The organism is Paenibacillus chitinolyticus (assembly GCF_045038035.1).
GTDB classification, from domain to species: domain Bacteria; phylum Bacillota; class Bacilli; order Paenibacillales; family NBRC-103111; genus Paenibacillus_F; species Paenibacillus_F chitinolyticus_A.
In genome coordinates, this window is the sequence record NZ_CP173427.1 from 4,429,085 (window position 1) to 4,890,457 (window position 461,373).

At 55.2% G+C, this 461,373-nt stretch carries 416 protein-coding genes, 1 pseudogene and 4 riboswitches (1 of these 421 running past the window's edge); of the genes and pseudogenes, 97 read left to right on the forward strand and 320 right to left on the reverse strand.

Going from position 1 to position 461,373, the window contains the following annotated elements; all coding sequences use genetic code 11:
- Positions 1-245 precede the first annotated feature (245 nt).
- The 20 genes from ACI48J_RS19995 to ACI48J_RS20090 form a co-directional block, all read right to left on the reverse strand.
- Positions 246-590, reverse strand: a complete 345-nt coding sequence (locus tag ACI48J_RS19995) for a DUF3969 family protein (RefSeq protein ID WP_405079946.1) — start codon at positions 588-590, stop codon at positions 246-248.
- Positions 591-605: 15 nt separating this feature from the next.
- On the reverse strand, positions 606-1,709 hold the full coding sequence (locus tag ACI48J_RS20000) for a polymorphic toxin-type HINT domain-containing protein (protein ID WP_405079947.1): 1,104 nt from the start codon (positions 1,707-1,709) through the stop codon (positions 606-608).
- Between the two features lie 22 nt (positions 1,710-1,731).
- A complete protein-coding gene (locus ACI48J_RS20005; RefSeq protein ID WP_405083258.1) occupies positions 1,732-1,890 on the reverse strand; it encodes an RHS repeat-associated core domain-containing protein in 159 nt (52 codons plus the stop codon).
- Positions 1,887-2,426, reverse strand: a complete 540-nt coding sequence (locus ACI48J_RS20010) for a hypothetical protein (protein ID WP_405079949.1) — start codon at positions 2,424-2,426, stop codon at positions 1,887-1,889. The genes ACI48J_RS20005 and ACI48J_RS20010 overlap by 4 nt, the downstream gene beginning before the upstream one ends.
- Positions 2,427-2,572: 146 nt before the next feature.
- On the reverse strand, positions 2,573-3,112 hold the full coding sequence (locus ACI48J_RS20015; protein WP_405079951.1) for a hypothetical protein: 540 nt from the start codon (positions 3,110-3,112) through the stop codon (positions 2,573-2,575).
- Positions 3,113-3,143: 31 nt separating this feature from the next.
- A complete protein-coding gene (locus ACI48J_RS20020; protein WP_405079952.1) occupies positions 3,144-3,632 on the reverse strand; it encodes an immunity 26/phosphotriesterase HocA family protein in 489 nt (162 codons plus the stop codon).
- Between the two features lie 99 nt (positions 3,633-3,731).
- Positions 3,732-4,430: a hypothetical protein gene (locus ACI48J_RS20025; RefSeq protein WP_405079954.1), complete on the reverse strand. Its 699-nt coding sequence runs from the start codon at positions 4,428-4,430 to the stop codon at positions 3,732-3,734.
- Positions 4,431-4,678: 248 nt separating this feature from the next.
- Complete coding sequence (locus tag ACI48J_RS20030; RefSeq protein WP_405079955.1) at positions 4,679-5,116, reverse strand: hypothetical protein; 438 nt, start codon at positions 5,114-5,116, stop codon at positions 4,679-4,681.
- Positions 5,117-5,135: 19 nt separating this feature from the next.
- The gene (locus tag ACI48J_RS20035) at positions 5,136-9,869 is read right to left on the reverse strand and encodes an RHS repeat-associated core domain-containing protein (protein ID WP_405079956.1); all 4,734 of its coding nucleotides are present in this window, start codon (positions 9,867-9,869) and stop codon (positions 5,136-5,138) included.
- Positions 9,870-9,891: 22 nt separating this feature from the next.
- On the reverse strand, positions 9,892-12,288 hold the full coding sequence (locus tag ACI48J_RS20040) for a Kelch repeat-containing protein (RefSeq protein ID WP_405079957.1): 2,397 nt from the start codon (positions 12,286-12,288) through the stop codon (positions 9,892-9,894).
- 275 nt (positions 12,289-12,563) lie between these two features.
- A complete protein-coding gene (locus ACI48J_RS20045) occupies positions 12,564-14,087 on the reverse strand; it encodes an ABC transporter substrate-binding protein (RefSeq protein WP_405079958.1) in 1,524 nt (507 codons plus the stop codon).
- 117 nt (positions 14,088-14,204) lie between these two features.
- Positions 14,205-15,086 (reverse strand): carbohydrate ABC transporter permease, encoded by an 882-nt coding sequence (locus ACI48J_RS20050; protein ID WP_326050570.1) that lies wholly within the window; start codon positions 15,084-15,086, stop codon positions 14,205-14,207.
- A gap of 16 nt (positions 15,087-15,102) precedes the next feature.
- Positions 15,103-16,044: an ABC transporter permease gene (locus ACI48J_RS20055; protein ID WP_405083259.1), complete on the reverse strand. Its 942-nt coding sequence runs from the start codon at positions 16,042-16,044 to the stop codon at positions 15,103-15,105.
- Positions 16,045-16,306: 262 nt separating this feature from the next.
- A complete protein-coding gene (locus ACI48J_RS20060; protein ID WP_405079960.1) occupies positions 16,307-17,911 on the reverse strand; it encodes a helix-turn-helix domain-containing protein in 1,605 nt (534 codons plus the stop codon).
- Positions 17,886-19,691 carry a histidine kinase gene (locus tag ACI48J_RS20065; RefSeq protein WP_405079961.1) on the reverse strand — a complete coding sequence of 602 codons (1,806 nt, stop codon included), beginning with the start codon at positions 19,689-19,691 and terminating at the stop codon, positions 17,886-17,888. Before ACI48J_RS20065 ends, ACI48J_RS20060 begins: the two co-directional genes overlap by 26 nt.
- A 157-nt stretch (positions 19,692-19,848) precedes the next feature.
- On the reverse strand, positions 19,849-20,841 hold the full coding sequence (locus tag ACI48J_RS20070; RefSeq protein WP_405079962.1) for a DUF4405 domain-containing protein: 993 nt from the start codon (positions 20,839-20,841) through the stop codon (positions 19,849-19,851).
- A gap of 107 nt (positions 20,842-20,948) precedes the next feature.
- Entirely contained in the window at positions 20,949-21,860 is a 912-nt protein-coding gene (gene galU / locus ACI48J_RS20075; RefSeq protein WP_326050575.1) for a UTP--glucose-1-phosphate uridylyltransferase GalU, read from the reverse strand.
- The gene (locus ACI48J_RS20080; protein ID WP_405079964.1) at positions 21,857-22,273 is read right to left on the reverse strand and encodes a GtrA family protein; all 417 of its coding nucleotides are present in this window, start codon (positions 22,271-22,273) and stop codon (positions 21,857-21,859) included. The genes galU and ACI48J_RS20080 overlap by 4 nt, the downstream gene beginning before the upstream one ends.
- A gap of 28 nt (positions 22,274-22,301) precedes the next feature.
- Positions 22,302-23,282, reverse strand: coding sequence for a glycosyltransferase family 2 protein (locus tag ACI48J_RS20085; RefSeq protein ID WP_405079966.1), 981 nt, complete (start codon positions 23,280-23,282; stop codon positions 22,302-22,304).
- The gene (locus tag ACI48J_RS20090; RefSeq protein ID WP_405079968.1) at positions 23,279-25,609 is read right to left on the reverse strand and encodes a glycosyltransferase family 39 protein; all 2,331 of its coding nucleotides are present in this window, start codon (positions 25,607-25,609) and stop codon (positions 23,279-23,281) included. The genes ACI48J_RS20085 and ACI48J_RS20090 overlap by 4 nt, the downstream gene beginning before the upstream one ends.
- Positions 25,610-25,972: 363 nt before the next feature.
- On the opposite strand from ACI48J_RS20090, the gene ACI48J_RS20095 reads away from it, so the two are divergent.
- The 6 genes from ACI48J_RS20095 to cydS all read left to right on the forward strand — a co-directional run bounded on the left by ACI48J_RS20095 (position 25,973) and on the right by cydS (position 32,172).
- Positions 25,973-26,659, forward strand: coding sequence for a response regulator transcription factor (locus tag ACI48J_RS20095; RefSeq protein WP_326054383.1), 687 nt, complete (start codon positions 25,973-25,975; stop codon positions 26,657-26,659).
- On the forward strand, positions 26,656-28,182 hold the full coding sequence (locus tag ACI48J_RS20100) for a sensor histidine kinase (protein WP_405079969.1): 1,527 nt from the start codon (positions 26,656-26,658) through the stop codon (positions 28,180-28,182). Before ACI48J_RS20095 ends, ACI48J_RS20100 begins: the two co-directional genes overlap by 4 nt.
- Before the next feature lie 28 nt (positions 28,183-28,210).
- Positions 28,211-29,062, forward strand: a complete 852-nt coding sequence (locus ACI48J_RS20105; protein ID WP_405079970.1) for a hypothetical protein — start codon at positions 28,211-28,213, stop codon at positions 29,060-29,062.
- A gap of 590 nt (positions 29,063-29,652) precedes the next feature.
- A complete protein-coding gene (locus ACI48J_RS20110; RefSeq protein WP_405079972.1) occupies positions 29,653-31,008 on the forward strand; it encodes a cytochrome ubiquinol oxidase subunit I in 1,356 nt (451 codons plus the stop codon).
- The gene (locus tag ACI48J_RS20115; protein ID WP_326054388.1) at positions 31,005-32,030 is read left to right on the forward strand and encodes a cytochrome d ubiquinol oxidase subunit II; all 1,026 of its coding nucleotides are present in this window, start codon (positions 31,005-31,007) and stop codon (positions 32,028-32,030) included. The genes ACI48J_RS20110 and ACI48J_RS20115 overlap by 4 nt, the downstream gene beginning before the upstream one ends.
- Positions 32,031-32,037: 7 nt before the next feature.
- Entirely contained in the window at positions 32,038-32,172 is a 135-nt protein-coding gene (cydS, locus tag ACI48J_RS20120; RefSeq protein ID WP_326054390.1) for a cytochrome bd oxidase small subunit CydS, read from the forward strand.
- Between the two features lie 547 nt (positions 32,173-32,719).
- On the opposite strand, the gene ACI48J_RS20125 is transcribed toward cydS, so the two are convergent.
- The gene (locus ACI48J_RS20125; protein WP_326054391.1) at positions 32,720-33,808 is read right to left on the reverse strand and encodes a Gfo/Idh/MocA family oxidoreductase; all 1,089 of its coding nucleotides are present in this window, start codon (positions 33,806-33,808) and stop codon (positions 32,720-32,722) included.
- Positions 33,809-34,014: 206 nt separating this feature from the next.
- On the opposite strand from ACI48J_RS20125, the gene ACI48J_RS20130 reads away from it, so the two are divergent.
- Positions 34,015-34,884, forward strand: coding sequence for an AraC family transcriptional regulator (locus ACI48J_RS20130; RefSeq protein ID WP_326054392.1), 870 nt, complete (start codon positions 34,015-34,017; stop codon positions 34,882-34,884).
- A 474-nt stretch (positions 34,885-35,358) separates the two neighbouring features.
- Here ACI48J_RS20130 and ACI48J_RS20135 read toward each other — a convergent pair whose 3' ends face one another.
- The 3 genes from ACI48J_RS20135 to ACI48J_RS20145 form a co-directional block, all read right to left on the reverse strand.
- Positions 35,359-36,078: a response regulator transcription factor gene (locus ACI48J_RS20135; RefSeq protein ID WP_009676698.1), complete on the reverse strand. Its 720-nt coding sequence runs from the start codon at positions 36,076-36,078 to the stop codon at positions 35,359-35,361.
- A gap of 126 nt (positions 36,079-36,204) precedes the next feature.
- Positions 36,205-38,004: a two-component system histidine kinase PnpS gene (gene pnpS / locus ACI48J_RS20140; protein ID WP_326054393.1), complete on the reverse strand. Its 1,800-nt coding sequence runs from the start codon at positions 38,002-38,004 to the stop codon at positions 36,205-36,207.
- 322 nt (positions 38,005-38,326) lie between these two features.
- Positions 38,327-39,904, reverse strand: a complete 1,578-nt coding sequence (locus ACI48J_RS20145) for a fumarate hydratase (RefSeq protein ID WP_405079974.1) — start codon at positions 39,902-39,904, stop codon at positions 38,327-38,329.
- A 152-nt stretch (positions 39,905-40,056) separates the two neighbouring features.
- Here ACI48J_RS20145 and ACI48J_RS20150 point away from each other — a divergent pair, with 152 nt between their 5' ends.
- Together ACI48J_RS20150 and yfbR are read left to right on the forward strand one after the other, a co-directional pair.
- Positions 40,057-41,238, forward strand: a complete 1,182-nt coding sequence (locus ACI48J_RS20150; protein WP_405079975.1) for a polysaccharide deacetylase family protein — start codon at positions 40,057-40,059, stop codon at positions 41,236-41,238.
- Between the two features lies 1 nt (position 41,239).
- Positions 41,240-41,821: a 5'-deoxynucleotidase gene (gene yfbR, locus ACI48J_RS20155; protein WP_218229292.1), complete on the forward strand. Its 582-nt coding sequence runs from the start codon at positions 41,240-41,242 to the stop codon at positions 41,819-41,821.
- A 173-nt stretch (positions 41,822-41,994) separates the two neighbouring features.
- Here the strand turns inward: yfbR and ACI48J_RS20160 are convergent, their stop codons facing one another.
- The 4 genes from ACI48J_RS20160 to citZ all read right to left on the reverse strand — a co-directional run bounded on the left by ACI48J_RS20160 (position 41,995) and on the right by citZ (position 46,180).
- Entirely contained in the window at positions 41,995-42,408 is a 414-nt protein-coding gene (locus tag ACI48J_RS20160) for a hypothetical protein (RefSeq protein ID WP_405079976.1), read from the reverse strand.
- A 110-nt stretch (positions 42,409-42,518) separates the two neighbouring features.
- Positions 42,519-43,463, reverse strand: a complete 945-nt coding sequence (gene mdh, locus ACI48J_RS20165) for a malate dehydrogenase (RefSeq protein ID WP_326054400.1) — start codon at positions 43,461-43,463, stop codon at positions 42,519-42,521.
- 157 nt (positions 43,464-43,620) lie between these two features.
- Positions 43,621-44,919, reverse strand: coding sequence for an NADP-dependent isocitrate dehydrogenase (gene icd / locus ACI48J_RS20170; RefSeq protein WP_218229289.1), 1,299 nt, complete (start codon positions 44,917-44,919; stop codon positions 43,621-43,623).
- Between the two features lie 148 nt (positions 44,920-45,067).
- The gene (gene citZ, locus ACI48J_RS20175; protein ID WP_326054402.1) at positions 45,068-46,180 is read right to left on the reverse strand and encodes a citrate synthase; all 1,113 of its coding nucleotides are present in this window, start codon (positions 46,178-46,180) and stop codon (positions 45,068-45,070) included.
- A gap of 275 nt (positions 46,181-46,455) precedes the next feature.
- On the opposite strand from citZ, the gene ACI48J_RS20180 reads away from it, so the two are divergent.
- Positions 46,456-47,991 carry a Ppx/GppA family phosphatase gene (locus tag ACI48J_RS20180; RefSeq protein WP_326054403.1) on the forward strand — a complete coding sequence of 512 codons (1,536 nt, stop codon included), beginning with the start codon at positions 46,456-46,458 and terminating at the stop codon, positions 47,989-47,991.
- On the opposite strand, the gene ppk1 is transcribed toward ACI48J_RS20180, so the two are convergent.
- Positions 47,951-50,056 (reverse strand): polyphosphate kinase 1, encoded by a 2,106-nt coding sequence (gene ppk1 / locus ACI48J_RS20185; protein ID WP_405079978.1) that lies wholly within the window; start codon positions 50,054-50,056, stop codon positions 47,951-47,953. The genes ACI48J_RS20180 and ppk1 overlap by 41 nt on opposite strands.
- Positions 50,057-50,308: 252 nt before the next feature.
- On the opposite strand from ppk1, the gene ACI48J_RS20190 reads away from it, so the two are divergent.
- The gene (locus ACI48J_RS20190) at positions 50,309-50,575 is read left to right on the forward strand and encodes a hypothetical protein (RefSeq protein WP_326054406.1); all 267 of its coding nucleotides are present in this window, start codon (positions 50,309-50,311) and stop codon (positions 50,573-50,575) included.
- A gap of 183 nt (positions 50,576-50,758) precedes the next feature.
- Positions 50,759-51,892 (forward strand): sporulation integral membrane protein YtvI, encoded by a 1,134-nt coding sequence (gene ytvI, locus ACI48J_RS20195; protein ID WP_326054407.1) that lies wholly within the window; start codon positions 50,759-50,761, stop codon positions 51,890-51,892.
- Between the two features lie 78 nt (positions 51,893-51,970).
- Here ytvI (ACI48J_RS20195) and ACI48J_RS20200 read toward each other — a convergent pair whose 3' ends face one another.
- From ACI48J_RS20200 to hisC, 10 genes are all read right to left on the reverse strand, one after another.
- A complete protein-coding gene (locus ACI48J_RS20200; RefSeq protein WP_405079980.1) occupies positions 51,971-52,366 on the reverse strand; it encodes an FxsA family protein in 396 nt (131 codons plus the stop codon).
- Between the two features lie 3 nt (positions 52,367-52,369).
- Positions 52,370-52,801, reverse strand: coding sequence for an acyl-CoA thioesterase (locus ACI48J_RS20205; RefSeq protein ID WP_405079982.1), 432 nt, complete (start codon positions 52,799-52,801; stop codon positions 52,370-52,372).
- A gap of 110 nt (positions 52,802-52,911) precedes the next feature.
- The gene (pyk, locus tag ACI48J_RS20210; RefSeq protein ID WP_326054410.1) at positions 52,912-54,672 is read right to left on the reverse strand and encodes a pyruvate kinase; all 1,761 of its coding nucleotides are present in this window, start codon (positions 54,670-54,672) and stop codon (positions 52,912-52,914) included.
- Positions 54,665-55,639 (reverse strand): acetyl-CoA carboxylase carboxyl transferase subunit alpha, encoded by a 975-nt coding sequence (accA, locus tag ACI48J_RS20215; protein ID WP_405079984.1) that lies wholly within the window; start codon positions 55,637-55,639, stop codon positions 54,665-54,667. Before accA ends, pyk begins: the two co-directional genes overlap by 8 nt.
- Positions 55,629-56,495, reverse strand: a complete 867-nt coding sequence (accD, locus tag ACI48J_RS20220; protein ID WP_326054412.1) for an acetyl-CoA carboxylase, carboxyltransferase subunit beta — start codon at positions 56,493-56,495, stop codon at positions 55,629-55,631. The genes accA and accD overlap by 11 nt, the downstream gene beginning before the upstream one ends.
- Before the next feature lie 83 nt (positions 56,496-56,578).
- Positions 56,579-56,767, reverse strand: coding sequence for a hypothetical protein (locus ACI48J_RS20225; RefSeq protein ID WP_009676703.1), 189 nt, complete (start codon positions 56,765-56,767; stop codon positions 56,579-56,581).
- A gap of 436 nt (positions 56,768-57,203) precedes the next feature.
- Positions 57,204-57,737, reverse strand: coding sequence for a phosphatidylglycerophosphatase A (locus ACI48J_RS20230; protein ID WP_405079985.1), 534 nt, complete (start codon positions 57,735-57,737; stop codon positions 57,204-57,206).
- 93 nt (positions 57,738-57,830) lie between these two features.
- On the reverse strand, positions 57,831-62,033 hold the full coding sequence (gene dnaE, locus ACI48J_RS20235; RefSeq protein WP_405079986.1) for a DNA polymerase III subunit alpha: 4,203 nt from the start codon (positions 62,031-62,033) through the stop codon (positions 57,831-57,833).
- A gap of 301 nt (positions 62,034-62,334) precedes the next feature.
- On the reverse strand, positions 62,335-63,534 hold the full coding sequence (locus ACI48J_RS20240; protein WP_405079988.1) for a pyridoxal phosphate-dependent aminotransferase: 1,200 nt from the start codon (positions 63,532-63,534) through the stop codon (positions 62,335-62,337).
- A 47-nt stretch (positions 63,535-63,581) separates the two neighbouring features.
- Positions 63,582-64,676: a histidinol-phosphate transaminase gene (gene hisC / locus ACI48J_RS20245; protein WP_405079990.1), complete on the reverse strand. Its 1,095-nt coding sequence runs from the start codon at positions 64,674-64,676 to the stop codon at positions 63,582-63,584.
- 228 nt (positions 64,677-64,904) lie between these two features.
- On the opposite strand from hisC, the gene ACI48J_RS20250 reads away from it, so the two are divergent.
- Positions 64,905-65,237 (forward strand): YtrH family sporulation protein, encoded by a 333-nt coding sequence (locus tag ACI48J_RS20250; protein ID WP_009674587.1) that lies wholly within the window; start codon positions 64,905-64,907, stop codon positions 65,235-65,237.
- Between the two features lie 2 nt (positions 65,238-65,239).
- Positions 65,240-65,785: a hypothetical protein gene (locus ACI48J_RS20255; RefSeq protein ID WP_326052349.1), complete on the forward strand. Its 546-nt coding sequence runs from the start codon at positions 65,240-65,242 to the stop codon at positions 65,783-65,785.
- Between the two features lie 42 nt (positions 65,786-65,827).
- Here ACI48J_RS20255 and ACI48J_RS20260 read toward each other — a convergent pair whose 3' ends face one another.
- From ACI48J_RS20260 to ACI48J_RS20270, 3 genes are read right to left on the reverse strand one after another with little or no spacing between them, the layout of a single operon-like run.
- Positions 65,828-66,766 (reverse strand): polyprenyl synthetase family protein, encoded by a 939-nt coding sequence (locus tag ACI48J_RS20260; RefSeq protein ID WP_405079991.1) that lies wholly within the window; start codon positions 66,764-66,766, stop codon positions 65,828-65,830.
- Between the two features lie 24 nt (positions 66,767-66,790).
- A complete protein-coding gene (locus ACI48J_RS20265; RefSeq protein WP_326052341.1) occupies positions 66,791-67,414 on the reverse strand; it encodes a response regulator transcription factor in 624 nt (207 codons plus the stop codon).
- Positions 67,411-69,738, reverse strand: coding sequence for an ATP-binding protein (locus ACI48J_RS20270; RefSeq protein WP_405079993.1), 2,328 nt, complete (start codon positions 69,736-69,738; stop codon positions 67,411-67,413). Before ACI48J_RS20270 ends, ACI48J_RS20265 begins: the two co-directional genes overlap by 4 nt.
- A gap of 81 nt (positions 69,739-69,819) precedes the next feature.
- On the opposite strand from ACI48J_RS20270, the gene ACI48J_RS20275 reads away from it, so the two are divergent.
- The 3 genes from ACI48J_RS20275 to ACI48J_RS20285 all read left to right on the forward strand — a co-directional run bounded on the left by ACI48J_RS20275 (position 69,820) and on the right by ACI48J_RS20285 (position 70,948).
- Positions 69,820-69,987 carry a hypothetical protein gene (locus ACI48J_RS20275; RefSeq protein WP_326052339.1) on the forward strand — a complete coding sequence of 56 codons (168 nt, stop codon included), beginning with the start codon at positions 69,820-69,822 and terminating at the stop codon, positions 69,985-69,987.
- Positions 69,988-70,340: 353 nt separating this feature from the next.
- Positions 70,341-70,484: a hypothetical protein gene (locus ACI48J_RS20280; protein WP_009674608.1), complete on the forward strand. Its 144-nt coding sequence runs from the start codon at positions 70,341-70,343 to the stop codon at positions 70,482-70,484.
- Between the two features lie 167 nt (positions 70,485-70,651).
- Positions 70,652-70,948 (forward strand): YtpI family protein, encoded by a 297-nt coding sequence (locus ACI48J_RS20285; protein WP_009674559.1) that lies wholly within the window; start codon positions 70,652-70,654, stop codon positions 70,946-70,948.
- Here ACI48J_RS20285 and ACI48J_RS20290 read toward each other — a convergent pair whose 3' ends face one another.
- From ACI48J_RS20290 to ACI48J_RS20300, 3 genes are all read right to left on the reverse strand, one after another.
- The gene (locus ACI48J_RS20290) at positions 70,949-72,286 is read right to left on the reverse strand and encodes a DRTGG domain-containing protein (protein ID WP_009674567.1); all 1,338 of its coding nucleotides are present in this window, start codon (positions 72,284-72,286) and stop codon (positions 70,949-70,951) included.
- A gap of 221 nt (positions 72,287-72,507) precedes the next feature.
- A complete protein-coding gene (locus ACI48J_RS20295) occupies positions 72,508-72,783 on the reverse strand; it encodes a hypothetical protein (protein WP_218229266.1) in 276 nt (91 codons plus the stop codon).
- Between the two features lie 123 nt (positions 72,784-72,906).
- The gene (locus ACI48J_RS20300) at positions 72,907-73,074 is read right to left on the reverse strand and encodes a hypothetical protein (protein ID WP_326052335.1); all 168 of its coding nucleotides are present in this window, start codon (positions 73,072-73,074) and stop codon (positions 72,907-72,909) included.
- Positions 73,075-73,203: 129 nt separating this feature from the next.
- On the opposite strand from ACI48J_RS20300, the gene ACI48J_RS20305 reads away from it, so the two are divergent.
- Positions 73,204-75,126 (forward strand): ABC transporter substrate-binding protein, encoded by a 1,923-nt coding sequence (locus tag ACI48J_RS20305; RefSeq protein ID WP_405079995.1) that lies wholly within the window; start codon positions 73,204-73,206, stop codon positions 75,124-75,126.
- Positions 75,127-75,390: 264 nt separating this feature from the next.
- Here ACI48J_RS20305 and ACI48J_RS20310 read toward each other — a convergent pair whose 3' ends face one another.
- From ACI48J_RS20310 to ACI48J_RS20335, 6 genes are all read right to left on the reverse strand, one after another.
- Positions 75,391-76,386, reverse strand: a complete 996-nt coding sequence (locus ACI48J_RS20310; protein WP_405079996.1) for an acryloyl-CoA reductase — start codon at positions 76,384-76,386, stop codon at positions 75,391-75,393.
- A gap of 110 nt (positions 76,387-76,496) precedes the next feature.
- Positions 76,497-77,333, reverse strand: coding sequence for a PRD domain-containing protein (locus tag ACI48J_RS20315; RefSeq protein ID WP_405079997.1), 837 nt, complete (start codon positions 77,331-77,333; stop codon positions 76,497-76,499).
- A 16-nt stretch (positions 77,334-77,349) separates the two neighbouring features.
- The gene (locus ACI48J_RS20320) at positions 77,350-78,783 is read right to left on the reverse strand and encodes a PTS transporter subunit EIIC (protein WP_405079998.1); all 1,434 of its coding nucleotides are present in this window, start codon (positions 78,781-78,783) and stop codon (positions 77,350-77,352) included.
- A 44-nt stretch (positions 78,784-78,827) separates the two neighbouring features.
- The gene (locus ACI48J_RS20325) at positions 78,828-79,673 is read right to left on the reverse strand and encodes a carbohydrate ABC transporter permease (RefSeq protein WP_405080000.1); all 846 of its coding nucleotides are present in this window, start codon (positions 79,671-79,673) and stop codon (positions 78,828-78,830) included.
- Between the two features lie 13 nt (positions 79,674-79,686).
- On the reverse strand, positions 79,687-80,640 hold the full coding sequence (locus ACI48J_RS20330; RefSeq protein WP_405080002.1) for a carbohydrate ABC transporter permease: 954 nt from the start codon (positions 80,638-80,640) through the stop codon (positions 79,687-79,689).
- Positions 80,641-80,717: 77 nt separating this feature from the next.
- On the reverse strand, positions 80,718-82,082 hold the full coding sequence (locus ACI48J_RS20335) for an ABC transporter substrate-binding protein (RefSeq protein ID WP_405080003.1): 1,365 nt from the start codon (positions 82,080-82,082) through the stop codon (positions 80,718-80,720).
- A 463-nt stretch (positions 82,083-82,545) separates the two neighbouring features.
- Between ACI48J_RS20335 and ACI48J_RS20340 the strand changes: the two genes are divergently transcribed.
- Genes ACI48J_RS20340 through ACI48J_RS20355 form a run of 4 tightly spaced genes read left to right on the forward strand, consistent with a single transcriptional unit; the run spans position 82,546 to position 87,597 of the window.
- Complete coding sequence (locus ACI48J_RS20340) at positions 82,546-83,931, forward strand: YheC/YheD family protein (protein ID WP_405080004.1); 1,386 nt, start codon at positions 82,546-82,548, stop codon at positions 83,929-83,931.
- Between the two features lie 21 nt (positions 83,932-83,952).
- Complete coding sequence (locus ACI48J_RS20345) at positions 83,953-85,098, forward strand: YheC/YheD family protein (RefSeq protein WP_405080006.1); 1,146 nt, start codon at positions 83,953-83,955, stop codon at positions 85,096-85,098.
- 4 nt (positions 85,099-85,102) lie between these two features.
- The gene (locus ACI48J_RS20350; RefSeq protein WP_326052325.1) at positions 85,103-86,470 is read left to right on the forward strand and encodes a YheC/YheD family protein; all 1,368 of its coding nucleotides are present in this window, start codon (positions 85,103-85,105) and stop codon (positions 86,468-86,470) included.
- Positions 86,470-87,597, forward strand: coding sequence for a YheC/YheD family protein (locus tag ACI48J_RS20355; RefSeq protein ID WP_326052324.1), 1,128 nt, complete (start codon positions 86,470-86,472; stop codon positions 87,595-87,597). The genes ACI48J_RS20350 and ACI48J_RS20355 overlap by 1 nt, the downstream gene beginning before the upstream one ends.
- Before the next feature lie 25 nt (positions 87,598-87,622).
- Here the strand turns inward: ACI48J_RS20355 and ACI48J_RS20360 are convergent, their stop codons facing one another.
- The 4 genes from ACI48J_RS20360 to ACI48J_RS20375 are packed head-to-tail and all read right to left on the reverse strand — an operon-like array spanning position 87,623 to position 90,390.
- The gene (locus ACI48J_RS20360) at positions 87,623-88,882 is read right to left on the reverse strand and encodes an ArnT family glycosyltransferase (RefSeq protein WP_405080007.1); all 1,260 of its coding nucleotides are present in this window, start codon (positions 88,880-88,882) and stop codon (positions 87,623-87,625) included.
- Between the two features lie 40 nt (positions 88,883-88,922).
- On the reverse strand, positions 88,923-89,294 hold the full coding sequence (locus ACI48J_RS20365) for an EamA family transporter (protein WP_326052322.1): 372 nt from the start codon (positions 89,292-89,294) through the stop codon (positions 88,923-88,925).
- A complete protein-coding gene (locus ACI48J_RS20370; protein ID WP_326052321.1) occupies positions 89,291-89,680 on the reverse strand; it encodes a DUF2304 domain-containing protein in 390 nt (129 codons plus the stop codon). The genes ACI48J_RS20365 and ACI48J_RS20370 overlap by 4 nt, the downstream gene beginning before the upstream one ends.
- Positions 89,681-89,694: 14 nt before the next feature.
- The gene (locus ACI48J_RS20375) at positions 89,695-90,390 is read right to left on the reverse strand and encodes a glycosyltransferase family 2 protein (protein ID WP_405080009.1); all 696 of its coding nucleotides are present in this window, start codon (positions 90,388-90,390) and stop codon (positions 89,695-89,697) included.
- 277 nt (positions 90,391-90,667) lie between these two features.
- On the opposite strand from ACI48J_RS20375, the gene ACI48J_RS20380 reads away from it, so the two are divergent.
- Both ACI48J_RS20380 and ACI48J_RS20385 read left to right on the forward strand, forming a co-directional pair.
- On the forward strand, positions 90,668-91,204 hold the full coding sequence (locus tag ACI48J_RS20380) for an NfeD family protein (protein ID WP_326052320.1): 537 nt from the start codon (positions 90,668-90,670) through the stop codon (positions 91,202-91,204).
- A gap of 24 nt (positions 91,205-91,228) precedes the next feature.
- Positions 91,229-92,782 carry a flotillin family protein gene (locus ACI48J_RS20385; protein WP_405083260.1) on the forward strand — a complete coding sequence of 518 codons (1,554 nt, stop codon included), beginning with the start codon at positions 91,229-91,231 and terminating at the stop codon, positions 92,780-92,782.
- Positions 92,783-92,983: 201 nt separating this feature from the next.
- On the opposite strand, the gene ACI48J_RS20390 is transcribed toward ACI48J_RS20385, so the two are convergent.
- Both ACI48J_RS20390 and ACI48J_RS20395 read right to left on the reverse strand, forming a co-directional pair.
- Positions 92,984-94,249: an ArnT family glycosyltransferase gene (locus tag ACI48J_RS20390; RefSeq protein WP_405080010.1), complete on the reverse strand. Its 1,266-nt coding sequence runs from the start codon at positions 94,247-94,249 to the stop codon at positions 92,984-92,986.
- A gap of 324 nt (positions 94,250-94,573) precedes the next feature.
- Complete coding sequence (locus ACI48J_RS20395; RefSeq protein ID WP_326052317.1) at positions 94,574-95,254, reverse strand: HAD-IA family hydrolase; 681 nt, start codon at positions 95,252-95,254, stop codon at positions 94,574-94,576.
- A 217-nt stretch (positions 95,255-95,471) separates the two neighbouring features.
- Between ACI48J_RS20395 and ACI48J_RS20400 the strand changes: the two genes are divergently transcribed.
- From ACI48J_RS20400 to nagA, 3 genes are read left to right on the forward strand one after another with little or no spacing between them, the layout of a single operon-like run.
- Positions 95,472-96,329 carry a MurR/RpiR family transcriptional regulator gene (locus ACI48J_RS20400; protein ID WP_405080011.1) on the forward strand — a complete coding sequence of 286 codons (858 nt, stop codon included), beginning with the start codon at positions 95,472-95,474 and terminating at the stop codon, positions 96,327-96,329.
- A gap of 3 nt (positions 96,330-96,332) precedes the next feature.
- Positions 96,333-97,061 carry a glucosamine-6-phosphate deaminase gene (gene nagB, locus ACI48J_RS20405; protein ID WP_405080013.1) on the forward strand — a complete coding sequence of 243 codons (729 nt, stop codon included), beginning with the start codon at positions 96,333-96,335 and terminating at the stop codon, positions 97,059-97,061.
- Entirely contained in the window at positions 97,058-98,254 is a 1,197-nt protein-coding gene (gene nagA, locus ACI48J_RS20410; protein WP_405080015.1) for an N-acetylglucosamine-6-phosphate deacetylase, read from the forward strand. The genes nagB and nagA overlap by 4 nt, the downstream gene beginning before the upstream one ends.
- 84 nt (positions 98,255-98,338) lie before the next feature.
- On the opposite strand, the gene ACI48J_RS20415 is transcribed toward nagA, so the two are convergent.
- The 9 genes from ACI48J_RS20415 to ACI48J_RS20455 all read right to left on the reverse strand — a co-directional run bounded on the left by ACI48J_RS20415 (position 98,339) and on the right by ACI48J_RS20455 (position 106,316).
- Positions 98,339-99,475, reverse strand: a complete 1,137-nt coding sequence (locus ACI48J_RS20415) for an ROK family transcriptional regulator (protein ID WP_405080016.1) — start codon at positions 99,473-99,475, stop codon at positions 98,339-98,341.
- 140 nt (positions 99,476-99,615) lie between these two features.
- Positions 99,616-100,824, reverse strand: a complete 1,209-nt coding sequence (locus ACI48J_RS20420; protein ID WP_405080018.1) for an MFS transporter — start codon at positions 100,822-100,824, stop codon at positions 99,616-99,618.
- 226 nt (positions 100,825-101,050) lie between these two features.
- Complete coding sequence (locus ACI48J_RS20425) at positions 101,051-102,157, reverse strand: Gfo/Idh/MocA family protein (protein WP_405080019.1); 1,107 nt, start codon at positions 102,155-102,157, stop codon at positions 101,051-101,053.
- Position 102,158: 1 nt separating this feature from the next.
- Positions 102,159-102,977 (reverse strand): sugar phosphate isomerase/epimerase family protein, encoded by an 819-nt coding sequence (locus ACI48J_RS20430; protein ID WP_405080020.1) that lies wholly within the window; start codon positions 102,975-102,977, stop codon positions 102,159-102,161.
- Positions 102,978-103,088: 111 nt separating this feature from the next.
- Positions 103,089-103,355: a hypothetical protein gene (locus ACI48J_RS20435; RefSeq protein WP_405080021.1), complete on the reverse strand. Its 267-nt coding sequence runs from the start codon at positions 103,353-103,355 to the stop codon at positions 103,089-103,091.
- Between the two features lie 143 nt (positions 103,356-103,498).
- Entirely contained in the window at positions 103,499-103,828 is a 330-nt protein-coding gene (locus ACI48J_RS20440; protein ID WP_326052309.1) for a hypothetical protein, read from the reverse strand.
- A 25-nt stretch (positions 103,829-103,853) separates the two neighbouring features.
- On the reverse strand, positions 103,854-104,555 hold the full coding sequence (locus tag ACI48J_RS20445) for a pirin family protein (protein ID WP_405080022.1): 702 nt from the start codon (positions 104,553-104,555) through the stop codon (positions 103,854-103,856).
- A 372-nt stretch (positions 104,556-104,927) separates the two neighbouring features.
- Complete coding sequence (locus tag ACI48J_RS20450) at positions 104,928-105,329, reverse strand: phage holin family protein (RefSeq protein WP_326052307.1); 402 nt, start codon at positions 105,327-105,329, stop codon at positions 104,928-104,930.
- Between the two features lie 132 nt (positions 105,330-105,461).
- Positions 105,462-106,316: an NlpC/P60 family protein gene (locus ACI48J_RS20455; RefSeq protein WP_405080023.1), complete on the reverse strand. Its 855-nt coding sequence runs from the start codon at positions 106,314-106,316 to the stop codon at positions 105,462-105,464.
- Positions 106,317-106,319: 3 nt separating this feature from the next.
- A riboswitch (cyclic di-AMP (ydaO/yuaA leader) is annotated at positions 106,320-106,459 on the reverse strand.
- A 145-nt stretch (positions 106,460-106,604) separates the two neighbouring features.
- On the opposite strand from ACI48J_RS20455, the gene ACI48J_RS20460 reads away from it, so the two are divergent.
- Positions 106,605-107,648: a polysaccharide deacetylase family protein gene (locus ACI48J_RS20460; protein ID WP_405080024.1), complete on the forward strand. Its 1,044-nt coding sequence runs from the start codon at positions 106,605-106,607 to the stop codon at positions 107,646-107,648.
- A gap of 48 nt (positions 107,649-107,696) precedes the next feature.
- Here ACI48J_RS20460 and ACI48J_RS20465 read toward each other — a convergent pair whose 3' ends face one another.
- The 5 genes from ACI48J_RS20465 to ACI48J_RS20485 all read right to left on the reverse strand — a co-directional run bounded on the left by ACI48J_RS20465 (position 107,697) and on the right by ACI48J_RS20485 (position 110,862).
- Positions 107,697-108,662, reverse strand: coding sequence for a 3D domain-containing protein (locus tag ACI48J_RS20465; protein WP_405080025.1), 966 nt, complete (start codon positions 108,660-108,662; stop codon positions 107,697-107,699).
- 11 nt (positions 108,663-108,673) lie between these two features.
- A riboswitch (cyclic di-AMP (ydaO/yuaA leader) is annotated at positions 108,674-108,864 on the reverse strand.
- A gap of 264 nt (positions 108,865-109,128) precedes the next feature.
- The gene (locus ACI48J_RS20470) at positions 109,129-109,350 is read right to left on the reverse strand and encodes a hypothetical protein (protein ID WP_326052302.1); all 222 of its coding nucleotides are present in this window, start codon (positions 109,348-109,350) and stop codon (positions 109,129-109,131) included.
- Between the two features lie 374 nt (positions 109,351-109,724).
- The gene (locus ACI48J_RS20475) at positions 109,725-110,294 is read right to left on the reverse strand and encodes a manganese catalase family protein (RefSeq protein ID WP_326052301.1); all 570 of its coding nucleotides are present in this window, start codon (positions 110,292-110,294) and stop codon (positions 109,725-109,727) included.
- Positions 110,295-110,371: 77 nt separating this feature from the next.
- Complete coding sequence (locus ACI48J_RS20480; protein WP_405080026.1) at positions 110,372-110,638, reverse strand: spore coat protein CotJB; 267 nt, start codon at positions 110,636-110,638, stop codon at positions 110,372-110,374.
- Between the two features lie 38 nt (positions 110,639-110,676).
- Positions 110,677-110,862, reverse strand: a complete 186-nt coding sequence (locus ACI48J_RS20485; protein WP_405083261.1) for a spore coat associated protein CotJA — start codon at positions 110,860-110,862, stop codon at positions 110,677-110,679.
- Positions 110,863-111,092: 230 nt separating this feature from the next.
- Between ACI48J_RS20485 and ACI48J_RS20490 the strand changes: the two genes are divergently transcribed.
- The gene (locus tag ACI48J_RS20490; RefSeq protein WP_405080027.1) at positions 111,093-113,678 is read left to right on the forward strand and encodes a beta-N-acetylglucosaminidase domain-containing protein; all 2,586 of its coding nucleotides are present in this window, start codon (positions 111,093-111,095) and stop codon (positions 113,676-113,678) included.
- 225 nt (positions 113,679-113,903) lie between these two features.
- Here the strand turns inward: ACI48J_RS20490 and ytvI (ACI48J_RS20495) are convergent, their stop codons facing one another.
- The 7 genes from ytvI (ACI48J_RS20495) to ACI48J_RS20525 all read right to left on the reverse strand — a co-directional run bounded on the left by ytvI (ACI48J_RS20495) (position 113,904) and on the right by ACI48J_RS20525 (position 123,746).
- Entirely contained in the window at positions 113,904-114,950 is a 1,047-nt protein-coding gene (gene ytvI, locus ACI48J_RS20495; protein WP_326052298.1) for a sporulation integral membrane protein YtvI, read from the reverse strand.
- 18 nt (positions 114,951-114,968) lie between these two features.
- On the reverse strand, positions 114,969-116,282 hold the full coding sequence (locus ACI48J_RS20500; RefSeq protein ID WP_405083262.1) for a hemolysin family protein: 1,314 nt from the start codon (positions 116,280-116,282) through the stop codon (positions 114,969-114,971).
- A gap of 63 nt (positions 116,283-116,345) precedes the next feature.
- Positions 116,346-117,476, reverse strand: a complete 1,131-nt coding sequence (gene yfkAB / locus ACI48J_RS20505) for a radical SAM/CxCxxxxC motif protein YfkAB (protein ID WP_405080028.1) — start codon at positions 117,474-117,476, stop codon at positions 116,346-116,348.
- Positions 117,477-117,599: 123 nt separating this feature from the next.
- A complete protein-coding gene (locus tag ACI48J_RS20510; RefSeq protein WP_405080029.1) occupies positions 117,600-119,846 on the reverse strand; it encodes an MMPL family transporter in 2,247 nt (748 codons plus the stop codon).
- A 222-nt stretch (positions 119,847-120,068) separates the two neighbouring features.
- Positions 120,069-121,157: an HD-GYP domain-containing protein gene (locus tag ACI48J_RS20515; protein WP_326052295.1), complete on the reverse strand. Its 1,089-nt coding sequence runs from the start codon at positions 121,155-121,157 to the stop codon at positions 120,069-120,071.
- Between the two features lie 192 nt (positions 121,158-121,349).
- Positions 121,350-122,180, reverse strand: a complete 831-nt coding sequence (locus tag ACI48J_RS20520) for an undecaprenyl-diphosphate phosphatase (protein WP_405080030.1) — start codon at positions 122,178-122,180, stop codon at positions 121,350-121,352.
- A gap of 114 nt (positions 122,181-122,294) precedes the next feature.
- Positions 122,295-123,746, reverse strand: coding sequence for a bifunctional metallophosphatase/5'-nucleotidase (locus tag ACI48J_RS20525; protein WP_405080031.1), 1,452 nt, complete (start codon positions 123,744-123,746; stop codon positions 122,295-122,297).
- 156 nt (positions 123,747-123,902) lie between these two features.
- Between ACI48J_RS20525 and ACI48J_RS20530 the strand changes: the two genes are divergently transcribed.
- From ACI48J_RS20530 to ACI48J_RS20545, 4 genes are all read left to right on the forward strand, one after another.
- Positions 123,903-124,691 (forward strand): molybdenum cofactor biosynthesis protein, encoded by a 789-nt coding sequence (locus tag ACI48J_RS20530; protein ID WP_405080032.1) that lies wholly within the window; start codon positions 123,903-123,905, stop codon positions 124,689-124,691.
- Positions 124,692-124,817: 126 nt separating this feature from the next.
- Entirely contained in the window at positions 124,818-126,092 is a 1,275-nt protein-coding gene (locus ACI48J_RS20535; RefSeq protein WP_405080033.1) for a ThiF family adenylyltransferase, read from the forward strand.
- A 351-nt stretch (positions 126,093-126,443) separates the two neighbouring features.
- Positions 126,444-127,505, forward strand: coding sequence for an HD-GYP domain-containing protein (locus ACI48J_RS20540; protein ID WP_405080034.1), 1,062 nt, complete (start codon positions 126,444-126,446; stop codon positions 127,503-127,505).
- 200 nt (positions 127,506-127,705) lie between these two features.
- Complete coding sequence (locus ACI48J_RS20545) at positions 127,706-128,131, forward strand: DUF308 domain-containing protein (protein ID WP_405080035.1); 426 nt, start codon at positions 127,706-127,708, stop codon at positions 128,129-128,131.
- 27 nt (positions 128,132-128,158) lie between these two features.
- Here ACI48J_RS20545 and ACI48J_RS20550 read toward each other — a convergent pair whose 3' ends face one another.
- From ACI48J_RS20550 to ACI48J_RS20590, 9 genes are all read right to left on the reverse strand, one after another.
- Complete coding sequence (locus ACI48J_RS20550; RefSeq protein ID WP_405080036.1) at positions 128,159-128,494, reverse strand: DUF2512 family protein; 336 nt, start codon at positions 128,492-128,494, stop codon at positions 128,159-128,161.
- Positions 128,495-128,763: 269 nt separating this feature from the next.
- The gene (locus tag ACI48J_RS20555; RefSeq protein ID WP_405080037.1) at positions 128,764-129,243 is read right to left on the reverse strand and encodes a hypothetical protein; all 480 of its coding nucleotides are present in this window, start codon (positions 129,241-129,243) and stop codon (positions 128,764-128,766) included.
- A 302-nt stretch (positions 129,244-129,545) separates the two neighbouring features.
- Positions 129,546-130,943, reverse strand: coding sequence for a Fe-S cluster assembly protein SufB (gene sufB / locus ACI48J_RS20560; protein ID WP_103994796.1), 1,398 nt, complete (start codon positions 130,941-130,943; stop codon positions 129,546-129,548).
- 27 nt (positions 130,944-130,970) lie between these two features.
- Positions 130,971-131,399, reverse strand: coding sequence for a Fe-S cluster assembly sulfur transfer protein SufU (sufU, locus tag ACI48J_RS20565; RefSeq protein WP_326054458.1), 429 nt, complete (start codon positions 131,397-131,399; stop codon positions 130,971-130,973).
- Positions 131,386-132,612, reverse strand: a complete 1,227-nt coding sequence (locus tag ACI48J_RS20570) for a cysteine desulfurase (protein WP_009671498.1) — start codon at positions 132,610-132,612, stop codon at positions 131,386-131,388. The genes sufU and ACI48J_RS20570 overlap by 14 nt, the downstream gene beginning before the upstream one ends.
- Entirely contained in the window at positions 132,609-133,904 is a 1,296-nt protein-coding gene (gene sufD, locus ACI48J_RS20575; protein ID WP_405080038.1) for a Fe-S cluster assembly protein SufD, read from the reverse strand. Before sufD ends, ACI48J_RS20570 begins: the two co-directional genes overlap by 4 nt.
- A gap of 32 nt (positions 133,905-133,936) precedes the next feature.
- Positions 133,937-134,773, reverse strand: coding sequence for a Fe-S cluster assembly ATPase SufC (gene sufC / locus ACI48J_RS20580; RefSeq protein ID WP_009671509.1), 837 nt, complete (start codon positions 134,771-134,773; stop codon positions 133,937-133,939).
- A gap of 356 nt (positions 134,774-135,129) precedes the next feature.
- Positions 135,130-135,723, reverse strand: coding sequence for a DUF1802 family protein (locus ACI48J_RS20585; RefSeq protein ID WP_326054454.1), 594 nt, complete (start codon positions 135,721-135,723; stop codon positions 135,130-135,132).
- 246 nt (positions 135,724-135,969) lie between these two features.
- A complete protein-coding gene (locus ACI48J_RS20590; RefSeq protein ID WP_405080039.1) occupies positions 135,970-136,419 on the reverse strand; it encodes a Dps family protein in 450 nt (149 codons plus the stop codon).
- Positions 136,420-136,620: 201 nt separating this feature from the next.
- Here ACI48J_RS20590 and mtnK point away from each other — a divergent pair, with 201 nt between their 5' ends.
- Positions 136,621-137,847, forward strand: coding sequence for an S-methyl-5-thioribose kinase (gene mtnK / locus ACI48J_RS20595; RefSeq protein WP_405080040.1), 1,227 nt, complete (start codon positions 136,621-136,623; stop codon positions 137,845-137,847).
- Positions 137,847-138,956, forward strand: a complete 1,110-nt coding sequence (gene mtnA / locus ACI48J_RS20600; protein ID WP_405080041.1) for an S-methyl-5-thioribose-1-phosphate isomerase — start codon at positions 137,847-137,849, stop codon at positions 138,954-138,956. Before mtnK ends, mtnA begins: the two co-directional genes overlap by 1 nt.
- Before the next feature lie 129 nt (positions 138,957-139,085).
- On the opposite strand, the gene ACI48J_RS20605 is transcribed toward mtnA, so the two are convergent.
- Positions 139,086-139,787, reverse strand: coding sequence for a TetR/AcrR family transcriptional regulator (locus ACI48J_RS20605; RefSeq protein WP_405080042.1), 702 nt, complete (start codon positions 139,785-139,787; stop codon positions 139,086-139,088).
- A 158-nt stretch (positions 139,788-139,945) separates the two neighbouring features.
- Between ACI48J_RS20605 and ACI48J_RS20610 the strand changes: the two genes are divergently transcribed.
- Entirely contained in the window at positions 139,946-141,643 is a 1,698-nt protein-coding gene (locus tag ACI48J_RS20610; protein WP_405080043.1) for a DHA2 family efflux MFS transporter permease subunit, read from the forward strand.
- 141 nt (positions 141,644-141,784) lie between these two features.
- Here ACI48J_RS20610 and ACI48J_RS20615 read toward each other — a convergent pair whose 3' ends face one another.
- Positions 141,785-142,744, reverse strand: a complete 960-nt coding sequence (locus ACI48J_RS20615; RefSeq protein ID WP_405080044.1) for an aldo/keto reductase family protein — start codon at positions 142,742-142,744, stop codon at positions 141,785-141,787.
- Positions 142,745-142,940: 196 nt separating this feature from the next.
- Here ACI48J_RS20615 and ACI48J_RS20620 point away from each other — a divergent pair, with 196 nt between their 5' ends.
- Together ACI48J_RS20620 and ACI48J_RS20625 are read left to right on the forward strand one after the other, a co-directional pair.
- Positions 142,941-143,306, forward strand: a complete 366-nt coding sequence (locus ACI48J_RS20620) for a winged helix-turn-helix transcriptional regulator (RefSeq protein ID WP_405080045.1) — start codon at positions 142,941-142,943, stop codon at positions 143,304-143,306.
- A gap of 84 nt (positions 143,307-143,390) precedes the next feature.
- Positions 143,391-143,861 (forward strand): ester cyclase, encoded by a 471-nt coding sequence (locus ACI48J_RS20625; RefSeq protein WP_405080046.1) that lies wholly within the window; start codon positions 143,391-143,393, stop codon positions 143,859-143,861.
- A 602-nt stretch (positions 143,862-144,463) separates the two neighbouring features.
- Here ACI48J_RS20625 and ACI48J_RS20630 read toward each other — a convergent pair.
- The gene (locus ACI48J_RS20630) at positions 144,464-145,459 is read right to left on the reverse strand and encodes a Gfo/Idh/MocA family protein (RefSeq protein WP_405080047.1); all 996 of its coding nucleotides are present in this window, start codon (positions 145,457-145,459) and stop codon (positions 144,464-144,466) included.
- A gap of 291 nt (positions 145,460-145,750) precedes the next feature.
- On the opposite strand from ACI48J_RS20630, the gene ACI48J_RS20635 reads away from it, so the two are divergent.
- Positions 145,751-146,371: a pyridoxamine 5'-phosphate oxidase family protein gene (locus tag ACI48J_RS20635; RefSeq protein WP_405080048.1), complete on the forward strand. Its 621-nt coding sequence runs from the start codon at positions 145,751-145,753 to the stop codon at positions 146,369-146,371.
- A 444-nt stretch (positions 146,372-146,815) separates the two neighbouring features.
- On the opposite strand, the gene ptsP is transcribed toward ACI48J_RS20635, so the two are convergent.
- From ptsP to ACI48J_RS20705, 14 genes are all read right to left on the reverse strand, one after another.
- On the reverse strand, positions 146,816-148,573 hold the full coding sequence (gene ptsP / locus ACI48J_RS20640; protein WP_405080050.1) for a phosphoenolpyruvate--protein phosphotransferase: 1,758 nt from the start codon (positions 148,571-148,573) through the stop codon (positions 146,816-146,818).
- Positions 148,573-148,842 (reverse strand): HPr family phosphocarrier protein, encoded by a 270-nt coding sequence (locus tag ACI48J_RS20645; RefSeq protein WP_326054899.1) that lies wholly within the window; start codon positions 148,840-148,842, stop codon positions 148,573-148,575. The genes ptsP and ACI48J_RS20645 overlap by 1 nt, the downstream gene beginning before the upstream one ends.
- 260 nt (positions 148,843-149,102) lie before the next feature.
- Positions 149,103-149,837: an SIS domain-containing protein gene (locus ACI48J_RS20650; protein WP_405083263.1), complete on the reverse strand. Its 735-nt coding sequence runs from the start codon at positions 149,835-149,837 to the stop codon at positions 149,103-149,105.
- A gap of 19 nt (positions 149,838-149,856) precedes the next feature.
- A complete protein-coding gene (locus ACI48J_RS20655) occupies positions 149,857-150,615 on the reverse strand; it encodes a creatininase family protein (RefSeq protein WP_405080051.1) in 759 nt (252 codons plus the stop codon).
- Positions 150,616-150,628: 13 nt separating this feature from the next.
- On the reverse strand, positions 150,629-151,621 hold the full coding sequence (locus ACI48J_RS20660; protein WP_405080052.1) for a phosphotriesterase: 993 nt from the start codon (positions 151,619-151,621) through the stop codon (positions 150,629-150,631).
- Positions 151,622-151,721: 100 nt separating this feature from the next.
- Complete coding sequence (locus ACI48J_RS20665; RefSeq protein ID WP_326054894.1) at positions 151,722-153,017, reverse strand: PTS ascorbate transporter subunit IIC; 1,296 nt, start codon at positions 153,015-153,017, stop codon at positions 151,722-151,724.
- Positions 153,018-153,037: 20 nt separating this feature from the next.
- Complete coding sequence (locus ACI48J_RS20670; protein WP_326054892.1) at positions 153,038-153,301, reverse strand: PTS sugar transporter subunit IIB; 264 nt, start codon at positions 153,299-153,301, stop codon at positions 153,038-153,040.
- Positions 153,298-153,741, reverse strand: coding sequence for a PTS sugar transporter subunit IIA (locus tag ACI48J_RS20675; RefSeq protein WP_326054891.1), 444 nt, complete (start codon positions 153,739-153,741; stop codon positions 153,298-153,300). Before ACI48J_RS20675 ends, ACI48J_RS20670 begins: the two co-directional genes overlap by 4 nt.
- 26 nt (positions 153,742-153,767) lie before the next feature.
- Positions 153,768-155,864, reverse strand: a complete 2,097-nt coding sequence (locus ACI48J_RS20680; RefSeq protein ID WP_405080053.1) for a BglG family transcription antiterminator — start codon at positions 155,862-155,864, stop codon at positions 153,768-153,770.
- Between the two features lie 506 nt (positions 155,865-156,370).
- Positions 156,371-157,228 (reverse strand): SDR family oxidoreductase, encoded by an 858-nt coding sequence (locus tag ACI48J_RS20685; protein ID WP_405080054.1) that lies wholly within the window; start codon positions 157,226-157,228, stop codon positions 156,371-156,373.
- 76 nt (positions 157,229-157,304) lie between these two features.
- Positions 157,305-158,102: an inositol monophosphatase family protein gene (locus ACI48J_RS20690; protein WP_009671553.1), complete on the reverse strand. Its 798-nt coding sequence runs from the start codon at positions 158,100-158,102 to the stop codon at positions 157,305-157,307.
- A 73-nt stretch (positions 158,103-158,175) separates the two neighbouring features.
- Entirely contained in the window at positions 158,176-158,712 is a 537-nt protein-coding gene (locus ACI48J_RS20695) for a GNAT family protein (RefSeq protein ID WP_326054889.1), read from the reverse strand.
- A 6-nt stretch (positions 158,713-158,718) separates the two neighbouring features.
- The gene (locus ACI48J_RS20700) at positions 158,719-159,036 is read right to left on the reverse strand and encodes a hypothetical protein (RefSeq protein WP_405080055.1); all 318 of its coding nucleotides are present in this window, start codon (positions 159,034-159,036) and stop codon (positions 158,719-158,721) included.
- 576 nt (positions 159,037-159,612) lie between these two features.
- A complete protein-coding gene (locus tag ACI48J_RS20705) occupies positions 159,613-160,101 on the reverse strand; it encodes a DinB family protein (RefSeq protein WP_326054887.1) in 489 nt (162 codons plus the stop codon).
- Between the two features lie 236 nt (positions 160,102-160,337).
- Here ACI48J_RS20705 and ACI48J_RS20710 point away from each other — a divergent pair, with 236 nt between their 5' ends.
- Positions 160,338-161,315: an aldo/keto reductase family oxidoreductase gene (locus ACI48J_RS20710; RefSeq protein ID WP_405083264.1), complete on the forward strand. Its 978-nt coding sequence runs from the start codon at positions 160,338-160,340 to the stop codon at positions 161,313-161,315.
- Positions 161,316-161,442: 127 nt separating this feature from the next.
- On the opposite strand, the gene ACI48J_RS20715 is transcribed toward ACI48J_RS20710, so the two are convergent.
- Together ACI48J_RS20715 and ACI48J_RS20720 are read right to left on the reverse strand one after the other, a co-directional pair.
- A complete protein-coding gene (locus tag ACI48J_RS20715) occupies positions 161,443-161,697 on the reverse strand; it encodes an HAD hydrolase-like protein (protein ID WP_405080056.1) in 255 nt (84 codons plus the stop codon).
- A 26-nt stretch (positions 161,698-161,723) separates the two neighbouring features.
- Complete coding sequence (locus tag ACI48J_RS20720; protein ID WP_405080057.1) at positions 161,724-161,954, reverse strand: hypothetical protein; 231 nt, start codon at positions 161,952-161,954, stop codon at positions 161,724-161,726.
- 338 nt (positions 161,955-162,292) lie between these two features.
- Here ACI48J_RS20720 and ACI48J_RS20725 point away from each other — a divergent pair, with 338 nt between their 5' ends.
- Complete coding sequence (locus ACI48J_RS20725; protein ID WP_405083265.1) at positions 162,293-163,969, forward strand: fibronectin type III domain-containing protein; 1,677 nt, start codon at positions 162,293-162,295, stop codon at positions 163,967-163,969.
- Positions 163,970-164,286: 317 nt separating this feature from the next.
- Here ACI48J_RS20725 and ACI48J_RS20730 read toward each other — a convergent pair whose 3' ends face one another.
- The 4 genes from ACI48J_RS20730 to ACI48J_RS20745 all read right to left on the reverse strand — a co-directional run bounded on the left by ACI48J_RS20730 (position 164,287) and on the right by ACI48J_RS20745 (position 166,958).
- On the reverse strand, positions 164,287-164,487 hold the full coding sequence (locus tag ACI48J_RS20730; RefSeq protein ID WP_405080058.1) for a hypothetical protein: 201 nt from the start codon (positions 164,485-164,487) through the stop codon (positions 164,287-164,289).
- Between the two features lie 12 nt (positions 164,488-164,499).
- Positions 164,500-164,724, reverse strand: a complete 225-nt coding sequence (locus ACI48J_RS20735) for a Spo0E family sporulation regulatory protein-aspartic acid phosphatase (protein WP_405080059.1) — start codon at positions 164,722-164,724, stop codon at positions 164,500-164,502.
- Between the two features lie 331 nt (positions 164,725-165,055).
- A complete protein-coding gene (locus tag ACI48J_RS20740) occupies positions 165,056-166,357 on the reverse strand; it encodes a transcriptional regulator (RefSeq protein ID WP_405080060.1) in 1,302 nt (433 codons plus the stop codon).
- Positions 166,358-166,655: 298 nt separating this feature from the next.
- Entirely contained in the window at positions 166,656-166,958 is a 303-nt protein-coding gene (locus ACI48J_RS20745; protein ID WP_326054875.1) for a DUF1805 domain-containing protein, read from the reverse strand.
- Positions 166,959-167,095: 137 nt separating this feature from the next.
- Here ACI48J_RS20745 and ACI48J_RS20750 point away from each other — a divergent pair, with 137 nt between their 5' ends.
- Positions 167,096-167,629 (forward strand): hypothetical protein, encoded by a 534-nt coding sequence (locus ACI48J_RS20750; RefSeq protein ID WP_405080061.1) that lies wholly within the window; start codon positions 167,096-167,098, stop codon positions 167,627-167,629.
- 190 nt (positions 167,630-167,819) lie between these two features.
- Here the strand turns inward: ACI48J_RS20750 and ACI48J_RS20755 are convergent, their stop codons facing one another.
- The 24 genes from ACI48J_RS20755 to ACI48J_RS20870 all read right to left on the reverse strand — a co-directional run bounded on the left by ACI48J_RS20755 (position 167,820) and on the right by ACI48J_RS20870 (position 189,932).
- Positions 167,820-169,715, reverse strand: a complete 1,896-nt coding sequence (locus ACI48J_RS20755) for a putative bifunctional diguanylate cyclase/phosphodiesterase (protein WP_405080062.1) — start codon at positions 169,713-169,715, stop codon at positions 167,820-167,822.
- Positions 169,712-171,202: a PAS domain S-box protein gene (locus ACI48J_RS20760; RefSeq protein ID WP_405080063.1), complete on the reverse strand. Its 1,491-nt coding sequence runs from the start codon at positions 171,200-171,202 to the stop codon at positions 169,712-169,714. The genes ACI48J_RS20755 and ACI48J_RS20760 overlap by 4 nt, the downstream gene beginning before the upstream one ends.
- A gap of 215 nt (positions 171,203-171,417) precedes the next feature.
- Positions 171,418-171,786, reverse strand: a complete 369-nt coding sequence (locus ACI48J_RS20765; protein ID WP_326054904.1) for a DUF423 domain-containing protein — start codon at positions 171,784-171,786, stop codon at positions 171,418-171,420.
- Positions 171,787-171,908: 122 nt separating this feature from the next.
- Positions 171,909-172,214, reverse strand: a complete 306-nt coding sequence (locus tag ACI48J_RS20770) for a hypothetical protein (protein ID WP_326054868.1) — start codon at positions 172,212-172,214, stop codon at positions 171,909-171,911.
- Between the two features lie 150 nt (positions 172,215-172,364).
- The gene (locus tag ACI48J_RS20775; protein WP_405080064.1) at positions 172,365-173,876 is read right to left on the reverse strand and encodes a DHA2 family efflux MFS transporter permease subunit; all 1,512 of its coding nucleotides are present in this window, start codon (positions 173,874-173,876) and stop codon (positions 172,365-172,367) included.
- Positions 173,851-174,321, reverse strand: coding sequence for a MarR family transcriptional regulator (locus ACI48J_RS20780; protein WP_326054864.1), 471 nt, complete (start codon positions 174,319-174,321; stop codon positions 173,851-173,853). The genes ACI48J_RS20775 and ACI48J_RS20780 overlap by 26 nt, the downstream gene beginning before the upstream one ends.
- A 273-nt stretch (positions 174,322-174,594) precedes the next feature.
- On the reverse strand, positions 174,595-175,350 hold the full coding sequence (gene kduD / locus ACI48J_RS20785; protein ID WP_405080065.1) for a 2-dehydro-3-deoxy-D-gluconate 5-dehydrogenase KduD: 756 nt from the start codon (positions 175,348-175,350) through the stop codon (positions 174,595-174,597).
- Between the two features lie 29 nt (positions 175,351-175,379).
- Positions 175,380-176,129, reverse strand: a complete 750-nt coding sequence (locus ACI48J_RS20790) for a DeoR/GlpR family DNA-binding transcription regulator (RefSeq protein ID WP_009677137.1) — start codon at positions 176,127-176,129, stop codon at positions 175,380-175,382.
- Positions 176,130-176,167: 38 nt separating this feature from the next.
- Positions 176,168-176,998 (reverse strand): 5-dehydro-4-deoxy-D-glucuronate isomerase, encoded by an 831-nt coding sequence (gene kduI / locus ACI48J_RS20795; protein ID WP_326054861.1) that lies wholly within the window; start codon positions 176,996-176,998, stop codon positions 176,168-176,170.
- Positions 176,999-177,404: 406 nt separating this feature from the next.
- A complete protein-coding gene (locus tag ACI48J_RS20800) occupies positions 177,405-177,869 on the reverse strand; it encodes a phage tail protein (RefSeq protein ID WP_405080066.1) in 465 nt (154 codons plus the stop codon).
- Positions 177,870-178,312: 443 nt separating this feature from the next.
- Positions 178,313-178,651 (reverse strand): hypothetical protein, encoded by a 339-nt coding sequence (locus ACI48J_RS20805; RefSeq protein WP_405080067.1) that lies wholly within the window; start codon positions 178,649-178,651, stop codon positions 178,313-178,315.
- A gap of 62 nt (positions 178,652-178,713) precedes the next feature.
- Entirely contained in the window at positions 178,714-179,583 is an 870-nt protein-coding gene (locus ACI48J_RS20810) for an SMI1/KNR4 family protein (protein WP_405080069.1), read from the reverse strand.
- Between the two features lie 19 nt (positions 179,584-179,602).
- Positions 179,603-180,112 (reverse strand): endonuclease V, encoded by a 510-nt coding sequence (locus ACI48J_RS20815; protein ID WP_405080070.1) that lies wholly within the window; start codon positions 180,110-180,112, stop codon positions 179,603-179,605.
- A 232-nt stretch (positions 180,113-180,344) separates the two neighbouring features.
- Complete coding sequence (locus ACI48J_RS20820; protein ID WP_405080071.1) at positions 180,345-180,716, reverse strand: YybH family protein; 372 nt, start codon at positions 180,714-180,716, stop codon at positions 180,345-180,347.
- A gap of 25 nt (positions 180,717-180,741) precedes the next feature.
- A complete protein-coding gene (locus ACI48J_RS20825; RefSeq protein WP_326054855.1) occupies positions 180,742-181,407 on the reverse strand; it encodes an HAD family hydrolase in 666 nt (221 codons plus the stop codon).
- Positions 181,408-181,436: 29 nt separating this feature from the next.
- Positions 181,437-181,856 (reverse strand): hypothetical protein, encoded by a 420-nt coding sequence (locus ACI48J_RS20830; protein WP_405080072.1) that lies wholly within the window; start codon positions 181,854-181,856, stop codon positions 181,437-181,439.
- 37 nt (positions 181,857-181,893) lie between these two features.
- Positions 181,894-182,049, reverse strand: a complete 156-nt coding sequence (locus ACI48J_RS20835) for a DUF6199 family natural product biosynthesis protein (protein ID WP_405080073.1) — start codon at positions 182,047-182,049, stop codon at positions 181,894-181,896.
- 142 nt (positions 182,050-182,191) lie between these two features.
- The gene (locus ACI48J_RS20840; protein ID WP_405080074.1) at positions 182,192-184,093 is read right to left on the reverse strand and encodes a lamin tail domain-containing protein; all 1,902 of its coding nucleotides are present in this window, start codon (positions 184,091-184,093) and stop codon (positions 182,192-182,194) included.
- A 220-nt stretch (positions 184,094-184,313) separates the two neighbouring features.
- Positions 184,314-184,916 carry a glycerol-3-phosphate responsive antiterminator gene (locus tag ACI48J_RS20845; RefSeq protein WP_405080075.1) on the reverse strand — a complete coding sequence of 201 codons (603 nt, stop codon included), beginning with the start codon at positions 184,914-184,916 and terminating at the stop codon, positions 184,314-184,316.
- Positions 184,917-185,112: 196 nt separating this feature from the next.
- The gene (locus ACI48J_RS20850) at positions 185,113-185,904 is read right to left on the reverse strand and encodes an HAD-IIA family hydrolase (RefSeq protein ID WP_405080076.1); all 792 of its coding nucleotides are present in this window, start codon (positions 185,902-185,904) and stop codon (positions 185,113-185,115) included.
- 44 nt (positions 185,905-185,948) lie between these two features.
- Positions 185,949-186,719: an MBL fold metallo-hydrolase gene (locus ACI48J_RS20855; RefSeq protein WP_405080077.1), complete on the reverse strand. Its 771-nt coding sequence runs from the start codon at positions 186,717-186,719 to the stop codon at positions 185,949-185,951.
- 13 nt (positions 186,720-186,732) lie between these two features.
- Entirely contained in the window at positions 186,733-187,545 is an 813-nt protein-coding gene (locus ACI48J_RS20860; protein ID WP_326054846.1) for a carbohydrate ABC transporter permease, read from the reverse strand.
- A 20-nt stretch (positions 187,546-187,565) separates the two neighbouring features.
- Positions 187,566-188,462 carry a sugar ABC transporter permease gene (locus ACI48J_RS20865; RefSeq protein ID WP_326054845.1) on the reverse strand — a complete coding sequence of 299 codons (897 nt, stop codon included), beginning with the start codon at positions 188,460-188,462 and terminating at the stop codon, positions 187,566-187,568.
- A 153-nt stretch (positions 188,463-188,615) separates the two neighbouring features.
- A complete protein-coding gene (locus tag ACI48J_RS20870; protein ID WP_326054843.1) occupies positions 188,616-189,932 on the reverse strand; it encodes an ABC transporter substrate-binding protein in 1,317 nt (438 codons plus the stop codon).
- 375 nt (positions 189,933-190,307) lie between these two features.
- On the opposite strand from ACI48J_RS20870, the gene bluB reads away from it, so the two are divergent.
- A complete protein-coding gene (bluB, locus tag ACI48J_RS20875; protein ID WP_009677134.1) occupies positions 190,308-190,955 on the forward strand; it encodes a 5,6-dimethylbenzimidazole synthase in 648 nt (215 codons plus the stop codon).
- A 178-nt stretch (positions 190,956-191,133) separates the two neighbouring features.
- Here bluB and ACI48J_RS20880 read toward each other — a convergent pair whose 3' ends face one another.
- From ACI48J_RS20880 to ACI48J_RS20950, 15 genes are all read right to left on the reverse strand, one after another.
- The gene (locus tag ACI48J_RS20880; protein ID WP_405080078.1) at positions 191,134-191,931 is read right to left on the reverse strand and encodes a polysaccharide deacetylase family protein; all 798 of its coding nucleotides are present in this window, start codon (positions 191,929-191,931) and stop codon (positions 191,134-191,136) included.
- A 14-nt stretch (positions 191,932-191,945) separates the two neighbouring features.
- Positions 191,946-192,947 (reverse strand): MBL fold metallo-hydrolase, encoded by a 1,002-nt coding sequence (locus ACI48J_RS20885; protein ID WP_405080079.1) that lies wholly within the window; start codon positions 192,945-192,947, stop codon positions 191,946-191,948.
- A gap of 40 nt (positions 192,948-192,987) precedes the next feature.
- On the reverse strand, positions 192,988-194,433 hold the full coding sequence (locus ACI48J_RS20890) for a CoA-acylating methylmalonate-semialdehyde dehydrogenase (RefSeq protein WP_326054839.1): 1,446 nt from the start codon (positions 194,431-194,433) through the stop codon (positions 192,988-192,990).
- 9 nt (positions 194,434-194,442) lie between these two features.
- A complete protein-coding gene (locus tag ACI48J_RS20895; RefSeq protein ID WP_405080080.1) occupies positions 194,443-196,404 on the reverse strand; it encodes a hypothetical protein in 1,962 nt (653 codons plus the stop codon).
- A 27-nt stretch (positions 196,405-196,431) separates the two neighbouring features.
- Positions 196,432-197,430: a hypothetical protein gene (locus tag ACI48J_RS20900; protein WP_405080081.1), complete on the reverse strand. Its 999-nt coding sequence runs from the start codon at positions 197,428-197,430 to the stop codon at positions 196,432-196,434.
- A 33-nt stretch (positions 197,431-197,463) separates the two neighbouring features.
- Positions 197,464-198,477 carry a hypothetical protein gene (locus tag ACI48J_RS20905; protein WP_405080082.1) on the reverse strand — a complete coding sequence of 338 codons (1,014 nt, stop codon included), beginning with the start codon at positions 198,475-198,477 and terminating at the stop codon, positions 197,464-197,466.
- Between the two features lie 66 nt (positions 198,478-198,543).
- Entirely contained in the window at positions 198,544-199,788 is a 1,245-nt protein-coding gene (locus ACI48J_RS20910) for an LL-diaminopimelate aminotransferase (RefSeq protein WP_405080083.1), read from the reverse strand.
- 66 nt (positions 199,789-199,854) lie between these two features.
- On the reverse strand, positions 199,855-202,743 hold the full coding sequence (locus tag ACI48J_RS20915) for an AMP-binding protein (RefSeq protein ID WP_405080084.1): 2,889 nt from the start codon (positions 202,741-202,743) through the stop codon (positions 199,855-199,857).
- A 1-nt stretch (position 202,744) separates the two neighbouring features.
- A complete protein-coding gene (locus ACI48J_RS20920; RefSeq protein WP_405080085.1) occupies positions 202,745-203,464 on the reverse strand; it encodes a class II aldolase/adducin family protein in 720 nt (239 codons plus the stop codon).
- A 39-nt stretch (positions 203,465-203,503) separates the two neighbouring features.
- A complete protein-coding gene (locus tag ACI48J_RS20925; RefSeq protein WP_009677174.1) occupies positions 203,504-203,761 on the reverse strand; it encodes an acyl carrier protein in 258 nt (85 codons plus the stop codon).
- A 30-nt stretch (positions 203,762-203,791) separates the two neighbouring features.
- Positions 203,792-205,066, reverse strand: a complete 1,275-nt coding sequence (locus tag ACI48J_RS20930; protein ID WP_405080086.1) for a cation:proton antiporter — start codon at positions 205,064-205,066, stop codon at positions 203,792-203,794.
- A gap of 19 nt (positions 205,067-205,085) precedes the next feature.
- On the reverse strand, positions 205,086-206,780 hold the full coding sequence (locus ACI48J_RS20935; protein WP_405080087.1) for an NAD(P)/FAD-dependent oxidoreductase: 1,695 nt from the start codon (positions 206,778-206,780) through the stop codon (positions 205,086-205,088).
- Between the two features lie 42 nt (positions 206,781-206,822).
- Positions 206,823-207,074, reverse strand: coding sequence for a phosphopantetheine-binding protein (locus tag ACI48J_RS20940; protein WP_326054826.1), 252 nt, complete (start codon positions 207,072-207,074; stop codon positions 206,823-206,825).
- 15 nt (positions 207,075-207,089) lie between these two features.
- The gene (locus ACI48J_RS20945; RefSeq protein WP_326054825.1) at positions 207,090-208,049 is read right to left on the reverse strand and encodes a hypothetical protein; all 960 of its coding nucleotides are present in this window, start codon (positions 208,047-208,049) and stop codon (positions 207,090-207,092) included.
- Between the two features lie 262 nt (positions 208,050-208,311).
- Complete coding sequence (locus ACI48J_RS20950; protein ID WP_405080088.1) at positions 208,312-209,634, reverse strand: MFS transporter; 1,323 nt, start codon at positions 209,632-209,634, stop codon at positions 208,312-208,314.
- 142 nt (positions 209,635-209,776) lie between these two features.
- Here ACI48J_RS20950 and ACI48J_RS20955 point away from each other — a divergent pair, with 142 nt between their 5' ends.
- Positions 209,777-211,240: a PLP-dependent aminotransferase family protein gene (locus ACI48J_RS20955; RefSeq protein ID WP_405080089.1), complete on the forward strand. Its 1,464-nt coding sequence runs from the start codon at positions 209,777-209,779 to the stop codon at positions 211,238-211,240.
- Positions 211,241-211,340: 100 nt separating this feature from the next.
- Positions 211,341-212,378: a metallophosphoesterase family protein gene (locus ACI48J_RS20960; RefSeq protein ID WP_405080090.1), complete on the forward strand. Its 1,038-nt coding sequence runs from the start codon at positions 211,341-211,343 to the stop codon at positions 212,376-212,378.
- Between the two features lie 203 nt (positions 212,379-212,581).
- Here the strand turns inward: ACI48J_RS20960 and ACI48J_RS20965 are convergent.
- The 3 genes and pseudogenes from ACI48J_RS20965 to ACI48J_RS20975 form a co-directional block, all read right to left on the reverse strand.
- Positions 212,582-212,707, reverse strand: a pseudogene (locus ACI48J_RS20965) (cell wall hydrolase); the annotation flags it as partial.
- A gap of 40 nt (positions 212,708-212,747) precedes the next feature.
- On the reverse strand, positions 212,748-213,656 hold the full coding sequence (locus ACI48J_RS20970) for an aldo/keto reductase (protein WP_405080091.1): 909 nt from the start codon (positions 213,654-213,656) through the stop codon (positions 212,748-212,750).
- A 121-nt stretch (positions 213,657-213,777) separates the two neighbouring features.
- Entirely contained in the window at positions 213,778-214,071 is a 294-nt protein-coding gene (locus tag ACI48J_RS20975) for a Dabb family protein (RefSeq protein ID WP_405080092.1), read from the reverse strand.
- Positions 214,072-214,270: 199 nt separating this feature from the next.
- Between ACI48J_RS20975 and yhbH the strand changes: the two genes are divergently transcribed.
- The 3 genes from yhbH (at position 214,271) to ACI48J_RS20990 (ending at position 217,796) form a co-directional block, all read left to right on the forward strand.
- Positions 214,271-215,431, forward strand: coding sequence for a sporulation protein YhbH (gene yhbH, locus ACI48J_RS20980; protein ID WP_326054807.1), 1,161 nt, complete (start codon positions 214,271-214,273; stop codon positions 215,429-215,431).
- Complete coding sequence (locus ACI48J_RS20985; RefSeq protein WP_405080093.1) at positions 215,428-216,858, forward strand: SpoVR family protein; 1,431 nt, start codon at positions 215,428-215,430, stop codon at positions 216,856-216,858. Before yhbH ends, ACI48J_RS20985 begins: the two co-directional genes overlap by 4 nt.
- 290 nt (positions 216,859-217,148) lie before the next feature.
- A complete protein-coding gene (locus ACI48J_RS20990; RefSeq protein WP_405080094.1) occupies positions 217,149-217,796 on the forward strand; it encodes a hypothetical protein in 648 nt (215 codons plus the stop codon).
- Between the two features lie 266 nt (positions 217,797-218,062).
- Here the strand turns inward: ACI48J_RS20990 and ACI48J_RS20995 are convergent, their stop codons facing one another.
- From ACI48J_RS20995 to ACI48J_RS21015, 5 genes are read right to left on the reverse strand one after another with little or no spacing between them, the layout of a single operon-like run.
- Positions 218,063-218,884, reverse strand: coding sequence for an alkaline phosphatase family protein (locus ACI48J_RS20995; RefSeq protein ID WP_405080095.1), 822 nt, complete (start codon positions 218,882-218,884; stop codon positions 218,063-218,065).
- A 58-nt stretch (positions 218,885-218,942) separates the two neighbouring features.
- On the reverse strand, positions 218,943-220,004 hold the full coding sequence (locus tag ACI48J_RS21000) for a glycoside hydrolase family 18 protein (protein ID WP_405080096.1): 1,062 nt from the start codon (positions 220,002-220,004) through the stop codon (positions 218,943-218,945).
- Between the two features lie 15 nt (positions 220,005-220,019).
- Positions 220,020-222,956 (reverse strand): transglutaminase domain-containing protein, encoded by a 2,937-nt coding sequence (locus tag ACI48J_RS21005; protein ID WP_405080097.1) that lies wholly within the window; start codon positions 222,954-222,956, stop codon positions 220,020-220,022.
- Between the two features lie 7 nt (positions 222,957-222,963).
- Positions 222,964-223,986, reverse strand: coding sequence for a carbohydrate-binding family 9-like protein (locus ACI48J_RS21010; RefSeq protein WP_405080098.1), 1,023 nt, complete (start codon positions 223,984-223,986; stop codon positions 222,964-222,966).
- Positions 223,987-224,037: 51 nt separating this feature from the next.
- Positions 224,038-225,435: an alpha-L-fucosidase gene (locus tag ACI48J_RS21015; protein ID WP_405080100.1), complete on the reverse strand. Its 1,398-nt coding sequence runs from the start codon at positions 225,433-225,435 to the stop codon at positions 224,038-224,040.
- Positions 225,436-225,592: 157 nt separating this feature from the next.
- On the opposite strand from ACI48J_RS21015, the gene ACI48J_RS21020 reads away from it, so the two are divergent.
- Positions 225,593-227,848 (forward strand): helix-turn-helix domain-containing protein, encoded by a 2,256-nt coding sequence (locus tag ACI48J_RS21020; RefSeq protein WP_405080101.1) that lies wholly within the window; start codon positions 225,593-225,595, stop codon positions 227,846-227,848.
- A gap of 377 nt (positions 227,849-228,225) precedes the next feature.
- On the opposite strand, the gene ACI48J_RS21025 is transcribed toward ACI48J_RS21020, so the two are convergent.
- The 3 genes from ACI48J_RS21025 to ACI48J_RS21035 are packed head-to-tail and all read right to left on the reverse strand — an operon-like array spanning position 228,226 to position 231,770.
- On the reverse strand, positions 228,226-229,836 hold the full coding sequence (locus ACI48J_RS21025; RefSeq protein WP_405080102.1) for an extracellular solute-binding protein: 1,611 nt from the start codon (positions 229,834-229,836) through the stop codon (positions 228,226-228,228).
- 38 nt (positions 229,837-229,874) lie between these two features.
- The gene (locus tag ACI48J_RS21030) at positions 229,875-230,783 is read right to left on the reverse strand and encodes a carbohydrate ABC transporter permease (RefSeq protein WP_326054792.1); all 909 of its coding nucleotides are present in this window, start codon (positions 230,781-230,783) and stop codon (positions 229,875-229,877) included.
- An 18-nt stretch (positions 230,784-230,801) separates the two neighbouring features.
- Positions 230,802-231,770: an ABC transporter permease gene (locus ACI48J_RS21035; RefSeq protein WP_405080103.1), complete on the reverse strand. Its 969-nt coding sequence runs from the start codon at positions 231,768-231,770 to the stop codon at positions 230,802-230,804.
- Between the two features lie 344 nt (positions 231,771-232,114).
- Here ACI48J_RS21035 and ACI48J_RS21040 point away from each other — a divergent pair, with 344 nt between their 5' ends.
- Positions 232,115-233,404, forward strand: a complete 1,290-nt coding sequence (locus ACI48J_RS21040) for an alpha-L-fucosidase (protein ID WP_405080104.1) — start codon at positions 232,115-232,117, stop codon at positions 233,402-233,404.
- A gap of 125 nt (positions 233,405-233,529) precedes the next feature.
- On the opposite strand, the gene ACI48J_RS21045 is transcribed toward ACI48J_RS21040, so the two are convergent.
- The 7 genes from ACI48J_RS21045 to ACI48J_RS21075 form a co-directional block, all read right to left on the reverse strand.
- A complete protein-coding gene (locus ACI48J_RS21045; protein WP_405080105.1) occupies positions 233,530-237,195 on the reverse strand; it encodes a hypothetical protein in 3,666 nt (1,221 codons plus the stop codon).
- A 141-nt stretch (positions 237,196-237,336) separates the two neighbouring features.
- Complete coding sequence (locus ACI48J_RS21050) at positions 237,337-237,960, reverse strand: HAD-IA family hydrolase (RefSeq protein WP_405080106.1); 624 nt, start codon at positions 237,958-237,960, stop codon at positions 237,337-237,339.
- A gap of 162 nt (positions 237,961-238,122) precedes the next feature.
- The gene (locus ACI48J_RS21055) at positions 238,123-239,397 is read right to left on the reverse strand and encodes a Gfo/Idh/MocA family protein (protein ID WP_405080107.1); all 1,275 of its coding nucleotides are present in this window, start codon (positions 239,395-239,397) and stop codon (positions 238,123-238,125) included.
- Between the two features lie 14 nt (positions 239,398-239,411).
- A complete protein-coding gene (locus tag ACI48J_RS21060) occupies positions 239,412-241,025 on the reverse strand; it encodes an extracellular solute-binding protein (protein ID WP_326056245.1) in 1,614 nt (537 codons plus the stop codon).
- A 66-nt stretch (positions 241,026-241,091) separates the two neighbouring features.
- On the reverse strand, positions 241,092-241,973 hold the full coding sequence (locus tag ACI48J_RS21065) for a carbohydrate ABC transporter permease (protein WP_326056248.1): 882 nt from the start codon (positions 241,971-241,973) through the stop codon (positions 241,092-241,094).
- A gap of 15 nt (positions 241,974-241,988) precedes the next feature.
- Positions 241,989-242,960: an ABC transporter permease gene (locus tag ACI48J_RS21070; protein WP_405080108.1), complete on the reverse strand. Its 972-nt coding sequence runs from the start codon at positions 242,958-242,960 to the stop codon at positions 241,989-241,991.
- Between the two features lie 353 nt (positions 242,961-243,313).
- Positions 243,314-244,342: a LacI family DNA-binding transcriptional regulator gene (locus tag ACI48J_RS21075; protein WP_405080109.1), complete on the reverse strand. Its 1,029-nt coding sequence runs from the start codon at positions 244,340-244,342 to the stop codon at positions 243,314-243,316.
- Between the two features lie 185 nt (positions 244,343-244,527).
- Here ACI48J_RS21075 and ACI48J_RS21080 point away from each other — a divergent pair, with 185 nt between their 5' ends.
- From ACI48J_RS21080 to ACI48J_RS21095, 4 genes are all read left to right on the forward strand, one after another.
- Positions 244,528-245,082 (forward strand): helix-turn-helix domain-containing protein, encoded by a 555-nt coding sequence (locus ACI48J_RS21080; RefSeq protein ID WP_405080110.1) that lies wholly within the window; start codon positions 244,528-244,530, stop codon positions 245,080-245,082.
- 214 nt (positions 245,083-245,296) lie between these two features.
- Positions 245,297-246,343 carry an L-threonine 3-dehydrogenase gene (gene tdh / locus ACI48J_RS21085; RefSeq protein WP_326056253.1) on the forward strand — a complete coding sequence of 349 codons (1,047 nt, stop codon included), beginning with the start codon at positions 245,297-245,299 and terminating at the stop codon, positions 246,341-246,343.
- An 18-nt stretch (positions 246,344-246,361) separates the two neighbouring features.
- A complete protein-coding gene (locus tag ACI48J_RS21090) occupies positions 246,362-247,540 on the forward strand; it encodes a glycine C-acetyltransferase (protein ID WP_405080111.1) in 1,179 nt (392 codons plus the stop codon).
- Positions 247,541-247,795: 255 nt separating this feature from the next.
- Positions 247,796-248,248 (forward strand): hypothetical protein, encoded by a 453-nt coding sequence (locus ACI48J_RS21095; protein WP_405080112.1) that lies wholly within the window; start codon positions 247,796-247,798, stop codon positions 248,246-248,248.
- Positions 248,249-248,404: 156 nt separating this feature from the next.
- Here the strand turns inward: ACI48J_RS21095 and ACI48J_RS21100 are convergent, their stop codons facing one another.
- From ACI48J_RS21100 to ACI48J_RS21130, 7 genes are all read right to left on the reverse strand, one after another.
- Entirely contained in the window at positions 248,405-249,355 is a 951-nt protein-coding gene (locus tag ACI48J_RS21100) for a helix-turn-helix transcriptional regulator (protein ID WP_405080113.1), read from the reverse strand.
- Between the two features lie 228 nt (positions 249,356-249,583).
- Positions 249,584-249,820: a hypothetical protein gene (locus ACI48J_RS21105; protein ID WP_405080114.1), complete on the reverse strand. Its 237-nt coding sequence runs from the start codon at positions 249,818-249,820 to the stop codon at positions 249,584-249,586.
- A 259-nt stretch (positions 249,821-250,079) separates the two neighbouring features.
- Positions 250,080-251,228, reverse strand: a complete 1,149-nt coding sequence (locus ACI48J_RS21110; RefSeq protein ID WP_405080115.1) for a M20 family metallopeptidase — start codon at positions 251,226-251,228, stop codon at positions 250,080-250,082.
- A gap of 140 nt (positions 251,229-251,368) precedes the next feature.
- Positions 251,369-252,172, reverse strand: a complete 804-nt coding sequence (locus tag ACI48J_RS21115; RefSeq protein WP_405080116.1) for an ABC transporter permease — start codon at positions 252,170-252,172, stop codon at positions 251,369-251,371.
- Positions 252,169-253,035 carry an ABC transporter permease gene (locus ACI48J_RS21120; RefSeq protein ID WP_326056264.1) on the reverse strand — a complete coding sequence of 289 codons (867 nt, stop codon included), beginning with the start codon at positions 253,033-253,035 and terminating at the stop codon, positions 252,169-252,171. Before ACI48J_RS21120 ends, ACI48J_RS21115 begins: the two co-directional genes overlap by 4 nt.
- Before the next feature lie 3 nt (positions 253,036-253,038).
- Positions 253,039-254,133 carry an ABC transporter ATP-binding protein gene (locus ACI48J_RS21125; RefSeq protein ID WP_405080117.1) on the reverse strand — a complete coding sequence of 365 codons (1,095 nt, stop codon included), beginning with the start codon at positions 254,131-254,133 and terminating at the stop codon, positions 253,039-253,041.
- 22 nt (positions 254,134-254,155) lie between these two features.
- Entirely contained in the window at positions 254,156-255,265 is a 1,110-nt protein-coding gene (locus ACI48J_RS21130) for an ABC transporter substrate-binding protein (protein ID WP_326056268.1), read from the reverse strand.
- 262 nt (positions 255,266-255,527) lie between these two features.
- Here ACI48J_RS21130 and ACI48J_RS21135 point away from each other — a divergent pair, with 262 nt between their 5' ends.
- A complete protein-coding gene (locus tag ACI48J_RS21135; protein ID WP_405080118.1) occupies positions 255,528-256,280 on the forward strand; it encodes an IclR family transcriptional regulator in 753 nt (250 codons plus the stop codon).
- Between the two features lie 123 nt (positions 256,281-256,403).
- Here the strand turns inward: ACI48J_RS21135 and ACI48J_RS21140 are convergent, their stop codons facing one another.
- Together ACI48J_RS21140 and ACI48J_RS21145 are read right to left on the reverse strand one after the other, a co-directional pair.
- Positions 256,404-256,604, reverse strand: a complete 201-nt coding sequence (locus ACI48J_RS21140) for a copper ion binding protein (protein ID WP_042229261.1) — start codon at positions 256,602-256,604, stop codon at positions 256,404-256,406.
- Positions 256,605-256,643: 39 nt separating this feature from the next.
- On the reverse strand, positions 256,644-257,039 hold the full coding sequence (locus tag ACI48J_RS21145; protein ID WP_405080119.1) for a metal-sensitive transcriptional regulator: 396 nt from the start codon (positions 257,037-257,039) through the stop codon (positions 256,644-256,646).
- A 181-nt stretch (positions 257,040-257,220) separates the two neighbouring features.
- Between ACI48J_RS21145 and ACI48J_RS21150 the strand changes: the two genes are divergently transcribed.
- The gene (locus tag ACI48J_RS21150) at positions 257,221-258,213 is read left to right on the forward strand and encodes a cation diffusion facilitator family transporter (protein WP_405080120.1); all 993 of its coding nucleotides are present in this window, start codon (positions 257,221-257,223) and stop codon (positions 258,211-258,213) included.
- Between the two features lie 229 nt (positions 258,214-258,442).
- Here ACI48J_RS21150 and ACI48J_RS21155 read toward each other — a convergent pair whose 3' ends face one another.
- On the reverse strand, positions 258,443-258,568 hold the full coding sequence (locus ACI48J_RS21155) for a DUF6254 family protein (protein ID WP_326056277.1): 126 nt from the start codon (positions 258,566-258,568) through the stop codon (positions 258,443-258,445).
- Between the two features lie 278 nt (positions 258,569-258,846).
- On the opposite strand from ACI48J_RS21155, the gene ACI48J_RS21160 reads away from it, so the two are divergent.
- The 3 genes from ACI48J_RS21160 to ACI48J_RS21170 all read left to right on the forward strand — a co-directional run bounded on the left by ACI48J_RS21160 (position 258,847) and on the right by ACI48J_RS21170 (position 261,644).
- Complete coding sequence (locus ACI48J_RS21160; protein ID WP_405080121.1) at positions 258,847-259,638, forward strand: MerR family transcriptional regulator; 792 nt, start codon at positions 258,847-258,849, stop codon at positions 259,636-259,638.
- Between the two features lie 140 nt (positions 259,639-259,778).
- Positions 259,779-260,822 (forward strand): hypothetical protein, encoded by a 1,044-nt coding sequence (locus tag ACI48J_RS21165; RefSeq protein WP_405080122.1) that lies wholly within the window; start codon positions 259,779-259,781, stop codon positions 260,820-260,822.
- Positions 260,823-260,909: 87 nt separating this feature from the next.
- On the forward strand, positions 260,910-261,644 hold the full coding sequence (locus tag ACI48J_RS21170) for a hypothetical protein (RefSeq protein ID WP_405080123.1): 735 nt from the start codon (positions 260,910-260,912) through the stop codon (positions 261,642-261,644).
- Here the strand turns inward: ACI48J_RS21170 and ACI48J_RS21175 are convergent.
- The 3 genes from ACI48J_RS21175 to ACI48J_RS21185 form a co-directional block, all read right to left on the reverse strand.
- Positions 261,634-262,332, reverse strand: a complete 699-nt coding sequence (locus ACI48J_RS21175) for a lysoplasmalogenase family protein (protein ID WP_405080125.1) — start codon at positions 262,330-262,332, stop codon at positions 261,634-261,636. The genes ACI48J_RS21170 and ACI48J_RS21175 overlap by 11 nt on opposite strands.
- A 256-nt stretch (positions 262,333-262,588) precedes the next feature.
- Complete coding sequence (locus ACI48J_RS21180) at positions 262,589-263,932, reverse strand: MATE family efflux transporter (RefSeq protein ID WP_326056290.1); 1,344 nt, start codon at positions 263,930-263,932, stop codon at positions 262,589-262,591.
- A gap of 3 nt (positions 263,933-263,935) precedes the next feature.
- Entirely contained in the window at positions 263,936-264,751 is an 816-nt protein-coding gene (locus tag ACI48J_RS21185) for a DUF817 domain-containing protein (protein ID WP_405080126.1), read from the reverse strand.
- 217 nt (positions 264,752-264,968) lie between these two features.
- Here ACI48J_RS21185 and ACI48J_RS21190 point away from each other — a divergent pair, with 217 nt between their 5' ends.
- Positions 264,969-266,036, forward strand: a complete 1,068-nt coding sequence (locus ACI48J_RS21190; RefSeq protein ID WP_405080127.1) for a LacI family DNA-binding transcriptional regulator — start codon at positions 264,969-264,971, stop codon at positions 266,034-266,036.
- 156 nt (positions 266,037-266,192) lie between these two features.
- Here the strand turns inward: ACI48J_RS21190 and ACI48J_RS21195 are convergent, their stop codons facing one another.
- The 5 genes from ACI48J_RS21195 to ACI48J_RS21215 all read right to left on the reverse strand — a co-directional run bounded on the left by ACI48J_RS21195 (position 266,193) and on the right by ACI48J_RS21215 (position 271,687).
- The gene (locus ACI48J_RS21195) at positions 266,193-266,969 is read right to left on the reverse strand and encodes a class I SAM-dependent methyltransferase (protein ID WP_405080128.1); all 777 of its coding nucleotides are present in this window, start codon (positions 266,967-266,969) and stop codon (positions 266,193-266,195) included.
- Between the two features lie 160 nt (positions 266,970-267,129).
- Entirely contained in the window at positions 267,130-267,396 is a 267-nt protein-coding gene (locus tag ACI48J_RS21200) for a hypothetical protein (protein ID WP_405080129.1), read from the reverse strand.
- 167 nt (positions 267,397-267,563) lie between these two features.
- Positions 267,564-268,022: a hypothetical protein gene (locus tag ACI48J_RS21205; RefSeq protein WP_405080131.1), complete on the reverse strand. Its 459-nt coding sequence runs from the start codon at positions 268,020-268,022 to the stop codon at positions 267,564-267,566.
- Between the two features lie 174 nt (positions 268,023-268,196).
- Positions 268,197-269,585, reverse strand: coding sequence for an MATE family efflux transporter (locus tag ACI48J_RS21210; protein ID WP_405080132.1), 1,389 nt, complete (start codon positions 269,583-269,585; stop codon positions 268,197-268,199).
- 206 nt (positions 269,586-269,791) lie between these two features.
- On the reverse strand, positions 269,792-271,687 hold the full coding sequence (locus ACI48J_RS21215; protein WP_326057126.1) for a PrkA family serine protein kinase: 1,896 nt from the start codon (positions 271,685-271,687) through the stop codon (positions 269,792-269,794).
- Positions 271,688-271,942: 255 nt separating this feature from the next.
- On the opposite strand from ACI48J_RS21215, the gene ACI48J_RS21220 reads away from it, so the two are divergent.
- Positions 271,943-273,034, forward strand: a complete 1,092-nt coding sequence (locus ACI48J_RS21220) for a DUF2161 family putative PD-(D/E)XK-type phosphodiesterase (RefSeq protein ID WP_405080133.1) — start codon at positions 271,943-271,945, stop codon at positions 273,032-273,034.
- A 511-nt stretch (positions 273,035-273,545) separates the two neighbouring features.
- Positions 273,546-274,256, forward strand: a complete 711-nt coding sequence (locus ACI48J_RS21225) for a hypothetical protein (RefSeq protein WP_405080134.1) — start codon at positions 273,546-273,548, stop codon at positions 274,254-274,256.
- Between the two features lie 693 nt (positions 274,257-274,949).
- Here the strand turns inward: ACI48J_RS21225 and ACI48J_RS21230 are convergent.
- From ACI48J_RS21230 to ACI48J_RS21245, 4 genes are all read right to left on the reverse strand, one after another.
- On the reverse strand, positions 274,950-275,594 hold the full coding sequence (locus ACI48J_RS21230; RefSeq protein ID WP_405080135.1) for a hypothetical protein: 645 nt from the start codon (positions 275,592-275,594) through the stop codon (positions 274,950-274,952).
- A gap of 321 nt (positions 275,595-275,915) precedes the next feature.
- Positions 275,916-276,911: an NAD(P)/FAD-dependent oxidoreductase gene (locus ACI48J_RS21235; RefSeq protein ID WP_405080136.1), complete on the reverse strand. Its 996-nt coding sequence runs from the start codon at positions 276,909-276,911 to the stop codon at positions 275,916-275,918.
- A 245-nt stretch (positions 276,912-277,156) separates the two neighbouring features.
- Positions 277,157-277,738 (reverse strand): helix-turn-helix domain-containing protein, encoded by a 582-nt coding sequence (locus tag ACI48J_RS21240; RefSeq protein ID WP_326054534.1) that lies wholly within the window; start codon positions 277,736-277,738, stop codon positions 277,157-277,159.
- Between the two features lie 404 nt (positions 277,739-278,142).
- Positions 278,143-278,367: a hypothetical protein gene (locus ACI48J_RS21245; RefSeq protein ID WP_405083294.1), complete on the reverse strand. Its 225-nt coding sequence runs from the start codon at positions 278,365-278,367 to the stop codon at positions 278,143-278,145.
- On the opposite strand from ACI48J_RS21245, the gene ACI48J_RS21250 reads away from it, so the two are divergent.
- The gene (locus ACI48J_RS21250; RefSeq protein ID WP_405083266.1) at positions 278,309-279,469 is read left to right on the forward strand and encodes an MFS transporter; all 1,161 of its coding nucleotides are present in this window, start codon (positions 278,309-278,311) and stop codon (positions 279,467-279,469) included. The two genes, ACI48J_RS21245 and ACI48J_RS21250, sit on opposite strands and share 59 nt — an antisense overlap.
- 196 nt (positions 279,470-279,665) lie before the next feature.
- On the opposite strand, the gene ACI48J_RS21255 is transcribed toward ACI48J_RS21250, so the two are convergent.
- From ACI48J_RS21255 to ACI48J_RS21265, 3 genes are all read right to left on the reverse strand, one after another.
- Entirely contained in the window at positions 279,666-280,967 is a 1,302-nt protein-coding gene (locus ACI48J_RS21255) for an ABC transporter substrate-binding protein (protein WP_405080137.1), read from the reverse strand.
- Between the two features lie 140 nt (positions 280,968-281,107).
- Complete coding sequence (locus ACI48J_RS21260) at positions 281,108-281,944, reverse strand: carbohydrate ABC transporter permease (protein WP_326054532.1); 837 nt, start codon at positions 281,942-281,944, stop codon at positions 281,108-281,110.
- Positions 281,945-282,823 (reverse strand): sugar ABC transporter permease, encoded by an 879-nt coding sequence (locus ACI48J_RS21265; RefSeq protein ID WP_326054531.1) that lies wholly within the window; start codon positions 282,821-282,823, stop codon positions 281,945-281,947.
- A gap of 119 nt (positions 282,824-282,942) precedes the next feature.
- Here ACI48J_RS21265 and ACI48J_RS21270 point away from each other — a divergent pair, with 119 nt between their 5' ends.
- The 3 genes from ACI48J_RS21270 to ACI48J_RS21280 all read left to right on the forward strand — a co-directional run bounded on the left by ACI48J_RS21270 (position 282,943) and on the right by ACI48J_RS21280 (position 287,927).
- The gene (locus ACI48J_RS21270) at positions 282,943-284,913 is read left to right on the forward strand and encodes a sensor histidine kinase (protein ID WP_405080138.1); all 1,971 of its coding nucleotides are present in this window, start codon (positions 282,943-282,945) and stop codon (positions 284,911-284,913) included.
- Entirely contained in the window at positions 284,910-286,544 is a 1,635-nt protein-coding gene (locus tag ACI48J_RS21275) for a response regulator (RefSeq protein WP_405080139.1), read from the forward strand. Before ACI48J_RS21270 ends, ACI48J_RS21275 begins: the two co-directional genes overlap by 4 nt.
- Positions 286,545-286,895: 351 nt before the next feature.
- Positions 286,896-287,927: a serine hydrolase domain-containing protein gene (locus tag ACI48J_RS21280; protein ID WP_405080140.1), complete on the forward strand. Its 1,032-nt coding sequence runs from the start codon at positions 286,896-286,898 to the stop codon at positions 287,925-287,927.
- 53 nt (positions 287,928-287,980) lie between these two features.
- Here the strand turns inward: ACI48J_RS21280 and ACI48J_RS21285 are convergent, their stop codons facing one another.
- Entirely contained in the window at positions 287,981-288,397 is a 417-nt protein-coding gene (locus tag ACI48J_RS21285) for a DUF2500 domain-containing protein (protein WP_405080141.1), read from the reverse strand.
- A gap of 178 nt (positions 288,398-288,575) precedes the next feature.
- Positions 288,576-288,833, reverse strand: coding sequence for an AbrB/MazE/SpoVT family DNA-binding domain-containing protein (locus ACI48J_RS21290; RefSeq protein ID WP_170318711.1), 258 nt, complete (start codon positions 288,831-288,833; stop codon positions 288,576-288,578).
- A 795-nt stretch (positions 288,834-289,628) separates the two neighbouring features.
- Between ACI48J_RS21290 and ACI48J_RS21295 the strand changes: the two genes are divergently transcribed.
- A complete protein-coding gene (locus ACI48J_RS21295) occupies positions 289,629-289,991 on the forward strand; it encodes a hypothetical protein (protein WP_405080142.1) in 363 nt (120 codons plus the stop codon).
- 173 nt (positions 289,992-290,164) lie between these two features.
- Here the strand turns inward: ACI48J_RS21295 and trmL are convergent, their stop codons facing one another.
- Complete coding sequence (gene trmL / locus ACI48J_RS21300) at positions 290,165-290,629, reverse strand: tRNA (uridine(34)/cytosine(34)/5-carboxymethylaminomethyluridine(34)-2'-O)-methyltransferase TrmL (RefSeq protein WP_218229110.1); 465 nt, start codon at positions 290,627-290,629, stop codon at positions 290,165-290,167.
- Positions 290,630-290,770: 141 nt separating this feature from the next.
- Here trmL and ACI48J_RS21305 point away from each other — a divergent pair, with 141 nt between their 5' ends.
- Positions 290,771-291,484, forward strand: a complete 714-nt coding sequence (locus ACI48J_RS21305) for a response regulator transcription factor (protein ID WP_009676211.1) — start codon at positions 290,771-290,773, stop codon at positions 291,482-291,484.
- A gap of 250 nt (positions 291,485-291,734) precedes the next feature.
- On the opposite strand, the gene serC is transcribed toward ACI48J_RS21305, so the two are convergent.
- The gene (serC, locus tag ACI48J_RS21310; RefSeq protein ID WP_405080143.1) at positions 291,735-292,823 is read right to left on the reverse strand and encodes a 3-phosphoserine/phosphohydroxythreonine transaminase; all 1,089 of its coding nucleotides are present in this window, start codon (positions 292,821-292,823) and stop codon (positions 291,735-291,737) included.
- Positions 292,824-292,962: 139 nt separating this feature from the next.
- Between serC and thpR the strand changes: the two genes are divergently transcribed.
- From thpR to ACI48J_RS21365, 11 genes are all read left to right on the forward strand, one after another.
- A complete protein-coding gene (gene thpR / locus ACI48J_RS21315; protein WP_405080144.1) occupies positions 292,963-293,535 on the forward strand; it encodes an RNA 2',3'-cyclic phosphodiesterase in 573 nt (190 codons plus the stop codon).
- Positions 293,536-293,913: 378 nt separating this feature from the next.
- A complete protein-coding gene (locus ACI48J_RS21320) occupies positions 293,914-295,011 on the forward strand; it encodes a nitric oxide synthase oxygenase (RefSeq protein ID WP_405080145.1) in 1,098 nt (365 codons plus the stop codon).
- A gap of 341 nt (positions 295,012-295,352) precedes the next feature.
- Positions 295,353-296,504 carry a hypothetical protein gene (locus ACI48J_RS21325; RefSeq protein WP_405080146.1) on the forward strand — a complete coding sequence of 384 codons (1,152 nt, stop codon included), beginning with the start codon at positions 295,353-295,355 and terminating at the stop codon, positions 296,502-296,504.
- 193 nt (positions 296,505-296,697) lie between these two features.
- On the forward strand, positions 296,698-298,362 hold the full coding sequence (locus tag ACI48J_RS21330) for a spore germination protein (RefSeq protein WP_405080147.1): 1,665 nt from the start codon (positions 296,698-296,700) through the stop codon (positions 298,360-298,362).
- Positions 298,355-299,461 (forward strand): endospore germination permease, encoded by a 1,107-nt coding sequence (locus ACI48J_RS21335; protein ID WP_405080148.1) that lies wholly within the window; start codon positions 298,355-298,357, stop codon positions 299,459-299,461. The genes ACI48J_RS21330 and ACI48J_RS21335 overlap by 8 nt, the downstream gene beginning before the upstream one ends.
- Entirely contained in the window at positions 299,442-300,674 is a 1,233-nt protein-coding gene (locus tag ACI48J_RS21340; protein ID WP_405080149.1) for a Ger(x)C family spore germination protein, read from the forward strand. Before ACI48J_RS21335 ends, ACI48J_RS21340 begins: the two co-directional genes overlap by 20 nt.
- 30 nt (positions 300,675-300,704) lie before the next feature.
- On the forward strand, positions 300,705-300,890 hold the full coding sequence (locus ACI48J_RS21345; RefSeq protein WP_326054512.1) for a CLC_0170 family protein: 186 nt from the start codon (positions 300,705-300,707) through the stop codon (positions 300,888-300,890).
- An 83-nt stretch (positions 300,891-300,973) separates the two neighbouring features.
- On the forward strand, positions 300,974-302,317 hold the full coding sequence (locus ACI48J_RS21350; RefSeq protein WP_405080150.1) for a YheC/YheD family protein: 1,344 nt from the start codon (positions 300,974-300,976) through the stop codon (positions 302,315-302,317).
- Between the two features lie 220 nt (positions 302,318-302,537).
- The gene (locus ACI48J_RS21355; protein ID WP_009676065.1) at positions 302,538-303,062 is read left to right on the forward strand and encodes a C40 family peptidase; all 525 of its coding nucleotides are present in this window, start codon (positions 302,538-302,540) and stop codon (positions 303,060-303,062) included.
- A gap of 41 nt (positions 303,063-303,103) precedes the next feature.
- A complete protein-coding gene (locus tag ACI48J_RS21360; protein ID WP_326054509.1) occupies positions 303,104-303,871 on the forward strand; it encodes an SH3 domain-containing C40 family peptidase in 768 nt (255 codons plus the stop codon).
- A gap of 214 nt (positions 303,872-304,085) precedes the next feature.
- On the forward strand, positions 304,086-305,174 hold the full coding sequence (locus ACI48J_RS21365) for a YheC/YheD family protein (protein WP_326054508.1): 1,089 nt from the start codon (positions 304,086-304,088) through the stop codon (positions 305,172-305,174).
- A gap of 144 nt (positions 305,175-305,318) precedes the next feature.
- On the opposite strand, the gene ACI48J_RS21370 is transcribed toward ACI48J_RS21365, so the two are convergent.
- Positions 305,319-306,125, reverse strand: a complete 807-nt coding sequence (locus ACI48J_RS21370) for a YheC/YheD family protein (protein WP_405080151.1) — start codon at positions 306,123-306,125, stop codon at positions 305,319-305,321.
- Positions 306,126-306,351: 226 nt separating this feature from the next.
- On the opposite strand from ACI48J_RS21370, the gene ACI48J_RS21375 reads away from it, so the two are divergent.
- On the forward strand, positions 306,352-306,456 hold the full coding sequence (locus ACI48J_RS21375; RefSeq protein ID WP_326054505.1) for a YjcZ family sporulation protein: 105 nt from the start codon (positions 306,352-306,354) through the stop codon (positions 306,454-306,456).
- Positions 306,457-306,563: 107 nt separating this feature from the next.
- On the opposite strand, the gene ACI48J_RS21380 is transcribed toward ACI48J_RS21375, so the two are convergent.
- The 14 genes from ACI48J_RS21380 to ACI48J_RS21445 form a co-directional block, all read right to left on the reverse strand.
- A complete protein-coding gene (locus ACI48J_RS21380; protein ID WP_405080152.1) occupies positions 306,564-307,793 on the reverse strand; it encodes a DUF1501 domain-containing protein in 1,230 nt (409 codons plus the stop codon).
- A gap of 16 nt (positions 307,794-307,809) precedes the next feature.
- Positions 307,810-309,120, reverse strand: coding sequence for a DUF1800 domain-containing protein (locus ACI48J_RS21385; protein WP_405080153.1), 1,311 nt, complete (start codon positions 309,118-309,120; stop codon positions 307,810-307,812).
- A 167-nt stretch (positions 309,121-309,287) separates the two neighbouring features.
- Positions 309,288-310,712, reverse strand: coding sequence for a type I glutamate--ammonia ligase (gene glnA, locus ACI48J_RS21390; RefSeq protein WP_405080154.1), 1,425 nt, complete (start codon positions 310,710-310,712; stop codon positions 309,288-309,290).
- Positions 310,713-310,946: 234 nt separating this feature from the next.
- Positions 310,947-311,990 carry a 3-deoxy-7-phosphoheptulonate synthase gene (gene aroF, locus ACI48J_RS21395; protein ID WP_042229331.1) on the reverse strand — a complete coding sequence of 348 codons (1,044 nt, stop codon included), beginning with the start codon at positions 311,988-311,990 and terminating at the stop codon, positions 310,947-310,949.
- Between the two features lie 181 nt (positions 311,991-312,171).
- On the reverse strand, positions 312,172-312,726 hold the full coding sequence (locus ACI48J_RS21400; protein WP_405080155.1) for a DUF2062 domain-containing protein: 555 nt from the start codon (positions 312,724-312,726) through the stop codon (positions 312,172-312,174).
- 32 nt (positions 312,727-312,758) lie between these two features.
- Positions 312,759-313,712 (reverse strand): 4-hydroxy-3-methylbut-2-enyl diphosphate reductase, encoded by a 954-nt coding sequence (locus tag ACI48J_RS21405; RefSeq protein WP_009676147.1) that lies wholly within the window; start codon positions 313,710-313,712, stop codon positions 312,759-312,761.
- A 45-nt stretch (positions 313,713-313,757) separates the two neighbouring features.
- Positions 313,758-315,278, reverse strand: coding sequence for a HAMP domain-containing sensor histidine kinase (locus ACI48J_RS21410; RefSeq protein WP_326054496.1), 1,521 nt, complete (start codon positions 315,276-315,278; stop codon positions 313,758-313,760).
- Positions 315,279-315,968: a response regulator transcription factor gene (locus tag ACI48J_RS21415; protein WP_405080156.1), complete on the reverse strand. Its 690-nt coding sequence runs from the start codon at positions 315,966-315,968 to the stop codon at positions 315,279-315,281. It lies immediately after the preceding gene.
- Positions 315,969-316,167: 199 nt separating this feature from the next.
- The gene (locus ACI48J_RS21420) at positions 316,168-317,778 is read right to left on the reverse strand and encodes a S1C family serine protease (RefSeq protein ID WP_405080157.1); all 1,611 of its coding nucleotides are present in this window, start codon (positions 317,776-317,778) and stop codon (positions 316,168-316,170) included.
- Positions 317,779-318,009: 231 nt separating this feature from the next.
- Positions 318,010-318,423 carry a YugN family protein gene (locus ACI48J_RS21425; RefSeq protein WP_326054491.1) on the reverse strand — a complete coding sequence of 138 codons (414 nt, stop codon included), beginning with the start codon at positions 318,421-318,423 and terminating at the stop codon, positions 318,010-318,012.
- 253 nt (positions 318,424-318,676) lie between these two features.
- A complete protein-coding gene (locus ACI48J_RS21430) occupies positions 318,677-319,339 on the reverse strand; it encodes a response regulator (protein WP_405080158.1) in 663 nt (220 codons plus the stop codon).
- Positions 319,336-320,373, reverse strand: coding sequence for a histidine kinase (locus ACI48J_RS21435; protein WP_405080159.1), 1,038 nt, complete (start codon positions 320,371-320,373; stop codon positions 319,336-319,338). The genes ACI48J_RS21430 and ACI48J_RS21435 overlap by 4 nt, the downstream gene beginning before the upstream one ends.
- Before the next feature lie 12 nt (positions 320,374-320,385).
- Complete coding sequence (gene liaF / locus ACI48J_RS21440) at positions 320,386-321,411, reverse strand: cell wall-active antibiotics response protein LiaF (protein WP_405080161.1); 1,026 nt, start codon at positions 321,409-321,411, stop codon at positions 320,386-320,388.
- A 176-nt stretch (positions 321,412-321,587) separates the two neighbouring features.
- Positions 321,588-322,289 carry a 3D domain-containing protein gene (locus ACI48J_RS21445; protein WP_326054484.1) on the reverse strand — a complete coding sequence of 234 codons (702 nt, stop codon included), beginning with the start codon at positions 322,287-322,289 and terminating at the stop codon, positions 321,588-321,590.
- Between the two features lie 214 nt (positions 322,290-322,503).
- On the opposite strand from ACI48J_RS21445, the gene ACI48J_RS21450 reads away from it, so the two are divergent.
- Positions 322,504-324,000 carry a mechanosensitive ion channel gene (locus ACI48J_RS21450; protein WP_405080162.1) on the forward strand — a complete coding sequence of 499 codons (1,497 nt, stop codon included), beginning with the start codon at positions 322,504-322,506 and terminating at the stop codon, positions 323,998-324,000.
- Positions 324,001-324,292: 292 nt separating this feature from the next.
- Here ACI48J_RS21450 and ACI48J_RS21455 read toward each other — a convergent pair whose 3' ends face one another.
- From ACI48J_RS21455 to ytxC, 4 genes are all read right to left on the reverse strand, one after another.
- Entirely contained in the window at positions 324,293-326,038 is a 1,746-nt protein-coding gene (locus ACI48J_RS21455; protein ID WP_405080163.1) for a methyl-accepting chemotaxis protein, read from the reverse strand.
- Between the two features lie 410 nt (positions 326,039-326,448).
- Positions 326,449-327,309, reverse strand: a complete 861-nt coding sequence (locus ACI48J_RS21460; protein WP_405080164.1) for a VOC family protein — start codon at positions 327,307-327,309, stop codon at positions 326,449-326,451.
- A 231-nt stretch (positions 327,310-327,540) separates the two neighbouring features.
- Complete coding sequence (gene thrS, locus ACI48J_RS21465; protein WP_326054478.1) at positions 327,541-329,475, reverse strand: threonine--tRNA ligase; 1,935 nt, start codon at positions 329,473-329,475, stop codon at positions 327,541-327,543.
- Positions 329,476-329,838: 363 nt separating this feature from the next.
- On the reverse strand, positions 329,839-330,813 hold the full coding sequence (gene ytxC, locus ACI48J_RS21470; protein WP_405080165.1) for a sporulation protein YtxC: 975 nt from the start codon (positions 330,811-330,813) through the stop codon (positions 329,839-329,841).
- 348 nt (positions 330,814-331,161) lie between these two features.
- Between ytxC and ACI48J_RS21475 the strand changes: the two genes are divergently transcribed.
- Positions 331,162-331,863, forward strand: coding sequence for a response regulator transcription factor (locus ACI48J_RS21475; protein ID WP_326054476.1), 702 nt, complete (start codon positions 331,162-331,164; stop codon positions 331,861-331,863).
- Entirely contained in the window at positions 331,853-333,706 is a 1,854-nt protein-coding gene (locus ACI48J_RS21480; RefSeq protein ID WP_405080166.1) for an ATP-binding protein, read from the forward strand. The genes ACI48J_RS21475 and ACI48J_RS21480 overlap by 11 nt, the downstream gene beginning before the upstream one ends.
- 133 nt (positions 333,707-333,839) lie before the next feature.
- Here ACI48J_RS21480 and mqnC read toward each other — a convergent pair whose 3' ends face one another.
- From mqnC to metA, 4 genes are all read right to left on the reverse strand, one after another.
- A complete protein-coding gene (mqnC, locus tag ACI48J_RS21485) occupies positions 333,840-334,973 on the reverse strand; it encodes a cyclic dehypoxanthinyl futalosine synthase (protein WP_009676122.1) in 1,134 nt (377 codons plus the stop codon).
- 268 nt (positions 334,974-335,241) lie between these two features.
- Positions 335,242-336,399 (reverse strand): trans-sulfuration enzyme family protein, encoded by a 1,158-nt coding sequence (locus ACI48J_RS21490; RefSeq protein ID WP_405080167.1) that lies wholly within the window; start codon positions 336,397-336,399, stop codon positions 335,242-335,244.
- The gene (locus tag ACI48J_RS21495) at positions 336,396-337,565 is read right to left on the reverse strand and encodes an aminotransferase class I/II-fold pyridoxal phosphate-dependent enzyme (protein ID WP_326054473.1); all 1,170 of its coding nucleotides are present in this window, start codon (positions 337,563-337,565) and stop codon (positions 336,396-336,398) included. Before ACI48J_RS21495 ends, ACI48J_RS21490 begins: the two co-directional genes overlap by 4 nt.
- Positions 337,566-337,603: 38 nt before the next feature.
- Positions 337,604-338,548: a homoserine O-succinyltransferase gene (metA, locus tag ACI48J_RS21500; protein ID WP_405080168.1), complete on the reverse strand. Its 945-nt coding sequence runs from the start codon at positions 338,546-338,548 to the stop codon at positions 337,604-337,606.
- Between the two features lie 85 nt (positions 338,549-338,633).
- Positions 338,634-338,763, reverse strand: a riboswitch (SAM riboswitch).
- 516 nt (positions 338,764-339,279) lie between these two features.
- Between metA and corA the strand changes: the two genes are divergently transcribed.
- Positions 339,280-340,218, forward strand: coding sequence for a magnesium/cobalt transporter CorA (corA, locus tag ACI48J_RS21505; RefSeq protein ID WP_016423862.1), 939 nt, complete (start codon positions 339,280-339,282; stop codon positions 340,216-340,218).
- A 95-nt stretch (positions 340,219-340,313) separates the two neighbouring features.
- Here corA and ACI48J_RS21510 read toward each other — a convergent pair whose 3' ends face one another.
- From ACI48J_RS21510 to ACI48J_RS21520, 3 genes are all read right to left on the reverse strand, one after another.
- A complete protein-coding gene (locus tag ACI48J_RS21510; RefSeq protein ID WP_405080169.1) occupies positions 340,314-342,314 on the reverse strand; it encodes a peptidoglycan D,D-transpeptidase FtsI family protein in 2,001 nt (666 codons plus the stop codon).
- Between the two features lie 218 nt (positions 342,315-342,532).
- On the reverse strand, positions 342,533-343,561 hold the full coding sequence (locus ACI48J_RS21515) for an HRDC domain-containing protein (protein WP_405080170.1): 1,029 nt from the start codon (positions 343,559-343,561) through the stop codon (positions 342,533-342,535).
- 159 nt (positions 343,562-343,720) lie between these two features.
- Positions 343,721-344,599 carry a protein phosphatase 2C domain-containing protein gene (locus tag ACI48J_RS21520; RefSeq protein ID WP_405080172.1) on the reverse strand — a complete coding sequence of 293 codons (879 nt, stop codon included), beginning with the start codon at positions 344,597-344,599 and terminating at the stop codon, positions 343,721-343,723.
- Positions 344,600-345,202: 603 nt separating this feature from the next.
- On the opposite strand from ACI48J_RS21520, the gene ACI48J_RS21525 reads away from it, so the two are divergent.
- Positions 345,203-345,496, forward strand: coding sequence for a DUF3055 domain-containing protein (locus ACI48J_RS21525; protein WP_042229373.1), 294 nt, complete (start codon positions 345,203-345,205; stop codon positions 345,494-345,496).
- A 72-nt stretch (positions 345,497-345,568) separates the two neighbouring features.
- Complete coding sequence (locus ACI48J_RS21530) at positions 345,569-345,832, forward strand: hypothetical protein (protein ID WP_042229375.1); 264 nt, start codon at positions 345,569-345,571, stop codon at positions 345,830-345,832.
- 143 nt (positions 345,833-345,975) lie between these two features.
- Here the strand turns inward: ACI48J_RS21530 and ACI48J_RS21535 are convergent, their stop codons facing one another.
- The 16 genes from ACI48J_RS21535 to ACI48J_RS21610 form a co-directional block, all read right to left on the reverse strand.
- On the reverse strand, positions 345,976-346,365 hold the full coding sequence (locus ACI48J_RS21535; RefSeq protein ID WP_405080173.1) for a DUF350 domain-containing protein: 390 nt from the start codon (positions 346,363-346,365) through the stop codon (positions 345,976-345,978).
- Positions 346,362-347,039 carry a signal peptide protein gene (locus ACI48J_RS21540; protein WP_405080174.1) on the reverse strand — a complete coding sequence of 226 codons (678 nt, stop codon included), beginning with the start codon at positions 347,037-347,039 and terminating at the stop codon, positions 346,362-346,364. The genes ACI48J_RS21535 and ACI48J_RS21540 overlap by 4 nt, the downstream gene beginning before the upstream one ends.
- Complete coding sequence (locus ACI48J_RS21545; RefSeq protein ID WP_405080175.1) at positions 347,036-348,241, reverse strand: glutathionylspermidine synthase family protein; 1,206 nt, start codon at positions 348,239-348,241, stop codon at positions 347,036-347,038. Before ACI48J_RS21545 ends, ACI48J_RS21540 begins: the two co-directional genes overlap by 4 nt.
- On the reverse strand, positions 348,241-349,218 hold the full coding sequence (locus tag ACI48J_RS21550; protein ID WP_405080176.1) for a hypothetical protein: 978 nt from the start codon (positions 349,216-349,218) through the stop codon (positions 348,241-348,243). Before ACI48J_RS21550 ends, ACI48J_RS21545 begins: the two co-directional genes overlap by 1 nt.
- 25 nt (positions 349,219-349,243) lie before the next feature.
- Positions 349,244-349,459 (reverse strand): hypothetical protein, encoded by a 216-nt coding sequence (locus tag ACI48J_RS21555; RefSeq protein WP_326055396.1) that lies wholly within the window; start codon positions 349,457-349,459, stop codon positions 349,244-349,246.
- A 269-nt stretch (positions 349,460-349,728) separates the two neighbouring features.
- On the reverse strand, positions 349,729-350,517 hold the full coding sequence (locus tag ACI48J_RS21560) for a hypothetical protein (RefSeq protein ID WP_405080177.1): 789 nt from the start codon (positions 350,515-350,517) through the stop codon (positions 349,729-349,731).
- Complete coding sequence (locus ACI48J_RS21565; protein ID WP_405080178.1) at positions 350,504-350,758, reverse strand: hypothetical protein; 255 nt, start codon at positions 350,756-350,758, stop codon at positions 350,504-350,506. Before ACI48J_RS21565 ends, ACI48J_RS21560 begins: the two co-directional genes overlap by 14 nt.
- A 13-nt stretch (positions 350,759-350,771) precedes the next feature.
- Positions 350,772-352,493, reverse strand: a complete 1,722-nt coding sequence (locus tag ACI48J_RS21570) for a CRTAC1 family protein (protein WP_405080179.1) — start codon at positions 352,491-352,493, stop codon at positions 350,772-350,774.
- Positions 352,494-353,501 (reverse strand): DUF1702 family protein, encoded by a 1,008-nt coding sequence (locus tag ACI48J_RS21575; protein WP_405080180.1) that lies wholly within the window; start codon positions 353,499-353,501, stop codon positions 352,494-352,496. It abuts the gene before it with no gap.
- Positions 353,498-353,743: an acyl carrier protein gene (locus ACI48J_RS21580; protein WP_405080181.1), complete on the reverse strand. Its 246-nt coding sequence runs from the start codon at positions 353,741-353,743 to the stop codon at positions 353,498-353,500. The genes ACI48J_RS21575 and ACI48J_RS21580 overlap by 4 nt, the downstream gene beginning before the upstream one ends.
- Before the next feature lie 22 nt (positions 353,744-353,765).
- Entirely contained in the window at positions 353,766-354,521 is a 756-nt protein-coding gene (locus ACI48J_RS21585) for an SDR family oxidoreductase (RefSeq protein WP_405080182.1), read from the reverse strand.
- Positions 354,518-355,813 carry a beta-ketoacyl synthase N-terminal-like domain-containing protein gene (locus tag ACI48J_RS21590; protein WP_405080183.1) on the reverse strand — a complete coding sequence of 432 codons (1,296 nt, stop codon included), beginning with the start codon at positions 355,811-355,813 and terminating at the stop codon, positions 354,518-354,520. Before ACI48J_RS21590 ends, ACI48J_RS21585 begins: the two co-directional genes overlap by 4 nt.
- Positions 355,810-356,688: a beta-ketoacyl synthase N-terminal-like domain-containing protein gene (locus tag ACI48J_RS21595; protein ID WP_326055411.1), complete on the reverse strand. Its 879-nt coding sequence runs from the start codon at positions 356,686-356,688 to the stop codon at positions 355,810-355,812. Before ACI48J_RS21595 ends, ACI48J_RS21590 begins: the two co-directional genes overlap by 4 nt.
- A gap of 2 nt (positions 356,689-356,690) precedes the next feature.
- A complete protein-coding gene (locus ACI48J_RS21600; RefSeq protein WP_405080184.1) occupies positions 356,691-357,938 on the reverse strand; it encodes a beta-ketoacyl-[acyl-carrier-protein] synthase family protein in 1,248 nt (415 codons plus the stop codon).
- 7 nt (positions 357,939-357,945) lie between these two features.
- Entirely contained in the window at positions 357,946-358,779 is an 834-nt protein-coding gene (locus ACI48J_RS21605; RefSeq protein ID WP_326055414.1) for a hypothetical protein, read from the reverse strand.
- Positions 358,780-358,791: 12 nt separating this feature from the next.
- On the reverse strand, positions 358,792-359,439 hold the full coding sequence (locus ACI48J_RS21610) for a helix-turn-helix transcriptional regulator (protein ID WP_326055415.1): 648 nt from the start codon (positions 359,437-359,439) through the stop codon (positions 358,792-358,794).
- A 288-nt stretch (positions 359,440-359,727) separates the two neighbouring features.
- Between ACI48J_RS21610 and lexA the strand changes: the two genes are divergently transcribed.
- Complete coding sequence (gene lexA / locus ACI48J_RS21615) at positions 359,728-360,558, forward strand: transcriptional repressor LexA (protein ID WP_326055416.1); 831 nt, start codon at positions 359,728-359,730, stop codon at positions 360,556-360,558.
- Positions 360,559-360,770: 212 nt separating this feature from the next.
- Positions 360,771-360,995, forward strand: a complete 225-nt coding sequence (locus ACI48J_RS21620) for a hypothetical protein (protein WP_405080185.1) — start codon at positions 360,771-360,773, stop codon at positions 360,993-360,995.
- Between the two features lie 114 nt (positions 360,996-361,109).
- On the opposite strand, the gene ACI48J_RS21625 is transcribed toward ACI48J_RS21620, so the two are convergent.
- From ACI48J_RS21625 to ACI48J_RS21645, 5 genes are all read right to left on the reverse strand, one after another.
- Positions 361,110-361,853 carry a glycosyltransferase family 2 protein gene (locus ACI48J_RS21625; protein ID WP_405080186.1) on the reverse strand — a complete coding sequence of 248 codons (744 nt, stop codon included), beginning with the start codon at positions 361,851-361,853 and terminating at the stop codon, positions 361,110-361,112.
- Complete coding sequence (locus tag ACI48J_RS21630; protein WP_405080187.1) at positions 361,850-362,215, reverse strand: HAD hydrolase family protein; 366 nt, start codon at positions 362,213-362,215, stop codon at positions 361,850-361,852. Before ACI48J_RS21630 ends, ACI48J_RS21625 begins: the two co-directional genes overlap by 4 nt.
- On the reverse strand, positions 362,212-363,183 hold the full coding sequence (locus ACI48J_RS21635; RefSeq protein WP_405080188.1) for a hypothetical protein: 972 nt from the start codon (positions 363,181-363,183) through the stop codon (positions 362,212-362,214). The genes ACI48J_RS21630 and ACI48J_RS21635 overlap by 4 nt, the downstream gene beginning before the upstream one ends.
- 200 nt (positions 363,184-363,383) lie before the next feature.
- A complete protein-coding gene (locus tag ACI48J_RS21640) occupies positions 363,384-363,773 on the reverse strand; it encodes a VOC family protein (protein ID WP_405080189.1) in 390 nt (129 codons plus the stop codon).
- A 58-nt stretch (positions 363,774-363,831) separates the two neighbouring features.
- A complete protein-coding gene (locus tag ACI48J_RS21645) occupies positions 363,832-364,671 on the reverse strand; it encodes a phytanoyl-CoA dioxygenase family protein (RefSeq protein WP_405080190.1) in 840 nt (279 codons plus the stop codon).
- Between the two features lie 190 nt (positions 364,672-364,861).
- Between ACI48J_RS21645 and ACI48J_RS21650 the strand changes: the two genes are divergently transcribed.
- Together ACI48J_RS21650 and ACI48J_RS21655 are read left to right on the forward strand one after the other, a co-directional pair.
- The gene (locus tag ACI48J_RS21650) at positions 364,862-366,838 is read left to right on the forward strand and encodes a carbamoyltransferase C-terminal domain-containing protein (RefSeq protein WP_405080191.1); all 1,977 of its coding nucleotides are present in this window, start codon (positions 364,862-364,864) and stop codon (positions 366,836-366,838) included.
- A 59-nt stretch (positions 366,839-366,897) separates the two neighbouring features.
- On the forward strand, positions 366,898-368,694 hold the full coding sequence (locus ACI48J_RS21655; RefSeq protein WP_405080192.1) for an HAD-IIIC family phosphatase: 1,797 nt from the start codon (positions 366,898-366,900) through the stop codon (positions 368,692-368,694).
- Positions 368,695-368,940: 246 nt separating this feature from the next.
- Here ACI48J_RS21655 and ACI48J_RS21660 read toward each other — a convergent pair whose 3' ends face one another.
- Genes ACI48J_RS21660 through ACI48J_RS21670 form a run of 3 tightly spaced genes read right to left on the reverse strand, consistent with a single transcriptional unit; the run spans position 368,941 to position 372,514 of the window.
- On the reverse strand, positions 368,941-369,756 hold the full coding sequence (locus tag ACI48J_RS21660) for a phytanoyl-CoA dioxygenase family protein (protein ID WP_405080193.1): 816 nt from the start codon (positions 369,754-369,756) through the stop codon (positions 368,941-368,943).
- 17 nt (positions 369,757-369,773) lie between these two features.
- Positions 369,774-371,687, reverse strand: coding sequence for a carbamoyltransferase C-terminal domain-containing protein (locus ACI48J_RS21665; protein WP_405080194.1), 1,914 nt, complete (start codon positions 371,685-371,687; stop codon positions 369,774-369,776).
- Positions 371,684-372,514, reverse strand: coding sequence for a phytanoyl-CoA dioxygenase family protein (locus tag ACI48J_RS21670; RefSeq protein ID WP_405080195.1), 831 nt, complete (start codon positions 372,512-372,514; stop codon positions 371,684-371,686). Before ACI48J_RS21670 ends, ACI48J_RS21665 begins: the two co-directional genes overlap by 4 nt.
- A gap of 236 nt (positions 372,515-372,750) precedes the next feature.
- Here ACI48J_RS21670 and ACI48J_RS21675 point away from each other — a divergent pair, with 236 nt between their 5' ends.
- A complete protein-coding gene (locus tag ACI48J_RS21675) occupies positions 372,751-373,311 on the forward strand; it encodes a hypothetical protein (protein WP_326055433.1) in 561 nt (186 codons plus the stop codon).
- The gene (locus ACI48J_RS21680; RefSeq protein WP_405080196.1) at positions 373,308-374,306 is read left to right on the forward strand and encodes a BtrH N-terminal domain-containing protein; all 999 of its coding nucleotides are present in this window, start codon (positions 373,308-373,310) and stop codon (positions 374,304-374,306) included. The genes ACI48J_RS21675 and ACI48J_RS21680 overlap by 4 nt, the downstream gene beginning before the upstream one ends.
- Positions 374,307-374,378: 72 nt before the next feature.
- On the opposite strand, the gene ACI48J_RS21685 is transcribed toward ACI48J_RS21680, so the two are convergent.
- The 29 genes from ACI48J_RS21685 to ACI48J_RS21825 all read right to left on the reverse strand — a co-directional run bounded on the left by ACI48J_RS21685 (position 374,379) and on the right by ACI48J_RS21825 (position 405,182).
- Positions 374,379-374,624 (reverse strand): acyl carrier protein, encoded by a 246-nt coding sequence (locus ACI48J_RS21685; protein ID WP_405080197.1) that lies wholly within the window; start codon positions 374,622-374,624, stop codon positions 374,379-374,381.
- A gap of 4 nt (positions 374,625-374,628) precedes the next feature.
- Positions 374,629-376,185 (reverse strand): amino acid adenylation domain-containing protein, encoded by a 1,557-nt coding sequence (locus ACI48J_RS21690; protein ID WP_405080198.1) that lies wholly within the window; start codon positions 376,183-376,185, stop codon positions 374,629-374,631.
- A 29-nt stretch (positions 376,186-376,214) separates the two neighbouring features.
- Positions 376,215-377,405, reverse strand: a complete 1,191-nt coding sequence (locus ACI48J_RS21695; RefSeq protein WP_405080199.1) for an acyl-CoA dehydrogenase family protein — start codon at positions 377,403-377,405, stop codon at positions 376,215-376,217.
- On the reverse strand, positions 377,402-378,463 hold the full coding sequence (locus ACI48J_RS21700) for a BtrH N-terminal domain-containing protein (protein WP_405080200.1): 1,062 nt from the start codon (positions 378,461-378,463) through the stop codon (positions 377,402-377,404). The genes ACI48J_RS21695 and ACI48J_RS21700 overlap by 4 nt, the downstream gene beginning before the upstream one ends.
- A gap of 36 nt (positions 378,464-378,499) precedes the next feature.
- Complete coding sequence (locus ACI48J_RS21705; protein WP_405080202.1) at positions 378,500-380,446, reverse strand: carbamoyltransferase C-terminal domain-containing protein; 1,947 nt, start codon at positions 380,444-380,446, stop codon at positions 378,500-378,502.
- A 4-nt stretch (positions 380,447-380,450) separates the two neighbouring features.
- Entirely contained in the window at positions 380,451-381,275 is an 825-nt protein-coding gene (locus ACI48J_RS21710) for a phytanoyl-CoA dioxygenase family protein (protein WP_405080203.1), read from the reverse strand.
- Positions 381,272-382,648: a redoxin domain-containing protein gene (locus ACI48J_RS21715; protein WP_405080204.1), complete on the reverse strand. Its 1,377-nt coding sequence runs from the start codon at positions 382,646-382,648 to the stop codon at positions 381,272-381,274. Before ACI48J_RS21715 ends, ACI48J_RS21710 begins: the two co-directional genes overlap by 4 nt.
- Positions 382,649-382,695: 47 nt before the next feature.
- Entirely contained in the window at positions 382,696-383,532 is an 837-nt protein-coding gene (locus tag ACI48J_RS21720) for a phytanoyl-CoA dioxygenase family protein (protein ID WP_405080206.1), read from the reverse strand.
- A 137-nt stretch (positions 383,533-383,669) separates the two neighbouring features.
- Positions 383,670-385,361 (reverse strand): carbamoyltransferase C-terminal domain-containing protein, encoded by a 1,692-nt coding sequence (locus ACI48J_RS21725; protein ID WP_405080207.1) that lies wholly within the window; start codon positions 385,359-385,361, stop codon positions 383,670-383,672.
- 179 nt (positions 385,362-385,540) lie between these two features.
- A complete protein-coding gene (locus ACI48J_RS21730; RefSeq protein WP_405080208.1) occupies positions 385,541-387,514 on the reverse strand; it encodes an ABC transporter ATP-binding protein in 1,974 nt (657 codons plus the stop codon).
- Positions 387,511-389,316, reverse strand: a complete 1,806-nt coding sequence (locus ACI48J_RS21735; protein WP_405080209.1) for an ABC transporter ATP-binding protein — start codon at positions 389,314-389,316, stop codon at positions 387,511-387,513. Before ACI48J_RS21735 ends, ACI48J_RS21730 begins: the two co-directional genes overlap by 4 nt.
- A 10-nt stretch (positions 389,317-389,326) precedes the next feature.
- Positions 389,327-389,563, reverse strand: coding sequence for a phosphopantetheine-binding protein (locus ACI48J_RS21740; RefSeq protein WP_326055455.1), 237 nt, complete (start codon positions 389,561-389,563; stop codon positions 389,327-389,329).
- Between the two features lie 13 nt (positions 389,564-389,576).
- A complete protein-coding gene (locus tag ACI48J_RS21745; RefSeq protein WP_405080210.1) occupies positions 389,577-390,863 on the reverse strand; it encodes a glycosyltransferase in 1,287 nt (428 codons plus the stop codon).
- 17 nt (positions 390,864-390,880) lie between these two features.
- A complete protein-coding gene (locus ACI48J_RS21750) occupies positions 390,881-392,011 on the reverse strand; it encodes an aminopeptidase (protein WP_405080211.1) in 1,131 nt (376 codons plus the stop codon).
- Positions 392,008-393,009, reverse strand: a complete 1,002-nt coding sequence (locus ACI48J_RS21755) for a hypothetical protein (protein WP_405080212.1) — start codon at positions 393,007-393,009, stop codon at positions 392,008-392,010. Before ACI48J_RS21755 ends, ACI48J_RS21750 begins: the two co-directional genes overlap by 4 nt.
- Positions 392,999-394,084 (reverse strand): alpha/beta hydrolase family protein, encoded by a 1,086-nt coding sequence (locus ACI48J_RS21760; protein ID WP_405080213.1) that lies wholly within the window; start codon positions 394,082-394,084, stop codon positions 392,999-393,001. Before ACI48J_RS21760 ends, ACI48J_RS21755 begins: the two co-directional genes overlap by 11 nt.
- The gene (locus ACI48J_RS21765) at positions 394,081-394,938 is read right to left on the reverse strand and encodes an alpha/beta hydrolase (protein WP_405080214.1); all 858 of its coding nucleotides are present in this window, start codon (positions 394,936-394,938) and stop codon (positions 394,081-394,083) included. Before ACI48J_RS21765 ends, ACI48J_RS21760 begins: the two co-directional genes overlap by 4 nt.
- A 10-nt stretch (positions 394,939-394,948) precedes the next feature.
- Complete coding sequence (locus ACI48J_RS21770) at positions 394,949-395,188, reverse strand: acyl carrier protein (RefSeq protein WP_326052918.1); 240 nt, start codon at positions 395,186-395,188, stop codon at positions 394,949-394,951.
- A gap of 36 nt (positions 395,189-395,224) precedes the next feature.
- Complete coding sequence (locus tag ACI48J_RS21775) at positions 395,225-396,307, reverse strand: hypothetical protein (RefSeq protein WP_405080215.1); 1,083 nt, start codon at positions 396,305-396,307, stop codon at positions 395,225-395,227.
- The gene (locus tag ACI48J_RS21780; protein WP_405080216.1) at positions 396,308-397,450 is read right to left on the reverse strand and encodes a hypothetical protein; all 1,143 of its coding nucleotides are present in this window, start codon (positions 397,448-397,450) and stop codon (positions 396,308-396,310) included.
- Between the two features lie 19 nt (positions 397,451-397,469).
- The gene (locus tag ACI48J_RS21785; RefSeq protein ID WP_405080217.1) at positions 397,470-398,438 is read right to left on the reverse strand and encodes a sugar phosphate isomerase/epimerase family protein; all 969 of its coding nucleotides are present in this window, start codon (positions 398,436-398,438) and stop codon (positions 397,470-397,472) included.
- 172 nt (positions 398,439-398,610) lie between these two features.
- A complete protein-coding gene (locus ACI48J_RS21790; protein ID WP_405080218.1) occupies positions 398,611-398,943 on the reverse strand; it encodes a 3-hydroxyacyl-ACP dehydratase FabZ family protein in 333 nt (110 codons plus the stop codon).
- Between the two features lie 232 nt (positions 398,944-399,175).
- Positions 399,176-399,649 (reverse strand): 3-hydroxyacyl-ACP dehydratase FabZ family protein, encoded by a 474-nt coding sequence (locus tag ACI48J_RS21795; RefSeq protein ID WP_405080219.1) that lies wholly within the window; start codon positions 399,647-399,649, stop codon positions 399,176-399,178.
- The gene (locus ACI48J_RS21800; protein WP_405080220.1) at positions 399,646-400,389 is read right to left on the reverse strand and encodes a class I SAM-dependent methyltransferase; all 744 of its coding nucleotides are present in this window, start codon (positions 400,387-400,389) and stop codon (positions 399,646-399,648) included. Before ACI48J_RS21800 ends, ACI48J_RS21795 begins: the two co-directional genes overlap by 4 nt.
- Before the next feature lie 155 nt (positions 400,390-400,544).
- Positions 400,545-402,023, reverse strand: coding sequence for a class I adenylate-forming enzyme family protein (locus ACI48J_RS21805; RefSeq protein WP_405080221.1), 1,479 nt, complete (start codon positions 402,021-402,023; stop codon positions 400,545-400,547).
- A 2-nt stretch (positions 402,024-402,025) separates the two neighbouring features.
- Positions 402,026-402,280: an acyl carrier protein gene (locus tag ACI48J_RS21810; protein WP_405080223.1), complete on the reverse strand. Its 255-nt coding sequence runs from the start codon at positions 402,278-402,280 to the stop codon at positions 402,026-402,028.
- 256 nt (positions 402,281-402,536) lie between these two features.
- Positions 402,537-402,914 (reverse strand): cupin domain-containing protein, encoded by a 378-nt coding sequence (locus tag ACI48J_RS21815; protein ID WP_405080224.1) that lies wholly within the window; start codon positions 402,912-402,914, stop codon positions 402,537-402,539.
- A 28-nt stretch (positions 402,915-402,942) separates the two neighbouring features.
- Positions 402,943-404,268: an aspartate aminotransferase family protein gene (locus ACI48J_RS21820; RefSeq protein ID WP_405080225.1), complete on the reverse strand. Its 1,326-nt coding sequence runs from the start codon at positions 404,266-404,268 to the stop codon at positions 402,943-402,945.
- A 14-nt stretch (positions 404,269-404,282) separates the two neighbouring features.
- Positions 404,283-405,182 carry a glycosyltransferase family 2 protein gene (locus ACI48J_RS21825; RefSeq protein ID WP_405080226.1) on the reverse strand — a complete coding sequence of 300 codons (900 nt, stop codon included), beginning with the start codon at positions 405,180-405,182 and terminating at the stop codon, positions 404,283-404,285.
- A 171-nt stretch (positions 405,183-405,353) separates the two neighbouring features.
- On the opposite strand from ACI48J_RS21825, the gene ACI48J_RS21830 reads away from it, so the two are divergent.
- The gene (locus ACI48J_RS21830) at positions 405,354-406,205 is read left to right on the forward strand and encodes a PDZ domain-containing protein (protein ID WP_405080227.1); all 852 of its coding nucleotides are present in this window, start codon (positions 405,354-405,356) and stop codon (positions 406,203-406,205) included.
- A gap of 143 nt (positions 406,206-406,348) precedes the next feature.
- On the opposite strand, the gene ACI48J_RS21835 is transcribed toward ACI48J_RS21830, so the two are convergent.
- From ACI48J_RS21835 to ACI48J_RS22015, 37 genes are all read right to left on the reverse strand, one after another.
- Positions 406,349-407,242, reverse strand: a complete 894-nt coding sequence (locus ACI48J_RS21835) for a PDZ domain-containing protein (protein WP_405080228.1) — start codon at positions 407,240-407,242, stop codon at positions 406,349-406,351.
- 40 nt (positions 407,243-407,282) lie between these two features.
- Positions 407,283-408,452, reverse strand: a complete 1,170-nt coding sequence (locus ACI48J_RS21840) for an NAD(P)/FAD-dependent oxidoreductase (RefSeq protein WP_405080229.1) — start codon at positions 408,450-408,452, stop codon at positions 407,283-407,285.
- Positions 408,453-408,536: 84 nt separating this feature from the next.
- Complete coding sequence (locus tag ACI48J_RS21845) at positions 408,537-409,082, reverse strand: hypothetical protein (RefSeq protein ID WP_326052935.1); 546 nt, start codon at positions 409,080-409,082, stop codon at positions 408,537-408,539.
- A 121-nt stretch (positions 409,083-409,203) separates the two neighbouring features.
- Positions 409,204-409,593: a holo-ACP synthase gene (acpS, locus tag ACI48J_RS21850; protein WP_377629187.1), complete on the reverse strand. Its 390-nt coding sequence runs from the start codon at positions 409,591-409,593 to the stop codon at positions 409,204-409,206.
- Complete coding sequence (locus ACI48J_RS21855) at positions 409,590-410,810, reverse strand: glycosyltransferase (RefSeq protein WP_405080230.1); 1,221 nt, start codon at positions 410,808-410,810, stop codon at positions 409,590-409,592. Before ACI48J_RS21855 ends, acpS begins: the two co-directional genes overlap by 4 nt.
- A complete protein-coding gene (locus ACI48J_RS21860) occupies positions 410,807-412,450 on the reverse strand; it encodes a M2 family metallopeptidase (protein ID WP_405080232.1) in 1,644 nt (547 codons plus the stop codon). Before ACI48J_RS21860 ends, ACI48J_RS21855 begins: the two co-directional genes overlap by 4 nt.
- 16 nt (positions 412,451-412,466) lie before the next feature.
- Positions 412,467-413,129 carry a helix-turn-helix transcriptional regulator gene (locus ACI48J_RS21865; protein ID WP_405080233.1) on the reverse strand — a complete coding sequence of 221 codons (663 nt, stop codon included), beginning with the start codon at positions 413,127-413,129 and terminating at the stop codon, positions 412,467-412,469.
- 215 nt (positions 413,130-413,344) lie between these two features.
- Positions 413,345-413,590: a hypothetical protein gene (locus tag ACI48J_RS21870; RefSeq protein WP_326052940.1), complete on the reverse strand. Its 246-nt coding sequence runs from the start codon at positions 413,588-413,590 to the stop codon at positions 413,345-413,347.
- A gap of 269 nt (positions 413,591-413,859) precedes the next feature.
- Complete coding sequence (locus ACI48J_RS21875) at positions 413,860-414,765, reverse strand: 5'-3' exonuclease H3TH domain-containing protein (RefSeq protein ID WP_405080234.1); 906 nt, start codon at positions 414,763-414,765, stop codon at positions 413,860-413,862.
- A gap of 97 nt (positions 414,766-414,862) precedes the next feature.
- Positions 414,863-418,126 (reverse strand): glycosyltransferase family 39 protein, encoded by a 3,264-nt coding sequence (locus ACI48J_RS21880; protein ID WP_405080235.1) that lies wholly within the window; start codon positions 418,124-418,126, stop codon positions 414,863-414,865.
- 205 nt (positions 418,127-418,331) lie between these two features.
- A complete protein-coding gene (locus ACI48J_RS21885) occupies positions 418,332-419,504 on the reverse strand; it encodes a DNA sulfur modification protein DndB (protein ID WP_405080236.1) in 1,173 nt (390 codons plus the stop codon).
- Positions 419,504-420,640: a DNA sulfur modification protein DndB gene (locus tag ACI48J_RS21890; RefSeq protein WP_405080237.1), complete on the reverse strand. Its 1,137-nt coding sequence runs from the start codon at positions 420,638-420,640 to the stop codon at positions 419,504-419,506. The genes ACI48J_RS21885 and ACI48J_RS21890 overlap by 1 nt, the downstream gene beginning before the upstream one ends.
- A 96-nt stretch (positions 420,641-420,736) precedes the next feature.
- A complete protein-coding gene (locus ACI48J_RS21895; RefSeq protein ID WP_405080238.1) occupies positions 420,737-421,930 on the reverse strand; it encodes an aminotransferase class I/II-fold pyridoxal phosphate-dependent enzyme in 1,194 nt (397 codons plus the stop codon).
- Positions 421,931-421,960: 30 nt separating this feature from the next.
- Positions 421,961-423,034, reverse strand: coding sequence for a site-2 protease family protein (locus ACI48J_RS21900; RefSeq protein WP_405080239.1), 1,074 nt, complete (start codon positions 423,032-423,034; stop codon positions 421,961-421,963).
- A 48-nt stretch (positions 423,035-423,082) separates the two neighbouring features.
- Positions 423,083-423,439: an arsenate reductase family protein gene (locus ACI48J_RS21905; RefSeq protein ID WP_405080240.1), complete on the reverse strand. Its 357-nt coding sequence runs from the start codon at positions 423,437-423,439 to the stop codon at positions 423,083-423,085.
- Positions 423,440-423,792: 353 nt separating this feature from the next.
- Positions 423,793-424,995 carry an RluA family pseudouridine synthase gene (locus ACI48J_RS21910; protein WP_405080241.1) on the reverse strand — a complete coding sequence of 401 codons (1,203 nt, stop codon included), beginning with the start codon at positions 424,993-424,995 and terminating at the stop codon, positions 423,793-423,795.
- On the reverse strand, positions 424,992-425,561 hold the full coding sequence (locus ACI48J_RS21915) for a cob(I)yrinic acid a,c-diamide adenosyltransferase (protein ID WP_405080242.1): 570 nt from the start codon (positions 425,559-425,561) through the stop codon (positions 424,992-424,994). Before ACI48J_RS21915 ends, ACI48J_RS21910 begins: the two co-directional genes overlap by 4 nt.
- Before the next feature lie 176 nt (positions 425,562-425,737).
- Entirely contained in the window at positions 425,738-427,417 is a 1,680-nt protein-coding gene (locus ACI48J_RS21920) for a cobyric acid synthase (RefSeq protein ID WP_405080243.1), read from the reverse strand.
- Positions 427,414-428,535: a threonine-phosphate decarboxylase CobD gene (cobD, locus tag ACI48J_RS21925; protein WP_405080244.1), complete on the reverse strand. Its 1,122-nt coding sequence runs from the start codon at positions 428,533-428,535 to the stop codon at positions 427,414-427,416. Before cobD ends, ACI48J_RS21920 begins: the two co-directional genes overlap by 4 nt.
- A 176-nt stretch (positions 428,536-428,711) precedes the next feature.
- The gene (cobS, locus tag ACI48J_RS21930; RefSeq protein ID WP_405080245.1) at positions 428,712-429,569 is read right to left on the reverse strand and encodes an adenosylcobinamide-GDP ribazoletransferase; all 858 of its coding nucleotides are present in this window, start codon (positions 429,567-429,569) and stop codon (positions 428,712-428,714) included.
- Positions 429,545-430,648, reverse strand: a complete 1,104-nt coding sequence (cbiB, locus tag ACI48J_RS21935) for an adenosylcobinamide-phosphate synthase CbiB (protein WP_405080246.1) — start codon at positions 430,646-430,648, stop codon at positions 429,545-429,547. Before cbiB ends, cobS begins: the two co-directional genes overlap by 25 nt.
- Positions 430,649-430,657: 9 nt before the next feature.
- The gene (gene cobU, locus ACI48J_RS21940) at positions 430,658-431,251 is read right to left on the reverse strand and encodes a bifunctional adenosylcobinamide kinase/adenosylcobinamide-phosphate guanylyltransferase (protein WP_405080247.1); all 594 of its coding nucleotides are present in this window, start codon (positions 431,249-431,251) and stop codon (positions 430,658-430,660) included.
- A complete protein-coding gene (gene cobT, locus ACI48J_RS21945; protein WP_405080248.1) occupies positions 431,251-432,300 on the reverse strand; it encodes a nicotinate-nucleotide--dimethylbenzimidazole phosphoribosyltransferase in 1,050 nt (349 codons plus the stop codon). Before cobT ends, cobU begins: the two co-directional genes overlap by 1 nt.
- Before the next feature lie 164 nt (positions 432,301-432,464).
- The gene (locus ACI48J_RS21950; protein ID WP_326055062.1) at positions 432,465-433,250 is read right to left on the reverse strand and encodes an ABC transporter ATP-binding protein; all 786 of its coding nucleotides are present in this window, start codon (positions 433,248-433,250) and stop codon (positions 432,465-432,467) included.
- Complete coding sequence (locus tag ACI48J_RS21955; protein WP_009676079.1) at positions 433,250-434,287, reverse strand: iron ABC transporter permease; 1,038 nt, start codon at positions 434,285-434,287, stop codon at positions 433,250-433,252. The genes ACI48J_RS21950 and ACI48J_RS21955 overlap by 1 nt, the downstream gene beginning before the upstream one ends.
- Complete coding sequence (locus ACI48J_RS21960; RefSeq protein WP_405080249.1) at positions 434,288-435,295, reverse strand: ABC transporter substrate-binding protein; 1,008 nt, start codon at positions 435,293-435,295, stop codon at positions 434,288-434,290. It abuts the gene before it with no gap.
- 177 nt (positions 435,296-435,472) lie between these two features.
- Positions 435,473-435,679, reverse strand: a riboswitch (cobalamin riboswitch).
- Positions 435,680-435,805: 126 nt separating this feature from the next.
- A complete protein-coding gene (locus ACI48J_RS21965) occupies positions 435,806-436,381 on the reverse strand; it encodes a hypothetical protein (RefSeq protein ID WP_326055066.1) in 576 nt (191 codons plus the stop codon).
- A 54-nt stretch (positions 436,382-436,435) separates the two neighbouring features.
- Positions 436,436-436,696 (reverse strand): aspartyl-phosphate phosphatase Spo0E family protein, encoded by a 261-nt coding sequence (locus tag ACI48J_RS21970; RefSeq protein WP_326055067.1) that lies wholly within the window; start codon positions 436,694-436,696, stop codon positions 436,436-436,438.
- Positions 436,697-436,766: 70 nt separating this feature from the next.
- A complete protein-coding gene (locus tag ACI48J_RS21975) occupies positions 436,767-437,963 on the reverse strand; it encodes an aminotransferase class I/II-fold pyridoxal phosphate-dependent enzyme (protein WP_405080250.1) in 1,197 nt (398 codons plus the stop codon).
- Positions 437,964-437,975: 12 nt separating this feature from the next.
- On the reverse strand, positions 437,976-438,467 hold the full coding sequence (locus tag ACI48J_RS21980) for an Lrp/AsnC family transcriptional regulator (protein ID WP_009676149.1): 492 nt from the start codon (positions 438,465-438,467) through the stop codon (positions 437,976-437,978).
- Between the two features lie 364 nt (positions 438,468-438,831).
- Positions 438,832-439,140, reverse strand: a complete 309-nt coding sequence (locus ACI48J_RS21985) for a GNAT family N-acetyltransferase (RefSeq protein WP_009676083.1) — start codon at positions 439,138-439,140, stop codon at positions 438,832-438,834.
- A gap of 544 nt (positions 439,141-439,684) precedes the next feature.
- Complete coding sequence (gene cysK / locus ACI48J_RS21990) at positions 439,685-440,611, reverse strand: cysteine synthase A (protein WP_405080251.1); 927 nt, start codon at positions 440,609-440,611, stop codon at positions 439,685-439,687.
- A 93-nt stretch (positions 440,612-440,704) separates the two neighbouring features.
- On the reverse strand, positions 440,705-442,036 hold the full coding sequence (locus ACI48J_RS21995; protein ID WP_405080252.1) for an MFS transporter: 1,332 nt from the start codon (positions 442,034-442,036) through the stop codon (positions 440,705-440,707).
- 226 nt (positions 442,037-442,262) lie between these two features.
- Positions 442,263-442,781 carry a hypothetical protein gene (locus ACI48J_RS22000; protein ID WP_405080253.1) on the reverse strand — a complete coding sequence of 173 codons (519 nt, stop codon included), beginning with the start codon at positions 442,779-442,781 and terminating at the stop codon, positions 442,263-442,265.
- Between the two features lie 158 nt (positions 442,782-442,939).
- Positions 442,940-443,359 carry a DUF350 domain-containing protein gene (locus ACI48J_RS22005; protein ID WP_405080254.1) on the reverse strand — a complete coding sequence of 140 codons (420 nt, stop codon included), beginning with the start codon at positions 443,357-443,359 and terminating at the stop codon, positions 442,940-442,942.
- 95 nt (positions 443,360-443,454) lie between these two features.
- On the reverse strand, positions 443,455-444,129 hold the full coding sequence (locus ACI48J_RS22010; protein ID WP_326055073.1) for a PspA/IM30 family protein: 675 nt from the start codon (positions 444,127-444,129) through the stop codon (positions 443,455-443,457).
- Positions 444,130-444,250: 121 nt separating this feature from the next.
- Positions 444,251-446,611, reverse strand: coding sequence for an endonuclease MutS2 (locus ACI48J_RS22015; protein WP_405080255.1), 2,361 nt, complete (start codon positions 446,609-446,611; stop codon positions 444,251-444,253).
- 273 nt (positions 446,612-446,884) lie between these two features.
- Here ACI48J_RS22015 and ACI48J_RS22020 point away from each other — a divergent pair, with 273 nt between their 5' ends.
- Together ACI48J_RS22020 and ACI48J_RS22025 are read left to right on the forward strand one after the other, a co-directional pair.
- Complete coding sequence (locus ACI48J_RS22020; protein ID WP_326055076.1) at positions 446,885-447,250, forward strand: phage holin family protein; 366 nt, start codon at positions 446,885-446,887, stop codon at positions 447,248-447,250.
- Positions 447,251-447,415: 165 nt separating this feature from the next.
- On the forward strand, positions 447,416-447,784 hold the full coding sequence (locus tag ACI48J_RS22025; RefSeq protein ID WP_009676126.1) for a cupredoxin domain-containing protein: 369 nt from the start codon (positions 447,416-447,418) through the stop codon (positions 447,782-447,784).
- Between the two features lie 209 nt (positions 447,785-447,993).
- On the opposite strand, the gene ACI48J_RS22030 is transcribed toward ACI48J_RS22025, so the two are convergent.
- The 8 genes from ACI48J_RS22030 to ACI48J_RS22065 all read right to left on the reverse strand — a co-directional run bounded on the left by ACI48J_RS22030 (position 447,994) and on the right by ACI48J_RS22065 (position 459,731).
- Entirely contained in the window at positions 447,994-448,569 is a 576-nt protein-coding gene (locus ACI48J_RS22030; RefSeq protein ID WP_405080256.1) for a hypothetical protein, read from the reverse strand.
- Between the two features lie 215 nt (positions 448,570-448,784).
- Positions 448,785-449,333, reverse strand: a complete 549-nt coding sequence (locus tag ACI48J_RS22035) for a CvpA family protein (protein WP_405080257.1) — start codon at positions 449,331-449,333, stop codon at positions 448,785-448,787.
- The gene (locus ACI48J_RS22040; protein WP_405080258.1) at positions 449,333-454,318 is read right to left on the reverse strand and encodes a hypothetical protein; all 4,986 of its coding nucleotides are present in this window, start codon (positions 454,316-454,318) and stop codon (positions 449,333-449,335) included. Before ACI48J_RS22040 ends, ACI48J_RS22035 begins: the two co-directional genes overlap by 1 nt.
- Positions 454,319-454,497: 179 nt before the next feature.
- Positions 454,498-456,948, reverse strand: a complete 2,451-nt coding sequence (gene pheT / locus ACI48J_RS22045; RefSeq protein ID WP_405080259.1) for a phenylalanine--tRNA ligase subunit beta — start codon at positions 456,946-456,948, stop codon at positions 454,498-454,500.
- Positions 456,949-456,973: 25 nt separating this feature from the next.
- Entirely contained in the window at positions 456,974-458,008 is a 1,035-nt protein-coding gene (pheS, locus tag ACI48J_RS22050; RefSeq protein WP_042229445.1) for a phenylalanine--tRNA ligase subunit alpha, read from the reverse strand.
- Between the two features lie 448 nt (positions 458,009-458,456).
- Positions 458,457-458,771 (reverse strand): DMT family transporter, encoded by a 315-nt coding sequence (locus ACI48J_RS22055; RefSeq protein WP_405080260.1) that lies wholly within the window; start codon positions 458,769-458,771, stop codon positions 458,457-458,459.
- A complete protein-coding gene (locus tag ACI48J_RS22060) occupies positions 458,771-459,118 on the reverse strand; it encodes a DMT family transporter (protein ID WP_405080261.1) in 348 nt (115 codons plus the stop codon). Before ACI48J_RS22060 ends, ACI48J_RS22055 begins: the two co-directional genes overlap by 1 nt.
- A gap of 43 nt (positions 459,119-459,161) precedes the next feature.
- Positions 459,162-459,731 carry a TetR/AcrR family transcriptional regulator gene (locus ACI48J_RS22065; RefSeq protein WP_405080262.1) on the reverse strand — a complete coding sequence of 190 codons (570 nt, stop codon included), beginning with the start codon at positions 459,729-459,731 and terminating at the stop codon, positions 459,162-459,164.
- A 168-nt stretch (positions 459,732-459,899) separates the two neighbouring features.
- Between ACI48J_RS22065 and ACI48J_RS22070 the strand changes: the two genes are divergently transcribed.
- Positions 459,900-460,841 (forward strand): aldo/keto reductase, encoded by a 942-nt coding sequence (locus ACI48J_RS22070; protein ID WP_405080263.1) that lies wholly within the window; start codon positions 459,900-459,902, stop codon positions 460,839-460,841.
- A gap of 234 nt (positions 460,842-461,075) precedes the next feature.
- On the forward strand, positions 461,076-461,373 hold the 5' portion of the coding sequence (locus tag ACI48J_RS22075; RefSeq protein ID WP_405080264.1) for a DUF4352 domain-containing protein. Its footprint extends 245 nt past the window's final position; the window shows 298 of its 543 coding nt (coding positions 1-298); its start codon is at positions 461,076-461,078; its stop codon lies off the right edge, out of view.

A 461,373-nucleotide genomic window follows, 5' to 3' on the forward strand; every position in this document is an offset into this window, starting at 1 on the left:
GCGAACCTAACAAAAAACAGGTCGATCATGGTGGTATCTGACCATAATGTACCTGCTAGGTGTAACGCTAAAGTGTTACTTAGGATATAAAATTCAAGCATTACAAGTGCGTACAGGGATATTAGAGGAATAACTTACGGGGGTAATGAGGGTTAAGTTCTTTCATGCTGTACCGCCCGATTCATTCGGCACGGGGTGAGGGGTAAAGAAAGACCTTGAGGATTGCCGCCCCCAAGGTCTTTGAATCATTCGTCAAATTTGTTGAGCCAATACATCGACTTTTCTGTACTAGGCAAGGATTTAAGTAAATCTAATGTTTCTTTCTTTCTCAGTTTAAGTGCATTTTGTAGCTTTTCGGGAGCTATATCTCGTATATCTTCCAACATACAGCATTCTTCAAACAATTCGATTGTTTCCTTATTCGCATTATTTTGTTCCAGAAGTTGTGCTACATAAGGACGGTAAAGATACGCATATGCATCTTCAAATGTTAATGCCCCTTCAAGCAAGGAATCAAGCATGCCAAGATTTAATATACATAAAAACCTTTGAATTTCGTCTGAATGCTTCAGTTCAATTTGTAAATTCAACGTACCACCCCTTTATTATCGCATTCGACTTGATGAGTTGCTCCACCCATTTTTCACCTTGACATTAAACACTTGACCAGATTGGCTTTGGAAGTAATGGATTGAGATTTTTTTACCGTTTGAATCCACACCATCCTTGTAAATCTTGTTCCAAGTACCGGACTCAATAGCTCGTAGTTCCTCAAGTAGTTTTGTATTGTTGACCTTGTTCTTCACAGTTCCGTTTTTAGCCGCTGAAAAACCTTGTGGGTAAAGCGGAGCATCTTTAATTGATTTGTATACATTTTGCAACGCACAGTTATGAACCCAAATCCCAAGGTTAGATACAAAGTAAGAATGAAAATCCTCAACCTCAAAATTATAAACCGTTGCTTCACGCGGTTCTTTCTCAATCTTGTCTATTGCCAGTTTAGAACCATCACTCGAAACAAGCAAGTCGTCAACTTTCAGGTCTTTTACAAACGTCCATCCTTTGCCGTCCAACCAAAATGGATGCTCACCTGTAACCTCGATGATTTCATCTCCAATATGGACGTAGTAGATTTCGTCAGCCTGCTTTTGAAATAGCCCCACGACCTCTTTGTATCCCACTTCTCCAGTCTCATCAGACTTAGCAAGGACCTTGTCCCCTACCTCAATTTCCTCAATAGGTTTCTCTCCTTCGTCTGTAAGAACCTTAGTTCCTGCCGTAAAGCAGTTACAAGGAACTTTACCTGCCTTTGCCCAGTTCGCTTCTGTATACGTAACAGCTCTTTGAATCGTTTTATCCCCACTCTTCAAGGTAATCAAAATCTTGCCGCCCTTGACTATTTTGCCAATCGGGATAAAACTCGCAGCGGCCAACGCTTTATCAAATTTCGATGAGTTCGGGTCCACCAAGGTGGTAATATCGCTCACAACCAAAAAGTCTGCGATTTTCCCCGCGGCTTTCATTGTTTTTAATACGCCTATAGCTGCCGCGTCTGTTACAGGATTTGTGACTACCTCGCCAAGGTATCCGATTCCGTTGACGCCTTCGTAATTATCCGTAGCCTGTTGAATATGCCCACTAGGATCAACATGCGTCAGCGGATTATTCTCCACATACGTAAACAAGTTCAAACTCAGCGGGTTATCCAACTGTCCTTCATACGTATCCTCATTAATAAACCGTCCCAATGCTCGGATCGTACCAGCGGGCGCGGAGGTACTGGAGCTTGGTTGCGGAATCCCAGTATTCCCCGGAATAGCGGAACGGGTTGGAGATGTTTTCCTCGCTTACGGTCGGGTTGCCCCAGATGTCATAGGCGTACTGGTTCAGCCGGGTTCCGGTTTCGCTTCGAAGCTCGACGACATCTCCGTGTCCGTTGTGGAGATAGTAGGTTTGCTCCCGCCGCTCTCCCGGGCTACGAGCTCTCTTCCCCGCACATAGCGGGCTTTGAGACTGCCGCTGCCGTCGCCTTCGGCGATGACCTGGTCTCCATCGTAATAATAGCGTGCGGTTCCTTCTTTGTCTGTGCGCTCGTACAGCAGCCCGTCTCCGTTATATTTATATGAAACGGTGCTGCCGTCTTTCATTTTCACGGCGGAGAGCCGGTCTTTTTTATCATAGAAGTAGTCGGCGTCCGGGCTGTTCACTTCATGGTTGGTTTGAAAAGACGTCCGGTTGCCGCGGGCATCATATGCGTAGCTTTCCCGGTACTGGCTGGACGAAGTGATCCGGTTGAGAGGATCGTAGCCGAATTGGTAGGTTTGGCCGTTCTCGGTTTTGGCCGTTTCGTTCTCGTTGGCGTCGTACTCGTAGGCATAGGTGTTGAGCGGGGTTCCGTCCGCCTGCTTATGCGTCAACGTTTGCAATTGCAGCCCGTTGTAGGTGTACGCTGTCGTGATCCCGTTACGCTGTCTGGTCTGCTTGATGAGATCGTTGCGGTAACTATAAGAAAAGAGCTGTTTCTAATTAAAACTAGAAATCAGCTCCTTCATAAATCAGTATTATTTTTTTCTTAGTTCATCAAAAAATGATTTACCACAATACATAGGAGTAGTAATACAATTAAAGGGTAGGGCGTAAAGCTCGTAGAATTTTTCTTTTTTAAGCTCAAACGCTCTATGACTTTTTTTATTTCTAAATCATTGTTTAAATCTATTTCTTTTTTCAGACGCATATCAATAACTTTCATAAAAAGTTGCTCGGTTAAAAGCCGACAAATGAAAATTGCTTGTTTGGATGTTTCTTCAGTACTCGTAACTGCAAAACGTACTGAAATTTCTTCAACACCTTCCTCTTCAATCTTACCCGCATTAACTTCCAGTTCTACTAAAATGTTATTATCATTGTAAATGTAGTAGCATTCAATGGATTTTGAAGCTGTCAAATCAGATGGAATGTAGGTACGAACATGCTTAAGTGAGAGCATTGTCTCAATAACTAAAGAAAATGGTATTTTCTTTCCACCATCGTAATCGATTACATCATCTTCGATAGTAAAATGAGCATCGGAGGGTATTAATAAAAAGCTATATGATTCTAGTCCCAGAGCCATCACCTCCCATAATTTGCTTAAGGAATTCCCTTTATAAATTGTGCGGTTTTCCTGAAAGCAATCTGTGAATACCCCGACCTATTCCTCCGTAGCTTATTAATCCGTTTCTTATAAATTGAGTCGGCTTTTCTGTGAGTACATCCCAAGAAAGAGAATAAAATTTTTCTGAAGTACTATGCCAAAAACCGTAATCCAGATTCTTTTCTTCACTTGTAGCATCTCTTGAACCAACCGTTTCAAAGTATCCTTTCAACCATCCTTGTTTGTTTGTAACTATCGGAGGAATTAATAAGTTATTCGGGCTCAAATGATCCGGGATTTCTTTTGTTGTTGCAGGATAATTGTATAAATAGATTAAGTAACCCCCATTAAATAAGGGATTTTTACTCACTACATTGGCGTTGATCACTTTGCCGAAATAAAAAAGATTTTCCTTCGGCTCCATGACAAAAATATCTCCGACCCGCGGGCTCTTCCTTGTTCGTTTCAATATACGAAGTTCTGTAAATTCCTCTGTCATTTAGTTCACCTCTTATTTCTATAACTTAATAAAAAGAAAGGCAACAATTGAAATCAATTGCTGCCCAAAAATCAGTCTGAAATCTATCTTACATACCTATTAATTTTTTTCTTTCGAAAGAAACACCTCTTCGCCAAAATGTTGTCTGACATTCTCTTCTAAAGAATTGGGCTCCACCAACTCTTTAGGGTCTTCGCTTAGAAAGGTCATTGTCCCTTCTTCCATATCCTCTTTCTTCCACCAATCAAATGATTCCACTTGCTCTCTGCAATTCATTAACGCTAGATACTCGTTTGAATAATAATTGCACCAAAACACACCGGGCAATCTCAATTCCGGAGTACCTGTGACATGCTGTCGATCTTTTGAAAATCGATGCGTTATATAACCGAATTCCCCATTAAATAATTTAATATAATATTTAAAAATAGAGGTTAACTCCCTCTTTTTTTGCAAAAAAATCTTTACGGAAAACGATAAAATAATAAAATTCAAAGCTTTCTTATTAGGACACTCCCACCAATGTGAATGAATGAAAAGTGCTTGCTTTTCCGCTTTGCCCATAAAGCATCCTGTTTTTCCAACCATTTTTTCAAGTTCCAGATCATAGCATCCCTCAGTCTCACTGCACCAAAGTTCTATAGCTTTTTCTCGAGAATATTTAATTTTTAAAGGTTCGGTTAGCCCAATTTTTGAAATAACCGTCCCAGACTCTGGTAGAGTATCGAAAAAATTTTCAGCTATATACTTTTTGTTAAAAGTTTGATAGGTAAATATCACTAACATGATTTCAGACATCTTGTTCACCCCTTGTACCCTTAGTAGTTTGCATAGCTCCCGTTTGGATACCTGATTTTGATTGATCCGCCTTTTTCATAAATAGCATCTTTTAACGGTTTGGAGATGTTAGCCCCAGGAGAAACAATCAAATCAATGGGCATTCCACTGTCTAAACCAAGTTTGCTTAAAACTCCCCTAAAAGATCCTAATGATAAAAATATAAAGCAACCTTGCGAAATTCGTCGCAAGGTCACTGTTCAAATAAATCACCTTTTACATAGGTTAAATGCATCCAGTAAACCTTGCCCTAGCTGCTCATTTGTTGCAGTAATCGCAAGTTCAATTTTGGTCGAGCCATTATTCATGTACCCATTTCCTTCTCTTTTCATTGGAGTAAAAAGAACCTTATCCAAGTTGCTTCGAACGGATATAATCACGTGTACATGTTCCTTTACAAATTTACTTCGTGAACTATAGCCGAGCAAATCTGGTAGATTTCCTGAAATATGTTCATTTAGAAATGGTTCTCTATTACAAAATTCAAAAGCTTCTTTCAATTTCAGTCCTATTGCATCAATTTCATGCTCTGGCTCAAGCAGGAAAATTTGATTAGTTGAAGAACCTGCTCCAATACTGTCTTTAGCAGTTGGATTGATTACTATAACATCTTGCTTATTTTTATAAGCACAAATAGTAAAACTCATTACACTCTCTCCACCTTTGTTATTTAATAACAGTCACAGTAATTTTAATTCCGTATTCATTAGCATAATCCATAGCTTTTTGTAATGAAACTAAGTGACTACTTGACAAATTTATATCTGGAATGGCGACATTTAATACTTTTGAATCGTACATCGTCGCGTCAACAGTACGCCAGCTTCCATCAGCAGCCGTACCCGATACTTCATTGAAATCTCTTAATTTATTAATATCTGTCTTTAGTTGCTTAAGCCATGCGCCATCTTTTTTATAGCTATTAACAGTATCATAACTTTTTACACTTGTAACAACTCTATTTTCAAGTTTATCAATTACAGGAAACGTTCTTCCAAGATTGTTACCCAACGCTGCATCAATTTTTTGGCCCCGTGCTGCCCAGCCTAAACTCCAAACATTTTCACCAGTGCTAACGATCTTAGCCGAACTTTTGAGCCCTGATTCCGCCGCCTTTAATGATTGGGCTATATTTTTAAGGCCACCGCCTTTATCAGGGCCAATGATGCTGACAAACATGTACAAATAAATTTTGTACCTGTCATCAGGATGCACAGTTCCACTATCTAATAATTCCATCAATTCAATTGGCGACATCTCTCTCAGAGGCTTTGACAGCGTATAGCTTGAGTCACCACCGTTCATACTTTGTTCAGCATGCCCTGTTGGATCTCTATACCTCAGCGGATTATTCATCACATACGTATACAAATTCAAACTCAGCGGATTATCCAACTGCCCTTCATACGTATCCTCGTTAATAAACCGTCCCATGCTCGGATCGTACCAGCGGGCGCGGAGGTACTGGAGCTTGGTTGCGGAATCCCAGTATTCCCCGGAATAGCGGAACGGGTTAGAGATGTTTTCCTCGCTTACGGTCGGGTTGCCCCAGATGTCATAGGCGTACTGGTTCAGCCGGGTTCCGGTTTCGCTTCGAAGCTCGACGACATCCCCGTGTCCGTTGTGGAGGTAATAGGCTTTGCTCCCCCCGCTCTCCCGGGCTACGAGCTCTCTTCCCCGCACATAGCGGGCTTTGAGACTGCCGCTGCCGTCGCCTTCGGCGATGACTTGATCTCCATCGTAATAATAGCGTGCGGTTCCTTCCTTGTCTGTGCGCTCGTAAAGCAGTCCGTCTCCGTTATATTTATATGAGATGGTGCTGCCATCCTTCATTTTCACGGCGGAGAGCCGGTCTTTTTTATCATAGACGTAGTCGGCGTCCGGGCTGTTCACTTCATGGTTGGTTTGAAAAGACGTCCGGTTGCCGCGGGCATCATACGCGTAGCTTTCCCGGTACTGGCTGGACGAAGTGATCCGGTTGAGAGGATCGTAGCCGAATTGGTAGGTTTGGCCGTTCTCGGTTTTGGCCGTTTCGTTCTCGTTGGCGTCGTACTCGTAGGCATAGGTGTTGAGCGCGGTTCCGTCCGCCTGCTTATGCGTCAGCGTTTGCAATTGCAGCCCGTTGTAGGTGTATGCTGTCGTGATCCCGTTGCGCTGCCTGGTCTGCTTGATAAGATCGTTGCGGTAATAGCTGTAGGCCGCTTCCTCGTCCGCGAGGGAAGAGGATACGCTCGACAGACGATTGCGCGAGTCGTACTGGTAGTAGGTGTTTTGGCCGGACGGATCGTTCAAGGAACTCCGCAGGCCCAGTGCGTTGTAATCGTACGTGAGCGTCTTGCCGTCCGGGTAGATGACCTTGGACAGCTGTCCCGTGGACGGCTGGTACGCGTACTGCGTCGTGCCCGTGTTATCTGTCATCCGGGTGCGGCGTCCGGCAAGGTCGTAGGCGTAGCGGATCGTTTCGTCCGGCGCTTTCTTCTCGATCAGGAAATTGCGCGCATCGTACACGTAGCTGAGCTCTGTGCCGTTCCGGTCGGTCGCCCGGATCTGGTTGTTGTTGCCGTCGTAGTACAGTTTCTCCACTTTGCCGTTGGCATCGGTGGTTTGAATGAGACGGCCCAGCTCATCGTATTTTTTCTGCGTCGTGTTGTTGTCGGGATACGTGATGCGGATCAGTTGTCCCAACTGGTCGTAGGTGTATTTCGTTTCTTCTTTCTTGGCGTTGATTACGGCGGTCAGCTGTCCCAGAGGGTCGTAGCGGAATTCGGTGGTGCCGCCGTTCGCATCCGTACTGGCAACGACGTTCCCGGCAAAATTATACTGATACGTTCCGAGCACCTTGGCGGTTGGGGCGATCTGCTCTTTCTTGACGATTCTGCCGAGCTTGTCGGCCGTCTGTCTGAATATGTTGCCTTCCGGGTCGGTTGTCGTCTGGGTCAGATTGTAGTCGTCCGTCGCGATTCTCGAGACGGCCTGATCCGCATAGGTAATCTGGTTCTGCCGGTTCCAGGCGTCATAGCCGATCTGCGTGCGGTTCCCTACGGCATCTTCGCTCCAAATTTGGCGGCCGTGCGTATCGTAGCCGTATTTGGCTTTGGCTTTGTATGTGCCCTGCATGATGCCTTCTTCCGTTTTCCAGCCAAGGGGGTTCCAGGTGGTGACGGTTTCCACGCCTGTTTCGTCTTTTTGCCGGATTTGGTTCTGCAGGTCAAGATACTGGATACTAACCGAGCTGTTGTCGGGCTGAACGGCCTTGATCACACGGCCGAGCGCGTCGTACTGGTAAGTGGTGACGCCTTGGTTGCCGTCAGTCTGCTTAGTCAGCAGCCCTCTAATGGCATCATATTCGTATTGATTGACAATGGAAGTTTTGTTCCCGTCCGCATCCGTTACCGCCGTGTTCGTTTTGGTCGGAAAAGCTCCCTGGTAGTCAGAGGAATATTCCAGCTTCATAACGGTTTGGCTTGTACCATTGATCTTACGAATCTTAGTGACGTTCCCGTACGAATCGATATCTTCGTAAGCCGCTTCCGAGAGTTTGGGACCTGACGCCCCCCCTTCAAACACCTGTTCCAAGACGACCGTGTTTTGTTTATTCCTCGTATAAAGCGTATATACGCTCTGGGCCTGACTTTTCGGCACGAGCGCGCTTACAAGAAGATGGTTCTCATTGTACCCGTAGGTGGTCGTCACGCCCAGAGGATTAGTGGCCGATGTTACGTTGCCGTAATCGTCATAAACCTTGGATTCCGTTAACACTACAGTCGGAGAGCCCGTGCTGGTTTTGGTTACGGTTGTTTTATCGGGTGACGGAAGATGTCTCTTCTCATCAAAAGTTTGGTCCGTGGAAGTGCGGTGAGTTTTGCCGTTCTCGGTTACGACTTCCGTTATGTTGGTCGTGTAGTAGTAAACCGGTTTGTCTTTTTCGATAAAATCTTTTTTGGTTCTGAAGGTAGTTTGGGACAGCTTGTTGTCAACGGTTACGGCAAACTCTATATCTTGTTCGGTCGAGCTGCCCATGTCTCCCTCATAGGACATTTCTCTGCGATTGTAGGTTTCGACAGAGCCGTCCTTCAGGGTGACTTGGTCCTCTCTGGATTTGATGCGGTAAGCTTCGGTGTAGGCCCAATCGGAACCTACTTTGCGCTTGATGGGTTCTTCATAGATATAAACCGTTTTGGAGCCGGTAGGATGCGTAACTCCCGTTAAAAGTGAGTAGGGATTGATTGTCTCTCCATAAGCGATTCCCATATTAGTCCGGGCATCTCTTAGATCGTAATCATAGACGGTATTTCTGCCTATTGAATCCGTAACGGAAGTAAGGACTTCTACGTAGCTTTGCAGGGATTTGTTGTAGGTTACCGTCTGATTTCCGTTACGGAGAACGACTTTGGATGTACTGTACGAAATGTCAATTGAATTTCCAAGGTCATTGACGATTGTACTTAATACATCAGTCTTATATACGGGATCTTCCGCGTATCTAAAGCGGATTTTGTTCCCGTACGTATCCTCAATCAGCATCAGTTTGCCCTTGGAATTAAAATACTGAACCTTACCGTCCAAATACTGAATGGCATAACTGGATGTCAGGTCACCGTCTTTTTTAGTGGTATCTTTCCGGAAAGTTATGTTTTTCCAGGGGTACCCTTCGAGCTTATCATCTACGATCTTATAGGTACCCAAACCATCTGTGTGAAAATATATTTTCTCGCCTAAAACTTCGATTGACGGGATGTTCCACGACCATCCTTTGCCGATCGGAAACATTTTTTCTTCGTATGTTTTGATGATTGGGGTATCCACCGTATTATAGGCGCTTTGATTGAACTGGGCGCTTCCGCTGTCGTAGGTCCGTACCAATGTAAAATTAAGACCGTTACGGCCGGTTAAAACCATATCCGTCTCCTGAACGGAAAGCCCCCCCGATAAGGTGGAGACCGTCTCATGCTCGAGATTTACCTTGTACGGAGCTTCATCGGGTTTAAGAACCACGGGAGCCGGTACCGGACTCCCTGTGCTTAAGGCCGATTCGGTCGTACGTTCCGGAATAACGGTTCCTTCCTTTAACCGGTTGGTTAGAATACTTTTCGTTTCATTCGACTTATTTTGGGGCCTCTTACCTTCCAGACTGGCTTCTATCTGACGAGGTTCTTTCTTCTGCTTCAAAACCTGCTCTACTTGCATCAAGCTATGACCTTTATCGAGCAGCAGTTGGATTTCATCGGAAGAAATTCCGAAAGCCTCCGAAACGCGGTGTTTCCCATCCGGATTCTTAGACAGAGACGAAGGAGAAGCGTCGGCTTGTACGATCCCGACCGGCAGCGTAACGCCGATCAGGATGGAGGCCAGCATACCGATAGCCCATTTTCTTAATAAACTAATGGATGATTTTCTCAATTCCTTACCTCCGGTCTATCGTTTAGTTGATTTGGCCTTGCGTAGACGTGGTTTTCTTGATCAAGTTTCCGTTACGGTCATAGTCATAATTCGTTTGGCTGTTGAGATTCAGATTGCCGACGATAAAAGAATAACTGGCGGTATCGGCACCGTTATTGGCCGACACGATTTTAAAGTAATACTCCGAACCTTCCGAAACCTCGTAAAGTACATTTTCGGCGGTATTTCCTTCACGGATGCCCGCGGCTATCAATTTTTTGCCGGCGTCATAGATATATACATCGTAGTTTTGTTTATCCGGAACATTCAGCTGCAGCCGGTCGACTCCGGTTGTCTTCGCCTTATATTTGAAGAAATCGACGTCACTCGCCGACCCAATCGTGGAGGCGTACGACTGGTTACTATTGACGAGATAAGCCTGTTCGAAGGTATCATTGGGCTCATAGGTATTGGGCAGCATCAAATTGCTTCTCGTCGCCCAGTCCGACCATTCCAATCCATCCTTGACCCGCACTTTAAAACTCCAAGCTCCACTCTCCAGCGGCTTTGTGGTATGCACAGTCGCCCCTGATTTAATTTCTCCGGTATTATATCCCCACGTTTTCCAGCCGTCCTTGCTTCCGATAATTTGATAATCGGTTTGTGGTTGTTGTTCCGAATCGGAATATTTCCACGAGAAATTAAGCACGTTTTCGTTTAAAGTCTGGTTATCTGTGTAGGAGATCCACTGAGCAACGGGCAAAGCATTCTGTTTTACATACTTTATAGAAGAAAAGCTCGATGGCACGCCGATCTGATCCTTAGTCCGCACGCTCCAACCGACTGTTTTGCCTCTTTGCATGATAGCGGAAGGGACCGTAAAAGTAGTCGCTTCGGATAAAACCCATCCGGAATCGTAAAGTTTGACTCCATCAGCCCCGCTCACTACAATCTGGTAGGCGGACTGCTTATCTCCGGCATCAGGGTCAGTAAACGTCCAGCTTAACACGGGAGTCTCCGTGGCGATCGTCTGGGGAAGCTCGACGGTATTGCCGCCCGGTGCCGTATTAGCGGGTATATTCGGAGCCCGGTCGATCACAATCGTACCGTTGTATGCAGCCGTATTAGAGTCCGTCCCGTCATGAACCGTAACCGGAATAGAGGTGTATGTTCCCGGAGCGAGATTATCCTGAAGAGTATCCCACCTTAAAGACCACAATGGCCTTTTATTCGAATTCGGCACGACCACCGATTTTGTCACTCCCGCTATCGTTGCACTCACCGTAACCGTGTCATTATTCACATCATTCAGAGAACCCGAGAGTGTAATGGAGCGGTGCCCTTCTTCGAACCAGGCAAGTTGATCTGTCTGATCGACACTAAGGGTAGGGGGAGCATTGTACGTCAGGATATAGGTTGTTCGTGTGCTTGGTGATAGAGTTCTTGTGTTTACCATCACTCGTCCGTCCTGAAATACATTCATTCCCAGTATTTCTGCCCCTGCCGGAAATACTCCGAAGCTGCTCCAGGTATTGGTTCCCGAATCGTACGTATAGCCTGTGCCTCCTTTAAGCGCAAGGACTCGCCCGTCCTGAAGCGTAACTTGTTTATGAACCGAAAGCTGGACAGGTAAATCGCTTGCATACTCCCAGGAATTGGTTTTAGGGTTATAAAGAAGCGCTTTATTGGAGATGTTGTAATACTCCGCTTCTAAATCAGTACTTCCACCCGTCAGCAGCACTCTTCCGTCCGGTAATGTGCTTTGAGCCGCACTCCAGGTGGTTTTCGGAAGATTGGCGGCTTTCGTCCATGTGTTCGTTTTAGGATCATAAATATAGGAGGAATTGCTGACCGAAGTTTTATTCCTCCCTCCGACCAACAGGACCCTGCCATCATTCAAGACACTCTGTGTGTGATTTCTTATCTCAATAGGCAGATCTGCCGCCCGAGACCATGTGTTCGTTAACGGATCGTACAGGTAAACTGCCGTAGTTTCAGAGCCTCCCGTAACAAGGATTCTGCCGTCCGGAAGCGTGCTTTGCGCATGACCGTAAAATTCCTTCAGCGTAGTAGGAATTTGGGTCCAGGCATTGCTTGCCGGATTATAAATTAAGATTACCGCCAACCTGCCGATTCCGGTTCCGATTACGAGAGTTCTTCGGTCCGGCAGTGTACTTTGCGAAATACTGTATTGATCAATCGGCATTGGCGCTACCGTTTCTGTCCGAATGGGAGACGGGCTGAAAGCAAGAGCTTGCTGCAAATAAACCTGTCCGTAGACGCTGCTTTGTACCGTATACATGTCTGAATCCGAGATTTCAGGCAGCAGAGAAGCCGCTTGGGATGAAACAGGGGCGGCACCGAAAATACCATAACTCAAACTGAGCAGAATCAGACCCACCAAACCTAGTAATTTCGATTTCCATTTAGAAAGATACATGTTCATTCCGTCCTTTTCCTGATTATAATTTTAATTATTTGAATAAATTCTTTTTCTCCCCTCATCTGGTAATATTTAAATGACCATCCCTATCATATTAAAAAAAATCTCCCGAAACATTAGGAGATTTTGTCGAAATCGATCTTAAAAAATTAAAAAACTGCTCCCCGATGATTTCAGGAAGCAGCCGAAGGTATCCTTATTCCTCTGTGATTTTGCCGATAAACCGTGTCTGTCTTCAAATGCCTGCCCTGGAATGCGGCTGCTTGACAGCTTCATTTCCCCTGGGCCTTGCCCCACTCGGTCAGCTGGCGCTGTTTCTCCGCGATGATTTTGTCCAGTCCGGCCGCTTTCAGCTTCTGGTTGAACTGGGGAATCGTCTGCTCGGGGTCCAGCGAGCCGGTGTTGATGGCGGCGCTGTACTGCTGGGCGGCGTTGTTGACGGCGGCGATTTCGTTCTTCACCTTTTCCGGGTTGAACACGAAGCCCAGTGCAATGGATTTGTCCGCTCCTTCGTTGAACGCTTTATATTTCTCCCACAGCTTCGGATCTTCGTTGGTCCACAGATAGGAGTTCAGCTGGTTGCCGAACATCCACGGAAGGTTCAGGTTGTAGCCGACGTTCTTGGCTTCTACCCCTTGCGGGTAGTCGATAATGTTGTCGGATTTCTTCACGAAATGCTTGCCCTCCACTCCCCAGTCGAGCAGGTTAAGCAGGTATTTGTCCGTGTACAGGAGGTTCAGGAACATCATGGCCCGCTCGGGGTCCTTGGACGTGTTCGGAATCGCGAACATGGCACTGGTCGTGTCTCCCGTCGTGGTGTACGGCTTGGTCAGCTCCACCGTAACCATCGGCACGCCGGTGTTGCGCGTTTCCTGCATGTCGAAGCCGGGCTTCATGGACTCCGCGTAAGCGAAAGCTTTGCCCGCCTTGACGGCGTTGGACTCGTTGTCTTTCTGAGTCGCGGCATCCTTGTTGATGTACCCCGCCTGGAACCACTTGCGCATGAGTTTGGCGTATTCCATGTATTCCGGCGTTTCGTACAAGTTGATGACTTTGAGCTCTTTGCTCTTGCGGTCCAGCACGCCCGGTCCGTCGCCCAGCATATCGAACAAGCCGTAGCCCGTCAGAACGGTGGAAGCGGTCCGATCGAATTTGGCCTGAAGCGGGGTCATACCGGGTTCGTTTTTCTTGATGGTTTCGAAAATAGGCTCCAAATCTTTCAGCTCTTTGACGGCGCTAAGATCGAATTTGTATTTGTCTACGAGGTCTTTGCGCATGACGATGCCCTTGGTTGCCGCAAATTCTTTGTTGGTCACGACGGCATAGCTTTTTCCGTCAATTTTACCGCCCTGCACGTAAGCGGGGTCGAGCACCTCTTTAATGCCCTTGCCGTGTTTCTCCATCAGATCGTCGAGGGGAATGATCTGCCCCTTGGCCACCTGCTGCCCCAGTCCGAGCCACGAAGAGGTGAACATGAGGTCGAACTGCTCGTTGGACGCGAACATCAGGTTCGTTTTGTTGCCCCACGCGCCCCAGTCGATGGGACGAATTTCGATGGTGGCGTTGATCTTCTCTTTGAGATATTTGTTCATCTCATCCTGCACGGCCGGCAGATCCTTCGGAACGACTCCCGACGGGAAAATCATGACCATGTGATAAGGCTTCAAACCGCCTTTGTCCGTTCCCGCTGCGGAAGCCGACGGCCCCGGTGCGGACTCGGTTCTGCCGCCGCAGGCCGAGAGAACAAGCAGAGAACTCATGACAACGGCCATCGTAAGCGAAAGCTTTTTTTTCATACAGACCCCTCCGTATTGATCGAAATGATAGATGCACCCGTGCATCCTGATTGCTTCCTGTTTGCTTCCTGAACCTGGGCGAAGATTCCGAAAGGGCAAGCCGCCGGTTTTCCCGCGTTATCCCTTTACGGCGCCGATGGTCAAGCCTTTAATGAAGTATTTCTGAAAAAACGGATAAGCGAACACGATCGGACCGACGCCGATGATGGCCATGGCCATCCGGACGGTTTCCTGCGGAAGCATGCCGATGATGGCGGAGGCGTTGTTGTTCTGCGTGTTTTGCGAGAGAAACTGAATGTTCAGCAAAATCTTGTTAAGCAAATACTGAAGACTGTAGTATTTCGAATCGGACAGGAAAATCATGCTGTTGTACCAGTCGTTCCAATACGCCAGCGTACTGAACAGGCCGATGGTCGCGAATACGGGTTTGGAAAGCGGCACGATAAACCCGGCAAAAATGCGCAGTTCCCCCGCTCCGTCCATATAAGCGGACTCGATAACGGCCGCCGGGATCGAATTCGCGAAGAACGTCCGCATAATGAGGACGTTAAACCCGTTCAGCAGCAGCCCCGGTACGATCAGCGCCCAAATCGTGTCTTTCACATCTAGCAGTTGGGTAAAAACGAGATACCATGGAACCAGTCCTCCATTGAACAAGATCGTGAAGAACACGAAGAACGCGAAGCCTTTGCGGCAGGGCAGATCGGCCCGGGAGAGCGGATATGCCAGCGTGGACGTGATGAGCAGGCTTCCAAGCGTGCCGACTAAAGTAACCAGGATGGTAATGCCGTAGGCGCGGAAAATCGTTGCCGAATCATACATCAGATACTTGTACGCTTCCAGGCTGAATTTCTCCGGCCAGAACGAGTAGCCGTGAAGCAGAATCGTCTGCTCGTCGGTGAACGAGACGATCAGCACGAGCAGCAGCGGCAGGATGGCGGCGCAGGCGATGCCCCAGAACAGCACGTGCAGCAGCCAGTGGGTTTTGGTCGTTTCCATGTGTACGTTTCCTCCGTTAAAACAAGGCGTTATCCCGGTCCAGCTTGCGGACCGCCAGGTTCGAGATCAGCACCAGAACAAATCCGACGACCGATTGGTACAAGCCCGCTGCGGAGGACATCCCAATGTCGCCGAGCTGCATCAGCCCCCGGTAGACGTACGTGTCGATGACGTTGGTCACCGGCAGCAGCGGCCCGGAATCCATCGGAATCTGGTAGAACAGTCCGAAGTCCGCGTAGAAAATGCGGCCGATCTGCAGCAGCGTCATGATCGTGATCACCGGCAAAATCAGCGGCAGCGTAATGTGCTTGATCTGCTGCCATTTTGTAGCCCCGTCGATGGTGGACGCCTCATAATATTCGTGGTCGATCCCGATAATGGCGGCGATGTACACGATGCTGAGGTAGCCCACGCCTTTCCAGATGCTGACCAGGGTCAGAATGTAGGGCCAATATTTCGGCTCCATATACCAGGCGACAGGTTCAAGCCCTAGAGGAGCCAGAATAAACTGGTTGATAAAGCCGTACTCTTGGCTGAGCATGCTGTAAACCAGATAAGCGACGATCACCGCCGACAGAAAATAGGGCAGCAGCATGGCGCTCTGGAAAAACTTCTTAAGCAGCTTATGCCTCACTTCATGGAGCAAAATGGCCAGGGCCACCGCCAGAAACGTGTTGACGGCAATAAAGGCGGCGTTGTACAGCAGCGTATTGCGCGTAATGATAAAGGCGTCGGATGTCGTGAACAGGTACTCGAAATTTTTAAGCCCGACCCATTCGCTGGCCAAAATCCCTTTGGCATAATTGATGTCTTTAAACGCGATGATAATTCCCAGCATAGGCAGATAGTTGTTCAACAGCAGATAAGCGATGCCCGGCACCATCAGAAGAAACAGCATCCGGTATCGTTTCAGCTTCTTGCGGAATGTCCGCTTGCGGACAGGCTTCGAGGTGCTCATAGCCGCTTCCAAAATTCGTTCCCCCTCTTCCTCTCGTCGCCTCAGCTCCTCTGTCTGACGCCTTGATTTCATTATAGATTCAGGGAAAGGGCTTACCTACCACAACAATGACCTGTATATGCAACGATTGTGACCTGCCTGGCCTGCCATCGGCATTCGCTCGTTCCTCGGCACCCTTTTTCAACGGATCATCCCGATTCAAAAAAAGCCCCGCTTTCCCGTCGGAAAAGCAGAGCTTGGCTCCGCCGCAAGCGGTGTCCGCTTAAGACCTTGCCTTGCGGTACTCCTGCGGCGTCTCGCCGTAAATCTTTTTAAACATCTTGGCAAAATAGGAGAAGTTGCCGTACCCGAGCGTGTTGGCGATCGCGCTGACCGTCTCCTCCGTGGACGTAAGCAGCTGGGCGGCCTTCTTCATCCGCTCGTGAAGGATGTAATCGAAGAGCGACATGCCCGTTTCCTTGCGGAACAAGCGGGACAAATACGCCGCGTTAAGGTATACGTGTGCGGCCAGCTCATCCCGGGTAAGCTCCTGATCCAGATGGTCCGCGATATAAGTCCGGATCGTCTGCACGATGTAATTGCTCCGGCGCTCCTCCTGCGGTTCTCCTCGAAGCTCCGCTACGATCCGGACCACGCGTTCCAGCCAGTCCCTGAGGTGACCCGGAGAGCGCGTAATCTCGGCCGGGCCGGCGGGAAGGCCGCGGCCGTGCAGCGTGTCCGGAGAGAGGCCTTTTCGCAGCAGCACGTAATAGACGACCTGGAGGACGCCGTGGTAAACCCGGCTCAGCGCCTCCGTTTTGCCGTGACGGGCGCGTACCCATTCGAACGTTTCCTCCGTTAAACGCGCAAGTCGTTCCTCATCCCCGTTCTCCAGCTCCTCCGTCCAGTGGAAGAAGGAAAGCGGTCCGTCTTCCTCCCCGCTCTGCCTCCGGTCTTCGTAAAAAAACACGGCATTGGATTCCGACAAGTTGTGCGTCTCCATTTCCAGCAAAGCATGGTACCCTTTGTTCACTTCCCCGAAAGGCCCCACCTCGCCGATGTAGCAGGAAAGCCTGCACGAAAAATACGTCCGGCATGCCTGAATGTAGTTCTCGCACCGTTTCTTCCATTCCGCCGGGTCATAGCCCGCCTTGTCCGGTATATACAGAATGACGACATTATTGCCGAATTCGTCCTCGATGACATGTCCGGAGCGCTCATCGACGATCGTTTCTTCCGCCGCCTTGCGAAGCGCATATTCCATTAATTCCTCGTCGAAGGCGCTGAACGGTCTGGCCCACTCCTCCACGCTGAGAAGAATCAGCAGAAGTTGCTCCTTATGAACGGGCGGCAGTTCATAGGCCTGAATCGCCTGCTCCAGCCTGGCCTGCTTCCCTTCGCTGCCCCGGTTCATCACTTCGCGCCAAAACTGGCTGATCAATTGAGGCTTCTGATGCTGCCAGAGCCGGTACACTTTCTTGAACCGCTCCGTCTCTTCGGTCTCGGTACGTTTCTTGCGGACCCGGTCGAGCAGTGCGGCAAGCACCGCTTCCAGCTCCTCGAACATAACCGGCTTCAGCAAGTAATCGCGGCTGCCGAGCTGAACCGCACGGCGGGCAAAGCCGAAATCCGCGTGGCAGGTCAGGATAAGCGTCTCCGGCTCCAGCTTCTCCTCCCGCACCCACTCCAGCAGATCGAGTCCCGTTTCCTTGGGCATTTCGATGTCGGTGATCATCAAATCGATCGGAACGGACAGCAAAATTTCCTTCGCTCCCGGCACATGGTACGCCTCATATAGTTCATCCACGCCCAGCGCTTTCCAATCGATGCCTTCGACGATCCCCTTCACGGCATATTTTTCGTCATCCACGATCAGTACCCGGTACATGGGAATCCCCCCCTTTCTCTTGCTCGCTCGCGGGCGGAAGCGGAAGTCTCAGCGTCACCACCGCCCCTCCCTCCGCTTTGTTTCCGAAGGCTAACGAAGATTCGGATTTGTAAAAGAGCCGGCACCGGTGCTGCACATTCCAGATGCCGATATGACCGCCGGAATCCGTGCGGAAATAATTGCCGGTCACGAGCTTCTCCAGCATGTCCGGCGAAAAGCCGTCGCCGTTGTCTTCGATCCGGATAAGCGCGGCCCGATCCGGCGAATCAGGATCGAGCCCGGCCGTAACACGGATCGTAAACGGCTCGTCCTCCCTGTTGGCAAACCCGTGCTCCATCGCATTTTCCACGAAAGGCTGCACGGTCAGCGGCGGCACCTGAAGCGACTGCACGTCGGGACTTGCCGTGATTTCGAAATTCAGCGCTTCCGGAAAACGGATGCTCTGAAGGTTCAAATAGTTGCGGATATGCTCCAGCTCATCCGCCAGCGTAACCGAAGACACATTCGTCCGTGTCGTAAAACGGAAATGGCGCACAAGATAGAGCGCGATCTTTTGCACGAGCGCCGTATTTTTCACCTGGGCCAGATTAAAAATCAAATTCAGGCAGTTCATAAAAAAATGCGGATGAATCTGCGCCTGGAGATGCTTCAGCTCCGCTTTCTGCGTCCGGATCTGTTCTTCGTAAATATCTATCTTCAAATGCTTGATCTGCCGGGCCATATCGTTGAACGTATCGTTGATAGCCGTAAACTCGGCGAGCTTGGACGGTTCCAGCCTCGCCGCAAGCTCGCCCTCCCGGAGCTTCAGCATGCCGCGGATCAGCTTGTGCACGGGAAGCGTAATCGAGCGCTGGAGGTAGTACAGATACACGACCAGCGCGAGAAAAGCGAGCAGAGGCGTGGCGTAGATCAGCCGCTGAAAGGCGGGAAGCTTCTCCAGCAGGGAGCGTTCGGGCTGCAGCACCGCCAGGTAGATGTCCGCCGCATGGGAAGGCCGGCTTACGACCATGGAATCGGACCCGGCCGCTTCTCCGCGCAGGATGTTGTAGGGCTGCCCCGAATCGGTCAGCGCTTTCTGCAGATCGGGCGGAGAGACGATTCCGGCAAGCGGCTCGCCGGAGCCCTGGGTCAGAATGCGCCCGTTCGGCGAGGCGAACAGCACCTGGCTGTTATCGCCGAATTCCATGCTGTCGAGCGGCTTGAGCAGCTTCCCGAGGTCCACCCAGGCTCCGACATACGAGCCGTACTGCGTGTCGACCACCCGGAGCAGCGAATATTCGCCGTCCGTCTCCAGCAGCGTCCACTTCTTGACCAGCAGCGACCTGACGCCGCTGTCATCCAGCATTTGCTCCAGTCTGGCCTTGAACTGCTCCTTCTTGTCGTACCCCAGCTTCTCCTGCGGGGCAAGAAGCAGTTCTTTGGCCTGCGTCCCGTAAGCGAAAAAGGCTTCGATCTCGCTGTAATAAGCGATATCGCCGCTCAATTGGTTCAACGTGTTGACTTTCACGAAGAAAGCTTCCGGACTGTCGGAAGGATAGGAGCTGAGCGAGGTCAGGTCCGGGTCCTGAAGGGCCGTTTTGGATAAATATTTGTCGGTCTCCTCCAGCACGGAATCCACCTGATCCATGGACATTCTCACCAGATTCTGGTTGGACCCCGCCACCTGATAGCGGACCACCTGCATCGCGTACCAGTTGTTGTACATCAGCAGAACAAGAAGAGGGACGATGACCGCCCCGAATCCGAGAATGAGCCGGGAACGCAGGGTCGTTTTTCTCATGAGCTGTCCTTCTTTCCGGGGAGAGTAGACTTCGGCATGCAAATAATGGTCCATTATACAGCGCTTTCATCTTCACGTAAATGAACTTCCCCCAAAAACGAAAAGGTCCGGCAGCCCCGAAGGTTTCCCCTCAAGACTTTCGGACCTCTATGACCGCTTACGCTTCTTTCGGCTTGCCGGGTGCCGCTCCGCTCCCCGCTGCCTTCTTTCTTCTGCCCCGTTTATCCGCATAATACGTAACGGTTACGAAAACGCCCATGATGGCGGAATACACGGCGATGACTCCAAGAGGATTCGGACTCGCAAAGCCCCCGCCCCCTCTGCCCTCGCCGGAACGAAAGCCGGTCGGAACGCCTCGTCCCGCTTCCGGCCTGCCGGCGGCTTGAACCGGCCCGCTGTCCTGCCCGCCGACTTGCCCGTTACCGGAAGGCGCGGCGTTTCCGGCGCCGCCGGAGGAAGAAGACGGGCGGTCTCCGCCAAGATTTCCGGGCGGCTGACTGTCTCCGCCGGCGCCCGCGTTCTCCGGCCGCTGCCGGCCGCCTCCCTCCTGCATCGACGGAGAAGAGGCTGTCGTGATGCCGATCACGCTCCCGACGCCTTCCAGCCGGGCAAAAAAATTCGTCGCGTACATCTCGTAGGCTCCGAATGCGACGATGGCTGCAGCCGCGATTTTGGCCGCCGCGGCTCCGGCTTTTCCTCGAACTCTCCGGGGAAACATCCGGCTCGTTACCTGAATGACCCACTGCCAGTGCATCCCCACGTGGACGCCGATCAGAACCAGCACGAGGTAAGAGATGCTGATATGCGCCATTTTGAACCAACGTCCCTCGCCAAGATGTATCCCGCGGAAAACGACTTCGGATATCAGAATGCCGCTGACGATAATAAATGTCATGGTGACCAGCAGCAGCACGTTAAGCAGATAGCCGAAGCGCGTTTTTCCCGGCAGGCTCCGGTCCAGAATACGCAGGGTAACTTTCTTCACCCACTGCAGGTTCAAGAGGATATGGGTAAGGAAGGCAAAAGAAATGGCCAGCCCCGCGATCTCGTGAAAAGTCAATCCGCCCAAAACTCTTTTGTTGAACAATAAGACCATTGTAACCGCCATGACAAGATCCAGCGTTAATTTTACAAGAGTTATCTTTTTCATGATTCACGTCTCCCGCGACCGTTACTTTTCTAACCTTTTTCATTGTCGTATGTCTCTATGGATTGTCGCTAAGCTGCCTTTCTGTATGCCCGCCCCGTCCGGACTTCCTACGCCCTCCGCCGTTCGCGCCGGAGCTTCCAGGCCTCGGCTTCCTGTTGATACACGAGATTTTTCAGATAGGGCAAAAGCTGCTCGGCAAGCTCCTCCCGCTTCATCCCGATTTCCAGCACCGCCTTGAGATAACCGAGTTTATCCCCGATATCGTAGCGGTTTCCGGCCAGTTCCAGGGCAAGCAGCTCCTCGCGTTTGGCGATTTCGTGCAGCGCGTCCGTCAGCTGGTATTCGCCCCCGGCTCCTTTTTCGATATTTTCCAGTATGGGGAAAATAGTCGGCTCCAGAATGTACCGGCCCATGACGGCCACATTGGATGGGGCGCTGCCGAGAGCAGGCTTCTCAACCAGTCCCGCTACGCGGTGAATCCGGTTCCTCCCTCCGGAAGAGTCGATGATGCCGTATTTATCCACCTCGGAGTCCGGTACGGGCTTGACCCCGATTACCTGCTGCCCCGTCTCCTCATAGAGGTGAATCATCTGCCGGAGAGCGGGCGGGTCGGAAACCATAATATCGTCCCCGAGCAGGACGGCGAAAGGTTCGCTGCCGATAAACTGCTTTGCGCACAGAATGGCGTGCCCAAGTCCGAGCGGCTCCTTCTGGCGGATAAAATGAATCTTCGCCATGTCGCTGATCGCCTGCACTTCCTTTAGCAGCTTCAGTTTGCCTTTCTCGCTTAACGTCTGCTCGAGTTCGACCGAGCGGTCGAAATGATCCTCGATAGACTTCTTGTTCCGCCCGGTAACGATAATGATACTTTCGATCCCGGACTGGACCGCTTCTTCCACGATATATTGAATGGCCGGTTTATCGACAATCGGCAGCATCTCCTTGGGCTGTGCTTTGGTCGCGGGCAGAAAACGCGTTCCCAGCCCCGCAGCCGGAATGACCGCTTTTTTGATCGTCATGACTTTTCACTCCCTGTATAGGTTGATAAGCGGAAGACCCAGTACCGGCTTCCCGCGTAGTTGATCCATGAGCTGGCGAAAGTTGCCCCCAGTTTGCCTGTAACGAGCGGCCAGCCCAGCCCGCTGTATGCCCACTGGAGCAGAACCGTCGATACGGCAAGAGAAATCAAATTAATCAGGAAAAATTTTGCGATTTCACGGGTGCTTCCTCCCGTTCGGCTTCTGAAAGTCCAGCTCCGGTTGAGCAGATAGCTGTTCAGCACTCCGAGCAGGTAAGCGATAATCTGTGCCGTCAGATAAGGGACGCCCGCTGACGTCAAGAGCAGAAAGGCTGCGAAATCGACGCCCGTGTTCAGCAGGCCGACCAGCCCGAACTTCATAAGCGGCAGGAGACGGTTACCCAGGCTGCCCAAGCTACTCAGATTCCTCTGGTTCCTCAAGTTACTCATAACCGGCCAGCCTTTTTGGCATCGGCCCTTCTTGCTTATGGAGACCGTGACATTCCCGCACGATATACAGCGGTCTTCCTTTCGTTTCATCGTAGATGCGGCCGATATATTCGCCCAGAATGCCCAGCATAAGCAGTACAAATCCGTTGAAAATGAGCATGATGCCGACGACCGACGGCCAGCCCTTTAACGTCGCGTCCGTAAACAGGGCGAGGTATACCACATAGAGAAGGTAGAGAAATCCCGAACCCGAAAGCAGAACTCCAAGGTATCCGGCCAGCTTCAGAGGCTTGTAAGAGAAAGACGTAATGCCGTCCAAGCTGAGCTTGATCATCCTTTTGAGCGGATACTTGGTCTCTCCCGCCAGGCGTTCGTCCCGCTCATACTCGATCGCCGTCTGACGGAAGCCTATCCAGCTGACCAGCCCGCGGACAAAGCGGTTGTTTTCGGGAAGCTTCCTCATCTCGTCGCAAACCTTCCGATCCATCAGCCGGAAATCTCCTGTGTCCACGGGAATATGAATATCGGTGGATGCCCGGAGCACGCGATAGAACAGACTGGCCGACCATTTTTTGAATAACGTCTCTCCGCTTCGTTTCACCCGTTTCGCATAGACGACTTCGTAGCCTTCCTTCCACTTCTCGATCATCCGCAAAATCAGCTCCGGCGGGTCCTGCAAATCGGCATCGATAATGATGACCGCATCGCCGGAAGCGTAATCCATACCGGCCGTAATCGCGATCTGGTGACCGAAATTGCGGGAGAAATCGATCAGCTTCACCGTTTCGTCCCAGGTGGCGTACTCCTTGATGATTTCAGCGCTCCGGTCCCTGCTCCCGTCATTGATAAAAATCAGCTCGTAGGTTTCGGAGGTTCCGCTCATCACCACTTTCAAGCGCCTGTACGTTTCCTGGATGACCACTTCCTCGTTGTACATCGGAATAATAATGGAATAATTCACCTTCGGTGTCATGACGCGTCCCCTCCGTCTTCTATCGTTACTTCATATAAAGTCATGCTTCCCATGCGGCCTCCGTCCATCCCGGCTGCCGCACCGGTGCCGGTTTGTGTCTGAGCAGACCCGGACTGCCATTCTTCGGACGAAATTTTCTTGCCGTGCTGTGCGAGCCATTGGGTGAGCTCCGCATTGCCTCCGCGTCCTCCTCCGCCTTCGGAGATAAGGAAATATTTTAATTTTCCGCTTTTCACCATGTCCTCCAGTTCGGTGGTCGTGTAGACCGGATCATTGCCCGAGAATCCCCCGAGCGTGATCACTTTCTCCCCTTTGTCGATGATGTAAGGCGCCGCCGTATTATAGTCGGATGTTGCGAATAAGTACGTCGTGCCGCCGATGTGGGCCTTCATGTAAGCGAGAAGCGCTTCGTTCACGCTTCGGCCTCCCATGCCGCCGCCCATTGCGCCGGGCGCTCCCCAGCCTCCGGCGCTGCGGTCCGTTTCGCTGCCTGTGCCGGTGCCTCCCGCCGAAGCGCCCGGGTCGTCTCCGTTGCCGGCTTCCAGAACTCCCGGGTCCGTGCCCTGATTTGCGCCGTCCCCGTTCTGCGAGCCGGAGCCGGAGACCGCACCGTCTTGGCCGCCGTCGCCGGGCAACATGCCGCCGCCCGGTCCCTGGCCCATTGCGCCGCGATCATTGCCGCCGGAAGGTCCCGCCTGCGGAATCATGCTGTTGAGTCCGTAAGTAATCGGAGTCGCCGCCCAATACGCCGGTCCGATAAGCAGGACGAGAACCCCCGCAACGGCTGCCGCATAAGAGAAGCGAGCTGTCCTGAATTTCAGGACGATAAGCAGAATTGCCGCCGCCGCGCCGGTCAGGCCGACGCCATAGGTCCAGCCGCTGCCGATTGTCCCGTTGTAAGGCGCCATAATGAAGACTTGAAATGCCGCCGTCACCGCCACGGCTGCCGGCAGCAGCCACGAAAGCCATCCCGATCTGCCGCGGTACGCGTTCCACAGCTCGGACCAGCCCGCACCTGCAAGCGCGGCAATCGGAGGCGCCAGCATGATCAGATAGTAGTGGTGGAAGAAGCCCGCCACACTGAAGAAGGCCATACCCGGAAGAAGCCAGGCGAGCCAGAACAGGCTCTCTTTATGCTTCCGGGTGAAGTTGGTCCGGCGCAGGCCGGCGAGCAGTGCGGCGGATGCCAAGGCCGCGAACGGGATCATCCAGCTCGCCTGCCCGGACAGCGCCGACTGGAACAGGCGCAGCGGGCCTTTCGCGCCCGTGCCGAACATGCCGCCGCTGCCACCGCCGGGGCCTCCGCCGCCGAATCCCGGCGGCTGGCCTTGGCCGTCTGCGCCCGGTGCGCCGGGCATCCCGCCGCCGTCGGCCATGGACGGCGCAGCCGCACTGCCGCCGGTGGCTCCGGCGACGCTTGTTCCGCCGCCGTTCGTGCCGGCCGTTCCCGGGGCCGTGCCTCCGGCGTCGCCGGTCTGAACGTCCGCCGCGCGGCCCTCGCCGTCAGGCATACCGCCGCGGTCACCGCCGCCGCCCTGATTGCCCGTCAAGCGCGAAACGCCGTTATAACCGAAAGCCAGCTCCAGGACGGAATTCGTTTCGCTGCTGCCGATGTAAGGCCGCTCGCTTGCCGGAATGGAATCGACGATAACCGCCCAGGAGACGGAGATGACGAGCATAAGGGCGAGTGCGCCGGACAGTACGCCGGCTTTCTTTTTCCAGGTGCTTTTAAACGCGAATAAGTAGAAGAGAACAAAGGCAGGCAAAATCATATAGGCCTGAAGCATTTTCATATTAAAACCGAGTCCGATAAGAGCAAATGCGCCAAGCAGACTGTAGACACTGTTTCGTTTGACGGCTCTGAACAGAAACCAGGTACCGAGAAGAAGGGTAAAAACAAGCATACTATCAATGTTGTTGGTCCGGCTGACCGCCACCGCAACCGGTGTGCACGCCATAACAAGGGCCGCTATTCTAGCCGCCGCCGTTCCGAAGGAAGGTTTAACGAGCAAATAGATCAGCAGGATCGATCCGACGCCCGCAAGGGCCTGAGGCAGAATGACGCTCCAGCCGTGAAGACCGAAGATATAAGCGCTCACCGTCTGAATCCAGAACGTTACCGGCGGTTTGTCGACGGTTACGGAACCTGCCGAATCGAGGGAACCGAAGAAAAAATTGTGGAAGTTTTGCAGCATGCTCGCTACGGCCGTCGTGTAGTACGTATTGGCGTAAGCATCGAGCCAAATGTTGTAGGTGTTCAGAAAGACGCCGAGCAGCAGGATGAAAACTAGCGGAAGATCGACCCGGAATCGTTTGGTGCTTATCATGGTTTTCCACTCCTTAATTGTCTATTGCGAAAATGAAATTTACATCCCCCGGTAAAAACGTTACCATCGAGAAAGAAATAAAAGCGCGAGGCCCCATTGCCAGCCTGCGCCAGCCAAATGATCTGCCAGAAGCCTCTTACAGCGCAGCGAGGCCTCTCATCACCGGGCATGCTTGTATTGTGCAGCGTGTGCCTGAACTCTTCTTGAAGGCTGGCTGAATGTTTGCTGAAAGACCGGGCGGGTGCCCCTATGATTAAGCGGAAGCTCAGGCTGCGTTCAGATTCCATTCAGTTTCGTGACGGATAATCCGTGTATAGATACGTGTACAGATAAATAGAAAGAAGATCTTAGAGGTGATCCCGCATGAAAAATGTAAAAGACATCCGTATCCTGCTTGTCGATGACGAGCCGCACATTTTGCAATTTCTCGAATTCGGCCTTGTCAATGAAGGCTTTGAAATTAAAACGGCCCCGGACGGCATGAGCGCCATTAATCTGGTCCGGGAATTTCAGCCGCATGTCGTGGTGCTGGATGTCATGATGCCCGGCATGGACGGCTTCGAAGTGTGCCGTCTGCTGAAGAAGAACGGCAGCAATATCGCCGTCATCATGCTGACCGCCAAGGACGAGGTCGAGGACCGCGTCAAGGGACTGACCATAGGCGCGGACGATTACCTCGTGAAGCCGTTCAGCTTCGAGGAGCTTCTGGCCCGGATCGAGGCCAGGCTGCGCAACCAGTTTCCCGGCGTTTTCCGGGAAATTGCCATCGGCCCTTTCCGGATCGACGACCCGAGAAAGGAAATTATTTTCGGGGAGAGATCGCTCGAGCTTTCGCCGACGGAATATGAGCTTCTGAAGTTTCTCGTCGTTAACCACGGCATCGTGCTCAGCAAGACGAAGATTTTGGAAAAGGTGTGGGGGTATGACTTCGGCGGGGAAGAAAACATCGTGGAAGTGTATATCCGCTCGCTGAGGGACAAGCTGGGAGACAAGGAGCACCGGTTAATCCGTACGCTCCGGGGAGCCGGATACCGGCTAGACTGGTCATGAAACAAGGCCGGCCTCTGACCCGCGCCGCTCGCCTGCTGGCCCCCCGCTCCCTTCAGTTCCAGCTGTTGTCCCGGTCGCTCTATATTTTGGCCGCACTCCTGATCCTGGTCGGCGCTCTTCAATCTATATGGATGAAAAATTTCCTGTACCGCAACCGGGCCGAAACGATGTCCATTCAGCTAAGCGGTCTTCCCCGCGACCTGCTGGACCACTCGTCCCTTCTTCCGGAAAGACGCGGCAAAAACGAAGAAGCCCAGCCGGGATCGGAGCGCCCGCGCGGTCCGGTGCTGTTCCTTCCGGATACGTCTCTTGCGTATATCGCTCCCGACGGAACCTTCACGGATTTGACGAAAGAAAGCGGGATGATCTCCCCGCAGCTCCCGGCCGAGGAATACACCGCCGTCCGAGAAGAGAGGGCTCCCCGCCGCCCCGTTACCTATAAAATCGTGCAGGATGCCGCTGGAACCGAGCAGCTCGTCGTCTTCCGGCCGGCGGAACGGTCCGGCAGCTTCGGCGGCATCATCCAGATGGGGACGGGCACGGCCCAACTCCAGGCCGTCGTGGTCCAGCAGCTTTGGATTTACGGGGCCCTCATCGTGCTTGCCTTGGCGGGCGGGCTCGCGCTGAATATTCCCGTGCTCCAACGTACGCTCCAGCCGCTGAACAAAATGGTCGAGGCCGTCGAACAGACCGACGCCGGCAACCTGAACGAACGATTTCCCGAGACGCAGGGCCAACTGGAGATCGACTCCCTCGCGAAATCGTTCAACGGCATGCTCCAGCGCCTGGAGACTTCTTTCAGCGCGGAACGCGATGCCAAAGAACAGATGCGGCGCTTCATCGCCGACGCCTCCCACGAGCTGCGCACGCCGCTGACTTCGATCCACGGCTTTCTCGAAGTGCTGCTCCGCGGGGCGGCGGACAATCCGAAGCAGCTCTATGCCGCTTTGACGAGCATGCACGGCGAATCGACCCGCATCAAGAAGCTGGTCGAGGACCTGCTTACGCTGGCCAAGCTCGACCGGGCTCCCCAGCTTCAGCTGACGGACACGCGGCTGGACCGGCTTCTTCTGGAGATGGAGCCCCATCTCCGGATGCTGGCGGGAACCCGCACGGTTCATATCGACCTGACCGCAGGCGTACGCGGAACCTTCGATCCGGACAAAATGAAACAGGTGATCCTGAATCTGTTTCATAACGCGGTCCAGCATACGGACCCGGAAACCGGCGTCATCACGGTCATATTATCCGCGGACAAGGACGGAATCGCGCTGAAAGTCAAAGATAACGGTCCGGGCATCCCCGAAGAACACGCGGCTCACGTGTTTGAGCGCTTTTACCGCAGCGATTCCTCCAGAACCCGCAAACATGGCGGAGCCGGACTCGGGCTGTCGATCACGAAGTCGATCGTCGAAGCCCACGGCGGCACGATTTCCGTCCGGAGCCGGGAAGGCGCCGGTTCGACCTTCGTGCTCACCTTCCCTGAAACCGGTGAAAATAACGGCGGAAAAATGTTAAAATAAACGGGATAAACAGAAAGGCGGAGAAGCGATGGTATACGCGTTTACGATTCAGCCCGGTATCTGCCACGCCTTCGAAGACGAGGCGGAGCAGATTGAACAATGCAAGGAATGGGGCCTGCTGTCCGGTAAGGCAACCAAAACCAAAGCCTTTTTTTATAAGGGAAACGGCTTGAACGTTCCCTGCACCATAGTCGGGTACACCGACAGAATGACGGCTGTCATCGAATTTGACAACAAGCAGCAGCACTGCATCCATCCTTCCTATTTGAAGGAAATGCAGGCGGCGAACTACGGGCAGAGGCAGTGGTCCTCCAGCGAAAACGACACCGAAGCCGATGCTTCGGAAGGAAACGATGCTGCCGGGAATGCGGAACCCGCGGTTGAAACCGCGGCGGATGGGGCCGCCGAGACTCCGGCAGGTGCCGTGCAGCAAACGCGGCCTGCCGCAGAGCCCGTGCCGGCTCCACGGACGGAGTCCGCGTCCGGGCAAGACGACCCGGCCGTCCCGGACGCGTCCGCCGGCGCTGCCTCGGCAGCGGATGCGCCTAAAGCGAAGGCGAAGAAGGAAAAAGCGCCCAAGCTTCAGCTTCCGGAAGGCAAAGTGAAGATGACCGCCACGGTACAGGATTTCACGACGGTTCCCAATCACTTTTCCGACAACGACGATGAGGTCATCATTTACGAAAATGTAACCATTGTAGAGCCGGAAACGGATATCGGCACCGCCTGGTCCAGCCACAGCGCGACGCTGAAAAAACTGGAGCTCGAAGTCGGCGATACGATCACGTTCGAAGCCAAGATCGTGGCCAAGAAGCTGACGCGCTACCCCGTGCCTTACAAAATCAACAACCCCGCTAAAATCCAGAAAGAGCAGGAATAGCTGTCCCACCCGCTTGCTAAGGGCTGTGGGCTGTTCCGGGCTATGGCTTGCTGCGGGTTTCGGGCTGTTCCGGATTCGAACGGCAGCTTGGCCACGTCTTCTAAGACTATGTTCCGGACTCGCACAAGCTTTATAACAAGTGCCGGACCGTTCCCTCTTCCGGTTTCCGCTTTTCCGCCTCATTAATCAAGGCGGAGGCGAATAGAAATCCATCTCCCTGAAAAAAGCACCGTTCAGACGCACGTTTCCCGTGCTTCCGGACGGTGCTTCTTCTTTTTGTCACCCGTCAACATTTCGTCAACCTTTCTTCACCTTTTACTCACAGATATTGTGAAAATAATCACAGCTAAATGTGTAAGATAAACATAGAAGGATTTGGGTTAAGTAATCTAGGGTCTCCTTCTACAATCATTTCACGGGGCGGTGAAAGCATGAAACCGTTTAAACGTCAGGAGAAACGGCTGATGATTCTCATGTTCATCGTGGCGGCCGTTATGCTGCTTTCCTTTCTGCGCAGGTTGTTTGCATGAGCGTTTGCCTTAGCCTGCATGTAACCGAAACAAGAACATTCCAGGGGGAGTTGGTACACCGTGTTTCATTATGATCCTGTGCTGTACAGCCGAATACTCACCGAAGTCACGCTCGCGTTCCATATTATTTTTGCCACTATCGGTGTCGGCGTACCGGTAATGATCGCTCTGGCCGAATGGACGGGCATCCGCAAGAACGACCGGTACTACACACTTCTGGCCCGCCGCTGGGCGCGGGGCTTCGTCATCACCGTCGCCATCGGCGTCGTGACCGGAACGGCTATCGGTCTGCAGCTGAGCCTGCTGTGGCCGAGCTTTATGGAAATCGCCGGGCAGGCTATCGCGCTGCCCCTGTTTATGGAGACGTTCGCGTTCTTCGTCGAAGCGATTTTCCTCGGTATTTATTTGTATACCTGGGACCGGTTCAAGCCGAAGCGGCATCTGATGCTGCTCATCCCGGTCGCCATCGGATCTTCCGCCTCGGCCTTTTTCATTACGACCGTGAACGCGTTTATGAACACGCCGCAAGGCTTTACGTTTGAAAACGGCAAAATCACGAACGTGGACCCGATTGCGGCCATGTTCAACCCGGCGACGCCAACGAAAGTTTCCCACGTCCTCGCATCGGCTTACATGACGTGCGCGTTCATTCTCGCGGCCATAGCGGCCTTCTCGCTTCTGCGCCGCAAAGGAGACCGGCTTTACGCCAAGAAGGCACTCAAGCTTACGATATCCGCAGGCCTCGTGTTCGCGCTGGCAACGGCAGCGATCGGCGACCTCTCGGGCAAGTTCCTGGCGGCTTATCAGCCCGAGAAACTGGCTGCGGCCGAATGGCATTTCGAGACGCAGACCAAAGCTCCACTGGTATTCGGCGGAATTTTGACAGAAGACAAAGAAATCAAATACGGGCTGAAAATCCCGTACGCCCTGAGCATCCTTGCCGGCAGCAATCCCGGCTTTGAAGTCAAAGGGCTGGATCAGATTCCCGATGAACTGGAGCCTCCGCTCTATGTGCACTACTTCTTCGACGGCATGGTCACCATCGGGATGTTCACCATCGTCATCGCGGCTCTCTATCTGTGGCTCAGCCGCGGCAAGCGCGCCTCGAAGCCGGTTCCGCGCTGGCTGCTACGGGTGATCGTCGCCTGCGGACCGCTCTCCATGCTCGGCATCTGGCTCGGCTGGTTCTACGCCGAGGTGGGCCGGCAGCCGTGGATTCTCCGCGGCTACATGAAAGTGGCCGAAGCCGCCACGACGTCGGCCCATGTGGACACGATGCTGCTCCTGTTCTGTCTGCTGTATCTCGTCCTGGGGCTGACCGCGATTAAAGTGCTGTCCAAGCTGTTCAAAAACAACGACGTTGCGGATGAATTGATCGCATTCGGCGTTTTCGAGAAAAGGGGGCCCCTGGAATGAATCTGGAACTGCTCGGCATTACCGTTCTGTGGGTGTTTCTGTTCGGCTACCTGATCGTGGCTTCCATTGACTTCGGAGCCGGTTTTTTCAGCTACTATTCCGTCGTTACGGGCAGCAAAAATATCACGCACCGCATCATCGAGCGCTATCTTTCTCCCGTCTGGGAAGTCACCAATGTGTTTCTTGTCTTCTTCTACATCGGCCTGGTCGGATTTTTTCCGGAAACCGCCCGCTATTACGGCACGGCCCTGCTTGTCCCGGGGTCCCTGGCGCTCATTCTTCTCGCTTTGCGGGGTTCCTACTATGCGTTCAGCACGTACGGGTCCAAAGACAACCGGTGGTACATGCTGATCTACGGAGCTACCGGGCTGCTGATCCCCGCCGCTTTATCGACCGTGCTGGCCATTTCGGAAGGCGGCTTGATCGTGGAAACCGCCGGCCAAATCACGCTGGACTGGAGCGCTCTCCTGGGCAGCGTCTATACCTGGTCGGTCGTGCTGCTCGCTATCGTCAGCGTGCTGTACATCTCCGCCATGTTCCTGGCCTACTATGCGCATAAAGCGAAGGACAAGGCCGCTTTTGAAATCGTACGCGGGTATGCGCTTTTCTGGAGCGCTCCGACCATCCTGGCCAGCGTACTCGTTTTTTTCGCGATCTCCCGGCATAACCCCGAACATTTCACAAAAATGCTCGATCTAGCCTGGATGTTCGTCGTCTCGTTCCTCTGCTTCCTGATTGCCGTCTACGCCGTCTGGAAAAAAAGACATTTAGGCCTCGGCTTCACCTTCGTCCTGCTTCAGTTCGCCTTTGCATTTTTCGGATACGGGGCCTCCCATTTGCCTTACATTCTGTATCCGTACATCACGATTCATGAAAATTTCACCAATCCCGCCATGGGCACGGCGCTTATTATCGCTTTTATCGCCGGCCTGCTGATCCTCATCCCTTCGCTTGTTCTGCTGATGAGACTCTTCCTGTTTGATGCCAGCTATGTTCAAGGAAACCGGGATAAGAAAGGATGAAGACGCCGTGGAACATTTTATGATCATGTATGCGCCTCCGATTGTCGTTGCGGTCTCGCTGCTCTTCTTGTTTCTGTGGGCGCCCCGCGCCAAAGATGTCACGGACGAGCCGGAAGGCGATCGCCCGCAGCGTATGCGCTGAACCTTCTCTGCTTTAACATGCTGATCAGCCGACCCCTTCTTATCACTCGCGAAAAGAAAGGCGATTCCCGTAAGAGAATCGCCTTTTTATTTTTACCTGCCGCTTACATGGTGATAATTCGCAGAAAACGATCATAAACTAGTATGTAAGAATAGATTACCGGAAGGAGGTGCCGACCATATGTACTACGAAGAAGATCGCGAACCGTTTGAAGACGATGCAGCCGACGAGAAGGAAGAATAAGTAACCCTCGTGCGGACCCCATGAATGCGACACCCCGTTTCTTCTGTCCACTCTCTCCTGTTTGATTGTGCAACACCGCGCCTTTCTGTATCGATATCCGCATGTCTCCAAATCAATTGGCCTGCGGGGAATGATTCCTCCAACGATGACTCAGCAATCCCGCCTTCTCATATCCTTCCAAACGGCAAAAAAGCCCGTTCTCCGCTAACGGAAACGAGCTTATTTTTGTTGGACACCTTAAGAAAAAGTACGCCCCGTAAACGAGGCGTACTTTTTTGTTTTAAGCAGACTGCGTCCGCTATTCCTACTCTTCGTTCAGGTAAACCGCTTTGCCGGTTTTCGCCGATTCGTAGATGGCTTCGAGAATCTCCGATACGACAAGCGCCTGTTCCGGCGTGACGACCGGATCTTTGTCGTTCTCGATCGCGTCGATCCACATGCGCATTTCCAAATCGGGCGCGTTCTCGGAAGCACCCTCGTAGAAGGCTACGCCGCCGCTGGAAAGCTCGATATTCTGCGTGTACAGGCGGCTGTTCTTCTCGCCGTTAATGCGCAGGCCGTCCTTCATGTCGGCTCCGCCCTCGGTTCCGCTCAGCGTACATTTCGCTTCGTCGACTTCAAGGGTGTTCAGCGCCCAGCTCGATTCAAGAATGATAGTCGCGCCGTTTTCCATCGTGATCATGCCGAAAGCGGAATCTTCAACCGTGAACTTAGCCGGGTCCCAAGGGCCCCAGGCATTCGCCGCATTCGCCCGGTGAGACAGCTTGTGGTACGAGGTTCCGAGCACAACCTTCGGTTTGTAGTTGTCCATCATCCATAAAGTCAGGTCGAGCGCGTGAGTCCCGATATCGATCAGCGGACCTCCGCCCTGCTTTTCTTCATCCAGGAATACGCCCCAAGTCGGAACGGCCCGGCGGCGGATAGCGTGTGCTTTGGCGAAGTAAACTTCCCCAAGCTCGCCGTCTTCGCAAAGCTTTTTCAAATACTGGGAATCGGAGCGGAAACGGTTGTTATACCCGATCGTCAGTTTCTTGCCGGTCCGTTTGGCGGCGTCCACCATGCGGCGGGCGTCTACGGACGTTTTAGCCATCGGCTTTTCGCACATAACATGTTTGCCGGCTTCCAGCGCATCGATGGTAATGTCCGCGTGAGAATCGTTCGGTGTGCAGACATGAACTATATCAAGGGAGGAATCTTTCAGCAGTTCACGGTAATCTTGGTAAACGCAAGCATCGCCAGAACCGTATTGTTCCTTGGCTTTTTCCGCCCGTTCGATGACAATATCGCAGAAAGCGACCAATTCAACGTTAGGCAGTTTCGCCAGACTCGGCAGGTGTTTGCCGTTTGCAATCCCTCCGCATCCGATAATTCCGATCCGGTACTTTTGTGACATTGCAGTTCCTCCTTCAAATGGGTACACATGGGTATGTAACTAACAATCAGACAGGATGGCGGCAAAATGTACGCGCGTTCTAAAATTTAGCGGCTTCCCCTGCCTGCTCGATCGTACTACAATAAAGTATAGAAGATACCTCGCCAAAATAAAATCACAGATATGGCGATACTTATATGCGATTTTGTCATTCGGGGGCAGAGCTGGTGGAAATCTATAACGAACAGATTAATTATGAAAACCCTTTTTTGTCCATGCGGGTCTTTCAAGCCCGTCGTGACGACGAGCGGACGAGTCCGTGGCATTACCACAAAGAAGTCGAAATGCTCGCCATTGTCGAGGGAGAACTCGACGTTTACCTTGAAAATGAAAGAGTGAGCCTGAAAGCCGGAGACGTTGTCCTTATCGGTTCCTCCGAGCTCCACCGGGACCGTTCGTCGGCAGACACCACACTCGTCTACTATGTGTTCCAGTTCGACCTGGAGCATTACTTTGACGAAAGCGGGATCGCTTATTTGCGTTATTTTTCGGAAACCCAGTCCGCGCTTAGCAAGCTGAATTATATTTTCAGGGAAAATCCCGTTATCCGCGACGAGGTATTTGCGTGCATCCGCAATATTTACACCGAATACGCCGGCAAAAAAGTCGGCTATGAAATCGCCATCTCCATCCTCGTGAAACAGATCGTGCTCTCTCTGCTCCGCAGCGATGAGAAGCGCCTGCTCGATTACGGCAATAGCGCCGATCTGATCCGGCTGAAGCCGGTTTTCGAGTACATCGACCGGAATATCGACGGCAAGGTTTACGTGGACGAAGCCAGCAAAGCGGCCAACATTTCCTACTATTATTTTGTGAAATATTTCAAAAAAGTACTCGGCATTTCTTTCCTCGATTACGTGAATTTCAAAAAAATCAAAAAAGCCGAGAAAATCCTGCTGACTCAGGATATCAGCGTCGCCCAGGTCGGCGAACAGATCGGCATGCCGAACATGGCTCATTTTTACAAAACCTTTAAAAAGATCAATCACTGCTCGCCCCATGAGTTCCGCAAAAAAATGCTGGAGTGGAACCGGTAAGGGCGGATACGGGCTTTCGCCGTAGAGGCCTTGCGCAGCGCCGTGTCTGAATGGATGCATGCCTGTGTGCCACCTCCCGGCTGCGTACGCGAAATCGCATGTACTCCGGCGCTGCAGCGGCCTTGCGCGCCGTGTCGGATGGTATCCCATGTCTGTTCGCCACCTCCCGGCTGCATACGCGAAATCGCGCGCACTCCGGCGCAGCAGAGCCCTTGCGCGCCGTGTCCGGATCGGCGCGCTGCCGGTCCGCGTCCCTCCGGGCTTCGCCGCGCGCGAAGCGGCACCGCCGCCCTATGGCGCCGCAGACAAACCGAAGAAAAGGCAGGCCCCACAGGGACCTGCCTTTTCTTCTTGCTGCGCCGCCGCGCGGAACAGCCCCGGCAACAGCCCGGGGCTTTCCGTATCGGCCGCGCCATCGCATCGCTCGCGCGGCGCGATCTCAAGACCGTCGGCATTTAGCCGCGCCGGTCCCGTCTACACCTTGCGGCCCTGGTGGGCAACGAGCTTGTAACCCACGCCGCGGATGGATTCGATCTGAACCGACTGCTGGTTCATCTCCAGCTTCTTGCGAAGCGAGCTTACATGAACGTCCACCGTCCGCTGGCCTCCGATATAATCGAAGCCCCAGACGATGTTCATCAGGTCATCCCGCGTAATCACGACCCCGGGGCGCTGCACGAGATAAAGCAGCACCTCGAACTCCTTCGGGCGCAGCGGGATGGATTCTTCCCCGAGATAGACTTCGTACTTCTCGGGGAAGATTTGCAGATCGCCGACCGCAATCACCTTGTCGGTCGATTTCTTGCCTTCGCCGCCGGGCTCGTCCGCCTGCGTGCGGCGCAGAACCGCCGCCACCCGCGCCAGAAGCTCGGCGACGCCGAACGGCTTCGTAATGTAGTCGTCCGCGCCGTGCTTCAGTCCCTGCACGACTTCTTCCTCGGCATTACGGGCCGTCAGAATCACCACCGGCGTCGCATTGCCCTTCTGCCGCAGTTTGGACAGCACCTCGAATCCGTTGAGCCCCGGAAGCATAATGTCCAGAATGATCAGATCGTACGGCTGCTGCATAGCCGCCTGCAGACCGTCTCCCCCGTGATCCACGACCTTCGTTTCGTAGCCTTCTTGAGTCAAATTATAAGAGAGCAGCCTCGCTAACGTCGGCTCGTCCTCGATAACCAAAATTTTTTGTGACATCGTGTCCCCCACGCTTGAACGTCTTATATTGCTATCTTAAGTTTATCATAGCAGTGGAATGTAAATCGAATGTAAATAAAATATTAACGCCGCGTAAACTTGTCCAAAAACGAAACTCCGCCGCCGTTACGGATGAATCACCGGAAGCTCGATAATAAATTCCGTGCCGTAGCCGACCTCGCTCTCGACCCGGATCGTTCCGTGATGCATCTCAACCAGATGCTTTACAATCGACAGACCGAGACCCGTTCCGCCTGAACTGCGGGAGCGCGCTTTGTCCACCCGGTAAAATCTTTCGAAAATCCGCGGAAGATCTTTTTTAGGAATTCCGATTCCCGTGTCTTTAATGGATATCCGGATCCGCTCTTCCTCTCCTTCGGTTCCAGATCCCGCGAGTTCGGCCGCGACCGAGACCCGGCCGCCTTCCGGCGTGTAGCTGATTCCGTTCGCCATCAGATTGATCAGAATCTGCCTCAGACGGTCTTCATCCGCTTCCAGGAACAGCGCTTCATCCACATCCATGCTGAGCGCGATCTTCTTCTTGTCCGCCTCCGCTTCCATCATGTGAAGCGATTTTTGAATAATGCTTTGGAGATGAGTCGGCGACAGCTGCAGAGGAATGCGCTTCGATTCGATTTTCGACAGCTCCAGAATATCCCCGACCAGCCGGTTGAGCCGCTCGCTTTCATCGAAAATAATTTGCAGAAACGATCTCGCCGTTTCCTTGTCATCCAGCGCCCCGGCCAACAGCGTTTCGGAAAAGCCCTTCACCGCGGCAATCGGCGTTTTCAGCTCATGGGAAACGTTCGCGACAAATTCGCTGCGCATCCGTTCCAGCCGGCGCATCGCCGTAATATCATGCAGAACGACGAGCGCGCCCGACCACTCTCCATCCGCTTGCGAGATGGGACTCAAGTTGATTTCCAGAATCCGTTCCGACGGGTAATAGAAAATGATTTCCTCGCGGATATGCTCGTTCGTTTCGATGCATTCCTGAATGAGCCGCGTCAGCTCGAACTGCTGCTTCGCTTCGTCGTACTTTTTTCCGTACAATTCATTGGAAGAGAAACCGAGAATATCTTCGGCCGAACGGTTGACGAGCACGATTCTCTGGTCGCGGTCTACCATCAGAATACCGCTTCCCATATTCTCGAGCACGCCTTTGAGGCGGCCTTCGTTCTCCAGAATCCGGTTCATCTGCATATGCAGACTGTCCGCCATCCGGTTGATAGCCTGACCCAACTGGCCCACTTCGTCCAAGCTTTTCGTCTCCACACGCGCTTTATAGTTGCGGTTGGTAATCTGCTTCGCCACATTCGTTATGTTCTCGATCGGCCGGGTCAGCCCTTTGGCAATCCGGTAGCTGGTCGCACCCGCAATAAGGAACAGGATACCCAGACCGATAAGAAGGAACAGCCATAAATGGCGGATCGTATTCTCCACCTGCTCGAGGCTCATGGCCAGACGCAGATAACCCGTTTTCTCTCCGCCCGCTGTCTGTACCGGGATAGCCGCATACAGCATGTTGCGTTTAAGCGTGTCGCTGTACCGGATCGCGTACCCGACGCCTTCCCGGCTTGCCTGCTGAATTTCGCTGCGGCCCGCGTGGTTGTCCAGCGATTCGGGATTTTCATCCGAATCTCCCAGCACCTTGCCGTCTTCCCGGATATACGTCACACGGGCATCCGTAAATTCCTTCAGCCGCTTCGTCTGGGAAGTATAGTACGGTACAAGGAAAGCCGAATCCCCGGCCTTGTTCCAGTCGCCGGTCATTTCGATGACGCGAAGTTCGCGCACCAGATTGGCTTCCAGCTCTTTAATATGTGAATCTTCCAGCAGCTTTGCCATGAAAATACCGGCGATCAGCATCGAAACTCCGATCATCAGCATAAGAATCAGCGTCAAGCGGGCTCTGAATTTGAGCATAAGTTTACCTTCACTCCAAACATGAGGTCATATAACGGTTTTCTTCAGGAGATCAATCCTTAGTGTACGCTTCCCCCGCACGTAAAAAAAGTAAAGATTATGTAAAGAAATGCCGGAGGACCCGCAGTAAAAGCATGCAAAAAAACCGGAGGCTCCCCGCCTCCGGCCCGGCGGGCAGAAGGCTTCCACCCGCGAAACAAGTCCGTTTATGAATGTCGTAAACTCACGAACAAATAGGAGCAATTCTCGCGTACCATTCACCCGATTCGTTCGCTTTCGGGAACGAACCGGCATTGCTTGCTTGCCCGCCCCATGGATAAACTTAGGCGAAAACGGGCTCCTTGAACTGCTCCAGCTTTTGCAGCGAATTTTTCTCTACATCCGCATGAAGACTGTTTCCGTGAGAATCCATCGTTACGATGGCCGCAAAACCCTCGGTCTGCAGATGCCACATGGCTTCCGGAATCCCGAATTCCATAAAGTCCACACCTTCGACTTTCTTGAAGCATCTTGCATAGTATTGCGCGGCTCCGCCAATCGCATTCAGATACACACCGCCATGCTCCTTCAAGGCAGCCAGCGTTTTGGGGCCCATACCGCCCTTGCCGATGACGGCGCGGATACCGAACTTCTTAATAATATCCCCTTGATACGGCTCCTCGCGGATACTCGTGGTAGGACCTGCCGCTCTCACGGTCCAGTTGCCCGCTTGGTCTTGACTCATAACCGGTCCGCAGTGGTAAATGGCGGCACCGTTCAGATCGACCGGTGAATCGTGATCCATCAAATATTTATGAAGCGCATCGCGGCCTGTATGCATCATCCCGTTGATGATGACCACGTCGCCGACTTTCAGCTGGCGAATCTGCTCTTCGCTGATCGGGGTTTGCAGAACGATCTCACGACGCTCGCCACCGGCATCAGGTGCAGCCGCTACGGCCTCGGGCTGCGAAGCTTCCGCCGCCGCTACCGGCTGAGCCGTCTCGTTCATCGGCTGATCGGAACCGCGCTCGTACACCCAATCCTGGATTTCGCCGGTTTGGGCGTTCAGGACAACCCCTTGGCGGCGGTAGGCCCAGCAGTTATATGCAACCGAAACGAAGAAGCTTGCAGGGAGACGGTTCATAACACCGATCTTGCAGCCGAGCAGCGTAACTTGGCCGCCGAAACCCATCGTGCCGATGCCGAGTTTATTGGCGTTCTCCATCACGTAATCTTCCAGCTTGCGGAGATCTTCGTTCGGATTCACATCGTCCAGGGAACGGAACAGCTGATGCTTGGCCAGCTCGTAGCCGGTCGTTCGGTCGCCCCCGATGCCGACTCCGATCACACCCGCGCTGCAGCCTTGACCCTGCGCCTGATACACGGAATGCATGACGCATTTGCGGATTCCGTCCAGATCACGTCCCGCTTTGCCCAGGCCGGGGATTTCCGCGGGAAGGCTGTACTGGATGTTTTTGTTCTCGCAGCCGCCGCCTTTCAGAATGAGCTTGACTTCGATATCGCCGCGTTCCCACTGCTCGAAATGAATGACCGGGGTGCCGGGACCCAGGTTGTCGCCCGTGTTGGCGCCTGTCAGGGAATCGACCGAATTCGTCCGTAATTTGCTGTCTTTGGTCGCTTGAGCCACGGCTTCACGGATTTGACGCTTCATCGTGATTTGGTCAGCTCCGACCGGACAGTGTATAATAAACGTAGGCATTCCCGTATCCTGGCAAATCGGTGATACGTTCGTTTCCGCCATTTCGATGTTTTGCGCGATGGTGCTTAACGAAAGCGCCGCACGAGTACCCTTATCCTCCAGGGACTGGGCATTGCGGATCGCCCGGCGGACGTCGGCCGGAAGGTTAGTGGACGTTTCCACAATCAAATCATATACACTTTGTAGAAAATGCTGCATGGTGTTAGTCTCCTCTCCTCTTGTCGCATCAGAACAACCGTAAGACCGTGATTTCTGTGGTAGTCACCGCTATTCTTACTATGCTTTAATTATAACACACCGTTCACGCCGCTTGTTACCACGGAAATATGATACAAGGAGCATGGCCATTCATGTACAAAAGACTTCTGAGCGCGCTGCTGCTTGCCGTCTTCGGGCTGAGCGCGCTGCTGATACCGACCGGTGCCGACCGGTACAAACTGTGGTACAGGGATCAGGTAGCCGTACTGATGTACCACCACATCCATGATCAGGACACAAGCAGCAGCACCATTACAAGCAAACTGTTCCGCGATCAGATGAACTATTTGCTCGCCAAAGGCTATCATTTTATTACACTTCAGGAGTTCAAACAGTATCTGGCGGGTGCGAGCGTCCCGGATAATGCCGTTCTCGTCACTTTCGACGATGGTTATGAGAGCGTGTATTCGCACGCCTATCCCGTATTGAAGGAACTGAAAATTCCCGCCGTCAACTTCATCATTACCGAAACGCTGGCCGATCCCAAAGCGACCATGATCCCGTCCATGTCCAAGGAAGAACTGACCCGGATGTCGCACGAGACGAATTTTATCGAAAATCAGTGCCACACCAACGCTTCCCACCGGAAGCTGGACAGCGGGGAAGCCGCCCTCGTCGGCCGCGAAACGGTAAACGGCGTCCAGGAAACGGACGAGCAGTACCGCAGCCGGATTTATAACGATGCCGCAGCCTGCGCGTCTAACCTGTCTCCGCTGCAGGAGCTCCCCGTCGATACGGTTGCCTATCCCTACGGCATCATCGCCGACGAAGGCGCGGAGATGTACGGCAAAGCCGGCTTCCGCTACGGCTTTACGATCATCCCGCAGATGGCGACCCGCGATGCCGACCGGATGCACATTCCGCGGATCAATGCGGGAAGCCCGTGGATCACGCCGGAACGGCTGCATACCACACTCAAACGGCGGGCCGTCGCCCAGCCTCAGACGTCCGGCTCCGTCCTTCTGTCCGATGCCGTCGACCGTCTGGGAGGTACCGTTACCGACGACGGGCAGTCGGTGACGATCCGCTCGGACGACCGCGTCTTTTCGGGTTCGGTGGGCAGCCGCCGGTTCAAAACCGCTGACTCCGTCGTGGAACTGTCCGAACCCGTGCGCCGCGAGCACGGCGAGCTGGTCATCAGCCTGTCCGATCTCCAGCGGCTGCTCGGGCGCGAAGTAACTTACAACCGCTCGACCGGCCAGATTTATTGGCGGCAGGAACCCCGAATCCTGACGTCACAAGACAGTAAGAGTCATCAGGGAGGAACTCCGTAAGATGGACCATCATTTTTTCGCCTACTTGTACCGGATGCGCTACATAGAAAGATGGAGCCTGATGCGGAGCACGGTGCGGGAGAACGTGGCGGAACATTCCTTCCACGTCTCTCTTCTCACCCACGTGCTCTGCACCATCGGCAACGAAGTGTTCGGCCGAAGCTGGCCGACAGACCGCGTCGTATCCATGGCGTTGTTCCATGATGCGACGGAAGTCATCACCGGCGATATTCCTACGCCGGTGAAGCATCACAACCCGCACATTCTGCGGAATTTCCGCGAGCTGGAGCAGCTGGCGGCCGATAAGCTCGTCCAGATGATCCCGGACGAGCTCCGGCATGCTTACGAACCGCTTATACTCGGCCCGGCGGACCCCGAGCTTGCGCGGATTGTCAAAGCCGCCGATCTGCTGGATGCCTACCTCAAATGCACCGCAGAGCTGTCGGCGGGCAACCGGGAGTTCGGCACCGCCAAGAAGCAGATCGAGCAGTCCATCACGGAGCTGAACATGCCGGAAGTCGAGTACTTCCTGACGCGTCTCGCTCCGAGCTTGGAGAAAACCCTAGACGAGCTGTCCGATTAGTTAGCCGGACAGCTCGTCTTTTTGCGCCCCGGCGCGGGTAACGGATCATCGGCGAGCGGCCTGGTCCGATGCTCAGCCAACCGCCGCCTTCCAGGACAGCCCGCTCAGCGATTGCGAATACATCGCTGCGGCCTATGCGCCGTTTGACGTAAGGAAGCTTTGCAAACTTCGTCTCACAAAATCTGCGGGAACTTCTTCAGCACCAGAAGCAGTACAAAAGCCAGCCCCGCGGCCGCGCTGTACCAGAAAGCCTGGCGCATCGCTTCGGCCCGCCCGTTGATGACGCGTCGGAGGGCCACGCCGAGCATGCCTCCGGCAGCGCCGACCACGATAAACAGCGTTATGACTGCTGTCATCCAGGCTGTAGAGTAGGTACCCAGGCTGAGCAGGTATCCGCCTGTCGCAAGCTGCGCAAGCAGAATATACTGGCCGATCCGGTTCAGGTGCCGGATCAGTCGGAGCTGCCCCAGCTTGGCGTCCTCCGTCTGCTTCAGGCTGGAATGCAGCAGAAGCGGAAACAGCAGATAGAAGCCCAGCGTAATAGCTCCTGTCACGTGCAAAAACAATAGAGTTTGCAGAAAAAGCACAATAAGCCCCATCCTTCCGGGATTCCACCCGCTTGAACCCGGGCAGAAGAAAAGAGCCGGATCGGCTCTTTTCTTGAATGTTCGGGTTATATGCGCTAACCGGGCTTAAATTAAGCGCCTGTTACGACTTTAATTACGTTGCGAACGGAGTCCGCGGATTTGTCCAGCGCCGTTTTCTCTTCACCAGTGAGTTCCAGCTCGAATACTTTCTCGATGCCGCCCGCTCCCAGCAGGGTCGGTACGCCCATGAACAAGTTCTCGTAGCCGTACTCGCCTTGGAGGAGAGCGATAGCCGGAATAATGCGTTTTTTGTCTTTCAGGATAGCTTCGGCCATTTGAACCAGAGAAGCTGCAGGAGCGTAGTATGCGCTGCCGTTGCCGAGCAGGTTTACGATTTCGCCGCCGCCCGTACGTGTACGCTGTACGATCGCCTCGATGCGCTCCGAAGGGATCAGCTTCTCGATCGGAATACCGCCTACGTTGGAGTAACGAACGAGCGGAACCATATCGTCGCCGTGGCCGCCAAGCACGAAGCCGCGAACGTCTTCTACGGATACGTTCAGTTCTTGCGCGATAAACGTGCAGTAACGGGCAGTATCCAGAACGCCGGATTGGCCGATTACGCGGTTTTTCTCAAAACCGAGTGTTTCGTAGGCCACGTAAGTCATGGCATCAACCGGGTTGCTCAAGATAATAACGATGGAATCCGGGCAGTGTGTTTTCACGTTTTCGCAAACGGATCTTACGATTCCCGCATTGGTATTCACGAGGTCGTCACGGCTCATTCCCGGTTTGCGGGCGATGCCTGCCGTAATGATCACGATATCGGAGCCGGCAGCATCTTCGTAAGAAGAAGTGCCTACGATGTTGCTGTCAAACCCTTGGACCGGGCTAGCTTCCATCATATCCAGCGCTTTACCTTTTGTCGGATTTTCCAGCTGCGGAATATCGACGAGGACGACGTCACCCAGTTCTTTTTGAGCCAGCATGAGAGCCGTTGTCGCTCCTGTGAAACCTGCACCTACAACCGTAATTTTGTTGCGACGGATAGCCATTTTTAGTTACCTCCTGATCATTGTCGCACGCTTTGGACAAGCGGGCATGGTTTTTAGGAAAATGTAAAAACAGCCTTACCTTTGTTGTTCCGGCAAATAAGCCGGAACATGAAGGAATAGCCGGGCAAGCCCGGCTGGTCCTTTTATTCGTAAACAATTAACCCATGTGCTTGATGATTTCGTCGCCGAACTCGGAGCACTTGATTTTAGTCGCGCCGTCCATCAGACGTGCGAAGTCATAAGTAACGGTTTTAGCGTCGATTGCGGACTCGATGCCTTTATAGATCAGGTCGGCCGCTTCCTGCCAGCCCAGATGCTCAAGCATCATAACGCCGGACAGAATGACGGAACCCGGGTTAACCACGTCAAGTCCGGCATACTTCGGAGCCGTACCGTGAGTGGCTTCGAAAATAGCGTGGCCTGTCATGTAGTTAATGTTCGCTCCAGGTGCGATACCGATACCGCCGACTTGTGCCGCCAGAGCGTCGGACAGGTAGTCGCCGTTCAGGTTCAGCGTTGCGATAACTTCAAAATCGGTCGGACGAGTCAGAACCTGCTGCAGGGCGATGTCGGCAATCGCGTCTTTCACGACGATTTTGCCGGCTTCTTCGGCTTCTTTTTGAGCCTGATTAGCAGCGTCGGTACCTTTCTCTTCTTTGATTCTGTCGTATTCCGTCCATGTGAATACTTTATCTCCGAACTCTTTCTCGGCAAGCGCGTAACCCCAGTTTTTGAAAGCACCTTCGGTGAATTTCATGATGTTGCCTTTGTGAACGAGGGTAACGCTCTTGCGGCCGTGTTTGATTGCATATTCGATAGCGGCGCGGATTAGACGCTCGGAACCTTCTTTGGAAACCGGCTTGATGCCGATACCGGAAGTTTCAGGGAAACGGATTTTGTTCGCGCCCATTTCGTTTTGAAGGAACTCGATAACTTTTTTCACTTCTGCGGAACCTTCTTGATACTCGATACCCGCATAGATGTCTTCCGTGTTTTCGCGGAAAATAACCATGTCAACCAGTTCAGGGTGTTTTACCGGGGAAGGCACACCGTTGAAGTAGCGAACAGGACGCAGGCAAGTGTACAGATCGAGTTCTTGGCGAAGCGCCACGTTCAGGGAACGGATACCGCCGCCTACCGGTGTAGTCAGAGGTCCTTTGATGGCTACGATGTACTCGCGGATAGCTTCGAGCGTATCGTTCGGCAGCCAGCTGTTGTAGGTGTTGAACGCTTTTTCGCCGGCAAATACTTCGTACCATGCGATTTTCTTCTCGCCTTTGTAGGCTTTCTCGACAGCAGCGTCAAGAACGCGCTGGGAAGCTGCCCAGATATCGGGACCTGTGCCGTCACCTTCGATGAACGGGATGATCGGGTTGTTCGGTACGTTCAGCTTACCGTTTTCAATCGTAATCGCTTGTCCTTCGGTAGGCAGTGCATAATTTTCAAATTTCGGCATGTTAATATCCTCCTAATCGATTATAAGATCATAGTCGCGCACCCGGTTTAATCTCGGGCGCACGCAAAGAGAAAGCCGGATGGTCCGGGCGGGGGATGGCTCAGCCATTGCTCCCGCTGCCGCCCGTCTACGTTGCCGGCTTGCTGGATTAACGTTCTTCGATCGGAATGTACTTCTGATTCGTAGGGCCCGTGTACTCGGCACGAGGACGGATCAGACGGTTGTTGTCGTATTGCTCCAAAATGTGAGCAGTCCAGCCGGATGCGCGGCTGATGGCGAAAATCGGCGTGAACAGATCACGAGGGATTTTCAAGGACGTATAAACGGAAGCGGAGTAGAAGTCAACGTTCGGCTTCAAACCTTTCAGGCTCGTTACAAGCTCGTCGATTTGAATGGACATTTGGTACCACTTGCCGAGACCCGTCGATTCCGTCAGCTGCCGGGACATCTTCTGCAGATGCTTCGCGCGCGGATCGCCGTTCTTGTAAACGCGGTGTCCGAAGCCCATGATCTTCTCTTTGTTTTCAAGCTTCTTGTTGATGTAAGGAACGACGTTATCCACTTCGCCGATATCCTCGAGCATCGCCATTACGGCTTCGTTCGCGCCGCCGTGCAGAGGCCCTTTGAGGGTGCCGATTGCGGAAGTGATGCCGGAGTAGATGTCCGTCAGCGTCGCCACGGTTACGCGTGCCGCGAACGTGGAAGCGTTGAGCTCATGGTCGGCATGAAGCACAAGCGCCTTATCCAAAGCTGTGATAGCGGTTTCATCCGGCTCTTCTCCAGTAAGCATGTAGAGGAAGTTTGCAGCCAGGGACGGGTATCCTTTGGAAGCAAGAGGCTCTTTGCCTTCACGGATGCGGGCGAAAGCCGCTATAATCGTCGGAATTTGAGCTTGAAGCTTGATTGCCTTGCGAACGTTGGATTCGCGGCTCATCTCGTTAGCTTCTTTATCGTACAAAGCAAGAGCGGATACAGCCGTACGGAGCGCTGCCATCGCGTTTGTATCGGAAGGATACAATTTAATTTGTTCAAGAACCTGATCCGGAATGGAAGAACTCGCATTTAAATCGCTGCGGAGCTGGTCCAACTCGGCCTGGTTGGGCAATTTGCCGAACCAGAGCAGGTAAATGACTTCTTCAAAGGAGGCATTCTCAGCCAAATCATCGATATCTAATCCGCGATAAGTTAACACACCGTCCACGATGGAGCTGATCGACGATGTTGTCGCAACAATACCTTCCAAGCCTTTGGTAGCTGTCATGGAAACCTCTCCTTATTTCACTGGATTGACAAAAACTGCGGTAGCTTTCTTACTAATAATAAAGGATTTTGACCATTATGTGAAACAAAAGCCCATAAAACTTCATTATCAGTACAATAAATAAACTTTCTTGCACCATTCGTGCACATTCGCCCGGTTTGTGGTCTATACTCGGTATTGGTACAATAGGAACCAGAGCAGTAAGCAAAATCGGCCATTCATTCATCATACCATATTATTCACAAATTTTCTCGTAAATAGGAGCCCGAACGCATATGAACAGCAGCCGCTACGCCATTATCGACATCGGATCGAACTCGGTCCGTCTGGTCATTTACGAAGTGACGCCTCCGGGCGCCTACCGGATTCTGCATGAAACGAAAGAGACGGCCCGGCTGTCCGAGCGCATCGGCGAAGACGGAGCGATGACTCACGACGGCATCTTGTCCGTCGTGCCGCTGCTGCGCCGTTTCAAACGGATTTGCGGCGCCTATTCCGTCGATTCGGTGAAGGCCGCCGCTACGGCCGCTATCCGCAATGCCGCGAACGCCGATGATATCGCGCGGGAGCTTGCGGAGCGTTCCGGCATCGTCATCGACATCCTCTCCGGCGAAGAAGAAGCCCGTCTCGGGTTTCAAGGCGTGGTCAGCACGCTTGACGTCCGGGACGGGTTTATCGTGGATATCGGCGGCGGAAGCACCGAGATCACCCTCTTCCTGGACCGCAAACGGGTGAACAGCGTTTCCTTCCCGTTCGGCGCCGTGACGGCTGCCCGCGAATACACTCCGGGCGGAATCGTCCGGCCGGAACGGATCGAGGCGCTCAAGGCGCTCGTCCGGGACACGATCGACGATCACCCCTGGATCCGGGAGCATGCGCGGCTGCCCCTGATCAGCCTGGGCGGAGCCGGGCGGGCGCTGGCGAAGCTTAACCAGAAGCGCGTCGATTACCCGCTCCCGGTGATGCACAACTACGAGCTGGAGGAAAACGACCTCCAGAGCTACATGGACCTTCTCCCGTCCCTTCCCGTGGAGAAACGCAAAAAGCTCGACGGCCTGTCCAAGGGACGCGCCGATATTATTGTTGCCGGAGTCGTCCTCCTTCACTCCGTTTACCGGCAGACGGCCGCTTCACGGATTATCGTGAGCAGTGCGGGGCTCCGCGACGGCCTCTTCTACGAGACGGCCATGCCGGATCGGCTGCCCATCACCGATGTGCTGGAATTCAGCGTGGAAAACATGCTGAAGCTGCATACGCCTCTGCCACACGATCATCTCCGCCGCGCAGCCGCCCATGCGGCAGCCTTGTACGATGTGCTGGCGGATAGCGAGCCCGAGCTGCAGCCGCGCCACCGTTCGCTTCTTCACGCCGCAGCGCTGCTGCAGCGGATAGGCTATACGGTGAGCAGTTACCAGCACTGGCGCCATACGTTCCACCTCATCACGGAATCCCGCATCGACGGGCTTACCCATCGGGAGATCGTGCTTTGCGCCCTGATCGCCACCTTCAAAAACAAAAACCGGACCCGTCAGCAGGCGCTTCCTTACGCAAGCGTGCTGGACAGGTCCGATGAAGACATCGCGGCCAAGCTCGGCTCTCTTCTCCGCCTGGCCACCTCCCTGGATTACGGCGAGAACGGGAACGTCGCCGAACTGGACGTGCGTTTCGTTCCGGGCGAGCTGCACCTGCATCTGCTCTGCAAAGAGCGGGACCCGTCGGAAATCGGAACGATCGAAGAAACCGCGGAGGAGACCGGAAAATACTGGTCCTTTACCGCGTATATTCACGCTTCCGCACTTTCCACCGATTAATATTCATGGCATCGAACTGGCTTCTCACCTTAGGCCCGTTTTCAGCCGCCCGGATATAATTTCCGCCGGGCTGCAGGAAACGGGCTTTTACATTGTCCCGCAGACACAACTCAAGCAGATTGATCACACTCTGCTGCAGCTCCTCATCTCTGACGGGGCACATGAGTTCAATCCGCCGCGTCAAGTTGCGGGTCATCCAGTCGGCGCTCGACAAATAGACGTCGGGACTGCCTCCGTTCTCGAACCAGTACAGTCTCGAATGTTCCAGAAAACGGTCGACGATACTCCGTACGGTGATGTTTTCGCTTAGATCCGCAACGCCGGGACGAAGGACACAGACCCCTCTTACGATGAGATCGATCTTCACGCCCGCCTGCGAAGCCTCGTAGAGAGCGTCCACCACTTCCTGGTTCGAGAGCGAGTTCATCTTGGCCACGATACGGGCCGGCTTGCCGGCAAGCGCGTGGCGTCCTTCTCGCTCGATAAGCTCGATGAGCCGGGTCTTCATGTCCGCGGGGGCGACGATAAACGCCTGCCAGTCATGAGGCGACGAATAGCCGGTCATTTCGTTGAACAAGGCCGAGGCGTCTTCGCCGATCACCTGGTGGCTCGTAAACAAACCCACATCCGTGTACAGCTTGGCCGTGTTGTCGTTGTAATTGCCGGTTCCGACATGGACGTATCTCCGGAGGCTTTCCTGCTCCTGCCGGACGACCAGCGTGATTTTGGCATGGGTCTTGAGTCCGACCAGACCATACACGACGTGGCATCCCGACTTTTCCAGCTTCCTGGCCCAGGCGATATTCCGCTCCTCGTCAAAACGGGCTTTAAGCTCGACGACGACCGTCACCTGTTTGCCCGATTCGGCCGCTCTGGCCAGCGCCCCGATGAGCGGAGAATTGCCGCTTACGCGATACAGCGTCATTTTGATGGCAAGCACAAAGGGATCGTCGGACGCCTGCAAAATAAAATCCGCCACCGTATCGAAGCACTCGTACGGATGATAAAGAAGCACATCCCGCTCCCGGATCACCTCGAAAAAGTCGTCCGTATGCTCAAACTCTTCGGCGTAAACCTGTTCCAGGGCGGGGTAGTACAAATGCGCGCGCCCGCCGACCAGCTGAGGCAGCTTGATCAGATAGGTCAAATCGATCGGGCCGTCGATTTCGAAACAGCCTTCTCCGATTTCAAACTCGTCCCGCAATAGCTCCAGGGCATACGGATGGATTCCTTTCTCCACCTCGAGCCGGACGGGCGCCCCCCATCTGCGCTGCTTGAGCTCCTTCTCGATCTCTTCCAGAAGATCCTCCGCGCCTTCCTCGTTCAGCGTCAGGTCCGCATTGCGCGTAAGCCGGAAGCCGTTGACGGCGATGGGCTTGTACCCGCTGAACAAAGACTCGATATGATGCTTGATCAGCTCTTCCATCCGGATAAATTCCAGCTTCTTGCTGTTGGTGCGCACGGGCACCCGGACAAGCCTGCCCAGATTATGCGGAACTCTCACAATGGCAAAATACGTGCGGAGATCCGTCGGCACACAGCTTTCCAGAACGACGGCCAAATAATTGGACTGCGTATGTACCAGCGGAAAAGGACGGCTCTGGTCCACGGCCATCGGCGTCAGTACGGGAAAAACGATTTCATGGAAATAGGTGTCCATTTCCTTCTGCTGAGTGCTGTTGAGTTCATCGTAGGAAGGGAAAAAAATTCCTTCTCGGGCCAGTTGGCGCGTCAAATCGCGAAAGGCTTTATACTGGTCCGCCACCATGCGGTTCGCTCTCTTCAGCAGGCGCTTGAGCAGACCCGACGGCGTATAGCCGGTAAAATCTTTTTTATGATAGCCGGCTTTCATCTGATCCAGAATTCCCGCTACCCTTACACTCATAAACTCATCCAGATTGCTGGATGCGATGGACAGAAATTTTGCCCTTTCCAGCAGCGGAGCCGTCGGGTCCTGGGCTTCTTCCAGCACGCGGCGGTTAAACTCGATCCAGCTCAAATCACGGTTTACATACTTATAGCAATCGTTGCTTTTAACACCTTCCGGCTTTTGATTGTTTTCCACGAAACCCCAGCTCCCACATATTTGCAATTTCTATTCTATACTTCTATTGTACAAGGGTTGTTCGGGGGGCATGTTTGCGCTGTATTTTTGTTTTGTTAATTTTATGTAAAAGTTTCGCGGAATGTTTTCTCCGTATTAAATTCGCCCGTTTCGGCGGTCAGGCAAGGAATTATGCCGCTAACGGCGAAAAGAACGAAGCAGAGCCTTATGGTTTTTTTCAGGCAAAAGATCGACAAGAAAGGAGACATCCGTATGAAAAAGCGCATAGTCTATCCGCAGCCGCTAAAAGAAGGCGGACGCATCGCCGTGACAGCCCCTTCCAGCGGAGCCGGCTGCGGACCCGTCAAAAATTTCGGTCTTCAGGATGCGCTTCATCACGTATTCGACGGGCTCGGCATCCCCGTACTTTATGATCTCGACATCGGGCACGTCCCTCCCCAACTGACTCTCGTGAACGGGGCATTTGCGAAAGTTAAAGCGTCGGCAGGAGCCGGAAACGTCACGATGTCCTTCGTCTAAGGCGGCCGGCAGATTCAGCAGAGGCTTATTGCGGGTATTGTTCCTCAGAACTTAAGTCAGAACTTAAGGCAGGCACGGTCCTTTAATCAAGGAAGTTCAGAGAAACACTATCCTTGCTCCTTGTGATTTAGGGATTCATCCCGTCCTGTAGTAAACTCATTTCGAGCGAGAAAGAGGAAGCCTATGAGAGTGTTCAATCCGTACCTGCTGCACAAAATTTTCCGGGGAACTCTGGTCCTGCTGTGCCTCGTGGCGGGCTGGCTGCTGCTGCGGTACGTGTCCCCGCTGATTTATCCCTTTATCATCGGCTGGCTGCTGGCCTATGTACTCAATCCGATCGTCAACATGCTGCAGCGGAAGGCCAAAATGCCGCGCTGGCTGTCTGCCACGGTGGTCATCCTTCTATTGATCGCCATCACGGTTACGGCCATGACCCTGCTGGTGACGAAGGTGATCGTAGAGCTGGGAACGCTGGCCGAAAATTTACAAAGTATGATCAATGGCTGGAAAGACCAGGCGACCGGATTTTTGAATTCGGCCTGGTTTCAGGGGATTGTCGGACAGCTTAATGATTTCATGAGAGCCAACAATCTGGATCTCAGCAGCAACCTCAGCTCCGTTACGGGAACGATTGCCGATTTCAGCTCCAATGCCTTGAAATATATCGTCAACTCGCTGATTCATATCATCCAGTCCCTGCCTAACATCGCGACCGTATCGATCATCGTGTTGATGGCCACCTTCTTTATCAGCAAAGACTGGTACCGTCTCGTGATGCGCTACACCGTGCTGGTACCGGAAACCGTCCGCAAAGCGACCCGTCTCATTTCCAGCGATCTGCAGAAGGCGCTGTTCGGCTTTATGCGCGCTCAGCTTATTCTCATTTCCCTGACAACCGTCGCGGTCATTATCGGACTGGTTATTCTGCGTGTGGATTTCGCCGTCACCATCGGCCTTCTGATCGGCTTGTGCGATCTTATGCCTTATCTCGGCACCGGCGCCGTCCTCGTTCCGTGGATCATTTACTGCTTTTTCAAAGGCAACCTGTTCCTCGGAATCGGATTGTCCGTCCTGTACGGCCTGATCGTGGTGGTGCGGCAGATTATGGAGCCCAAGGTGCTCGCCTCAAGCGTGGGGCTGGATCCGCTCGCCGCTTTGATCGCCCTATTTGTTGGACTTAAGATGTTCGGCGTCGTAGGGCTTATCCTCGGTCCCGTGCTCATGGTGGTCCTGACGGCGGTCTATAAAGCGAACGTCTTCCACGATATTGCCCGTTACATAAAAAATGGCCCGGACGCGAACACGGAGGTCCGCTGACCGGGCTTTTCTTCGACCTGCTTAATCGAAAGCGTCGAGACGGCACAGTGTGCTGTTTCGACGCTTTCGTTTTTCGTTTTACCTGCGGTTAATAAACATGAACCGACCGTTTCTCATCAGCTTCTGCAGCAGGACGAGCAGCCCCATTTTAAACAAGGAACGTGTAAACGGAAGCACCAGAAGCATACCCGCCAAATCGGTAAGGAAGCCCGGCACGATCAGCAGCAGTCCGCCGACAAAGACGCAGACGCTGTCGAGCACGGAATCCGTCGGGTTCTGGCCCATAGACAGCTGATTGCGGGCGTAAGGCAGGAAACGGGACGCTTCCTTTCTTACGATAAGAGCTCCCAGAAGACCCGTCAGCAGAATCAGCCCGAACGTCATCCAGCCCCCTATCAGATGGGCCATACCGATGATACAAGCGATCTCAAGGACCGGCACGATGATAAAGACGGCAAGCGCAATGCGTAACACCGGCTATCCCCCCCTTTGCAGCCATTCGTATAATTCAGGCACTTCTTTATCTATACGTACAGGCTTCCAGGAAAGATTCACCCAAGCATGCCTCGTAATGCCCGTAACAAGAAGTTCTTCTCCGCGCCGCACTTCGTACCCAAACTCCAGCTTCACCGTCGTGTAGCTTGTGACACGGGTCAGAATCGTTATCTCGTCGTCATATCGGGCCGGACGCACATATTTCAGTTCGGCGCCGACGACCGGCAGCAGCAGTCCCAGCTCCTCCATCCGCTTGTACGGAAAACCTTTGTCCCGGATATATTCCGTGCGGGCGATTTCCAGCCAGGTCAAATAATTGGCATGGTACACGACTCCCATCTGGTCGGTTTCCTGATACCTGACCCGGACGCCGTACGGAAACCATTCGCGCTCATTCGTTGCTTCATTCGGCAAGTGCCTTCCTCCTATCTGTTGTTTTGCCGGTTTCGGGGCTCTGTCCTTATAGTTTGAAAAAAAGAGTGAACCCGCACAAGGCGGACTCACTCCTTTCTTATCCGAATCGCTTACAGGACGCGCGCACGTCCCGAGTACACAATCCCTACTTCAGGGAACAAGGTAATTTCCATGTCGTCCTTGATCAGGTCAAGGGCACGGTCAACACCGACGATAACCGGGATGCCCAGGCTGAGAGCTACTACCGCGGCGTGGGATGTGATCCCGCCCACGTCCGTGATCAGACCCGCCGCACGCTCGATAGCCGGCATATATTCCTTGTCGGTCGTATTGGTGACCAGAATAGCGCCGTCTTTCATTTTGCTGACGGCTTCCTCGGCAGTTTCGGCCGTCACGACAACGCCTTTCGCGTGCTGGGTGCCGATACCGGTTCCTTTGGCGATCATTTCGCCGACCTGGTGAACCTTCATCAGATTCGTAGTACCGGAGCTTCCGATCGGCACGCCGGCCGTGATCACGACGATATCGCCGAGATCCACATAACCTTCGCGGATGCTTCCGTCGACCGCTTGCTCAAACAGCTCGTCCGTCGTTTGCGCGTCCCCGTGGAGGAGGACAGGCTGCACGCCCCAAACGAGGTTCAGACGGCGCATAACCTGCGGGTTGCGTGTTACCGCAACGATCGGCGCCTTCGGACGGTATTTGGATACCATTCTTGCGGTATAGCCGCTTTCCGTAGCGGTTACGATCGCTTTGGCATCCAGTTCAAGAGCGGCGTTCGCGACGGATTGGGAAATGGATTCCGTTACCGTCGTTTGCAGCGCGTGCGCTTGACGCAGGAAAATCTCGCGGTATTCCAGAGCCGCTTCCGCACGCTGTGCGATGCGGGACATAGTTTCTACCGCTTCAACCGGATATTTCCCGGCAGCCGTCTCGCCGGACAGCATAATCGCGTCGGAGCCGTCGAACACGGCGTTGGCCACGTCACTTGCTTCGGCACGGGTCGGGCGCGGATTGCGTTGCATGGAGTCAAGCATCATCGTAGCGGTAATAACCGGTTTGCCGACCAGGTTACACTTCTTGATCATTTGCTTCTGTACAACCGGCACGTCTTCCGGCGGAATTTCCACGCCAAGGTCGCCGCGGGCAACCATCAGGCCGTCGGAAACTTCCAGGATTTCATCCAGGTTGTCAACGCCTTCCTGGTTCTCGATCTTGGATATGATCTGGATATGAGAAGCGTTGTGACGCTCCAGCAGTTCGCGGATTTCAAGCACGTCGCTTGCTTTACGGACGAAAGAAGCGGCGATGAAATCGATGCCCTGCTCGATACCGAATACGATATCGTTAGCGTCTTTTTCCGTAATACCCGGCAGCGAGATGCTGACGCCCGGAACGTTCACGCCTTTTTTGCTTTTAATCGGACCGCTGTTCACGATGCGGCATTTGATATCGTTACCTTGAACGGCTTCAACCGTCAGGCCGATCAGACCGTCGTCGATCAGAATCGTGTCGCCGGGCTTAACGTCTTCCGCCAGGCCTTCATAGGTCACGGACACGCGTTCACGATCTCCGAGAATTTCTTCGGTCGTCAGGGTAATCATCTCGCCTGCGGCCAATTCGATCGGTTCTTCTTTCAGTTTGCCGAGACGGATCTCGGGCCCCTTCGTATCCAGCAAAATGGATACGTTGCGGCCTCCGAGTTCTTCGCAGGCAGCGCGGAGGTTTTTGATCCGGCCGCCGTGCTCTTCAAAATCGCCGTGAGAGAAGTTCAGTCTCATCACGTTCATTCCTGCCGTTACGAGCTTCTTGAGGTTTTCTTTGGACTCGCTTGCCGGTCCGATCGTACAAACAATTTTTGTCTTACGCATGGTTACCCTCCTGAGTAAATGTATATCTGCCGATTTGTCTGAATTTGAGGTACCTGTCTTCTTTGAGTTCCTCTTCCGACATCGCTAACAGCGGCTGCATGTGCTCCAGAACGGCCGCTTTAATATTCGCTGACTGGAGTTCCAGATCACGATGGGCACCACCCTGAGGTTCAGGGACGATGCTATCGATAACGCCCAAGTCCGCAATATCCTTGGCGGTGATTTTCATCGCTTCCGCGGCTTGCAGGGATTTGGTTGCATCGTTGTACAAAATGGATGCGGCCCCTTCGGGACTGATAACCGAGTAAATGGCATTCTCAAGCATCAATACCCGATTGCCGACGCCAAGCGCGAGCGCTCCGCCGCTGCCTCCTTCGCCGATCACGACGCAGACGACAGGCACGCGAAGACCGGCCATGACGAGCAGGTTGCGCGCAATCGCTTCCCCTTGGCCCCTCTCTTCGGCGGCGTTGCCGGGAAACGCCCCTTTCGTATCGATGAACGTAATGACGGGACGGCCGAATTTGTCCGCCTGTTTCATCAGACGAAGCGCCTTACGGAAACCCTCCGGATGCGGAGAGCCGAAATTGCGGGCGATATTGTCCTTTGTGTCCTTGCCCTTCTGATGACCGACGACCGTAACGGGCAGCCCGTCCAGCTTGGCGACGCCGCCGATAATGGCGAGGTCGTCTCCATACAGACGGTCTCCGTGAAGCTCCACGAAGTCCGTAAAGATTCTCTCTATGTAGTCGATCGTCGTCGGACGCTGCGGATGCCGGGCGAGCTGCATTTTCTCCGATGCGGACATCGTGGAATACAATTCCTGCTGCAGCTCGGCATACCGTTCCTCAAGGCGCCGGATTTCATCCGTGAAATCGATTTTCTTTTCTTCACCGAAACGCTTCAGTTCGTCAATTTTGCTGCGAAGCTCGGTCAGTGGCTGCTCAAATGACAATTCACCCGCCATAATTCGCATCCCCTTTCATCACGTGCATATCAAGCAGTTTGATCAGCATTGTCCGCATGTCTTTGCGGGCCACGACCTTGTCCACCTGTCCGCGCAGAAGGTTGAATTCCGCGGTTTGGAAGTTATCGGGCAGTTTCTGCCTGATCGTCTGCTCAATGACACGCCGGCCGGTAAAGCCGAACGATGCCGCGGGTTCCGCGATAATAATATCGCCGAGCATGGCAAAGCTTGCCGAAACCCCTCCGAAAGTCGGATCGGTAATGACGGAGACAAACAAGCCGCCTTCCGAGTCAAGCTTCTGAATAGCCGCGCTCGTCTTAGCCATTTGCATCAGACTGAGAATGCTCTCCTGCATACGGGCACCGCCCGAAGTCGAAAACAGAATGAGCGGATACTTCTTCTGGATGGCGCTCTCGATGGCGCGCGTCAGCTTCTCGCCGACGACGGAACCGAGGGAGCCGCCCATAAAGTCAAAACTCATCGCGCCAAAGACGACCGGATATCCGCCGATCGTACCTTCACCGGTAACGACGGCATCCTTCAGGCCGGTCTTGTCCTTCGCTTTGGTGATTTTATTCTCGTAATCCGGAAAACCGAGAGGATCTTCCGAAATCATATTCTCGTCATACTCGAACAGACGCCCTTCATCGAGGGTCATCGTCATACGTTCCATCGCATTTAATTTGTAATGATAATTGCAGGACGTACAGACTTTCAAGTTCTTCTCAAGCTCTTTACTGTATTGAATAGTTCCGCAGCGCGGACATTTATTCATCAGCCCTTCGGGTATCTCGCGTTTCGCTTTCTCGGAAGGGATAGTTGCATATTTGCGTTTCTGAAAAAGATCCTTTAGCACATTTGCACCTCTCTGGCTTACAATTTCCGCTTCAGCCGTTCGCTGCGGAGGTTTCGTAAAACACGCCTTCGCAACCGCTGCGGTCAGCGATGTAAAATGGTGTTGAGTACTTCTTGAACCTCTTCCACTTCACCCTCGGGAACCACGATTTCAAATTGGTTCTTGGTCATGGAGATTGCTCGAATTTGGACCAGAAACCCCTCCTCCGACAGGCGTTGCTTTATACGCTCCGCAATTTTGGCGGTGGGGGCAATATAAATCACGGTCCACATGGGGATATACCTCCTCAACAGTACCCGGGTAAAATGGATAGCGCCAAAATGAAAATGACGCAGCAGCGTATCTCTAGCCTTCACTTTCCGTTCTCTCAAGTCTATACAATGGAATAATGATAACACAACCTCTAATTTTCCCGCAAGGAAGGGTTGTCTTCCCTAAGAGGCTTCCGTTCCGCCGTCACCTGAGATTAAACATGGAAAAAGAAGGATGGAGCATCCCGCTAACCCGCTTTCCGCTGCCCGGATACCAAGGCATTTCCACTGTGAAATATTCCCTGACCCGCATCGGACCGACAAAAAAAACTTCCCACGCCCACGGGGTGGTGAAGTTTTTTTGAATCGGACACGCGGACGCTATCGCGGCGGTCCAGACCGCTTCGCCGAGACGGCGGCTCGACCGTTCGAGCACCTGCCGCGGATAAAAGCCGGGCTATGCGGGCTCTTTCGTATCCGCGCCGGCTTCACCGGTTTCGCAAAGTTTCTCGAAATAAATCGAAACGGGTTGGTTTTGATGAGCGATTCTGGCGGATGCCGCTGCGGCCAGCCCGGCCACGAGATCGTCGAGAAACACGTGAATCTCCCGCTCATGGTCGTTGAGATCGCGGATCACGCCGATTTTCTGCTTATCCAGATAACCGAAGCTCGTCAGCCCGATCATACCATACACATGCACAATTCCCAAAGCCAGCGTCTCGTCCACCCCGTATAGGGGCTCGTCCGCTTCCAGAATGCTTTGCAGCGGTTCGGGAAGAAGCCTGCGCTCCGCCAGCTCGTCCAGTGCGATACCGGTCATCAGGGTGTACTGCACTTCGCGTTTGGCAAGTACGGTCATCACGCTCTCCAGGCACACCTCTATCGTCAAAGCCTTGTTATACGGCTTCTGGAGCCGGAGAACAATTTCGGCAACACTCTCCGCGGTCACCCCCCTCTCCCGCAGCATTTGCAGCACCAGTTCCGTACTCATGCTTTATTCCTCCCTTATCCGGCTGTTACCGCGCAGCTGCGGACAGGCTGCCGCTTTTGGCGGTTTTACAAATGTATGCCGGAAAAAGGAGGATTATTTCACCTTTACACAATCTTTGCCCATCAGCTGTTCGATCGAACGGAACAGCTCCGGGGAAGGCTTGACGCGGTACTGGCCGCTCAAAGCCAGCAGCCGCTGGGTGCGCTCGTAGAACAGCGCGACCTCCAGCGGGCCCGCGTGAAGCTGCAGCAGCTCCTGCAGCTTCACGAGGTTGTGCGGCTCCTCCAGGTGAGCCGCAATTTTGACGTACACCCGCTGCCGGGAAGCCCCGGCGGGTGTGCCCTGCGCGGCGGCGGGGCGCCGCGACTCATCCGCAGACTTGGCTGCGGATGAGCGCTGCGGGGCCGCACTGCCGCGGTCTGCGGCGCGTCCGGACGAGCCCGCTTGGGCGGTGGCTTCGCCGCCCGGACGCGGGCCGCCGTCGTGCCCGCCGCGGGCTTCGCCGGCTGCAGGCCCGGGCTCTCCGGCGCCATAGCCGGCGGCTCCGCGGCGCGTCTCGCGCACCACGCTGGAGCCGCGCGCAGAGCCGCCGGCGCGGCCGGGCGCCTGCGCGCGTCCGGAGGCCGCATCCGCCCGGCCGCTGCCTCCGGCAGGCCGTGCGCTGCCGCTTACGCCCGCTTGGGCGCCGGCTTCTCCGCCCGGGCGCATGCCGGCTTCTCCGCCGGAGCGCGTGCCCGGGCTCGCGTTCGCGCCGCTGCCTGCTCCCGGGCCGCCGCCCGGCTGCCCGCTGCGGGCGTTCCCGGCCGCCGGGCCGCGCCCTCCTTGCGGCGGAGCCCCGGCTCCCCGCGGCGCACTGCCGCCGGAGGCGGACTGGCCGCCCGGACGCAGCGGACGGCGCTGCCAGCGACGGACGGCCGGATCGTCCGGCGCGGCCACTGCCTCCGCCAGCAGCTTCGGCGGGTCTTCGTCCTGCAGCTGAAGCTTCGCTTTGACAAGGACGACGCTGCCTTTCTGCACGAGCGGAGCGTGTTTTTTCCACGCTTCGGGGAATAAAACCACTTCGACACGCGCAATCCGGTCTTCCAGATCCATGAAGGCCATAGGCTGGCCTTTTTTCGTGACGATCGTTTTGCTGGAGACAACCATACCCGCCACGATAACTTCGCTGTTATCGGCATAATCCTGCAAATAATGCAGCGGGTCCGCTTCCAGCTCCTGCAGCAGCTCTTGATGGTCATCGAGCGGATGACCGGATATATAGAGCCCCAGCAGTTCACGTTCATACTCCAGCTGCTGGGTGCGGGAAAGCCTGGCAACCTCCGGAATCTCCACTTCCCAGTTCGGTTCCTCAACGAAACCGAATAAGTGAAGCTGCAGATCATCCCGCTCTTTCCGCCATTTCACCGCCGCCTCCACCGTATCGTCCAGCATGGCGACAAATTGGGCGCGGTGACCGGGAAAGCCGTCAAGCGCCCCTCCCTGGATGAGCGATTCGATCACGCGTTTGTTGCAGACGCGCAAATCCACTCTCCGGCAGAAATCGAGCAAACTCTCGTAAGGCTTCTCACGCCGCTCCTTGAGGATCGCTTCGATGGCGTTCGTGCCGACGTTCTTGATTGCGGCCAGACCGAAGCGGATGGCACCCTTACCGGCAGGAGAAGCGCCGACATCGTTCTTGGCGAATTCCCCGGATTCCCCGGCAACCCCATCTTCCCCCTTCGATTGACTGCTTCCGGCCGTAACGGCGGCCCCCTCGGGGCCCTTATCTCCGCTGCCCGTCTCTCCGTGCTCTTCGCCTGCCCCTTCTGCAGCCGGCAAAGATGCTTTAGGCGCGACAGGCGTAAAATTAACGCCACTCTCATTCACATCCGGGGGCAGCACTTCAAGCTTCATCCGTCTGCATTCGTCGACATACTCGGCCGTTTTCCTGTGGTTCCCGACGACGGCCGTCAGCATGGAAGCCATAAAATGCCGCGGATAATGTGCCTTCAAATGCGCTGTCTGGAAAGCCAGTACGCCATAAGCGGTTGCATGCGCACGCGGGTACCCGTAATCCGCGAACCGCACGATCATGTCGTAGACGCCGTTCGCCTCTTCCTCCTTATAGCCTAACCCGACGCTGCCTTCCACGAAGTGTGCGCGCTGCTCGTCCAGCACTTCGCGCTTCTTCTTGGAAACGGCACGCCGGAGCAGGTCCGCTTCGCCGAGCGAAAATCCCGCCATGACCGAAGCGATCTGCATGATCTGCTCCTGATAGACGATAATGCCGTACGTATCCTTAAGGATCGGCACAAGCGCTTCATGCGGAATCTGCGGCTCCGTCAGTCCGTGCTTGCATTCGATGTACCGGGGGATAAACTCCATCGGACCCGGACGATACAAGGCGTTAACGGAAATGATATCTTCAAATCCCGACGGCTTCAAATCCCGAAGCACCTTGCGTATTCCCGGAGACTCCAGTTGGAAAATACCGGTTGTCTCTCCTTTCCCGAGGAGCTCGTACGTCAGAGGGTCGTTATCCATGTCCAGCTTCGCCAAATCCAGTTTGATGCCTTCCTGCTCCTCAATGGATTTCAAGGTCCGTTCGATGATGGACAAGGTCCGCAGACCGAGAAAATCCATCTTCAGCAGACCGATGGCTTCCAGATGCTCCATCGAATATTGGGTCAGCGGTGTTTGGCCGGTTCCCTCCTGCAAGGGAACATAATGGGTCAGCGGTTCGCGCGAAATGACAACTCCCGCGGCATGTGTCGAAGCATGACGGGGCATACCCTCGACACGCTTCGCCATATTCAGCAGTTCCGCGGTTTTAGGCTGTTTCGCGGCCAGTTCCTTCAAATCCGGATTTACCTTCAGGGCCGCTTCCAGCGTCATGCCGAGCTGCCCCGGAATCATTTTCGCGGCACGGTCCACTTCGTTGTACGGAACGTTCAGCACCCGGCCCACATCGCGTACGGCGGCCTTGGCGGCCATCGTCCCGAACGTGATGATCTGAGCGACGTGTTCCTGCCCGTACTTCGCCACGACATAATCGATAACTTCGTCCCGCCGCTCGTCGTTAAAATCGATATCGATATCCGGCATCGTGATCCGCTCCTGGTTCAGAAAACGCTCAAAGAGCAGCTTATACCGGATAGGGTCCACATCGGTAATCCGGAGCACGTACGCAACGAGACTTCCTGCCGAAGACCCCCTTCCGGGCCCCGTCATAATACCGTGCTCGTGCGAGAAGCGGATAAAATCCCAGACGATGAGAAAATAATCCGAGAAGCCCATGCTCTCGATAACGCCAAGCTCGTATGAAAGCCTCGTCTCCAGCGTCTGCCGGTATTCCCCCTGCAGGTCATTCCAGTCCGGATGGTTCTCATAGCGCCGGGCAAGCCCTTCCGTGCACAGCTCCCTGAGGTATTCTCCCGCGCCGAGCCCCTCGGGGATCGGTTTGAATTTCGGCAGGATAGACTGATCGAAATTCAAAGCCAGATCGCACTTCTCCGCCACAAGCAGCGTGTTGTCGAGCGCTTCGGGTACATGTGCGAACAGTTTGCGCATGTCGTCTTCGCTTTTCAGGTAAAGCTGGCTCGTCTCGAACTTGAGGCGCTGGGGATCGTCCACCGTCTTGCCGGTTCCGATGCACAGAAGCACATCCTGCACCACATGGTCCTGTTCCCTGACGTAATGCACGTCGTTAGTGGCGACAAGCGGGATGCCCGTTTCGCGGCTCAGCTCGATCATGCCCTGCATGACTTTTTTTTGCTCGATGGACCCATGATCCTGAATTTCAAGATAAAAATCTTCGCCGAAAATAGAGCGGTACCGCTCGGCCGCCGCTTTGGCCTGCTCCTTGCGGTCGTGAAGCAGATGCTGGGACACTTCGCCGCCCAGGCACGCGCTCAGACAAACAAGCCCTTCCGAATAACGGGCGAGATGATCGTGATCGATACGCGGTTTATAGTGGAACCCTTCCAGGTGACCGACCGAGCACAGCTTCATCAGGTTCTGGTAGCCCCGCATGTTTTTGGCCAGCAGAATGAGATGATAGATCGGCTGCTCCTGCCGCGTGCCTTTGGTCCGGATCGTCCCTTCCGTAAAATAAGCTTCGCAGCCCAAAATAGGCTTGATGCCCTTGGCCCGGCACGCTTTATAAAACGGTACCGCTCCGTACATGACGCCATGATCCGTCAGCGCTAGTGACTTCATGCCCAGCTGCGAGGCGGTTTCCACGAGGTCCTGAATGCGGGCGGCCCCGTCAAGCAGGCTGTATTCACTGTGAACATGCAGATGTATAAACGAATTCATGGCCATTACTCCTCCGAAACTTCCTTTCTTCTATTCTATCACAATTTTCAAAAAGGCGAAAATGCGTTCGCCCCGGAAAAATTTTGCTCCCGGCCCGTTTTTATACTAAAAAAAACGCCTGCACCCGTAGGGATACAGACGGTTTTTTATTGTTTTTGCTGCCTTGCGGCAGCGGGAACTTCTCTTTGTCAGGAGGTCGATCGCGCGGCACACCGTGCCGGAATGCGCACCCGGCGGCCGAGCACGCTGGAAACGGCCAGCAGCCTGCCTCTCCCGCTTTCTCTTCTCTCTCGCCGTCTGGTTACCGGTAAGAATCCAGAAGCGCCTTAAATACTTTGCCGGAGCGCTCGATCTGCTTGATGGGCACGCTGTAGGACAGACGGAAATGCCCGCCCCGCCCGAAGCCGCTCCCCGGCACGATCAGAAGACGATGCTCCTGCACCGCTTTCAGGCAGAACTCGACGTCGTCTGCAATCGGTGTCTTCGGGAAGATGAAGAAGCCTCCCTGCGGCACGGTGAATTCATACCCGGCCTCCTGCAGCACGCCGACCATAAGATCGCGCCGCTTGCGGTATTCCTGCTGCTCGACGGCGAGCGTATCCATGCGCGTAATGACACGCTGCATCATAACCGGCGCGTTGACAAATCCGAGCGTTCGGTTGCTGAAAACGAACGCCTGGGCGAGCAGCTGCGCATCGTCTGCCGAAGCGTCGACCGCGACATAACCGAGACGCTCTCCCGCGATTCCAAGGTCTTTGCTGAACGAGCTGACGAGGATCGTACGCCCGTATGCGGCAAACGGGTTCGGCGGAACCGCGTCGTAGACCAGTTGACTGTACGGATCGTCGTAGACCATGTAGATCAGGCCGCCATGTTTTTTCTCGCCTTCGGCAAGCACTTTTCCCAGTTCGTTCAAATTATCCTGCGTAAGAAGCGTGCCGGTCGGATTGCCCGGTGTGTTGATAATGATCGCGCGGGTCCTCTCCGTGATCGCCTGGGCGACACGCTGCGTATCGACGCTGAAATCGTCGGCGAGGGGAACATGAACCGGGACGCCGCCGTGATTGTCGGCATAATAGTCGTATTCCACGAAGTAAGGCGTCAGCAGAATCACTTCATCGCCCGGATTCAGGATGCTTTTCAGGACTACGTTCAGCCCTCCGCCCGCTCCGACCGTCATGACGATATGCTCGGGCTTGACGCTGCCCCCGTACCGTCCGTTAAGATAGTCCGCCACTTTCTGTCTTGCCGAAGGCAGCCCCTGATTCGGAATGTACTGGTGCTTGCCCAGCTCGCCGCTGCTCACCGTATCGGCCAGTGCTTTCAGGAAAGCCCGGGGCGGCTCGACTACAGGATTTCCGAGCGAGAAATCATACACTTCGTCGGCTCCGTAAATGTCGATCAGCCGCTTCCCTTCGTCGAAGAGCTTGCGGATCCAGGAGCCTTTTTCAAGCTGGCCTGCGAGTTTTTCAGAAATTGCGCCTTTCGCTGGAGATGTCATAGCGTTCCTCCTTTAATACATTTTATTTTTGTAAACGAAAAGAAGATTCAATCTCCCGAGTAAACCGTTTCATCCTCCGGCCCGTTAAGCAGATCTTCAAGGAGTGTCAGCAGCTTCAGGTTCTCCTCTTCCGTGCCTATGCTGATTCGGATTTTGTCCTCAAGCAGCGGGGAATCGAAATGCCGGATGTACACGTGCCGCTCCGCGAGCCACTCCGTAATCCTTCGTGCCGATAAACCCGATCCGGCCGGAGGCGTGCACAGCAGGAAGTTCGTCTCCGAATCGGGAACGGCAAACCCGAGGCTGCGAAGACTGCCGCCTAAGCTGCTTCTGGACGCGCGGATACGGCCGACGGTTTCGCCGAAATAGGACCGGTCCCTCAGCGCGGCGGCCGCGATTGTTTGCGTGAGCATGCTCACATTGTAGGAATCTTTGCATTTGTCGAGCGCCTCGATCAGAGCCTCGTCCGCAAACGCATAGCCGAAGCGGATTCCGCAAAGGGAATACGATTTAGATAACGTGCGCAGAATCAGCAGGTTCGGACAGCGGCCGATCAGACTCAAGGCGCTCGCTTCTCCATCGGCAAAATCGATATAAGCTTCATCGACGATCAGAAGCCCTTTGTAACGCCCGGCAAGCTCTTCGATCGCATCCACGGACACCAGCAATCCCGTAGGGGCATTGGGATTTACGAGAATGATGGCCCGGGAAGGCACGGCGAGAAGAGCTTCCGTATCGATGCTGAAATCTTCCCGGGTCGGTACGAATTCGCAGTGCACCCGGTGGATGTCCGCCGCGGTCCGGTAAAGCGAATAAGTCGGATAAGGCAGAGCGATGGCGCTTCCCTCCTCCAGAAACGCTTTAAACAGGAGGGAAATGATCTCATCGGAACCGTTGCCGCAGAACACCTGATTGCGGTTTACACCGTAGATGTCCGCCAGCACTTCCCTTACGGGCTCGGCCGTCGCATTGGGATAACGCCTCAGCAGAGCGTAATCGAAACCTGCCAGCGCCTTCCTCACATCGGGTGAGGGCGGATAAGGATTTTCGTTGGAATTGAGCTTGATGACCTGCTGCTCCGCTTCCGGCTGAAAGCCGGGTATGTAGGGCGCCATGCTGCGAATATGTGCTTTGGCGTACAAGAAATCCGCCTCCTCTGCTCTTATAAATCTCCGGTGAAATTTCTTTTTAATCAGTATAACGCAATTTTCCGGAGATTCTAGCAAAAAAATAGAGACCGGACCCGTTCCGCAAGAATCGCGGGCTTTGTCTCTTTTCTCTATCATAAACGATCGCGGAACTTCATAGACTTTACCAAAGGGACCCTATTAAAACCGCACAGAAGTCCAAAAAAGAAAGAAGGGAATCAGGTGACGGGCTTTGTCACTTCCGCGATACTCAATTTTTTCGTAGCTTTCGGCGTCGTTATGGGAGGCAGCATGCTGGCGGGAATCGGCTCGGTTCTTTCGCTCCAGCCCCCCACCTATAAGATGCTGCTTATCGCCGAGAACATTAAAATTTGGGCGATGGTCGCCGCAATCGGGGGCACGATCGACCCCATCCGGATGATCCAGGACAACTTTCAGGACGGGCAGCTTTCTCCCGCTTTCAAGCAAATTCTGTTGATCATCAGCGCCTATATCGGGGCGCACATGGGTACATCGCTCATCCAGCTGATCTGCAAGGGGGGCGGGCAGTCTTGAAAATGCCCAGCTTCGACCGTTATCCCCGCTTCCTCGCGGGTATCGGGCTTTTTTTGGCGGGAGGGATTGTGGGCAGCGCCGTGTTTCTAAGCTTATATCACCATACCTACAACGTGCTCGTAATCGAAAACTGGAACCTGAAAAAAGAAAATAACGGGCTTCAACTGGATATCGAAACGCTGAACAAATTCAAAAACAAACAAGGACTGATCACGCGTGTGACCGTCCATTTGTACAACGATATTCAGCATCCGCTGGAAAGCCATGTTCAGAAAGCGCTGGAGGACCGGGTCAAGAGAGATCTGAAAATCGTCGAAGGACAGAAGCTGGGGGAAATCCGGGATTCGCCCCAATTGTACGAACGCCTTATCGCGAGCAAAACGTATTACGGCGTAATCGATAAAGACTACATCGTCAATGTCAAAGCGATGGCGCTCGTACAATCGGAGCTGACCGTGTGGATTACGGCGGACGAGCCGAAGAAGCAGGCTCTCCCCGACAAAGGAACGATCGTGCCGGATCATGACGCCTTTAACGGCTCTTACTAGCCCTTCCTATTTAAAATAGGCAGGAAAGGCTGAAACCGGGCGTTACAGCTCGAATCGGGCCAGCGCGACCTCCCGGAAAGCCTCTTTATTCGCGGAAGCGGCCGGAATTTCGGCAAACAGCTCGTCCGCATGGTGCAGATACAAGTTCTGAATCGTGCGCGTGTATTCGATACAGCCGGAGTCCACGACATACTGGACGCACTGCGGCTTATGTTTTAAAAATTGGGGCTGGTCGATTTCACCGTTGTAATACTGCTGGATAACCGGGAATTCCGTATCTTCCTCGTCCAGAAGGAACAGGACCGGGATGGTTTTCTTTTTCTGCACGAGATCGTTCTTGTAATCAAAGCGGAGCAGGTCGCTCAAATCGTTGTCGAGCTGGGCCATCAGTCCCATATAGACGGCCAGGCGGTTCAGCTTGCCGACGGTATCTTCATCGGCGTTCGCGTCCGTGCAGGCATAGCCCATGTACAGGGCCAGTTGAACCAGCGTACCGGATTTGCGCTGAACCATTCCCACGTAGTCCTCTTCCGTCTGCACGGCGTTCGTCACGTCCAGGTGCTGGCCGTTGATCGCCTCCGTAATAAATCCGCATACTTGGGCGGGATCGGGCAGAGGAGAGCCCGGGTATCGGCGGCGGAGGGCCCCCAATTCGGAAACGGACGCCGTCACGAGTCCCGTGTATACGTTCAGCGCCTGCTCCTGGGGCACGGTCATCCACGGTTTCTCCGTATTGTCCTGATCCTGGATGTCATCCATGATATCGAGCGCAAGCAGCATAAGCTCGGTCAATGCGGCGGCCCGGTGAATGGCCGGATTGCTTCCGCCAAGCAGATCGTGCACACTCCAGGTGAGCTCTCCCCAGATGGAATGCTCTTCTTTCTTGTCCGCCACGCTTTTTAACAGCAGTTCTTTCAAGGAAGGTACGGTAAAATACGTTTCAATGAGATCCTGAATATCGCTCCAAACTTCAGCCTTCATGCTGCACCGCCTTTTCGGGATTGGTCAACGCTTGATTTGTAAAAATTTCTCGATGGCCTGAGCCCGGGATTTCACCCCGAACTTGTCGTAGATCTTGCGCACGTAGTTGTCCACCGAGCGTTTGCTCATATGAATCTCATCGGCAATCTGCTCATTGGTGGCGCCTTTGACGATCTGGTTCATGATGTTGATTTCCTCGTCGGTCAGGCTAGACAAATCATCGTCCGGGTGGCTGAGCCTCATCTGATGCAGCAGGGAGATCGGAATGACGGACTGACCTTCTTTCAGAGCCCGCATCATGTTGCGGATCTGGTCCTCGCTCGAGTCTTTGGACATGATGCCGCAAACGCCGAGCTCAAGAAGGTTATTCAGAATCGGCATGTAATCGATGCCCGTGAAAATCACGATCTGAACGTCCTTGTTCAGCTCCCTCATCTTGACGGCGACTTCCATGCCCGTTAAATCGGGAAGATGAAAATCGAGAAAAATGATGGATGGATTCAGCTTCACCATCATTTCGACGCCCATTTCCCCGGTCGTCGCGACGCCGACCACTTGGATATTCTCCTCCTGCTCCAGAATGAACTTCGTGCCGTATGCCATGGCGGGGTGGTCATCAACTATTAGGATATGTTGTGTTTTGTTCATGTCGGTATGCCTTCCTTTATAGGGATCTGAATTCTGACTTCAACGCCTTTACCCGTCATGGACTCCATCGTAAACTGCCCGTTTAAATGTAGCACCCGGCCTTTCATCTGCTCCAGGCCCATACCGGAACGGCCGACTGTCTTGCCCGACGACGAATTGGGTTTAAAGCCGATTCCATCGTCCTCGTAGTGAATGCTAACCTCGCTTCCGCTTGCGACAAGCCGGATGAAAAGCCTGCTGGCCTGCGAATGTTTCTTCGCATTTGTAATCAATTCCTGAATGACTCGGAAAATATGGCGTTTCGCCTCATAATCGAGATTCTCCATCGCCGTCGTCTTTCCTTCCGTCACGAACTGAATTTCGTAATCGCCGAGACTCGATTCGGTATCCACGAGGTTCTGCAGGGCCCGGACAAGCCCGATATTTTTAAGCAGATAAGGATTCAGTTCGAAGCAGCACTGCCGCAAATTCATATTGATCAGTTCCAGATGGTTCAAAATATCTTTAAGCTGCCGGTGGTCGTCGGGATTAAGCAGCTGTTTCTGAAGATTTTTCAATTTCCGTTGAACGAAGAAAATATCCTGCATGGTCGTATCGTGCAAATCGGTCGCGATCCGCGTCCGTTCTTTTTCCTGCAAATCGAACATGGTCTTGCGGAACCAGACGTATTCTTCGCTGCCCTCCTGGTTGGGAAGCTCCGAGGCCAGCTCCAGCAGCTTCATGTTCAGCTTGCGGATCAGATACAGGTTCTCCAGACTGACGGACAAATACGAAATAATAAGACTCAGCCACTGGGTTTCTTCCCGGTTCATAAACGTATTGGTTTTCTTTTTGGCCATGACCAGGTAGCTTACGTATTCCTCGTGCCCTTTGATCAGCGTTCGCGTATATTCGGAGTCGAACCAGTCGCCGGTAAGGAACCGCCTCTTCACATCCTGTTCGTCGATATTTCCTTCGCTGATGATTTCCAGGGTTCCGGACGCATACTGGATTACGATAGCCCCGCCGTATACTTGCAAAATGTCCACGATATCCACCAGCACGATATCTCTAAGCTCGCGGAAATTCGTAATGCTGCCGAGGGCGCCGGCGATTTTTTTGAGCGCCTGCTGGAGGTAATATTTCCTGGGAAACATGATCTTCTCCAGCCGGGTCGCGAAATACTCCAGAGAGTAGGTGACGAACGTCAGCACGACCATCGTGGTCGTAAAGCTGATCACCATATGCTTCAGCGTCGCGTCTTTCTGGAAAATAAAATAATTCACGGCAACGAGCACGGCGCTCGGCAGAACGGAAATAAGAGTCGTGTTGAATACCCGCCTCAAAATGATATCCAGGTCGTAAAGCTGCTTGGACATAATGAGATAGCCGAAGGTGACGGGGAAGAAGAGAATGAACCAGCCGCTGTAATAAGAAAATGCCAGTTCCGTCTGGAACAGAATCCTCGGGATAAAGTTCAGGAACGCCAGGGGACAGAAAGACAGGCCCAAGCAAAATATAATCGTTTTAATAATGGTAAATAAATAATCGTTCGATTTTCTGTATTTCTTGTATAAATGGCCCAGCAAATAAATATTCATAATAAACCCGGCTATGAAGAAACTCATCGTGCCGTAATAAATGATTTTGTAGAACTTGAAGTTCGCGTCCGGGAAAAACATGCTGAGCTGCAGCACCGAAGAGAATCCGATCGCGGCGTACACGTATTTCATGTAGCGCGTCGAGAAAGTGAAATTGGATCGTTCCTGGAAAAACATAATCAGAAACTGCAGGAACAGAAAGGGCAGGCACGCTACCAAGCTTGTCGTCATCCCCTTGGCCAGAATATCGGTTCGGGTCGATGCGCCGAGACACATGAAGATAAGCCCGATATTCAGAAAGACGGCGGACAGCATAAGAGCCGACCGGGATTTGGAAAGGCGGCTGTAAATCAGAAACGCGAAAACAAAAGCAATGATCTCGCCCAGCAGGGATAAAATATCGACCGTCATGGACGTGGCGTGGTCTCTCGTCGTAAAGGTGAGTTCCTTGTCGCCGCGAAGCACGGTAATGACGTCCGCCTGCTCGATACTGTAATATTTTTTGACCGTCAGATGCTCTTCCGGCCTTTTCCCGTCTACGCTGAGAATCTTGTCATCCGGCTTGAATCCGATTTTGGAGCCGATGCTGACCCGCTCCAGCTGGGTGATTACCCATTCCTGCTTCGGGTTCTGATCGACGATAATACCGAGATACGGATACCGGTAAGCTACCCTTAAACACCAGAACTGAAGGAAGATGATGCCTATAAAAAACAATATCATCCATTTTTTTTTGGAATTCATAAAATCCACCTTTTCGAGTGCAAGTTTTTAAGGTAATATAGGAAATAAGTTTTATATTAATTTCAAAGTGAGGTGTCTGTCATGCAAACGGCAGTACTATGGTCCCGTGAACTGAAGCAAGCTGTTAAAGAAGCTGTAAGTTCCAAAGCGGCTCCCGTCTCCTCCGCATCCTTGTCCAAACTCGAAGTAGAATCACTGCAAAAAGCGGTTTCCAGCGAGAAACCGGAAGTTAGATATATGATGTGGTAAACCTATCCACATCATAGCAAAAAACAAAAAGATTGCATATCAGCCCACTGCTGATATGCAATCTTTTTTTATGGTTCATCTGCACTAGATTGCACATCTGCGCAAGCCCGTTTGCGCACTTGTTCACGGGGTCGCATAGAACCGTCGTATCAGAATTTATTTTAAGACGTAAGATCCTATAGATGTCTTTAAATCAGAGGTTATATTCTTCCATTTTTATCCTTCTTTCTTGCGCATCAGTGAAAATTATTTTGCATCCTTGCGAAACAAAATTGCGCTGATTATGTAAGGTTTTAAAGATAATATAAAAGTATACATTTATATCCATAGACCAGAACTTAGGAGTGTTATTTATGACCCAGTATCAATTCGATAACTTTTTTGAAGATCTTCTCAAAGATACGCTGATCGAAAAGTTCGAAACTGTGGAAGTACCACGGCTGCAGCTGGAATCCTCCTGGGAGAAATTGCAGCAGAAATTAGAGATAAGCAACTAACCCGTGTTCTATCTTCTTTAATAATCAGGACATGTATTCGACAGAAAGAATTGAATCCCTTCTTTATTCATGACAGCCGGTTGCCCTTGGAGGCCCCGGCTTCGTTGCTTTTTCCAGGGAAAATCGGTACAGTTAAAGCAAAACAATCTGTAGGGGGCATTCCGTACATGTTAGAAACGGTTCAAATCGTACTGTCTACGCTTATTTTTATTACCCTGCTCTTCTCGGTCGTCTTCAGCTTCCGCTCCCGCCGGAAAACCGATCCAAAGCAAAGAGGCACCAACGCCGCGCTGATGAATATCAGTATGGGGCTGATGCTTATTCTTATTGCCGTGACGCAGCTTTTCTTCCTATCGGACACGCCGGTGCGCCGAATATTCGGGACCATCTGCCTGCTGCTCGGACTGTTTAACCTGTTTGCGGGAATCCGCAATTATTCGTACTTCTCCCGCATGTCCCGCTGATCAGACGCCGTCGATAAACTGGGCCGTCAGCATCGCCCGGCACACTAAAGTGCCCGCATGGTAGATCTGCACGTCAATTTTGCCGAATTTACGGCTCACTTCCAGAATGTTGGGCCGGATCTGGATCTCGCTTTCGATCTGCACCGGTTTGATAAAGTACGTCGACATGTTATCCATCACGAGGTCCCCCTTCTTGACGGTCTGCACGACGCGGTACGCCGCTTCCGTCATGAGAGTGGTCAGGACCCCTTCCGATACCGTCCCCAGGTGATTCGTCATCTGGGGCGTTATCGTTCCGCGGAACACCACGTTCCCTTGTTCGTCCCGGAATTCCTCGAACCTACCCCAGATGAGATCCTCGAACGTTTCCCCGTTCTGCGGCTGCTTCTGGATATACTGCATCGCCTTGAGCACGTCATTGCGGTTGATCACGCCGAGCATTTTGCGGTTGCCGTCCACTACCGGCAGCAGCTCGATCCCTTCCCACACCATCATATGGGCGGCGGAAGCGACGGAGGTCTGCGGGCTGACCGTCAGAGGATTCCGCGTCATCAGGCGGTCCACGGTCTGACCGGCATCGGCGCCCAGCATATCTTTCGGGGCCACAAGTCCGATCACGCGGTTCCACTCGTCCGTGACGGGAAACCGGCTGTGCCCCGTCTCTTCGACCAGCGCGCGCCATTCCTTGACCGAGCTGTTCGCTTTCAAAGCGAAAACATGCGGATTCGTCGTCAAAATATCCTCGACGAGCAGAATTTTTTTCTTGATCAGCCGGTCGTAAATGGCCCGGTTAATCATCGAAGCCACGGTGAAGGAATCGTAGCTGCTCGATATGATGGGTAGCTCCAGCTTATCCGCCAGCTTCGTCATCTCGGGGCTGGTATGAAAGCCGCCCGTGATCAGCACGCCGGAACCCTGCTCCAGAGCCAGCCTGTGCACTTCTTCCCGGTTGCCCACGATAAGAAGCGAGCCCGCTTCCACATACCGCATCATCGCATCGAGTTCCATGGCCCCGATCACGAACTTGTGCAGCGTCTTCTCCAGACCGTTCATGCCGCCGAGCACTTCGCCGTCCACGATGTTCACGACTTCCTCGAAGGTCAGCTTATCGATGTTGCGGCGTTCCCGCTTGCCGACCCTGACCGTGCCGACCCTTTCCTTCGTGGAAACGAGGCCCTGATTCTCCGCTTCTTTGATGGCGCGGTAAGCGGTGCCTTCGCTCACTTCGAGCTGGTCCGCGATTTTTCGGACGCTGATCTTGCTTCCGATCTTCAGGCTCTCGATATGGCGGAGAATCTGTTCGTGCTTCGTTAACGATTCTGTTCCCGTTTCATCCAACTGTACTACCCCCGTCCGATTCGCTGTATTAGTCTGTTAAGTTTATTATAGACGAAGAAAAACCAAACGAAAAGCGCGGAAAGCGCCGTCCGTCTGGTTTTTCTTCGCTGCCTGTATCATCTACGCGTGTCCACGGGACCTCCGGTGTCTGGGGTATTGCGGTGTCTGGGGGTATTCGCGATATTCGCGGCACCCCGGCACCCGCCGGGCCCCCGGGTACTTTACTTGCGCAGGCCCAGCATTTTCTTCCCCTGCAGCCGCTGCTCCATCCGCCAGCGCTTCATCCGCTTGACGCGGACGATCTCCTGCCGGGTCTCCTCGTCGACCCCGAGAAGCTCGTGCAGATGAGCCGCGATGATAAGCAGGGCGAAACAGATCCAAATCGCGCCGAACACCGTCGGCAGGGTAAAGCCTCCCCCAATATCAAGCTGCGGTACGGAGTACAGCAGCATACCAAGCGCGAGGCTCATAAAAATCACGTTTTTGAATCCTTTCACGGCTGTTCACGCTCCCCCTGAAGTGACGGCATCCCGCCCTCGGGCCTCTGCCCGCGGCAGCTTAAAGGACATGCCGCCCTGTACTACATCCTATGACAGGCTCAGGAGCTTTATGAGTACGTTTTATACGGCGGATTTAGCGGTTGTACTGGCGTTCTTCGTTCCGTCCTTGCCGCTCATAAGCTTCGAGCAGAGAAAACGCCCGAATTTGGTATAGTCCCGTAGTCTGCGATCCAGGTCCCGGTTGTGCTGTTCCATTTCTTTTTCCAGATAATATGGTTGCGGATACATGCGTCAAACCCCTTTCTTTGTGTGAAGCGGCCGGCTACCTTTGATTATAGATGGAATAAGAGGAACAAAAAGAGTATAATTACCTTTAATATTTTCCCCTTTTTTACAACTACAAGGAGACCGGACTTTATGCAGCTTTATGATTACTATCTGCAGCTGCGCGTCAGCCTGCCGCATGCCCGCGAAGGCGAGCCGGTTCCGATCACTCTGGACCTGCTGGCCGGCCACTGGTTCTGCACCGTACGGAATGTGAAGCTGCTGCTTAAGAAAATGGCCCAGCTGGACTGGATCCGCTGGCAGCCGGGCTGCGGACGCGGCCGTTCTTCGCTGCTTACTTTCGTGATCCCGGCTCCGGAACTCATCTCCCGGACCGCGATGGACCTGACGCGGAAGGGCGATTTCAAAGCCGCCGTCGAACTGATCCACGCCTACGGGCGCCACTACGACCTCAAGGACAGTTTTCTGGATTGGATGTCCGGATATTTCGGCTTTACTGCCGCCTCCTCCGAGGGAGCCGTCCTGGATACTCTGCGTCTGCCCTTGTTCCGGCACCCCGTTTCGCTCGATCCCGTCCATGCCATTTATGCCACGGACTGCCAACTTATCAGCCATGTGTTCTCGACGCTGCTCGAATTCGATCCCGGAACGGGAAATCTGCTCCCCCAGCTTGCCCATTATTGGGAATGCAGTGCGGACGGCACCGAGTGGACCTTTTATCTGCGCAAAAAAGTGTACTTCCATCACGGCCGGGAAATGGATGCGGGGGATGTGAAATACTCGCTGGAACGGCTTGCCGATCCCGCCGGCGGCTCCAGCTGGTCCTGGTTCATCCAGGATGTGGTGTCTCTCACTCCCATAACCCCTTACATTCTTCGGATCGGGCTCAAACGGTCCAATCATCTGCTGCCTTTCTTCCTGACGTTTCCGGCAGCTTCTATCGTGCCGGAAGATATCGTCCGGGACAGTCCGTCCCTTTTCGGGCGCTCCCCTATAGGTACAGGACCTTTCCGGATGGAGTTTTATGACAAATATATTTGTCGGCTTCATGCCTTTGACGGCTATTACGGCGTACGGCCTCATCTGGATGTGATCGAGATGTGGATTTTACCGGAACGGCTTGCCGCCTATCGTCCGAAAGAGAAAGATAAGCTCATCGTCTCCCACGGGGATGTCCCGATGCCTGCGGAGGAGTATAAAGATCAAGGTTTTCTTGCCAAAGAAGAGCATGTATTCGACGGAAGCACCGTGCTCACATTCAACGCCAGACGCGGTCCGTGCCGCAGCCGGCTTCTCCGCCAGGCTGTCGACCGGCTAATCGACCGGCAAGCCATGGCGCGGGAACTCGGAGATAACCGGGTCGGTCCTTCGTCCGGCATGATGCGGGATTTTAAGTCGAGGCAGGGTTCACGGCTTCCGGAAGATCCGGATTTGAACGCCGGATATGCGCGTGACAGCGCGTCTTTGTCCGTGGACGAGCTGATCCGGGCATCGGGATACGCGGGCGAGACGCTGCGGCTCCTTGCATACGCCCAGCACGGTGAAGATGCCCGCTGGATAGCCGGAAAACTTACGGAAGCCGGCCTGAGCGTGAAAGTCGAAACGATGCCTATCGCCGCTTTTACCGACCGTGACTATGTCCATCAGGCAGACATGTGCATGTTCATGCCGGTCTCAGCTTCTCCGCTAGGTTTTCTCGGCTATCTCCTTCAGACGACCAACTATATCCACAGGCATATGAGCTCCGCCCTCCAAAGCCGCATACAAAACGCGGTGAAACAAATCCAGCGTGAGGCCTCGCTTGAACGGCAGGCTGCGGAGCTGCTGAAGATCGAGGACATGCTCCACGAGGAAACGGCTCTGCTTTTTTTATTAAAAAAAACGTTCCGGGTCGCCGTTCACTCTTCGATCGGAGGCGTTCGCGTAGACCGCCAGGGATGGGTCGATTACCGTCATCTTTTCTTAAGGGAAAGAGCCGGCGAGGAAGCGCATGACAAGGGAGAGAGAACCGTTAGCGGGGGCGGCTTCCGGGATGCCGCGGACGAACGGCCGTAAAAAAGACGCCGACCTCGGGAAGAGAGGCAGCGCCGGGTAGTGCATGTTATCCCAGGGGGAGATATGTGGTTATGGCATGGACCCTCTAACGGCGCTGTGCGAGAGCAGCCCCGCCGTGCCAGGAAGATAGTGGACAAAAAAAGCAGTCAGCCGCGGGAATCCGCATCTGACTGCTTTTTAACGGGCGTCCGCTGTTTGGCGGAGCGTTAGGTGCACAACCCTGCAAATGATACGTGGCGACATCGCCGCATCGGCTCGTGTGCGCTACAGGCGCACCACGACGCGTCCGCGCATGCGGCCCGCCAGGATGTCCTGCAGCGCCGCAGGCACTTCCTCCAGCGTGATTTCCCGCTGGATCATGTCCCCCAGGCTGCGCGGCTTGAGGTCGCCGGCAAGCCGCTCCCACAGCTTCCTGCGCAATCCTTCCGGGCAGTAGACGGAGTCTATGCCCAGAAGGTTCACGCCGCGCAGGATGAACGGGTACACGGTGGCGGGAAACGCCCCGCCGCCGGTGAGCCCGCTGAGGGCGACGGAGCCGCCGTACCGTACCGTGCCGAGCACGTACGGAAGCGACGCGCCGCCCACAGGGTCTACCGCCGCGCTCCACTGCTCGCGGCGGAGCGGCTTGCCGTCTTCTGCCGCAAGCGCTTCGCGCGGCAGCACCTCGCTTGCTCCGAGCCCGCGCAGGTACGCGTGCTCGGAGCTTTTGCCCGTGCTGGCGGCTACCTCGTAGCCGAGACCCCCCAGCATGGAGACGGCGGCGCTGCCCACGCCGCCGGTAGCTCCCGTGACAAGCACGGGACCCTGGCCCGGGCGCAGGCCGTTGTCTTCCAGCCGCTGGATGGAGAGAGCGGCCGTGAAGCCCGCGGTGCCGAGCGCCATGACGTCCTTAGGCGTCAGGCCGTCCGGTACGGGCACCGCCCAGTCCGCCGGCACCCGGGCCAGCTCGCTGTAGCCGCCGAAATGCCCGGTGCCGAGCGCGTAGCCGGTGACGAGGATTTCGTCCCCTTCCTTATAGCGCGGATCGGCCGACGAGACGACGGTGCCGGACAAGTCGATGCCGAGCACCATCGGATAAGAACGGACGGTCTTGCTCTCCGCCGTGGAGGCAAGCCCGTCCTTAAAGTTGACGCCGGAGTAGGCAACCTTCACCAGCAGCTCCCCTTCGGGCAGTTCCTCCACCGTCATTTCGCGTATACCCAGTGAAACACCCTGCCCGGTCTTATCGGCCCGCAAGGCACGGAATGTGGAATCCGTCATGATTCATCCCTCCTCATTCCGATCTTATCACGATTGCTGCCGTCGAGAAAATGCGGGGTGCCGTTTCCGACCGGAGCCCGCCGCTTTCCCTACGGCAGCAGAGAAGGCGTTTAGTCCATCCCGGAGCGCTGCATCTGCCGTTCGAGGTGAAGAGCCAGAAAGCCGATCTCATCCATCGGAATCGGTTTTTGGAGATTCGTCTTCAGCAGCTCCGCCAAAAGGACCGCTTTTTGAAACGCCAGAGGATATTCCTCGCAAATTTTACCCAGGAGGGGATTCCGTATCGTTTTTTGTTCCATGATCCGGTCGATAAGCGCTTTTAAATGAGAAATAAAACGGACGGTCGAGAACGAATTGTCAAAGTCCAGACCGAGTTCCTTGGCTCTCTCGATTACCTGTGCGACCAGTCGGACCACCGCAAGCGCCGTTCCTTTCTCCACCTTGGTCCGGGCGGTATGGAAATGCATCGCGAGAAATGCGATTTCATCGTCCGGCAGCCTCACATCCAGATGCTGATTCAGAAAATCGATCGCCTTGCTGGCTATCCGGTACTCTTCCTCGTACAAGTGCTTGATTTCGTAAGCGAACGGATTAAGGATATGAACCCCCCGCTTGCAGCGTTCCACGGCAAAGTTGATGTGATCGACCAGCGCGGCGTGGATCGTTTCGGAAAATTCCCCTTCCAGATGCCCCTGCGCGTAAGCGATCACTTCCTCCGTAATCCCGATAATTTTGACGTCGACGGCATGAAGAATGTGTTCGTAATGCTCCAGCACTTCCGAAGTGTGCAGCAGAAATTCCTGCGAAATATCGGCGTCCTGTATAATCATGCCCGGTTCTTTTTTGAATCCGATTCCTTTGCCGAACGCAATTGAATTTTTGCCGGTCGAAAGCTTTGTCATGACTACATTATGGGAAAGCACGTGAATGATTTTTCTTTGAATCATAAAGGTTCTCCTCCATCTATGCAGCTAAACGTTTGGCAATGGATTCCTTAATCAATTCTGAGTCCGTCCCGAAAATAACGTGCACGTGTCCCTTTCCCATGTTCATAATTCCGAATGCACCCAGTTCCTTCAGTTTTTCTTCCTCCACTTCTTCAGCCTCTTTAAGCCACAGCCTCAGCCGGGTTATGCAGGAGTCCACTTTGATGATATTGCCGATGCCGCCCACGCTGTTCACGATAGCCGTAATCCGTTCTTCCTCCGGGGGAGGGGCCGAAGATACGATCGCCGCGGTCAAGCCGGGAAAGTCCTCTTCCCTGCCCGGGGTTTTCAATTTAAAGACCTTAATCAGAAACAGGAACAACCCGTAGTAGACGACAAAATAGACAGCTCCTATGATCAGAAACGTAAAAGGAAATTCCTTTAATTTCCAATTCAACAACAAATCGATAATTCCTCCCGAGAAACTGAAACCGAGCTTAATATTAAACAGATGCATGAGCAGCATCGCAAGACCGTTCAGAACCGCATGCACTCCGTACAGCAGCGGTGCCGCGAACATAAACGAAAATTCAAGCGGTTCCGTCACCCCGGTGAGCATCGAGGTAAGTGCGGCGCTGTAAAGCAGAGCGGCCGCTTTCTTCCGCTTCTCCGGCAGCGCGCATTTGATCATCGCCAAAGCCGCCGCGGGCAAACCGAAAATCATCGTCGGGAAAAAGCCGCTCATAAACATGCCCGCGCTCGGGTCGCCCGCGTTGTAGCGGGTCATATCGCCATGAACATAAGTTCCGGCATTTGTCATGAACTCGCCCACCTGAAACCACACGATACTGTTCAGAATATGATGCAGACCCGTGACCAGGAGAAGCCGGTTCAGAAAGCCGTACATGAATACGCCGATTCCCCCCGCATCTACGATCCAGAGGCCCGCATCCCGGATCACATCCTGTACGGGAGGCCAGATCAGGCCCATAAGTCCTCCCATTCCTACCATAACGAGCGAGGTAATGATGGGGACAAAACGCCGGCCCCCGAAAAACATGAGATAATCCGGAAGCTTGATATTATGAAACCGGTTGAACAGCATCACGGTGATAAGCCCCGTCATCATCCCTCCAAGGACGCCCATATCCAGATGGGCTCCTGGCGCCGTCTGCTCTACGGGTACGCTTTCAAAAGTCGCAAGCGCTCTCACAAACACGACGTATCCGACCGTAGCCGCAAGCGCCGCCACCCCTTGGCCGGACGTCATGCCGATCGCGATGCCGATCGCAAACAGCAGAGGAAGGTTATCCACAATGGCTTTGCCGCCTGCGCTGAATATCTTCGAGATAAAGATCAGAAACGGATCCTGGAAAGTAAAAGCGCCGAGCCGCTGCAAAATTGCGGCGGCCGGCAGGACGGCAATCGGTATCATGAGAGACCGGCCGATTTTTTGAAGCGTATGCAGCATGTTTGCTCACCTTTTTCATCTTGCGGAAAAAAAGCGGCGGGCCGTTATTTAACCGCACCCGCTGTAATTCCGCTGGCAATTTGACGCTGAAAAATGAGATAGAAAATCATGACCGGCACCATGGAAATGAGAAGCGCCGCAAACAGCGGACCCCATTCCGTCCGGTACTGCATCTCTCCCTGCATAACGGCAATGCCCACAGGAAGAGTGTATTTGGAAGGTTCACTATTGAGTACGACGCCGAGAATGTATTCATTCCACGTGTTCAGCACGTTGATGATGCTGACGGAAATGAGTCCCGGTTTGGCGAGAGGCATCATAATGCGGAAGAAAATGCCGTAGTAAGAGGCGCCATCCATCATGGCCGCTTCCTCGATTTCGGATGGCAGCGTTTTGAAGAATCCGACCAGAACGAACACACTGAACGGAATGGTAGAAACTGTGTATACGATGATAAGGCCAAGAAGGGAATTGGTCAATCCCATATCGCTCATCAGGAAGAACAGGGGAATCATCCCGAGAAACATGGGAATCATCATCGAAGCGATATACACATAATAAAGGACGCCGCTTCCCTTGAAAGCGAACCGGGCCAGAATGTACGCAGTCATTGCCGACAGCACGAGACCGGCCAGGACACTGACTACCGTAACGATGATCGAATTCATAAAATAACTGCCGAACTGGTACTTATCCCAAACGTAACTGAAGTTGGAGAACAACAGCGGAAATTGGGGAAGATTCCACGGTTTTCCCTGGAAAAACTGCTGGTTATCCTTCAGGGAACCGAGGACGGTCCAGACGAGCGGGTACAGCACCATGATCGCCCACACGATTAAAAGCAGGTTGACGACTATGCGCCAAAACGGGTTTTTCAGTCCATCACTCATGCGTATAACCCCTCTACGAAATTTCTAACGGTTCTCTCTTCATAATCCGCTGCAAGGCAACCGTCGTTACCAGAGACACAACGAGCGTCAATACGCCGATCGCGGCCGCATAGCTCAGGTGATACTGCCTGAAGCCCTGCTGGTACAAGTAGGAGCCCAGTACCTGGGTGGCGTTGTCCGGCCCGCCCTCGGTCATAATCGAGACGATGATAAAGGAACCGTTGAGCGTAGTCATCACGATCCAGATAACGGAAGTCTGAATCTGCTCCCATGTCAGCGGAAGCGTGATGTGCCAGAACTGCTGCCACTGGGTGGCGCCGTCAAGCCCTGCCGCTTCGTACAGTGAGTCCGGGATGCTCAATATTCCCGCAATGAGGAGCAGTGTGCAGAAACCGACGCCGGCCCAGATCGAAGGCGGAAGCAGCGACCACATCGCCGTTGCCGCATCGCCCAGCCACGGAAATATGAACTCCTCGCCTTTGATCTTGCCGATCAGAGAGTTCAGAAAGCCCAGGTTCGGGTTGTAGACGTAGCGCCACAGCACACCGACGACTACGACGGAGATTACGTTCGGAAGGAAGAAGATCGCCCGGTAAAACCCCGAGCCTTTGATCTTAAGACGGGTCAGTGCCACCGCAAAAAACAGGGCGAGCACCATAAAACCGATCACTTTGCCCGCCACAAGAAAATAATCGTTAAGCAGGGCCTTCGGAATAATGGGGTCCTTGAACATTTCTTTAAAATTGTCCAGCCCGATAAAATTGTAATCCATCGATCCGCCGGACCAGTCAAACAAGCTGAGATAGATCCCTTTGAGCATCGGATAGACGGTGAATATGAGATAGAGTAGCAGGGTCGGAAGGATAAAGGACGCGATAAACAGATTGCGCCTTACCCTGGAGCGTCCGCCCTTCGGCTTTTTCGCCACGATGGCGCCAGCCGGATTAGTCACAGGTGTTCCTTTCATGCGAGAACCTCCGCTTTCCTGGGAACGACAATAAGGGAATTCGCATTCCCTTATTATCACTCCGGAGATATGGGTGCTTATTTTTTCAATTTGGCGCGCTGCTTGGCTGCTTCGTCTTCCATACGTTTCGCCCACTCTTCTTTGGTGATGGTGCCTTGAGTCAGTGCCAGCGTGGAATCGTTACGCACTTTTTTCAGGTCTTCCGGGATAACCGGCTCGGGAGCCACAACCGTGTCCGGGGAGCTGTAAGATTTGATGGCTGTTTTTGCCAGATTGCTTGCCGACGTGCTGTCGAGATTCGTTTTCACGTTAAGCAGAGCGCCTGTCGCTTCCGCCCATTTTCCCGCTTGTTTTTCGGTAAAGATAAACTGAATGAACGCTTTTGCCGCTTCCGGGTTTTTCGCTTTTTTGGCGATACCCATCGTGGCCGTAGTCGGAATGGCTACGCTTTTGCCGCCTTTTTCCTGGGCAATGGACGGAATGAATCCGAATTCGAAGCCTTGCGGCACGTCTTTTTTCATTTCGTTCTCTACCCAGAGGCCGTTCGGAATAAAGGCCGCTTTGTGCTGAAGGAACTGCGTTTGGGAGTCCGTGTGGTTCAAAGCGACGGAGCCCTTGTCGATGAAGCCCTTGTCGCGCATTTGAATGATCTTGTCAAGCGCTTTCATGACTGGTTCGCTCTTGAATACGCCTTCTTCCATGTTGTTGATTTTTTTGATAATGGACGTATCGTAGTTGTTCGCCACCACGGTTGCGGAATCCAGGAACGCGCCGTTAATGTAGTACGGGTACACACCGGTGTGAATGTAGACGCTCATTTTGCCGGACGCTTTGATTTTGTCGCCTACAGCCAGGAAGCTCTCCCAGTCTTTCGGCTCTTCCCAGTTGTTTTTCTTGAACTCGGCACGATCCCAGAACGTTCCCCACGATCCGAAGACGAGCGGAACATCGTAGTATTTGCCTGCTTCGTACTCTTCCGGCTTGGTAATGAACAGGTCCATAATGTTTTTGCCGTCCGCGTTTTTGGCGGTTTTCAACCAGTCGGTAATGTCCATGAGCTGGCCGTCCTGATACATGGTTCTCGCGTTGGCGCCCGCTCCGTCGATATAAACCACATCCGGCGGATTGCCCTGAATCCAGCGCGGTTTCATCTGATCGTTGATTTTAGCTCCTGCGGACTGCTTGATCTTCAGGTCCGGATTAGCTTTCTGGAACTCGTCGATTGCCGCTTTCCACCAGGTATCTCCGTATCCGCCCACAAAATATTGGATTTCGAAATCGCCGGTCAGTTTCTTGCCGCTCGCATCTCCCGAGTTCGCATTCGAGGACGTGCCCGGAGTAGCCGTCGGCGTAGTCGTTGTGTTCGTTTTACTGCACCCTGCCGCGATTGCGGATACCATCATCAAAGAAAGTCCCATGTTGAGCCACTTGTTTCTTTTCATGTGTACAAACACTCCTTAAAGGTTCTTTTGTAATCGGTTACAAACTGAAGCGGTCCCCCTGATGCTTTGTCAACCAACGCCTTCTTACCGGGAGTTCCTCACCTCCTTAGTGGTCCCGAGAGTACAAAAAAAAGGGCATAGTCAAAGAAGCAGAATCACTTCTTTAACTAATGCCCTTTCGGTAACATGTTAAAGTTTGGGTATGTAGTTGTCGGGATAAAGATAATATTGAAATTACTTACATCTTACAAGGACTTTAGTCTCCCGTCAATCCTTTTGTTAACACTTTGTCCATATTTGTCATCTTGTGCCGGATACCCCCCTGCCTTCAAATCATGCCGAACGTACGGCCGAAACCTGGCATTCGCCCTTGCACCAAGGGATATATGTCCTCATATGATGAAGTAATTCTTTAGTTTCAGCCGCTGGTACCGCTTATACCGCGAAGCGAAGGAGCTTTTCTATGACCCGCATCTTCCATGTCCGCAGCCTCGATCCCGCTCTCTACGAGGACGAACGGACCGTTCTGCTGAGCGCGGGGATAATCCGGGCGTGCCGATTGGCCACGGACAGCGTCGTCAAGCTCCGATTCGGTTCCGCGTCCTGCGAAGCGGTGGTCCGGAAGGCTGCGATACCGGGCGCGAGTCCGGACGAAGAACTGTGCCTTCATCCCGCGCTGGGGCGCCGGCTCGGCATTCGCGGCGGATGCAGGCTCTCGCTCGTTTATCAGCCTTCCGCCGCCACGCTTTATGCGGGTCCGCTCGTCGGGGTTCTGCTCAGCAGGCTCTATTCGTCTCAGGAAATGCCGTTCGGCTCCATGACAACCTTCTGCCGGGAGCTGACCAAAGCAGGCGAGGAAGCCGGGGTCAGCCTGTTCTTTTTCTCTCCCGAAGAAATACACACTTTCCCCGATCTGGGAGGCCTGTATTACGACGAGGAATGGAAAAAGGGGATTTTTCCCGTCCCGCACGTCATTTACAACCGGCTGACTTCACGCAAATACGAAAACAAACCGGAAGTCCAGCATTTCCTCAAAGCCGTTCAGCTGCGTCACCAGACGCACATTTTCAATGATAAATACCTGGATAAGAACGCCGTATTCTCTGCATTGGGCAGTGAGGCCGCTCTTCAGGACTGCCTGCCGGAGTCTCATCCTTTCTCCAACTATCACATGCTGAAGGCCATGTCCGGCCGGCACCGGACTTTATTTATAAAACCGGCCTCCGGCAGTCTCGGCAAAGGAATTTTCCGCCTGCGCGTCCAGGAGGACGGCAGCTGTGAAGTCCGGTTCTCCGCGCTAAGCGGAACCGTCGTCCTTCCCTATCCCGATCTCTTCGAGGCTTACTCCCATATGGCGGGAAAAATCCGGACACAGGCTTATCAGATCCAGGAAGGCCTGGACCTGCTGACGATCGGCGGCCGCCCCGTCGACTTCCGCGCCCTCGTTCAGAGAGACGGCGGAGGAGAATGGGTTCTGAGCTCCATCGTGGCCCGGATCGCGGCGGAGCAGCACTTCGTATCCAACCTCGCGAGAGGCGGAACGATGACGGCCGTCCAGGAAGCGCTGGCCGGGACTTCTTTGGCCTCACTCAAAGGAAGCATTCAGCGTACTTTAAAAAGTACGGCGCTGACAGTCGCTCAGGCCATCAGCAGGAACGTGAAGGGAACGTTCGGGGAGCTCGGCGTGGATCTGGCTCTGGACGCGGCCGGGCAGGTAAAACTGCTGGAAGTGAACTCCAAGCCTTCCCGCGAGGAATTCTCTCTCCCCGCCGCGGCTGAGGAACCGCTTGTGCGGCCGTCCGTCCGGCGTCTCCTTGACTATGCCGTTTATTTGTCCGGCTTTATGTAGAACAAGAAGGCGGTGGGTCGTGTGGATCATGCAGTAAATCGGTGTCTGGGCGTTCTGGCCTCTCCGGGTAAAGCGGCGCCCGCCGGAGATTCCGAACCTTTTTTCCGGAAGCTGGGCCAGAACGGGGCGTCCGAAGGAATCGAGGTCATCGTGTTCAGCCCGGACGGAATCTCTTTCGAGTACGAGACGGTGGACGGCTTCCTGTACAGTCCCTCGGATTCCACCTGGAGAGAAGGCACCTTCCCTCTTCCCGCCGTCCTTTATGACCGCTGCTTTTGCTCCAATTACGCAGAGCAGCGGCTTTACCGCCGGCAGCTGAACCGGCTTCACCGGCTGCCCGGGATCCGGTTTCTGGGCGGAGGCCTCCGGGGCAAATGGGACGTCCAGCGCCTGCTGGCGGCCGACCCGTCTCTCGCCCCGCATTTGCCGCTTACCCTGCGTCTGACTGCGCTGCGCCAGCTTGAGCCGTGGCTTGAGCTGCACGGGGCCGCTTTTCTGAAGCCCGAAGCAGGCATGCAAGGCAAAGGCGCCCTGCATATTTACCGCAGTCCCGGCCCGGGCTTTTCCTGGAGCGTACGCGGCCGCGACCGGGCGAACCGTCCGGTGCAGCGGGATTTCGGCACGGCGCTGGAGATGCGGCGCTGGGTCCGCGGTTTCATAGGCAAACGCCGCTATTTGCTCCAGCAGTACCTGCCGCTGACTACACCGGACGGTACGGCTTACGATATCCGTTCTCTTATGCAAAAAGACGGACACGGCCTTTGGAAGCTGACCGGGATGGTTGTGCGCTCGGGCGGTCCCGGGAGCGTGACGTCCAATCTCCACGGCGGCGGCACCGCCTGCGAGGCCGAAGCTTTTCTGAGGGAACAATTTCCCGGCGGGGGGTCCGGCAGGCTGATGAAGACAATGTCCGTTTTATCCCATCGAATTGCGCTTATTCTGGAATCGTCGCATGGGCGTCTGGCCGAGCTGGGCATCGATTTCGGCGTTTGCCGGGATGGACGCATCCACATTCTGGAGGTTAATTCCAAGCCCGGCAGAGCAGCCTTCCAGAGCATTGACGGCGGGAAAACCGCCCGCTCAGCCGCCTCTAATCCGGTCCGGTACGCCGCCTACTTGCTGAGAACGCAGCGGGAACCGGCAGGGGCAACAAGTTTAGGAGGGTAACCCAATGAGTTTGACGACGTGCACGGTTCACGTAAATTCCAAACAGGAAAAAAGTATTTTGGTATCCGGTGAACTGGCCAAGGCGCTGCGCTTGTCAAAAAGCAAGACACTGCAGCTCCAGGTCGGCTCCAAATCCATTACACTCCCGGCCCGGTATATCAAAAAAAGCGGACTCCACCTTTATCTGCCCCAGTCCGCCATTACTTCCGTGAAACTTCCGCGGATCGGTCCGTGCCTGGCAGCGAGCGGAAGCGGCAAAGATATCCGGCTCGGTCCCGTAATCGGAATTCTGACGAGTGTGGCCAGCACCACGTCCGGTCCTTTCGGAACGAGAACTCCGTTTATCCGCTCGCTGATGCAGCCGGGAGAACGCAAATCGTTCCACATCGCCTTTTCGCCTAAGGATGTCAACTGGCAGCAGGGCACCGTAAACGGCTATATGCTTCAACCGCAGGGAGGCTGGGTCCGTAAAACCGTTCCGCTTCCGGATGTGGTTTACAACCGGCTCCCCAGCCGCAAAGCGGAGAAATTGGTCTCCATGGAAGACTTCAAGCACCGCTTCGTCAAACGGAATATCCCTTTATTCAACTGGGCTTTCTTCGATAAATGGGATGTGTACCGGCTTCTTGAAAACGATCCGGCCTTCAAATACGTGCCGGAATCGGTCCTGGACCCTTCGGCGGAGCAGTTGAAGGACCTTCTCACGCGCCACAAATTTATCTACCTGAAGCCAACGGCCGGAAGCCTCGGCATCGGCATTTACCGCATTACGTATTCGACGGACCGCGGATATTTCGTACGTTACCGCCGCAACGGCAAAAATGTACTGCTGCGCTTCAACAAATTCGAAGGGCTCGTCAAAATGCTCGGCATCAACCGCGGAAAGCTGACCAGCTATGTGACCCAGCAGGGAATCCGGCTGATCGAGATCGACGGTTGCCCCATTGATTTCCGCTTCCATCTGACCAAGAACGGAAGCAATCAGTGGGTCGTCGCCGCCATCGGCGCTAAAAAAGCCGGCAAGGGAAGCGTCACGACCCACCTGCGCAACGGCGGCCAGCTGATGACGGCGGAGCAGGCGCTGAAACAGGTGTACGGCAGCAGAAGCGACGCTGTTTTATCCCGGATGAAAGAGACGTCTATCGAGCTTGCGGAAGCGATCGAAAAAAATTACAATCACCGTCTGGGCGAGCTCGGATTCGACCTCGGCATCGACCAGAACGAGAAAACGTGGATGTTCGAAGCCAATGCGAAACCGGGACGTTCCATCTTCAAACACCCGGGGTTGAAAGCCCAGGATAAAGCCTCCCTTAACTATATCTATGAGCACTGCGTCTATTTAAGCCGCTTTCGTGCGAGGAGGGATGGTTAGTGGACGTTAGCGCCCATAAAAAGCAGCAGCCTCTATGCATCGGAATTTTAACAACACCCGATCCAAAACGCCGATTCTCGGGAAATCGCGAAAATTTCATTGATTTAATTAAAGCCGGCTACGAACAGGGTGCTCTCGTTTATGTAGTCACTACATCCGATCTGAAATTGAGCGGCAAGCATGTTCAGGCCTACTGCTATCAGTTGACCGCAAAAAAATGGAACAAACAGCTGATGCCTCTTCCCGACGTCATTTACAACCGGATCCCGACACGCCGGCTCGAAATTCAAAGTGACGTTCAGCGGACGATCCAGGCCTGCATCCGCAGCAAGCAAGTTCACTTGTTCAATCCGTTTTTTTTCGACAAATGGACGCTCTTCGAATGGCTCGATCAATCTCCCGAAATCCGCAAATACGTGCCGGTTACGAAGCAGTTGGGCAGCCAGGCCGTCCTGGAGTCGATGCTTAAACGGTTCCCTTTCATCTACCTCAAACCGGTTGAAGGGAAAGCCGGCAAGGGGATCATGCGCCTGGAACGGATCACGAAGAAAAGCGGAGCGCAGACTTACAAGCTGACCATGCAGGAAACGGTGAACTCGCATTACGAGCTGTTCACGAACTTATCCGATGTCTGGAACCGGATTGCCGAGATCAAAAAGGACGAAAGCTACATCATTCAGCAGGGAATCCGCCTTTCCAGCTTTAACAAACGTCCTTTCGATCTGCGAGCGCTTCTTCAGAAAACGTCGAAAGGCACGTGGAGCGTAACCGGAATCGGAGCCAGAGTCGCCGGCAGGCGGAGCATTACGACACATGTGCCTCGGGGAGGCTCCATCGACGATCCGGCGCGGCTGCTGGAGAAATCATTCGGGCCGCTCAAGGCCAAGCGGATTCTCCAGCGGACGCGCAGCGCAGCACTGCTTATGGCAAGCAGCGTGGAACAGATTTCCAAGCAGAAGCTCGGGGAGATGTCGATGGATCTGGGCGTCGATCTCGACGGGCGCATCTGGTTTTTCGAAGCCAATTCCAAACCGATGAAATTCGACGAACCCCACATCCGCAAAAAGTCGCTGGCGCGCATTATCGGTTACAGCGTGCATCTGGCAAACAAAAACAAGACCAAATGAACCCATAAAAAAACCATCCCTCAGTTTACGAAAGGGATGGTTTTTGATGTTTGCGGCCGGCTGCCGCGCCTGTTCTGCCTCTGCGTTCCCATGCCTGAAGAATCGCATAACCGGCAAAAAGAGCCATAAACGGCATCAGCGGAGCCGAATACCGCGAATGCGCCAAATAAATCATATGAAGCAGAGACATGTAGGCGAACAGCACGGTCAGAAGATAAGCCAGCCGCTTCTCTCTCGCCAGCCAGATCCCCCTGATGCCGAACCCGAGAATCGTATAGTGAATCCCTACGGGCAGAAGGAGACTAACCCAATTTACAGCGTTCCAATAGTACACGTCCCCCCAGAAGGTCGCAAACTTCCCGATCGTATACCACTGGAGGTAGTACAGCGGCTGCTCCGCAAAGCCCGTCCGGATCCGTTCCTTGGCCCACTGCGTGTCGAACGCGTCATTGACCCACAGATCGCTTGATGCGTGCCACGTCCGCTGTTCGGCCACAGGCGGAGGCCAGTAAGGAAACGTGCCGAGGAGCAGCGGATTGCCGCTCGATTTCGTCAGCGGAATAAACTGCCCTCCGGACACTTCGTAGTTGCGGACCCACCACGGCATGAGGCATAGGACAAATATCAGAGCGGAGACCGCCAGGCAAGCCGCGAGTTTTTTCCACGGGATCGTCCGCCAGTAAATGAGCAGCAGCAGAAAAAATCCCGGCCAAAGCGCGATCGTCGGCCTTACGTAAACGGCAAACGCCCACACGAGCCCGAACCAGACGGCATTTCCCGCGGTCGGCTTGTCCATCGCTTTCAACGCGCCATGCACCAGAAGCATCAGAGCGAGCACAAACAAGGCCTCCGTCAAAATATAAAACGAAATATTCCACATCGGCGGATAAATGGCCGTCAAAACGACGGCGATAAGCGCGGTTTTCTCGTTAAACAGCCGAATTCCGATATTGAACAAAAGAATCATCGAGAAAGAAATCATGACGACCTGAACGACCCGGATCGTCTGCTCCAGCACGTACCCCGTTCCTAGTCCGCTCATAAACAGGGCGATAAAAGCCGGCAGAGCGGGCGTAATAAACACCGTCGGCTTCGACGGGTCATTGTAGGTCAACATTCCTTTTTCCAGCCAGATTCGCGCCGTTTCCAGATAAGACTGGTCGTCCGATCCCAAGTTGTAGGAGGAACCGTGTGTAAACACCACCGCCAGCTTCAGCAGTGTCGTGAGCAGCACGACAATCCACAGCCAGCCCCGGACCGGTATAGATCGAAGCCTGTGCGGCATGATGCATTCCCCGCTTTCCGTAAAAAAAATCAAAAGCGCGTTACGAATAACGCGCCGATAAACCGATCATTCCCACACCGATCAGAATCACTACGCAACCGGCGATTTTAAGTACCGACATTTGTTCGTTGAATATATAATACGCACCGATGACAGTAATCAGATAAGCGATGCTCTGCATCGGGTAGGCGATGCTGATGTCCACTTTATTCAGGATAAACAACCATAAAACCGTTGCAAGCCCGTAAATGAAAAGCCCCCCCAGAATAAACGGGGAAAACATTAGATGAAGGATACTTTGCAGGCTTTCGAAAGAATCCGCTTTACGCGAAAGTCCGAATTTCCACAAAAATTGGCCGCTTACCAGCATAAGCGTATTCAGTAATATCAGTCCGATATGTAACGGATTCATGTCGTTTCCCGTCTCCCCGCTCCTGTGTAACTGTCTTGGCTTCGGATTTGTTCCTTAAGCAGCATCACTTCGTTCTCCAGATACGCGTGCTCTTGAGCGAGCGTCTTTATCTGCTCCTGCTGCTTGGACAGCAGGATCGTCTGATGGACGAGCAGGCTCAGGGTGACCACGATCACGATCAGGAAGATCAGCGACGGCATGTACGACACGCCGATCCAGAGAGCGAAACGGTTGAGCAGCGGGATACAAATGCCCGTGACAAGTCCCGCCAGGGCGATCATAATCCAGGTGAACGCATGGCGGTCTCTTAATTTATGCTTGCTGGTGTAGAAAAGAATCTGAAACAAGAAAATGACCGTAACTCCGATCGTAATAGCTTGAATCAAAATAATTGCCCTCCCTAGAAGCTTCTCCGGATGATCGAAAACATGGTCACCTTCAGCATGTAATACACGGAACGAACCGGATTAATGGACGAGACGCCGCCCTGCCGTTTTTTCATTTCCACGCTGATTTCTTTGATCCGGTATTTGCTGCGGGCCATAGAGACGAGAATTTCCACTTCCGGGTAATCAACCGGATAATAAGCGGCGAATTCCCCAATGATCTTGCTGTTGACGATCCGGTATCCCGACGTCGGGTCGAAGATCCGGTTCCCTGTAAGAATGCGGATCAGCATGTAGAAATAGTAGATGCCGATCCGTCTGGGCAGGCTGCTTTTGTAAGAACTCTTCTCGACAAAACGGGAACCGATCACCATATCGGCGCCGGAATCGCGGATCTCCCGCACCAGTTTGTCTATGTCCCGGGCGTCGTGCTGCCCGTCCGCATCAAGCTGGATCGCATATTTATAGCCGTGTCTCGCGGCATAGCGGTACCCGGTCTGCATGGCTCCGCCGATGCCGAGATTGACGGGCAGACGCACACCGTTGTAGCCCCGCTCCCGGATAATCGCCGCCGTGCGGTCTTTGGAGCCGTCATCCACGATCAGATAATCGTACTCAACGTGTTTCCGCAAATGATCGACGGTCTGTTCGATGGCGTCTTCTTCATTATAAGCCGGAATAATAATGAGTACATCGCTTTGTCTGGACATAACCTATTGCTACCTCCTTCATTGCTTTTCAATCACCTTGTCCAGCTGCGTTAGTCAAGTTGTGCAGGCTTTTGGCAGCAACTTTCTTTATTCTTTGTAAGGCCTTGAGCCCACTGTATTTCAAAATCAGCTTTATTCAGTATATAGGATATCCCTCCTGCTGGAAAGGACAACCCCTGAATCATTAACCCCGTTAATTCCGGACCGAAACCCTTCTCCGCCTCGCCCGTATAAAATCCCATAACCAATATCCAGTATTTGATAAGGGAGGGACGACATGGAATCCTGGTATTGGGGCCTTTTTATAGCCGGCATTCTATTTGCCTTGGCTACCCTCATTTTCGGCGAAGTTCTCGGCCATCTCTCGGGTATGCTCGACTCCGCCTCCGGACACCACCTGCCATTCCTGCAGCCGGCGGTTCTCGTCGGGGGAATTACAACCTTCGGAGGGGCCGGCATTCTGCTCTCCAGGTACACGGAACTCGCTTCCTGGCAGAGCGGAGGGCTTTCTCTGCTGATAGCCGCCGTTTTATCCGTCCTCGTATACCTCGTCTACGTCAAACCGATGGAGAACAGCGAAAATTCGGTCGCCTTCTCGCTGCAGGAGCTCGTCGGCAAAATCGGTGAAGTCACCGTGCCCGTGCCCGCCTCGGGCTACGGCGAGGTCATGGTGCGGACCGGGGGCGGAGTGACCAATCAGATCGCGGAAAGCTTCGACGGACGGAGTATCCCGAGCCACCTCCGTGTCGTCGTCGTGGAGGTTAAGAACAGCGTGCTGCTCGTCTCCCCGCTGGATTCCGATCCCCTTAACTAACCAAGCAAAGGAGTTTTGCCCATGATGAACACAGATGTACTGCTCATCCCTGGTATCGTAGTCGGCGTCATCCTTATTCTCGGTATTGCCTTCTGGGCCCGCTACAAAACGGTCAGCCCCGATGAGGCCATGATCGTCACAGGATCCTTTCTGGGGAGCAAAAACGTCAGCATCGACGATTCCGGCCGTAAAATGAAAATCGTGCGCGGGGGCGGGGCGTTTATTCTGCCGATCTTCCAGCAGGCCCAGTTTCTTTCCCTGCTCTCCCACAAGCTGGACGTCATGACGCCGGAAGTGTACACCGAGCAGGGAGTGCCGGTTATGACGGACGCCGTCGCCATCATTAAAATCGGCGGTTCCGTCGAAGATGTGGCGACCGCGGCCGAGCAGTTTCTCGGCAAACCGACCGAAGCGCTGAAAAGCGAAGCCCAGGAGGTTCTCGAAGGCCACCTGCGGGCTATCCTCGGCTCCATGACGGTCGAGGAAGTATACCGCAACCGGGACCGGTTTGCCCAGGAAGTACAGGGCGTTGCGGCGCGGGACCTCAAAAAAATGGGCCTGCAGATCGTCTCCTTCACGATCAAAGACGTCCGCGACAAGCACGGCTACCTAGACGCGCTCGGCAAGCCGAGAATCGCGGCCGTAAAGCGCGATGCCGATATCGCCGAAGCGGAAGCCGTGCGGGACGCCCGTATCCAGAAAGCGAAAGCGGAAGAAGAAGGGCAGAAGGCCGAGCTTCTGCGGGATACGAACATCGCCGAGGCCAGCAAGGAAAAGGAGCTGAAGGTCGCCGCCTTCAAGAAAGACCAGGACATGGCCAAGGCCGAAGCCGATCAGGCTTACCACATCCAGGAAGCGCGCTCCAAGCAAAGCGTAGTCGAGGAGCAGATGCGCGTGGAGCTCGTGCGGAAAGAGCGCGAAATCGACCTCGAAACCAAAGAGATTTTGCGCCGCGAGAAGCAGTACGACGCCGAGGTGAAGAAGAAAGCCGACGCGGACCGGTATTCGGTCGTGCAGGCGGCCGAAGCCGAGAAGTCGCGCAAAATGCTCGAAGCGGAAGCGCTCCAGTTCCGCATCGAAGCGGAGGCCAAGGCGATGGCCGAGCAGAAGCGGCTTGACGGTATGGCCCTTGCCGATGCCGAGCGGGCCCGCGGTACGGCCGAAGCCGACGTCATCCGGCTGCGCGGTCTGGCCGAGGCCGAAGCGAAGCAACGGCTCGCCGAGGCGTTCGAGAAGTTCGGCGAAGCGGCCGTGCTGGACATCATCGTCAAGATGCTTCCGGAACTGGCCGGCAAGGTCGCCGAACCGATCAAAGGCATCGACAAGCTGACCGTTGTCGATACGGGCCACGGCGAAGGGGCCGCGCGCATCAGCAACTACGTCACCTCGCTGATGGCTACCGCGCCCGAGATGCTCAAAAGCGTCTCCGGAATCGACGTCGAAGAGCTTATCAAAGGCCTGACGTCGAAAAGCCCCAAGCCTGCAGCGAAGCACGCGCCCCTGACCGCGGAGCTGGAACCCGCATCCGCAGCCGGGGCCATCGCCGCCGCCAAGGAAGACGAACCGGACCAGGCCTGATCGTCCCCCGGCAGGAACCGATCAACATGGGGGCGGAGAGCTGCCGCCCTCCCAAGGTAATGAAAAGCACTCCATGCGAGTGCTTTTTTTATTTTCTTTTTCCGGCATAAGGTACGGGACCGCAATCCCGGCATCGCCCTCCGCAGTTCGCCGTCCTGGGCTTTTCGCTTGACAGCTTAGAGTCCTTGCCGCAGTACCGCTTCAGACAGCCTTACTTCCGTCCGTTTCCGAACGGACATCCTTCCGGGCCACGCTTCCCGTCTTGTTACGCCCGTGGATGAGACCTGCCGCATAGGAGACCGCCTGAACCAGCAGCGCGGAAATAATCAGCATAAGAAACGGCATCATGCCGATCGTATAACGCGCTTCCGGGATAAACATAAGCTGCGTCCCCAGCAGGATAAGAAATACGGTGATCAGGTACCGGTAGCTTTTGTGGATAAAGAAGGCGATCAGGGAGCCTGCCATTCCCGCATACACCAGAAACTTGTGGAACCTTGGAATCCAGGGAGCATACCAGGCAGGCACCGAGGAGCCATAATCTCCTATGTACAGCTTGTTCAGAAACATCTCTTTCATTTTGCCCACCGTAAACCAGCGGATCCAGAGGGCCGGATCGGTCTGCAGCCCTTCTTTGATGCGTTTAATCGCCTCTCCCTGCTGGTTGTTGAAGTCGATTTTGCTCCAGTCCAGCGTTCCCCGGTAGTAAGGATCGGTTCCGCCCAGCAGCGGATTCCCCGCTCCTCCTTTGGAAATGAAAATAATTTCGTGAAAGGTGATCGCATTGCGTATCCACCAAGGAAGCATCCCCAGCGCAAAAGCGAGGACCCCGAAACCGATTTCTTTAAAATAAGGCTTTTTGTGCTGAAACCACAGGAAAATATAAGGAACCGGCGCGACTACCAGCGTGTTCGGTCGGATCAGAACGGCCAAGGCAAGCAGAAGGCCGGCAATGAGATGATCCCTGGTGCGGTTTTCCTGTACGATTTTAACCTGATAATAAATGAGCGCCATAAACGACGTCAGGAATATGACCTCCGTCAGGATCAACGAATTCACGACAATGAAGGTTCCGTATACGGAAGCGAAAAACGCCGCAATCAGACCGGTCGTCCGGTTGAAAAGCCTCAGCCCGATCTTGTAGATATACCAGATGGCCCCGAGCGAGATAAAAACCTGTAAAACCCGTACCACCATAAACGTCCGTTCTATATCCGTGTAACCGAATACAGCCAGAATCGCTGCCAGAAATACGGGAAAGCCGGGAGTCACTAACGTGTTGGATTTGGCCTCGTTGTAGCCGTAAATCCCTTTTTCAAGCATTTGTACCGCCATCGTCGTATAGTTCTTTTGATCGTATTCCACAGGCTCGTATTGTTCTCCCAGTACGTAGAACAGCCTCAGGCCGAGCGCCAAAGCCAGGACGAAGACAATCATCATTTTTTTCCATAACCGGGATGCACCCACGCTCTTCTTCCTCCTCCAACTTTACCGTAATATTCCTGTCCCTATAACGCAGGCCGCATTAAAAAGGTTTCATTCCTTAAGGATTGATAAGAAATTCCGTTCAGCAGCTACCGCTCTTCCCGTCGTACCAGCATAACCGAGAAACGTCAACGGCCATGCTGCGTCCGGTCAATTTTACGTAAAAAATAAATAGGGGAACGCGGAATGGTCTACCCTATATATACCGAATAACTTCCGCCTAGAAACAAAAATCCCCGGAAGGTGGACAAGCTTGTCCGGCCGGGGATTTACTTTATTCAGCTGATTTAAATACGGCTTGTCTCCTCAGTTTTCCTCTTGGGGAAGAAGGCCGAGCAGCTCCGGAAATGCCGTAATCCGGACGTCGGCTTCGTCGAGCTCACGCTCGGAACGGAAACCCGCATAATCGCAGCCGATCACCTTAAGCCCGTTGCGGTGACCCGCTTCCACATCGGAAGAGCGGTCCCCTACCATCCAGGCGCTTTGTAAGCCGTGCTGCTCCAGGAGCAGTTTGACAAGATCCACTTTGGACTTCGTCGCGTATTCGCCCGCGCTGTACAGCCCGGTAAAGAGGGGCGCCAGCCCCTTCATCCGGATTACTTCCCGGACATAATCCTCCAGACCGTTGCTCGCGACGAAAAGCCGGATCCCGCGAGCATGAAGCGCCTGCAGCGTTTCCTCGACACCATCGTAGAGCATGCCTTCTCCCCGAAGGAGCCGATCCATCTGTTCGGCGAGCAGGAGCTCGTCCGCGCGGCTGCGGACCGCGGCCGGGACATCGGGCAGAACCCGCTCCCAGATTTCTTCGAGAAGCATGCCGAGCCCGCCGAGAATACGTTCGTCAGGCGGCGTCGGCCCTTCGTAAACTCCTTCGCGGCGAAGCGCGTCGAAAGCCGCATGATAAGCCGGCAGAAGAAGCGTTTCCGTTTTGAAGAGCGTTCCATCCAAATCAAATAGCATCGCTTGCGGTGCAGGGGACTGATTCATAGCTGGACTCCACATCCTAAAGGTTTTCTTTTAAGAATGGCAAACCGTGCCCGGCTTGTCAACTTGGCCCGCGGAAAATTTTACCGTGTCCCGTCCGCTTTTCACTAGGACTTCCTATTGATGTTGTGAGTAAAATATTTTAGAATGAATATGAAAATGTTTTTCTTATCAAACTACTATTTCACTAAAATTTTTTTCAAAAAAGGTGCGGATTTCTATGTCCAGCATTCTTCGGGCCATTGAAGAACGGAAGCACGGGCTGAACCGCCAGGAACAGGTTCTCGCCATTTATATTCTCGAGCATTCCAGTCAAGTGGTGCGCATGGGAATAACGGAATTGGCGGAACAGTCGAAGACGAGTCCCGCTACGATTTCCCGCTTTTGCAAGACGTTTCATTTCCAGGGTTACACCGATTTCAAGTTCCAGCTCGGCGCGGAGCTCGCCACTCAGCCTGCCGGCCAGTCTTACCAGGATATCGTCGCCGGGAATCCGCTGGAGAAAATCGTGTCGGCTATGGAAGCCAACCATATGCGCTCTATTGCGGATACGACCCGTCTTCTGGATCTGAGGCAGGTCCAGTCGGCGGTCGACGCGCTCCAGAGCGCGAGGCAGATCGACCTTTACGGCGTCGCCACTTCGGGCGTCGTAGCGCTCGACTTCCACCAGAAGCTGGTGAGGATCGGGAGGTACGCGACCGCATGGTCGGATCCTCACATGCAGATCACGTCCGCTTCCAACCTGCAGCCGGGTGACGTTGCCTTCGCGGTTTCCTACTCCGGCGACACGCCTGAAACGATTCAGGCGCTGCTTTGCGCCAAGGAGCGGGGTGCCACGACGATCAGCCTGACCAAATACGGCTCCAACCCCCTGGCGGATCTTTCGGACATCAAGCTGTTCGCCTCCACGCTGGAGGAAGGCATGCGCCGCGGAGATATGGCGTCCCGGATCGCACAGCTTCATGTGATAGACATTTTGTTTACGAGCCTGGTCAGCGACCGGTTCGACGAACATGTCACCCGTTTGGAACGGACCTACCACATGGTCCGCAAATACCGGAGCAAAGGGAGAGAGTAAACCATGATTATTCACAAGTTTGAAAATCAGCAGGAATTAAACGAGGCGGGCGCGGGAATTATTACCGCTCTTGTCCAGACGAAGCCCGATGCGGTTCTCGGTCTCGCTACGGGAAGCACGCCGATCGGCATTTACGAAGAAATCGTAAAAGCTTACAACAAGGGACGCGTGAGCTTTAAAAACGTGCGCACGTACAATCTGGACGAGTATGTGGGACTTCCCGACGGCCATGCCGAAAGCTACCGTACGTACATGAACGAGCATCTGTTCCGCCATATCGATGTGCAGCCGGAGCGCACCCGCATTCCGAACGGCAATGCCTCCGACCTTCAGGAAGAATGCGCGCGCTATAATGGCGAGCTGGATGAGATCAAACAAGTGGACCTGCAAATTCTCGGTCTCGGCCACAACGGCCACATCGGCTTCAATGAGCCGGCGGACGAGCTTCATGGCGCCACTCACCTGGTCGAACTCGATCATAAAACACGCGAAGCCAACGCACGCTTCTTCCCTTCCATCCATGACGTTCCGACACACGCTCTCACGATGGGGGTAGGAACGATTCTTAAAGCCAGAACGATTCTTCTCATTGTCCGCGGCGCCGACAAAGCGGATATCGTCCACCGCGCCCTTACCGGCCCGATTACAACCCAGTGTCCGGCAAGCCTGCTGCAAACTCACCCGCATCTGATCGTTCTGCTCGATGCCGAAGCAGGGAGGAATTTTGTATGAGTACATCCCCTTCCGCGCAGGAGCGTATATTAATCGTTAACGCCCGGATCGTGACGGAAAATACGGTCATCGACAACGGCGCGCTGCTTGCCGTTGACGGCCGCATCGAACGCATCTACAAGGGGCATGAACTTGCGGAGCTTGATTTAACGGGCGCCGTAGACGCGCAGGGAAGCTGGCTGCTGCCGGGCTTTATCGACGTGCATGTTCACGGCGGCTTCGGAGCCGACTTTATGGACGCTTCCGCCGAGTCCCTGGAAACGATCACCCGTTTCCACAGCAGCAAAGGCACGACGGCGATGCTCGCCACATCCGTCACGGCCTCCCGCGAAGCACTGGATGCGGTTATTACCGCCACAGACGCTTATATCCGCAGCGGAATGCCGTATGCCCAGTTGATCGGGGTCCATCTGGAAGGTCCGTTCATTTCTCCGAAATGGAGCGGCGCCCAGAACCCGGAATTCATCTCCCTGCCGACATCCGAGTGGCTTGAAGATTGGCATGCCCGCTTCCCCGGCCTGGTCAAAATGATGACGCTCGCGCCCGAACGGGAAGGAGCGATGGACGTCATCCAGTGGCTCAGCGGTCACGGAATCGTTGCTGCCGCAGGCCATACGGATGCCGACTACGAGACGATCGAACGCGCGGTTGAACACGGCTTGAGCCATGCCGTTCATACGTTCAACGCCATGACTCCCCTGCATCACCGGAATCCCGGCACGGCGGGCGCCGTGCTGACCGATCCGCGGATTCATGCGGAAATTATCGCCGACGGCGTGCATGTGCATCCGGCCGGCGTCCAGCTGCTGACGCAGACGAAGAAGCAGCATAACCTCATCATGATCACCGATGCGATTTCCGCCGCCGGCCTGGAAGACGGCGATTACAAGCTGGGCGGACTCGATGTGATCATGAAGGACGGCATCTGCCGCCTGAAAGAAGGCGGCAGCCTGGCCGGCAGCACGCTGACCATGATCGACGCGTTCAAATTCATGGTCAACAAAATCGGCGTCAGCGTGCAGCAGGCCAGCGAATACGCCAGCGGCAACCCTGCCCGCCAGATGGGCGTCGCGGACCGCATGGGCTCCATCGCACGCGGCAAACAAGCGGACTTCCTGCTCGTCAGCCCGTCGCTGGATCTCGAACGCGCCTGGGTGCTCGGACGCGAGCTTTCCCTCGTGACGGAAGCGTAAGCCTTCCGTCCTCAATCATCACAAAAAACCTCGCGCAGAATGATCATCCGTTCTGCACGAGGTTTTTTGTGATGCGATTCGCGGTCAGCTCATGGTCCGCGACTTGAACATCCGGTGGAGGCCGATCGTAGCGGCGCCGATGGAGGCGCCGTACTCCTTCCACCGGGGCGAATGGACAGGCGTCGGCACAATCGCCTGCTCGCGGCTTTGGATGCGTTCCGCAAGCCGCGTGAAGAACGGCTCGCTCTCGCCTATCCAGCCGCCCAGAATGAGCTGCTCGGGGCTGAGCAGCTGCAGGACGTGCCCGCAGTAGGAGGCGATCGTCTCGATGATCTCCTCCAGCTCTCCCGCGAAGGGCTCCGCTCCCTGTATGCCCAAGTCCACAAAGCGGCGGACGACGCGCGGCTCTTCGTCTCTCACATCGCCGAAAGCGTCCGGGTACGTCTCAAGCAGACGCTTGGACAGATTCGCCGTGCTGAACCGGCTGAACTCGCGGATACGTCCCGCGCGATCATGGCGGCCGCGATAGATCTGGTTGTTGAGCACAAGACCCGCGCCGATACCGTAATCGATGAGGATGTAGACGATCGTCTGGAGACCCTTGGCCGTTCCGTTAAAACGTTCGGCGAAACCCGCGGCATCCAGATCGTTCACCAGATGCATCGGAATGTTGAACTCCTCGTAAAGCTTCGTTCTCAGCGGGAAGTTCTCCAGGCCCAATACGGTCGAATTTACGACGTTCTCGCGTTTCTCGTCAATCCGCCCCGGAATCGATACGCCCATCCACCGGATGGTGGCAAGCGGCGTATCCTGCTCCTCCAGGAAGGCGCGGATGAGCTGGGGAAGCTCGCTGCACATCGCTTCCGGCCCAAAGAGAGGCTGCGCCGGCTGCAGAGGCTGCGATGCGAGCAAATTGCCCCGCAGGTCCAGCAGAACGCAGCGGGCCGGGGCGTTGGACAGGTCTACGCCAAGCACGCAGCCGCCGGCCGCGTTGATGTCGAGAAGCGTCATGCGCCTGCCGACACCCGAGCCGGCCGTGCCTGTTTCGCGCACCAGTCCTTCGCGGATCGCTTCTTCCATCAGGACGGAAACCGTCGTCGGGCTTAGTCTTGTTTTCCGGGCCAAATCCACTCTCGAGATCGGACCCTGCTCATAAATATTGTTCAGCAGCAGAGACTTGTTGATCTCCCGCAGCATTTGTTGATTTCCAATCTGATTCATAATCCTCTACTCCCTGCAAGCCTTATTTCATCCACTATCATTGTGCCACGGGCATCCGATTTCCCGCAATGCCGGAACCCTGCCGTTACTCTTCAAGAATGCCGGTCAGGCCCACTCCTGTCAAAACGCTTGCGGATCTGTCAAACGCCTGCAGCCGCATCCGTTCCCCGATCGGCCGACGACTGCCGCATTCCGCGCCAGATCAGCAGAAACCCAATCATTCCGATCAAGGATACCCCCGCTCCGATACCGTACATTTTACCGGCTCCGAGCGTGTCGTACATCCAGCCTCCCGCGAATCCCGCGAAAATTCCGGACACTCCGCCCCAGGTAAGCGCAAACGCCGCTTGGCCGGACGCCCGCATCCGGGCCGGAATCAAATGACCTGTCAGGTTCGTTCCGATATAATAGTAGCCTCCATACGTAATGCAGTGCAAAAGCTGAATAAAAATCAACTGCATGGGGCTGTCCACCAGCATCATGAGCAGCCAGCGGATACTGAAAAGCAGACTGACCAAGGCGAGGCAAATAAACATCGTTCTGGAATCCCGTTTCAGATAGCGGTCCAGCAGGAGAAATACCGGCGCCTCGAAAACGGAAGAAAGAAAAGCGGCCCAGCCGATCCAGGTCGCCGATCCGCCCATATCCGTCAGGTAGATGGACACGAAGGTCGAATTAATGGAATTCGGGACCGAAATCAGAACTCCGAGCAAAAGCAGCATCACAAAAGGACGGTTGCCCAGAAGCTGCTTGAATCCGCCTCCCGGCAGCGCATCGCCCGCAGCGGCGGGTTTCGGCTGTGGAATGCTGAAAACGAACAAAAGCGAAATCATCAGAATACCGCTGTACAGCCACCAAAGCTGTTCTATGCCAACCGCAGTCAGCACGGGTCCCGCCGCAACGGCGGCAACGGCCCAGCCGAGCGAGCCCCAGAGGCGGAACGTGCCGAACTTGTAAGGAGTATTTTCAATTGTGCTTAGAATGAGACTATTGCTCTGGGAGAAGGTCGGGCTTTGAAAGAAAAAGTACAGAAGCAGGACCAGGTAAAGCCAGGAGAACGAATGCAGGTGAAAAACAGGCTGAACCACGATGAGGTTGCAAATGACCAAAATAATGAGCGTACGCCGCACATTTTGCATCCGGTCGCTCCAATAGCCCCAGAACGGGTTGGCCAGAATGGAGACGAAAGGGCCCCCCGCCATCAGCATGCCGATCTGAAACCGGGTCAAACCGTGTTCCAGAAACAGAAGCGGCACATAGGTGAACAGGAGCGAAAAAGCGCCGTACAAAAAAAGAATATACAGCTTAAACATCGTAAATGAGCGCCGTTCGGCGGCTCCGGTTGTCATGATGAGCAAACTCCTTTGCGATTCGGTTGCAGGTAAACAGGTATGCTCCCGCCTTGGGGAAGGAACGGCGGCAGGCAGGAAACGCGGTTCCTTTTCTGCCGCCGTATACCGCACCTCCCTGCTTCGGCTTAGGCTGTACGGGATAGCGGCATCCGCCGGGTTTCCCGCTGCCGCTTCTTAGTATGCTCAGCCGGAAGAGCTGCTGCCCGGTTGACGGGTTCTTCGCTTAAGCTTTAAGCCCGTTCTCCACTTCCTCCGCGGAAACCTCGCGGCCTTGGGCGTCGGAGAGGTACATGCCTTCGCTGATCAGCATGGTCTGTAAAGCGATCTCCGCCGTCGGCAGAAGCTTCACTCTCCCCTGAAGAGCTGCGATCCAGTGATGCTGGGAAGAGTCGTAGGCTTCTTCGTCGGCGCGCAGGCGGTGCCAGCGCAAATCGGCCGCCTCCAGATCGATCGTCGTGTCCATATCCATGTCGCATCTTGTCGAGTAATGCGTCAGCTTGTTGCCGTCCGGTCCGTTAATCGGCAAGCGCAATCCGCCTTTGGACCCAAGAACGGAGCTTCCTTCGAACGGATTCATATGCACGGCCCACGATTCGATGATATCCATCGTGATGCCTTTCTCGAAGCGCACCAACCCGATCGCCAGCTCTTCCACGTCGAAGCCGCTGGATTCCCGGCGACCGGGGTCCATGTCCGTCTCCTGGTAGAGCTTCCCGGAAATCCGCTCGACTTTAGGCAAATCGAGCAGATACAGCATCTGCGAGATATGATAGACGCCCATATCGAAAAGCGCGCCGCCCGCGGCCGTCTCCTTGCGCGTAAAAGCCGGGGTGCCGTAGCCGTCCACAAAAGGACGGTTCCGTCTGCGGTAGCCCGTAGAGCGCGCGTGAAACACGCGGCCCAGCTCCCCGCCTTCGATCAGCGCTTTGGCCGCTTTGGTCTCCTTGCGGTAGAGCGTGCCGAGCTGGATGTGCAGCAGCCTTCCGAATTCGCGGGAAGCGTCTACCATCGCTTTGCCGTCCGCGTAGGTGCCCGCAATCGGTTTCTCGCAGTATACGTGCTTGCCTGCCTTCATTGCGGCAATCGAAATAGGGGCGTGGAAGTTGTTGTGCAGGCAAACATCCACCGCATCCAGGTCGTCGCGCTTTAACAGCTCGTTATAGTCCGTGTAAACCTCCGGAATTCCGTACAGGTCCGCTACACGGCGCGCTTCCGCCTCGTTCACGTCACAGACCGCCACGATTTCCGCGTCCGGAATTAATTTGTATTGATCGAGGTGAATTTTGCCGATTTGTCCGACTCCGATAATGCCGATCCGAATTGGGTTCATGTTATGCCTGTTCCTCCCCGTTGTTGTCGTCTTCGCTCAAGAGCAGCAGATGCTTGACTGTGGTTAGCAGCCATTCGACTTCCAGATAAGGCTGTTTCTGAGCGTGATGCTCAACGCCCCAGTAACCGTCGTAACCGCTCTTTTTGAGCATGCGGATAGTTTCAACCGCATCGTCCGCTTCGGCCGTCTGAGGGTCGAAATGCGTGTGTACGGTCCATGGGGCCACGATAGCGTCCCCCTGCTCCCGGTCTTGATCCCAGCGATGCATATGAAGCAGGAATCCGTAGGAAGGATGATTCACGGCTTCGGCAAGGCGTTTCATTTCACCCGGCACGAGAGACGGGCCCATATGATTCTCGGGACCTATCGTAAATCCGTTTTCCTGCGCGATTTGACAATATTCGCGGTAGCGGCCCGCCACATAATCCAGTTCCTCGTCCGAGAAAGTGGATTGTCCGCGGCCGCCCGTATCGATCCGGACCGTTTTCGCGCCCAGTAAAATGGAGGCGTCCAGGTATTCCAGCGCATTTTTGTGATGCGCTTCCCTTTTGTCCGCATCGGGGTCCCAGAGATGAGCTCCGTCAATGGCAATGTTCACGAGCGTCATTTCTTTCTCATCCATCGCCTGTCGGATCTTCTTTAAATACTCCCGGTCCGGCAGCTTAAGCAGCGGATGGGAGCGATCCGCAAATTGTCCGTTCCATAAATCGACAGTGGTAAGCCCGTAACGGTACCGGACCGTTTCCAGGTAGCCGAATACATCCATCGTTCCGTTCAGAAAAGCCTGGTTAAAAGAAAATCCGCCTACAGATACTTTCATGAGTAAGTCCTCCTGAGAATTAATTATTCCAGCGGAAAAACTAATTAATTAAAGAAAAAAGTGAAATCATGTTCACTTTGATTTAAATGTTAAACCGTCTCTTTGGCGATGTCAACCATAAAGTAAAGGATTTCCCGGCGTTTTTTTTCTGCGGGGATAAAATTCCGGTCTGCCTGAAGTTTCTTCCCCGGACTGCGGAACCCAAGCCAGAATATCGGCGCTACGAAAAAAGCGGAGAGCCTGCTGCGCGTAACAATAAGCTTTGACCTTGTCCCCGGTTACGGCCAACAGCCGAATGTCGCGTTGGCTGATCGCTCCTTTCCGGTCCATATAGATAATCTCTACTCTCCTTCCCAGGTATCGCTCCAACGTTGACATAAACGGCCAGCCTCCTTCTGAGTTATCGCATTTTCCGAACAAAAACAGGAACGTTTGTTCTTATTATAAGTCCCGGAAAGTAAAAATGCAATCGGCCTTCTTTTGCCAATCCAAAAAAATCCGCAACAAAAAACCGGACGTCCTCAGACGTGCCGGTTGCTGTAAGCCTTTCGCGTATCCACGGTAATATGGAGGACCCGGCCGTTGGCCTCGTAGTCGATCTCCGGCGTTTTTTGCCCGTAATACCACCATTTTTGGCGCTCTTCCCCTTCACCTTCCTCCAGGTAAAAGAGGTTAAGCTCCTCCTTGAAATCCGCGATTTCACGTGCCGCGTCCAGAACGACTCCGCTTATTTCAAAGCGCCAGCCTCCCGGAACTTCGGACAGATGCAGAAACCCGTTGAGTTCCTTCGTGTCCAGCAGCATCCTGCTGCCTACTGCATGCTTCACGTATAAACGATGTGCTTCTCTCATAGGTATTCCCCCTCATAGCCTCGTATCAAGGCAGATCAATCAGCATAAAACGCGCGCCTGCCGCGCTGCCGATCGTGAGCGTCGGAGTTTCCGTAATCCGTGCCGAATCTCTTTTACCCAAAATCGTCTCATTGTTAAGCGAGGCCTCACCGTCCAGGACCATAAAGAAAACCCTTCTGCCTTCCGGCTGTTCGAACGTAACTGATTTGCCTCCGTCCAATTCGGATAAGTAGATGCTCATATCCTGATGGATGCCGGCGACCCCGGGACCGGCCTTTGATTTGGACACCACCGGCAGCAGGTTGTTCTTCAGCGCTTCGACCTTGAACTCCGTCATTTCATAGGAAGGTTCGAGACCGCGCTCTTCCGGATCGAACCACATCTGCAAAAGCGTAACGTCCTCTTGTCCCGGATTCATTTCCGAATGAATAATGCCGGTGCCCGCGGTCATCCGCTGAACGCCCCCATAGGTCGTGACCGCCCGGTGGCCGGAGCTGTCTTCGTGCTGAAGCCGCCCTTCCAGGACGATGGTCACGATTTCCATCTCACGGTGGGGATGGGCCCCGAATCCCCGTCCGCCCTGCACCGTGTCGTCATTCAGCACTCTCATGGGACCGAAACGGGTATTGTCCGGATCGTAATAATCCGCGAACGAAAAGCTGAAATGGCTGACCAGCCAGCCGTGATCCGTGGAATACCGGGATGAAGCGGGATAGATCTTTATCATTGTCATACACACCTTTCAATATGAGCTTGTCCAGCCGTTTATGGATTTCCGAGCCATCGGGATGTCCCCGCTAGGAGGATTGATTGCGAAGCACGATTGCGCTAATTCCCGATCCTATTTTCATTTGTTCTTTCCTCTATCATACTCCTTTAACTTACTTATTTCAAGCAACTATATATTTCGTTAAAATTACAATTATTTCATTTTGTCATCAATTTGTTACCCTTCTTTCTTCACTAACGCATACAATAGGAATTAGGACCAAGTCATAAAAAAACTCCCGCCTGAGCGAGAGCCTTGTCCGATCATTAATTTTATTAAAAACGGAAAGTTTTTCTAATGGAAGAGTTTCACAGCAGCTTGGAGCGGGTATTAATTCTTATCTTGATTCGAATGTTTCAGTTGGGCGATGACTTCCTTGATTTTTTCGGGAAGAGGAAGACCGAGCCGGCCATAATTTTCCGTAATGGAAATTAGCTCATTGACCAGATAGAAATAAAGAGCGGCATTCATCACGACGCTGCTGCCAATGAGCATGTCCATCCGGTGTCCCAACAAAATGATGAGCAGCATGAGCCCCTTCTTGGCGAGACCCCAGAAGCCGATATTGCTGTTCAGCCCGGACTTTTCTTTCAGAGAGGCCGCAACACCGGTTACATAGTCGATTGCGATAGCCACGAGGAAGAAACCCAGTAATTCGGACCACCCTCCAAACGCATACGTAACGAGCGAGGCGCCGAAAGCCGCCAAACTACCGAAAATCGTTTGGTTCATCTTAATCCCTCCTTTCTCTACCATTCTATGAATCCGGCAGTAGAAAGGAACGACGCTTGGCTAGTGCTTACAAATAAAAATAAAAAACCGCCCGGTGGCACCCGGACGGCATAAAAATTACCATTTGTATGATTACATGACGCGTTTGGCTCCAACATAACGAGAGCCCCAGTAAGCGCTGCCCAAGCTGTCCACTTTCACTCCATCATCTGTCGCGGAAATGAATTTGTCAGCCCCTACGTAAATACCCACATGCTGCATTTTGGAATTGCTTGCGAAGAATACAAGATCGCCCGGCTGAGGGTTGGATACTTTAACCCCTGCGCTGGCATACATACTTGCAGAAGATCTAGGCAGGTCTACCCCGTTCTTATCGTACACATATTGCACAAATCCGGAGCAGTCAAATCCAGATGGCGAAGTACCGCCATACACGTAACGAACGCCTTTATATTTGTTGGCTGTTGCTACAATCGTATTTTCCTGCTGCGACTTCTGAGGCACGGTTGCATACCAAGCCGGGGAATGGTACTGACCATCGGCATCGAAAATTGCAATCGTATTCACATTATCCCATTGCACACGGATAGCCAGTGAATCCGCCAGAAATCTCATCGGAACATAGACCGTATTGTTCAAAAACTGCGCTTTGCTCGGCAAGTCGATCTTCTTGCCGTCCACGAGAGCCTGGTTCTCCCCCGTAGTAAACGTAATCTTGTGGCCGTTCCCGGTCACCGAAATACTCATTTGAGCTCCTGCACGTTCCCATCCAATTTGTGCTCCCAATTTCTCTGCAACAGGACGAAGCGGAATCATCAGGTTATTGCTGGAATCGATAAAAGGTGCAGTACCTTCGGTATTGACCAGTTGGTCGTTGACCTGCACTTTAGCGGAACGAGCGGCATTGGCATGAGCATCCGAAGCCGCGAATACACCGGCCGTCAGTACGGCGCATGAAACTACAACGCTTTGTACCCAAATCTTCAAAACGATTTTCCTCCTTGGGCCTCCGAGGTTAGTTGACGGGTTCGGGAAAGAGGTTCCCTAGCTTGCAGAATAACAGGCATTCACCCCAGAAATAAGTCCCCCGTACAGGTGCTTTGATTCACCGGATTCGGCTTTTGTATAAATTGTGTCAAAGACACTCCTAGAAAGGTTAACATAATTTACATAATCGGACAACCCTTTTTGTTGTGTCTATTTTGTAACAAATCCCGGATAAAATTCCTCCCTCTAAACAAAACTAATGAAAACGCCATTAGAGGAGGGTTTCCCATGAAACGTGCAGCCCTGGCTGTCTCATCCGCCATTTTGCTGGCCTTCGTCTCCGCATGCTCTCCGGCAAAGCTGCCCGGCGAGGGCTCGGCCTCTTCCCGGCTGGACGAAAACCGTTTTATCCCGCACACTCTAAGCGAAGATCCAGGTCCGTCATCCGCACCCGGTCCAGCCAAATTCCAGCCTGCGAAAATTCCGGCGATCAAGGAAAAAACAGCCGCCGCTCCTTCCTTATCACCGACAGCCCCGGTTCCTGCGCTTTCCGTGCCCGAAAAAAAACATAAAACCGCTGCCGCTCCCAAAACGGAAACGAAAAAGAAAGACGTACCCGTTCAGAAACATCAGCAGGAAGCGAATGCCCTTCAGAAAACGGAGCAGCGGAAGCTGAGCTTAGCCGAGATTCATCACAAATACCCGGCGGTTTTCCGGATGAGAGGAACCTCCCAAGGAAAAAAAATCGCGCTCACGTTCGATGACGGGCCTGATCTCAAATATACCCCGCAAGTGCTCGATATTCTGAAAAATCATCAGGTGAAAGCGACCTTTTTCGTGATAGGCAGCCGCGCTCAGGCACATCCCGAGATTATCCGCCGGATGGTGCGGGAAGGGCATATCGTGGGCAACCACTCGTACAGCCATCCTTTTATGCCCAAACTGACCGCCTCTGAATTTTCTGCGCAAATTATGCGTACCCAAGAGGTCATCAAACCGTTGACCGGGTATACGCCCAGACTGGTGCGGCCTCCTTACGGCGCCATCAATGAAGAGCAGGTGCGCTGGATGTCCGACCATCACCTGCTGGCCGTAAACTGGGACGTGGATTCCCTCGACTGGAAAGGACTCTCCGGTAAGCAGGTATACCACAATATTGTGGACAACGCCCGGGCCGGTTCGGTCATTCTGCAGCACAGCGCGGGAGGAAACGACAAGCACGATCTCAGCGGTACGGTCACGGCCCTTCCCGATTTGATCCGTTCCTTGAAATCGAGCGGATACAAGCTGGTCACGATTCCGGAGCTGATGGGAATTTCCAAGGATTTATAACGCAAAAAAGACGGGAGCATTCGCTCCCGTCTTCTTTACGGCTAATCGTTATTTAAGAATGTATACTTTCACACTTTGATAGCCAAAGTCGTTTACTTTGTCTTTAGAGCCCGGAACGAAGATATCGATCCGGTTGCCTTTGATCGCTCCGCCGATGTCCGTCGCTTTAGCGATCATTCCCTTGGCGGGAAGTCCCGGGAAAGCATAACCCGTTACATATACGGTGGAGCCGAGCGGAATTACATTCGGATCGACCGCGATCGTGCCGACGGTCAGTTTGTTGCCGAAGTAGTCGATGCCGGCATATCCGCCGTTCTCGCTCGGGTCAGCGGAATAGGCCGATGCCTTGATATTCAGCACTTTTTTGTATTGTACCTGTTTGCCTGCCGCGGTTGTCAGCGTCTGGCCGGATGCTGCGGAAGCCGATGCCGCTTTGGCGGCCGGTTTCTTAACGGCCTTCTTCTCCGCGCTTTTCTTCGGTTCGGGAGCCTGCGGCTTGCCGCTCTTTTGAAGAGCCTCCGAAGGTTTTATCGAGTCCGTCTGACTTGGCGAGGCCGACGCAAGCTGAACTTTGGCCGGTTCCTGGGGCGGGACTTTTACCGTCGCTTTTAAAGCTTTAAGCTGCTCAAGGGCCGCTTCCCCCACTATTTTCAGCTCGCTGCCTGCCGGCAGGCTAAGCGGATCCGCATCGGGATTTAACGATAAGAGGTCAAGAACGTCCATATTCATCTGGGAAGCGAAGTTCCACATGGAATTTGGCTCGGATAGCACCAGGGTTTGATTTTCCGGTGTCACCAAAGATTGGGTAAGTTCCGAATCGGCTGCTTGTCCTGCAGGATCGGTCATACCGGCTGCAATCTCCTGATAAGATTTAGCCAGTTTCCAATACAACAGGCCGTCGTTTTTAGCCGCTTCCGTTTCAGCCGCTTGCGACTGGAATGCGGAAGATGCCGCCACCACTGCACCCAGCAGCAGAGTAGCGCATGTTTTTTTCCAATGATGCTTTAATGCCATAGTTGATGTACGCTCCTTCTCGGTATTGCCTACGAGGTTAGTTGTCGGGTTCGGACTGAGAAGTCGCCCACGCTGCTGCCAGCGATTCACCCCTATCGGACGCCGCAGTCATACACATACGGTTCCGAAGTAAATCATCCCCCGCACCTCATCCACTCCTGGAAAATCCGGGAAGCAGAAGAAGTTTCGGCTCTCTACACAAGCTATCACATACATCTTTAGAAACAAACACACACAAATTGGCAAAAAACAACCTTTTCATTTTTTTAATCCACCGGTGAACCTGCCGTATAAAGCTGTTCCATCAAGCTTATTTGATGCTGCCCCGCCCTTTCGGCCGCTAAAACGCGAGAGAGAAAATTAACGCCGTTCTCACAACCGACTTATGTAATTCTCATTTGTTTCTCATAAAAGACATGGTTTCTTCACCATATACGCAGGTAATTCATCCCATAGGAGGAAACCTTTATTTGGCGATTCGTTTCCTTTCTCTCGGCTTTTCTTCTATTTTCACGGCTGCCTGGCTTTGTACCGATTCTACAGTCGGTCTCTTCTTCCCCTCGTAAATATCATCGAAAGGACGAAACGGCACGTTATCGGACCGGTCGAATTCCTTCGGTTTGCGCAGGCCTAATGATGCCGCCAAAAGAACTAACAAACCGATCAGCAGACTTAATGTGATCCCCATAATAGCAGCCTCCTCCTTATTCCAACCTATAGGTTATGCTCTTCGATTTTTGCTAACTTATTCCATTTTATCATACATATAGGTAAAATGTGGTATTTTTTAGCGAAAAAATGACGAATTTTTTAGGATTTTTCGTAGGCACGACATAATTTTTGTTCTATGCTCAGCTCCTAACAGCCACTCCGATAAGATCTCCACCATTTAAACAGACTGTTTACTTGTAACTTTTATATAAGTAAGACACTTTCAGAAGGGGAAACGTTCCGGAAAAATTAGAAATCTTATTCAATTTTTCCATATCTACTAAAATCGCCGGCTCGGTTATCTTAAAATGCCGAAAAAAGACGGGTTTCCCCGTCTTTTTGTTCAGGCCGCTAAAAAATTTTCTGGGCCGCCCTTTCGTCTTTAAGAATTTCTACCGCTTCGCGGAATCGCATCGAGTGGACGATCTCACGTTCACGCAGGAATTTCAGCCCATCCTGGAGATCGACGTCGTCCGTCAGGTCAATGAGCCACTGATAGGTGGCGCGCGCCTTTTCTTCCGCCGCGATATCTTCGTACAGGTCGGCGATAGGATCGCCCTTGGCTTGAATGTAAGCTGCCGTCCACGGTGTGCCGGCCGCATTTTGGTAATACAAAGCCGAATCGTGGTTGACGTAATATTCGCCAAGGCCCGCGGCTTTCAGCTGATCGGGGGAAGCGTCTTTCGTAAGCTTGTAGATCATCGTGGCAATCATCTCCAGGTGAGCGAATTCCTCGGTCCCGATATCATTCAGTACCCCGATTACTTTGTCCGGAATGGTGTAACGCTGGTTCAAGTAACGCAGCGCGGCAGCAAGTTCCCCGTCCGCACCCCCGTATTGCTCGATCAGAAGTTTGGCCATGTGCGGATCGCATTTGCTTACACGAACCGGATATTGCAGTTTTTTCTCGTAAATCCACATTGGAATCCCCCGTCTCCTTAAGCATATCCGTGCATGATCTTCCGGCCAGACCGTTCATACAATTTCCTCTGCACACGCTACACCTGCCATGGCCAAGGTGTTTCGGCCCACTCCCAGGTCTGCTGCGGCAAGGAATTTTGCCCGTACTGAAGAAGCGGTCCGTACAAACACTCGTATTCCAGCGCGATTTGCTTCCGCTTTTGGGAAAATTCATTGAACTGCTGCAGAGCGTTCGCATCTTCGGGATGAGTGTCCAGGTACAAGGTCAGTTCGACCAATACGAAATCGGCCGCTTGCAGATCATGCAGAATCCGGTAATAATTTTCATCCAGTTGTTTTTGCATACGGTTGTCTTTCCCCTCTCTTTCGCTTTCGGACCGGCTTAGCACCTGGGTTCGTAGCTGCTGTAAAGCTCCGGCCAAAGGGTACCGAGCTTCAAAGCCTCGTAAGGACTGAACTGCGGCAGGCACATGGGCTGGAACCGGATAAACAGATTCGGCGGAGTGACATACGTTTTGACAAGCTTCGGCGGACAGGGATCGAACGGCCCCACGAAGGGGTGATACATACGGACTTCAGGATACAATGCGTTTCCTCCTTGTAACCGGTAATGGTGTGGCTCTGCAATACCATATGGCATCCGCCTAGGAGAGGTATGGGCGGGCGCCCAGATTTATAAAATAAAAGCGGAATAATCCGCAAGATTGTCATCTCTATCGTCTCTATGAATATCCTATGATAGAAAGAGAGACGATCCGGGGAAAACTTTTTCCCTTTTAAAAAAAGGAGTGAGATGGCATGACACATCATCCGAAAACTCCCCTTCTGACCCCGCCCCCGCAGCAGGAGGAATACAGCGGGTACACCGTTCCCTTGTATGCAACCGCCGGAATCCTCGCAGGCGCGGATACGTCCCCCGAAGCTCTGCTGGAGCTGCGGAGTCTTCTTATCGGGTGCGGCGTCAAGCGCGTTGTTCCGTGCAAGGACTGGCATTCCGCCGCCAAAATGCCTCTGGCCGTCTATATCGGCAAGCTGCCCGCCGATCCCGCCGTACAGCGGGAATTCCGAAGCCGGCGCAGCGGCACCCCCCTCGGAATTCCCGAAGAGGGCTACACCCTTGCGGCGCGCCGAGGCAAACGCGGCGGCAGCATGATCGTGCTGGCGGGCGCGGATCATACCGGCACCCTTTATGCGGTCCGCACGCTTAAGCAGCTCATCCGCAAAGGACCGATGATGGCCGCTGTGCCGGCTATCACGATCCGGGACTTCCCCGCGTTCCCCGTAAGGGGCGTTGTGGAAGGCTTCTACGGAGGCCCTTGGTCTCCGGACGACCGGGTCAATCTGATCGCTTTCCTCGGCGATCATAAAATGAACACGTACCTGTACGCTCCGAAAGATGATCCGTACCTGCGCGGGCGCTGGCGGGACCCGTACCCGGAGGAAGAGCTCCGCCATATCCGCAGGTATGTGGATGCGGCCGAAAAAGCCGGTGTCCGATTCGTTTACGCGCTCTCGCCCGGGCTCGATATCTGTTTCTCGTCGAACGAGGAATTTCAGAAGCTGGCTGCCAAAGCGAGCCAGATGTGGACGCTCGGAGTCCGCCATTTCTCTCTGCTTATGGATGATATTTTCCAGAACCCCAACTGTGCGGACGATGTACAGAAGTTCGGCGGGGACGAGAGCCCCGCTGCGGCTGCGCAGGCTTATCTGCTGAACCGGTTCAACCGCGAGTTCGTGCAAGCGCATCCCGGCGCCTCCAGGCTCATTACGGCGCCGACCGAATATTATCAGGACGGCACCAGCCCTTACCGGAAACGCTTTGCCGAATTGGTAGATCCGGGCATCCTCGTCTGCTGGACGGGGATCGGCATCGCTCCCGCGGTTATCGCCTCCGGAGAAGCCGAGCGGATTCACAAGGTGTTCAATCACGATATGCTCTTGTGGGATAACTACCCGGTGACGGATTATGTGCGGGAGAAGCTGTTTCTCGGGCCTCTGGAGGGCCGGGACCCCGAGCTGCATAAGCACGGCCAATTCGGCTACTTATCCAATCCGATGGAGCATTTGCAGGCCTCTTTGCTTGCTTTGTTCACCTCAGCCGAGTATGCCTGGAAACCCGGTGCCTATAAGCTCTGGGAATCCTGGGAAAGATCCCTGAAGGAATTCGGAGGGCCGCTGTATAAGGAACTCCGGATTTTTGCGGAAAATCATTTATCCTCCGCCGTTCACGCCGGTGAATCTCCGAGGCTCACAGCTCTTCTTGCGGCTTTCTGGGAAGATTTCGAGAAGGGGACACCGGAGAAAGCCGCCGCCCGTTTGACCGCCTACTTCGGCTCTATGCGCAGTGCAGCCTCTCGTTTGAGTCAAATGCACAATTCCGATTTCGTAAGGGAAACGGCCGACTGGCTGAAAAAAATCGACTTTTACGGAAAAGCCGGTGAATCCGCCGTTTCCCTGCTTATGGCGATGATGCTGGGCAGCGATGAAGAGGCCGATGCCCGGTACTCCGCCTACGCCGCCGTTCTCCCTCAGGATACCGTCGACATCGAGGTGGCGGAACCGAGAACAGGCTCGCGCCGTATCGACGGCGAGAATCGTGAGCGGGGTGAATCCGAGCTTATCCGGTATACATCGGCGTACGGGGCAAGGACCGGGACAAACGAGTGGGGCTACGAGGTGACGGTCGTGAACGGACGCATCATCCGGGAAGGCGGCAACAACTCGGTCATTCCCGCCGACGGCTACGTACTCAGCCTTCACTCGGGCCAAGACAGAGAATGGTTGAAAAGCATGACGATAGTAGGCGCTAAAGTGGACATCCGTGACGGGAGCGTAACCATTTCAGTCGAAAAGGGAATCTACCCGGTTCCCAACAAGAAGGTTTCGGCCGACGGAGTTATGGAGCCGTTCCTTCAGCGGGTCTCGTCAGCCTACGAGATGTATGTCCGGTGGCGTGAGAACCGCGGGTTCACCGACCCGATCGGCACACTTCCCGCCTGGGAAAGCAACGTGCTCGCAAACATGACCGACGGCAGAGCGGATACGTATTTCTGGAGCGCCAGAGCGCCGCAATCCGGAGATTACGTGGGCGTAAACCTGGGGCAGCCGGCGCAGGTACGCCGGGTCCGCATCAGCCTGGGCCACCCCGATCCGGCAGCTCCGCAGGCAGGCGACATCATCCGCAGCGCTTCGCTGGAAGCTTCGCTGAATGGCCTCAGCTGGACGAAGCTGGCGGAGTTTACGGAGCAGCGGGAAATTGATTTTACTCCCGCCGCGCCCTTCCGCACTCACTTTGTCCGGCTGAAAAGCAACGCGCCCCAGACGGAGTGGGTCATGGTCCGCGAGTTCGACGTCACGGCGGACCGCGATCGGGCGGCGAACTGAACAAGGGCGGAATCACGGGCAGGGACTTGCTCGGATTGCGGATTTAGGGGTTTTATGTTGGAAGGTCAGAGATTACCCGCGCATGGATTTCGGGCTTCACCGGGCGGTTCGCTGTGTGAATTTGCCTGACGGCTGCCGGATTTCAAGCGGTTGACATCTAAAAAAAGCCTGTCGACCGGAGCGCAAGCTCGGGACGGCAGGCCTTTTTTACACCTAACAGACCTTCTAATCCAGGTTAATCTTGAACTGCAGCAGTCCGACCTGCCGCATCGTTTGAAAGAGAATGACAATCAGCGGGCCCAGGAACATGCCGGCCACGCCCATCAGCTCGAACCCGATGTATAAGGAAACCATGGCCGCAAGCGCGCTAATTCCGACCGAGTTGCTTAAAATTTTGGGTTCGATAACGCGGCGGGCCAGCGTGATGACGATAAACAGCAGCATGATCTGCATAGCCATGCCCGGATCGCCAAGCAGCAGCCTGTAAATCGCCCACGGCAGAAAGACGAGTCCCGTTCCGATCACCGGCACGAATTCCATAAACATGACGAGCAGGGCAATCGCAAGCGGATAGTCCGTCCGGATAAACAAAAGGCCGATCAAAGTAAGCACATAAGTGAGCATCGACATCATGACTTGGGCATACATAAAACCGAACAAAGCCTGACGGAGGGAAAGGATCAGTTTTTCGACTTTTTCACGGGAACGATCATCGAACATGTTCAGGAAGGATTGCTTCAATACGGGCAGCGAGTAGGAGAAGAGATAGAGGGAGAACAAGTAGACGATGAACAAAATAAGAAGATTCGGGATGGCGGCGGCCGCTCCCAGAAACGAGTCGGACAAAAGCAGGATAAAACGCTCCAGTGCTTGGGCGGCGGAGGCCAGTCCGTTTTGCAGCCAGACTTGCATCTGGGAATTATCGCCCGGGAAAAGGGACTCGTACAACAATCTCGCCCTTGCGGCCGCATCCTCCACATAAACGCCGGTTTCCTCCAGATAAACGGGGATTTTGCCCCAGAAGTTCATAAATTCCGTTACGACTTTGACGCCGATCATGGAGAAAAGGCCCAGGGTAAGCAGCGTAAACAGTGTGCTGACAAGAGAAACGGCTGCAAACCTGCGCAGTTTAAGCAGCCGCATTCCCACTGTCACTACGGGCTCCAGCAGCATCGCAGTCACGATCGCCAGCAGGAACGGCATCCCCACTGTGAAGAGACCGTACAGCAGCAAAAGCCCGAAAGCCAGTATAAGCAGGGTTTTCCACGACACGTGAAAGAATTCCCCCCTTTATTCCTCCAATCCGGCTGCAGGATCTTTGGGCGTTTCGTTTTCGTTCTTCGTGATATTGACTCGGGTAATACGAAGCCGGTCCACCTCGGCGACTTCAAACGTGTGTCCGCCAAAGACCACTTTTTTCCCTTTGATCGGGGAGCCTTCAAGGGTCTTGAACACCCAGCCGCCGATCGTGTCGACTTCCTCATCCTCAATTTCGAGATGAAGCAGCACGTTTAGATCTTCAATCAGTGTGCGTCCTTCGACGGAAGTGATGTTTCCTTTAACTTCGATGCTCGGTCTCTCATCCTCGTCGAATTCGTCATGAAGCTCGCCGACGATTTCCTCCATGATATCTTCGAGCGCCAGCATCCCCGCCGTTCCGCCGTACTCGTCCACTACGATGGCGAGCTGGGAATGCTTTTTTTGCATAAGCTTAAGCACCTGGCTGATCTCCATGGATTCCGGTACGCTGAGAATCGGCCGCACGAACTGCTGCAGCTCGACCTGGACCGTTGCGTCCGCGGTCAGCAGATCGGTAATGTGGACAAAGCCGATAATCTGGTCCTTGTCCCCCAAGGCCACCGGGTAGCGCGTATGTTTCGTCTCGTAGATATGCTGCAAAATTTCGTCGTAAGGCTGATCGATAAACAAACAGTCCATGTCCGTGCGGGGCAGCATTACCTCGCGGGCGATACGGTCGGAGAACTCGAATATATTATCGAACAGCAGCATTTCGTCGCGGTCGATGTGTCCGCTTCTGGCGCTCTGATTCATCAATATGCGGATTTCTTCCTCCGTATGCGCGGCATCGTGTTCATTGGCCGGCTGGACGCCGAACATTTTAAGAAGCAGCCGAGCCGCTCCGTTGAGAACCCAAATAGCGGGAAGAAAAATTTTATAGAAATACATCAGCGGAGCCGAAGTCCACAAAGAAACCGCATCGGGTTTCTGGATCGCCAGCGATTTGGGCGCAAGTTCCCCCAGCACGATGTGAAGAAACGTCACAATGGAGAAGGACAAAATCAGCGAGATCGTCCCCGATAGGAAAGTCGAATGCCAGTTAAGCGCATGGAAAAGCGGTTCGATAATGAGTTCCGCAATCGCGCTTTCCCCGACCCAGCCGAGTCCCAGGGACGCAAGCGTAATCCCGAGCTGGGTTGCGGACAAGTAAGCGTCCAGTTTCTTGGTGACGGTAAAAGCGAATTTCGCTTTCTTGTTCCCTTCATTCACGAGCTGCTGAAGTTTCGATTGACGCACCTTCACGAGCGCGAACTCGGCGGCGACGAAGAACCCGTTGAGCAGTACCAGTAATAAGACCAGTGCCATGTTCAGAAAAATTTTATCCCATTCAAAACTCCCCAATGGTTCTCAGTCTCCTTTGCTGCTAAATTACGCCAGAATGGCCTGACGCCTAGTGAAATCCTCACCGGAATAATAGGAATTCGCCACCAGCAGGTTGGGACCGCAGCAGGAAACGGCCGGACAATGGCAATCGACCGTGCGGCTCAGCGGATGGTTCAGCCACCGATCGAAAACGGTCTCCAGCTTATCCTCGTGCAGATTGCCCAAAGCCGGGACGTCGGCAAAATCGGTCACGTAAACGTCGCCTGTAAACATGTTGACGTTGAGACGGTTGCGCCCGTCCGGGTCGTTGCGGACCGTCAGGTTCCGTTCGCTGCGCAGCCTGCCCAGCAGCTTCCGGTCTTCCTCCGCGCTGTTGCACGCGTAGAAAGGAAGCGTACCGAGCAGCATCCACATCTCCGGATTGCGCCCGTCGAGCAGGCGGTGAATCGTATCCCTGAGCTGATCAAGGGTGAGAATCGGCAGATTGGATGCAAAAGAACTCGGATACATGGGATGAACCTCATGCCTCTGGCATCCGATTTCTTCAATGATTTTATGTATAGGAACTATTTTCTCGCTCGTTCGGGTGTTCAGCATGGATTCCGCCGAAATAAACATCCCGCCCTTGCTGAGCGCCACGGAATTATCCAGCATACGGTCGTACATTTTGGCAGCGGCTTGCATTCCGACAGGCCGTCCCGAACGGACAAAACCTACTTCGTGAAAATCTTCCGCGCACGTGTAGTTAAAGGAAATATGCATCACATCCAGGTAAGGAGCAATCCACTCGTACCTTTCCAGCTCCATAGTGAGATTGGAGTTGATTTGCGAACGGACTCCTCTCTCGCGTGCGTACCGCAGCAGAGGGACAATATATTCCTTTACGGTTTTCTCGGAGAACATGGGCTCTCCGCCCGTAATGCTGATCGTTTCCAGGTGCTGGATTTCTTCCAGCCTGCGGAGCGCTAGATCCAGGGCAAGCTTCGGCCCTTCTTTCATGACAAGCGTATCGCCCACCGCACAATGCTCGCAGCGCATGTTGCACAAATTCGAGACCGTGAATTCCACACTGGTTAGCGTGTGACGGCCGTACTGCTGGAGCGAACGTATCGGATCCCACGGGTCGTAGGAGGGCGAAAGTTTCATTAAAGCCGGGACAGCTGTTCGTTCATTCATTTCTTCTTCACATCCGGTACCTAAATTGGGGTGATTTCCCGATCCCCCTGGAATATACGCCGCTTTGCGCAAACGTATGCCCTCTATTGTACCCGATGCCAATGAAAAATGAAATAATCTCCGTTACAGTAAAGGATCGCTTTCCTCCCGTGGTCCGTGGGGACGCAGCCAGCCCGGCGCCCACCAGTTCAGCCTGCCGAACAGCTTCATCAAGGCCGGAACGAGCAGGACGCGTACGACAGTCGCATCAATGAGGACCGCGAGCGCAAGACCAAGGCCAAGCGCCTTCATGATCTCGATATCGGTAAAAATAAACGTGCCGACCACGACGATAAGAATGAAAGCGGCGCTCGTGATAAGCGAGCCGGTTTTCATCAGCCCTTCGGCCGTACTGCGCTCGTTGTCTCCGGTCCTGTCGTACTCTTCCGCTATCCGCGAAATGAGAAACACCTCGTAGTCCATCGAAATGCCGAAGACGACGCAGAAAATAACGATGGGCACCGTAGCGCTCACGTAACCCGTCGAGGTCACCCTCATCAGATCGGCCAGGAAACCGTGCTGAAAAACAAGTACAACGGCTCCGATACTCGCCCCCAGGCTTAATACGTTCATCAAGACCGCTTTAAGCGGGAGAAGCAGAGAGCGGAACGCCAGCAGGAGGACGATAAAAGTCACTCCCAAGACAAACATAATTACCACCGGCAGCTTGTCTTGAATCCGGTCCAGCATATCGAGCCGGTACGCGGGACCGCCCGTCATATGGACGTCCAGCCCCTGCCGGTCCAGCCCGCGGAGACTCCGAACCAGTGCGTCGGTCGCCCGGTCGTCGGGATCACTTTCCGGGACGACGCGGATCAGCACGCTGTCCCGGACGGCCCCTGTCTTCCCCGCACCCGCAGAAGACAGGGAAGGCTCGCTCAGCACCGAAGCCGCCTGCTCGTCGCTGAGGCCCGGGAAGCCGTCCAGCACGCTGCGGACGCCTTTCACTCCCCCGGTTGCCTTCACCGAGGCGATGTAGGCCCTCAGACGGCCGACCGATGCGGCATCCCACCTGCCTCCCGGGGCCGTGGCAAGAGCCTGCAGCGGGTTCAACTCCCGCGGGTCGAAAGCCAGGGCGGCCAGGTCACCGGCCTGCCGTGCGCCATACTGCGGCGGCAGGACGTCTCCGCTCGGCGTGCTCAGCTGCATGCCGCGTATGGGCAGCATCATGGCCGTCAGCGCCGCCGTCAGCACGAGGGCCAGAACGACCGGATGGCGCATGACGAAGTAGGCGGTCCGCTCCCAGAAGCGCCGTGTCGTTCCTCTCTCCGACCACGCGTTCGGCAGGACCCGCAAGGAATTCACGTGTCTGCCCAACATAGCCAGCAGCGCCGGCAGAAGGGTGTTGGCAGCCAGAACCGAGATCGTCACCACGAGAATGCCTCCCAGACAGAGGGAGCGGAAGAACGAAAGATCCACGAACAGCATGCCGCACAGCCCGATCAATACGGCGATTCCGGAGAAGAAAATGCTCCGTCCCGCCATCCTGCAGGTCACCGCAACGGCATCCGGAATCTCCCTGCCTGCTCTCAGCTCTTCCCGGAACCGGCTGACCATAAACAAGGCGTAGTCGATTCCAACGGCGAGTCCGAGCATCGTCACCATGTTCGGCAGGAAGTTGGACAGCGCGACTTGCCGCGCAATAAAGTAGGTAATCCCCAGTGTCGCAGTCAAGCTGGCCACACCGACGATAAGGGGCAGAAGGGCTGCCGTTAACGTGCCGAAAATGACCAGGAGCACGATCAGCGCTATCGGCAGGCCGATCATTTCCGCTTTGGCGATATCGTTCTTGCTCGCTTTCTGCATATCGGCCAGCAGAGCCGGCGCTCCGCCCATGTACACCTTCATCCCCGGAGGCGGAGTCAGACGAGCCTGGATTTCGCCGTATTTCTCCAGTACTTTCTCCACCTCCAGCTTGAGCGCTACGTTCACCGCCTGGATCTCGGCGGCCCGGGCCGATTCTTTTCTCGGGCTTTCGACAAACGCCCACGTACCCGCATAGGGCAAAGATTTCAAAGGCTCCAGCGATTTTGCAATGGAGGCTTTGGCTTTGTCCGTCGTCAAATCTTTGCCGTCCCCGTCATATACGAGCTGCAGCGAGGAAGGCGGAACGCCCAGCTTCTCCTGCATCAGGTGAAACCCGGTATCGGATTCGCTGCCTTTCGGCGTAAACCCGTCGTCTTTCAACAGCCCCGGCACTTGACCCGCCAATATCGCGGCTCCGGCAAACAAAACGATCCATACCGCCAGTACCCGCTTACGGTACCGGTACATGGCGTATCCCCACTTCATGAATAGCTCCGACTTCGCGCTTCGCTTCATCGCGTTCATTCCGATTCCTCCCGGACCTCTTGCGGCAACCGGAATTCTGCCGTATAAGCGGAATTTCCGTAATCGCTTCTTTTAGTATTCTTCCGGGATTTCCATTTTATATCAGCCTTCGCGGACGAAAAGCAAAAAAAGCCGAACGGATCCCTCCGTCAGCTCTCGGCTTTTAACGTATCTATTCTTTTGAGAGCCGGACGGCCGGATAAAACCGCTTAACGGCATGACTTACTGGGGATGAACTTCCGTAATCATGATCGTCAATTTTTTGGACAAATCAATCTCGTACGGGGAGGCGATCATTTCACGCCCTTCGTTCTTGATCACACGGACAACGGGCCGCTGGGGAGCGGAAGCATTGAGGTCGACCACGACGGCGATTTCGCCGGTATTGAGCGCAACGGTGACGCCGAGCGGGTAAATGGCCACTTTATCCCGGAACAGGTTCAGCATGTCCGTATCGTACAGGGTGCCCGCTCCGCCCATAATGACTTCCAGCGCCTCGTGGGGAAGCATCGCCTTGCGGTAAACCCTCTGCGTCGTCATCGCATCGTAGGAGTCCACCATCGCGATCCATTTCGCATAGGGATGAATCTCTTCGTCTTTAATGCCTCTCGGGTACCCGCTGCCGTTGATCCGTTCATGATGCTGAAACGCGCAGTGTGCGGAGAGCAGAGGGATGTTCGCTTCGTTCTTGAGCATCTGAAACCCGTACACCGTATGTTTCTCCATCTCGGACCATTCCGGTTCCGACAGTCTGGAGGGCTTCGAGAGGATCTCTTCCGAGATTTGAGTTTTGCCGATATCGTGAAGTAGAGCCCCGAGGCCCAGCGTCATCAATTCATCCCTTTCGTATCCATGGCTCAATCCGAGCATGGTGGTGTATAAACAGACGTTAAGCGAATGCTGATATAAGTAGTGGTCTTTAATCTGTATATCGCCCAGCATAATCATGGCGTCTTTATGACGGGATAAATCATCGATCACGTGGTCCATCTGCTGCCTGAACGTTTTTCCGAAATGCTGGTAATTCGCCAGTGTTCTCCGTCCCGGCTCGTTCATCAGCTTACGGAAGGTGGAGCGGATTTCCGTGAAAAGCCTGCGCTTGGTCTCCTCCGAGACCAGTTCGTCCGGAACGATATCATCAGTCAGCGCATCCCGGATATATAAATAATCGATTCCGTGTGTTTTCAACCGCTCCAGCAGCGATTGGGTTAATTCGACATTTTCCGCAAGCAGTACCGCTCCCTGCTCGTTGTAAATATGTCTGCTCAGTCTCATGCCCGGTTGGCATTGGCTGATGGGTAAAAGCCGCATATTCTCCAAACCCCGCGATCTGTGTATTCCTCTCTTTATACCCTTACTGTATAAGATATTTTTGGAAAGAGCAATATAAAAACCGCGTTTTTTCGACGCGGTTCTCGGGCGTTCTTTTTTCATGTTCCATCCAGTTTTGTAAAAACTATCTCTCCGGTTGCCCCGCATTTATAGGCAAAAATCCGGAAAAGCCTAAAGTACCCACAGATAAACGATGAAAATAGCGGCCAGTGCAAAGCGGTAATAAGAGAAATAAGTCAGTTTCATGCGCTGTACGAAACGGATAAACGTCACAATGGCCAGCAGCGCGACAATAAAGGAAACGATAAAGCCCACTGCGAAAAACAGGATATCGTCCGACGTGAAGCTTTTGTAGCTTTTAAGCAGGGAATACCCGCTGGCGGCAAACATGATCGGAACCGCCATAATGAACGTAAAATCGGCACCCGCTTTACGGGTTACACCGTGGAGCATACCGCCGGCCATCGTCGCCCCGGAGCGCGAAAATCCCGGAATCAGGACGGATAGGCACTGGTAAAGGCCGATGATAAAAGCCTGCCGGTACGAAATACCGTCCATGTCCTCCACGACGGGTCCTCTTGTCCGGTCCATCTTCTTCTCGGCGATGATCATCAGAATACCGCCCAGGATCAGGGACACGACAACCGTTTTCGGAGAAAACAAATACGTTTCAATCAAATCGTCGAACAGAAAAGCGATTCCCATCGCCGGGACGATCCCCAGCAGAATGTGAAGGACATTTAACCGGGATGCTCCCGCTTTAACCGCTACCGGCTCCCGGTTGATTCCGAGAATACGCAGGATCCGTTTCCAATACACGATCACGACGGCAAGAATGGCGCCGAGCTGGATCACGATCGTGAACGTCTTCATGAGCGGTTCTTCGTCGCTGATTCCCAGCAGAGACTGCGTCAGAATCATGTGTCCGGTTGAAGAAACCGGCAGAAACTCGGTTAATCCTTCGACAATCCCGATAATCACGGCAATCCACAAACTGTACATGGTCTCTCTCCTAATAATAACAGCTGGGGACCTGTGCCGGGCATGGACAGATCCCCGCAACTATACATTTTACCCGGATAATAGGGTCAAGACAAGTTAACCTCCCGGCATCGGTCAAATGCCTTCAGGCTGCCAGCGGGACACGAACGCCTCTTGAAAACGCTCGGGATGCTGAAGCTCCTCGCCCAGAATATCCCTCAGCAGCTCGGGAAGCAGGTACTCCACATCCGTTGCTTCGCGCAGGGATAAGTAGCCGACTCCGAACGTAAACATGTCGATCATCCCGACCGTATACGTCCGGTCTTTCTCCAGTGCCTCTCCGTTAACGAGCACCCCGAGAATTTTGTCCGAAGGCTTCCCTTCCGGATCGTAACGGACGGTCAAACCGTCCAGGCACAGGATGCCGAGCACTTCCCCGCGGAAGCCGAAGCCCCGGATCGGCTTGCTCTGAAATTCCGGCAGAAGGGATTCCTCCAGCGCCTGCAATAAACGGCCGCCCGTCAGCTTGACCCGGCAGGGATTGATCGGGCCGGGACAGATGGCCAAGAGGCGCCCGAGCGTGACGGGCCCTCTCGCAAGCCCGCGCAGAAGCTGGCCGGCGTTGACGAGCCCGATCTCCGCGTTCATCCAGCGGCGCAGGCCGGACGCGAGCAGGTTGCCGAGCGGAGACTCTCCGTACCAGTCAAGCTCCAGCGGCTCCGCGAGGTCCGTTACCGGAATATCGAGGGCGCGCCGGCCCAGCTCCGCATTGCGGGCGAGAATGTCCGCGAGCTCCGCGTCGTCCTCCCAGCCGGACACGGCGTGAACGCGGCCCGCAAGCCGCTCGATGCGCCGCTCCCGCACATTGTAGGCGATCTCTACCTCTCCCGCATACTGCCCGTATTTGCCTGCGGCGCAGACCAGCGTGTCACGGATGTGCAGCGGCTTTTCCAGCAGATGGTGAGTATGCGCGCCGAGGATGACGTCGATGCCTTCGATTTCCGCCGCCATCCGTTCATCGTAACGGAGTCCGAGGTGGGACATGACGATCACGATGTCGACCTGCGGCCGAAGTTTCTCCACCCAGTAGGAGGCAGCCTGAACAGGCTCCTGCACATCCCAGCCCAGCAGCTCGTAATAGTCCGTAAAAGCCGCCGTCAGGCCGATTAAACCTACGGTGATGTCTCCTTTGCGCACGATATGATACGGAACCATCCAGGCGGGAACCTTCCCCGTGTCCGCATCAAGAATGTTGCTTCCGATAACGGGAAAGTCCGCTTTCGTTTCAAAAAGACTCCGAAGCGCATCCGGAGCGTATGTCAAGCCTTCGTTATTGCCCGGGACCATCGCCTCGTATCCCGTTGCATTCATGATTTCGATATTGGCGGCGCCGCCCGTCCCTTCGGTTTCGAGCCTCATCCGGTCCAGATGATCGCCGATATCCAGCGTCAGGATCTCATCCCCTTCATGGCGGCGTCTAAGCTCTTTGAAGCAGGTCGCAATTTTGGGCATTTGTTCGAAATGACTGTGCAGGTCATTCGTATGAAGAATCACTAACGTCTGATGCTTCTGCTGCTTTTCGGGCATGATTTCACCTCCGCTGTAAGGCCTGTCTCTATTACGTATGCCATACTTTGCTTCATTATGTAAGAAGCCCGGCTGCCCGGACAGCCTCATTATATCATTTTCGTTTTAGGATATGATATGCTAGTTGAAAACGCAACTTTCAGGAGAGAAGCCCTCATGACGTTTCATATCCGACTTTTTGCGGGCTTGGCCGATGAGCTCGGCCGCCCTTCCATTGATATATCGCTGACCCGGGGCCCCGGTGAAAAATCCGTAACCGTTCAGGATCTTTTGGAGGAAATAGGCGGGCAATTTCCCGGCGCCCGTTCTCTTCTCGCCCACTGCTTCCTGACCAAAAACCACGCTTACGCCGCTCCGGATGAGCTTGTAGCCGAGACCGACGAGCTGGCTCTCATTCCTCCCGTGTCGGGAGGAGGAGGCGAAGAGCCGCAAGCGGCAGACGAAGCGTCCGAAACCGCCCGTTACGTACTCACGCGAGATCCCATTGAGCCCGCCGAGCTCCTACATAAGGTTACCCATCCCGACTGCGGAGCGACGCTCGCGTTTATCGGCACGACCCGCGAGCACACTCACGGAGTGCGCACCGTCCTGCTCGAATACGAAGCCTACGAGCCGATGGCCGTCTCCGTCATGGAAACCATCGGCGCCGAGATGGAAGCTCGCTGGCCCGGATGCCGCTGCGCGATGACGCACCGGCTCGGTCCCGTCGGAATCGGCGAAAGCAGTCTGGTCATCGCCGTCTCCACGCCGCACCGGGCGGACTGTTACGAGGCTAGCCGCTACGCCATCGAACGGGTGAAGCAGATCCTGCCCGTATGGAAAAAAGAAATCGGCGAAGACGGCGCCGAATGGAAAGGCTACGTATCCCCCTCCGGCGGGCACGAATGGAATCCGCTCGACCTCCCGGAGGGCGGGAATGGCAGCGTCGGCAAAGCCGGAATGTAAATTTTCCATGCAGAAGCGGCGCCCGAAAGACTGAATCGCCTAAAAGGACGTATCGGACCTGAACGGACCTATTCTGCGAACGCTTCGAATATTACTCTACAAAACAAGCCCGGAAGGAGCAAACCTATGAGCAGCCTCCACCCCAATCAGCCAGCTGGCGACTTGCCGTCAGCAGCCTTCTCTCCGTCCTCCGGAACGGGAGCCGCGCAGGCCGACAATTCGTCGGCGAAGCCCGGTGCGGCGACGCAGGCCGGAGCGGCACCGTACGCCGGTGAAGCGGCCGTGCAGGCCACGGACGAACCAGCGGCACAGGCCAACGACAAGACCGCCGTGCAGTCTGCCGCCGTGGCGCAAACCGCAGACGAAGCCGAAGTGCCGGCACGCTATTCCCGGCACGTGCTCTTCAAGCCCGTCGGCGAGAACGGCCAGCGGGCGCTCGGCCGCGCGCGGGTCGCCATCGTCGGCCTTGGCGCGCTCGGCACCGTCCTCGCGAACCACATGGTTCGCGCCGGTGTCGGCTTCGTGCGCCTGATCGACCGCGACTTCGTCGAAGAGAGCAATCTGCAGAGGCAGATGCTCTATGACGAAGAAGACGCCCGCCAGGCGCAGCCCAAAGCTTCAGCCGCCGCCGCGAAGCTGCGGCTGGTGAACTCCCTCGTCGGCATCGAGGCCCATGTCGCCGACTTGAACCCCTTGAATGCCGAAGAGCTGCTGACCGGCGTTGATCTGATTCTGGACGGTACGGATAACTTTTCCGTCCGGTTTCTGATCAACGATGTCAGCGTCAAGCACGGCATTCCGTGGCTGTACGGCGGCGCCGTCTCTTCGCGCGGCGTCTCGCTCGCCATTCTGCCCGGCGAAACGCCGTGTCTGCGCTGCCTGTTCGGCTCCGCGCCGGCACACGGCACCGCCGATACATGCGACACCGCCGGCGTCATCGGCCCGATCATTCATATGGTTGCCTCCTATCAGGCAACCGAAGCGATGAAAATTCTGATCGGGGATAAGCAGCATCTAAACCGCCGCATGCAGCAGTGGGATCTGTGGTACAACCATTACACGTCCGTGGATGTAGCGGGAGCCCGCAAAGCGGACTGTCCCGCCTGCGCCCGTCACACGTTCGAGTATCTCGACGCGGATATCGAAGGGGAAACGATCCAGACGCTGTGCGGAAGAGATTCCGTCCAAATTCATCCCGTCCAAGCAGCGGAATTTTCTCTGGAGCAGTGGGAGCAGCGTCTCGCCCCGCTCGGTCGCGTAAGCCGCAACAAATTTTTGCTTCGCTTCCGTCCTTCGGATGAGATTACACTAGTCCTTTTTCCTGACGGACGCGTGCTTGTACAAGGCGTCACCGACCCCGCTGCCGCCAAAACGTTGTACAGCCGGTACATCGGCATGTAATCTGCGCGCCATGCTGCGGACCTTATCTACGGATAAGGTCCTTTTTTATAAGATCAGTCCATGCCGGCATACTTCAGAAGAAAAGAACACCCGGCACTTGTACTCACACGCTATTCGTTCAAAAACATGGCTCTCCCTTCCGTTTACAATATAAATCACTTCCTTTTATTTTCCTATTTTTCCCGGCTTTCTGAGGCTTGTTGCGGCTTTCATTTTCTTTATAAATAATTGATCAAATCCGACAACTAAATTCCGAAAAATGGAAAATGTTTCATTGCAACTCTGTTTATCCTCCTGCTAATATGAAAGTGATTGAGAAAAACTGGGAACAGGAAAAGGTGAATGAATTCAATGAGAATTCATATAACAGATCTGCAGGTGGGTGACCGTCTAACCCGCGATACGTTCAATTCTATCGGATTGAACATTTTATCGGCCGATACGAAAGTAGACGAGTTCGATATTTTGAAACTGAACAAACATCAGATTGAATATGTGGACATCGAAGATCGTCCTCTGCCCGGCAGCGAAGCTCATTCGCAAACCGCTGCTGCTTCCTCGGAGCTTTTGCGGCAGGAGGAATCGTTCCACTCCGCTATCGGCGGCATCAAAGACTTATTCGAAAGCGCGGTCCGGACAGGCAAGCTTTCCGACCCGGTTGTCGAGCAGTACTATAGTCCCCTCATCTCCAGTGTGCGGGAAGAAAAAGACGTCGTGAATCTGCTGCTCTGCCTGGACAGCCGCGACGATTATACATACCAGCACAGCGTACAGGTCGGCCTCATCTCCTACTTTATTTCAATCTGGCTGGGCAAAACCGAAGAGGAGGCCAAGGAAATCGGCAAAGCCGGCTATCTTCACGATATCGGAAAATGCCGGATCAGCTTCGACGTGCTGCAAAAACCGGGTAAGCTTACGGAAGAAGAGTATGCCGAGATGAGAAAGCATACCGTTTACGGCTACGAAATTATCCGCAATTCGATTGAGAATGAGTTGTCGGCGCTCGTCGCTTTGCAGCATCACGAACGACTAAACGGCTCCGGGTACCCGCTGGGCAAAACCGCCGAAGCGATTCATCCCGCCGCCAAAATCGTTGCCGTGGCCGACGTATACAGCGCCATGATCAATAACCGGTCGTACCAGACCAAACGGGATCTGCTTTACGTCCTGAAGGAGCTTCACAAAATGAGCTTCGGGGAGCTTGATCCTCAAGCGGTTCATGTTTTTATCGCCAACATGGTCCCGAATTTTATCGGTAAGAAAGCCACTTTATCCAACGGTCAGTCCGGCACCATCGTCATGACCTTTCCGAACGATTATTTCCGCCCTCTTATTCAGATTGACGATGCCGGAGATATGTTCGTCGACCTTACACAGCGGACCGATCTGGAGATTCTATCCATTACGGTCTAGTAAGCGCTTCATTTCCAATGCCGCAAAATGCAACAGCCGCCGCTCCCTTTGGGATTGCGCGGCTGTTTTGTGCTACAATGACCTTATCGGCACACGGTCCACCGATCCGCCGATTCGGCGATCCTCTCATAACCGGATATGCCAGGTCCGCCTGTGGTAAATTCGGCAACCCAACCCTTCCTCAAGGAGACGCATGCATCTTGACCGACGACAAACACAAAGAACAGCCATTTGTAACGATAAATCGTCTGCCTGATCCGTTACGGGAAGGCACGTCCGTAAACAATGAAGAGAGCGAACCCTGGCGAGATCCCGAGCTTCCCTCGTCATTCTCTTCGGGCTACACACCGCCCCCCGTAAAACTTAAAAAGACTTCGGCTGTCCTGGCGGTGCTCTGCGGCATTTTGGCGGTCCTTTTTAACCTGCTGGTCGTTACGCTTCCCCTGGGCATTATTCTGGGAATTACCGCCTTCGGCTCCGGCCTTGTCGCCAGACGCTCTCACCGGCGTTCCGCAGGGCTTGTCCTCTCCCTTTTCTCGTTTCTGATTGCAATGGTTTGGCTTGCCAGCGCCCTGGTCCCGCTTGCGGTCGATCCCACGATAAGAGTCGGCCTGCGGCTGCCTTAACCGGCGGTCGAGGTCTGCAACCTCTACCTATCTGGCCGGCAGTTCCCGCAGCATCCGGTGATACATGGCTTCAACCAATCCAAGCACAAGGACAATAATCAACAGCTCCCCCGTAGAAAGCGACCAATCCGCAGCATAAGCCGCAAACCGTAAAAACACAAAAGCCAGGGCAGCGTCGCAAATCGTCGCAATCGTGTTATTGGAAACCCTCAGAATCAGCTGATCCCCGATTACAAAAGCCACGAGCGATAACAAAACCGCCGTTAAGAGCGCCGACGTTATACTCGCTTCCGTAAAGGTCAACAGCAAAGGTACCACAATAACCCCGTTCAGAATCAGTTTAATAATCAATTTGCTCGCCACTTGGTTACCTCCTTGAGATTGATATCAGGGTAAAAATTAGGTTTTGATGCGATCTCCTATTTTATGCAAAAGACCCACAAGGCACATAAAATCAAGCTTTATACCGCTTTCCCTGTCGTGCTGGGTCATTTTGCTGTCTAATCTCTGAAAGCAGGCATGAAAAAAACGTGTCCATAATTGAACACGCAAGCATAAAGTCATCACAAACACATAGGAAACCGCCATTCAATCTATCAGAATCACTCTATTACTTATTACTAAATCGTTAATTATTGTTCTTTCTTGTCTGTTAATTCATACTGTTTTTCACCTATAGTTAACTTAAATTTAATTTCATCCAAATGTACTTTCAAGTACTCCAAATCTTCTTCTTTGTATGGAGATTTCGGAATAAAGGTTATGGGGTACCTTACAGTCAATGTATTGTTCTCTTGTTTGCAACCATCACCACCTGCAAATCTTTTACAAAGAGATTTTAGTGTAACGATATCTTTATTAATTGGAACCAAGTCTTTTGAATGCCCCGTATACCCATAACTAATTTCTGCACTTTCAGTGTCTACGGGAGAGGGACCCTGAATTGTCAGCTGATATTCTAACATAACTAGTTTATTTCCATCTGTTTGAATTGTATCGCTGCCCTCGGTGATTAGCTGAATTTTTTCAAGACTATAGGTCATCCGTTTATCTGTATTACAGCCCGTTAAAAATAATACAACTAGAATGAGAAGCATGTAGTGTTGTTTCAAAAGTTTAACCTCCTTTCATAGAGCCATTGTAATACTTACGGTTGTAGAATTTTCTCTTTCTACTGTCGTCGTTTTTGCTCCACCTTTTGGGATACTTAAGTATTGTTTTGATGATCAACAGGTTTTACATCCTATTGAACTATAACAGAATTAGCGTTAGCTGACGGTAATGAAAAAGAAGCAACCTATTAATGTACGCCCTCATTTTTAAAACAAAAAAAGTGCCTATGTGACTTGAACAAACAATGTACAAGTCATGCATAGGCACTTTTTATATAAATATGAAATGGATCAAAATTAAATTAACCGATGGAACCTTCCATCTCGAACTTGATGAGTCGGTTCATTTCGACCGCGTATTCCATCGGAAGTTCTTTGGTGAACGGCTCAATGAAGCCCATTACGATCATTTGCGTCGCTTCGCCTTCCGACAGACCGCGGCTCATCAGGTAGAAGAGCTGATCTTCGGATACTTTCGAGACGGTCGCTTCGTGCTCCAGCGTGATGTTGTCGTTCATGATTTCGTTGTACGGAATCGTGTCGGACGTGGATTGTTTATCCATAATGAGCGTGTCGCACTTGATGTTGGATTTCGCGCCTCCGGAGTTACGGCCGAAGGAAGCGAGTCCGCGGTACGTTACTTTACCGCCATGCTTGGAGATCGACTTCGAGATGATCGTTGAAGTGGTGTCCGGCGCAAGGTGGATCATTTTCGCACCGGCATCCTGATGCTGGCCTTTGCCTGCAACGGCAATGGACAGAACGGAGCCTTTGGCGCCGCGGCCTTTAAGCACGACAGCCGGGTATTTCATCGTCAGCTTGGAGCCGATGTTGCCATCCACCCATTCCATGTTCGCGCCTTCTTCGGCGACGGCACGCTTGGTAACGAGGTTGTAGATGTTCGGCGCCCAGTTTTGGATCGTGGTGTAACGGGCACGGGAGTTTTTGCGGCATACGATTTCAACGACCGCGCTGTGAAGCGAGTTCGTGCTGTATACCGGAGCGGTACAGCCTTCTACATAGTGAACGAAGCTGTCTTCGTCCGTGATGATCAGGGTACGCTCGAACTGACCCATGTTTTCCGAGTTGATACGGAAATACGCTTGAAGCGGAACTTCGCATTTTACGCCTTTCGGTACGTAAATGAAGCTGCCTCCGGACCATACAGCGCTGTTCAGCGCGGCGAACTTGTTGTCGGTCGGAGGAATAACGGTTCCGAAATATTCACGGAACAGCTCCGGGTATTCACGCAGCGCGCTGTCGGTGTCCATGAAGATCACGCCTTGATCTTCAAGTTCTTTCTGCATGCTGTGGTAAACGACTTCGGACTCGTACTGAGCGGATACACCGGCAAGGAACTTCTGTTCCGCTTCCGGAATACCGAGCTTATCGAACGTTTCCTTAATCTCGGTCGGAACTTCTTCCCACGTCTTGCCCTGCTTCTCGGACGGCTTGACATAGTACTGGATGTCGTTGAAATCGAGATCATCCAGGTTACCGCCCCAACGCGGCATCGGCATGCTGAAGAACTGCTCCAGCGATTTCAGACGGAACTCGAGCATCCACTCGGGCTCGCCTTTCATTCTGGAAATTTCGGTGACGATTTCGGCGTTCAGCCCTTTTCCCGATTGGAAAATAGACTTGTGCTCGTCCCGAAAGCCGTATTTGTACTCTTCCATTTCTGGCATTTGCTTAGCCATCGTACCAACCTCCTTTAATTCTGCTAATTACGTTTGCTTCGTCTGTTCGATTCCCTTGCGGAGCGCGTTCCATGCGAGTGTGGCGCATTTGATACGGGCCGGAAACTTGTTCACGCCGGACAAAGCCTCTATATCTTCGTATTCAAATTCAACGTCTTCGCCCTTCATCAGCTTGGAGAAATTCTCTGCCATTTCGAGCGCTTCTTCGAGCGTTTTGCCTTTGACGGCATCCGTCATCATCGAAGCCGAGGACATCGAAATCGAGCATCCCTCGCCCACATACTTAGCGGCTTTGACTTTTCCGTCTTCTACCTGCATCTGCAAAGTGATCCGGTCCCCGCACGTAGGGTTGTTCAAGTTGATCGAAACGGATTCGTTATCGTCGAACGACCCGCGGTTTCTCGGCGTTTTATAATGATCCATGATGACTCTGCGGTATAAATCATCCAATTGCATGACCGAAATACTCCTTTGTTTTTAGTAGGCCCTGGACGAGTCGGTCGATGTCATCTTCAGTATTGTATAAATAAAAGCTGGCGCGTGCCGTAGCCGATTGTTCCAGCCAGCGCATCAGCGGCTGGCAGCAGTGGTGACCGGCACGAACGGCGATACCTTCGGCATCCAGCACCGTAGCCACGTCGTGCGGATGAACGTCACCTAGGTTAAAGGTGACAAGCCCGACGCGGTTGTTTCTCGGACCGTAAACATTCAGGCCTTCAACTTCAAGCATACGCTCCAGCGCATAGGCAGTCAAGCTGGCATCGTGGTCGGCGATGGCGTCAAGGCCGATCTCCTCCAGGAAATCAATAGCCGCTCCAAGACCGACGGCACCGGCGATAATCGGCGTTCCCCCCTCGAATTTCCAAGGGAGTTCCTTCCACGTAGAATCGTAAAGATCCACATGGTCGATCATTTCGCCGCCGAATTCAATCGGCTCCATCGCTTCAAGCAGCTCCTTCTTCCCATACAATACCCCGATTCCGGTCGGTCCACACATTTTGTGGCCGGAGAAGGCGAAGAAGTCGCAATCCAGATCCTGCACATCCACCTTCAGGTGCGGGGCGCTCTGCGCGCCGTCAACCAGCATCTTGGCACCGTGACGGTGAGCGATCTCGGCGATGGCTTTCACCGGGTTAAGGACGCCCAGGACGTTGGAGAGATGAACGACCGATACGAATTTCGTGCGGTCCGTAATGGTTGTTTCCACATCTTCAAGGGCGATGGAACCGTCCGCTTGAAGCGGGATATATTTAAGCGTGGCGCCGGTCGCCTTCGCGACCTGCTGCCATGGAATGAGATTGCTGTGATGTTCCATCGGCGTAATGACGATTTCGTCGCCTTCTCCGCAGATGGAGCGGGCATACGAGCTGGCAACCAGGTTGATCGCCGTCGTCGTGCCGCGTGTGAAGATGATCTCCTGCTCGGAGCGGGCGTTGATAAAACGGACGACCTTCGCACGCGCTCCTTCGTAAGCGTCTGTGGCACGGGACCCCAGGGTGTGGACGCCTCGGTGTACGTTCGAATTGTCCCATTCGTAATACTTTTTCAGGGCCTCGATGACTTGGACCGGCTTCTGGGAAGTCGCGGAGCTATCCAGATAAACGAGCGGATGCCCGTTCACTTCCTGATTCAAAATGGGGAACAGTTCGCGTATCTCCGAAGGTTTCATTGCCCCAGCTTCCTCTCTACCATAGTTTGCAGCTGCTCTTCCAGCTTGGCGATCGGAATCTCCGATACGACCGGAGCCAGGAAGCCGTAAATCAGGAGACGAGTGGCTTCCTCACGGGAAATCCCGCGGGACATCATGTAGTAAACCTGGTCCTGGTTTACTTGGCCCACGCTCGCCGCGTGACCGGCTTTCACGTCATCTTCGTCGATCAGAAGTATCGGATTGGCGTCGCCGCGGGCTTTCGGGCTGAGCATGAGCACGCGCTCCGTCTGCTGGCCGTTGGCGCCCGTTGCGCCTTTCTCGATCTTCGTGATGCCGTTGATGATGGCGGTAGCCTGGTCTCTCATAACGGCACGCGTAATCATGTCGCTGTTGGAGTTCAGACCGAAGTGAATCGCGCGTGTCGTCAGATTCAGCTTCTGATCGTTCGTTCCCACGCAGATCACTTTCGCGTCCGAGTAAGAGCCGTTGCCCTTCAGGATCGAAGTCGTGTCGGACATGGAGTTGCCTTGATTCATTTCACCGACGACCCAGTTCACGCGTCCGTCGTTCTCTACAACGGCGCGGCGGTAAGTCAGATCCGTAACGCCTTCCGTCAGGTTGTGAACCGAAGCGAATTGAACGTTCGCGCCCGGCTTCACGAATACTTCGGTTACCCCGTTTTGCACGAGCGAAGCGCCGGTACCGATGGAAGTAAAGTTCTCCACGTAAGTGACGGAGCTGTTCGTATCCGCTACGATCAGGATGTGCGGGGAGAAGCTGGCTGCCGAATCATCGGACAGGAACAAGGCCTGCAGCGGGATTTCCACGTTTACGTTCTTCGGAACGTAAAGGAATACGCCGCCGGTCCACGTTGCCGCATGCACGGCCGTCAGCAGGTTTTCACCCGCTTCGACCGCTTTCCCGAGGTACGGCCGGACCAGGTCGCCGTGTTCGCGAACCGCGGTTTCAAGATCCGTAAAGATAACGCCGCGGCCGGCAAGTTCTTCGGACAGAGCCCGGTATACGGCCCCGGAGTTCCGTTGAACGATAATGTTCGTCTCTCCGACGAGTGTTTTAACCTGCTCCGGCAGCTCGCCGACGGAAGCAAGGGCTTGAGGCTCGCGGTACGTGCCGAAAGAGCTCAGGTCCCAACGGTCCAATCTCGTTTTTTCCAATTTAGGCAGTTCCAAAGATCCCGCCAGATTTGCCGCCTGCACGCGCAGATCGGTCAACCACTCCGGCTCCTGTCTGGCTTTCGACGCTTGGGCGACGGCTTGGGAATCAACGGGAAGAATGGTTTGTGTCGTCATATCTATTTCCTCCTAATATATAGCCCAGGCCATTAGTTATATTTCGGTGCGGTTGTGTTCATAGGAACTTGGAATTCTTGCTCGTCGTCATTGCCGACCGTTTCGTCAACGATGCCCAGTTCTTCTTTAATCCAGTCATAGCCGTCCTTCTCCAGACGCTGCGCCAGCTCTGGACCGCCGGATTTGACGATTCTGCCCTGCATCATCACGTGTACGAAGTCAGGTGTTACGTAATCCAGCAAGCGCTGGTAGTGGGTAATGATCAGGAAGCCACGGTCTTCGCTGCGCATAGCGTTAACGCCTGTAGCGACGATGCGAAGGGCGTCGATATCGAGACCGGAGTCGATCTCGTCGAGAATAACGATGCGCGGATCGAGCATCAGCATTTGCAGAATTTCATTCCGCTTCTTCTCGCCGCCGGAGAAACCTTCGTTCAGGTAACGGTGCATAAACTCCGGATTCATTTCGAGTTCTTTCATCTTGCTTTCCATCTGGCGGATAAACTTGATCAGGGAAATTTCGCTGCCTTCTTCACGGCGCGCGTTGATCGCGCTGCGGAGGAAGTCGGCATTCGTTACGCCGGCGATTTCGCTCGGGTACTGCATCGCGAGGAACAGGCCTGCGCGCGCTCTTTCGTCGACGGCCATTTCCAGCACGTCTTCGCCGTCCAGGCTGATGGAGCCTTCGGTCACTTCATATTTAGGGTGGCCCATGATGGTGGAAGCCAGCGTACTTTTACCGGTACCGTTAGGTCCCATGATGGCGTGGATTTCTCCGCCTTTAACTTCAAGGCTTAAGCCTTTCAGGATCTCTTTGCCTTCGATTTGCGCCTTAAGACCCTCTATCGTGAATACGGGTGCGTTTGCCATAGTGAATAACCCTCCAACTTTTCAATGAATTTCACTTTATAATCATTCTAATATGATTATCAATGATTCTCAATAGCTTCATCATAGTCTATGCCGCCTGCTTGAATCAAGAAAGGGCATTTTCCCCGGTCTATCGTCTTTAAACGCCGTCATATGAGCTTTTTCATTGCGCGGCGAATAAAAGTATGTAATTTTTTCCGTAAATGACCGGCTTGCCGCAAAAAGAATCCGGTTTGGACGACTCCTGGTCATTTCCGGTCATCCATGCTAAACCTGCTCCGTCTTGGCCGCGGGAAGCCTGTATCGGGCTGCGGCAGCGGATTGGAAGGAATCGGCTCGGCCGGCTTGCATGGAGACTAAGCCCCGTTGACCGGCCCGCCGTCCGCCAAAGCTTTCTCCACGCTCTCCACTGCCGCCCGGAACGCTTCGTCGCTCAGCACCGGCGTTCTGCCGGCGGACTCCAGCTCCCCGTGAAGCTCGATCCAGGACTTGCAGCCTTCATAGGAAGGATCGACGGCCAGGGTGACCGGCTTGTCCAGCTTATACACACGGAGCAGCATGACATGAAGGGGCTGCTTGCGTTTCCATTTCAATCTTTCCTCCGCAAAAGTCTCGGTCCAGATATGAAAAGGCTGCAGCTTCTCCAGCGTCTCCCCGTCGCTTATTTCGATGTCGCGGACCAATTCGGCCCAGGAGGAAATCGTCACCTGCCTGTCGTCCGGATTCCAGCCGTCCAACGTTGCTTGAAGTCTCGGCTGCGCGGAATCTTTGATGAGATGCGGCTTCTGATGCTCGTAGGTAGGATACAGGTAAAAAGCATCGGAAACGACGCGGAAATCCCGCGTTTCTTCGCGAATGCCGCCTTTGCGCATGATGAGAATCTGCTCGCCCTGCTCCAAAGCCTGTACGGCCGAAGCCCATTCTTTCAACGCCATTTGGGAATGTGTCACCGTTTACACCTCTCTTGCCCGTTATTCGGCTCACTCCCTCTTATTATAGTAGGCGTTTTCCCAAAAAGCCAAACCCGTCCGGCAAAAATCTCGTTAAAACGACGGTAAATTTTTCGCAAAGGCAACCGCAAAAAACCGGCGCGCCTCGTTAGAGGCCGCCGGCCGGCATCCGCAACCGATATTTTTCCCGGAACGCAAGGCATATTACAGCGGCATCGGTCGGCAAATGCACACCGCCCGACTCCGTCAGCCGTTCAGGAAAGAACCGAGCATCCAGCGGTGCTTCTCCAGGGACTGCGTAATGCCAAGCAGCATATCGGCGGTTCCTTCGTCCCCGGCTTTCTCGGCTTCTTTCATGCCCGTTTTGCACTCGTTTATGATCGTATCGAAATCGGCCAGCAGAGCGCGCACCATCGCATCCGGCTTCTCGCTTCCCGCGGCTTCCCCTATGCTGGATAATTCCAGGCACTCTTTGAGCGTGGCGACGGGCTTGCCTCCAATCGAGAGCAGACGTTCGGCCAGTTCATCGACATAGCCTGCCGCTTCGTTGTACAGCTCCTCGAACTTCACGTGCAGCGTGAAGAATTGATCTCCTTTTACATACCAATGATAATTGTGGAGCTTGACGTAAAGCACGGTCCAGTTGGCTACTTGTTTGTTCAATACTTTGTGGGCGGAACGGATCGCAATCGACATGACGTACCTCCTGATGTGGGATATCTTCCGGTAGTGTAGGCGGAACGGAGTCGTTTTATGTAAGCCGTGTCCAGGGACCGGAGCCCTAAAAATTGTGTTTCATGCAGGGGTGTTTTCCTTTATACTAGTATTTAAGTCGGAATTAACGGACAACCCGGTACAAGCCGTCACTTATTAATTCTTTCTCAGGAGGAACGCCAAATGACTACGACTTACCATGCGCTGACGGAAGCGGAAGCGATTGCATATGCCAAAGGACTGCCGAACATTTTCGCGCCCGACGCGGTGCTGACAAGCCGTGAGATCGGGGACGGCAATCTTAATCTTGTTTTTCACATCTCGGACGAAAAGTCCGGACGGAGCCTGATTCTGAAGCAGGCTCTGCCTTACGCGAAAGTCGTAGGAGAATCGTGGCCGCTTACGCTGGACCGCGCGCGCATCGAAAGCGAAGCCCTGCAGCTCCAGGGCTCCCTGTGCCCGGACCTCGTTCCTCACGTATTCGCATATGAGAAGGAACTTGCGCTGACGGTTATGGAAGATTTGAGCGACCACGTCATCATGCGCAAGGGCTTGATCGAGAAAAACAAATACCCGCTCTTCGCGAAACATATCGGCCGGTTTATGGCACGCACGCTGTTTTTCTCGTCGGATCTCGGAATGAACCAGCAGGAGAAGAAACTGCGGGTCGGCCGGTTCATTAATCCGGAGTTGTGCAAAATTACGGAGGATCTTATTTTCGACGATCCCTACCGCGATTCGGAAAATAACAGCATCGAAGATCATCTGAAAGATGCCGTTCAAGCGATCTGGCAGGACCGCGAGCTTCATCTGGAAGTCGCCATTCTGCGCAATACGTTCCTGACGCGTGCGGAAGCTCTGCTTCACGGCGATCTGCATACGGGCAGTATTTTCATCAAAGAAGATTCCACGAAGGTAATCGATCCCGAATTCGCCTACTACGGGCCGATGGGCTTCGATATCGGTGCCGTGCTGGCCAATCTGCTGCTGAACTACGCAGGCCAGGAAGGCTGGAGCGCAGAAGAAGCGGAGCGGACGGAATACCGGGAGTACCTGCTGGAAACCGTGAAAGAAGTGTGGACGGTATTCGAGCGTGAATTCCGCGCCCTGTGGGACAACGAAACCGTCGATCCGATGTCCGAAACGCCCGCCTATCAGGACTGGTACATGAATCGCGTTCTTCAGGAGACGATCGGATTCGCCGGCTGCAAAATGGTCCGCCGGATCTACGGCCTCTCGCACGTGGCGGACATTGACGGAATCGAAGACGCCTCGGCACGCGAACGGGCGCAGCGGCTTGCGCTTGCTATCGGAACGACCCTGATCAAGCGTGGCCGTCAGGCAAGCTCGATCGACGAACTGATTGCGGCCGCCCGCGAGGCTGCCGCCGCGAAGGAGGGAGTCCGCTAATGACTGCAAACGAAAACGGAGTACAAAGCGAAGGCCAGCGCGGCTGGGTCCAGTCCGTCCGCTGGAACGGAGAGCGGCTCGATCTTCTCGATCAGCGGCTGCTGCCCGAGGAAATCGTCTACCTGCCGCTGCAAACGCCCCACGAGGTGTGGGAAGCCATCCGCCACCTGAAAGTCCGCGGAGCGCCCGCGATCGGCATCGCGGCGGCTTACGGGGTCTTCCTCGGCATCCGCGACGCCGAAGAAGACGAGGCCATCTCGCGCGAATCGAACCGGCGCCGCCTGGCGGGAGAAGTCGCCAAGCAGGCGGACTACCTCGCCACCTCGCGCCCGACCGCCGTCAATCTGTTCTGGGCGCTCGACCGGCTCAAGCGGCTGACGCAGAAACTTGTCGAGATGGACATTTCGCACGGCGAAATGAAGCAGGCGGTTCTCACCGAGGCCATCCTGATCCAGGCCGAGGATGAAGAAACGAACCGCCGTATCGGCGAATTCGCCCTGGAGCTGTTCGAGGACGGCATGGGCGTCCTCACGCACTGCAACGCTGGCGGACTCGCGACGGCGAAGTACGGCACCGCGCTGGCGCCGTTCTACCTCGCGCAGGAGAAAGGCGTCTCGCTGAAGGTGTACGCCGACGAGACGCGTCCGGTTCTGCAGGGCGCGCGCCTGACGGCGTTCGAGCTTCAGCAAGCGGGCGTCGACGTGACGCTGATCTGCGACAATATGGCCGGCGCAGTCATGAAGAAGGACTGGGTGCAGGCCGTCATCGTCGGCACCGACCGCGTGGCCGCCAACGGCGACGTGGCCAACAAGATCGGCACGTACAGCGTGGCCGTGCTCGCCAAAGCCCACGGCATCCCGTTCTACGTGGCGTGTCCGATGTCCACGATCGACCTCAGCACGCCGACAGGGGAAGATATTCCGATCGAGGAGCGCGGCGAAGAGGAAATTACGCAGGGCTTTGGCAAGCGTACCGCCCCGCAGGGCGTCAAGGTGTACAATCCGGCGTTCGACGTGACGCCGAGCGAATACGTGACCGCGATTATCACGGAGAAAGGGATTGTCCGCGCGCCTTTTGCGGAGAATCTCGCCAAATTGTTCGAAGAATAATCCGCCGGGTTGTCCCGGCAAACAAGAAGCCAGCCCGGTAAAAATTCCGGGCTGGCTTTTTCGCGCTGCGGATCGCAGGACAATGCTTAGGCAGAGAAGATTCAGCTTATTCACGCCCCGGAACCCGGATTAAGACGGGGAGCTTTCTCCCCGCGATGCCTTTTCGGCTTTGAGCGCCTTCTGGATGATGACAGGCATATCCGGAAGGTCCTTCCAGATATCGAGCGAATCTTTCTCCGCTCCGAGCAGCTTTTCCAGAATTTCACCGATGGCTTGAAGCTTCGTCACCACTTCTTCCACCGTCCAGGCGAAAATGCCGGGATCGTAGAGGAAAAACAGGCCGACCATAAAAAACTCGACCACTTCCCGAGGATGGCTCGTATGGAAGCTCCCCTCCCCGATCCCCTGCTCGATAATACCCGTAATGAAAGGCGTGTAAGCCTTGACGGATTCCACGAGCATTTTTTGATGAAGAAGCGCGTTGTTCTCATGGTGCATATAATCCAGATTGTCCAGATTTTCTCCCCGCTTCACGAAATCTTCTTTCATGACCTTGATGATCTTCTCCCGCCCGGAAAGCACCGGGTCTTCCGCAATGGACGAAATAAGCCCCATGTGTTCGTCCAGCATGCGCCGGATCATCGCGTCAGCCAGCTCGTCCTTAGACTTAAAATAATAATAAAAGGTCCCTTGAGCGACCCCGACCTGTTTAACGATATCGCTAACCGCCGTGCGTTCGTATCCCTTCACCCGGAACAGCGACTCCGCAGCGGATAAAAGTTCCTGTTTGCGTTCCTCCGGACTTTTCGTAACACGTGCCAACTTCTCCACCGCCTTCATGCCCCGTATCCGATCGGTTAAAAGAATGACCGGAGAAGGAGTCTCTTTCTTTTAAATTTAACTATTGACTGTCAGTCAGTCAATGTTATATAGTTTTTTCATCGACTGATTGACAGTCAGTCAATTATAACTATGGAGGATTCCCACCCATGCAAAAATCACGCAAGATCCCCGCCATCCTTACTCTTCTGCTCGGTTTTTTTATGGCGATTCTCGACACAAGCATCGTCAATGTCGCGCTTCCCCGGATGAGCGAGTTTTACGGCGCTGACACCGCGGGCATTTCCTGGGTCGTGAACGGCTACAGCCTGTCGTTCGCCGTTTTTCTGCTCGCCGCTTCCCGCCTCGCCGACCAGTTCGGCCGTAAAAAAGCGTTTATGACCGGCTTGTTCCTCTTCACCTTGAGCTCCCTTCTGTGCGGCCTGGCAGGATCGATCACGTCCCTCATCCTTTTCCGTGTTATGCAAGGGATCGGCGCGGCATTGATCACCCCTCTGGTCGCCCCCCTGCTGCTGGCCCTGTTCCCTCCCGAAAAGAAAGCCGTCATGATGGGCATTACCGGCGCTTTGGCCGGCCTGGCGGCCGCAAGCGGACCCGCCCTGGGCGGCGTGCTCTCGTACCAGCTCGACTGGCAGTGGATTTTCTACATTAATCTCCCGTTCGGCGTCCTGGCCCTCGTTCTGGCCGCCTCCTCCCTGGCGGAATCTTACGATCCGACGGCTACGCGAAAGCTCGACTGGGGCGGTATGGTGACGGTATCGGCCTCTTCCCTGGCCTTGACGCTCGCTTTTATGCAGGCAAACGAGAAAGGCTGGGATTCTCCTTATATTTTGTCCCTTTTCGCCGCGGCTCTGGTTTCCCTTCTCCTGTTCCTACGGATCGAATCCCGCGTAAAAGAACCGATGCTGCCGCTGTCTCTTTTCCGGATCAAACGGTTTCCGTCCGGGAATCTCGGCCTGTTCCTGCTCGGAATCGGCATGACCGGCCCGACCTTCATCCTCGCGTTCTTCCTCACGCAGGTGATCGGCATGACGGAGCTGCGCGCCGGCCTTATTATCAGCGTCCTGGCCGTTGCGTCCATGATCTGCTCCGTCCTTGCCGCCAAAGGCGCCGCCAAGCTGGGCCCGCGGATTTTCTCGGTTACCGGAATGATCCTGCTTGCCCTCGGAACTTACCTGCTGGCGGGACTCACGACCGAGTCCTCGACGATGGATTACATCTGGCGCCTGGCCATTGCCGGAATGGGGACCGGCATGGCGATCGCGAATTTGACGGCAACCACCGTCCTGCTTCCCCCGCCGGAAAAAACGACCATCGCCATGGGCATCGGCACCATGGCCAGGACGATCGGAAGCGCGCTCGGCATCGCCGTTCTCGTCGCCCTGCTGTCCCAATCCATGCGGACGGAGATGGCTTCGGCCAAAACGGAGCTGGCGGAACGGATTGCAAGCAGCTCTCTGTCTGCGGAAAGCAAGGCGGGACTTGCCGAAGCTCTGCAGCAGGCCGGAAGCCGCGGGACTGCTGCGGGAGGCGCCTCAGGGGCGATGCAGAGCCTGCTCGACCAGTGGGACCGCAAGGAGCGGGAACAGCTCCAAGCCGCGTCCCCCGATGCTGCCGGGCGGGTGAAGGAAGCCTCCGCCAAAGACAAAGCGGAACTGCAGGGCCTGCTCCCCCAGCTTCAGGCGACGGTGAATACCCATACGACGGCCGCGTTCGGCCTCGTGTTTAAAATCAGCTGTCTGGCTCTGCTCCTCGGCGCCGTCTGCGCTTTCGTTAACGGACGAAAGACGGCGGAGCCCGCACGGGAAGCGGAACGGACGGGAAATGCCCTCCGCTCCCCGCACTAGGCGGGCTGTACAGCAAAAACACCGGTTCCAGGAAACCGGTGTTTTTTGTGCGCTTGTATGGATTATAGAGCCTGCCGAGCCATAGGCACTGCTTCGGGGATGCGGATACGGATGTCCATGCTTCCCTCCGTCCCGAACCCGTTACTTCCCGGCTGCCGCGTTCCCCGAGAGAACCGCCTCGATCCGCTCCAGCACGTCCGCCGCCAGCTTCACGCCCTCAGCCTTCACATTCTGCTCTACCTGCTCCGGACGGCTCGCGCCTACAAGGGCGCTCGCTACGTTCGGCTGGCGCAGAATCCAGGCAAGGGCGAGCTGTCCCACGGTAAGATCCAGCTCCGCCGCGATGCCTTCAAGCTGCTTCACCTTCGCAATGTTCTCCGCCGTAACGGCGCCGCGCATCGTTTCGACTTTGGCGGCGCGGCTGTCCGCCGGAATGTCATCCGCCGACTTGTATTTGCCGGTCAGGAGTCCCTGCGCCAGCGGCGAGAATACGACCTGACCGATTCCTTTTTCCTCGCCCAGCGGAATAATGTCTTTCTCGATATACCGGTTGAACATGTTGTAAACCGGCTGGTTGACGACGATTTTATCCAGCAGGTATCTCTCGGCCAGACCGAGCGCATCCGCCATTTGAGCCGCCGTCCATTCGCTTACCCCTATGTAAAGCACTTTTCCCTGGGTAACGAGATCGTCAAGGGCGCGGAGCGTTTCCTCCAGCGGCGTCTCGGGATCGTACCGGTGGCAGTAATAAATGTCGACGTAATCGGTTCCCAGCCTTTTGAGACTGGCATGAGCTTGCTCCATGATATGCTTGCGGGAAAGGCCTCTGTCGTTCGGTCCTTCGCCCATCGGCCAGAAAGCTTTCGTCGCCAGCACATAAGATTCGCGCGGATATTCCTTTAAAGTGTCGCCGACCACCTTCTCGGCTTCCCCCTGCTTGTAAACGTTTGCGGTATCAAAAAAGTTAACGCCCAAATCGTAAGCTTTACGGATCGATTGAACCGCATTGTCACGTTCGACGTAGCCTCCATAAGTAAGCCAGCTTCCGAGGCTAATCTCACTGACCTTCAAGCCCGACCGTCCGAGTCTGCGATAATGCATGTTCCATAAACCTCCCCAATCTGATTTCACGAAGCGGACAAGCCGCCTCCCATTGCCATCATAAAATACTTTCTATATGATGAACAGTAGTGATCTTTTTTTGATCATACCCATAAAATTGTAGCTGCTACACTTTTGTTTAGTAAGGCTCAGGCCTTGCGGCGGACTTATTCTTTTAAAAGGGGGAAGCGCCTTCATGACAGCTCAATCCGGGAAAATACCGGCGGAACCGGCGGCAAGCAGCTATGTTCCGAAGGAGCCCTGCGTCATTGAATGCTCTATCGAAAAGACACTCGATGTAATCGGCGGAAAATGGGCGTTTCTTGTTATCCGGGAGCTTTTCGACGGAACGAGACGCTTCGGAGAGCTTCAGCGGAGCATTGCTTCGATCAGCCCTACCGCACTGACGAATATTCTCTGCCATCTGGAGAAACAGGGCGTGCTCGAACGGAAAGCCTTCGCGACTGTTCCGGTTACGGTGGAATATACACTGACGCCGAAAGGCCGCGATTTACACAAGATTTTAAAAGAAATGAAGCTCTGGGCGGCAAAATGGACCTGACTGACATCGGGACGAATTATTCGGTCAACCGGCAGCGGGCATAACATGCCGATGCGTGAACCCAGGAGAGCGGAGGAAAGAATCATGACAGCTTTAAGACCGGAAGAAGTGGTCAAGCGTTTTTTTGATGAAGTGCGGTCGGGAAAAAATCTAAAGGCAGCTCCGGAGCTGATGGCCGGCAAAGTATTCGCCCATCAGGTCCAGTCGGAGCAAGAAGCGACGGTAGAGCGTACGCCCAAAGTTTATGCGGAGCACGTGCAGGAAATGCTCGATGCCTACGGCCCCTTCACCCTGGAAGTGCAGGAACTCCTGGGCTCCGGCGACCGGGTGTACGTACGCTGGAAGCAGACGGGAACACACATCGGCGAAGTCGACGGCTATCCGCCGACCGGCCTGCCCGTTATCGAGCTGGCGAGCGCGGTGTACCGGGTAGAGAACGGGAAAATCGCCGAGTACTGGATCCAGATCGACCGGGCCGGTATCGAGCGACAGCTGAAGCGCAACGCAGCGGAAGCCGGGGCGTTAACAGCTACGGCGGACGGGGCGGCGGACTAGCGGGCTGTCACCGGAGCTTGCCGGGTCGGACCGATGCAATGCTGCGGATATCGACGCTTACCGGTTGAAGAGACAAGCAACCGGACTGAGACACGAGACACGAGACACGAGACACGAGACACGAGACACGAGACACGAGACACGAGACACGAGACACGAGACACGAGACACGAGACACGAGACACGAGACACGAGACACGAGACACGAGACACGAGACACGAGACACGAGACACGAGACACGAGACACGAGACACGAGACACGAGACACGAGACACGAGACACGAGACACGAGACACGAGACACGAGACACGAGACACGAGACACGAGACACGAGACACGAGACACGAGACACGAGACACGAGACACGAGACACGAGACACGAGACACGAGACACGAGACACGGCAAATGGTAGATGAATTTTCCGGGGCAGTCAAGAAAAGAAGCCGGTTAGCCGGCTTCTTTTTCTGTCTTTATGTATCGCGATGTCTGGTGAGCATGACCGGGATAAACGAGAGATAGCGGGAAAGTACCCGATCCGTTCAGCCGAAAGTACGCGGATGCTCTCCAACATTCATCCGGGGACTTTTTTCGCCTTCTCCTCTACAGCTTAACGGCGCAGCCGCTCGCTGCCGAAGCGTTGGACGCTTCCATCAGGCGGGTAAGGTCCGCTGCCAGCTGCAGGTTCTCCTCCGCCCGGGTCCCGGACTCGATATGCGCCACCCACTGCTCGAAAGCGGAAGGCTTCGCCTGCGGGAGATCCGCGACCGTCTGCCACTCCTCCCCTTCCTGCGAGCGTGTACGCAGCAGGAGCCTGTCGTCGTGCTGGGAGTACAGCAGGCTGCCCTGCGTGCCGTGAATCTCGATCACGAACGGGGAATGGCTGTTCACAAAGCCCGCTTCCACGATGCCCAGGGCGCCGCTCGGGTAACGCAGTACGCTCACCGCGTTATCTTCCGCGGAGCGTCCCGTCACGCTGCCGTAATTCGCCGTCACGCTTTCCGGCATACCCAGGAATAAGCGGGTCAGGTACATCGGATGACAACCGAGGTCGATCATGGCGCCTCCCTGCGCGGCGGACTCGTCGAAGAAACGCTCGGGAAGCCAGCCGCCTCCTTCTTCCCGGTTCAATCCGCCGTTATGGGATAGTCTTGTACGGACCAGAGTCAGTCTTCCGAGGACTCCTTGTTCGAGAATGTCCCGAATCGCCAGCGTGTACGGGGCGTTCAATCTCGGCAGCGAAACCGTCATGACCACTCCCGCTTCGCGGACCGCGTCCATAATCTCGTCGCATTCTTTCTTCGAGGCGGCAACGACTTTTTCCGTGAAGATATGCTTGCCCGCTTTGGCCGCCGCCACCATAACGTCCCGGTGAAGATGGGTCGGGGTCGTCACGATAATGCCGTCGATTTCATCGTCGGCGAGCAGTTCAGCCAAGTTTTCGTAAAATGGAATTCCGCGGTTTTCCGCTTCTTTGCGGCCTCTGGCCGGGTCTTCATCCCAGATCGCGGCAACCTGAGTACCCGGATGCTGGTTCGCGTCTTTCTCATAATCCAGGGCGTGAACGTGCCAGAAACTGAGCAGAGCGACTTTTAACATAAGAAAATACCTCCATTATGTCTGGTTGGTTTCGGTCAGCCGATAGGGTGAAGCCCCTATCCGGGCATGCCTTTTGTATGGGAAGCTGCATTTGAGGAGCAGCGGCTTCATTGTTTAGCACGAATTTGAACGCGCGTACATCAATCAATGAACCTTCACCCTCCCCTTCTGCCTGTGACCGACTGCAACTGGTCCACTAAAAATAGCGTAAAGTGGCTCTTCAGAAAAGTCAACCGTCCCGCTAAGATGAAAAAAACAGCCGCAACCAGGCAAATTACAGGGGTGGAGAATTTGAGAAGAAAAGAATTCGGCGTGGAAGACTGGCAGGAAATCGAGCAGTTTATGAACGAAATGACATTCGGGATTCTGGGAACGACCGGCGAAGACGGGTACCCGAATTTAAAAGCTCTTAATTTTGTATACGCGGACGGCGCGATTTATGCCCACGGAAGCAAAGTCGGCGAAAAAATTTCGGACCTGGGCCGGAATCCTCTCGTCACGTTCGCCATAGCCAAGGAGTATGCGCTCATTCCTTCCTATTTTACGGAGCCCGTGTACGCCTGTCCGGCGACAGCCTTCTTTAAGTCCGTCGCGATAAAAGGCAAGGCCGTCCTCGTGGAAGATTTGGAGGAAAAAGCGAAGGCGCTCGGCGTCTTCATGGAGAAACTTCAGCCCGAGGGCGGCTATGAACCCTTCTCCCTGGAAAATCCGGGCTACGTCAGCCAAATCCGCGGCGTAGCCGTAATCCGAATTGACGTGGACGACCTGTCCGCCAAGTTCAAGTTCGGCCAGAATATGAAAGGCGCCAAGCGCGAGGCCGTCGTGGCCGGACTCGAAAACCGCGGGAAAGAACTGGACGAGGAAACCGTCCGTCTGATGAAGCTGTATTGTCCGGCGCACCGGGAGGGATAAAGGCGGACGAAAGCTCCGAGTGAGGGTCGCTCCCGTTCCGTCCTCCCCCGCACAGGACGTACAGCAGGCTCAGCTGCCGTCGGCGGCCGCTTCCTTGCGAGGCCCGCCGCGTGCGGGGAGCTGCAAGCGCGGTGTGTAAGGCGTCAGCCTCCCGCTTATCGAACGGCCGTGCAGGAAGGAAGTTTGACGCAGACTGTGTCCCCCTGCCGGACGATAAAACCGAACAACCCGGTTCCGCTCATACGGGAACCGGGTTATTCGGTTTTGCCTATCTCTGTCGGAGAGTGGCTGTATCTGAATCTTGATCAGAGGCTTAAATTGAACCCCCCAAAGCGGAATTCCGCTTCATCGGTGTCACAAGCAGCGGCCGCTCCCGCACTAAACCTGACATAGGCTTCAACCTTCGCAGCCGCGTCAGTTTTCCGATCGCTCCGCCAGCGGGATTTAAACCGCTTTAGCCGCGCGGAACTCCTCAAGGGCCTGACGCACCGCCTGAGGCGTATCCAGAAGCAGCACCCGCTCAGCGAGCTCGCGGCACTCCTGACGGTCCAGCCCGGCCAGCACTTCCTTCAGCGGGCTGAGACGTCCCGCTTCCATGCTCCACTCGTCCAGTCCGAGACCGAGCAGAAGCGGCGCGGCCAGCGGATCGCCCGCCATGCCGCCGCACATGCCGGTCCACTTGCCGGCCGAGTGCGAAGCTTCGATCACGGTGCGGATCAGCTGGAGAACAGCCGGATGGAAATAGTCGTACAAGTACGCCACGTGCTCGTTCATCCGGTCCACGGCCAGCGTATACTGGACGAGGTCGTTCGTCCCGATGCTGAAGAAGTCCACTTCCCGCGCAAACTGACCCGCCATCACGGCCGTGGAAGGAATCTCGACCATGATGCCGACTTCCATCTTCTCGTCGAACGGGACGCCTTCCTGTCTCAGCTCCGCCTGCGCTTCCGCCAGGATTTCTTTGGCCTGCCGCCATTCCTGCAGGCCGGAGATCATCGGGAACATCACCTTCACCTTGCTGAAGGCGCTGGCCCGCAGAACCGCCCGCAGCTGCGTGAGCAGCAGCTCCTTGCGGCTGAGACCGATCCGTATCGCCCGGTAACCGAGGAAGGGGTTCACTTCCTTCGGCAGCTGCAGATACGGAAGTTCCTTATCCCCGCCGATATCCATCGTGCGGATGATCACGGGGCGGCCCTCCATAAGCTGGGCCGCTTCCAGATAGGCACGGTACTGTTCTTCCTCCCCGGGCATAGACGGGGAATTCATGAACAGGAACTCCGTGCGGTACAGCCCCACGCCGTCCGCTCCCTGCGCGGCGGCGGCCCCGGCTTCCGCGGCGGTGCCGATGTTCGCCGCGAGCTCCACGCGTGTACCGTCCGCGGTTACCGCGGGACGGGCCGCGTATGCCTCGAGCGACTTGCGGCGCTCGAGATCCTGCCCCATGCGGAGCCGGTATTGCTCCGCTTCGGCTTCTCCCGGCCGGGCGATGCACAGCCCGGCGGCTCCGTCGACGACGAGGGTGTCCCCGTCGTCAATGCCGTCCACGGCATCGCCTGCGCCGACGATGGCGGCGATGCCGAGCGACCGCGCCAGAATGGCGGTGTGGGAGGTTGCCCCGCCCGTGCGGGTGATAAAGCCGACGACCTTGGCCGGGTCGAGCTGCACGGTGTCGGACGGCGTAAGATCGTCGGCCACGAGGATCACCTCGCCGGTGATTCCCTCAAGACCGGCTCTCTTTCCGGGCGACAGGCAGGCCAGAAGGCGGCTTCCGATATCGCGGATATCGGCGGCACGCTCTTTCATGTAGTCGTTGGTCATCCCTTCGAACCAGGAGGCGACCTGACTTACGATTTCGGAGACGGCCTGCGGAGCCGGCTCCAGCTTTTCCCGGATCCGGGCTTCCATCTTCGGATAGAAGGCCGGATCGTCCAGCAGCTTCCGCTGGCCCGCCAAAATACCGGCCTGCTCTTCACCGACGGTTTCCTTCGCCTTCTCCGTGAGCCGTTCCAGTTCGCCCGCGCTGCGGGCTTTGGCTTCTCTAAGCTTGCCAAGCTCAGCCTCGATTACCGCCGAATCATCCGCAATAGGCTTCCATTCGGCAGACGCTCCGCCAGCATTCCCGTGCGCCGCACGGTAAACGAATGCCGGCGCGATGCGGATTCCTTCCGAAACGCCGATTCCCTGAATATGCAGCCCCTTCATCAGGCTTCACCGAACTTGCTTTCGACAAGCTGCGCCAGCGCTTCAACGGCTTCCTTCTCTCCGTCTCCGCTCGCTTCAATCGTGACGACAGCCCCTTTTTCAATGCCGAGCGTCATCAGCTCCAGCATGCTTTTGCAATCCGCCGTGCGTCCTTCTCCGGTCTTCAGGTGCACCTCTGCTCCAAACTGGCCGGCTGTTTCAGCAAAAAGCTGAGCCGGACGGACATGAAAGCCCTGCTCGTTCTGTATGGTTACTGTTTGTGCGAACATGTCGTTCCTCCTCACCCGTTCACCGCCGGATCAAGACCGCAAAAAAAAGGATAGGGATGTATGGTTTCTCCCGACAGCTATCCGCTTAAGTTTTGCAAGTCGTCTTTCGGCGATTTTTCCCGGTTAACGTTTTTTGGGGTTGCTTGTAAAAATTCCGTTCTCTGGTCTGCTTATTTCTCTGTAACTCCACACATTTGCCGGATCTGAGCCGGATACAACCTTCTGTTTATTTTGAGGTTGTTTTTCTCTGTTAAGGCAGGTTACGCCAGCAGGGCGATCCGCTCTTTGTACGTTTGGATCAGCGCCTGATTGTGCGCGTCGGAACCGTCGATGTTGCCGCTCAGGAACACCGGCGGATTAAAGCCGTTTTCGATCATGATTTCAATGGACTCGGCAAAAACGGCATTCAGGATCGCAGCTCCGATCACGGTCGAGCTCGGTGTGAAAGGCACCTGAAGACCCGGATGTTTCAGCACGGCGTCTCCTTTGACCGAGAAGTTGTCGATCACGAGATCCACCGCCTCGGACAAATGCTTGCCGCTGGTATGCCGCGACGGCTGGCTCATGGAATATTCCAGGGAAGTAATCCCGACGGTAACGGCGCCTTTCTCCTTCGCCATCAGGGCGACATCGACCGGAACCGGATTGCGGCCCGAAGTGGACAGGACAAACACGACTTCTCCTTGGCGGATATCCTGCTCCTTCATGAAATCGACCGCCAGATCGTTCTGTCTCTCCAGCTCCGACGAGCGTACCGCTCCTTCGTGCAGCATCAGTTTCTCGACGAAGATCGGACGAATCGGGACAAGCCCGCCTGCCCGGTAGAAGACTTCCTCGGTCAAAATATGCGAATGGCCGCAGCCGAACAAATGAATAATGCCGCCGTCCTGAATGCAGGCCGCCACTTTCTCGGCCGCTTCGCGAATCGGTCCGGCCTGTTCGGTCCGGACTTTGTTCAGCAGCTCGCCGATCACATCAAAATACGTATTCATCATCATAGCTCTCACCCCGTTGTCAGTCTGTTGAATCCTGATGTTCCCCGTCTTCCAGCGCCTGCTTGGCCCGCATCAGCATCTCGGCCATCACGTCCAGGCTGCGTTCGATAATCTTCTCGCCCTTCTCCCGGGTAGCCAGCGTGGCGTCGCCGAGAACGGCCGAGGACGTGATTTCCTCCCATGGCGTCGGCGTGCAGTCCGCTTCCGCTGATATGCGGGGCGCTCCGTCTAGGGCTTTGCTCATGTCCACGTACTCGCCGGCCAGATAAAGCATGTAGGAAGTCTCGATTTCGTCGGCATGCATGTAGGTGCCGTGGGCCGCCGAAGACTCCCTCACCTGAGCGGTGATTTCTTTCGTGCCCGGATAAAAGAAATAGAACACTTTCAGCTCCGGCACCCGCTCGTATAGAATCCTCGCGGCTTCCTTAAGCGCGACCGCATTGCCCAAATGGCCGTTGACCATGGCGAAAATACGGAAGCCCTGCTGGTACAGGCTCTCTCCGATATCCGCCAGCAGCCGGATCAGCGCCTCGTTGGAAACGTTGATGCTGCCCGGAAAATTCCGCAGGCTCCACACCTGGCCGTAAGGGAGGACCGGAAGCACGAAGCTGTCCGTGCGGGCCGCCAGTTTATCCGCCAGCCGTTCGGCAAGCAGATTATCGGTGCCGAGCGGCAGGTGGGGGCCGTGCGCTTCCACGGCTCCGATAGGAAGGATCGCCGCCCGGAATTGTCGGATTTTATCCTGCACTTCGTACGAGTTTTCGTGCTCGAATTTCATCGTGCGCGCCTCCTTACTTTTTGAATGAGAAGCAGTTGGCCGGGTTGCTTACGAAAAATTTCTCGATCAGCTTCTGCCCGTCGAATCCGTTGCGGTTCGCTTCGTCCACAAAGCGCGGCACCCACTTCGCAATGATGTACTCCAGGCCGAGGCCGTGGTCGTAATGCTTGTAATATGTTTTGCGGGCGGTATCTCCGCTGATCAGAATCTGATCCTCGTAGCCCTTGCTTACGAGATTGAGAATCAGCGCGATCCGCGTGCTTTCGGGAGCGTATTTGATTTTGCCGATGCCGTCAAAGCTCATGTAAGCGCCGGTTGCCGCGATCTGCTCGTGGTAGTAAGGGTCCGGGTTGCGGTCCATATGACCCAGGCTGAGGTACGACAGGTCCACGCCCTCGCTTTTCAGGAGCTCGATCTGCTCCAGCGCCATGGTGCCGACTTCCGTATGGGAGTGCACGGGAGCTTTCGTCTCGTGGTGGGCCCGCGCTACCGCGCGGAGTGTTTTCTCTTCCAGGGGCGTAATGCGGTTGTAGCCCGTCCCGAATTTGACTTGGCCGGCTTTAAAAGGCGTGCCTTCGAGCCCTTCTTCCACCTCGCGGATGACGAAATCGGCCAGCTCGTTGATGCTTTTCGCTTCGATCCATTGGGTGTAGGTTTCATAATCGCCGGTGAGCGGCTTCAGCTCTTCTTTGATTTTGGCATCCCACAGGAAGCTTTTGTTGAAGCCCGCCGTGCCCACAATCCGAATGCCGGTTTCCAGGGCAATTTCCTGTACCGCCTGGACGTCCCGGCCGTAATCGACCGCCGTCGCATCCACGATCGCGCGTCCGCCGTACTTTTTGAAATCAAGAACGTCCCGCTTGGATTTCTCTTTATCGTCCAGCAGCAGATCGTCCTCTCCCCGTTCCTGCCAGAAGGCCGGACGGCATACAATATGTTCGTGGGAATACGTAAAGCCCAGATCCTCTTTGGCGATGTCTCCATGTAAGGTGCGGATATAGCTCATAACGTGTCTCCTCCACTCTCTATTTTCGGAAAAGGAAGACGGCGGAGCTTAGCGCTGTCACCGTCTTGTTGTCCTCGGGCGTTCGCCCGCTCATTCGTTGTTAGAAGAAAAGCTTAGCCAGGAAGTGCAGAATCGGACCGATAATGAACATATCGGAGTCGGCTGCCCACATGGCCGTATCCGGCACCGTCGAAGCGATGAAGAAGCGGACCATGAGGAATTGCCCCCAGGCTACGATCGTGGCAGTGATGAATCCGCCGATCACGGCCCCGCGGACACCGCCCGTCGAGTTCCCGAACACACCGGCCGTTGCCCCGTGGAAGAACAGGACGATCATCGTAGGTACGAAGATGTAGGAAACGGTGTTCCCGAGCACAAGCAGCCAGATAATGGCGCCCGCGAAAGCTCCCAGGAAGCCGAGTACGACAGCATTCGGCGCGTACGGATACACAACCGGGGCATCGAGTGCCGGCTTGGCGCCGGGTACGAGTTTTGTAGCGATCCCGTTGAAAGCCGGAACCAGTTCGCCGACAAACATCCGGACCCCCATCAGAACGATAGCGATACCGCCCGCGAACGTAAACGATTGGATAATGGAATAGATAATAAAGTTCTGATCGCCCGATTTCGCCATCAGTTCGGCGGCGGCAGGCGTTCCTTTCGTCGAAAGGATAATGGCCCCGATCAGGAACAGAATCCCCATGCTGAGCGCTGTAATGACGTTGGAATCACGGAGGAATTCGAAGCCTTTCGGCACTTTGATTTTCTCCGAGTCGTTGTTTTTGTTGCCGAATAGTTTACCAAACAGGGCTGCCAGCAGGGCAACCGAGGCGGACGTGTGGCCGAGGGCGATGTTGTCGTTGCCCGTTACTTTGCGCAGGAACGGCTGAACGAGAGCCGGCTGGAATGTCCAGTACAGACCGAGTACGACGGCAATCATCAGCACAAGCTTCCAAATGGCGATACCGCTTGCGGCATGCACGATCACGCCCGCGAAAATCGTTGAAGTCCAGAACATCATGTGACCGGTCAGGTAAATGAATTTAAACCGGGTAAAACGGGCCAGCGCGACGTTGATCAGGAAGCCGACGAGCATCGCCAGCGTGACGGCGCTTCCGTATTTGCCGTTAAACGCTTCCTGACCCATAAACGTACCGAGCGAGCCTGCCTCCAGTCCGAAGACCTCTTTCCACATCGGCTCGAAGACGTTCAGCGCTTTGACGATGACGTCGGAACCGGCGCCGATTACAAGGAAACCGATAATGGCTTTAAAGGTACCGCTTACGAGCTGGCTCGTCGATTTCTTCTGGAGCAGAAGGCCGACCAGAACGATAAACCCGAGCAGAATGGCCGGTGTTCCGAAAATATTGGTGGCGATCCAAAAAAGCACGTCCATAAAGACCCCTCCTTAATGGGTTACAGCACTTCTTCCAGTTTTTGTTTGATTTCGTTATTGTCAAAATAGTTATTGACGATCACGATTTTGGCCGCGTGCCCTTGCAGGCTCTGTGCCAGTTCATTGCTCGTAATGATGTACTCCGCCGCCGTGCCGGACGCCGTGGATACGTCGGTATGCTCCACATCGGCGCTTACGCCCATGCCGCTCAGCACGTTCTCCACATTCATTCTCAAAATCAGGCTGGTTCCTTGTCCAAGACCGCATACGCATAAAATTTTCATTGTTCGTTCCCCCTAATAAGTTGTTGGATAGTATCTACATCGGCTGCCTGCTTGAACGCTTCCACGTTGTCCGGGTTGCTCAGCAAAACCGTCAGCTTGCGCAGCATGGCGATATGCTCGGAGCTGGTGGACCCGCCCAGTGCGAATACGAGCTGAACGGGATCGTTGGCCGCGTGGCCGAATACGACCGGTTTCTTCAGCCGGAGCAGCGAGACGGACGCTTCTTTCACTCCGTCTTCCGCACGGGCGTGCGGCAGAGCGATATGCGGCGCCAGGACGAAGTACGGGCCTTTGTCCCGGTAGGATTCCACCATGGCTTCGGCATAGCGCGTTTCCGCGGCGCCCGCATCCGCCAGCAGTCCTCCCGCCAGGCGGATCGCTTCTTCCGCCGTCTCGGCTTCGACATCAAGTGCAATTAAGGACGGTTCTAAAAATTTCATCTGTCATCTCTCCCAAATCCGGTAGTCTAACTGCGGGGACCTGCTTGTACCTGCTGTAAAATCTGTTCTTTGGTCCCGGCGTTCTTCAGCCGGGTCAGGCTGTCTTGCTCTCTGAGCAGGAGCGTCAGCTCCGACAGCGCTTTGAGATGCGATTCTCCGTCGATCGCCGCCAGCACCAGAATCACTTGTACTTGATGGCGGGCTTCTCCGGAGAAGGCTACGGGCTTCGCAAGCCGCAGCAGGCTGATTCCCAGCCGCTTCACTCCGTCCTGCGGCTTGCCGTGCGCGATGGCGATGCCCGGAGCCACGACGATGTAGGGGCCCAGAGCCTCCACCTTGGCGATCATCGCCCCGATGTAGGCCGCCTCGATGCGTCCGTCCTCGAGAAGAGGCAAGGCCGCCTCGCGGATGGCGGAGCGCCAGTCGGCGGCCTCCTCCTCCACCCGGATCATCGATCCGGTAAGCAGGTCGGCCAGCGACGGCTTGCGGGCTTCGCTCAGCCACGTTTTCCCCACGGACATGTAGCGGTTCAGTTCCTCCGCGAGCCCCGCTTCATCCGTCACCTTCGCGTATTTGCGGACAATGTCGAGCAGAGCCTGAACCGAGCTGGCCTGGGCCCGGGACTTGCGGCCGACGACCGTGTTGATCTGGTTCAGCAGATGCTCCTTGTCCTTGTCGCTGAGGATCGGATTCACGACGAACACGGGGACGCGGCTGTCCGGAAGCGGGACCGTCGAGAAAATAAAATCGACGCTCTCCTCTTCAAACGCTTCGTAATCCCTCAGCGAGAGAATGGCCGTAATGTCCACCGCCGAAAACAAATCTTCGAGCTGGGACTTCAGCATCCGCGAAGCGGAAATGCCGTTGACGCAGACGATGGCGGCCCGGCGCCTCTGTACCGGCTGCGTGTTTTCCCTGCGCAGCCAGCCGCCGAAATGCATGGCGAGGTAGCCGATCTCGCTATCGTCGAGCCTGCGTCCGACAAGCTCCTCGAACGGTGCCGCGGAGCGCCGCGTCAGCTCGAACACTTCCCCGTACTTGGAGCGGATGTTGCCGAGGAGCGGGTTATCGAGCTCCAGTCCGTACAGGATCCGGTAATACGCCGGCTTCAGATGAACGAGCAGATTCTCTTCCATCGCTTCCCGGTTCGGCAGAAACACGCAGGCTTGACGCTGGAAGGCGTCGGTCATTTCCCTGGCCGCCTCGCGGAGCTTGTCGATCACTTCCTCGGAGCCGGTCAGCTGCTCCATCCGGTTGACGCGCGCCCCGAGCAGGTGCATCGTAAAATACGCGATTTCCTCGTCCGGGATGGCGGTGTCGAACAGATCGCCAAGGCCCTCCGCAATGCGGGCGGCGGCCTCGTATTCCGGCATGCGCCCGAGCACGCTCCGCTCATCTTCGTCGATCGAGATGAGCTGCTTGTTCTGGATTCGGCGTGTATAGAGCAGGAAGCGAGTGGTCAGGTTAAACACCATCTCGTCCGTCAATTCCACGCCGAGCGTGCGTTCGCTGTCGGCGATGAGCCGGTAAACCCGCTTCAGGCGATCCGGCTTCATCGGAGGGAATAAGTCCAGCACCGGGTCGAGACTGCCCGGGTCTTCGCTCCGGCTGAGCGCCTGCTCCCAGCCCACGCTTCCGAAGATCTGTCCGAAGTAGTACGTGAGCGCCTTCCGCTTGTCGCTCTCTTCCCCCCGGACCCGGTAGCCCTGTTTGCGGTCGTAAGCGACCCTAAGCTTCAGGATTTCCAGTTCCGGCCGGACGATGTTCAAATCCTTCAGCACGGTTCCCCGGCTGACTTGCAGGAGATCCGTCAGGTGATGGACGAAAAGCGATCCGTCCGCCGGCGATAACAGATGGACGGCCAGCCAGGCAAGCCGCTCCCGCGGAGACAAATAGTACTGCTGGACCGGAAGCTGTCCGGTAAGCTGCGGAATGCCCTTGCGGCTTTCATCCGGCAAATAGTAGCCGGCCGCCCGGACATATTCGACCGGCGGAAGATGAATCGTTTTCAGCCAGTCGTTGATTTTTTCCATATCGTAATAAACGGTTCGTCTGGAGATGCCGAGCTTCTGCATCAGTTCTTCCAGAGATACATAATCGGCTGCCTGCTGCAGCAGCGTCAAAATCCGGGTACTGCGTTCGTCCAGAATACGGCATCAACTCCTTTGCCGTTTAGTGTAGTTCTTTGTTCGATTTGATTATACCCATGGACAATAAACGAAAGACAGTTCAATTCGTGGAGGCTCCTTTGTGCAAAAATGAATCCTAATCTCGCAAATCCGGAAGACGGTACCCCGCTTCGGCTTTCGTCCACGCAAAAAAAACGGCTCCGGAAGCATCCGCTCCTGGCCGCTTTATCAAGCCGGTTCGGTTAAACCAGCCTATGTCCTGTACGAACACGTATTCAGCTTGACTGTCATGTACTCGCGGTACGATTATGTATTCTCCACACTTACTGTCATGTACATGCAATATTGCCATGCCTTGATCCTGCAAGCTCGCGCACTGCTTGACGCTCCATCTGTCTATCGGTGGATCGCTGTCATTTGTTACAGCAGTTTTACTGCCTCTTGTTTCAATCTTGCTGCATCTTGCCTGCTCTTCCGGCGTTACTCCGCGCCCGCCCGCATCACTCCGTTTCCGAAGGCTGCAGTCCCACTTCCCGCACGCTCCAATCCCAGAACTTCGCGGCGAGTTCCTTGTCTTTAGCCCGTGCGGAAACCGGCGCAATCTTCTTCCGGTAAAAATATTCGCCCGTGGCGCACGACACGTTATCGCTGACAGCCAGGTAAACCGCCGTCTCCGCCCCCTGGGCGGGTGTCAGGAAGAACGGCCGCAGCATAGCGAGCACCGATTTGCCGAAGCCCGTATTCCGGTCCACGCCGATCTGGGTGCCGACGGCTCCCGGGTGCAGGGCGTTCACCGTAACGGCGGTCCCTTTCAGCCGGGCGGCGAGCTCCTTGGCGAACAAAATGTTCGCCAGCTTGGACTGCGCATATCCGGTCCACACCGTATACCCCTTCGTCAGATACGGGTCTTCCCAGCGGATTTTGCCGATTTTATGCGCACCGGAGGAGACGACGACGATCCGGCCCTGCTCCGCCCGCTTCAACGGCCCGAGCAGCAGATTCGTCAGCAGAAAATGGCCCAGATGGTTGACGCCCATCATCGCTTCGAAGCCGTCGGAAGTGGTCTCTCTCTTAAGCGATACGACGCCGGCATTGTTGATCAGCACGTCCAGATGATCGTAGCGGCTCTTGAAATCAGCGGCAAAAGACCGGATGCTCCGGAGCGAACCGAGGTCGCACTGCATCAGCTCGATTTCTCTGGAGCCGCTGGCCGCAATTGCTTCCCGGAGAGCGCTCTGCCCCCGCTCTTCGCTGCGGCATACCATAACGACCTTCGCCCCCTGCCGGGCCAACGCAATCGTTGTGGCGAGACCCATGCCGGAGTTGGCCCCGGTTACCATCATGATTTTATGCTTCATCTGCAGCCCGCCTTCGTTTGGTTTTTGGGGAAAATCGCGTACGAGCAGGATCGCCGACAACAGGCGCTTGAACCGATCAGCCCAGCCCTTCGGCCACCGTTTTCAAAAAATGCTCCTTATGCGCCGGGTGGCAGGCAATGAGGTAAGGCTCCGGGCTCATTCCTCTGAACGGCTTGCCTTCATAATCCATGACGAGTCCGCCCGCCTCCTGTACCATCAGGATGCCCGAATACAGATCGGTCCCTTCCGAGTTGTAGAGAACGATGCCGTCCAGGTCTCCCTTGGCGAGCATGCACCACTGGAGAGTCGGCGCCCACACCCTCATCATCCGCTTGAACCGGACGTCCAGATGATGGCGGAGCTTAACGGCACGCGCCTCGTTCTGGACCTTGTGCCCCTGTATCCAGCCGATCGTGCCGCGTTGAATGGACGGGCAAGGTTTGGTCTGAATGCGGATATTGTTGCAGAAGGCCCCTTTGTCCGCCGCGCTGAGGAACAGCCTGTCCACCATCGGTTCGTAAATTACGGCCAGCACGGGATTTCCCTGGTGCATCAGCGTGATAGACGTGGCGAAAAGCGGAAGACCTATCGCGTAATTGTTCGTCCCGTCGAGCGGGTCCACGATCCACATCCAGTCGCTCTGCCTGCCGTTGTGCCCGATCTCTTCGCTGTCCACGCAGTGATCGGGAAAGCTTTTCGCGATGTGGGTCAAAATAATTTCCTCCGCGAGGTGATCCACCTCCGTTACGACATCGCCGAAGTCGTCCTTTTCCAGAATGCTGTTAATATTCTCAAACCGGTTCTTCGCTTCTTGTCCGGCTTGCAAAGCGGCTTGGATCGCCACCTTTTTCGCTGCGCGCAGAATGTCTTCCACTGCCTTCTCCCCCTCTGTTCTATCTGTCCGCCTATCCGATTAGGCTTGTATACCGTGTCTGTAGTCCGATGTTTTACCGGGCGCGTCCGTGCCATTCGCTCTCCAAAATGCCCATTTCAATCAAATTCCAATAGGTGTCTCCCATTCTTCTCGCGTCCCGGATAAAACCTTCTCTTACGAAGCCTTCCTTCTCATAACAGCGGATGGCCGCTTCGTTAAAATCGAAAACGCCGAGCGTCATTTTATGAAGCCGCAGCTCCTCGAACCCGATCCGGAGCGCCTCGCGGATCATCGCTTGTCCTGTGCCGCGGCCCCTGAGGGCCGTATGGCCCACCAGCACTTTGCCGATTCTCGCGGAGCGGTTATGACGGTCGATATTTCCGATCGAAAGATGTCCAACCGGCAGGTCCGTTTCCGAATCGATGACTTTATAAATAAGCCGGCCGGATTGGCCGGGATCGTTGGCCCCTTCCATGTAATCCTCTAACTGCGATGCGGTTAGAGGGTATTTAAACTGGGGCCCCGCCCATTGAAGCAGAAAAGCCTCGTCTCCGCTCCATTCGATAAGCCGGTCGAAATCCTCTCGTCCGAAATACGCAAACCGTATCATTTCCGATCACATTCCTTCCCATTTGATTATGGCCAGATATAATCCGGCGGTCAGAAGAGCGCATGGCACGATAAGCACATGCTGTCTGTTCACCAGACACGTCAGCAGGCCGAAAACAAAGGTAAACAGCGCCAGCAGCACACTAAAAGCAAGCACAGCCATCATGACCAGGAAGCCCGTCAGTTCATCTCCGAACGGCAGACGGCCTACGACGAAAGCCCCGTATTCCAATCCGATCGTAAGCAGCAGAAACAGGCTGTAATAGCGCCAGGTAAGCAGCCGCTTCCCTCCGTCCGCGGATTCCGTCCCCTTTTCGCTTCGCATGGCAAGCTCCTCTTCCCATCATTTGTAAGTCGATCCTTCTGTTAGAGTAGCATCCCTGGTCTCATTTGAAAATGCTTTTTGAAAAAGAAAAGTTCCGTTAAAAGAAGGTAAACAGAAAAAGTCGTTTGCCGATTCCTTCCCCATTTTCGGGCGAAACGAACGGCTTCTTAGCGGATCGGTCCGGCGCAAAGACGGAAAAAAACGCGTGCATGTCATGCACACGTTCTTTGTATTTCACCTTAGGCATCTCCCGGCGTGCAGCGTGGCATCGAATGCAAAGGCAGCTACGCGGGTGTAAATGAACGGATAGTACTAGTCGCTACCCTCGTGACGGTCAGAAATCGGCAGCCTGCGGGACAAGCTTCCGTACCTTCTCCACGTATGCTTGGTTTGTTCCGGTTTTAAAAAGAAAACACCAAGTGAAATTCACTTGATGTTCACAAATAGAAGCTATGTACGCTGCCCCCGGCAAAGCTTTGTAGGGCTTTCTTCGGGCTTTATTGAGTCTTGCTCCGTGCTTGCTACGGGCTTGCTCCGTGCTTGCTACGGGCTTGCTTCAAACTTGCTTCAAGCCGATTATTTGCCGATCTGCTCGCGTTCTTCCTTGCTCGGGCCGTAAACGCCCGGCACAACCAAGCCCGCTTGGCGCATAAGAACCGTCATTTGGCCCCGGTGATGAGCCTGGTGCTGAATAACCATGCGCATGACGGCTTGCATCGTGGTTTCCTGGCCGAACAGCGTTATGCCCTGCTTCAGCGTCTCGTCCGTCCACTGCTCGCCCGCCGCCCGGAGCAGGTTCGAGCTTGTCCGCTCGTAGACCTCGGCGATTTCCTTGGCGGACTCGGGAACTCCCGCTCCCCGCTCCGGTCCCTCGAATTTCAAGCCTGCCGCCGAAAAAATGCCGTACATGGCTTGAGACAGATGCCATCCAAGCTCTCCGAGGGAGAAGTGGTCTAAAGCGATGCTCTGGTCGAGCGACTCGTCCGTTAAGGTATTTAAAATTTTCTGGGTCAACGAAGCCTCATGCTTCCATTCCTGTTGAAATTCATTCAGACTTACGAACATACTTGTCAGCCTCCTTTAAGGAACTAATCTCTTTATTAGTATAATACAAAAAGGCCCTCCTTCACCAACGACGCCGCTCCATACGCTGGAGAGCTGCGCGGGGCATGAAAGGAACCTTCCGTTAAATCCGCAGCAGGATCTTCCTTTTTTGTTTTTTTGGCACTCTCCGCCGGATTCGGTATAATGAACAACGTACATACTGCTGCCGCATATTGCCAACAACAGGAGGAATCATGATGAACATACTGCCGTTAAAAAAACGCGGCCTGAACGCGAGCCGCCTCGTACTGGGATGCATGCCTTTCGGCGGAGGCTGGAATTCCGATCCGGTGACCAAAGAAGATGAAACGCAGGCGCAGAAAGCCGTCGAAGCCGCTCTTTCCATCGGAATCTCCATGTTCGACCATGCCGATATCTATACAAGAGGAAAAGCGGAAGAAACTTTCGGCCGTATTCTCAAAAACAAGCCGGGCCTGCGCGAGGAGATGGTGATCCAGTCCAAATGCGGCATCCGCTTCGCGGAAGGGGACGTTCCCGGACGTTACGACTTCTCCAAAGCCTATATCGGCGAAGCCGTCGACGGAATTCTCCGCCGTCTGGGCACCGACTATCTCGACGTCCTCCTGCTGCACAGACCCGATCCGCTGATGGAGCCGGAAGAAGTCGCGGAAGCGTTCGGCCGTCTTAAAGCCGCCGGAAAAGTCCGCTATTTCGGAGTATCCAACATGAGCGCCGCCCAAATCCGCTTCCTTCAGCGTGCGCTGCCCGATCAGCTCGCCGTCAACCAGCTCGAGATGAGTCTGGCGCGCCACGACTGGCTCGACCAGGGGGTTCACGTGAACCAGAAGGCCGGCACTTCGGTCAACTTCTCCGAGGGGCTGCTGGAATACTGCCGGATGGAGAACATCCAGATCCAGGCATGGGGCCCGCTGGCCCAGGGAAAATTCTCCGGCAACCTCGGAGAATCGGAGCCGGAGCACATCCGCAAGACGGCGGAGCTCGTCGGCAAGCTTGCGGATGAGAAAGAGACCACGCGCGAGTCTATCGTACTCGGCTGGCTCATGCGGCATCCGGCCATGATCCAGCCGGTTATCGGCACGGCCAACGCGGAGCGCATCGCCGCCTGCCGGGACGCCGAGCGCCAGGCGGAACTCATGACCCGCGAAGAGTGGTATTCGCTTTACGTCAGCGCGAGAGGCAGCTTCCTGCCTTAAGCGCATCCGCAACCTCCGGTCTGCTTCGGCAGCTCCGGGGGGTTTTTTATGCAAAAAGAAGGGGCCCCGACTCTGCCAAGCTCACAATACTGTGCAAATACTGTGCAGGGGAGCCTCCTTTAGACTGTCATCCGATCCTCTGCAGCCAGATCCCGCGGATGCCCGCCTGGCCCGCACCCCAGATATCATTGCGTGGATGATCTCCGACGAAAACCGCTTCATCAGCCGCAGCCCCAGCCTGTCCAGCGCCAACTGTAAAATGCGCTTGTCTGGCTTCTTGTTGACCGAAATAGCTGTCCATAAGTTTTTCCGAAAAATCAGTGAAAGTCCGGGTCCGGTCCAGCAGCGTATTATCCAGGTCAAACAAAACACCTTTGATCATCCTTTTTTCCCCTGAAAGCTGATCGGTTAAAACATCCCCCTTTTTTTGAGATAAGTCTGCAGTTCCTGTAGGATGACGATGGCCGCGCAAACGAGCAAACACACGAGCAGAATGATCCATACAACCCGAGCAGCCTGCCAATCCGTCAGGCCCACGGACCGCACCAGGTAAACGCTCAAATATCCTCTTATCAAATAGAACAAACCGGCGAGAAGCAGAAGCTCCGTCATCCGGTAAATTATTTTCCCTTTAGTCAATCTATCCGCTCCTCTCTCCGAAAATCCGCATGAAAGCGGCCCGCATACCGGCGCAAACTTCACCGCTAACCCCCGCCTTAATCCGTCATTATACAAGGAATATTTTACCACTAAAAAGACTTTGTCTAAATTCCCCCCTCCATAATAGGTTTTTATCCTTAATCGGGACAGGCCGCCATGGGATAATGAAATTGCGAATTGCAACCGTTTACATTCCAGGAGGGTTTGCGTCTGTATACGATGCTTCAGAACCCTCGCCCGTTCGGAAAGGAGGCATGCTCAACCCGCTTACCGGCAGAACCCGCACTTATCTCAATTAAAAAGGAGCGTACCGATTGATGAACTCTTACGCCACTCCCCGAAAAAAAATGATTCACCTTGCCCTCGCCTTCACGCTTGGCCTCGGCGTAGTGCCTGCTCTGGCTTCCAGCCAGGCTAGTGCGGCCGGTACGGCTGCGGCGGCATGCCAGGACCCCGCGTGGAACTCTACAACCGCCTACACGGCCGGCAAAAGAGTCTCCTACTCCGGCAAAACCTTCGAAGCCAAATGGTGGACGCAGGGAGAACAGCCCAACACGGCGAACACTTGGGGCGCCTGGAAGTATGTGAGCGACTGCGGCTCCACCGGCGGCGGAACGACGGACACGCAGGCGCCATCCGTTCCTTCCGGGCTGAAGGCAACCGCCACCACGAGCACCAGCGTCTCCCTGTCATGGGCAGCCTCGACGGACAACATCGGCGTGTCGGGCTACGACGTCTATCAGGGAACGGCTCTTGCCGCCAGCGTGACGGGAACGACAGCCCTCGTCACCGGCCTTACCGCCTCGACGGCCTACAGCTTTACCGTGAAGGCCAAGGACGCGGCCGGCAACGTTTCGGCCGCAAGCGCTCCGGTCAGCGTGACGACACCGGCAGGCGGAACCACGCCCTCCCCGGACCGCAGGTACGTGGCCTACGCCAGTACCTGGAACACCAGCATCTACGACTTGAAGCTGGAAAATATCCCGAATTACATCACGGACATCAACCTGTCCTTCGCCAGACCCGACACGAAGTATGTGAAAGGGTCCTACGCCTTCGACCAGGAAGTAGCGGGCTTTGAGTTTGTCGAGGGCGCCACTACGGGCCGCGGCCAGCTGAAGTTTACGCCGCAGCAGTCCCAGGATCTGCGCAGCAGCATCGCCGCGCTGGATGCGCGCGGAACGGATACGTGGCTCTCCGTGGGCGGCTGGTCTTACAGCCAAGGCAGCCAGTGGGCGAATTTCAACGCGCCGCATGTCGTCGACCTCGCGCTGGATCTCGGCGCTTCCGGCGTGGATATCGACTGGGAGTCGAGCGGCAGCAACTGCAACAAAGCCGCAGCCGAATCGTTCAGCTGTTCCAAAGACGCCGAAATCGCCGGCATCATCAACAGCCTGTACAATGAAATCAAGGCACGGGGCGCGAAGCTGAAAATCTCCATCGCCGGCTGGTCCACGGGAGCCTACTACGTGAAAGGCACGCCGTTCGAAGAAGGCAAAGTCCAGTACGGCTCGCCGTTCGGCGGCACGATGTACCGCATCGTGAAAGATCATGGCAGCAAAATCGACATGATCAACCTCATGTCCTACGACGGCGGGGTCTACTACGATCCGCGCGAAGGCTACGAATCGTACCGCGCCATCTACGGCGGGACGATCAACATGGGCCTGCAGATTGCGCCCGAAGGCTCCGGCGGTGCCGTGCTGAAGCTGAATGCCGCACCGGGAACCGTCTACGACGCCGAGATGCTGAACGGCCAGAACAACGTCGCCTCCGCTTACTACAACGTGGAGACACTTGTCAAATACGTCAAAAACAAAGGCAAGTCGTTTGACGGCTTCATGCTCTGGCAGCTGTGGAAGCAGCGCGTTCATCAGCCGGCCCCTTCGGACGGCGCCACCGAGAACAGCGCAGGCCAGTATGTGTGCCGCAACCTGCCTCTGGCAGGAGACTGCAGCCAGACCATTCCGACGCTGCCGAAGTTGACTCCGTAAACGAAAGCGGCATATCGGCACTTTGCAAGCAGCGGTTACCCGCGCGTCTTTCGCGCAGCGGTAACCGCTTTTTCGAGTTGAAAAGCGCGTGTAATCGGCAATCACAGATGCGCGTTCCGGCTCCGCTTGGCTGACTTTTCCCCCAAGCTGCGCCGGGTGAACTTCGATGCCCGCCTTCCCTTTTTTTAACACTTTCCTGCGAGGGTTTAAGCATTCTCGGCAAGCTGCGAGCTAACGCAAATAAGCGCTCGAACAAGATCGAAGCGCACAAGAAGGCTCTTAGTTATCCGAGCCGCTTTTGATCGGTTTTCCGGCCGTTAAAGCCGCCCTCGTTCATTGCTGCGATGCTCGTGTTCAGGCAGTTCTTCTCGCTTCGGGTCGACTCCATCACGTGTCCGCTTGCTTTTTTTACCGTCCAGATGGAATACCATAAACATGGCGCTTATGAGCACCCACATCAAAAACATGACAATGATGAGCTGTTCGGAATTGAACAATTGAATGATCGAAGTAGGCATACGGGTATTCTCCTAATTTATGAATTCGGCGGGACCGGTTATAGAAGAGAGGCTTAGATGAATAACAGCCGGGTACTTCTGCTCCTTGAGCTTACATTTCTCCCGCTGATAGGTATTCAAAACACGGTCTAATTCCTGAGATTTAGTTAGAACCCTGGAATCGGAAAATCCATATTCCCCTGCCAGCCGCATCATTTCTCTGCGAATTTCTTCAATATGCTGATGAATTTCGTCCATCCTCATACTCTCCTAAAAGGTAATATGTAAAACCTGTCCTTTACCTCTGTTCTTGTCATATTTTACATCCTTCTGTTAAATTATAGGATATCGCTTGAATGACATTACGCTTAGACGCCTTCTCTCCCGAATAAAAAAAGACATCCCCGGATTACCCGGGAATGCCCTTTCTGCCGCTACCCTCTTCAGCTGCCGGGTTAATTTCCCCAGCCATGCCCCAATTGTACGATCTTATGTACTTGCGTCTGCGGTTGAGCTGAAAATCCCGTGCTTGGAGCCAAAACGGCAATTGCCACACTCGACAACACGAGCAAAACAGATAGTTTTCTTTTCATCCTAATCGCACCTCATTCACTAAATGTTTAAATTCATTCTTTTCTTCAACGACAGCCAAATGCCTAAATCTTTCAAAAAGCGCCATACATTGAATAATGTTTCTCTCACTATTTATTCTAACAGAAAATTCCAATCCGTACAGTACAAATTTTATCCCTTTTCTACGATTTTGAGTCAAATGATAGGCCGCCAAATCGCTCAAAAACTGGGCGTACCGCTCCTTCATCACGGGCTTGTTGTATTCGCCAAATTCAGATTGATAGGTCTGATAGGGAAGATGAGAAGAAAAGCGGTCCAGAATGTCGTCGATCTCATATCCGTACCGATTGGCTATTTGTACGATTTTGCAGAGCGCCGTGAAAATATCGTCCTTGCGGGACGCGATGCAGTCGAAGTATTCGGGCAGGACCGTGAGGTCTCCGGACATGATGCGGTACAAATAAGTGTTCGCCACCGCCCATTCTCTAAACTGCTCGACAATACGTTTCTCCTCATCCGATTGTTCCCGCACCCAGTCCGGTTCCGCGTACAAGGAAACGTAATACAGCGCCTGATCGAATTGCTCGCGTTCCTCACATACCACCGAACGGATCAGCAGGGCCTGGAGGATGTAATAGCAAAGCGGACGTTTGGGTCGCTTGCCAGTCTCCCTGCCGGATTTCGAAGCCGGCTCAAGCCGGTACTGAATGGCCGCAATGCGGTGCAGCTCTGTCGCCAGCGTATCTACCTTCTCCCATTCGTGCAGAGTCCCGAATACGTAAGCCAATTGATTAAGCGCATCCAATTGATCCGATACGTCTAGCCGGGGCACATAGCTTTCGAATAAGGTCGCCGCACGTAAATTAGCTTTTAAATCATCTCCTATGGCAAGGGTAAACAGCCGGTACTGACAGAGGGCCAGTCTTTCGGAATGCTGATACTTTTCACTTTCCGCAATGCACTCATACAAAAGCACGGCAGCCTCTCTTCTTCCTTCCGAATGAAATTGTTCGGCCGTCTCAAACAACAAAGGAAGATACGAGAGATTTTCCAGCATCAGCCGTACCACGCGCAAGAGGAGGTCCAGTTTGTCCAGCTCAACACATCGGTGTATGAGCGGCCCCAATCTGCGCCAATCCGGGTTCGAATGAAAAAAACATTCTTCAATGTACACGTCATAGAAATGGCCTTCGTGAAGCCCCATTCCGGCGGTCATTCGATCCAGCTGCTGCATGGCGATCGGCCGGTTCCCGTGCAAAATAATGCTTAACGTACCGGAGTTGATTCCGGATATTTCCGCAAATTGGTTAATCGTCATCTGCCGGCGATCTAGATAGCTCTTCAATTGTGTGCGAATCGAAGTTATTTTTGGCCCCAAACCATCACCGCTTTCTAAAAACCAACGAATCCTGTAAGTTTTCCTTTCACGAAATAAATCTATTAGGACATCGGTCAATAAAAGAATTTGAGATAGAATTTTCCATTACATGGGAATTATACCTCAAATGATCTATCGGGACAATTAGATGAAGGATAACGTGCAAGTTTTTCCGCATAAAAAAAGGTGCGGGCGTCTGCGCAGCGGCAGCACCCGCACCCGAGGCTTTCCGAGTTTCCTACATCATTTTAAGTACGGCGTCACGGCCGGTCATGCCCGCGAAGATCCCCATCTCCTCGGCCGTATGCGTAACGGATTCCAGCGGAGCGTCGAGCAGCTCGCCGATGGTTTTCACACCGGTGGCACGGGCGGCGATAATCTGGCGGTCGCTCAGCCGTTCGTTCAGCAGAGCGACGTCAAGTGCTCCGCACATGATATAGCCTTTATCCGTCGTCACTACGAGCAGCGTCGTTTTGGGCAGCTTTACTTCTATGGCAATGGCTGTTTTTCCATCCAGTTCGACGGGTTCCACATTCATCATGATGACACATCTCCTCGCTTCAAAATCATAGGCAGTATATGCCCGGGTTGAAGTTTTGGTGCCGGAAAAACAGGGTGTATCTAAAGACCTATTTCATGCTATAGTAAAAAGACCAGATTCAGCGAGACGGAGGTCTTATGACTACTAACAAGAACCAAACATCCAAACAAGGCCATTTGTTTACCGTTAAAATTTTGATGGAAGAAGAAACGAATGGGCTTGCGCTTCAAAAGCTGCTGCAGGTCTTGAATAATGCTAATTTCGCAGATTTTACGATTGAACAGGGGATTGAGCTCGGCAAGCTGATCGCATTAAATACGCCTTCCTCCGGCACATCTTCGACCGCAGCTTCTTCACATGCTGACGTATCGGACGGATCACCGGCATCATCCGGGAAACAGCCGGCATCCAAAACCGGCTCGTCCGCACCTTCCGCTGCATCCGCCTCCAATCAGCATAGGCCTCAGGTGGAAGACAAGCTCCGGAAGATGATCAAGGACAACACCCTGATCCGCCTTTCCGTCGTAAAAGGGGCCGGCATCCGTCTCAGTCTTCCCTGCCGGGTTCTGAATTTCGATGAAGAATCGGGCAACGTTACCGTCTACCATGTGGATGAAAAGAAAGTTTATCTGTTTAAGCTCAACGAGATTGACAATATGTCTTTACATTAAAAAAGGCCCGGCGCTTACGCGCTCGGGCCTTTCTTCTATGCGGCGGCAAGGTTGACTGACGTCAAAAGGCGTCGCGTCGGGCACCTGAACTGCATCCCGGTGCCGCTTTCTCTCAAACACGAGTCTTACGGCACGGTTTCCTCCACATGCCTGCGGCCTTATCGACTGCTCCGCACCGTCTCGGCCCGGCCTAGGCTTCCTTGAGCCTTCCGGCGCTGCAGGTGATCCGGCGCAGCATGGAGCCCATCTTATCCGCCGTCAGAGGCGGGCTGAACCAGTAGCCCTGAACCTCGTGACACTGATTGCGGTGCAGGAAGGAAAGCTGCTCCTCCGTCTCCACTCCCTCGGCGATCACTTTCAAGTTCAAGTGCCGCGTCATGGAAATAATCGTGGCGACGATAGCGGCGTCGCTCGGGTCCTCCATGATGTCCCGGACGAAGGAACGGTCGATTTTCAGCCGGTCGACCGGAAATCTTTTCAAATACGACAGGGAGCTGTATCCCGTGCCGAAATCGTCGATGCTCACCTGGACACCGAGCTGTTTCAGCTCCAGAAGCGAAGCGATGGCATGCTCCACATCCATGGTCATGCTCTCGGTAATCTCCAGCTCCAGAAACCGGGGAGCCAGCCCCGTATGCTGCAGCACCTGATCGACTTTCGCCTTCAGATTATGCTGGAGAAACTGCCGGGAAGACAAGTTCACGGATACCGGAACTTTCGGAAGGCCGGCATCCTGCCAGGTTTGGTTCTGCTGGCACGCCTCATGCAGCACCCACTCCGAGATCGGCACGATAAGTCCCGACTGCTCCGCAAACGGGATGAAATCTCCCGGCGGAATAAAGCCTTTCTGGGGGTGGTTCCAGCGGATGAGCGCCTCCATCCCTACGATTTGACCGCTTTCGATCTCGACCTGCGGCTGATAATGCAGCACGAATTCGTTGTTTGTAATGGCCCGTCTGAGGTCGTTTTCCAATTGAAGTTTCTGAAGAGAGACGGACCTCATTTCGGAGTTGAAAATCTGGATGTCGCTTTTTCCGTTCTCCTTGGCCCGGGTGACGGCCATATTCGCATGCTTCATCAGCGTATCCGCGTCCTCGCGTTCGCGCGAGAGCAGCGAGATGCCTATACTTGCCGTAACGTGCAGCTCATACTGCTCCAGCATGAAAGGCTCCTCAAGCACGGACAGCAGCCGGGAGGCGAGCTGCAGCGCCTGTTCCCGCCCTTGAATGCCCGTGTAGAAAAAGGCGAATTCGTCGCCTTCCGTTCTGGCGATGAAGTCGTTATCCGAGATGCAGCGGGTGAACCGCTCCGCCACCTGAAGCAGCAGCATGTCCCCGTAGTCGTAACCGAAGCAGTCGTTAAACAGCTTGAAGCCGTCGATGTCCACGTACATGACCGCTACCCGCTGATGATGGCTTTCCGCCAGAAGCAGCGCCTCCGTAAGCTGTTCCTTGAACAGCCGACGGTTCGGAAGGCCCGTCATATCGTCGTAGTAGGCCATGTGCCGGAACTGCTCGTCGGCTCTCCGCCGTTCCGTGATATCCTGGAACATGAACAGGAACCGCCGGCTTGTCCCCTCCGTCTCGAGCGGCACGCCCGTAGCCGACAAGTCGATCCGGTACCCGCTCCGGTGGAGCACCGGGATATCGAACAGCTGCGGCGTCCCTGTGCGCAGTTCTCCGTAGCGCTGCTTGAGCTTATCCTGGTGCTCGTCGGATACGTAAGCTCCGAAAGAATTGCCGATCAGCTGCTCGTTCGTCGTTCCGAGGAGCCGTTCCATGGTCCGGCTTACCCGGGTTAATTTGCCGTGCTCATCCGTTACGCTGATCGCGTTCGGGCTGTAATCGAATAAAGTGTTCAGCAATCGGGAGGACTCATCCGCAATTGGCGGATCCACCGGCTTATTGTCCAATGCCGTAAGTCCTTCCTGCCCGGAAGCAGCGGGGTTGCCGCGCTTGTTAAGGATATACAGCGCCCCCGCCAGTACGGCTGAGGCCCCTAGGCAGATCCAGACTGCATAGGCTCTCAGCAGCGCACTTCCGATCACGATAACTGCTGCATACCCGCCTAAGAGAACCGGTATCATTTCCGTTTTCCCTCCATTTCGCCGCTTTCTCTGTTTATGGGCAGCCGAACGTAAACGGTCGTCCCTTCACCCATGACGCTTTCAATCTGAAGGGTGCCTTTGTGCTCCTCCACAATTTTGCGGCTGACCATCATGCCCAGCCCGCTGCCCTGATCTTTGGTCGTATAGAACGGCACGCCGATCTTGTCGATCAAATCCTCCGGGATCCCGTTTCCCTGATCCGCAATGGCGAAACAAATCCGCTTGTCCGCCTGCTCCTGCAGCCGGATCGTGATAATTCCTCCGTCCGGCATGGCCTCGATCGCATTTTTCAATAAATTCACGAACAACTGCTTCAGCTGATTCTCGGCCCCCATCATGCCGGAGAGACTGCCGTCCACGTTCGTCAAGAATTCGACGTTCTTGAGAATAGCCTGCGCTTCAAGGAGCGCAAGAACATGCCGGATCACAAGCTCCGGGTTTAACCAGGCGAATTCGGACGCTTTGGGCTTGGCTAGCATAAGCAGTTCCGAAAGGATGAGATCGATCCGGTTAAGCTCGGACATCATGATTTCATAGTATTCCTGCTTTCCCTCTGCCCCGGACTGCAGAAACTGGGTAAAGCCTTTCAGAGCTGTCAGCGGATTCCGGATTTCATGGGCGACACCCGCCGCAAGCTGCCCTACGGCCGACAGCTTCTCGGACGTTCTCATCCGTTCTTCCGTTTCCCTGCGCCTCGTTACGTCTTTGGCTATCGCATAAATCCCTTCCACGCGGCTGCCTACCTGAATCGGAAGCGTGTTGACCTCCACGGTGATCCAGCTTCCGTCCTTGCGCGAGACATTGAATTCGCCCGTCCGGGTTCTGCCGCTTTTCGCAGCCTCGAAGAGCTCCGCCGCCGTCTCCAGGTCTTCCGGGTAAATGAACCTCTGGCAGTGATGCCCCGCCAATTCGCCCGTCTCATACCCCGTGACCTGCCTCATGGTGGAATTAATACTGACAATGTGTCCCTGCATATCCACTATGCAGACGATGTCCGGATTATACTCGAAAAGGGGCCCAAGCTCCTGACGGCTCCGCTCCAGCTTTTCTTCCATGGCTTTGCGGCCCGTCAGGTCCTGCAGCTGCACATAATAGACATAGGAATCGTCCGTAACCGGGAGAAGAGCCACGTTCAGCATCGCCCAGACCCAGTGCCCGTCTTTATGCCGGAACCTTTTCTCCATCTGCAGCCTTTGGGTTTCGGCCAGTTCCTTCCACCGGCTCACCCAGTCCTCCGTGCCGACCGCCGCGTAAACGATATCGTCCTTGTTCATTCCGAGAAGCTCTTGACGCGTATATCCCAGCATCCGGCAGAGCATTTCATTCACTTCAAGAATATCTCCCTGCTGATTCACCACCGTCATCCCGATCAAGGCCTCTTTGAACGCGTAGGCAAACACGGGAATCATAGCGGGTGCGATAAAGCCCGATTCGTTATCCTCATCTGGACTGAATGACTTATACATCCGGTATTCCTTTCAACCAAAAGGATTTTGGGGTTGCTGACTGGGACAGGAAGATTATCCTGCTGATCCGCCCTCTTTCGACATTGTCGTCTTTCGTCAAACACCTAATCGACAGGCAAACGTGCAAATGGTAACAACTTCTACGCACTAGGTAAATTTTCCTGCTATTATTTAAGTCCCTTACAAAAAAGAAAAGAGCCGGATAAGTCCGGCTCTTATTTCATTGCGGCAATCGCCAGCATAACCCAGCCTGCCAGGAAAGCAACTCCGCCAAACGGCGTAATGGCCCCTAACACTTTAATTCCGGACAAGCTAAGCACGTAGAGGCTCCCGGAAAATAAAATAATTCCGATCAGTATTGCCCAGCCCGAGGCATTGACCAGGGTTTGATTCTGCGCCAGACGATCCGCGGCGAGTCCGATCGCGATAAGACCGACCGCATGAATCATATGATACTGCACGCCGGTCTGGTAGACGGCAAGCATATCCGCACTGATTTTCGTTTTCAGCATATGAGCGCCGAAAGCGCCCAGCGCCACCGCCAAAAACATATTGATGCTTCCCAGCATCATGAATAAACGCATCATGTCTCCATTCTCCTTTGTAGGGCAAAGTCGTCTCTCCCCATGATAGCGGATTATTCGTTAAGAATCCAATCGGGATGCGCCTTCCGCCATCCTTTCGCGTCTCCCGCGGACCTCGCGGATTACTCCGCCTCACCCACGTCGTGCTGGCCGATAATGAGCACTTGCGGCTCAAGGTAGGCACGGGTCGTAAACGGGTGCTGGAGCATGTCGACTTCGATGTCGACCACTTTAAAGCGGGCCGATTCGATGCCTTCTCTCTTGTCGTAAACGACTTCGAATTTCTTGAGGCCGAGCGAATGTGTAACGACCGAAGCGCCTACCGTCAGTGCCGCCCCTTCGATCTCTCCGTGTACAAAAAGCTGCTCCGTCAGCGCTTCGTTGTTCATATCGACGATTTTAACCCATTGACAAATGCTGCATTTCATTTAAAAGTCCCCTCTCTCTGCAAAGCCTGCATGGTTCCAAAATTCGACAACTCTCCGGAAGATTCCTTCTTGGAGCATGCCGTTCCAAAGCAAAAAAAATCATCCGGAAGCAGCCGCGGGGACTGCGTTCGGGACGATGTTCGTTTTATCTTATTTCGCCGAAACCGTGACGGCTTCGGAGTCTTTGTTTTCGATCACGACACTCTCGTGCTTGATCTCGACGTGCGGCTTCACTTTACGGATAAAGAAGGCCATGACGAGAGCGGCCACCGTCATCCATGTCGCCACGACGAAGGAATGGTTGATGCCGTAGATCGCGGACTGCTGGGCAATTTCCGCCATTTTGACCTTATCGGCGGGATTGATGCCGCCCGCGGCGACGAGCTCCGCTCCATGGGACTTGGCCGCATTGGTCATCAGGGACACGAGCAGGGCGGTGCCGATGGCGCCGGCCACGTTCCGGAGCGTCTGCGACATGGCCGAACCGTGCGCGTTCAAACGCTGGGGAAGCTGATTCATCCCTGCGGTCTGGATCGGCATCATCAGCATCGACATCCCGAAGCTGCGGATCGTGTAGAGCAGAATGAGCGTCGTGTACGTCGTATCCGCGGTAAGCTTGCTGAATTCGTAAGTCGTCACGGCCGTGATCAGCAGACCTGTGACGGAAAGCCAGCGGGCTCCGACTTTATCGAAAATAATACCGGTAATCGGGGACATGATCCCCATCAGGATCGCGCCCGGAAGAAGCAGAAGACCGGATTCGAAAGGCGTAAATCCGCGGATATTTTGCAGATAAAGCGGGAGAAGAATCATCCCGGAGAACATGGCCATCGTCACAATGACGTTAATGACGGTCGTGAGGGAATACATGTTGAATTTGAACACACGGAATTCCAGAATCGGCTTCTCGGTCACCAGCTCGCGCCAGATGAACAGGATGAGCGAAACGGCTCCGACAGCCAGGCAGGTCACGACAACCGTGCTGTCCCATCCGTCTTTACCCGCGTCGCTGAAGCCGTACAAGAGTCCCCCGAAACCGAGGGTCGAAAGAATAACGCCTAGAACGTCAAGGCGAGGTTTGGACGTGCGCGTCACGTTTTTAAGCGATACGGCTCCAAAAATCAGAGCGAATAGGGAAAGCGGGATAATGATGTAAAACAGGGCGCGCCAGCTATAATGCTCCATAATCCAGCCGGACAGCGTGGGGCCGATCGCCGGAGCGAAAATCATGGCGACGCCCATCATGCCCATCGCTTTGCCGCGTTCCTCTACGGGGAAGATCGTCAGGAAGACGATCGACATCAGCGGCATAAGCACGCCTGCGCCTGCCGCCTGGACAAGACGGCCGGTCAGCAGCAGCTCGAACCCCGGGGCGAATCCGCTTATGATCGTGCCCAGCGTAAACAATCCGACCGCTGCGATAAACAGCTTCCGCGTCGTGAATCGTTCGATCAGAAAGGCGCTGATCGGGACGAGAACGCCGCTGACCAGCATATAGCCGTTAGACAGCCACTGGATAGTGTTCTCTCCTACGTGGAGATCCTTCATCATGCCCGGCAGGGCGACGTTGAGGAAGGTTTGGCTGAGCAGGGCGACGAACGCTCCGATCAGCAGGGAGGCCACAATGGGCCCCCGCTTAAATTTGGGTGCTTCTGTACTCATGGGTTTCTTCATCTCTCACTTTCTGTAAAATCTCTAAGATTTGTGTATTGATACGCTCCAGCTGCCGCTGATCCTCTTCGGATACCGAAGCGAGAATATACAATCGGTCCATGTGCTCCCGTTCGACCAGGTTCCACTGTTCCAGCCCTTTCTCCGTCAGCTTGAGCGTAACGGACCGGCGGTCTGTCTCCGAACGCTCCCGGGAAACGAGGCCCGCTTTGACCAGACGGTCCACAATCCCGCTCGTCGTGCTGGTCCCCAGCAAAATATACTCGCTCAGTTCTCCCAATCCGATGTTAGGATGTTCCTTCAGATTTTTCAGAGTAAGCAGTTGGACCGGCGTCAGGCCGTACAGTTGGGCCGCCTTCATCAAGACTTGGAAAAAGGCCTGATTGACCTCACGGTAGGATTGAAATATCCGGTGAATGCGATCCTGTTCCTCCAATACTGATTCCTTCCCTTCTTTACTATTCGCCTCCAAATATTTTGCATACGAAATATTATAGGATTTAAATGGTTTCTAGTCAATCATATTCTTATAAACTTCATCAGTCTTTTTTGAGTCCCTTTTTCCATCCCACTTATCTGTCCAACGCAAAAAGCCCTTGCCTGGTTAAACGAGAAGGATGTTCTCATTGTAACCCGGAAGGGCTTGGCTTTATGCGGGAGGAGAGTTCGGCCCTGTCCCGATGAAGCGGAAAAAGCGGGGTGGGACGGGCTAGCGGACCATCCAGCCCCCGTCGACGCACAGAACGTGTCCGTTCATGTAATCCGAGGCACGGGAGGCGAGCAGCACCGCCGGTCCGGTCAGATCCTCGGACGTGCCCCAGCGCGCAGCCGGAATGCGCTCGAGAATCTGCTTGCTGCGGACCGGATCGTCGCGCAGCGCTTCGGTGTTGTCCGTGCTCATGTAGCCCGGCGCAATGGCGTTGACTTGGATGCCCTTGGAGGCCCACTCGTTCGCCAAAGCTTTGGTCAGGCCGGCTACGGCATGCTTGCTGGACGTGTAGCCGGGCACGTTGATGCCTCCCTGGAACGACAGCATGGAGGCCACGTTGATGATCTTGCCGGAGCCCTGCGCGATCATATGGCGGCCGGCAAGCTGGCAGAGCGTGAACACGGAGTTCAGGTTCACGTCCAGCACATCCTGCCAATCCTGGTAGTCATGCTCGGCGGCCGGCTTGCGCCGGATGATGCCCGCATTGTTGACCAGGATGTCGAGCCCGCCCAGGCCTTCGAGAGCCTGGCCGATTACGCCGGGCAGCAGGCTGCGGTCGGAGACATCCGCCTGGATGGTGACCGCGCGGCGGCCGAAGCTCTCGACCCGTGCCTTGACGTCGTCCGCGGGAGTCCGGTTCGTCACAAGCGCCACGTCCGCTCCCGCCTCGGCCAGACCGATCGCGATAGCGGCGCCCAGTCCGCGGCCCGCCCCGGTTACGACGGCTTTTTTGCCGGACAAATCAAATAAATTCATTGCGTACACCTTCCTTAGCCTAACGGTTATTAGAGGGGGGCCTGCAAAATGTTGACGGCTTCCCCGTATTTGCTCAGCGTCTCGGAACCGATGCCGCTGTCGGTGATCAAGTAGTCGATCTCGTCAAGCCCGGCAAACGTGATCAAGGCCCCTTTGCCGAACTTTTTGTGGTCGGCGACGCAGTAAATCGTTTTGGCGCATTCCATGTAGACGCGCTTGAGCCTTGTCAGCTCCTCCGTGAAAATGGTCAGCCCGTAGTCCGGATGAATGCCGGTGGCGGACAGAAACAGCTTGTGCACGTTGAGCTTCTTCACCCAATCCGGATCGGTGCCGACGAGCAGGTTATGATGCCGGTACCCGCCCGGCACGACAAGCCGGATCTGGTCCTTGGCCGTGAGCTCGCGGATAATGAGCAGATCGTTGGTCAGAACGGTAAGCGGCATGTTCTTCACCTTGCGGGCGATTTCCAGCGTCGTGCTCCCGGCGTCGAGCGCAATGATGTCGTGCGGTTCGATAAAAGTCAGCGCGTATTCGGCGATGGCGGATTTTTCGCGGACATGCTTGATATTCGGAATCTGCGGCAGCAGGCTCTCTTCGTCGGGCAAAGGGACCGCTCCCCCGTGGGTCCGCTTCAGAAGACCTTTCTCCTCCAGCTTCTCGAGATCCTCGCGGATCGTCTTTTCCGTGACCTGAAATTTATCGCTAAGCTCGGAAACTTTGACGCTTTTCCGGCTTTCCAGTTCTTCCAGAATGGTACGATGGCGTTCGGCAGCCAGCATGAATAATTCCTCCTTGCCTGTCAAACAGGTTCATGCTTCTACTTTAACTCGTTCATAGCCACCATATCCATATCTTTAAAGGTATAATTTTCGCCGGCCATAGCCCAGATGAACGAATAGTTGCTGGTTCCCGCTCCGGAATGGATGGACCAGCTCGGCGAAATGACGCCCTGTTCATTGGAGACCACGAGGTGACGCGTTTCCGAAGGCTCGCCCATCATATGGAATACGCGCGCGTCTTCCTTCAGATCGAAGTACAGGTAAGCTTCCATTCTGCGGTCGTGGATATGAGCCGGCATCGTATTCCATACACTTCCCGTTTTGAGCTGAGTGACGCCCATCATCAGCTGGCAGCTTTGAATGCCGTCGGCATGAATGTACTGGTTCAGAATCCGCTCGTTGGACGTTTCCAGAGAGCCGAGGTGGTTCGGATTCGCTTCCTTGATCGAAATTTTTCTCGACGGGATTTCCGCGTGAGCCAGCGCCGAACAGAAATAAACGCGGGCCGGATTCGATGAATCCTTGCTTGCGATCGTCACTTTCTTGTTCCCTTTGCCCACGTACAGCGCATCCAGACGGCCCAGCTCGAAGCTCTCTCCGTCCGCCGTAATAACGGCGTCTCCGCCGATGTTCAGGAATCCAACCTCGCGGCGCTCCAGGAAGTACTCCGTTTTCAGCGTGTCGGCCGCTTCAAGTTCAAGCGTTTCCTTGACGGGAACCGCGCCTCCGATGACCATGCGGTCATAATGGGTGTAGACCATCGAAATGCGCTCTTCCTGAAACAAATTTTCGATCAAAAAATCTTTTCTCATGCGTTCGGTCGTAAAAGTTTTAAAGTCAGCCGGGTTTGTCGTGTGACGGATTTCCATATGGGGTAACCTCCTATAAGGTACGTTTATGTTCATTTAAGTTCGTTTTAAGTGTATCATAACCATAGTGAACATAAAAGAACTTTTTTTGCATCGGATCGATTAACTCTTTTTTCATAGATTCAGGCGGCCGCCGCCATCTTTCTATCAATCTCGCATAGAATGATCTCAGAAAGGAGGTAAGAGTCCCCCGACCCGCACAACGAACCCAGCCGGCCCTGCCCCTCCTCTTCAAATAAAAAAAGCGGCGGCCTTCCGAAGAGGAAGGCCGCCGCTTTTCCTATGAATGGAACGGGAGTCCGGCTCAGTCTCGAACCCGTGGACACGTTCCAATATTTTTTCGATCAGGAGCCTGTAAGTCTTGTTGTATTCGGACAACGATTTCTCCCTTACATTTCTGCTTACCTCAATATTCTCCCTTAATTACAAAAAACGAACCCCGAATCGTTCCGGCTAGTTTGGACTTCTGCCTGGCAAACCTAAACTTCCCTTCCAGCTCCTGCGGCACCTCCATCCCCTCGGAAAGCTTAAAACCAACGGCCCGCTTCTTAGGGTCATCAACCGTATACATGACATTGAGCGCAAGCCCGTCCTCATAAAAGACGTAGGTAAATCGGATATTTTCCACTTGAAAATGCGACGTTTCCAAAGGTTTGGCCGCAAACGCAAGATCACGTTCTTCTTTCAAAATGCGGTTCACATAATCAAGGTTCTCCTGACTTTCGCTAGCGGGTACGACCGTAAATTCATGCTTATATTTGTTCATAAAATAACGGGCTTCGTTAGCACGCAAACCGGCAAGCGCTTCTGCAACAGGCGAAGACTCCAAACCAACCGTGGACACATCTTTAAAATCAACGATATACGACATTTAAATCTCTCCTCTTATCTTTTTGATTTCTTAAAACAGGAGGGTACCGAAGGCAGCCTCTCCAAATGGATGATTGTGCCCATATTATGTCCTCCTCATTCTTATTTTAAGTGAAACTTATTCAGGTTCCATACCTTGTTAATGACTGGTTCTCAATGAGACACCATTTGGTGTCATTTTTATTATAGGACACCGTTCGGTGTCGTGTCAATGACGTTTTTTTACTCCCCATGACAACTGCCGGCCGGCTGTGTGTGTCAACCTTTCATGCCATTTGGCTCTCGTATTGAATAGGCGGGATGCTGCGTCGGCGCTCATTGAAGAGTTCAAGGGTTTGAAATCCGATTACGTGAATTCACCCTGATTGCAAACCGATGAGGCTTGTTTTATCTTCGGCTATAACACAAAACGATCCACCAGCATTACCGGAGAATCGTCCTGTTTCACATGATATCGTCATTATTATTGCTTTTATATTCCGGCCATGCAGCCTTATAATAAGGCAGCAACTTCTCATGTGGGATCATGCCCCAATATTGAATAGTGGTTTTCACAACCTCCTTGCCGCCACCCATGAACATCTGTTGAATGATCTCCCAACTTTCCGATTTGTCATTGCAACTGCGTGTGGCATAGATTGCGGCAGTTTGTATATTCGAGTCGGTGTGGCACAAAAAGGGCGCAAAGTTTTGGAGTGTAATCGCGTCGGAAGATTCCAATACATACCCTACATGACGTAACGTTTCCGGGTCGTGTACTCTGTCGAGACTTTGCACGATCACTTTTATAAATTCCGATAAATCAACAGATTTACCATACCAGTTCAGAATCTGTAAAGCGTGTATTAGTCCTCATTTCTATCCGAATGCAACAGTTCCAGAAGATAGCCTCTTCCCGCGTCAACAGAGGTTTTGCAGATTAACTGAATGGCTGTGATGCGATCATTTTGTCTTTGCTCAGCGACGCTTTCTAAAAAATCAATGGTTGGCCGAGAGATTTTCTTAAACTTAAACATTCCATCAAGCGCTTTTGATTTGATTTCTTCGTTTGGGGCGTTTTGATAAACCTGTATCAATGCACTTTCATCGCCCGGCATTCTGCTGCTAAACCACGCGATATCATAATCCAGAATGATTTCGTCCAGCCAGCGCTCATACCAGTCCAGAAAGTTGTCTTCATAGACAAAGAAAAAGGGACGATCAAGATAAAAATCCGAAGTGTAAACGATTTTCCCCCTGTGTTTTCCTTCAAGTACGAGATACATATCATATTCGCAACCTTGTGTGCCAATACACAACATGCCGCCCAACACCCTCTCACGGGCGGCGTCGTATTCCAGGTCGGAGATGTCCTCATCATTGATCAGGGGCTCGGTCAAACGGTTCCATTCCTCTTTTGTCATTCCGGGGTGTAGAACGCATTTTTTAGTGAGTCCGCTATCGGTATAAGAAGTTGCCTTTTCAATCGAATAAATCCCGTAATATGGCCCGGCGCCTCCATTTCCGACTTTCGTTAAAAACTGGGTATAAGGCTCCGGGAGTGTAACCTGATTCTTTGCTTGCCAGTCCGCAAGCTCTTTTACGGTAAGCTTTTCATAAACCCTGTATTTGTGTGAGGATGCTCCAAACACCGAAAAAGCCGTATCTTTGCGCATGGCCTTTTCGAGTTTGTTTTTTATTCGATCAAGTTGCGTTTCTTTCTTCCAAAACAACATATTGAATTCCCCCTGTTGATTATAGCCGGGCTTCCTTCGTTTGCTTATCCAGCAATTTCAGCAGATGCGGAAATCGGTATTCTCCGTACATATTCTGTATGTTCTCGGCAGCGACTGCTAGCTCCATGCCGATAGAGGTTATATACAAAGGCTTGGAGCTGTTGCCTCGGTAAATCTTTTTGACTAAAGCTTCGTTGTCGTGAAAGGCACTTTTCGCAACACCGATCACTGGAATTTTTCCTGAAAAATCTGTGTAAACATAATGTCCGAGCCCGGGCTTTTTCTCATTGTTTAAGTACACATAGCCATCCACAACAATGGTATGTATTTGGTTTATATCCGTAAGTTTCAACAGTTCCTGTATGCAAGGGAGCTCTCGTTTATAGAAAAAACCTGTTTCGTATTCGTGAGGGTTTTCCGTATAAGACATGATGACTTCGTGTGGTTTAGAATCTTCCCAATTTCGAAAAATAACCCCCACTGATTTCGCTTGATTTTCCTCATAATACACATCGACAGCGATGATCATTGATAGCGATTCCTTCCTTCAAGCGCATTCTAAGCTATAAATGATAGCCACTATATCGCCTAATATTTTTCTGCCGCAGGCGCAGCACAGAGAAAATATCCACCATAAAACCATATACAGGATGGATTTTTGCCGTGATATCAGAGTCGGGTTACCGAACTATCCCGACTAATTTTTCGCTGTCACTTGTGACACGGTTCACCTCGAATAACCCCATCCTCGATCCCTCCCCCTACTGAACGCTCCCGCTCAAATGCTCATGCACAAGCTTCCACTTGCCCGCAGCATCCTTGACGAACACATTCGTCCCGCGCCCGCTGCCCGAAACGAACTTCCCTTCGTGGTATCCTTCCCAGCAGTACGTGTAAATGCATGCGGCCGACTGCGGACTCTCCGCAATCCACTGCACATCCCGGACCGAATACAGCTCATCCCGGATGAGATTCCACGTGTTCTCAAAATACGTCCGGATCTGCTCCGGTGTTGTGCAGCTCTTGTCCGTAAACCAGTAGACGGCCTGCGGATGAAGAAGTTTTTCGACTTCATTGAAGTCGTGTGTATTCGTAGCGGCTATGTAAGCTTCCAATGCCTTTTGGAATGTCATGATGGTTCGTTCCCTTCGTTTGTTCTTAGCGTTCTATCGCTGCACGTGATTCTCTTACCAGCTCAGTCAGATCCCGGACGCTCTTTAATACACGGTCCGGTTCGGGATCAAATCGTGCAGTCTGGACGGTCTCGAACCAGTGAGCTCCAATCGTCCTCAATCCGGCCGACTTTCCGGCTGTAATATCCGCGCTGCTGTCTCCGACGAAGATCGCTTCTTCTTTGGACAACCCAAGCAGCTTCAGCGCTTTAAAAATTCCCTCGGGATCGGGTTTCGGCCGCTCCACCTCATCGCCGGATACGGAGAAGCAGAAATATTTCTCAATGCCCAGCTTGTTCAAGCTTACATCGAGGGCTCTTCTGCTTTTGCCCGTTATGATGACCATCCGGACCCCTTGCTCTTTTAAATTCTCCAGCATATGTACAATGTCCCGGGGCATGCTCACTCTTTCATGAAAATGGTTTTCATAGAAAGCATAGTAATCCGCTATGGCCGCTTCGGCTTTGGATGTGTCCGATACATTCCGCCGGATGATGTCATCCTCGGTCGGTCCGAATTTGGCCGTAATCTGCTCGTCGGACAGCGTCTCGTTTTCGTACGTTTCAAAAACGCAGCGGAAAGCGTCGAATGAAAGCGGCAGCGTGTCCGCCAGCGTACCGTCGAAATCGAAAAGAACCGCCTGGATCGGCATGGGTGGGTCCTCCTTTTTTATAGAAACGATTAAGAATTCAGCATTCGCCTGCTGTGCAGCATCAGGTTGGTCAAACCGCCCAAGAGCGTGCCGAGCACAACACTCACAAGATTGATCCCCGTCGTAATGAACCAAAGTATTCCGGCTCCTAAGTCGCCTTCCGCGACCGGAAACAATAGGCCTCCGATGAAAAAAAACAGCAAGGAGCCGAGCGGGCTCAGCAGAAGGAGAAAAGCCAATGCGGCCCAGTACTTCGTCCTGAACCATGCAAGAACCGGAAGCGCGTACAAAATGGTCAGGACAGCCACGACGAGACCTGAATTTTCCAATATCTCAGAGTACTTATAAGCGCTTAGAAAAAGCAGCCCTCCACCCGCTCCGTGAAGAAAACTCAATATTACGGTCAACCAGAGGGTGCCGAACAACGTGCCGTTCCACTTTTTGATCAATTTCTCTTACCCCTTTAAATGCTGCGCATGTTCTCGCTTAAAGCCAGCTAACCACGATACAAGCTATTCCGACCAGCAACAAAACCCCACCGCCGAGCCTTGTGGACAGCAGATACAAATCCGACGGCTCCGTTCCGTCGTTGGATTTCCAGCTTTCCTTAACGGTCCATATGGCCCCCGGTGCGAGCAGCATCAATAGACCGACCGCAATCAGCACGATATAGATGAAAATGGCCTTCTCACCCTTTCCTTGTTTCCTATATCTTACATCCCCTCGCCTTTTCCCGCAAAATAAAAAAACCGCCCGCTTCTGAGGAAGCGGACGGCCCGGCGATTTACATCTGGTCCCACTGGTTCCAGTTGATTTTGAGGATGCGGTCCATGATGTACGTCGTCGTGTACCGGTATTTGTTCGCGCCGGATTCGAACAGGACGAACAGGTCGCCGCCCACCGGCACGATGCCCTCGGTCATCGGAACGGCGGTCAGCTTGCTGTTCGTTGCCTTGGCGGACTGCCCGTCGAGGAACCAGACGGGCACGCTTGTCCCGCCCACGGTTCCCGTGGCGTGAGCCGGCTCCTGCAGCGGGTTGTTGTAGCGGTACAGCGTGCTGTCGTTGCCGCGTCCGTAGGACTGGCTGAGCACCATGGAGTTCTGCATAAACGCGATGCCCTGGATTTTCTCCGTGATGGACAAGAGATAGTCCGGCACGGCCGGGGTGCCGGCGTTGCCGCTCCACTTGTCCGAACGGATCGTATCCGTGACCGGATCGAGCCGGTAACCCGCGGTCCAGGCGTAATGCTGAACGCCGTCGCGGTTAACTAGGTTGTGGCTCGGGTCGGTCGGGTAGCTCTTCGCTTCGTAGAACTCGCCTACCCAAAGAACGCCGTCGGCGAACGTGTTGAACGCCGCGTCCACCGGCACCGGCACGGAGCCGATGAAGGAGACTTCGCCGTTGTTCTGGGCGCCGGTCACATCGCTCAGCCGAAGCTGATGCAGCGCTCCTTCGGAGGCGATCCATACGTGATCCCGGCTGACCGCCACGCCTCCGGCATGTCCGGTGTACGGAGTGCCGTCGCTGTTATACAGCACGATGGATTTGACGTACTGGTTCGTGGAAGCATCCGAGACGGTCAAAGTCGCGGGACGGCCGTCCTCCAGATACGCCACGGTGAGCAGCCAGTTGTTGGCCTGGTAATACGCCATTCCCTGCGGAACGAGATCCTGTTTCAGTCCCGGAACGACCGGACCGTCGGAGCTGATGTTCCACAGGTTCTGGTATTTGCTGTCCTTCGGATTGACGGCTCTTTCCTCCTGCGTGATCAGCTGGTGGGAAGGCGTAACCGTAACGGACGTTTTAGCCGACTCGTTCTCGGACAAATCCACGGCGCTGATCTGGAACGTATACGGCTTGTTTCCGATCAGGGAGTAAGCCGTGAACTCGCGCTGGGAAGCGGGAACCGTATAGAGCAGGGTCCCGTTCTGGTAGATGTTGTACTGGAACACGTCTCCCTCCGGGTTCGCCGACCACGCCAGCTTCGCGCTGCCACCGCCAGCCACAGCCGTAACCCCTGCCGGAGCCTGAGGCGCCTGATTGTCCTGCTTCGGACGGGCCGGGGCTTGTCCGGCAAGGAGTCTGCCGGGCGTCGGCGCCTGCAGTCCGGCGATCTTCTGCATCGCCGTACCGCCCGCCGCCGGATAGCGGTAGGTGATCGTCTTGCCTTCGGCCACATCGTCGGCCGTGTACGTAGCCTTGACCGCTTCCGCGCCCGCCGGGTCCAGAATCGTGACGGTCTGCGTTCCGCTGTTCGTCAGGCCGCCGACATTTTCAATGATGTGAAGCTTGTTGTCCGGTACGTACTTGCTTGCGTAGGAAAGGGAATAATAGCTGTTGAACGCTTCTTTGCCAAGCGGAGCGATTTCGGCTCTCCGGGTCCAGACCACGCCGGTCTCCCAGGGCCCCAGCTTGTAAGACTGGGCGATTTGAGCGTTCCAGCTGCCGGCTTTGAACCGGTATCCCTGCAGGTCTACCTGTACGGCGCTGTTGTTGTACACCTCGATGTACTCGAAAGCGTCGTAGCTCGCGAAATTGGTCGTATCCGGCACCAATTCCGTAATGAGCAGCTTCGGCACCGCCGCAGCCTGAACGACTTTAGGGGGCGAGACCAGCAGGAGCGGAGCCGCCGCCAGAGCCAGAGTCAAGGCGCCGGCCATCTTTTTCCGTAAACTTTTGCGCATTCTACATCCTCCCGGGTGAATCAATTTTATATGAAAAACGGCCGAATAAAAGCGGATCTTGTTATCAAAGCCATCCACAAGTATTCAACCGTTATTTCCCAAAGGAGCCGCGTTGCCGTACCCTTTACGCGGAAACGATACAAAAGCATATATAGAAATCCCTTGAATATCCTAACGCATCCGGCGCCGCACATCTAATGAAGAAATTGTTAAGGGGGACCTAGCGGTTTTCATCCTGCCAGCGCCACAATTCCTTGCTGGACGTTGAAATACCGATAACCCCGCTGCCGAGAGCGGCGTTAAAGTCTTCCAGATCGGTCATCAGGCCGCCCGCAATGACCGGCACATCCACTTCGGCCCGGATCCGCTTCATAATCCGCGAGCAGACCATTCCCGGAAGAACCTCGATCGCGTCAGGCTGGGAGCTTTTTGTCATTTTGATGCCGTTATCCAGCGATACCGAGTCGAAAACGAACAGTCGCTGTACGGTAATCAAGCCGTATTTTTTCCCTTCGGCAATAATGTTGTTCTTCGTCGTGACGAGCCCGTCGATGCCGATTTTTTCCGCCATATAAGCGACTCCGGCTTTGTCTTTGCCGATTCCTTCGATCAGGTCGAAATGGACAAAGGACAGCTTCCCGGCTTCGCGTATTTTTTCCACGATGCCTTCGATCATAAAAATATCCGATTTCAATATAAAGACGATATTGGAGGAGGTCTGCAAAATGCCCGGCAGCTCCTCCGCATTCATCAGGCTTGTAATCACGGGTTTCTTTTTCAGACAATAAGCCACTCGCTGTGCACGTTCTGTCGTCTCTTTCATCCTTATCACCTCATCGTTGATTAAACATTCTCCAGGTCTCCGGTCCAATCAAACGTTCAGCACCTTCAGTCCCTTTATGCAAATAACATGCCGTATGATCCGTCTGCCTCCAAGCTGTATCTCATGTGACCACCGTCATGTGACGCCGAGCACCGCGCGCTTGGAGCTTCATGCGGTACGGTCTCCATGCGGCGAGTTACTGGGAAGAACAGCCTTGCTTCACAATGGCGTGAACGGAAGGCAGCACATAGGTCGGTTTAAACTCGGCCGACGCGATATCCGCTTCGCTCGTAATGCCCGTGAGGACAAGCGCGGTGCTCATTCCGGCCTCGGCTCCCATCCGGATGTCCGTCTCCAGACGGTCTCCGGTCATCAGACAGTCGTGGGCTTCCACCTGCAAAATATCGAGCGCGGCCAGCGCCGTCATCACGGAAGGCTTGCCCATAATCCGGGTGACTTTTTTGCCGGTCGTACCTTCGATGGCGCCGATCATCCCTCCGCAGTCGGGAACGTCTCCGCCCGGCATCGGGCACGTCCTGTCGGGATGGGTCGCGATCGCCTCGGCTCCATGCTTGATCGCCTGGTAGGCGAAATCCAGATGGTTGTAATGGAAATCGCGGTCCCAGGAAATGACGACGACACCGGTTTCCTCCGGCGTGTCCGCGAAGGGAATGCCGTTTTCTAGAAATTCTTCCTTTAGAATCGGCTCTCCGATGACGTACACCTTTTGGCCCGGATAGTGATTCTGCAAATAACGGATCGTGACGAGCGCGGGATTCAGCATCTGTTCCATGCTGATCTTCACGCCGAATTTGTCGAGCTTTTTAACGTAATTTTCACGGGATTCGATCGTCTTGTTCGTCAAGAACAGAAGCTTCTTTCCTTTGGACTGCAGATGATGGATCGTTTCCACCGCTCCTTCGATCGCATGATCGCCCAAGTAAATCGTTCCGTCCAAATCAAATATGTACCCCGCATAATGATCCATCTCTTCACTCCCTTTCTCTCGGTTTTGCTTTTCTTCAGGCTGATTTACAAACCCGGCTTTCCAGCCCTCAGAAGGATTCTTTCCAATTCCCGGCCCAAAGAAATTTTGGAAGAAACCGGCTCCGGTATTTCCTTCAGCAGATCTTCGTAAGGCTCGTCGTCCGTCAGGTGCACGAGTATGCCCCGGCCGATTTTGCTCCAGTCGTAGTAACCGGCAATGTCCCGCAAAGTGCTGTGCATCGCCAGACTTCTCTCCGCCGTCGTCGATTCGTGGACAAGCAGGTCGATCCAGTCCATGTCCCGAATGAGCGGGTTCGGCATCGTATCCGTCGAATAAACGAATACCGTCCCGCCGCCTTCCACCTTGATGCCGGCGGCCGCAACGCCGTGCCTGCTCGGAAAAACCGACAGAGCCGTTTCGCCTTCTTTCCATAGAAGCGCAGGCTTCTCCCAGTGGAACGCATGGACCGAAATCTCGAAAGCAAGGGGCCATTTCGTCAATTTCATCAGTTCCAGCCAGTTTTGCAGCCATTTTTTCTCCGACTCGTCACAGTAAATTTCAAGCGGGTCTTCACGGCCGTCGATCCACATCCCCCACAGCAGGGAGGGCAGACCGTAAATATGGTCGATATGAACATGTGTAAACACTACCCGCTTGACTTCGTACGTCGAAAGTCCGAGTGTTTTCAGCTTCCCGAGCGGGTTGCCTCCGATGTCTATAAGCGTGCTTCCGGACGTATCGCGCACAAGCAGATACGTATTGTCTTTATCCCTGCCCGAAGAGGCACACGCCGTTCCCATTAAAATCAGTTCCATGTCTGCGCGCCCCCTACTTGATGCCGGAGTGCATAAAGCTGTCGACGAATTGTCTCTGGAACACGAAGAACGCGATGAGCAGCGGCAGGATAACCATCAGCGTCGCCGCCGTTACCGTTCCCCATTGGGCGCCGGTTTCAAACGACTGGGCGAAAATCGCGATCCCTACGGTAAGCGGACGGGATTCGACGGAGTTCGTAACGACGAGCGGCCACATGAAATTGCTCCAGTGAGTACTCACCGAAATGAGACCGAACGCGATGTAAGTCGGTTTGGCGGAGGGCAGGTACACGTACCAGAGCGTCTGCCACCATTTGCAGCCGTCCACCCGTGCCGCTTCGTCCAGATCGAGCGGAATCTGCTTGAACGTCTGGCGCAGCTGGAACACTCCGAACGAGGAAGCCCAGTACGGCAGCATGATCGCCAGCTTCGTATCGACGAGATTCAGCTCTTTCATGATCGTGTAGTTCGGATAGATCAGAATGTCCGGCGGAATCATGATCTGGGTCAGGAAGATGATGAACAGAATGCCGGAGCCGACAAAATTCAACCGGGCAAACGCATAAGCGGCCAGTGTGATCGTAACGAGCTGAACGGCCAGGATGCCCACAACTATGACGATCGTATTCCAGTAATACTGGAGGAACGGAATCGTTTTCCATGCGTTGATGTAATTCAGGAACGTCGGATTTTCGATCGCAAACGGATTGGCTCTTGTAATGATTTCTTCCGAAGGCGTGAAGGAAGTGAACACCGTCCATACCAGAGGGATCAGGAAGGCAATGGCAAGCAGGATAATAACCGTCCGGTTGATGACTTGATGCATAAGGATGCCTCTCCTTTCTTCTAGTAGTGGATTTTTTTATCGAGATAAGCGTAGTTGAAAATAGATACGGCAAGCAGAATGACGAGCAGGATGACCGTCAGCACGGAAGCTTTGCCCATATCCCAGAAGCTGAATGCCGTTTCGTAAATGTGATAGAGCAGCAGGTTGCTCCCGTTGTCCGGACCGCCCTTGGTCATAATGTACAGGTGATCCACCAGTTTGAAGGAGTTCGTCACCGCGATAATAAAAACGAACGTCGTGGTAGGCATCAGCAGCGGAAACGTGATTTTGCGGAACACCTGAAACGGGCTCGCGCCTTCCAGCTTGGCGGCTTCGTACACTTCTTTGGGCAGACTTTGCAGCCCGGCCAGGTAGAAAATCATGAAATAGCCGGCTTCTTTCCAAATGACCATAAACATCATGGCATACATGACCCACTCGGGACTGCCGAGCCAGTTGGGGCTGTCGATGCCGAATATACCCAGGAATTTGTCCAAAAGCCCATAATCCGGCGTATAAATGAACAGCCAGACGTTGGCGATGGCTATCATCGGAATGATGGTCGGGTAGAAAAAGGCGGCACGGAGCAGCCCATTGCCCTTCAGCTTGTTGTTCACCCAGATGGCCATGTAGATGGCGAGAAAAATACTCGTCGGAACGGTGCCGATTGCCAGGAGAAGGTTGTTCTTGATGACTTTGCGGAACACTTCATCCTGCAGGACCGATTTATACTGATCGAGCCCGACAAACGTGCTGCTTTCGAAGTTGGAGCTGTAGAAGCTGAGATAGATCGACTTGAGCGTCGGGTAAAACGTGAACAAGGCCAGGAAAATCAGAGAAGGCAATAGGAGAGCGTAAGCGAAAGCGTTCTCTTTCCAGTTGAATTTATTCTTGATGGTTGCGGTTCGTTGAGCCAATAAAATCACCCGTTTCTTCACATGGAGAGGTTGGTCGAAAACGACAGGAAGCCGCAGGTCGCATTAGGCGGTCCCCAAGAGAAAGAAGGATTCCGTAACGCAAACTGCGGCTTCTCATCGTCTCTAGCCGAATATGTTTTAAGTTAGTTCAAGTTATTTAAAATTCTTTAGAATGCCGTCGGCCGCTTCCTGCGATTTCTGCAAAGCTTCTTTCGCCGTCATCTTGCCGAGCAGCGCCGCCTGAATGTTGTCGTTAAACAACTTGGTTATCTGGCCGTTCTGGTATGTGGAAAGCTCGCTGTTCGCGTACTCCAGCTGATCTCTGGCTACTTTGGCCTGCGGGAACGTTTCGATGTACTTTTTCAGCTGATCGGTTTCGTAAGCGGCTTTCGTCGTGCCGACATATCCGGTGTCGATCGACCACTGGGCCACGCGCTCCGGCTTCGTCAGGAATTCGATGAATTTGACGGCCGCTTTTTTGCGCTCTTCCGGGATGTTTTTGAACACGTACAAATTGCCGCCTCCGGTCGGGGAACCGAATTGTTTGTTGGCCGGCAGGAAAGAGACGCCGAAGTTGAATTTCGCATCGGTTTTGACTTTCGTCAGGTTGCCGGTCGTATGGAACATCATGGCCGTTTTGCCGCTGATAAAATCGGAAGGCACGGTCGCCCACTCGATCGCTCCGTTAGGCATCACTTTATCCTTCTGCCCCAGGTCCATATAGAACTGAAGGGCTTCTTCCACGTGCGGCTTGTTGAAAAATACCTGCTTGCCGTCGTTCGACATAATGTTGTCGCCGGACTGCAATGAGAGCGCTTGCAGCATCCAGTATTGATAGCCGGTGCTCGGGATTTCGATCCCCCACTGCGAAACTTTGCCGGATGCGTCTTGTTTGGTCAGCTTGGCCGCAGCCTCCCGGAGCTCCGTCCAGTTTTTCGGCGCTTTTTCCGGGTCCAGCCCCGCTTCTTTAAACATATCCTTATTGTAGTAAAGCACGATCGTACTGCGCTGGAACGGAACGCTCCAAACGGTGTCGCCCGATTTCGTGTTGCCGAGGAACGCTTCATAGAAGTTGCCGAAATAATCTTTCGAGAACCGTGGAGTGAGATCCTCGATGGCTTTCATCGAAAGCAGCGTGTACAGATCCGTGGACAGAAGAACCGCCATATCCGGGGAGTTGTTGCCCTGAACCGCCGTAGCGACCTTCGTCATCGTATCTTGGTAACTGCCGCCGTAAACCGGTTTGATCTTAATGTTCGGGTTTTCCTTCTCAAAATCTTGGGCAAGCCCGTCGATGATTTTCGTAATCGGTCCGCCAACCGCAACCGGGAAGTAAAATTGAAGCTCGACGGGTTTGCCGCTGTCTCCGCCGGAACCTTTATTGTCTGTAGACGCCGTACTCCCGCCTCCTCCTCCGCAAGCTGAAAGGAGCATGGCGAGCGCGATCATAAGGACCATTAGTTTTTTCAAGAACGTTCCCCCCTGAAATTCGTTAAAATATGTAAGTCTGTGCCGGTTTGTGAGCTTTCACCTTATTTGAAAACGCATTCATTTCTTTGCGGTATCGGGTCGCGATCTCTCCTTTCTATAAATAGGCATAAGAAAAAGAAGCCTCCAGCATAAAAACACCTCCGAAAAGGAGTATGCATGAAGGCTTCTCATTATCTCTAGCCGTCGTTGGATCAGGTATGATATTTGACTCCATCTTACACGGAAGCGGTTCCATTGGCAAGAGATTTTTGTCAAAAAAAATTCATAATAGGAAGGAGATTTGCTCCTATCCTCTTTTTTAACCAAACCCATCCGGTATAAAAAAGCATATAATGGAGATGGAGGTGAACAGACATGTTCAGCAGTGAAGAAAGAGAAGCGCTTTATAAAATTATGTATACCCGGCGGGACGTCCGTACTTTCCGCAGCGATCCCATTTCCGATGAAACCGTTATCAAGCTGCTGGAAGCCGCCCATCATGCCCCTTCAGTAGGGTTTATGCAGCCCTGGAATTTTATCCTGGTGACGTCGGATGAAATCAAAGAACGGCTTGCCTGGGCAGCCGACAAAGAAAGAAGGGCGCTGGCCATTCATTACGAAGGGGAGCGCCAAGATCAATTTCTGAATCTGAAAATCGAAGGTTTAAAGCAGGCGCCGCTGACGGTGTGCATCACCTGCGACCCGACGCGAGGAGGTTCCCACGTTCTGGGACGCAACTCTATCCCGGAGACGGACATGATGTCCGTGGCGTGCGCTATCCAGAACCTGTGGCTCGCAGCCTGCGCGGAAGGTCTGGCAGCCGGCTGGGTCAGCTTCTACAAGAAGAACGATATCCGCGATATTCTGGCGATTCCGCCGCATATCGATCCGCTCGCTCTAATCTCCATCGGCTACACGGACCACTATCCCGCCCAGCCGATTCTCGAAACGGCAAACTGGGAGAAACGCCGGGCGCTGGATGGCCTGATCTACCGCGAAACGTGGGGACAGCGCGGAAACTGAACAAGGGAGTATTCCGACTGGAATGCTCCCTTGCTTTTTGCGGCGTCGGCCGCGGTTGCAGCGGTGCGCCGGACATGTCAACGTCGCACTTGTTTGCGCAGCAGCTGGCATATACAGCCGAACTCATGCATTCACCTTCACCTGCAAAAGCTTCTTCCTAATCACATCAACGTCCGATTTACCGGACCGTTCCTGCCGCTGCGCGCCCAAGTTCATTCCCGCTCTGCTCCAGGTAATCTGAGGCAAAATGAAAGCCGCGCTCGAGCAGCAGAGGAATGACCTTCTCTAACGTACGGACGGTTTCTTCCCGGTTTCCTCCACCGTCATGAAGCAGAATCATGCTGCCGGACTCTGTCTTTTCCTCAATGAGACGGACCATGTTGTCCACCCCAGGGAAAGACCAATCAAACATTTCGAGTTCCTCGGACCACATCATAATTTCGTAGCCCCGAGCCCGGAGCGAATCGATCGTCCCCTGATTCAGCAAACCGTACGGAGGGCGGAAAAGAACGGGCGCAAAACCGACGGCATCCCGTATGGCTTCATCCGTCAGGGACAGCTCCTCGTTCAACTCTTTCTCATTAAGAAGGATCATGAAAGGATGGGTGTAGGTATGATTGCCGATCGCATGCCCTTCATCCAGTATCCGCTTGACGATGTGCGGGTGCTGCCGAACCCTTTCTCCTATTAAAAAGAACGTACAGGTGATGCCGTATTTCTTTAAAAGATCCAGGATCTGCGGGGTATAGACCGGATCGGGGCCGTCGTCAAACGTTAAATAAATTTTGTTTTCCCCGTTCGGAACTCTGCGAGGGAGATCCTCATGCGGCTCTCTGTAAAGAGAAAGCATATTCTGCGCCTCTGCCTTAATAACCGCGTATCTTTTCAGATCGCAGCTGTCCGAGGCATAAGTCAGGCCCGCTTGGGCGCTTACGAAGATCAGATGTGCCGAGTCCACTATTTTGTTTGCTTCCAATGGTTCTCATCCTTTCATGGGTTCCGATTAGCATGTGCGGGTGCACGTCTGTAATAAAGCCGCCCGTCCGCCCCCGCTTCCGCCGGTTCAATCAAGTTCAGGCTCTGCAAATAATTCAGGCTGGCCAGCATTTCAAACAGTTTAAAACGGAGCTGCTCCGCATTTACCGGCACGAAGAACACGAGACAGCACAATTCAAAGGCGGTCATCGGCTTGTCCATCCGGGCCAGTATGTCGCCGATGCGCTGCCGGTACTGGGCCGCAATATCGGCCGCACGGGCGTTGTACTTGCGGAAAGGAATCATATGCCCCGGATAAGCCTTCCGGACAGGCAGTTCGGCATGTTCCTTCAGCGAACTGAAATAAGAGCCGAGCGGATTCTCGTCAAATCCGAGCGTGAAATTAAGGTTCGGCAGCATTTTCGGAATCACATGATCCCCGCAAAAAACGAGCTGCTCTTGTTTGTCGTAGAGACAGAGATGGCCTTCCGCATGACCGGACACCAGCTCGGCTTCGAAAGTCCGGTTTCCCAGCGCAACTTTGTCCCCTGCCTGTATAAATTCCGTATCCGGGTGGGCTGTCATAGACTTCACGTAATGCTTCAGTTCAGGCGCCGTAACTTCCAGCAGATGCCCGGGGGCTCCGTGCCGGGTGAAAAGCTCCAGTACCTCTTCATCGAAGACGGAATCCGCCGCCCAAATCCGGGAGGCCTGAAGGAAGCAGGCTTCCGTCATCCGCACCGAAGCTCCCGTCACATCCTGGAGCCTGGCGGCCAGCCCGTAATGATCCACATGATGATGAGTGATAATAATGGAGCGGATATCGCGCGGAGAAATCCCCAGATGTCTCCAGGCCTGCTGCCACAAGCCGATTGTTTCTTCATCGGGCATTCCCGCATCAAGCAGCGTATAGCCGTCTTCCCCGCGGATCAGGTAGGCGTTCAGCCACTGCAGGACACTGCCCACAGGCAGCTTCACACTGACAATATCCTCGGTTTCCTGTTTGAGCAGCTCCATTCGTCACGCTCCTTTCCATGTGTCCCGCATCGGTTTAGCCTCAGGCTTTCACGGTCATAACCTTCTTGCGCGTATAAAACTCAAGTCCGTCTTTTCCGTTTACATGCAGATCGCCGTAAAAAGAATTTTTGTACCCGGAGAAAGGGAACAGCGCCGTCGGAGCCGGTACGCCGACATTCACTCCCAGCATTCCGGCGTCTATTTCCTCGCGGAACTGGCGGACGGCTGCGAGTTGTCCGGTGTAAATGCAGGCGCCGTTGGCAAAAGAAGAGCGGTTGGCTATCGCAATCGCCTCTTCCAGATTGTCCGCCTGCATGATGGACAATACCGGCGCAAAAATCTCATCCTGCCAAATCTTCATCGCCGGCGTCACTTCGCCGAATACGGTCGGGCCGAGGAAATAGCCCGCTCCGGATGCGGCCCCGTCTTTTCTGCCGTCCCGCAGCAGAACGGCGCCTTCCTGTTCGCCGGAGCTCAGATAATCCAGCGTCCTGTCTTTGTGGCTTTGGCGGATAAGGGGACCCAGCTCCGTCTCTTTGTCTTCGCCGTTACCGATTTGCAACCGATCCGCCGCGGCAAGCAGCTTCTGTTTTAAGCCGTCGCGATCTCCGCCAACCAGAACGACGACGGAACAAGCCATGCAACGTTCGCCTGCAGATCCGAAAGCCGACTCGATAATACTTTTGACCGCAAGCTCCTCATCCGCATCCGGCATAACAATGGAATGGTTTTTGGCTCCGGCCAGCGCTTGGACTCTTTTTCCGTGCTGTGCCGCCGTTTTGTACACATATTCCGCAACCGGCTGCGAGCCGACGAAAGATACGGCTTTGATCTCGGGATGATCCAGAATGCCGTTCACCACCTCGCGCGCTCCGTGTACGATGTTGAACACGCCGTCGGGAAGCCCCGCTTCCGTAAACAGCTCGGCAAGCCGGTTCGCAAGCAGAGGCGTGCGTTCGGACGGCTTCAAAATGAACGTATTGCCGCAGGCAATCGCCATAGGAAACATCCAGCACGGAACCATCATGGGGAAGTTAAACGGTGTGATCCCCCCCACAACCCCAATCGGGTAGCGCAGCATAGTCGTCTCCACACCGGTGCCCACGTCCGGGGTAATCTGTCCCATCATGAGGGACGGAATACCCGCCGCAAATTCCACGCATTCGACACCGCGCTGGACTTCCATATACGCGTCTTGCTGAGATTTACCGTTCTCCCTCGTAATCAGAGCGGCAAGCTCGTCCCAAGCCTCAACGAGCAGCTGCTGATATTTGAAAAGAATCCTCGCCCTTTTCTGGACGGGTGTGTTTTTCCAGGGCAGAAAGGCGGCTTTCGCCGCTTGAACCGCCAGATCGAGATCCTTGCGGGTTGACAGCGGAACCTGAGCGATAACCCCGTCGTTCGCCGGATTATAGACCGTTTCGGTCACGGACGATGAAGATTCCTGCCAGCTGCCGGATATATAGTTTTTTAATAAAATGGTCACTGAAGCACGTCATCTCCTTTCGGCTTGCACACGATTTGAATAACGCAAACTTTGAAGTTTCACATAGCGGATGCAGTAAGCGGAGGGAAGAAGCGGCTCATCCGGGATGCTGAGGTCCCCGCCTTCCAAGGGTGTATCCAGAGAGACACGGAACGGCCTCTCGCCTACTTTGAACGCGACGGTTCCCACCTTCGCTGCTCGGTATTCATAAAAATTTCCAGCAGGTATTCCGTTTATAGAAATGCGTAAGCGGCCATTTTCCGGATCAATCGACAGCACGCATTCATACTCGGTGCCCTCTTCGTACGTTTGTAAGAATACGTCGCTTTCTTCTTGCAGGACCAAAATACGTCCGTCCGTACTCCAATGGAGTCCGCCTGCCGTTTCGCCCCGGCCATCGGTCAGCTCGATCGTAAAAGGTGCCGTGCCGGTAGCAAGAGGCCGGATACCGATTGTCACGTCCGTTTGAAGACCGGCTGGAAAAGCGAAAGGTTTCTCCACCTTGACGTAGTCATAGGGGTCACGGCTGCTCAAGATCAGGCCGGAATCTGCTCTTAATCGGATCTCCGACCACTTGGGTCGGTAGATACTCCAGCGGTCGAAATCTTCCAGGCCGGAGCTTGAAAGAGAGGGCATTTCGCAAGCCTGCTCGGCTGCCGATAAGAGACCGGGTACGTCTGTGTCCGGCATCGTGGCTGCTGCCGGTGCCGTTTCAACGGGAGAGCCGGGCAGGCCGTACACTCTATCCTCAAGGATCAAGACATCCGTATCCGTGTCTGCCGGAGGAGTTGCCGCATCTCTATCTTCATGAAAATCCGGCTCCAAGGGCACCGGAATGCGGGCCACCCAAATATCCTCCTTGTTCATGCTGTAAGCGACCCAGATTGCGTCCTCTTCCGGCGTGCCGTTTCCGGCCGATATTCCGCGGACATAATTCATCCCGTAAAATTTGTAAAAGCCCGTATAACGGCGCGGGGGAACTTCTCCTCCGATTAAACGAAGCTTGCCGAAGCGAAGCCCGTCCTCGCTTACGGCTGCGGCCAGTGGCCAGCGGTACGCATTGTTCGGGTTGGGATTGTACAGCAGCGCATATTTGCCGTCCGGCGTTTGCTGGCCCCACAGCTTGCTGCCCGCTGTGACCAGCCCGTCAATCTCCCCCGTCTCTGTCCAGCTTTCTCCGTCGTCTTCGCTTAGGGCATATTTGCCGTTCTTGCCGATACCGGCGACCTTGTTTCCGGGCAGGGGATAGCAGCTCAGCGCTTTGTAGCCCGTAAGCGGATAAAAACCATCCTCGCTCTGATCCTCTTCCCACCACTGAATCGTCGCCAGCTTATCTTGCAGTAATAGCCGGCATGCCTCGACAAACCCTTCATCCGGCGATTCCGTATACGAAGGATAGCCCGTGTTACCGGCATTCCATCCCGCATGAGCGTTCAGCCGGATGAAATAAATGGGGCCCATGGACCCGTCCGGGTATATCTCACGTACGACCCGGCCGATTCCGCGGCCGTCATTGGGCATCACGGAAGGAACCGGACTGATGCCGTAGAAGCCCAGCGTCAGCAGTCTCCCGTCGGTCGCCGTATAAAACCCCATTCGCTGATGCATGACGGCAAGGCTGCCTCTCGGCAGGTCAGCGCCGTCCGGCCCGCTATATACCCCCGTCGGTATCACGTAAGAAGGAAACGCAATCACCGGTTCGGTCCATTCCTTGCCGTCGGCCGAACTGGTAATCATCGTCCGGGCGGGAGGATGATTCTCTTCCACCGGACATGTAATATACTGCAAATAAAACCGCTGTCTCCAAAATGCCAGCATAGGCGCATTATGAAAGGTCCAGCCAGGTCCCCCTTCCAGATCCGGCTTCAGCCTGCAAGCCCGGACCGCCTGGTAATGCCGGACGCCGGGAACAGGCTGGAGCCTTCCATGGTGCCGGGACGCCTCCGCTTGTTCCGTACCGATATATTTCATATCTTAGTGCCCTCCCTGGCCGCCTTCCTAAGATTCCTTGGCGAGAGCTGCGGCGCCGGTGCTTTCGAGAAGCGCCGACCAGAAATTTCTCTCCCGGTAAAGAAGCGGCACGGCCAGGGTCAGGAGCTGATCCCGGTTAAACCTTCTTTTCAGCGAAAATTTCGCTTTGATAAACACATTTTTCGCTTTGAACCAGCCCAGGGCCAATTCCTCCAGCTCCCGGTCAAGCGTCTGAAATTCAGCCTCCCGGATGAACCCTGCATCCAGTAAATAGCGCAGCATAAGCCGGTTTCCCGCCTGTCTGCTTTCGATAATATTGACGCCGACCAGTCCGTTGGTCATGCTCTCTTCAAACTTGTCCGGTTCCGGCGTTCCCTCCCACAAATGCTCCGTCTGCAGGTTGTCCAGCTCTCCGATCAGCCTTTCCGCATGACGACTCAAATCGGAAAGCTTGAATTCGTAAGGCGGAATCGGGTCCTTCAGCCGGATCAGAGAACATGGAGGCTCCTGATAAGCCGGATTATTCTCCGTCTGAGAGCTGTGAAAGGCCTCCTGGAGACGTTCGGGAGGAACTTCAAAATCCCGGAAGCCGTTGATATCGTCATCCAGCACCCGGTATACCGAACGCTCCGCATCGTAACCGGTGATCAGCGAGTAGTGGTACCAATGGTACTGTTTCCAGGCGAGCGAGTTCGGAATCCAGTGAAATAAATCCACGTGAACGACCGGGAGCTGACCGCTATCCAGCAATTCGCCGATTTCTTCGCCGATTGCCTGCGGATTCCGGAAAAAGTAAGGCTCCCACTCTCGAATAAACGTATCAAAAACCTCATTCTGATACTTAAGCGGGTGGTCCATCGTTAAATAAGTGAATGAAAGATCCGTTGCGACCTGATACGTGTAGTGGTTCAGATAAGCGGCCGTCCGGTAGCTGGAATCGTTTGAAACGGCAATGGAATAGACCGTGTTCGACACGCAGTTCATCCAGAAGTCGTTAAACGGGCGGAGAGATTGGTTATACGTCAACGCAGCGCGCTCCCTTCTTAATCGAGATAAAAATCAGCCCGGTATCATAGCCAGTCTTTCCAGCCAAAGCTCCAGAACCTGCTTTTCTTTCAGCGCCATCGTATCGAGACTTTGTATGATCTGTTCGATCAGACGCGCACTTTGGGTGAGCTCGTATTTGAGCAATTTGTTTCTCAAGTTGAACAATTCCTGTTCCATTTGCCGGTATGCTTCCTGTACGATGTCCAGACCGGAATGTACGGCTATCCCATGCTCCTGCATGTATTGAAGCCGGACTCCCATGACTTTCTTGTGCTCCCAGAGGATATGGAGGTACGCGATATTCGTTACGACAGCACCTTCTCTGTCCAGAATGCACCTCAAAGACTCCGCAGCGCTTTTGTATACGTCTAGACCGAACACCAGTTGAGAACGCTCGGGGAGTGCAAGACCGGTATGCTTATCCGCCGAGTCTACGTACTGGGTCAGAAGCGGAATCACCTTGTCCAGCTGGAACTCCGGATTGAAATCTTCTCTCGCCCTCAACAGGAAAACATCCGTAACGGGAGAGTGGACGATCCCTTTGGCAATGTCGGCAAAAGGGACGGTTGAAGATGCGAACAGTCTGCTTTTGTTAAAGCCGAGAATCTGAAAAGTTTGCTCCTCCAGATCGTATCCATAGATCAACGCTTCCTGGATAACGTGTTTTTTTCCGTGAAAAGGGTTGTCCGCCACATAATATTTATCTACATAGGCATACACGTATTGGCCCCGGTCAATGGCTTCCACCGCCTGCCGGTGAATGTCCTGCTCTTTTCCCGCCGCCTCCGGCACAATCGTCAGCACTTCGCTGAAACAGCCGGGCTCGTCCGCGTTATAGAAACGGATTTCCGCGACTTGCTCTTCCCGGGTCCTGTTCAGCGAGTAAGCCTGCAATTGTATAAAATTATTGAGCATCCAGGGCTTATAAGAACCGGCCGGACCGAGTATGCTCAAAGGAAACGCGTAATACATGCGTCCATGGATGGGGGGTATCTCCACGGGCAGCACTTTAGTTCCCGTTTTCACGCGCCTTCACTCCTTTTTCAAATTGAGGGCAGCTTCTATCCTGTCCATACTGCCTCTGCGCCGGGATTACCAGATGTACCGGAGTCCGTGCAGCCTCGATTTCAGCTCGTCGATCAATGCTCTTTCTTCCTCTTCGCCTTCCGCTTCGAACGTGACGGAGAAACGCACGTAAGCGCCAGCGTCGTCCCATGGCACGGTGGAGATGAGCTTTTCGGTAATGAGATACTGGGAAAAGTCCTCGGCACTATCGAAACGGGGGCCGTCTTCTATCCCCTTGGGAGCCTGCGCATACAAATAGAAGGTCGCTTTGGGCTTCTGCACTTTAAAACCGACCGAGCCTAAAGCTTCAGCCAGAAGACCGTGCCGTCTGGAATATTTGGCGGCGGTAGCCTCCGTAATTTCCGGATGATTCAGACAGTAGACGCCTGCCTTCTGAATCGCGAGAAACTGCCCGGAATCGTGATTGTCTTTCGCATAAGAAAAAGCTTTGAGAACAAGCTCGTTGCCGGCTACGAAACCTAGTCTCCAGCCTGTCATGTTAAACGCCTTCGACAAGGACTGGATAGCAACGCCCACATCTTTGGCCCCCGGGACGGACAGGAACGACAACGGAGGTTCGCCGTCGAACGTCAAGGCCGCGTAAGCTTCATCGGAGACGACGATAATCTCGTTTTCTTTGGCGAAGCGGACGACTTCTTCATAAAAAGCCCGGGTAGCCACGGCGCCGGTCGGATTGTTCGGGTAATTCAAATAGAGCAGCTTCGCTCTTTTCTTCACCTCGCCGGACAAGGCATTGAGATCGGGCAGATAGCCGTTCTCCTCCAGCAGCGGCATCTTGACCACTTCACCGCCAAGCCACTGGGTGTGGGTGCCTATAACCGGATAGCCCGGCACGGTCATCAGCGTAATATCTCCCGGATTGATGAAAACGGCCGGAATCTGGGCCAGGGCAGGCTTAGAGCCGATACAGTGATTGATTTCGGTGGCCGGATCAAGCCCCTTTACACCGTAAATCCGCTCCATATAAGCGGCAGCCGCCTCCTTGAATTCGAACGACCCGTTATCCGAGTAGAACCGGTTCTCCCGTTTGGCCGCTTCCGTGGAGAGAACGTTAACGACCTCCTTGTCGGCCATCCAGTCCGGCTCCCCTAATCCCATGTCGATAATGGGGATACCCGGTTTTTCCTTTAATGCTTGAGCCTTCGCGCGCTTAATTTTCTCGAATTTATAAACCTCGTTTCCTTTGCCGAACTTGTCTCCGCCGATGCGGTCCGCAAAGGACTTTTGAATGTAATCTTGTAAAACGAGCATGTTTATCCCTCACTTATGTGTTTTATGGAGCACCGGCGGTGTTTCTCCGCCGGTGCGGAAGCTTGCTTATGCCAGTGAATCCGCTAATTCCTTGCGTTTGATTTTGCCGACTCCGCTGCGCGGAATGCTAGCTACCGTAACGAATTTTTGCGGCAGCTTGAAAGGAGCCAGATACTGCTGGCAGTGTGCGATAAGATCGTCAATCGTCACACCCGGATCAAGTACGACGAAGGCTACCGGATACTCGGTCGTCTTCCGCTCATTCATGACACCGACAACGGCGACATCCTGGACGCCGGTCAGCTTCAGCAGGACATTTTCCACTTCAAGCGGGTCCATCTTCTTGCCGGCGACGTTAATCATGTCGGAAGAACGGCCGTTAATGTACAGGTGGTTGTGTTCGATAAAACCTCTGTCCGTCGTCTGATAATAGCCGTCCGGAGATATGACAAACGGGAAGGAGGCTTTATAGTAGCCTTTGGCCATGGAGGAGGAACGGACTTGAATAATGCCCGACTCACCATCCGCGACGGCAAAACCCTCTTCGTTCACGATCCGGATATCGACTCCGGGGACCGGCGTACCGAGCGAAGCTTCCTTGCTGCCGTTGTTGAACGTACAAGGACCCGCTTCGACGATGCCGTAATAATCGCAAATTTCCATGCCGGTCTTGTCCAGAAACGCCTGCTTCACGGCATGGTGGAGCGGAGCCGCAGAAGACAAGCATAAGCGGAGGCTGTGTCCCGGTTTGCAATATTTGGAGTTGTTGAGCAGATCGTAGACGACAGGGAAAGCGACCAGAATCGAGATATTATCCTTCATGACCGTTTCCCAGATCGACTTCGGTGTAATCTGCTTCGCGATAAACAGGCAGGCGCCCGACACGAATACGGCAAGCAGGGACGTATTGAATGCGAGTCCGTTATGGAACAGCGCGGTTACCTGCACGTTATCGGCGGAAGTGATCCCGGAAGCCTTGGCCCAGTTCACTCCGGCATTAATCACCGCATCATGAGTGAACATCAGGCACTTAGGCCGCCCTGTCGTACCCGAAGAGAAGCGGCAGGTCGCCACGTTCGCAAATTCGTCTTCGTCGAACGAATCGAAGTTTTCTTCCCGAAGCTGGACCTGAATCCGGCCCTCTCCGTCAAGTGTAAGGAGCGATCCGATGTTGTAATAAGAGCAGAGGTTGTCCACCTCATCCTGGGTAAAGGTGTGATCGATCAGCATCGGGATATATCCTTCCAGAAGAAGACCGTAGTACGCGAACAAATAATTCGGGCAGTTCTTCATGGAAATTCCCACGGGATACTGCTTCGGAATCTGCTGTTTGATCCACGCGCCCGTCTTCTCCACCTGGTTCCAGAACTGGTGGTACGTATAGCTTTCATCCGCGTAACGGATCGCATCTTTCGTTCCGTGCTTCTGTACCGCTTCATACAGCTTGTCGATGATGCGCTCGTTTTGAGCCGGCGAATCACCCTTTACCTCTTCGCTGTCTTTCGGTTTATTGAGATAGTAGCGGTCCATTTTAACCTTGAAGGCGGAGTTAACGTCATCTTTGCCCAGCGTACCGGAGTAGAGCAGATCCATGTTTTCCCCGAGGTTAAACAATTCCTTCGCTTCTTCGTCGTAATAACCGCCGATGGCGGAGTAACCCAGCCTCAGTTCTCCCGATTTCAGGTAGATCATTTGAGCCAGAATACCCATATCTACCAGTCTTTGCTGATACGTATAAAAGTTTTTGTCATTCACCTGCGACTTATCGATCGCAAAGAAGAACAGGACCGAAGAATCGTGTACGAATTCCTGATCGAAGCAAAGCTGAGTCGAGCGGGCTCTGAAATCGCCGGCCTTGATCATTTTCAGTTCGCTGCCGTTGAATTCGTACGTGCCCGGAATCATTCCCTCCACGGCATGGACAACGCAGAATATGCGGATCGGCATACCGAGGCTGTTTACAAATTCCAACAGACGGATAAAATCGTGACGCGGAATTTCAACTGGCAGATAGGAGGAGCTGGAACGGCGTTCGATAATCAGACGCAGCATCTCATTGTAATCGTTCCACTCCGCCGGGATATGATGGCGTACCGTCCAGTCCTCAGACGGCTGCTGATGCTGGAGAGACTGGCGCACCTTTTCCTGGTACAACCGGATCGGTTCCCAGTCGAAAGCGGACAAACCGCTGTCGAACGTAGTGATGCAGCGGCTTTGATAGTTCCCGCGATAGGCCTGCTGCACGGCCCGGGGCTTGGTTTCGTGCTGCTTGACGGCGATAATGCCGACCGGTTCCTCGTGGCTGTCCAGATGAAGCAGCGTTTTGATATGCTGATCTTTGCATGCGGTATACGTGGTAAAATTTACGCCGAGCGAATGGAAGATCGTCTGGAAATTTGCCAGGACATGGCCCGCGTCGATGAAGCTGAACCGGTAGCCGCGATGGGAGTATTTCCAGCAGCTGCGCCAAGGAACGGCCGAAACCATGATGTAATAATCCGCATCCTGGTCCTGTGGAAGGATCGCCTCATCCAGCAGAAAAAGGGAATCCGCGCAGGCGATTTTATGCATCGAAGTGTTCAGGGGAGAGTAGTAATAGATGCCCGGCTCCACTCCGTCCAGCGAACGCACGATGACATACACGTCAACGGGGTAGCAGCCTCCGGCAGACGGGAACGACCACAGCATTTCGGACTGATAGCCGTAAAATTTAACCGACGTGACACTGAAAGAGCTGAGCAGAACCTGCTCCAGAATGCTTAGCCCTGTCTTGGGCAGCATATCCTCATTGGTTTTGTTAAAAACGGATGTTTTCAGGCGGGTATAGGGCCCCTCGAAGTTTTTATGTCTTTCAGGACGCGGAGATTTGGAAAATTTGCTTCCCACGTATTCCCGGCCTTTTAAATTGTAGAAAATGGACAGAACATCTTCTTGAGTTAACAGTTGATTGGTCATGTTATACTCCTACCAAATGATTTTTGGAATGGGGATTAAAATGCCTGTCTGCCTTCCTGCACCAGTAGGCCCAGTATTCCCGGATCGCTGTCGCGCCGAAGATGATTTTGCTTTTCATTTTGATCTCATGGCCTTCTGTCCATGTGTAGGGAACACCTGTCGATTCGGCGATAAGCTGAAGCTTGCAAGCATTCTCCAGAACGGCCGCCCAGCAGACGGTTTCCGGAATCGTTTTGCCGGCTGCGACCAGCCCGTGGTTTTTGAGCAGCAGCGTGTTGCTTTTACCAAGGGACTCGGCTACTTGTGCCGCAATATTCGGATTCGTTACCGTATTTGTAGTCAGTGTAAACCGCTGTGTATTCATAATCGGCGTAGCATCGTGCGTGACCGGACGAAGGTCCAAATCCGTGGCGCTAAAAATCATGGAATACGGGGGATGCGAATGGATAATGCAGTTCACGTCCGCCCTCGCTTTGTAGGTTTCTGTATGAAGCGGCCATTCCGAGGGAATATGCCCCTCTCCCTTCAAACGGTTGCCTTCGGTATCGATAAGAATAAAATCATCCGGCGTCGTTTCTTCCCAGCCCAGAAATCCTTTCCGGATCCAGATGTTTCCCGATTCGGGATCACGGTAGGAAATTTGCCCGTTGTTAATGTCGTTATGTCCCTCCAGGTACAAAATTTGAGAGGCGTAGACCATCTCTTCAATAAACTGGCTCACTGATTTCAGTCCCCTTCCGGTTGAAGAATATTAAGAGCGTTATACAGAAATTTTCTGAACTTCCTGCTCGATGAATTCCGCCAGACGTGAAATGGAATTGAGCACTTCCGGACTGATTTCCTCCACTTCGGTTTCAATATCGTAAGCTTCTTCCAGCAGAACGACGATTTTGATCTTCGCCAGGGAATCCAATCCCAATCTTCCGATGTCGTCGCCCACTCTTTCCAGATCCTCCGGCGTCACATTTCCGTCCGAAGCCTCCATAATAAATTGTTTGATTTTGTCTTGAATATTCATCGTTTTCCCACCTTTTTCAGATTGATGTTCCTATCCCCCGTCTTCTGCACGGTACTGGATTTTAGGAGGGAATACCGCCGAAGCCGTACGGGACTTGGTCCCCATGGAGAAATAATAGATCGGCATAGCGAGAGCGGTAGTCACAAGCGCCATCAGTACGAGCATGGCGTACAGCTTAGGCGTAATGATTCCGTAAGTCATCCCTATATTGATGACGACCAGCTCCATCAGACCCCTGGCATTCATCAAGCCGCCGACTGCGGATGCTTCCCTCCAGCTGAATCCGATCTTTCTCATATAAAGCGTGCATCCGCCGTATTTGCCCAGAATGGAGCAAAGCAGCAGGATAAGGAACGGAAACAGCATATCGGCGCTGAACAGGTCCAGCAGGTTCGTCTTCATACCCGAATAGGCGAAATAAAGCGGGAGAAAAAAGACGACGGTAATGTCCCTGATTTTGATGTTCATTTCGTTGAGAAACACTTCGCTGCGCGGCATGGCCAATCCAAGAATAAAACAGCCGAAGACGGCATAAATGCCGATGTATTCCGTAACGAAACTCGCGCCCAAAGTCAATAACAGCACTAAAGCCAATCCTCCGTGCGACAAAAATCCGGCTTTCTGAACCTTTGCGCCAAAGCGTTCCATGAGCGGTTTGACCACAAACAGCACAATCAGAACGAACAAAACGGTATACAGCAGAGTAGAAATTCCTGAGAACATATTTTTCGCCTGCACCATAACGATGACAACAGCCAGAATGCACCAAGAGATCACATCGTCTATACTTCCCGCCAGCAGAGTGAGCGAGGCGAAACGGGACTGAAGCAGCCCCTGCTCTTCCAGGATTCTCGCAAGCATGGGAATAGAGGTAATCGATAAGGCGACGCCCATGTAAAGGAAAAATTCGAGCTGGGTAATCTGCTGCTGCGCAAGGGACGCATACAGGAAGAGGGAGATTCCTCCCCCAAGCAGAAAGGGAGGTATAATTCCCGATGAAGCGAGCAAGCCGGCCTGCCGGAACGATTTCCGGTCGATGCCTTTCATCTCCATACCGACGAGCAGCATGTACAGGCACAAGCCGAAGTTGCTTAAAATGTAGATCACATTGCCGACATCCGCATTAAATACCGATTTGCTGATCTCGGGAAAGAAATACATGAAGCAGGTGGGTCCCAGCAAAATTCCCGCTACCATCTCCCCGATTACGGAAGGAAATCTCAGCAGAACCGCTACTCTCGCCATAATCCGCGCAGACGTAAGAATGAGAATGAGAGCGACTATTACATTGAGAAGAAGATGCATGATTTACAGCCTCCCGACGTCATACCGTCGCAACGGGAACCTCATTGGAACCCGGCTCCTTCGTTCCCTTCAGGAAAGATTCGTCGATATCGAAATACAGTTTGCGGATCGTATCCGGCGCCTGCTGCGCTCCCCACATGACCACTTCGTACAGGGAAAGCATGTCCATCTTGGAAATATGGCGCTTGTCCGGGTTTAAAATGTCATACTGTTCCGGAATGAAGCTCTGCGCTTCTTCGTAATAGCCGTAAATCCGTTGGGTCGCTTCTTCCGTAGAAAGCCCGTGGTCACGTACGGCTTCCACCGTCGAGGCTACTTTTTCGAACAGAGGCTGGTATTCCGCAAAATCTACGCACAAGGAACCGATGTAGGGAGCCTTCTCGATATCAAGCAGAATTTGCATGTCTCTTTCTTTGTAAAATTTGGAGAGAACCTGGGTCAGGCGAAGCGAGGTAAAAGCTTGTCCAAGCGCCCATACGCGGTACCAAGCATTCCAGAGATTAAAGTCACGGAAAGCCGTGTACGAGCAGGAAACGAGGCGGTCGTTCGTGTCATAAGATTGCTGGATGATACGGGAAACCGGTTCGAAGCGCTCTTCATTGAAGTCGTCTTCCCTCACGGCGTCGATTAAGCGCTGGGCAAGCGAGTTGATCGTCTCCGTCGTAATGGCAAGGCCCCTGGAAAACAGCGGGTCGATAAAGGCGGAAGCATGTGCCAGCAGACAGAAGCGCTTGCCGATGACTTTGCTTGCGGAATACTGGAGTCGGCCGCCGCTGGAAATCCATTCTCTTACCGGTTTAGCGTTTTCGAACTGTTTTTTGACATCGGGATAAGCTTCGAGGAAATCGGCAAATTCTTCCTCCGGCTTTTTGGTCGGAACATTGTCCGGATTGCGATTCAGGTCGTATTGAAGACCTACGCTGCAAAGAATACTCGTCGATTTCGCATTGTTGTCAAACGGGATGACCCACAGCCAGCCGCCGTCAAAAATGTGATGCAGCGTACCGTTATGAATCCGGTTGGGGAGCTTATGCTCGTCCTTATTTGTAATTTCGTCGAACGGTTTCACGCCTACCATGTGAGTGAAAAGGGAACGGGATTTCGTTTTCATCCGCGACGGCTCTTCGCGCAGTCCGAGACGTTTCGCCAATACGGAGTTGAAGCCGCTGGCATCCACGATATACTTGGCGCTGAACTCTTCGTTCGCCGTCGTCTTGATGTTTACGCCGTCCTCGTGAATGTCGATATCGGAGATCATCGTTTTCTGCTTCACTTTGGCGCCGTATTTAATGGCCACCGCCATCATGTAGGCATCGGTGTCCTGTCTGAACAAGTGAGCCTCGGGCCCGTAGGGGATATTAGGCACCGGCAGCTGCGTGCTTTCCTTCGGATTCTGGGCCTCTCCCTCACGGTGATAGAAGAACGAGAAATTGCGTTTTGTTCCGGAATTCGACGTGATATGATTTTGAACAAACGGCAGGGTGCTGCAGTGCATGATTTCCGGCACATCGTAGCGCTCGGCCATAATCCGCATCATGAAAGATGTGGCGGGAATCATGGATTCCCCGATCACGAAACGCGGATGAGTGGCCGCATCGATAACGAGCACGTTGAGCTGTTGTCTGGCCAATATGGCGGACAGGATCGTCCCCGCGATTCCTGCCCCGATTACGATAACATCATAGTGTGCTGCTGTTCCTGCTGCTTTTTCCATTAAAATAAATGCCCCTTCCTTATTTAAAATCCCGTTTTTTTGTTAAGCGTTAGCTTTCTCGGACACATTCGCGGATACGAAATCCACCATGTTCTGAATCGTTTTGATGTTGTAAAACTCCACGCTTTCCTCATCGATTTCGAGATCGTAAAACTTAATGATCTCCAGCATCGATTTAATCAGGGTTAACGAGTTAAGCCCCATTGTGGTCATATCGTCATTGCTTCCGATCTGGTCGACGGCGATGTCCGCCTGTGTAAGAATTTCTCTGATTTTGTGCTCGATTGGATTCATAAAAGTTGACTCCTCCTATATTTTTTGTGCCAACAGCTCTTCTTTTAGGGTCTGGATCATTTGAGGTTCGATTTCGTAGAGTCTGCCGCATGCTTCCGTAATTTTGGGAACACTTATTTTCCCTAGGATTTTGTAGTTGGTGATCAGTTTGCGGATTCTGTCGGTCAGTTGGATGCTTTCATTTAAAGAATCGCGGATGGAGGTTTCAACGTTCATGACATCGAGGAAGCGGCTGAACAGCAGCCGGGAGCTGTAAAGGAAGAAAAACGCATTCTGGTAAGCCTCCAGCTCTTCTTCCGCCTTGGAGAAGTCCGCGCGATTGGCCTCCAGAAAGTCGATAGTCTGCTGGTAAAATTTGAAATCGTCGCGGCATTCGCGGACCCAGAGCTCGAATTTCGCTTTGATTTGATCCAGTTCAGGATTGGCCGCCCGTTCGCGGTCGATGTCGAAAATCATGATTTCTTTGACAAATTGCTCTACGGGGTTATCGTCATAGGCTTTTTCAACCGTTTCGTGAGGGTAGTAGTCGAAGAAATCCGGCTGGGAGTGGTCTTGAATAAACCATTTCTTTCCGCCCTCGTGGCTGAGCTGGGAAATCATCATGCAGTGGGCTTCATGCTTTTGGAGATAAGTAAAGGTGCGGTGTTTGAAATAGTACCCGTTGATGAAGAAAAATACGATTTTACCCTCATCCAGCGCTTCGATAATTTTCGGCTCCGCTTCCTGGAACGTTTCGATTCTCTCCTGGCGTAATGTCAGGCCGAAATGATGAATATCGTCCAAAACCCTTTTTTTATCATGAAAAAGCCAGCGGTTGTCCCTTTTTTCAACAAAATGTTCGTAGACGTTACTGGTATCTTCCAAGGCGCCGTAAAACATATATTCAACCGGAATGCCTTCTGCTTTCCAATAGCTGACGTAATGACTTTCCACACAGTTAAAAAAATCTTCATCATATCTTGGTATTATTTTCATAATTTAATATCAACTCCTTAGTTTTCTATTAATATCCATTTTGTGCTTAAAAAAAAGGGCTGCCTATGCCGACACCTCGCTTTCTTTACCTACTCATGTTGTCTCATAGACTATATATCTCCAGTGCACGCCGTGAAACATACCAACGGCACAGAAATATCGAAGCATGAACTCTAAAGGTAAGGCAAACGTCAAGCCGGGACTTAGACCGCCGGTCAAGCAGAAGCGGGAGCAGTTTCCCGCCTCTCTTGAAAGCTTCTGATCAGGCGCCGACTTCACCGGTAAGAACAGGAGCTTTCTTGACCCCGATTCCTTTGCGGTAAAGGACAAAATATCCCGCGGAAGCGACTAAGCTGAAAACGACGTTGACCGCGATCAGGAACTGATAGTTATGCGCAAGGTCATAGTTAAGGCCGCCGGCAATTGCCGCAACGACTCCGCCCAATTGATGAATGAGCAGGAGGATACCCGTCTGCAGGCCGATTTGTTTCTTCCCTTCATTCAGTGCTTCTCCGGCAACGAGAATACCTCCCGGCACGGCGCCCAGGTATGTCGCTCCGAAAATCAGCGAGAAGAGAATAGGGGAATAATCGAAGTGGAAGAACAGGACCGCGAAACCGGCGATGCGGAAGAAATATAAGTAAGCAAGTGCTTTGACACGCGGCATGTAATCCAGAAGAATGGAGAACGTGACTCCTCCCACCAGTTCCAGAAGTCCGAGCAGACTAAGGGACGAGGACATCATCCCATCCGACACATGGGCCAGCTGGTGAATGGCCATCAGGTTCATTTCGACGGTGCCCATGCTGATCCCGCAGGTAAGGAGCGCGAACATAATGACCAGCATAACCGGGCGGGTCAGGTAAAGCAGGAAAGCCTTGAAGCCTTCCGACATTTTCTTCAGGGAAAAGACAGGTTCTGCGGGAGCCGGCGACTGTTCTTCACCGGGTTCCTTATTTGTAGAAGACGGTGATTCCTGTACGGGTGCTGGCGCCTCTTCTTCGGGTGCCTCTTTGTTGGAACGGACAATCAATAAAATCAAGGGAACAAACGCGAGCGAGATAATAAACAACACGGTGTATACCGTTGTCCAGTTCAGCCAGCTCTTGTTGCTGACGAGGACGGGAGTAAGCACCGCCAATCCGAGCGAACCCGCGCTGCCAATGATCATTAACGCTTTGGCGCGGTGATGTTTGAACCAGTTCGCGACCAGCACATAGCTGGCCGAGGCCCCTATGCCCGCTATGCCTGTAATCAATCCGAATCCGAGGAAGTAACCGACGGGATTCCGGAAAAGCAGGACGATAGCCAGCGAAAGAAGGTTGGCGATCGCCGAATAAATCATGACTTTCTTGTAGCCGATCTTGTCGATCAGCCAGCCGCCGAGCGGTGCGCTGATTGCGCCGATAAAAATGGCCGTTGACCAAGTGGCGCCCAGAAAGCTTCGTCCTACGCCCAGCGTTTCCGAAATGTCCTTCTGATAATAAGCCATGACGAACCTGCCCAAAGATCCGACAAAACCGAATACCCATAAGAATGCCAGCAGAAACCAGGCATATTTTTTCTCTTTGAACAGCAAACGCATCTAACTCCTTTCAACCTCGTCATGTAGTAGCGAGTAAGTTCAGTATATCGCCTAAATTATGTAGACACACCAGCCAATCCCAGTTTTTTTCCCCATCCAATCCCCTCTTGCGGTATAATAAACGAAACAAGGAGGGTTAGCCATGAATATGCGCTGGAAACCGCGGCCCTATGATCATACCCCTATATTTCGTCAAATTTGTACGTATTTCAAGGAACAGATCTTAAAAGGAGAGCTCTCGCCAGGAACCCGACTTCCGACAGAGAGAGAGCTTGCGCTCCAATTGTCCGTCAACCGGAGCACCGTATCGGCCGCATACGAAGAACTCCGGGCTACCGGACTTGTTTATTCGGTACAAGGCAGCGGAACCCGGGTCAGCGAAAGCCTGTGGGAAACTACCGTCCAGACCGCGCCGAATTGGGATCATTATCTGGGACGGCGTTTCTTCAATCCCAACGCTTCAATAACCGACAAAATCGGCGAAGCCGCATACATACCCGGTATCGTAAACATGATCAAAGGCGAGCTGTCCCCGGATCTGATGCCGCTCGGTCTGCTCGGCGAACTCGCCGCCCAAATCGACTACGCGCAGGCCTACAGCTATTTTTCGGATAAACGGGGGGAACCGGCTTTGCGCGCCGTCCTGTCCGATTTTATGAAAACCCGGTCCGGCATCTCCGCTTCTCCCGAAAGCATCCTGGTCACATCAGGCGTGAAACATTCGCTCCAGCTCATTTCCAACACTCTTCTCCAGCCCGGAGACGCAGTCGCTCTCGAAGGGCCTTCCTACATCTATGCAATGCAGGTTTTCTCATCATCGGGTATCCGCATGTTCCCGCTTCCCGTAGACGAACACGGCCTGATCCCGGACGAACTGCCGCGTCTGGTTCACAAACACAACATCCGCATGGTTTTTACGAATCCCACCTACCAGAACCCGACAGGCACAACGCTCAGTCCGGCCCGCCGCGCCAAACTCATCGATCTGTGCGAACAGCTCCGTCTTCCGCTCGTGGAAGACGATCCGTACGGCCTGCTCCATCTGTCCGGCTCGCCGCCCGTTCCGCCTTTAAAAGCGTCGCCCGAAGGGGACAAGATCGTCATCTACCTCGGAACGTTGTCCAAAATATCAACACCCGGCATGCGTACCGGCTGGATTGTGGCTCCCCCTCCGGTAATCGCCAAACTCGCCGAGACCAAAAACCGTATGGGTTACAGCTCCAGTCATTCGGGAGAACGGCTCGCGCAGCTCTACATGACCTCCCCTTCGTCCGTTCAATCCCTGATCTCCATCCGCGAAGCTTTGACGGCAAGAAGAAACACCATGCTCGGCACACTGCAAAGCGAGCTTTCTCCGTACGCATCCGTTTTCGGCGGAAATCATAACGCACCGGGGGGTTATTACGTCTGGCTCAAGCTCAATCTGCCTTTGGAAGACAAGCAACTGGTCGATTTGGCCGTAAAGGAAGGCGTCATGCTGTGGCCCGGAAGCATTTACGGCATGAAAAAGGGATTTTTCAGACTCACGTACGCTTCAATCCGGGAACACGAGATCGTCGAAGGAATCCGCAGAATACGGCGCGCTTTCGAAAAAGCGGTTCTATAGCCTGATTTTCACCGCCGCAGGTGTAACCGATTTGCCCGCAATCCGTATGAGTAAGGAGACTACGTGCTCCGGCACCACTATCTCCGAACGGAAGTGAGACATGAACAGAAGGCAATTTCTCCGCTCCCTTGCGGGCGCTTTTGCGGCGGCCTCTCTCGGCGCCGCCGCTTTCTACTCTTTTTTTACCCGCGGCGCTTCCAAGGAACTGGATTCGGGGCTGAACACCGCTTCCCCCGGACCATCCGGGACTCCGGCTTCGGCGCCTGCCGGCCCGGGAAAGCTCCTCGCATCACTCTGGCTGCTGAGCGACCTGCACGTCACCCCTTATGATTCAGGGACCTCCGATAAGCTTAAGAGAGCGCTTACCGATCTCGTAAAGCCGGAACATCCCGGGGATGCGCTTATCTTGGGAGGAGATCTGACCGAATACGGCTCGGATAACGATTATAAACAGCTCAAAAGCGTGCTCAGCGGCTTCAAGCTGCCTCCTTTATACGCCAACATGGGCAACCACGACTATTACGACATCTGGATCGACGGCAAAGGAAGCTTCGCCACGGAAACGCAGCCCAACGGTAAAACGGATGCGCAGTCGAGGCAGCGGTTTCAGGCTTTTATGAAAACCGAGCGCCCTTACGGCAAGTTTGAGGCCGGCGGGATTCCGGTTTTCCTGCTGTCCCAGGAAGCCTACGTGCAGGAAAGACCCGAGGTCGGCGAAGGAGCCTGGTACTCGGATGCCCAGCTGGCCTGGCTGAGAACCGAGCTGGCGAAACTGGAGAAACATCTCCCCGTTCTCGTCATGATTCACCAGCCTCTTCCGCAGGAAGGCTCCGACGGCGGTACTCACCGGGTAATCCGGGCCAACGAGCTGCGCGCTATTCTTGCCCCTTATCCCAACGTATTCGTATTCTCGGGCCACACGCATCGCGATTTCACGGCCAACCATTATACCCGCCACGCCACCTTTCACTGGTTCAGCAACTCCACTGTAGGGCGCAGCCGCTCCAAGGTATTGTCTCAGGGAATGTACATCCAGGTTTATGAGCGCGAGGTTCGAGTACGCGGCCGGGAGTTTAGCAATGCAGGCTGGATCGGCGCGGCGGACTGGACCGTTCCGCTCAAAAAATCGGCGGACTGAACCCGTCCCGTCGGACATGCCCGCCTCAGACGCAGACAGGCCGGAATCGGCATAAACCCCGGTGTCCGGCCGTTACCCGGCGATATTGAGCTCCCCCTAGCAATTGATTCCCGGCCAAACGAAAAGCCGTCCAGGAATGACATTCCTGGACGGCTTCCGCTGTGTCCCTCTGTGCGCAAGAGGGCTTTTTTTATGGGATGAAATCAGAACGTGCTGTACACGTTATCGTACTTTTCCGCTGTCGGCTCATAAAAGCAGTGCGGCTTGTAGCGCCCGACTAGAGGCTGATTGTACCAGGTCTGCTGACAGTCGCCCGGCGGTCTGAAATACGCAGGCTGAATTGCCCGGCCTTTGAAATCGGCGCTATTTCTAACGGTGCTGCGCGTAGCGGGAAGCCCTGGAGATCCGGCGAATCTCCTCCAGTTCTTCCGCGGACAACGGGTCCGCCGCTGCCGCCTCCGCGTTGTGCGCGAGCTGCTCCAGGGAGCTGGCTCCCGGGATGACGGCGGCTACCGCCGGATGGGACAGCGCATAGCGGATGGCCATATGGCCGGGGTCCCTGCCCGGGCCGGCCGCCTCAAGCAGCTGCCTGCGTACCTGCGGCAGTTCTTCCGGGCTGTAATCGAGATAGCCCTGAGCGGCTTTCTCTTCTCCGCCTGCGGTAAGAATGCCTCGGGCTACCGGGCCGCGGGCAATCAGGCTGATGCCTTTGTCCTCAAGCAGGGGCAGCACCTCTTCTTCCGGCCGACGGTCCAGGATGCTGTATTGGCTCATCACGCTGACGATGCCGGAGCGCCTCACATATTCGCGGATAACGTTCGGCCGGATCGAAGAGATCCCGTAATGGCGGATGAGCCCTTCCTCCTTGAGTTCCTCGAAAGCCTCGATCGTTTCGTCGATGGGGTCCTCCAGCGTACCGCCGTGAAGCTGGTACAAATCGATGTAATCGGTCTGGAGCCTCTTCAGGCTGTCTTTCACTGCCGATTTGATATACGCTTTGGACGGGTCCCACGTCCAGCCTTCTTGGCCCGGCACTCTTCGGTTGCCCACTTTCGTTGCCAGCACAACCTCGGACCTGCGTCCGCGGACGGCTTTGCCGACGAGCTCTTCATTGCGGCCTTCGTCGTACAAATCGGCCGTATCTAGGAACGTTACGCCCAGATCCAGAGCCCGGCGGACGAGTTCGACCGCCTGTTTTTCCTCCGTCCCGAGAGACATGCAGCCGAGGCCCACTTCACTTATAAACAGATCGGATTGTCCCAGACGATTCTTTTTCATAAACGGATTCTTCCTTCCTCGGTTCGTATTCAGAACGCCTTCCTATCCTATAAAAGGAAGCCGGCACCCCTCCGGCACACGGCTTCGTATGTACGTTTATATTTTCGGGTCCGCTCCTCGGTCAAATGCGGATGTCAACCACAATGCTGTCCACACGGCCGACTTCGCGGATATAAGCGGCGACGGCTTGATGTTCCGGATGAGGCCCGTAAGCTTCCAGCGCTTCCTGGTTCTCGAAGCGGACGGAAAGGACCAGCTGATACCCCTGGTTGTTGGGGGAGAAATTAAGGCCCGCCTGCAGGTCAATGACGCCGGACAAGCGGTTCTTCAACGCTTTAAAACGGGCGATAACGTCCTGAAGCTGCTCCTGCGTCGTGGATTCGCCGAACTTTACAAGCACGATATGATCGATCAATGGATTCCCTCTTTTCCAATCGTAATGCTTTCAGTATACCATATCGTTTTTTATATGCTAACCCGGCACGGCTGCAGGCAGATTCCCGCTTCTCTCACATTTTATCTCGCTCCCGATCACATATCGTCCCTTCCCGTGAATATACTTACTTAACAACAGGCCAAACTGTGCCCCATATTCCACAAGGAAGGTGCCCATCATGACAGACTCTTCGTTTATCGTCTCCCGAGAGGACTGGTCACTTCACCGCAAAGGCTACCAGGACCAGACGAGACACCAGGAAAAAGTCCGCGATGCGATCAAACAGAATCTGCCCGACATCGTGTCCGATGAGAGCATCATTCTGTCCAACGGCAAGCAGGTTGTCAAAGTCCCGATCCGTTCACTCGACGAGTACCGGTTCCGATATAACTACCAGAAAAGCAAGCATGTCGGACAGGGCGACGGCGACAGTCAAGTCGGCGACGTTCTCGGCGTAGATCCCCAGCCTTCCTCCAAAGGAGGCAAAGGCGAAGGAGCCGGCGATAAGCCGGGTGAGGATTATTACGAGGCCGAGGTTTCGTTCGAGGAGCTTCAGACGCTCCTTTTCGAAGAGCTGGAACTGCCGTTCCTGCAGCCCAAAGATAAGAAAAATTTTACGGTGAAGGAAGTGCTTTTCAACGATATCCGCAAGAAAGGCATCATGTCCAACATCGACAAGAAGAAGACGATACTCGAAAATTTACGGCGCAACGCCACGCAGGGCGATCCCGGCATCCACGGCATTTCGCCGGACGATCTGCGTTTCAAAACGTGGAACGAAGTGGAAAAGCCCCATTCCAACGCTCTCATCATCGCCATGATGGATACGTCGGGGTCCATGGGATCGTTCGAGAAGTTTATCGCCCGGAGCTTTTTCTTCTGGATGACGCGTTTTCTGCGGACGAAGTATGAGCATGTCGAAATCGTGTTCATCGCCCATCATACGGAAGCGAGAGAAGTGACGGAGGAGGAGTTTTTTACAAAAGGCGAAAGCGGAGGCACGATCTGTTCTTCCGCATACCAGGCCGCGCTGGACATCATCGACTCCCGGTATCCGCCGGAGCAGTATAACATTTATCCGTTCCATTTCTCGGACGGCGACAATCTCACCTCGGACAACGAACGCTGCGTGAAGCTGATCGGACAGTTAATGGAACGTTCCAACATGTTCGGTTACGGCGAAGTCAACCAGTACAACCGGAGCTCGACGCTCATGTCCGCTTACCGCAATATTCATCATCCGAAATTTATGCATTACATCATCCGGGAAAAATCCGAAGTGTACAAGGCGCTCCGTTCCTTCTTCACACCCCGTACCGAGGGAGGCGAACTCATTTGACACCGGACGAAATACGCCAGCTTGAACATGCGATTGCGGAAATTACGGAAGTGGCCGAAGGCTTCGGCCTCGACTTCTATCCGATGCGCTATGAAATATGCCCCGCCGATATCATTTATACGTTCGGGGCTTACGGAATGCCGACCCGCTTCTCGCACTGGAGCTTCGGCAAAACGTTCCACAAGATGAAGACCCAATACGATTTCGGGCTTAGCAAAATTTACGAGCTGGTCATCAATTCCGATCCCTGCTACGCTTTCCTGCTCGACGGCAACTCGCTGATCCAGAACAAGCTGATCGTGGCGCACGTCCTCGCCCACTGCGATTTTTTCAAGAACAACGCGCGCTTCTCCCGCACCAACCGCAATATGGTGGAAAGCATGTCGGCTACCGCCGAGCGCGTGCGCCAATACGAGATCGAGTACGGGACCCAGCGGGTCGAGGAGTTTCTGGACTGCGTGCTGGCCGTGCAGGAGCACGTCGATCCGAGCCTGACGACGCCGGGACGCAGGAAGCCGGAGAAACTGGACGACAAGGAAAACGACAAGCTCGGCAGGAACGGCAGACCGAAAACCGGCTACGAAGACCTGTGGGATCTGGAGCGGCAGGACCCGGAACCGGATGAAGAAGAAAGCCGGCCGGCCCGTTTTCCGCCGAAACCGGAGAAGGATATTCTCCTGTTCATTGAAGAGAACGCTCCCCAACTGGAAGACTGGCAGCGCGATATTATGACCATGATGCGCGACGAAATGCTCTACTTCTGGCCGCAAATGGAGACCAAAATCATGAACGAAGGCTGGGCTTCGTACTGGCATCAGCGCATTCTGCGCGAGCTTGATCTGACCGAGGAGGAGACGATCGAGTACTCCAAGCTGAATTCGGGCGTAGTCCAGCCGTCCAGGCATACGCTTAACCCCTACTACCTCGGGCTCAAAATTTTCGAGGATATCGAGAAGCGCTGGGACAATCCGAAAGACGAAGAGCGGGAAAAGTACGGACGGCGGGGCGGCGAAGGCCGCAGCAAAATTTTCGAGGTCCGCGAATTCGATTCGGACACGTCTTTTATCCGCAATTACATGACCAAAGAGCTGGTCGAAGACCTGGATCTGTATGTGTTCGAGAAAAAAGGGCCGGAATGGAAAATCACCGATAAGACTTGGAAAAACATCCGGGACCAGCTGGTCTATTCCCGGGTTAACGGCGGCTTTCCTTATCTGGAAGTGTACGACGGGGATTACCAGCGCAACGGCGAGCTTTACCTGCGGCACTCGTACGAAGGCGTCGAGCTCGACCTGAAATACGTGGAAAAAACGCTCCCGTACTTGTACCGGCTGTGGGGCAAACCCGTCTACCTGCAAAGCGTGGTGGAAGACAAAGCGGTGCTATTTTCGTACGACGGGAAGAAGAGCCACCGGAAGTTTATGTAGAAGAACAGCAAGCTAAAAGTCATTTATTCACTAAATAATAGCCTGTCTGACCATCAGCATATGAGCTGCGGTTAGGCAGGCTTTTTTTACGAGTATCCTCTCGCTTCCATTAATTTAGGAGGAATACTTATGAAGAGTCTTGCTCAACAAGTGAATTTAACCTTAGACAGTAAGGGGCCTTAGGCTTTTTAGGGCCTATTAAAGATAGAACCACTTTCCTCATACTACATAGGTTATCCTGGAGTTAACAATTCCTTGATTTAAAAATTTTCATAAGGTGGTTATATTTTATGAAGAAATTCATTTCTATTTTTTTAATTCTAGTGGGAATTATGGTAATTTGGGCTGCTAGTAAACCTTTATATTTAATGTATAAAGAGAAAAAAATTCAACACTCGTTGAACACAACTTATGAGATAACTCAACAAGACGTTACTAAAAATATTTTGAAGATAAATAACAATACTATAGAAGTTGTAAATACACCTAAGGGCAACCTTATACGGCTAGAGATAATGTTAAACGGGGAAAGACTGCCGGGCTCAGCAGATGTTGTACCTGCAAATAATGGGAATTATACACGCGGTGTTTGGGTGAACGTATTCACTATCCACAAAAGTCAGGAGGCCAGCAATGAAAATGACAGGGTAGCAATTGTGCAAACAATGAAGGAGCATGCCAGTTGGAATATCTATTATATGGATAATAAACAAAAAATGACCGTAAGACATGTGACTAACGAGAACCGTCCTGCCGATCCTTTAGATACTTATTTAATTAAAAATAGCGGTTCACCTATGATAGGGTATTACTCTGATATCAATTATGCTTCCGGCAACCCTTTTGCGACAATTATTCCAATAGCCATCGCGATTTCCGGAGGCATTTTATTATTAATTGGATTTCTTATTTTCCCACGTAGAAAAAAAAGGGGATAAAACCTGGCAGACTACGGCAAATGAGCCGCGTCAGCCAGGTTTTTTTGCTGCGGTTCGCATCAGGCGTGCGCAGCGGTATACCCCGCTTTGTTCTTCGCCACCAGCATATTGCAGATGAGCCCGGACAGGCCCCAGAGTCAGCACGTTTTAAGCTGTAAGTCGCGCGCCTGTCCCGGCGAACCAGCCAAACAAAAACCTGCCTGCTCCGGTTATAATCCGGTTCAGGCAGGTTCGTTTGCGGCACCCGAAGCGCGGGAAATTCCCGCCTACTTGCGGAAGCCGGTCACCGGAATGTCCGACATATGGACGGACGCCGGAATATCGAGCAGGGAGCACATCAAAGGAGCGACTGCCAGCTGGGGCAGGTAACTGTCCGTATAAACGCCGGGCGTGAACCGGTCTCCGATGGCGATCAGGCCGACATCCCGCTCCGCCTCTCCCGTTCCGCCGTGATGCCCGTCTTCGTTCATGCCGTGATCGGATGTGATGAGAATCTGGTAGCCCCGTTCCATCCACACAGGAAGGAGAACGGCAAGCAGTCCGTCCATATGCAGAGCCTGGCCCCGATACCGGGCGGAATCGGACGTGAACTTGTGGCCCGCATCGTCGATATTCATCGGATGAATATAGAGCAAGTCCGGGTCATACGTCCGGCGCAAATACTCGGCATCTCCGATCAGATGGGAATCCGGATATGAGTCCTCATAGTAGAACATGCCGTGCTGAATCGGCTTGCTCTCGTCGTGCTGAATGCGGTCGGCCACGTAATCGAACGGCGCCGAATTGTACAGCTCGCTCACCCAGTGATACGCCGCCGCGGCTGTCGTCAAACCCTGCTGCCGTGCCAGATGAAACACGCTCGGAAAACGGGACAGCCTGACGACATGGTTGGCCGTAATCCCGTTTATGTAGCTGGGCGTCCCTGTCAGAAGCACCTCGTAAAGCGGCCTCGAGAGACTCGGAAGCTCCGATTTCACTTTGTACAAAGCCGCTTGCGATTTTTCAACCAGATGATTCAAATAGCCCATGGAGGAGAGCATGACGTCGTAGCGCAGTCCGTCCAATACGAGGACAATCGTTTTTGCCATACGTGCGCCACCTGCCTTTGTGTGGTTTTATGTGAAATTTCGTTGTTTTATATTGATTTTAAAAGGGCTTTGAAGCGCTGTCAACCGCTTTGTGCAAGCCTTGGTGCAGGCTGTCCAGCAAACGGCGGGTTTTATCGCAGCCGTACTCCCAAAACATGATGCCGGCCAGGTTTTTTTCCTCGACATACCGGCACTTATGCTGAAGGGATTCCTCGTCGTCGTAGGTGATAAACGTGCTGCCGTTGAACAGATAAGGCGCTTTCGCTTCCTCGTCCCAATACCGTACATAGCCGTTTTTATTGATGTAGTCGTTTGCAAGCGTCGTATAATCCGGCCCGTAACCGCCCGAGCCTCCGGCGATCTGGTGAAGCCCGTTTGCCGCATCCGGCACCTTCTCCCACTGACGGGAATAAAAAGCGGCGCCGACCACGATTTTATCGCGGGGTACGCCTGCACCGAGGTACAGGTTAATCGACGTATCCGTACTGATACGGAACAGATCTCCCGTAGAATTGTAAAGATTCGTATGGTGCCCCGTGAGAACCTGGAAGCCGCCCCGCATGTCGTAGGTCATCACCTGAAGAAAATCGAGATATCGGTGCACCTGGTCCATCTCCGTACCGTCCAGATAATACTGGTCGGCCCCCACCGCGATCGTCAGCAGGTAACGGCGTCCGTCCTTGCGTCCCTGTTCGTCTATCGCTTCCCGGATCGTTTGCAGAAGCAGCGTGAAATTCCGTTTGTCCGCGGGGCTCGACTGGATGCCTGCGGCGGAGTAGCAGGGATATTCCCAGTCCAGATCAATCCCGTCGAACGGATGCGCCAGGAGGATATTCACGGCGGACTGCGCCATCCGTCTCCGGCCTTCCTCGGTGGAGGCCGCTTCGGAAAATCCGCCCGCTCCCCATCCGCCTACAGACAGGAGCAGAACGAGCTCCGGATTGACGGTTTTAAAACGCGTTAGCTCATCCAGATGGGCAAGATGATCAATCCGGATTTCATCTTCCCGGACATGGCCGAAAGCCACATTCAAATGGGTCAGCTTGCCGAGATCTTCCCCGGTTACGTCCGGGAGTCCGGCATCGGCGACATAGCCCGCTACTACATAAGGATTGTTCATTGCGGTGTTTTCCTCCTAATCGTTCTCACACAAATTTTCGAAAATTTGCAAAGCCTCCCTGGCGGACCCCACTTTGTACCCGGACTGGGTGTGACGGATTTGTCCCTTCCGGTCTACAACGAAAACGTGCGGAAAACCGGCAGCGGGCAGCGGACGCTTCGCGTTAAATTCATCCAGGGAAACGCAACCTTCATCCCGGACAAAATGAGTTCCCGCAGGCAGTGCGCCATAACGGGCGGGATCGAATGAAACCGTTCTCCGGTCGTCGCCTACCACCATTATAACGGCTGCGTCCGCTTTAGCATACAAATTGGCAAGCTCTGTAAGCTCACGGATCAGGTGCTTGGAAGGCTCACGTTCCGGTTCGATCCAGGCCGCCAGCACGGCGCGTCCGCCAGCCAAATCTTCAAGCGTACGGGGTTCTCCGTTCTCCTCCAGGCTTCCGAAAACGATGTTCCCGTCCACGGAACCGAGCACGGGAACATCGGAAGGAGCCGCGCGGAAGGTTGGCGTCAGCTTCGTCTGCCGGCCGGGAACAACGGTGAAATGGCGGAAGCGGGCCAGTACCGTCCCGTCCTTAAGCCGCGTCCCGGTCGTCAGCCTGTAGCTGCCGGCTTCCAGTTCAAGCGGCTCGGCGTACAAGTCGCTTTTGCCGTGCGGGAACACGATCGTCCGGTAAAGACCGTCCTCAAGCCGGGCCACGGTAAGGTTCTGGAAGTAGGAAGCCTCCGGGGCTGAATGCGCGCTATGCTCCTGCGGCGCAGCTGCATCGGGCTGCATGTCAGTTCCGCCGTGCATGGCCCCGTTCGGCTTGCCCGGAGGCTCGCCCGCTTCGCCAGCCTCTCCGAGAGGCTGATTCAGAGGCCGCGCGGCGGTGCCTTCCCGCCTTACGGTCCCATTTGCCGGCTCCCCGTGTCCGCCCTGCCGGCGAAGCAGCAGCGTCCCTCTCTGCGCTTTGCTTTCTTCGCGTTCGCGCCAAGCGGCATCGATCCATTCGCCGTCCAGCCTAAACTGGGGCTTCTGATTATTCGGATGAAGCCGGGCCGGGATGCCGAGGCTGCGGCAGACGGCGACCAGCATAATATCAAGGGAAAGGCGGTCGCCTTTCTTCAGCGCGAAGCTGCCTGCGGCGGAAGCCCGGCCCGGGAGATTCGTCAAGTCATCCCGCACCTCGAATTCGGCGGCAAAACGGTGCACAAGCCCGGACGGGTCCTTCCGGTACGAGGCAGCCTCCTCTGCCGTGAACGCTTCTTCGAACAGCCGCCGGTACGGTCCGATCATTTCGAAGTGCACCCTCGGGCAAAGAATATACGGGACGAACACGTCCTCCTCCCAGGCATCCGCCCATTTCAAGGCATGCAGAAGATGATCGTCCAAAGTCGGACGGAACGTGTCCAGCATGTCTTTGTCCCTCATGCTTTCCAGCAGCCGGAGAGGCCACACTCCGTAGGCGTCGGTCCGCTCCCGGAGAAAATCGCGGATTTCCCGGCCGTTTCCCCGGGCCTTGCGCAGCACGTTCCACACCCGATCCGGGGGAAGACCGAGTTCTCCGGCCAGCTTTACCGCGTCCTGTTCGCCGAGGAACGTATCCTCGAAGCTTTTACGGACCGCGGCCCCCTCCCGCTCCCGTTCCTGATGCAGCCTCAGCATCTCCTCGGTAACCACGGACAGGGCTTCGCCTTCCCGCTCGGGAGGCGGTACCATGTCGACGTCCAGCGTCCCGGGCGGCTCCGCAGCGCTCCGGATCGTCATAACCAGGCTGGAACTGCCCGCAGCCGAAAACTTCTCTTCTCCCCAAAGGCCGTCTTTGACGGCACGGACGAGCAGGTCTCCCCATCCGGTCCTGAAAGCGGCAAGGCCCTCCGAATCAGTCGTAAGGACGGCAATCGGGTACATCTCCGCCATGTTATACAGCTGAAAAAGGACCCGCGCGCCCTCAACCGGCCGGCCTTCTTCGTCTTTGACGGCAACGGTCACCGTCCGTACGGGCGCGTACGTTTCCAGCAGGTTGATTTCCGTCAGCCATTCTTCGGCCAGCGTAACCGGTTCCGGTCCCGGGTAGTTGGCGTGAACCCGGGTGTTGACCAGCATGGCCCGCCGGGCCGGCGCGCTGAACCAGCCCCGGTCCAGTGCCGGCTCGGGCTCGCAGGCGCCGATATAATGCCACTGTCCGTCGGCCCACGCCTCCACCCAGGCATGATTATCGTCGCAGTGGGCCCAGCGCGGCGTATAGCACTGCCTGGCGGGAATGCCTATGCTCCTCAGCGCGGATACCGCGAGCGTCGACTCTTCCCCGCAGCGTCCCTGCGCGCTTCTCAGCATCGTCAGCGGCGAGATCGTCCGCAGATCGCTTCCGACGTACGTAGCTTTCTCGTGACACCAATAGTTGGTCTCCAGGATCGCCTTTTCCATCGGTAAATGCTTGGTCCGCTCCGCCAGTTCCTCATAAAGAACGCCCCGGCAGTCTTCCAGATTCTCGCTGTTCACCCGCAGAGGCAGCACGAAGTGAAGAAACAGGCGATCCGACACTCGCCGTCCCCAAGGTACTTTGGCGCGGATTTCAAGCGTCGTGCGGACATGGTTCAAAAACAAGGCTCCGTCGTAATCCGCCAAATCGTTTAAGGGCATATACGCGAAAAGAAATTTGAGCGCCCACGCTTCTTCCTCGGTCAGCTTCTGCCGGAACACGCCGAAAAGCTCCTCTTCTTTAGCCCGGGCAAATTCCCGCTTGATGTCGAATTTCCTCTGTACTTCCGCCAGCGCTTCGGCATCCATAGAAAAAACAGACAAGTCCGGTCGGAGAGCCGCGTTCCGGTCAACCTCCAAGTCCGCGTTCACATCCGCTTTCAAAAAATCGTTTTCAAGGAGATTGACGTCCGGCTTCTCAGCCTCGTTCCGGTCCGTAACCCGATTATTGTTCAGATTCGGATTTTCATTCGTATTCGCGTTCATCTGTCTCTCACTCCTCCCATAGTTTTCCGTCCTCGCGGATCACATAGACGGCTTTGCCGTCGGCGGAGGCGGCGCAAATCTGAAAGCCTCTTGCCGTCGTTTCAACCTGCGGAACGATGTTCCATGGCTCACAGCCAAGAAGTTCGTTGACATCGCTTATAAAAACACCCGACTGTTCATAATGATTGCGCTGCCGGTAATACAGCTTCCGCAGCTCCCACTTTACGCGTTCATCGTCCGGCAGCGCGAAGCTCTCCGGCCCGTCCCCGTCCGCAAAGGCCACATAGCCCCACAGCTCGGGATAATGCATATTGACGATTCCCATCGGAGACCAGACCCAGTTGTCTTCGGGATAAGGCTTGCCGCTTCGGGGATCAATCATTTTCCGGTAGGAGCCGTCTGCAACCTCCGTCCGCCACTGCACCCGCGAGAAATTCACACGCCAGAATTCTCCTTGGACCGGCGGGCGGTTCTCAGGTGCGCACTCCCCCAGAGCGGACCACGGCATCGCCACCTCCAGCGTCCACTTCCGGTTGTCCGCATCCGGATTGTTCAGCTCCCCGTCTATATGGACGGCCGTTTTTAGCCCATGGATATCCCAGCCGTTCACGGGCGGCCCGCCGTCCCGGTAAGGTTTGACGAGCAGCAAATCCCAGACCGTATTCAGCGCATTCATTTCGAACTCATAATACTGGTGGGTGTCCCCGTCGGGATCGATAAAAATCTCGAAATCGTTGTCGTAAAAAATGACGGAATCCCGCTCCGTAAGCGTCGCCCAAATCCGGTCCTCCGTCAGCTCCGCCGCAAAATAGAAATACCGGTCGTCCCAGAGCATCTTGACCCGGGTCCGTTTGGACGGCTGCGGCTTGGCGTCTCCTTCGATATCCGTAAAATCTTCCGTCCAGCCGGCCGCTTCCCAGAACGGCTTGTCGATCCGTCCGTCAAGCTCCAGCGGCCCGGACGCCCGCCTGCACAAGTAATTCTTGGGCGCAAAAGTGATGCGCGGTTCCGGCACTCCGCTTAACGCCATGCCGTTCACCCCTTTCTCTAAGTGGATAAAACTGTTCCGGACAGGGCCGCCCTAGTTCTTGGACAACCGGAATACGATTGCCTCGGGAGCTTGCTTCACGCGGACGGATTCCGGAAGACAGACGGCGATGCCTTCTTCGGTCAGCCGGTAATCCAGCTGGATGTCCCCATCCAGCAGCTCAACACGGGCGAAGGAATCCCGGAGAGGAATACACATTTCCGCTTCCATCGGCGACTGTTCCCGCTCGACCAGATACAAGGCGTAAACGGTCTCCCCCTTCCGCGTGAAACGCCAGCTGCCTTCGGAATAAGGCTCGCAGATGCGCGTTCCGTAAATGGCTTCGCCGTTTACCTTCAGCCACGCACCGAGTCCTTTCATCCTCGCCACGGCCGTCTCCGGCAGCCTTCCGTCCGGCTGCGGCCCGACGTTGAGGGCGAGGTTGCCCCCCTTCGCCACGATCTCGACGAGCAGATGGACGAGCTGGCGGACGGTTTTATACGTGTCCTCGTACCGGAACGAGAACGACGTCCCCATCGTGATGCAGCTCTCCCACGGGACGAGGAGAGGGCGCTCCGGCAACGTCTGTTCGGGGGTGATCAGGTTCTCGTACGGTCCCCCGACGGTCCGGTCCGCACAGAGCAGCCAAGGCTGCAGCTCGCGCGCCTTCCCCACGGCATCGCCGAGCCGGATGTCCTGGTTGTTCGCCGCGTTCACCCAGCCGGCGTCCAGCCAGAGCACGTCGATGCGCCCGTAGCGGGTCATGAGCTCGCCGATCTGCTCGTGCGTGAACTTCACGAACTGCTCCCACAGCCAGGGGTGCTCCTTCGTGTCGTAGGAGGTTCCCCGCGACGTGCGTCCGCCCCGCTCCATGCCCGGGGCCCAGTAATAGGGCGAGCGCCAGTCCGCCTTCGAGAAGTAGGCGGATATCGCCAGTCCCTTCGCCCGGAAAGCGTCGAACAGCCTGCCGCAAATATCCGCATGCCGGTGGGCATGGAACGGGCAGTCGGGATGCGTCACGCGGTAATCCGTCGTGCGGGTATCCCACATACAGAAGCCGTCATGATGCTTCGTCGTAAAGTTCAAGTACTTGAATCCGCTGTCCGCGGCGAGTCCGGCCCACAGCTCGGGCTGGAAGCGGAGCGGATTAAACGTGCGGTTCAGCCCGAAGTATTCGCGCTTAAGCTCTTCCGCGCTCACCTCCCAGTCGATTCCGTCCCGGGACCAGTCCGCATCCGCGTCGCTCAGCGCCCACGACTCCACGACACCGAGCTGGGAGTACGGCCCCCAGTGCATCATGAGCCCCAGCTTCTGGTCTTGGAACCACTCCAGCCGCTCCAGCAGCATGGGATCATCGGGTTTGACCCAATCCTCCTCCCGGCTGTAGTTGTGTACGCCTTCCACGACGGCCGCCGGCGCCCCTACTTGTGTCTCCGCGTTCATCTCATTCATCACTTAACCTCCAGGCAAGCCGGTATTTTTTTGTAATCCCTTTCATAAATCCTACGAACTGCCCTATGAATCCGCTGTTTTTTTGGTATGATTATGGATATTCCTTTCAAAGCACCTCTTAGAAACTGAATCATTCCGAAACAGGAGGGAACGACAAATGAAATCCGATTACTTTAAATCGAAACTTTTTATGCGATATATTGGGTCCTATTTGTTCATCCTGCTTATTCCGCTGGCGTTCGCGACGATCTTCATTTACCGCAGCGCCGTAAGCAATCTCCAGTCCGAAATCGAGCAGTCCCACCTTAACCAGCTCAATCAGACCAAGACCATCATCGACGGCCGGGTCAAAGAATTGACCGAAATCGCGTCCCGGATTTCTTACGACGAGCGGCTGACGCTTTACAAGGTCCACGATCCTTATTACAGCCGGGAAGCGATCAGCGCATTGGATAACTACAAAGCGACCAGCTCCATTATCGGGGATCTGTTCCTGTACTATCACGACGACGATAAAATTTATTCGTCCTTCGGCATGTCCGGGCTGGACGTGTTTTCGGACAAATACAGCTTCCACAACTGGACCCAGGACGGGCTGCGGCAGGATTTGAATACGCTTAAATTTCCAAAAATGCGGCCGGCGGACCTCGTCAGCCAGCCGACATCCCTGCAGCAGTCGATTCTCGCTTACCTGGTGCCAATTACGCCCAACAGTCCGGCCCCTCACGGGACCGTGATGTACTTTATTCCGGAATCGGAACTCACCGGCCTGATCGACTCCATTCTCGGCAGCTACCGCGGGCTGACGTACATTTTTGACAACAACGGGCAGGTCCTGACGAACAACGGAAACGAGGAATCGCTGACGGCAGGCGACCTCGGCGCTTTGTTCCAACTGCCTCCGGGCATCCACAATCAGGCGTTAAACGGACAGTCCCACTCCGTCGTCTCCGTAAAATCCGATAAAAACGGCTGGACGTACGTCACATTAATGCCGAGCGCCCAGTTTTTCAGCAGCGTGCTGCATGTGCGCAGCTTTATTATTCTGCTGGTGTCCATCGTCGTGATCGTCGGCGCCGCCCTGGCGCTGCTGCTCGCCCGGATGCAGTACCTGCCTATCTCGAATCTGGTCCATTTCGCCAGCTCCAAATCGAGAAGCAGCCGGACTTCGGGCAATGAACTCGAGCGAATCCGGATTTCCCTGCAGGAGCACAGCACCCGCGCGGATCTTCAGGAGCCTTACGCCCGCAATCACGCCCTGCTCATGCTGCTTAAATACGGGCAGACCAAGAGCCTGTCGGCCGATCTTCTCGAAGCTTTCGATCTGAAATTCGACCATGACCACCACTTTGCGATGGTCATCGGTTTTGACAAGCGCTCTCATCTGCACGACAGCAAGGACGACTGGCAGACGATGATCCAGCTTTTTGCCGAGGTCGATTTTCCAGGGCTTGCCGCCAGAGCTTACAGCGTGGAGCTTCCCCAGCCGAATCAGCTTGCGCTTGTCGTCGGGTTCGACCCCGCCGGACAGACGCCGCCTTTCGGTCAGATGCGGCAGATCGTGGAAGGCATCCGGACCCATCTGCTGGAGCTGTTCGATGCCTCGCCGGTTATCGGGGTCGGAACGGCTTACACGAGCCACGCTCACTTAAACCAGTCGTACATCGAAGCGTGTTCCGCGTTTGAATCGAACATTTTGACCGTTCATGGAAGCGTTACCTTTTTTGAAAAGCTGTCGAGTACGCCGGAGCGCAGCGCCTTCTGGATTCCCGGCAACGTGCTTTTGAAGCTGTCCCAAAGTCTGAAACAGGGCAGCTACGACGTATCGGAGCAGACCCTTCAGGAAGCGCTGAAAAACTTGCCGGCAGCCGGGCTGAGCGCCCCGCATCTGCGTCTGATCCACTACGATATCCTGACGACCCTGCTGAAGACCGCGTCCGAACTAAGTATTCAAGGCTTGACGCAGGACGTTCTGTCCAAGCTCAATTTCAATTCATCCGAGGAGTTTGAAGCCATCTGCCTGAACCTCGCCGCCCGGATCTGCGCGCAGGTGGAACGGGACCGGACGAAGGAAGAGCACTCCCTCATGGACCGGATCGTCGGGTATATCGACAAGCATTTCATGGAGCACACGCTCAGTCTGGAGGTCGTATCCGCCGAATACGGGATCTCGCCTTCTTATCTCAGCCGGACGTTCAAGGAGAAGACCGGCATCAATTTTATCCAGTATATCTGGCAAAAAAGGATGAACGAGGTCATGCATCAGCTGAAAACGACGAACGATCCGCTCAAAGAGATCATCGTCCGCGTCGGCTATCTGGATACCCCCAATTTCATCCGGAAATTCAAAAAGGAAACGGGTTATACGCCGGGTCAGTACCGGACGCTGAACACGTCGGCCGAGCACGCTTAACCGGGTCAAACCGACAGCAGGTTCGGTGCGGCCAACCGCTGTACAGGGCCGGAACGTGCGGCTGATGATCCTCGAATAGGGTTCCGTCGAAGGTGCGGCTGTCAGCTGGACTCGCGGTCCGGCAGGCGGTCTATCCGCATCCTTTAGCCGATGGCAGTCCGACGCACCTCCATGAAATGAATCCGGCTTCTCCCCGCCGCCTTGCCCGCAGGCCCGCTCCCCGATTAACCGGGGGCGGGCCTGCTTATTGTGGCGCGCAAGGACAGCCGACGTGTGGCGGCGATTGTCCGCCTAACGAAGGAAGCGAAGCCCTGGTCAAGCTCCCGGCGAACGGCTGCCCGTTCGGCATGTGGCAGCGTCCGGGCATTCGCCAGGCTCTACTTCTTCCCGCTGCTCTGGTTCCAGCGGTCGTACGCCGCCTGATAGATGCCCGCGATCTTGTCGCTGCCCATTTTCTTGAGCTGACCCGCATAGGCATCCCAGTTCGCCAGCGGTTCCTGGCCGGTTACGAACTTCGCTTCCATCTGCTTGACGTACGTATCCAGATCGGATTTAAGCCGGGTCACTTCCGCCTGCTCTTCTTCCGTCAGGAAGACGCTCGGGAACGGGATTTTGGCGATCGGCGTCAGCTTCTCTTCGTTTTCCTTGTCGATCCATTTATCGAAATCGGTTTTCAGCCCTTTGGACAGCTCGCTGCTGGCCGCTCCCGGCACGAGAATGCCGTAATTCGGCGTCAGCGTGCCTCTGTATTCTTCGCGGTCGCCGCCGCCCGGAACGGGCTTCCACTCCTTCACGTGCTTCTCTTTGTCCGTGTACTTCCAGAGCACATCCTCCGGACCTTGGGCGAACAGCGTGCCGCCTTCGTACCCGTACATATAATCGACCCAGCGCATGGCCGCTTCCGGACTCGGGTTGCTCTTCGTGATGGCGAACGTTCCGTTGGATGAAATGCCCGGGTGTTTGCCGTAAACGGGTGAATCCGGCACTTCGCTCTTGACCGGCTTCATCATCGGGTTGCTCTCGTCCGGCTCCGTGCCCAGCGTGAAGTAAGGGTAGTAATCGCTGAACAGCGCGACGCGGTTGTTTTTGCCTTTCGCTTTCTTCTGTTCGTCGGTTTGGGAGAACGTCTCGTGATCGAGCAGGTTGTCTTTCCACAAGCGGTTCAAGAACGTCAAATACCCTTTGTAGCCTTCCTCCTGAGGGGTGTAATGAACCTTGCCCGCTTTGTCGGCATAAATAACCTCGTCGTAGATGCCCCAGAACCCGAGGAAAAACATCCGCAGGTCGTCGAGTTTAACGGAGGTCAGCGGAACCTCGTCTTTCTTGCCGTTGCCGTTCGGGTCTTCGTCCTGCACGCGTTTGAGGTACGCGTAGAGCTCTTCCGTCGTCTCCGGCAGCTTCGTCATGCCCAGCGCCTTCAGGAATTTGCCGTTGTACCACATCGGTCCGCGGTACCAGACCGCCGACAGGTCGATCGTGCGCAGCGCGTAAATATGGCCCGACGGAGTCGTCATGTTTTTGCGGATCTCCGGATGCTCATCGAGGATTTTCTTTAAGTTCGGCGCGTAGTTGTCGATCAGGTTTTCAAGGGGAAGGAGCACGCCCTGGCTGCCGTACGTTACCTGCTCCGCCGGCTTGATGTCCGCCCCGAAGAACACGTCCGGCAGGCTGTCGCTGGCGAACACGAGGTTTTTCTTCGAATCGAAGCTGTCGATCGGCGCGTTCTGGTACTGCATCTTGATGCCCGTCAGTTTCTCCATCTCCTGCATGACCTGCATTTTATTCCAGTCCTGCACCCCGACATCGGGAGCCATCAAGGTCATTGTCATCGGTTTATCGACAATCGGGAACCCGTCCTTTTTCACATCGGAGGCATTTTTCCCGGTCCCCGCTTCCCCGGCTTTATCGGCGGAGCCGCAGGCGGACAGACCTGCTATCGCAAGCGTAAGACCGAGCATAAGCGAGCCTGACTTCAACACTTTTTTCATAAATAAAATCCTCCCCTTGTAAATGGTGTATGGCAAGATCAGCCCTTAACGGAACCGATCATGACGCCTTGCACGAAATAGCGCTGCAGAAACGGATAGATCGCAATAATCGGCAGCGTGGACACGATGATGACGGCATATTTGACGAGCGCCGCAATCTCGGCTTTATTGTTGAGCGCGGAAGCCGTCGAGGCATCCAGCGAGCCGCCCGTCTGGGCCGACATCTCCTGAAGCACGAGAATCTGGCGCAAAATCAGCTGAAGCGGATACTTGGATTCTTCATGCAGGTAAATCAGGGCCGAGAAGTAGCTGTTCCAGTTGCCGACTCCGTAAAATAGCGCCATAACGGCCACGATAGGCATCGAAAGCGGCAGGATGATTTTCAGGAACAGCCGCATATTCGTGCAGCCGTCGATCTGGGCCGCTTCCTGCAGTTCCTTCGGAATGGAAGTTTGAAAAAACGTCCTCGACACGATGATGTTCCAGATGGACGCCGCAGAAGGCAAAATGATCGCCCACATGCTGTTCATGAGCCCGAGACCCTTGACGAGCAGATACGTGGGCACAAGGCCGCCTCCGAAAAACATCGTCACCATAAACATGCCCATAAAAAAGTTGCGTCCCGCAAAATCTTTGCGGCTGAGCGCATACGCCGCCGGAATCGTGACGAGCAGGTTAACGGCCGTCCCGACCACCGTATACAAAATCGTGTTGGCGTACCCCATCCAGATTTTCGTGTTGGCAAAAACGATCTGGTATCCTTCGAACGTGAGCCCTTTCGGAAACAGCCACATCTCGCCCGAGCCGACATACTTCGGATTGCTGACCGAAGCGCTCAAAATATAAATCAGGGGATAAGCCACTAGAATGAGGGCAATCGCAACATAGACATACGTGCTGATCAGGAACAGTTTATCCTGCGCCGTATCTTTAACGGTCGAGCTCATCCGGCTCCCTCCTTTCTTTTACCATAAGCTGTTCTCGCTGGTACGGCGGACAATCTGGTTCACGGTCACCAGCAGCACGGCGCTTACGACGGAGTTGAACAACCCGACCGCCGCCGAGAAGCTGTACTGGGCGTTGACCAGGCCCGAACGGTAGACGAAGGTGGAAATGACATCCGACGCCTCCATGTTGAGGGGATTTTGCAGCAGCAGGATTTTCTCGAACCCGACTCCGAAGAGGCTTCCCATATTCAGAATGAGCAGAATGGTCATCGTCGGTACGATCGTCGGGATATTAATGTGCCGGATGCGCTGGAATCTCGAGGCGCCGTCGATGATGGCCGCCTCGTGCAGCTGCGGGTCCACGCCGGACAAAGCCGCCAGGTAAATAATCGTTCCCCAGCCGGCGCTCTGCCACACTCCGGAAAACACATACATCGTTTTGAACCAGTTCGGGTCCGTCAAAACCTGCGGGGCCTCGAAGCCGAGCTTCCCGATCAGATGCACCAGAATTCCCGTAGACGGCGACAGGAACGTAATGATCATTCCGGCCATGACGACAACGGATATAAAATGTGGGGCGTACGTGACGGTCTGCACCATCCGTTTGAAAAATCCGTCCCTCACTTCGTTAAAAGCAAGCGCCAGAAGAATCGGAACCGGAAACCCGACGGCAAGATCGTACAAGCTTATGCTCAGCGTGTTCCACAATAGATCCCAGAAATAATACGATTCGAAAAAATGGACGAAATGATCGAATCCGGCCCAGGGGCTCCCCCATATTCCTTTGGTAGGAATAAAATTTTTGAAGGCGATCAGGATGCCGTACATGGGCCCGTAATGAAAAATAAGAAAGTAAAGAAACGCCGGGGCGATAAACACGTACAGTTCCCAGTTTAAAACCATCCGTTTCCAGACCGGCTTCCTTTCTGTACCCGCTTTCGGGCGCCCCGCCGTGCCTGCCGTGCGGATGCTTGCTTTTGCCTGCATCGTATCACTCCTTTCCGTTTATTTTTGGTAGCGTTTTCAAAAGTGTATCCCCCGGAGCGGGAGTCCGTAAATATGTCATTTTCAATCCCTACATCATTCGTGGCGGCCTGCTCCGTTAGGGAGTAAACTCGCGTCTTCCGGCATTTGGATAACAAAAAAGACATATTCTTGGCGGGATTCGCCCGCTTCGGATTCCCTGAGCGCAAAGATAACCAATCCTCCCGAAACAGGCGGTTGGTTATTCTTGTTCTCCGCAAACGGACGTCAAAAACCACATCAATCCAGCGCCTGCGGAATGTGAGATACTGCTTAAGAATCGTTACGCGAAAAGGAGAGGATAACAGATGGTACAGCAGTGGTTCGAGGACGCGAAGCTGGGGATTTTCATTCATTACGGGATTTATGCGGTCAACGGAATCGCCGAGTCGTGGTCCTTCTACAACGGGCGCATTTCTTACGAGGATTATATGAAGCAGCTCGGCGGCTTTACGGCCCGGAACTTTGATGCGGACAAATGGGCGGATCTGATCGAGAAGTCCGGCGCCAAATACGCCGTCCTCACAACGAAGCATCACGACGGCGTCGCTTTGTGGGATACGCAGGCCAGCGATCTCAATGTGGTCAAAAGCACGCCGGCCGGCCGGGACATCATCCGGGAATACGCCGATGCGGTAACCCGAAGAGGAATCCGGCTGGGCCTGTACTTCTCCCTGATCGACTGGTCCCATCCCGATTATCCCAGCGTCTACGAGGGCGGCAGAGTTCCCGAGGACCCGGGTCGGGCCAACCCCTTCTCGAGCCCTGCGGACGGCGTTCAGGACGAAGAAAAATGGCAGCGCTTTCTGACGTTTAACAATGAACAACTGCGGGAGCTTCTGACGAATTACGGGAAAGTGGATCTGCTCTGGTTCGACGGGGATTGGGAACGGAGCGCCGAGCAGTGGAACCTGCCCGCTTTTAAAAACTACCTGCTCTCCTTCAACCCCGAGATCATGATCAATTCCCGTCTGCAAGGACACGGGGACTATAAAACCCCCGAGCAGGGGCTTCCGATTACGAGACCCGAGGGCGCCTGGGAATTTTGCACGACGATCAACAGCTCCTGGGGCTACGTTCCGGACGACAACCATTATAAATCCCTGCATCAGATCATCCGGATGTTCTGCGACTGCATCTCCATGGGCGGAAATATGCTGCTCGATATCGGACCCAAGGAAGACGGCACCGTCGATCCCAGGCAGGAGCAAATTTTGCTGGGACTCGGAAGCTGGATCCGGGCTCATAAAGAAGCCGTTTACGGAACGCGGGAAGGCATTCTCACCCGCTATTATCCGGGGGGCAGCACGTTGTCCAAAGATAAAAAAACGCTGTATCTGTTCGTGTACGACGATCCGAAAGAATCGGTCTGCCTCAAAGGGCTTTCCAGCAAAATCCGCACGATTACCGTTCTGCATTCGGGCAAAGAGCTTACGTACGACATCCACGGCGGCGTGCCTTGGTTCCGGATACCGGGAACCATCTGGATCCATCTGACAGCGGAAGATACCCATGACTATGTAACCGTGCTGAAAATCGAACTGGAGGACGAGCTGGACATGTACGGCGGTTCCGGGGCGGTCGTTACCCATAATTAGGCCGTGACGGCGGGGCAGCCCTCCTGTTCGGGATGACCCCCTCGCGAACGAATAAAGAACGCCCGATCCGCCGATTCCGGCAGATCAGGCGTTCTTTATTCAAAAGTATGCGTATAGCTCTCACGTTAGTGCAGATCTTCATACGCTTCCGTGCGGGCATTTGCGTTTACGTTTGCGTTTGCGTTGGCGTTCCCTCTCCCGCTTCCGCTTCCGTACCCGCTACCGCTCCCGCTCTCACGCTCGTTCTCGCTTAGGCGCTCATCCGGGAATCCATCACGCTTTCCGTGTCCCTTCGGAATGACGGTAAGCTGAGCCTGCGAGCTTTTTCCGCCGAATTCGGCCGTAATCACGGTCGTTCCCGGCGACTTTCCGGTTACCGTCAGCCCGTTTACGGTCACCCTCTGGGCAGGCTTAGCGGTGAGACGGACGCCGCCGGACAGAGGCTTTTTCAGCTCCCCGCCGGGTATCCCGTTCCGGTAAACTCCGTACACGGAGGCCTGCAAAGACTCGTGCATGACCAGCGTGGTCTTCGGCAGTTCCAGTTCAACGGCCTGCAGCTCGTAGTCGGTGACCGTGACCGTCAGCCGCGTCTCCCGGCCGCCGAACGAGACCTTGACGGCGGCCGTTCCTCTGGCCAGGCCGGTCACCGTGCTCCCCGCGACGCGGACGATCTCCGGCGAATCCGTGCTCAGCACGGCTTCCTCCGTCACTTCCGTCCGCAGCGGGCCGTACACCCCGTACGTCCGTACGGGGAAGGATTCGCCTGCCTGCAGCAGGCCCTCCGGCGCTTCGGCTTCAAGCGCCGACAGTGCGTGCACGGTGACGGGCGGCACGGGAACCGGCCCGCTGGAGCCGAGTCCGGGCACCTCCGACGTCACCGTATAGCTGTGCTTCCCTGCTGCGGGCGCAGGGATTGTGAGCGTAACGGGCGTGCCGCCCCCGCCCGTTCCCTGTGCCGCGACCTTGTCGCCTTCGCGGACAAGGACGGCGGCTCCCGCTGTCGCCAGCACCGACAGCGTCACATCCGAGCCCGCCGGTACATCGGCGGCGGCAGGCTCGGCGCTGGCCGTCGGCAGCTCGCCGGGCGTCACGGGCGTATAGACAGATACTTCGTCGTAGTACGCCGTGGTCACCCAGGCTGCCGAGCAGAGCAGAATGACGCGCATGGCCGCGGCATTCGCAGGGGCTTTGCCGGCGAGTTCCACCGGAACCCACTGCTTCGGCGGCGCGTCGATGTTTTTGGACAATCCGGCTCCGGCGATTTCTTTGCCGGCCGCATCGTAAAAGCGGATAGCGGCCGACGTCCGGCTGGAGCTGAAGAACTGGCCGGTGGCCGGGTTTACGGGCGGACTGCCTAGAAACACGTGCACGCTCGCCACGTAATCCCGGCCCGGCAATACGGTAAGCGGATCCGATTGGAGCGCGGAAGAAACGGTCGTGCTCGCATCCGTCAGCTTGAGGCTCGAGCCGCCGGCTTTCTTCTGTTCGGCCGTGACCGCGAAGGACGAAACGTCCGTACCGGAGCTTCTTACGGACCAGCCGGGTATTATAGTGCCGTCCGTGCCCGGTTCCTCGAATCCGCCGTTGCGCACGTCCAGATAGGACCTGCCCTCGCCAGGAGCCGTCGGAGGCTCCGGTTCGGGAGCGGCCGGCTTCGCGGGGGCCGGGTAACGGAGCACCTTCGTCGCGCTCGCCGCGTAGATCCGGTTCTGCGCATCCAGCGTGAACAAGGCCGTTTTGTCCGAAAGCTTGGTGCTGCCCAGTGTAACGGGATCAACGACGGTCAGTTTCTCCCCCGCATCCGTGACGAGAAGACCGTCGGTCGTCCAGCGCTGATGGACGGGACGCCATTTTCCGTAGTTTTTCACTTCCGGATAAAGATTTCTTGATTTGACGACCGCATGCGTAACCGGATCGAAAGCAAACACGATGCCGTTCGCCGCCGCCCAGATAAGCCCGTCTTTGCCGAGCGTCAAGCCGCTGATCATCGGCAGGGAGTCCAGACCGGCGATTTGCGGCTCCCACTCCGCAATTTTCTTTTTGGCCGCCATATCCCAGACAAACAGCTTGGCGCGCACGCCGCTCGGGGCATCTCCAAGCCCCCCGGAAATGGAAGTCGAGCCGTAAATGAGCCCGTCCTTGTAAAGCAGGCCGGCAATGCTCTGATCCTGCACGACGTTGCGGAAAACTTCCATCTCTGGTTTACCGCTCGCCGCGGAAGCCGCCGGGTCGTAAATCGTCATCGCACCGCCGAAGGTAGAATAGCCCGGAATCGTGCCGATAAGCAGCTTGCCCGCACCTTCGGTCAGCACGAACGGCCTGTCCTGCTCCTGCCCGATATCGAAAAGCTTGTCCGGACCTTTGGCCGTCGGCAGCGGCGTTGTCGTGTCCCAGCCAAAAATCTCGGCTTTCGGATAAACGCCGAAATACAACTTATCGCCGACATGGCCGATTCCCTCCGATTGTCCCAGCGGAAAAAGCGTAAACTTGCCGGAAGCCGGGTCATACTGGGCGCCTTCGGAGCCCATGTAGCTGCTGATGTAGATCTTCCCGTCGGGACCGGTTTCGATAGTCTGCAAGTTAATGCCGAGTCCCTGGACCACTCTCGGAAGAATTTTGACCAGCTTTCTCGGCGGATCGTACAGCGCAACCCGGCCGTCATAGGTGATCGTTACCATCGCTCCGGCCGGAAACTCCGGCTGGTTCGCCACTTGTATCCATTTGCTGCTTCGGATACTGCCGTCAAACGGCATCGCCGGCCGTTCCGTCAGCGTAGCGACGTCAATTTCCCACATTTGTTTATCCTGTTTGCTCGTGTACACTTTGCCGTTCCGGTACCCGGTGACCGCCATAAGCCCGCGGATTCCGGAAAAAGCGGTCTCTTTCCACTGCTGGGCGTCCAGATCATAGACGTGCATGGTGAGAGGACCGTTGAAAAAAACAAACAAATTGTGATCCACAACGGTTAATCCGTAGACGAATTTCATCTTGTCATACATTCCGTTGTAGATCGGATCGCTTGGCGATCCCGGAAGCTCGATCCGGGTTTTCTCCAGAGTGACGGGATTAACCTTCCATACCCGTCCGTTCGTCGAAGCCGTTCCCGCATACAAGAAACCCTTATAATAGGCGATAGACCGGACGTAATCCTCCGGCTTCCCGTCGTCTCCGGGAACCGTGCCGTCATCGAGGGCTCCGCCGAGGAGATCGCTGACGGCCAGCGTGGCCGCATCGATTTTGAATATCCGGCCGCGTGCGGACGTGGAATAAATGCCGCCGTATACGTTGCCGTTCTCGTCGCTTGTCAGCGACCATATGGACTCCGTGCCGGGAATGGGAACCCCCAGATCCCGTACGCTTTTCAGCGCCGGATCGTAGACGAACATCTTGGACGATGCGCCGATAAACACCCGTCCGTCGGGCGTTACCAGGTGGCTCCAGGCGTTCGAAATTCCGGCCAGCGGAAACGAACGGAGCAGCTTCTGGTTGTCGATGTCGATCACGTTGAACGTGCCGAATTCGCCGGAGGAAGCGCTGCCCGTAACCGTGGTATATACGACGTTGACGCCGTCCTCCTTTCCGTAAGCCGCATCCAGGGTCTGGGCCGACTGGATCGGCACGCCCAGATTTTCGGGCTCGGCCGCGGCTCCGCTTTGTCCGGATACAGATGCGGCTGCTCCGGCCGAAGCCTCGCCGGTCCCCGCCTCTGCGGAGACCGGAACCGAGAAGCCGAGAAGCCCCGCGAGTAGAGATAAGATCAGTAAACAGGATAAGAATGAATGCCTGCGCAACTTTCATTTCTCCCTTCTCTTGCTCTTATTCAGGATGCGCCCATCAAATTGTAAACGCATACATGTTTAGGATCTTATCACAGTCGCGCAGCCGGGTCTTTGTCGGGAGATGCTTTCCTTCTTGTCCTGATATGCTCTGCCTTACCGCAAAACGGCCGCCAGCTGCTCCGCCGTACGGCACACATAGTCCGGCCCCGCTCCGGCCAGCAGCTCTTCGGAATCGAAGCCCCAGGTGACGGCCGCCATTGTGACTCCAGCTCTCCTGCATGCCTCGGCGTCCCTCAGCTCGTCCCCCACGTAAATGATGCGGTCTGCCGGAAGCGAACGGGTACGGAGCATGCCGCGGATCGCCTTGTCCTTGCCGAACAGATTCGTTGCCGAATGGACGAAATCGAACACCTCCAGCCCGTGCAGGTCAAGGAAATGCCGGATGTTGCCGGCCGTGTTGGAAGACAGGACGCCCATCGTGCGGCCTTCTTCTTTAAGCGCCATAAGCAGTTCCTTCATGCCGTCTGCCGGCTGCAGGCTTACCGCCGCTTGTTTGTAATTTCGTTTGGCTTCCAGCAGAAGAGCGGGAAGTTTAAAAAGCGGCACGTTCAGCGCCTTCAGACGGTCGGGTACGGACAACCCCGAAAGCGCGCCGATCTCGGCGTCTTCGATTCGCCTGCCGCCGAATTTAACCGCCATTTCATTAAAAAGCCGCACCGCCAGCTCTTTGGAATCGGCAATCGTTCCGTCGAAATCAAAAATGAGAACCGGTTTCACGCCATGACACCCGCTTTCCGTTCCGGAATTTTCTTAGTCGTACGGCAAAAAAAGCGCCACAGCCGCCTGAGCAGCTATGGCGCTTATGTTCTTTTACCAGCATACACGCCCTTCGCGCCGGAACGCAACGCCGAACGGTCGCAAAAGCGGCGGGCCGCCGGGTTAGCCGCTTAGTCCGCCCGCGTTCTGCGCAAGCGTCCGGGCGTATTCCGTCAATTCGATCGGCGCTCCGCCGTTCAGACGGGATTCTTCGGCCGCGAAGGCCATGAGATGGCTGCGGACGGAGACGGCCGCCGAGGTGAGGCTTTCCTGGCCGCTGTAGCTTCGCACTTCCTGGAGGAAGCTGCGGACGATGCCGCTGTCCCCGCCTCCGTGTCCGGCCGTCTGGGCGGGAATCGTAATCTCCGTTTTCTGATGCGTCAGAAAATCGTAGACGATAATCGAATCGCCCTCCGCCCGCAATTCGCCCCGCGTGCCCATGATCTGAATGCGGCGCTCCTGTTCGAACGTAAAGCCGCACATGCTGAACATGGCCGTGGCGCCTCCCTCGAACTCCATGTTCACCACCTGGTGGTCGACGACGTTGTTGTCGCTGCGGTACACGCAGCGTCCGTAGTCCGTCTCGCGCAGCCCTTTTACGATGCTCTCTTTGGACAGATCGCTCGTGAAGTGCCCGGCCCAGCCTCTGAATTCCCGGCTGAGATAGAACCTCGTGGCGGAATACGGGCACGTCGGCTCCACCGCGCAATCCAGGCAGCGGTCCGCGGAGCCTTCGGGCGCGTGCGCCCCGTTGAAGTGCATGAGCGAGCCGAACGAGCTTACCCGGCTGCACGGCTTATCCATCAGCCACGACAGGACGTCCATGTCGTGGCACGATTTGGCCAGGATCATCGGACTGGCTTTGTGCGAGTTGTTCCAGTTCCCCCTCACGAAGCTGTGGGCGATATGCCAGTAGCCCACGTTCTCGTTGAGCTGGATGGACACCACCTCGCCGATTCTCCCCTCCGTGATGGCCGTCTTGACCGCCGTCCAGAACGGTGTGTAACGCAGCACGTGGCAGATCGTGAGCAGCCGGTCGTTGTCCCGGGCGGCCTGCTCCATGTCCAGGCACTCGCGCGGGTCCGGGGACATCGGCTTCTCCAGCAGCACGTGATACTTGGCGGCCAGAGCCCTCATCGTCGGCTCGTAGTGCATCCGGTCCTGGGTGCAGATGACGGCGATATCCGCCATTTTGGGCCGGTTCAGCAGCTCTTCCCACGTGTCGTAGCGGTGCTCGGCCGGAATTCCGTGCTTCTCCGCCATTTTCTCCCTGCGTCCGGCATCTGTCTCCGCCACGGCAACGAACTGTAGCTCATGCGGATAATCCAGGGCATAAGGGGCGTAGCCGCCCGCTCCCCGGGCGCCCGCGCCGATTAATATTGCGGTCAATTCGCTCATGTTCTCTCTCTCCCTTAACTGCTCTTGGAGTAGCGGTCCAGCGCAGCCTGATAAATTTGCTTGTAGCGGTCCAGTCCCATTTTGTTCAGGGTCGCCACATAGTCGTCCCACTGGGACATAGGCGCATCTCCGACGATGAATTTGTCTCTCATTTCCGTGACATACGTTTCGATGTCATTGGCCAGCGTCGTCAATTCCTGCTGCTCTTCCGTCGTGAAATTGAAGGCCGGCCAGATTTCCTCCGGCTTAAGTACATGCGGATCGGCTTTCTTCGAATTCTCTACGGAGGTAGGAAGCCCTTCCGCTCCTTTGAAATACGCCTGCTTGACGAATCCCGGGTAATACCCGCCCGGCCAGATCAGGTATTGGCTGACCGCCTGGTCGAGACTGAGACCGTCTTTGTTGTTTTTGATGGCGTCCACGTAATCGACCGTTCCGTCGCTCTCTTCCTTGTACGTGTCGTCCTTCCAGCCCATGAAGAACATCTTGATGCCTTCCTCGCCGTAAAAATAATCCATCCACCGGACCATAGCGGCCGGATTTTTCGCTTTATCGGTCAGAATAAACATCCCGATATTGCCGAGCGGCGAGCCGATATACGTATAGAGCTGATCGCCGTGCGGTCCTTTCAGTACAGGCAGGCCGGCGTAACCTTTCTGGTTGTAGATCGCCGCAGGGTCTACGTTATCCACGATTCCGAGCAGCCCGGCCGTTCCCTTCGCGTCGACTTCCTCGCTTTTCACGGAAGCGATATCCTGCTCCAGGAGGCCGTCTTTATACAGCTTGTGAATGTATTCCAGCATTTCTTTGTAGCGCGGATCGGCGGGGACAAAGCGGATTTTGCCCGAATCCGGCTCCGTATCGACATACAGGTTGGCGTTACCGTGGTTGCCCAGACCGAAAGAACCTCTCAGGTAACCGACAATTCCCGTCGTCCCGACTCCGCCCCACGCGATTTCGTCCGGTTTGCCGTTCCCGTTCGGATCTCCCTGCTTGAACGCCTTCAGCATCGCCGCAAATTCGTCGAGATTCGTCGGTTCCTTCAGCCCCAGCTTGGTCAGCCATTCCGTTTTGACCCAAGGGGTATTGAAGAAAACGGACCGGAATTCCGGGTCGTACAAAGTCGGCAGGCTGTAAATTTTGCCGTCCGGCATGGTGATGCCCTTTTTGATGACCGGGTATTTCTCCATCAGAGCCTTAAGGTTCGGCGCATATTGATCGATGTAGTCGTTCAGGGGCAGGAACACGCCCTGCTTGCCGTATTTAAACAAGTCGGATTTCGAGAAAGCGGATGCGTAAAACAGGTCGGGGTACCCGCTGCTCGCCATAAGCAGATTCCGTTTCTCTTTCAGGGCGTCCTTCTGGACGGTTTCCCAGTTGATGTGAATGTTCGTTTTCTTCTCGTATTCCTGCCACAGCTTCAATTTGTTCCAGTCGGCATTGGCGAAAAATTTGGCGGCAAAAGCGTTGACCGTCACCGGCTCCTGGACGATCGGGAACCCCGTCGCATTCACGCCTTTCGCCTCTGCCTTTTCCCCGGCGCCTTTCTCACCGCTGCTGCAGCCGGACAGCACCGCCGTCGTCAGCGCGCAAGCCAATACGAGTTTCATCGCTCTCTTTCTCTTCATCTCGTTTACCTCCCTTGTTTAATCGTAACTATCGCGAATATCGTGAATCGTATATAGGATGAACGATCAGCCTTTGATGGCGCCGATCATAATTCCTTTGACGAAGTACCGCTGAAGGAACGGATAGAGCAGGAACATCGGGAGATTGGCCAGGACGAGAACGGCATATTTGATGCCTTCCACCGCCCGCTGCTGCTTGATCGCCGATTCCGTCGACATTTTGACCAGGCTGTCCGTCTGCCCTTGAATGAGAATTTCGCGCAGGACGAGCTGAAGCGGGAACTTGCTTTTGTCGGACAAGTACAGCAGGGCGTTGAAGAACGAATTCCAGTGCCCGACCGCGTAGAACAGAATGGTGACGGCGATGATCGGCATGGATAACGGCAGGACGATTCGGGTCAGGATCTGCATGTTGGAGCAGCCGTCGATGGTCGCCGCCTCTTCAAGCTCTCCGGGAATCGTCTGCTGGAAAAAGGTCCGCATGATGATGATGTTCCAGATAGACACGGCGCCGGGCAAAATCATGACCCAGAAGGAGTTCAGCAGGCCGAGATTTTTGATCAGGATGTAGGTCGGAATGAGTCCACCGCTGAAAAACATCGTGAACACGAACAGGCTCATGAACAGGTTGCGGCCCACGAAATCTTTGCGGGAAAGGGGATACGCCGCCAGAATCGTCATGATCACGTTGAGGCATGTCCCCGTAGTCGTATACAAGAGCGTATTGCCGAAGCCCCTCATAATTTGGCCGTCCTCGAAAATCTTGGCGTACGAGTCCAGCGTCAGCCCCTTGGGCCAGAGCAGCACTTCCCCGTTCATAATGTATTGGGGTTCGCTGAACGAAGCGCTGAGCACGAATACCAGCGGATACAGGACGATCAGCAGCACCAGCCCGAGAACCAGGTAAATGACAGTGTTGAACAAGCGGTCTTCACGGGTATTTTCCATCTCTTCTCCCTCTCCCTACCATAGGCTCGATCCGCTGAAGCGTTTGGAGATCCAGTTCACGCTGATCAGCAGAATGAAGTTGATTACCGTACTGAACAGGCCGACGGCGGCGGAAAAACTGTAATCCGCGTCGAGAATCCCGCTGCGGTATACGTAGGTGTCGATAATATCGGAACTTTGCATGTTGAGGGTGTTCTGCATAAGGAGCACTTTTTCGAAGCCGATGGACATGACGCTCCCCAGATTCAGGATAAGCAGGATGACAATCGTCGGGCGGATGCCGGGAAGGTTAATGTGCCAGATGCGCTGGAGCCGGGTCGCCCCGTCCACGCGCGCCGCCTCGTGAAGCTGATTGTCTACGCCGGCGAGAGCCGCCAAATAAATAATGGAGCTCCACCCCATCGTCTGCCACACATCGGAGAGCACATAGAGCGTTTTGAACCAGGAAGGATCGGCAAGAAAGTTGATCGGTTTAACGCCGAACATCCCGAGAAAGGTGTTGACGAGGCCGTATCTGGGATTCAGGAACATCATCATCATGCCTACAACGACGACCGTGGAAAGAAAATGGGGCGCGTAGGTGACGGTTTGAACGAATTTTTTAAACTTCTGGGATTGGACTTCGTTCATGAGGAGGGCAAGAATAATCGGGATCGGGAATCCGAGCGCCAATGTGTACAGACCGAGACCGATCGTATTCGTAAGGAGGCGCTGAAAAAAGTAACTGTTGAAAAAACGCTGGAAATGGTCAAATCCGACCCAGGCGCTGCCCCAGATTCCCTTGTTCGCCACAAAATCCTTGAAAGCGATTTGCAGGCCGTACATCGGCACATAGTGAAACACGATGTAATAAAGCACGACGGGCGAAATCAGCAGATAAAGCTGCCAATTGCGGAGAATCCGCCTGCCCAGCGTCAGTTTGCGCGGAACCGGACGGGGATGCGCCCCCGTTTCCGGGCCGCTGCGTTTGAGAATAGTTTCAGCCACGTTAATTCTCCTTCCGGGAATGAAATGCGTTCGATTCGCTTTCAGCCCCACGAAATGACTTTAGGACTGCAAAACGCTTATCCAAAATTATTATTATATTTGGATAAATTTTGGAATCATTTTCGTCGGAAATCAGGGCAATTCAACGGTTTTGTAAGACAAGCAGAACGATATTTGGTTTAGAAAACGCTTACAAGAAACTTATTGACCCTAATTTACCAAAACGCTCCGAGGAATGCAACAACTTTTTGGCTAAACTGAATCCAATTTTTTTGGATAAAAGGACACAGCTAAAAAAGCCTGACATTGTTCTGTCAGACTCTTGCTTGTTCGCGACTCTCTTTACTCCCCGTCTAAGACCGGATATCGTGAACCGACGATTCCCGGACGATCAGGGAGCACGGCAGCAAAATCCGCGGCGGAATCCGGTAGTCCTCCTCTACGTAGTCGCAGAGGAATTTGGCGGCCAGCTTGCCTATTTCCTGACGCGGCACGTCAATCGAGGTGAGCGGCGGGCTCGTATACTGCGAGAACCCGATATTGTCCATGCCGACGAAGGCAATGTCTTCGGGGATACGGCACTGCTGTTCGAGCGCCGCTCTCATCGCCGGAATCGCCAGCATATCGCTGGCGCAGAACATGGCGGTAGGCCAGTCCGCCCGGGGCAGCTCCTGCAGCATGGCGGTCACGAGCCGGTAGCTCAGGTCCACGTCCCAGTTCGTATTGACGATCCACTCCTTGCGGATCGGCAGATTGCCCTGGAGCATCGCGAACTGGAAGCCGATGAACCGTTCGTCGTTCTCCAGCTTTCTGAAAAAAGCGGGGCCGCCCACATACCCGATCTTCGTATGCCCCTGATCAAGCAGATGCCCCATCGCCATCCGGGCGGCCGACACCCGGTCGCAGTCCACGATGGGCATTTTCAGGGAATCGTCGTTCAAGCTGACGCCGAGAATGGGAATGCCCTGCTGCTCCAGCAGCTCGTGAAGCTCCTTGTCGTACCAGCCCAGCGCGAGCACTCCCCGCGCCCCCGACTCCGTCAGCATAGCCTGGAAACGTTCCGCGTCGTTCACTTCCTCGAAGGTCCGGACGATGGCGGCCGGCTGCCCCATCTCGGCCATCTTCCCGTGAAATCCCTGGAGCACCTCCGAGAAATACGGATGATTGCCCAGCAGCTTGCCGGGAATGACGCAGGCGATTTGGGTCCGGCCCGCGGCCGCTGCCGGGGTATCGTCCAGCGGATAACCGAGCTTCAAGGCGGTTTCCCTTATTTTCCGTTTCGTTTCTTCGCTCACCGGCCGGCTCGTATCGTTGCTGATCGCCCTGGACACGGTGGAGATGGAGACACCGATCACATCCGCAATATCTTTAAGCCTCGTCAAGGACTCTCCCCTCCTTCCTGTTCCTTCTCATCCCTCCCATCTTATCACACACAAGCCTCCGGCAGGCAACCGTTATAGGCATTTGGGCCCAGACGATCACACAGTCCCGCACAACCGTTTTCCGCAAAGCCCGATGATGGTATGATGGAGGGAAAGCGCAGAACGTTTACTACGGAGGTACACAGATGGATAACATGGTAGAACGGGTGGCGGGTAATCTCAAAAAAATCCGCCGTTCGCGCGGGCTCAGCCTGGATAAGCTCGCGGAACTGACGGGCGTCAGCAAAACGATGCTGGCCCAGATCGAACGGGCGGAATCGAATCCCACCATCACGATATTGTGGAAAATCGCCCACGGCCTGCATATCTCGGTTTCGGCGCTCATCGAGGACGAGAAGCCTTCGGTTACGCTGGTGAAGAAATCCGAGTTGTTTCCGATGTCGTCGGAAGAGGGAAAATATACGGCTTATCCGCTCTTTCCGTACGACGGAAGCTCCCGCTTCGAGATTTATTCCGTGGAGCTGCAGCCCGGCTGCGAATACGAATCCGACCCTCATCACGAGGGCGTGGAGGAATACGTGTCGGTCACCCGCGGCACCCTTGAAATGCAGATCGGCGAGCAGGTGATCGTAGCGGAAAACGGCGACGCCATCCGGTTTCACGCCGACCAGAGCCACATTTACCGGAACAACACGGACGAAGTGGTTCATATCCAGAGCGTCATTTTGTATCCGTTCTAGTCCGGTTCCATTCTAGTTCGGTTTCGTTCTATATCGGCTATGTTCTAGTCCGGAATTTCCGGTTTCATCCTTTCCCGTAGGAATCTTTTGGTTCCCGCGGGAATTTTTTTATTTACACGCTAATATAGTTTGGGTTACTATAGCAGCATTCAGGTACTTCATAACGCACATAAGTACTTTATAACGATCATTTCTCAAAAGGAGAATGCTGGTCATGACCCAAACCATGGTTGGACTTGTCAAAGCGCACCGCAAAGCCGGAGCCGTTCTGATGGAGGTGCCCGTCCCCGAATGCGGGCCGGATGAAGTGTTGATCCGGGTGAAAGCGAGCTCGATCTGCGGAACGGATATGCATATTTATCATTGGGACGACTGGGCCGAACAGCACGTCGTGACCCCCAATGTGTTCGGCCACGAATTTGCGGGCGTCGTGCATGAGGTGGGCTCGCAGGTGAGCAGCGTCCGCGTCGGGGATTATGTGTCCGCCGAGGGCCACATCGTCTGCGGGATGTGCAAACAATGCCGTTCGGGCAACGCTCACGTCTGCCCTCATACGCGAAGCTTCGGCATTACCGCGCCGGGCTGTTTTGCCGACTATGCGGTGACCAAGGCGGTCAACATCATCCCGAACGACAAGTCTCTGCCCTTCGAGCTGGCCTGCCTGCAGGACCCGCTGGGCAATGCGGTCCAGTCCGTGCTGTCGGGCGACATCGTGGGCAAGTCCGTCGTCGTCATGGGAGTAGGCCCGATCGGCCTCATGGCCGTACAGGTAGCGAAGGCCGCGGGCGCGGGCAAAATCATCGCCGTCGACCTTAACGCGTACCGGCTGGATATGGCCCGGAAGCTGGGCGCCGACGCGACGATCCAGTCCTCTTCCGCGGTCTCGGCCCCGGAGCTGATCCGGGAGATGACGGGCGGCGAAGGAGCCGAAGTCGGCCTCGAAATGTCCGGCAATGCCCGCGCCATCAACGACCTGCTGGAAGCGATGTCACCCGGAGGCCGCGTCTCTCTGCTGGGTATTCCGGCTCATTCCGTGCCGATCGACCTGTCCCGGCATGTGATTTTCAAGGGCCTTCAGGTCCACGGCATAACGGGACGGCGCATGTACAACACCTGGCACCAGATCAAGGGGCTGCTGGACCAGAACCGCATCGACCTTCAGCCGCTCGTCCAGCATACGTTTACACTCGACCGGTACAAGGAAGCTTTTGACTTGATGGCTTCGGGCCAATGCGCCAAGGTCGTCTTTACTCATATTTAGAAAACGGAGGATGAACATATGAGCGGATTGGATTATTTGGCGGAAGAACTGGAGCAGCTCAAACGGGAAGGCCGGTACCGGCTGCCCGCCGTATGGGAAAGCGGCTCGGATGTCTGGATGGAACTGAACGGCCGGAGGGTGCTTCAGCTTTCCTCGAACAACTATCTCGGATTTGCCAATCATCCCGATCTTAAGCGGGCCGCCGCGGATGCGGTATACCGATATGGCGCCGGCAGCGGTTCCGTACGGACGATAGCCGGAACGCTGAAGATTCACGACGAGCTGGAACGGGAGCTTGCCGCGTTCAAAGGAACGGAAGCCGCACTCGTCTTCCAGTCCGGTTTTACGACGAACCTCGGCGTGTTCTCCACACTGCTGCAGGATGGCGATGTCGTGATCAGCGACGAGCTGAATCACGCGAGTATTATCGACGGAATCCGGCTGTCGAAAGCGGCGCGCAAAATCTACCGGCACAAGGACATGAACGCGCTCGAAGACGTTCTCCGCGCCAGCGGCCAGTACCGGAAGCGCTTTATCGTGACGGACGGCGTGTTCAGCATGGACGGGGACATCGCGCCCCTGCCGGCCATCGTCGAGCTGGCCGAACGCTACGACGCCATCGTCTGCGTCGACGATGCCCACGCCAGCGGCGTGCTCGGCCGCAACGGCAAAGGCTCCACCGACCACTTCAACCTCCACGGGCGGGTGCATATCCAGATCGGCACCCTGTCCAAAGCGATCGGCGTGGTCGGCGGTTACGCGGCCGGAAGCCAGGCGCTGAAGGAAGTGCTGATCCACAAGGCGAGACCGTTTCTGTTCAGCACGTCCCATCCGCCTTCCGTTGCGGCCAGCTGTCTGGAGGCCATCCGCGTTCTCCGCGGCAGCTCGGAGCTGGTAGAACGGATGTGGTCTCATGCCCACGGTTTCCGCAAGGCGCTGATTCAAGCCGGCTTCGATACCGGAGCCAGCGAGACGCCGATTATCCCCATTATAATCGGGGACGCCGCGGCTACCATGCATTTCTCCAGCCGCCTGCTGGAGGAAGGCGTCTTCGCCCAGGGGATCGTCTTCCCAACCGTTGCCGCCGACAAAGGCCGCATCCGGCTGATCATTACGGCCGCCCACTCGCAGGACGATTTGGATTTCGCCCTGCAGGCGCTCAAAAAAGTAGGGCGCGAAACCGGTCTTATCTCCTAAACAAAAACCTGCCCCGGCTGTTTGACAATAGGCTGCGAGGCAGGTTTTTTTTATTTTCCGCACCCAAAATAATTGTTGATATTCAGATCGTATATAGTACAACAGAACTACCTAAGCGGACGGGCAAGAAGAGTTTGAATGAAACCCGGCATTGTGGTTCCTTTGCCATTGGCAACTAATTTATAACAAAAAAGCTCTGGTCTACATACAATAACCCATGACAATTGACTATAACAATTAAATGGAGGATGTTTTATGACTAACGAACTCATGCCCCGATTTGCTTATGCCGGCGAGCCTTATTGGGGGTTACCGACGGTTACGGCGGATCGGCAGCCACATCCGGTTTTAGTTGAGGCAAGACAAACTGCCCCAAATCAAATTTTAATGACATATGATCAACGGTCTGATTTAGCGTCCGCAACCAATGTTTCGAATTACTGGATCAGAAGCAATATGGGTCCTGCGGATATCGCAAGCGCGGGCATGAGTGAAGCACTAACGGCAGCTAATGCGATACGCCCCGATATGGCGATGATTACGCCTGCAGACAATTCTAGAACGAGATTTTTCCTGACATTCAGGGTTAATGCCATGCGTGGAGTCATGTATACCGTGCTCCCTTGTTTTGTTAATTTAGAGGGAATGACAGGCTTCAGGGGAGAAAACTGGGGGCCATTCAGCAGAAACATGTTTATTGGCATGTAAACAAGATATCAACTTATTTAAATAAACCGCTGTTGAGCTACCGGGATACGATAGCTCAACAGCGATTTATTCAAAGGAGCGTGGCTTTACATCGGTCATAAATCAACAATGTAATTAAACATGGCCTCAACTATTTTGTCAAAACATCAGCTTCCTTCACTTGTACAGCTCCACCCATTGGTGCAGCTGCTGCTTCAGCTTTTCGCGGACCGCCTTAGGCTCCAAAATTTCCGCCGCCGGACCGTACTGCATCACCCAATTGAGAAACTCGCGCTCATTGTTAACCGTCACCTCGAAAATGAGGCTCCCGTCCTTGCGGTCGCGCATACGGGGATGAACGAATAATTCCTCTTCCTTGACGTACCGCGCCACTTCGGCGTTGAACTTCACCTTGAATGTCATATTTTTGTCCCCGCGCTCGATGGACCAGGTGTTCTTAAGGTACTGCCGGATGTTGAAATCCCCTTTTTCAAAAGCCTGCCCGGTCACCTCCACCTGCTGAAAACGGCTCATCCGGAACGTGCGGACTTCCCCCTTCAAATGACAGTAGCCGATGAGATAAAAGCGCTGCTCACGCGGAACGAGGTAATACGGATCGATCTGCCTCTCCGTCGTTTTGTTGCGGGACATCGTATGATAGACGGTTGAAATGGTTTTCTGATCCAGAGTGGCGCAGATAATCGTCTCCAAAAAATTCGGATGCTCCTGCCGGTAAGCGGGCGCTCCCATCTGGATAATGTCCGTAATATTTTGCACGATGTCGCGGTGGTGGCTCTTTTCCTTCCCGTGAGTGGCCATTACTTTATGATAAGCCTGGTCAAACCCAGGCGGCAGCTTTTCCGTATCGAGGACCGAAGGAAGCATCGAGAAAACGAGCGCCTCCTGCTCCGTAAAGTTTAACGGGTACAAGAAAAACTTCCCCATAAACCGGTACCCGGTCCCCCTGCCGTCGTTGGTGATCGGCGCTATCAGGCTTAATGTAGCGAGGTCCCGGTAAACCGTCCGGGGATTAATTCCGCATTTACGGGCGATGTCCGAAGCCGAGATTCCCGGATTGGCTTGAATGGCCAGAATAATATGAAACAATCGGATGACTTTGTCCATCATATGAGCCGTGTGTCACTCCATTCCGTTAGGTCTATGTGCCTATAGAAGTTAATTCGACACCGGCCCCTTCCTACTCCTTCCAAAAAAACAGAAAACCGGAAGAGAAATCCGGGAGGGCAGTCCCCCGTTTCCGGACAAGGCTGAGGAATCCCTCTGACCTGGCTCCGGTCGTTGCTCCATTCCTTGCTCTTGCTCTTGTCCTGGCTCCAGCCCTGCTCTAGCCCTGCTCTAGCCCTCTCTAACCCTTGCCCCCGGCCTTCCTCTCGTCCCGGCTCCTTTTCCGTTTCCTTTCTTTTTCCTTATCCGTATCCACTTGTCCTTATCATCTTCGTCCTCCTCTTCGTCTTCCTGTCCGTCTTCCGCTTCCTCCGCTCCCGGTTTCCTACTTCCGTTCTTCTTCACGACATTCTCTATGTAGTCCTTCCTCAGCCCCAGTGCTTCACAAATGACGCCGACATCCAGCATAAGTTTTCTCCCCGTGCTCATCTCTCTGCGCAATCCCCTTCCCCAAATCATGATATGAATTCCATTATTTAGGTTATCATTTCGATGCGACACCTGTTTGTCTCGAATGGGTGTTTGCTTTTCTTTACTTTTGACCAACAAAAATAAACCCGTCCGACAGAACAAAGTCTGTCGGACGGGTTGTATGCACACCAAACCGCGCGGAACGGGCTGTGTGCCTCCACAGCCTGCGGCAGGGCCGCTTTCCCCCCACGCCGGCTTACCGCGCCGCGGCCGTCTCGATCAGCCGCGCGAGCAGAGCCGTACGCGGCGCGATTTCGTCCAGCCGCACGTACTCGTCCGGCGAGTGCGCGAAATCTCCCCGCGCGCCGAGGCCGTCCAGCGTCGGGACCCCGCAAGCGGCGGTGAAGTTCCCGTCGCTGACGCCGCCGGTCGCCGTCTCGCCGAGCTCGAAGCCCAGCTCGTCCGCGGCGATCCTCCGCGCGAGGCCGTACAGCCGTGCGATCGCATCCGTGCGCTCCATCGGCGGGCGCATCATGCGGCCCTCGATGCGGAGCCGGGCTCCCGGCAGGTGCGGGCGGAGGCCTGCGATCAGCGCGTGCACCCGCTCGGCCTCGGCCGACGTCTTCACGCGCACGTCGATCTCGGCTTCGGCGCGGTCCGCAACCACGTTCGTGCCGATGCCTCCGTGCACGATGCCGACATTCACCGTCGTGCCGATGGCGTAATCGGTGAGGCCGTGCAGATGCTGGATCTGGTGAGCCAGCTCCTCGATGGCCGAGACGCCCTTGGAAGGGTCCACGCCCGCATGGGCGGCAATCCCTTCCACGATGACCTTGTAGCGGCCGCTTCCTTTGCGGCCGGTTTTGAGCGCGCCCTCCGGCTCCATCGGAGGCTCCAGCACGAAGACCGCCTCGCAGCCCCGGGCGGTCTGCTCGATAAGCCCGCGCGAGCTGGGGCTGGAAATCTCTTCGTCGCTGTTGATCAGCAGCACGACGGTAACATCTTCCGCGGGACCGCGTCCCTCGTCACCGAGCAGCTTCAGCGCGAACATCGCCTGAAGCAGCCCCAGCTTCATGTCGTACACGCCGGGCCCGAAGGCTCTGTCCCCGCGGACGCTGTAGGACCGCCGCGACGCTTCGCCTTCGGGCCACACGGTATCGTAATGGCCCAGCAGCAGAATGCGCCGGCTTCCGGCCCCCCACTCGCAGAGCAGCCGGTCGCCCGCAACCTCGTGGGGAAGACGCGTTACCGTTCCCCCGGTCAAACGCCGGAACTGGATTTCGTACCAGTCCGCCATCCGGTCGCAGAGCGCCTTGTTCCGTGAAGGCGAGTCCATATTTACGCTTTCTTCCAAGAGCCGGAGCAGCTCCGGCACGTATTTTTCCACAAGAGTTACGTCTGACATACGAAATAAACCTTTCTTTGCGCAAAATAAACGGGTACGGTCCGTACGAACGCGCTGCGGAAGAAACGGACGGCATGCAACCCGCATGCCGCCCCTCTTTTTTTATAGAGTGAATCCGGACTTGCCTGAATAAAGAAATCTTAATGGGAATGCGAATTCGTGCCGAAGAGCTTATCGAGCCCGTACACCCGCTCCAGAATGAAAATAAACACCAGACTGAGCAGGATGACGACGGACGAAACCGAAGCGACTAGCGGATTGAGCGTTTCCTGCATATAGCTGAAAATCGCCATCGGCAGAGTCGTCGTCTCCGGGGAAACCAGGAACAGCGAAACCGTCACGTTATCGAACGAAGTCAGGAACGAGAAGATCATCCCGGACAAAATGGCCGGACGAAGCAGCGGCAGCGTAATGTCGCGGAAAACCTGAAACGGGCTGGCCCCCAGAATGTAAGCCGCACGCTCCAAGGTGTAATCGTAAGCGCTCAGTCCCGTCATCGTCAGCCGGACCACATACGGGATCGAAATGAGCATGTGGGTGATCAGCAGTCCCGTGAACGTTCCCGCCAGGCCGATCCGGGTGAAGAAGAGCAGCGCGGCCATCCCTATTATAATAGAAGGAACGGTTAGGGGAGACAGCAGCAGCGCGTTGACGAAGCCGCTCCCCGGGAACTTGTATTTGTGGATCGCCATGGCCGCCAGCGTGCCGATGATTGTAGACAAAACGGCCGATAGAGCCGCCAGCTCCAAACTGAAAATAAACGATTCGATAAATTCCGGCCGGTCCAAAATTTTCTCATACCATTTCAGCGAGAAGCCTTCCGGCGGGAAGGACAAATAATTGGCCGACGTAAGCGAGGTCGGAATAATGACCAGCAGCGGTGAAATGACGAAAAGCAGCACGATAAAGGTAACGATGCCGAGCCACGGGATGCGTCTGCTCACGAGAACACCTCCCGGTAGCGCTTCGTTTCCACGATTTTCGTAAATACCGTCACGAGCGCATAGGTGGAAGCCAGCATCAGGAAGGCGAGCGCCGAACCGAGCGGCCAGTCGAGCGTGGCCATAATTTTCTCGTACGTGATGACCGGCATGACTTTAACCGAGCTTCCGCCCATCAGGGCAGGGGTGACGAAAGCGCTCATGGATAAGCTGAACACCAATGTCGTCCCGGCAAAAATGCCCGGCAGGCTGAGCGGCAGCGTGATGGAGAAAAACGAGCGGGCCTTCGAGGCGCCCAGAATTCCGGCCGCTTTGTACAGGGACTGGTCGACGGCATACAGGCTCGTCGCCAGCGCAAGCACCATGTACACGATGAAGGAATCCGTGAGTCCGATGACCACGCCAAGCTCGTTGTACAGAAGCTTCAGCGGCTTGTCGATCAGGCCGAGCTTGATCAGAGTGCTGTTGACCCAACCTTTGTCGCCCAGAATGACGACCCAGCCGAAGTTGCGGATGACCACGGAAATCAGATGCGGCGAAATGATCAGAAACGTGACGAGTCCGCGCATTTTGCCCGAAGCCTTGGACATGAAGAGCGCAACCGGGTAACCGAGAATGAGCGTCAGCAGAACGGTATACAAGCTGAGCTTGATCGTCCGCCACAAGATGCCCGCATAATACGGGTCCTGTACGAAAAGCAGGTAATTATGCAGCGAGAACTGCTGCTCGGCGTCCTGCACACTCTGGAGCAGGATGTAGATCATCGGGATGAGAAACGCGCCGAGCAGAACGATCAGACTGGGGGCCAGAAGAAACAGCCCCGTCCAGGACGACAGGCGGCGGAAGCGGGAGGATTTCGCCTGCATGGCCTACTGCTCCTTCCGCGGGAATACGAAGACGTCCTTCGGATTCCACGTCAGTCCCACCTGCTGGCCCGCGGTGTAGTCCGCCAGTCCGTCCTGCATCTGCATCCTTACGGTAAGCAGCGCGGAGCCGACCTCCACCTCGCATTCCACGAAGGAACCGAGGAAAGCGAGCTGCCGGATCGTTCCCGCGGCCCGTACGGTATCCGCAAGCGCGCCGGGCTCCGTCAGGCGGATTTTCTCCGGACGCACGTAGGCGACCACGGTTTCCCCCGTCGTAAACGTGCGTCCGTCCGCGGACGCCTCCAGCACGAATCCGGCATCGGTCTGCACGGCCATCCCGCCGTTTGCCGATCCCCGGACCGTGCCGGGCAGGCGGTTGGATTTGCCGATGAAGGTGTGCACGAATTCGGAGGCGGGACGGTTGTAAATGTCCCAAGGCGTCCCGATTTGCTCGACCTTGCCGTGATCCAGCACGACGATCCGGTCGGACAAATACAAGGCTTCCTCCTGGTCGTGCGTGACGAAAATCGTCGTGACGCCCGTCTCTTTGTGCAGACGCTTCAGCTCGTCGCGAAGCTCTTCCCTCAGCTTCGCGTCCAGGTTGCTGAGCGGCTCGTCGAGCAGAAGCAGGGACGGCTCGATCACCAGCGCCCGGGCGATCGCGATCCGCTGGCGCTGCCCGCCGGAAAGCTGCTTCGGATAGCGGTCGGCCACATGGGGCAGCTTGACGAGCTCCAGCACCTTCCGCACCTTGTCCTTGATTTCCGCCTTCGGCATTTTGCGCAGCTTGAGCCCGTAGGCTACATTCTCGGCAACCGTCATATGCGGGAACAGCGAATAAGTTTGAAACACCATGCCCAGGTCCCGTTTATTCGAAGGAACGCCGTTCATACGCTTGCCTTTGATCGAAATTTCACCGCCGTCCGGGTCCAGGAACCCGGCAATCATGTTCAGCGTCGTCGTCTTGCCGCACCCCGAAGGGCCGAGAAAGGAGATGCACTCCCCCTTCTCGATCTGCAGGTCAAAGTTATCGACGACCACGTTGGAACCGAATGTTTTACGGACGGCTTTCAGTTCGACATCTATCCTTTTTTCCAACTGAATCACCTGTTTTCCGAATCTATTTGCCTACCGAAGGTGCGATTTCCTTGTTGAAGCGGTCGATCCATCCGGCGGTGCTGCCGCCTACGGTTTCGTAATCGAATTTCACGATTTTGGAGCGGTCGAATTCGATTTTTTTGGATATATCTTCCGGGAGCTTTACGGATGTGGCCGGGTTATAATACAGCTTTGAAGCGTACAAGGTCTGAACTTCGTCCGTTAAAAGGAAGTCGATGAAAAGCTTCGCGGCGTTCGGGTGCTTCGCGTTCTTGGTCATCGTGGCCACGTTCGGCACCAGGTTAGCCCCTTCCTTCGGCACGACGAATTTCAGCTCGACCCCCTGGTCCTTCTGCACAATGCTGCGGGCCATCGTCCAGGACGTGTACGCCGCCGATTTGTTCTGCAGGTTCTGCTGGAGCTGCGCGGCGCTTTTCGCAAAGGTCGGCATATATCCTGCAATCGTTTTCAGTTTTTCAAAGCCGGGGTCCATATTCTTCTCCGACCCGCCGTTCGCGTAAGCCAGCATGATCAGAGCCGAACGGCCGAAGTTGCTGGAAATCTCGGTCAGGGTGAGGTTGCCTTTCATTTCGGGACGGGCCAGATCGTTCCAGGACTCGGGAATCGGAAGATTTTTTTCTTTCACAATCGCTTCGTTATAGGAGATGCCCATCGGCGTGAAGTTGACGGCGACCCCGCTGTCTTCGGCCACTTTCAGATCGGCGATCACGTTTTTCATGTTCGGAATATCGGCTTCTTTCAGCGGTTCGAAAAGACCCTCTTTGCGTCCGATTTCCTGCTCGCCGCCTTCAATGATGGCAACGTCCGTCTGCGGATCGTTTTTAACCGCTTTCGCTTTGGCGACGATTTCAGTCGATACGCCGGAAACGTACGTCAGTTTGATGTCGGGATATTTCGCTTTGAAACGTTTGAAAATTTCGTCTTTCATCAGCTCTTCTACCGTAGCTCCGTTACCCGCAACAACAAGTTCTTTCTCCGGCTGCAGCGCTGAAGTCGATGCGCCCGGTGTAGCGGCGGCATCTTTTGCCGGCTCTTTTGAAGATCCGCATCCTGCAAGAAGCGATCCGCACAGAGCGGCAACTGAAACCAAGACCCCGATTTTCTTTTTCATGGATGGACATCCCTTCTATTTGGTTTTCTCTTATCGTTCACTATATGTGAACAATGTTTCCTATAAGGAAATCTTAAAGTGATTCTATCACGCTCTTTCCAGCCTAGCAATACATATGTCAGGTTTAAAAAAAGATTATTTTTCCGGAGCGGAACACGTCCGAAGCACCTCTAGGAAACCCAAAATAAGTATGCTACAATAGCAATAATTTGCTTGCATGTCGGGATATTCCGACGATATGACCGCCTGGGGGAGTCTGTTCATGGAGCACCATTTGTCTTCCGTTAAAAACAGCAGCCGCCTGCTCAAAGAGTTTCTGGACGGTCCGAAGGAGCTCGGAGTCACCGAACTGAGCCGCCGGCTTCAGTTGTCTAAAGGCGCCGTTCATAAACTGCTCGCTACGCTCGAAAGCGACGGGTTTATTTCGCAAAATCCGAGTACGAAGCAGTACTCGCTCGGTTTTACTCTGCTCGAACTCGGCACGAAAGTGCTTCGTGATCATAATCTCGTCGACTTCGCCAAACCCTACTTGCAGCAGCTTGCCGAGAAAACGAAAGAGCTGGCCTGCCTGTGCGTCGTCGACGGGAAAGACGCCATATATGTGGATAAAATCGATTCCCAGCATCCGATCCGCTTTAATGTAGACGCGTTCCGCCGCTTTCCGCTGTATGCCACCTCCGCGTCTCGCGTGATGCTGGCTTTCCGGCCGGAGGCGTTTATCGACAGCGTGCTTGCGGACGGAATCCGCACGTATACACCGCATTCCATGCAGTCGCCGGACGAAATCAAAGAGCGGCTTGCGGCTATCCGCAGCCGCGGCTACGAGATTTCGACGAATCTGCGCAACGTCGGCGTGACGGGGATGGCGGCTCCGATCCGGGATGCGACGAGCGAGATTGTCGCTTCCGTCAGCCTCATCGGGCCGTCGGACCGGGTCGTTCCGCAGCAGGATGCTTTCCTGCAGCAGGTTCTCCTGACGACGCGCAACATTTCGTTCGGCCTGGGCTACCGGTAGAACACAAAAACACCCGGAATGAAAAATTCCGGGTGTTTTTGTTCTCATTTAGCCCGCGGGAAATCTCTGCCGCCTTGCGAGACAGCCCCTCGATTCTTGGGACGGGCTTCGCGCTTCGTCTGTTTATACGACGTCGTAGCCCTGTTCTTCGATCGCTTCTTTAATCTGTTCGGGTTTTACGGCTCCCGCCTCGTATTCCACTTCGACACGGCCTTCGGCCAGATGAACCTGAGCCTTCGCTCCCAGCTCTCCAACCGCTTTTTCTACCGAATTTACACAATGCTGGCAGGACATGCCCTCTACTTTCAATGTCAGTTTTTCCATTGTTCTTGCCCCTTTCTTCCTCTTTCGATTAGTTTGGGTTTATTTCATAAGCTTGTTGACGGTAACGAGCAGTTCGTCGATCACATCCGTATCGCCTTCCTGTATCCGCTCGATCACACAGCTTTTCATATGCCCTTCCAGCAGCAGTTTGCCCACGCTGTTCAAGGCGGACTGCACAGCGGCAATCTGGTTGAGCACATCGTCGCAGTACGTGTCTTTCTCGATCATGCCTTTAACGCCACGGATCTGGCCTTCGATCCGGTTCAGCCTGGAAATCAAGTTATTCTTCACCTTGTCGCTGTGATGGCTTCTTCTTTCCGTATCTTCGTCGCGCGTATCTGTATGGCAGGAAGTTCCGGTATCTGCCGCATCAAGCGGAGCGATGCCCGTTTCGCCTGCGGTGCTGCCGTTATCCTTTTCGGAATGGAGTACCATCTTGTTCAACCTCCCTCATAAACAGCATAACATACCCCATGGGGGTATTTCAACAACCTTTAAACTGAATTTTTTTCTCGTCATTCATAAAAATTCGGGCTTGTTAAAATCTTCTGAATTGGTTACTATAAAATAACATATGAATATTTGCTCATATATTAATTTTAGGAGGGATAACGATATGAGCAGCTCAAAAAAACGGAAAGCGGCCGGTGCCGCAAACGGCTCAATTCACCGGCACGATCACGGGCATTCCCACGACCATTCACACGATCACGAACATGGCGGAATCGGGCATCATCACGGCCCCAGCAGCAAAAAGGGGCTGTTTATCGCTTTTCTCATCACAACGGGCATTATGGTGCTGGAATTCGCCGGCGGTCTGCTGACGAACAGTCTGGCCCTGCTGTCGGATTCCGGGCATATGCTGAGCGATGCGGCGTCTCTGCTGCTCAGTCTGGCCGCCATGTGGTTTGCGGCCCGTCCCGCCTCTCCCAGAAGAACGTACGGCTTCTACCGCGTGGAGATTTTAACGGCCATGCTGAACGGCGTCACCCTCGTCGTCCTCTCCATCCTTATCATCCGGGAGGCCTTCGAACGCTTTGCGCACCCGCCTGCAATCGCGAGCGGCACGATGACGCTTATCGCCGTCGTCGGCCTCGCCGCCAACCTCGTCAGCGCCTGGTTTCTGACCCGGATGGGCGGCGCCAAAGACAACCTCAACGTCAGAAGCGCCTATCTGCACGTGCTCGGGGATGCGCTCGGCTCCGTAGGGGCGATAGCCGCCGGTCTTCTGATGCAGGCGTTCCAGTGGTATCAGGCGGACCCGATTATCTCCGTCCTGGTCTCGCTGCTCATTCTGCGCAGCGCCTGGGGCGTGTTGAAATCCGCCACGCATATCCTGCTCGAAGGAGTCCCCTCGCGCCTCGACGCCGACGATGTCCGCAGTACCCTGCTGCGTATTCCCGGCGTCCGCGACATCCATGATCTTCACATCTGGACGATCACGTCCGGCATGGATTCTTTCAGCTGTCATCTGCTCATCGACGATGAAGCCGACAGCCGGGAGGTTCTCCAGCAGGCCGTCACCTGTATGGAGAACGAGTATAAGATCCGGCATGCCACCATTCAGGTGGAGACCCGCCATCTGAAGCATGCGGAGTTCAGCATCTAAGAACCGCACCGTTTATCCCGGCCGCCTGCTCACCGGCATGTTCGCATCTCTCTGCACGCGATGCGCGGATTCGGCGCAGCCTTGCGGGAAAGCCGCTGTCCAGCGTGTCCGCAAGCTGCATTACGGTCTAAATGAAAAGCCCGCGGCATAATGCGCGGGCTTTTTTGCATTGCCGCCAGGAGGCCGGATTGCTCGGGAGATGTCCGCCGGGCGGACAGAACCTTTTTTCCTAATCCTCTATTCCCTGATGAGTTTCGGCGGCAATTTCTTTCAGCGAGCGGATTTTCCCGTGGGGATTCTGTCTTTGCTTGCGGCTTTTGGCCAAGCTTTCCTTCCGGTTTTTCGATTGGGTCATGAAACGACACTCCTTTTCGTAAAGGGGTACGGTTCGTCGACGAGTCGATTCTCCGCTCTGCCTCCCTAGTTTTCGCCCGGGGAAGGCCGCTCTATTCGGCCGATTTACTTTTAGATCCGTTTCCGGACGCGTCCACTTGCAAACTTTGATTTTCTTTGTTCACGTTTTCAGGCTCCGGTCTCCGCCCCCGGATAAAAAACAGCTTGAAGCTCGAACTGGAACGATTTAGGATATAAGAATAGGAACAGAACCCCCTTGGGAAAGGAAATCCGGATGACATGTATTCCGTTGGCGAACTTGCGCGTAAAGCGAACATAACGGTACGCACCCTGCACCATTACGATCAGATCGGGCTGCTGAAGCCCTCCGGCTCCACGGAAGGCGGCCACCGGCTTTACTCCGACGAGGATGTTATGCGGCTGGAACAGATTTCGATTCTCAAAAAAATGGGACTCGGGTTAAAAGCCGTCCGCGAGATGCTCGACAGCTACGGAACCGACTGGCTCTCCTGCCTGGAAGATCAGCTGCGAATGGTTCAGCGCGAGAAAGAGAAACTCGAAGAACTGGAAGGCATGCTCCGCGTTACGATCCATTCCGTCCAAATAGAAGGCACCCTGAACTGGAACACCATGTTCCAAATGATCCGGCTCAGTCAAAAAGATCCCGCGGCCAAGCAGCGCTTCATCCGGGAGCATTTCACGGCCGAAGAGCGGAAGCTTCTTCACAAGCTGCCTAATCTGAACAAAGACGACCCCCTCACAGTGCGCTGGACAGAAGAAGTTGCACAGGCCAGGGCCGTCATGCACGAAGATCCGGCTTCTCCGGCCGCCCAGGAAGTGGCTGCACGGATCACGACGCTGGCCTTGGAGGCTTTTGCCGGCAATGAGGCTCTGATGAACAAGTACTGGGAGCTTCACGGCGCGGAGGGAAATCCGATGAACCTGTACCCGTTCGAACCCGAGCTGCTGGAGTTTCTTAGCGCGGCGTTTGAGTATTACGACCGCAATCAGACGGTACACCAAGCTCCAGCCGCCCCAAGCCTTCCGGCGGCAGAAATAGGCCGGAACTAAAGAAGTAAGGGACGTGGGAGCGATCCATACCACGAACCAAGCAAACTACCGAGCAACGAACTAAACAGGTATCGGCCTGATGATGGAGGTTTCGCGTGTCTTTTTTTAAATGGTTTTTTACTAGTATGAAATCACAGCCTGTGCAAACACAGCCAAAAACGCCGCCCGTCCAGTTGTTTTCCTCGTTCGCTCCGTATGGGCTCGGTGTTCTGGAGAACGACAGCCTCAAACCGGTAGAAGCCCGCTTCGATGAGGTTTTCGCAAAGCACGCCAAGTATTGGGACCATGTAAAAGCGCGCGTGCTGAAGGAGCACCCGGACATTTCGGAAACCGAGTATTCCTGGATTTTCCTGGAGTTCAAACGCTTTCTGGCGATCAACATTTATTTGAATAATGTAGGCATGTACAGCACGTCCGTGGATGAAATCTGGCACGAAGCTTTGATGTTCACCCGCGATTATCAGGAGTTCTGCAGAGATCTTCTGGGGGAAATGATTCACCATTCACCGCATGTCGGCGATGCGCTTCAACCGGGCGAGCACGATAGAGCCCTCTTCGAGCTTGTTTACTCCCTTGTGTTCCGCTTCTACCCGGAAAACGAGCAAATGCTCGGGAAGTTCGGGCAGCGCAAACTTTCCCCTGAATTTGTCGCATATGCCCGCGCTTTTGACTGGAATCGTATCCGGCGGGATTATTTCAAGCCGAATACGATCGGTATTTATGAAGATGCTGTTCAGGAGTTGGTGCACCACCTTTTCAACGGCATCCAGAATGCCCCGCCGGCCGCTGCAGCCGGAAATTCCCGCAGGATGTCTTCGGCCGGGAGAACGCAGGCCTCTTCGTTTAACGCCAACGACGTCTCCGGCGCGGGTTACGGCGCCCTCAGCGCCCTGCTATTCTACTCCATCCTGAACGGGGGCGACGATCGTGAGGGAAGCGGCGGGAACGGGTCCGGCGATTCGGACTGCAGCAGCTCGAACTGCAGCTCTTCGGACTGCGGCGGCTCGTCCGACGGCAATTCGTCCGGCAGCGGCTCTTCGTGCAGCGGTTCGTCTTCGTGCAGCAGCTCGTCTTCATGCAGCAGCTCGTCTTCATGCAGCAGCTCGTCTTCGTGCAGCAGTTCGTCTTCATGCAGCAGTTCGTCTTCGTGCAGCAGCTCGTCTTCATGCAGCAGCAGCTCCTGATTCAACCGGCTGAGCCGTTTTTTTGCGGGAAACGTTTGTAAGGAGAGCGAATTCACAAGGCATTTTTTAGAGCGGGAGGCATGGGAATTGAAAACGATCGAGGACAGTTACGTGGCGTTCCTGGACATTCTCGGCTTTAAAGATCTGGTGGATAAGAACAGTCACCTCGATCTGCAAACCATCTTTTCTAACGACATTATGCACAACATCAACCGGACGAAAAAAATGATGGACGATGTAAACTCCGAGCTCGGCATGCCGAGCGCCATTCAAGTGCTGTCGGTGTCCGACAGCATCATCATGTGGACGGAAGGAACCTCGCCCGTCCAGTTCGTGAACATCGTGAACGCGGCTTTCAGCGCCCTGCTGTTCTTTATGCAGCGGGGCGCTCCGCTCAGAGGCGCGATTTCCAAAGGTCCCGTCACCGTTCACGAATCGGAGAATCAGAAAAACATTTTCGGCAAAGGAATCACAAATGCGTACAACCTCGAAAACATCCAGCAATGGTCCGGGGCCGTTATAGATGAAATTTGTCTCACGGAAGAAATCGTCGCAAGCAGGGAATATAAGATTCTGAGGCGCAAACATATTCTGGTGGAATACCTCGTTCCGTTCAAAACCGGCCCTGTGGAATATAGGCATGCCATTAACTGGGCCGGTTTGGACGGGAGAATATTTTACGGCGATTACGAAGCCATTGAGAAGCAGTTCGCCCGCCACAACAAAAGCATCGACGACTGGTCCGTCAAACAGAAAATCGACCATACCGCCGCTTTTGCGCGGTTCGTGCAGACGCTGCCTAAAGACGGTATCACAGGGTAAACGCGTATACGATGCACATCTGAGCCGCCACGTATGTCAGCCAGACCCAGTATCCCTGATGCCGGAGCGACCTGCCGCCGATGGATACGGCCCCGATGATCGTGTCCGATACGACGAAGAGCAGCCCGCCGGCAGCCGTCAGCCAGAGCGCCCCGCCAAGGGACCAGGCCATTGCGGCCGCAGCCGACGCCATGGCCCCGACCCACAACCCGTAGACGAGCGAGCCGGTGTTGAACAGGCGCGGAGCGTCGGGATTGCGGATCAGGAGCAGCCAGGCGGCGATCAGCACCAGGCCGTAGAACACGGCAGCGACAGCCAGCCCCGCGTTCATCAGGTCAAGGCCCTCACGGTGCAGGGCGGCCGCGAACGCCGCGATATAGAAGACGTGCGCCACGGCAAACGTCAGCATTCCCCCGATCATCGGATGCCTCCAGGGAATGATCCCGGCCATGGACAAATCGCCGATGAACGACCAGGCCATCCCCCAGAAAATCCATTCTTTGAAGGAGGAGGCCGGATCGTCCCGCCACAAGGCAAATGCCGCTGCCGTAAGCGTCAGACTGATCAGCATCCTCACCCACAAAGGAAGCCGGACTTCCGTGCTTTTACGCCGGGCGTCCGTAATTCCAAGACCGGTACCGGCGGCAAACAAGATCACTTGAACGGCCCAAAGCCATCCCATCATCATTTCTCCCTCCTCCCGTGCACCCCGTGCACGCCTGTGCTGTTGCCTATTCTTACCCCGCGCGTCCCCCGAGCAATCCGGCTCTTAATGATCCCGCGCTTAAATTTACACGCTTCGTTTGCCCGGTTCCACGGGGAACCGGCCAAGTCCGCACGTTTTATACACGTTATGCACGCTCTCCGTTTCTTATCCTGCATTTTCATTTCTCCTTGCTGCACAGACGCCATACAAAAAAGACGACCGGAGCCCGGCCGTCCTTTCAGCGGCCCTCGGCCTCTTTAATCCGCACCGCAGCCCAGTCCGTCCGGTAGAACCGGTACATGACGGCAAGGCCGAAGGCGGCGATAAACGCATACAGCGAAATCCACGCGCCGGCCGAACCGAATCCCCACACAAAGGTGAGCAAATACGCGAGCGGCACGAAAAAGACCCAGCTGAGCACAAGCGAAGTTCCCAGCAGAAAGGTCGTATCTCCGATTCCCCGCAGGCCGCCCGCGTAGAAATTCAGGAGACCGTCAAACAGCTGCAAAAACGCGGAAATCCGGATGAGATCGGCGGCAAGCGCGTAAACCTCCGGGTCCTGGGAATACAGCCTCGCGATCGGAACCGCGAAAACGAATTCCACCGCACCCAGGACCAGCAGGCAGATGCTGCCGAGCACCGCCGTGTCGGTGCCGTACCGGCGGGCCAGGTCGGGCCGGTGCTTACCGACCTCGCGTCCGACGAGGATCGTCGCCGTAGAGGCGAAGGCGAAAGCCGGCATGAAGCCGAGCGCCATCACGTTCAGGGCAATCTCGTTGGCGGCCAGCGCCTCCGTCCCCAGGCGGGTCACGAACATCGTGAAGACGAACATCGCCAGGCTCATCGCGAATTCCTGCATGCCGAGCTTCCCGCTTTCGCCGGCGATCAGACGCGCTTCCCTGCGGTCCAGCTTGACCCGGGTGCGGGTCCGGTATTTATCATGCAGCCGGAAAAACACGATATACACCGAGCCGATACTGCAGATGGCTTCCCCGATCAGAACGGCCAGTCCCGCGCCCGGGAGCCCCAGTTCGGGAAATCCGAGACGGCCGTACGTCAACCCGTAGGTGAACACAATCATCGCCGCATTCCCCAGAATCGTCAGAGCCATAGGAGACCGGGTATCTCCGATTCCCCTCAGAAATCCGAAAAGGACAAAGTTCAGCACGGAAAACGCCATCGCATAAAACCGGAGCTCCAGATATTCCTTCCCTGCGGCAACCAGTTCTTCGGAGCTTCCCATCAGCCGCAGAATCCCTTCGCTTCCGAACCACCCCGCAGCCAGGATGACGGCAATGAGAGCCAGGCAAAGATAAAGCGCGATGTATGTGCGCTCCACGCCTTTCTTCATATCGCCGGCCCCGAAATTTTGAGCCACAAGATAATTCACCGTGTGACCGATTCCCGAGCAGGCGGCCCAGGCGTTATACATAATAATGTTGCAAATTCCTACCGCCGCGATGACGAGGGCTCCCATCGGGCCCACCATCATCAAATTAATCGTACCCGTCAGCGTCGCCGCCGCGAACGACACGATTGACGGAACCGCAAGCCGCAAAATCATTCCCCAATTTGTAAACATAGACTACTCCTCCGGAACCGCCGCCGGTACCATCCTTCCGTCCGGGTTGCTTTCCGATTGTTTGACCCGCTTAAGCTGCGCGACAATCAGAAAACTCACGATGACAAGCAGGAACCACGAGCTCATTTTGCCGAAAGAGACAAGCTGCCAGCTTTCCCTCTGATTCGGATACTGCCAAGCCCCCAGGAAGGTTGCGATATTTTCCGCCAGCCAAATAAAAAAGCCGATAAGAAAAAAAGAAAGGACGAGCGGCATCCGGTACGTTTTCCTGCCGACGGTAAACAGGACCGCAGTCCGGAAAAAAAGCACGAACAGCAGCACGGTCAGCGCCCAGCGCAAATCCCAGATATAATGGTGGGTCATAAAATTCAGATAGATCGCGGCTCCGAGCGGGACCGTAAACCAAGGCGAAGGCCAGCGGGTCAGCTCCACATGCAATCTCCGCCAGGATTGGCACAAATAACTCGCCACACTCGCGTACATAAACCCGCTGTAAAGCGGCACGCCCCATACTTTCGTCCAGGCTTCCTCCGGATACGACCAGGAGCCCATATTCACCTTATAAATCTCCAGCGCCAGCCCGATCAGATGGAACAGACAGATCACTTTCACTTCATCCCTTGTTTCAAGCCCCGTCCGGACCATCGCCCATTGAATCAGCAGACAAATGACCAGCATAAGGTCATACATGTGGGGGACGTTTGCCGTCTTCAGAACAGCCAGACTGATAAAAATAAGAACGGGAAACAGACACGAAAGAGCTTCCAGCCAGCCGAAAAGCAGCAGCTGCCGAATCCCATGACGTACGGATCGAATCATGGGAAACCCTCCCTTCAGCTTTCGGAGGTTCCGGGCGTCCTCGCATGCCCGGAATCCATTCCTCTGCTAGTTTAGCACAAGTTTTCCAAACAGGGAGAAAAGAAAGCCGGAAAAAATCCCTCAACTATTTGCGCCGCGGGTATTGACAGAACCTTTTTTTGAAGGAAAAATGAGGGTGCAGAGCTGTCAAACCGAACCCACTTAAAGGCGGTGCACGATGAGTAAACACGTCTCCATGCAAAACATTGCCGACCGGCTTGGCATTTCGAAATACACCGTTTCACAAGCGCTTTCAGGAAAAGACGGGGTCAGCGACGAAACGCGGCTGAAAATCATGGAAACCGCCCGGACCATGGGCTACCGGAAAAAAATAAACAAAAGCCCGGCCGCGGCCGGACTTTTCCAGGAGTGGAATGGCGGAAGAAAAGAAATACCCTCTTCCTCCTCCGATCCTTATATGCTGGTATGGATACACAGCGCCAAGCAGCAGGACCCGTTCTTCTGGCCGAAGGTCATTGACGGCCTCGCTCAAACGTGCCGCGACCTCCAAGCGCACTATATGCTGATTTCCGTCCCGTCTCACCGGGAAGACGGGCTGACCATGCCGGGATTTTTGGACCCGGCACGCTGTATGGGCCACATTCTGCTCGGCACCTTTTCGACGCGGGCCGTCATCTCCCTGCAGCAGACCGGACTGCCGCTCGTGCTTGTGGACCACGAGGAGCCGCTCGTGAACGTGGACTGCGTCGTCAACAGCAATGTCGACGCCGCAATGGCCGCGACCAAGCAGCTTCTGCGGGAAGGCTGCGACTCGCTCGTTTTCGTGGGGAGCGACTCCTTCTCCGTTAGCTTCAGAGAGCGCGCGTTAGGCTGCCGGATTGCCTCCGAGGAAGCGGCGGAATCCGGCCGGCCGGTCTGCCTGAGCAAGTGGAACGTGCCTTACTTGAGTCCGACGTGGCCCCACGATCTGGCGGTCCGCGTGGGCTCCGTCTCCACGAGCGAGCTGCCGGACGGCTTCATCTGCGCGAACGATCACATTGCGCTGCGGCTAATGGCTCTGCTCAAGCAGCGGGGCTTCGACATCCCCGGACAATGCCGCGTGATCGGTTTCGACAACATCGAAGCGGCGGCCGCTTCGTCGCCTGCGCTCAGCACGGTCGAGCTGAGCAAGGAGCTCCTCGGCATCCGGGCGGTAGAGACGCTCCTGTACCGCAAGCGCCATCCCGGCCGCGCTCACGAGAAGATCGTCCTCGCGCCGGAGTTTATCGCGCGGGCGTCGGGCTAGCGCAGGCGGCATGCCGCGAGCATCGGGCCGGCGCGGGGGCATGCCGCGGGCGTGAGCATGGCCCGGGCGAAGCTTGCGGCTCGGACCTGCGCCCTGCGTGCCTGCCGCGAGCTTCACGCGGAGAGCGCGGACCTGCACCCTGCGGCCACGCGCGCCTCAGCCCGTCGGCTTACGGGCCAGTACCCGGATCCGGCAGTAATCGCCGGTCCAGGCGCCGTCCCGGAACAGCGCGGGGCGCAGGCGCTCCTCCACGCCCTGCGTGATGCGCTCCTGCGTCGCCGTGTCGGTTCCGGCGAAGAAGCTGCCGGCAAACGCATGCAGCCAGTGCCGGATGGCCTGCTCTCCTCCCGGCAGCGGCGTCGGCCGGTCAAATAGCTCCGCGCAGCGGACATCGAGCCCGGCCCTCTCCAGCACGCCCGTATATTCCCCGATAGTCGGGAAATACCAGGGGTTTCGCGGCTCGGGATCGAGCCCGGCTTCGCGAACGGCCTCGTGAATCGCCCGCTCGATCCGGGCCACGTTGCCGAAGCCGCCGAATTCGGCCGCGAACCGCCCTCCCGGCCGCAGCGCTTCCGCTACCGTCCGCGCGGCTTCATCGGCCTGAGGGACCCAGTGCAGCGCGGCGTTGGAGAATACCGCGTCGAACGTCCGGCCGCTCCGGTATGTTCTCGCGTCTCCTACCTCAAAAGCCAGTTCCGGGTACTTCTGCCTGGCCTGCCCGATCATGGCCTCCGAGAAATCCACCCCGGTCACTTGCGCGCCAAGAAGGGCTATTTCATACGCGAGGCTGCCCGTTCCGCATCCGAGATCCAGAATCGACTCACCCGGGGCCGGACTCAGAAGATCCATCACACCTTGGCCGAGCCTGGACACAAAATGCATCTGCGCGTCATAATGCCCCGCGTCCCATTTTCCCTGTTCAACTTCCTTCATTCCGAACGCCTCCCGTTCCCGTCTGTGCGGGTAGTACATTCAGTATGAAGAGAAACACTTATAATGTCTAATATATAAAAACTACTCGAATTATAGTTTTAACCTATAAACAAATCCCGGACAAGCGCATTTCTACGCCTGCGGGATTTGTTTCTTTATTTTATACATAACGCTCCAAATAGGATAAAACGACCGACACCAGAGCAAACACGACCGCCGTCAGCGTAATTTTGGAACGAATGAATCCGGCCATGCCTTTATTCTGCTTTTCGAGCTGCTTTTGCTTGTTGGGGACCTCGATTTGGCCCGGGTCATTGTCTTTTCTTCTCATCGTGAAAGCCTGGAAACCGATGCCGCTCACGATTGCCGACACAATGAGCAGAATTAAAGCCAGTAAAAATAACGTATCCGAAATTGATCTAAGCACAAGCGACCATCCTTATCTTGTCCGATTACGGGTTATTTCTCTATTATACTTCATTTGTTCGATAGAATCTCCCTCTTCGTCCTTTCCCTCTGTTGTCCGTCTAAAAAAAGGAAGGCCGCCCGCTTCCGCGGACAGCCTGCTGTGGCCTTAAGCCTATATCCTTTTCGTTATCTTTTATAAGGATACGGATAGTAGGAAGGATAGTTGTGGTAAGGTTGCGAGTGGTGCGGATAGTTTGGATAACCACCGTGATAGCCGCCCGGATAACCTCCGTGGTAGCCTCCGTGGTAGCCTCCATGATAACCGCCTTGGCCCCCGTGATAGCCGCCGTGATAACCGCCCTGGCCTCCGTGGTAGCCTCCATGATAGCCGCCTTGGCCTCCGTGGTAGCCTCCATGATAACCGCCTTGGCCTCCCTGGTAGCCTCCATGATAACCGCCTTGGCCTCCGTGGTAGCCACCGTGGTAGCCGCCGGGCTGACCGCCGTATTCTCCCTGTTTACGCGCTTCTTCTTCCGCTTCCGCACTGATCCATTCGCTTTGGTTCCATTCCTGCTGCAGGCCGTATGTGTCCTGACCGTATGTGCCCTGAACGTATGCGCCCTGACCTTGAGCTTCAAATGTCATAAGAAATCCCTCACCCTCCGTATGTTGTGCCTAAAGGCATTTTGCATCTAACACATCGTATGAACAGATGCCCAGAAGGTGAGAAAAGCGCCCAAAATTGGGCGCCTGCCTAGATAAATCCGGATGAATGGAGCCTATGAAATTTAGCTTGTAAAAGGTACGGACGCAGCGAGGTCACGCTTTTTGAACGCCGCCGGCGAGCATGCTTGCTTTTTTCCAATTGCCCCAGAAATAGTAGGCGACCGAAAGGAGGGAACCCAGCGTAAAACCGACCGGAAAGCTCCACCATACGGCATCCAGACCGTAGGAATCGGCCAGATAATACGACAGCGGGATGCGCACGCACCAAAGCGCCAGGAATGTGATCAGAAGCGGGAACATAACGGCCCCCGTCGAACGCACGACGCCCGAAACCACGAAGGTAATGCCGAAAATGATAAAACTCCAAAGCGTCAGCAGGTTGATCCGCATGCCGATTTCGATGGCTTGGCCTTCCGGCAGGAACAGGCTCAGGGCGCTGCGGTTGAACAAATAGATCAGGCAGACGAGAACGCCCGTCATCAGGACATTGTACATGACCCCGACGCCCGTTACGCGGTGCACCCGGTCCCACCTGCCCGCGCCCACGTTCTGGGCCGCAAACGACGAAACGGCTCCGCCGATCGCCATAGCCGGCATCTGGATGTAAGAAGACAGCTGGATCGCCGCCCCGTAGGCCGCCGTCGCCTCCGATCCGAACCGGTTTACGAGGTTGATCATAGCCAGCGAGCTTGTCGAAACCACGATCATTTGAAGCCCCATGGGAACGCCTTTCTTCACCAGCGATCCGATGATCGCCCCGTCGAAGCGCAGCAGATGCCGGTCTTCGCGCGTAATGCGGAGAAAATATTTTTTCCGGTACAGCGACCACAAGATAGCGGCGAGGGCGACAAGCTGAGAGATGCCCGTAGCCAGCGCGGAGCCCGAAATGCCGAGAGCGGGGATCGGACCCCAGCCGAAAATAAGCAGAGGATTCAGCGCGATATCCAAAATGATGGACAGCACGAGAAACCGGAAGGGCGTTTTGGAATCCCCCGCGCCGCGAAGGATCGTCATAATCATGTTATAGCAGAACATAAACGGCATGCTCATAAAAATAATCCTCAGATAAGCGTTGGCCATGTCCATCGCATCCGCGGGAGTGTGCATCCACTGCAAAATTTGCGGGGACAAAAGCACGCCCAGGAGACCTACGACCAGCGAAAGGGTGAAGAAAAACAGGGCGCTCGCTCCCACCACCCGCTTCGCCTGGGCGGTATCGCCCGCTCCGATGCTCTGCCCGATCATAATCGTGGATGCCATTCCTATGCCGAAAATGGAACTGAGCATAAGAAACATGACATTGTTTGCATTGGATGTAGCGGCAAAAGCGCTTTCACCCAAAAATTTACCGACCCAGATGCTGTTAACCGTCCCGTTCAGGGATTGCAGCACATTCCCGTACAGCACGGGCAGGGAGAACAAGAGCAATTTTCTCGCAATCGGACCTTGGGTCAAATCCATTTGAGCTTCGTTTTTCGCCATGGCGGGGTGTTTCCTCCTAATAAAATGAGCCGCGCCCGTAAGATTCCCTCTCGGGAATCAAACCAACCGCAGCAAACCGATATCCTAATGTTACCATAGCGTGAACCCGGTTAGCGAAGTTCCTGTGCGGACAACAGAAACCGCCTACCTCGTCAATTCACGATGGTTAGGCGGTATTCTTCGGTTATCTTGGTTTAAGAAAGAAATTACCGATTCAAGAGACTGCCGACATACCGCAGCAGCTCGTTCGCGCAAACCGGGCAGTAGCCGTGTCCGTCAATCAGCTGCCGGGTCACTTCGTTGATCTTCTTCAGCTGTCTTTCGTCCGGTGTCTTGGTCGACGTCGTAATTTTGACGATATCCTTCAGATCGGCGAACAGCTTCTTCTCGATCGCTTCGCGCAGCCTTTCATGCGTGCTGTAATCGAACCTCTTCCCTTTGCGAGAGTAAGACGAAATCCGGATCTGGATTTCTTCGCGGAACGCCTTCTTCGCGTTTTCGGAAATGCCGATCTGCTCTTCGATCGAACGCATGAGACGCTCGTCGGGGTCCATCTCCTCCCCGGTCAGGGGGTCTTTGATTTTGCCCCAGTTGGAGTACGCCTCGATATTGTCGAGATAGTTATCGAACAAGGTTTTGGCCGACTCGTCGAACGAGTACACGAACGCTTTCTGCACTTCCTTCTTCGCGATATCGTCGTATTCTTTGCGGGCGACCGAAATAAAATTGAGGTACCGCTCCCGTTCGTCCCGGGTGATGGACGGATGCTGGTCCAGTCCTTCCTTCAGCGCCCGCAGCACATCGAGTCCGTTGATGCACTGAAGGTCGTGCCGGATGAGCGCGCTGGAAATCCGGTTGATGACATAGCGGGGATCAATGCCGCTCATTCCTTCTTCGAGATACTCGTTCTGCATCTCTTTCAGGTCCGCATCCTTGTAGCCTTCTACGGCTTCGCCGTCGTACATCCGCATTTTTTTCACGAGATCCATGCCCTGTTTCTTCGTTTCCTTAAGCCGCGTCAGAATGGAGAAAATAGCGGCGGCCCGCAGCGCGTGCGGCGCAATATGGATATGCGACATGTCGCTCTGCTTGATAAGCTTCGTGTAAATTTTCTCTTCGTCCGTTACCTTCAGATTATAAGGAATCGGCATGACAATCATCCGCGACTGGAGAGCCTCGTTCTTTTTGTTCGCGATAAACGCCTTGTACTCGGATTCGTTCGTATGCGCCACAATCAGCTCATCGGCCGAGATAAGCGCAAAACGGCCCGCTTTGAAATTGCCCTCCTGCGTCAGGGACAGCAGATTCCAGAGAAATTTCTCGTCGCACTTCAGCATTTCCTGAAACTCCATGAGTCCGCGGTTCGCCTTGTTCAGTTCCCCGTCGAAACGGTAGGCGCGCGGGTCCGATTCGGAGCCGTACTCCGTGATCGTGGAAAAATCGATGCTCCCGGTCAAGTCCGCAATATCCTGGGACTTCGGATCGGACGGACTGAACGTGCCTATCCCCACCCGGTCGTCCTCGGAGATCAGCACCCGCTCGACCAGCACGTTCTCGATGTTGCCGCCGTATTCGGTTTTCAGCCTCAGCTGGCAGGACGGGCATAAGTTCCCTTCGATGCGGATACCCAGCTCGGCCTCTATTTCCGGCCTCAATTCACTTGGAATGAGGTGAAACGGATCTTCGTGCATCGGGCAGCCTTTAATCGCATAGACGGCTCCCCGGTCTGTCTTGGAGAACTGCTCCAAACCCCTTTTCAGCAGCGTTACGATCGTCGACTTGCCTCCACTTACCGGCCCCATCAGCAGCAAAATCCGTTTGCGGACATCCAGACGCCGTGCGGCGGAGTGGAAATATTCCTCCACCAGCTTTTCGACTGCGCGGTCGAGCCCAAAGATCTCCTGGTCGAAAAAGTTGTACCGGGCGTGCCCGTCGTTCTGTTCAATGCCGTGAGAAGCGATCATCTCATATACACGCGCATGGGCTGTCATCGCTAGACCCGGATTTTGCCGCACGAGCTCGAGATACTCCCGGAGCGTGCCGGACCATGCAAGCTGTTCCTTCTCGGTCCGGTGCTCCGTGATGCGTTTGAAAATATCCATGGGTACCTCCTCTCACTGCCATTGCCTCAAAAGAGCGGATAGCTCGTGATAGTGATTTTAGGGTACTACAATCCTATGCGGTCCAAGGACAATTCTTGACACTAAATTTGTACAGGAACAAAGGAAAAACAAGCCTCACAACCGGTGGGAGATCGGTGGAAGTCTTTGCCTCCGGCACCCGTCCCGCACGTCTTTTTCATGCTATAATCAAGAAACCGGAAAAACCGTTTAAGAAGGAAGGGGGCGCATAAAACAGTGGCGATTCGGAGCGAAACGGAGCTGTACGGCCCGGTTAAAGCCTACTGGGAGAAGCTCGGCTACGACGTCCGGGGAGAAGTGCGGCACTGCGATCTCGTCGCCGTCCTGGAAGGCGAGCCGCCCGTCGTCGTCGAGCTCAAACGCAGCCTGACCGTACCCCTGCTCATTCAGGGACTCCGGCGGCAGGACGTGACGCACCGCGTCTATATCGCGATCGAGCTTCCCGCCAAAGGACGTGTCCCCCACCGGATGACCTGGGCGGACATCCGCAAGCTGTGCGGCCGGCTCGGTCTCGGACTCATCACGGTGCAGTTCTACAAAACGAAGAAGCCCGCCGTCGAGGTCGTGTGCGAGCCTCCGGGCTTCGGCGACGCCGCTCCCGTGCGGAAGACGTCCGTGCGGAAACGCGCTGCGGAGCGCGTGCTCGGCGAGTTCCGCGAGCGCAGCGCCGACTACAACGTCGGCGGCAGCCGCGGGCTCAAGCTCGTCACGGCTTACCGCGAGAAGGCGCTGCACTGCGCCCTGCTGCTCCGCGAGCAGGGACCGCTCTCTCCCCGCCGCCTGCGCGAGCTTACGGGCAACGCCAAGACGGCGGCCCTGCTCCAGCGCAACGTGTACGGCTGGTTCACGCGCGTCAGGCGCGGGCTGTACGGGCTGACGCGCTCGGGCGAAGAAGCGCTGGACACGTTCGCCCACGTGGCGGCGCACTTCGTGCCCCGCGAAGGGGACGCCGGCAGCCTTGGCGGGCCGGAGGCGGATGCGGGCGCTGCGGACGAGCGGGAAGCGGCTGCCGGGGCAGGACCGGCCACGCGCGTCCGACTGCCGGAGCCGTCCGAGCTGAACGAGCGGCCGGGGGCGGAATTGGCCGCTGCGGCAGAGCTTCAGGGCGTGCCGCGATCTGCGGACGTGCGTGACGCACAGGGCGTGTCGGTGACTCCGGACCCGCCGGGCCTGCGGAATGAAGCGGGTCAGCGCGGCGCTGCCGGTCAGGCTGGCAAACCCGGTCCGACGGACATATCCGGCTTGCAGAAAGCCCCCTCCCCGCGGAGAAGGAAATCAGCCAAAGCAAAGAAAGGAGGCTCGACGTGAGCCTCCTTTCTTGTTTGGTTAGGATGTTTACGATGATTACAATAGGCCTCACCCTAATACTTATTAGTCTAAAGACTGCCTTATGGATCAGAGTAAGAACAGAAAAAGCAGCTCACAGAAGGAAAATTGCCTTTGTGCTGTTCATTTACAAAATTGTAGTAACTCCATAAAAATTTCCAAACGAATACGTAAGTATTTTACTTTTAAATGATATAAGTACACCTATGATAGTTTATTTTTTATTTGATTTCTTAATTAAATATAAAACTGCAATTATTACTATAACAAAAATCAATAAAAATATAATTCCGACTGGCGTTATCAAATACATCATAAAGTAACACCTTCTCTCCAATTTTCATGATACATTTATATATTACCATAGCACCCATATTCTTTCTACTCAAGACTTAAACATTTGTTTATTTCCATTATAAATTATATATACTAATATATGTAAATGATGTATAATAAATCAGAAAGAAAAATATATCATTTGGAGGGAATTATTATGAAAAAAATTGGCTTTTTATCGTTAGTCTTTGTTGTTGCTCTGTCTATTATGGTCACTGGTTCTGCTTTTGCTGAAGAAACAATCAATAACAAAGAAAAGGTTAAGGGCTTAGAAGTAATTCAAAGTTCTGAAAGCATATTTCATAGAAATGGCGTTGACGTTACAGTCACAAGAAAAGAATTGAAAGGAGGAAAAAAAGAACTAGAAAAATTAATAGAAGAAGCAAAAAAAGAGGGGCAATTTATAGTTTCGACTGATGAAATGCAGAACTCTTCTTCGATAACACCAATGGCACTTGGAAGTAGCGTAAAATATGGAGGAAACAACTGTGAAAACAATAGTTTTATCGGAGCTTGTGCATATGGAAATGCAACACTTAGCGTTAATTGGGCAGGATTTGCAGGGTTCCAGTCATCGGGTACAGTGATTCAACAAATCGTTGGGAAAGATGGTTATAATATTACAGAAGCAGCAGGTCAGCCAAGGGTAAAAGCAGTAGCATATGGTCTCGTAGGCAGCAGTTCTATTGTTTATAATACATACAATTATAAAGCAACAGATTGGGGTTCCCTTACTACATTCAATTTTAATGAATCAGAACCCGGCGTCATTGTTAGCGTTGGAATTAGTTTAGGCGCAGATTTTAAATATAAACTTAATGGTAATTGGAACAATACCACTGTTTGGTGTAATTTAACCCAACAATAAAATGTTTTTAGCCAAAACCAGTAGCCCACGCTGCTGGTTTTTTCTGTTCTCTCCCCGACTTTCACCAAAAAAATTAAGGCTAGGGAGTTAACGACAACTCAGTACGTCATATCCCCCGGAACCCATGATTGCAGCGCCTCCTAGCTCAAACGGCAAAATGAATGCGTCTTTTACGAGATCAGGGCAGCAGCCCTGCGCTTGACAGTAGACGCAAACATCACTGCAGCACAACATGACGGTCCCTAGCCGCGGGACTTTGGGTTTGAAAGTGTTCTTTCGTAATCCGAAAGGCGTACTGCTGGGATGCTAACATTTATTTTTAAGCAAAGAAGCTTTTTACCCCTTTGCATTCATTCCATAAATACCTACAAACCATAAGCCTACAAAAACGACTATGCCAGCTATGGCCAGTATCAACAAAATATTGAGCAGCCGGATCGTCAGACCCCACGGGTTTTTCTCAGGATTCGGATTCGAATTCGGGCGGTCGGTCACAACATTCACCTCATTAAATAAGTATTTATAGAAATATCATACATCTTTTCTAGATATTGCGCACAACAGATTTCAAAATCTTCCCGAATCATAGCGCTGACAAAGCTTCCCGCTTATTCCATGCAGCCTGTCCCGCCATGCCGACTGCAAAAAGAGCCTTCGCCCGGCTTAGACGACCGGGGAAGACTCTTATTCGTTTTACCGCTTGAGCGAAGCGATCAGCTGGCCGGTGGACACGACCTTCGTGTAATCCGCCGGTGTTCCCGTATGAGTGTAGCCGTCCGGCCAGAAGGTCGTCGAAGAAGGCGGCGTCGAGTTCGCGGAGGAAAGCACCGTCCACGCACCCGCGCTGTTTCGGAAGCTGATGCCGCTGCACACCACCTGGGTATGAAGCGTATTCCAGTTCGGCAGGGGATTCGGAATCGTCGTAAACGACCGGTCGCAGGCCGCGACTACCAGCCGCGCAGTCGTCAGCGAACCGAAAGAGCCCGTCGCGCCGGAAAAAGTTTTCACCACGGTGCCGTTTACTTTGAAGTCCAGCTTGTTCGAACTGTTGACGGACAGCTCAATGGGCACGGTGCTTCCCGCCGCAAGATTGAAGGCCCCGCCGTCGTTGGCGGCTCCCGTGTTCCAGAACCAGTGCCACTTGCCGTTTAGCGCTTCCGTATAGTTCGTGGACAGGCCGCACTCGTAATTCGTATTGGACCCGTAAACCCCCAGATAAAAATTAATAAAACCGCCGGTCGTTCCGACCGATGCGCTGGAAGGCAGCTGGATATTCGTTTTCAGCCCGTAAACCGCATCGCTCTTGGTCCACCGTAAAATTTTCGCATACTCCGCCATAAATTTGTTCCTCCTCAGGTTCATTCTAAAGGTAGGAGCTAGCCCGGGCGTCTCCCTCCGGACAGCCAAGCCTTGAAAAAAGGCACGGCTTTGCTCCTTCACTTAATAAGGCGAACGGAGCCCGGCTTTTACAACCTTCTTTTGAAATTTTTTTATCTAAAAAAACCGGCCGGATTGTCACGTCACGTCTCGTCTCGCCATTCCATGCCATGCTGCGCCGAGCCTCACGTAATCGAAGCCTTCCACGCCGCCGGGCAATAAAAAAAGACGGAGGGACCGGTCACCTGTCGACAGGTGCCGTCCTCCGCCTTCTTTGTGCGGTCAGTTATTCTTCTTGCGGATCGCTTTGTTCATCCAGATGGCCGCCATGGCGCCTTCGCCCATTGCGACGGTAAGCTGCTCCGCATGCACACCGATATCTCCGGCCACATAGACACCGGGGATATTCGTTTCCTTGCTGCGCGGATCGGCCAGCAGATGGCCGTTCTCCATCCGTTCCACGCCGAGCTGCGCGGCCAGACCGGAATGGACGGCATTGCCGCCGAAGCCGAGAAACCCTCTCTCGGCTTCCAGCGTCTCGCCGCCGGCCAGTTTCACGCCGCCGATCCTGCCGCCATCCTCCAGGATGGCGGCAATCGGTCCGGCGACGGTGTCGATACCGGCGCGCTCCAGCTTCTCCTGCAGGTCCGCGTTAACGGGGCTCCGTTCGTGATTCACGAACGTGAGCTTGTCCGTCCGCGGACGCAGGGTCAAGGCCATGCCGGCGCCGGGATTGCCCGCGCCCAGCACAAGCGTGCGGCGGCCCGCCACCTCGTGGCCGTCGCAGTCCGGACATACGTACACCGTATGTCCGAGGCATTCCCGCAGCCCCGGCAGCTCCGGGAAGCGGTCCATCACACCGGTAGCCAGCAGCAGCGTGGTACCGGTGTATTCGGTGTCCGGCTCGGCCCCAGACCCGGCGGGCAGCCCCTGCCCGCCGGGATCGTGCGCCGCCAGCGGATGCCGGCCGCCGCGTTCGTCCGGCAGGAGTTTCCGCACGCCGACGCGGAAGCCGGACTCCAGCGAGCCCGCAAGCCGGACGGCCAGTCCTTCGGCGAACGCGACGCCCAGCGCCTCGGCCTGGCCCCGGCCCGTGCGCCGCAGCTCTTCGCCGGATATCCCGTCGGGGTAGCCGAGCACGTTATGGTAGTTGGCGCACAGGGTGGAGCGGCCGTAGCCCGCGTCAATGACCAGCACGCGATGACCGTACCGTCCAAGCTGGATGGCAGCCTGCAGCCCTGCAATTCCTCCGCCGACAATAATCGAATCGTAGGTCATAAGTCACCTTCTTTTATAGTAGAGAGACAAGTTGATCGCCTAAAAACCTTCTCTTTACTATACCCTTCGCTTACAAAATGTAATCGGTTCGATTACACTCTCATCGATTCAGGTGATTTTTTCCCACGCCACGCCGCCCCCACGCTCATGCCGGGTGCCTGGGTGTCGAGTTCCGTGCGCCGAACGCCGTGTGCTGAATGCCGTGCGCTACACGGCCTTGAAACATGCGGCATCTTTTCGGCCGGTCAGCGAAGCAAAGTCAGCACCGTCTTTACGGTGTTATCCGCGAACTGCCTGTCCGGACGGGATTTCAGCATGACGGTAAGCCCGATCAGCGAAACCAGCAGAGCCTGGGCTGTTCCTCTTGCTTCCAGTGCCGTATCCAGCTCTCCCGCGCGTATGCCCCGTTCAATCGTTTCCTGAAAAATTACCGATAGGTACAGTTGATGCTCCCTAGTAAGAATCTCGAATTTCTCATCGTGGGGCGCCAGCTCCACCATCGTGTTAATACTGAAGCATCCCCGGTTTAGGCTTCCTTCATATTCATCCGCTACGATCCCTTCGAACAAAGCCCGGAAGGCGTCTTTTACGGAAGCGCGGCTTTGCAGTTTGGCCCGGACGCGGGCGGCGTGAGCTTGTGTATAGCTGCGCAGAGCGGCCTCAAACAGCTCTTTCTTACTGCCGAAAGCGGCGTACATGCTCGGCCGCTGGATGCCCATTCTGGCCGTCAATTCGGTTAACGAAGCGGCTTCGTATCCTTTTTCCCAAAACAACCGCATGGCCGCATCCAAGGCAGCATCCTCATCGAATTCTCTTTGCCGGACCATAGGAACACTCCTTAATATATCGTGCAGTATGTTATCATTCTAGTTTCCTTCCTGCTTCATGTCAATAAATCAAGGCCCTCTGCTGTATGACACCCGCAGGTCAAGTACTCCTAGTATCGCCTGAAATTATTGTTTAACTGCTCTTTTTCATTTACGCTACATCTTCAAACATCCCTTGACAGATACGTTTTTTGCTGGTAATTTAACAATCATTATGTACCGTACGGTATGTTATAAACTTTAACATTTACCCAAAGGAGTGAAATGAATATGGTTCCCCCCTGCAAAACCGGCTCCCCCGCCGGACAAACGGATGAGGCATCCGATCCGAAAGCAGCGTCAGACGCTGCCGTTGTAGAAGCTTCAGTCCCGATCCGGGTAAAGACTAAGGTTCCCATGCAAGATCAGACATCCGCGCCGATTTTGGAACCATCACCGGCACCAGCCTTGCCCTCGGCTTTGACCCCCGTACCGGCATCGACCGGGGCCTTGTCCGCGGATTCGCAATCCCATTCCGCATCGCCTTCGGCTCCAACCTCAGTCCCCGCTCCGGCACCGGTCCCGTCTTCCTTGTCCGCTTCGAAAGCGCTGCTTTTCTCCGCCGCTTGCGGGCTCGCCGTGGCCAACATTTACTACGCGCAGCCTCTGCTCGACGCAATTGCGTCCGAATTCGGGGTAGCTCCCGCCGCCGTGGGCCTTGTCGTTACCGTAACTCAGATTTGTTACGCTCTGGGCCTGCTCCTGCTCGTCCCCCTCGGGGATCTGCTGAACCGGCGGCGGCTGATCGTCGTTCAAATGCTGCTCTCGGCCGGCGCTCTCCTGATCGTGGGCACAGCCTCGTCCGCACCGGTACTGCTGGCCGGAATGGCCGCTGTCGGGCTGCTCGCCGTCGTAACCCAAGTGCTTGTCGCCTACGCCTCCACCCTTGCCTCCTCCGCTGAACGGGGGCGCGTCGTAGGCGTGGTGCAGAGCGGCATCGTAATCGGCATCCTGCTGGCGCGAACCTTCGCCGGCACTCTGACGGACCTGGCCGGCTGGAGATCGGTTTACCTCGCCTCGGCACTGCTGATGTTCGTGACGGGCGCCGCCCTGTACCGGATTTTGCCGGATGTTTTTCACAAAAAGACGGAACTCTCTTATCCGCAGCTGCTCCGGTCGGTTTTCGCTTTGTTCATAGAAGAACGCCTGCTGCGGATACGCGCTGTCCTGGCTTTCCTGATCTTTACCGTGTTCAGCACCTTGTGGACCGCCCTTGTCCTCCCTCTCAGCGCGCCTCCGCTGTCGCTTTCCCATACGGCTGTCGGCGCATTCGGTCTAGCCGGAGCAGCCGGGGCTTTAGCCGCCGCCAGAGCGGGCAGGCTGGCCGACCGGGGCTTGGGACAGCGAACGACCGGATGGGCGCTGGTTCTGCTGCTGGCGTCCTGGGGCTTTATCGGATTCACGCCCCATTCGCCGGCAGCCGCGGTCATCGGCGTCATCCTGCTCGACTTTGCCGTCCAAGCCGTCCATGTGACGAACCAGAGCCTGATCTTCACCGTACGCCCCGAGGCACGGAGCCGGCTGACTGCCGGGTACATGATCTTCTACTCGCTCGGCAGCGCAACCGGGGCCCTTGCATCGACAAACTTGTACGCTATCGGCGGCTGGAACGGAGTATGCCTTTTTGGCGCTGCCGTCAGCGGGCTGGCCCTTCTCTTTTGGGCTGTCACCCGAGGGCGTAATCCCGAATAAACAGAACCGGTTCCCTTACGGATAAGGGACCGCTTTTCCTCTGTTTACCAGTTTCCTTTCACTTTCCTCTTCGTTTCTCCTTCGTTCACTCTTCATTTCTCCTTTGTTCACTTCTCAATTCCGGCTGTGTTTTGTTTCTACCCACACAAAAAAACGCCTGCGATTCGCATCGCAAGCGTTTCTTAAGCTTTTTTCCTTACTGCGCGGTTTTCCCCTTAAGGTTGTCCCACGTTTTCTGGAAGTCGTCGAACATTTGATCTTTCGTTTTCTTGCCGGCTACATAAGCCTGCATCGTGGCTCCGAATTCCTGCATGGCGCCTTCCGGATACTTGGAAGAGTTCCAGCCCAGAACTTTGTTCTCTTTGCTGTACGTCATAATATCCGCGGCGAGATCGCCGAGATCTTCGGCTTTGGCTTCGATGTTCGTGAAGGCCGGGATAAATTTGAAATCATGGGTGATAAACGTTTTGCCGGCATCGGAAGAGACGAGCCAGTTCAAAAATTCTTTGGCTTCGGCTTTGACTTTGGAGTTCTTGTTGATGACCCAGTTGTTCGGAACGCCCACATAAAGCTTGTCCGTTTGGGCCGCCTCGTCGTTGATCGGCATCGGCAGAATGCCGATGTTCAGATCTTTGTTGATGCCGTCGATCTGAACCTGCGTCCAGTTGCCCTGCTGCATCATAGCGGCCTGGCCGTTCGCGAACATCGTGACCTGTGTGTTGTAGTCGGTCGTCAGCGGATTTTTGTTGCTGTATTTCAGGGTCAGATCCACCATTCTGGTCCACTGCTCGAAGACCGGGTTGCCCTTGAATTTCTCGGTTCCGGCGCTAAGACCGGCGATAAATTTGTTGGAATCCGGCTGGTTGGCGAACGCGACGTTAAGCGTATGGTTGCCGAGCACCCACCATTCCTGGTAGCCGTTCGCGAACGGTGTGATGCCCGCCGCCTGAAGTTTCTTCGAAGCTTCGTCGAGCTGAGTCAGCGTTTTCGGAAGCTCGGTAATGCCGGCTTTCTTGAACAGGTCTTTGTTGTAAATAAATCCGTAGCCTTCCAGTCCCATCGGCTGTCCGTAAATTTTGCCGTCCTTGGTCATCGGTTCTTTCGCAACCGGAACAAGATCTTTTACCCAAGGCTGGTCGGAGAGATCCTCAAGGTGCTCCATCCACGTGTTCATTTCCTGGAAGCCGCCGTTGTTGAAAATGTCCGGCGTATCGCCGCCGGCAAATTTCGCCTTAAGCGCCGCGCCGTAATCCGCGCCTCCGCCTACGGTCTGGATGTCCAGTTTCACGCCGGGATGCGTTTTTTCGTACTCGGCTTTGACTTTGTTCAGCGCTTCCGCAATTTCAACTTTAAATTGAAAGATTTTAATCGTTTTCGTTCCGCCTTCGGCAGCATTGCCGCCTTCCGCTGTTTTACCGGAATCACCGCTTCCGCAGCCTGCGAGCACGGTGGACATCGCGAATACGGAAACGAGTGCGAGTGTAGAAAGCTTTTTCATGGTGAAACCTCCCTTTATGGTCTTGCTTCTTTCTCGATGACTTCTTCTTCATTATAGAGACCGGAAAGAGCGGTTAACACGTAGGCTGTTGATCTGTTGAGTGGAACAAATTGACCTCACACGCTTTGTCAGATCCGCGCTCAGCCTTTAACCGATCCGGCCGTAATGCCTTCGATAATATAGCGCTGCATGGCCAGGAAGAAAATGATAATCGGCGTAATGCCGAGCACGAGCGCCGGCAGAGCCAGATCCCACTGCTTCATATACTGGCCGAAGAACGAGAACGTGGCCAGCGGAATGGTGCGTAGGGATTGATTTTGCAGAACCAGCGACGGCAGCAGATAATCGTTCCACGTCCAGAGAGCGTTGAGAATGATGACGGTTACGAACATCGGCTTAAGCAGCGGTAGCACGATGCGCCAGAACACCCCGTAAGGGGACGTTCCGTCCACGACCGCCGACTCTTCGATCTCCATAGGAATCGATTTCACGAATCCGTGGAAGAGGAAGATCGCCATCGGCGCCCCGAATCCCAGGTAGCAGATGATCAGGCCCCACAGGCTGTCCATCAGGCCTACGCCGGAAAGGACCTTCACCAGAGGAATCATGATCGACTGGAACGGGATGACCATCGCGGCCACGAACATGCCGAACAGGACTTGGTTGATGCGGCTTTTATACCGCACCAGCCGGTAAGCCGCCATGGCGCTGATGAGCGCGATGCCGATGTTGCTGATCACGGTAACGATCAGAGAGTTCCAGAAGACGGTCGGGAATTTGGTGATGCTCCAGGCCCGCTTGTAATTCTCGAAGTGAAACGATTCCGGCCAGCTGGCGGCATTGGAAAGCAGGTCGCCGAAGCTTTTCACGGAGTTCACGAGAAGGAAGTAAAACGGGACAAGGAACAGAAGAGCGATGACAAACGTTACGATTTCGGCGATAAACACACGCCCGGAGTAACGGTTTTGTGCTTCCATTTACGCTTCGACCTCCTTGCTTTTCGTGAATCGGACCTGCAGCCACGTAATGACCGCGACGACGATGAAGAACACCAGCGCCTTCGCCGTTCCGAGACCGTACCGGTTGTTCTGGAACGCTTCGCTGTAAATATTCATCGCGACGGATTCGGTCGAGCGGAAAGGCCCGCCTTTCGTCAGCGACAAATTGAGATCGAACATTTTGAACGTCCACGAGATGGCGAGGAACAGGCAGACGGTAACGGCCGACATGATGAGCGGAACCATAATGGAGCGCAGCACTTGTCCCTGCGTAGCTCCGTCGATCTGCGCCGCTTCGATCACGTCTTTGGGCACATTGCTGAAAGCCGCGATGTAAATGACCATCAAATACCCGGCTGTCTGCCAGACAAACACGATGACAATGCCCCAGAAGGCGGTCATGGAATCCCCGAGCCACGGAAGGTTGAAGAAACCTATTCCCGTCATTTGGCCGATAGCGGAGAACCCTTTTACGAAAATAAACTGCCAGATAAATCCGAGCAGAAGCCCGCCGATTACGTTCGGCATAAAGAAGATGGTTCTCAGGAAATTCCGGGTCTTAAGCGGTCTCGTCAGCAGATACGCCAGAACGAATCCGACCAGATTGGACAGCACGACGCCCACGATCGTAAACCGGACGGTAAACCAGAACGCGCTCCAGAAATCTTGATCCTGGGTAAAGATTCTTTTAAAATTATCAAAGCCTACCCAACTGACCTCGCCGGATACCCCGTTCCAGTTCGTGAACGAGTAGTACATGCCGAGCAGGAAAGGTATGATAATGATCAGGGTAAAGAACAGGACCGCAGGTCCGAGAAAAAATAATTGCTGACCCCATTGCGATGAACGCTTATGCATCTGTCTTCCTCCTTTTTCTACGGAAGGTTGTGTATTTAGTATAGGGCGCTCCACCCGCTCCCCACTACCGCACGAGGTGAACCGTTAGGTGGAATATATTGATCTGAGGAGTCTGCCCGATGAACAAAAGCAGCATTCGTACGCGCCTCATTCTGCTCATGCTGGCCGCAACCGTCATTCCGATCGTCATCTCCATGATCGTCACGTATTTCTACACCACCCGTTCGGTCGGAACGAAGTTGATTCAGGAGAACGCGAACCTGATTTACCAGGGCAAAACGAATGTACAGGCGTACATGGACACGCTGAACCGCAACTCGTTGTCGCTCTATAACGATCCCGGCATTCTTCTGATGCTCCGGCGGAATGTGCATGATTACACGAACGAAGCCCAGACCTATACTCTGCTGCAAAATATGACTCACTCCGTGGACGGCATTTACCAGATCTATTTCTATATGGCAAAAGCCCGCAGATCTACGCTGCTCATCGGGGATATCCCGAAGCGCGGCTACGATACGGATAATTTCAGCGAGCCTTATACGACCGGCAACCCGTCTTCCGTCGTGGAGCCCACGCATATGAGTTCCATTTACGGCCTGGGGCAGAGTCCACCTTATTATGACCCCCGCCCCGTCATTACATTACACCGGGCCATCTACAACGTCCCGACGACGGAATGGCTGGGGACTTTGTCGATCGATATCAAGCTGGAGGCGATCCAGGACATTGCCGACCAGCTTTTTAACAAGCAGCACGAACGTCTTTACCTGCTCGACCAGTCGGGCATGGTCGTTTATTCCGGGGACAGCGCTCTAATCGGCAAGCCCCTCTCCGATGACTGGACCGGCCCGATTCTGGAGTCCAAGGAAGCGCGCGGACAACTGGAACTGAATAAGTCGGTTTATTTGTACGAAAAAATGGACACCCCTTACATGAAGTGGACGCTCGTAAAGGAAATCCCGCACAGCTATCTGTATGAAGGGGCGCGGAGCCTGACCCAGATCAATATCATCATCGCGGCGGTTTCCCTGCTGCTCGTCATTGCCGCCACTCTGTTCGTGACGATCCGCATTACCGCCCCGATCAAAAAACTGATCGGAACGATCAACCAGATCCAGGCCGGTAATCTGACGGCCCGCGTAGACGGCGAAGGGCAGGATGAAATCGGCATTCTGGTCCGCCGGTTCCGCACGATGATGGAGACGATCAACAACCTCATTCTGCGGGAGTACAGGCTGAACATCGCCAATAAAACGAATCAGTTGAAGGCGCTGCAGGCCCAGATCAATCCGCATTTCATGAACAATGCGCTGCAGTCCATCGGTACGCTGGCTCTCCAGCATAACGTCCCGCGCATCTACTCGCTGATCAACTCGCTGGCGAAAATGATGCGCTACAGCATGAACACGAACCAGGAAGCCGTCCCGCTCTCCATGGAAATCGGCCATGTGAAAGCGTATCTGGCACTTCAGGAGGAGCGGTTCGAGGGCAAATTCCGTACGGACTTCGAACTGGACGAAGCCGCTCTCGGCATCGAGGTTCCGAAGATGATCGTTCAGCCGCTGGTCGAAAATTATTTCAAGCACGGCTTCGATCCGAAGCTCGGACCCGGCCACCTCACTGTACGGGTCCGGCTCGAACCCGGCGGTGAGAGGGGACCCGATGAGGTCCCGCTCAAACCGGGCGGAGGAGCGGGGCCCGGCGGGCTCGGCGCAGAGAACGGACCCGCAGCCGGCGCCGACGCGGCTCTGAGAAACGCGCCGGAATCCCGGCCGGACGAAGATTCCGCTGCGGCGGATGTTTCGCCCGCTTCCGGCGGGCTCCGCGCCAGGCCCGTCCTCTTCGTGGAAGTCGAGGACAACGGACGCGGCATCCCGGAGGACAAGCTGACGGAGCTGCAAGCCGGACTTGCCGTTATGCGCGAGGAGACCGGGATGGACGAAGAAGGCGGAATCGGAATCGGCAACGTGAGGACGAGACTGCGCCTTTACTTCGATCCGCAAGCTTCGCTGACACTTGAAAATACGGACCCGCACGGCGTCCGGATTACGATGCGCATTCCGCTCGGGGAGGATACCACAACATGATCGCATTACTCGTAGACGATGAAAAACACGTCCGCAATGCCCTGCGGATGCTGATCAAATGGGAAGAACACGGCATTTCGCAAATATTCGAGGCGGAGAACGGAGAAGAAGCCATTGAGGTGATCGGGTGCGAAAAGCCCCAGATCATCATCACGGATATGATGATGCCGGTAAGGGGCGGCGTGGAGCTGCTCCAATGGCTGCAAGCCAACGACCCTTCCGCCAAATCCATCGTGATCAGCGGCCACGACGATTTCGCTCTCGTCCGCCATACGATCCAATACGGCGGAACCGACTATATCCTGAAGCCGATCGATCCGGATCAGGTCAACGAGGCGCTGGCCAAAGCGGTCGCCAGCTGGAACAAAGAAGAGAGTGAACGCTCCCGGAGCCTGGAGCGGAACATCGAGATGAACCGCATCAAGCCGGTCTACTGGGACCGGCAGTTGTCCGGGCTGCTCGACGAGCCCGCGCAGAATGCGGGCGCCGTCCGGGATCTGCAGGCCGACTGGGGCCTTCCGGCCGGAACGGGCTCGTGCCGCATCGCCATCCTCAGCATGGTCACGATGGAGACGAAGCTGAAGAACAAATTCGGCCGCAATACGGACCTGCTCTTCTTCTCGCTGATCAATATCTGCAACGAGTTTCTGCATCGCCGCAGCCGCGGGGCCGCCTTCCGCTACTGGAGTTCCAACGAGATCGTGCTCCTGGTGTGGGGCGAGCCGAACAAGGTCCCCGCCCTTCTCGGAGACATCAACGAAGGCATCCTGACCGCCCTGCACAGCCGGCTCGATTTCGGGATCAGCGGAGCGCACGCCTTCCCGGACGGCCTCCCCGCGGCTTACCGCGAAGCCCGCGACGCGCTGCGCCAGCGCAATCTGCTCAGCCGCGGCGGCTGGATTCACGAGGCTGTCCGGACCGAAGGCCTCCAGCCCCGGCGGCTGCGCTTCAGCGATTTCGAGGAAGTGATCCGGACCGCGATCCGCAGCGGCAGCGCCGAAGAGATCTCCTCCGCCGTGCAGGCGTGGTTCGACGGCGTCCGGAGCCTGAGCGCCATTACGCTCGAGCAGATCGAGCAGTGGCGCCGCGAAGCGGACACCATGCGGGGCCGATGGATCGAGGACTTCTTCCCGGACGGTCCCGAAGAGCTGCTCGCGGAGCTGCGCTCGGAAACCGGGAACGGGCAGACCATCGTCCCGCTGAACGAGCAGGGCACGCTCTCGCTTGCCGACTGGCAGCAGGAGCTGACGCATTCGTTCGTCCAGCTTTCGAAGCAGCTGCTCAAAAGGCAGCACCGCGAGAAGAACGTCATTTACGACATCGCGAAATATTTGCAGACGCATTATCACGAAGAAATTTCCCTGCAGGATATCGCCGGCCGTTTTTTCCTCTCCCGTGAATATATTTCGCGCAAGTTCAAGCAGGAGTTCGGCACGAATCTTTCTGACTATCTGGGCGCCATCCGCATCGACAAAGCAAAGCTGCTCATGATGAATCCCAACCTACGGATTTCCCAGGTCAGCGAAATGGTCGGGTACAGCGATGAGAAATATTTCAGCAAAGTGTTCAAAAAAGTGACCGGCTGCTCGCCGAATGAATACCGGAAAGCGAACCAGCCCATGATTGAATAACCTTGTTCACATTTTTGTCATTTTCTTTTGAACGGTGATTGGGTATAATTAGGCTAACGTATGTTTACTTGGAGGTGCGCTTGGATGTCTCATGCTTTCTGGATCATTATTGCAGTGCTTACCATGTTTATCGTGGCCATCTTCACATCTTCGTACAACGAGGATAAAACCAAAGGCCTGTAAGTTTCGCGCGTCATGCGGACAAACGAAAGCCCTGGATATGAAATGATCCCCACCCTAGCAAGCAGAATGAATTTTTTGTTCTGTCCGGCTGCGGTGGGGATTTTTTTATGGGAGCAGGGAGACATGGAAACGTTACCGTTTCATGTACAAAGAGCGGAGGAAACCGACATGAAAGAAATCATTACCGAGACTATGAGAAGCCTTAAAGAGTCAATCGGATTTTCCGGTACGGCCCTCGCAAGAAACAAGGACGAGATCCTCGTGAACTTCAGCAGCGGCTACGCCAATCGTTCCGAGGGGATCCGTAATCGGGCAGATACCCGCTTTGGAATAGCATCCGGGTGCAAGCTGTTTACAGCCGTTGCAATCTGCCAATTAGTGGAGAAAGGTCAACTCTCTTACGATTCCAGGCTGCAGGACTGTCTCCCTTTAGAGTTCAAAAATTTTGATCGAGAAATCACCATTCATCATTTATTAACGCATATTTCCGGAATACCTGACTATTTCGATGAAGAGACTATGGATAATTTCGAAGACTTATGGACCCATTATCCCATGTACCGCGTCAGACGGCCCCAAGATTTCCTCCCTTTGTTTGCGGATAAGAAGATGAAGCATGAGGTCGGCCGCGTGTTCCATTACAACAACGGAGGCTATATTGTTTTGGGACTGGTCGTTGAACACCTCAGCGGACTCGCATTCAGCGACTATGTAGAGAAATTTATTTTTGCCAGAACGGGCATGATGGATTCCGGATACTTCGAAGCGGATGGTTTGCCTGAACGTACGGCAGCCGGCTATATCGATCACGAAGACGGAAGCTGGAAAACCAATGTATTCTCGCTTCCCGCCAAAGGCGGCCCGGACGGCGGCGCTTATGTAACGGCACCGGATATGACGAGATTCTGGGAGAGTTTAATGAATTTTGAATTAATAAACGAGGAAACGACCGCTGCGCTGTTGCAGCCCCATGTGCATATAACTAACGATATTTACTATGGATACGGACTTCGAATGAAGCTTCGGCAGCAGGGCGTAGAAAAGTATATTTTAATGGGGTATGATCCGGGCGTGAACTTCAGGTCTGTTTACTACCCTGAAGAGGCATGTTCTATCGTGGTTTGCTCCAACAAATCTGGCGGAGCTTTCGAAATCATTTCCGGCATTGAACAAGAATGTACCGGGCAAAAAAGGGGTTGATTTCTCAGCCCCTTTAGTCGATTCGGTCTTCCCCGGAGTCCGGCCGGCAAAACTTACGGATAACTGACCACCCGGTGCCGCGCAAAACCGAGATAACGGGTACCCTGAAAATTCAGCTTCCCCATATCCCCCTCTACAAGCTGTCCGTATTCGGAACCGCTTATCCGAAACTCGATCCGGTCGCCGCTCTCCACTTCGAACGTAACGAAGTAGCTCGTGTCCGTGGAATGGCTGTGCATGGATTCGTTCGAAGCCGAATGGTGGTGGGATACTTCCGTTCGCTTCGTGGCGACCCGCGCTTCTACCGTCAGTATCGGCTGCTTGTTGTTATGGTTCCACTGCAGAATACTCCTCACCAAGGTAAACCCGATAAACGCCAGAATCGCGATGAAAAAGATAGGGAACAACACCGATATGAGACCGAAGATCCCCGGTTCGTTTCCGAATCCTATGCCGTCTATGTTTATCACGGCTCTCTCTCCTCTCTGTTCCGCATCTGAAAGCTCCGTCCTGATTTTACCATATCCCCTTGCTTTTAGGGGATCAAAAAAAGACAGGGCCATAAAAAAACGCCGTCTCCTAAAGGAAACGGCGTTTTTTTAACTTCTGTGTTCGATCTTTCCGGTGAAAACTAGGCAATAAGCCCTACTAGACTCTCGGTTGTTTCATTGCGTTCATTTCACCCAGACAATTGGAACAGATGTGACGCTCTTTAAATTCGTTAACATGATCCATCTCACCGCAGAACACGCATTTCGGGCGGTATCTCTCTAGGATGATATGGTCCCCTTGTACTAAAATTTCGACCGGATCGCCTTCGTTCATTTGGTATCTCTTACGCAGCGATTTAGGTAATACGATACGTCCAAGCTGATCCACTTTACGGACAACTCCAGCTGGTTTCATCATTGTGCCACTCACCTCATTTCACCGATGCATAATCGGCTTTACAATCTTTACCCATTTTTATTCGCCAAATTTCTGCTAATTCCTTCTAACTTCGTTATATTCTTTTTATTCGGGGAAACAACACGAAGAAAATTACAAGATTCCAAAGCACCAGAGCAAAAGAACCTTTGTCCGGCCCACAAACTAGCCCGGATATGCCTAAACGCCTAGAAATCTTCCCGGAAAAATCGCCCGGCTTCCCTTTCCGCGAATCCCGTGTTGCTGCTTTAGGCTCATGCAATCCCGTAACGAATCCCGGACTCTCCGGTTTTTCCTGAATACGAAATGAACCTTCCGGCCCACGCCCGCCTGTAACGAGATTCCGTTTATCCCGCGGCACCACCCGGCCTTTAAGTATCACGGCAAGGCATCTGTCCCACCAAACTAATAGTCAAGGAGATGGAATCGTTTAAAACTGGCGAAATTGGATAAAGCTTAGTTCCTGCCATCTTCCATAAACATAACATACATTCCAACTAAATATAACAGACAAGTATAAAGGAGGAAAAAAAACTAGGGAAGCTAGCTTCCGTCCGGCCCGTCCTAACGATCGGAACGCTCACGTTAACGCATTGGGACCCGATCCCCCTGACGCTCAAAATCCCATACCCGGCCAAATATATCGGCAATTACCCTGCTCGGTTCGAAAATTCACTAATATCATTTGCAATTGAAATGAACGATGCTTATGATAGTTTGCGACTATAAAATGCAATGTCTCTTCATAATTCAACTAACGGGAGGTTCATATTAATGAAGACTGTTAGCCAAGAAATCCAGGATTTGTCCATTAAATCCTTGGTGTCGACTTTAAATAAACTTTCAAACGCTTATAAAAGCATGACAGAAAAAGGTTCAAACACCACGCTCGTCAAAAAGAGGCAAAACGCTGTAAAAGTTGGTTTAGAAAGCCTCAAAGCAACTTGGAACGGGGAAAATTTTTCCTATGACGAAAAAATCATTTTGACTTCTAAAGAAGTTCTACAAAGTGTCATTCCATCAGTCGAAAAACAGATAGCAAAAGCAAAAGAAGGCAGTTCCCAAAAAACTTTAAATGAGCATCGCTTAACTGCACTTACACTGGCAATCGAATCCTTGGAGAACCGTCTTATATAAGACGGTTCCTCGACTTTAACCAAAGAAAAAACGATCTTCGAAAATAGAAGACCGTTTAAGTAAAAGGAATGCTTACCACAATCTATGTCAATAAGACCGTTTAAGTTTGGGTGTATACAGGAGGACCCTGAGAAGAGGGCTGGTTCCCTTCTCCTTAGGGTTTTTTGTCCTGTTTACCGGAGTCCCGGAAAATCGTTCTGCCGGAGCGCCTCGAACAGGACGATAGCCGCGGAATTCGACAAGTTCAGCGAGCGGACCGCATCCGACATCGGCATTCTCATGGTCTGGCCGGGGTGGGCCTCCAGAATTTCGGGCGGGAGCCCCTTCGTCTCTCTGCCGAACACGAAAAAATCGCCGTCGCGGAATTCGAAATCCGTATACCGTTTATCGGTTTTCGTGGTGGCAAAAAAGAACCGGCTTCCGGCATATTTCTCTTTGACCTCGTCAAAAGAATCGTGATATTCCAGTTTGACGGAATGCCAGTAGTCGAGCCCAGCCCGTTTCAATGTTTTGTCGTCCGTTGAAAATCCGAGCGGCCGCACCAGATGCAGGTAAGTCCCCGTCGCTGCACAGGTCCGGGAAATATTGCCTGTGTTCGCCGGAATTTCCGGTTCAACCAATACGATGTGAAAAGCCATGCTGCACGTTCACCTCTTTCCTCAACTAGTATACCACTTTCCGCTCCGCAATTTTAACACTCGTTTTACGTCTTCTTAATATGACCGTGATACATAGGCGCGATAATAGAACTAATAACCGAACCCAAAGGAGACCGATTCATGAAGAAAAAAGTGCTAGTCGTAGACGACGAACCTTCGATCTCCATGCTCATCGAGTTCAATCTGAAGCTCGTAGGCTTCGAAGTCCAGTGTGTATATGACGGTGAGGCCGTATTCGACGTCATCGGCCAGTTCCGTCCCGACATTATCGTTCTCGACCTGATGCTGCCCAAAATGGACGGCCTGCAGGTCTGCCGCAAGCTGCGCAGCCAGAACAATCTCGTTCCCATCATTATGCTTACCGCCATGCAAGATTTATCGGATAAAATCGCCGGACTGGATAACGGTGCCGACGATTATATGACCAAGCCTTTCAGTCCGCAGGAGCTGATTTCCCGTATTCAGGCGATCATCCGCCGCATCCAGACCCTCCCGGCCTCGGGCGAAGAAGCTCCGATCACGATCGGCCAGCTCAGCATCCGTCCCGATCAGCGCGAGGTAACCTGCGCGGGGAAGCCGGTTGATCTGACCCCCAAAGAATTCGAGCTGCTCGTGTTCCTTTGCAAGCACAGGGGCAAAGTACTGAGCCGCCAGCAGCTGCTGCATGGCGTCTGGGATTATCATTTCCTCGGCGATACCCGTATCGTCGATGTCCACATCTCACATCTCCGTGATAAAATCGAGGCCAACGCCCGGACACCCGAATATATCATGACCATCCGCAACGTCGGCTACAAATTGACCGAACCCGCCATTAAAGAGAGTTTTGCCTGAGTGCCTCCCGGAAACACGGGCATACACAGATAGATTTATAAGAGGTAGGGCGAAAACATTCGCCGTACCTTTTTTTATGGTTTTGCGGCTTGTGTTAATCCTCCATCCTACAGTCCCGTTCCGTCCTTGGTCATCCGTCACAGGTCTAAGCCGTCCGGCGAAACCGCTTATCCGCGCAGCAAAAACGGGACCCTGTGAAGGGCCCCGTTTTCCGATAAGAATAAAAGAATACCTGTCCGTGTAACGGAAGTTATCCGTTGCGCTTGCTGAAATCGTTCATGAACTGGGCGAGTGCCTGGCACGACTCGTAAGGAACCGCATTGTAAGTCGAGGCTCTCAGACCGCCGACGCTGCGATGACCTTTGAGACCGACAAATCCGTTGGCCTGGGACTCCTTGACGAAAAGCTTCTCCAGCTCTTCCGATTGCAGACGGAACGTAATGTTCATTCGGGAACGGCTGTCCGCATCGACGCAGCCTTGATAGAAGCCGCCGCTGGCATCGATAGCGTTGTAGATCAGGTCGGTTTTGTCGCGGTTGATCTTCTCCAGCGCGGCAAGCCCGCCCTGGCGTTTGATCCAGTGCAGCACGAGATTGATCATATACACCGAATAAGAAGGCGGTGTGTTGTAAAGCGAATCGTTCTTCACGTGGGTGTCGTAGCGGAACATGGTCGGAAGGTTCGCATTCGCGCGCTCCAGCATGTCCTCCCGCAAAATAACGACCGTTACGCCCGAAGGTCCCAGATTCTTCTGAGCCCCCGCGTAAATCAGGCCGAACTTCGAGACGTCGACCGGACGGCTGAGAATATCGCTGGACATATCCGCGATGAGCGGAATGCTGCCGGTGTCCGGGTAGCTTTGAACCTGCGAGCCTTCGATGGTTTCGTTCGACGTGACATGCAGATAAGCCGTCTGATCGGACAGGTTAAGCGCACCGAGATCCGGCATGCGCATGAACTTCTGATCTTTCGAACTCGCCGCAACGGCGGTTTCCCCGAAAAGTTTCGCTTCCTTGATCGCTTTGTCCGCCCACGCGCCGCTTTGAACATAGGCCGCGGTTTGTCCGGCTTGCAGAAAGTTCATGGGAATCATGGTGAATTGTGTGCTTGCTCCGCCTTGGAGGAAAAGCACTTTGTAGCCGTCCGGAATGCTGAACAGTTCTTTAAGCAGGTTTTGCGTTTCGTTGTTCACCGCTTCGTACTCTGCGCTGCGGTGCGAAATTTCCATAATCGACATGCCGATGCCGCGGAAGTCGACAAATTCCTTCTGCGCCTGTTCCAGCACTTCCAGCGGCAGAGCCGCCGGACCGGCGTTAAAATTGTAAGCACGGTTTCCCATTTTTCTCTCCACACCCTCTGCTTCATTTGATTTATCGCTATGATAGCAGTATTCGCCAGCACCATCAAGAGAAAGTTGCATGGATCCGGGCCTTTCCGCCGAAATTAAAAGAAGCTTACAGAAAAGGAGCAGATCCGACATGACCGATCCGTTAGAGCGCCTGTTCGTCGCCGTTCCGCTGTCCGGACCCGTCAGGGAGAACCTGAGCGGCTGGACCGAGAGGCTGAGAGACTCAGGAACCTCCTTCCACAAATGGGTTCATCCGGAGGACTTCCATATCACGCTGAAGTTTATCGGCGACACGCCCCGGTCTACTCTGCCCGCCCTCTCCCCTCTGCTTGAACAAGTGGCAGAGGCTCATTCTCCGCTGGAGCTTACCGCGGAGGGAGCGGGAACCTTCGGCCCGAAGGATGCCCCGCGCATCCTCTGGGCCGGTTTGCAGGGCGATCTGGACGCCCTGCAAAGACTCCAGCGCGATGTGGAGGCGGCCTGCTCGTCGCTCGGCTTCGAGCCGGAGGACCGGCCCTACCGGCCCCACATCACGCTCGCCCGCCGCTATACGGGCGGGCCCATATGGGCGCGTGAACGGCTGGACGCGCCGGGTGAGCCTCCTTCCGCCTCCTGGACGGCGGAAGAGATCGTGGTGTACCGGACCCATATGGGCCGGTCACCGATGTATGAACGCGCAGGAGCTTTTGCTCTGCGCGGGTGAAGGAAGGCCGCCGGGGACGTTACGGCGGCCTTTTTGGCGCTGCTGCGCGCCCGCTCGCACGACGTCGCCGCCCCGCTCCCTTGCCCCCGCTTCGCCCATGCGCGGCAGCCCCGCTCCCGCCCGCTCCGCCTGGCGCATCCCGCGCAACGCGCTCAACGTCGCAGCCCCGCTCCATCGCCCGCTTCGCCCATGCGCGGCAGCCCCGTTCCCGCTCCCTTCCGTCCCGTATGAAAACCGCAGACGGGAGACATCCTGACAGGGCGGCGCACGCGTTCCCAAAACTGTCGATTTTGCGCCTCCGAATTTATGTTACGCTCATTACATAGCAAGGACTAACGGACTACCCCGTGCCGATCCTTGAACCAAGGAGGCATTCGAATGAACTCAACTAACGACATCGCGGACCAAGCCCGCGCCTTCCTCTATACCTGTTACAGCGAATGGGGCCGCAGCGAACGGGAAGCCGAAGAACGGTGGCTCGACGTTTGCGCCCAAATCGAAGAAACCGGCACTTACGTACATAGGCCGGAAGAACTGGAATACGGCGCCAAATTAGCCTGGCGCAACAGCAACCGATGCATCGGCCGTTTGTTCTGGAACACGCTGAGTGTATTTGACGGCCGTCATACCGGCACCTTCGAAGAGGTGCGGGACGCTCTGCTTACGCATATCCGTTTTGCCACGAATGACGGAAAAATCCGTCCGGCCATCACCGTTCTCCCTCCCGCCGGGAAGGACGGCAATTGTCCCGTACGCATCTGGAACCACCAGCTCATCCGTTACGCCGGTTACGAGACGGAGAACGGACCGGTCGGCGATCCGAACTCCATCCCCTTCACACGGATTTGCCGGGAGCTGGGATGGGAAGGCGAAGGAACGCACTTCGATCTGCTTCCGCTGGTCATCCAGATCGGCGACGATGCTCCCCGGTGGTTCGAGCTTCCCCGCGACCTCGTGCTGGAGGTTCCCCTCCGTCATCCCGAACTGCCGGGTTTTGAGGATTTGCAGCTGAAATGGTACGCCGTACCCATTATCGCCGACATGCGGCTGGAAATCGGCGGCATCTCTTATCCCGCCGCCCCTTTTAACGGCTGGTACATGGAAACCGAAATCGGTGCCCGCAACCTGGCTGACGAACAAAGATACAACCTGCTTCCGCGGACGGCTTCCCTCATGGGGCTGGATACCGGTTCGAATGCGACCTTCTGGAAGGACCGCGCATTGATCGAGCTGAATGCCGCCGTGTATCATTCCTACCGCAACGCGGGCGTCTCCATTGTCGATCATCATACGGCAGCCCAGCAGTTTCAGCTGTTCGAGCAGCAGGAAGCCCAAGCGGGAAGGGAAGTAACGGGAGACTGGACGTGGCTGATTCCTCCGGTGTCTCCGGCGACTACGCCTATTTTTCACAGCAAGTATGAGAACATCCGGAAAACACCGAACTTCTGTTACCAGGACAAGCCTTACGAGAAATAACTCCAATGAACCGGCTGCGCAAAAGCCTGTGCTTCATGCACAGGCTTTTTTTGCTTGTCTTGGTCCAGCTGATCTTTTCCATTCTATCCGCGTCAGTCAATGGAACAGTTCGTTAAAAACAAGGGTATCCCCGGTAAAATAATTGTAATTTATGGTAGTTTAATGACTTGTACCATTCATTGAGTTGTATTGGAAAAATTTTCAATTTATGATACAGATGTATAAAATTTTTAAAGGAAGTGAGGTCGTTCAGTCGTTTAAAAACAGTGTCACAGGGTTACATGACAAACTTTATCTACATAAGCAATGCAAATAAACCGACACGGTTAGGAGTGTATGGGATGAGAAAACGCTTGATTAACACGGCCAGTTTATTAATGTTGATGTGTGCGGTTTTATTACTGCCCGGTAACGCCTTTGCCGCCGCTTACAGCATCGGGTCCGAGACGCCGTTTCCCGCTTCATCGGTTAAGGAACCTTATACCTCCGGCGATGTTACTTTTTCCAAAACGGGGCATCCCGTATTCGTTTCAAATGCGCCGGAATCCATTTATGATCATCAAGTAAACAAGACGTTATACCGGGACACCCTGAATGGTACGTTTAGATTTTGGTCCTCCCACAGAAATATGACGACCGGAAACGTAAAATTCTATTTGTACATTAAAAATCCATCTGCCACAAACTCCGTTAAATTGTACTTGATAAAGGATGGCTATGGAGATTCCAATGCGGGCGGGGATGTTACGAGAGCGGCTTCTACGGCAACTTCGGGCTTTATGGGCAAAAATGCCGGGGGAACCTATCTGGCAACTATAGAGCCGGGTCAAGGATACGCCTATGAATATTCCGCAGCGGGAGGAATTTCAAGTCAGAAAGCGATTGTGCATATCGCGGATTTCAGAGCAGTAGATGTAACTACGGGCAATGACGCCGCTGTGAAAATTTCAGATATTTCAACAAATACAGGAACAACGAATTTAGCCGCCTACGCAAATACGGCAACTATTGCCTCGACCAACTACAATGCCAAAACAAATGACGATTACCGGGGTCTGCTGCAATACTCAGGAAGAACTGCGGATATCAATCTGACCTTGACGAGCGCTGCACCTGCCAGATTTATAACGCAAAGCGACGATGGCGGGTATAAGGATGAACAAGAAACTCTCCTGTCAAGATGGAATATCGACGGAAACCCGCAAGATCAAGCTCCCGTATCCTTCAACGGTAAAATCAGGGTCGCTTACTGGTGTACGGACTATACGTACCATATTAACATTACCAATTCCAGCGGACTTCCGAATGTTTATACTTTGTATGGCAGCAGAACCAGCGGCGCATTTATCAATTATAAAATCAGTACAGTGACGAATCGCCATGTAGATAAAGGGAATGGCATTGTCATTCACGATACACCGACTTATACGCTTCATACGATCGTTCAGCCTTCAAACAACCTGCCATTATCCTTAGACTTTGTTGCCCAGTAAATCATAAAGATAAGCGAAGAAAAAGCGGAAATTTCCGCTTTTTTCTTATTTCTGTTGAACTTCTTACCCGCCTCTCTATGAATGAAAGCGGCTGGAATGATCAATATTAAGCCCCATATCCAAGTTATTTTTCCTAGTTGAGGAACGAACGTCCGGTCCATTCCCCTAACCCGCCCAAGAAAGGAGGAGAACGATGATGTGGAACTGGATGAAAAACCGTAAAACCGGCAGCCCGTTATCCGGCATTCCCATGCCCGAGCCGCGGATAACGGTACCGAGCCTTTATATAGAAGATATTTTGAGCGGCAAGCGGCTTTCCGCGGGAATCGAGGAAAATCTGAAGCTTTTTCAAGATGTTCTTCAATACAACGATGATCTGACCGTCCGCCGTTTTCAGCTGTTCGAAGGGACTTCCGCCGCTCTTGTGTTCTTCTCCTCTTTCGTGGACCAGGAGATGATCCGTTCTTATTTGATTAAGCCGCTTATGACTCATACGGAGCAGGAAGATTTGATTGTCGATTCCGAATCGCTGGCCTCCTACCTGACGGAGAAGGTCATTCAGGTGAGCCGGATCACGGAGGAAAATGCCCCTGACCGGATCATCGACGAATTGACCATGGGGGAAACCGTGCTGCTGGTGGACGGGATCGCGACGGCCTTCCTGGCGGATACACGGAAGATCGAAAAACGCTCGATCGAGCAGCCGCAGACCGAGCAGGTGATCCGCGGTCCCCGGGAAGGCTTCATCGAGCATTTACAGACCAATCTCGCCCTGATCCGGTACCGGCTGCAAACCGCCGATTTCCGTGTACATACGATGCACATCGGGCGCGTGACCAAATCGAAGGTGGCGCTCTGTTACATTCAGGGAATTACCCAACCGGCACTGGTCCATGAAGCCAAGAAGCGGCTTTCCTCCATTGATACGGATTCCATCCTGGATGCAGGGTATATCGAGCAGTTCATCGAGGATCATCCGCTCTCGCCCTTTCCGCAGATCCAGAATACGGAGCGCCCCGACAAGACCGTCGCCGCGCTTCTGGAAGGCAAGTTCGTTATTATGGTCGACGGCTCCCCCTTTGCGCTTATCGCACCGACAGTGTTCAGCCAGTTTTACCAGACCGTAGACGATTACACGGAGCGGTTTCTGATCGGCAGTATGATCCGGTTGATACGGCTCGTTGCGCTGCTGTTCTCGCTAGTGTTTCCTTCGCTATATGTGGCCGTCATTTCTTTCAACCCGGAAGTGATTCCCACGGATTTTGCCGTTGCCGTCGCCGGCTCCAGAGCGGGGGTACCTTACCCGGCCATGGTCGAAGTGCTGCTGATGGAAATCTCCATGGAGGTGCTGCGCGAGGCCACCATCCGCCTGCCGCAGCTGATCGGTGGGGCGCTTTCCATCGTGGGCGTCCTGGTCATCGGCCAGGCGGCCGTATCCGCCGGTTTCTCCAGCCCTATTACGGTCGTCATCATCGCCATGACCACCGTCGGTTCTTTCGCTACGCCGGCTTACAACGCCGCCATCGCTCTGCGGATGCTCCGGTTTCCGCTTATCGTGCTTGCCGGCAGCTTCGGGCTGTACGGCATCATGTTCGGGATGATTCTCATTACCAATCATCTGCTCAGCATCCGCTCGTTCGGCGTCCCCTATATGACCCCGATCACTCCTTTTAACGCGCAGGAATGGAAAGATACGCTGCTGCGCGGACCGATTTGGTGGATGAGCGACAGGCCGGGGCATTTAAAATCGTTCCAAACCAAAAGACGCAAGCATATCGACCGGTATTACCGGTCGCCGTCCTACTCCTGGGACAAGATTCCCGAAGACCCGGACCAAGGGGGTGTGCCGGATGAATGACCGGCGATTTACGAACTGGCAGGCCATGTGCATTCTCATCAGCACGATAGCCGGAGTCGGCGTGCTTCCCCTGCCGAGACTGGCCGTTGCCGCAGGCGAAACGGCCGCGCCGCTCGTAACGGTCGCAGGCATCCTGCTGGGCGCCCTGCTTGTCATGCTCTGGTCCTTGCTCGGGATGCGGTTTCCGGGCCTGTCCCCCGTGGCTTACAGCAAGCTGATACTCGGCAAATGGGCATCCGGCGTGCTGTTAGTTGTCATCGCGCTGTTCTATCTCGTCGCGACGGCCTTTTCTTTCCGGGAATTCAGCGAAGTAACCGGCAGTTTCGTTCTGCGGCGGACACCGCTTGAAGTCATCCTGTTTATGATGCTGCTGCTCGTTCTGGTATCCGCGCGCAAAGATATTTACTCGTTTACGCTGATCCACGCGTTTTATACTCCCTTCGTGGTAGGTCCCGCCGTGTTTATCATGCTGCTTTCGTTCAGTGAAGTGGATCAGCTGAATTTGCAGCCTTTTACGACTAATCCCGACTTAACATTCTGGATCGGCTCTCTGGGCATCACCACCCTGTTCCGGAACGTGGTGATCTACAGTTTTATCGTACCGCGTATGAAAAACCCGCAGAAAGCGCTCAAGGTCGGGTTAATCGGAACGGCGATTTCGGGAGGACTTTATCTGGTGATCGTAATCACCACCGTCGGCGTTTTCGGGGCGGAGGAAATCAAACGGCTCGTCTGGCCCACTCTGGAGCTTGGACGGGCGACGATCGTTCCGGGAGAATTTCTGGAGAGAATGGACGCCATTTTCCTCATCGTCTGGATTATTTCGGTCTTTAATTCCCTCCTGAGCGGGTATTATCTGATTCTCCTGATTATAAAAGAAGAATTGGGGCTCAAGGATCACCGGATGCTGGCGACTTTCCTGATGCCGTTCATGTTTCTGGCGGCCATGATGCCGCAGAACGTGATCCAGCTGTACAGGCTGAGCACCCGTCTTCTTCCCTGGGGTCTGATCGCCATGATCCTGATTCCTTCCGTTCTGCTGCTTATAGCGGGCATCCGCGGCAAAGGAGGCGTCACCCATGCACCCGACAAGGGCTAGGCTGGCGCTTCTGCTGCTGACCGTACCGCTGCTGTCTTTGCTCCTGGCCGGATGCTGGGATCAACAGGAGATCGAAGACCGTGCCCTCATTCTCGGCATGGCGATAGACCGGGCGGCAGATCCGGCCGACCTTGAAAGCAAGGACCGGGTCAATCATCTGGAGCCCAATCCGATTCCGGCGGACAAAATGATCCGCGTAACCGCTTCTATCGCCGTGCCCGGCCGCATTCCGCTCGGCCCCGGCGAAGGCGGAGGCGGAAGCGGCGGACAAGGAACAACCAAGCCGGTCTGGGTCGTTACCGTGTTCGGCCATACGGTTAACGACGCCCTGAACAATCTGCAGCAGCAGATTGCCGATCCCAAATTCCTTGTTCACCTGCGCGTGATCGTCGTCAGCGAAGATGTTGCCTACGATACCCTCGAACACATCAACGATTATTTCCGCCGCGATTCCGAGGTCCGCAGAAGAACATGGCTGCTTATTTCCAGGGGAGAGGCTGCCCGCTTCCTTAACGTCGCTCCTCCCCTGGAAAGAGTTCCGACGCTCTACGTGCTGGCCATGCTCGAAAAATCGGTCAAACTCGGCAAGTTTCCCCGCGATTATATCGGGACATTCTGGAGCACCCAGTCCAAGCAGGGGCAGGAAGGTTATCTTCCTTATGTCGACATCCGCCAGAAGGAGAATATCCTGATCGGGGGAATGGCTCTTTTTCGCAACAATAAAATGGTAGGAACTTCCGAGCCGCTGGAAATCGGAGCCTTCATGTCCGTCAAGCAGATGAATCCCGCCGGCTACTCCCCGCTTGTGAATGTGCCGGGAATCGGCCCGGTGATGACAACCACTACCCTGAGGAAATCGAAAATCGATCTGGAGATGAAGAACGGTTCCCCCCGCTTCAAAGTGATGATCTATCTGGAACAGGATCTGGAGGAAAAGTACTTTGAAGACACCGTAATCGACGAAAAGGCCATCTCCAAAATCGAAGAAGCGACAAGCAAGGAAGTGAACAAAATCATCGTAAACTTTATCCGGAAAACGCAGCGGATGAAATCGGATATCTTCGGCTTCGGGGAGTACATCCGGGCGAAAGAGCATGGATACTGGACGGCCCGTATCGGATCGAAGGAAAAGTGGGAAGACAAGTACGCCGATCTGCCCATCGAAGTTCAGAGTACGGTTCGCATCAACCGGACCGGCATGCAGTACAGATAGGAGGCGGTTTCCATCCTTAAAATCGGGTATTTGCATTATCTCGGAGGCTATTTTGCGATATCCGGGCTGATGCTCCTCTGGATCGACAAGCGTATTTATACCGTGAGCGGCTGGCATAAGGAAAAGACGTTTACCCTGTGGCTGGGTATCGTGCAGCTGGCGCTTGGCTTACTTTCGCTGGCGGCTCATTATTTCCTCCGGCATATCGCCTGGTAAATCCGCGGCAGTGTACAGGCACAACAACCCTCTCCTTCTAATAAACTGCTTGCAGGAGATTCGTTTGGAGAAGGGGATTATATATGGCCAAACAGGTTCCGTCCCGCAAAGCGCGGCAAGCATCACCACTTCCGGCGGGACTGCTCCGGGTGGACCCGCGATCCTCCGGGAGCATGACCCCGCCTCCCGGCGGCTCAACGGGAACGGAGGAAGCAATCTCCGCCTTGGATACCGCCGAAAGCCAGCAGCGCCTTTCCGCAGAGACCGGCCTTACCGACGGACTGACCGAAGAAGAACTTGAGGCACAAATCCATGCCAAAGCAGGCCGTTCCAACCCGCTGATCGGCGTACTCGTCAAAACGCTTCAGCCTTCCTCGCCCAACTTGTTCGGAGGAATCACGGCTTTTTGCAGAGAGCTGGACGAAGCGAGCAAGGAGCAGGGAGCCCGCGTTTTTTTCTTCTCCGTTGACGGCATCAAGCCGGGAAGTCCGCGAATAAACGGCTGGCACTATGCCTCCGGGAGCTGGAAAAAAGAAACTTTCCCGATTCCTTCCGTTATTTATAACCGGCTCACCTCGCGCATTCTGGAAAACCGGCCGAAGGTCCAGCAATTTTTCCGGGATGCCAAAGCAAACTACGGCGCCAAAGTGTTTAACGAGAAATATTTGAACAAAACGGAAGTGTTTCAGGCTTTAAAAGACGAAGCGGCGTGCAAAAGCTTTCTTCCCGAATCGTATCTCTTCAAAAACTATGCGATGCTGCAGTCTATGTGCAAAAAGCACGCCACGGTCTTCCTCAAGCCCGTGCTGGGAAGCCTCGGCAAAGGCATCCTGCGCGTCTCCGCCCTGGAAGGGGGATCGTACAGCTGTGAAATCCCTACGCTGAACGGCACGAGCCGCAAAGTGTACCCGAGTCTGCTGAAACTGTTCAACGCCCAGGCCGGGAAGCTGAAAACGAGCCGCTACCAGATCCAGCAGGGGCTCCAGCTCGTGCAGGCCGGCGGCCGCCCCGTCGATTTCCGCGCCCTGGTCCAGAAGGACCAGCGGGGAGAATGGGCGATCACGTCCGTCGTCGCCCGGATTGCGGGGGCCAATCACTTCGTCTCCAACCTGGCCCGCGGCGGATCGCTCAGCACGGTTAAGGAGGCGCTCGCCCGCACCTCTCTGCCGGCGGCGGACCACAAGAAGATCTCGGCGCAGATTCGTAAAGCGGCCCTTGCCGTAGCGGAAGGCATACAGACGCATATTCCCGCCCTGTTCGGCGAGCTCGGGGTCGATCTGGCTGTCGATACCGGCGGGCGGGTGTGGCTGCTGGAAGTCAATTCGAAGCCGTCGAAGAACGACAATACCGCGCTGGACGGGGGCAGTAAAATCAGACCGTCCGTCCGCAGGGTCATCCGCTATTCCAAATATTTGGCGAATCATTAATGTAAACGCAAGAAAACCCGAGACAAACAGAGGATAACGGAGAAAAAGCAGAATGAAAGGCTTCTCATCCGCTCACTAGTTCCTTTCCGGCTATTTCTAATAGTTTTCTAATTAAACGGCGCAAACCCAGACGAGGTCTGGGTTTGCGCTTTTTTATCCAATTAACCCCATCTTTGTGTGTGCTATACTGAGACACATCACGAGATGGAGGTACAAGACATTGAAAAAACAACTAGGAAAGAAACTCATCATCGCAAGTCTGAGCGCCGCAATCGCCCTCTCGGGAGGACTTACTGCTCTTCCTCAGCAATCGCACGCCGCCGTTTCTTCTTCCGCTTTCAAAGCGAAAGCCGATAAGATCATCACACTGGGTAACAAATACCTCGGCCGACCTTACAAATTCGGAGCCAAGACAGGCAACACGAGCTCCTTCGACTGCTCTTCTTTCGTTCAATATGTATATCAGCAAAACGGAATTAAGCTTGCCCGCGGTGCACGCGATCAGTCCAAAAACGGAGTCAAGATCAAACGCAGCGAGCTTAAACCGGGAGATCTCGTCTTCTTCTCCACTACCAAAACAATGAAATATTCCGCAAGCTCCGTTAACCGCATCGGTCACGTCGGGATTTATGCCGGCAATAATAAAGTCCTGCACACCTTTGGAAAAGGAGGCGTCACATACAGCAACATGGGTTCCGGCTGGTGGGACAACCATTACGTGACCGCAGTAAGAGTGATTAAATAATAACTCACACAATTCTTTTTTACTAGCGGAGGATTCTTTCTATGAAAAAAATAGCCAAGCTTATGCTGGGACTAAGTCTTCTTGCAGGAAGCAGTCTTAGCGCCGGCGCCGCCTTTGCAGAGACGGCACCAGCAATAACAACATCATCTACTATTATTACCACAGGCAATCCATATCTGAAACAACTTCCTTATTCCAGCCAAGGAAAAATTTATGGAACCGTGCCTAAAGGCACCCAATTGACTGTGCTCGAAAATACAAACAAGCAGTACGTTAAGGTAAAATATAACGGTCAAATCGGCTATATTTCCACCTTGTACTTAAAAGCGGTCGGCGGCGGAACTTCTACGGCTCCGGCTCCTTCTAAACCCGGCACTTCCGGTTCCGGCAGCGCAACCTGGAGCAAGCAGGCGGACAGCATTCTTTCGTTCGCCAAGTCTCTTCAGGGTAAAGTGCAGTACGTTTACGCCAAGAACGACACGAAGAACCTTATCTTCGACTGCTCTTCGTTCACGAAGTATGTGTTTAACAAAGAAGGCATCAATCTGCCTTGGGGCGCAAGAGCTCAGTATAAGCTGGGAACGCCCGTCAATAAGAGCGAGCTGCGCAAAGGCGATCTCGTCTTCTTTTCCACGACGGCAACTGCCGGTAACAAAGACACCGTCAACAAAATCGGTCATGTGGGTATCTACATCGGCGACAACAAATTCATCCACAACGTGAATCCGAAGGATGACGTTGTCATCGGCGATCTCAACAACACTTGGCAGAAAAATCACTACGTCGCATCGGCCCGCATTCTCAAATAATGCGACACGGCCTTCGAAACCGGGAGCTTGGCTCCCGGTTTTTTTGCGTATGCGGACTTCCAACCTCTGCTTGCACATTCATTGTATGACAAAAGGTTCCGGACCGTTCCCCCGCCGGAGAAGGATAGGCGCCGCGCCCCCCGTTTCCAACTCACAAACCGCTCCCGCCGGCCATATGATAATACAGTTTAACAAGAAGGGACTGGGAATCGTAATGGCAAAGCCCGTAATCGGCATCCTCACCTGGCGGGAGGGGCACTCCTTCAAGGAACCCGGCTATTTCCGTTCGCTGGTGAGGGAAGGCCAGAAATTAGGCGCCACCGTATTTATCTTCTCTCACAAAGATGCGTTCCCGGATAAAAAACAGGTCCGCGGCTATGTACCGGACGGAAACGGAAGCTGGACCAGCCGTATCTTCCCCTGGCCGGATGTCGTGATCGACCGCTGCCGGACGGCCCAAGAAGGCTACAGCGAATTCCGCAAACAAAAGCATTTTGTGTACGCCAATCATACGTTTACGAACAAAATGAGCGCGACCCGGCTTTTTTCGAACGAGGAAGAACTCAAGAAATGGATTCCGGCTACCGCCGATTATAACGCCGAAAACCTCGTGCGCATGTTCAAAAAACACCGGATTCTTTACATCAAACCCGGCAACGGAACCGGCGGCAAAAGCATCGTGAAAATTTCACGGGTGAAGGACGGCTACAGGCTGCTCGGGCGGACGAAAGGGTACGCGAAACGCAACGTCCTCTTCCGCAACCTCACCTCGCTCACGAACTGGCTCAACCAGTGGGTCCGCCAGGAGAGGATACGCAAAGGCACCTTTATGATCCAGCAGGGACTGGATCTGGAGCTTCTGCCGGGCCACGTGTCCGACATGCGGCTGCTCATCCAGAAGAACGACAAGGGCAAGTGGGAAGTTACCGGCGAAGGCATGCGCATAGGCGCCGTCAACAATCCCACTTCGAACCTGCACGGAGGCGGCCGCGCGTCCACCACGGAAGCCGTGCTTCACAAGCGTTTTACCCCCGAGAGGACACGCGAGATCATCGCCGAATGCCACAATCTGGCCCACGGGGTCGTCACCGTCATCGAGAAGCATTTCGGCAGAATGCTGGAATACGGGCTCGATATCGGAATCGATACGCGGGGCAGCGTGTGGCTGATCGAAGTAAATCCGAAGCCGGGGCGCGAGCTGTTCAAGAAAATGGGCCGCAAAGATCTGTACCTGCTTTCCATCCGCCGGCCGCTGCAGTATGCGCTCTATTTGAATGAAAAAGAACAGGAACAGGAAAAATAACCGCCGGCCGCCCCGGTCACCGGATCGCAAATCCGGTGGGGCGTTCCTTCTTAAGCGGTCTTGCGGTTAAAGCGAAAAAAGGATGCAGAAGATTCTCCTGCATCCTTTTTATGCGTTTTTTCCGAGCGGCTCCGGTCCTGCTGTCTATACCCTGGTAAGAGGCCGGGATTTAGGGCTCTTATGGGCGCTTCCTCTGCGGAGGATCATCCGGTTTGCTTTTTTGTACTTCCATATTTTCCGGTAGATGCTCTTGTCGTCCAGTTTTTTGAAAATAGATGCGTCTGGCTTGGTGTTCACTTCGAGTATCCAGGGCTTCAGCTCGCTGTCCAGCGCGATATCCACGCCGATCGCCGTTACTTTGGGATAGCCGGTCTCCATATATTCGGCGATTTCATGACCAAGCCGGTTCAGTTTTGCCACGTAATCCGACACTTGATCCTTTTGCAGATACTCTTTCAGAAGCTTCGAAATTTCCGTGGGAGTTCCGCCGCGGTGATAATTGGTCACAATCTTATCCGGGTGGGCTACACGGCCGATAATGCCTGTATTTTCCCAATCGCCCCGCAAATTTTTCTGTACCATGATCCGGATGTCGAAAGGCCGGCCCTTGCTCGTCAGAAGATGAATGCCCCGCTGAACGAGATGCTTCGTGTCCCCGAAACGTTTGGACATGGTGCTGTAAAGCTCATCGTACGTTTCGAATTTCTTTATCGTCTCATTGATCTGATACCGGTACCGGCCCTTAGAGCTGTATTCCACCTTGAAAATGCCCCGGCCGCCCGTTCCGTTGTTCGGTTTGACGTACACCATCCGGTACCGTTTAAGAAAGTCATACAGATGATCTTTCGTTGCCTGCGCCGTATCCGGCTGATACTTTTTCAGCTCCGAGTGCCGATTCAGAAATTGGGTTTTACCCAGTTTGGTATTGGGCAGAACGTTTTGTGAATCCATGGCCAGCCTCCCGTATTCTCCATATGCAAGTTGACGTGTAAGCGAAATCCGGCAAGTAAACCGGCGAGTTTGTTAGATCTATTCATCTGATTTCTATCATACGGCCGCATAAGGCAAAACGTGCGAATTCCGGGCCGCCCGCATACTTGGGCACTGCCCACCCAGACCGTGCGGTTTCGCTGCGCATACGATACCACGTAGTCCATTACGAAGGAGGTCATGCGAAATGTCAGGAGTTGTAGGCGGATACGGCGGCGGTTTCACAAGCACAGGTGCCATTCTGGTTCTGTTCATTCTGCTGGTTATCATCAGCAGATCGTTCCTGTACTAATCAGCTCAAACCGGCTGAAGCTTGAACGACAAGAAAGACCGTTCCCCCTTGGGGAAACGGTCTTTCTTTCATGAGTTGTGCCGGACAGGCATCGTACGGCAAGCAGTCTAAACGAACGAAAGCTTCTCGTACAAGCGCCCGACCGCACTGCGGGCGTCTCCGTTCAGCCAGTTCTCCACGACCGTATAATATACCGATCTGAAGTCGAGCTCCGCCTTCAAATCCCCCTTATCCAGCTTCGTGAGGCTCGGATAGGCCCCGTAAAGCCCGCCGCTCACTCCGCCTCCCAGCAGAAAAACAGGTCCCGCGGTACCGTGATCCGTCCCGCCGCTGCCGTTTTCCTTCATTCTCCGGCCGAATTCGGAGAACGCCATGACCATGACCTGGTCCTGGAGGCCGTGAGCTTCCAGGTCGCGGTAGAACGCGCCGAGCCCCCCGTCCAAGGTGGACAGCATAGCCGCATGGTGCGCCTTCTCGTTGGCATGGTCGTCGAACGGACCCAACTGCGTGTAGAACACCCGGGTCCCGGAGCCGGATGCCATGAGCTGCGCGGCAAGCTGCAGATCCTTGGCGAACGAGGTGTCCGGATAAGGCGCGCCTGCCGCATATCCCGGACGCAGAGAGCCGATCGCTTCCACGCTGCGGTAAGCTTCAATCCCGCTGGAGCAGGCAACCCGCAAGGGAGCGGCCTGCTTGTTCAGGTTGTACATATCCAGGAAAGCCTTGTTCAGACGACCGCGGTCCGGATCGGGGGGCTTGCTGGTAAAGATTTTATAGGAATCCAGCGCGGACACAACGGGAAGCGAAATGGAGTCGTGACGGAGAGCACGCGTCTCCGTCTTCCCGAGCTGGACGGCCCGGAGCGGATTCGCCGTATCCAAGGATGAAAAAGCGTAGCGCCCCAGCCAGCCGTCGCTGATCCGCTTCTCCGGCTCCCCGGTATGCCAGATTTCCATGGAACGGAAATGGGAATGGTCGGGATTCGGGTAGCCCACACCCTGGACAATCGCGACCTTTCCGCGCTGGTACAGCCCGTGAAGCTGCGTGAGACTCGGGTGCAGGCCAAGCTGGCCGTTAATATCCAGCACCTCATGCTGCTGGAGACGAAGACGCGGCCTGGCGTCGTGGTACGCTCCGATTCCGTAAGGAATCAGCGTATTGAGTCCGTCGTTGCCGCCGGAAAGCTGGACCACGACAAGCACCCGGTCTTTCGCTCCCGCAGGTGGTCCGGGCTTGAGCATATTTTTACTGTCCGCATAAAGCAGGGGGCCGCCAAAGCCGATGGCCGCGATGAGAGCCGTCCCCTTGATCAGAAAATCTCTTCTCGTTAAATTCATATCCATAATCCTCCGCTCACTTCATCTGAGCTTCCGGGCTGATGAGCAAAAGCTGCAGCAGGCTCCGTTTGCCGGCGGCCGGTTTTTTCGAGCTTACGATCGTCTCCGCCGCATACTGCGTCAGCACACTCATCGTGTTCTTGCCGAGCGGAGCCAGCCCTACGCCGCGTCTGCACCCCTCCACATAAGCTTCCGGACCGGTCTGCGCCCCCTGCGGGGCCAAAGACTGGAGCTGGTCTTCCGTGACGCGTTTGGCCACCTTCTCGGCGAACTGGTAGCGTGCGATCAGGCGGCTTGTCGCCAGCCAGGAAGCCCCGCCCTTCCAGCCTGATACATCCGGCGGCGCGTACAGCTCCATGCCCATAAGCCCCATACTCGCACGGAATACCGCCGTTAGAGGAAGCCCCAGGGTCCGCATCGTGCCGGCCACATACTCCGCCGGATTTTTCACAAGAGACAGCCGGTAGGCTTCCTCGTAAAATTCGTCCGAAGTAAACAAATCGTACAGCACGTCCCCGATCGACGGCATCTTCGCGATATTTCGGGCGACCCGGTCTACCCAGGCGTCGGGAGGATTTTCCGCGGCAAAATATTGGAGCAGTTTCGTCGCCAGAAACTTCGGGAGCGCCGCCTGCTTGAAGACGACGCGCACCACATCCGCCGAATCGAAATATCCGGCTTCGCCCAGAAAAACCTTATGTCCGGCATCGTGCCGCGCTTCCTGATACTGAACGATATCCGTTTTCCGGTTATAGCTCCATCCCGTCAAAGACCTTGCCGCTTCCTTCACATCCTGTTCGGTATAGTTGCCGATGCCGAGCGTGAACAGCTCCATCATCTCGCGGGCGTAATTCTCGTTGGGACTTCCCTTCTGATTCGTATAAGAATCCAGATACAGCATCATGGCCGGGTCTTGGCCGATTTCTTCGGTCAGCTTGCGGAAGCTGCCCAGGGCGTGCTGCCGGAACAGGTCGTTCTGCCGCACCATGAGCTTGATATCGCTCACTTTATATTGGGACGAAGCAAAATGACCGTGCCAGAACAGCGTCATTTTCTCCACCAGCGGAGCCGGCGAAGCAATCATCCGGTACAGCCAGTACGTTTGCTGATCGCCCACTCCCGTCACAATCAGCGGCTTGTCGTCGGCCTTTACCTCCGGGAACGCAAGGGCGGAAGCGGCTCCGTCGGCCAGAGGCTGGCCCGAGGTAAGCCTGCGGACCGTCTCTTCCCGGCCCAGCTTCAGACATCTATCCACTTCTCCCGGCGTAGCGGAAAAAGAAGCTCTCCCCAGCAGATGGAGGACTTCCTTTTCGGTCCAGGGTTTCATGTGTTGTACACCACCTAATTCTTTTACTTCCTACTTACTATACAACCAAAATATGACATGGGATTTAGGAACATGCTAAGAGAATGTTAGGAAAACAAAAACTCCCGAAACATTTGGGAAATGTCCGGGAGTTTTTGCCTGCTTGAATGAGTAAGAAGGAAGAAGTATTAGCAGCCGAAGTACAGGGAGTACTCGTGCGGGTGAATGCGGATCGCAACATCTTTCGCTTCGCCGCGTTTGATGTCGACATAGTTGTTGATGAAATCTTGCGTAAACACGTCGCCTTCCAGCAGGAAGTCGTGATCGGCTTGCAGAGCGTCGAGAGCTTCGTCCAGTGTACCCGGCACGCTGCGGATTTCGGACTTGTCTTCGTCGGACAGCTCGTAAATATTTTTATCCAGCGGACCGTAGCCGAGCGCACGCGGATCGATTTTCTTCTTGATGCCGTCCAGACCGGCCATCAGCATAGCCGCGAAAGCAAGGTAAGGGTTAGCCGTGGAATCCGGCGTACGGAATTCGATGCGGCAGCCTTTCGGCGTTACGGCCGCAACCGGAATACGGACCGCTGCGGAACGGTTTCCTTTGGAGAACACCAGATTAACCGGTGCTTCGTAACCCGGAACGAGACGTTTGAACGAGTTCGTGGACGGGTTCGTCAGAGCGATCAGAGCCGGGGCATGGTACAGAATACCGCCGATGTAGTGCAGCGCCATTTCGCTCAGGTTGGCGTAGCCGTTTTTGTCGTAGAACAGAGGCGTGTCGCCGTCGAAAATACTTTGGTGAACGTGCATACCCGATCCGTTGTCGCCAAAGAGCGGCTTCGGCATGAAGGTTGCGACTTTTCCGTACTGTCTCGCCGTGTTGTGAACGATATATTTGTATTTCATGAGATTGTCGGCCGTTTTGGTCAGCGTATCGAAACGGAAGTTGATTTCCGCTTGACCGGCTGTCGCCACTTCGTGGTGATGACGCTCGATGCGAAGGCCCGCTTCTTGAAGCAGACGGCACATTTCGCTGCGGATGTCCTGCTGGGTATCGACCGGTTGAACCGGCACGTAGCCGCCTTTAACGCCGACTTTGAAGCCCAGGTTGCCGCCTTCTTCTTTGCGTCCCGTGTTCCATGCGCCTTCTTCGGAATCAACGGAGTAGTAAGAGGTATTCATGCCGCTTTCGTAACGGACATCGTCGAAAATGAAAAACTCGGACTCGGGAGCGAAGTTCGCCGTCGTGCCTACGCCGGCCGTTTGCAGGAATTCTTCCGCCTTCTGTGCGATGCTGCGCGGATCGCGCTCGTAACGCTCGCCGTCCGGCGTGTGGATGTTACACATCACGATCAGTGTCGGGTGAGCCGTGAAAGGATCGACATAAACCGACTCCGTATCAGGCATCATGACCATATCCGACTCTTCAATGCCGCGGAAACCATGAATGGAGGAACCGTCAAAGGCAACTCCGTTCTCGAAAGTTTCTTCCTCGACTTCGCAAGCCGGGAGAGAAATGTGGTGCGCCTTACCTAAAAGATCCACAAAACGAAAATCGATCCACTCAATGTTTTTTTCCTTGATGATGTTCAAAACGTCCTGTACTGACATGTGTAAACCCTCCTAATTCCGTACATTCACAATGCTTTCCCTGTGTAATGTTCCAGTTTTCATTCGATCTTTTTTCATATTATATAGCGGCCGGAGAAATGTCGTCAATACTCATGTCAGGTATTTTTTTAAATAATGTTAGGTAATGTTACATGAAAAACAAAAAAACCGGATTTCTCCGGTTTTTAAGCTGTTTGTGGGGGAATTTCGCGGATTTTCGGACAACCTGTCGGATTAGACGAGTGCGGGGGTTTTGGCGGTATCGAATCTTTTGCCGCAAAGCGGAGCCAGCTTCTCCAGATCTTGAAGCAGCTTGGCGAACTGGTCCGGGAACAGGGACTGGACGCCGTCTCCGGTCATCGAATTGTCCGGGTCCGTATGCATTTCGATGATGAGGCCGTTCGCTCCGGCGGCCACGGAAGCCTTCGTCATCGGCTCGACCAGCTCGCGGCGCCCCGTCCCATGACTCGGATCGGAGATGACCGGCAGATGGCTCAAGCTCTGAAGCACCGGAATCGCCGAAAGATCGAGCGTGTTGCGGGTATAAGTCTCGAATGTTCGGATTCCGCGTTCGCAGAGCATCACATTCGGATTGCCTCCCGCAAGGATGTATTCCGCCGCATTAAGGAATTCGTCGTACGTCGAGCTGAAGCCGCGCTTGAGCAGCACCGGCGTCTGGATCGAGCCCAGCTTGCGCAGCAGATCGAAGTTCTGCATGTTGCGGGTGCCCACCTGCAGAATATCGGCGTATTCCGCGCAGACATCCACGTATTCCGGCGTCATGACCTCCGTAATCGTCAGAAGACCGTGCTTGCGTCCGGCTTCCGCCATCATGACGAGCCCTTCCACGCCGACGCCCTGGAAGCTGTAAGGGCCCGTGCGCGGCTTGAAAGCGCCGCCCCGGAGCACTTGACCGCCCGCCGCCTTGACCAGGCGGGCGATTTCGTCGATCTGCTCGGGAGTCTCGACGGCGCACGGGCCGCCCATGACGACGAGCTGATCGCCGCCGATCTCCACATCCTTGATGCGGATAACCGTATCCGCCGGATGGAAATCGCGGCTTGCCAGCTTGTAGGACTTCGAGATTTTGACCACCTGCTCGACTCCCTTCAGCTGGCGCAGCTGCTCGGCCAATACAGGATCGGCCTGCCCGATGATGCCGATAACCGTACGGTCTTCTCCGTGCGATACGTGCGCTTTTACTTCATGCTTCTCGATGATGTGTACGATTTCCTGAATACGCGCTTCTTCAACCTTATTTGAAAGAATGACGATCATTCCCGCTCACGCTCCTGAATGTAGAATAATGGGTTACCTTCTCGCTTCAACGCTTGTTTGCTTTTAAGCTTCTACGCTTTTATCCATTAAAGTAACTCGCTAAAATAATAATAACAGGCTTGACGATTATCCGTCAAGCCTGCATCTGTCTGTTTATTCTGTTAAGTCGCGAGGCCGTGCGTCAATCCGCGTCACCCGGAAGCCCGGAAGCCATAGCGTGCTGATGTTCCTTGCGCAGTCTGCGCCTGTCCTTGCGCCGGCTGGCATGGAGCCTCAGCAGAAGCATGATCGGGAAGTACATGATCAGGCCGAGAGCGCCCCCGACGATCATTCCGCCTACGATCAGTTCCAGGCTTCCTTTCAGGACATTCGCAAGAAAAGCAGGAACGTGGTGAATCAGGTACTCCTTGAAGCCCGGAGGAACGACAAGGGAACCCACCGGTTTGTTAAACAGGATCGCCATCGGCACATAAATGATTTTACCGAACACGAACCCGATCAGCGCACCCGCAAAATTGCCCCGCAGCAACCATACGAGGGGAAAAATAAGAAAAAAAGCCAGCCCGACCGTCGGAAGAGTGAACATCTCGACGGCCAGTCCGATGGAGAATCCGGTGGCGACCATAGAAGGCCCGCCCTTGGCGCGAAGCAGCAGAAGATATTTGTATTTAAACCAGCGACCCGTCTGTTTAAGATCAATCTTTTTCTTTCGGAGTGCCCCTTCACTAACCTGCATGGTGCCTCATCCTATCCTGTAAATTAGGCCGGTTATTCGGCGGCAGCCTTTGTTTTGGCCATCGGGATCAATTTCTTCATATTCACGGTGCGTGTAACGCCCCATGTAGCCGGATCGGCCGGATCGAACTGCTCCAGATAAGCGATCGCTTCCTTCGTAATCGGAGTCGGCGTGGAAGCGCCGGAAGTGACGCCGACCGTACGGACGCCCATCAGCCAACTCTTGTCGATTTCGGAAACGTCCGATACCCGGTATGCTTTGACGCCCGAGATTTCTTCCGACACCTGGGCCAGCCGGTTCGAATTGTTGCTTTTGGGATCGCCGACCACGATAACCAGATCCGTCTCCTTCGCCTGTTCCGCAACCGCTTCCTGACGGACCTGCGTCGCCAGACAAATCTCGTTATGAATTTCAGCCGTCGGGAAACTCTCCAGCAGCTTCTTCATAATATGCTTGATGTCCCACTGGCTCATCGTCGTCTGATTCGTGATCAGAATTTTCGCCGAAGCGATATGAAGCTCCTCCGCGTCCGCCAGCGTCTCGATCAGATGAACGTGCTCGGGAGCGATACCGACGGCGCCTTCCGGCTCGGGATGGCCTTTCTTACCGATATAAATAATCTCGTATCCTTCCGCCGTTTTCTCGCGGATCAGATCGTGTGTTTTCGTTACATCCGGACAAGTTGCGTCAACAACCGTCAAGCCTTTCTCTCGTGCCTTGCGGCGGACTTCCGGCGAAACGCCGTGCGCCGTAAAAATAACGGTACCGCCCGTCACCTGCTCCAGAATTTCGAGCCGGTTGGGACCGTCCAGCGTGATAACCCCCTCGTCTTCGAAGAAACGGGTTACGTGCGAGTTATGAACAATCATACCGAGTATATAAATCGGCCGCGGCAGATCCAGATTCTTGGCGGTTTGCATTGCAAGCGCCATTGCATCCACCACGCCGTAACAATAGCCCCTTGGGGAAATTTTGACGACTTTCAACGAAAGCACCACCTTTTTTGTCGTTCATACCTTCATTATAGCCGATCAGGAGACGGGAAGAAAGACAACGGGCAGCCAAATGATAAAGGTCGAGCCCTCTCCTTGGCGGGTTTTTACCTCAATGGAGCCCTTATGTTCGTCGATAATCCATTTCGCGATCGACAAGCCGAGCCCGGTGCCCGCCGTCCTTCCCCTGGAAACGTCCGCCCGGTAAAACCTGTCGAAAATATGCGGAACCTCTTCCTTGTCCATCCCGATCCCCGTGTCCGCAATACGCAGACCGATCTGATCCCCGGAGCGGAGCGCATCCAGCCGGACGCTGCCCTGCTCGGTGTATTTGAAGGCATTTTCTATAAAAATGAACAAAAGCTGCTGGACATAGTCTTTGTTGCCGACCACGACCACATCCGTCAGCGGGTCCAGATCTCCCACTTCCCACTGCACCTGGCGCGGGAGAAACTGGGCGCGCCGGGCGACTTCCTCGACGAGCGGCCTCAGCTCGAGAGGCTGCCGCTGCATCTCGAAGCCGGCATCCGCCCGCGCCAGCGACAGCATGTCGTTGACGAGCCGGCTCATGCGGTGGGCTTCCCCGGCGATATCCTGCATCGCCTCGATGGACATCTCCATCTGCTCTTTGTCCTGGCCGCCGCCCTGTCCGCTTGTCAGCGTGCGGCTCCACATCTTCTCGAGCAGCTCCACGTTGCCGCGAATCGTCGTCAGCGGCGTCCTCAGCTCGTGGGAAGCATCCGAGACGAACCGGCGCTGGGCGCGGTAAGCTTCCTCCAGCTCGCTGTACACGAGCTGGAGCCGGCCGAGCATGCCGTTGATCGTGACGGTGAGCCGGCCGATCTCGTCTTCGGGCCCGTCGTACAAAATCCGCTTGTCAAGATCCGTGCCCTTCTCGATCTGCTGCGTAGCCACGATGACCTGCTCAATCGGCCGCAGGGCCTTCCTCGCCAGGAACCAGCCGAGCGTTCCGGCGATCAGCACCGTCAGCATGGCGAGAATCGCCAGCGTATACTGGAGCAGGTTGAAAAAGTTCTCGTAATAATTAATGGTCGCTCCGACCTGAAGCACGCCCCGGGTCAGCTTATTCCCGGTTACCGGATCGGTGATGTCGAACCCCCGGCTGACCAGAATAATCGGATAGGACTTGTCCATCACCTTCAAGTTCAGCCGCTCGACCACGAGCGTATCTTTGCCCCGCAGCTTCTGCGCCGCATTGTTTGTAATGGGCAGCGTCAGCTCCAGATTTTTAAGAACGGAAGACCGGTCGTGAATAACGGGGCCTTCCTTATCGTTCAAGCTGGCAAGCTGAAGGAGCGTGTTTTCCGAAAACATATCCACGTTGTCGAGCTCCAGCTTGATCGGAACCCTACCCCGGATCGAGGGGGCGGCAAGCGGCTTGATCCGCTCGTACGTCTCCGTCCAAGTGCGGCCCAGTTGTTTTTCCAGATCGTTATAGATGTAAAAGGAAAGAAATAAATAGAGGCCGAAGCCGAACAGCAGCAGCGTAACCGACAAAATGCCGGAATACCACAGCGTCAGCCGGAGGCGGATAGACATCTAGCTCTCTCCTCTCAGCACATAACCGGCCCCGCGCACGGTTTGAATAATGCGCTTATGGCCGTACTCCTCCGTTTTTTGCCGGAGCAGGGCAATGTACACTTCCAGCACATTCGACTCCCCGCTGTAATCGTAACCCCATATTTTTTCCATGATGATGTCCCGGGAGAGAACCCGCTTCGGATTCTGCATAAACAGGTGCAGCAGGTCGAATTCCTTCGTCGTAAGCTCGATAAGCTGGCTCTCGCGGAACACCTCGCGCGTATCCATATCCAGCGTGATGTTGTCGTAGTGCAGCCGGTTCGTCGGCTGCTCGGCGCGTTCGTTCCGTCTGCGCAGCAGCACCCGCACGCGGGCCAGCAGCTCTTCCAGCGCGAATGGCTTGATAAGATAGTCGTCCGCTCCGAGATCAAGCCCCTTCACCCGGTCGGTGACTTCGTCTTTGGCTGTCAGCATGAGAATCGGCACGCTGCTTCCGCCTTCGCGGATTCGCCGGCAGACCTCCCACCCGTCCACGACGGGCATCATCACGTCCAGGATGACCAGATGGGGCTCCTGCTCGAGCATTTTTTTCAACCCGTCGTTGCCGTTGTTGGCCGTTACGATCGTATAGCCCTCGAAGGCAAGGCTGCGCCGCAGCATGGACGTAATTTTCTCGTCGTCATCTATTACCAGTATCGTTTCACGCATGAATGTTTTCACCCTTCTGTAGATGGATTCGGGCTGCAGGCAGCCTCGCGGGACGCTTTTACCCTCTATTGTATCAAATTCGGCGTTGGAGCAAAATCTCGGACGCCCTCCGCCCTTGAAGCAGGACTAGCTGCCGAAAAAAAAGCAGAGAACGGCATCGCTGCCGTTCTCTGCTCCGCATCGTGCGGCAGTCCGACCGTTACTTCTTCTCGGTCGTATCCGCTGCGTTTTTGTCTCCGACGGTGACGTTGATTTCGACACGTTTGCCGTCACGCATCACGCCGATTTTGGCTTTGTCCCCCACTTTCAGGGCCTGGATCTTGGTCGTCACATCCTGTGAATTCGTCACTTTCTGATCGTTCACGTCGACGATGACGTCATAGGGGCGCATGCCTGCCTGGAAGGCCGGGCTCTTGCGCGTAACCTCGGCTACAATTGCGCCTTCGGTGTTTGGCAGCTTCAGCTCGCTGACCCATTCTTTATCCACGTTCTGAAGGCTCACGCCGATGTACGGAGCTTTTTCCTTCGGAATCGTCACGTTGTTTTTCAGGTTATCCAGAACGGTCGAGAAAGTGCTCTCCGAAATAGCAAACCCGATCCCCTGCGCCTGCGAACTTACGGCCGTGTTGATGCCGATAACTTCTCCGTTCATGTTGAGCAGCGGGCCGCCGGAGTTGCCGGGGTTAATGGACGCGTCCGTCTGCAGCAGATGCTTGTAGTTGCGCGTGCCCTGCTCATCCTGAATCGTGATCGGACGCTCCTTGGCGCTGAGCACGCCGACCGTTACCGTATGGTCGAATCCGTACGGATTGCCGATCGCGACCACCCAGTCTCCTACGTTCAGACTGTCCGCTTTACCGATCGGCAGAATCGGGAAGTCCTTGTCGCCTTCGATTTTCATAGCGGCCAGGTCGAGGTCGTAACTGTTGCCCAGAAGCTTGGCGACGAACGGCTTGTCGTAGCCCTGAACGGTTACGCGGATTTCATCGGCTCCGTCGATTACATGCTCATTCGTCAGAATGTAGCCGCTTTTCTCGAAGATAAAGCCGGTTCCGCTGCCTGCCAGTTGAAGGGCGCCGTCGCTTTTGCCCGAACCGCTGTCCTGCTTCCCGGAATCTCCCTGGTCTCCGAAGAAGAACCGGTAGAAAGGATCGTTCATCTGGCTCTTCTGGGAGCTGCTTTTCGTCTTGACGTAAGATTCGATCTTAACGGTTGCCGGACTTGCCTGGGCGAAAATCTGGGCGATGTTGTCCGGACGGGCCGAGTCCAGCGAAACTTTGCTTGCAGTGCCCGCCGCTACCGTCTGAGAAGAATTAGGCTGCGCGCCCGGAAGGGCCATCGGCTGTTTGCCGGTGAACAGGTTCGTTTTGTCCGCCGCAAACATGAGCGTGCTCACGACGACCGCACCGGCCAGGAAAGCGGCAAATCCGCTGCGGAGGGACGAGCGTTTCTTAGCGGGTCCGCTGCCGTTCCAGCCTCCGCCCGGCTTAGAGGCGCCGTCTCTGCTGAAGGAGAAGGATCTTACCGGCTTCGGTGGCGTCACTTCCACAGGCGCCGAACCTTCGCGGTTCGAGTAGGCGGTCGTGTCCGATTCGGCGTTGCGCGTTTCCTCGGTCATCCCCGTCTTGTGGGGACCGTAAGAGTAGTAGTAGGAAGGTTTCTCCTGCGCCGCCGCTTCTTCGCGACCGGAGTCGTATCCGGGTTCGTAGTCGGCCTCCCGTCTTTCCAATTCACGCTCGCGGTCACGGTCGCGGTTTAAATCCGAATCGTTGCTGCGTTCAGGGCCGAATTCTTTTTTATAATCATCCATGGCAATTCCTCCATTTATAAAAGTTAGGAAAAAGAGTATAAAAAACGAAGGACGGTTGACATGAAGGCTTTTTTTGTAATTCGTGTTGTTCACCGTCTCTGTACTTTTATAATGGACTTCCTTCCTTAAGCAAACCTTAAAATTCAATAAAATGGAGGTAAAAAAGCCGGCTCACCGGCCGGCATCGTGTCGATTTGGGTCCTTTTAACTAAAAACATGGGACGGGAACGCTCAGTGCAGCCATTTCCGTTCGACATCCCGCAGAAGTTTCTCCGCTTTTCCGATCCATTCGCTTTCGATCTCGGCGTCCGGATCGAGCGGGGTCTGAAACTGGTTCACCAGCGCGGAAACCGTCATCATATGGGCTTCGGGATCGTTGCCTTCATTGTAAACGTGCTTCAGCACGTAAGGCGCCCCGATCTTCACCATCGCGTCGGTTTCGTCCGTATCGCCGTCCAGTGTCCCTTCCGTCACTTCAAAAGGGATACGCAGCCACACTTTGTGCGCCTCATCCAGATAACGGTCGAACGAACCGTGATCGTACTCCCAGTTCCCGCCTAATGTAAACTCGAACGTGTGCAAATAGTCCCGGACATTGTCGAACGCTTCTACCGTTTCCTGGAGTGAGGAATTCAAAGCTTTCACAAGGCAACCTCCTCTTCATCGCGCCGTTGAAAAATGAACCCGCGCAGCAATAGGTTGCGTATTTCTGCCTTTTTTTATGAGCGGCTGGAAAAAGCGGAGCGGTGCCGGCATCGCAGTCCGGTCCGGACAGGAAGGCGGGTCCGCTGCCCGGCGGGCCGGCGGCCGAACGGTCCCCTCGGCCCGCCGGAAACCACCTGCCAGGACAAAACAGAACACCGAAGCCGTCTCCGGTCCGGCCGCGCAGAAGTCCGCTTTAAGCCCCGGTGCCGGCCCAGCCCTTGCGGTGAGCATAAATAGCCAGCTGGGTGCGGTCGTCCAGTTCGCACTTCATGAGCAGGTTGCTCACGTGTGTCTTCACGGTCTTGATGCTGATGTGCAGCGCCTCGGCGATTTCCTTGTTCGATTTGCCGTCGGAAATGAGGGAAAGCACCTCGCGCTCACGCGCCGTCAAGCCCTCGTCTTCCGTCTGCGCCGACCGCTGCCTGAGCCCGCGGGTCAGCGCCAGAGAAACCTCGGGGTTAAGAACCGGCATGCCGGCGGCGGCTCCTTTGACCGCATGGGCGAGCTGCTCCGAGGAGATGGTTTTGAGCACATAAGATATCGCGCCAGCTTCAACCGCTTGGACGACCTTGTCTTCTTCCAGGAAACTGGTCAGCATAATGATTTTAATAGAAGGAAAACACTGCGTAATTTCCCGGGTCGCCTCAATTCCGTTCATGACCGGCATGGTCAGATCCATGAGAATCACATCGGGAATACGTTCAGCGTCCAGCGCTCCGAGCTTGCGCAGCGCCTCTTCCCCGTTCGACGCTTCCTCCACGACGCTAAGCTCCTCATCGAGCATAATATACGTGCGCAGACCGACCCTCACCATATCGTGGTCGTCCACAACCATCACTTTTATTTGTTCTTTCACAACGAAGCTTCCCCTTTCGGCTCTTTCACAAATTTCGGTATCCGTACACGGACTGTCGTCCCGCTGCCCGATCCGCTGAGAACCTCGGCATCTCCGCCCAGCTTCTGCGCGCGTTCGCGCATCGTGGACAAGCCGTGGGAGGCGGACGATATCGCGCTCCGCTCGAAGCCTTTTCCGTTGTCCGCCAGTTGGAGCACATATTGGCGCCCGGAGTCATGCAGCTGCAGCTCGATTTCCGTAGCGGAAGCATGCTTGACGACGTTGGCCATCCCCTCCTGGATGATCAGGAACAGCTGATGCTCGATCGCCTCGGAAATCGGCTGCTCCGTCTCTACATCCAGGCGGCCCTGAAGCTCATGGGCCCGGCAGTATTCCGGGAACCATTTCTCCAGCGCCTGCTCCAGCGTGCTGCCGTCCAGCTCGATCGGCCGCAGCTGGGAAATGAGCCCCCGCATTTGCTTCTGGGCATGGTGCGACATCTGGATCAGCTGCTCCATCAGTTGGCTGGCTACGTCGGGATTGTGCCCGATCACCTTGGGCAGAGAGGATGCCGACATATGAATCGCGAAGAGCTCCTGGCTGACGGTATCGTGCAGATCCCGGGCCAGCCTCCGGCGCTCCTCGACCACCGCAGTCTCGACGGAGCCGCGCTCCATCACGGAGCGCTCCTCGCCCATTTCCTGCAGCAGCCGCGTCCGCTCTTCAAGCGCCCCCGCCATCTCGTTGAACGATTTGTAGACGGGATGGAAAGAGTCGATGGGATCGATCTGTATCCGATCCTTCAAGTTGCCTTTCGCCAGCTGAAGCATGGCGATGTGCAGCACATCCACCTTGCGCTGGAAGGCGCGGGAGGCCACGAAACCGACCGCCTGCCCCAACAGCACGGCAAAAACGGCCAGGCCGAACTTCCACCCGCCGCCTGCCGTTTCCCAGGGCATATAGAGCTGCGCAAAGCCCAGGATGCCGAGGGTCAGAAGGCTGGAGGCCAGAAAATACAGCATGAGCTGCCATTTCATGCTCCACAGCTTTACCATGCGTCCGGCCTCCTAACCCATCTTCTTCACGACGATATCTCCGATGAACATCGATACGTGAAGATTGATTTTTTTGGCGCCTTCCTGGTAATAAGGCGTCCGGTAATTCATCGAGCGCATGATTCCATCCTCGCGCCGCTCCAGCACATTCATGTCGCCGATAAAAGATGATGTGGTGACGCTTATCTCCACGTCTAGATCGCTCGGGATGAATACCTTCACATCCCCGATAAAGGCCGAGATGTTGATCCGCGTCTCTCCCATCGGGATACTCGCTTTTGTCAGATCCAGCGAGGTGTCGCCGATAAAGTGCGAGATGTTAAGAGGCGTCAATTCCCAGTAATCCTGTCCCAAGTACACATCCCCGATAAAACCCGACTTATTCTGGGGAGGGGCGTAGGAGTTCACATAGTGGTAGTCCGGCCCCGGTTGATAAGAACCTCCCGCCGGAGGCGGAGGTGGAGGCGGCGCATAAGCGGATTCTCCGCGTGCCTCACCGGCTTCCGGATAAACGCCGTCGTTCTTCCAGTCGGCTCTCCTGGCGCGTCTTGCTTCGCGCCGGGAGATTTTCTCCTGCCATTTACGCGCTTTTTCTTCCCATTTGTCCTCCAGCTTACGCTCCCAATCGCTTCCCCAATGCCCGTGCCCATGCCCGTGCCCATCCCGGCTTCCGCCGTATTCCGAATCGTGACGGCGGGAGCTTCTCCGGCCGAAAATCATTTTGATTCCGAAAATAATCAGGACGACCGGGATGAGAAACTGAAACATTTCTCCAAGAGAGTAAGGAGCCCATCCGAGATTACGGAGCTGGAAGATGCCTCCGATCAGAACCAGGATAAGTCCCCAGGCTCCGTCCTGCCTCCCCCTGTTAAAGAGCACGCTCATCAGTCCCGCGTATATCAGAATCAGCGGCCAAAAGGTCGAAATGAGCTCTCTGATACTCAAGGTGATGAAGCCAAGCTGTTTCAGAAAAAAAAGCAGGCCGAGCGCAATCAGGAGAAAGCCTCCCGCCAATCTTCCCCATATAGAACCGTTCATGACTTATTCCCCCGTTGAATTTCGTTTTCCTGAATTAAGTGTACCTCTGTCCATCTTTTCTGAAAAGAGACAAAGGGTTGATTCCTTACTCGGTCCCGAGACCGAGAAAAAGCGCCTGCGGAAATCGCAGACGCTTCTTGTGCGGTACTTACTTCTTGCGCGGTATATGTGAATGTTTAGGCTTCAGGTGTATCGACAGGATTGTTTTTGAAAATTTCCTGTACGAGCTGGTTCCAGATCATCTGGGTCACTTTGCCTGTACCTTCTTTGACGACAAAGACATTGACTGTTTTCTTGCCCCATTCTTTGTAGATCTGGTCTTTCGTTTCATAATAAAGGTCAATTTTTTTGCCTTTAATGGCCCCGCCCGTATCGGCTACGATTCCGTATCCGTAACCCGGTATATAAAGGACCGTTCCGATCGGGAACACTCTCGGGTCCGCCGCGATCGTCGACAGGGAATGTTCGTCCCGTTTGACCTTAATGCCGGATTTGGTGATGCCGTAATCCGGATGCCCCGGATTTTTGCCGGTCGATTCGATTCCCGAGTAATAGCCGGTCGCTACCACTTCTACCGCCTTGTACCGGGATAGATCCTGACTGGAATCGGGCATCAGCTTATAGCTGACTTTGCGTGATTGGCCGGAAGCGGCTTGCGCGTCGGCGGTTTCGTTCTGAGACTGGGCTGGCTTCTCGGGTGCTTCGGATGTTTGGCGGGATGCCAGTCCCGAAATCGCGGGAGCGATTTTTTTCTCGAGTGCCGCTGTATCTGTTAATCCTGTCAGACTTGTTTGATCTTGACCGCACAAGACAAGAGCGATGTTCAACATCATAACCATACTGAACCATTTGGTCGGATTGCTTGAATCAGGCAACATTTGTTCGATACCTCCCCCTACTATAAGAGTTTGTCCAATTTTTAAAGAGTTTAAACATTCTCCAATCTTTGCAAAGTAAGGTTTTCCCTGGAAGAGGAATTTTATGCACGCCATAATTCCTAGTTTTTTACAGGGTTTAACTTGCGGGGGGCCGGGTAAATAGGGTGGGAAATAAACTCCTATCAAAACATAATAAAGAAAGGCGGATGATCGAATGGACGTAAGGAATTGGGGCGAATGGAACTTTCTCATGATGAACGGAAATTCCATTTGGAGGCTCGTTGGGGCCCTTCTTGTTCTGATCATTGGTTTATGGATAGCAGGCGCTGCTTCGAAAGCCGTCTATAAAGGACTTCTAAAGGCGAACGTGGATGCCCGCGGAAGAAAATTTTTCCCGCCGGACAGCTCCGTCAGCCGGATTGTGTCCAAGGTAGTCAAGTATTTCATTATTCTCGTAACACTTCTCGTCGTGCTTGAACTTCTGAATTTCACGAATGTGCTGAATCCGTTCGTCGGTTTCATCGCCATCATCACTTCTTACATACCTCACCTGCTGGCTGCGGCCCTGCTTGCGGCAGTCGCTCATATTCTCGGCTCTATGCTGAAAAGTGTGGTTTCCGGATTCTTCGGCTCTCATACGATTAAAAGTAAAATGCCGAATCTGGTGCATTACCGCGAAGTGGCCGGCAACATCGCCTATGCCATCGTGATCCTGCTCTTCGCGCCGAGCATTCTGGCCTCGCTTCAGATTCCGGCCATTTCCGTGCCGATCAGCGCGGTCATCAATATGGTCATCGGCTATCTGCCTCTGCTCGCGGGCGCGATTCTGCTTATCGTGCTGGGCCATTATGTGGCCAAGTTCGTGGCCAAGCTGGCTTCCACCCTCACGTCCTCGCTGAATCTTCAGCGCTGGATCGGAACGGGCATGAACGTATCCCAATTCGTTTACAGCATCGTGTACTTCCTGATTCTGTTCCCGATCGCGGTACAAGCGCTTAACCTGCTGCAAATCGAATCCATCCGGGTTCCGGCTCAAGGCATTCTGAATCTTATCATGGCTTGGATTCCGAAGATTCTCATTGCGGCGTTCCTGCTCTACATCGGCTACATTCTGGCCAAAATCGTCCGCAATCTCATCATTACGCTGCTTTCGCCGATGGATATCGACAGCAAGCTGAACAGCCTGATGCCGATGTTCCGCCGCAAAGCCGCCAATGCCGGCGTCGATACGGGCGTGCCGGGCAGCGTAAATCCGGCCGCATCCGTTTCCGCTCTGCCTATCACGAAATGGATCGCGACTCTGATCGCCGTCTTCGTATTCGGCTTCTTCCTCGTCGAATCGACGAACGTGCTGGATCTTGAATTTATCTCCGCCACATTCGCCGCTCTGATGGTGATGCTCCCGAAATTTATTCTGATCGTCATCATCGTTCTGATCGGCATTATCCTGGCCGGTTTCGCCGAGCGCATGATTCGTCCGGGCAACCCGCTCAAAGGGTTTGTCCAGCCGGTTATCATCGTCCTGGCCGTCGTCATCGGCCTGACGGAAATCGGACTGGGTTCGGTCATTATCACGTCCGGTTACATGGTCGTCATGATCGCTCTCGGCGCCGCCTTTATTATCTCCGTCGGTATCGGCAGCATCCCGGCCGTCAAACGCTTCTGGGATAAGAAACAGAACAGCGCGGACCACGACAACATCTCGATGTAAAGCGTACGGCAAAAAGCACCCTTCGGAATCGTTTCCGAAGGGTGCTTTATTTGCGTGTTGCGGGACGGCGGCCCGGTGTCTCACGGTGTGTATGCGCCGACTACAGTCCCGCCAGGTGACAGGCGACACAGGCGCGCCCGTGCAAGAGAGCCGGCTTGGCGAACCGCGTCCCCTTGATCGGCCGGATAAGCGTTCACGGTACGACGGTCCCGCCGCCGCGTGCGCACCGCTTGGACGGACTTCATCGGCGCCATTTTATCCGGTCAAGCCAGGCCGTTAATCAAGCATCCTGTTACAACTTAAACTGCGTTATTTTCTCTTGGAGCTCTTCTGCCGTGCTAGACAGTACATTTGCAGAAGAAGTAATCTCCTCCATAGAAGCTAACTGCCGCTCCGTTGAGGCGGCAATATTCTGCGTTCCGCCTACCACCTCATTGGTGACGTCTAAAATTCGATTCATCGACGATAAAACCTCGGAAACGCGAGATGTCATTTCTTCTTGGGCAGTAGAAACAACTTGGATATTCAGCGACACCTCATCAACCGCATCGCGAATTTCATTAAACGAAGATCCCGCCTGGTTCACCAAATGAAGTCCCTCAGTAACCTCTTTTGTACCTTGTTCCATGGACTGGACTGCGTTTTGAATTCCATCTTGGATACTCTCCACATAGGACGTAATCTGTTGCGCCGAGTTGGATGATTGTTCAGCTAACTTTCTCACTTCACCTGCAACCACGGCAAATCCACGTCCATGTTCTCCTGCGCGGGATGCTTCTATGGAAGCATTTAAGGCTAACATATTCGTTTGATTAGCGATTGTATTAATGACTTCTACAATTCTTCCTATATGAAGGGCATTATCTGCTAAGTATTTCATGGACTCAGCGGATTGGTTCACTGTAGAACTGATAGAATTCATTTGTCTAACAACCATTTCAATCGCTTGATTTCCTTCCGTCGCAAGGTTCGTCGCAATAAACACCTTATCCATGACCACACGGGAATTGGATTCGATTTGTCCTACTTTGGTCGATATATCGTTTATAGCACGATTCGTTTGTTCGATACTTCCCGCCTGTATTTCCGTTCCGGTCGCCAGCTCTTGGACGACAGCAGCTGTTTGCGTTGACGACTTTGTTGAATCTTCGGCGCTAACTGATAATTGTTCTGAGGAGCTCGCTACCTGTTCGACAGTGACTTGTATTTGCTCCAAGGTACTATGTAACGATTGGACCATCTCATTGAAGCTCTCGCTTAATTGTCCTAGTTCATCATTTGAGTGGACAACCACTTTCTGTGTGAGGTCACCTTTGCTGATCTTTCCGACACCGCTAATTAATTCTTGGATAGGATGTAATAACTTTTTTAGACCAAAAATTTGTATGGTAATCCCAACAACCAAAAACAACAGGGAAGCAATCACCAAAGACCAAAGCAATTTGTATTGCTGCTCTGAAATTACCGATGCATTCACGTCAATCCCAAATACGGCGACGAGCTGTTGCTGTTCATCAAGGACCGGAACCAATACAGTGAGCCATGATCCGATATCATCCTTGTAAACAGGGGGAATGACCGGCAATTTCGTTTGCTTCACCGTTTGAAATGCCTTTACCATCTCAGGCGGCTGATCAAATAATTCTCCAGGTTTAAGTCCCGCTTCCAATAAATGAGTAGGGTTAGATATAACCCTCGTTTTTGTACCATCCACGACATCCGGCTCGAATATGAACCCTTGCGCTACATTAGCATTTCCTTTTGACAATTCATCCAGTAAGGACACAAGTTTTTTCTGAATGGTTGAATCTAGAGAAGTACTTGTCTTCCCTTCTTTCAAGTCTTCTACTTCAAATCTGTTCTTCCATAATGTTGCAATTCCTTTTGCCTGCTCCTCCAAACTGCCGGTAAGCGCACGACTCATAACAACGTAACTAATTACGGACATGATCATACACGCTAGAACGATTCCCGAAATAGAGAATATCAAGTTTTTCGAAAAAAAGGTTAATGCTTTTTTCTTCTTTCCTGCCCCCATAATCTTGGCTCCCTTTCATAATGTTGGGTAATGGTCTACTAGACAACGTGTAGTATTCTAGAATATGACATAACAATCCTTTATTCGACAATCTATGCTTTAATTAGTTCCGAATCTTATTTTTTTAATTCATTATCTGAATCAAAATGTCCTAAAGAGGAAAATGTTTCATTAAATACCATTTACTTGCGGAGCTGAAAACCGATTGCATTACACACGAAAAAGGATAGCCATAGGTTTTGTTCCAATTAAATAATTGGCCACGGCTATCCTTATTTCCAATGTGGGTGCTTAATCTTATTCTTTTGCTTAAACCAACGTTACCTCAAATAACCTTATTGGGCCGGCTTAACCCGACCTGCTGCGGATTCGTACTGTGCACAGGACCCGGCGCGCGGCGGGGGCAGAAGCTAATCCCGTACCGTCAGCAGCACGCCGATTCCCGAAGGATCGGTCACGAGCCATCCGTCTTCCCGGGATACGGCGTCCACGCTTCCTTCCCGGAGGCGTGCCAGAACCCGCTCCAGCTCGCCGTTATCGGGAAGCACGACGGTAAACCAGCGGATTCCGGCGGCATTGGCGGGTGCGGGCGGCGCCCCTGCGCCTGCCCACGTGTTCAGCCCGATGTGGTGGTGATAGCCTCCCGCCGCCACGAAGAGAGCCGCCGGTCCGAAGCGGAGCGTGATCTCAAAGCCGAGCAGGCCGCAGTAGAACGCCTCCGCCGCCCGCAAATCGGTCACATGGAAATGAACGTGACCGATCTTCGTTCCTGCAGGCATTCCGCCCCACGGCTCCTCACCGGCAAGCTCCAGCAGGCTTTCCCAGTCCACCGGATCGGTCGCCATCACGTAGTGGCCGTTCGCGTCCTTCCGCCACGTCTCCCGGGGACGGTCGGCATAAATTTCGATGCCGTTGCCGTCCGGATCGTCCAGGTAGAGCGCTTCGCTCACGAGATGATCACCCTGGCCGACCTCAATCCCGCTGCGGATCAGGCTGCGCAGCGCGAATCCCAGCTCTTTGCGGCCGGGCAGGAGAATGGCGAAGTGATACAGACCCGCATAGCCGCGTTTAGGTGCTTTAGCGGCACCGGGTATCTCTTCCAGAATAACAAGCGGCTTCTTTCCGTCCGCCGTCAATTCGGCGAAAGCTCCGTCCCGTTTCAGCAGTTTAAGTCCGATCACGTCCTGGTAAAACGGAAGAGACCGGGCAAGACTGCCGACTTTAATATGCACATAACCGATTTCAGTTCGGGGGTCGATAACAGATGTCATAACAGTCACCCTTCTTTCCATATTAGTTAGAAAACGCAGCAAATGAGACAAAATATATTTAGTTACTTTTTGTAAGTAATTATAATTTAATTACTCGATAATGTCCAATGACAAAAAAAACAGGGAGCGCCTCTATTGAGGTTCCCCCTGTTTTTGCGGTTTTATAGACGCCATTTTCAGAAAACCGGCGCTGCCGCCGTATGGCTCCATAGCGCTATGGCAGCCGCCTGCTTATCTGGACTTGTTCGCGACATCCTCTTGAATGAGGCCGACCACATGCGCCAGGCTGTGAACGCCCAGGTCGCCTTCGCCGCGTTTACGGACGGACAAAGTGCCGGAGTTCATTTCGTTCTCGCCTACAACGAGCATGTACGGCGTCTTCTCCAGCTGCGCTTCGCGGATCTTGTAGCCGAGCTTCTCGTTGCGGTTGTCCGCTTCCGCGCGGATTCCGGCCGCAAGCAGCTTCTCCGTCACGTCATTGGCATACGCCTCGTAAGACGGCGATACCGGAATGACTTTGGCCTGTACCGGCATCAGCCAGGTCGGCAGGGCTCCGGCGTAGTTTTCCAGCAGGAACGCCGTCATCCGTTCCATCGTGGAAATAATCCCGCGGTGAATAACGACCGGACGGTGCTTCTGGCCGTCTTCGCCGATATATTCAAGTTCGAAACGCTCCGGCAGCAGGAAGTCCAGCTGAACGGTGGAAAGCGTTTCTTCTTTCTTCAGCGCCGTGCGGATCTGAACGTCGAGCTTCGGACCGTAGAAGGCCGCTTCCCCTTCCGCTTCGTAGAACGGCAGGTTCATTTCTTCTACAACCTCGCGGAGCATTCGCTGGGACATTTCCCACATCTCGTCGTTCGGGAAATATTTCTCCGTATCCTTCGGATCCCGGTAGGACAGACGGAAACGGTAATCCTTGATGCCGAAATCCTCGTACACATGACGGATCAGGTTGATGACGCGGGCGAACTCTTCCTTGATCTGATCGGGACGGCAGAAAATATGCGCGTCGTTCAGCGTCATCGCGCGTACGCGGTGCAGCCCGGTCAGTGCGCCGGACATCTCGTAGCGGTGCATGGTGCCCAGCTCCGCAATGCGGACCGGCAGCTCGCGGTAGCTGCGCATGTCGCTCTTGTACACCATCATGTGATGCGGGCAGTTCATCGGACGCAGAACGAGTTCCTCGTTGTCCATGACCATTTTCGGGAACATGTCCTCGTGGTAGTGATCCCAGTGTCCGCTTGTTTTGTACAGCTCCACGTTAGCCAGTACCGGCGTGTAAACGTGCTGATAGCCCAGGCGTTCTTCCAGATCGACAATGTAGCGCTCCATAATGCGGCGTACTTTGGCTCCGGCGGGAAGCCAGATCGGCAGTCCTTGGCCGACTTCCTTGGAGAACGTGAACATTTTCAGCTCGCGGCCCAGCTTGCGGTGGTCGCGCTTCTTCGCTTCTTCAAGCAGATGGAGATGCTCGTCCAACTCCGCTTTCTTAGGGAATGCCGTTCCGTAGATGCGCTGAAGCATCTTGTTCTTGGAATCCCCGCGCCAGTATGCGCCGGCAACGCTCAGCAGCTTGAAGGCTTTGATTTTGCCCGTGGAAGGCAGATGCGGTCCGCGGCAGAGGTCGAAAAACTCGCCCTGATCGTAAATGGTCAGCACGGAATCTTCCGGCAGGTCGCGGATCAGCTCCAGCTTAAGCGGATCGCCGAGTTCCTCGAAAATCGCGATCGCTTCTTCGCGGCTGACCACACGGCGGACGATCGGCAGGTTTTCCTGAACGATCTTAGCCATTTCTTTCTCGATCTTCGTCAGATCTTCCGGCGTCAGCGGATTTTCGATATCGATGTCGTAGTAGAATCCGTCTTCGATGACAGGTCCGATGCCGAGTTTCACGGCCCGCTCCCCATACAAGCGTTTGATTGCCTGGGCCATCAAGTGGGCGGTGCTGTGGCGCAGCACTTCGACTCCTTCTTCGGAATCGAGCGTTACGATTTTAAGCTCGGCATCCTCTTCGATCGGAGCGTTCAAATCGACCTGGCGGCCGTTCACTACGCCGATCACCGCATTTTTTTTGAGGCCGGTGGAAATGGATTCCGCTACCTGCTCAACCGTTGTACCCGGGGCGTATTCTTTCACGGAACCGTCCGGAAAAGTTAATTTAATCATGTTTCGTCAGCTCCTTAGCTCTATAAATTTCAAAAAAAGAGCGCAAAAAAGCACACACATCCCGAAAGGGACGAGTGCGCTCGACTCGTGGTTCCACCCTCATTCGATTCACCGCTTAGATTTAAGCGGACGAATCCTCATTCAGCATCCGGTAACGGGAATGAATCGGCCAAGCTTACTTCCGGACCGGACGTCCTGCGTCCGCTCTTGTTCGGTTTCCGCTTTGCGGCTCTCGAAGGGGTGAACATGCCGTACATCTGCTGGGGATTTCAGCCGGGGCCCCATTCTCTGGAAGCAGTGTTACAAGCTGTCCGTGTCTTCGGTCAAAGCCTTTGATTCCCTCATTATAAGCCTGTCGCGGAATCAGGTCAAGGGGGACGGAGACCCGCTGTCCGAGTTCCCCGCCAGCTTCGTCCGGCATATGCCGCAGTAGGAACAAATGGTGGCGCGGGACTCGAAAATCTGCATAATCGTACGGATAACGGGCAGATCCGGTTCCCGCGTGTGAATATAAATCGTCGCCGGCGATACCGAAATCAGCGTCGAGACGATCATATCTTCGAAGCTGATATCCTTCTCGATCATTTCCAGTGTAAAGGACGCTTCCATCTTACTGGTGTCGATCGGCTGCATATGTTCATCCAGAATCGTAAATTCGGCGCCTTCCTTATGTATCAAATGAGCTGCTGCCGTCTTCGTTTCCTGGATATAGACGAAATACTGGAGCAGAGAAATAAATTCCTGATACTGCTGGTCCATTACATATTCGTCGATGGCGTACTCGACGACCTCTTTCAGCTCGTCCATGTATTCCTGCAGCCGGAATGTAATGAAACCCGGCAAATTTACGGGCTGCCCTTCCTGCAGCAGAGCTTTCAAAGGCTCGCTGATCTTGCCCGCCCGGAGCTTCATGCCGTCGATTGGCCCCCAGTCCAGGTAATCGTCCAGGCCGTATTCGCCCGCGGCGCTTCCTCCCTCTTCCTCTCCGTTCAGGAATTGGCGGCAGTAACGGCCGATTTTAGCCGCTTCTTCAGGATCTTTATAATGAAAGGTATTCACCAGCAGCTTCCGGATCAGCCTCTCTTCTTCACCCTCCACGATTTGCTCGGCGGCGGCCGCAGCCGCGGCTTCGATAACGGATTCGGGCTTCGGCTGATGCTTTTTGCCGCTTATCGTTCCCTCTATCCGCAGCATCGTGCAATGCTCCAGCGTGTCACGGACGACGCGGACCGGGTTTCCTTCCTGGTTCAGAAGCGCTAAGCGGCTTTCTATCCGGCTTTGCAGCGCAGAAATATCAAATACGGCGGAATTGTTGAATACAAACTGTACGAAAGACATGGGCTCACTCCTTCCTGACGCTGAATTCCTTCTAAAAGTATATGGTCGGCCGGAGGCGGATATACAACCAACTCTTGACATGTCCAATGGCCGTTCAATTCGGAAAATTAAGGCCGATCTTAAACATTCCTTAAGAAAATCAGCGCGGTTTTGTTAAGAACAATCTTCTATAATAAGCCCTATGAAAGCTTGTCGATGGAGGCGCCGCTCCCCGAATAACGGAATTGCCAACCCCTTCTTCCTGTGCTAACGTCACAATAGCTTGTTTTATACGAATGGAATAAAGGGAAAGCAGGGCCCGGTTACGCGGTGTCACCCGTTTTCCGGCACATAAAGGAGCGCAGGGTTATGGGAAAAGAGACGATTCTGATCGTGGATAATGAAAAAGAGATCGTGGAACTCATCCGTATTTATTTAACCAACGAGGGGTATGAAACGGTTTCGGCCGGGGACGGCCTGGAAGCCTTGGATGTGCTGAAAAGCCGGGAGGTCGATCTGATTATCCTCGACATTATGATGCCCCGTATGGATGGTGTCCAGGCGTGTCTGGAAATCCGGAAGGAGAAAAACATGCCCATCCTGATGCTCTCCGCAAAAAGTGAGGATATGGACAAAATTCTCGGATTAACCGCCGGGGCGGACGATTATTTAACGAAACCGTTTAATCCGCTAGAGCTGATGGCACGGGTGAAATCCCAACTGCGCCGGTATAAAAGATTAAACGCCCCCATGCCATCCGAAACGCTTTCAAACCGTATCGAACTGGACGATCTGATCATTGATACGGCTACGCACGAAGTACATGTCGAGGGTCGGCCTGTCAAACTGACTCCCCGGGAATTTTCAATCCTGGAGCTGCTGGGGCGCAACCGGGGAATCGTGTTCAGTACGGAGCGCATCTATGAGACGGTCTGGAACACCCCGTACTTCGAATCGGATAACACCGTAATGGTGCACATCCGCAAAATCCGGGAAAAAGTGGAGACCAACCCGAGGCAGCCGAAATACATCAAAACCGTTTGGGGGGTAGGCTACAAAATTGAAACCTAATCGAAGCCGGATATTCGGGAAGATAGGGGGACTGCTGGTGCGCGGCATCGTTCGTCCCGTAATTTTGTGCAAGCAGAATGTAATGCGCAGCCTGCGGATGCAGCTTATTCTTGCGTTCGCTCTATGTATAGGGGTCGCGGCCGCGGCCGGGGGCCTGGTGTCCGAGCTTACTATATCTTGGCGGACGGCAAGCAGCATCTCTTATATTCAGGACAAAGAGATTACGGAGAACCAGGTTCACCGCCTTGTGGAACGCCTTGAACAGATTCAAAGGTACGGGGGCGATGCCGACAAGTATTCTACCGCTAAAAAGGAGTCGGTCCGGAAGGAGTCGCCGGTCTCTGATCCGGAAGTTCAAGACCCGAAGGAGACCGGAGGTATGGGTATGGGTACCGGTACCGGTTCCGGCTCCGGACCGGATCGACAGGCGGACTCCGGAAGCTCTGCCGCTTCCACCGTGCCGCAATCGGCTGCCCCGTCCCCTATGCCGGAAACCGCGGTCCCGGATGGAACGGGCACGAACGGCAAAGCCGGTCCGGAGCCTGCCGGTCCAGGCGCAGCGGGAGCGGACAGCAAAAAAGCCCCGACACCGGGGAAGTCCAACGAGCAGCCGACGCCCTCCTTTTATCCGATAAATCCGGCGGATATTCAGTCTCTTCTGGACGATGAAGCCGACAGGCCCGGAAGAAAATCGCTGTACATTCTCGACACGGCCGGCGAGGTACTGTACCGAACAAAAGGAAGCGGTGAAAGCCGGTTCGATATCCCGCAACTGATCGGCAGCGCCATGGATTCGGAAGGAACATTCCGGGAGAGTCACGAAAACCGCGAGTTCACGTTCATGTACCCGATTCGGTTAAACGGCACTCAATCGTATCTCGTAGCCAAAGCGGTTCCGGAAGCTCATATCTCTTATTACGAGAAGGATACTTCTCTTCCCCTAATTACCGGAATCGCTACCTTCCTGGGCCTCTTCTATTGGATCACCCGGCGGAAAATGCAGCTTATCGAAGAAATGGCGCAGGGTCTTGTCCAAATGTCCCAAGGTAATCTCGCCCACCGGGTTCCCGAAAGAAGCCGTGACGAGCTCGGCGTGCTCGCCGGACATATGAACTCCATGGCTTTCGATCTTCAGCAATCCCTGGAAGAAGAGCGCAAATCTCAGCGGCTAAAAAACGAATTGATCACCAATGTTTCCCACGATCTCCGTACGCCGCTTACGCTCATCATCGGTTACCTCCGGCTTTTGAAGGACAAGGATTACAAAGACGAGGAGCAAGCGGCGAATTATATGCAAATCGCTTACGGGCGGGCGGAAAAACTTAAAATTCTCATTGACGAGCTGTTCGAATTCAGCCGGATGACGAACGAGGGCGTGCCGCTCGCCAAAAAATCGGTCTGCGTTAACGACCTGATCTATCAGCTTTCGGAGGAATATATCACGATCGCGGAACAGAACGGCCTCACTCTCCGCCTCGTTCTCCCGCCTATGCGGCTGTTCGTCTCCATGGACCCGGATCAGATGATCCGCGTCTTCGAAAACCTGCTTACGAATGCGGTCAAATACAGTCCCAAATCGAGCACCATCGAGGTGACCGTCCAGGAGGAAGGCCGCGACGTCAAAGTGACGGTGATCAACGAAAGTGATCTTGCGGAAACAGCGGAGCTTGATCGCCTGTTTGACCGGTTTTACCGGATGGATGCCGCACGTTCCTCGGATACGGGCGGCTCCGGGCTAGGCCTTGCCATCGCCCGCAGCATCGTCGAAGCTCATGACGGCCGCATTTGGGCGGAGAGCCGCGGCAAATCGATCATGTTCCATGTGAAACTTCACCGGTATTAAGTACCGCCTATCTCTAAAGAATCGACTACATGGCCAGACTCCACTGAAACAAAAAGAAACCCGGAAGACCGTTGTAGACGGCTTCCGGGTTTCTTTGCTTTTTTTGAAAAAGGGAAAGCTATTTGAGCTACGATTAGTTCTGCATAATGAAGTCTTTTTCAACGACCGAGTTCTCATCGTACACGCGGAGAATCTCATACTTCGTATTGCGCTGGGCAGGGATCTTGCCTGCGGCACGGATCATTTCCAGCGTGGAGGAAATGTTCACTTTATGTGTAGTGCCCGCAGCCGAAACGACATTCTCTTCGATCATGGTGCTTCCGAAGTCATTGCAGCCGTAATGCAGCGACTGGCGGCCGATTTCGGGGCCCATCGTTACCCAGGAAGATTGGAAGTTCGGAATGTTGTCGAGCATAATGCGGGAAATGGCCAGCATTTTCAGATATTCTTCCGGCTTCGTTTTCTCTACGCGCAAATTCGTATTGTCCGGCTGTACCGGCCACAGGATGAAGGCCAGGAAGCCAAGCGAATCGTAGCCGTTCTGGATGCACTTATCCTGCGCTTCTCTCACGCGAAGCAGGTGCATGGCGCGCTCTTCCATCGTCTCGCCGAAACCGTAAACCATCGTCGCCGATGTATTCATGCCCAGACGGTGAGCCGTTTCCATGGCATCCATCCAGTCGCGCCAGGAGCCTTTTTTCTTGGAAATTTTCATCCGGATGCGGTCGTCCAAAATTTCCGCGCCTCCGCCAGGCAGAGAGTCCAGTCCGGCGTCCCGCAGCTGACGGATCACTTCTTCCAGCGACAGGCCGTCCGACACGTCTTTCATCTTCCAGATTTCCGCCGGAGAGAAAGAATGCATCGTAATATCGAAGCGCTGCTTGATCTCGCGCAGCAGATCCGTATAGTAGCTGAACGGCAAATCCGGATTCGTGCCGCCCTGCATCAGAATCTCGGTTCCGCCCACATCGAGCGTCTCCTGAATTTTACGGAAAATATCCTCATTGGTGAGCACGTATCCTTCCGTAGAACCGGGAGCTCTATAGAATGCGCAAAATCTGCAATAAACGTCACAAACGTTCGTGTAGTTGATGTTGCGGCCTACTACAAACGTGGTGATCGGTTCAGGATGGTGCTTCAGCATAATTTGGTTAGCGACATGACCCATTTTCTCGATCTGGTCGGATTCGAGCAGTGTGACACACTCCTCCAGATCAATTCGTCCGCCTGCAAGGGATTTATCCAAAATGCGGTCGATCGGATTCATGGCATTCACTCCTTTCTGACTTCCGCACACGAATTTAGGTATGAATTCGCGGCTCACGATATACTATGTGAAAAAAGTTACATGTATAAAAAAACATTATCACCATTGTAACATAACGCCCCAAATCCGGCTACGGGAAAAATAGGCCTTTCGGCTATCTTTCGTACTTGATTCCGGTAAAAAAGAAAAAGCAAGCGAAGCGGCACCCGTTTCATCCGAACGGAATATACCACTTGCGCTCGCTTCCTTCGATCCCTCTGCCAGCCGCTTATCCCTGCAGATGAGATAAGGCCGCGTCCAGGTCCGCAATTATATCGTCGATGTCTTCCAGACCAACGGAATACCGCACGAGCCCATCCGTAATTCCCCGCTCCAGCCGCACCTCGCGCGACATCGCCGCATGGGACATCATCGCCGGATAGGACAAGATGCTCTCGACCGCGCCCAGAGAGACGGCGACCAGCGGAATCTTGACCTCGCTTAGAAGCTTCCTGGCGTGCTCGCCCCCGTTCACGTCGAACGAGACGACGGCGCCGTAGCCGCTCGACTGCTTCTCGTGAATCTCGCGGCCCGGATGGTCCGGCAGCCCCGGATAGTACACGGCCCCGACCGCCGGATGACTGTCCAGCCATTCGGCGAGGCGGCGGGCGTTCTGCTCGGAGCCTTCCATGCGCACCTTGAGCGTCTTCATGCCGCGCATAAGCAGCCAGCTGTCCTGCGGGCCGAGCACATTGCCCAGGCCGTTCTGGATCTGCTTCATCCGGCGGCCGAGACTATCGTTAGCCACCACGGCCAAGCCGGCCAGCACGTCGCTGTGACCGCTCAGGAATTTCGTGGCGCTGTGCAGCACAATGTCGACGCCTTGCTCGATAGGACGCTGATAATACGGCGTCATAAAAGAGTTGTCGAGCATCGTGAGCAGCCCGTTTTCTTTCGCCCACGCGCAGATGACCGAGACATCCGTAATCTTCAGCGTCGGATTGGACGGCGTCTCCAAGAAGACCGCCTTCGTATTCGGCTTCAGCGCCGCCTTGACCTTCTCCGGATCCGTCATATCGACGAACGTCGTCTCGATATTCATCCGGGTCAGAATCGCGGTGAGCAGCCTGTACGTTCCGCCGTACACATCCTCCGTACAAATCACATGATCGCCGCTCGACAGCAGGAAGAAGGCCGATGAAATGGCCGCCATCCCGGAAGCGAACGCGAATCCCCGCGCTCCGCCTTCCAGCAGAGCGATATAGTCTTCCAGCGCCTGACGGGTCGGATTCCCCGAACGGGAATAATCGAATTCCGGCGGATTATCCAGCGAGAAATGGTGAAAGGTAGATGCCTGATAGATCGGAACGCTGGAAGCGCCCGTCGTTTTATCGATTTCTCCACCGAAGTGGATGATTTTCGTTCCTAGCTTTTTGTCGGTACTCACGCCTTATTGTCCCCTTCCACTTCAGCCTGTGCCTGTTCCAGAGCCTGCGCCAGGTCGGTAATAAGATCGTCCACATGCTCGATGCCGACCGAAAAACGCAGCAGCCGGTCGTCGACGCCTACTTTTTCCCGGATTTCCAGCGGAATATCGGCGTGCGTCTGAACGGCCGGGTACGTCATAAGCGACTCCACTCCGCCCAGGCTTTCCGCGAACGCAATAAGTTTAACGTGCCTCAGAATCGGCTCCACTAAACGCGCATCCGTTACTTTAAAGGAGAAAATTCCCGTGTTGCCGGACGACTGCCTGTTCTGGATCGCATGTCCCGGATGGGATTCGAGCGCCGGATAGTAGACATCCGTTACAAGCGGATGCCACTGCAGATAGCGGGCGATCGTCGTCGCGTTATGCTCGTGCCGCTCCATGCGCAGAGCGAGCGTTTTCATCCCTCTCATGAGCAGCCAGCTGTCCTGCGGACCGAGCACGGCGCCGATGGAATTGTGCAGGAACGCCATTTGCTCCGAAAGCTCCTGCCCCTTGGTCACGATCAGACCGGCCAGCACATCGTTGTGGCCGCCCAAATATTTGCTCGCGCTGTGGATGACGATATCTGCGCCAAGCTCGATGGGGCGCTGCAGATAAGGAGTGAGCAGCGTATTGTCCACGATGGAGAGAATCTGTTTGCTCTTGGCCCAGCCGCAGACGAGCTTCAAGTCCGTGACCATCATGAGCGGATTTGTCGGCGTTTCGATCAAAATCGCTTTCGTGTTCGGACGGTAAGCTTCTTCCAGGGCTTCGACGTCATTGGTGTCCACATAGGAAGCGCTCACGCCGAAGCGGGACATGATCTGCTCCAGCAGACGGTATGTACCGCCGTAAAGGTCCAGAGATACAATCAGATGGTCCCCCTGGCTGAACAGCGTGAAAATGGTCTGCAGCGCCGCCATCCCGGAGGAACAGGCAAAGCCGGCGTCTCCGGATTCCAGATCTGCAATCGCGTCCTCCAGCACACTGCGGGTCGGGCTTTTCGTGCGGGCATAATCGAATCCGGTGCTTTCTCCAAGACGCGGATGGCGGAACGCCGTTGACTGGTATACGGGGAAGCTCACCGCTCCGGTCACAGGTTCGGAAACCGAACCGATTTGGGCCAATCGACTTTCGATGTTCATGCGTGAAATCTCTCCTTTAAGGTATCATTCGTTCTATACTATAGACAGGCACTAAGCGCGCTGAGTTCACGACCCGCATTAAGATCATACGGCGTTTCCTGGTAAACGTAATAGTTCAGCCAGTTAGAGAACAGGAGATTCGCATGCGCTCTCCACGTGATCATCGGCTTCTTGCTCGGATCATCGTTCGGATAATAATTTTTCGGGATCTCCACGTCCATGCCTTTATTGACGTCACGGTCGTACTCCCATTTCAGCGTCAGCGGATCGTATTCGGAATGTCCGGTTACGAAAATCTGCTTGCCGTCCTTCGTTGCCACGATGTAAATGCCGGCTTCTTCCGATTCCGATAAAATCACGAGCCGCTCATCCTTCTCAATGTCTTCACGACGCACCTCCGTATGTCTCGACTGCGGAACGAAGAAAAACTCGTCGAACCCGCGGAGCAGCTTCACGTTCTCTTCCGTAATCGAGTGGGGGAATACGCCAAACACTTTTTTGTCCACCGTGTACTTCGGCACGTCGAAATGATGATAAAGTCCGGCCTGGGATGCCCAGCATATATGAAGCGTCGAAGTTACGTTGTCTACGCTCCAGTCCATGATGTTCTTCAGCTCATCCCAATAATGAACATCCTCGAAATCCATTTGCTCAACGGGCGCCCCCGTAATGATCATTCCGTCGAATCTTTCGTCTTTGATATCTTCAAACGTTTTATAAAACATCTCCAGATGCTCGGGAGAAGTGTTCTTGGAAGTGTGAGTTTTAGGGTGAAGCAGGACAAATTCGACCTGAAGAGCCGTATTGGACAGAAGACGCAGCAGTTGGGTTTCCGTCGTTTCCTTTGTCGGCATCAGGTTCAGAATCGCAATCCGCAGGGGACGGATATCTTGATGGTAGGCAACCGTCTCATCCATCGCAAAAATATTTTCTTGGTTCAGCACTTCTTTAGCCGGAAGATTATCGGGTATTTTAATCGGCATCGGTCATTCCTCCTCGAAAGAAATTAAAACAGGCCTCTCTCAAAAAGTTGAGAAAGGCCTGTTCATCCCTATGCAACATGCTCCTCTCTCATCTCCCAGAAGCCGCTATTCATACGGCTCCCGCAAGAATTAGCACCGTGCATTGCCCCTCGGGGGTTACAATGTCGGTTGCCGGGTATCATCGGGCCAGTCCCTCCACCTACTCTTGATAAGAAAGTTTATTCAGTTATCTCCTATCTTAATGGTTACCGGGCAAATGTCAAGTGCTTTTTGGAAAGTTGCACATAATAAACTTGCTAAGAAAAAAAACGATGTCTTTCACAACGTTCGCAGCAATTGGCGCATGTGTGGCGTCGCATGACGGCTGCCTCTTTGGCGCAGTCCGCATTCCGTAAGAACCCTCCAAGCTGTTTGTCCGATCGTTCGGCCGCACCTCAAACCCTTCTCCCGCATAGGATAAAAAATCCCCAGACTGCGGGGATTTACAGGAGAAAAGTACCAGAGTTTGATGCTTGAATCGTGGAAAATGTAGGTATATACTAGACAAGTATATTCGACACGGAATGATAAAGGGGGGAACATACGGATGGACGGGGACCGACCGAGAAGTAGACGCTTTACCCGGTACGATCAAAATCGAATAGCAGCGAACCGGGGCCGGCACTCCAGCGTCCGTAGTTTCCCTACGGACCGGAGTGCTGTGCGCCGTTTCGCATAAAGAGGTGAAACGGATGAAAACACGCCTGGTACACAAGGGCGCTTTTACGCTGGTTGAAGACATTCACGAAGCGCTGACACCACCCGAATCCGGTTTTTACTGGATCGATGCGGATGTGGACGATCTGGAGCAGCTGCAGCCGCTCTTCCATCTTCACGATCTGGCCGTAGAGGATTGTCTCAGCGAAGAAGAACAGCGGCCCAAAATCGAAATTTACGATACACACTATTTTATTGTAATCAACAGCATCCGGTTTGATGATGAAGAAATCTTTCTTCGCGCACTCAATATTTTTCTGGGCAGGCATTTCATCATTACCGTTACGAGACAGAAAATCCAGGAGCTCCGCGCCATCAAACCTTTTCTTTGGGATGAAGAAGTTAACAGCCCGGACCGCTTCCTGTATCATCTGGTTGACCTTGTCGTTGACAACTACGTCATCGTCGGAGACCGGATCGAAGATAAGATCGAGAAGCTTGAAGAAGATATCCTCATGCACACGAAAAAATCTCATTTGAACGAGATCGTCGGTCTCCGCGGGGAAATTTTGTGGCTGAAAAAAATGCTTGTGCCGCAGCGCGACGTCGTCGCGACATTAAACCGCAAAGAGCTGAAGCTGATCGATAACCAGCTGCAGAAGTATTTCGGCGACATTCACGAAAATGCCGTCAAAATCGTCGACACCTTCGATACGCTCCGCGATCTCATGGGCAACTTGCGAGAAGCTTATCAGTCCAGCGTAGCGAACCGCGCGAACGAAATCATGCGTATTTTTACCGCACTGACCACGATCTTTATGCCACTGACCTTTATCACCGGTATTTTCGGAATGAACTTCACCGATATTCTCGGACTGCTGACTGTTCCTTATGCGGATTTATTCATTTTCGGATTTATGGGTGTACTCGGGCTGTGCATGTTCCTACTCTTCCGTAAAAAAGGGTGGATTTGACTATGCAGAATGACGACGTTGACCTAACAAAGCATCGGCTTCCATTGTTCTTGACCAAGAACGAAATGGAAGCCGATGCTATTTTTGTGCCGTTATTATTTTTTGGGTGTGCTGAGGCCGCCGACATACTGGTCGTAGGCTTCGTAAATCTTGGCCGCGATCGGTGACGCCCCGTAACGGCCGTAACCGCCTTCCGGCACGACAACGGCAACGGCCAGCTTAGGATTTTGAGCGGGCGCGAAGGAAATGAACACCGCGTTATCGACAGTTCCGCCAGAAACCTGCTGCGTCGATGTACCGGTTTTACGGGCTACCGGATATGGCAGTTTGTCGATGCCTTCCGCTCCGCTTTTCATCCCGTTAATGACCGTATCCCAGTAGGTTTTGGGAAGATCGACTTGATTCAGAATCTCCGGTTCGTAACCTTTGACGACCTTGCCGTCGGAATCGAGAATTTCTTCCACGAATTGCGGTTTTATACGCTTACCGCGGCTTCCGAGAGTAGCTGCAAACTGGGTAAGCTGAAGCGTGGTATACTTGCCGTTCTGACCCCAGGATGCAAAAACCATCGCTGATTGATAACTGCTCGTTTTGGCGGCCGCATCGATTTCCGACATGCCGTCATACTCCCATGGTAGGCCGCTTCCTGTTGTTACTCCAAGTCCAAATTCAGCCAGTTGTTTCTCCCAAGCTTCGCCCGATTTACGCTGGTATTTGTTGTAAAACGGAATTCCGATTTTTGCAGACATATATGTGTTTGATGAAACTTCTATCGCTCTTGTGGGGGAAATCATACCTGTATAATGATTATCCGAGTTACGCACCGTACTGTTATCTTTCCCGTAAACAAAAGGCGCGTTATCATTGTAATAACTTCCGGGGGTGATTAACCCTTCCTTTAATCCTATCAAAATACTGAGCGGTTTAATGGTGGAGCCCAAATATAGAATTGAAGAAGGATGACGTTTCTGCTGATCATCCGGAAAGTTCGGCGGTGAGTTGCGAATAGTACCGTTGTTGACGAAATATTTAACTTGCGGATAAATTTTCGGATCCATTCCACCCGTCCACAAATTGGTGTCGTAGTCCGGCATGGAGGCCATAGCGACCACTTTGCCCGTATCGACTTCCATAGCCACCGCATAACCGGAACGGGCGTATGGAGCGGCAAACTTCGCATAGCCGGATGGTGGGCTGTGCAGCCATTTCAGCTGATCCATGATCGCCTGCTGGGCGGCAAGCTGTACGTTGGTGTCTATAGTTAGCCGGAGATTCTTTCCTTTCTCCGGTTTTTCCAAAGTCCCGTTGCCGACAATTTTACCGGCCGCGTTGACCGGATAACTCTTCTTGCCCGGCTTTCCGCGCAGTTCATCCTGATACATCATTTCAAGCCCGTCAAAACCAACCGTTTCCCGAAGCAAATAACCGTCTTCCGCTCTGCTTTTATAAAAATTTAGATTTGCGGTATCATCGTATTTTTTCAGGTAGCCTACAAGCTGGGCGGCGATCCTCCGCTGATCGTAGACTCGGATGCTCTCCTCCACGACCTCTACTCCGTGAAGTTCGTCCCGATGGGAAAGAAGATAAGCAACCTCTTCCTTGTTTAAGTTGGCCTTTATTCTTCTGGGCTCTTTATAAGGCGTTTTAGGTTTGATCTTCTGCTTGTTGATGTCAAAATCAAGATCCATGGCTTTCATGATATCTTCTGTAGTCATCTTAGGCAGATTCTTGTCGCCAAGCTCACCCAGAATCTTTTCAAGCTTCTTGGCCGTCTCTATGATCGGATCTTGATTTTTGGTGCCGCCTTCGACACGGAAATACAGTGATTCCGTGGAATTGGAAGTGGCAATCGGCACGCCGTCTTTGCTCAGTATATTGCCGCGTATGGGGGGAATGGCGGTATCCGTATTCATCCCATTCGTTTTTGCTATCTGAAGTTCGGGACCTTTTACGAATTGAAGGTAAGAAAGCTTAACGATAAGTACACAAAACAGGGCGAAAGTAGCGAAGAAAAAAATATTGATCCGAAGTGTAAAATGAATGCGTTTGTCCGCTTCTCGTTTAGCGGGGTCCTGCTCGGTATAAGGCGATTTCATAAGCCAGCCCTCTCTCACAATCTATACGTTCAAGTGTAGCAAAACCACCCTTTATTTACAATTGAACGGAGCCTCCGGACTGGTTACAAAAAGGTTAAGATTTAAGGAGAGGACCGGCGGACCGGGAATCGGTATGAGCTGTTTCCGCTAATGCAATGAACTTTCCGAAACGCGGATCAAAGCGGCCGGTTTATCGTGGCCTGTTTGCCGTATCACGGCTACCCTGCTTTTTGCCCGCTGTCCCGTTCCTTCGCCGCTTCCTCCTTCTGCTTCCGTGTTTTGAATCTCAGCAGCCGCAGCCATTCATAGACGCCGTCGGCCGTCTGGGCATCAGGCAGCTCCTCCCCGTACAAGCCCTGAAGGATGGGCTTCAGGTAGCGGTCCCCCATCTCGGCGAACAGACGCTCCGCCTCGGCCAGCTGCTCGGAAGGCACTTTGGCAAGCTCGCTCTCGATGCCCGCGAGTACATCGTAGCCATCCCGCTCCAGCTCTTCGAGCAAAGCAACCAGCTCCCGGGAAGTGAACGAGAGCTCGGTCCGGAGCTGCGCCAGACTGCCGCCGCTTGCCATCGCTTCCAGAAGTTTGCGCTTGCCCGACTGTCTCGCAGCCTCCTTCTGTACCCGGCGTTCCAGTTGCCGATTCATCCAGGCTTCAAACTGCGAACGGTCTGTGGCGCCCGCAACCCAATCCAGCGGAAAATCCGTCTGGCGCTGCTTGTCTCTCGTGATCCGCAGGACATCGCCTCCGTATTTGGAAGCCCGATTTTGTCCGAAGCCTGGGATGTGAAGCAATTCTTCCAACGATTGCGGACAAAATGCGGCGATCATCTGCAGCATCCGGTTAGATGCCAGAATAAACGGCGAGCGGCCTTCTTTGAAGGATTGCTCGCGCCTCCAGGCTCTCAGCTCCTCATAAAGAGTTTCATCGGCATTAAGCTCACCGTAGTATTGAAGAAGCTGCGTCATCTCCGCCTTGGCGGATAAGCCCGCCTGCTCTTCCCCGATTCCCCGGAGCAGAGGCTTATAACCTTCCGCCAGCTTTAGTTGAAGCCCCTTCTTAATGGCACCGACCAGTTCTTCCCAAGAAATTCCTTCATACCAGATATCCTGGACCGGCTTGCCGTTGTCGTTCACTTCATTCCACATGGCCTGCCAGACTCCCGTCTTCTCCCCCGCAAAAAATTGAGCCTGCTTAACCTTCCCTTCTTCCACTTGCTTCTCCAAAGTCGTTAAATAAATGACGTTCATACCTTTCCTCCTCTATTTTGATTGCGAATAAGGCCCGGAAACGCAAAAAGCACCTCTCCTTATGCGTAATAAAACGCAAGTGGAGAGGTGCTTCCTCTGTGCACTGAGCTATATCCCATATCCTACCATACATGAACCGATTTTACAAGAATCTCTCTTTCAGAAACCAGCACCGCTAAATGACCGGCCCTCTCTTGGAAAGGAAAGCAAAATCCCAGTTTTATCGTCCGAACGTTTAAAACGCTGCACGCTGCGGCATTCGAGATCTTCCTCCTCGAATGCCTCCAGCTCATCCACATAAGCTTCCAGCCCGGCCCTGATTACCGAACGGACCCACTCCTCCGTGCTGCGCCGGTGCTCTTCCCGCCACGGATAAATCCCGTCCGTGACGAGCAGCAGGTGCGCCAGCCCCGAACGGGCGATATTCCCGCTCTCCAGGTGCCGGGCCAGCGCGTCATCGCCGTTGATGACGCTGTAGCCGCCGGGCCGGTTGGCGCGCCTGCGGTTCGCCCGCAGCGCTTCCGTCACTTCCGGCGGCTGGACCCTGCGCTCCCACTCGCCGGGGTATTCCCGGCGCCAGAGCGCCAGTGCGCGTTCGTCGTGGGGCTCCACGGAGTCCCTCGTCACCGCGCGCACCACGCCGTCTTCATAGACGGCGTAAATCATGCAGTCGCCTGATTGCACCCAGGCGACGCGTTCCTCGTCCACGCGCACAACGGCGTGGACAGCGCCCCACCGGCTGCCGGTGTCTTCGGAGCGCCCCTGCAGGCGCTCCATTTCCCCGTGCAGCCGCACGTTCGCCTCGAGCGTGGTGCGCTCGAGATCGGCCCTGCCGGCGCCGGCGAAGCAGGACGCCACAAGCGCGGACGCGATATGGCCTGCGGTGCGGCCCAGCGCGTCCCGATACGGCGTCAGGCCCGAGACTCCGTCGATCACGCCGAACACGCCTGCTTCCGGCGCGAACAGCAACGCATCCTCGTTGCACACTCCCTGTCCCTCCCGGATAACACTTTCCACTTTGAATGAATGCGGCCGCATGCTGTTCTCCCCCTTTTCCCAACAAACTGTAAGATCGGTTCATTCCTCGATACCTGGACCTTTGTCTGGGTCCCGACTCGTCCCGGGGTCCGTTACGCCGGTCCGGTGTCCGTTGTACAATTGACTTATAAAGAAGGTCGCTTACGTGACCGGTATTTTCTTAAGTAAAAGGAGGCAGCCCGCCATGACCAAAGCCGTACAAGACCGCCGCGTCCAGAAAAGCGTACGTATCGTTCTTTCCATCCTTCTTCTGGGCTCCAAATCCGCCCATTTTCCCGAGAAAATATAGACTACGCAGGAGTTTTAAAACACTCTGCCATTCATATCTAACAACGGAACTTCCCGGCACGGGTATATAGTACGCCCCCGCTGTCCGATTTTGCGGCTAGCACGACTCTGTCCCGCTTGTTCCATTCCGCTTTTCGAAAATATTCCGCTCGGCCTTATCATACCTTATAACGCTCGAATCGGGCAAAATTCTTTCCTTGAGACAACATTAAAAACCGGAATCATCTTTTTTCTCCGCTTTCGGGACCGTTCTTGGACGCCGCGCCCCACTTCCGATATAATCGGGAGTATTAACCGGTAAATGGAGTGAACGCGATGTCCGAATTCGATTTTTTATATGACCATACCGAAGATACTTCGACCCGCTTTGTCTGCTTTGTAGGCTCGTCCCTGCACCGCTTCGATCTGGCGGTCACGAATACGAACCGTTTTTACGGCAAAAAAATGATCACCGACCTGCAATCCGGCAAAACCGCCATCATCGGTCCGGACGATTTGAATGAAGAAGGCTATCTTGAGCATGTATATAAAATCTCCGAGGAAGAAGCCGAAGAGCTTCGCTCTTTCCTTTTCCAGATCGTGGGTACCGTCAATTTCACGGATATTTGAAGCCTCCGGGGGAGAAAATGGGAAAAGACCACCGGCAGCGCTTAAACAGGCCGCCCGATCAGGAGGATTCCCATGGGTGATGAATTTTTAAAAGAAGAAAGCCGGGGCGCCGACCTGTCTACCGTAGAATCCCAGCGGAACGATACGATCCCCGAAGAATTTCCGGAAGGTCCCTACGGCTCGTCCGTTCTAAGCGAATCGCTCGGCAAAAGCACTCCGTGGCGGGATGACCAGCGTCCAACGAACCGGTTCCGCTACGAAAACCGCGAGCTTCATTACGGAATCGAGCGGGATTATCCCGGCGACGACCAGTCGGAAGAGACGCCCGGACCTTAAGACCCTCGCGCCTTTCGTGCTCCAAGCGCACGGTGCGGCTTGGCATGATGTTGTCAATCGCGCTCCGTTTAAAGCAAAACAATCCCCGCACCGTGCCTTAAAAGGCTTCCGGTTGACGGGGATTGTTTTTTCAGCGGATGATCTTAAATAATCAAACTGCTCATGGAGAACGCAACGCCGACATAGATCGCGAACAGCATAATACCTACCGCCACGTTGCCTTCCTTAAGCTGCTCGGACAGTTTAATCCCCGGCGTCAGCAAGTCGAAAACGAAGTAGGTGAGAAGCAGGCAGACGTAACCGATCGCAAACCACATGGCCATATGAAAGATTGAGGAGTTCGTGTAAGCCGCAACGCCGAGAATTATGGCCGTTCCGAAAAATTTCCCGCCCAGGGCCAGACCTACCGCCTTATTGCCTTTGCTGAGTTCCTCCATGTCGTTAAACGGCGTAATCCAGTTAAAAATGACCATGCCGATAACCTGTAAAGCCACGATGACGATAAAGCTGACTAAAATATTCAAGGCGATCATTCCGCCCACCCCCTGAACTTGGACATGGCCAAATCATAATTCGAGAAATCGTGCACTTCTTCAAGGACGATTTTCACGCGTTTCTTGTCTTTAATCGCCGCATAGCGCTCATCGGAAATCGGCTGTTTCACTTTGTGTCCCGATGGCATGGAGACGACGGCGAAGTCCCGGTGTTTGTCTCCGTACTGCGTCTTGTAGACGCCGACGAGATCGACCTCGGTCTGAATTTCCGTTTTGAGCTGGCTCATGTCGGCCTTTGCTTCGCTTTCGGTTTTAAATGTTTTCAGAGGGGTCCATCCCGAAAGCTTGACATCATTCTTCCCGTCGGCTCCGGTTTTCATTTCGGCGGTCATAAAGCTCATGACCCAAACCGAGTCTCCCGTAGCGAAATTACCGTCGTTCGGAAGCATGTCGTTGTTCGGCAGCAGCGTCATGTCGCCCCCGATGAGATCCCCTACTTTGGCCTGCTCGACTTTATAATCCCACGGAACTACGCTCGATTCAGTTGTAGCCCCGCCGGATGCGGTCGCGCCGCCGCCCGCGCTTTTCTTATCGGAGCATGCCCCGATTAACCCGAAAACCAGAAGAAGGACAAGCGCCGAGAAAATCCCGATCGCGAGACGGCTCCGTTTTTTCCCCGTCCCGTATCTCCTGTTCATCGCAGGTCTGCTCATTTCTGTTCAACTCCTATCGCCACAAAATGACTCGCATTGCCGGTAATCAAACCTCCGGCACGGCCCAGCAGGCCGCACGGCTGTCCGTTGATGACAAACATTCCGGTAAGCAGCCGGTATTCTCCACGGGTGAGTGAGATCTGAGGCAAATCCGCCCGGGCCTGATACACGTTCGTGAAAAGAGTGCTTGTATCGAAGCCGTCCTCATCCTGGATATCTATTTCGCCCGAAGCGCCGTACATCCGCACGGAGCCTCCTTCGCGGCCGAACATCGATTTGGACACGTAGCTGCTTTCCAAAACCGGCTGATTGTAAGTCGGCAGCATATAACGCTCGATGATCCGGTGCTCCTCCGGCGTAAACAACGGGGCCATCATCTCATGGAGGCCCCAGATCACGGCCTGTAATCCCTTGGATTGCAAAATTATCGCGTGCAGAGGGTTAAACAGCCGCAAATGGCCGTTCTCAATGGAGTATGCGAGTGCTTCCCCTCCGTCGTCCACGCCCATCCACTCTTTCGGATAAAGGGCGAACATACTCCGGATTTCCCGGTTCTGCCCGTCTTTGAGAATGCCTTCGTCCACCCACAGATCCAGACAATCCACCGGACGAACATCCAGTCCGCTGTGACGGATCAGCATATCGACGGTGCCCGAATCTTCCAGATGTTTGCCGTAATCTATGCATGCGGCAGCCTCCGGCATCTCTTCCGACCAGGCGTGGCGGAGGAGATCCGGCATTGCCGTATTGGGGCTGTGACCGCCGTACCGGCTGCACATCCACGGAGTGACAACGGATGCCTCCACGTATCCGGTCGGGGTATCGGCATTCAGCTCCAGAAGCTTGATATCCCCTTCATGGGATACGCTGAAGTCAAAGCGCGCATAGCGGCTGAGAAGCCCCTTCGGCCCCGGTTCCAGTCCATCCAGGCCGTCCCATAGCACCTCCGGGATGCTCAGCATGTCGTATAAATCCCGCCGGCCGATAACAAACCGGGCCCCTTTATCGAAAATGTCCCACAAGAGCCTAGACGCTTGGTTCAGCTCCTCGTAAACATCGCGGTCCATAAGCACAAGCTGGTCGATCCAGTATTGCTCCTGTTCCAGATCGGCCCATGTAAAACCCATCCGTCCCAGCTCGGCTACATAAGCCTTGCGGTCCTTATGCGGCTGCCCGAGTACCCTGAACGTCCGGCTGTCCATCAGCTTCCGCTGGAGGAGCTGCCCGACGAGCTGAATCCGCCCGACTTGCCGCCGATGCTGCCGGACGACGAGGACGAGGATTTGCTCGATGAACCGGAGGATACGGAGCCTGAAGAGCTGGAAGAGCTGGAAGATCCCGATTTCGTGCTTGTAGAGCCGCTGCCGGAAGATCCCGTGCTCGATGAGCTTTTAGTCGAAGAAGATCCTGTAGTGGACGAGCTCTTACTTGAGTTGTTCCGGGAATTGATCGTCGATTTGCTGTTAAAAGCACCTGTTGTATTCGAAGTCTTCGGCTTAACCGTGGAATTCGCCGTTTGTTTGTTCTGGAACTTCGTCGAATCGTACGTCGGCACCGAATAAGGTTTCTTCGTCCGGTAATCGTAGGACGGCCGTGAACTGGACCAGCCGCTCGACGAGTAGGAGCCGCCGCTGTTGAAGATCAGATGATACAGCATCAGGTCGGTCCAGTCGAGGCCGTGGTTGTACACGACCGGAGCGGCTGTGCCGGCTCCCGCCCCCGTGCCGCCCGTACCTACGCCCGCGGAAGGAGTGGGAGTCGGGGTCGCTCCCGGTTTATCCAGCTGCTCCGGGAGCGGAATGCTCCAGTCCGCGCTCGGATCGAAATAAGTTTTGACATCCTCGTTGGACCATTCGATGATTTGCGGCTCGGCCGCTTTGCTCTCCGCGTAGACTGCCGGAACCAGCAGCAGGTTGGCCGCCAGCACGACGCCGAGCGACGTGTTCAGCACGCGGAGCGGTTTCGGGGTGCGCGTTCTGCGGGCGGCACGCGCTTCCGCCGCTTTAGCCTCCGCAGCCGCACGTGCGGCCAGCACCGCTTCGGGAGAGTCCGGCTCGGGCGCTCCGGCCGTATCCGCTGCAACCGCTTCCGCTGCGAATTCCTCCGCCGCCGCTTCAACAGTTTCAGCCGCCTTCGTATCGATAAGCCCGCCTGCGTTGTTGTTCAGATTGTCGTTCATTGCAAGTCCCTCCAATTCTGACTTCTTACTCGATTGCTTTATTAATGGGCAGTACCAGTACTTCCAGCTTCTGATTTTCTACGTCGAGCCTTCCTTCGATCATTTCGTACTCTTTTCCGCCCACTAACAGAAAATTGGCATGTTCCATCATGGCCAGCATCGTCGCATTCCATGTGCGCTCGTCAATTGTCTTCAATTCGCCGTTTTCCAATTTTTCGATAATCAATACGTTAGCTTCCATTGTTTTCATCCTTTCAAGATGCGGTTAGGAAATTATCATGCTATTTCTAACGTTTGAGCGGCGATTTTGTTTCATTTTTTTCCGAAATGCTGTAAACAGTTCATTCCCTAACATACCAAAAACATGAAATGGTGGGAACCCTTTTGTGACATTTTAATAAGAAGAAAGGGTTGGAAAATAAAAAAACGATCCGCCGGATGCCGCCTGACGAATCGCTTTTTGCTTTATATTGAAGTACTGCTTCCAAAAGACTGCCCCGCTCCGCTCGTTTACAAGCCGCTTGCTTGCTGTTTGGTACGATAAAGACGGTAAGGCAGGCCGTAGCAGAGCATCACCCAGAAAGATGCGTAAAATAAGGAATTCGTGATCGCATTCAACCGCAGGGCGGAATCTACGAAAGCGATAAGCAAGGCGGCGATGATGCGAATCTTCCGGGTCGGCGGAGTCGTTTTCGGATCGGTGATCATAAAGAACGTAAACAGCTGAAACGACGCGCCCAGCATGGGACCGAACGAGTAGTAAAAAGGTTCCCCGAAGCCCCAGTGCCGGATGGATGCGAAGAAAAGATAGCCGGCGATAAAGGCGAGCACGGTATCCAGCCTTCTGGCCGCATAAGCGGCTGCCATCCCCAGCACAAGAATGAAAAGCATGATGCCGAATCCGTTCGTCCACTGCTTGGGGGTGCTCACCGCGTATTGCGGAAGGAAGTACAGCAGCGTGACGATCGCGATATTGTTCGGGTTAAAAACGTGGCTGCCTCCGATCCGGATGACGAATTTGCAGACGATCGCAAGGAACGCCGCGAGCGCGTACGGCCATACCAGATGCGAGCTCAGCAGCAGCCCGATGCCGATGCCCGAAATGAGGGCGCTCAAAGGAAAGCGCCACTCCTTGAAAACCCATCTCGACAGAAGCAGCTCCGTAAGCGTAGCGGTAAGGACGGATGCCGAGAAAGCGTCCCATTTTTGAAAAAAACCGAGAAAGAGCTGCCCCGCTACCATAAAGCTGACGAGAAATGTCAAGATGAGATAGCGCGGGTCCAGTTTAGGAAGGTTCATCGGGTCCTCTCTCTCCTCTCCAGAAGCAAAACAGGTCGACTCTTCCCAAATGCGGAGAGAGTTCCCCAACTGCCCGTGCAGGTCCCGCTCCCGCATCCTGCGGTCCTCCCTGCACGGCACGATAATCACGCAGCCGATGCCTGGCCTGCGCCGCGAGGCCGTATGAGTTCTGTCCCGCCGGCCCTTCGTTTCCGCGGGAGAATGCCTCCGCCGCAGACAGTCTTCCGTTATCAGCGGTCATGCAAGTCGCCTCCTTAATTGGCCGGCTCCTCGATTTTGAGAATCTGGTCGCCCTGCACGTGACGCAGCTCCTGAACGCGTCCGCTCGGCCAGTGAATCGTCACCACATCGGCAAAGTCCTGCTTGCCCAGCCCCAGGTGAATGCGGGGATCGCTCTGGCCGCCGTGGCTGTTGCCCGCATCGCGTTCCACGACGGTTTTCACGCCGGCGACCTCGAAGGTTACTTTGGCCCCGACGGCATCGCGACTGCTCGGCGCGCGTCCCACGAGCTGCAGCTTGAGCCAGTGGTTCCCGTTCGTAACACTGCTCTGGTACACCTTGGCCGGAGCCCCCTGGTTGGCGAACACCAGATCCAGCGCTCCGTGGTTAAACAAATCCACAGCGGCTACGCCGCGCCCGTCATCGGTAAACGTAATCCCGACGTCTTGGGATACATCCTGAAATTTGCTGCCGTTGTTCCAGAACAGCGGCTTCCGCTCGTAGCCCGACATGCTCTTGTCGGCGAATTTCGGCCAGTTCTTCACATCTTCGACGATATAGCCCGGTGTGGTCGCCAAAGTCCCCATATCGAACCAGTAATCTTTCTTTTTGTTCGCGGAAATAAATCCGTTCGTAACCATCAGGCTCATGTTGCCGCTGTTGTCCGCATCGAAGAAGCGGGCGCCCCAGGACCATCCGGACTGCTTAACGCCCATTTCCTCGGCCCGGTCGACATAAACACCCTTGTCGTCTTCCTGCCAAAGCTGGTTGCCCTCAAGCAGATACTGCTCCTTGCTGATGTTGGAGACAAAATTGGCGAGTTTCCCGTCATGGAACACATCCCCGAAATCGACGTTCATGCCCTTGAACGTATCGTCGCCGATTCCCCTTGGCTGGACGACTTTCTTGAAGCCTTTGCCTTCCTGATTGATGAGCAGCATATCCGGTCCGAAATCGTTGGCGTTATAAATGTCCGGCCAGCCGTCCCCGTTCAGGTCCGCCGCACCGGAAGACAAGGTCCAGCCCACATCGTCTGTGCCCGTTTCTTTGGATACGTCGGTGAAGGTTCCGTCTCCGTTATTGCGAAGCAGAACGTTCCGACCGCCGTTTCTGGCCCGTTCGAAATCGTTGTGCATAATTTTGGTCGAGGCGAGGTTCCATAAATCCGTTTCCTCATTAAAATAACAGGACAAATACAAATCCAAATTGCCGTCGCGGTTGTAGTCTATCGCCATGGAATCGCTCACGTAGCCGATATAGCCGACTCCCGATTGCTCGGTAATATCCGTGAAGGTGCCGTCCCCGTTGTTGCGGAAAAGCTGGCTTTTGCCCCAGGCCCCGACGAACAGGCTCTGATGTCCGCTGTTATCCATATCGAACCAGAGCGCGGTCTCCGAAATGCCTTCCTTATTAATATCGCTGAGGCCCAGCTTCTCCCCCACTTCCTCAAATGTGCCGTCCCCGTTGTTGTGAAAGAGGGCGTTCTTCCCTCCCCGTTTGGAATTCGTGAAGTAGACATCCATAAAACCGTCTCCGTCGTAGTCCCCTACGGCAACACCCGCGCCTGTCGCGGTCAACCAAGGCATAATATTATCCGCTTTGGAATCGAACGTGTCTTTCTCATGCACGTACTTGATACCGGATTTCTCCGTAATATCCGTATAATGAAAGCCGTAATCCGCGGAGGGTTTGGGGGCGCAGCCGCTAATGAGCGCCAGTATGACGGCCGCACCTACACAAAGGTTAAGGGAACGCATTCAGTTCTCACCTTCCATAAGTTGATTTTGAAGCAGGTGACGAGTCCGGTCGATCCAGCGCACATAATGGGACTCCGGCTGCCCGGCGTCCGCATCCTTCCTCGCCTGATGAACCGCCGCGACCCAGCCTTCGATCTTGAGCTGCATCGGAAACGTCAACCGGTCCAGCACCGCACGCCAGTGCTCCCGGTCCTGGAGCCGCCTGGTTTCCCAGCCGAACGCCATTCCTTGGGCAAAAGCGGCTTTACCACTGTCCGGGACGAGCCGGTAAGCGTTAAGGATAACCGCCAGGTTATCGAACATGCTGTAGGCAACCGCCAGTCCGACTCCACTGAGGGCATCCCCCCTGAAAGGTTCCGGCAGCCGCTCGATTTCAGCCAGAACCGGTCCGATTTCAAACCGGTTCTGGAACCATAGGCTGCGGCCGAAGCCCTGGTAGCAGACTCTTTGCTCGTCCCGATTAAACGCATTAAATGGATCGATACAATCGGGATTTTGTTTGTATTCAAACAATCCGGTTTTAAAGCCGACACCATCGAATAGAATCGGGGCGTAAGACGCGTCAATCTTCCGGACCCAATTCCGGTAGGCGCTTGTCCGGAAGCCGTATCTTGCGTGAAGCCACCAGCCCAGCCCGACGTAATATTGATAAATGTGGCCGGGATCTAGCTCCTGCAAATATCTTTCGAACTTCTTCCCCTTCCACGGGCCGAACAAGGAAGCTCTTGCGCCGAGACCCATCCCAGCTCCCTCATAAGCAAATCCGCGGTAAAAGGGTTCAAAATTGCGGTCCAGGCGTCTCCTGATCCCCGAAATGCTCTTAAGAGGGTTGACGGCATAGTTGTTGCCGCTCAGAAAAGCACGCAAAATTTCTTGGAAGCGGCGGTCAAAAAATTCTTGTTTCCACGGAAAAAGCGCCGTGATCCGGCCGATGTTCTGATGGCAGATTCGCACGTATATTAGCAGGGCAAGAATCGCAGCCGGCAAAAGAAGTCCGAAAACGGTCATAAACCGGGCTCCTTGGCCCGAGCCGCTTTTACGATATCCTCCAGCGTGCGGATGGACGCAAGCTCTTCTTCCGAAAGGCGGACTCCGAATCCGCGCTCCACATGAACAGCCAGCTCCAGCGCCATCAAAGAATCGACACCGAGCTCCTGAAGAGGTTCCGACAAAGCACGCTCATCCAATTCCTGTTCCGTTAATTGACCGACCCATTCAATCAATTTTATCTGAAGTTCAACGATTTCCATGGCTTTCTTTCCTCCCCTTAGGTTATAGTAATCCACCGCTGACTCCGTACACCTCGCCGGTTACATAGGACGCACTGTCCGAGAGCAGAAACAAGACGATCTCTGCCGTTTCCTCCGGAGTCCCGAATCTTCTGAGGGCAATCCCTTCCCGCAGCTTCTTTTGCTTGGCGGCCGGGAAATCTTTAATCATATCCGTCTCGATATAGCCCGGAGCTACGCAATTCACCCGGATGCCCAGCGGACCGACCTCCTTGGAGAGAGCCTTGGTGAAGCCTACGATGCCCGCTTTGGCCGCCGAATAGTTGGCTTGCCCGGCTATGCCGGTCAGACCGGAAACCGAGCCGACGTTGACCATGCTGCCTCGGGTCAGGGCAAGCGGGCGGATCATGGCTTGAGAAATGCCGAACAGGGCATTCAAGTTGACCTGGATCACATCCGCCCACTGCCTGCCGGTCATCAGGTACACGGGAACATCCGCGTTCATGCCCGCGTTGTTCACGACATGATGAAGCGGCTCCGACCGGAAGCGGGACAATTCCTCCAGCAGCTTCTTTACCCCCGCCTCGGAGGAAAGATCGCCGTGCAGGGCGCCGACTTCGAGCTTTTCCGCCGAGCATTCTTCGAGAAGCGCTTCAGCAGCTTCTTTGCCCCGGGAGTAGGTGAAGAACACCTTTGCCCCGGCGCGCGCCAGTTTGCGGACAACGGCCCCTCCGATTCCGCCCGATCCTCCCGTGACCAGCGCCGTTTTTCCCTTGAAATCCCATATTGGTCCGCTCACTTAGCTTCCTCCCGGTCCACGTTTTCAAATACGGCCGCAGCCTGAAAGCCTCCATAGGCGGTAACGGTTTTGACGGCCAGGCCTACGCGTTTGTGCAGAAGCTTCCCGATGAGCGGCAGATCCGCTTTGGGGTCCGCCTGCTCATGCCCGAAGGCCCCCGGCACCAGACTGCGCTTCATGCCGTGAAGCATAAGGACGCTTTCCAGCAGACTGTTCACGCCAAGCGTATGGCCGAAATAACCTTTCAGCGCCGTCATGGCGGGTACGGGCCCGCCCAGATTAGCGAACGCCCGCCGAATCTCCTTCGCTTCATAAGCGTCCCACAGTTTCATTCCCGCTCCGTGAGGGATGAGCAGATCCACCGCCGCGGGGTCCGGGCCGGCATAAGTCCGGACCGCTTCCTCAATGACGCGGGAGTAAGTGTGCGCCGTCACATCCGGCAGCGCCATCTGCCAGCTGTCCTGGCGGAAGCTCCCGCCCAGATAGCGTCCGAGCGGCGTCCGTCCGGAACGCGAGGCCTGCCCGCTCCCTTGCAGGACGACGGCCGCGGCCCCGTCTCCGAGAACGGAGCCGTCCCTGCGCAGGTCAAAGGGGCGCAGCCTTCCGGACTCGGAGCCGAATCCCTTGTGACCGAGCCAAAGATGCTCGGTCACGTGCGCATAGTCGGCGCACACGACGAGGACGGTCTCCGCCCGACCGCACCGGATCAGTTGACTGCCCAGCTCCAGCGCATACAATCCGGACGCGCAAGCATTGTTGACGGTGTAGGAAATTCCTTTCACGCCGAGCGCGTCCGCCAGGTAAAACAAATAAGGAAATGTCTGCACCCTGAAAAAATCGTCGCGCAGCTTATCGTAAGACGCCAGCGGAGAAGCATGCAGGAGCGTGCCATCCTCTCCCGCGGCATGACCGGGCTTCATAATCCGGTCGATCAAATGGTTGAGGCCCAGATTCTCGTGCCCGATCACAAGCGCGGCGGACGCCAGCGTATCCCGGTCCAGACCCGCGTCCTGTATCGCGAGCCGGGCTGCCGCCAGCAGATAGACGAAGTCCTGGTCCTCGTGGAGCCGGTCTTCGGTCAGCCTGCGGGCCGTATCGGGTTCGGCCCAGTCCCGGAGATGCAGGCCCGGCATCGCGTAGACGGGGTATCTCAGCACCTCTCCGTCCGCGAGCGTATAGCTCCGCTCCGAAACCGTTCGCTTCCCGCCCAGTACGCCTTCCCAGACGGCTTCGTTGCCGATCCCGAGAGAACTGAGCATGCTCGATCCCGTTATATAGACAGGCTCCTTCATGAGACAGCTTCTTCCTTTCCCGGCAGATGCACGCAAGCATGGAGAACGCCTTCCGCTCCGAGGACGGTGACCCACGTTCCTCCGGCAAGGCTTTGTGTACGCGCGATCAATTCCAGATCGAATTCATTCGCCGGAACGTCCGCGCTTCCTCCACTCCCTTGTTCCCGGCCGGATTCCGTTCGGATTTGGAGCCGTGCCAGCGGCACTCCCCCGCCGTTCGGCGGCTCGAGCACGAAGGCGCTTATCCATTCGCAGCCCGGGTCCGGTATGCCGAGCCGGTCCCGGAATCTTTCAGGCGGGAACAAATTCGCCACACAGACAATCACGCGGTCATGCTCCCCCTGATCGAGCAGAGCGGAAGCATACAGAAACGCTTTGGGAGCGGTCGTGCCGCCGTTGGAAACCGTCACATTCGTTCCACGGATGGAGAAATAGATCGACACGTAGCCTCCGATGGAATTCATGACCGTGTCGGGAAATATGCGCGGGTTTACGTTGCCTTCGCCGTATTTCACCGCATCGTCCTGCAAGGCTGCCACCGCATGAAGGCTGGACACGCCGTTCCCGATCACCAGAGCTGTCCGCAAGCTGCCGTCCGGATCCGAGTCGTATCCCGGGGAGCCGGCGGATTTGGCGGAACCGATGGATTCAGCCCTTGTCCCGAGCGCCTCTTCCACAGCCATACAGCAAAGTTTGCCGAAGTCGGAAAAGCGGTTGAACCCTTTGCGGCTGGATACACGGATCAGACCGGACGGAAGAGAACTTCCCTTATGAAGGCTTCTGTCAAAAACCGCTTCGTGCTGCGGGCTTCGGCCGACTGAGTGGAGTCCTTCGGGAGTCAGCAGGCTCATCCCCGTAATATGGATAGTGTTCATCTTCATGCCCTTCCCAACACAATGGTAGAATTGATCCCGCCGAACGCATATGCATTTGATAACATATACTCTGCCCGGTACGGGAGCGGTTCGTTCGCGATAACTTCCACGTTGCAGAGCGGATCTTTTTCCCTCAGATTCAGGTTCGGCGGCAACACACCGGACTCCAGCGCTTTGATGCAGGCAACGGCTTCGATAGCGCTGGCCGCTCCCAGCGTGTGGCCGATATGACCTTTGATGGAGCTGGTCCGGATTCCCGGTCCGAAAAATCTCGACAGGGCTTTGGCTTCCATGCGGTCATTCGCAAGTGTGCCTGTACCGTGGGCGCTGACGTATCCGATCTGCTCCTTGTCCAGTCCGGCCATAGCCAAAGCCCGCTGCATGGCGTGTTCGGCACCCTCGGCTTCGGGATCGGGCTGCGTGATATGATTGGCATCGCAGCCAAGCCCGTAACCGAGCAAAGAAGCCCGTACCACCGCGCCTCTGCGCACGGCATGCTCCTCGGTTTCCAGGATCACGACGCCGGCTCCTTCGCCGAGCAGAAGCCCTTTCCTCCCGGCGTCGAAGGGCCGGCAAACGTCCGGAGCCATGGCCCGCAGGGAGCCGAAGCCCGTAAACGCGGACCAGGACATGGCGTCGACGCCCCCGGCGATCATCATGTCCGCCCTGCCGGCGACCAGTTCCTCTACCGCACGGGCAATGGCGAAATTTCCCGCCGCACAGGCGTTCGTCAACGTCCAGACCGGCCCGCTCAGCTGCAATTCTTCGGTGACATATTCTGCTATCATATTAGGTCCCGCCAAGCGTCCCCTGCTCGGCTTCTGTGTAGATTCTTCGAGCGCCTCCAGCTCCCCCATGGTCGTGCCGATGCATAGGCCGATCCTCGGGGAAGGGCCGAAATCTGCGCTTGGGCCCGTTTCAAGCGCGGAATTTTGTCCGTTTCCTTCACTGCCTGTCCGGTCGATCTCTGCCAATGAGAGCGACGGCAGACGGATACCCGCATCATGCAGCGCATCCTCTACAGTGGTGACAAACATCCGGGTCGCCCTGCCCCAGGCAGGATTCATTGCCCCCGAATAAGCATGAAGGTCCTCGATTTCACAGCCCAGCTTATAGGGATGGTTAACGACCGGAAAGGAACGGATCGGCTTGACTCCCTGCACTCCGCTCAGAAGATTGCTCCAGAACTGCTCCACATTGCAGCCCACCGATGTCATAACGCCCATCCCGGTAACGACGATCCTCGTCATAGCTTCCTCACCTCACCCAGATTTTGCTGAGATCGGAGATACGGGAGTCCGGTCGCGTAAAACCGTCGATGCCGCGTTCTTTCTTCACGATTTCATAGGCCTGCTTCTCGTCCGCCCCCGCCCTCTGCTTGAGAGGCGCGTCTTGCGGGTATTTATCGCTTCCCTGTTTCCAGACACTCATTCCTTTCCGGGTATCTCCGTTCTTTACAAGGGCATCGCCCAGCGCTGCGTAGACCATCGGCCAGAGAACAAGATCTTTGTCCTGCTGCTCCAGCTTGTCCGCAACGGCCAGACAGTAGGACAAATCCTGGATAGCGTTCTCGCTTCTGCGCAAACCTTTCGGCCAGTATAAATTGTTCAACCCCCTGCTGTAATGAGCCAGCACGTTATGCGGGTTTTCCTCCAACATCCCGTCGAGAATCTGAATGGATCTCGCAGACTTTTGACCTAGTACGGCAGTCCCTAAATCTTTATCCTGCAAAAGATCCACATAAGCGAGCGCCTGCTGCAGCCGTGATTGTGCCGTAGGCTTGACCTCTTCCATAAAGCTGATGTAGTCGTTTGTCTTCCCTTCTTCAGCCATTTTCAGACGCAGCACGTTGCTGTACACAAGATTGTCGGGATCTTTTTTAACCGCTGCCATTAAGGATTCTATATTTCCTTCCGCAGTCGAAAGATCCGTGCTCCGTTCTTTGGTAAAATCAAGCCCATACTGAGCAATTGTGACATTGTCCGCAATCGCCGGAATCTCGTACGGTTTCGGCCAGACATATTCGGCGAGCACCGCTATCCCGGTCAGTACGGCAATGACGGCAAAGCCGCCTAATACTCTCTTTCTCATCCTATACTCCTCCTAAACGCTAATAGATTGCTGGACCTCGCTTTGCCTGTAGACGGATGGATTCACCCCCACCAAACGTTTGAAAACTCGCGAAAAATGGGTTAAATCATTGTAGCCGACGGAATAACAGACCTCCGTAACCGGATGACCCTGCCGAAGATGCGCTTTGGCTCTTTCAATCCGTTTGTTCATGATATATTCCTTAAACCCTACCCCGACCTGCTTGTGAAACATTCTGGAATAATGGCATCTGCTTACATAAATATGCGAAGCGACTTTTTCCAGGGAAAGATCGCTCTCAAACATATTTTCATCCAGGTAAGCAAGCGATTGCTGGAACATGGAGTTGTCCATTTCCGGTTCCGGGTAGGTTCCTACGGAGTTAATGAGCATATTCAGCAAATGAAGATGGAGCCGGTTAAGTCCTGTGAAGATCATGGTGGGGTAATGGGTAGGGAACTGATGAACCGGCCAGGATGAGGGGAAAGAATCCTCAGCGGTCAGGATGGCGATCAGCCTGCTCTTGCTTTCTGCGGCTGCTTGAAGAGCGCTGGCAAAGCTCTCAGTCGTGAAGACTGTGGCTTTTTTAGAAATCTGCTCGACAAAATCGGTTTCGATCTTGTTCTTCCACTGGCGATACAAGACAACAAGTACACTCACGAATATCTCCCTCTCTCTTCGAGTCAGTTGACTTTCTGCTCGCGTGCTGTTCTTGATTTACATATTATCACTGGCGTTTTTTTCATGTTCTGCATTAATTGCTTAATACCTATGGTTTTTTTGATGATATTAATCAAATTGGCATATTCTCATCTTTCTAACTAATTTGGTATAATTATCATTCTGTAGACACACCTTCTTCGAATTTTATACGCTTATTCGTATGTTCCATTGATTCTAAACGCTTATTCGTATAAAATCAATACATGAGTTAGGGGGGAATTGGAAATGAATGAAATTAATAAACGAATCAAGCAGCTGCGGAGCAAACACGGGCTGACGATGGCGAGGCTTGCTGAAATTTTGCAAGTCTCCGCCGGAAACATCAGCGACTGGGAAAGCGAAAAGAAAAAATCTACCCCCACGGCCAGAGCGCTGGTTGCGATTTCCGAGTATTTTAATGTATCGCTGGATTGGCTCATGACCGGCAAGGAAAGGAACCGTCCTTCCGGAGACGTCCCGGCAGAGGTTGAAACTCATCCCCTGGCCGAAAGGCTTCATTCCCTTTCTCCGCAGGACCTCCAGCTTATCGAGCTCCTGGCAGAGCGTCTTGCCGCAGCTCTTCCCGGTTCCCGGCAGGATAGCCCGGCGGGCAGATCTTCCCGTTCCAAGAAAAGGCTCCGGGACAGCACCGACCATACTATCCGGGAAACGGGACTTGCGACCGAATACTATACGAAACTTCCTGTAGTGGGCAGGGTAACGGCCGGACAGCCGATTACGGCGGTTGAAAATATCGAGGAATATTTCTCATTGCCCCAGAATCACTTGAGCAGCGGAACTCATTTTATTCTGCGCGTATCCGGGGAAAGTATGGTCAATGTCGGCATCGATGACGGAGATCTGGTCGTCGTCAGACAGCAATCCTCGGCGGATAACGGCGATATTGTCGTGGCTATGACACTGGATGACGAGGCGACGGTTAAAACGTTCTACAAGGAGGAAGACCGGATTCGTCTGCAGCCGGAGAATGACTGGATGCAGCCGATAATTCTGAACGATGTCAAAATATTGGGCAAGGTAGCCAGTGTGATTAAAGATTCGCGAATCCAAGAGTGAGTTCGCCGGTCAGACGGATAGAAGAGAGTATGGATCGTTAAAGAGCGCCCTTAGGCGCTCTTTATTTGTATTCCGGGGCAATGAGCAACAAACTCCATGGGCCGGTCAACAAAAGATGAGTGGTCCTCCCCGCCGGCATCGTATGCTAGAAGCAGCTCGCCGCTACCCAGTGCAGCCAAATTACTAGCCGCAGGCAGGAGGAGAACCTTGACATGAGCTATGATCCGAAACCGTATTCGCTGCGCTGTAACGCCCGGGAGACGGAGCCCGATCCGACGGCCATCGTCTCCGTATGCGGGCACGCAAAATGCCGCAGCCCCATTTATCAGGGGGAGAAGCGATGGGTGTATGATGAAGAGTGGTTTTGTACCGCCGTATGCCTGGCCAGTTATATGGGCGCCGTGAAGAAAGTGGTGAAACCCGATTCCGACTCCTGAAAGCAGCTCCACCTCCGAAAGCCGGGAACAACCAGCCTCGACAAGGCTAGGGTTGCATCCGGCTTTTGGCCGATGTGCCGGGAGTGGAAGAACTCCCCCGGATTTCGCTCCGCATCAGGAAGATCCGGGCGCGGAATGAAGGGAAATGAACTCCCGGAGCTCCTCAGGCGTTCCGAGCGGGTGGCAGGTGCGGGCCAAATCCGTGACGATACGGGCCCCTCCGGCAAGCAGCCGGTTATACAGAGGCGCGACGTAATATTCCCCGCCGTCGCTGACGCCGCCGGCGATCGCATCCTCTGCCGCCTGCACGAAAGAGGCTGCGGCCGAGAAGTAATACAGGCCGGTCGAAGCCAAGTCCGATATCACTTCCTTCTCCTTCACGCGCACGACGAATCTTGTAGAGTCCAGTTCCACGTAGCTGTATGCGGGATTCGAAGAGGGAAAAACGGAAATCAGCCCGTCGATTCCATCGTCCAAGGACCGGAGAGTCCTGCCAAGCGACGAAGTCATATACGTATCGCAGTTGTAGATCAGCAGGGGAGCCGCCGGATTTAGCGCTTCCTGTGCAAGCAGCACGGTTTCCGCCTGTCCGCGGGTCACGGAGGGAACCGCAACGATACGCGGACGGATGCCGTAATCGCGGATCTTTTTTTCCAGATCCCAGACGTTCAGATGCTCCTCCAGGCAAACAAATACAGTGCCGTCCAGACAAACGTGCTCCCGCAGACTGTCCAGCGCCCAGTAAAGCATAGGCTTCCCCTGCACGTCGAGAAGCATCTTGGGCCGGGAGCAGCCGGTTTCCAGGAATCTGCGGCCCGCACCCGCCATCGGAATCACAAGATTCATGCTCGTATTCATGTCCGTGTGCCTTCCTGAAGCGCGCTCACCCTCTGTGCCGCTTCCTCCCAGCTGCGGAAGGTGCAGGCCAGGTCATCGATATAAAGATGACCGTAGGGTTTTCCGAACACGAGCTCGTCGTATACGATCCCGTGATACTCCAACCAGTCCAGCGTCAGCTTGCCGACATTCGCCACTACCTTTCCGACATTCCCTTCACAGGTCTTCATATTGCGGGCCGTATGAATAATAAGGGTGTGCCCGGCTTGTTTCAGCGTTTTCAGAGCTTCCGCGGCCCCTGCGACGGGACTTACGTCCGCGTAAGACTGGCCCTCCCTTTTCAACTCGCAAATGGTTCCGTCCAGATCAATGACAATCCTCATCCTTCTGCGCCTCCCCGCTCGTGATCGAAGGCCTCGTACATCAGCCGGGTACCCAGCGCATACAGAGCCAGCTGCCGCTCCTCGCTCTCCCGGTGCAAAGGAAGCATGGAGAGGAATAACAAGGCTTCGATTTTCTTGATCACCGGCAGCTCGTATCCCAGGCTTCGAATGAGCCCGTCCCACTGATCCCGTAACCTGCCCTGTTCCTCAGTCAGGCCGATGTGCAGATCCAGCCCTTTCTCCGTAACCTTCAGCGAGTATAGGTTTCGAACCAGATGTTCGTACCCGCTCAGGCTGTGTCTGATTTTAGCCAGATCGTACCTCTGGTCCCCGTAGAGCCCCCGTTTTCCGAACCGCCCGCGCGGATCTACGAGCTTGATCGTCTCCGACTCCGGATCGTAAAGCATATTCGAGAAACACAAATCCCCGTGGATAATGCAAGCTTTCGGATCGTCCAGCAATTGCAGAAAGTCCGCCCTATGCTCGTTAAAAATCTTGATGGGGCAAAGCGTCAACCGGCCGTTAAGCCAGTAATACCCCCGTTTAAAAAAGGTCCTCGCCTTTTCGTTCCGCGCCAGGAAGGCCGATACTCGTTGGAACGTTTTGCGGATGTACATGTCCGCCAGGCAAGTCCTCCTCAATTCCCCCGGAAACCGTGAGAAATCAACCAACAGTCCGGTTATTCCCGCAAATACACGATCCCACCGATCCGGGTTCAGCTTCTCCTCCACGAATAAGGAGGCCAGCGTCGGACTCGGAATATAGGCAAGCGAAACGTTCACCGGCTTCTGCAGCGAATACGAGAAGATATCCGGCACATAATGCCTCAACTCTTCGGGCAGCTCCAGATACCACATCGTTTCTTCTCTCAGCTTCTGCTCGTGGCTGCTCGTTTTAGTAATGGCGTTTGTGTCCGGCTCGTACAACACCTGATTAAAACATCTCGCGTTCATTCGGGTTAAAGTCATCACGTTGTGCCTCCTGTCCACCAGCAAGCTTTACCGCCGCTCTTCGATGCTGCCGTTATGCCCTTATCGTATCAGACGGCCCGGAAATACAATCTGCCTCTTTTGCCCGGTTTTTCAGAGCTTTTTGCGGATTTTCACCGAACGCAAAAAAAGGACAGGTCCGGGGGACCTGTCCTTTTTTCAACAACATGCGTATTCCATTAATTCCGGTTGCCGGAACCGAATCCGATAACGTACCCGTCAATATCTTTAATGGCGAACTCTTTCCAGCTTCCCCAGTCATGATCTTCCACAATCGGCTCAAGCGCAATGGTTGCGCCTTTGGCTTTCAATTCTTCATATAGAGCGTCCAGTCCGGAAAAGTTCTCGACATAAGCGTACGTGTTCCAGGTTCCTTTGTTGGGGATCACGTCCTGCGGGTCTTTGGCCTGAATGAGCTTGAAGCCCAGTCCGAAGTCATCCCTGATGGCCCAGACGTCATTGACTTCGCACCCCAGGACATCCCGGTAATACTGGTTGGATTTCTCCAGATCGGAAACCAGAAGCACCGTTAATGAATTCTCGATTTTAGCTTTTACTTGCTCGGTCACGTAAATTTCCTCCTAACAAATAGTAGTCTAAAGGTTGCCCCGTTTTCTATTCGACACGTTAACATATTTTCCTCTTTTTACTATAAACGAGCGGATAAACCGGGTCCTCCAGCCGGTCTCCGTAATTCATACCGATAAAGTATTTCGTAAAAATGCCGGCGGCGTATTTATGGCCCATTTCCTCCTCGTTCATAATGCGGGCGTTCCCGTCCACGTACATGATCCGGATAATTTTGCGTGTTTCGTTCGTCAGATTGTCCGGCGCGCTATGGAAGGTCCATCCCGCATGGAAAGTCGCGTCACCCGCTGAGACACCGCCGTAATTTTCGATCGGCATGTTTTCCCGGATGGCCGTATTAAGATGGCGCAGGTCGCCCTTGGTACGGTCGTTGAGTCTGTGGGACCCGCTGATGAAAGACAGCGCCCCTTCCCCGTCCCGCAGATCGGTCAAATGCAGCCACATGCTGATGATCCGGTCGGTGTTGATCGCGACATAGTTGCAATCCTGGTTCCAAGCCGTATTGCGGTCGCCCGGCTCTTTGAACATCGTGTGGTCCGCAAGGACGCGCACGGATTCCACGCCCATCAAATCGGCGGCCATTTTAGCGAATTTGCGCGCTGTCGAGAAGCGGTGCATGACCTCGGATTTGTGCCTCATGTTCTCAACGAGGCGAACTTCTTTCCTACCGTCTTTCCGGAAATTTTTCATCCGGATATTATCCTCGTAGCTTTCGCGCTCCACCAAATCGAGAATATACGGCTCGATGTACGCCATCTCATCCGGCCGTACCAGACCACGAAACATAACATGCCCCTTCTCCTCAAAAGCCAGCCGCTGCTTCTCCGGAATCTCTTCTTCCTCCCGTAATCTGCGCAAAGGATCGTTTTCCAAACTCATGTTGCGAAAGCCTCCTTCCATTTTGCTGGGTAGTATTGTTATGGCTCTAATGATAGCAGAGACCGCCCTCCCGGAATCGGCATTCCTTGAGCGATTTCGCCCGGGCAAATCCGTTTAGATAAGCCGAGTTAGCCGGAAAGCCCGCATGTAAAAATGAAGGGAAACCTACCCTTGGAAAGAAGGTATGCGTATGAAAGACGGTTACTATCTGGCTGCCTACCTGCACATCGACCCGTTCTGTCATCTTCTGAATATTGTGCAGCGGCACGATCAGAACATGGCTTTGTTTCTGAAAACCGGCGGCGAAATCAAGCTGGTCCGCTACTGGGAGCTGGAGAGAGTAACGGGAATGAAGCAGCATGATTTGTCGTTCTACGACCGGGCCCAAGCGATGAGACTGATCTCTCGGCTGCTTCAGCCTCTCGGACTGAGCCCGGACGACCTTGTCGAGATCTGGGGCACGCCGGGCCTGGATACACATTCGGATTATCACTCGGCTGACCGCTACCCTCAGATGGCCTACCACAATATCTGCCATCTCTTCTCTTCCCTGCTATCCGACACGGACACGTTCTACAGCTCGAATATTCTGTCCCTGGCGGTAGATACGGCGCCGGATAACGTCGTCACGCCGATTTGGAAGGAAAATACGTACTACTATTCGGCCGCTTACAGCCGCAAAGGAAATATTGAAGTGGTTCCCGTCGAATCGCCCGGCATCTGGTGGGGGCTGGCCTCCGGCCATTTTCAGAAGCGAGAAGGGACGCTGATGGCGCTGGCCGAGGCAAGCGGCAGCCGGCTGCTGAAGCCGTTCCGCTTGACCCGGGATTTCTCCACTCTGGAGAGAAGATCGTACGGCAAATTCGTAAAGCAGAACGTCATGCAGGAGCTGGATGCCCATATCGACAAATGTGTGGCCGAAGGAGAAGGCGTCGGCTTCACCGGCTGGGACCCCTTGTTTTCCGAGCAGGATAACCGGACAAGCATGGCGATGAAAGAAATTCAAGCCATTACGATCGAGATCATGCAGTCCGCCATCGACAAGCTTATCGAGCAGTTCGGCATCGTTCCCGAGGAGACGTACTTGTCCTTGTCCGGCGGCTACACGCTGAACTGCCCGACCAACAGCCGGCTGATGAAGCATTACAAGTTCAAGGGCTTTATCGCCCCTCCTTGCGTGAACGATTCGGGCATTTCGCTGGGAATGGGCTTGTTTGCTTTCTATAAAAAATCCGGGGAAACACGCCTCCGTTTCAAGCTCGGCCATGCTTTCTACGGAACTTCCGGGGACAATCCCTCTCTTCGTCCGGCGGACGTTGCGAGGTACGGTCCGTTCATAGAAGAACTCTCGGACTATACGCCGGAGCAGGTTGTCCAAGATATCGTCGAGGAGCCTGTCGCGTGGTTTCAGGGCGCTTCGGAGATAGGACCGCGTGCGCTCGGGCACCGTTCCATCCTCGGCGATCCGCGCCAAAGCCGGACGAAGGATAAAATCAATGAGTGGAAGCAGAGAGAGTGGTGGCGTCCCGTAGCTCCAATCGTGATGGAAGAACAGGTCGGGGACTGGTTCGAGGACGCTTTCGCGACGCCGTACATGCTGCATACCTTCCGGGCCAAGCCGGACCGGCAGCCCCGCATACAAGCAGCCCTCCATCTCGATAAAACGGCCCGCGTCCAGACGATCGGTCCGGCGCATAAGCGGTTGTATCCGGTTCTCCGGTCCTTCTACGAACAGACGGGAGTTCCTGTGATCTGCAACAGTTCTCTGAACGGCAAGGGCGAGCCTATCGTGGACCGTTTGGAAGAAGCGCTGAATTTCTGCCTGCGCAAAGGCATCCGGGTTCTTTACTACAACGACAGCCGGATCGTTCTGAAGAACCATCCTCTTTACACGGCCGCAGAACCCGAGAAACGTGTGTTTGACGCCGATCCGTTCAGCCCCGAAGAGAAGAAGAGCCTGCTCGCTGCGCTCAACCCCCATGGCGTGCCGGTCGAGATTCTGCTGTTCTGGAAATACAACCTGGAGTACGAGTCCGAGGTCGTTTACGATATTACCCGGCCGGAGGATGCCGAGCGTCTTACGAAAGCAGGAAAAATTTTCGGGAGTCTTTCCGGTTATAAGGACCTGATGACGGATTTCATGAATTTGCAGCAGGTCCATACTTAATCCTTCCTCCCCGCAGAAGGACTGCACACTTACCATTTCGTCTAAAGAGGGTGAATGAATTGGATACAACCGCTGAACCGATCAAGCTCGTCATATGGGATATGGATCAAACCTTCTGGAAAGGCGTAATTTCGGAGGAGCCTGTCCTCCTCGTTGAAGAGCACATACAGGTGTTGAAGGAACTTGCGCACCGGGGAATCATGAATTCCATATGCTCGTTGAACAGCTTTAAGCAGGTCAAAGATATGTTGGAGGATCACGGCTTGTGGCATTATTTCGTATTTCCGGAAATCAACTGGAATCCGAAAGGCAAGCTGATCAAGAAAATTATAGCGGGCTGCAAGCTCCGTCCGCAAAGTGTTCTGTTTATCGACGACGAGCCTTCGCATCTGCACGAAGCGCGTTTTGAAAATCCGGGCATCCGGATCTGTACGCCGGACCGAATCCGCACACTGCCGAATCTGCCCGAACTGCAGGGATCGCCCGATCCGGAGCTCAAGCAGCTGGAGAAGTTTAAGATTTTGGAGAAGTCGGCCAAAAGCCTTGGTACATCCGGCTCTTCTAATGTACAGTTTCTTAAAGACAGCCGCATCTGCGTAGACATAATGAAGGATTGCCTCCCCCATCAGGAGCGCATCTTCGAAATGATGTACAAAACGGCCCAGCTCAATTTCACGAAAAACCGGATCAGCCGGGACGAACTGCTCCTCCTCATCGAAGACGCTTCTGTGGACACCGGCTGCATCCATGTGCGCGACCGGTTCGGAGATTACGGGATTACCGGGTTTTATGCCCTTAAGGACAATCGGCTCCTCCATTATTTTTTCTCCTGCCGAATTATGAATTTCGGGGTGGAGCAGTGGCTCTACCACCACCTCGGCACGCCGGAAATCCAAATTGCGGGGGGAGTCGCGGCTACTCTCACAAGCCCCGCGCCCCCTACCTGGATCATGCATGTTTCCTTGTCCGACCCTGAGCCTGCCCAAAGCGGCGGGATCCGCTGTCTGATCAAGGGCGGGTGCGATCTGGAGCAGGTCCAGCACTACCTGAACTTCTACCGGTCGTTCGACTGGGAAACGGAGTACTGGTATCTCAATGAGAACTCCGATCAGCTGCGTAACGACCATACCGAGTACATCGTTCAAGCACCGGTATATACGGAGGAACAATTGGACTGGCTCACACGGACGTTTCCTTTCTTCGATGGGGGAATGCTGCGGACTTCCATGTTCGAAGACCGCTACGATGTGGTCATTTACAGCGTGCTGCTCGACTACAAAGCCGCCGTTTACCGCCCCAAACGGTATCCGGAGATTACGCTTGCTTTCGGCAGCCACTATCTGCCTCTTACGGACGAAAGCAACTTCGACCTCGTCATTGAGCGGACGTTCATCGAGCTCGATCATTCTACGCTCCGGACGGCCAAGGAGGAGCTTGAATTCACGGGGCCGCTGAGCGCCGGGAAGCTTGTCGAGAACCTCGCCTGGATCCGCGGCAAGCTGCCGGAGAAAACCGTGCTCATCCTTGTGAACGGAAGCGAGGTGCCGATTTGGGACCGGGCCGAAACGGATATGCACATCCACCACGCGGCCATGAACGCCGCGCTGAGGAGTTTTACGGAAAAGCAGGCGAATACGTATCTGGTCGATGTGGGCCGGATTCTCACAAGTCCGCAGGACCATACGGATAGTGTTACGCACTACACGCGGAAAGCGTACAAGCAAATTGCCGAGGCCATTGTCGAAATTATTGAAGAGAAATTCGGCATGGATGCCAGCCTCGACAGCAAGGATAAGCGGGAAATGAAACTGATGGAGATGATGATGTCGGAATACGTACCTTCCCAGTACTTCTGACAGGCCTTGACGGCAGGGCCAAAGGTTAACGAAAAACCCCCGGCACCGCATGCGGTGTGCCGGGGGTTCTCCGTTTTTACGTCCGGATGCGGCGTACACTGCCGCAGGCGGCCCCGCGGCCCGCCAGGAGCGCCCGGGCTAGGCCACGTTAAGGCGCCGCAAACGGCTCTGCACGCTGCCGTCCGGCACGCGGGACACTCCGGCACGAAAACAGGTTGAGGAAATGTTCCTCAACCTGTTTTCGTTTCAGGAGTACAGCAGCGGGAAATGTACGCCCTGCATATAGTCCCCGGGCCGCATGTCCGGAAAATGCGCGGAACCGATGACGGTTTCCCGGAGTTCCTTGTTCTCGCCGGGGTCCAGCATTTGTACGCCGTCTTCCACGTACGTGACGCTGTATACTTCGCGCACCCGGTCCGTTTCGTTCGGATTTGCGTTGTGCAGCACCCAGCCGGAGTGAAAGGTCACATCGCCCAGCATCATGGCCCCGTAATGGACGTACTCCATGTTCTTGCGATGGGCTTCTCTCATATGACGGGAGTCTCCTTTGGTTCGGTCAGTCAGCGTCTGCGACCCCGAAAGGAAGCCCATGGAGCCCATTTCTTCCGGCAGATCGATCAGCGGAATCCAGATGGTCGTCGTGTGATCCGTCCCGATCAGCGTGTGATTATGATCCTGGTGCCAGCCTGTCGCCTTATCGCCGGGCTCCTTGAACACCGCATAATCGACGTAGAGACGTACCGCCTCCACGCCCATCAGCTTGGCGGCTGTTTTGGCAAAACGCCGGGAGAAAGCGAGATGAGTCAGAAACTGGCTCCGTTTCCAGAGATGCGACACGAGCATGCCCTGCTTTTTGTCCCCTTCCCTGATCGAGAGGTGAGAGTCCTCCTGATACATTTTGCCGGCCAGATTGACGATGGTTTCCCTGAAATGCCGGATTACCTCCGCTCCGATCATGCCCCGGATCATCAGATGGCCGTTGGCTTGATAAGAATCGATCTCTTGCCGGGTAAGCTTGTATTCTTCCTGGAGCAAGGCAAGCGTTTGATAGGAATGTTCCATTTAGTTTCCTCCTGACTTTAGTCGAGCTGCTTCGCATACATGGCTTTGAATCGTCTGATTTCTTTGGTGATCGCCTTGACATGGACGGCGTCGGTAAGATCATATGTCCGGTCCGGGTTGCGCTCCACGATCAGCTTGTAGTATTTCAGCAGGTCCGCCGGAATTCCGTGAGGATTGATGCGCTTCCAGGCGGCTTCTTTTTCGCTCCCGTTCAATACATTCATCCGCACACGCCGGGTCAAAGGTTGCGTCTCCCCGTAATCGGAATGATTCCGGAATTCAACTCGGATTCCGTTAAAATAAGCGACACGGATTCCTTTGCGCAAAGCGAAATTCACGGATTCCTCCAGCGTGTCGATAATCGGTTCCCCTTTATCGTTCAAGGACGTATTGCACAGCATCGGAACCCCGGTATGCTCGTAAAAACTGAGGAGCACTTCATGCAGGGAGGGGTTCACTCCCGCTTCTACCGTCTGTACCCGGGCGGTTCCGTCCAGGTGGGCGATGGCCGGCACCCGTTCCCGCTTGTCGCCGCGCAGCGTAAAGGTATGCAGCATGAAAGGGCTCGGATACGCGTCCTCGAACCACTCCCCGAGTTCCGATTCCAGCATGACGGGAGCGACGGGACGCCACCACTCCCGCTGTTTAATCTCATTGAGCGCGTCCTTCGTCCCCGCGTCTCTCGGATCTCCTAGAATCGAACGGTGGCCGAGCGCCCGCGGTCCCATCTCGGCTGCGGCATCGAACCAGAGAACCGGCTGCCGGATCAGATCCTTTACGATTTGACCGGAGTCCATCTTTTCCACCGAATGAACAAAAGGGCTGTACGAACGGAGCAGGGGCTCCAGTTCTTCATCGGTCGTCCCCGCGTAGGCGCTTTCCAGTTTAAAGCGGAAGGAGGCATGGTTCATTTTCTTATAAAACGCATACAGCCCCATTCCGAGGGAGATCCCCCCGTCGTTGACGCAGGGCGGCGCCATAAACCCGGCAAATCCGTATTTCCGCATCAAATGGCTGTTCGTGGGACAGTTCAGGACGTACCCGCCCGCAAGCGCCAGTACTGTTTTCGAGGCGTCCAGCCCGCAGCGTTCCAGAATTTCCTCCACGTTCCGCTCCATGATGGAAATCGACATCGCCTGAATGTGCTTCATAACCATGCTGATTTTGTTCTCTCTCTCCGTAAATCGGGGATCAAACCCGTTAAACCGCGTTCCCGCATCGGCGGGGGTCAGCCCGTCAATAAACTCGAGCGCCCGGAAAAAAGCCTCCACGTCTCCGTCATAACGGTCGGACAGCACGCTGAGCGTTCCGAACGGCTCCATGTAAGCTTCGCTCGTACTGGCCGCCGAAAGCGCCATCAGCGTCCCCGGCTGGAGGGAGTACCTCCGCATGGCCCAGTACCACAGCGGTCCCGGAGACGAGACCGGGAACATCTCGACTTCCCCGCGGCGGACCACACAGCCGGAATAATAAGGCTTCGTCCGGGCATGCGGGTCCAGTAGCGTATCCGGACTGTCGTCGACGGCAAGACCCAGGATCTGACCGTTGAAGAAAGGCTCCGTATCCAGCATGACGGCGGAAAACAAGTGCGCCATACTGTGATAGGTCAGCTGCGATAAATCCGGGATGTAGTCCTCGCAAGTTTGCAGCTGCGGCGTGCCCCACACTTCAGCCATATCCTCCAGACTTAAGCCGCAAGTCCCCAGAAGACGCCCGATCAGCTGCTCCGCATGGCTCTTGTCGTAAAAGGAAAACGCGTGCTGCTTCATTCCCGTCAGCCTCTCCACTTCCCAATACCGGACCAGCCGAACCTCGCTGCCGCTTTTATGAAACAGGGCCAGGTTCTGATCGTGCCTGCCCATGTTCATATCCAGCAAATGATCCAACGGATCGATGTGCAGGTAGGCCGACAAATAATATCCGTCCTTCACGGCTTCTCCTCCCCGTCCCGGTCCGCGTCGTAAACAAGCGGAAAATCTTCTCCGTCCGCCAGGTCTCCCCGGCTGTATCCGTTCATGGCATGAATCCGGTGCTTGGACTGCTCGAAACCCGGAAGTTCCTCCGGATCGATAAACCTTGCCCCGTCTTCGAAATACATGATCGTCAGCACCTCGCGTGTTGTGCCGGACCGGTTCTCCCCGGCCATATGCAGCGTATTGCCGGCGTGAAATGTGACATCGCCCGGATTCATGGGCCCGGTGGAATACATCGGCAGCTTCAGGCGGGTGGCCGTCCGAAGATTGGCGGCGTCCCCCCTCGCGCGGTCGGTCAGACGCTGAGAACCGGAAATAAAGGTCATCGTGCCCATAGCCTCCGTTACTTCCGTCAAGGGCATCCACATGGTGACGGTCCGGTCCGTATCAATCACGATATGGTTGTTGTCCTGATGCCACCGCGTGTGCTTGTCGCCCGCCTGCTTGAAGACGGCAAAGTCACCCAGCACCCTGACCCGGGACACTCCCATCAGCTCCGCCGCCGCTTTCGCAAAACGCCGTGCGGTAACGAACTCGTATACGTCCCGGCTGAAATTGCGGAGATCCATGACCGTCAGCGATTCTTTGCGGCCCCGGTCGTCCCTCTCCGGCCAGATTTCCCCCAGGCAGACACGCTGCTCTACGGCACCCGCGATGACTTGCCGGAAGCGGACAATCGTATCCGGAGGAAGAATCCCGCGGAGTCCGACATGTCCGTTCGTCCGGTAATTCTCGACGTCTTCCCGTTTCAGCTCGTAAGAAATGTCGAGCTTTTTCCCACTCATCTAGCTTCACCTCTCTTAACGCTGGTCTCTGAACCTCATAGTAGCACTCCACGAAAAGGCACGATCTGCCTGTTTTGCTCATTGCTTGCGTTATCTTGCTCTCTTCGCCCCGCCTGCGGTTTCAGCCGTATCCGCTCCGTGACTCGGCTTTTGCCGGGGAAAAATCCAGCGAGCGATGCCGAGCCTGCCGGCCGGCTGTCCGTTAAGATACAGGGAGAAGGAAAGGAGTGACGTGCATGTCCGAACATTTTATGCCGCTTGATTTGAAACCTTATTTCAACCGGAAGGGGGCCACGGGAGAAGGAAGCTACGGAGAGGGCGGAATCACGCTGCGCGGGCTTTCTTATCCGGAAGAGGAAATGCCCTTCGGGCAGCCGCTTACCGTTTCGTCCGTTCCGTTTCGCCTTGAACGCACGGAAGCGTTCGATCACCTGGAGACGACGGGGCAGACCTGCCGCTTCCCCCCCTTCAAAACCGGAGCCGTTCATATTCTCGGCGTAGGAAGCGACGGAGACATGACGACCACTCTCGCGCTCATGAAAGGAGGGGAAATCGTGATGGAGAAGAGCTTCGGGCTGACTCTTCATATGGCCCATGAAGCTTCATTCGACAATGTTTGCGCGATCGCGTGCTCCAAATCCAACATGCCGTCCGGGCCTTTCCCCCATATTCAGCTCCGGTTGTGGGCCGCCTCCGTGCTTCTTGAAGAAGAGGCAGATATCGACGGCATCCGGTTCGAAGATCACCCGTGCATCCGCATCTTTGCCATTACGCTGGAAGGAGCTGAACGTTCATGACGTTTACGATTCACCGGGATCCCCGCCACAACTGCCACTTCGTCAATCTGGCCGCCATGCTGAAGAGAGAAGACATCGATATCAGCCGTGTTTACACGCAGACGGGCTTGTTTTACAAAGACGACAGCCGGACGACCGGGAATTCCACCTTTTTCATCCTCTCCCCTTACTTCCGCGAGCTGTATGCGCATATCCGTTCCCGGTTCGGCATCATCTGGACAGAGAAAAATATCGCCGACACCCCTGCATACGTAGAGGAAATCCGCCGGATTTTGGAGCAGGGAAGCAAGAGCATCGGCGTAACGGGAGATGTTTTCGAGCTGCCTTACTGCCCTTATTATCAAAAGAGCAACTCCCTGCACGAGTTTGAAGTGATCGGCTACGAGAACGATGAATTCGAGGTCTGCGACCACTACTACCAGTATCACGGCTTTATAAAAGAGGCGGATCTGCAAAGTATTTTCGCCCGCTCTCTTCCCTCCCTGTCCCTTGAGTCTCTCCGCCTGTATGCCGTCAGGACGGCCGCGGACTATATCCCCTTGTCCCCCGGCCAGGAATGGAAACGGATCGTAGCGGAAAATTGCAGCGCTATGGACGGAAGGCTTCCGTATGAGTTCTCGCAGCCGGTCTCGGGCGGAACTTGCGGTCTGTCGGCCTTTCCCGACTTAAGGCGCAAATTGAATGAAATCTTCACCCTGTCACCGCAGGAAGCCGATCCGGTACTGGAACATTTGTACCAGCAGGTCCGCGAGGTGGGCAATTCACGTTATCATTTCGGCACGTATTTGAAGCGGCGCGGTGAACAGGAAGCCGTCCGGCGTGTCTTCGAGGCCGAACAGAGCTGGATGATTGCCGCCAACCTGCTCATCCGTGCTTCGCTGACTTTCGATTTCGCCCAGCTTGGCCCCCGCATTATGGCCCGCATCGATCAGGCGGAGCAGGCCGAAGCCGAGTCGCTCGCTTTTTTCAAAAATCTGCTTGAACAGCTGGATTAAAGGAACCATGCGGAAAAATCCGCCGAAAAAACCTCCATCCGTAAGGAAAGGAGGTTTTTTCGGCGGACACTTTTATTTGTTCAGGCCGGCTTCAATCAGCGATACGATGCTGTCGATCGTGGAGAAATTGGACGTCAGCAGCTGCTCCTCCGGAAAAGCGATACCGAAATGAATTTCCAGATCGACAATGAGCTGCATAATATTCATAGAATCATACCCGTATTCAATCAGATTGCGGTCGGGTTCGACGGGCTTGTCCAGCCGTTTGATCCACCCGAGAATGTCCCGCACGGCTGCCGCCACCTGTTCACTGCCCATCACATTAGCCTCCTTCCTCCTGCGCGGCCAGCGCGCGTTTATCCAGTTTGCCGCTGGGCATCACCGGCATGCGCCCGATCCGCTTGAATTCGGCCGGGATAAACGGCCCGGGAAGCTTTGCGGCAAGCATACCCACCAGAGCCCCGGCCGGCAAACTGTCCTCCGCTACATAGTAAGCGGTCAGTGAACATCCGCCCCCGGGCGTCTCCCGGGAGGTTACGGCTGCCGCCTGCACGAGCCCGGATTGCAAAATCACGTGCTCGATCTCGCCAAGATGCACGGTGTTTCCGTTGATCTTGACCATATCATCGAGCCGGCCGAGCGCTTCCAGCCGGTAATCCCGGTTCCAGCGGGCGAGGTCTCCGGTTTTGTACATGCGCGCTCCCGGAACGAACGGGTCTTCCCGGAACTTCTCGTCCTGAAGCGCCGGACGGTTTATATACCCTCGCGCCACGCCGTCCCCGGCTATGCACAATTCCCCCGTGCTTTCCGGCGGCAGAAGCTTCCCTTCGTCATCCAAGATGTACACGCGCGTATTCGCGATGGGGGTCCCGATGGTGACGGACACCCCGTCGGCGACCTCCTGGAGGGTGGACCACACCGTTGTCTCCGTCGGCCCGTACATGTTGTACAAGCGGGCCGACGTGACGCTTCTGAGCCGCTCCACCAGATCACCTTGCAGCGCCTCGCCTCCCAGCAGAATCGTCCGGAGACCCGCCAAGCCGTCCAGCGCGGCGCCAGACTGCAGAGCCTGACGCATCCGGGTCGGGGTGATCTGCAGCGTATCCACGCCGTGACGCAGCAGCGTCTCATTGAACACACGGTGGCTCAGATGAGCGGCTTCTCCGGCTATGGCGATCTTCATCCCTTTTACAAGCGGAAGCAGGCTCTCCAGCACGAAAATGTCAAACGACATGGTCGTCTGCGCAATCATAGTCCTGTCCGGCGAGAAATCAATGCGGGCGGATACTCCCTCGATGAGGTTAACGACCGAGCGGTGCTCGATCATGACTCCCTTGGGCACTCCCGTCGATCCCGACGTATAGATGACGTAGGCCAGATGCTGAGGCCGCGATTGGGGAGGAAGGTTGGTTCTATCCGCCTGTCCGGCGTTCTCCTCCTCATTTCCGGCTGCCTGGCAAAGGTCCACATACGGTCCGTCGAACAAGGACGGGTCGTACAGCCCGGGGTCTCCCGCCAGAACGGCAGCTCCGCTGTCCTTCAGCATGAACGCGATGCGTTCCCGGGGAAACAGCGGATCTACGGGCAGGTAGGCTCCGCCCGCTTTCAAGATGCCCAGCATGCCGATAAAAAGACTCGGAGATCTGCGAACGAGCAGCCCTACGATCGTATCCGGGCCGACGCCCTCCCGTTTTAACCGCCTGGCCAGAAGATTGGCGCGGGCGTTCAGCTCCCCGTATGAAATCTCGCCGCTTTCGTCGCACAAAGCGATCCGGTTCGGACAGCGCCTTGCCCACTTTTCGAACAATTCCTGTACCGTCACTTTCGGAATGGGCATCTTCGTGCGCACCCATTCTTGACAATGTTTAAAAAAGGGCACTCTTTCCCCTCCGTTTCTGAAAACACGCTTTACACCCACCGGCTTCGCACCGGCACGATCCCCAGCTTGTCTTTGGCGATCAGCTCGGCCGCGATATCGGGCTGGGGCGCATGGAACTGGCCCGCTTTTACATCCGTGTATAAGGAAGACAGCGTATGTCCCGACGACAAGCTCGACACGCCCGCTATTTTCATCGCCAGGTTCACGACCGATTCGCTCGCTTTCAGCACATACTGCATGGTCACGAGGCTGCAAACGTTCGTTTCCCGGTCGCGGGCGGCAGCGTCAGCCGGCTTTTGCATGCAGCCGTCCATAAGCGTGCAGAGCCTGGCAATCTGGGAAAGGCTGGTTTCGACCAGCACGACCATTTCCGCGAGCGTGAACTGGACCCCCGGGAAAAAAGCCAGAGACCGGCCCGTGTGCGGCACCTTTTGACTGCGGCACGCGGTCTCGGCCTGCTCCATCGCCAATCTGGCCATTCCCAGATAGACGGACGCTTTGCTGAGCCGGTACCAGTAAGCGAGCAGCGCCGTCTCGGAAAAAGCTCCGGCCCCCTCGTAAATGACGCGTTCCTGCGGGATATAAGCATCCTCGAACGAGAGGCTGTTACTGAACGTTCCGCCCATCGCGATGCTGTCCCAGTCTTCGGCCCGGATGACGCTGTCCCGGTTCTTGTCGATCAGCAGGATGACGATCCGCTTCTGTCCGCCCTTCTCCTCCGCTAACGCATAGAGGGGAAGATAGCTGACGAAGGGTTCGAGCGATACGAACTTCTTCGTTCCGCTCAGCCGGTAGCCTCCGCTCCCGTCCTCCGCAGGCCGTGCCCGCAGGGGAAAGGACCCGAAGTCCAGCCCCGACGGCCGGATAAAATACAGATTGGGGTCGTTCAGGGCGCCCAGCAGAGCGCCTTCCCCCTCTATCCGGGCACGCAGAAAGGCCTGCTGAGATTCCGAAAGAACCGGCCACAAGCCTCTTACCGTATACGCATGCATGGAAAATCCAAGGGCGGTGTGGGGGCACCGGCCGGCGAGGCCGCTAATAAACTCCGCGTAATCTCCCGGACCGAGAGCAGCCCCGAGAGAACCGGAATCGTGAAACCAAGTATGGCAGCCCTCCGAAACCAGCCAGTTTACATTGCAGGCGATATCCTCCGCCGTCTTGGCGTAGGGCCTGAGCTCATGCAGCCGGGCAAGCAGGCCTTGTACACGGCGATCCGTCATTGCAAACCTCCGGGCAAACCGTGCGCCCCGTGCACCTTGTGCATCTCGCATGCCTCGTGCGCCCCGCATGCCTCGTCCGCCTGCGCTTGCGCGCCAAGCTCGTAAAGACGCCGGGCCAGCTCTTCCTCCGCATCGGCAAGCCGCAAAATCCGGCTGCCTACTTTTTCGAGAGAGGCCGCCCGGTTTTTCATGTAATAAGATTTCAAGATCAAATGTTCCGCGGTCTGCCAGAGGTCCCCGCATTCGTACAAGCGGCCGGACAGCTCTTTAAGCTCTTCCACCCCGCTTGTACGGTGCAGGCAGGCCAGCGTTTCCGAAAACTTGTACCGGTTAACGGCTATCGTGTGGAGCTGCAGAAAGAGGGGCGACGTCTGGAGCCACGGGTATTGTTCAAGCTCCGCCTGAACGTCCAGCCCCTCGGACACCTCCCCCGCAAATCTGCGCATGGCGTCGAACGCGTTTTCGCCGGAGGCCTTGTCCAGCATGCACGATGCCGCATCGCGGGCGATCCCGCTCCAGTGAGGCGGGATGAACGGGTCCAGCCGGTCAAAGGTGTAACAGATGACAGACGCCTGCTCCAAGTGAAAGAAATCGATGCTCTCCGTACGATCCGAAAACAAAGAGTCGATACAATCGAACTTCCCGCCCGTCTCGTCGAAAGCCGTGATAAGAAAATTGTGCGGAAGGCTCTGCTTCCGGTACACGGGATGAAACGGGCACCAGAGCGAGTCCATTTCTACGCCGGTCGGCTGGTTTCTTCCGAGCTCCCTGCGCACGAGGTCCGCCAGTTCCCCCGTGTTCCGGGGTCTATGCGTGTTCAAGCGGATGCCGAAATACCGTTCGATGTGGTAGGCAAGATCCCGGTCCGGATAGCTTCCGTTGTACAGCCGCTCTCCGACGGATTTGCCGCCTTCCTCTTCCCGGGACTTGAATTCAAAGCCCCAGGAACAGGCGAAGTGAAGCGGCTCGTCCCGGTCCCACATCGATGCGGCGGAGACGATCATATGCTCAAAACAGTTCAGCAGCTTATTCCCGTAAGGAACCCGCTTCAGTTGCATAACCATCCTCCTTTATCGGTGAGCGTTACGACCGGATCACAGGCCGTGAGGCGTTATATCCAGCGGCCGGTGTTTGTAGAGACGCTGGAACAGCCGGACGTCCTTGATCAGCATCCTGGCGTCCGACTCGTCGGTCAAGTCGTACAGATGATCGGGATTCCGCTCCGTCACAAACTTGTAATGGTGTAAAATTTCTTCCGGGATGCCGTGGGGGTTCAGTTCGCGCATGACCTGCTCCCGCTCCTCCGCGCTCAGCACATCCATGGAAAGCGGTCTTGCGGCCGGACCCTGCTCCGGAAATTCGAAGTGGTTCGCAAACTCCACCCGGATTCCGTTAAAATAACCGACACGGATTCCCCTTCGCAGGGCAAAAATAACCGCTTCCTCCAGCGAGTTGACGATGGGCTCGCCCTTGTCGTTGAGCGAAGTGTTGCACACAATGGGAATCCCCGTCTCTTTGTAAAACTGCCGGAGAAGGTCCGCAATCGGCGAGGTTTCTTCTTTCGATACGGTCTGAACGCGCGCGGTCCCGTCCAGATGAGCGACAGCCGGTATCCGGTCTCGCTTCTCGGGACGGACGGGAAACGCGTGAAGCATAAACGGCGAAGGATACGCGTCCTCGAACCAGTCGTGCAGATGCTCCTCCAGCACGATAGGGGCCACGGGCCTCCACCATTCTCTTCGCTTAATGCGGTTCAGCGCGTTTTTGCTCGCCTCGCTGCGGGGATCTCCGAGAAGGGAGCGGTGGCCGAGCGCCCTAGGTCCCATTTCCGCGCGGCCCTGGAACCAGACCACAGGTTCCTGCTCCAAGTCCCGGACCGCCTGCCGGGCCGAATAGGCCCCGACCTTTTTTACGAACGGCCGATACCGGTCCTGCTCCAGAATATTGCGGACATCCCCTTCATCCGGCGATCCGTAGTAAGCGTGCTCCAGCTTGAACGCGAGCGGTTCCGGCGACATTTTCCGGTAAAATCCGTACAGGCCGATGCCCAGCGACATCCCGCTGTCGTTCACGCAAGGAGGCGCGAGAAATCCGGCGAAGTTGAATTTGCGCATCAGGTAGCTGTTCGTCGGGCAGTTCAGCACGTACCCCCCGGCCATGGCGAGGTACGTCTTCTCCCGGTCCAATCCGAACCAGGATACGATTTTCTCCAGCTCGCCTTCCATCATGCGCATGGACATCCGCTGCACCTGTTTCATGGCCATGCTGACTTTGTTTTCCTCCGGCGAAAAACGGGGATCGAATCCGTTGAACTTCACACCCGCGTCGGCTTCGGTGTACCGGTCGATCTCGCCCAGCTTTTCGAAAAACAGGTCCGTATTCCGGTCGTAGCTGTCGCTGTAGATGGACAACACAGGTCCCGGGTCCAAGTAAGCTTCGCTTGTGCTGGCCGTTGCCAGAGCCATCAGCGTGCCCGGCTGGCGCCGGTACGTATGCGTCGCCCAGTGCCAGAGCAGACCCGGCGAAGTGACCGGAAAAATTTCAAGCTGACCTTTGCGGGATACGCATCCGCTGAAATAGGACTTGCTGCGGGCGTGCTTGTCCAGAACAGCGTCGGGAGCTCCGTCCACCGCCAAGCCGATGATCGTTTCGTTGTAAAATTTGGACGAGTCCGTCAGAAGCGCGGAGAACAGATGGGCGATGCTGTGGGTCGCCAGCTTCGGATAATCGTCCATCGCGTGGTAATCGTCGGCGGTTTCCAGCAGCGGCGTGCCCCAAATCTCCTCCATGTCGTCGAGAGTAAGCTGAAGAGGAGCCAGAAGGCTGTTCAGCGCATTGCGGGCATGCTCCGCACTCAGAAACGAAACGGCATGCTGCTTGATGCCCGTGAACCGCTCCAGCTCCCAGTAGCGGACCAGCTCCAGATGCCTGCCGCTTTTGCGGAAGAGCGCCGCGTTCTGATCATGCCGGGAGACAGAAGCCAGAAGATGATCGAGCGGATCGATATGCAGATAGGCGGAGAGATAGTAGCCGTCCTTCATCACTTCACCCCTTAAGCACTTCGTAAGAGTTAAACGTCCTTATGCGCGCATGCCTTTTGTTGAGTTTCAGTTGGGCGTTGTTCCCGTATTTGTCCATCAGATCGTTATTGAACATGAAAATTTTCTCGGCGCCGGCCGCAACGAAATGAATGCCGAACGCATGCCTGAACTTGTCGGCGGAACGGTTCGCCCAGGACCCGTGAATAACGTCGCCGGTGTGCACGACGACATCCCCCGGCTCGGTGTGCACGTTCACAATCTCGAACGTGTCGGGCACTTCGGCCTCCGGGCCCGCCTCGCTGCGGATAATTTCCGGCAGGTGCTCGCACAGGTCCGTCTTGGGCAGATTCGTCTGAAGCAGACCGTAGCGGTGAGTCTTGGGGATATACATCAGGCCTCCGTTCTCCGGAGCGGCTTCGTCCAGGCTGACCCAGTAGGCGCAGGAAGTCCCCGGCGTTACCCCGATGTCGTAGTTATCCTGGTGAAACACCAGCATATTGGAGCCGGGGCTCTTGTAATAGAATGTGCTGCCGACAGCCAAAGCCTCTTCCCCGATTAAATTTTCGACAATCTCAAAATTACGGGGATCGATGTAGTAGTTCATAATGGCTGCATTCAGACGGTAGGTCTCATGCATCTCATCGAACAGGCTTACGAGAGGCTTCTCCGGGTCCTGGACAATCTTCCCTTCCTGAACGCGCTGCGTCCAGATGCTATGATGCAGCCGCTTGAGCTCTGCCATCTCGCCGGAGGTGAATACGCCTCGGATGACGGCGAAACCGTTCTCCTCATAGCTCCGCTTATGAGCTTCGGTAACCAATTCCTTCATAATTTCCCTCCTGCCGAATTAGGCGCGGTTTTCAAAACTTCCAAAGCCGTCAGGACTTCCTCCGCATGCCCTTTCACATCGACCTCGGGAAATACACGGGCAATAACTCCGTCCGGACCGATGATAAACGTGGTGCGGAGTATGGCTTCGAATGTTTTTCCCCGGTAAGAGTCTTCCCCGTAAACTCCGTAGGTGTCGGCGACCCGGTGATTCTCGTCGGCCAGGAGCGGGAAGGACAGCCTGAATTTGGCGGCAAATCCCTCGTGGGACTCCAGGCTGTCCGGGCTGATGCCGAGCAGCACAGTCGTTCCGTCCGCCGCCAGCTCGCCATAGGCGTCCCGGAACGCGCAGGCTTCCTTCGTACAGTGAGGCGTATGGTCCTGCGGGTAGAAAAACAGGACGACATACTTGCCCCTGTAATCCGAGAGCGAAAGAAGCGGCTTGCCGCCGGTAGCGGAAAGCGTGAAATCAGGGGCGGCTGTGCCGGCCGGCAGCGGCGCGTTTGCGGGTCTTCCGGAATTGGAGTTCTGATGCTTCCAGTCCGTGAGATCGTAATAACTCGCTTCCTTAAAGGAGAAAATGGACCCCTGGTTCTCGGACACTTTCGGCCGCGTATTCAAACGTCTGCGGACCCGGTTGCCCTTCTTATCCCGCAAATTGTTGAAATTCAGGGCGATCCGCTCCAGGCTCTTCGGCGCAAAATGGCAAAGCAGCGCCCGCCGGTACTCGCGCCGGGTCAGGTTATCGGAGGAACCGTGGATCATGTTCCCGTTAAACAGCACGATATCTCCGCTGCGGGTCGTCGCGTATTCCAGCTCGCCGGAATCCGGAATCTCCACTTCCTGGCCTTTGTCCGAGAAAGTAAACGCGAGACTGTCCGAAATAACCTTGGGCGAGAGCAGGTCAAGCGTGTGCGATCCCGGCACAAAACACAGCCCGCCGTTCTCCCGGCTCGTATCGTCAAGGGAGATCCACACGGACAGGGAAGTCTGCGGATAGGCGCCGAGCGCGGAATTGTCCTGATGGACCGGCATTCCTCTCATCCCCGGGCCTTTGTAGTAATAGCTGGTCGAGACCAGCAGGCCTTCCTCTCCGAGCACGGTTTCCACGATTTCGATTACGCGGGGATCCAGCACATAGCGCAGAATCGTTTCATTCTGCAGATGATGATCCCGTACGCGGGGAAACAAGCTTTCATAGGGCCGCTTAGCCTTCTGCCGGATTTTCCCCTGACCCAGCAGCGTCAGCCAGTGCTTCTCATACTCCCTGCAAATGTCGTTCACTTCATGGGGAAGGAAGACTTGGTCAACCACCGTGTACCCGGTCCGGGCCAATTTCCGTTGATGCTCCTGCAGCTGTGCAGCCGACGTCATCCCGTCACCGCCTCTCAATGTTCTTATCATGGTTCGCGGTCCCGGTATCATCTCCAAGACCCGAAGTAGTTGCCTTCTTTTGCCGAAAAGACGGAATTCTGATTCTTCATCAGGTTCGGATTCGTATTCAGCCGCCTCCGCACCCGCTCCCCTTTGCGGTTAAGCAGATTGTTGAAATTGGGGAGCAGTTTTTCGGTGCCGACGCCCGCAAATTGAACGAGCAGAGCCCGTCTGAAACGGTCGGTCGAGACGTTGTCGAGCGAAGCATGAATCGAATAGCCGTCGAAAATGATCGTGTCTCCCGGCCGTGTCGGAACCACGACGCTCTCATGACCATCCGGCACGCGGATCTGCCGGCCGTCGTCGGAGAATACGGCAAGCGTCTCGCTTACGTCCCGGTCCGGCTCCACAAGTTTCAGCTTATGGGATTTCGGGACGAATACCATGCAGCCGTTCTCTTCGTCAGCCGGGTCGAGACTGATCCAGGCCGAATACACGGTTCCCGGCTCTATGCCGAAAACGAGATCGTCCTGGTGCATGGGAAGCCCCTTCATGCCGGGGCCTTTGAAGTAATAGCTGGTGGCGATCAGAAGCACTTCTTCTCCCGCCAGCGCCTCCACCGCATCGAACAGTTTGGGATCCAGGACTAACTCCAGCACCTTGTCATTGTCCCGGTCGTAGTTGTACATGCGGGGAAAAAGGCTTGCAAGCGGCTTGTCCGGGTTCTGGACAATAGAGCCCGCGTGGATCAGCTCCACCCAGCGGCGTTCGTACTCCTCGATGAACGCTCCCGCCTCTTCCCGGCTGTAGAGAGCAGGGACGACGACGTACCCTTCGTCTTCATACAGCCTTTTCTCCGTTGGACCGATGCGCGCATCTGTCATGTTCTCACCTCTGCTTCTTCTTTAGCTCTACCATAACCCGGCTGCGCCCCGTCTCACGCGGGGACGATTGCGGGATATTCGTGGAATGTTGCCTTTATGAAAAAGCCGCCCGATGAGATTACGTTTCTCCGTCCCTCCTAGCCGGCCCTTATTTTATACAGCCGGCCTTCGATCGACAGATAATCCAGCCGGAGCTCCAGTGCCGTCCGGAACGCCTCCAGCGGTGTTTCCGCCATCGGCCGTCCGTGAACATTCAGGGATGTCAGGAGCAGCGCGCCGGTTCCCGCCGTATGCTCGAACTCGCCCAGAAGCCTGTACAGTCCGGGCTGGAGACTTCTCTCCACCGTCAGCAGAGCGCAGCTTCCGTCCGCATGCGTGACGGCAGGCAGAGCCTCGGCCGCCCGCTCCGTCAGGATATGGACCTTCTCCATATAAGGCGCAGGGCCGCCCTTGCGGGCATAGTGACCGAGCTTGTCCCCCTGGACCGCCGCGCCGTAGGGCAAAAACGCCGGCCGCCGCTTGCTTGCGTCCAGCCGGGTTCTAACGTCCCTGCTCCTCGGATCGGCCAGGATGCAGCGGCTGCCGTTGGGCCCCGGCCCCAGGGGCGACCGCCCCTGGAACCGGCCTACCAAGCGGCCGGCCGCCAGCAGATCCGCCACGGTCCGCTCATGGTCCGCGGCGGGCACCTGCTCTAACCGGCCGCCGTCCAGCTTGGCGGCGGCTTCGTCGATGTCGGCAGGGGAATACAGCCGGCCTAGACACGGATCGAAGGGGATGCTCTCCGCGTTCCCCTTCTTTATTCTCAGCGTGGCATGCCGCCGACGGTCCGGCGGACCGCACGTACCGGCCGGATGAAGATATTCCGCCAGCGCGCTGCCGACGGCATTCCCCGTATCCCCGGCGGCGGGGAATACGTAAATGTGCCGGAAGGGAGTGTTCGCTTCCAGGAAAGCGATAAGGCGGCGGTTAAAGGCTACGCCTCCCGCCAGGCACAGCCTGCGGCTGCCCGTCCGGCGGTGGAGCCGCAGGCAGATGGCGGCCACGATTCGCTGCAAGTGCTCCTGAGCGGCTCTGGCGATGTCCGCCTTCGCCCGGAAGGCGTCCCCCTCCTCCCGGAGCTTATCCGCGATAAACGCGCGCATGGCCGCGATCTCCGCCTTGGACTGGGAGAACCGCCCTTCCCCGTCGAGCCGGTAAAAACTTCCGAACGGCTCAACCCAGCGGTCTGTCCCGCAGGCCGACAAGGCTTCCGTTTTGCCGTCCTCCAGAAAGGCAAAGCCGAGACCCAGCGTGACCCATTTGTACATGCCGCCGAGGGAGTTGTACAAAGCCAGGGGATCGCTCAGTTCGTGCCTGGCCCCCGTGACCGGATCGATGAAGCTTCCGCGGATGCCGTCCAGCGCTTCCAGCCCCTTGCTGTCCGCCCGGAAGGACGTGACCGTCTCGTACTCGCCCGTCGCTTCGTCGGCGCTTCCGATTCCGTCCGCGACCAGAACGGCCGCTTCCTCAAAAGGCGAGGTATAGAACGCGCTGCACGCATGGGCAAAATGATGCGTCGTATACCGGATCGACGAGACGTATTTCGCATAGTAGAGCGGATTGTTCAGATCGTCCGTCACGATCCGGTCCACGCCGGAGGCGGTCAAACCAGCCTCCTTGAGGCAGTACGCCGCTGCACGGCAGCGGGCCAGCTCCATTCCTCCGTCCGGGAAATAGGAATGCCTGCGCCCGTTCAGACGCTCCTCCTCGACGGCGCTCACGATCCGGCCGTCCTTCATTACACAGGCCGAGTAGCTGTGTGCGGAGCCTCCCAGGGCAAGAATCTTCATACTTTCCCCTCCTTCGGGTTTCCTTGCGCGCAAAGGCATACGGTCACTCTTCGCTTCATACTCTTCGTCCGTCATCACCGGAGCAAAAGCATGACCACCGATAGCTGCCCGGGAAACCGTCGTCATTCGACGCGGAACCGTCCGCGTGTCCCGTTCCAAACTGCGGCGGCCCGCCTTCCTCATGCTTCACGGGTCTGCAGCCTGACCATGTGATAATAAGGCCCTTTGAGGCCCATCAGCTCCTGATGGGTGCCTTTCTCCACGATGCGCCCGTCATGCAGCATCACGATCAGATCCGCGTCCCGGACGGCGGATAGCTTATGCGCGATCATAAGCGTTGTCCGTCCCCGGGTTACGGACGTCCAGGCCTGCCGCAGCTCCTTCTCCGTTTCGGCATCCATACTCGCCGTCGGTTCGTCCAGCACAAGAATCGCCGGCTGTCTGGCCCACGCCCGGGCGAAGGCGATCAGCTGCTTCTGCCCGCCGGAAAAATTTCCGCCCCGCCACATCATTTCCGTATCCAGCCGAGCGGGCAGCTTGTCGACGAAATCCATCGCGCCCACTTCCCGCAGTGCCTGCTCCACGGCGTCGTCGTCCGCCTGCGTGCTTTCCGGGGCTACGTTAGAGCGGATGTCGCCTCCGAACAGAAACGGCTCCTGCAGCACCACGCCCATATGCTTGCGCAGCGCCTCGCCCGGGATGTCCCTCAGATCGACCCCGTCGAGGGTAATCCTGCCTTCCTGTGGCTCTTGAAAGCCGAGCAGCAGATTCGCCAGCGTACTCTTCCCCGCCCCCGTGGCTCCGACGAGGGCGACGGTACGCCCCGCCGGGATTTCGAACGTAATGCCGCTGACGGCCGGACGACCTGTATCGTAAGCGAACGTTACGTTTTCGAAAGAGATATGCCCGCGGGGCTTGTTGATGGCGCCGCCTTTTTCCCGGGCCATCGGTTCCTCATCCATCAGAGAGAAGACTCTGTCCGCGGATACCGTAGCGAGCTGGGCTCCCGACAGACCGCTCAGCATGTTCACGACGGGCTTGATCAAATCGACCGAATATTCAATGAAGATATACAGCATGCCCAGCGAGACGGCACCCGTTCCGACCTTCCGGCCGAGAAACCAGACGATGGCAAGCAAAAAAACGGATTGAATCAGCCCCGAGATATTCCAGGACGACAGCTTCTCGATCCTCATCTGCCTCATATTCGCGTTGAGCCAGTCCTTGTTCTTGCTCCGGAATTGGTCGGCTACCGCTTCTTCCCTCCCGAACATCTGGACGACCGGCAGCGCTGCCACCGTTTCCAGCAGAAGGGCGTTCATTTCGCCGAAGCGGGTGCGGATCTTCTCGAACAGCGGTTTGACAAGCTTCACATGGACGCCCATGATCAAAGCGAAAACCGCAAGCAGAAGCAAAGACGCCAGCGCAAGCTTCACATTCAGCAGGAACATGGCGATAAAAATGCCGACCAGCATGGCGCCGTTCATCACGAATACGGAGCAGAACTGGATAAACAGCGTTTTGATCCCTTCCGTATCCTGGGCCAGCTTGGTAACAAGCTCTCCCGTCGTAGTCCGGTCGTAGACCTTTAACGGCAGTCTGTGAAGATGGCGCATCACATCCATGCGGATTGTCTTGGCAATCCGGAACGAGATGCTGTAAAACAGCCGCGAATGCGCATACTTTCCTGCCAGACCCAGGAAGATAAGCACCGCGTAGAGGCTTACCCAGCCTGCGACCGGCTTCATTTCCCCTTTATAAAGCGCTTTGACATCATCGGCGGAAAGCCGTTCCCTGCCTTGCTCTCCGCGGTCCAGCACATAACCTTCGCCGTCCTGGAGAAAACGGACCGTGCGGCCTTCCCCGCCTGTCTGCCCGTCCTTCAGCTGGACGTAACAGCTGCCTTTGAGTTCTGCCGATCGGGATTCGACGGGAGGGCAGCTTCCGGTTCTCTCCAGCCACGGTCTCTGGAACACGTACTGGATGTGATCATCCACCACGATTTTCAGAATATAGGGCCCGCTGAGCTGGATCGCCGTCGCCAAGGCCAGCAGGAGCAGAGCCAGCGAATAGGCCCGTTTCTCCGCCCATGCGTAAGCGAGCAATCTGCGGACTGCGCCCGCACGGCCACCGGCTTTATGCTCATTCGTCATGAAAGTCCACCCTCTTCCCGCCGGTCCGTACCAGACACAGCCGAACCGGACGACAACTCGCGCTGAGACCGCTCATAGTCGTACTGCCGCTTGTACCAGCCGTCTGCCGCCATCAGCTCCTCATGCGTGCCCGCTTCGATCAGACGGCCCTCGCCAAGCACCGCGATAAGATCGGCGCCGCTTGCCTGGAGCAGCCTGTGCGTGGCGAACACGGTCGTTTTGCCCCGGCGTACCGTCCCGATCTTGCGCCAAAGCGCGGAAGCCGTCCGTGCATCGACGGCGGACATGGCATCGTCGATGACGAGCAGGTCCGCATCGACAAGCAGCGCCCGCGCGATAGCCACGCGCTGCCGCTGTCCGCCGGACAGCCGGCCACCGCCTTCGCCGGCCTCCGCTTCGAGGCCTCCCTCCAGCCGCCGGAGATCCCCGTCCAGGCAGGCTGCCCGTACCGCCGTTTGCAACCGGGAATTTCCGGCTTCGGGCATGCCGAACAGGATGTTGCTCCGGATGCTGCCGGAGAACAGCATGGGGTCCTGCGGAACATAAGCCATCCAGCTCCGCTTGATCTTGGCCGGCACCTCGCCGGCATCCTTTCCGTTGTAAAGGATGGTCCCGGAATCGGCGGGATAAAAGCCGAGCAGAAGCTTGAGCAGCGTGCTTTTTCCGCTCCCGGTCGGCCCCACCACGGCAAGCGTTCCTCCTTGCGGCAGCCGAAGCGAGAGGCCGGCGATCTGAACGCCGGAAGATTCCGGATACGCGAAGGAAAGATCCGCCGCCTCAACCGTCTCCAGCCGCACCGCTTCCTCTTGCTGCCAAACATGCCCGGAACGGGACGCCTCGGCTGCGGCCTCTTCACCGGAAACTCCCTCCAGCCGTTCCGCCGACGCTTCCGCCTGCTGCAGCAGCGTAAAGAGGGTGCCGAGCGCAAACATCGGGAAAGTCATGCTCCACAAATACATCGTAAAGGTCGCCAGCTGCCCGACCGACATCCGGCTCTGCATGATCAGATAAGCGCCGAAGCCGATCGCGACAGCGAAACTCACATTCATAATAAACGTAATAAGGGCCCAGAAAAGCGCATCGTTCCTGCCCATCACACTGTTCTTCTCCATGACTTCCCCGGAGACGGCTTCAAATCGCCGCAGAGCCCGGGCTTCCTGTCCGTAAGCGCGGATCGTGCGTATGCCCGATACGGTTTCCTCGGCCTGCTCCACCATTTTGCCGAAGGCTCCCTGCCACTCAAACGCGGATTGCCGGAACCGCTTCCCGAGTAAAAACATGACAACCGCAATCAGCGGAACCGGAAGAAGCGAGGCAAGGGTCAGCGGAACGTTGACGAAGGCCATCATCGCCGCCACGTAAATGGGAAGCATGATCAGGATATTGCAGAGCCCCAGTACGAGCATGCTGCCGAGTTTTCCGACAGCCTGGGTGTCGTTGGTCAGATACGTCATCAGTTGGCCGGACGAGTGGCGATGAAAAAAAATCGGGCTTCGTGCGATCCAGCCCCGAAACAACCGATCTTTCAGCTTGCTTTCCAGAATCGTGCCGCTGTTCATCAGCCACGTTTCTTTCCAGTAATTCAGCGCATAGTGCAGCAGGGCCAGCCCCCCCAAAAAAGCGATGGCGCGGGCTACCGAAGCATCCGTCCAATCGTCCGCTCCGAATCCGTCCATCAAAGCCCCGATTTGCTTCGGAATGAGAATATTGAGGGCGTTCGTCAGGATAAACAACACAATGACGGCCGTATAAACGGCTCGTCTTTCCTTGAAAAACCACCGGTATTTGAGCAATCCCTTCATGTTCCGGCCCTCATTCTCCACTTACCAGACGGAGCAGATAACGGTGCATATCCGACACCTTTTCGAATTCGTAGAGATTCAGTTCTTCGTTCAGGACGTCGGTATCCAGCAAAATTTCGAATTCGATCAGCAGTTCAAGCACGCCGGACGAGTCCAGTCCCAATTCCTCGAATACCGTATCGGCCGTTACGTCGCCGCGCCCGCTGACGCTGCTTGTCAGTTCAATGACTTTCTCTATCGTTAACAAGAGCCCGCCTCCTTTAAAAATGGTGGTGCAGCAACTGCTCCAAATAATCCGCTCCGGTTCGCGCCGGCGAGATCGTTTTCCGGCTCTGCGCCCGTTCCAAAGCCTTTTTCCGGTAGCCGGGATCGCCGGTCACTCGATTCACGGCCTGACGGATGGCTCCGGCATCCACGCTTTCGGCATCCAATGTGACCGCGATTCCCAATTCTTCGCACCGCCGGGCCAAGAGCGGATGGTCGGCGCCCAGAGGAACGATGATCATCGGCACGCCGCTGCTCATCGCCGTCTGGAGGGTTCCGCACCCCCCGTGGGTGATCAGCACATCGGTCAAGGGCAGGAGCGCCTTATGGATCGGCTGGTACGTCGTCCAGCGGATATTCCCCGGCAGCGGCTCCACGCCCTTGTACGGACGCTGCTCGGAGATCACAAGCCGGCAGGCGCCGTCCCGGAAGGCGTCCAGAGCCGCGCGGATGTACCGGTCGGTCGCGATCCGGTATTCCGCCCGCGGTACGGAGGTCGCCGTCGCCAGCACGAGCGGCCCTTCTCCGGGCGGGATGAGCGCTGCCGGGGCGGCCGGGTCATCCCCGCCGGAGAGGTCGCCCCGCGCGCCGGAAGCGCCGGTCGCATCGGACGCCGCGCGGGCCTCCCCGTCCGGCGAACCGGCAGAGCGGGACGCACCGGCCGCATGAGCCGAGCGCCGCGCGTCCGGCACGTCGGGGCTTCCCGCCTCGCAGGGGCCGATGATCCGGGTCTGCGGATGAATCTCCGCCAGCCCCTCGGCCAGTTCGGGCAGGACGGTCACGAGGTGAAGCTCCGGCGAAATGCCTGCGCAGTCCCCTCTCGTCCGCAGGTCGCCGGCCTCCAGACGGCCAAGACCGAACCGGGCACGGACCCGGTTCAGTTCTTTGGCGTACGCCTTACGGAGACCCGCGTTGACCGCCGCACGGCCGGGGAGCCACCGCTCCGCGAGCGGGATGCTCGTCTGGAACGAGGCCCAGCGGATGCCCAGCAGCTCGGCTGCATATGCGGGAGCGCACTGGGCCGAGTCCGTGAGAATCAGCTCCGGCCTCATCTCCCGGAGCAGGGGCAGAAGCTCCGCGAGCATCCGGTCCGCGTACAGGTCGGGATATTTGTCCCAGCCGATCTCGGCAAAATTCAGCCCATAGCGTAAGATAAGCTCCCGGTTGGTGCGGCTGCCCAGTACGGTGACCGAGTGTCCCCGCTTTCTAAGCTCGGCACCGAGCGCCACGGCGGGGAGCACATGACCGAGCAGGCGCTGGCTAACGAGTACGATGGAAGCCATACGTTCTCTCCTTCACATCACGGGGATTCCGGACTCAAGCTTCTGCCCGGGGGATTAAGCGGCTGAAGCTCCTCCGGAACGAAGAGCCCGTTCTTGCGGACGAGCACGTCGTCGAAGTAAAGTTCGCCTCCGCCGTGCTCTTCCAGCTGGGACAACACCATGTCCCAATGCACCGCGGAGCGGTTGCCGTTGTCGGCCATCTCCAGCGCGTGTCCGATAGCGAAATGGACGCTCCCCGCCATTTTTTCATCGAACAGAAGGTTATTGTACGGCTGCACGATATACGGATTGAGTCCGATGCCGAATTCACCGAACCTCGAAGCCCCTTCGTCCCCGCCGAGAATCAGTCGGAGCCTCTCCGTATCGTTGCAGGTCGCCTCCACGATTGTGCCCTTCTCCAGCCGCAGCCGGATATGCTCGAACGTCAGGCCCAGGTTCAAGGTCGGCACGTTGAAGGTAATGACACCTTCCACCGAATCCAGAACCGGCGCCGTAAACAGCTCCCCGTCCGGAAGGTTATAGCGGCCGTCGCAGAAATAGTTCGGCATGTCCTTGACCGAAAACCGAAGATCCGTTCCGGGCGATACGACACGAATTTTATCGGTACGGCCCAGCAGCGCTCCCAGCGGCTCGGCCCGTTTGGCCATGAGGCTGTAGTCCATCGTGCAGGATTCCATATACCGGGAGGTGAATTGGCCGAGGCTCATTCTGGCCAGCTGGGCCAAACCGTAGGTCGGATATTTCAGGATGACATATTTGGGAATTGCCGCGAAGGCGGCATGAATCGGATACGCCACCTGCTTCAGGTACAAATCGTATCGTTCGGGATCGATGTCGCTAAGCTCGAAAATATTTTCGTCGGAGCGGATATTGATGCACGCCTCCATCGTTTTGAACCGGTAAAGATCCTGCTTAACCCATGCATTCAGCTGTTCTTTCGTACAGCCTATGAGGAGTGATTTTAACTGCTCGATCGTCATGACGCGCAGGAACGGGATAGCCGGGACAGCGTACAGCTCCTCCACAATAGCTTCCACCAGGTCGTCGGCTTTGCCGAGCACATCGACCAGAACACGTTCTCCGGGCTCTACCTTCAGGGAATCCCGGACAATTTTGCGCGCCAGACGTTTGACTTCCTCCGTATTCATTCTTCTTCACCCGCCATTTCCGCCAACGCTTCGAAAAAACTCGTCTCGTTGTCCAATGTTTGCCTTAGATAAGCCAGTACCTTCTCCCGGTAATCCCGGTCCGGCTGTCTTTTCCACTTCATCAAAACGCCCAAAACAAGCGACCAGCACCGGCACACGTACGTAAGCTCCTCGACCCACGCCGGTTTAAGATATCGGGCCGGAACCGCTCCGCGTAATGCGGCCAGCAGCCACAGTTCCCGGAGTCTCCGGTAATAATGAAGATCGAATTCCAACTGGTCGAGATGAGCCGTAAGATCTCCTAGCGGAGCGGTCTCGAATTCCCGAATAAACTGCTCCAGCCGCTCATCCGTCCCCATGTTCGTCACCGACTGCCGGACTATTCCGGCAAACTCGTCTTCCCAATTCCGTTCAAAAGGGGGAGCTGCCCCGGTAACGAAAGCGGCTCCCGAGGTAACCGGCTGTCGATCCGTCCAGGCTTCGAAAAACAGGCCGCTTGGAATCCGTCCCGTCATCCCGTCGAAATAAGAGGGAGCTCCGGCGCTGTCGAGCAGCGTAATATGAGTCTCGTCGAAGTCGGTAACCAGCGACCAATGAATGACATCATGGATGCCGTAATAGGCGGAAAAGGGCATGTCGAACGCCTTGTAAAAAAGCAGCGCGTACCCTTCCCGGTCAAAAACCGACCGCAGCAGGCCTTCCATCTCTTCCGGAGATTCCGGATGACACGTCTCCAGCCCCCACCCTCTTTGCAGGCGGGGTTCGCTGCGTCTCAGCAGCAGTCCATAACCCGTACTGTCAAAAGGGGTCAGAAAGACGGGGATGAGTTCATCCGCCCCTTTCCACCGGAGCACTTCTTTGACCGCCAACTGGCGGCAGTCCAAGGTCCGTTCGCTTAGCCCGGACTCATCGGGAAACCGCCAGTCTACGGGCTTTTTGTTCTTCCGGAGGGCTTCTCCCAGGGTAGCTCCCGCGGTACTTCCTTGCTTAGCGTCCATCCGTCTTCCCCTCCGTTCCGCTTCCGCACCCCGTCAGCCAAAGGTGCTCGATGATGCCGATCAGTTCGTCCATCGCGGCCGGGTGCTGGTAATAATACCGGACCCCGGACAGGAGGTGGACGGACAAGGGGGTTCCGGAGGGGCCGGGCTGAACCGACTGACTGACCTGCCGGAGTTCTTCGGACTGATCCGTCGGCCCGGGCTGCTCGAACTCACTGGTCGACTCCGGTTTATCCGGACTTCCAGGCTGCCTGAACTGATCGCTCGGCCCTGCCTGCTCTTGCCTTGCAGGCCGTTCCAATCGGCCGTTCAGCCCAGAAGGTCCAAACCGCCCGAGCCTTCCCAGCTCTCCGATTGTGTCCTCATCGGCTTCGCCGCAGACGACAACCGCTTCCCCCTCGTGCTCGCGGAAAAGCTTCGCGCCATCCAGCCGGTCCAGCTCGTCCAGCATCCGGCTGCCGATGCACTGGCCGTGCAAATACAGCATGTGGCTGCCGAGCCGTGCAAAATAGTCGAGATGGCGGGGATCGAAATCGCTCCATGTGTAATAATCCATCCCGGGCGCGAGTTCCTGGGAATCGATGCGGCCCGCCCGCTTCATCTGCGCCAGCCTGCCGGAGTCGAACAGTTCTGCGCTCTTGGGCAGGGCTTTCAGCAGCGGGGAAATCAGCACCGGCACACAGGCCGCCTGCCTTTCCCGTTTCAGCTCCGCCGCAGCGATCAGCGCCACCGCAGCCCCGAGCGCATGTCCGACAAGGTAGATGGTCCGTGGACGGCCTTCTGCGCATACTGCGGCTATAGCCTCCAGCGTATCGCTTACCATGTCCGACAAGCCGGTATCGCCCAGTTCCCCTTCGCTGTCCCCGTGGCCCCGGTAATCGAATTGCAGCACACGGGCTCCGTAAGGGGAAAGTTTCTTGCGGAGGTTGGAGAACAGGTAATTCTTCTCGCTCATCGCCTGTCCAAATCCCGGCAGCGTAACGATCAGCGGGACTTCGGGATCCGGCTGTGCAGGCTTTTCATAGATTCCTTTCAAGGTGCAGGTTCCGCCGAACTCCAGCTGTTCCCAGCTCATATGGTTCCCTCCTTGCCTGTTCCGGCCGGAAGCCCGAAGGTGGCCGCAAGCCACCGGAACGATTCGTCCATCAGTTTTTCTTCGAGCCGGACCGAGGTGAATAAATGACCCGCTCCTTCGACCGGGCTAACCCGGTGGCGGCCCGTGCCGGAATAGATGGGATACCGGGTCGTTTCCATGTATGCGAACTCTTCCTCGATCAGGGGATCGTCCGTACCGTAAATCAGGAGCGAGTCCGCTTCGCAGGCCAGCAGCTCCTTGCCGATATCGATCTTCTGGAGATCCCGGTAGAAATCCATACCGACCCAAAGTCCCGCCCACGGCTTCACCATCGCATCCGGATAGAGCGGGTGACGGAAAAACCGGGGCTTCCGGCCGCCCGGAAAATTCCCTCCGAATTCGGAGAAGAGCGGGCTCCATAGCAAAAGCCGTGAGACCCCGGTTCTCACGGCCGACATGAGAGCGATGCGCGCGCCATCGCTGAAACCGAGAAACGCGATTCTGCCGGGGTCGACGCCTTCCGTCTCCCTTACAAACCGGAGCGCGGCCAGCGTATCCCTGATTTTCGTGCTAGTCGTCATCTCGTGAAACCATCCGTCGCTGAGCCCGAGCCCGTAATAATCAAAACGGAGGCAGGCGATTCCTTGCTCCGCAAGGCGGCGCGCAAATTTTACCGCAAGCCGGTGCACTTCGTAGCGCTCCCCGTTCTTGCCGGGACAGTACACCACGACGGGACACGGCTGTCCGGCGCTCTCCGGCATGTGCAGAATACCGGCCAGCCGGTGTCCCTCTGCCTCAAGCTCAACGAGTCTTTCCTCCGGGGCGTGCCCGGGCTTGTCCGCTCTCTGCCGCATCCGGTTCCCCCTATGCCAGATATCGGGAGACAATGCCGCAAATGCTGTCAACCGTCTGGAAATTGAGCAGATCGATATCCCCGTCCTCAATCTCGATGTTCAGTTCGTCCTCCAGTTCAACGACCAGACGTACGAAGCTCATGGAATTCATGCCGACCGCTAGCAGATCGGTATTTTCGTCTACCTCCGTATTTTCGACCACCTTGCAAATGCAGGCCAATACGGATGTTTTCAGCTGCTGTGCATCCATTTGTCGTCCCTCCTTAATGAAAATTCCCTTCCAGATTTATGGTACATCTCCGCGCGTCCGGACACTCGGGATTACGCCCGCATCCCTCAGCTTTTGTTGATTCAATTCAGGCATCCATAGAGCCACGGCGCGCCTTTCCTTCTCGAATACATCCCGGAACACCGAGCTGATTTTTTCCGGCCCCTCTTTCGCGCCCGTCCGCTGAACCTGCAGCGAAAGCGCCCGGATACGCTGAAGGCCTTTGCCACTTGCCTCATAAAACGACCGGACTTTAGCCATCGCGGCACCCGGTTCCGCCTGCGTCAGATAAGCCAGCCGGCGCTGCATAAATTTGTTGTGCTGGATCATTTTATAAATCATCACGTTCCAGAACGAGTATTCGGCCGCATCCAAGACGCGCCCCCTGCCGAGCTGGTCAAAATAGGACGCCATCATTTCGTGTACCGTATAACCGAGCGCGAAAACCCGCGTACCGCCGCCGTCGGCCCCCGACCGGCCCCGGTCCAGTGCAAAATACAGCCTCCGGGCATCCGCCTTTTGCGGAAAAGCCGCCCCCTCTTTCATCGACAGTCTGGAAATCGGGTAGCCGTAGTGGGCAAACCACTGCTGAGCAGGCGTATCCTCCGCGACATGACGGATAAATTCCCGTTCCAGCACGTCGTAATCGACTGCGGCCGGGCTGTACAACGAACCGCCAACATCAAATCCGAGCAGGTGGAATTGTCTTTTCGCATCGTCAAATCCGTAGATCAGCGCTTCGTGAAGCAAATCCCGCTTGCGGAAATGGTTGGAACAGGGTATATACCTCCAGTTCAAATAAAGCAGCACATACTCTCCCGCCCGCAAACAGGAACGGATCGTATCCGTCCATGTACCCTCGCATTGTACGGGTTCTTCCCTCAAAATATCCGCGTACACGTCCAAATGGTCTTCCAGACGCAGCATCGGGAACTGCTCGGACATCGCATAATGCAGTTTAAGCAGAACAAAGCGGGAGTAGAGCCAGGGCCGTGTGCGCTCGTCCGTCATGAGGATGCTGAGCCGCAACTGATGGTAGCATTCCGTCGAAAAACCGGGATCGGGGTGGTACGGGAGCATAACTCCGGTGCCTTCCGGCATTTACAAGCGCTCCCTAATGACGGAGGGCCAATCCGCCGAACGGTCCCCGTAGTAATAAAGCAGCGCCTGAATCCAGCGGTCGATCCCGTAGGCGGCGCAGCCGGAGTGGAGAATATTCCGTTCTCCGCCAATCCCGAAGGAAGAGCAGAGCACATCGCCGAACAAGTTGAACGAAGCGAGAGACCAGGCCAGTCCTTCGCGGGGTGCTACCCGCAGCTCATATTTCAGTTCTCCCGCCAGCTGGAACAAGGTTTTGCCCACATCCACGTGATGAAAAAAGTGATCGGCAGCCGTTTCCACAACTCCCGTGAATCCGAGTTCGCAGAACAGTTCCCACGTTTTTTCCGCCAGTTCGTCCCGCGTTTTCCGGACAAAATCGGCATCTCCCACATACACGAATTCGTGCATATCGAACTCCAGGCCGCGCACCTCGTTTATTCTGGAGCGGTGTTCGTGCCGGAAGCAGCGGCCGGTGGCCGCGTATACCACATTGCCGGGCACCGGTCCGGCCTGCTCCCCCAGCTCGTTATATACCTGGAAACAGACACACGGCTGCATGTAAAAGTCGGTCGCGCTGTACAAATCTTCGCGGTTTCCGCCGCTCCGGTGAAACTCCGTAATCCGGTCGATGTCGTGGGAAAGCTCGGACAACCGGTAAATATTTTGCGGAAAATGCACGGGATATTTGCTCTTCGTCATCATCTCCCTAGACATCAGGGAAGGGTACTTGCGCAGAACAAAACCAGCCGGACCGAGCTTGTCCCGGAACAGCCGTTCCAGTGCGGCCGGAAGCAGAGCCGCTTCCCCTTGCAGATGCACGCCCCCGTTAAAAGAAGAGGCGAACGCATGCGGGTCTCGGGGCCGCTCCGCGATGCGCGGGTACCCCGGTTCATGGCTGCCGCACTCGTGCGCGCCGCTTTGTTTAATCCGTTTTTTCGAAAGCGTACGGACCTTCCGGCTCTCTTCGACCAGCGATTCCAGCTTCTTCCGGAACTGTTCCGTGTCCCCGCCGCTGTAGCTCACTTTAAGCTTTCCGTTGTCAAACGATACATCCGTAATCAGCTCGGACAAATAATACGCGCGATCCCGAACATACTCCGTCTGGGACGGATGCACCGGGCTGAATGGTACGGTTACGATCATTCCCGTCACCTCTTTTTCCTTATAGTTCTTCCACCGGCCGGGATTTTGGCAGGAACCCCCGGCTTTCCAGAAAGCGCGTGTTCGCCCGGAGGCCTTCTTCCGGCGGTCTGCCCCACCGTTCATCCTCGACCGTAATTCCATCCGTGTAGCCGGCAGCGGACAGCTCTGCAAGAAGGTCGTCGGCGTTCAAGCTTCCGCAGCCCAAATCCGCGGGACGCGTCCTGCGGCGACCGCCGGGAAGGGGTTCGCCCCCTTCGGCCGTGATCCAGGCGGCATCCTTCAGATGAATGGCGTGAATCCTTGGCCCAAAACGCCGGATCAGGGAAGCGGGAGGAATTCCCGCTTCCGCCAGTTGTCCGCAGTCGGGTACGAGGCCGATATCCTCCGCCAGTTCCTCCATGGCCCGCTCGATAGAGCCGCTTAGGAACAAAGGGCTCCCCAGATGCGGATGGACCGCCACGCGGATTCCCGCGTCCCGGTAGCGGGCAGCCGTTTCGCCGGTGATTCGGACAAACCGCCGCAAATCTTCTTCCTGCGGAGCTCCCCGGAGCACGTCGGCCGGACCCAAAATAACGGAGCGGTATCCGCTGCGTCTCATTTCAGCCGCAATCCGGCTGTGATGCCAGTACATTTCCCGCTCACGTCCCGGACTGGAGCAGGCCAGGAAAGCGTAAACGGCCGAGACCGCGACTTCGTTCCGGGCCAGCTCATCCGCGAAATGCTGTCCGGCATCGCCCAGGATCGTTCCTTCCGAAGCTTCGCAATACGTCCAGCCGTACCGGGCCAGAAGCCGGATTCCTTCGGCGGCATGCTGCCTCCACGGCAGAAGCGAATAAGAAAGGAGCGGTGGGATAACCGCCGCTTCGGCAGCCGGAAGGAAGGCGCCAGGAAGGCGGTTCGCAAGGCTCCCTTGGGCTGCCTTCGGTGTGCCCGTGCTCGGGTGAGTTCCGGCGCCGGAGGTTTCCGGGCCGCTTGTACGCTCACTCATGCACATGTCCTATCCCGCCGCCGACACGGGCTGAAGAAAGGTCCATACGAAAGCGGAAAAAATCGCTTCCGATTGAACGACCGCCGCGAATTCAGCTTCACCAAGAGTTCCCCCTTCCGGTTCGGATTCGGGTTCCGTCACCCCGCGTCTATGCCGCATCTGTTCTGCGGCATCAAGTCGCACCGTCTGCTGCCGCACACGGTCTGGATACCGTCATCATCGTTTTCACGCACAGTTCCCCGTCTACCCGTCCCTCACCCGCTACCGCGAAACCGCTCTTATCCCGGGTTAGCCGCACGAGAAGTTCCACCGTATCGCCGGGAAGAACAGGGCGGAGAAACCGGGCTGTCCAATCCCCTGTCCGCAGAGCTTCCTTGTCCTCCGGTCTCCCGGAAAGCGCAAACAACTTTTCAGCCGCCTGTACAATTCCCTCGACGAGCAGCATACCGGGATACACGCTGAAAGCCGGAAAATGACCCTGCAAATAAAAGTCGGTTTCGGACACCAGTTTGCAGGCGGTAATTTGCTGTGGTTCTTGCTGTGGTTCTTGCTGTGGTTCTTGCTGTGGTTCTTGCTGTGGTTCTTGCTTCCGGCGCTGTTGCGGCGGCGGCTGCCGGTCCGGCACCCGCCTCTTCTCTTCCTGCCGCGTTTTCTGCAAGGGACCAGCCCTGTCGATCAATCTCCATGTCTTGCTTCTCTCTGGCGCGTCCATCCGCTCACCTCTGCTGTACGTTTTTCTATGCCGTTCCCGGAAGGGTACCGGCGACGGCGACGGTGATAACCGCTCTAAGCGCCTCCGTACCGTCGGACAGCCTCACTTCTCCTTCGACTACGGCTTGGGTGGACAAAATGCGCACCGCTCTCACGGTATAATGGAGCGTTTCCTCCCAAGATACCGGTACGGCAACGTGTGCCTTAAGGCCTCCCAGCAGAGGAAATTCGCCTTCCCTGAGCGGCCTCGTCTCCATCTGTACGAACAGGACGGCCGCCTGGGCCAGTCCTTCGATAAGCAGACTGGGCGGGATCAAAGGCTCTTTGCAAAAATCCTGGAACCGGGACGGCGAGTATGAAGCCTGAAGCAATTTTCCCTCTTCGTAATCCGTAACCGCGCTAATCAGCCGGAGCGGTTCCTGATGAGGCAGGAGCTCCAGCAGCCGGCCCAAACTTCTTTCCCGGCTGTCGGTTGGCTGTACAGATGATCCCGTCTTCATTTTTTGCGTCCCCGGATAATCATTCGTGTGCTTCTCGGAGTCAAAGGAGAAAAGTCCATCCCTCCGTAAACGCCGTCGATCGTAAAACCGGCTTCCCGCAGCATAGCCAGAAGCTCGGTTGCCGCATACAATCTCAGATTGAGCACGTTGCGGCATTCCTCTCCGTTGCGGTACCAGCGGATCGTTTCCTCCCAGCGCCCCGTAACGCTGTCAAAAGTCGGAGAGGTCCATACCGGCTGTCCCACCATTTCGTACCACGCTTGCATGCCTGCCTGACGCACCTTCAAATCGCGATTCTCCGTATCGATGACAAACTGCCCTCCCGGCTTCAAGGCCCGAAAAATTTTGCCAAGAATAGCACGGTCATCGTCTTCGCTGAGGTTATATCCGAACGCGGTTCCGAAATTGATAACGGCGTCGAACCGGTTCTCTTCGGACAGCTCTTTCATATCGCCAAGAACAAAATCCAGCTCCGCCCCTTTCTCTGCGGCTCTGCGCCGAGCTTCCTCCAGCAAATTCTCCGAACCGTCCCACGCCGTTACCTGCAGGCCGCTGGCCGCAAGGGGTACCGACAGACGGCCCTGGCCGCAGCCGAAATCAAGCAGGGATGCCTCTTCCGGAAGCTCCAGCAGTTTCAGCAGTTGTCCGATTTCGTAAGCGGTGCGTTCCGGTGTCAGAATGACCTCCGAGAAAAACAAATAGTCGGGGCCGAAAAATTGCTGCCAATGGGTTTGAGTCACGTGAATTCTCCTCCTCATGCTTGTTTCTGTTCGCAAGCTTCTCCTGCTCAATCGCAGGACGGGGCTTACTGCCCTTCTGTGCATCCGTCTCCTTCCGCACAGCCGCCGGCGCCTCCGATGCGTCCCGCGCTCCCGCGCTCTCCACGCCTTACGCCCTAGGCGCTCCCCGAGCCGGTGCTTCCGCCGCTTCCTTGCGGCTTTGCGCCTGCGTAGGGACGCACCAGCTTGCCCGCCGCCGTCCGCTCCAGCGCGCCCTTCCGCTCCAGCACGTCCGGCAGGAGGCGGCGCTCCAGTTCCGTGGCGGCCAGCGCGCGCATCACGGCCTTCTCGTCCACGCCCGGCTCCGTTACGATCCACGCGTGGACCTTCTGGCCGAGGCGGCTGTCGGCTGCGCCGAACACGATCGCCTCCCTCACACCGCCGCAGGCGAGCAGGGCCGCCTCCACTTCTGCCGGGTGGATGTTCGTTCCGCCCCGGATAATCGTGGAGTCGGAGCGGCCGTAAACATGCAGCCTGCCGCTGCGCACTGCGGCCAGATCGGCCGTATGCAGCCACCCGCCCTCAAGTTTGGCGGCTGTCGCCGCTTCGTCCGCGTAATAACCCTTCATGATATTCGGCCCACGGACGAGCAGTTCTCCCTCCTCTCCTTCGCGGAGAGTGCGGCCTTCCCCGTCGACGATTCGGATGTCGACCCCGTCCAGAGGCGTCCCGGCGCAGGACCAGCCTGCCGCAAGCCAGCCGTCCCGCAGGCAGCTGATTCGCGGGGAAGCTTCCGTCAGCCCGTACGCGTTCCAGAGCGCGGCCTGTGGAAAAGCCTGCGCAACGCGCTTCAACTGAAACTCGTGCGCGCATTCTCCGCTTAAGACAAGCTTCCGCAGCGTACCGGGCTCTGCGCGCTCCGCAAAAGGAGCCAGCAGGTTGGCGGCAGACGGGGTCATGCAGGCAACCGTAACGGCATCCGCCTGTGCCCGCTTCAGCAGGCTCATCGGTGAAGCCGCTGTCGGGTGCAGACTAAAGGAACAGCCGGACACAAGTCCCGCCAGTAGTTCCCCGATAAGCACCGACGCGTGTACGGGCGAGCGGGCTACGAGCAGCCTGTCGCCCCGACCGAGCCCGAAATAAGCGGAGATGGCGCGCGTGTTGCTGGCGATGTTCGCTTCCGTCAGCATGACCGCCTTGGGCTTTCCCGTCGTTCCGGAAGTGCCCAGCAGGAAAGCCACATCGGCCAAAGCGGGCTCGGCCCGCCGCACAGCCGCCGGAATCCGCTGCACGAGCACACCGCCGTCTTCGCCGACATTGCCCTCATCCAGCACAAGCGCGTCCGGAAAACGGCTGCGCACGGCACCGCTCTGCCCTTTGTAGCGGGTATCGTCCACCGGCACCAGGGTCACTCCCGTATGCAAGGCGGCCAGCATAACCGGCAAAAACCGCCAGCCGAGCGAAACGCTTGCCAGCAGAACCTGTCTCGGCCTGCCGGCCTCGCCCTTAACGAATCCGAGTTTGCTTAAGGCGGACGCGTTTTTTTCCGTCATGCTCCAAACCGAAGCGTAAGAAGCGACCTCCCGGCCGCCGTCCCAAGCCAAGATACCGTCATGTCCGGCAATCTGCCTCAACAGAGATTCCAGCCCGTTCACGGTCAGGCCGTCCCCCCGTGCACGCATTCCTCGACAAGCCGGGCAATATCGCCGACTTGGGTCCGGTCGGTGATTTCCAGCGCATCATCCGGCATCGTAATGCTGAACTTTTCCTCCAGCAGAACCACCAGCTCCATATACCTTAGAGAATCGAAGCCGATTTCGTATAAACTGCGGCTGGCCGAAATGTCTTCCGAATCGAGGACACCGCAGCCTTTGTCGCTCATAAGCTCGATAATCAGTGGCAAGATTTTCATAAATCGGGACGCCTTCCTTCTTTAAAATCGTAAAATCGTTACAATCATCTTCTTTTCCAGTCATACCAAAAGAATCCGTATCCCATAAAACTGCTCGGATAACTATAAGCGTAAAGATAAGAGACAGTGTACTCCTCCCGGGCATCCTCCGCCTTTAGCTCGCCTGGCGCCTCCCCTGCCGGAGATAAATCCGGCTCCGGGGTGTCCTTTTCCACGTTACCGTCCGGCACTGACCGTCTGCACATGTCGGCTCCCCTCAAACAGCCGGCTCGGCCGGGTCAAGAGGCTCCAGCCTGTGCTTCGTCGGGTTATAGTCGATGTAAATGTAGAATGTGCAGCCGGTCTCCGTATACACGTCATGGGCTTCCTCGCCCGTCGCGGTCAGAAAATCCCCCGCTTTCATCACATCATCGTTCAGCCTGACCTCGCCTTCCACCAGGTAGGCGATTTCCCGGCGGGGATGATCGTGGAACGGAATGGAGCCCCCCGGCTCCACCTTCACGAGAAATACATAACGTCCATGCTCCGGATCTTCCCACAGGTAGCACATTTCCGTTCCTTCATACATCCCGCCGTCCCATACCATTTCGTCTTTGCGGATAATCTTGTGTTTCGGTTCCAATGTCGGTTCCATCGTCGAATCCCTCCCGGTCGGATTATTTTCAGGCCATCGCCCGCACAGCTTTAGACACGCCTTCGACAAGAAAATCGGCTTCCTCCCGAGTGACGGTAAGCGGAGGATACATCAGCAGAATGCTGTTGAAAAAATTGCCCAGAATGCCTTCCCTGCGCAGTTCTTCCGTAAACCGCTGGCTCCAGGCCATGGTGACCGGCTCCTTGGAAGCCCCGTCCGCCACGAACTCGACGGCCAGCATAAGGCCAAGCCCCCGGATCTCTCCGACAAGGGGATGATCCGACAAAGCCGCCTTCAATCCGGCGAGGATATACGCCCCTTTGTCCGCCGCATTCCGCACGAGCTGCTGCTCCTCAATCACGTCCAGCGTAGCCAGAGCCGCAGCGCATCCGACCGGATGGCCGCTTTGCGTGGACCCGTGAAGGAATACGCCGCCGTTTCCGAACAGCTCCTCTCTTATTTTCCCGGAGAACAAAGTCGCTCCCATCGGGAAGTAACCGCCGGTCAGCCCTTTGGAGAGGGTCAGCAGGTCGGCTTCCACGCCGTACCGGTGGCAGGCCAGCCAGCTTCCCGTTCTGCCGACTCCCGTAGCCACTTCATCGACAATCAGCAGAATGCCGTATTTGTCGGCGATCTTCCTTACTTCACGCACGTAATCTTCAGGCAGCACGACGATTCCGTTCACACCCTGCACCAGCTCCAGAACGATAGCGGCTATCGTGCCCGGATGCTGCTCGTCGATAATTTCTTCCAGCATATCGAGGCAGTAGCGGGTGACGAATGCCGGGCTTCCTTCCATCGGAGGGCGGAAACCATTCGGCGTAGGTGCGCTTATGCAGCCATCCAATCCTTCGCCGAACATCGCCTGGATGCCCATGTGCGTAATAGAGCCCGAACCGAACGTCGTCCCGTGGTAATTGCCCTCGAGGCTGATGAACTTGGAGCGTCTTCCGTCCTGTCTCGCCAGATGATACTGCCTGGCCAGCCTCATGGCCGTTTCTACCGCTCCGGATCCGTCCGTGGTAAAGAAGGCCATCGCGTAAGGTTCCCCGGCTAAGCAAAGCAGTTTGTCAGCCAGCTTGGCGGCCAGATCGTGGCTTTGTTCACAGGTGGAAGCAAAACTCAGCGTCTCATACTGGCGGGTCAGCGCTTCGATGATCCGGCCGTTGCCCAGACCGACGGACGGAACTGCCGTCGTGGTGTACAAATACGGGCGGCCGTCCCCGTCGAATACCCAGGAGCCTTCCCCCTTCACGAGCGTGAAAAAAGGGTCCCGCCGTTCCAGCTCGCCGTCAGGAGGCATATACGAAAACGGATGAAGCACGTTATAACGATGTGTGGAGCCTGTCTGCATGGGATGGTCTCTCCTTATGACAGATTAGTAATTCTCACATAGTGGGATAATTCGCGCGCTTTGCCGGGTTCGAGCGGAATTTCCGGGCAGGCGGCCCGCTCCAGCTCCGCGAGGCTGATTTTGCCCAGCATAAAATCGAGGAACGCGCCAATTTCACGTCGGTTGTGCTTCTCGTAAAAATAAGCATGGCTGCTGCGGATCAGCTGCTCGTAGGCGGCGCTCCTCGGATGCGCCAGGTGGACGTTGACCGCTTCTTCCTCGTAGCGGAACTCGGCGCCCTTCCGAAAAGCGCGGTAGCCGAATTCGAAATGCTCGAAGCCCCACGCGCTGAACTTCTCGTCGAAGCCTCCGAGCCCCCGGTAAAGCCGCACGGGAACGCTTAAATTTCCGCTTAGGGCGGTAATCCAGGGCACCCTCGAATCCGTCCTGCCGTCCGGAGCGAAAAGACGCCGGATCAGCCGGACGTATTGAGGCTGCCGGTCGTTCTTTTGCAGCCGGTAATTGTCCAGCACCTTGTCCCGGTGTGCTCCCGGATCGGGCACGTACATTTCACGGACCTGCCCGACCGTCAACCCTTCCCCCTGCGCGCAGTAGCGGTCAGCGTGCGCCTTGATAAAACCGGGCCTCGGCATGCGGTCGGCATCGTTGAATATGACCAGCCCGTCGCTTAAACGTTCCACGCCCGCATTTCGCGCCGCAGCCCGTCCGCCGTGCCTGATTTTGACATAATGGACAGGAAGAAGTCCCTTGTAGGCTTCGACTACCGATTCCACGGGTTCGGTGGAACCGTCGTCAACGACCCAGACGGAGCATTCGTTGTACGGCGGCGACTGCAGGCTGAACCCGTGCAGCGTCATGCTCAAGGCAAAAGCCTGGTTGTGCACCGGAATGACAACGGCGATAGGTACGCTCATGGAATCAGCTCCGAATCTGATGTCAGTCATCTGGCTTAGGTAACTCTACCTCCATCTTAAAGAAAGCGGCGCGCCTTTACTCGGGGACTATTGAGCGAAACGGTGCACAAAGAGCCGAGCCTTCCGTGCCCCTTCCCCTCATAATAAAACCTAAAAAGCCGAGGTGTTTGCATGCTCACGAACGATCCGACCCGCACGGTAAATGCCGTGTATATCGAAGCGCCCATCGAACAGATTTGGGACTGCTTATCCACCCCCAGCGGCTGGAACAGCTACTTGAGCGATATCGCCGCTTCCTCCGAATCCGCCGGTCCCTTCCGGGAGGGCGAAGAGATCGAGCTGGTCATAGGCGAGCTGACGAATCATGCGTTATGTGCAGAAGTCATTGAATTCCGGCGGATTGCCCTGGAAGATCTTTTCAAAGCTCTTTTCCCCGACGGGTCCGAATGGACGTACCGGTTAAAGACGACGTTTTCCCTGGAACCGGTTGAACATATGGTCAAAGTTACGGTTGAGGTCGAAGGCTTTACGGACGATGAAATGCTTCAGTGGGTACGCGAGGGAACGGAGGTCGGCTGGAGACAGTCGCTTTTTAACCTGAAATGCATGCTGGAGCTGGGCATCGATGTCCGGAATAACATTTTCGGCTACCCGAGGCTGGGAATTTTCAATTACACGGCGTCCCCGGAGCAGCTCAAAGCGTTGAATGCCGAAGGCACGGGCGGCAATTATTTAAAAGAAGTCTTCCCGAACGGGCCCGCTGCGGCTTCGGGACTTCAGCCCGGCGACCTTCTGACCCATATCGGTGCGGAACCCGTTCCGACCTATTACCGCCTGGTAAAAGCCCTTTCCGGTCACTATGGCAAAAAAGAACCCGTCGAGCTTGCCTATATCCGCTGCGGCTCACGACGGACCGCCCGGGTTCACTTGTCGTACGAAGACCAGTTCACCGGCCTCATCGATCCGACTTCCGTCTCGCTTGAAGAGGTCGCCGAAGACCGGAAAAGAAAAGCCCGCCTGTAGGGAAAGCGGCATCCAAGCATCAAACCCGTATCACACGTAAGACCGGATGAAGCCGATCCGGCAACTGTAAACCCGGCGCACGCCCTTCGCGGAACAAAAAACATGCAGCCTCTCTCCCTAAGGAGCGAGGCTGCATGTTTGCTTTACGTCTGTTCCTGTTTCCACAGGGAACCGGATGCGGAGCGCTGTCTGGCCAGCGTCTCTCTCTTCCTGCGAATGTCGTCGTAGGTTTCCATCTCCACATCGACAAGACCCGTAAACGTTTCTTCCATCGAAAGGAGAGCAGGTGTCTCTTTCCTTGCCCCATCCCGGATATATCCGATCCGGATGCGTTCTTTTTTATGATGATACGAAGAGATCACGCGCACGAACTCCGAATAATTCGGTGTCGGCTTTTCGTCGAAGGAGACGATCACGTCTCCCTTCCGTAGGCCCGCAGCCGCAGCCGGACTGTTGGGGAATACCTCCATCAGGTAATTGCCTTCTCCCTCCGCCACCCCCGTATCCACGCTTAGCTCCGCGTTGACGGTGCAGTTGACCACGCCTAATCTAGGATAGCTGAACAGTTCGGCTCGCAGGTCCATCCCCAGCTCCACCACCGATTTCAGGTTCATCAGAGAGCGGCGCCAGCCCATTTCCAGACACTCCCGGAACCACTGTCCGTACCTATCCGTTTCGAAGCCCGTCACCTCCAGGTTCAGCTTAACGAAAGCCCCCTCCTGAGCAAGCGTAAAGCGGGTCTGCACGTCGAAACGGTCCGAGCGGCCGTCCGGCGCTATCGATTCATAACAGTCCCTTACGGCAAAAACTTCCCCGTACCGGGACTCGGTCACGACCGGGTGGTTAAGGATGTCCCCGTAGCACAAGGTATATACATCTCCTACGCGGATGTCTTTGGAGGAACCGGTCTTCTCCGCTGTATACGTTAAATAGGTGTTCATGCCTTCCGGCGTAGCGATGGAACGCCAAACCTCCGCAAGCGGAGCTTCCAGGTAAGTAACATTGATTGTCCGGTCAAGAGAGCAGGGTATCATCATCGTTCTCCTTTTTCTATTGAATTTACAATTGAATTTACAATTAACTGCGCGTCAGCAAGGCCATTACGTTTTCCGACCTGCCGCCCAGTTCCTTGACGAGTCCGGGGAACGTGCACAGCATCCGAAGTCTTTCCTCCCCTTCGTCGGACAACGGTTCAAACCGCCTGCGGAGGGTGACGAGCGAGTGCTCATACTGGGGACGGACCCGCCCGTGCAGCTTCTCTTCGTAAGAGGTCATCGCTTCCTGCCAGGTTTTGCGGCCTTCTTTGTACTCGCTCAGCTCCTGCGCCAAGTATTCGGCGCAGCAGACCGCGTTATCAATGCCGACGCCCGCGATCGGATGCAAATAGGCAGCCGCATCCCCTACGAGAGCCCATCCGTCGCCGTAGCATTGGCGGATATGACTGCCTAAAGGCCCGATTCCCCGGGGGCCCCCTTCCACCCGCATGCGCCGGAGCCGGGGCGCAAGCGTCCGGATTCCCTGAAGCTTCTCTCTGATCAGGGAGTTCAGCGAGTCCTTGTCGCCGGAGAGCCGAATCCGATCCGTCATGAGCGCAATACAGTGCATCGACCGGTCGATAGGATTGCACAGGACGACACTGTCGTCCTTCCAGTACCACTCGACAGCCGGAAGCGCTAGCGGCTCTATCTGCGAGGCGTAGACGTACGTCACGGCACAATGGTTGAGGGGCGTGCCTTCCAGCTGCCGGGCGCCCAGCAAACGGGCGGTCAGGGAGCGGGCTCCGTCCGCACCGATCACGACTTGTCCGTAATAATTCCGGACCGTCCCGTCTTTGTGCGCGCACCGGAATCCGGAGGCCCGGCCATCCCCGTCAAGCAGCGGCCCGATCACCCGTGTTTCCGTAAGCAGCGTAACGGACGGATGCGACAATGCGCTGTCCAGCAGATACCGGTCCAGAAGCTCGCGCCTGAGCCCGATCACCCGCGAAGTCACGACCAGATCCGACTCGAACACACTCCCGTTCAAATCCACCCTCATCCGCGTTATGGCCGGAGCGCCCGAATTTTCCATCTTGTCCAGAATTCCCAGCCGTTCGTAAACGCCCGTCTCTCCGATAATATGAGTGGACAGGGCGGGACCGGGAGACGCATATTTGTCGATCAGCAAAACCCGGTAGCCTTGGCGGCCGAGAAAGCCCGCCAGCGAAGCGCCTGCGCACCTGGCCCCGGCGATTACAAAATCATACATGGACCGCATGCTCCTTATCCTTATGAAATGGATAAAGCCAAAGAGACCAGAACTGGTCTCTTTGACACTTTATTCGTGCGGATATTAGTTGGATTGGAGGCATCCGTACAGCGTGCCCACTTTATCGCCCTGCTCATCGAACAGAGGCACGACGCCGGCGGAGCGGAACGTAGCGTCTTGCGGGGGCAGGCCTGTGATGGTGCCTGTCATGTGGATCGGCTGCTCGTTGTGGAAGCTGCCTTCCGGAGTTTCAACGACCCAGTACAGGAACGTTTCGGCTTCTACGCCGTCCGCGATTTTTTTGCCGAAAGGAATCTTGGCGGAACCTTTGATCGTTTCGCCTTGACCGTGCAGACCGCCGCGAACGTGGATGCTTTGTCCAGGCCACAGGACAGCGGAAGTCGCCACGAGGTCGACGTTCTTGATTTCGATGTCGACCGTGACACCGGACTTCAGGCTGAATTCGGAATCGTTAACCGTGAATTGTGTCGGCTGCGCTTGTACGAAGTGCAGCTCCTCGGAGCGGCCGTCAACAAGTTCAAGGTACGTTTTGCTGTTGGAGGTCGGGAGAGTCATCTCTACCTCGTTTAATTTCATCAGGCTTTTCATAGCGGACATTACAGCTTTCATATGGATTCCTCCTCATTATTTGTGTGTCTCCCGGGGACACCTTTATCATCTCATGAACGGAATAAAATCACTCTGCTTTATGTAGACCGTTTACTCGTCTTTTCTTTACGGCCGCAGAGCTTCAAGTATCTTCCCGGTCCACTTCCAGTACGATTTGAGCCGCCGCATATTCCCCGGAATGAGACAAGCTCACGAAAACGCGGAGTCCGAGCCGGGCGCAGTCCGCAAGAGGTTTGCCGTGCAGCACGACATGAGGCTTTCCCGAGGGCAGATTCACGGTTTCCACGTCGGTCAAGGCATACCCTCCGCCGATGCCGACTCCCATCGCTTTGAAAAAAGCTTCCTTGACGGCCCAGCGGGCGGCCAGATGCTGCCCCGGATCGGCATGTCTCTGGCAGTAGGCCAGCTCGTCCGGCGTAAAAACTTTACGCAGAAACGCGTCCTTCCGCCGGACGTACAGTTCACCGATCTGTGCAATTTCTTGGATATCCAGTCCGATGCCGTAAATCATAGGCCGTCTCCCCCCGCCTTCCGCGTGCTCGTCAGAAGCCTCCTGCACGCGTCGTACGCCTCTTCCGCTCCGCCATAGCCCCGGATCAGTACCGCGTTCCGCAGCTTACGGGCTTTGAGCGCGTAATCGTCGTGCATCATATACCGAGCCAGCCCTCGCAAATGCTCCGCCGTAAAAGCACCGGGCAGCATATACTCCCCGATTCCCAGCTCATACACCTTTCTGGCGTTATATTCCCGCTCCGTTTGAGTCGGCACGATAAGCGAAGGGACACCGGCCATGATCGAGGACAGGCAGCTTCCGTGTCCGCCGTGATGAATGAACAGGCCGCATGCTTCCAGCAACTCTTCGGTGAAATACGGGATCGCGCGGATGTTGCGGTACTGTCGTTTTCTGAACGCCTTCGGAAGCGGTTCCTGGCTGGCGATCACGACCGGCAGGTCCGTTCCCCCGAAAGCTTCATACACGGATTGAAGCAGCCTCAGTCCCGACGAACCCGACGAATCCCGGAGACGTCCCGGATAAACGAGCACATAAGGCTCCGCTCCCAGCTTCTCTATCCATGCCGGCCGGGGCGCGTCGATCTTATGGGCCAGCTGTCCGACGTAGCAGACGCCCGGATGCGAAATCGGGTCCGTTTCCGGTATTCCGGGAACGAGATCCAGATCCCCGAGGTTAAGATCCTCCATGGAACGTATGGCCGGAAGCCGCAGCTTCGCCAAAATTTTATTGATCACCGGCGTTACCCTCGGCAAATTTCGCGGAGCGTCGCCCCAGGCGTACATAGGCTCTCCGTACGGATGAAAGCAGGCCTGCGTGATGCTCACCACCGGGATGCCCAGATAACGGGCCGCAATTACCGTATGGGGACTCATATCCGCGACAGCCAGATCGGCCCCGGCCTTTTCCAGCATGGAGATCCGGTGCCGGACCCACGATTCGGCAAACGCCTCGTCCAGCAGTCCCGCCGCCGCATAATAATGATCCAGGTCGTAAAAGACCGGACTTGGCGGAAGCAGTTTTTCCTCGGAAGGCATGACCGGATCGTCATCGTCCAGATGCGAGTACCCCTGCCTTTTTATAAAAGAAGCGCTGGACTCCCCGTACACGCTGAACGAGACGAAGTCCCCGGCCTGCCTGAACTTATCGGCAAGGGGCAGGCTCCGTAGCACCGGGCCCAATCCCCCGCTCAGCCCGAAAAATATCCGTTTGTTCATCTAGGCATCCCCCGCTTGTCAAAATCGAGGCTCGTCGTGACATAAAAATCCGCCACGGCCTGCAGCTCTCTGGCCAGATATTTCGCTTGAAGCTTTTCCCCGCAAAATTGTTCCAAGAGTTCGTTCCAATGCCGGCTCCGACCCGGCGAACAAAGTTCGCGCGACAAGCAGGCGAAAGCTTCTTCGCTGTACCAGGTCCCGAACCGATCCCGCAGGGTCTGCTCCACTTGCGAAGCGGCCGCCTCTCCCAGCAAATAATTGACATAGTAGACGGGCAGGGTCGTAAAATGGGCTTTGGCTGCCCAGTAGGGATAATCCCATTCATCGGGGCGCCGGATACCCTGGATTTCCTCAACCAGCTCCCACCACAGCTTGTTCAGATGCCGAGCGGGATTCTCGTACAACCTCCGTTCGAATTCAATGAATGTCATCGTCCAGTACAGCTTGAGCAGCATGCTCCGGAGATCATGCCGGTGCAGGTCCGCCGCCTGCCCGTAATAAACCCTCTCCAGTCCCGCAAATTTCAGCCAGGAGGGCATGTACGTGAGCCGCTCGAACAAGAGCGCGACTCCTTCGGTCAGGCATGTGTGGGCGGGCTGCCTCAGCAGAAACGGCAAATCCTCGCGGAGACCCGTTTCGTAGAAGGCGTGCCCAAGCTCGTGAAGCAGCACGGCGATCCCTTCCAGGCTCGGGGCCAGCCCGCAGGACACGCGGATATCTCCCGCGCGGTCGATGTGCAGGCAGCAGTTCGCCTGGCTTTTCATCTCCCGGCTCATCAAGTCCGCCTGATTGAGAACGGACCCCGCTTCCGGCCATCTGTCCCGGAAGAAATCGTGAAGGCGCCGACGGAAGAAGGCGCTGTCCAGCTCCGGGATGTCTCCGCCCTGCCATGCGCATTTCTGGGCGAAGGGATGATCGTAATGCCAAGGACGGATCTCCTCCCTGTCGATGCCGAACCGGACGCAGATCTCATCGTCCAGCTCGGCTTTGACCGCCCGGTAGGATTTGTCCAGAGCATGCCGGATATCCCGGATCATGCTCTCCACAAACGCCGGCTCCAGCTCCTGCGCCGCCATTTTCATCTCGTAATAATTCCGGTACCCGTTCTGACGGGCGGCCCGGTTCCTCAGCTTCACGAGCTCGATGAGACCGGGCGCAACCTCTCCCCCGAGCCGCATGGAGGCCGCCCAGTGCCGCCTGCTTTCCCCGCTGTCCGTGGAGGCCGCCAACTGTTTCAGGATGTCATGCTCCGGCAGCTTCCGCCCGTCCACCTCCGCCCGGAATGTGCTGATTTTGTAGTGAAGCTCATTCCACTTCGCGGTGATGCTCGTCCGCAGCTCTCTTGACGTATGGAACTCCAGCATCTCGCTGCGCAGCACCTCCAGCTGCCGGTTTTGCAGAGGCGTGAGAATCTCCGCGCCTCCGCTGCCGAGGCTGGCCGCCTGTTCGAACAGCCCGTCCTCGGCCAAAGCATCCTGATAGGCCGTCTCATCTTCGGCGCACCGCTCCGCCCACTGCATGTCTCCCGTCATCATGACCATCCACAGGGCATGCATCATGGAGGCGTACTTCTTTTGGAGGCGTTCGTTCGTCTCGTTTAAAAAATCCCCCGCAATCTTGCTCATCCGATTTTCCGACACCCTCACACCTCCGTTCTTATTCTCCCGCCGCTTTTCCTCTCGTTCTCCGGTAAACGGACGGATTGACTCCGACCAGCCGTTTGAACACACGTCCGAAATGAGTCAGATCCCCGTAACCCACCGAATAGCACACATCCGTTACCGGCTGACCCTCCTGCAGCATGAGTTTGGCCTTCTGAATCCGCTTGTTCATAATGTATTCCTTGAAACCCGTACCGAAATGCTCCTTAAAAAGACGGGAATAGTGACAGCGGCTCACGTAAATGTAGGACGCCACTTTTTCCAGCGACAGATCGTTCTCCTGGATATTTTCCTCGATAAACAGAAGCGATTTGTACAGCAGGGGATGGATCGTCGTTTCCTGAACGACATCGGAAGCCGGTTTAGGCAAAAGACCGATGGAATCCAGAAAGGTCTGGCACAAAAACAGATCCAGCTTGTTCACGTTCAGTAAAATCATCATCGGAGCTTCCATTTCCAGCTCATCCAGTTTCCAGTCCGGCGGCAGGGCGTCTTCAAAGCTTAGAAAAACGACCAAATCGTGTGGGTTTTCTCCGATAAGCTGCACGACGTTCGTAAACCGGCTCTCCGCGACAATTTCCATGTCCCGGAACAAATGAGCAATTTTTTTGTGATCGTCGGCTCCAAGCGTATGAGTGATAATAATGAGCACGTCCATGGGCACCACTCCTTCTCCTGCTAGGTCAGGTCTGTTGACGCCAACATAGTAGCAAAGGCTCCGGGTGTAAGAATCCGATTCCGTTGCTCGTCAATCGGGTTCCTTTGTTCTCATCGGGGAATTGTTGCAGGACGGGCAAATTAAGCTGGACGGGGCCGCAAAAAAGCCCGATTTTGCAAGTAGCAAAACCGGGCCGGAAACGGAAAGCTATACAATTAGTTCGGATCGGACGAGCGGATATCCGCGGATTGAGGCTCCTGTAATTTGTCTTTTTTGAACAAATACACGCGATCGGTGGAATTAAATTCTCTTCTTTCCTTCTTGGTCGGAAGACTCCGGTAATAATCCAGTTCCTCGGGTTTCAGAAAATACGTTTTGACAGCTCCGTTTGCCGCCTTCTCCTCGGTCTCGTTTCCATAGTTAGGTACGATCGTCCGTTTCGTCAAATGAATTCGGAACACAGAATCTCCTCCGTTTGTAAATAATCGGGATTTCTACTATTTCCCAATTGTAACGGAATTGCGTCCGGAGTTATCAGCAGTTGTTGTCCAATGATCAGACTTTCTTGCGCTCTCGAAGCCATAAAATCGAACTGACATCCCCTATCTTCCTTTTCAGAACAACACCGGATCGAATGTTGGCCCGCGTAATCAACCCGCAGCCAAAAAAACGGAAGAGATCCGCCGGGCCGCTTAAGCCCGAGCGTTTCTCTTCCGTTTTGTCGTTTCCCCTATAAAAAAGCCGGCTGGCCGACCAGTTTGGCCAATCCCTTGAACTCCAGTTCCTCGAACTTCGTGAGCACCCGCTCGTGGTCCATGGCCCAGCAGCACTCCTCCAGCGCGCAGGCGACCGGAACCTTGAGGAAAATCGTCGCCAGCTCCCTCGACAGATGAAGCATATCGAGCTGCGCTTCGATCTTCGCCCGCACTCCTTTCGGCAGCTCGGACAGATTCTCGAGAATCCCTTCGATGGTGCCGTACTGCTGAATAAGCTTCAGCGCCGTTTTCTCTCCGATGCCTTTTACGCCCGGATAGTTGTCGCTGGTGTCGCCCATCAGCCCTTTCAGATCAATGATCTGGGCCGCTGACAGATTCCGCTCCTCCAGCAGCAGGTCCGGCGTGTAAACGGCGTAGTTGCCGTGGCCTTTTTTCATAATAACGACGCTTACGCTGTCGTCCACGAGCTGAAGCAGATCGTGGTCCCCGGTCAGGATGAACACATCCGCCGAATCTTTGTACGCATGCGCCAACGTACCGATGCAGTCGTCCGCTTCATAGCCGCTCATCCCTACATTAGGCACTCCGAAACTGTCCACCACTTCTTTGACGAGGTCAAATTGGGGAATCAGGTCTTCGGGCGCTGCGGCCCGGTTAGCCTTGTAATCCGTAAACTGCTCGGAACGGAACGTTTTGGCGCCCATGTCCCAGCATACGATGACGTGCGACGGCGAAAAGGTCTGGACGGCATCCCAGAAATACCGCACGAAGCCGTACACGGCATTCGTCGGCACTCCCGCGCTCGTCCGTTTAATATATCCGGTCACAGCCGATGCGTAGTAAGCCCGGAACAGCAGGGCCATTCCGTCTACCAGCAGGACTGAAGGTCTGGTCTGTGTCACAAATATCTCTCCCATCATGGGCCGAACCCTGATTCTTCCCCTCTATTATATCACACGGGGGCAAGCCTTCCTTTACAAGAAACGGCTGATAGAGTGAACAATTGTTTCCATGTCTTCAGAAAAAGCTCCAGCCCGGAAGCCAGCGAAGCCATCCGGTATACGAGTCATCCACGACCAGCCCCGAAAGCAGCGGATAAAAGACCGCGAACAGCACGGCTGCGCCGGCCAGATACACGTAAATCCACCGCCTCAACTTGGGCCTGGTCTCGATGAGATGCCGGAGGAAGAAGGTAATCATCAGAATCATAAACGGAACCATGGCAAAATAATGGTAAATAAATGTCAGCCTCGGCACAAGCATCCAGGGCATATACTGGGATGCGTAGGCAATCAGCAGGAACCGGAGCGGCTTGTTTTTCGTTTTAACGGCGGCCCACAGGGCAAGCAGGACGCAGATAAGCCCAGGCCACCAGACGAGCGGATTCCCGAAGGATACGATGCTCGACATGCTGCCCGGCGGAACGAACTCTCCTTTGTAGTACCAGATCGGCCTGAGCATCAGGGGCCATTCCCACCAGCTTGAAGAGAACGGATGAGTCGCGACCAGCCCGCTGTGATAACTGTACATATGCTGCTGGTACGTGACCACATCGGCAAGTCCGTGACCCGGACCCGGCACCAGCATAAACGGAATATAGGACGCCGCATAAATGGCTGCCGGAATAAGGACATAGAAGACCACGCAGAAAAGCAGAGTGTACACCGTATTTCGCGGGAATTTACGAACGATATGACGCCACCGTTCCCGGTCCTCGTCGCTGCTCTCCGCGGTATGAAACCGCTCGAATACGCCCGGAATGCGCGGCTGTCCGGTTTCACCGGAAACGCCCGACGCATCGGCTGCCGCCGCCGGTCCTCCACCGCTCCATACCGTATCCGGCCCCTCCGCCGTAGATGCGTTACGGCTCCACTCGGCAAGACTGCGGCGCGCCTGCCTGTACTCGCCGAACCGCTCCCAGAGCGACAGGGCGAGCAGCACGGCAAGACCCGCCCCGCCGTAGATCACAATCCACTTGGAAGCGGCGCCGATGCCGAACGTGACCCCCGCGAGTCCCAGCGGAAGAAGCGTTTTGCGCAGCGGTACGTCATAGAAGCTCAGCGTCGTATACCTGTACATGAAGGCAAACATCAGCATGATAAAAAATACGCCGTACACGTCGATGGTAGAAATCCGCGTTTGGGCAAAGTGCATAAAATCGACGGCGAACAGGAACGCCGCCATCGCAGCATACTCCGTCCGGCCGAACAAGCGCTTCGCCATCACATACATGAGCGGCAGCATCGCGACGCCGAACAGCGTGCCGACAATGCGCCAGCCGAACGGGTTCATTCCGAACAGGGCGATACCCGCCGAGATCAGAATTTTGCCCAGAGGCGGATGCGTGCTCTCGTAAGGCTCGATCCGGTGCAGATGCTCGTAGGCCGTCCGGGCGTGATAAATCTCGTCGAAATAAGTGCCGTCTTTATAACCGGGGGCGGCCGGTACGATCGCCTGCTCATCGAATACTTTCCGGTGCTCCCCGGAATTCTGCGTATCTACGCCCGGCAGAACGCTGACAGGCAGAGGCGTGTCGGACGTTCCGTCGAAGAAGGCCGCCTCATGCAGGGCGAACCCGGTAGCGAGCGGCGTGATCTTCACATACCGGGCATCCCGTTCCGTCTTCACGACATTCCAGGTAAATACCTTGGTATAATCCGATTTCACGTCGATCGGATCATTCCAGGTGACGCCGTCCAAGGAGAATTCAAACCGGAATTCGCCTTCTCCGGCGCCGGCAAAATCTTGGATGCGCGTCAGATGCTTCGTCGCGCCGAGATCGGCGACGACGGCCTCCGTCTGACTCGCAGGCTTCCAGAACGTCTGGGGCGCGTCGAACGACCCCAGGTTGATCAGCGCGATCACCGCGTAGACCACGGTGATTCCGCCCATCAGCCAGCCGTCCTTCTTCGTCAGAAGCGGCTGTCTGGCGGCCACGGCTCCGTCCCGGTCCCACACGACGGAACCGCGGTTCATGACGCCGGCGAAGAGACCTTTCCCGGCGTCGGCGCTGCCTTGGAGCCGGGCGTCCGCTCCGGCGGATTTCTTCGCCCATGTGCGCGCAGCCTGCCACGCCATCACGAACAGAATCACGTTCAGCAGGGACACCAGGAGGAGAACCGGATCGTGTTTGGGGATGTGGAACACCCCCTTCGCGCTTTTCCAGAGCACATAGCCCACATTCGCGAAATGCGTCACGGAAAAACCGGCGAACAGCACAAGCAGCCTCCGGTCCTTCGACCGCAAATATGCGGCCAGCAGCAGGAGCAGCCCGTAGAATAAATACCGTTCGTGCATTTTGGTCATCAGCATAAACGCGCTTGCGGCGAACAGGAACCCCGCATACAAGCCAGCGCCCTTCCTGTCCATGTTTTTGGCGAAGAAAACCAGAACGAACAGGAGCGACAGCGCAAACAACAGCGTGCCCCAAGCCCCGTAGGTCAAAGAGAAGAGGCGGCCGTCAACAGACTCGAAATTGCCGCCGAGCAGCGCTAGCAGGTTGAAGGCATTCAGCGAAGCGTACGGATATGAAGCCAGCGTGCCGAAATACAGCTTGGGCAGCCAAAGCGGCTCCATCTTCCAGGCGAAAGGCAGGGCAGGCAGCAGAAAGGCAGCCGCTCCGGCGGCTGCGCTTACCGCAAGCTCCCGCCCGAAGCCTTTCTGCCGGACCCGCCAGAGCAGAGCCAGCAGGAAGAACGGACCGAACAGCAGGCCCTGCGGTTTAAGCAGAACCGCCAGTCCCAGGTAAACCGCCGCTGCCGGGAACTTTTTGTCCTCCACGCGCAGCAGGGACAGAAGAACGAAAAGCATAAACAGCGAATCCACCTGGCCCCAGGCCGCCGAATTGATCCATACGGCCGGATTCAGCATATACAGCGAAGCCAGCACGGCAGCCTGCCGTACATTTACGGAACGCAGAGCCAGCCGGTACAGAAGAATCGAAGCCAGCAGATCCGCCAGCATGGGAGGTGTTTTCAGCAGGACCAGAGACAGTCCCGTTCCCCATTCGATCTCGAACAGATGATGGGCGGCGCCGATAAGGTACAGGATATACATATACCCCGGCGGGTAATCCAGAAAATAGCCCGGATCGGTATAAAGATTCCCGAACCCGACCGTAAACGCCCGATCCGCCCACGCCATAAACGTGCGCACATCGGCTTCGTAGCCAAAAACATTCGGAGCCACGAGAAAGCGGATGAGAACGGCTGCCGCCAGCGCCAAAGCGAACATAGCGTGCCGAACATTCGCCTCCTTAGGCATCGTTTCCCCGATTTGCATGCGTTCACTCCTTTACAGCTTTGTAAAATCCAGCGTATTTCTTCCTATTATGGAGGAACGGTCCCTTGGTTGGCAAACACATTTACCTTCGGCGCCTCCGCGCCTCCTGCACCGGCCTCCGTCCGCAAGCATACAAAAAAACCGGATCTTGGAACATCGCCCCGTTCGGGCAGACGTCTTCCAATCCGGTTGTTCGTTTGTTCGATTAAGCCAGCGAAGCCGATTTTAATCCGTCCGGCTCGATGCCTTCCAGGAAAAAGCTCACGAGCTTGCCGTGCTTGCGCAAAGATTTTTCATGAATGAGATTTAATTTGCCGTTATCGAGCGAGCCGAAAATATAGACCAGCTCCTCATTACCGTGCGTCCAGTCGAAGCCTTCGAGAATCCGCAGGCACGACGTCCATTCCGGGTTGTACATCCCGTCACGAAACAGAAACTGGTTGGCATACAGCGCAATGCTTTCCTGCATAACCCGGTTGGCGGAAGTGACTTGGACAAGCCCGGGCTGCTCCGGCATCATCGGCAGAATCGTGTTATAGAACTGGTGCAAAATTTCCACATACGTGGCCGTTTCCTTGCGGATTTTGCGCTGCAGCTCGTAAGACGACTGCATTTTGCCCGAAAAGAGCATGACCGCCGTCGAATACATCCACGACAGACACGTGAAATTCCGGTTGAAAGCCGTCAAATTGCTGCGCTTCTCCACGCCGGCCTCTTTCAGCAGCATGTTATGGTCGACAACCTGCTGGATCACAAGATTGAGCGGATCGACGGAGTCGAACGAATGCCCGAGCTCTTTGCTCACCAGCTGCACCTTCGAGTTGATGTCCCCGAAAAGCTGCTGCTCTTCCACCTCGTTAAGCCCGATGTAAATTTGTACGGCCAGCTCGCTTTCCATCAGCCCGAGCCGCCGGGCTTCCATCTGCTCCAGCAGACCGCTTACCTGGGCGATTTCGTCGGCCAGCTCCCGGTTGTCCGTTTCTTTGCGATGCCGAACTCGCAGGGAAGCCAGCTTGCGCTCGGTGCGCTTCACTTCCTTCTGCATCTGTTCATTGACAAACCCCAGAGCCAGAATCCGGTGCTGCCCGTCGATAATACTGAGCTTAGAGCCGTGCCTCAGATACAGCTCCTCGCTCGTGCGGGTAAGCTGGCTCACATCGCGAAGCGACAGCGTTACCGGGCCGAAAAAGACCTGATCTAGCTCGCGCTCCTGGAGATAATTCGAGATTTTGCGGCGCTGCATCTTGCTCAGCTTGCGCTGTACGATCGCATCGATCATCGTATAGTTGAGCAGATCCTGCACTTTAAGGGCCACAGTCGCGAGACCGAAACGCTCGCAGAACGGGTGAATCGTCATTCGCAGGCATAATCCATCCATCAGCCGACATCCTCCTTATCGCTGATCAGGAACAGATGCTGCTCCTGGTAGAACGAGCGGATATATTGATAAGCCTTCATAATCCGCGAACGGCGCGGAAGCCGGTCCTTCTCGTCTCCGCTGAAAATCGCGCTCCAGTCGATGTGAGGAAGGATTTTCGTCGCGTATTCCAGCGCGTAGCGGTTGAACTTCGCGCTTTTGGTCGCTTCCTCGTGGAAGAAGAGCGCAAGCGCGATTTGAATGTTTTCCGACCAGGCGGGCTCGCCCTTTACCGGCTCCGGCAAATATTTCAGCAGCTGCTGGAAGTAGAAGGAACTGATCAACAGATGATCCGTTACCTCCTCTTCCTCATAATGGTAGCCGTTATTGCGGGCGCCGGACTTCATCCGCCCTTCGAACAGGGCCACCAGAATTTCGATCAGAAGGTGATACGTGAACAGGAATTCCGGCGCTTTCCCGCGCTCGGAAAACATATCGACCGGGATGTGCTGCATCACCGGAGCCTTTTCTACAAGCTGCGAGGCAGTCACGTGATAGAAACGGCGCTGGTCCCGGAGAACGGCCAGATTTCCGCCGATTTTGCGCGGAAGCTTGTTAATGTCCGAGAACAGCTGGCGCTCCTGGCGCGCGTCGATGTCCAGATAGATCATCGTCGAGACCGGGAATGCGTACAGACGGCTCAGTTTTTCCGTGATGACTTCCATCCGGTCGTATTCCCTGCGGTCTTTGGCGCGCGCCATCTGGCTTTGAAGCGTTTCCATCAAACGCTGGAAGGCCGCCAGCCTGTGCTGCCCGTCAACGACATACAACTTTTCAATCGGCTGCAGCTGGAACACGTGCTGCTCGGAATCGTAGCTGCCGGCCCCCCTTGCCGAGAAAATAACACCCGGGAAATAAATCGGCTGATGATTATCCAGATAAAGCGAAACATAATCCATCAGCTTGCTGAGATTGCGCGGAATGATAGCACGCTGAACTTCCAGATCCACCTCGTAAATAGAAAAAAGCTTGCTAATAGGCAAAGTTGTCGAAAGCGTCGCTTGTCCAAAAGTTTGGCCGAGCACACCCGGAATTTCCACAAGGGAAGAAGGCTTCTGTTGGGACAGCAGCTCGGACAGCGAAAAGATAGAATCCATAATTAACTCCTTTCAACCCTGTTTCGTAGAGGAACCTCTATTACTTTACTCATTGTTGGCATATTTTCCTTCTTTAAAACGGGTTGTTTGGAAAATTTATGTATTTTTCTCTCTTTCGCTAACCGACTGCCATATTTCGCCGATTCTAGACACGGCTTCCCGAAGGCGTTCTTCCGGCTGGACAAGCGCTATGCGGACATAGCCCTCACCCTCCGCCCCGAAAGCGTCTCCGGGGATCACGGCTACTCCCGCACGCTCCAATATTTCCCGAGAAATATGTCGGGAAGTCCACCCCTGCGGAATCCTCGCCCACACGAACATCGTCGCTTTAGGCCGGGGGACATGCCAGCCGATGCGGCGCAGGCCGTCCACGAGCGCATCCCGCCTCCGTTCGTACACCGCCGAAATGGAGGACGGAAACGACGTCTCCTCCTCCAGTGCAACGACGGCGGCCTGCTGGACAGGCAGGAAGACTCCGTAGTCGATGTTGGACTTCAACCGGTGCAGAGCGTCCACCGCTTCCGCATTACCGGCGAGAAAGGCGATCCGGCAGCCGGCCATATTGAAGCTTTTGGACAAGGAATGAAATTCCACCGCCCTCTTCTTTGCGCCATCCAGCTCAAGAATACTCATCGGTTTGTAGCCTTCGAAGGCAAGCTCCGAATAGGCCAGGTCGTGCACGATCAGAAGATCGTAACGCTCCGCAAAGGCAAGCGCTTTCTCGTAAAAAGCCCGGTCCGCCGCCTCGGGGATCGGATTGCCGGGATAGCTCAGCAGCAGGAAGGAAGCCTTCTCCGCCGTTTCCGGCGGGATGCTCTCCAACTGCGGAAGAAACCCGTTCGATTCCTTTAAAGGCATCAGAACGGGTTGGACGCCGGCCAGAACGAGACTGGCCGCATAAATGGGATAGCCGGGATCGGGCACGAGCGCCGTATCGCCGGGATTGCACAGGGCCATCGCCAGATGGGCCAATCCGTCCTGCGAGCCCATCAGGGCCAGCACCTCGCGCTTCGGGTCGAGCGCAACCCCGAACCGCCGGTGCATCCAGACCGCGGCGGCCCTGCGGAATTCCGGCGTTCCCTCCGAGCCCGGATAGCCGTAGGCCTGCGGATTCTTCACAGCCTCCGCCAGGGCCTCGATAACACGCGGAGAAGGCGGAAGGTCGGGACTTCCGATTCCAAGGTCGATGACATCGACGCCGCGTTCCTCCGCCTCCCTTCTCCACTGGGCGACCTCGGCGAAAATCGCCGACCCCAGACTGCCTAATCTTGTCGAGCCGTATGCTTTCATCCGGAACGTTTCCCCCTTGAATCGACTTTTTTAATAAGCGGCCGCGGGCAGTACCCGGTGGACCCAGTTCATCATGGCCAGCAGATACACGGCGAGCGCGAAATACGCCATACCGAACTTCCAGCGTGAAGCCGTGGGAACCTCGTAATAGGCATCGTTCTCGAACGGTTCCAGTTCGACATCGAAGTGCAGCACCAGATGCAGGCCGTCTTCACGCGTAACCCGTTCGATTTTTACCACCTGGACACGGTGAACCACTGCCTGCCGGGGCAGGGCGAATTTCGTTTCGAACTCGATCGCGTCCCAGGAGGTATGCACCATTTGCACACCTGCTTCATCCCCGCTCAGCTCGGAGTAGGTCGTAAAAGCAAGATCGCGGCGGTGATCCTCTCCCGGAATCATATACCCGTGCGCCAGCAAATGGTGGGCCGTCATGTCAAAACGCGGCTGAAAATGCATAAGCTGAGGCTTGTCGCGGAATTTGACGAATTTTTTGTATAAATCCCAGGCGAACAAAGCCCAGATGATCAGGAACAGGAAGCTGCGTAAATAAAGGATAACCGCCAGTCCGCCGATCAGGCCGACCAGCCACAGCCAGCGGGTCACTGCGGTCGAGATACGTCCTCCGTCCAGAGGATGGATCGGAAGAAGGTTGAGCAGGTTCAGAAAAAATCCGGTATACGCGATCGAGACCAGCAGGTTGGAGTCGGTGTAGACGCCCAGGGCAAATGCCGCCGTAGCCCCGATCGTTCCGAGCAGCGGTCCGCCGTAAGCGATATATGCTTCCGTAACGGCATCCCTAGGATTGCGCTTCATGCTGATCAGCGCGCCCATAAACGGAATGAAAAGAGGCGCCGTGACCGGAAGCCCTTTCTTCCTGGCCGCGAGCACGTGGCCGATTTCATGGATAAAAATCATGGCTACCAGTCCGATAGCGAACGGCAGCGGAGCAATGATGGCATAACTGGCGATCGTAATCGCGATCGAAATAATCGTCGCCCCGAATTTTCCGAACTTTCCGAACTTCAGCAGAAAAGCTCCGATGGCTCCAAGAACCCAGAGCGGATTTTTTTTAGATGATTTGGACGATTGCTTTTCCGGCAATTCAGTCACCCCTTTCCGTAAACGGGCAGTCCCTGCGGGACTTCTCCGTTACCCCCACGCCTTCTCGAAGTCGGCTTCCTTAAAACCTACGGTAACCCTGCCGCCGTCCGTTACGATCGGCCTCTTGAGCAGTTTGCCGTTGGATGCAAGCAGAGCGAGCTGCTCATCCTCCGTCATGCTTCCGAGCTTATCTTTCAATCCCAGCTCCCTGTATACTTCTCCGCCGGTATTGAAAAACTTTTTGAGCTCCAGGCCGCTGTTGCGGACAAGTACGCGGATTTCCTCCGCGGTCGGAGGCTGTTCCAAAATCGGAACGGTTACCGGATCAAGCCCTTTGGCGCGCAGCCATTTCAGGGCGCTGCGGCACGTGCTGCATTTGCTGTATTCATAAATCGTTACGGACATAAAATGACTTCCTTTCATGGGACAATGGTAGTTGCGGTCTGCGGTTCGCGTATCCGAAAAAAACCTCCGCTGCCGATGCGGCGGGGAGGCTGGTTTTCAAAAAAAATCTCGGCCTGCTTGCCGTACTTTATACGCAGAGCTGCCGGAAAAGTTCCACCGGTCGGCCACGCGGGCCGGCGGCTCGTGGCTGGCGGCAGGCAAAGCCGGCGGCGGTAGGCGGCGGAGCGCCTGTTTCCGTATGTCGTAACCGGAAGGCATAGTCCTGCCGGCACGGGGCCGGGTGCGGGTAGGACACCGACCCGGCCGCAGCTTACGCACGCACCAGGCAGCAAAGCCCGCTTGGCGCGGAAAACCTACCGGTAGGCGTCGAGAACCGCCTGCATGTCCGCCGGCAGCGGAGCGGTGAACTCCACCCGCTCCCGCGTGCCCGGGTGGACGAAGCCCAGCCGGTACGCGTGCAGCGCCTGCCGGGCGATTGCCGGGCCCGCCTCGCCGTCTGCCGCAGGGGACGGGGCGGCAGAGAGCGTTCCCGGCACGCCGTCGGCACGGTCCGCTTCCGCGGCCTCGCCGGAGGCGAAGCCCGCTGCGGGCGCACGTGCAGGCTCTCCGGCAGCACTGCCTGCCTCCGGGGCGCCGCGTACGCCTTCTCCGGCGGAACCGCGTGCGCCTGCTTCCGTCGAACTGTCAGCTGCGGCGCCGCTCACACCCTTCTCGGCGCTTTCCGCGTCAGCGGTCGCGGCCTCCCCGGCAGGGCTGCCTTCAATCGTACGGGGCGGAGCCGCCGTTTCCGGCCCGTACATCTTGTCACCGAGGAGAGGGTGCCCGAGGTGCTTCATGTGGACGCGAATTTGATGCGTCCGCCCGGTTTCCAGCATCAGCCGCACTAGAGTGATGCCGTCGTAACGCCGCACCGTCTCGTAATGCGTGACGGCGCGGTAACCGGACGGCGTCACGATGCGGATGTGCGGCTGCTCCGGGTCGCGGTCGATCGGTGCGTCGATCGTCCCCCGGTCCTCCGCCACCGTGCCGTGCACAATGGCCAGGTACTCCTTCGTTATGCTGTGAGCGATCATCTGCTCCGAAATCTGCTGGTGCACATACGGATTTTTCGCAATCGCAAGCACGCCCGAGGTTTCCTGGTCCAGCCGGTGAACCGGCCGGAAGCGGACGTTCTCTCCCCGCTCTTTCCAGTGGTGCACGGCGGCGTTGGCCACCGTGTTCAAATAATGCCCGTGCGTCGGATGCACGATCATCCCGGACTCTTTATTGACGATGAGCAGGTGCTCGTCCTCATACAAAATTTCAAGGGGAAGGTCTTGAGGCAAAATATCCTCCGACTCTTCCTCCTGCATCCGGATTTCGATCACATCTCCGCTGTTCACTTTGACGCTGATATATTCGCGCTTGCCGTTGACGGTGATCCCCTGTTCCGTCAGCTTGAGCCTGGAGAGTAGCTTCCGCGAGAGACCCATCCGGTTCTGCAAAATCGTTTTTAGATAGAATCCCTCCTCATCGGGAGGGACCACATACGTTAAAGGACTGTAATAATTTATCATTTTTTCCGGCGGAACACCTCGGCGCTGCGGACGTACTCCACGTCCGTCTGACCTTCCCTGAAATTGGCCGTGCGGGCAATCGTGAAGAAGAGATCCGACAGGCGGTTCAGGTAACGGCGTACCTCCACGTTGATCTCCTGGGTGCGGGCCAGCGTCACGACGCGTCTTTCGGCACGGCGGCATACCGTCCGGCAGATGTGAAGCGTAGCGGAACTACGGCTTCCCCCCGGCAAAATGAACCGTGTAATATCGGGCGTCTCGGCATCGTATTTATCGATCCACGTCTCCAGATTGTCCACCATCTCCGCCGTCACTTTAAAAGGTCTCAGCTCCTGCTTGAGCAGAGCGAGATCCGACCCGCAGTCAAACAGCTCATGCTGGACCGTCAGCAGGTCTTCCAGCAGGTCGGCAAACTTCTCTGGGTCCATAAAGCTCATCGCCTGCCCCAGGTAACAGTTCAGCTCGTCTACCGTTCCGTACGCTTCCACCCGTTCGTCGTCTTTATCGACACGTCCGCCGATGACACCCGTTTTGCCGGCGTCCCCTGTTCTCGTATAAATTTTCACCTGTATTCCTCCCGTTCAAGCCAAATATATTTCTTATATTCAGGTAAAAAATCAACATCGCCCGTTCGCTTCATCAGCTCCGAAAGGCTCTTTTTCTTATCATAGCTTCCCCGGACAGGCAGTGCAAATGGATTCGGTCCGATATTCGCTCTCTCCCGAAACCGGTCCGGAAGCTTTTATTCACGAGGTAAACCCGCCATCTCGTACAAGAGATCCATGTCGATATGGCTGCGGACGTGATCCGCGAGCCGGTCGAACGCTTCCTCCCGCTTTTCGCGAAAACGCAGTTCGGCGGGAAGAGGCTCCCAGCCTTTGCTTTGACGAGCTTCGTTCAGCCAGCATCTGCGGAAATCGTCATTATGAAGAATGCCGTGCAGATACGTGCCCCAGACCCGTCCTTCGAAAGCCGAAGCTCCCTCCGGATGCAAACCGTCCGCCGCGCCGGCTTCATCCCTGGAACCCGCCAAGGAAGCGCGAAGGCGAAACGGCCGCTCCGACGTTTCGTCCGTCATTCTCGTCACGCCCATATGAATTTCGTAGCCGTCGACCGGCAGATCCGGCATTTGGCGGAAGAGTCCGCAGCTGCCTTCCGCACGCACCGTTTTTTTCTCCGGCGTGAATTCGGTCGCCACCGGCAGAAGGCCCAGCCCTTCCCGGTCTCCCCTGTAATCGGATTCCGTTCCGAGCGGGTCCGAAAGCGCGGCACCCAGCATCTGATACCCCCCGCATATCCCGGCAACCCTGCCTTCACCGGCCGCGTGACGGACGATTTTGTCGGCCAGGCCGCTTTCCCGCAGGAAAAGAAGATCGCTCATCGTATTTTTGCTCCCCGGCAAAACGACGATATCCGGATTCCCCCATTCGGCGGCGCTGCCGACATAACGTACGGACACATCCGGCTCTTCGTGCAGCGGATCGATATCCGTGAAGTTGGAAATCCGGGGCAGCCGGACGACCACGATATCCAGCACATCCGGCCGCTGACCGTCCTGTGCGGCCGGAGCCGGTTCCAGCCTTCTTTTGGAATCCAGCGAAGCGGAATCCTCGTCTTCAATCCCGAGCTTCGGATAGTAAGGGACGACGCCGAGTACGGGTTTTCCCGTCCGTTCCTCCAGCCAGTCCAGTCCCGGCTTCAGCAGGCTGACGTCCCCCCGGAATTTGTTGATGACAAATCCCTTTACCCGCTCCCGCTCATCCGGCTCCAGAAGCTCCAGCGTCCCGACGATCGACGCAAACACCCCGCCCCGGTCGATATCCGCCACGAGTATCACGGGAGCGTCGGCCCATTTCGCCATCCGCATGTTCACGATATCCCGGTCTTTCAGGTTGATCTCCGCCGGACTCCCGGCTCCTTCAAGCACAACGAGGTCAACCGTCCGACGCAGCCGTTCGAGCGCGTCACACACGACTTTCTCCGCCAGGGGCAGGTAAGATTCGCGGTAAGCCCTCGCGTCCATATCCTGATAAGGCTTGCCGTGAACAACGACCTGAGAACGCATATCCTGAGACGGCTTCAGCAAAATCGGGTTCATATCGGTCGTAGCCGGTATGCGGCACGCATCGGCCTGAACCCCCTGGGCCCGCCCGATCTCTTTGCCGTCCGGCGTCACGTAAGAGTTCAGCGACATGTTCTGAGACTTGAACGGCGCCACCCGGTGGCCGTCCTGCACGAAAATGCGGCACAGAGCCGCCGTCAAAATGCTTTTGCCGACATCCGAAGCCGTCCCCTGTACCATAAGGGTCCTGGCCCGCGTTCCGTCCGTCCCGCTCCCGCTGCCCTCCGGTTGATCCGCTTCCCGGTCACGGCGAGTCGGGACCGTACCTGCGCGTCCTTCTGTATGAGTGAAATTCCTCATGTTCTTCCGCCGCCCTTTTCAAAGGAAATTTCACCGGCTTGAGCCGCTTTCAGCACGTCTGACAAAGCGGCAAGCATGCGCTCGTTATCGCCGCGGAGTTTGACCGCCGTACGGAAATAACGCGTGCCGAGCCCTTCGAAAAGCGAAGCGTCCCGGATGAGAACCCCGCGTCTGCCCATTTCTTCTTGAAGGATGCGGACATCGATTAGGCTGTGCTCCGGAAGCGCGCACAACAAATAGTTGGTGTCGCTCGGAGTCACCGAGAGCCCGAGACCCTCAAGTCCGGCGGCAAGCCAGGGACTCTCTTCCTGCAGCCAGCGGATGGTTTTCGCGTGAAAAGCCTCGTCCTCCAGGACGGCGCATCCGATAAGCTGGGCGAAATAATTTACGCTCCATGGTACCTGCAGACGGGACATCCGGCCGATCACATCCGGATGAGCGACAATGAAGCCGAGCCGGGCCCCCGGAATCGCGTAAAACTTCGTCATGGAGCGGATCACGGCTACATGCCTGGATTCGGCCGCCAGCCGCAGAAGCGTGACGTTTTTTTCGTCGGGCACGAAATCGAGGAACGCCTCGTCCAGAATGAGCGGATGCCCGCTGCCGGCTAAGTCGTTCAGCAGTTCCCGGGGAATGAGCCTCCCCGTCGGATTGTTCGGCTGTCCCAGAAACAGCAGATCCGAACGCTTCACGGCTTCCTCGGCATCCGCCCGCTGCAGCAGGAAATCGTGCTCCGCACGCAGCGGAATCCCGTGGATACGGCCTCCCGTTTTCAGCACCGCGTCCTCGTATTCGCTGAAAGACGGGCGCGCAAGCGCCGTTACCCCGGGCTGCAGAACGCGCACGATAAGGTCGATCAATTCGGCGGCGCCGTTGCCCACCAGTACAGATTCTGCGGGAACTCCGTATTTGGCGGCAATTTTTCCTGTCAGCTCGCGGACAGCCGGGTCCGGATACCGGACAATATTTTTCCAGCCTGACCGCAGCACCTCCTCCACCGCATCAGGCGGACCGAACGGATTCATATTCGAACTGAAATCCAAAAACTGTTCCCGGCCGCGCCCGAACCTTTCCTCCGCCGTCCATACATCCCCGCCGTGTCCGTATCGCTCCAGCATAGTGATCCCCCCACTTTTTTGTCATTTCCTGTCCGTTTATATGCAAAAAGGCCGGGAGTCCGACTAACGAATCCATCCCGCCTCTTTTTGGGTTCCTTTCGGAGAGCCTGCCTGCTTCCCCACGCTCCTTTTAACCTTACGGCAAAAAGCCTTTCGAGGGTGACCCCGCATCTAAACTAAGTCAAATGCAGCACGAAAGCGGCGGCAAGAAGCAGCAGAGCTTCCAGAAGCTCATTTAAAGCCCCGTAGGTGTCCCCCGTCAGCCCGCCGAGCTTTTTAGCCATCCAGGCCGCCAAAACTCCTCCAAGCGCAAAGGTGACCATGAGGAGCATAATCCCCCACCATACGGGCCCCGCCCCTTCCAAAACATGCAAAGAAGGCTTGAGCGAAAGCATCCCGCCCGATTCATGGAAAAACGCGACCGCTCCGGCGCTCAGAAATAAGGCGACTCCCGCTCCCAGCAGCGCGAAGGGCTTTTTTTCCCCTTCAAAAAAACCGCCCAGACCGCCTCCGCTTCGCGCATACGGCCATAAAGCCACGGCTGCGGCCATGAAAGTCCGGCTCCAGACCGGAACAAGCAGCAGAATCCAGCTCCCGGTGAGAGCGCCGCCCGTCAGCAGCGACACCATTACGCTCCACTTGAGAAGCAAGACCGCGACGCATACAATGACGCCCATGGCTCCGACGCGGCTGTCTTTCATAATTTCCAGCATGCGCTCCCTGGAACGGTGGCTGAGCAGCCCGTCGGCCGTATCCATCAGCCCGTCCAGATGCAGCGCTCCCGTCAGCCCGATCCACAGACACAGAAGAAGCGCGGCAGCGGGCAGAGGGGGAAGCGTCTTTTCCAGCACCCAGCCGGAGCCGGTAAGAAGGAGGCCCAGGATCATGCCGACCACCGGATAAAAAGCGAGGCTCCGCCGCAGAACGGCCGGTGTCCACTCGATCCTTACCGGAAGCGGCAGCCGGGTAAGAAACTGGACGGCCGTTATCAGTCCAAACAGCCAGAGCTTTAATTCAGCAGCCAAATTGCGCATAGGACCCCTCCTGCCAGCCAGCCCGTCGCCCCGTAGAGCAGCCGGACCGTGCCGTCGATGTCTCCGCGGTTCCGCGGCCGCAGCGGCCAGCCCATGCGTGCGCGCTCGCTGACCACGGTTCCGTATGTATTGCGTCCGCCCAGCTCGATACCGAGCGCGCCCGCGACGGCCGACTCCGGAATCCCGCTGTTCGGGCTCGGATGAAGCCGGGCGAAACGGCCTATCGAACGGCCCGCCCGGAAAGCGCTCATCCGCGGCTGTACGGCCGCGGCCAGAATCAGCAGGATTCCGGTCAGTCTGGCCGGAATCCAGTTCATTACGTCGTCCCACCGCGCGGAGGCCCAGCCGAAGTGCATGTAGCGGTCGTTCTTGTAGCCGACCATGGAATCCAGCGTGTTCGCCGCCCGGTACAGCATCGCCAGAGGCGCTCCGCCGATAAGGGCGTAGAACAGCGGCGAAACGACTCCGTCGACGGTGTTTTCGGCGACCGTTTCCACGACGGCGCGCGTCAGCTCGCCTTCGTCGAGGTTTTTCGTGTCGCGGCCGACGATGTAGCCCGTGTATTTGCGCGCGGCGGCCAAATCCCCCGCGGCCAAAGGTACCGCTACCAGCCGCGCGGCATCTTTCAAGCCTTTGATGGCGATCGTCGTCGATATAAACCACGTCGTCACCGCGTACCCTAGCCACGGATGTATCGCCGCGGCGGCGGCCGTTACGGCCGTCATGGCTGCAAATGCGGCCAGCATGACGGCCGCGGCCAGGACAATCCCCCGCCGCTTCAAGGAGCGCGGTGACAGAGAGGCCGTTTGCCCGGCCGTGTCGGCGGATGCGCCGGTATCCAGGGGCACGCCAACGGCAGCTCCGGTGTCGGCTCCGGCCTCGGCTCGGGCCCCTCCGGCGCATTCCGGCGCGTTCTCCCGCGCTGTGTGCTCCCTTCTCAGCTTCCGTTCCAGAAAGCTGATCAGACTCCCGATGCGGATCACCGGATGCGTCGGCCACTTCGGATCGCCGATCACAAGGTCGACGGCGATAGCCGCCAGCATCATCCACAAGATTTCTTTCAGCGAATAAAAAATCATGAGTTCCCTCTATTCAAACCGGTAAGCCCGGCTTTTAAGCTCGACGGGTATCCCGGCGGTCACCAGAAAAACCCGGCCGCAAGCTTGTGCCAGCCGCTGATTCATCCGGCCGGCGAGATCGCGGTATAATCGCCCGAGGGGATACTCGGGAACAATGCCGCTTCCCACTTCGTTCGTGACGAGAACGAGCGGCCCCTCGTAGGCTTCAACCGTCCGGACAAGCTCGTCGACGGCGGCATTCACCTGTTCCGCCGCATCCGGCGAAGACTCGACTTGAAGCAAGCGGTTGGAAAGCCACAGCGTCAGACAGTCCACCAGGACGACGCCCGGCCCCCTGCCGCCGCTGTAAGCGTTCAGCACGGCGGACAGCTCCACCGGCTCTTCCGCCGTAATCCACGGGAAGCCGGACTGCTCTCGCTGCGCGCGGTGCAGCGCGATCCGCTGCCGCATCTCCTCGTCCCAGATCTGGGCCGTAGCGAGATAAGTCCCGTGTGCGGCAAGCCGCGAAGACAGCTGCTCGGCAAACGAGCTTTTGCCGCTTCTGGCGCCGCCCGTCACGAGGACAGCTCCCGTTCCCGGTGTATGTTCATGCGCCAGATTCATCAGCCCCGCGACACTCCGGCGCTTTCGAAGGAAGCCATCTCGCGCATGATTTTGCCCGCCGCATCCATGAGCGTAAAGCAGAGCGCAGCCCCGGTCCCTTCTCCCAGTCTCATATCCATATGAAGCATGGGGCTGAGCCCGACCGCTTCCAGCATCCGTCCGTGGCCCTGCTCGTGAGACTGATGAGAGGCAATCATATACGGCTGGGACTCCGGAGCCAGCCGCGAAGCAACCAGTGCGGCGGCCGAGGAGATGAAACCGTCGATCACGACCGGGCAGGCGTTCTTCGCCGCACCGAGTATGACTCCGGTCAGGCCCGCGATTTCGAGGCCGCCGACTTTCGCCAGCACATCGAGCGCATCGTCCGCATCCGGTTTGTTGACCTCGATGGCTCTGCGGACAACTTCCTGCTTATGCAGCCAGCGGGCATCGTCGATGCCCGTTCCGCGTCCTACCGCGTCTTCTACGGCGATGCCCCCGAGCACGCTCAGCAGCGCGGAGCTGGCCGTCGTGTTGCCGATCCCCATCTCCCCGGTCGCCAGAACCCGCACGCCGCGTCCGGCCAGCTCGTCAGCGACTTCAATGCCGGCGCGTATGGCCTGGAGAGCCTCTTCACGGGTCATGGCGGCTTCACGGGCCATATTGGCCGTGCCTTTCCGGACTTTGCGGGTAAAGAGGTCCGGATGCTCCAGATCGGCGTTGACGCCTATATCGACGCATACGACTTCCGCTCCCGCATGCCGGGCCAGCACATTGACGGCCGCGCCGCCCTGCAGGAAGTTCATCACCATCTGGCGGGTTACTTCCTGCGGAAACGCGCTGACGCCTTCTTCGCAGACACCGTGGTCGGCCGCCATGACGACAATCGCCTTGCGGCTCATATCGGGCATAACCTCCCCGGTAATCCCCGCAAGCTGACGTGCCATATCTTCCAGCTTGCCGAGGCTTCCCGGCGGTTTAGTCAGATTATCGAGATGGACGGACGCCGCATCCTTCGCTTCCTGACGGAGCGGGCGTATGGCGCCGATTACATCCTGAAGTTCGTTCATGTTTGTTCCTCCTCGGAGTGGGTAATTCCGTATCGTTATGAGTTGGTGCCGTATGTCGGTGCGGTATGTTGGTGCCGTATGTTGGTATCATTAGGTCCAGTGCCGCAGACCCGTCACTCGATACCTATGTAAACCGCCCTGCGGGCGGTCCGGATTCACTTTATTCAATCTCCCCGGCGCAGCAGGATTTGAGGAATGCCGTGATCCGGATGCTCCAGGACGATCGGTTCCGTCCCGTAGACGTCCAGGATCAGTTCGCTTCTCATAATTTCCTCCGGCGTGCCGATCGATATGCCTTCTCCCTCGTGAACGACGAGAAGCCGTTCGCAGTAGAGAGAAGCCAGGTTCAGATCGTGAAGAACGGCGACCACCGTCAGCCCTTCTTCCCGCTGCCACTGCCGCACGTAGTCCATCAGTTGCATCTGGTAGCCGATGTCCAGATAAGTCGTAGGCTCGTCGAGCAGCAGCAGGCGGGGCTCCTGCGCCATCACCTTCGCCAGCGCCACGCGCTGTTTCTGGCCTCCGCTCAGGTTCTCGACCGTCCGGTCGGCCAGCGGCTCCAGATCGAGCCGCCGCATAATCCGGTCGATAAGCGCAGCGGCGTCCTCCCGGTCTTCGCCGAGCCAGTTCTGGAAAGGGAACCGGCCCATTTCGACCACCTCACGGACGGTGAAACCGAGCGGAGGCAGCGCATCCTGCTGAAGCACGGCAAGCCAGCGTGCCAGCTCCTTGCGGGAGTAACCCGCGACTTCCCTCCCCTGGAGAAGGATACGGCCCTCCGTAAGGGGGTCTACGCCGGAGATAAGCCTCAGCAGAGTTGACTTGCCGCTCCCGTTGGGCCCGATGATGCCGAAAAATTCGCCGGGCTTCACCTCGAAACGGATATCTTTGAGCACGCGGGTTCCGCCGAAACTTTTGCCCGCACCCTGCACTTCGATGATCGGTTCCATCAGCTTCTCCCCCATTTCTTCTGTTTGCGCAGCAGATAAGCGAAGAACGGCGCACCCAGAAACGCGGTGATTACGCCGAGCGGAATCTCTGTCGGGCTTAGAAGCGTCCGGGCCAGCGTGTCGGCCCAAAGGACGTAGATGGCTCCGCCTACGGCGGAAAGCGGCACGATCAGACGGTAATCCGGTCCCGCGATCAGACGGATCAGATGCGGCACGATCAGCCCGACAAACCCGATCACGCCGGATACCGAAACGGCCGCAGCCGTCACCAGTGTCGCGGTGATCAGCACGATCAGCTTCGTCCGCTCGACATGGATACCCAGATGGGCGGCCTGACGTTCCCCGAGCGCCAGCAGGTTCAGTGTCCGCGCATAGCTGTAAAGCACAACGAAAGTTACGAGGAAATACGGAAGGAGAACGGTTGTGTACGACCAGCCTTTCATAGCGAGGCTGCCCATCAGCCAGAAAATGATTTCATTGACGACCTGCTTGGACATCGACACGAGAAAAGAAACCACGGAGCCGAGAAACGCCTGCATCACGACACCGGAAAGCAGCAGCGTCTCCATACGGATTTTGCCGTCGGTCCGGGCCAGACGCAATACGATCCAGAGCGAAACGGCTCCTGTGGCAAAACCGACGACCGGTATCGTCCACGTACCGAAAAACGTCGTCTGCAGACCGAAGTAAATGACGAACGCCGCGCCGACGCTCGTTCCGCTGCTGACCCCAAGCGTATACGGGTCCGCAAGCGGATTGCGCAGGACGCCTTGAAAAGCGGCTCCCGCTACCGAAAGGGAGGCCCCGACAAGGATAGCCAGCATCACGCGCGGCAGCCTTACCTTCATAATAATCTGCTCCGAGGATACGGGCCAGTCCGGCGTGATCCGGTCTCCGATCCAAGGCAGCTTGCTCCCCAGAATCGAAGCGATCTGACTCACCGGCAGATGGGCCGAGCCCAGGGAAAGACTCAGCACAATAGAAAGAAGAAGGAGTAAAACTCCTACTCCCCCCCAAAGTCCCCATTTAGGTTTCATTTATTTCACCAAGTCCGGATAGATGGCTTTAGCCATTTGCAGGAGTCCCTCTGTCAGACGCGGTCCCGGACGGGTCAGCGTATTCTGGTCGAGACCGATCACCTGGTTGTTTTTAACGGCATTGATTTCGTTCCACCCGCTGCGTCCGCGAATGAGTTCTTCAAGATTTTTCTTCGTTTTGTCATCCACCACGTCTTTGGCGAATAAAATAACGTCCGGATTCTGCTGGATGATTTTCTCCTCGCTGATCTGCTTCCAGCCCGTAATGTCGGAAGCGACGTTAACACCGCCCGCCAGCGTGATCAGCTCATCCATAAATTCGCCCTTGCCGACCGTCCAGCCCGGAGAGAATTCGATATAGACTTTTTTCTTCTTGTCCGCCGCTACGGTTTTGACAGCATCCATAACTTTCTGACGGTCTTCTTTCATTTTTGCGACGACTTTTTCCGCCTGTTCCTGATGATCGGTAATTTGGCCGTAGAGCTGAATATTTTTCATGACGTCGTCAAGCGTCTTCGGCTCCACCTTAAACACGTTGATACCCATGGCGCGCAGCTTTTCGACCGATTCTTTTTTCATCGAAACGCCTGTGAAAACAACGTCGGCTCCCGACGCGATAACCGATTCCTGGTTAGGCTGCGTAATTCCGCCCATTTTCGGCTTCGTTTTCGCTTCCGCCGGATAATCGTCAAAATCGGACACGCCGACGATTGTATCGCCCAGACCGATCGCAAAAAGAGCTTCCGTCTCAGCCGGCGAAACCGACACGATTTTACCGGGCGCTTTCTCGAACGTAAATTCCTTGCCTGTCGCATCGGTTACTTTTAAAGGATACTGCGTTTTCTTCGCGCCCGTTTGCGGAGCGGTGCTTGCCGCCGGAGAGGCCGTGCCCGCCGTCCCGTTATCCGTGCTTTGCTTGCCGCAGGCTGCCAGGCCGACGGCCATCGTCAAAACAAGCAGCAGCAGGGCATATTTAAAACCCCCGGCGGTTCTTCGTTCGTTGTTCATGTTCTCTACTCCCTTGCTGATTTAGTTTGACTTGAGGTTGTCCCACGATGTTCGCGCATGTCTACAAAAAATCCCCTCTATCCGGAGATAGAGGGGATAACTTTCGGAATCACGAGGTGAAACGGCCGTCAATCGGACGTCCTTTCCGGTTTCGCGCGATCCTCTCCTCGAAGGATATTGTGCTGCAAACCGGCAGGCAGGTCTCCTGACTTACGGGTGGCTGACCGTCTTGCCTTCCCATCCGCGCGCGGACAGTGGCATCGTAAGACGATCTCCGTATTACAGTGGCGGGACCGTGCCGGATTTGCACCGGCTTCCCTTTTCACCCTTGGCTTCGGCTCCGCTGGGAGACGCCGCTTCGGGACCTGTCGGTAAACGTATGAGGTTGGGCCTTCAAGTTCATCCCCCATTATAGGCCAAGCGGCGCCGGAAAGACAAGGACTTTAGTCACCGCACGGCTTGAAGTTCCTCGCGCGGGCCATAGAGTCGTGGCGGCGCCAAGGCCGCCCGTCATGATTTAGCGGCGATCTTTTTGAGCACCTCGAACGACTGCTCGGGATTGCGGCTGTTCACCGCCATGAAAGCGACGAGACCCTTTCCTTCCACCCCGTTATCCTTCATCCACTTGGAATACTGGAGCGGAATGCCATACAGGTGCGTCTCCTTCTTCGGCGCTTCGGGCGGATCTTTTTTCTTGCCGGCGGGTTCAATCGTCGCCTCGAGCACCCCCTCCGGATAGTCCTCCTGCTTGAAATGCTCTTCCAGCGGTAAAAATGCCCCTTCGGCCGCATAAATCTTAAATTGTTCTTCGGGAATGATCAGAATACCGTGATTGCCGTATCCCATTTCGACGATCATTTTCTCATTGGAAAAAAGCGGAGATGTATTCAAATAGATAGACGGCTTGTCCCCCACAAGCGCTTTCAACGAATTTTCAAGCTTAAAAGCGGCATCGACCGGTATACCGTCACGGGCCATCATAAAGATGGAAACATCCGCTTTGGGCTGGGCCTTCCCGCACCCGGAAACCAAGACGGTGAATAATAGAAGCAGTACAGCAGTCGAAAACCAGCGTTTCTGTGTCATCGTAATCCCTCCGTTGCCTGATAGCCTGTGCAAACGCTGCAAAAAAGCCGGCATTTACCGGCTCTTCTGGACTAGATTCATATATTCGTTAATCTTATGATCAAGAAGCGTACTCATTTCGATTACGGACTCGGAAGTCATAGCCTCACCGGACTGAACCATCTGTTCCAGTCTGTGCCGCATAAACTGAATTTCTTCTTCCAGGTGAAAGAGGGAGGCTAATTTGGCAGGTCGTTTGGATAACCAGCGTTGATCGGAAACGTCATGGCTGTACCAACCCGAGTGGTCGGCCAGACGATATTCTAAATAAGCCATACATATCCCTCCTTTACCCTAAAGATATCAGTTTTTTCCGATTCTGAAAACTATTTTTTGGGACAAGTCTTTACAATTTTTTCACAAAAGACCCAATACGGTCCAAAGCCTCGTTCAGCTGTGAAACGGAAGTCGCATAAGAGCAGCGGACGAAGCCTTCGCCGCCGTTGCCGAACACCTGTCCCGGAACGGCCGCCACTTTCGCTTCGGTCAGAAGCCGCTGAGCGAACTCTTCCGAGCTGAGGCCCGTCGAAGCGATGGAAGGGAACGCGTAGAACGCTCCCTGAGGCTCGTGGCAGTCGAGACCGATCTGCCGGAAGCCTTGAACGACCAGGCGTCTGCGCTGGTTATAGGACTCGATCATCCGGTCCTTCTCCTCCAGTCCGTTGCGGAGCGCCTCAAGCGCGGCAATCTGGCCCATGATCGGAGCGCACATGACCGTGTACTGATGGATCTTCAGCATCGCGGAGATCAGGTCCGGATGCCCGCACATGTAGCCGACTCTCCAGCCCGTCATGGCAAAAGCTTTCGCGAATCCGCTGACGAGAATGGTGCGGTCCCGCATGCCGGGCAGCGACGCGAAGCTCACGTGCTTGCTTCCGTAAGTGAGCTCCGCATAAATTTCATCGGCGATGACGATCAGATCGTTCTCTTCCACGATCCGAGCGATCGGCTCCCAGTCCTCGTACGTCATGATGCCGCCCGTCGGGTTGCTCGGATAGCTCAGAACGAGAACCTTGGATTTCGGCGTCAGACTTGCGCGGAGCGCCTCGGGCTTCAGCTTGAAGCTGTCCTTCGCGAAGGTCTCGATGCCGACCGGGACACCTCCGCTGATCGTGACGATCGGGCTGTAAGCGATGTAGCAGGGCTCCGGAACGAGAATTTCATCGCCCGGCGCAATCAGCGCGCGCAGCGCAAGGTCAATCGCCTCGCTGCCGCCGACCGTTACGACGACTTCATTCGAAGGCTCGTATTTCACGGCAAAATTCGTGTACAAATACTCGGCGATCGCTTCGCGAAGCTCAGGAAGGCCCGCATTCGGCGTATAGTTCGTCCGGCCTCTTTCCAGGGAATACACACACGCCTCGCGGACATGCCACGGCGTCACGAAGTCCGGTTCCCCGACGCCCAGAGAAATGATATCCTTGCTCCCGCTTACCAAATCAAAAAAACGCCGGATGCCCGAAGGAGGAATATCCCGGACCAGCGGTGACAAATAGCCCTGCATGGATTTCGGTTTGCTTCCGATTTCTTCCTGGTTTATCATCGTCATCGTCCTTTATGGTGAGACCAGCATCCGATGATCATCCTCACGGTCATCAAAAATGATCCCATCCTGTTTGTATTTTTTCAGAATAAAATGAGTTTTCGTTGACAATACCCGATCCAATGTCGACAGCTTGCTGGAAACGAAAGAAGACACTTCCCGCAGCGTACGGCCCTCGATCTCCACAAGCAGATCGTAAGCTCCGGACATCAGATAGACCGACTTCACTTCCGGATATAAATAAATGCGTTCCGCAATCGCGTCGAATCCGGTTCCCCGTTCAGGCGTGATCTGCACTTCGATCAGCGCGTTCACCTTGTCGCTGTCCACTTTGCTCCAGTTGAGCACGGTGGCGTACTTCACGATGATGTGCTCGTCTTCCATCTGGCGGATGGCCGCCGTCGCCTCTTCTTCCGTAATTCCCAGCATGGTCGCGATAAGCGCCGGAGAACGGCGGGAATCCTCTTTCAGAATATCCAGAATCTTGTGCTTCAAGTCGTCCATCGTCAAGCCTCCTACTAAAATCGTCATGAATAAGGTCCAATGAAATCAAGCATCGGATAGGGAAAATCGTTATCTTCCATATTACACGCAGCCCCCGCCGAATTCAATAAAAAACGGAAGCGCAAAAAAGCCGCAAGCACGCGCTCCTTGCAGCTTCATCTCCCTGCCCCGGCAAGCGGTGCGGCATCGCCCGGCGGCGCAAAACCGCCAGGTCGCTCCCCTAGCCTGCCGAGACTTCTCCCACCGGCTTTCTGCCTAAGAAGCCTCCGTGTATAAGCATTTCTCCCTATGCCCGGTCTCCGGGGCAGCCGGACGTGCTTTTGCGGGGCTTGCTGATCGCAGGAGCCTGCCGGCTGCATTCCGCTCAGCCAACTGTACGGCTGTAGGCCGACTGTTTGCCGCGCAGCAGACGCAGCATGGCCGATTCGATACCTCTTTTGCGGTAGGAAGGCAGAATAAGAACCGAAAGGGATACTTCGTTCTCCCACTCCACATCTCCGGTACAAAAGGCGATTCCGACCAGTTTCTGATCTTCGTAAGCGGAAATAAAACGGCCGTTTCCGATTTGCTTCAAACTTTTGCGATCGACCTTCTGGGAAGTTAATTCTGTATAGGATTGTATAAAGGGGTTCAGGACCCATGGTTTAGGCATCTCACCGGACAATGAAATCATTCTTGCAGGCCACCTTTCTACGAACAAGTGAGTCTGTGATAATTATACATGATAATGTATTTTTATTCAACGACTTCCTTTCATATTCCACACCTTCACAAAAAAAACCTATTCTCCTCCGGCAGCATCGTCCGCAATATGCGCAGGACAAATTACTCCTGCCGTTCCGCTTTCACAGCGCGCACAGTTCTAAAGCGCACGGTGCGACCTCGCATGACGGCGGTCTTCCTCCCCCAGGCGCCGGAGATGAAACTCTCCGTTCTTTATATGTAATCTCCACAAATTTAGTGAAGCATTCTGATTATCCCCTATGCATAAGGGCTGCCGCTTTATTTTTATTTATCTTGTCCGTTGATCCGCCTGTTCCTAAAAAGGACCGCATAATAAAAGAGCTTCCCCCGGATTCAGGGAAAGCTCTTTTTTGTAGGGACACCGATTACGCATCCTGTCCCGGCACGCTCTGTTAGGAAGGCGCGCTCGGAGGCAGCCGGGAATCCATCCTTCCGCAATGCTGCTGGATGGCCGTATCCCGCCGCCTCCGGCGTTATTCGCCGAAGATGCCCATGCTGAGGTACCGCTCGCCCGTATCGGGCGCGATGCACAGGACGCGCTTGCCGGGCCCCAGCTTGCGGGCCACCTGGATAGCCGTCCACACGGTTGCGCCCGCGGACGGACCGACTAGGATGCCTTCCCTGGCCGCGAGTTCGCGGGTGGTGCGCAGCGCATCCTCATCCTCTACCCGGACGATCTCGTCATAGACGTCCGTGTTCAAAATCTTCGGCACGAAGCCCGGCGACGTGCCGACCAGCTTGTGCGGGCCGGGTTCACCGCCCGACAGCACCGGCGAACCGGCCGGCTCGACGACATAGATCTCGATGCCGGGGATCCGCTCGCGCAGCACCTCGCCCGTGCCCGTGATCGTCCCGCCGGTGCCGGACGAAGCGACGAACGCGTCGAGCCTGCCGCCCGTCTGCTCGAGAATCTCCAAGGCGGTGGTCACCCGGTGAATGTCCGGGTTCGCCTTGTTCTCGAACTGCTGCGGGATGAAGCTGCCGGGAATGCCGCGCTGAAGCTCCACCGCTTTGGCAATCGCACCCGGCATACGTTCCGCCGCAAGCGTGAGCACCACATCCGCTCCGTAGGCCTTGAGCAGATTGATCCGCTCCTTGGTCATGTTATCCGGCATGACCAGAATCGCTTTATACCCCTTCGCGGCCGCGTTCATCGCCAGTCCGATGCCGGTGTTGCCGCTCGTCGGCTCGATGATCGTCGCGCCGGGCTTCAGCAGGCCGTCTTTCTCGGCCTGCGCTATCAAATTATAGGCCGCGCGGTCTTTTACGCTCCCGCTCGGATTGAAATATTCCAGCTTAACATACACGTCCGCATGCTCTTCGCTTGTCAGGCGGTTAAGCCGTACGGCAGGCGTGTCTCCTATCAGTTCGGCGATGCTGTTAACCAGTTTCCCGCTCATTTCCGGTCTCCTCCCCGTAGCACAATTCATTCTCTGTCCAATACAATGGGTCCAAACATATACCCACTATTTTTATAGGAATGGACAGCTCTGTCAAGAGTTTTCTGGATGCAGAACCTTTCTCATAAAGAGCCAGCTCAGGAACGGCGCGCTTCCGATCACAAGCAGCAGCGTATTAATCACCATCGTAGAGGTGCTTTGGGAGACAACGGCAATAAACAGCAGCGTACCGAGAATCCGCCCGGCATTCAGCGCCAGCTCCCTCAGAATGACGAACTCCTCCCGGTGCCTCACGCTTTCCTCGTCTCTCCCGATCAGATCAAATACGGACGACGTCATAGGAATCGTAAACAGCGGCAGAAAAAGGGAGGTCCCGATCCCGAACAGGAGCAGGGTCATATAATTCACTTTCCAGAAAAACGGGAGTATGGCCGCGATGACCATTAGCACCCCGAGGAGCATTCCTCTGCTTCTGTATCTGGGTTTGAGCACACGGCCGACCAGCCAGAAACTCACGAAGGAAACTCCCGAAGTAACCAAGGCGTAGCTTCCGAGCTTTTGCTCGCTCGTTGTGGCGATATACACCAGCAGCGAAATCATAAACCCGAATACGCCTTCGCGGAAACCTTGCGCCATCAAAGCGGCACAGACCGGCCTCCACGGTGTATCGCCCTGCCGTAAATGGCGGAAACCGTACGTCCAGCCGTAAGTGCCTTCGATCTTCCGCTTTTTCAGGAAAAAGCTCACCGCCACGCCGAGAACAAAAATACCCAGCGAGATCGAGAAGATAACCCGGTAACCGTTCGTACCCGCCATATGAACGATGATGAGTCCGGAAATCCACGGGGCCAGCATGCCGACGCCCGCTCCCAGCAAGCCCGCCCAGCCGTTGAATTTATCCCGCGTTTCCCTGCTCGTCACCTCGAAGTAGACGATGTTGAACGCCAGCCAGAAAAAACCCGAAGCCATCCCCTGAACCGCACCGAGCAGGAAAATGTAATTCACGCTGGACAGACCCAGCATCAGAACGAGCAGGTAAAAAACCGCCGACATGACAACGCCCGCACGGAGGCAGTTCATTTTGTTATGCTCTTTCACCCACTTGCCCGCCACCCAGAAAGTGAGCGCCATCGCAAGCTGATGCGTGAGTGTAAACCATCCGATCATGGCAAAATCGTTTTTGGCTTTCCATAGGTAGATACTGACGAACGTCCCGGACAAAGCGTTGGCGGCCGCAAAAAGCATATTTTCTATAAGCAGCAGGGCGGACTGGGCATCCAGTCTTCCCATGGTAGGTCTTTTCTTCTGCCCGGCGGAAGCCGGGGCATCCGCTTCATGTTCCCAGGGCTGCGCCGCAGCCGATTCCTTGTCCGCTCCGAACCAGCCTGCCAGCCGGGAGCGTCCCCGGTATTTGTCCTGCTGCATCCTCAAATCCCTTCCTTTCGAAGCCTGATCTTCCTTATCCTGTCCAAAAGAGGGCCTCTTCAAAGAAGCAGATAGGTTCCGTTTTTTTCCTGTTTCCCTTGCCGCATACCCCTGTTAATACGAAAAGTTAACGCCGCGTGCAGCTCTCGCCGCAGGATATGGCATCGTACGCAAAAAAAAACCGCTGCCATCCTAAGGACGGTTAGCGGTTTACGCTGCCTCTGTTTTAGTTGTCGGTTTGTTCTTTGGACGGATTCAATACGGCCAGAAGCTTCTCGCGGTCTTCTTCCGCCAAAAAAGTCTCAACCTTGAAGCAGGACGGACACACAAATACATTCAATTTGTAACCGGGATTCAGGAAAGCCTTGCCGACCGGCCCCGGTGTAACGGGGGTATAGCCCGTACCCGCGGTTACCTGCGTGCCCCCGTGGAGCATGAGTTCCCGGCAGGCGGAGCACTCGGGCGCTTCCTCCTGGGTATCCAGCACATTCTGGACAGCTTCGGCGTACTCGTTGGTATAGCCTGCGTCTTCTTCCCAGTCCAGGAAATCATCCGGACCGGCCGCCGGTTCCGCTTCTTCAGCCGGCTCGTCCCCTTCTTCTTCATCCGCGCCAAGCCGGATACTCCGATAATCGCTCAGTTCGTTATAGCAGTGCGGACATTCTTCTTCCGGTCCGATCTCCGGGTCCCATACGATTTCCGTCTGGCACCACGGGCATACGGTTTTCAGTTCTTCCTCGTTCACGCCAGTTCACCTCCGACAGGTCAATGATTCATCAAATACCAGACGCCCAGCCCCATAAACAGTACGGCCAGAGCAAATAAAATTCCCCATAAATATTTCATCTTTCGCTTTCCTTTCCGCCATCGCCAAGCGGTCGAAGAACCGGATCAAGATGCCCTTTAAGGCACGCAAGCTCCGACGACATACGAAATGGAGACGGATATCATCAGCGACAGCAGTCCCACCGCGCGATTGTCTTTCTGGATTTCTTCGTCGATTTTAAAATACGGCGTCAAAAATTCAAAAATAAAATAAGCGGCCATCAATAGAAGGAAGCCGTATCCGGCCCAAATGAGAGAGCGGATAAGCGAATCGTTGTTTTCGATAGCGAACCGGAACAGATTGCAGATTCCGAATATTTTACCGCCCGTAGCCATGGCCACGGAAACATTCCCGCGTTTGATCTCTTCCCAGTCATTGTACTTCGTTACAATCTCGAAAATGGTAAGAAATACGATAACGGCCACGACCGCCACAGAGAAGTATGCTAACGCTCCAAGGTAAGGATTGCCGACCAACTGATTCACCTCTTCGTACAAATGTATGCCTCCTCCGTCGCAAGGAATGGTAAACAAGGGAAGAGACTGAGAAAATTCTCAGTCTCCGCGTTAGGCATACCGCCATTATATCATGCTTATTGTTTTTTTTCAGCCAGCTTCGCTTTCATGGCCGCAAGCTCGTCGTCGATTCCGTCGTTCTTGCCGAGCTGGTCGAGTTCGTCGTCCAGGCTCTTGCCTTTGGAGCGGAGCTCGCCGCTCGCTTGCGCTTCGGCTTCAAGCTGAAGCACCTTCTCGGACATGCGGTCGAAGCCTTTCGCCGCGTTGTCGGTTCCGAAACCGGACATCGCCTGGTTGATGTGCTTCTGGGCTTTCGCCGCTTCGGCGCGGGCGATCAGAAGGTCTTTCTTGTTTTTCATTTTCGAAAATTCGTCTTTCATTTCGGCCAGCTGATTGCGGAGCTGATCGGCATTCGTTTTGGCGATGTCGTACTGGCGCTTCATTTCGTCGAAACGGGTCTGGTGCTCTTTCTTGTCTTCCAGCGCGCGGCGGGCGAGGTCTTCATTACCCTGCTCCAGAGCTTTCATGGCCTGCTCCGTACGCTTGCCGACCATTTCTTCCGCTTCTTCGTACTGTTGCTTGAATTTCTTCTCGATCGCGATCTGCTTGGCTACCGCAACTTCCGCTTCCTGAATGTCCTGCTCCATGTCTCTGAGGAACTGGTTCAGCATTTTTACCGGATCTTCCGCTTTATCGAGTAAATCGTTCATCGAAGCCATCGTCAAGTCTCTAAGTCTTTTAAAAATTCCCATTTGGAATTCCCTCCCGCTTTCGTTTGAATTGTGCTTTTATAACTTTCATACTTTTTCATACGGGGGACCTTTAAGAACGTTTCAATCATTTCCAAATATTTTTTTCGGATCTTCTGTCCGGTTACTTTAGTTCAACCACCGTCACACCGGTGCCGCCCTCGTTATAAGCTCCGATCCGGAAGCTTTTAACGTGCTTGTGCCTGCGCAGATAGTCCTGGATGCCCGTCCGCAGCACGCCGGTTCCTTTGCCGTGAATGACATACACTTGGGCGAAGTTGTTCAGGAACGATTCGTCGAGGAACCGGTCGAGTTCCATGATGCCTTCTTCCACGTTGGTTCCGCGAAGGTCAACTTCCATGCGGATGTTGTCGTCCCGGGTTCTTTTAACCGTGGCGGCAACTTGCTGGATCGGCTTTTTCTGAGGCGACGCCTTGATTACTTCGAGGTCGGTCTTGTTCACCTTCATCTTCATAATGCCCAGCTGCACGGTCACTTCCGACGGATTCACGATTTCTACGACGTGGCCTTTCTGGCCGAGGCTCACCACGCGCACCTCGTCGCCCGGCTCGACCTCCGCCTTGCTCCGCTCAGGGCGCTTAGCTCCCGGCTTGCGGAGCTTCGGCTCCGCCTCGTCGAGACGGCGGCGGGCCGCGATCAGCTTGTGATCCTTGATCGCGCCGGCCTCTTCCTTCGCCAGACGCCGCAGGTCGGCGATGATCTCTTCCGCTTCGCGGCGGGCCTTGGCGATCGCGTCCTGCGCTTCGCGCTCGGCTTTGAGCAGCACTTTGTCGCGCTGCTCGTCCAGCTTGGCGCGCTCCGCGGAGAGCGCCGCCCGCAGCTCTTCGTTCTCGCGCCGGATCTGCTCGGCGCTGTGGCGTTCCGCTTCGGCGGTCAGCCGGTTCTCCTCCAGCGAGGCGATCATCGTCTCGACGCGCTGGTCCTCGTCGCTGACCTGTCCGCGCGCTTTGTCGATAATCGCGCGCGGAAGACCGAGACGCTCCGCGATGGCGAACGCGTTGCTGCGGCCGGGAACCCCGACGAGCAGACGATACGTCGGGCTCAGCGTCTGCACGTCGAACTCCATGCTCGCGTTGATCACGCCGCGGCGCTCGAAGGCGTATGCCTTCAGCTCGCTGTAGTGAGTCGTCGCGATCATGCGGCAGCCCATCCGGTGGATGTTCTCCAGCAGCGAGATGGCGAGCGCGGATCCTTCCGCCGGGTCGGTTCCCGCCCCCAGCTCATCGAGGAGCACAAGGCTCTTCGGCGTCATATCACGGAGGATGCCGATAATATTCGTCATATGGCTGGAGAAGGTGCTGAGGCTCTGCTCGATGCTCTGCTCGTCTCCGATATCGGCGAAGATGCCGTCGAAGACGCACAGCTCGCTGCCTTCCTCCGCCGGGACGAACAGGCCGGACATCGCCATCAGGCTGAGCAGGCCGACGGTTTTCAGAGACACCGTCTTACCGCCGGTATTGGGTCCCGTCACGATAATCGTCGTGAAGCTCCCGCCGAGTTCCAGATCGATCGGAACGACTTTGTCGAGCGGAATCAGCGGATGACGCGCCTTTTTCAGCTTCAGAAAGCCCCGGTCGTTCAACTTCGGCAGCGTCGCCTTCATTTCACGCGCAAGTCCCGCCTTGGCGAACGTAAAGTCCAATTGGGCAAGCAGTTCGACGTCCGATAGAAGATCTTCCTCGATTTCAGCAACCTGCGCCGTCAGCATGCGGAGAATTTTCTCCACTTCGGCTTCTTCCTTGAATTTCAGCTCGCGGAGCCGGTTGTTCAGGGTAACGACGGCTTCCGGTTCAATGAATAGAGTTGCGCCCGACGCGGACTGATCATGAATCATGCCCCCGAACGAAGAACGGTATTCTTGTTTAACGGGGATGACATAGCGGTCTCCGCGCATCGTCACCAGTGCGTCTTGCAGCATTTTCTGCACGGACGGGTTGCGGATCATCTGCTCCAGCTTCTCGCGGACTCGCGCTTCGCCCGTCCGAAGCTCGCTGCGAACCCGGGAAAGCTCGCCGCTCGCGCTGTCCATCACCGCCGCGTTGTCGTCGATGCAGCTTTTGATCCGGTCTTCCGTCTCCTTGTTGTCACTGAGCAGCTCGGCCCAGCTCAGCAGCATCGGAACCGGATGCTGTTCGTTCATCGTCTCCAGAAACTTGCGGAGCCTGCGGCCCCCGTAGATCGTAGTCGCGATATCGAGCAGTTCGCTCGGATTGAGCATCCCTCCCACTCTGGCACGGTGCACGGCCGCACGGATATCACGGATCCCCCCGAAGGGGGCTCCGCCCTTAAGACGGTCGACCGCGAAAGCTTCGTCCGTCGCCTGCAGGCGCAGCTTCACTTCCTCAAAATCCCCGGAAGGCTTTACCTCCGCCGCTTTTGCCGTTCCCAGCGAGGTGGCCGCGTGGCTGCTCAGTTTATGTGTGATTTTATGAAATTCCATTGTCTTAAACGTTTTGGTATTCAAAGCATTCTCCCTCATCACATCTAGTATGATCTCTTTATTATATCCAATCCGAGACGGCGAAGCTATGGAGAGTTCTTTTATAACCTCCGGCTCATGCGAAAGCGCCGAGACGGGTATGCTAAAAAAGCGCATCCTGCCATGACCGCGGCGGGTGTACAATTACGTCTTTCGGTCCCGGCAGCAAGAAGCGGGTAACCCGGCCCAAGCGGGGGAATCAAGCGCAGACCGCTGCTTTGCGCCGTTCCGTCAACAAATCAAGGAGGTGCCTTTCCGATGCGATTTCTCGGTCATGTGATCAGATTTATCGTTTCCGCACTGGTTTTGATGGTTGTCAGCTGGATCGTTCCCGGTTTTTCAGTGGGCGGGTTCGTAAGCGCCCTGCTGCTGGCCATCGTCATCGCCGTGCTGGCCTGGATTATCGAAAGCATCTTCGGCAGGCAGATTACGCCGTTCGGACGGGGAATCGTGGGCTTCCTGACAAGCGCGCTTGTCATCTGGCTGTCCCAGTTCATCGTTACGGGCGTACATGCTTCCATCATCGGTGCGATCCTTGCCGCTCTTGTCGTCGGAATTGTCGATCTGTTTATTCCGGTCTCTCCGTTTGACAGAAAAGACAGCCGGCACAAAAGCACGCACTGACCGGCGGGATGCCGCGGCCGGATTCACGCTCTCCAGAGCGGGATCCGGTCTTCTTTTTTCACATCTTATTCGATGATTTGTCATAAAGGGTTCACTTGTTAGCCGCTGACTTCCCCGCCTTCCGGGTGTATGATGAGGGTGTATGAAACAAAGGGAGGGAAATTTATGAAAAAAACAGCAGCACTGCTGATGGCTCTTGTCCTTGTATTCGCTCTGGCCGCCTGCGGCAAAAAAACGGATACGGCGGCGACGGACGCTAACGCGACGGCAAGCCAGGAAATTACGCTTCAAGCTTCCAACTGGAAATTCGACCAGGCTGAATATAAAGTCAAAAAAGGCGAACCGCTGAAAATTAACCTGGACATCAAGGAAGGCGTTCACGGCGTATCGATACCGGACTTGAAAGTCAGTCTCGACAACAACAGCAAGAGCAAAGTCGTCACTCCGGAGAAAGCCGGCACTTATAACATTCTCTGCAGCATTCCTTGCGGAAGCGGCCACTCCACGATGACAGCCAAGCTCGTTGTAGAATAAAATAAGCCCGCCGGTAATTTCCGGCGAATTAAAAAAGGCTTGCGAATACGTATCGTCGATACGTTCCGCAAGCCTTTTTGTTTTGCAAAGCGGGCGCAGCCGCCCCCCTGCAGAAGCTTCTGAATTGACCGCCGTCATGCGGGACGCCGCGTGATTCGCTTTTGCAGCAAGGGCGACACAACTGTCACGGTCTGTTATGAATCTTCGGCCTACGCGCCGGGATGGTTTCCTCTTCTTCTGCGCAGAAGGGTAAAAATACCGAATGCGGCCAGAGGCGGCAGGATCGACACGTAATAGAGCCCGCTTTCGGTCAGTTCGACCGAAGTGAGGTGCCATTCTCTGGCGGCCAGATAGCCGAGAGCGAAAGTCAGCATCGTCAGGCTGAGCTGCAGCGGAACGAGCGGCATCCCGATTTTTTTGCGGAATTCACCGAGCCCCTTCAAGACTCCCAGCCGCAGCAGCAGCCTAACCGGAATGCTCAGCAGCGTCTGGGCGAAAATAAGCAGCAGAGCCAGGCTGAGCAAATCTTCCGACTGCTGGAACCAGACACTGTCGGGCAGGAACGTCCCCGCACTGAGAAGAGCCGCATAGACGCACACGAACATAATCAGCAGCGGCAGCAAGAAAAAGAACGTCACGGCCAAAGCCGTTATGACCGACTGCAGGAGGGCGGCGCCCTCCGCTTTTTGTTTTCTACGAATCCATACATAAAACCAACCCAGACATGCTGCAGCCATGATACAAGCTGTGGTCACTACGCTGCCGGCGGCTAACGTCTGTTCCATACGGTTTCTCCCTCCCTTGCTCCACAATCGCATCGTCGTCGCTCGCCGTGACGGAAGCAGGCTTAAGCGGGAGTGCCGCGCGCATCTGCGTAGTCTTGCTTATACGAGGAGTACCGGTGCAACTTCCAGCCCCCGCGCTTGACGCCGACCGGATCACTGGAGAGCCGATTAAAATGAATAAAAAACCTCCCTTACGGGAGGAAGGTTCCTTGAACTTACATGCTCCGCTGCCACAATTTCCGGGCCCATTCCATAACGTCATTCAGGATATAAGGAGCAAACCGGGACTGGCCGAGCCTGTCTTGAACATAGTCGGACGGCAGAATTGACATGATATGAACCGCGACCGCGGCAATCACAAACGCTTCCAGCGCTCCGAGCAGCGCTCCCGTCACCCGGTTAACGGTATGCAAACCAGGCAGCCGGGCAATCAGGTTGAGCATTCTCCCCCCGATTCCAAGGGCAAGCTTCACCAGAAAGAACAGCAGGGCGAAAGAGAGGGCATTCGCGATATAACGCTCCAAATTCAGCCCTTTTACCAAAAACTCATATTTATCATAACCGGAAAAAGAAGAAAGGGAAAGCCATTGCAATAAATACGTGGCAACGGGCTCGTAAAAACGGACGGCCACGTACAGGGCGATAAACAATCCGGCAATTGAAACCAGCTGGGAAATCAATCCCCGCGCGTAGCCGAGAACAAGTCCTCCGGCGATAAGCACGAGGATAGACCAATCCAGTACATTCCAGGAAGGAAGAGTCATTATCCTTTCGGTTCTTCCATCACAAGCTGAATCCATTCGTTATACTCCGTTTGAAGCTTCGCATACTCGTCCTGCAGCTTGCGGTGTTCTTCCTGCAGCTCGTCCCATCGCCCGCTCGTCTGCTCATGCAGGCGGCTCATTTCTTTGAGGCCCTGCTCCGCCTGAAGGTGAGCCTGCTCCAATTCCTCCAGCTGATGCCGGAGCAGTCCGCTCCGCTTTGCTTCGGTCTCCAGTTCTTCGGTAATCCGGGCCACTTCCTGGCGGAGCTGTTCGGTTTCTCCGCGCAGGCCGCCGAGTTCGCCAAGGCTGGCACGCTCCTGATCGGCCTGCTCGTCCATAAGCTGGCGGTATGCGTCCAGCTCTTCCTGCAGCGACCGGCGCTCCTGCACGGAGCTGTCCAGCTCCCGGCGGATGGACTGCTCCTGCAGCACCTGCTCGTGAGCCATCTGCTGGGTCGCGGCAACTTCGCGGAGAGCGGCCGTCAGCTCGGCATTCAGCGCCTCACCGGACGCTTTCGCCCGGCTGAGCTCCTCGCGCAGCTTCGCCTCTCTTGCAGCCGCTTCGTCCCGGCCGGAAACCGCCGCATGGAGCTGTTCGGCAAGCTCTTCCGCTTTCCGCCGCTCTTCGGCGGACTTGTCGCGTTCGGCTGCCAGCTCGCGTACCGCGGCTTCGCGGGCGGCCTCCAATACGGCAGCCGTCTCCTGCAGCTTAGCCGCCGCCGCGCCCTGGCCATGCTCCAAATCTTCGAGGAGCGCTTCCGCGTCCTGACGCGCCTGGTTCAGCTCGGCCCGAAGTTCCTCCTCACGCTTAAGAGCTCCCTCCAACTGGGCGGCAAGTTCAGCGGCCGCAAGCCGCTCTTGGGCCGAACGGCCGCGTTCCGACGCAAGTTCCTTAGCGGCCTTCTCGCGGGCAGCGGCCACCTGAGTAAGCATGAGTTCGCCCTGCTTGAGCGTTTCGGACAGCTCTTGCTTAAGAGAAGCCTCCAGCTTGGCGCGGTCTTCACGGGCGCGTTCCACTTCCAAGCGCGCTTCTTCCAGCGCCTTCTCCGCTTCACGCAGCCGCTCGTCCGCGGTGCTCCGCCCCTGCTCCAGGTCTTCCAGCAGCGCCTCGGCGTCCTGACGCGCCTGCACCAGCTCCGCGCGCAGTGCTTCTTCGCGCTCTTCGGCGGTTTTCAGGCGAACCGCCATTTCCTCCTGCAACGAGGCTGCACGGGCTTCCGCTTCCCGCTCCGCGGCTTTCGCGGCACTGGCGGCATTTGCGGCGGCTGCCGCTTCCTCCTGTGCGGCGCGCAGGGCTTCGGACATCTTCCGCAGCTCCTCGTCCGCTGCGGTTTTATCCTGCTCGAGGTCTTCGAGCAGGGCTTCGGCATCCTGGCGCGCCCCCATCAGCTCCGCACGGAGCGTTTCGACAAGCTTCGCGGCCGATTCGCGCGTCTGCACCGCTTCCTGCCGGGCCGCTTCAAGCGCTTCGGAGGTTTCACGCAGCTTGGCTAGGGCGTCGGCCTTCTCCATTTCGGCCGCTTCCCGCGCCGCTCTGTCCCGCTCCGCCGCACCCGCCGTCTCCAGCAGCTCCCGCTCGGCACGTTCGCGTTCCGCGGCAAGCTCGCGCCGATGGGCGGCTTCGGCTTCCCGCTGTGCGGAAGCCAGCTTCTCGGCTGCTTCCCTCTGAGCCTCCTGCAGCTTCTCCGCCGCCTCCAGCTCCGCAAACTCGAGCTGTTCGGCGAAATCTCTCCGGGCGGCCGCCAATTCCTCTGCCGCTTCGCTGCGGAAAGCCGCCAGCTCTCCGGCTTCCTGCCGGACGGCCGCAAGCGCCTGCTCCGTCTCGCGAAGACGCGCTTCCGCGGCTTCCTTCTCGCTCTGGAGCGCCAGACGCGCCTCGGTCTCCCGTTCGGCCGCTTCCATCGCTTCCAGCAGCTCCCGCTCGGCTCTCTCGCGCTCTTCGGCAAGCTCTCGGCGGAGCGCTTCCTGCGCGGCTTCCGCTTCATCGCGAGCCGCTTCCAACCGGGCCGCCGACTCTTTGCGGGCGGCTTCCAGCTCTTCCGCCCTGCGCTCCGCCGCCAAAAGCTTCTCCGCGGCAGCGTTCTCAGCGGCTTTCAGTTCAGCCGCCGCTTCTCTGCGCAGAGCTTCCAAGCGCTCTTCCGCTTCCAGCTGAGCCAGTTCCAGCTCATCCGCGCTTTCCCGCTTCAGAGCTTCCAACTGCGCCGCAGCGGCTTCCCTCTGCTCTTCCAGCTCGGCGGCTTTCCGCTCTGCGGCTTGCAGCGCTTCGGACGCTTCGCGCAGCTTGGCCTCGGCGTCGTCTTTCTCGCGCTGGACCGCCGCACGCGCCTCGGTCTCCCGCTCGGCCGCTTTCATCGCTTCCAGCAGCTCCTGCCCGGCCTTCTCGCGCTCTGCCGCCAATTCCTGCCGGAACGCTACACGCGCGGCCTCGGCTTCGCGCTGCGCTTCCGCCAGCTTATCGGCCGCTTCCTTGCGGGCCGATTCCAGCTCCTGCGCTTCGCGTACGGCGGCTTGTAATTTTGCTGCGGCTTCGCGCCGCGTTTCCTCCAGCTCCGCTGCCGCCTCCCGTCTTGCGGCGTCTAGCTGTTCCTCCGCTTCCAGCTGAGCCAGTTCCAGTTCTTCGGCTCCTTCACGCTTCAAAGCTTCCATTCGCTCGGAGGTCTCCCGCTCCAGCGCTTCCAGCCGCGCGGCGGCTTCTTCCTTCTCCGCTTCCAGCCCGGACGCTCTTTGCTCCAATTTCTGTAAAGCTTCGGCCGCTTCGCGCAGCTTAGCCTCGGCGGCCTCTTGGCCCCGCTGGGCCTCCTTGCGCGCCTCGCTTTCCTGTTCAGCCGCTTCCATCGCTTCCAGGAGCTCCTGCTCGGCCCGTTCACGCGCCGCCTCCAGCTCCTGCCGGAACGCCTCGCGTGCGGCTGCCGCTTCACGCTGTGCTTCTTCAAGCTTGGATGCCGCTTCCTTACGGGCGGCCTCTATCTCTTCGGCCTCGCGTACGGCCGCCAGAAGCTTGGCAGCCGCTTCGTTCTCGGCCGCCGTCAACTTCGCCGCCGCTTCACGCCGTGCGGCCTCGAGCTTCTCCTCGGCTTCCATCTGGGCCAGTTCCAGCTCTTCGGCGCTTTGCCGCTTCAGAGCTTCCAGCTGGGCATCGGCCGCCTTCCGGGCCGCTTCCAGATCGGCCGCTTCCCTGCGCAATGCTTCAAGCTGCTCTTCGGCTTCAAGCTGCGCCAGTTCCAACCGCTCGCCAGCCTCTTTCTGCAGAGCCTCAAGCTTCTCCGCAGCTTCCAGACGGGCCGCGGCCAGGCTTTCCTCCGCTTCCCGCCGAGCCGCTACCAGCGCTTCTTCGGCATCCCGCAGCCTCGTTTCCGCTGCCGCTTTCTCATTCTCCGCCGCTTCCCGCACCGCTTTGGATTCCAGACGAGCCGCTTTGAGCGCTTCCGTAGATTCGCGCAGCTCTTCTTCCGCCGAAGCCTTGTTCGCCTCCAGCTCTTCCAGAAGCGCCTCCGCGTCTTTACGGGATCTTTCCAGCTCGTCGCGGATTTCTTCCAGCTGATCGGCCGCTTCCCGCAGATTCTGCTCGCGCTGTGCGGTTTGTTCTTTGCTTTCGGCCAGCTCGCGCTGCATGTGTTCCCCGCGCTGTTTCATCAGCGCAAGTTCCGTGCGCTGCGTCTGCTCGCGTTCCCCGGCTTCGCGGAGCTGTTCCTTCAAGCTCTCCGCCGCGGATTTTTCCCGCTCGGCTTCCTCCAGAAGCGCTTCGGCGTCTCTCTGGGCCTGCTGAAGCTCGCTGCGCAGCATTTCCTCGCGTTCAGCGGCCTGCTGCGCGTCGGCATTCAGCCGCTCTTCTCTTTCCCGGCTTTCGTCCGCCTCCAGCTTCGCCAGCTCAAGCTCGTCCTTCAGACTTCGGAGCTGTTCGTCCGTGTGCTTCTGCTCACGCGCCAGCCTCTCCAGCTCGGCCGCAGCCTGCTCCCGATTCTCTTCGGCGGCGGCTTTTTCAAGCTCCAGCTCCTCCAAGAGCGCTTCGGCATCCTGCTTCGCCTGATCCGCTTCCTTCCGGACCGCAGCTTCTCTCTGGGCTGCTTCCGCAAGCTCCTGCCGCAATTGCTCCATCTGCCCGTTCTGCTGCCGCTCGCGCTCTTTGGACGCCTGCAAGTCGCGCTGGACTTGCTCGCTGCGCTGTTTGACCAGCTGAAGCTCGGCCCGCAGGGTCTGTTCCTTCTCCGCGGCTTCCTGGATTTGCAGAAGCGCGGCCGCCGATTCTTCTCTCGCTTGACCCGCCGCCGTTTTTTCCTGTTCCAGCTGCTCCAGCAGCGATTCGGCATCGCGCTCGGCCTGCCCGATTTTACTTTCTAGCGTCTTGATTTGCCCCGCCGCCTGTTCCAGCTCTTTTCTCAGCTGATCGGCCTGGCGGGCGTCTTTTTCCATCTGCTGCTTAAGAGACGCCTGTTCCCGCTGGAGCTTCTCCGTGTTTTGTCTGGCCTGCTGAAGCTCGGCCTTGAGCTGCTCTTCCCGCTTCGCTCCCTGCTGGGCCTTCTCCTTCGCCGCGTTCAACTCCCGCAGATTCTGTTCCGCCCGCTGCTTCGTCTGCTCCAGAGATGCCGTAAGCTCCTGCTGGCGCTTGGCAGCCTTGGCCCCCTGCTCCCGGGCTTCCGCCAGCTCGGCTTTGCGCAGCTGCTCCTCCTGCTGGGCTCTTTCGAGCTGCCCGCGAGCCGTTTCCACGGCGGCGTCGGCCTTGGAAAGCGCCCGCTGCAAATCGTTCAGCCGGTTTTCCGTCTCGCTGAATCTCTGTTCGACTTTGGCTTTCTCATCCGTCAGATTGACGGCTGCGAGCACCGCGATTTTGTAGGTATCGAGTCTCGGATAGCTTTCGGCGATCTGGACCATCTGGTCATTGACTTCCGCCGCCACTTTGCGCACGTAGCCGGGGCTGTTATTGGCTTTCAGTTTATATTCATTTCCATATATATCAACGATGATTTTCGTTTTTTCTTCCGAATTCATGAGATATCCTCCTTCGGTTTAAACACTCGAAATCCGGCCGCCTGCATGGCGGTTCCGGTTGAAGACATCGGACTTTTCCATTTGTTTCCTTGTTTTATAGAAAAAAGCCGGTCCATCGAAAAAGAATTCGATGCGACCGGCCCTATTTCCTTCCGTAACCCTGATATTTCAGCGAAAGATCACTTGCGGAGCTCGGCTCCGAAGGCCGATTCCAATGCCGCCACGACACGCGCATGCGTTTCTGTGACTTCTTCGTCCTGAAGCGTGCGCTCGGGATGACGATATACCAGCGCCAGAGCGACGCTCTTTTTGCCTTCGCCCAGACGTTCTCCCGTATAAACATCGAAAACGCGGATGGATTCCAGCAGCTCCGCCGCCGTTTCCGCCGCCAGGCGTTCCAGATCTCCTACCGGTACAGCCGTATCCACGACGAGCGCCATATCGCGCCCTACCGACGGATAGCGGGGAAGTATGCGGTAGTCCACTTCGAAATCGGCCTGTTGGAGAATCGGATCAAGCTCGGCTTCCAGTACGTAGGTGTCCTCGAGATCCCGTTTCTTCTGAAGCGTCGGGTGCAGTTGCCCCATATATCCGATGGATTGGCGTTCTCCTTCCGGAGTGAGCAGGAACAGCTCTGCCGTGCGTCCCGGGTGGAAGCCTTCTTTCTGTGCGGACCTGAATTCTATGGTTACGCCCAGGTAAGAAGTCACCCGTTCCAGCACACCCTTCAAGTCGTAAAAGTCGGCTTTGCGGGATTTCTGCCCCCAATGAGCACCGCTCCAGTTACCCGTCATCGCAATGCTCAGCAGGCGCTTTTCCTGCGGTTGTGCGGTCAAGGCTGTCTCTTTGGACAGGAATACCGTGCCCGTTTCGAAAATCGCGACATCATCGTTATTCCGGTTGCGATTATAGCTCACAACCTCAAGCAGATGAGGGACTAGCGACGTCCGCAGGGCGCTGCGGTCTTCGCTCATCGGCATCGCAAGCGGAATCGGCGCGTAGTCCGGATAAAGACCCGGATAATCGGCTGCATTCTCCCGCTGTCCCAGCGTGTATGTGATCACTTCGTGCAGACCGCTTCCCGTAAGCAGACGGCGGATAGTCCGGCGCAGAGACTGTTCGCGCGTCAGGGAACCCGGGGTCGTTACGCCGGTCATCAGCGTCGTCGGGATGTTATCGTACCCGTACAGACGCGCGACCTCTTCAATGAGGTCAACGTCCCGGGTGATATCTCCGCGACGGCCCGGCACGTGAACGATGAGAGAGCCTTCTTCGAGCAGTCCGTATTCGAGACCGAGACGGTCGAAAATTTCTTTTACCTGCAGCAGCGAGAGATCCGTTCCGAGGTACGTATTCACACGTTCCAGCTTCAACGGAATCTTGACGCCGGAGTAAGCTTGAACGGTCTCCTGCACGATCCCCTGGGCGACCTGGCCTCCGGCGCAAAGCACAAGGAGAGCCGCCGCACGGTCAAGCGCAGGAATGACCGCTTCCGGATTGACTTCCTTCTCGAAACGGAGGCTCGCCTCCGAACGCAGACCGAGCTGACGGGACGTTTTACGGACGGACGGGCCGGCAAACCGAGCCGACTCGAGCAAAATCGATGTCGTGCTCTCCGTCACTTCGGAATTCGCGCCGCCCATAACTCCCGCAATCGCGATAGGTTTGATGCCGTCGGTTACGAGCAGCATGTGCGGCTCCAGGGTACGCTCCACATCGTCAAGCGTAGTTAGCTTCTCACCTTCCGCCGCAAGGCGGACTTCGATTTTGCCGCCCGCGACCTGATCCGCGTCGAACGCGTGAAGAGGCTGGCCGTATTCCAGCATCACGTAATTCGTAACGTCTACGATGTTATTGATGGGGCGGATGCCCGCCGCCATCAGCCGGTTCTGCAGCCACAGCGGAGACGCGCCGACGCGGACGCCCTCAATAAGGCGTGCCGCATAATGCGTGCACTGCTCGGGTGCGGCGATCGAAACGGAAATTTTATCCTCCGCTTTGACGGTGCTGAAATCGACGTTGATGTGGCGTCCTTCTTCCGGCAGCTTCACCGGACGACCGAGAATGGCCCCGATTTCATACGCGGTGCCGATCATGCTCAGGCAGTCCGAACGGTTCGGCGTCAGCTCGAGTTCCAGGACATTGTCGCTTAGAGCCAGCACGTCCACAATCGGCTTTCCGATTTCGGTATTTGCCGGAAGAACCAGAATGCCTTCCTGGATTTCCTTCGGCAGCAGTTTATCGTTCATGCCCAGCTCTTTGGCGGAGCAGATCATGCCCTGGGATTCCACGCCGCGAAGCTTGGCGCGCTTGATTTTGAAATCTCCGGGAAGTACGGCGCCGATAACGGCAACCGGGACCTTTTGTCCGGCATCCACATTTTTCGCTCCGCAGACGATCTGCAGGTCCTCGCCCGTTCCCACATCGACCGTACACACGTTGAGTTTGTCCGCATCGGGATGTTTCGTCTTCGAATTGACAAAGCCGACGACAACGCCCGACACGCCTTTGTTCAGCGATTCGACAATGTCGACTTCGATGCCGCTCCGTGTCATTTTATCTGCAAGGTCTTCAGCCGTGAAGCCCTGTACGTCTACATAGTCCGACAGCCATTGATAAGATACTTTCATCGCTTTTTTCCTCCTTCTTTCCGGTTTATAGGTGGACGAACTGCTTCAGGAAGCGCAGATCGTTCGTATAGAAATTGCGGATATCCTCTACCCCGTATTTAAGCATCGCTACGCGCTCGGGCCCCATGCCGAAAGCGAACCCGCTGTATTCGTTCGGATCGTATCCGGACATTTCGAGCACCTTCGGGTGAACCATGCCGGAGCCCAGAATTTCGATCCAGCCGGTCTGCTTGCAGGTCCGGCAGCCTTCGCCGCCGCACATCATGCAGGACACGTCGACTTCCGCGCTCGGCTCGGTGAACGGGAAGAAGCTCGGGCGCAGGCGGATTTGAGTCTGCGGGCCGTACAGCTCGCGCACGAATTGCAGCAGCGTTCCTTTCAGATCGCTCATCCGGATGTTCTTGTCGATGACAAGCCCTTCGATTTGCGTGAACTGGTGGGAGTGCGTCGCGTCGTCGTCATCGCGCCGGTACACTTTGCCGGGAGAAATGATTTTGACCGGCACGGCTCCTTTGCGGCCTTCCATCGTCCGGACCTGGACAGGGGACGTGTGCGTGCGGAGCAGAAGCTCCTCGGTGATGTAGAACGAATCCTGCATATCGCGCGCCGGGTGGTCCTTCGGCAGATTCAGCGCTTCGAAGTTGTAGTAATCGCGCTCCACTTCCGGCCCTTCCACGACGGTGAATCCCATCCCGATGAAAATGTCCTCGATCTCTTCGACGATCTTGTTCAGCGGATGAACGGCTCCCTGTACGGACGGGCGGCCCGGCAGGGAAACGTCGATCGTTTCGGCGCGGAGGCGGTTTTCCGTCTCCTGACGATCGTATTCTTCCTGCTTCGCCGCGATCACTTCTTCAATCGCACCGCGGACGTCATTGGCCACCTGGCCGATAACGGGGCGCTCTTCCGCGCTTAACGCGCCCATGCCGCGCAAAATTTCGGTCAACGGCCCTTTTTTGCCCAAATACTTGACTCTGAGATCATTCAGCTCCTGCTGGCTGCCGACAGCGGCCAATTCCTGCAGCGCTTGTACTTTTAACGCTTCCAAACGTTCTCTCATGTGTAATCCCTCCTTTAAATCTGGCAACCCTTGACGGTTTCCGAACAACAAAAAAAGCTTCTCCGCCCGGTAAGGGACGAAAAAGCCGTGGTACCACCCTTGTTAGACCGCCTGCCGCGCAAAATGCCTTCCTGGAAGGTCATCCGCCTCTGACGTGTCTCACTCTTCGAAATAACGGTTCGTAGCCGGTACTCTCTACTGACTGGCCTTTGGGCCACTGTTCAAGAAACTGCTCGGGAGCGAACTTCGGCAGCCTGGTTCCACGGGGACGCTCTCAATCTCCGGCGTCTCCTCCCTGTCAGGAAGCACTGCGTACTTTTCTCCGTCATTGCATTTGCTATGGAATTGGTTGCTGCGTTTAACTATGCCACCTATTATATGAAAATCGGCGCGGCGTTGCAAGCCCATTCAAAGCCCGCTTCCCTTGCAAAAAAAGAACAAGCGGCGGTTACGTAAGAAGCTTGAGCCCTACGGCCGCCGAAATAATCATGGCGATAAACACGATGCGGCGCCAGTCTTTGGACTCGCCGAACATAAACATGCCCAGCAGGGTGCCCCCGCACGTGCCGATTCCGGTCCACACGGCGTAAGCCGTGCCCATCGGGATGGACTCCATGGCATAGGACAGCAGCGAGAAGCTGAGGCCGAAGCCGAGGAAAAGCAGCGCGTAAGCCCCAATCGTTTTCTTCAGCGCGATTTTGTTCATGGCGAGTACGCCGAAAATTTCCGAACATCCCGCCAATATCAGTGCGGCCCATGCCATCAGGAATTCGCTCCTTCCGCCGGTTCTTCCGGTTCTTTGGTCGTGATTTTAAGCCCGATCACACCGCCGAGCAGAATCAGGATAAAGAGAATCTTCAGCCAGCTGATCGGCTCCCCGAACACGATCGTTTCCGTAAGGACCGTTCCCGCCGTGCCGATCCCCGTAAATACCGCGTACACCGTTCCTACGGGCAGACGGCTTGTCGCCATCAGCAGCACCCAGAAGCTGAGGAGGATCGCGGCTCCGGTCAATATCCAGGTAAACGCGTCATGCGCATGCTTCAGACCCGAAACCCAGCCGATTTCCAGCAGTCCCGCCGCCAGTACATAAAACCAGTTCCGATTCATAATCGAAATGTGCCTCCTTCTTTCCCCATATGCTCATGAAGGCTCATGAATGGGAGATTCCCCGCCAATAGACGTCCCACGAGGCTTCCAGCCTTTTATCGTAGCTTTCGGCCGTACCGTACAGCAGTTCCACAATGATCCCGTCCATCAGACAAAGAAAAGCCGCGGCGGCTTTATCCGGATCGACGCCGATTGCCGAGCGGTCCGCCTTGAATACGGAGGTCAGCTTTTCCTCCATCCGGGACAAATACGTATAGGAAAGTTCGATCGTTTCCCGGTACATCGAGGCCGGCGGAAAGTACATCATCCGGATCCAAAATTTCGTCGAACCGTTGTGCTCGTACTTGCCGCGCGTGTGGGACAATAGTTTATACAGCTTGCGCTCGAGCGCCTCGCCGCCTGCTTCCAGATGCGAGGAGGCAAATTCCAGCTCGCCGCGGGACGCATCCTGCAGCACATTGAGAAACAATTCCTCTTTGCCTTTAAAGTGTGCGTAGATGGAAGGCGTTTTTATCCCCACGGCTTCGGCGATATTCGCCATGGAGGTGCCTTCGTAGCCTTGCGACGCAAACAAATCGAGTGCTGCGGCCTTGATCCGCTCGGGAGTATTCATGAGTCTCATTCTCCTAACTAACATTAGTTAGGCATAGTATGTCATATTTTCGCTTTGGGATCAAGCGGCATTTTGACATTGCGTTCATTTTCCCGTTAAATGAAAGAGAATATACCGTACGGATTCCGGGTCCAACACGGTCAAATACGCACGCGGGAGGCTGAAACGATGAAATACCGCACACTCGGCAAAACGGGATTGAAAGTGTCCGTAATCGGCGTCGGCACATGGCAGTTCGGCGGCGAATGGGGACAGGACTTTACGCAGGACGAAGTGGATGCTGTCCTGGACAGGGCAAAGGAGCTCGGGATTAACCTCATCGATACGGCGGAATGCTACGGCGATCATTTGTCGGAGTCGTTTATCGGCAATTATTTGAGCCGCCGGGGCCGTGAAGGCTGGGTCGTGGCAACCAAGTTCGGCCACCATTACCATGACCGGTTTAAACGGGACGAGCGTTTTTCGGCGGAAGATATGATCGGGCAGCTCGACGCCTCTTTGAAAGCGTTGGGAGTGGACTACGTCGACTTGTACCAGTTCCATTCGGGAACGGATTCCGTGTTCGACAACGACGCGCTCTGGACGGCGCTGGACAAACAGAAGCAGGCGGGCAAAATTCTTCACATCGGCACTTCGATCGCGAAGAACGACAACCTTCATCAGGTAGCCGCCTCCACGCAGGTCGGCTCGGAAGCGATCCAAGTCGTATACAACCGGCTCGACCGCGCTCCCGAAGAGAGCGTGTTCCAGTCGTGCCTGCAGCAGAACCTCGGCGTGCTTGCCCGCGTCCCCCTCGCCAGCGGCTATCTCAGCGGCAAGTACAAGCCGGGCGCCACTTTCGCCGCTACGGACACGCGCCACCGGCACGACCCCGACGAGACGCAGCGCAAGCTCGAGGAGGTACAGCGCATCCGCGAGCACGAAGTGCCGGAAGCGATGGACATGGCGACGTGGGCCCTCGCGTGGTGCTTGAAGCATGACGCGGTCAGCGCCGTCATCCCGGGCTGCAAGAACGTCGCTCAAGTCGAGAGCAACGCGAAAGCGGCGGAGTATCTGAGCGACAATCACCCGCAAGCATGGACGGAAGAAGCGGAAGCTTCCGGCGCATGATTGCGCATGCAAAAAAGCCTATCCGGTTAAACGGATAGGCTTTTTTGCGCTGCCGTGCGGCACGGGCGGGTTGCCGTGTGGCACGTGCGCTTAGCACGTATGCTTTCGGCTTGCTTTTCATCAGTTTATCAGGCTGCGGTGAGGAAGGCAATTGTTTGCGCCGGAATTGTTTACCGGGTTTCGTTTGCGGGTTATAAGTCTTAACGAACCATATTCAGATTGGGGGAGAGTCTCTTGAAAACAAAACTCGGCCTGCTTGCCGCCGTTTCGTGTCTGGCCTTGACCGCATGCGGAGACTATAAGGAGCAAGCATCCCCGCTCAAACAGAGTGGCGCCGCAGACCGTTCTTCCGCCGCCAAAGCGCCGCGTTTTGCCGCGTCCCTCGCTCAGGAATACTCCAAAGAAGATACCGTTCAAATCGGCGATGCGAAAATAAAAGTAAGCAAAGTGGAAAAATTTACGGAGAAGGGTCCCGAAACGCCCAGCCTGCCGGACGGCGAATTTGTCGTGGTGACGCTGAATATCGAAAATT

What these genes read in the sequence shown, in the direction of transcription:
- ACI48J_RS20015 (WP_405079951.1), bottom strand. Translation starts at nt 3,112, where the DNA reads ATGGCTCTGGGACTAGAATCATATAGCTTTTTATTAATACCCTCCGAT.
- ACI48J_RS20020 (WP_405079952.1), bottom strand. Translation starts at nt 3,632, where the DNA reads ATGACAGAGGAATTTACAGAACTTCGTATATTGAAACGAACAAGGAAG.
- ACI48J_RS20025 (WP_405079954.1), bottom strand. Translation starts at nt 4,430, where the DNA reads ATGTCTGAAATCATGTTAGTGATATTTACCTATCAAACTTTTAACAAA.
- ACI48J_RS20030 (WP_405079955.1), bottom strand. Translation starts at nt 5,116, where the DNA reads ATGAGTTTTACTATTTGTGCTTATAAAAATAAGCAAGATGTTATAGTA.
- ACI48J_RS20040 (WP_405079957.1), bottom strand. Translation starts at nt 12,288, where the DNA reads ATGTATCTTTCTAAATGGAAATCGAAATTACTAGGTTTGGTGGGTCTG.
- ACI48J_RS20045 (WP_405079958.1), bottom strand. Translation starts at nt 14,087, where the DNA reads ATGAAAAAAAAGCTTTCGCTTACGATGGCCGTTGTCATGAGTTCTCTG.
- ACI48J_RS20050 (WP_326050570.1), bottom strand. Translation starts at nt 15,086, where the DNA reads ATGGAAACGACCAAAACCCACTGGCTGCTGCACGTGCTGTTCTGGGGC.
- ACI48J_RS20055 (WP_405083259.1), bottom strand. Translation starts at nt 16,044, where the DNA reads ATGAGCACCTCGAAGCCTGTCCGCAAGCGGACATTCCGCAAGAAGCTG.
- ACI48J_RS20060 (WP_405079960.1), bottom strand. Translation starts at nt 17,911, where the DNA reads ATGTACCGGGTACTGATCGTGGATGACGAAAAATATGCCGTGAAGGGG.
- ACI48J_RS20065 (WP_405079961.1), bottom strand. Translation starts at nt 19,691, where the DNA reads ATGAGAAAAACGACCCTGCGTTCCCGGCTCATTCTCGGATTCGGGGCG.
- ACI48J_RS20070 (WP_405079962.1), bottom strand. Translation starts at nt 20,841, where the DNA reads ATGAAAAAGATAACTCTTGTAAAATTAACGCTGGATCTTGTCATGGCG.
- galU (WP_326050575.1), bottom strand. Translation starts at nt 21,860, where the DNA reads ATGACGATCAAAAAAGCGGTCATTCCGGCTGCGGGGCTGGGAACGCGT.
- ACI48J_RS20085 (WP_405079966.1), bottom strand. Translation starts at nt 23,282, where the DNA reads ATGACACCGAAGGTGAATTATTCCATTATTATTCCGATGTACAACGAG.
- ACI48J_RS20090 (WP_405079968.1), bottom strand. Translation starts at nt 25,609, where the DNA reads ATGATAAGCACCAAACGATTCCGGGTCGATCTTCCGCTAGTTTTCATC.
- ACI48J_RS20095 (WP_326054383.1), top strand. Translation starts at nt 25,973, where the DNA reads ATGAAAAATGTAAAAGACATCCGTATCCTGCTTGTCGATGACGAGCCG.
- ACI48J_RS20100 (WP_405079969.1), top strand. Translation starts at nt 26,656, where the DNA reads ATGAAACAAGGCCGGCCTCTGACCCGCGCCGCTCGCCTGCTGGCCCCC.
- ACI48J_RS20105 (WP_405079970.1), top strand. Translation starts at nt 28,211, where the DNA reads ATGGTATACGCGTTTACGATTCAGCCCGGTATCTGCCACGCCTTCGAA.
- ACI48J_RS20115 (WP_326054388.1), top strand. Translation starts at nt 31,005, where the DNA reads ATGAATCTGGAACTGCTCGGCATTACCGTTCTGTGGGTGTTTCTGTTC.
- ACI48J_RS20125 (WP_326054391.1), bottom strand. Translation starts at nt 33,808, where the DNA reads ATGTCACAAAAGTACCGGATCGGAATTATCGGATGCGGAGGGATTGCA.
- ACI48J_RS20135 (WP_009676698.1), bottom strand. Translation starts at nt 36,078, where the DNA reads ATGTCACAAAAAATTTTGGTTATCGAGGACGAGCCGACGTTAGCGAGG.
- pnpS (WP_326054393.1), bottom strand. Translation starts at nt 38,004, where the DNA reads ATGCTCAAATTCAGAGCCCGCTTGACGCTGATTCTTATGCTGATGATC.
- ACI48J_RS20145 (WP_405079974.1), bottom strand. Translation starts at nt 39,904, where the DNA reads ATGCAGCATTTTCTACAAAGTGTATATGATTTGATTGTGGAAACGTCC.
- ACI48J_RS20150 (WP_405079975.1), top strand. Translation starts at nt 40,057, where the DNA reads ATGTACAAAAGACTTCTGAGCGCGCTGCTGCTTGCCGTCTTCGGGCTG.
- yfbR (WP_218229292.1), top strand. Translation starts at nt 41,240, where the DNA reads ATGGACCATCATTTTTTCGCCTACTTGTACCGGATGCGCTACATAGAA.
- mdh (WP_326054400.1), bottom strand. Translation starts at nt 43,463, where the DNA reads ATGGCTATCCGTCGCAACAAAATTACGGTTGTAGGTGCAGGTTTCACA.
- icd (WP_218229289.1), bottom strand. Translation starts at nt 44,919, where the DNA reads ATGCCGAAATTTGAAAATTATGCACTGCCTACCGAAGGACAAGCGATT.
- citZ (WP_326054402.1), bottom strand. Translation starts at nt 46,180, where the DNA reads ATGACAGCTACCAAAGGCTTGGAAGGTATTGTTGCGACAACATCGTCG.
- ACI48J_RS20180 (WP_326054403.1), top strand. Translation starts at nt 46,456, where the DNA reads ATGAACAGCAGCCGCTACGCCATTATCGACATCGGATCGAACTCGGTC.
- ACI48J_RS20190 (WP_326054406.1), top strand. Translation starts at nt 50,309, where the DNA reads ATGAAAAAGCGCATAGTCTATCCGCAGCCGCTAAAAGAAGGCGGACGC.
- ytvI (WP_326054407.1), top strand. Translation starts at nt 50,759, where the DNA reads ATGAGAGTGTTCAATCCGTACCTGCTGCACAAAATTTTCCGGGGAACT.
- pyk (WP_326054410.1), bottom strand. Translation starts at nt 54,672, where the DNA reads ATGCGTAAGACAAAAATTGTTTGTACGATCGGACCGGCAAGCGAGTCC.
- accA (WP_405079984.1), bottom strand. Translation starts at nt 55,639, where the DNA reads ATGGCGGGTGAATTGTCATTTGAGCAGCCACTGACCGAGCTTCGCAGC.
- ACI48J_RS20225 (WP_009676703.1), bottom strand. Translation starts at nt 56,767, where the DNA reads ATGTGGACCGTGATTTATATTGCCCCCACCGCCAAAATTGCGGAGCGT.
- ACI48J_RS20230 (WP_405079985.1), bottom strand. Translation starts at nt 57,737, where the DNA reads ATGAGTACGGAACTGGTGCTGCAAATGCTGCGGGAGAGGGGGGTGACC.
- dnaE (WP_405079986.1), bottom strand. Translation starts at nt 62,033, where the DNA reads ATGAATTCGTTTATACATCTGCATGTTCACAGTGAATACAGCCTGCTT.
- ACI48J_RS20240 (WP_405079988.1), bottom strand. Translation starts at nt 63,534, where the DNA reads ATGACATCTCCAGCGAAAGGCGCAATTTCTGAAAAACTCGCAGGCCAG.
- ACI48J_RS20255 (WP_326052349.1), top strand. Translation starts at nt 65,240, where the DNA reads ATGCCCAGCTTCGACCGTTATCCCCGCTTCCTCGCGGGTATCGGGCTT.
- ACI48J_RS20260 (WP_405079991.1), bottom strand. Translation starts at nt 66,766, where the DNA reads ATGAAGGCTGAAGTTTGGAGCGATATTCAGGATCTCATTGAAACGTAT.
- ACI48J_RS20265 (WP_326052341.1), bottom strand. Translation starts at nt 67,414, where the DNA reads ATGAACAAAACACAACATATCCTAATAGTTGATGACCACCCCGCCATG.
- ACI48J_RS20270 (WP_405079993.1), bottom strand. Translation starts at nt 69,738, where the DNA reads ATGAATTCCAAAAAAAAATGGATGATATTGTTTTTTATAGGCATCATC.
- ACI48J_RS20275 (WP_326052339.1), top strand. Translation starts at nt 69,820, where the DNA reads ATGCAAACGGCAGTACTATGGTCCCGTGAACTGAAGCAAGCTGTTAAA.
- ACI48J_RS20280 (WP_009674608.1), top strand. Translation starts at nt 70,341, where the DNA reads ATGACCCAGTATCAATTCGATAACTTTTTTGAAGATCTTCTCAAAGAT.
- ACI48J_RS20285 (WP_009674559.1), top strand. Translation starts at nt 70,652, where the DNA reads ATGTTAGAAACGGTTCAAATCGTACTGTCTACGCTTATTTTTATTACC.
- ACI48J_RS20300 (WP_326052335.1), bottom strand. Translation starts at nt 73,074, where the DNA reads ATGTATCCGCAACCATATTATCTGGAAAAAGAAATGGAACAGCACAAC.
- ACI48J_RS20305 (WP_405079995.1), top strand. Translation starts at nt 73,204, where the DNA reads ATGCAGCTTTATGATTACTATCTGCAGCTGCGCGTCAGCCTGCCGCAT.
- ACI48J_RS20310 (WP_405079996.1), bottom strand. Translation starts at nt 76,386, where the DNA reads ATGACGGATTCCACATTCCGTGCCTTGCGGGCCGATAAGACCGGGCAG.
- ACI48J_RS20315 (WP_405079997.1), bottom strand. Translation starts at nt 77,333, where the DNA reads ATGATTCAAAGAAAAATCATTCACGTGCTTTCCCATAATGTAGTCATG.
- ACI48J_RS20320 (WP_405079998.1), bottom strand. Translation starts at nt 78,783, where the DNA reads ATGCTGCATACGCTTCAAAAAATCGGCCGGTCTCTCATGATACCGATT.
- ACI48J_RS20325 (WP_405080000.1), bottom strand. Translation starts at nt 79,673, where the DNA reads ATGAGTGATGGACTGAAAAACCCGTTTTGGCGCATAGTCGTCAACCTG.
- ACI48J_RS20330 (WP_405080002.1), bottom strand. Translation starts at nt 80,640, where the DNA reads ATGAAAGGAACACCTGTGACTAATCCGGCTGGCGCCATCGTGGCGAAA.
- ACI48J_RS20335 (WP_405080003.1), bottom strand. Translation starts at nt 82,082, where the DNA reads ATGAAAAGAAACAAGTGGCTCAACATGGGACTTTCTTTGATGATGGTA.
- ACI48J_RS20340 (WP_405080004.1), top strand. Translation starts at nt 82,546, where the DNA reads ATGACCCGCATCTTCCATGTCCGCAGCCTCGATCCCGCTCTCTACGAG.
- ACI48J_RS20350 (WP_326052325.1), top strand. Translation starts at nt 85,103, where the DNA reads ATGAGTTTGACGACGTGCACGGTTCACGTAAATTCCAAACAGGAAAAA.
- ACI48J_RS20360 (WP_405080007.1), bottom strand. Translation starts at nt 88,882, where the DNA reads ATGCCGCACAGGCTTCGATCTATACCGGTCCGGGGCTGGCTGTGGATT.
- ACI48J_RS20365 (WP_326052322.1), bottom strand. Translation starts at nt 89,294, where the DNA reads ATGAATCCGTTACATATCGGACTGATATTACTGAATACGCTTATGCTG.
- ACI48J_RS20375 (WP_405080009.1), bottom strand. Translation starts at nt 90,390, where the DNA reads ATGTCCAGACAAAGCGATGTACTCATTATTATTCCGGCTTATAATGAA.
- ACI48J_RS20380 (WP_326052320.1), top strand. Translation starts at nt 90,668, where the DNA reads ATGGAATCCTGGTATTGGGGCCTTTTTATAGCCGGCATTCTATTTGCC.
- ACI48J_RS20385 (WP_405083260.1), top strand. Translation starts at nt 91,229, where the DNA reads ATGAACACAGATGTACTGCTCATCCCTGGTATCGTAGTCGGCGTCATC.
- ACI48J_RS20395 (WP_326052317.1), bottom strand. Translation starts at nt 95,254, where the DNA reads ATGAATCAGTCCCCTGCACCGCAAGCGATGCTATTTGATTTGGATGGA.
- ACI48J_RS20400 (WP_405080011.1), top strand. Translation starts at nt 95,472, where the DNA reads ATGTCCAGCATTCTTCGGGCCATTGAAGAACGGAAGCACGGGCTGAAC.
- nagB (WP_405080013.1), top strand. Translation starts at nt 96,333, where the DNA reads ATGATTATTCACAAGTTTGAAAATCAGCAGGAATTAAACGAGGCGGGC.
- nagA (WP_405080015.1), top strand. Translation starts at nt 97,058, where the DNA reads ATGAGTACATCCCCTTCCGCGCAGGAGCGTATATTAATCGTTAACGCC.
- ACI48J_RS20415 (WP_405080016.1), bottom strand. Translation starts at nt 99,475, where the DNA reads ATGAATCAGATTGGAAATCAACAAATGCTGCGGGAGATCAACAAGTCT.
- ACI48J_RS20420 (WP_405080018.1), bottom strand. Translation starts at nt 100,824, where the DNA reads ATGACAACCGGAGCCGCCGAACGGCGCTCATTTACGATGTTTAAGCTG.
- ACI48J_RS20425 (WP_405080019.1), bottom strand. Translation starts at nt 102,157, where the DNA reads ATGAACCCAATTCGGATCGGCATTATCGGAGTCGGACAAATCGGCAAA.
- ACI48J_RS20430 (WP_405080020.1), bottom strand. Translation starts at nt 102,977, where the DNA reads ATGAAAGTATCTGTAGGCGGATTTTCTTTTAACCAGGCTTTTCTGAAC.
- ACI48J_RS20435 (WP_405080021.1), bottom strand. Translation starts at nt 103,355, where the DNA reads ATGTCAACGTTGGAGCGATACCTGGGAAGGAGAGTAGAGATTATCTAT.
- ACI48J_RS20440 (WP_326052309.1), bottom strand. Translation starts at nt 103,828, where the DNA reads ATGAGAGAAGCACATCGTTTATACGTGAAGCATGCAGTAGGCAGCAGG.
- ACI48J_RS20445 (WP_405080022.1), bottom strand. Translation starts at nt 104,555, where the DNA reads ATGATAAAGATCTATCCCGCTTCATCCCGGTATTCCACGGATCACGGC.
- ACI48J_RS20450 (WP_326052307.1), bottom strand. Translation starts at nt 105,329, where the DNA reads ATGAACCAAACGATTTTCGGTAGTTTGGCGGCTTTCGGCGCCTCGCTC.
- ACI48J_RS20460 (WP_405080024.1), top strand. Translation starts at nt 106,605, where the DNA reads ATGAAACGTGCAGCCCTGGCTGTCTCATCCGCCATTTTGCTGGCCTTC.
- ACI48J_RS20465 (WP_405080025.1), bottom strand. Translation starts at nt 108,662, where the DNA reads ATGGCATTAAAGCATCATTGGAAAAAAACATGCGCTACTCTGCTGCTG.
- ACI48J_RS20470 (WP_326052302.1), bottom strand. Translation starts at nt 109,350, where the DNA reads ATGGGGATCACATTAAGTCTGCTGATCGGTTTGTTAGTTCTTTTGGCG.
- ACI48J_RS20475 (WP_326052301.1), bottom strand. Translation starts at nt 110,294, where the DNA reads ATGTGGATTTACGAGAAAAAACTGCAATATCCGGTTCGTGTAAGCAAA.
- ACI48J_RS20480 (WP_405080026.1), bottom strand. Translation starts at nt 110,638, where the DNA reads ATGCAAAAACAACTGGATGAAAATTATTACCGGATTCTGCATGATCTG.
- ACI48J_RS20485 (WP_405083261.1), bottom strand. Translation starts at nt 110,862, where the DNA reads ATGTATCACCCCTTCGTGGGGCCGTTCGATCCCTGTCCGCCGAAGCTT.
- ACI48J_RS20490 (WP_405080027.1), top strand. Translation starts at nt 111,093, where the DNA reads ATGACACATCATCCGAAAACTCCCCTTCTGACCCCGCCCCCGCAGCAG.
- ACI48J_RS20500 (WP_405083262.1), bottom strand. Translation starts at nt 116,282, where the DNA reads ATGGCACTGGTCTTATTACTGGTACTGCTCAACGGGTTCTTCGTCGCC.
- yfkAB (WP_405080028.1), bottom strand. Translation starts at nt 117,476, where the DNA reads ATGAATGAACGAACAGCTGTCCCGGCTTTAATGAAACTTTCGCCCTCC.
- ACI48J_RS20510 (WP_405080029.1), bottom strand. Translation starts at nt 119,846, where the DNA reads ATGAACGCGATGAAGCGAAGCGCGAAGTCGGAGCTATTCATGAAGTGG.
- ACI48J_RS20515 (WP_326052295.1), bottom strand. Translation starts at nt 121,157, where the DNA reads ATGCGGCTTTTACCCATCAGCCAATGCCAACCGGGCATGAGACTGAGC.
- ACI48J_RS20520 (WP_405080030.1), bottom strand. Translation starts at nt 122,180, where the DNA reads ATGTACAGTTTGTGGATTGCCGTGATTATCGGGATTGTCGAAGGATTA.
- ACI48J_RS20525 (WP_405080031.1), bottom strand. Translation starts at nt 123,746, where the DNA reads ATGCCCGAAAAGCAGCAGAAGCATCAGACGTTAGTGATTCTTCATACG.
- ACI48J_RS20530 (WP_405080032.1), top strand. Translation starts at nt 123,903, where the DNA reads ATGACGTTTCATATCCGACTTTTTGCGGGCTTGGCCGATGAGCTCGGC.
- ACI48J_RS20535 (WP_405080033.1), top strand. Translation starts at nt 124,818, where the DNA reads ATGAGCAGCCTCCACCCCAATCAGCCAGCTGGCGACTTGCCGTCAGCA.
- ACI48J_RS20540 (WP_405080034.1), top strand. Translation starts at nt 126,444, where the DNA reads ATGAGAATTCATATAACAGATCTGCAGGTGGGTGACCGTCTAACCCGC.
- sufB (WP_103994796.1), bottom strand. Translation starts at nt 130,943, where the DNA reads ATGGCTAAGCAAATGCCAGAAATGGAAGAGTACAAATACGGCTTTCGG.
- sufU (WP_326054458.1), bottom strand. Translation starts at nt 131,399, where the DNA reads ATGCAATTGGATGATTTATACCGCAGAGTCATCATGGATCATTATAAA.
- ACI48J_RS20570 (WP_009671498.1), bottom strand. Translation starts at nt 132,612, where the DNA reads ATGAAACCTTCGGAGATACGCGAACTGTTCCCCATTTTGAATCAGGAA.
- sufD (WP_405080038.1), bottom strand. Translation starts at nt 133,904, where the DNA reads ATGACGACACAAACCATTCTTCCCGTTGATTCCCAAGCCGTCGCCCAA.
- sufC (WP_009671509.1), bottom strand. Translation starts at nt 134,773, where the DNA reads ATGGCAAACGCACCCGTATTCACGATAGAGGGTCTTAAGGCGCAAATC.
- ACI48J_RS20590 (WP_405080039.1), bottom strand. Translation starts at nt 136,419, where the DNA reads ATGTCGATTGCGATCCGTTCCGCCCACAAAGTATTGAACAAACAAGTA.
- mtnK (WP_405080040.1), top strand. Translation starts at nt 136,621, where the DNA reads ATGACTACGACTTACCATGCGCTGACGGAAGCGGAAGCGATTGCATAT.
- mtnA (WP_405080041.1), top strand. Translation starts at nt 137,847, where the DNA reads ATGACTGCAAACGAAAACGGAGTACAAAGCGAAGGCCAGCGCGGCTGG.
- ACI48J_RS20610 (WP_405080043.1), top strand. Translation starts at nt 139,946, where the DNA reads ATGCAAAAATCACGCAAGATCCCCGCCATCCTTACTCTTCTGCTCGGT.
- ACI48J_RS20615 (WP_405080044.1), bottom strand. Translation starts at nt 142,744, where the DNA reads ATGCATTATCGCAGACTCGGACGGTCGGGCTTGAAGGTCAGTGAGATT.
- ACI48J_RS20620 (WP_405080045.1), top strand. Translation starts at nt 142,941, where the DNA reads ATGACAGCTCAATCCGGGAAAATACCGGCGGAACCGGCGGCAAGCAGC.
- ACI48J_RS20625 (WP_405080046.1), top strand. Translation starts at nt 143,391, where the DNA reads ATGACAGCTTTAAGACCGGAAGAAGTGGTCAAGCGTTTTTTTGATGAA.
- ACI48J_RS20630 (WP_405080047.1), bottom strand. Translation starts at nt 145,459, where the DNA reads ATGTTAAAAGTCGCTCTGCTCAGTTTCTGGCACGTTCACGCCCTGGAT.
- ptsP (WP_405080050.1), bottom strand. Translation starts at nt 148,573, where the DNA reads ATGAAGGGGCTGCATATTCAGGGAATCGGCGTTTCGGAAGGAATCCGC.
- ACI48J_RS20645 (WP_326054899.1), bottom strand. Translation starts at nt 148,842, where the DNA reads ATGTTCGCACAAACAGTAACCATACAGAACGAGCAGGGCTTTCATGTC.
- ACI48J_RS20650 (WP_405083263.1), bottom strand. Translation starts at nt 149,837, where the DNA reads ATGATGAATACGTATTTTGATGTGATCGGCGAGCTGCTGAACAAAGTC.
- ACI48J_RS20655 (WP_405080051.1), bottom strand. Translation starts at nt 150,615, where the DNA reads ATGAAATTCGAGCACGAAAACTCGTACGAAGTGCAGGATAAAATCCGA.
- ACI48J_RS20660 (WP_405080052.1), bottom strand. Translation starts at nt 151,621, where the DNA reads ATGAGCTATATCCGCACCTTACATGGAGACATCGCCAAAGAGGATCTG.
- ACI48J_RS20665 (WP_326054894.1), bottom strand. Translation starts at nt 153,017, where the DNA reads ATGGACGTGCTTTTTTGGATCGCCACCAATATTTTCGGAACACCGGCC.
- ACI48J_RS20670 (WP_326054892.1), bottom strand. Translation starts at nt 153,301, where the DNA reads ATGAAAATTTTATGCGTATGCGGTCTTGGACAAGGAACCAGCCTGATT.
- ACI48J_RS20675 (WP_326054891.1), bottom strand. Translation starts at nt 153,741, where the DNA reads ATGAAATTTTTAGAACCGTCCTTAATTGCACTTGATGTCGAAGCCGAG.
- ACI48J_RS20685 (WP_405080054.1), bottom strand. Translation starts at nt 157,228, where the DNA reads ATGAAGCATAAAATCATGATGGTAACCGGGGCCAACTCCGGCATGGGT.
- ACI48J_RS20695 (WP_326054889.1), bottom strand. Translation starts at nt 158,712, where the DNA reads ATGATACGGTTTGCGTATTTCGGACGAGAGGATTTCGACCGGCTTATC.
- ACI48J_RS20700 (WP_405080055.1), bottom strand. Translation starts at nt 159,036, where the DNA reads ATGCGAAGCGAAAAGGGGACGGAATCCGCGGACGGAGGGAAGCGGCTG.
- ACI48J_RS20705 (WP_326054887.1), bottom strand. Translation starts at nt 160,101, where the DNA reads ATGTTCGTAAGTCTGAATGAATTTCAACAGGAATGGAAGCATGAGGCT.
- ACI48J_RS20710 (WP_405083264.1), top strand. Translation starts at nt 160,338, where the DNA reads ATGAACATACTGCCGTTAAAAAAACGCGGCCTGAACGCGAGCCGCCTC.
- ACI48J_RS20715 (WP_405080056.1), bottom strand. Translation starts at nt 161,697, where the DNA reads ATGATCAAAGGTGTTTTGTTTGACCTGGATAATACGCTGCTGGACCGG.
- ACI48J_RS20725 (WP_405083265.1), top strand. Translation starts at nt 162,293, where the DNA reads ATGAACTCTTACGCCACTCCCCGAAAAAAAATGATTCACCTTGCCCTC.
- ACI48J_RS20730 (WP_405080058.1), bottom strand. Translation starts at nt 164,487, where the DNA reads ATGCCTACTTCGATCATTCAATTGTTCAATTCCGAACAGCTCATCATT.
- ACI48J_RS20735 (WP_405080059.1), bottom strand. Translation starts at nt 164,724, where the DNA reads ATGGACGAAATTCATCAGCATATTGAAGAAATTCGCAGAGAAATGATG.
- ACI48J_RS20740 (WP_405080060.1), bottom strand. Translation starts at nt 166,357, where the DNA reads ATGACGATTAACCAATTTGCGGAAATATCCGGAATCAACTCCGGTACG.
- ACI48J_RS20745 (WP_326054875.1), bottom strand. Translation starts at nt 166,958, where the DNA reads ATGATGAATGTGGAACCCGTCGAACTGGATGGAAAAACAGCCATTGCC.
- ACI48J_RS20750 (WP_405080061.1), top strand. Translation starts at nt 167,096, where the DNA reads ATGACTACTAACAAGAACCAAACATCCAAACAAGGCCATTTGTTTACC.
- ACI48J_RS20755 (WP_405080062.1), bottom strand. Translation starts at nt 169,715, where the DNA reads ATGATACCGGTTCTCTTAGGCGGGTATGCAGCAGTTATCGTGATCGGA.
- ACI48J_RS20760 (WP_405080063.1), bottom strand. Translation starts at nt 171,202, where the DNA reads ATGTATAAGTCATTCAGTCCAGATGAGGATAACGAATCGGGCTTTATC.
- ACI48J_RS20765 (WP_326054904.1), bottom strand. Translation starts at nt 171,786, where the DNA reads ATGCGTTTATTCATGATGCTGGGAAGCATCAATATGTTTTTGGCGGTG.
- ACI48J_RS20770 (WP_326054868.1), bottom strand. Translation starts at nt 172,214, where the DNA reads ATGAAATGCAGCATTTGTCAATGGGTTAAAATCGTCGATATGAACAAC.
- ACI48J_RS20775 (WP_405080064.1), bottom strand. Translation starts at nt 173,876, where the DNA reads ATGAGTACAGAAGCACCCAAATTTAAGCGGGGGCCCATTGTGGCCTCC.
- kduD (WP_405080065.1), bottom strand. Translation starts at nt 175,350, where the DNA reads ATGAATTTATTTGATTTGTCCGGCAAAAAAGCCGTCGTAACCGGGGCG.
- ACI48J_RS20790 (WP_009677137.1), bottom strand. Translation starts at nt 176,129, where the DNA reads ATGCTGGCTGCCGAACGCCATCGTACCATTCTGGAAGAACTGGAAAGC.
- kduI (WP_326054861.1), bottom strand. Translation starts at nt 176,998, where the DNA reads ATGGAAATCCGTCACACGACAAACCCGGCTGACTTTAAAACTTTTACG.
- ACI48J_RS20800 (WP_405080066.1), bottom strand. Translation starts at nt 177,869, where the DNA reads ATGTCGTATATCGTTGATTTTAAAGATGTGTCCACGGTTGGTTTGGAG.
- ACI48J_RS20810 (WP_405080069.1), bottom strand. Translation starts at nt 179,583, where the DNA reads ATGTTGTTTTGGAAGAAAGAAACGCAACTTGATCGAATAAAAAACAAA.
- ACI48J_RS20815 (WP_405080070.1), bottom strand. Translation starts at nt 180,112, where the DNA reads ATGATCATCGCTGTCGATGTGTATTATGAGGAAAATCAAGCGAAATCA.
- ACI48J_RS20820 (WP_405080071.1), bottom strand. Translation starts at nt 180,716, where the DNA reads ATGACATTCCAAAAGGCATTGGAAGCTTACATAGCCGCTACGAATACA.
- ACI48J_RS20825 (WP_326054855.1), bottom strand. Translation starts at nt 181,407, where the DNA reads ATGCCGATCCAGGCGGTTCTTTTCGATTTCGACGGTACGCTGGCGGAC.
- ACI48J_RS20835 (WP_405080073.1), bottom strand. Translation starts at nt 182,049, where the DNA reads ATGCTGCTCGCACCGGGGGCCATATGGACCGTTAAGGAAAGCTGGAAA.
- ACI48J_RS20840 (WP_405080074.1), bottom strand. Translation starts at nt 184,093, where the DNA reads ATGCGCAAAAGTTTACGGAAAAAGATGGCCGGCGCCTTGACTCTGGCT.
- ACI48J_RS20845 (WP_405080075.1), bottom strand. Translation starts at nt 184,916, where the DNA reads ATGAAAGAGACGACAGAACGTGCACAGCGAGTGGCTTATTGTCTGAAA.
- ACI48J_RS20850 (WP_405080076.1), bottom strand. Translation starts at nt 185,904, where the DNA reads ATGGATCATTATGCGGGGTACATATTTGATTTGGACGGAACGATTTAC.
- ACI48J_RS20855 (WP_405080077.1), bottom strand. Translation starts at nt 186,719, where the DNA reads ATGGAACTGATTTTAATGGGAACGGCGTGTGCCTCTTCGGGCAGGGAT.
- ACI48J_RS20860 (WP_326054846.1), bottom strand. Translation starts at nt 187,545, where the DNA reads ATGCATCAAGTCATCAACCGGACGGTTATTATCCTGCTTGCCATTGCC.
- bluB (WP_009677134.1), top strand. Translation starts at nt 190,308, where the DNA reads ATGTTCAGCAGTGAAGAAAGAGAAGCGCTTTATAAAATTATGTATACC.
- ACI48J_RS20885 (WP_405080079.1), bottom strand. Translation starts at nt 192,947, where the DNA reads ATGGAGCTGCTCAAACAGGAAACCGAGGATATTGTCAGTGTGAAGCTG.
- ACI48J_RS20895 (WP_405080080.1), bottom strand. Translation starts at nt 196,404, where the DNA reads ATGAAATATATCGGTACGGAACAAGCGGAGGCGTCCCGGCACCATGGA.
- ACI48J_RS20910 (WP_405080083.1), bottom strand. Translation starts at nt 199,788, where the DNA reads ATGCTCGTTTTACAAGATTACATTCAAAAGTCCTTTGCGGACCGCATC.
- ACI48J_RS20915 (WP_405080084.1), bottom strand. Translation starts at nt 202,743, where the DNA reads ATGACCAATCAACTGTTAACTCAAGAAGATGTTCTGTCCATTTTCTAC.
- ACI48J_RS20925 (WP_009677174.1), bottom strand. Translation starts at nt 203,761, where the DNA reads ATGAATATTCAAGACAAAATCAAACAATTTATTATGGAGGCTTCGGAC.
- ACI48J_RS20930 (WP_405080086.1), bottom strand. Translation starts at nt 205,066, where the DNA reads ATGCATCTTCTTCTCAATGTAATAGTCGCTCTCATTCTCATTCTTACG.
- ACI48J_RS20935 (WP_405080087.1), bottom strand. Translation starts at nt 206,780, where the DNA reads ATGGAAAAAGCAGCAGGAACAGCAGCACACTATGATGTTATCGTAATC.
- ACI48J_RS20940 (WP_326054826.1), bottom strand. Translation starts at nt 207,074, where the DNA reads ATGAATCCAATCGAGCACAAAATCAGAGAAATTCTTACACAGGCGGAC.
- ACI48J_RS20945 (WP_326054825.1), bottom strand. Translation starts at nt 208,049, where the DNA reads ATGAAAATAATACCAAGATATGATGAAGATTTTTTTAACTGTGTGGAA.
- ACI48J_RS20950 (WP_405080088.1), bottom strand. Translation starts at nt 209,634, where the DNA reads ATGCGTTTGCTGTTCAAAGAGAAAAAATATGCCTGGTTTCTGCTGGCA.
- ACI48J_RS20955 (WP_405080089.1), top strand. Translation starts at nt 209,777, where the DNA reads ATGAATATGCGCTGGAAACCGCGGCCCTATGATCATACCCCTATATTT.
- ACI48J_RS20960 (WP_405080090.1), top strand. Translation starts at nt 211,341, where the DNA reads ATGAACAGAAGGCAATTTCTCCGCTCCCTTGCGGGCGCTTTTGCGGCG.
- ACI48J_RS20970 (WP_405080091.1), bottom strand. Translation starts at nt 213,656, where the DNA reads ATGAAAAAGAATCGTCTGGGACAATCCGATCTGTTTATAAGTGAAGTG.
- yhbH (WP_326054807.1), top strand. Translation starts at nt 214,271, where the DNA reads ATGACAGACTCTTCGTTTATCGTCTCCCGAGAGGACTGGTCACTTCAC.
- ACI48J_RS20990 (WP_405080094.1), top strand. Translation starts at nt 217,149, where the DNA reads ATGAAGAAATTCATTTCTATTTTTTTAATTCTAGTGGGAATTATGGTA.
- ACI48J_RS20995 (WP_405080095.1), bottom strand. Translation starts at nt 218,884, where the DNA reads ATGGCAAAAACGATTGTCCTCGTATTGGACGGACTGCGCTACGACGTC.
- ACI48J_RS21000 (WP_405080096.1), bottom strand. Translation starts at nt 220,004, where the DNA reads ATGAACAATCCTTATGTAGTAGCGGGCTATGTCGCCGATGCCGGACTC.
- ACI48J_RS21005 (WP_405080097.1), bottom strand. Translation starts at nt 222,956, where the DNA reads ATGAACGCGAATACGAATGAAAATCCGAATCTGAACAATAATCGGGTT.
- ACI48J_RS21010 (WP_405080098.1), bottom strand. Translation starts at nt 223,986, where the DNA reads ATGGCGTTAAGCGGAGTGCCGGAACCGCGCATCACTTTTGCGCCCAAG.
- ACI48J_RS21015 (WP_405080100.1), bottom strand. Translation starts at nt 225,435, where the DNA reads ATGAATGAGATGAACGCGGAGACACAAGTAGGGGCGCCGGCGGCCGTC.
- ACI48J_RS21020 (WP_405080101.1), top strand. Translation starts at nt 225,593, where the DNA reads ATGAAATCCGATTACTTTAAATCGAAACTTTTTATGCGATATATTGGG.
- ACI48J_RS21025 (WP_405080102.1), bottom strand. Translation starts at nt 229,836, where the DNA reads ATGAAAAAAGTGTTGAAGTCAGGCTCGCTTATGCTCGGTCTTACGCTT.
- ACI48J_RS21030 (WP_326054792.1), bottom strand. Translation starts at nt 230,783, where the DNA reads ATGAGCTCGACCGTTAAAGATACGGCGCAGGATAAACTGTTCCTGATC.
- ACI48J_RS21035 (WP_405080103.1), bottom strand. Translation starts at nt 231,770, where the DNA reads ATGCAGGCAAAAGCAAGCATCCGCACGGCAGGCACGGCGGGGCGCCCG.
- ACI48J_RS21040 (WP_405080104.1), top strand. Translation starts at nt 232,115, where the DNA reads ATGGTACAGCAGTGGTTCGAGGACGCGAAGCTGGGGATTTTCATTCAT.
- ACI48J_RS21055 (WP_405080107.1), bottom strand. Translation starts at nt 239,397, where the DNA reads ATGAGCGAATTGACCGCAATATTAATCGGCGCGGGCGCCCGGGGAGCG.
- ACI48J_RS21060 (WP_326056245.1), bottom strand. Translation starts at nt 241,025, where the DNA reads ATGAAGAGAAAGAGAGCGATGAAACTCGTATTGGCTTGCGCGCTGACG.
- ACI48J_RS21065 (WP_326056248.1), bottom strand. Translation starts at nt 241,973, where the DNA reads ATGGAAAATACCCGTGAAGACCGCTTGTTCAACACTGTCATTTACCTG.
- ACI48J_RS21080 (WP_405080110.1), top strand. Translation starts at nt 244,528, where the DNA reads ATGGATAACATGGTAGAACGGGTGGCGGGTAATCTCAAAAAAATCCGC.
- tdh (WP_326056253.1), top strand. Translation starts at nt 245,297, where the DNA reads ATGACCCAAACCATGGTTGGACTTGTCAAAGCGCACCGCAAAGCCGGA.
- ACI48J_RS21090 (WP_405080111.1), top strand. Translation starts at nt 246,362, where the DNA reads ATGAGCGGATTGGATTATTTGGCGGAAGAACTGGAGCAGCTCAAACGG.
- ACI48J_RS21095 (WP_405080112.1), top strand. Translation starts at nt 247,796, where the DNA reads ATGACTAACGAACTCATGCCCCGATTTGCTTATGCCGGCGAGCCTTAT.
- ACI48J_RS21100 (WP_405080113.1), bottom strand. Translation starts at nt 249,355, where the DNA reads ATGATGGACAAAGTCATCCGATTGTTTCATATTATTCTGGCCATTCAA.
- ACI48J_RS21105 (WP_405080114.1), bottom strand. Translation starts at nt 249,820, where the DNA reads ATGCTGGATGTCGGCGTCATTTGTGAAGCACTGGGGCTGAGGAAGGAC.
- ACI48J_RS21110 (WP_405080115.1), bottom strand. Translation starts at nt 251,228, where the DNA reads ATGTCAGACGTAACTCTTGTGGAAAAATACGTGCCGGAGCTGCTCCGG.
- ACI48J_RS21120 (WP_326056264.1), bottom strand. Translation starts at nt 253,035, where the DNA reads ATGCAGGCGAAATCCTCCCGCTTCCGCCGCCTGTCGTCCTGGACGGGG.
- ACI48J_RS21130 (WP_326056268.1), bottom strand. Translation starts at nt 255,265, where the DNA reads ATGAAAAAGAAAATCGGGGTCTTGGTTTCAGTTGCCGCTCTGTGCGGA.
- ACI48J_RS21135 (WP_405080118.1), top strand. Translation starts at nt 255,528, where the DNA reads ATGGAGCACCATTTGTCTTCCGTTAAAAACAGCAGCCGCCTGCTCAAA.
- ACI48J_RS21140 (WP_042229261.1), bottom strand. Translation starts at nt 256,604, where the DNA reads ATGGAAAAACTGACATTGAAAGTAGAGGGCATGTCCTGCCAGCATTGT.
- ACI48J_RS21145 (WP_405080119.1), bottom strand. Translation starts at nt 257,039, where the DNA reads ATGGTACTCCATTCCGAAAAGGATAACGGCAGCACCGCAGGCGAAACG.
- ACI48J_RS21150 (WP_405080120.1), top strand. Translation starts at nt 257,221, where the DNA reads ATGAGCAGCTCAAAAAAACGGAAAGCGGCCGGTGCCGCAAACGGCTCA.
- ACI48J_RS21155 (WP_326056277.1), bottom strand. Translation starts at nt 258,568, where the DNA reads ATGACCCAATCGAAAAACCGGAAGGAAAGCTTGGCCAAAAGCCGCAAG.
- ACI48J_RS21160 (WP_405080121.1), top strand. Translation starts at nt 258,847, where the DNA reads ATGTATTCCGTTGGCGAACTTGCGCGTAAAGCGAACATAACGGTACGC.
- ACI48J_RS21175 (WP_405080125.1), bottom strand. Translation starts at nt 262,332, where the DNA reads ATGATGATGGGATGGCTTTGGGCCGTTCAAGTGATCTTGTTTGCCGCC.
- ACI48J_RS21180 (WP_326056290.1), bottom strand. Translation starts at nt 263,932, where the DNA reads ATGTTTACAAATTGGGGAATGATTTTGCGGCTTGCGGTTCCGTCAATC.
- ACI48J_RS21185 (WP_405080126.1), bottom strand. Translation starts at nt 264,751, where the DNA reads ATGATTCGATCCGTACGTCATGGGATTCGGCAGCTGCTGCTTTTCGGC.
- ACI48J_RS21190 (WP_405080127.1), top strand. Translation starts at nt 264,969, where the DNA reads ATGAGTAAACACGTCTCCATGCAAAACATTGCCGACCGGCTTGGCATT.
- ACI48J_RS21195 (WP_405080128.1), bottom strand. Translation starts at nt 266,969, where the DNA reads ATGAAGGAAGTTGAACAGGGAAAATGGGACGCGGGGCATTATGACGCG.
- ACI48J_RS21205 (WP_405080131.1), bottom strand. Translation starts at nt 268,022, where the DNA reads ATGACATTTGAAGCTCAAGGTCAGGGCGCATACGTTCAGGGCACATAC.
- ACI48J_RS21210 (WP_405080132.1), bottom strand. Translation starts at nt 269,585, where the DNA reads ATGGCGAAAAACGAAGCTCAAATGGATTTGACCCAAGGTCCGATTGCG.
- ACI48J_RS21215 (WP_326057126.1), bottom strand. Translation starts at nt 271,687, where the DNA reads ATGGATATTTTCAAACGCATCACGGAGCACCGGACCGAGAAGGAACAG.
- ACI48J_RS21225 (WP_405080134.1), top strand. Translation starts at nt 273,546, where the DNA reads ATGAAAAAAATTGGCTTTTTATCGTTAGTCTTTGTTGTTGCTCTGTCT.
- ACI48J_RS21230 (WP_405080135.1), bottom strand. Translation starts at nt 275,594, where the DNA reads ATGGCGGAGTATGCGAAAATTTTACGGTGGACCAAGAGCGATGCGGTT.
- ACI48J_RS21235 (WP_405080136.1), bottom strand. Translation starts at nt 276,911, where the DNA reads ATGACCTACGATTCGATTATTGTCGGCGGAGGAATTGCAGGGCTGCAG.
- ACI48J_RS21240 (WP_326054534.1), bottom strand. Translation starts at nt 277,738, where the DNA reads ATGGTCCGGCAAAGAGAATTCGATGAGGATGCTGCCTTGGATGCGGCC.
- ACI48J_RS21245 (WP_405083294.1), bottom strand. Translation starts at nt 278,367, where the DNA reads ATGTTGGCCACGGCGAGCCCGCAAGCGGCGGAGAAAAGCAGCGCTTTC.
- ACI48J_RS21255 (WP_405080137.1), bottom strand. Translation starts at nt 280,967, where the DNA reads ATGAAAAAGCTTTCTACACTCGCACTCGTTTCCGTATTCGCGATGTCC.
- ACI48J_RS21260 (WP_326054532.1), bottom strand. Translation starts at nt 281,944, where the DNA reads ATGGAAGCACAAAACCGTTACTCCGGGCGTGTGTTTATCGCCGAAATC.
- ACI48J_RS21265 (WP_326054531.1), bottom strand. Translation starts at nt 282,823, where the DNA reads ATGCATAAGCGTTCATCGCAATGGGGTCAGCAATTATTTTTTCTCGGA.
- ACI48J_RS21270 (WP_405080138.1), top strand. Translation starts at nt 282,943, where the DNA reads ATGAACAAAAGCAGCATTCGTACGCGCCTCATTCTGCTCATGCTGGCC.
- ACI48J_RS21275 (WP_405080139.1), top strand. Translation starts at nt 284,910, where the DNA reads ATGATCGCATTACTCGTAGACGATGAAAAACACGTCCGCAATGCCCTG.
- ACI48J_RS21280 (WP_405080140.1), top strand. Translation starts at nt 286,896, where the DNA reads ATGAAAGAAATCATTACCGAGACTATGAGAAGCCTTAAAGAGTCAATC.
- ACI48J_RS21290 (WP_170318711.1), bottom strand. Translation starts at nt 288,833, where the DNA reads ATGAAACCAGCTGGAGTTGTCCGTAAAGTGGATCAGCTTGGACGTATC.
- ACI48J_RS21295 (WP_405080142.1), top strand. Translation starts at nt 289,629, where the DNA reads ATGAAGACTGTTAGCCAAGAAATCCAGGATTTGTCCATTAAATCCTTG.
- trmL (WP_218229110.1), bottom strand. Translation starts at nt 290,629, where the DNA reads ATGGCTTTTCACATCGTATTGGTTGAACCGGAAATTCCGGCGAACACA.
- ACI48J_RS21305 (WP_009676211.1), top strand. Translation starts at nt 290,771, where the DNA reads ATGAAGAAAAAAGTGCTAGTCGTAGACGACGAACCTTCGATCTCCATG.
- serC (WP_405080143.1), bottom strand. Translation starts at nt 292,823, where the DNA reads ATGGGAAACCGTGCTTACAATTTTAACGCCGGTCCGGCGGCTCTGCCG.
- thpR (WP_405080144.1), top strand. Translation starts at nt 292,963, where the DNA reads ATGACCGATCCGTTAGAGCGCCTGTTCGTCGCCGTTCCGCTGTCCGGA.
- ACI48J_RS21320 (WP_405080145.1), top strand. Translation starts at nt 293,914, where the DNA reads ATGAACTCAACTAACGACATCGCGGACCAAGCCCGCGCCTTCCTCTAT.
- ACI48J_RS21325 (WP_405080146.1), top strand. Translation starts at nt 295,353, where the DNA reads ATGAGAAAACGCTTGATTAACACGGCCAGTTTATTAATGTTGATGTGT.
- ACI48J_RS21330 (WP_405080147.1), top strand. Translation starts at nt 296,698, where the DNA reads ATGATGTGGAACTGGATGAAAAACCGTAAAACCGGCAGCCCGTTATCC.
- ACI48J_RS21335 (WP_405080148.1), top strand. Translation starts at nt 298,355, where the DNA reads ATGAATGACCGGCGATTTACGAACTGGCAGGCCATGTGCATTCTCATC.
- ACI48J_RS21340 (WP_405080149.1), top strand. Translation starts at nt 299,442, where the DNA reads ATGCACCCGACAAGGGCTAGGCTGGCGCTTCTGCTGCTGACCGTACCG.
- ACI48J_RS21350 (WP_405080150.1), top strand. Translation starts at nt 300,974, where the DNA reads ATGGCCAAACAGGTTCCGTCCCGCAAAGCGCGGCAAGCATCACCACTT.
- ACI48J_RS21360 (WP_326054509.1), top strand. Translation starts at nt 303,104, where the DNA reads ATGAAAAAAATAGCCAAGCTTATGCTGGGACTAAGTCTTCTTGCAGGA.
- ACI48J_RS21365 (WP_326054508.1), top strand. Translation starts at nt 304,086, where the DNA reads ATGGCAAAGCCCGTAATCGGCATCCTCACCTGGCGGGAGGGGCACTCC.
- ACI48J_RS21370 (WP_405080151.1), bottom strand. Translation starts at nt 306,125, where the DNA reads ATGGATTCACAAAACGTTCTGCCCAATACCAAACTGGGTAAAACCCAA.
- ACI48J_RS21375 (WP_326054505.1), top strand. Translation starts at nt 306,352, where the DNA reads ATGTCAGGAGTTGTAGGCGGATACGGCGGCGGTTTCACAAGCACAGGT.
- ACI48J_RS21380 (WP_405080152.1), bottom strand. Translation starts at nt 307,793, where the DNA reads ATGAATTTAACGAGAAGAGATTTTCTGATCAAGGGGACGGCTCTCATC.
- ACI48J_RS21385 (WP_405080153.1), bottom strand. Translation starts at nt 309,120, where the DNA reads ATGAAACCCTGGACCGAAAAGGAAGTCCTCCATCTGCTGGGGAGAGCT.
- glnA (WP_405080154.1), bottom strand. Translation starts at nt 310,712, where the DNA reads ATGTCAGTACAGGACGTTTTGAACATCATCAAGGAAAAAAACATTGAG.
- aroF (WP_042229331.1), bottom strand. Translation starts at nt 311,990, where the DNA reads ATGATCGTCATTCTTTCAAATAAGGTTGAAGAAGCGCGTATTCAGGAA.
- ACI48J_RS21400 (WP_405080155.1), bottom strand. Translation starts at nt 312,726, where the DNA reads ATGCAGGTTAGTGAAGGGGCACTCCGAAAGAAAAAGATTGATCTTAAA.
- ACI48J_RS21410 (WP_326054496.1), bottom strand. Translation starts at nt 315,278, where the DNA reads ATGTCTATCCGCCTCCGGCTGACGCTGTGGTATTCCGGCATTTTGTCG.
- ACI48J_RS21415 (WP_405080156.1), bottom strand. Translation starts at nt 315,968, where the DNA reads ATGCGTGAAACGATACTGGTAATAGATGACGACGAGAAAATTACGTCC.
- ACI48J_RS21420 (WP_405080157.1), bottom strand. Translation starts at nt 317,778, where the DNA reads ATGGATGATTATAAAAAAGAATTCGGCCCTGAACGCAGCAACGATTCG.
- ACI48J_RS21435 (WP_405080159.1), bottom strand. Translation starts at nt 320,373, where the DNA reads ATGGTAAAGCTGTGGAGCATGAAATGGCAGCTCATGCTGTATTTTCTG.
- liaF (WP_405080161.1), bottom strand. Translation starts at nt 321,411, where the DNA reads ATGAACGGTTCTATATGGGGAAGATTGGCGGGAGGCTTTCTCCTGATT.
- ACI48J_RS21445 (WP_326054484.1), bottom strand. Translation starts at nt 322,289, where the DNA reads ATGTTGCCTGATTCAAGCAATCCGACCAAATGGTTCAGTATGGTTATG.
- ACI48J_RS21450 (WP_405080162.1), top strand. Translation starts at nt 322,504, where the DNA reads ATGGACGTAAGGAATTGGGGCGAATGGAACTTTCTCATGATGAACGGA.
- ACI48J_RS21455 (WP_405080163.1), bottom strand. Translation starts at nt 326,038, where the DNA reads ATGGGGGCAGGAAAGAAGAAAAAAGCATTAACCTTTTTTTCGAAAAAC.
- ACI48J_RS21460 (WP_405080164.1), bottom strand. Translation starts at nt 327,309, where the DNA reads ATGACATCTGTTATCGACCCCCGAACTGAAATCGGTTATGTGCATATT.
- thrS (WP_326054478.1), bottom strand. Translation starts at nt 329,475, where the DNA reads ATGATTAAATTAACTTTTCCGGACGGTTCCGTGAAAGAATACGCCCCG.
- ytxC (WP_405080165.1), bottom strand. Translation starts at nt 330,813, where the DNA reads ATGTCTTTCGTACAGTTTGTATTCAACAATTCCGCCGTATTTGATATT.
- ACI48J_RS21475 (WP_326054476.1), top strand. Translation starts at nt 331,162, where the DNA reads ATGGGAAAAGAGACGATTCTGATCGTGGATAATGAAAAAGAGATCGTG.
- mqnC (WP_009676122.1), bottom strand. Translation starts at nt 334,973, where the DNA reads ATGAATCCGATCGACCGCATTTTGGATAAATCCCTTGCAGGCGGACGA.
- ACI48J_RS21495 (WP_326054473.1), bottom strand. Translation starts at nt 337,565, where the DNA reads ATGAACATCGAAAGTCGATTGGCCCAAATCGGTTCGGTTTCCGAACCT.
- metA (WP_405080168.1), bottom strand. Translation starts at nt 338,548, where the DNA reads ATGCCGATTAAAATACCCGATAATCTTCCGGCTAAAGAAGTGCTGAAC.
- corA (WP_016423862.1), top strand. Translation starts at nt 339,280, where the DNA reads ATGAAAACACGCCTGGTACACAAGGGCGCTTTTACGCTGGTTGAAGAC.
- ACI48J_RS21510 (WP_405080169.1), bottom strand. Translation starts at nt 342,314, where the DNA reads ATGAAATCGCCTTATACCGAGCAGGACCCCGCTAAACGAGAAGCGGAC.
- ACI48J_RS21515 (WP_405080170.1), bottom strand. Translation starts at nt 343,561, where the DNA reads ATGAACGTCATTTATTTAACGACTTTGGAGAAGCAAGTGGAAGAAGGG.
- ACI48J_RS21520 (WP_405080172.1), bottom strand. Translation starts at nt 344,599, where the DNA reads ATGCGGCCGCATTCATTCAAAGTGGAAAGTGTTATCCGGGAGGGACAG.
- ACI48J_RS21525 (WP_042229373.1), top strand. Translation starts at nt 345,203, where the DNA reads ATGTCCGAATTCGATTTTTTATATGACCATACCGAAGATACTTCGACC.
- ACI48J_RS21530 (WP_042229375.1), top strand. Translation starts at nt 345,569, where the DNA reads ATGGGTGATGAATTTTTAAAAGAAGAAAGCCGGGGCGCCGACCTGTCT.
- ACI48J_RS21535 (WP_405080173.1), bottom strand. Translation starts at nt 346,365, where the DNA reads ATGATCGCCTTGAATATTTTAGTCAGCTTTATCGTCATCGTGGCTTTA.
- ACI48J_RS21540 (WP_405080174.1), bottom strand. Translation starts at nt 347,039, where the DNA reads ATGAGCAGACCTGCGATGAACAGGAGATACGGGACGGGGAAAAAACGG.
- ACI48J_RS21545 (WP_405080175.1), bottom strand. Translation starts at nt 348,241, where the DNA reads ATGGACAGCCGGACGTTCAGGGTACTCGGGCAGCCGCATAAGGACCGC.
- ACI48J_RS21550 (WP_405080176.1), bottom strand. Translation starts at nt 349,218, where the DNA reads ATGAACGACAATCTGAACAACAACGCAGGCGGGCTTATCGATACGAAG.
- ACI48J_RS21555 (WP_326055396.1), bottom strand. Translation starts at nt 349,459, where the DNA reads ATGGAAGCTAACGTATTGATTATCGAAAAATTGGAAAACGGCGAATTG.
- ACI48J_RS21560 (WP_405080177.1), bottom strand. Translation starts at nt 350,517, where the DNA reads ATGAACCTTCCTAAACTGGACCCGCGCTATCTCATCTTGACATTTCTC.
- ACI48J_RS21565 (WP_405080178.1), bottom strand. Translation starts at nt 350,758, where the DNA reads ATGACCGCTGATAACGGAAGACTGTCTGCGGCGGAGGCATTCTCCCGC.
- ACI48J_RS21570 (WP_405080179.1), bottom strand. Translation starts at nt 352,493, where the DNA reads ATGCGTTCCCTTAACCTTTGTGTAGGTGCGGCCGTCATACTGGCGCTC.
- ACI48J_RS21575 (WP_405080180.1), bottom strand. Translation starts at nt 353,501, where the DNA reads ATGACCGTTTTCGGACTTCTTTTGCCGGCTGCGATTCTTGCCCTGCTA.
- ACI48J_RS21580 (WP_405080181.1), bottom strand. Translation starts at nt 353,743, where the DNA reads ATGGAAATCGTTGAACTTCAGATAAAATTGATTGAATGGGTCGGTCAA.
- ACI48J_RS21590 (WP_405080183.1), bottom strand. Translation starts at nt 355,813, where the DNA reads ATGAAGGAGCCTGTCTATATAACGGGATCGAGCATGCTCAGTTCTCTC.
- ACI48J_RS21595 (WP_326055411.1), bottom strand. Translation starts at nt 356,688, where the DNA reads ATGAACACTATCCATATTACGGGGATGAGCCTGCTGACTCCCGAAGGA.
- ACI48J_RS21600 (WP_405080184.1), bottom strand. Translation starts at nt 357,938, where the DNA reads ATGACGAGGATCGTCGTTACCGGGATGGGCGTTATGACATCGGTGGGC.
- ACI48J_RS21605 (WP_326055414.1), bottom strand. Translation starts at nt 358,779, where the DNA reads ATGAGAAAGAGAGTATTAGGCGGCTTTGCCGTCATTGCCGTACTGACC.
- lexA (WP_326055416.1), top strand. Translation starts at nt 359,728, where the DNA reads ATGAATGAAATTAATAAACGAATCAAGCAGCTGCGGAGCAAACACGGG.
- ACI48J_RS21620 (WP_405080185.1), top strand. Translation starts at nt 360,771, where the DNA reads ATGAGCTATGATCCGAAACCGTATTCGCTGCGCTGTAACGCCCGGGAG.
- ACI48J_RS21625 (WP_405080186.1), bottom strand. Translation starts at nt 361,853, where the DNA reads ATGAATACGAGCATGAATCTTGTGATTCCGATGGCGGGTGCGGGCCGC.
- ACI48J_RS21630 (WP_405080187.1), bottom strand. Translation starts at nt 362,215, where the DNA reads ATGAGGATTGTCATTGATCTGGACGGAACCATTTGCGAGTTGAAAAGG.
- ACI48J_RS21635 (WP_405080188.1), bottom strand. Translation starts at nt 363,183, where the DNA reads ATGACTTTAACCCGAATGAACGCGAGATGTTTTAATCAGGTGTTGTAC.
- ACI48J_RS21645 (WP_405080190.1), bottom strand. Translation starts at nt 364,671, where the DNA reads ATGAGTTTGGAAAACGATCCTTTGCGCAGATTACGGGAGGAAGAAGAG.
- ACI48J_RS21650 (WP_405080191.1), top strand. Translation starts at nt 364,862, where the DNA reads ATGAAAGACGGTTACTATCTGGCTGCCTACCTGCACATCGACCCGTTC.
- ACI48J_RS21660 (WP_405080193.1), bottom strand. Translation starts at nt 369,756, where the DNA reads ATGGAACATTCCTATCAAACGCTTGCCTTGCTCCAGGAAGAATACAAG.
- ACI48J_RS21670 (WP_405080195.1), bottom strand. Translation starts at nt 372,514, where the DNA reads ATGAGTGGGAAAAAGCTCGACATTTCTTACGAGCTGAAACGGGAAGAC.
- ACI48J_RS21675 (WP_326055433.1), top strand. Translation starts at nt 372,751, where the DNA reads ATGTCCGAACATTTTATGCCGCTTGATTTGAAACCTTATTTCAACCGG.
- ACI48J_RS21680 (WP_405080196.1), top strand. Translation starts at nt 373,308, where the DNA reads ATGACGTTTACGATTCACCGGGATCCCCGCCACAACTGCCACTTCGTC.
- ACI48J_RS21685 (WP_405080197.1), bottom strand. Translation starts at nt 374,624, where the DNA reads ATGGGCAGTGAACAGGTGGCGGCAGCCGTGCGGGACATTCTCGGGTGG.
- ACI48J_RS21695 (WP_405080199.1), bottom strand. Translation starts at nt 377,405, where the DNA reads ATGACGGATCGCCGTGTACAAGGCCTGCTTGCCCGGCTGCATGAGCTC.
- ACI48J_RS21700 (WP_405080200.1), bottom strand. Translation starts at nt 378,463, where the DNA reads ATGCAACTGAAGCGGGTTCCTTACGGGAATAAGCTGCTGAACTGTTTT.
- ACI48J_RS21705 (WP_405080202.1), bottom strand. Translation starts at nt 380,446, where the DNA reads ATGAAGGACGGCTACTATCTCTCCGCCTATCTGCATATCGATCCGCTC.
- ACI48J_RS21710 (WP_405080203.1), bottom strand. Translation starts at nt 381,275, where the DNA reads ATGAAGGAATTGGTTACCGAAGCTCATAAGCGGAGCTATGAGGAGAAC.
- ACI48J_RS21715 (WP_405080204.1), bottom strand. Translation starts at nt 382,648, where the DNA reads ATGACGTCGGCTGCACAGCTGCAGGAGCATCAACGGAAATTGGCCCGG.
- ACI48J_RS21720 (WP_405080206.1), bottom strand. Translation starts at nt 383,532, where the DNA reads ATGACAGATGCGCGCATCGGTCCAACGGAGAAAAGGCTGTATGAAGAC.
- ACI48J_RS21725 (WP_405080207.1), bottom strand. Translation starts at nt 385,361, where the DNA reads ATGAAGATTCTTGCCCTGGGAGGCTCCGCACACAGCTACTCGGCCTGT.
- ACI48J_RS21730 (WP_405080208.1), bottom strand. Translation starts at nt 387,514, where the DNA reads ATGACGAATGAGCATAAAGCCGGTGGCCGTGCGGGCGCAGTCCGCAGA.
- ACI48J_RS21735 (WP_405080209.1), bottom strand. Translation starts at nt 389,316, where the DNA reads ATGAAGGGATTGCTCAAATACCGGTGGTTTTTCAAGGAAAGACGAGCC.
- ACI48J_RS21745 (WP_405080210.1), bottom strand. Translation starts at nt 390,863, where the DNA reads ATGGCTTCCATCGTACTCGTTAGCCAGCGCCTGCTCGGTCATGTGCTC.
- ACI48J_RS21750 (WP_405080211.1), bottom strand. Translation starts at nt 392,011, where the DNA reads ATGAATACGGAGGAAGTCAAACGTCTGGCGCGCAAAATTGTCCGGGAT.
- ACI48J_RS21755 (WP_405080212.1), bottom strand. Translation starts at nt 393,009, where the DNA reads ATGGACGCTAAGCAAGGAAGTACCGCGGGAGCTACCCTGGGAGAAGCC.
- ACI48J_RS21760 (WP_405080213.1), bottom strand. Translation starts at nt 394,084, where the DNA reads ATGAGCTGGGAACAGCTGGAGTTCGGCGGAACCTGCACCTTGAAAGGA.
- ACI48J_RS21765 (WP_405080214.1), bottom strand. Translation starts at nt 394,938, where the DNA reads ATGCGGCAGAGAGCGGACAAGCCCGGGCACGCCCCGGAGGAAAGACTC.
- ACI48J_RS21770 (WP_326052918.1), bottom strand. Translation starts at nt 395,188, where the DNA reads ATGGATGCACAGCAGCTGAAAACATCCGTATTGGCCTGCATTTGCAAG.
- ACI48J_RS21775 (WP_405080215.1), bottom strand. Translation starts at nt 396,307, where the DNA reads ATGCCGGAAGGCACCGGAGTTATGCTCCCGTACCACCCCGATCCCGGT.
- ACI48J_RS21780 (WP_405080216.1), bottom strand. Translation starts at nt 397,450, where the DNA reads ATGATCGTAACCGTACCATTCAGCCCGGTGCATCCGTCCCAGACGGAG.
- ACI48J_RS21785 (WP_405080217.1), bottom strand. Translation starts at nt 398,438, where the DNA reads ATGAGTGAGCGTACAAGCGGCCCGGAAACCTCCGGCGCCGGAACTCAC.
- ACI48J_RS21795 (WP_405080219.1), bottom strand. Translation starts at nt 399,649, where the DNA reads ATGAAGACGGGATCATCTGTACAGCCAACCGACAGCCGGGAAAGAAGT.
- ACI48J_RS21810 (WP_405080223.1), bottom strand. Translation starts at nt 402,280, where the DNA reads ATGAAAATCTTGCCACTGATTATCGAGCTTATGAGCGACAAAGGCTGC.
- ACI48J_RS21815 (WP_405080224.1), bottom strand. Translation starts at nt 402,914, where the DNA reads ATGGAACCGACATTGGAACCGAAACACAAGATTATCCGCAAAGACGAA.
- ACI48J_RS21820 (WP_405080225.1), bottom strand. Translation starts at nt 404,268, where the DNA reads ATGCAGACAGGCTCCACACATCGTTATAACGTGCTTCATCCGTTTTCG.
- ACI48J_RS21825 (WP_405080226.1), bottom strand. Translation starts at nt 405,182, where the DNA reads ATGAGCGTACCTATCGCCGTTGTCATTCCGGTGCACAACCAGGCTTTT.
- ACI48J_RS21830 (WP_405080227.1), top strand. Translation starts at nt 405,354, where the DNA reads ATGCTCACGAACGATCCGACCCGCACGGTAAATGCCGTGTATATCGAA.
- ACI48J_RS21835 (WP_405080228.1), bottom strand. Translation starts at nt 407,242, where the DNA reads ATGATGATACCCTGCTCTCTTGACCGGACAATCAATGTTACTTACCTG.
- ACI48J_RS21840 (WP_405080229.1), bottom strand. Translation starts at nt 408,452, where the DNA reads ATGTATGATTTTGTAATCGCCGGGGCCAGGTGCGCAGGCGCTTCGCTG.
- ACI48J_RS21845 (WP_326052935.1), bottom strand. Translation starts at nt 409,082, where the DNA reads ATGAAAGCTGTAATGTCCGCTATGAAAAGCCTGATGAAATTAAACGAG.
- acpS (WP_377629187.1), bottom strand. Translation starts at nt 409,593, where the DNA reads ATGATTTACGGCATCGGACTGGATATCCAAGAAATTGCACAGATCGGT.
- ACI48J_RS21855 (WP_405080230.1), bottom strand. Translation starts at nt 410,810, where the DNA reads ATGAACAAACGGATATTTTTCGGGCTGAGCGGGGGATTGGGCCCGGTG.
- ACI48J_RS21865 (WP_405080233.1), bottom strand. Translation starts at nt 413,129, where the DNA reads ATGGACGTGCTCATTATTATCACTCATACGCTTGGAGCCGACGATCAC.
- ACI48J_RS21875 (WP_405080234.1), bottom strand. Translation starts at nt 414,765, where the DNA reads ATGATGGGAGAGATATTTGTGACACAGACCAGACCTTCAGTCCTGCTG.
- ACI48J_RS21880 (WP_405080235.1), bottom strand. Translation starts at nt 418,126, where the DNA reads ATGCAAATCGGGGAAACGATGCCTAAGGAGGCGAATGTTCGGCACGCT.
- ACI48J_RS21885 (WP_405080236.1), bottom strand. Translation starts at nt 419,504, where the DNA reads ATGGATGGATTATGCCTGCGAATGACGATTCACCCGTTCTGCGAGCGT.
- ACI48J_RS21890 (WP_405080237.1), bottom strand. Translation starts at nt 420,640, where the DNA reads ATGGATTCTATCTTTTCGCTGTCCGAGCTGCTGTCCCAACAGAAGCCT.
- ACI48J_RS21895 (WP_405080238.1), bottom strand. Translation starts at nt 421,930, where the DNA reads ATGAAAGCATACGGCTCGACAAGATTAGGCAGTCTGGGGTCGGCGATT.
- ACI48J_RS21905 (WP_405080240.1), bottom strand. Translation starts at nt 423,439, where the DNA reads ATGTCCGTAACGATTTATGAATACAGCAAATGCAGCACGTGCCGCAGC.
- ACI48J_RS21910 (WP_405080241.1), bottom strand. Translation starts at nt 424,995, where the DNA reads ATGATAAATTATTACAGTCCTTTAACGTATGTGGTCCCTCCCGATGAG.
- ACI48J_RS21920 (WP_405080243.1), bottom strand. Translation starts at nt 427,417, where the DNA reads ATGAGGAATTTCACTCATACAGAAGGACGCGCAGGTACGGTCCCGACT.
- cobD (WP_405080244.1), bottom strand. Translation starts at nt 428,535, where the DNA reads ATGCTGGAGCGATACGGACACGGCGGGGATGTATGGACGGCGGAGGAA.
- cobS (WP_405080245.1), bottom strand. Translation starts at nt 429,569, where the DNA reads ATGCGCAATTTGGCTGCTGAATTAAAGCTCTGGCTGTTTGGACTGATA.
- cbiB (WP_405080246.1), bottom strand. Translation starts at nt 430,648, where the DNA reads ATGATTTTTTATTCGCTGAAAGAAATCTTGTGGATGATGCTGGCGGCT.
- cobU (WP_405080247.1), bottom strand. Translation starts at nt 431,251, where the DNA reads ATGAATCTGGCGCATGAACATACACCGGGAACGGGAGCTGTCCTCGTG.
- cobT (WP_405080248.1), bottom strand. Translation starts at nt 432,300, where the DNA reads ATGAACGAACTTCAGGATGTAATCGGCGCCATACGCCCGCTCCGTCAG.
- ACI48J_RS21950 (WP_326055062.1), bottom strand. Translation starts at nt 433,250, where the DNA reads ATGGAACCGATCATCGAAGTGCAGGGTGCGGGCAAAAGTTTCGGCGGA.
- ACI48J_RS21955 (WP_009676079.1), bottom strand. Translation starts at nt 434,287, where the DNA reads ATGAAACCTAAATGGGGACTTTGGGGGGGAGTAGGAGTTTTACTCCTT.
- ACI48J_RS21960 (WP_405080249.1), bottom strand. Translation starts at nt 435,295, where the DNA reads ATGAACAACGAACGAAGAACCGCCGGGGGTTTTAAATATGCCCTGCTG.
- ACI48J_RS21965 (WP_326055066.1), bottom strand. Translation starts at nt 436,381, where the DNA reads ATGACACAGAAACGCTGGTTTTCGACTGCTGTACTGCTTCTATTATTC.
- ACI48J_RS21970 (WP_326055067.1), bottom strand. Translation starts at nt 436,696, where the DNA reads ATGGCTTATTTAGAATATCGTCTGGCCGACCACTCGGGTTGGTACAGC.
- ACI48J_RS21975 (WP_405080250.1), bottom strand. Translation starts at nt 437,963, where the DNA reads ATGATAAACCAGGAAGAAATCGGAAGCAAACCGAAATCCATGCAGGGC.
- ACI48J_RS21980 (WP_009676149.1), bottom strand. Translation starts at nt 438,467, where the DNA reads ATGGACGACTTGAAGCACAAGATTCTGGATATTCTGAAAGAGGATTCC.
- ACI48J_RS21985 (WP_009676083.1), bottom strand. Translation starts at nt 439,140, where the DNA reads ATGATTTCATTGTCCGGTGAGATGCCTAAACCATGGGTCCTGAACCCC.
- cysK (WP_405080251.1), bottom strand. Translation starts at nt 440,611, where the DNA reads ATGAGCGGGAAACTGGTTAACAGCATCGCCGAACTGATAGGAGACACG.
- ACI48J_RS21995 (WP_405080252.1), bottom strand. Translation starts at nt 442,036, where the DNA reads ATGCAGCAGGACAAATACCGGGGACGCTCCCGGCTGGCAGGCTGGTTC.
- ACI48J_RS22010 (WP_326055073.1), bottom strand. Translation starts at nt 444,129, where the DNA reads ATGGGAATTTTTAAAAGACTTAGAGACTTGACGATGGCTTCGATGAAC.
- ACI48J_RS22020 (WP_326055076.1), top strand. Translation starts at nt 446,885, where the DNA reads ATGCGATTTCTCGGTCATGTGATCAGATTTATCGTTTCCGCACTGGTT.
- ACI48J_RS22025 (WP_009676126.1), top strand. Translation starts at nt 447,416, where the DNA reads ATGAAAAAAACAGCAGCACTGCTGATGGCTCTTGTCCTTGTATTCGCT.
- ACI48J_RS22030 (WP_405080256.1), bottom strand. Translation starts at nt 448,569, where the DNA reads ATGGAACAGACGTTAGCCGCCGGCAGCGTAGTGACCACAGCTTGTATC.
- ACI48J_RS22035 (WP_405080257.1), bottom strand. Translation starts at nt 449,333, where the DNA reads ATGACTCTTCCTTCCTGGAATGTACTGGATTGGTCTATCCTCGTGCTT.
- ACI48J_RS22040 (WP_405080258.1), bottom strand. Translation starts at nt 454,318, where the DNA reads ATGAATTCGGAAGAAAAAACGAAAATCATCGTTGATATATATGGAAAT.
- pheT (WP_405080259.1), bottom strand. Translation starts at nt 456,948, where the DNA reads ATGAAAGTATCTTATCAATGGCTGTCGGACTATGTAGACGTACAGGGC.
- pheS (WP_042229445.1), bottom strand. Translation starts at nt 458,008, where the DNA reads ATGAGAGAACGTTTGGAAGCGTTAAAAGTACAAGCGCTGCAGGAATTG.
- ACI48J_RS22055 (WP_405080260.1), bottom strand. Translation starts at nt 458,771, where the DNA reads ATGGCATGGGCCGCACTGATATTGGCGGGATGTTCGGAAATTTTCGGC.
- ACI48J_RS22060 (WP_405080261.1), bottom strand. Translation starts at nt 459,118, where the DNA reads ATGAATCGGAACTGGTTTTATGTACTGGCGGCGGGACTGCTGGAAATC.
- ACI48J_RS22065 (WP_405080262.1), bottom strand. Translation starts at nt 459,731, where the DNA reads ATGAATACTCCCGAGCGGATCAAGGCCGCAGCACTCGATTTGTTTGCG.
- ACI48J_RS22070 (WP_405080263.1), top strand. Translation starts at nt 459,900, where the DNA reads ATGAAATACCGCACACTCGGCAAAACGGGATTGAAAGTGTCCGTAATC.